Source organism: Paenibacillus sp. FSL P4-0127 (assembly GCF_038007325.1).
Taxonomy (GTDB): Bacteria; Bacillota; Bacilli; order Paenibacillales; family Paenibacillaceae; genus Fontibacillus; species Fontibacillus macerans.
The window spans coordinates 57,672-519,044 of sequence record NZ_JBBOWY010000001.1; the positions used below are offsets into that span (position 1 = coordinate 57,672).

The following is a 461,373-nucleotide window of genomic DNA, read 5'->3' on the forward strand; positions in this document are numbered from 1 at the left end:
GATCAAACAGTTCGATTTCAAGCTGAAGCGGACGATTCCCCCGCTCCCGGGGCAAAGTCACAAAAGTATGGTTCCGGTCGAGTCCTTGATACGACTTTCCCCCGATTCTCAGCAGCCCTTCGCCCCCGGAAGCAAATACGAGGCCGACATGGCCGCCCTGCCAGCGGTCCGGGATCGTTAACTCGTTCCTAAAAAAATACGTCGTTCCCTGCGTGCTCGGAAACCGCTCAAGCCCTTGACCTTCCGGGTAGCCGGCTTCCTCGGTGTACTTTCCGGGAACCAAATATGCCGACTTCGTGATCTTCCAATTGCGCAGCTCGATTTGCTCCAGCCACGCCGCGTCCGACAGCTCCCGAATAAAACGTCTGATCCGTTCCATTTTTCATTAACCCTCCCGCACAAAAAACTTGGCGCTCAGCGTATCGTTTACGTTTTTGCCTACATGGACATGGAATTCTCCAGGTTCGACGACCGGTTTGTAGCCGGGGCCGATATATTGCAGCTCCTCCGCGCCGAGCGTAAACTCGACCCTCCGGGTTTCCCCCGGAGCAAGCCACACCTTGCGGAATCCTTTCAACTCCTTCGCCGGTCTCGTTACAGTGCTGGCCACGTCGGTGATGTACAGCTGCACGACCTCTGCACCGGCGCGATCACCGGTATTCGTGACATCCACCGTTACTTTGACCGTTTCATCCGGCGAAATCGCCTCCGGCTGAACGGTCAACCCTGCGTAACTGAATTCCGTGTAGCTTAACCCGTATCCAAACGGATAGCGCGGCTGCGAATCGTCCTCAAGGTATCTTTTGCCCCGTGAACGTTTGCCGTTGTAATACACCGGAAGCTGCCCGACATGCTTCGGAATCGAGATCGTCAGGCGTCCGGACGGGTTCACATCGCCGAACAAAATGTCGGCCACGGCGTGTCCGCCCTCCTGCCCCGGATACCACGCCTCCAAAATGGCGTCGGCATGCTCGTCGACCCACGGCTCGGCGAGCGGACGCCCGTTAATGTAAACCACTACCAGCGGTTTACCCAATTTGTGGATTTCCTGAATCAGCTCGAGCTGAACCCCGGACAATGCCAGCGACATGCGGTCGATGCCTTCCCCGCAGTCCATATCGCTCCAGGAGTTCCCGGTGACCTTTGAAGCCCCTGTTTTCAAGTCGATGCTGCCTTCACCGAAATCGCGCGCGCTGGAGCCGCCGACGACCATGACGACCGTATCCGCCTGCTCCGCGCAGGACAAGGCGGTTTCGAAGCCTTCCCGGGAATCGCCTTTAATCCGGCACCCCGGGGCATACAACACCCGCTCCGGCGCAGCCGCCAGCTTGCCGCGGATGCCGCCGAGCACGGTGGTCACCTTGGACCGCGGCTGCGGCGAGGTGTAGTCGCCGAGCTGGTTGTAGCCCACATCGGCGTTGGGGCCGATCACGGCGATTTTCCCGGCGTCCGTGGAGAGCGGCAGCACGCCGCTGTTCTTCAACAGCACGATGCCTTCGCCCGCCAGCTTCCGCGCCAGCGCCGCATGCTCCGCGCTGCCGATTACCCGCTCCGCCCGGTCCGGGTCGCCGTAAGGGTTCTCGAACAAGCCCAGCCGGAATTTCAGCGTCAGCACGCGGCGGACCGCCCCATCGAGCACCGTTTCCTCCAACTCGCCGGAACGCACCGCTTCCAGCAGGTGCTTGCCGAACATTTCGCCGGACATTTCCATATCGATGCCCGCGCGAATCGCCTGAACGGCCGCGTCCCGGCCGTCCGCGGCCACATCGTGGCCGGAAGCCAGCATGTCGATCGCGCCGCAGTCGGTGATGACCATGCCGTCAACCCCCCACTCGCCGCGCAGCACGCCGTCCAGCAGTTCCTTATTGGTCGTGCAAGGCACGCCGTCGATTTCGTTGTAGGCCGGCATGATCGATGCCGCTCCCGCCTGCACCGCCTTGCGGAACGGCAGCATATCCACCTCCAGCAGCTCGCGCCGCCCCATGTGCACCGGGCCCGCGTTGCGGCCGCCCTCGGAGCTGCCGTAGCCGACGAAATGCTTGATCGTCGCGGCCACACTGTCGGCGCCGTCCAGGCTTTCGCCCTGCAGCCCTTCCACCGCAGCCACGGCCATCTCGCCGATCAAATAAGCGTCTTCGCCGAAGCATTCCTCGGTCCGGCCCCAGCGCGGATCGCGCACGACGTCAAGGACCGGCGAGTACGTCACCGCGCCACCTTGGCTGCGCGTCTCCCGGGCCACCGCCCGGCACATCTCCCGGTACAGGTCCACGTTCCAGGTGCTGCCGAGCGACAGCGGCACCGGGAACACGGTCGCGCCGATCGCCATATGACCATGCGAGCATTCTTCCCCGATCAGGATCGGGATGCCGAGCCGCGAGTGCTCGATCGCGTAACGCTGGAGCGCGTTCACGGCCTCCGCGCCTTCACGCGGCGACAGGCCGGTTTCGAGCGTGACGCCCGTCCACGGGTCGGCCCGCAGCACGCCGTACAACGAGCCAACCCCGCCGTTTTTCACCTGCTCCTTAAACGACTCCTTCAGCCGGATCTCGCCGTTCACATGCTCGTAGGTTTGCCAGCCGAACGGCTGAACCAACTGCCCGACCTTCTCTTCCACGGTCATCAGCCCAAGCAGATGTTCGACCCGTTCCGGAATCGGTTTCGTGCTGTCCTTGTAAAGCAACATCTCCACCTCGCTTAATTTTAAATGCGTGTTAAGAACAAAAAATGTCGTTATATCGGCAGTATCAGTCCATTCGAGAGAAATAGGGGACATTTATGCCGCTATTTTCCTCCATCGCAAGAAAATAACTGCGTTCTGGCCCATTCATAGGAAAATAAGTACATAAAATGTCGCTAATGGACCTGAGCACGCTAGGCTCCGGATAATAAGCACATAAAGTGTCGCTATTTTGATGTCCGATGGTCAGTCGTTCCGGCAGCCATTCTAGCTTCTAGCTCTAGCTCTAGCTCTAGCCGGCTATCAAGCACCGATTTCTAGGTCGAGCCGGTTCCTGGCCTCTCTTATTCTTTAACGGCCCCTACCGTAAGCCCCTGCACAAAGTAGCGTTGGAAAAACGGATAGGCGAAAATAATCGGCAGCGTCGCCAGCACGACCATCGCCATGCGCGCCGTGTCCTGCGGAATCGACGACAGCGCCTGCAAGCTCAGCGAGCTGTTTTGCGAGTTTTGCTGAATGAACTGGATGCTCGATTCGATCCGCATCAGCATCGATTGCAGCGGCACAAGGTTCGGATTGTCGATGTACAGCAGGGCGTTAAACCAGTCGTTCCAGTAGCCCAAGGTGCTGAATAGGCCAATCGTGGCCAGGCCCGGCAGCGACAGCGGCAATACGATGCGCAGGAAAATATAGAAATCGCCCGCCCCGTCGATCCGCGCCGATTCGATGACCGCTTCAGGCACGCTGGTGCTGTAAAACGTACGAAGAATCATGATGTAGAAAGCGTTCATCGCCAGCGGCAAAATCAACGCCCAAAGCGTATCCTTCAAGCCCATGAGTTGGGACACGACCATATAAGTCGGAATCATCCCGCCGTTAAACAGCATGGTCACGATTGCAAACACGGAGAAAAACCGCCGGTAGCGGAAGCTTTTCCGCGAAATCGCGTAAGCGTACAGCGCGATCAGCACCAAGCTGAGGATCGTGCCCGCCACGGTAATCAAAATCGTCACCCCGTAAGAGCGGAGCAGCGAGTCCCCGCTTTCGAACACGAAACGGTAAGCCTCCAGGCTCCATTTGGCCGGAAACAACCGGTACCCGTCCGTGGCCAGCGTTTTTTCATCGGTAAATGAAATAATGACGACGAACAAAAACGGAAATACGCACATGAAAGAAAATAGGCCCGCAATCAGGTGCAAAACCGCGTTCCATCCGCGCGAGACATGATGAAAATCCTTGTGTTTTCTAACAACCTCCGCCATAACCTGACACTCCTTTCAGCTTGATTTAGAATAGGGCGCTGTCTTTGTCGATTTTGCGCACAATGAAGTTGGAAACAAGGACGAGCATAAAACCGACGACCGATTGATACAGCCCCGCCGCCGTACTCATGCCGATTTCCCCGGTCGTTTTCAAACCGCGGTACACGTAAGTGTCGATGACGTTGGTCACGGCGTAGAGCGTCCCGGAATCCCTCGGCACCTGATAGAACAAACCGAAGTCCGCGTAAAAGATCTTGCCGACCGCGAGCAGCGTCATAATAATGATGATCGGAGAAAGCAGCGGGATCGTGATGTTGCGGACCTGCTGCCATTTGCTCGCCCCGTCGATCATGGCCGCTTCGTACAGCGATTTATCGATGCCCATAATGGAAGCCAGGTACACGACGCTGTTGTAGCCGACCATTTTCCACAAATTGACGAACACCAATATATACGGCCAATACTTCGCTTCCGAATACCAATTGATCGGTTCGGCGCCGAACCAGCCGAGGATTTGATTGAGCATCCCCCGGTCCATGCTCAGGAAGCTGAACGCAAAGTAGCCGACGATAACCCAGGACAGGAAATACGGCAGAAACATTCCGGTTTGATACACTTTGGCCATCACTTTGCCGGCCAGCTCGGAGAGGATGATCGCCATCGCCACGGACAGCACCAATCCGATAAAAATAAAAGCAAGATTGTACAGCAGCGTGTTGCGCGTTATGGTAAAAGCGTCGTCCGTCATGAACAGGAACTTGAAGTTGTCCCAGCCGACCCATTCGCTTTTGGCCAGGCTGGCCCAAAACCCTTCACGGCTGAAACGGTACTGCTTGAAGGCGGCCACGGTGCCAACCAGGGGGAGGTATGAGAAAAAGAAAAACCAAATGGCCCCCGGCAACACCATAAATAACATGACTTTGTTTTTGAGTACATTTTTGAAAAATGCGGCCATCTTTGTGTTCCCCTCCTGTCTTCATCATGAAAAAAGATCGGGCGCAACGTTCACCCGCCCGATCCTCAAATGTTCAGTTTTCCTAAATGTTACTTGTTGTTCTCAGCTTTCCAGGTGTCGAGCTGGGCTTGGGCTTCGGCCATAACCTTGTCAAGACCGGCTTCTTTGAATTTTTGAATCGCTTTCGGAAGATATTCTTCCGGATCGACGGTCCCGGTCATCAGCGAGGACCAGAATTGCTCTCTCACATTTTGAACAGCAGCCATTTCGGTAGCCACTTTTGTGCTGTCGAAGTTGAAGCTTAAGGTAGGCGAATTGACGCCGGAAGCGTTAAACTGCTTGAATTGCTCCCATTTGTCGTCGGGATCGTTCGGGTTCAAATAGAGCAGCATGTTGTTGCCCAAGGAATAAGACGGCATGTCGTAGTTTTTCGATTCGTCCAGGTTTTCCATATGTTTGTCGTCGACTTTCTTGTAGTGCACGCCCTCGATCCCGGAGTCGATCATGTTGCGCAGTACCGGATCGGTATTCAGCAGGTTCAAGAATTCCATCGCTTTCTCCGGATACTCGGAGTTGGCGGAAATGGCCATGATCGAACCTTGAACCGAAGTATTCGTAACAATGGCGTCGCTCGCCGGCGTAGATACGACCGGATATCCAAAACTTGCGGACAACATATTGTCTGCGAGCGGCTGGGTTTGTTGCCGGAATAACAGCCAGTTGCCGGACTTTTTCAAATCCTCGATGGATCCGGTCGTTGCCGCTTCGGGGGCCACATAACCCGCTTTATAATATTTGTGCATCGTTTTCAGGGCTTCCTGCATTTCCGGAGTTTCCAAAATGTTGACGATTTTATAGTCGGTGGTGTCCAGTTTTACCGCCATCGGCAGGTCTTGAATAATGTAATCATATGGAACGTAAGGAATATATTTTTTATCCATCGCAAACGGCGTTACGCCCGGCTCTTTTTCCTTGATCGTTTTCAAGAGCGGTTCCAGACTATCCAAAGACCGGACACCTTCGATATCCAAATTGTATTTGTCAAGAAGGCTCTTATTAAAGAACCATGCCTCCAGCTGTGGAAGCTCTTTGTTGGCCGGAATGCCGTAGTTGTGGCCGTCGACCTTGGAGCCTTCCAGGAACGCCGGATTGATCGTGTTTTTCAGGTCTTTTCCGTATTGCTCAAGCAGATCGTCGAGCTCCAGGAACGCGCCTTTTCTGGCGTTTTGCACATAATCAAAGCTACCGGAGCCGGAAGCGGTGAACAAAATGTCCATCGGCTCCCCGGAAGCGACGTTAACCTGCATCTTTTGCGAGTAGTCGCCCCAGTCGACCATTTTCATCGTAACCGTGGCATTGATTTTTTCCTTCGTGTACTTGCTGACTTCTTCCATAACTTTGTCCACGTCTTTTTGCGGAGTGCCGATCGTGTACCAAATGAGGTTTACGGTTTTGCCCGAGTCCCCGCCGGCTGCCGGCGCGCCGCCCTCGGCGCTGTTTTTGCCTCCTCCGCAAGCGCTTAACACAAACACCAGAGCCGTTAGCATCGCCAGTGCGAAGGAAAAGCTCTTTTTGCTGTTGCTCATGCTGGATCCTCCCTTTCGAATGAATTTCTGTAATCTATCTAATACAACCTTACCGAATGAAAGCCATTTCAAAAAGAAGCTAAATTTAATAAATCAGGGTACAAATTAAAGAAAAGATCGGCCGCAAAAAAATACCCCGGGATAAAGAATGGAATCCCTTACATAAGGAGTTAGTTCCTTTTCTTTACCCCGGGTATTTTTCCCGTTGCATCGCATGCTAATGAAGGGCTTTGAAATCAGTGGGCGATATGCCGACATATTTCCGAAATTGTTTGTAAAAATAGCCGATTTCCCAATATCCCACATTGCGGGCGATTTCATGCACCTTCAGATTGGTGTTTTTGAGCTGCTGCTTTGCTTTTTCGATCCGGTATTTATTGATATATTCCGCAAAAGAACCCCCCGTCTCCTTATGAAACAGCTGGCCTAAATAAACAGGGTGGATATGGTATTGCGCCCCCAGCGTTTTCAAGGAAAGCTCGTCGGCATAATGGCCATGGATGTACTCCAGCACCTGGCTCACCACCGGATTTTTGGCATCCTGCAGCAGCGAACCGACCGTTTCCTCCGCCACGCCCTGGAGATGTCCCACCAGCTCGGAGAACGCGGCGCTGCCCTGCACCCGGTCCAACCCTTTGCGGAAGATGTCCGTCTCGTCGGTATGCTTGATCTCTTTAAGCTCCATTTTAAATCTGACTACCAGTTCGAGCGCAGCGTTGTGCAGGTCCTCCGGGCGGATGCCCGGCGTTTGCTGCAGCTCCGCGAAGTCGGTTTGGATCCGCTGCTTTAATCCTTCCGCGTCCCGGGCCAAAATAAGCTTGGCATACTCGTCCCAAGGCAGGGATATTACGCCGCCTTCGCCGCCCTTATCAAGCTCCAGCGACTTGTACTCCATGAGCGGGCGATCCGGATAGATCATAAAATACTCCAGCGCCCGTTTGGCCTCTTTATAGCTTGCGGCGCCTTCTTCACACGGCGGCGGACCCTCCGGCCGCAATGGGCAGACTCCGCCGACGCCGATTTGCACCGGTATATTCCGGGCGGCAAGCGCTTCCTTGAGCTCTCGCAGCTTGGCGAGAAAATCCCGCTTCCCTTCGGCTTCGGTCCCCAGCATGCCGATCAGCACGATATCGCCGTCAACGTCGCGAAAAGGCATAATATCATTCTTAGCTTTCAAAAACTTGGCCGTTTCCTCGAAGGTTTCATTTTGGCTGCCGCCCGTTCGCAGCACAGCCACGGCCATAAAAGGGCCGTTTAACGAAAGGCTCAGCAGTTCGGCCCGCTCGGCAAATTCCCTGGCCGCGATCTGCCCGTTCAGCCAGCGGTATAACGTGTTGTCTTTGAGAATCTGCACGTCGTAAGCGTCGTACAATTCCTCGGACCGCTGGCTTTCCAGTTTTTCCACCGTATTGCGCAGCGTGGATTCCAGCTCCTCCACGTTGATCGGCTTCAGCAAATAGTTTTCGATGCCCAGCCGCATGCCTTCCTTCAGGTAATCGAACTCATTGAAGCCGCTCAGAATGATCGCCTTGAGATCCTTATGCCGCTTGCGCGCCTCGGAAATCAAGGTCAAGCCGTTCATCACCGGCATCGAAATGTCGGTGATCAGCACGTCGGCGGGGGTGGTTTGCAGCGCGTCCAGCGCCTGCCGCCCGTTTTCCGCGTGCCCGACAATCTCCAGGCCGAACGCCGGCCAATCCAAAATATCGTACAGCCCTTCTATAATAAAAGGCTCGTCATCGACAATAAACACTTTATACATTTTCTGCATCCGATCCTTCCCGATTTGGATAACGTACTACAATCGTCGTCCCTTCTCCAGGCCGGCTTTCGATTTCAATCCCGTATGCAGGCCCGTACAAGAACCTTAGCCGGCTGTGAACGCTGCGCAGCCCGAACATTTCCCCAGGCTCTTCCTTGCTCTCCAGCGCTTCGCGGATTTCGGCCAGCCTGCTTTGCTCAATGCCTTTCCCGTTATCTTGAATCACGGCTGTGATAATATCGACCTCATCCTGAACTCTGACCGTCAAGCGGTTATCGTCCCGGTCGGTTCTGATGCCGTGGACGATGTAATTTTCAATGATCGGCTGCAGCGAAAGCTTCATCGCCGATTTGCCGAATAGGGCGGGATCGGCTACGAGCTTGTAATTGAATCTATCTTTATAGCGGATTCTGAACAGCTCCAAGTAAAGCCGGCAGGCCTCCAGTTCGTCTTTCAGGGTGTAGATTTTTTTCTGCTGCACCAGGCTTTTGAACAGCACGGACAAGCTGTAGATCATCTCGCCGACGTCCCTCGCCCCCTGGGAGACGGCCCGCATGCGGATCACTTCCAGCGTGTTGTACAGGAAGTGCGGGTTGATCCTGGCCTGAAGCGCCACCAGTTCGGTCTGCTGCTGCTTGATTTCGGCCTTGTACACCCTTTCGATGTATTGATTCAGCTCATCCAGCATCTCGTTGAAGCTGCGGGAGATTTGCCCCAGCTCGTCCTCCCGCGGATCGGCGATCCGCGCCGCCAAATCCCCGCCGCGCACCTTGCGGGTAAACCGGATGATCCCGTACATCCGTTTGGCGAAATTGCTGATGAACAGCGAAGGAATCATAATCGCAAAAAAGATGCAGATGATGCTGATGGTGAGAATCGTATTTCTTAGCCCAACGTACGTATCGGCGAGTTCCTGTTTCGGCACGGCGCTCAGCACCGTAAATCCGCCCTGGCTTTGCGTCAGCTTGGTGACGATCGTCTTCCCGCCCAACACGCCGCTGTCGTAAATCGAGTTCAATTGCTCATTGTACGGATACTTCCGGCCGTAGTATATGCCGGAGGAATCGAACAGCACGTCCCCGTTGGCGGAGATGACCAGAATGGAGCCTTTCAAGTCTTGTTTGTAAAAAGCCATGCTGTTCCAAATCTTGTCCGTATCGAAATAAACGACCAGTTGCCCGATATTCCGCAGCGACTGGTTATTGTTGACCGGCACGCGAACGGAATACATCGGCGGATCAGCCGGCAAGCCCACCGCTTTGCGCACCCAAATGTTGGCCGCCGCTACGTTTGAGCTGTCCTGCTGATACATGACATCCGGAACGTACGAGCGGGCGGCGTTGGTGGAGATGATTTTGAACTGCTTGTCGTTGCCAAAGGCATACAAGTGCTGCTGATCCGCACTGTACAGCATCAGGCTGCGGATATCCGGATTATCCTCCACCTGATTGCGGAAATACAGCACCGTATCCGTCAAAGAACTGTTCTCCGTATAAAAACGATCCAACCGGTACCGTACGTAATCCTGATACGGGTGCTCCAGGAAATAAGACGTATTGGAGGCGAGCTCGCTATCCCGGTATATGTCCCGCACCATCGCCTGCACCGAATTGTATTTCCCGCCGATATAATTGCTTACGCTTTCAATCGCCCGTTTCTGAATATCCAGCTGTCTTTGCACTGCGGACTCCGACATGAATTTGAACATCAGGTAGGAGAACGTAATGATCGTAACGATCGTAATGACCGAAAAAACCAGAATGATTTTCATGAACAAATTGTTTTTGAAATAATTGCGGTAAATGCTGCGGATCATCATGACGCCCCTCCTCCCGCATAGGTCAATTATATCATGCCGAACGGAGCATGTGATTTGCATAACCTGGGAGCGGGCCTGGCCCGGGAGGAGCTTGGCCTGGGAGAGCTTGGCCTTGGCGGCTCTAGGCTGCCATCGGCGGACGCGGGGCTGCCGTGAGCAGGCCGAGGGGCGCGAGGCCGAGGCTGAAATTTAAAGTACATCTTGGCGTGATTTTCACGCACCACACACCTGATGAGCTCCCCGCTACCCAGTCGTCCTTTTACCTCTCATTGGAAATATCCAATAGATTACCGAACCTCGAACTCCATTGTGAACTCTCATTGGAAAAATCCAATAGATTTCGCCCAAATGGCCCATTCTGCGCCCTGCCAAGCTTGATCTATTGGAAATATCCAATTAAACCGCTGTGTCTGTCACTGGATGTCTGTTCTATTGGATATTTCCAATCTGAACAGTCCGTCAGGCTGCGGAAACCGGCGTCCGGCTTACCCACGATCAGAAAAACGCCTGACGGCGCACTAGCGTTGCACTAATTCCGACAAGATCCACAAGATACACCTCTAGCCACAACTAATCTAACGGTTGCCACCACCGCTATTCGCTCAAAAAACGTTGATTTCAAATTGTAACGGTTGCCATAGCGCTTATTTCACTGAAACCCGGCTCATTTTGCTTAGATTCAGGCAAATAACGCTTCCCCCAACCGTTAAAATTTTGAACAGGGCTTTTTCGTAAAATAGCCGCTGCTACAACCGTTGCTATGATTTCCTTCTGCAAGCTCAATTTTATTTAGACACCTAAGCCTTTGCGGAAAACCTGAAATGTATCAAGGCAACAAGTTGTCTTGTGAAGAGTTTGAGTTTATACAACGCCAGTGCTGACGGCGTCCTTTAATGGCGCTGACTTCTACTTTGGAGCGATTGGAGGCTCTTCCTAAACATTGGACGTTGCTCTAACGGACTACCAGCGGCCTTATCCACCCATTTCCCGAGTATTTCCCAGCCTAACGGACCCACATGACCCTATTTCGCTCTAAACCCGTTCATCCACGCCGATTTGAGGTAAATAAGGTCATCTGTTTCCGTTACAATTTGCAAACCTCCGTTTTTCCGAAAATAACGGCACTGGTGTCCCTTAGCTCCCCAGATCCTCTTCTCTCCCCCTCTACCTGCGCATCGCCCCCCCTACCACACCCGAAATTTTACAAGGTTGAAAAAAAAAGCCCGTTCCCGAAGGAACAGGCGCCGCTGCAAGCAGACGGGAGGTAAAAACACATATGCACTTTACCCCCGGAATTCCTGCAGCCCTTCATTCAGCGACCGGGTGGCCGCGTAAACTTGCTGGTACAGCTTAAAGAGCCGGGCGTACTTTTCCACGTTGGCCGGGATCGGCTCGTACGTGGCGGCGTAGCCGATAAACGCGTCGGCGCATTCCTTCAGGCTGGCGAACCAGCCGCTGCCGACGGCGGCCATCATCGCTGCGCCCATCGCCGGGCCCTGCTCGTTCTTCAGCGCGACGACCGGCTTGCCGAAGATATCGGCCTGCATCTGCAGCCAGACCGGATTTTTCGCGCCGCCGCCGATGGAAATGACGCGCTCAACCGCGATACCGGCTTGGCGGATCAGGTCAAACGACTCCTGCAGGGAGAACGTGATCCCCTCCATAACGGCGCGGGCCAGATGCTCGCGGCGGTGCGTGCCGGACAAGCCGATGAAGCTGGCGCGAATGACGCTGTCCGCATGCGGCGTACGTTCCCCCACCAGGTAAGGGGTGAACAGCAGCCCCTCCGAGCCCGGAGCGATGCCGCCCACCGGCTTCAGCAGTTCGTCGAAGCTCAGCTCCGGCGCCAGCGACTCCTTGAACCAGCTCAGGGAGTACCCCGCGCCCAGCGTCACGCCCATCGCGTAAAACGCCCCCGGATGGGCATGGTTAAAGAAATGCACCTTGCCGCCGAAGTCTTTGTTTTTGTCCTCTTCGTAAGTCAGGACAACGCCGGAGGTCCCCACGCTGCACAGCGCGTCGCCCTTGCGGACGATCCCCGCGCCAACCGCGCCGCAGGCGTTGTCCGCGCCGCCGCCGAACACCTTCGTCGCCGAAGACAGGCCGGTCTGCGCCGCAAACTCAGGCAGCAGCGTCCCCGTCTCCTCGGTGCTGCCGACGAGCGGCGGGCAAAAGCCTTCCGGAAGGCCAAACGCGGCGGCGATTTCATCGCTCCACTTTCCTTCCGGCACGTTCAGCATCAGCGTTCCGGCGGCGTCGGAGATTTCCATCTGCACTTTGCCGGTCATCCGGTACCGCAAATAATCCTTCGGCAGCACGAAACGCGCCGCTTTGGCGAACAATTCCGGTTCATGCTCCTGCACCCATAAAACCTTCGGCAGCGTAAATCCTTCCAGTGCCGCATTGCGCGTAATTTCTAGCAGCCGATCGCCCAGCTTCGCCTCGATTTCCCGGCATTGCTTGGTCGTGCGCGTATCGTTCCACAAAATCGCGTTGCACAGCACGTTGTTTTGCTCATCCAGCAGCACCAGTCCGTGCATTTGGCCCGAGAACGACACGCCCTCGATGTCCGCCGCGGAAACGCCGCTCTCCTCAAGCAGCCGTTTCAAGCAATCGATCGTGCCATTTACCCATTCCTCGGGATTTTGCTCGCTGTACCCGGGACGCTCCTGAATGAGCGGGTAAGCCGCGGAGGCTTCTCCCTTGATTTCGCCGTCTTGGCCGACGAGCAGCGTTTTGACCGAACTCGTGCCAAGATCGATGCCGATCACATATTTCATCCGTACGATTCTCCTTTCATATTTCCCCGGCAGGCAGGGGCGTACGACCACAAAAAGGGACGGCATGCGTCCCTTTTCATACATATAAGGCGGACAGGTGTCCGGACAACCTGATTACTTCGCGCTGAAAATATATTCGTTCAGGCGGGCTTTGATCAGTTCAAGATGGTTGGATTTGTTGACGATTTTGCTGTTTTGCAGCGCGTAAGCTTCCAGCGTTTTGAAGTTGGCTTTGCCGGATACGATATCGGCGCCGATGCCGGTTTTGAAGCTGGCGTAACGCTCTTCGATCAGCTTGTCGAAGAATTTGTCCTCGATCAGCTTGCCGGCCACCTTCAATCCTTTGGCGAAACTGTCCATACCGGCGATATGCGCATAGAACAAGTCTTCCGGCTCAAAAGATCCGCGTCTTACTTTGGCGTCAAAGTTCACGCCGCCGGAGCCCAGTCCCCCGTTTTGCAAAATTTCGTACATCGCCAGCGTAACGGCGTAGAGATCGGTCGGGAATTCGTCCGTATCCCAGCCCAGCAGCGGATCGCCCTGGTTGGCGTCGATCGACCCGAGCATGTTGTTGATGCGGGCTACGCGCAGCTCGTGCTCAAACGTATGGCCGGCCAGCGTCGCATGGTTCGCTTCCAGGTTCAGTTTGAAATGATCCTGCAGGCCGTATTTTTGCAGGAATGCAATCGTCGTGGCCGCGTCGAAATCGTATTGGTGTTTGGTTGGCTCTTTCGGCTTCGGCTCAATCAGGAATTGGCCTTTAAAGCCGATTTCTTTGGCGTAATCAACCGCCATGTTGAAAAATCTCGCCAGGTTATCGAGCTCCAAGCCCATATCCGTGTTCAGCAGAGACTCGTAACCTTCACGTCCGCCCCAGAACACGTAGTTTTCCGCGCCCAGCTCAAGCGCCGTTTCCAGGCCTTTCTTCACTTGCGCCGCAGCGTAAGCAAACACGTCGGCATTGGAGGTCGTTGCCGCGCCGTGAACGTAACGCGGGTTGGAGAACATGTTGGCCGTGTTCCACAACAGCTTCACGCCGGTCGCTTTCATGCCTTCCTTGATTTTTGCGACGATCACGTCGAGGTTTTCGTTCGATTCCTTCAGCGTTTCGCCTTCCGGCGCAATGTCCACGTCATGGAAGCAGAAGTACGGTGCACCGAGCTTTTCAAGAAACTCGAAGTTGACTTCCACGCGCACCTTGGCGAGGTCCAGTCCGCTTACGGTTTCCCACGGACGGATCATGTTGCCTTGACCAAACGGGTCGCTGCCGTTCATCGTCAGCGTGTGCCAATAAGCCACCGCGAAACGCAGATGGTCTTTCATCGATTTGCCAAGCACGACTTCGTTTTCGTTATAATGTTTGAACGCCAGCGGATTCGTTGATTCTGCGCCTTCATACTGGATTTTGTTCACGTTTTTAAAATAACTCACAATAAAGTCCTCCCAACCGGTTTGGTTTTTAAGTAAGCCTTTACATCCATTGGTTTATAAGGAGCATGCTCGCCGTTTCCAGGCAGCATGCCCTGCACAACTAGATCGTATCACGTTCAACTTAGTTTGTCTAGCCAATAAACTAAGTTGTTGTTTTTTGTTGATTTTTCGGGGGACTGTTGTGTATGATGCGTATAAAGTACGTAAATAAGGTATACGGAATATACGCAACGTGACTGTGGAGGAAAAAGATGAAAATAACAGGCGACCAGCAGCTGATCAAAAAAATGAACAAAACGATCGTCCTCGACACGATCCGGCAGCGCCAGCCCTTGTCCCGGGCGGATATTTCCGCCGCGATCGGACTCAACAAGGCGACGGTGTCGTCCCTCGTGTCCGAGCTGATCGACAGCCGGCTCGTCGCCGAAATCGGCCCCGGCGAATCGAGCGGCGGCCGCAAGCCGACCCTGCTGCTGTTCAACCGCAGCGCCGGATACGCGATCGGCATTGATATTCGCGTAAACGATCTGCTGGCCGTGCTCGTCGATTTGGAGGGCAACGTCCTGCAGGAGAAAACCGCCGCCCTGGCCGACTCTTCCCCGGACAGCGTGCTGGAGCAAATCCGCAAAGCGATCCGCCAGCTGGCCAAAAAACTGCCCGATTCCGCCTACGGCATCGTCGGGATCGGCATCGGAGTTCCCGGGCTCGTCGACGAGAATAGCCGCGTCGTGTCCTCCCCCAATCTGGGCTGGAACCAGGTCGACTTGCTCGGCCCCTTCGCCGCCGAATTCGGCGGCAACATCCATATCGATAACGAGGCGAACGCCGGCGCGATCGGGGAGAAACTGTACGGGGCCGGCCGGGACGCCCTCAACCTGATCTACTTGAGCATCGGGATCGGCATCGGCTCGGGGATCATCGTAGGCGGGGAGCTGTACCGCGGCACCTCGAATTTCTCCGGCGAGGTCGGCCATATGACCGTGGCCGAAGACGGGCCCCTCTGCCGCTGCGGCAACCGGGGCTGCTGGGAGACCTTGGCCTCCGAAAAAGCGCTGCTGGACCGGGCCGGCAAGCTGTGGGGCCGCGCGGTTCCCGACCTGGAGCAGATCGTCCGGCTGGCCCGCGAGGGCGCCCCTGAAGCGATCCGCCTCCTGGACGAAACCGGAGCCCAGCTTGGCGTCGGTTTGGCCAACCTTGTCAACATCCTGAACCCTGAGCTGATCGTCATCGGCAACCGGCTGTCGCTGGCCGGCGATCTGCTGCAGGACGCGATGCTCGAAACGCTGGAAAACCGCAGCCTTTCCTATCATCGCAAAAAATCGCATGTCGCCTTCGCCAATCTCGGCATCCGCTCGACCGCTTTGGGCGCCGCATCCATGCCGATCACCGCTTTTTTGGCGGACCCGCATATCGAACCGGCGGAATCCTAGCGCAGGTTTAATACAATCCGGAGGATCCATCATCCTCCGGAGCCTAATAACCTTGAATCTCGTTGCCCTTCGCCCGCCTCAAATGCTGCGGCTGCTCCGCGGTTTCACGCCTCCCCCGCACCTGCAACCTCATATTACGCTTCGAACGAAATATTTTCTAGGCAACGAAATCAATGTTTGTCTTGCGGAAGATCGCCTGCCTCCTGGGCATCCAAATAAGGCTTGTTCGCGAAGTAATACATAAAGCCCATCAACATCACCCCGCCGATCAAATTGCCTATCGTCACCGGGATTAAATTGTGAACCACGCCGGCAAAAGAAATCGTCCCCGGATGGTTCAGCACCAGCGCGATGGCGAACGTGCACATATTCGCGATGCTGTGCTCGTATCCGGAGATGAAAAAACAGAAAACAAACAGCATCATGGCGAACATCTTGGCGCCGTCGCCCTGCAGCGACATCGGGATGAAGAAGGCCAGGCAAACAAGCCAATTGCACAAGATCGCGCGAAAAAACAGCTCAAGGGTAGGCGTGGCCATTTTATGCTCCACAACGCTCAGCAGAAAGCTGTTGACCGAGGGATCGGTAAACAGGCCCGTCAAATAAATCAGCAAAGCAAAAGCGGCGGCTCCCATGATATTCCCGATATAGCTAAGCCCCCAAAGCCGGCCGACATCCGACCATTTCAGCTTCTTCCTTAACGCGGCAAAGGTATAATAAAACGTATTCCCGGTAAACAGATCCCCTCCGCCGTAAGCGATCAGAATGATGGCCGCGCCGAACGTAATGGCCGCCATCGGGTATGTAAGCGGAGAATGCTCAAGATAGAAATAGTTGCCGCTTTTGAAGGCAACGATAACGCCAAAGCCGATAAACATGCTGGCCAGCATCGCCCTGGCGATATAACGGATTTGACTTTGGCGAAAAATTTTGTACTTCTTGAGTGCCAGCTCTTCCACTTTTAATAACGATTCGGTCTCCATAGCGCCTCCAGTCGATTTCCTTCAATTTTTATATATCTTAATATTTTGTCCGGTGCCGGTCAAAACAAAATCTTAACTACCTAACGCTCCGGGGAATTGTTCCCAGCCGATAGCGTATTTACAACCGGCCGGCAAATATGCATAATGATATCAGGACATATGATAATGATTATCATTATTAGATAATAAATGGAGGAGCTGAAGGCCGCGATGAGATTATCCGCTCGGAGAAAAACAGCGCTGTGCACCGACGATTACCTCGATTTGCTGAATCTCGCCATTAAACTAGGCGACAAGCAATGGCAAAAGGAAATCATCCGGAAGCTGGAAATGATGCAGGCGGAGACCTGCGACGTTGCGATATAAGGAGTGGTCGACCGCCGTCATGCAGCGCGACACCGCGCTGAGGGGAAATCCCACGAAATGCAAAAGCCGAAAGTGCAGGCGGTTTTCGTCGAAATTCCTCGAAACAGGTGGTTCAGATGTAAAATGTGAAAGTGCATTTCATTTCGGGTCAAAAGCTACTTTTTTATCAGATAGCCCTGAAAGAGATGTATTTTTGCATTTCAACCGCTCTAAAACGCAAATTCACGGAAAACAAAATGCATTTTTGCAGTTGATCTCATCGGACCGCCCTTCTTCCTAGTGAAAAACGGCCCACTGCTGGAACTGATCAACGAAGGTAGGTATAAAGAGGAATTGGCCCATCAAAGCAAGAAGCCCCTTTGATCAAGGGGCTTCTTGCTTTGATGATCCTCCGCTACGCCTTGATGGTCTCACCCGCAGTCTCTTCCACCAAGCCGGAAATCACCAGATCGGTTTTGCGCATTAAATCCACTTCGTAGGGGGGGCTTACGAGGCTGCCGTCGGCTTCGCGGATAATTTTGACCACGGGCCGGTGCACCAGACTCGTTTCCAGGGAGGTTACGACCCCCAACTGGCCGCTGCTCAGCCTGACTACGCTGGAGAGAGGATAAATGCTGATATGCTTTAAGTAGGTTTGAATCAGATCGAGGCTGAAATACCGGTCTCCGGCGGCCAGCAAGTATTCGACCGCTTCTCCGGGCGTATAAGCCAGCCGGTAATTTCTGCGGGAGATCAGCGCGTGGTACGTATCGGCGATCGCCACGATTTCCGCGTATTCATCGATCTCCCCGTGTTTAAGCCGCGAGGGATACCCCGTGCCGTTAAACCGTTCGTGATGCTGCAGCGCGCATAATGCCGAGCGCGGGGAGACCCCTTCCATCCGGCTGATGATGCGGTGGCCTGCCTCCGGATGCAGCCTGACCGCGGCCCGCTCGGCTCCGGTCAGACTGCCGGTGCTGCTAAAAGTATGGGCCGGCAGCTCCGTCATCCCGATGTCGAACAGCAGCGATCCGACGCATAGCTCGAGCATTTCGGCGCCGGCATAGCCATTTGCCAAACCGAGAATAGCCGCATACGCCGTGACGTGAAAAGAATGCTCCAGCAAGTAAGGGTCGGCTCTCTCCAGGCGGAGCAAACCGTCAACCACCCCGTCATGGCGCGTAATCTCATATAAAGTGTTGCGGAACATCCGGCGAAACGGCTCCTCCATCTGCGGGCTCGACGGCCGGCCGATCCCCAGCTCCGCGTCGGCCAGCCGGATCAAGGCCTGCCTCATTTCCCGGCGCTTTTCCCACTTATCTCTGATTTCCTGAACAGGCACGGGAGTGTGCGAGCCTTCGGCGGCTGGCGCAGATTGGAGCTCGGCTTTGGCTGTAGGCCCTTTCTCCTGCGGCTCTTTATTGACGATACACGCGTCTTTGATCCCCAGTTTTTTTAAACGGTTGATATGGACTTCGGTCAGCGCCGTTCCCGGGCCCAACATGACGATTCCGCGTTGATTCAAAATCGGCTCGGCCAAAACGTCCCCCGGCTCAAGCATGGCGATATGAACCTGTTTCATGGCAACACCTCTTTATTAAACAAGCTAAGCCGGCCAGCAAGCGGCGAAATCCAGCCTCCCTTCAGGTTTCGCTAAATGCAGTCCAGACCACAGAAGCTTCCTATTCGACAGATTCAAATTTATCATGGTCATAACAGCCGAGAACATTACCCCAAAGTATACTTTCAGAGCCCGCTTTTTCGACAAGACTATACAAAAAGTCACTATTCCTTTACATAATTCAACGATATCCTTAAAGATAAATGGAAAATATCTACGAAATTTGAGGGTGAATAGCCATGAGTATGCAAATGCATGAGAGGGCGGACACAGCGCGGGGCTCCCGTTTGCTTGGCAGGGAATGGGAGTTGGAGACTTTTTCCGTTTATTTGAGCCACTACTTGAAAATGGAACGGATCATAAGCATCTATGGGGCCGCCGGGGTCGGCAAAAGCGCCCTGGCCGAGGAATTCCAAAAACAGGCCATCCGGCAAGGCGCCGCTACCGTTGCCCTGGATGCCGCCCGTTTTAAGGCAAAGCCCGCTGATTTCTGCCGGCAAATACTGAAGCAGCTCGGGCTTCTGGGTACGCTTCCTCCCTCTTCCGATCCCGCTTTTGTCGTCAGAGCCGCCATCGAAGCCATTCAGCGGAGAGCGGAAACGGGTCCGACCATTCTCTTTCTCGATTCGTACGAACTGCTAGAGGATCTGGACGACTGGTTGCGCGATTTCTTTTTTCCGCAGATTAAAGCCGGCTGTCTTACCGTCATCTCCGGGAGGAATCCGCTATCCGAGCATTGGCTGAACTCCATGGTCTGGAAACGCAGCATTTACCGGATGCCCTTGGGGAATTTGGACTACTGCAGCGTTGTTGCGTATTTGCGCGGATGCGGCATCACCGACCAGGAACTGATCTTCCGGCTCTGGAAACAGACCGACGGACACCCGCTGGCGCTGACGGCTTTATACGGCGGCCGGGAAAACGGCGGGGAACCGGAGGCCGGACTAGGGGAACCGTCTGCCGCAGACCTCCTCCTTTCTCCGGGATCTTCCCTGGAGCACCTCCCCAAAGCGAAGCCCGAGGAGGTCATTTACGCCCGCACCGATTTAACCCGCCGGGAGAAGGAGGTTGCGGCGCTGGCCGCCGAAGGATTGACCAATCGGGATATCGCTTCCAGGTTGTTTTTGAGCGAGGTTACGATCAAAAAACATATGCGCTCGATTTTCCAAAAAGTCGGGGCCAGCAACCGGACGCAGCTGCTAAAGCTGCTTATGGACTGAACTTCCGTAACTAAAGAAATCCATTGCTTTCCTCCTTATGACGCATGTATGATGAGTATATAAGTTTTGTTACGGATATTCTCCCGTATGCCGGACATCGTCAGAGTTCTTGTTAACACCATTTGCGGTTCATTTCGAGGAGGCTTTTAAAAGTGGACGACCAGCTAGCCTTTCAATCCAGTTTTGAGTCAATCATCGACGCCTCGGCGCTGCTGCGCGCCATCGATTTGATGGGTGTGGGGCTTGCGATTACCGATCCTCGTTTGCAGGACAACCCTCTCGTATACGTAAATCGGGGCTTCGAGGAAATCACCGGTTATTCCCGCGAGGAAGTTTTGCTGCGGAATCCCCGGTTTCTTCAGGGTGCGGAAACGAACAAAGAGCAGTTGGAGGTTATACGCCAAGCGATCTTAAGCGGCCGATCGTCAACCGTCACGATCAAAAACTACAAGAAAGACGGCAGCACCTTTTGGAACCAATTTACCATTAGCCCCATTTTCGATTCGGATGGGCAACCCCTCTATTTTATTGGGCTTCAGTTAGACGTCACCCAGGAGATAGAAGAACGAAGAGCCTCTACGGAGCAGATCCGCCAACTCTCGAATTTGGATCCTATCACCCATTTGTTGAATATGAGCCGCTTCCGGGAATTGATGCACGCTGAACTCCTCAAGGCGGAAGCCGAGAAGAAAACCGCGGCCGTGTTTCACGTCAACCTGAACCGGTTCCGGTATATCAATGAAAGCTACGGGGAAAGCACGGGAAACGAACTGCTCCGGCAGGTCGCCGACCGGCTGCGGAGCTCCTTCGCCGAAGAAACGTTGATGTGCCGCAGCTTTGCCGACGAATTTATCGTGCTTGTTTCCGACATATCCGATCCTTTGTTTATACATACTTTAGCGCTCGGTCTGAGCGATGCGCTGCATGAGCCTTACGTTTTGGCCGGGGAAGAGATTCAAATCGGTTTCGGCATGGGCATCAGCCTTTTCCCGGACGACGGTCCCGATGTTACCCAATTGTTAAAGCATGCCGAGCTTGCTCTTAAGGAAGCTAAGGAGGAAGCGCTTAACGGACCGCACTATTTTGACTACTACTTAATGGACAAGCTGCTGGAACGTGTTTCTTTAGAGCAAAAAATGGCCCGGGCGCTCGCGGAAGGGCAGTTTGAACTGCATTTCCAGCCCAAGGTGGACTCCGCCACCGTGAACCTTACCGGTTACGAAGCGTTGATCCGCTGGAATGACCCGGTTCAGGGCTATATCCCGCCGAATACGTTTATTCCGATCGCCGAAGATACCGGGTTTATCGTCGAGTTGGGAGAATGGGTGCTGCGCGAGGCCTGCCGGGCCAACAAGCAATGGCAGGACAACGGCTTTCCGAAGCTGCCGATCTCCGTAAATGTATCCGCTGTCCAATTCAGGCATCCCCAGTTTTTGCGCACCGTCGAGAACGTGCTGAAGGAAACGGGGCTGGCGCCGCAGTATCTGGAGCTGGAGGTCACGGAGTCGCTGCTGAACAATCCGGTGATCATCAGAGAAACGCTGGTCGCCTTGCAGGAGCGGGGAATTTCCCTCTCCGTCGACGATTTCGGCACAGGTTATTCCTCCATCAACTATTTGAAGTCCCTGCCGCTGCAGGTACTGAAAATCGATCGGGCGTTCATCCAGGAAACCCCTTTCTCCGAACGGGACAGCCTGCTGCTGCTCTCGATCATTCAATTGGGGAAGTCGCTGGGCATGACGGTTTTGGCCGAAGGGGTGGAAACGAAGGAACAATTCGATTTTCTGCAAAAGCATGGCTGCGACCAAATTCAGGGGTTTTATTACAGCCGCCCTTTAAACGTTTCCGATATGGAAAAATTGTTGAAGGAGCGAAAAATAAAGCCGCTGGATCACATGGATTCGGCTTAGATTTAAAAGATAACGGCAAGGCGGGCGGAATAAAGTTCCTCTCGGCCTTGCCGTTTTTTTATACTTCGGCGTATTTGGATGAGAACGGGGAACGGTCAGCGTCTTTCGGTTAGAGTCCGCGTAGAGTCTATGATCAGCGTCGCTTGGTCCGGCTTTTCCCGATTGGATAGAAGTAAAACAGGCAGAGGGCCAGCAGCATGGAGGCGGCGGGAATGCCGCTCATCATCCAGCGGATGCCGGAAATCACGGAACCGGGCTGCGTCGCTTGATGCGCGGCGTAACCGCTCATCTCCAATATCAAGCCCAAGCATCCGGCCTGCAGGGACACCCCCCAGCGAACGATAAACCCGTTCATTCCAAAATACATTCCTTCTCGGCGGGCCCCCGTCCTTCGCTCATCCTCATCGATCACCTCGGACAGCATCACGTCCAGCAGCACCAGCAGCCCGGCCAGGCCGAACCCGACGGCGGCGGCAACGATAACGCTAACGTTTCCCGTTACGAGACTAAACGGGAGCAGAGCGATCAAATAGCAGCCGGCCGCCGCCATAATTCCCCGCCGCGGCCCCGATTTTGCCGTGATCCGCCCCCACGCGAATACGGACGGGACGGCCGTTAGGAATATGGCGCCGAGCAGCACGGTATTGAAGCTTTCTTCCCGTTCCAGGACATACTTCGTAAAAAACGGAATCCCGGCGGGCAGCAGCGCAAACGTAAACTGGACGAGAAAGCTGCCGAGGACGTACAGCATAAAAGCGCGGTTGGTGAGCGTATGGCGAATGGCCGCCGGCAGGCGGAACGACGCCTGGAGGGAGCCGGGATTCGTCTCCCGGCTTCCCCAAAGCGACATAGCCAAAAAGGCGGCGGCGACCGCGGCAAACACCGCGCCCATGGCCCCGAAGCCGATTTGCGAGTACACCAGCGGCGGGAGCGCGACGCCGATGATCATGCCGACGATGCCAAGCATCTGCCGCCATGACGAAACATAGGCGCGCTCCTCCATCGTTGGGAACATTTCCGGGAACAAGGCGGAATAATTCAGCACAACCGTTACGAACAGCGCATCGTACAAAAAGACGGTCGCGACGAAATAAGGAAGAACGGCGTCGCCCGCCGCCGGGGGGATCCAAAGGGCGGCGAAAACCGCGGCCAGCGGAAGCAGCCCGAACGCGATATAAGGGATGCGCCTCCCGAAGCGCGTCCGCGTCCGGTCGGACATATGGCCGAGGAGCGGGTTCAGCACCGCGTTCAGGGCGCCATGCGCCACCATGGCCAGGCTGATCCACGCCGGGCGCGCGCCAAGCACATCCACATAATAATAGACCAGATAGGCCGCAAACGCTTGCGACAGCAGATTCACGGCCAGATTGCCCGAGCTGTAGGCCACTATCCGCAGCTCCGGTCCGGATGCCCTGGCGTTGGATCGCTTCATCCGTTCCCCTCCCCGTTGGGTTAATGCGCTTCAACCGTTCCGGGCCGTTCACCCGCCCTAACGTCGTTGCTGCAGCTTCCGCAAATCCCGCCACCGGATCATGACGATCCCTTCCGAACGGATAGTTTCCCGCACCTCAGGATCGCGAAACAAGTCAAAATCCCACTGCCGCTTCTCCCATTCCCCGTGAATAGCCTTCAATTCCTCCGACGCCAAAGCCGGATGAATAATCAACTCGGAAACGCCGGGCTGCAGGGACCGCAACACACGGATCATGTCCCGTTTATAGCTTTCGTACGTTTCCCCCGGCTGCTTGCCGAAGGGAAGGCCGATCAAATGGTCGAGGATCACGACGCCCATCCGGTCGGCGAGCTCGGCGGCTTGCCGGGCCATTGCGGCGGCTTCCGCCGGCAGCTTGCCGAGATCGAGCAGCGCGCGAGGCATGCGGAACGGCAGCTCATAGCGGGCGCAAACCTCAAACGCTGCATCAAGGAAATGATGTCCGGTCGCAAGGCCGTACAAACTGCCCATATGGTTGTCGAGGTGGGTTGGCGCAAGCCCCAGCGCCAGCGCCGTTTCAACCTGGTTGACCATCTCCAGGCGCACGTGATGGCGTGCGGCCTGCCGTTCAAACGCGGCGATATCGGCGGGAAAATACCCCTCCTCCGTCACAAGCGTGCTGACATCGCCGTTCCTCGTGACCGGTCCCCATTTATAGCCGCTCCATTCGCTGGTAAACGTCAAATGCACGCCGACATCGTGTTCGGGACGCGCGGCGCTCCAGGCCGCCGCCTCCTTGGCCCAGCCGCAAGGAATCATCACGGTGGCCGAGGATACGGCCCCTTCCTCAAGCAGCTGCATGATAGCCGCGTTTTCGGCATGGCACATGCCGAAGTCATCGGCGTTAACGATCAGCAGCTTCGCTCCCGGTTCATATCCCAACTGCTCGGCCAATGTCATCGCAAAGCCTCCGTTTCGTCAGTGGATTTTGTCGAAGCGCTTACATTGTGAGTGGAAATCACGGTTGCCGTTCCAAGGATACCCTTAGATCAAGTCTGCTCTTCCTGAAAATGTATTCGTCCGCCCACCCGAACATTCCTGCTTGCAGCCCCCAAGCGGATGCTCGCAATGAGCGGCCAAAAGATCGCACGATCGAACTCTCCCTTTTCCCGCTATTTGCCAATCCGGTAATGATATCCCGACACGGCGGCAAAACCAAGTTTCCCGTAGAGCTCCAGCGCCGGGGCGTTCTTCTCAAGCACCTGGAGATACATGCCTTCCGCCCCCGCTTCGGCCGACCAGGCCGCGAGGGCAAGCAGCATCCGGGCGGCCGCTCTCTTGCGGCGGTGGCGCGGATCGACGATAACATTGCTGATTCCGGCCCAGCCGGCCTCGACCACCGCCGTGGCCACCGCTATGGGCTCCCCTTGATCTACGATCGCAACAAACGCTTTAGGGGAAGGCATAGCGGCAAAGATCGACCTGTAGCCTTCACGCCGTGATTCGGGAAACCCTTCCATCCGTAAAAAATCGTCCAACCACGGCTCGCTCACCTCCGGCGCAAGGATGACCCCGGTTCCAGGGAAACGGAATTCCTCTGTCCCTTCCGCCGCGGCCATAGCGGAGCAAACAAGCCCCAAGTCTGCGGCGCGGTTTATGATTTCCCGGCAGGAAGCCGCCAGCATCAGGCAGTGCATCGCCTCTTCATAGTCCGCAGCCGCGAGCAGACTATCCAACTCCGGAGGCGAAAAATCGCTCACATGAAAGCAAGGCGGCAGCCCCCGGTCGCGATAGAAACGCTCCGCCTCCTCCAGCCAATCCCCTTCCGGGAACGGGCCTGCGGCAAGCACGCTGTTGGCCCGCCTCGTTACGCCGCCATTGGCTCGAAGCTGCCAGGAGCCTAGACGCCGCGATTCGCGCGGCGGCCAGCCGCTCGCAGCCAACTCCTCAAGCCGGTGACCCAGGGCGCTATGTGCCATCCGTCCGCTCATTTCAACCACCCCGCAAAAAAGTCCCGGTAGCCCCGCTTCATCACCGTGGCCGAAAACTTCGCAAAGGCGTACTCGCGGTTGTCGGCGGAGAATCTCTGCGGCGCGGCCGCCGCCATATTGACCAGCTCGAACCAGTTTTGCTCGTTGCCCGCAAAGGCGTGGCGGGAGCTGATATGGTCGTAGCAGGGATGTTCGGGTTTGACGACGATTTTCCCCATCGCCAGCGCTTCCGTCAGCGGCATGGCAAAGGTATCGAATTTCGAGCAGCTCCAATACACCTTGGCTGAATTCATCAAGGCGAAAATCTCATCCTGGGACAAAGCGAACCTCAGGGTTACGTTGCCGGGGATGTCGTATTTTTTCACACTCTCCCGGTAACGCGCCCCGCCGAAAACCATGACGACATCTTTGTCCGGGTTCTGCCGCGCATACTCCAGCACCAGATCCGGGCGCCGGTTCTCCTCGTCCCGGCCGATCCAAAGCACCCGGTTGTCCACGATGGCCGCCGGATCAAAATGCTTCCGCGCCAGCGTCTCGTCAAAGCCGATCGGGATCACGTCGACGTCCGTCACCCCGAACACGTCACGAAGCTGCCGCCACAAAAACTCCGTCTGCACGACCGCCTTGTCCACGATCCCGTAAAACGGCTTCATCATTTCGTAGCCGGTCAGCGCCGGATCGGGAAAGCTGTGCGGGAACAGCACGCTGTTTTTGATGAACATTTTGAGAAACGTAAACCCGGAGACCGTATAGATCACGTGCTCGATCCCCTCTGCGTAAATTTGGTCCAGCACGATGTCATAGTTGACCAAATCCCCTTTTTCATGCTCGTAACCCGGAATCCAGTCATGTCCGCTGACATGGCGCTCCGGAGAAATAAACACGATCTCGACGCCAAGCTCCGCCGCGATGTTGCGCAGCCGTTCCGCAAACACGCGAGGCCCCTGCGCTTCCGTAAACTGGATTTTCCGCATGACCAAACCGACTTTTTTCATATGATCCCGCCTTATTTTCTGTGTCAATTACCTTGTGTTGTGATGCTTGCAAACTTCCATCTATCCAAGCTTGCGCTAACTGCCCATAAGAACCATGCAGCCGGCCAAATTGGCCGCCGTTTCTTCCTGCTGCGCCAGCAGCCGTTCCCGGGGCCAAACGCATTCCGCCCGCTTAAGATCGCTTTGAATCAGCAGCAGCATCCAAAGGGCGAAAAGCGCGGCAAAGCTCCCGTATTCGCGGACGAACGCCCCCCGCTCCCACTCGGCCCCGTAAAGCCGGGCTTGTCCCAGGTACTCGCCAAGAATCCGCTCCCGGTCGGAAGCGGTCATACGCTTGGCAAACATCGGATGCGACATATCGATCAGGTGAAAGAGATCCCAAAACGGAGAGCTCAGGTGGGCGTGTTCCCAATCCAAAATATACAGCCGCCCCTCGTCCGTGACGGCGTAATTCCCTTGGTGGAGATCGCCGTGCGACAACACCCGCGGTCCGCCAAACCGCTCCCCCGCGCGAGCCGCGCGGGCCGCGGCGAATATTCCCGCCGGCTGGCCAAGCCCAAGCTCGCTTAAAACTGCGGCGGCCTCGTTTTGCCGGTCCAAAAGCTCGGCGGCGATGGTCTCGATGCCGGGCTTGGGCCCCTGCATGGACAAACCGCTCCATTCGGCCGCCGGAAGGCTATGCCACCACGCCATCCGCTGTGCAACCTTCAAAGCATTCTCCAATCGATACGCGTGTCCCAGGGCGCCGAGATCCTCAAAAATCGCCCAGCCGGCCGCTCCCTTGCCCTCCCCGGAGGTCGCCAGCATCTGCGGATAAATCGGCGGGAAAAAGGGCAGCACATGTCTATACACCCAAATTTCACGATCGATCGACTCGCCGTTCGTTAACGGCTTAAAAATGCAGCTTTGCCCCTTCGCCGGATAAAAGCGCTCCACAAACCTGCCGTTCATCCCCCGGTAAAGCGGCTCTCTTCTCCGTATTTTGCTGTCGTCGAGCGTTCCTTCCGCCCGAACATATTCGTACAAATTCCCCATCATGCGGCTCCCGTTTCTTTTCCCTGCGTGTCCTTAAAATACAATCGCAAACTATCGCTGAACGCGGTCTGTCTTCTTTGAAGGTATAGCGATAGGTGTTTTTCTTACTAGGGTACATAAAATTTGAAAAGAATGTCAAACGGTTGCCGCAAATTCCGTAAGTTTAATCCAACGCACGAAGAGCGGCCCAAAATATTGGGCCGCTCTTTGGTCTTGATTATTATCCTGCCTGGCACGGCATCACTTCGCTTGCTTGGTCGGCTTCGCCGTTCTTGCAGGCTGGGCTGCCTGGACCTTCGGATAGGCAAAAGATGCGGATAAATTATATTGCTTCGCATTTGTCATATCGGGTACCGACAAAAAATAGATGCTGTAGGCCGACTGACTGTTAATCGCTTGACCTGCGAAATCCTGAGTAAGCTTAATGTTGGTAAACGGTCCTGCTTTGAGTACCTTAGTGCCTTTATCCATAGACGCCTTAGCCGACGCAAGATCGATGGAACCGCCGGATGGAACGGCGAAAATAACGTAGGAAGCGATATATTCATCGCCTTGCGGCGCAGTGAAGCTCACCGATATCTCGGAACCATCGGCTTGTACCGACGCCTGGCTTACTTTCGGAACCGTTACCTCCTCCGAATTCGCTGGTAAAGTAAATTGATTTGACGCGGCGGACAAAGCATTTTCGTATCCGGAGCCCGCTTTCGTTACCGTGAGCACGAACAACCGATAATTCGTCCCTGCTTTGATTGGATCGCCGGATGCGTCTTTGTCTTTCTGCAGTGTGAGCTGGACATTGGACCCGTTCGGTTTTACCTGGGTGTAATTGTCCGTAAGCGTTACGTCGTTGGCATCCGCCACTTTAAAGCTTGCGGCTTTGGCTGCCGGCACGACCATAATTCGGTACTCCTCCACTTTGCTTTCGTCGTTCAACTTATTGAATCCAACGGAGATATCGTTAACTGTGCCCTTATTCCCGATGATGTCGAAATGCAATCCGGTCACGGCCTCTATGACTTTAACTTCAGTCTTCAAAGTAATCGCGCTGGATGGCGAAGACAAGGCGTTCGGGCCCGAGTAATTGCCGCTGCCTACCGTCAGGACGAACACATTATAGCTTACGCCTTCTTTAATCAGATCCCCGTCAACGTCATGGGCGCTTGCGCTCAGTTCTTCCGTCAGTGTATTTCCGCTTTTGATAACACGCGTATAGTTATTGCTGGAAACGTCATTCGCTTTGGACAAAGTAAAGCTGCCCGCCTTCGATGATTTGACGACCATAATCCGGTAATGATCGACGTATGACTCATCCGAGGCCCGGGTAAACGATACCTGCAGGTCACTGCCGTTCCCCTTATCTCCCACATCGCTGACCTTCAGGTCCGAAACAGCCTCAATATTGGCTTTCTTAGGTAACGTGATCTCTCCGGATGCTGCGGACAGCGCGTTTGTGCCTGAGTAATTGCCGCCGCCTGCCGTCAGGACGAATACCTTATAACTTACGTCTTCTTTAATCAGATCCCCGTCAACGTCACGAGCATTCGAATCCAACACTTTGGTTAACGTATTTCCGCCTTTGTTGACAAGCGTATAGTTATTGCTGGAAACGTTATTCGCATTGGACAAAGTAAAGCTGCCCGCCTTCGATGATTTGACGACCATAATCCGGTAGTGATCGACGTACGACTCATCCGAGGCCCGGGTAAACTCGACGCGCAGGTCACTGCCGTTGCCATTATTGCCCACGTCGCTTACCGTCAGGTTCGAAACGGCCCCAATGGTAACTTGCTTCGTCAGCGTAATGTCGCTCGATGCACTCGACAGCGCGTTCGTTCCCGAGCTGCCTTTGCCTACCGACAGGACAAACACCTTGTAGCTTACGCCTTCTTTAATCAGATCCCCGTCAACGTCACGGGCGCTTGCGCTTAGTACTTCCGTCAGTGTAGTTCCGCCTTTGTTGACACGCGTATAGTTATTGCTGGAAACGTTATTCGCATCGGACAAAGTAAAGCTGCCCGCCTTCGACGATTTGACAACCATAATCCGGTATTGGTCGATGTACGATTCATCCGAAGCCCGGGTGAACTCGACGCGCAGGTCACTGCCGTTGCCGTTATCCGCCACATCGCTGACCTTCAGATTCGAAACGGTCCCCGCTCTTTTGTCATTCTTCAGCGTAATCTCGCTGGATGCATAGGACAGCGCGTTGGAGTAACCGCTTTTGCCTACCGACAGGACAAACACCTTGTAACTTACATCCTGTTTAATCAGATCTCCGTTGACGTCACGGGCGCTTGAGCTCAGCACCTGCGACAACGTTTTTCCGCCCTTGTAGACGCGCGTATAGTTATTGCTGGAAACATCATTCGCCTTGGACAAAGTAAAGCTGCTCGCATTCGACGATTTGACGACCATAATCCGGTATTGGTCGATGTACGACTCATCCGAAGCCCGGGAGAACTCTACCCGCAGATCGCGGCCATCCCCATAATTGTCCACGTCACTGACCGTCAGATTCGAAACGATATCAACCTTACCGTTTTTGCCGCTGCCGTTATTGCCTCCGCTGTAGCCGTTAACCAGCGTTATCGAGCTTGATGCCGAGGACAGGACGTTGGCGTTTGACCCGTTTCCTACCGCCATGACGAACACCCGGTAATTTACATCATTGCGGATATAATCTCCGTCGACGTCCCTGGCGCTGGAGGACAAGCGGTAATCGTTAATGTTGTACCCCGTTTTGCTGACCTGGGTATAATTGGAGCTCGATACGTTATTCGCCTTCGACAGGGTAAAGTCGCTGTAGTTTTTGCTTTTCACGACAAAAATCCGGTAAGAGCCGATTTTGGCCTCATCGTTCACTTTTGAAAAGCTCACTTGCAAATCCCGGCCGTCCCCATAATCGTTCACGTCCTCCACATCGGTGACTACGGGGTAATTCAAGGAGCCGCTATCCAGCCTGATTGAAGAAGATGCCGCCGACAGCCTGTTGGCTTTAACGCCCGTATTGTTGCTGACCGACATCACAAATACGGTGTACGCTGTTCCGTTTTTGATATAATCCCCGGACGTGTCGCGGGAAGACGAAGTAAGATCCACGCTAAGCGTTTGGCTGCTCCCGGACTTGTATACGACCGTTGAATAAGAATTTGACACGTTGTTTGCCTTGCTTAGGTCAAATTTGTTCGCGTCCGCAGTCTTCACGACGAACACACGGTAGTTCGCAATGTCGCTCTCATTTTGCGCCCGGGTAAACTCGACGCGCAGATCGCGGCCGTCACCGTAATCGCCGATATCGGAGACTCTGACATTCGTAGGCGCCGCTACCGACGAGTCACGCTGCAGCGTAACGACCTGTGAAGTGCTCGACATGGCAATTTGGCCGCTCGTTTTTCCTACCGACAATACGATCGCGACATAAGATTGGTCTTCCCGGATATAATCACCGTCCACATCCCGCGAGTTGGACGTAAGCGTGAGCACCTGATCCGAACCGTTAGGATACAGGGTCGTATAGTTTCCTGAAGTTACGTTTCGCGCCGCAGCCAGACCGAATTGAGACGAATTGGCCGATTTAACGATCAGAACACGGTAATGGTCTATATTCGATTCGTTGTAGGCTTTGGAGAAACGGACTTCCAAGTCGCGGCCGTCCCCGTTGTCCCCGATGTCACGCGCTGAAACGTTGGCTACCGGGCTCGGCAAGGTCACGTTGCCGCCGCCTCCGACGTTACCACCGTTGCCACTATTGCCACCGTTGCCGCCACTTCCGCGGGAGCCCGACGTGGTGATTGTGACGATTTTCGTTTTGTTGGTATAACCCACTTTTTCACCCAGCGCCTCGGTGACGAAACGTACGGGAACCATCGTTGTGCCCCTTAAGTTTTGCGCCGGAACATCAAGTTTTACGGTTTTGTTGCCGATGGTCGCCGTTTTCGCTTTGATTTTGAGCTTGATCGTCTTTCCGTTCTTTTTCGCCGTTACCGTTTGCGATTTCTGGTTCCAATTGATCGATGCGCCCAGCGCTTCGAAAATAGCACGCATTGGCAGCATTACCCGGCCTTTAATGGCAATCGGCGCCTGCTTTGTCGCCAGCCGGCTGCCGTCAATATAGACGGAGATCGGTTTGGCCGCCTGAGCAGGCGGCGGTTGCAGCAGCGGAACCGCTATTATCGCAGCAAAAATTCCAGTCCAGATTTTTTTCACGAACTCATCCTCCAAACTCCTAATCATCATATGGAAAATCATTCCTCACTAATCAAAGACGAACCGGAACGGAAAAAAGTTTCCGTTTTTGGGTTTTTGCCAAAAAAAAATTTTGGCGGTATGGTTCGGTTTCACCGGCATTAGATGAAGCAAAAGATCCGCCCTCCCTTTTCAAAAAAGGGAAAGCGGATCTTCCTCGGCGGGTTAAATCGGCATATGTATTTTTCCGCTCCGTCCGTTCACTAGGCTTCTGCCCGCTGAAGCCGGACGGTCAACGTCTCGCGCCAGCTGGCCGATAGTGCGTCCACCTCCAAAATGCGCTTCAGACCATCGGCATTTTCTTTGTCCAAAAACATGATCCGATTGGCAAAAGACAGCGTCACGCCCGCAGGATGCCTTTCGGTCAATATTAGCGAATCGCCGGGAACGACCTGTCCCTCCTGTACCACCCGAAAGTAGTAGCCGGTATAACCGGTCTGCTGGACTTGCAAGGGGAGCTCGGGCATTCCATGTTTGACGCCCAATTTGAAGCATGGCTGTCTCGGCTGGCTGACCTGCACGACCGCCTCGCCCAGCCGGAACATATCTCCGATGCAAATATCGTCCTCCAGCATCCCCTCCGTCGTTAAATTTTCGCCAAAAGCGCCGAAAGCCAGCGTCTTCCCTAGCTCCCGCTCCCAATACGCGTATCTTTCGAATGGATAAACGCAAACGGCTTTATCCGTACCGCCATGATGAACGAGATCGGCCTGACCGTCCCCCGCAAAATTCATCGCCGACAGATACAGCGGACCGGAAACCGGGGTTTTGTATATCCCTGTCGCGATTTCCTTGCCGTGATGCTCCACCTGCACCGGTTTTCCCACATTGATCGACCGGACCATCATTTGTTCCGTCATTTGTTCCGTCATAACCGCACCATTCCCTCCTGCTTTGAAAATAAATCCGCTTCCCCCTGCCGTTTGGCCTCTGTCCGGACAGCTCATGAAACCCATTATACCGACTACTCTTGCACCAACACCACCCTGAATCCGGAAAAGCAGCTGAAACTTCTTGAAGGGCTTATTCGTAATAATAATAGTTATGACAAATTCAAACAGCAATCCAACTACCCGATCGGAGAGGATCTCTCATATGAAACTGAAAAAAGTCGTCATCGTCGGCACCATGGCCGTTGTCATTACCATCACCCCAAGCTTGTCCGGTTACCTGGCCAGCATCGCCTTTGCGGCTCAAGCCTCCAAGGCGTCCAGTCTTAGCACCGCAACGCTGAGCCCCCAGAGTGAGTTGAACGATGTGCTTGGCGTCTCTTCGGACAAGGAGATCTACGATTCCCTGCTTGAAGGCCGGTCGCTGGCCGATATCGCCGAAGCCCATGGCCAGGACGCAGACAGCGTCATCGCCCTGCAAGTCAAGGAAATGCAGGAGCAGCTGCGGCAGCGGCTGGAGCAGGGGAGCCTGACGCAGGAAGCGTACGAACAGCAGCTCCGGGAACTCCCCGAGCTCATCTCGGGCAGCGTGCACAGCAAGTACAGGATATTGACTTAACCGTCACTTTGGCGGGGCGGCGCACCGTTTAAATCCATCGTCTAAAGCTCCCCCCTGTCTAAACTCATTCGAGGAAAATAGAGGAACTTTTTGCTCCTATTTCGGCAATTGGGTGCGCGCTGACGGCAATAGTGGAATTTTTTATTCTTATTTTCTCTATCGGAGCGAATAACCGGCAAATGGCCTTACCCGCCACGCAAATAAAGGAATAATTTTCCATTATTGTGTGCAAAACCTCAAAACCGCAGGAAATAACGCCCTTTTTTGCGCTTATTTTGGGGGTCAAAAACCGGAATCGGGGCTAGACGGGTATTGCACGAGTATTGCACGAGTATTACACAGGTGTTGCACAGGGGCTGGACAGTTGTTGGACAAAACGATTCGAAGTACCCGGGGCGGGCTAACGGACCGAAGTAACCAACCTTATTTCGGCATTTCGTCAAAATTAAGCGGTTAGGCACTAGCGTTGCATCAAATCTGATCTGACAAAGATACATTCTCTATCCATACAAATTTTCTAACGGATGCCACAAGCGTTATTTGTTCCAAAAACGTTGATTTCAAAATCTAACGGTTGCCATAGCGCTTATTTCACTGAAATCCGGCTATTTATGCCTTGATTCAGGCAAATAACGGCGTTCACAACCGTTAGAATTTCGAAAGGGGCTTTTTTCGGAAAATAGCCGCTGCTACAACCGTTAGATTTCCGGTCAGCTTTTACAGGAAAGCCCTGAGGCATATGCCTCAGGGCTGTTTGCGTCTCACTGCCCCCGCTTGGGAAGCAGCTTCACGTATTCGTCCGAGAGCTTCATCAGCTCCGTGACATAATCGTAGTCGCCGCGGTAAGGTGAGATATCCGTCACCGGCTGCAGCGTCTTCAGCGACACGGCCGTGCCGTCGTCGAAGCCTTGACCCGGCACGAACATCACCTCATCGTTGAAAAACGATCCGGTCGGCAAATAATAGCGCATGCCGATCACGTTCCGGTCGATGTTGAGCAGATCCTGGCCCAATGCGGTAAAACCTTCGTCCGCCAGCGAAACGCCGAGCAGGTTTGCGATCGTCGGCAGAATGTCGACCTGGCCGCCGGTACGCTCCACGACCTGCCCGCTCTTCGCTCCGGGTACATGGACGATCAGCGGAATGTTGAAGCGGCTGATCCGCTCGTCATAAGCGATGCCGAGCTTTTCGCGGATCTCCCCGGCGCTGACGTCATTCGGCTGTAAACCGAAATGATCCCCGTAAAACACCAGCATCGTATTGTCCCATAAGCCGGCTTGCTTCAAACGGTCGATCAATGTCCCGATCGCGTAATCGGTATAGTTGACGGCCTGGATGTAATTGCCCAGCATCGTCCCCTCCATGTCGGCGGGCAGCTGGATATGCCGGCGGTCCTGCGGCACGACAAACGGAGAATGGCTCGACGTCGTCACAAACTGAGCGTAAAACGGCTTGGACTGCGCCTTGATTTCCGCCAGCTTCTCTACGCCCACCCGGTACATCTCCTCGTCGGAGGCCCCGAAGTCGTTAAAATGATCGTTCGTATAGTACGGCTTGTCATAATACTTGTCAAAATGGAGCGCCGGGTACAGCTTGTTGCGGTCCCAAAACGTCACATTATTGATATGGAACGTATTCGCCACGTACCCGTGCCCCTGCAAGAGCCGCGGCAGACTCGGCAGCTGGCGGTCGCCGAAGCTCGTCGACATCGCGGCCGCGGCCGTCGGATAAATCGACGTGTTGGACATGAACTCGGCGTCCGAGGTATTGCCCGGCCCGATCTGCTGGAATACGTGCGGGAAGTAGAACCCTTCCTTGGCCAGCTTGTTCAGCACCGGCGTGACCTCCTGCCCGTTCAGGGTCAGGTTGATCGGGAAGTTCTGGAACGACTCCATCTGCACGACGATCAGGTTCATCCCCTGAGCCGATCCGAAAAAGTCGGGAGCCGCTTTCGAAGAAGCTGCAACGGCCGAAGTGTTTGCAGTGCCTGTAGCGCCAGTATTGCCCGTAGCCTCCGGACTTTTTGCGTCCGTAGTTTCCGCAGTTGGGGTTCCCGCAACGCCCGTTCCGCCGGTAGCCGGGGTTCCCGCTTTATCCGAAGCACCCATAGCGCCAGCGCCAGCCGATCCCCCCGCTTCTCCCGTATCCGCCCGGTAAGGGTACGTGCTTTGCAGCTGCCGGATCTTGGCGATCGTCTCCTGCAAATTTCCTGCCGCGATCATCCGTTCCTCTTCCTGGTCGCGGATGGCCGCGTCCACCTGGAAATTGAGGAAGCCGACGCTTTCGGCCCGCACCAGCTCGTTATCGATCCCTTTGCCCGCGCGGATGTAGAGCCCGGACAGCAGCAGGCTGGCGATCAGGATAAAGGCGACTCCCACCTTCCAAACCAGCCCTGCTCGCGGACGGTCGGTGCGGAAGTTCAGCCCTCCCCGCGAAGTCCGGGTGCCGAAACTTAAAGTTCCCTGCGGCCGCCCTGAACGGAATGCCCCGCCGCGGCGGACAAGCCCGATGATTTTGATCAGGAGCAACACCGCCAGATCGGCAAAATACAGAAACTGCCCCGGCCGAAGCAAAGCGCCGATGCTCGCTTTCACCTCGGGCACCTGGCCCAGTCCGCTAAGCACCTTATAAGTCGGCACTGTCCCGAAGTAGGCGAAGTACACCGTGGCGGCAAACAGAATGAACGACAGGACAAAATTAAATCCGAAGAATGTCCACCATTTGCCTTTGGCCGGCGTCACCAGCTCCACCAGGCAGAGGAGGGCCAGCACCGACAGCAGCTCGCCGGGCAGTCCCGCCGGATGGAAGCCGCCGTAAAAAAAGTACCGCAGCAACAGCAATTTCACGCCGATCAGCACGAACGTTTCAACGATTTTGTAGCGACTGGATGAAAATATGTTTCGCATCTTTTTACCTCGATTTTATTCCCGTTTTACAAAAGCACGGTTTTCTATCTGTTTATTATAGCACGGTAAAATCGAGAGTCGAACTTCTATAAATTGTAAGATAGCCGTACCTATACAAAATCGGCCATGGACCGGATCCGGATTTCCCCCGGAGCTCCCGGAACAAACGCCTCATCATCCGCGGCCGCGCCGCGCCGGTGGAACTCCACGGTCACCGGCACGCCAGGCATCATATCAAAGTAATTGTCGGAGAAGATGCCTTCCCGTTCGGCTTGGATCCAAACCTGACGCGCCAGTACGCCGCTCACAAGCGTATACTTGCCGCCGCCGCTGCCCGGCGTTTCCCGCACCTCGATTTGCGCCGCTGGCAAAATAAGGTCTTTGCCGGAAACAAAGTAAAACGGCTTGCTGTCCGCAGGTGCCCCGTCCAGTTCCAGGCTGGCGAGCAGGACAACCTGCCGCGGGTCGCGGTTTTCCAGCCAAGCTTCCCTTGCGAAAGAGACCGCCTCCTTGGCGGAATCCGCCGCAATATTAACCTCCTGTACCGTTTCTTTAAGCACTCCGCCGCCCACATCGTAAAGCGTTAGGCGCAGCTTTCCCGAAACGTTTTCCCGTTTGTCGGAAACGATGCTAACGGCAATTTTGCCGTCTTCCGGTTCGTACACCGACAGCATCACGTCTCCGAAGCTGCGGCGCACCGCATACTGCAGCGCTTTCCAGCGGCCGTAATAATCCATGCCCGCCCAGGAGGCGACCGGCCAGCAGTCGTTCATCTGCCAATACAGCGTGCCCATGCAATAAGGCTTGTTCCGGCGGTGCGCCTCGATCGCCGTGCGGATCGCCTCCGCCTGCAGCACCTGGCTCATGTACAGGAACGCCTTGAAATCCCGCGGCACCGGCAAATAGATGTCCATGTATTCCTTGATGAGCTGATTGCCCCGGCCGTTTTTCTGATGCGCCAGCATAATGTCCGATTCCAGCTCCAGCGCGCTTTCCGGCGCGTATTTCAGTACCGAATCCAGCTCGGGGAACGATTGAAAACCGTATTCGCTCATAAACCGGCCGATCCGGGTGTTGTAATTGGCGAACGGCTCGACCGCGTGCCACACGCCCCAATAATGGATATCGCCTTCGCCGGACACCTTATAGGCGTGCTGGTCCGCGTCGCCCGTCAGATCGCGCAGCGGCGAGGACGGCCAGTAAGCGATCCCGCCCGCCAGCCGTTCCACCGCCCGCGGCAAAATATCGTGGAATACGGCCTCATAATCGGCCCAAATCCGCTCGCGAACATCGGCCGCATAGGTTTCCTTCCAGCCCCAGCCGGCATTTTCCGCATAATGCGACCAGGCCGAATCGATCTCGTTGTTGCCGCACCACAAAGCGATGCACGGATGATTGCGCAACCGTTTGATATTATGCTCCGCTTCCCGGGCGACATTTTCCAGGAACTCCGCGTCTCCCGGGTACATACTGCAAGCAAACATAAAGTCCTGCCACACCAAAAGCCCGTATTCGTCGCACAATTCGTAAAAAACATCCTGCTCGTAAATCCCGCCGCCCCAGACGCGCAGCATGTTCATGCCGCTTGCGGCGGCCGAAGCGATCTCATGCCGGTAGCGCTCCGCCGTCACCTCCGTCACGAAGCTATCGTTCGGAATATGGTTGGCGCCTTTGGCGAACACGGAGACGCCGTTCAGTTCAAAGCGGAAGGAAGCTCCCGCCTCGTCCTGCTCGCGGACCAGCTTGATTTCGCGCAAGCCCGTTCGCACCGCCGCGTCGGCTTCCAGCGTACCATTCGCGCCGATCAACTCCGCCTTAAACGTATACATCGCCGGCTCCCCCAAGCCCCGGCACCACCACAGCTTCGGCTGCGCCAAGGTCAGCGGCAGCTCCACCTCCTGCAGTCCCGGCTTCAGAGCAACCTGCCGCTCCCATACCGCTTCCCCGGCGGAGACGCGCAGTCGGCCTTCCCACGCGGCGGCCGCTTCCACCTCCACAACCGCCGCCAATTCGGCAGCCTCCGGCGCAACGCGGTCCTGGCGGATGAACACATCGCGGATGACCGGACCGCCCCACGCTTCGATCCGGGCTTCCCGCCAAATGCCGCACGTCACCAGCCGCGGTCCCCAATCCCAGCCGTAATGGTAAGGAGCTTTGCGGGCAAATACGCTGACTCTGCGGTCCCCAAGCCCGCCCAGCTCCGCTTGGTCGTTCGAAGCCGGCAAATCGTAACCTAGCCGCTCCAGCTTCGGCAAATCTTCGGCGATCGGGGAACGGAAGCGCACCGTGACCGTATTCGTTCCTTCGCTGAGCAGCGCTTTAATGTCCGCCCGCCAGGAGCGGAACATATTGTCGGCCGACAAAACATGCCGGCCGTTCACCGAAACGTCCGCATACGTGTCCAACCCTTCAAACACGATTTCGATTCGCGGCAGCTTCGCCCACCCTTCATGCAGTTCAAACGAAGTTTGATATTCCCAATCCTTCTTGTCGATCCACTGCAGCTCATGCTCATTCGTGCCATAAAACGGGTCGGGAATCAGCCCGTTCAGCCGCAGGTCCGTATGCACCGTTCCCGGAACCCGCGCCGGCAGCCACTCCGCTTCATCGAACGCCTTGAATTGCCAATCGCCGAGCACATATCGTTGGTTGTTCATAAGCCCTCCTCAAGTTGTAAGTTATGAACCCTATTATAGTCGATAATCGTTATTTTTTGTTATATTATTTGTTAGCAACATAACCGCCATGTTTATTCCGAAACTATCATATAAATAATCTATTGTCATCCACTCCTCCGCCGAAAACAAGCAAAACAAAGACAATAAATAATAACACAATACATTTTCATTATTATAACAAAGCGATACAATCAATCTGTAAGCGCTAACATATCTTTGTAAAAGGGGCGATCACATTGAAAAAACAACTCCTGATGACTTTCATGCTGATCTTTACATTCGCAACCGTACTGGCCGGGTGCGGCGGCGGAGGGAGCGCGAACGGCGGCGGGAACACAGCTCCGCCGCCGGATAACGGAACCACCGCCGCAGATAACAAATCGGGCGGCACAAGCGGACAGCTTAGCGGCAAGGTGACCTTTCTGACCAACCGCACCGACATGATCGGCAAGGAATACGACGAATACGTCAAACGGTTCCACAAGAAGTATCCGAACATCGAAATTGAATTCGAAGCCAGCCAGACGGACTACAACCAGCAGGCCAAAGTCCGCATGGCCAGCGGCGAGCTGCCGGACCTGATGTTCGTCCCGGACATTCCGAACTCCGATTTGCCGAAATATTTCGCGCCGCTGGACGATTTGGGACTGAGCGCGGAAATTACGTTCAAGGATTTCAAATCTTACGACGGCAAGCTGTACGGCATTTCGACGGGCAACTCCACGTCCGGGATCGTTTACAACAAAAAGGCGTTCGCCGACGCCGGCATTACGGAAATCCCGAAAACCTGGGACGAATTCCTGGCCGCCTGCGAAAAGCTGAAGCAAACCGGCGTCATTCCGCTGGCCTCCAACTTCAAGGACAAATGGCCGCTGAACAACTGGGTATTCGATTTGCCGAGGGTGATTGAAAACAACAGCAACTTCCCCAACGAAGTGATCAATACGGACGCTCCGTTCACGATGGATAACGGGTACGGCAAAGCGATGTCCCTCATCAAGGAGCTGGCCGACAAAGGCTACCTGGAAAAAGACATCAACTCCACCAACTGGGAGCAATCCAAAAAAGACCTGGCGAACGGCAAAATGGCGATGTACTTCCTGGGCAACTGGGTGATCAACCAGGTGATCGGCGTCGGCGCGGAGTCCGACAACATCGGGTTTTTCCCGCTGCCGTTCGATGACTCGGGCGCGAGCAGAGCCGCGCTTAGCCCCGATTTCTTCTACGCCGTCAACAAAGACAGCAAAAACCTGGAGGCGACGAAGGCTTTCCTGAAATGGATGCTCGAGGATTCCGGTTACGAGGATTTCGCCGGCTTTATCTCTCCGTTGGAAGGCCGCGAATCCAAGTTGTCCCAATTGGCCGAGTTCCAGGCGAGCGGCGTGGAGCTGCAGGAAGGCACGCCCGATGATCCGAAGGTAGTCGAAATCCGCAACAAGGCGCAAATCGATCTGCCGGCAATCGCCCAGGAATTCGTCTTGGCCAAAGACCCGCAGGCCGTGCTCGACAAATGGAACAAAGCCTGGGCCAAAGCGAAGCAGGAGCTGGGCTACTAAGAAAGAAGGGGAACGGCATGTTTGGAACGCTGTCTTATAAAGCGCAGAAAAATATCATTATCGTCTCGTTTTTACTCGTCCCGCTCGCTTTGCTCCTGCTGTTTACCTACTATCCCGCGCTGAAGCTGGTCATGTTCAGCTTCACCGATTGGGACGGGTACAGCCCGGAGAAGCCGTGGGTCGGGCTGGCCAATTACCGGGAAGTGTTTACCAACCCGGACATATTCGGCGTATTCGCCCATAACTTCGCCTATTTTGTTATGGGCATCATCCAAAATATCATCGCGATTTACTTCGCCGTGATTTTGAACAGCAGGCTGCGCGGCCGGAACTTTTTCCGGCTGCTGCTGTTCCTGCCTTACATTATGAACGCCGTGGCCGTCGCTTTTATGTTCGGCTATGTTTTCGATACGACCCAGGGTTCGCTGAACCTGTTCCTGCAAAGCATCGGGCTGGCCAAACTCGGCGAAACGAGCTGGCTCGGCACGGCCGGCCTGGTCAACTATTCGCTCGCTTCGACCGGGCTGTGGCGGTTCATGGGCTATAACATGGTGATTTACATCGCCGCTTTGCAGGCGATCCCCCGCGACATGTACGAAGCGGCCAAAATCGACGGCGCCGGGGCCATGCAAACGTTTTGGCGGATTACGCTGCCGAACATGAAGCCGGTCATCCAGTTGAACCTGTTCCTGACCGTCACCGGCGCGCTGGAGGTGTTCGATCTTCCGTTCGTCCTGACCAAAGGAGGGCCGGCCGGCGCGAGCCAAACATACGTGCAGCGGGTAATGGAGACTGCTTTTGCTTACAACCATTACGGGCTTGCTTCGGCGATGAGCATTATTTTGCTGATGTTCGTGATCATCGTCGTGGGGCTTCAACAGTTTGTGCTTAGCAGAGGAGGAAACGGCAAATGAGCGGACGCAAATTCACTTTCCCGGATGCGCTGAAATACCTGACCTTGCTGATCGGGGTTTTTGTCGTGCTGTTCCCTCCGTACGTCGTCATCGTCAACTCCTTCAAATCAAGCAATGAATTTAATACCGCCAGCACGATGGCGCTGCCGCAAAGCTTTTTCAATTTTGAAAATTTCAAGATCGTGTTTGAACGGGGCGGCCTATTGAGCGGGTTCGGTAATACGCTGGTCATTATTTGCGTGTCCCTGGTCTTCAATATCCTATTCGGAACGATGGTGGCTTACGTGCTGGGGCGGTTTTCTTTTAAGCTGAAAAAAGCGGTTTTCGGCCTGTATCTGTTCGCGACCGTCATTCCCGGCATTACGACCCAGGTCGCTACCTTCGGCATCATCAAATCGCTGGGCCTGTACAATACGCTGGGAGCTCCGATCATCCTGTACGTCGGCGCGGACGTGATCCAGATCATTTTATATTTGCAGTTTATCCGCAACATTCCCGTCGACCTCGACGAAAGCGCCATGGCCGAAGGCGCCTCCCTGTTCCGGATTTACCGTTCGATCATTTTTCCGCTGCTGACGCCGGCGACGGCCACGCTGATCATTTTGAAGACAATCAGCATTTACAACGATATGTACACGCCGTACCTTTACATGCCGAAGCAAAGCCTGGGCGTGGTGACGACGGTGCTGATGCGCTTCCAGGGCGTCAACGTGGCCGACTGGAACCTGATTTGCGCGGCGATCCTGCTGATTCTGCTGCCTACCGTGGTGCTGTATTTTTTCCTGCAAAAATATATCTTTGAAGGCGTTACCAGCGGTGCGGTAAAATGAGGTATGATCTTGCGAGCCTTGTTCCGAAAAGCCTGGTTGTTATTCGCCAACTTATCCATGCAAAAAAAGCTGGTGATCGTCTTCGTCTTTCTCATTTCGCTGCCGGTCACCTATTTCAGCTACACTTCGTACCGTTCCAGCTTCAGACTGGTGCAAAGCAGCACGACCGAGGCCGCCCGTCTGATGACGGACAACGCGATGGACAAAGCGGACCGTTATATCGCCGATTTGAAGCGGTACACAAGCCTGCCCTTGTACAACAAAGAGGTGCAAAAATATTTGGACCAGCGGGGAACGGATTGGGACAAGAGCACCTCCATCGATATTTTTCTGATGTATTTGAACAATACCAAGGATGAGATTTTGTCCGCCTACCTGGTGGACCGTTACGATATGGTTTATTACAACCGGAAGCCGGGCATCAACGTACTGTACCCGGAAACGCGGCTCAGCGAGTGGAAGGCATTGGCGCGTAAGTCCGGTTCGTCTCCCGCCCTCGCCGGCACACATGCGATCCGCGTGAACGAAACGGAGAGCCGCCAGGTGTTCACCGTCGTCCGCCCTATCCGTTCGGTCAGCTCCTTGCGCGATATCGGTCTGATCGCGATCGATGTCGACGCGAAGCTGTTCGACGGGATCATCGAGCCGCTGAATGCCGTGACCCACGGCGACGCCCTGATCGTGGACGAATACGGAAAGGTCGTGTACAGCGCCGATCCCGGCAAGCTGGGCGAGGATTTAAGCGGCAGCCCTCTGCTGGCGCCGGCCGCAGGCGCGCGGGGCAGTTTCCGGCTGGCTATCGGCGGCCGGCCTTACATTTGCGTCTACACTTCGTCCGCGCAAACCGGCTGGAAAACGCTGGTCTACATTCCTTTGACCGAACTGCTAGCGCCGATGAAGCAAAACCGCGATAAACTGATAATCACGACGTTGTCCGTTATTTTTTTCGCCCTGCTTGTGGCCATGGTTATCTCCTACGCGCTCACGAAGCCGCTGAAACGGACGGTGCAGCTAATGAAGCAGGTGCAGCGCGGCAAGCTCGACGTTCGGGTCAACGTCAAATACAATGACGAAATCGGCCTTCTGGGCAGCCAGTTCAACCGGATGATCGCCCGCGTGAAGGACCTGCTCCATGAGGTGGCCGAAACGGAAAAGAGCAAGCAAAAAGCCGATATGCTGGCGCTGCAAAATCAGATCAACCCGCATTTTATCTACAACACGCTGGAAGCGATCCGCATGCTCGCCGAGCTGAACGATGATGACCGGGTCGCCGAGCTGACCTATCTGCTGGGCCTGCTGCTTCGCTACAGCATTACCCGGAGCGCCGACGAGCAGGTGACGGTGGCCCAGGAAATCGACCATGTGCGGAACTACCTGCTGCTGCTGCAAATCCGCTTCCCGGACAAATTCAGCTTCCGTGTGGAGATTCCGGAGTTTTTTTATCCGCTGCCGATCGTTAAACTGGTTTTTCAGCCGATTGTGGAAAACGCGGTGTTTCACGGTCTGGAAAAAAGAGAGGGGTCCGGCACCATTACGATCCGGGCGTGGAATGAACTTGGCGACGCCATCTTCACGGTGCGTGACGACGGCGTCGGGATGACCGAAGAACGCCTCGCCTCCCTGAACCATAGCCTGACGGACGGCAGAACGGACAAATTCGGAATCGGGCTGCGCAATGTCCAAGAGCGGATCCGGCTTCATTACGGCGCAGGCTCCCGGTTGACCGTCAGCAGCCGGGCGGGCGAAGGCACGACGGTCACGGTGAGAATCGCCGGCTTGCTCCGTAACGGCGCGGGGGGAGTTGGATGAGCAAGTTAAAGGATGGCCACGGCTGGCTTGGAGGCCTGACCACGGCTTCGACCAAGTCGAAATGTCGGGACGTAAAGCCATATTGCCGAGGCGCTGACCGCAATGCCGTACTTTCCGGCCGTAATGCCGTACTTTCCGGCCCTAACGGACACCACAGACCTTATTTGGCATTTCAGCACGCCTGACCTGCAGAAATGGAAAGCTGGCGTTATCAAGGATGGAGCTACTAGGTTTGATCCGGAGTAAACGGAATGATTCAAAGGGGGAAATCCTATGCTGCGAATCGCGATCGTGGACGACGAGGCTTCGATTCGGGAAGGGCTGGGTAAGATGATCGGCAAGGAGAGCGGCCGTTTCGTCGTCGACGGTTTGTTCTCCAATGGGCAGGACGTCCTCGATTATCTCGGGGAAGCCGACCTTGACGTCATCGTCACCGATATCCGTATGCCCGTGGTGGACGGACTGGAGCTGAGCAAACAGGTAAAGGCCATCAAGCCGGAAATCCGCTGCATCATCATGAGCGGGTTTAAGGATTTCGAATATGCCCGGCAGGCCATCCGGTGTTCCGCGGTGGACTATCTGCTCAAGCCGATCGACAAGAAGCAGCTGTTTGCCCTGCTTTACGCGCTTGATGAGGAGAAGTCGGCGGCCCGCGGCAAGGAGCGGCAAATCCGTTCGGGATTGTTGCTCTCTCATTTCAAAAGCTTCGCAGGAGGGGCCGGCCTTGTTGGACCCGGCGCAAAGCTGCCGGAGCTTTCTCTGCCGGAGCCTTATTTTGCCGTATATGCGATCAAGGGCTGGCATCCGGAAGCCTTGCGCGCCAGGCTTGAGCAAACCCTACGCCTCCCCGTTCGCTTTTGGGATCTGGTTGACACCGGCGAACCGGTTCTCGCTTGGATCTGTTATTTTTATCAGCAGCCGGACCAGGAAGAACTCCGCCAATTGACCGCGGTTTTGGAAGCGATATGCAAGCCCCGCCGCACGCTTGCCGGCTCCAGCTTCGTATATGGCGATCCTGCCATGCTGGGCAGAGCTTACGCGGAAGCGAAAAGCGCCTGCGAGCTCGGCATTTACGGAAACCAGACGTGGAATTACCGTAAGGCCGGCGGCAGCGCCGGACCTAACAACGGCAGTCCGGATATCGGCGAACGGTTTGCCGCCTGCCGCGATGAATGGGTCGAGCAGCTGCAAATTTTAAACGTTCCTCGGGCGGCCGCCTGTTTGGAGCGAATGTTGGAGCAGGTAAGGAAAGATCGGACTCCGCTTGAATCGGTCATTTTACTGTGCCGTCTCGTGCTGGACACCATCTCCGCCGAGCTGCACGAATGGGGCAAAATATGGCCCCGCGCCAAAGCCAAACAGCTGGAAGCCGAGCTGTTGTCCTGCCTTAGCTTTGATGAAATCCGGCAAAAATTTGTGGACGAATTGACCGGCGCTTTACAACAGGTCCGGGCCGGTCGCCTGGCGCAGGCGGGGAAATCGGTCGAAACCGTCAAGCGCTGGATCGCCGAGCATTACAACCAGCCGGCCGAACTAAGCCAGCTCGCTCGTATGGTCTATTTGACGCCCAGCTACCTGAGCAAGCTGTTCAAACATGAAACCGGCATGACGATCACCGATTACCTGATCGAGGTAAGAATCAAAAAAGCGAAGCTGCTGCTGCGCAAATCAAGCAAGCTGAAAATCCACGAAATCGGCTGCGAGGTCGGCTATCCCGATCCGGCCTATTTCAACAAGCTGTTCAAGCGCATGGTCGGGGTGACGCCCAACGAGTACAAAAGGATATCGCAGTAAGATAAGGTCGTATCACAGCCTGCGGTTCCGCCCGTTTCAGTGCAATACCGGACCGAAGCGCAGGCTGTCCGCTATTTTACGGAATAACAAGCTTATTGCGCTTGCTCGTAGTTGACATCTTTTTGATAGGAGTAGACAAGCCCCCCTCCTGCGGCCAACAAAACCAATGGTATAATGACCCACCATAAATTCAGGTCAAAAAGGCTGTAACTGAAATTCCCGCTTCCGGGTCTGAGGTCCTCCAAAGCCGAGACGATAAACCCCGTGCAAATAACGATGACTCCCGCCAACAGCGATGTGCACCCCAAAAACAATTTGGTCATAGACGTTCCCCCTCCGAACTCAAAGGCGTTTTCCGGCAGGAAAAGCTCTCCCTAGCCAGTGAATATTGTTATGTACTTCCATTATTGCAGGTCCCGCCCATCTTATAAAGCTCGGCTAAAACCGGCGGGACGATCAGGAAACAACAAGGTTCCGCTTGCCTCCCGTCTTCTCATCTCCGGGCTTGAAACGAGCGAAATTGGTGGTAAATAAAGCCGGCCATCACGGCTAACCAGGCGATGATCGCGATAACCCCCATGATCCGCGGAATCATGACCAAAAAGGGCAGTTCTAAGGCCTGCGACAACTGGTAAGTACTGGTCGTATACATCGCCAGCGGGAACACCATCCCCCAAAATTGCGGATCGTAATTCAGCGGATAACGGTGGTAAACATGACGCCACACCATCAAAATAAACAACAGCGGAATCCACCATGTTCCCGTAATCCAGAAAAACAAAGTAAACCCGCGCAAGAAAGGAAGCAGTTCGGTCAGAAACGGCCAATCCGCCGCATGCAGCATCAGGGTGGAGCCGGCAAGCGTCGTGATCGCCACCGCTCCCATGTTGATCCAATAAGGCGGAGTAAGCGCCGAATATTTCAGGTCGACAAAAGTAAACCGGTAAAATATTAATGTGATGATGTTCAGGTACAGCATACAGCCGAGCAAATACATGCACAGCGCAAAAAACAGGACGATCTCCCGTCCTTCCGCCATGTGCGGGGAAATTAACGTGCCGAGAACGGAAACGGATTGGGTGGCGACGGCGGCGATCAGCCAGGCTCCGTTAATGCCTTCGCCCAGCGTGGGCTTCTCTTTTCTCACGGTCACGGCCGTAAAAAAAGTATACATAATAACAGCCCAAAGCAAGATGCCGAAGATCCAAAGCCCTGTGGAAATGTTGCCGTTATGCGCCACGATCGCCCATTGACTGCCGTACACGCAGGTGGCCGCCGTGCAGGTAAAAAAGCCCGGCCCTTGACTGTGGCTGGTCAGATCTTTGCTGACCCGGGGAAAATATTTAATGAGCCGGATCAGCGTCAGGACCCACAACATGACATAGATGCAGGTGTTCAAATGCAGCAGCAGCCCGGATACAAACGGAGCCCCCAGCAAATGCACCGCAATGGACAAAGCCCCGGTGGCCATCGCCATTGAAAAATAACCCGGAAACAGGTGTTTGATCTTTTCGTCCATCACCCTTAACATACTTAACCATCCCCGCCTTTTAAGACTTGACTTCCTTCTATTCTTCCCCCGGGCTCAGAAACTTAAATTTAGCTTACCACGATTTAAAATAACAATATTGTGACTGAACTAACCCGGCAGCTTAACAGCGTCGCAAAAACATAATGATATTTTCCGGCGAAACATAGTATGATGTTGTCGAAGTTCATCTCCTTTTTCGGACCTATCTTTTGAAAGGGGTTTCATATGAAAAAGATTTGGATCGTCTATTTGCTGCTGATCGCCTGCTTTGCGCTTTACGTGCTGGATTTCCGGGCGCAGCAGAGCCGCATGAACGAGCAGTGGAGAACGGGCGGCCTGCGCGGGGAAATCGGCGAAAAATACGTCATGGTAACGTTTCAAATGGGCATCGATTACTGGAAAAGCGGGCTGAAAGGCTTTGAGGACGCGGCCCAGGCCTTAAACGTATCGGTAGAATACCGCGGCTCCACCCAGCGCGACGTCCATGAGCAAATCACCGTATTGGAGCAGGTCATCGCCAAAAAACCGGCCGGCATCGCCATCTCCGCCATCCATCCCTCCTTGCTGACGGCCACGATCAACAAAGCGGTCGACGCCGGCATCCCGGTCGTATTGTTCGACTCCGACGCGCCGGGGAGCAAAGCGTATTCCTTCCTCGGCACCGACAATTACGCGGCAGGGGTCGAAGCCGCCCGCAAAATGGCCGAGCTGACGGGGGGCCAAGGGGAAGTCGCCGTCGTCACCACGCCGAATCAGCAAAATCATCAGGAGCGCACGAACGGGTTCGCCGATACGATTGCCGCGGAATTTCCCAGGATTCGGATCGTCGACGTCAAAAACGGAAAAGGCGATCAGCTCGCTTCCCGGCAGGCCGCGGAGGAAATTTTGCGGGCGCATCCCGGTGTCGGCGGCATTTTTGCCACGGAGGCGAATGGCGGCATCGGCGTGGCCGAAGCGGTGCGGGCGGCCGGAGGCGGGTCTAACGCGGGCAGCGGCCCCCGGATCATCAGCTTCGACACCGACAAAGGCACGCTCGACCTTGTCAAAAGCGGGGATATCGCCGCGACCATGGCCCAGGGCACCTGGAACATGGGGTATTGGTCCCTGCAGTTTTTGTTTTCGCTGAAGCATGGGTTGGGCGGCTCCTCCAATCCCGGGGCTCCGCGGATTCCCAAGCAGGCGGACACCGGCATCACCGTCGTGACGCAGCAGAATGTGGACGATTACTATGCCAAATAAACGTTACGGGAAAAGCTGGGAGTTGCGCCGTTTCACCCTGAACAACTTGCCGATCCGCTACAAATTGATCGTGCATTTTTTGCTGATCAGCATCCTTCCTTCCCTCGGCCTGGGCTTGCTGACCAACTGGACGGTCGATCGCATCATCGAGCGCCAAATTACCGACAATACGCTGCAACTGATCGGCAAAGTGAACAAATCGCTGGAAACCTACGTGGAAAATTTGCAAAACATGACTTACTTTATCTCGTTTAACCCGGAGGTGCTGCGGTTTCTTGAGGGGCAATCCGAAGCGAGGGCCGGGGACGGTACGCGGGTTGATGCCTTGGCGGGAGTGGAGGGCGATGGAGCCAAGTTACAGGGCATGGCCTTCGCGGAAGCGTGGGGTGACGATGGAGCCGTGGGGCGGGGTAAGACCCCGGCGGCCGGGGAAAGCGATAGAGCCGGGGCACTTGCGAAGACGGGGAGCGTTTCGGGTACAGGTTCGGGTTCGAGCAAACTTGCCGATCGGGGTGAGGCGGCGGGTACGGACCATTACGAAATCCGCAAATTTCTGCAGGGCTTTACGACATTGTACTCTGAAGTGGCCGGCATTCTGGTCGTCAACAGCCAGGGTGACTACATCAGCAACGAAATGTACGCCAGAACTCCGGAAAAGTTGACCGAGGAAGACTGGTACAAGGAGGCGGTGCGGAGCAAAGGCATCTTCAAGGTGATCGGCCACCCGCATCAGCGCAATGTAACGACGCACGTGAGCTACAAGGACAGCGAGGTCGTTTCGGCCGTCAGGGCAATTCTCGACCCCGACACCCAGCAGGTCAAAGGCGTTGTGCTGATCGATTTGAAGCTCCGCGTGATCGCCGAAACCGCGCAGGACATCAGGTTGGGCAAAACCGGATATTTGACGGTGCTCGATCAGGAAGGACAACCGATATACGCCCCGCCAGAGCCTTACACCGACAACATCCCGCTGGACCGGATGAACCTGGAGGGCTCGGGAACGTATTCGGCGCGGGCCGGCGGACGCGACCTGCAGTTCATTTACCGCGTCTCCCCCTTCACCGGCTGGACGACGGTCGGCGTTTTTACGATGAAGGAGTCGGCCGCGGAAATGCGGGAAATCCGCTTTTACGTCGTCAGCTTCGTGTTTGTCGTCTGCCTGCTGGGCATGACCGCTTCCTTTTATTTGGCCCACTCGATCTCCAGGCCGATCGCCCAGCTCACGTCCTTCATGCAGAAAGCGCAGTCCGGCGACCTGACGATCCGCCACTGGAGCGACCGCACCGACGAGATCGGCCATTTGGGCCGCAAGTTCAACGCCATGCTGCTGCAAATCAACCGGCTGATTTCGCTGACCGAGCTGCAGGAGCGGCAAAAACGCGAAGCCGAGCTGCGCAGCCTGCAGGCTCATATCAAGCCGCATTTCCTGTACAACACGCTTGATACGATCCATTGGATGGCTCGCCGCAAAAGCGCGGACGATATCGCCGAGATGGCGGAATCGCTGTCCAAGCTGTTTCGGATCGGGCTCAGCAAAGGCAACGACATCATTCCGCTGAGCGACGAACTCGAGCATGTCCGCAGCTATTTGCAAATCCAGCATGTCCGGTACCAAAACAAGCTGGACTATACCCTGCATATCGCCCCGGAACTTCAAGGCGTTTACGTCTTGAAGCTGATCCTGCAGCCGATCGTGGAAAACGCGATTTATCACGGAATCAAGGAGCGCCGGGGGCCCGGTCATATCGTGATCGAGGCAGCCGAAGACGGCGGCGCGCTTGCGATCACGATCCGTGACGACGGTAAAGGCATTCCCCCTGATCAGTTAGCTCAGCTGCAAAGGCAGCTGCAGTCTGCGGGGTCAGCCGCGGCCGAGTTGCCCGGGCAGAAGCCAGAACCCTCCCCCGATTCCGCGGACGGCAAAGGGTACGGCATGCTGAACGTGCAGGCGCGGATCGCTTTGACGTTTGGCGCCAAATACGGAATCGCCATCCAAAGCGAATTAGGACGGGGAACGGTCGTAACGGTGACGCACCCGCTGATCCGGGATAACAACGTACGTTGGGAGAGGGTAAACCATGAGTGATCGTATGGAAAAAAACATGAACGAAAACAGCCTGTCCCCCGCCTTCCGCTGGAAAGTGCTGATTGCCGACGATGAGATGATTATTCGGGAGGGCATCCGGGACAGCATCAATTGGGATCAGTTGCGGTTAGCGGTTGCCGCGGAAGCCGAAGACGGTGAAGAAGCGCTGGAGCTGGCCGTCCGGCACAGCGTTCACATTCTGCTCGTGGACCTCAACATGCCGATCATGGACGGCATTGAGCTGATGAAGCGCGTCCGTGAGCAGCTCCCGGGCTGCAAAATCGTCATTATTACCGGCCATGACGAATTCGCCTACGCGCAAAAAGCGATCCGCCTTCAGGTCAAAGATTATATTCTCAAGCCGGCCAACCCGGCACAGCTCGAAAAGGTGCTGCTGCAGGTCCGGACGGAGCTTGAGGAGGAGGCGGCCCGGCAGCTCCACTGGCAGGCCGCCTCCCGGCAAATTTCCCGCAGCTATCCGCTGCTGCGGGAACGATTTTGCCAGGAATGGATGGACGGCAGCATGACGGAAGCCGAGATTTTGGAGCAGCTGCAGTTTCTGAAGCTGCCGGCCGCCTGCCCGGACTGGCTCGGCGTGATCCGTCTGCGCGAGCCGGCTGGGGCGCCGGCGGCCATGAAGGAGTCCGAACGCCAGCTGTACCTGTTTGCGATCGAAAATATCGCTTCCGAATTGCTCTCCTCCTCCCCCAAGGCGATGTTCCGCGACCCGTTCGGACTCATCGTCGTACTGCTGTGGAGCCTGGAGGCGGAAGCGGATTTCCACCGCATTGAAACCGCGGTGCGCACCAACCTGAAAATCGCCGTCGACGTTCATCTGGCCGAAGGCGGCGGCTGCGGCGGGGTGACGGACCTGCCCGCCGTTTACCGCAGCGGCAAAGCCGCGGTGATGAAGGAGACCCCCGTCTCGCCTTTGGTGCGCCGGGCCAAACAGTACATGCTGGAGCACTTCTCCGACCGCCGGCTGACGCTGGAAAAGATGGCCGGGGCGCTCCAAACCTCCCCCGTGTATTTAAGCCGGGTGATCAAGCAGGAACTAGGCGCCTCGTTCAACAGCTATTTGACGCAAATCCGCATCCGCCGGGCGGCTCAGCTGCTGAACGCGACGGAGCTGACGATCGCGGAAATCGCCGAACAGGCCGGCTATGAAACGCAGCATTACTTCAGCACGGCGTTCAAGCGGGCCACCGGCATTTCCCCGCTCCAGTACCGCAAAGGCGCGTTCAACCTCAAAGAAGAAGGAACCGAGTGACCCCCGGTTTCTTCTTCTTTCGGTTTCTTCCCTTTTTTGTCCGGGTGTATACCGCGTGTATTCTACGCTAACGGACTCAAATGACTTTATTTGCTGATTTCCCGTTACATTTTGTGATCTCCTGTTTCTGCGGCAATAGAGTCCCTAGTGTCCTTTACGCTACATCACCTTCGGCGGCGTCCTTCCCCCGGCACACCGATTTCAAAGCTGTGCCAAAACTTTAGTTGGATTTTTATAAAAAGAGTAGATTCATTGTAAATACGCCCTCCCCTGTCCCTTGCTATACTCACCTTGCAAACGCATTCAAACCATATAAGCCGAACTTATGATTGTGCGGTTGGAGGCAACCGGATGAACTGTTCTTGCCTACTCCAGTACAATTCTTTGGTTCAGCTTATATCGAATTTTCAATCGGGAGGTTGGGTCATGAAGAAATTTACGACAATCCTGTTGGCGCTGGTCGTAGTTCTGACGCTGGCGGCATGCGGAAACGGCGGGGCCGGCGGCAACGGAGCAACTGGCGGCAACGGAGCCGGCGGCGGCAACGAGGCCGGAAGCAGTACCGGCAACGGCGGCAACGGCGGTGGCGGAAACCCCGGCGCCAACAAAGGCACGGTTGGCCTCTCCATGCCGACGAAATCGTCGGAGCGTTGGGTGGGTGACGGCCAGAATATGGCGAAGGAATTCGAAGCGCTTGGTTACGCTGCGGATCTGCAATACGGGGAAGACGTCATCGAAAATCAGGTGTCGCAAATTGAAAATATGATCACAAAAGGCGTGAAAATTTTGGTGATCGCGGCGATCGACGGCGGCTCGCTGACCGATGTGCTGCAAAAAGCCCATGATCAAGGCATTCAGGTCATCGCCTACGACCGCTTGATCATGAACAGCGAATACGTCGACTATTACGCCACCTTCGACAACTTCAAGGTCGGCGTGCAGCAGGCCGCCTACATTGAAGAGAAGCTGGGCCTCAAGGACGGCAAAGGCCCGTTCAACATCGAGCTGTTCGGCGGTTCGCCGGACGACAACAACGCTTATTTCTTCTATGACGGCGCCATGTCGGTGCTGCAGCCATATATCGACTCGGGCAAACTGGTCGTGCGCAGCGGACAGACGAAAATGGAGCAAATCGCCACGCTGCGCTGGGACGGCGCCACCGCTCAGGCGCGGATGGACAATTTGCTAAGCGCCCATTATTCGACGGAAAACGTCGATGCCGTACTGTCCCCGTACGACGGCATCAGCATCGGCATCCTCTCCTCGCTCAAAGGCGTGGGATACGGCACCGGCGACAAGCCGCTGCCGATCGTGACCGGCCAGGACGCCGAGCTCGCTTCGATCAAATCGATTTTGGCGGGCGAACAAACGCAAACCGTATTTAAAGACACGCGCGAGCTCGCCAAAAAAGCGGTCGCCATGGCGCAAAGCATCCTCGAAGGCACGGAGGCCGAAGTGAACGATACGGAAACATACGATAACGGCGTGAAGGTTGTCCCTTCCTATTTGCTGGAGCCGGTCTCCGTGGATAAGGACAACGTGGAGAAAACGCTGGTCGAGACCGGTTATTACACCAAAGAGGAGCTTGGCTTGTAGCCCCGCGGCCGGAGATACGCGGACTGACGGAAATGGCATTACAGCAAGCCGGTACAGCGGCAAACCGGCTCCCGCGGCGGACGGCTTTCCCGGCCGCCGCCGTTCTACATCAACGCGGCAGAAAGGCAGGTGGCGGCACTTGCGAAAACTTATATTGGAAATGAGGGGCATCACCAAAACGTTTCCCGGCGTCAGGGCGCTCAGCGACGTCAATTTGCAGGTAGCGGAAGGTGAAATCCACGCGCTTTGCGGGGAAAACGGTGCCGGAAAATCCACCCTGATGAAAGTGTTAAGCGGCGTTTATCCGCATGGCACCTATGAGGGGGACATTTTGTTTAACGGCCGGATTTGCGAGTTTAAAGATATCAAGCAAAGCGAACAGCTCGGCATCGTCATTATCCATCAGGAGCTGGCGCTGATCCCGTATCTGTCGATCGCGGAAAATATTTTTCTCGGCAACGAACAAAAAAAGCGCGGGCTTATCGACTGGAACGAAACGACGATCAAAACGCGGAAGCTGCTCGAAACCGTCGGGCTGGACGAATCGCCGGCCACCCGGGTGCTCGATCTCGGCGTCGGCAAGCAGCAGCTGGTGGAGATCGCCAAAGCGCTGGCCAAGCAGGTCAAGCTGCTCATCCTGGACGAACCGACGGCGGCGCTCAACGAAAGCGACAGCGAAAACCTGTTGGCGCTCATCCTGGAGCTGAAAAAACAAGGCATCACCTCGATCATCATCTCGCACAAATTAAACGAAATCAGCAAGGTGGCCGATTCGATCACGATTTTGCGGGACGGCAAAACGGTCCAAACGCTCGATATGAAGGCGGATCAGGTGACCGAGGACATGATTATCAAAGGCATGGTCGGACGCGATTTGACCCATCGATACCCTGAACGCGAACCCCGTATCGGCGAAGTAATCTTCGAGGTTCGCGGCTGGGAAGCCTACCATCCGCAGCAGGAGGAGCGAAAAGTGCTGGACGATATCAACCTGACGATCCGCCGCGGCGAAATCGTCGGGATCGCCGGTTTGATGGGCGCGGGCCGAACGGAGCTGGCGATGAGCATCTTCGGGCGTTCTTACGGCAGACATATTAAGGGCCGGCTGTTCCTGCACGGAAAAGAGGTCCGGTTCGACTCCATCAGCCAGGCCATTGCGCACGGGGTCGCTTATGTCACCGAGGACCGCAAGCAGTACGGACTGATTCTGATCGACGATATCAAGCGGAACATTTCACTCACCAGTCTCGGCAGGCTGTCCCGCCGCAGCGTCATTCACGAGCAGGAGGAAGTGCTTGTCGCGGAGGAGTACCGGAAGAAGCTCAATATCAAGACGCCAAGCATTTTGCAAAAAACGGTCAACCTCAGCGGCGGCAACCAGCAAAAGGTCGTGCTCAGCAAATGGATTTACGCGCAGCCGGAAATTCTCATTCTCGACGAGCCGACGCGCGGCATCGATGTTGGGGCCAAATACGAAATCTACTCGATCGTCAATCAGCTCGCGGACGAGGGCAAAGGGATATTGTTCATTTCTTCGGAGCTGCCGGAAATTCTCGGCATGTGCGACCGCATCTATTGCATGAGCGAAGGGCGAATCACCGGGGAGGTCGCTCGCAAGGATGCGACGCAGGAAGTGTTGATGAAATCGATGACTCGAGGCAGGGGGTAGGCAGATGCAAGCAGTTAGCGAACTTTTCCGCAAAAATATCCGCCAGTACGGGATGATCATCGCACTGGTGTTCATTACGGTGTTGTTTCAAATTTTGACCGACGGGATTCTGTTGAAGCCGCTGAATATCACGAACCTGATTTTGCAAAACAGCTACATTCTCGTGCTGGCGATCGGCATGGTGCTCGTCATCATCACCGGACACATCGATTTGTCCGTTGGTTCGGTCGCGGCCTTTATCGGCGCGCTGGCGGCGATCATGATGGTCAACTGGCAGGTGCCCACGTTTCTGGCGGTGATCCTTGCGCTGATCATGGGGGCGCTGATCGGAGCCTGGCAGGGCTTCTGGGTCGCTTACGTCAAAATCCCGGCGTTTATCGTGACGCTGGCCGGCATGCTGCTGTTCCGCGGCCTGACGATGATTGTGCTGGGCGGGCAGTCGATCGCACCGTTTCCGAAATCGTTCCAACGCATCAGCTCCGGGTTTATCCCCGACTGGTTCGGCGGCGGCGGGCTGCACGTATTAACGGTCGTGCTCGGCATCCTGCTGTCCATTTTGTACATCTGGCAGGAATGGAAGGAGCGCCGGACGCAGATAAAGTATCAGTTTGAAGTGCCGCCGATGTGGACGTTTGTACTGCAAATCGCCGTGCTGGTGGCGGTGATCAATCTGTTTACGCTGGTGCTGGCCACCTATAACGGCATTCCGAACATTCTGATCATCCTGTTCTTCCTGATCGTCATCTACTCCTTCGTAATGAACCGCATGGTCGCCGGACGGCACATCTACGCGCTTGGCGGCAATGAGAAGGCCGCCACGCTGTCGGGGGTCAAGACGAAAAAAGTGACGTTCTGGGTGTTCGTCAACATGGGCGCGCTGGCCGCGCTCTCCGGCCTCATCTTCGCCGCCCGGCTCAACTCGGCCACGCCGAAGGCCGGCACGAACTTTGAGCTGGACGCCATCGCGGCCTGCTTTATCGGCGGCGCCTCCGCTTCTGGCGGTATCGGCACCGTAGTCGGCGCGATCATCGGCGGGCTCGTCATGGGCGTGATGAACAACGGCATGTCGCTCATCGGGCTCGGCGTCGACTGGCAGCAAGGCATCAAAGGGCTCGTCCTGCTTCTCGCCGTCGCATTCGACATTTACAATAAGTCGAAGACGAATTGATACGATCGGTCAGGCTACTGCAAAACGAGCAGGCCCCCATCTCGGAAATCCGGACGGGGGCCTGCTCGCTTTTTGTAAAAATTACCTCTCCCCCACTCCTTGCTGGGAAATGGCTGTTACTGCGTGTCTACTTTGACTAGTTTACATCCAAATAGCGGTAATTTAAGTCGTTATTTTGATCATATTGTCCCACTCTCGTCAAATAGCGGAACTTTTTGTTCCTATTTGGGGGCCAAGATGGAAAAAGGGGGCACTGGGCCCCCTTCCACCAAAAATAGCGGCAAAAAAACCCTCTATTTTATCTGGGCTCCCTACATTGCCGATTATATCGCCCTTTTTTACCGCTATTGCCCTGGCCTGCGGCGAGGACTTTTCCTACTCCCCGTCTGGCATGGGGAGTACGATGGATCGAGGCCTGCGAAAGGCGGCGAAATGCAAAAGTGCAGGCGACTTCCGTCGAAATGACTCGAAACGAGCGACTCAACTGCAAAAGCCGAAAGTGCAGTTCACCCCCAGCCATAGTAGCATATCCTTCCAATTCCACACAAAACAACTGCATTTTGCATTTCACTTGCGCTTTAAGGGCCTTTGGCGGAAAATCAACTGCACTTTTGCAATTGATTTGGTCACGCCCCCCCCCATCACTATCGTCAACTTGGCTATCCGGCCACACTTCTTAAGCGCACCCGCCGCATACGATTATTGTTTCGGAGATTCTACTGGAGATTCTACCGGACTCATCATTGACTGGGCCTCTTCGCGAGAGATGACCGTAAACTGTTGATCGCCCAACTTGATCAGGCTACCTGCCGGGACATCCAGCTTCATGCCTAATGAAACCGCAACACGATACGGGTACGCCGACTCCTTCATTCCTTCGCCCCCGGCCCCGATTGACTTAGCGGACTTGGGATTGGAAGCATCGTTAAGCTGACCGGTGCCGGATGCACCGGCTGAATCTGTTCCGGCTTTATTGGTTTTGCCGGCCGGATCGGTCTCGGTGTTATTAGTTTTATTGGTTGCGCCGGTTGCAGCAGTTTTATCAGTTTTACTGGTTTTATCGCTTGTATTGGCTTTGTCATTCGTATTGGTTTTGTCATTCGTTTTGGTTGCATCGGCCGCGTCGGCTGCATCGGTTCCTTTGGTTCCCTCGGTTCCATTGCCTGCACCCGTTGTATTCGTTGCTTTGGTCGCGTCCGCTGCATTGGTTCCGCCGGTTGAATCGTCTTTCTTATCTGCGGATTGTCCAGAGTCCTGGTTCTCTGCCGTTTTCTTTACACTTTCCTTACTTTCCTTCGTATTTCCCTCGGCATTTCCCTGCACATTTTCTTTCCCATTTTCCTTCACATTTTCCTTCGTATCTTTAGCGGTATCTCCCTCATTTCCCCCTGCAGCCGCATCATCACTTTTCGCATCGTCGGTTCCTGCTCCGCCGGCCGCGCCGCTCGGTCCGGTCGTCCCCGCCGTCCCCAAATCACCGGCACCGGAACTTTCAGCGGTACAATTGCTTTCGTATTTCAAATTCGTAAATTGCTGAGCGGAGCCTCCCGAAGACTCGATCGTCAAGGCTGACGGAACAAAGGCAGTACACTGCTCCGCCCCGGGGAACAGAAATACAAGCGAAGTCGTTTCCGTAGCATCGGCACCTGCAACGTTGTCTGCGTAGACAAGCGCCTCCGGTTTCTCTGCCTGAGCAGGCGGCTGGTTTGCTTCAACAGGCGTTTTGGGCCCCAGCATCCCTTGCTGCTGCATCACGAACAAAATACCGGCGGTCACAACCAGACCGGAGGCCAGAACGATTATGGTCGCTCCGACTTTTTTTCCGTTTTGGGCCAAAAACCGCTTCAGCGGCGAGGAGAGCGCCAGACGCGCCTCAGCAAACACCTTCGCCAGCGGCGCTCCCGCTTTCTCGAAATAAAGGGTCCGGTACTCCTTACTTTTAAATGCGCTTCTGTCATACTTGTCAAAATACCTTAACAGCGCCGCGGCGTAGGCTGGAACCAGGCCCTTGGACCCGGCGAAATACGGATGGCCCTGCGACCACAGCATGAACTCGTAAATCGTTTCCTTATCCTTGGCATGCTGATGGAGATACTCCAGCACCTCATCATAATCGGCAAACCCGGAATCGGCGTCTTGATAAAACGCCAGCACGATTTTTCCAAACTGCACCAGCTCGATGCCTGACTGCAGCCACTCGCGTCCCAACTGCTGTACCTGCTTCATGTCACTTGCGGACAAAGCTTGAAAAATATCCTCCATAGACTCACGCCGGGTAAACCATTCGTACAGCGTCTGCAGCATATCGGCATGATTGCGCTGCCGGCCCTCAAGCTGCAAACCGGCAAAAGCATCCGCTCTGCCTAAAAAGGCGGCGGACACCACTTGGTCCTGGGTCAGCTTGTCCACTTCCAGGTCATTCAGCAGCAGGTTTTTGGCGGCCAGCGAAAGAAGCTCCGCCAACTGCGAATCGGCCATCGTCATTCCGCTGTCAGATAGAGGCGTTCGTTCCCATTTGCGGATATTTTCCAGCACCATGTGTACGGCGGACAGCAAGCGCTGCTGCTTGCGAAGCTTGTCCGTTAAACTCTCAACGGCATATTCCTGAAAAGAAGCGTTCCGCAGCAAATCCGGCTGGGCGACCGCCCAGCTATGCACGATGTTCAGAACTTCCTTGGGCCCCTGCGCTTCCGCCAGTTTGTTGCGGATGTAAGGCTCAAACAATCTGTCGGACAGCCCGTCAAGCTTCAGGACCGTGCCAAAAAAGGCTTTGCTCAGCTCGGGCTGGCTCTCGGCCAAGGCGTACAAGCCATAGGCAAGCTCCGTCTGTCCTTCCGTCAGCGCGTTGTTAATCGCATGAATCAAATAATTGACCAGCTTGGGACCGTAATTCCGGCCATCCAGCCGGTAATAATCCCTGAAGCATTCCACGACCGCCAGCTCGGGGATATTCCGCTGTTTTATCCGGTCAAACTCCCGGTCGAAGGCGGCGAGAAATATATCGTTCAGCCGCAAGCTTGAGTCCGGGGCGTCCGCGGGCTCCAAATAACCGAGCAGCCCCCGCAGCACCGTTAATTTATGATTTTCGTATAAATCCCAGCGGCCTTTTTCCACCTGGTAAAACACGCACAGCTCGTGGTAAGCGGACAACACCCCCCGGCTCTGCGGCTCCTTGGCTGCAAGCATATCATCCGCGAAGCGATGGAAATCCTCCAAGCTTTCAAGCTCACCCACCGCGCGCCATACAAATTCGAGATAAGGCTGCCTGCCGTCATCCACCTCATCCTGCGGCAGCCGTCCGGCAGCGAGATCGAACACATATTCCTTTTCGATTTCCCGGTCACCCGGCCGCAAGCTTCCGCGCTCCACGAATTGCAGGTGAATATGTTTGCGGCTCTGCGGCTCCTTGGCGTAAGTAAGGAATCCAAAGCGCCGGCGTTGCTCGAACGGCAGACAGGCGAACAACACTTTAAGCAGCGCCGCGGCGTATTGCGTAATCTGCTCCGCCGGAACATCCAGCGCAACATATACTTTTTTTCTGCCTTCGCCAACCGCGGTCATAACGGCAAACAGCAGCTGTTTAAAGCTTTTCTCGTCCAATTTCAGTTCATCCAGCAATTCGCCCGCCGGCAAACCGGATGGACCGCTTTGCCGGAGCAGCGGGTTCCGCTTCCGCTGCGGGAGATGCTCAAGCTCCGGCAGCACCCGGCCGATTTCCTGGAAATATTTTTCGGCATAATCCGCTTCAAAATAACGGCTGTAGTCGATGACGATCTCATCCCGCCGCGCCGCCGGAATCACGTAGTTATGAGTAAGGAACGCGCTGCGCAGGCCGGTAAAATCCACCGGCTGATAAATGCTCCGTCCCAGCACCGTATCTCCGCCATCGGTATGGAATAAATGGATCGCCGGCGGATAGCCGGCAGCCTCCTTCTCGCCCCGGGAAGCCAGTTCCGCGGGAGCGTCGTATACGCAGAATGGATGGAGCTGCTTCTTGATAAACACGGAGTCCAGCCCGTCCGAGGCCGCAACCGTATCAAAACCTTCCGTTCCGCGAAATAACCCGCTCCGCTCCCTTGTATAGATTTGCTGCTGAATCATTGCGGGAGATGCTTGCTTCACGATCATTCTCTCCCCTCGATGTAGTTCAATTTGTACAGCAGCCAAATGAACGGTTCGTCCACGCGAATCGGCTGCACGACGTTTTGCAGCTTCTGGTCGACCGGATTGCTGCCGAGCGCGGATACCGCAAAATATCCCGTGTTTTTGAAGTAAACGTCCATCGTACCTTTAAAGGGCCGATCCACTTTCTCAATAAAACGGCGGATTTCGCCGTCGATATTTTCAAATTCGGTCACATTAAAATATTTACGATGCACCACATGGTTAAAAATATTGCTGTTCGACTTGATGTACTCTCCTTCTTCATCCTTCAAGGCGTGCAGCATATCGCTTTTCGTCAGCACAACCGCGGTCGGGATGTCCGTTTTCCCCTTATCCTCATAAGCGATAAAATCCCCGAACATCGTCAGTACCACATCGCGCGGTTCATCATATTGCGACACCCACTCGCCCGGTTTGTCTCCGGCGTTGATGCGGATTTTCTCGCGGATGGAGCGGATTTGCAGCGGATCGACCATGAACAATAGTCCTGAAGAGTTTTTGATATGCTGTCCCTGCAAGCCAAGATAGTCCTGATCCACCATGCCTTCGCCCGCTACATCAAAGAAAACGAGCGTGAGCGGCGGCTTCGACTCATCCTTGAACACAAATTGAAAAATGAAAGGCTCCTGCATTTTCTCTTTCTGGGTCGATGGCAAGAGTTCACCGCGCTCAAACAGCGGCTCTTCATAGATGGTCCGGAATTTGCGGCTGATTTCGGCGTTAAGCGGCATACAAGCCGCGTCAAAATGATCGGCCGTCGTATTCTGCAGCGTATGAATCAATGAAGTCATATAAACGGATTTTCCCACCTGGGAAGCTCCGATGATGGAAATAATATTGCTGGGCACTTTGCCCGCCGTTACCGGCAGCTCGTTATGACAGTGCGGGCATAATCTGCGCCGGGTCACTTCCCCATAGCGGTCGTTTAGTCCGGTCAGGACATGATCCGAATAGATCAGATGCTCTTCCGGAACGTCCTGGGGGCGCAAAATCGCCTCAATTTCATAGACGGTATCGAGACCGAATCGCTCCCTGTATTTATTCAGCGCTTCGTCCTCGCCAAGCGCGTAGTCCTCATCGTCTTCACGGTAATGCGTCGCCCTGAATACAACTTCATCCGGTCCGAATTTACTGAAGCAATAGGGGCAGACAATATCGTAAAACAACGGCCGCTCTTCGGCCGGGGATTTCTTTTTAAACAAATCAAACAGACCCATCGTGTTCCTCCTCTCAATATAAGTTGAACTATGGATTGGATGCGGTAGGGCAGCCGTGTGAAATGTTCTTACGATCGCTGTTGTTCGCGGATTTTTTTGATTCAATAAATACAAACAAGGTAGAAATCCGCTCACAAAGGCGACCAAGCGTATGCTTCCGATGCAGCTTTCTTCCAGAAAGCTTTTAGTTTCTTCAGAATCATTTCCCACTCTTGCCTTACTCGTTCCCTACTTTAGTTCAACTTATTATAGTAGCGCAATTATTCCGGAATCAGTTCGTACAATCTCCCGTACTTAGGGCCGTCGGTAAAAAACAGCCTTACGTAATCGTTTTTCCCTACCTCGATCGGAGGCAAGGTGCTTCTGCCCGGCGGGAAATCCCTGAGAAAAGGATATACGGTCCCGTCATCGATACTTACCGGATAACTGCCCTGCTTTTTCACATAACAAAGCGCCTCTTTCGGAATCTCCACTTCCGCGAGCACCGAGATCTGCACCGTTTTATATTTTCGCAGCAGACCGCTCTTATGAGAGACGGAATAGCGGATTTTGGCCCGCCCCGTACTGAACTCCACGGTGTTCCGCCCGTCAGGCTGATAGACCAAACGTTTGTCCCCGTCATCCATGATGCAGGCATAAACCGTATAGGCGACGAGTCCAATCGTGTCGATCCGGTCCGCATAACCTCCCGCCGCCTTATACTCTTCACGGGTGTAGAGCTTCAATCCGGCGGCAGAAGGGGGATTGCGGCACTCCCCCTGCCGCTCCCGCTCTGCGGACCGCTTGTCGATATAAACCGCCTGTATTCCTTCAGGCCACTGCCACTGCAGCTTACAGCGATCCTCATCGATCTTGTAACTAAGCTGCGTGATGAGCGGCAAGCCTTCCTCCGCCTCGACGAATCGCATCGCAATGCCCCCTTTGCCCTTTAAAATCCGCTATTGCGCCGGTTTCGGGCAGGCTCCTGATATCCGGCCGCGCCGTTCTGAACAGCAGCTCCTCTACGGCGCATAGCAGACCGGACACCGTCCGCCGGGACCGGTACGGCAAGCGTGAACATCGTCATCACGGCGGCCAGCACGAGGCAGGCAAGCAGCCGGATCAGCGCGTCTCCCGGTTGCCATCCGCCGAGGCCTTGCTCCAGCAGGACGCCCGCAAGCAGCCCGGACACAGCTCCGCCTATCGTAAAGCTTTTGGCCAAATGCCGGTTATCGAACATCATGCCGAGCGCGAGGCCAAGCAGCGCGCCCAGTCCGAGAACAAACACGATTCGCAGAATCATGTAATACGGGCTATTTTCCATCGTTCCGGTACGCTCCGTCACTAAAGTGCGTTCATCCCGGTTGTTGTCGTATATTTTCTGGAACACAAAGGTCAGGTTAGACGCATCGGCCACATCATAATATTGCCCGCCGGTTTGAGCGGCGATTTCCTGAAGCAGCGCCGCCCCTTCAATGTTGCCTCCCGGCGCGCTGAGGCCAAGACCGATCGTATTTACGGCTACGCCGCGATCCTGGTAATCGGCAAGCACTTGCGGCAGATTAACGGAGCTGACCCCGTCCGACAGCAGAATCGCCATTGCGCCTCTGGAGCCGGATTGCCCCTTGATCTGTTCCATCGCCGCTTGCAGCGCCTCGCCGATATCCGTTCCCGCATTCGTCGGTTCAAGCGCATCGATCGCAGCGTTGACTTCGTTTTTTGCACTCTGATCACGGACCCGGATGAAAGGCTGAATGAGCACGGGCCGGTCATCGAAACTGATAACGGCAACCTGCTTGCCGCTATCCATTTGCCCAACCAGGGACTTCGCCGCTTCATAACGGCGGTCATCCGGATCGGTCTCCTGCATGCTCCCGGAATTATCAATTATCAGGACGATATCTTTCACCGTTCGCGCCCGTCCTACATTCAGCTCATACAAAAACTCAAAAAGCGCTCCCGCGAGCAGGAGCATGACCAAGGTTACCGGAACGAGCAGTTTCCACGAAGTACCGACATACCGCTGCCTCCAGGACGCCCCGCTCAATCGCGGGGAGATCATTTCGGCAATCAGGCAGAATAAGCCGACGGACAAGGCCAGGATGCCAAAATAGAGCCCCACCACGACAAATCCGGGCAGCCTGCCCAATAGCTCGCCAAGCAGCAGTTCGCCGGCCACGGCCCCAACCGCTCCGCCGATGAGACTGAACAGCACCAGGAGCCAGTTTATTTTACGCTGCATTCTTGCACTTCCTTCCTTTAAGAGGTAGTTCAAAAAGTCATCTTCCGATCACGAAGTCAAGTCAAGAAGCGGATCGGGCGTCGAATCTTGAATTCAGCCGGGCCTTCCGTTGCTCACGTAGTCCCACCTACGCTCCGCTACTCAGTCCCTAGCTTCATCCAACCTTCTCGGTGCTCAAAACCTGTCTTTTTGAACCTTTATTGAAACGGTAGTTCAAAAAGTCATCTTCCGATCACGAAGTCAAGTCAAGAAGCGGATCGGGCGTCGAATCTTGAATTCAGCCGGGCCTTCCGTTGCTCACGTAGCCCCACCTACGCTCCGCTACTCAGTCCCTAGCTTCATCCAACCTTCTCGGTGCTCAAAACCTGTCTCATCATAATTTTGGGGGCGGGCAGGTCAACAGAGCTCTGGCAGCCTGGATTGGTCGATTCCGTGAAACTCGTACCCGTTTTTGACATAAGTTTCATAGTACACTTTCCCGTTTACGTAATACATCAGATCTTCGAGGTGGAAGCCCCCCATCAGATTCAGCTTCTCTACGCCGCTGCTGCGCTTCTCGTGCACACAACCAAGCTTGTAAACCCTCGACGACTCATCCGCCTGAAAAATATGCTGCACAAACTCGCTCGTAAAATCGCCGAACACATATTTTTCCTCATAGCGGTGCTCCTGGGTGTAATCGTACAGGCGAAGTTGGATCGCGGCATTATCCTCCAAAATGCGGTACAGCTTCTTGAACAGCTCTTCCTTGGTAAGCACGGACCTGTTGCCGTATTCTACCGTCACATTGGCGCGCTGCAGCAGTTCCTCCTCGAACGCGCGCGAAAACATCGGCGACGTTAAAATCGCGGTGCGGCATACTCCGATGAGCCGGTCCGCCAACCCCTCGATCCCACGCTCAAGCAAGCGGCGGGAATCCCCCATCATACTGTCCGCAAAAAACGCCTGCTTTCCCCGTTTGCTTTCCCATTGCTCCATAATTTCGGCGGTGACTCGCTCGTAGTACTCCATAATATTCTGGCCGATATAATCGTCCGCGGTCTGGGTGCTGACGAGTGCCGTGTCGAAAAGCAATTGCTCCATCGCTTCAAGCTGATTGATCACGGCGCGGTACCGGTCATGCAATTGCCGAATTGCTTCTTCGAACTTGGCGATGAGCGTCAGTTTCGTTTCCAGCAGCAGGATTTCCCTCCTTCTGGAATAAACCTGGTCAAACAAATAACGGATCAAGCTGCGTAAATTATGCCGGTCCATCATCGGCAGGCGCGGAAAGCTCTGCTCCTCCACCCGGCCCTGACGGAATTGCTCCAGCTCGGCTTTAGCCGATGCCAGCAGCATCTCCGTTTCCCTGCGGCCGTTCCTAAGCTGATCCATAATGCCCGAAGAGCCATCGGACGCCTCATCCGCGGTCCAGGCCGCCAAGGAATAGATCTCCACATCGGGATGCTGCGAAAGCGACTGCTTGATCGCCGCGTCCAGCCATTCAGCGGCCCGGAATTCCTGCAGACGGCGCGCCGCCTCCTCTTGAAAGTTGCTGCGGAAAAAGGCTTCCCCGCCGCCGCCGAACAAGGCTTCCTCGGCTTCCTTCAAAGGCAGCTTGCGGATTGCCGCGTAGCTAATATCGTTCGTCATCAAACCATGCATTTCGTTTAAGCGTTCCTCCGAAGGCGTCAACTGCAGGGAGGCGCGATCCAAGGCTGCTGCGTCCACTCCGAAAAAGGCCAGCTTCTCCGCCGCCGATAACGCGGGCTCCTGCTTCATCCTCGTGAGCAACCCCCTGTAAAAATGATACAGAACGGCCAGCGCAATCGACTGGTTAGGACGCTTCACCTTGGACAATCCGGCCGAAACAAAACCCTGCCGTCCGGATTCGGTCATAATATTGTTTTTGAAGGAAGTATTGTTGTAAGCCGCATTGTTTGCGTGGAACATCTGCTCCTTGTACTGCCTGTTCTTAAGCAAACTAATATGGGATATCGCCTCATAGCAGCCTTGCATTCCCTGGTTTGAGGCAATTCCCCGTTCGTCGCGATCCGATAAAATATAGACGAGATCAAACAATGGCGAAGGCGGATGCGAAACCGGAATCGCCAGCCCGTCCTCGGTAACGTGAAGCGGGGCGGTCAATGCGAAATCAGGCTGCTGCATCAGGTTCAGCTCGCGCAAAAATGCGACGCCAAGCGAGCTGCTGTATCCAAAAGCTTCGGCCCCTTCGCGCTCGTTGATCAAGGCGTACAAATCCATTTGCACCGCCTTGAACGACTGGCGGAATATCGCTTCCGCGAGCAGCGATATTTCCGGAACCAGTACATTAAACGGATCGTCGACCCGCGTTACGATCGAGAGGCGCACCCGGTCAAAGGCCGGGTACAGCCTTCCGTACTCCGCCAGAGCTCCGCTGGCCTGCCGTAAAACACGGTTAAGCTCCGGCAAGCCCTGCGCATCCGCATAGAACCGCCGGTATAGGCCGGGACGGAGCGTTTGCGGGTTCGCCTCTTCTTGCGCCGCCACCGGAAAATGATACTCCAGCAGACGAGCGTCAGCAGGCTCGCCCGCGGAGCCTGCGTATAGATAAATCAATCCCTCGCTGTTTTCCCATTTCTTCTCGTTCATCCGCATGATCGGCTGGATGGCCTCACGGCTTTTGTCTCCGATAAACAGAAACACGGCGGGATAATGAATGCTGCTCTGGTCATCGCCCCCGGTCAGCCGCTCTTCGGACCGGTCATACTCGGCGGCGAACTGCGTAAGCTTCCGTCTGACCATTATTTCAGCCTTCTGCGGATGTCGTTCAGCTTCGCGGCAACCTGCTTGTAGAACTGATACATTTCGTCACCGTTCGCCAGCGCCGCTCTTTCATATTCCAGCGAGTCCCGCCCCTCCAGGAATCGTGCGGCCAGCTCATCGAGCGTTTGCAGCAGCGGCTCGATATTTTCGGACGCCGTCAGCTCCGCGGCACGGCGCGACGCCTTGCGCATCAGCGTGCTGTGGCTCTTCTCATCCAGGCCTCTGAAATGGACAAACACTTCATATTCCACATAATTCTGGCTTTTCATCAGGTTGGCAAAAGGCTCCCAGGCCTCTTCTTCCGGATCGCGATCGTACACATACAGCGCGCCTTTCTTCGTCACCGTGCCGGTATACAGCGCCTCAATGAACTGCTCGAGCCACTTCTCCTCATCCTGATGCTGCTCCAGCACCGCGTCCAGCTTCGCCGCCATCGCCGCGATTTCATCGTACTTGGCGATTTCCTGCCGTACGGCGGCCGTCAGCTGCGGCGAACGGATCAAATTCTCCTTGGCCATCTCTTCGTTGATGCTGCCGAAGATATCCTTGACGCTCTCCTGCGGAAGTCCCTCCGCAAGCAGCCGCTTAAGTTCGACGGCCGCCCGCTTCACTTCGCCCAAATTCGGCTTTGCGGCCTCAAGGCGCATATCGTACGCCGCCAGCTTATCCTGCAGGGAGAACGGCTTCGTGAACACGACCGAATAACGGCTGCTCGTGTTTTGATCGGCGTCCTTTTCCACAATAACCTTTAACGCCAACGCTTTGGCAAACTCTTCACGCACGCGGCCATTATAGGTTTTCACCCGCGGGTTGACGTAAGTTTCGCCCCAGGACTTCTCAGGAATCGGCGACGGCAGGTAGGTCCAGTTGTTCTTTTCCGTCTGCACCAGGTGGCGGCCGATGCCTTCTTTATCGAGAATCGTCCGTTCGTAGCTTTCCTCGTAAACCTTAAGCGGCGTGTAGACAAAAAGCGGCACGCCGTTGCGCGTGTTCAACCAGAAAATGCGGTTCTTCACTTCGCTTTCCTTCACCGTGAAATGGGACTTGCCGATCGCATTGTTCTGGTAATTGCGAATCCCCTTCAGAATGCTCGGCGCCTTGACCGGAACGGATACAAACCCCCAGGAAGGGAAATGCAGGTTGCCCGTGCTGTTCGACAAATGGAACACCGGCACGGCCTCTTCATCCAGCTTGCTGGCGATATGGCGCTCGACGAATTTTTCGATCGGTTCATCCTGTCCGTATTTGATGATCAGGAAATCCTCCATCGATTTCGTAATGAGATCGCCGAATTTTTCCGAAAGGAAGTCGGAAATGGAGCTGACGATATCGATTTCCTGCTCTTTGACCCACTGGTTCGAATTGTCCAGCAATTCCGCCGCGAAGTCGCGAATGAGATCGTCGACATCCTTTTGTTCCATAATGCCGCTGACCACTTTGGAAATATCGGGCACGCTGACGATGTTCCAATAGTAGGTTTTGTTGCCTTTATGGTCCACCTGCTCTTCTCCGCTCGTCAAAATGTCCCCGTTCTTGGAGAAAATCGAGCTGAGCGCGTTCAAGATTTCCGTGAATACGCTGTAAATGCGGTTGTTTTCCCGGTTCAGCAGGTCGTACAGGTCCTCGTAAAATTCGATCATTTGCTCGGTGCGCTCCACATCCGCGTGGAGCCAGTATTCATTGATTTTCGCTTCAATATAGGCGTTTTTCTTCTTCTCCTTGGATACAAACGCGCTTTTGGCGTCGCCCAGCTTCTCCTGGGCATGATCCTGCGCCGCTTCAATCTCGCGGGGAATCCTTAGCAGATTCTCGCGCAGCGTCTCGATATAGGAGAGCAGCATCTTCAGCAGGCAGAAGCCTTTTTCCGTATGAATCAGCCTGGAGACATAAAACGGCCCCTGCTCCGGATGCAGGAACAGCCGGCGAATCTGGTCGCTGAACTGCTCCAGAAGCTCGCCCGGAAGCTGCTTTTTCGCCTTGATGTACTCTTCTCTGGCCCGGGCCAGGAAGGATTGCTCCAGCTCCGTATCCAGGTTCACGACCTGGGACTTCACGACGTTGGCATAGCTCAGCCGCTCGCTGTTTTCGTAACCCGGAAGCGGCTCGGGCACGCGGGCTTCGAAGGTTTTGACGATGCTGTCCAGATCGACGCCCAGCTTGCGGGCAAACTTCTCCACTTCCTCCTGGGTCGGAGCCTGATGGAACATTTTCTCCATCTTGTCAAACAGACGGTAGGCCAAATAGGTCGTCATCTCTTCAATCGGCAGTACCGCCGAGGAGGCCCCGATAATGTTGTATTCATAGTTGGCCGGATAGACCTTGTTCATTTGCGCAATATTCGTGCGGATATTGCTGATATAGTCATGGATGGCGAATTCCTCGCCGGACTGCTTTTCTTCATTGGCCATAAAGTTCGTAATGTTCTCGGCGGTTACGTTCATACAGTAGTCATAGGCGTTTTCCAGCAGCTTGCCCTCCGTATTGGTCGCCGAGATCAAATGGCACAGGTTGAACGGAGGCAGCGGAGAGTTGACGTTCAAAATATTGCCGTACTGCTGCTTGAATCTTTCGCCGCGATGATCGACGTTCATCCAGTAATCGAGCTCTTTCAGCGCGGCATAGCCGTTTTTCTTGATATATTCGCGCGTGTGCTCGCTAAGGCTTTTGTTTGACAGATTGATATCCGGCGTAAACAAATACCCCAGGGTGTTCACACGGTCAACCCCGGCGGAGCCGTGATCGCGTTCGATGATCCCCCGCACGATATATGCGATATCCAGGAAGCAGCCGCTGCCCGTCCCGCCGGACAAGCCGGTAAGCAGAAACACCATCAGCTTCTTGTTGGTGCCAACGGACAAGGTTTTGATTTTCTTGTCGATCGCCTGCACGACCTGGTTAATCTTCGTGAACAGCAGCAGCCGTCCGGCCTGACGGACACCGGCCGCGCCGTTCATGCCGTCGGTGATGCTAAGCTCGGGCGACAACCAATCCGTAATATACGGCTCCAAAATGCTGCGGTTTTGCAGCAGGCCGCCGATTTCCGGGTTGGACAACAGCACGAATTCATTGATCGGATCGAGGCCGATGCCTTTGTACCGTTTGCTGCGGTCCTGCTCATTGGTCTCAAACGCGAGAAATTCCACATTGTCCGGTTTATCGCGTTTTTTCTTGGACAGCGGGTCTTCCGGCAGCTTGAACCGGCGGTTGATTTGATACTTCAGGCGCAGCAGGGCGTCGATCCCGGTTCCGCCAAGGCCGATAATGAGGATCGGATTGTCAATCGGATCCACTCGAATTTTGTCGCTGACGATCCCTCCGCCAAGCGAAACGTCCAGTTGCTGAATATGCTCTCTAACGATCGGCTTCATTTGTTTTCCTCCTAGAATAGGGTCGATAAGTTGAATTATTGATTGTACGGATAAGGGCAGCCGTGTGAAATGTTCTTACGATCGCTGTTGTTCCCGGATTTCTATAATTAAGTAGATTCATACAAGGTAGAAATCCGCTCACAAAGGCGACCACTGCCGTTTCTTCAGAATCATTTCACACTCTTGCCTTACACCCCCCTTTCTTTAGTTCAACTTATATTGATTAAGCAGTCACACCAGATACTCGATGAAAATCGTTTTGTCGATTTGTTGCAGCGACAAGGACACGCGATCCCCGCTTTTGAGCTCGAGCCCGGCGGCGGCATCCACGGCCCGTCCGGATTTCTCGAGGCGCGCGGCCGAAGCGTTGCGCAGGGTAATGCGGTCTCCCTTGGCCGGGGTGAACACGACTTTCTCCGTTTCCTTCAGTTCGGGCGCCAGCTGCAGCAGCTGATGGAGATTAAACTTGCCCTTGAACGCGGTAAGCTTCTTATATTGCGGGAAGGATTTCTCGCTCGTGTTCTCGTCGCGAATTTCGATGACGATCTGGCCCACGAAGCCGCGATTCGCCTGCTTGACCTTGCCGGCGATAAAGTAGGCGGCCGCGGCGAGCACGGCTAGAGCCGCCGCCGAACCGGCAACGATCAGCCAAGGGAACGGCTTCTCTGCGCTCCCTGCCGGGGGACCGGCCGGCGTAGCCGCCGCTCCGCCGGCGTTATCTTTGGCGCTCAGCGTCACCGGATCGGTTTCCCGGTAGAAGCTTTTTTCCTCGGCGCGGACCTTTAATTCATAATCGTGGGCTTCGGCAAAACGAAACGTTCCTTCAAATCGCTCGCCCGTGTTGTTCAGCTTCAATTCTTCCGTTTTGCCGCTATCCAGGTCCTTCACGATGAGCACCGCGTTCATGTTCGTGTACAGCTCGTCATTTTGCAGCTTCTGCCCGTTGCTCGTCAGATACGCTCCGATGTCCACCTTATCGCCCGGCTTGTAGCTCTTCGCGGCGATCTTGTCCATCTCCAGCTTGAGATCGTAGTTAAAGACGAGATTGATGTCGATTTTGTCCTTGGCCGCGCCCTTCACTCTGAGCTTCCAATCCCCCTCGGCGGGAGTCAACAGCTTAATGAGGGAATAGCTCTTCGACTTGGACAAAATCACGTCGTCCGAAGGCACCGCCACTTTGTCGCCGGAGGGGTTCACCAGCTCGGCTTCAACCGGTTTGGACGACATAATGGAAATATTCGCTTCGAGCACATTGGCGTTCGGCACGTTCACCGTCACTTCCTGGAAGCTGCCGGTGCCTGTCATGCTCTGGATCGGTACGATTTTGAGCTTCAAATGACTGGCGAAGATTTCACTAAGGATTTGCGGGAGATCGTCCGCCGAGCTGGTCGAGAACGATTTTGCCCCCGTCTGATCGGCCAAATCCTCAAGCGGCGCCTTGTTCAGCTTGCCGTCCGCATTCAGCCCGATCGTATAGATCGGAATGCCCGCGGCCTTCGCTTGATCAACGGCCTCGCCAAGCTCCCGGTCGGATTCGCTTTGCGTCCGTCCCGAGTTTTTGTTGAAATCGTTGTTGCCGTCGGCCAGCAGCACGATCATCGGCTCGTGCCCCGGTTCGGCCCCGTTTTGCAGCACCTTCACCGCCTCCCGAACGCCCACCGCGATATCGGTGTAGGGGCCTCTGTCCAGTCCGTCAATAAAGTTCTTTAAATCCTGCTTATCCTCCGGAGACTGAATCTTCAGCAGCGCCTTTTCCCGCTGGACCTTGTCCGTATAAGCCACAATCCCCACTTTGTCGCCTCTCGCGGACAGCATGTCGATGAACATCTTCATCGCTTCATTTCCGACTTTATTCGTGTCGCTCGTATTCATCGAGTTGCTTATATCGACAACGAGCACGGCATCGATCGACGAAGTCTGCTGAGCCGCGGCTCCTTGCGCGGCCGCCGCAGCGCCGGCCATAGCGACGCCGGCAAAGGACGCCAGTAACCAAATGACCATCAAAACCGTTAATATACGTGCGGATTGTTTATATCGATGCTGCATAATATTGCCCCTTTATTTTTAGATATAAATGCATGGTCAAAAGATGACTTTCTGAACGGCCTCGCAAAATGAAAATAGAAGCAGTTCCAGTTATATACTATACTAATGATAATAGATAAACCTTAAGAAAAGGTTACGAAAAAACCAGATCGCACCGCCATTATTCGCTAAAATCCGTCTTACGTCGTCATCCTCACATTAATTACGAAAGGAAATGGGATATGGTTACATACGGATGCCTCGTCCTGTTGTTTTTGTTTGCCATCATTAAGTCCTGTATATATTACTCTCGCAGAAACCGAATTGTTGCACCGCCGGAGCTCGATAGAAGACTTCTCCAATTAATTAACAGTGAAGAGAGAGAGCCATGAACAAGAAAAAAACGGTTATTCTGCACCCTCCATTAAAAACGAAATATGCCTACGAAAAGTTAAGATGCTGCAAATATTGCCAAAGCTATACCGCGCTAAATGAGGAGAAATGCACCGCCTGCGGCAAAACCGGTCTTATTCCGGTGACGGAAAAAGCGCGTCAAGCAGCGCGGCGCGCCCAGCACAATGATCTGCTGCTGGGTTTGTTTCTCACGCTGCTCGCTATTCTGTTCAGCCAGACCCTTCAGCTTATGGCCATATCAGCCGCAGCGGGGATTATGCTTCTTGGGCTGCTCTATTTTGTTCACCGTAAAACGCTCCACAGCCGCATTTCAATCAAGCTGAACGAGCTGTTCCACCGCGATCGCGATACAATCGCCGCAGGCCTTGTACGTAACCTTGAGACCGCTGTTGCCCAAGAGGATGAAGGGCGCTCCTATGAGATGATGCGGGAAGTCGCCAGGATCGTGCAAAACGACCACATCCGCAAGCTGCAGCTGATCCTGTTGCAGTCATTTGTGCTGAGGAAAGATATGGATCTGGAGCTTACGCCGCTCCTGCTGGAAGATTTCGATTCCGATCTGGCCGCGTATATTGGCGAGCTTGCCAAAATTAAGCGCGAGCTCATTAAAGACAAAGCTTTTCAATATGTTATCAAGTATGAGCGGCAAATCCTGGATATGGAGCGCGGGGAAGACATCCTGGCGGGCGTGGCCGGAGCAGCCGTTAGGTTGAAACGCTACGTTCTAGCCTATTCGGACTTCATTGCCCGATATGCCCGCAAGCTTCCCAAGGACCGTTTCCTCCGGTTATTTCGGATGATCGCCGATTCGCCCGATCTGGATTGGGGAGAGCTTATGGCCGAAACCGCCCGAATTCATAAGGAGAAATACCAGTGGGATGCCGACTTTCAACAAATAAAGCCGAGGTCTGCCGCCTATGACGGTTAGAAGATGGTTCACCCTGCATTATCTGCTCATGCTGTTATGTCTATTGACGATGCCTTTGCTGGTCCACAAAGGCATCGGGATATCCCAGAAGCTTGCCGCCATTCAAACGGCGGAACGTTTATACCACGGGAAGCAGCTTATAGAAGCCGAGGACTGGTACCGGAAGGCGCGGATTAACAGGAGCATACGCTACAAGGAGGAACTTATATCCTCACGGCTGGAGGAGCTCGCCCCCATTTCCTCCATGAAGGAAGACTTGGCGAATATTTCCGAACAAGCTTCCCGCGCGGATAGCAAGCGTGATTTTGAACTGCTTATGGACGCTTACACCAAGCTTCAGCAGGCGCAAAGCCGTTATTTGACGCCGGAAGAGCCTTATAGCGACTATTACCGTCAGTTGTCCGAGCATTACCGCTTCCCGCAAAACTTCACCGGTTATTTCAGAAGTTTTAAAACGATGTTTCTGGAGCAAATGGACCAAAATCTGACCGCTTCGAGTTATGAGGATGAATCTTTTAGGCGGAATCTGCTGCGCATTCCCGGGGGCTTGTTCGGTACGGAGCAGGAATGGCTTGATGAACTAATTACAGCCTTCCGGAGGTACGACGAAACCAAGCTGACGCGGATGGCCGCCGAAGGTCTCGTCGAACCCATGCTGAGCGATGCTACCGCCATGCTTGCGGAATACAAGTCCAATAACCTGGAAGCCCCCTGGATCATTTCCGAAGCGGACAGCTTGATTGAAGCGCTGCTGAAAAATGACTGGGACAATGACGACTACGCCGCTTTCGCCATGCACGCTCGGCAATTCACAACATTCGCTAGCTCTGCCTATCCGGAGTCTAAGGTACTCTCTTTAGCTAAAAGCCGAATGGAAGAGTTGATGCTGCGTGCTGGAAAAAACGCGGCAAACGGCGATTACCAGGAGGCGATCGATCTTTACACGGCCATCGGCCACTATCAGGATACGCAGGCGGAAATCAGGGCGGCCGAATTGGCCTGGACTTTGGCTGAACCGGCCCGGATGCTTCCTTCCCCGGCGGGTGGAAGCGGCTATGCGCATATCGTGAGCGGACGCGACCGGTTTGGAGCGAAGCTTTATGTAGCGGCGACAGACCAAAACAATAAACTATATTTTGGCCGCATGAACGCGGAGGAAAGCGTGCAGATTTTGTCCAATCAGGACCTCGCTCCGCAGGAGCAGATCCGCACTATTGCGGTCGATCCGGACTTAAGTACGGATACCATTCCCGTTATCGTCATCGAAGCGGCATCCGAGGCGAGGAACGCCCGTTATGCCGCATTTGAAGTGCGCGAGAGCAGCATTGCGCTCCTCTACTCCATAGAGGGAGACAGCCTGACCGTCCAGCCGGATGGAACGCTTCTGGTGGTTAATCCGGTTGGCGAAGGGGAAGGACAAACGGCGATATTCGCCCGTTCCGGCGGCATTTATCAGTTCGCAGGCGTCAAGCAGGATATCCTGGATATTTCCGCCGACAGCGTCAGCCAGTATCCCAACTCGCTGGTCCGCTTCACCTGCACCGTCATCCGTTCCGGAGCGGGAGAAGCGCTATGTATGGGCAGCAATAGCTTAATCCTGTTAAGTGGAGATATCCCTCCTTCCGCCGAAGCGGTTAATGTCACCGTCACGGGACGCTTTAAGCAGTACGCCGAACAAACTGTGGATGAGCAGTTAATAGGACAAATCGCAGCAGTGCTGAATGGGGCGACCGGCGGACCAACAGGCGGACAGGATAAAGGACAGATTGAGGAGCAAGTTGAGGATCAGGTTAATAGGGAGAGTGAAGGATCAGGCAACGGACAGATTGAGAGCCAAGCTGAAGAGCAGCATGACGGGCCTGTTGATGGGCAGGCTGATGGGCAGATTGCAAGACAGGCTGCAGAACAAGTTGACGGAAAGGGTGCCGGGCGGATTGAGGGGCAGGCTGCAGGAACGGGTGAAGGAGCGTCGAATGGACTGCTGCAAAGCCTTGCTGGAGCCAATCAAATATCGGTTCCCGTGGTCGAGGTAGAAACGATCCGGTAATGTACATTGTCGCGCTAACGGTTGTGCTCGGGCTTATTTGGGCGAAGCAGCCCTTTTCCCTAAGAAAACACGGGGAATAAGCTCGACCGCAACCTTACATCTTGCAGATCCCCGTTTTTGCCCAATTAGCGGCGCTCACAATCGCTCACAACCGTTAGAATTTTCGCATCCACCTGTTAATGAAAACATAAGGACAAAAAATGTCGTTATTCCGGCGACATCCGTCCATATGAGAGAAATAGAGGAAATTTATGTCGCTATTTTCCCCGGTCGCAAGGAAATGCATGCGTTCTAGTGCATTCTTAGGAAAATAAGGACAAAAAGTACCGCTAAGTTGGATCCACATGCCTGGCTCCGGATAATAAGAACATAAATTTCCGCTATTTTTAACGGCACAGCCGGCGACGGGCCGCTATCGTCGTTCCAGAGGCTGACGGCCGGCAGCTTTGTCATTCCTGCAGCCAACGGCGGGATCGTCTTCATCGTGCAGCAGCCGGCTGCAAACCGGCGATTTCCAGTGGGCCGAGCCCCCTTTCAACAGACAAAAAACACCACAGCAAAGAGGTCTTCTCTCTACTGTGGTATGCCCATATAACTGATATTAGTTCTCCCCAAGCTCCCCGCCGCTGGGGTAAATCATCACCTTGACGCTGGTTTCTTTGTTCGTCCTTGCCAGTTCAACCGCGTTTTTGATGTCGCTCAGCGGGAATTTGTGCGTAATGATTTTGCGGATATCCTGCTTGGCACGGCTTAAAATCTCGATAGCGGCCGGGTACGTATTGGCGTAGCGGAAAACGCCGGACACATCAAGCTCGGCGTCGATCAACGCCCCGATATCGACGGGCACGGCATCTTTGGCCGGCAAGCCGATCAGGACGATCCTCCCCCCGCGCTTCGCGAACCGGATGGTGTCGGCGATGGCGCCGGGATTCCCGGAGGTCTCGATGATCAGATCGAAGCCTTCTCCCCCGGTCAAGGGCGCCAGCCGCTCCTCCAAGCCCCCCGGGGCAGACGGATCAAACGCCTCCTGAGCTCCCATATCCAAAGCCAGCTTACGGCGAAACTCCACCACGTCGCTGCCGAAAACCTGAGAGGCGCCGAACATTTTAGCCGCCTCCAGCGCCAGCAGCCCGATGGGGCCTAGCCCGAGGACCAGCACCCGGTCGTATGGCTGAATCCGCCCCCGCTTTACGGCATGGAACCCGACCGACAAAGGCTCGAGCAGCGCCCCTTCCTCGAAGGACATCTCCGCCGGCAGCGGAAACAAAAAATCGCTGCGGACGGTCGCGTATTCGGCCCAGGCCCCGTCCACCGGCGGGGTGGCCATAAACGCCACCTCCGGGCAAAGATTGTAGCGCCCGCTTTTGCAATACGCGCATTTCCCGCAAGTGACGCCCGGCTCAACGGCGACCCGGTCGCCCACGCGAACATTGGTCACCCGCTCGCCCGTCTCCACCACCACGCCGGCCAACTCGTGACCCAAGACCAGCGGCTGCTTCACTTCATAGCGGCCGATCCGCCCATGCTCGTAATAATGCACGTCCGAGCCGCAAATCCCGATACAGTACACCTTGATCAAAGCTTCATCCGGTCCCGGCTTGGGAACGTGAATCTCCCGCACCTCCAGCTTAAACGGCGCATCCAGCACGGCAGCCTTCATCATCTTCTCCATCACTCGCAATCCCTCCTAAATGGAAGCTAGTTTAACTATCGCTCCAGCCGAAACACAACCGCTTCATAAGGATGCATCGTGAACCTGCTCTGCTTTCGGTCCGGACGGTCCGGGTAATTGGACAGTACAACCTCCCGTTTAAAACCTGCAAACTCCGGCGGAACGGTAAATTCCGGAGCATTGCCGTAGAAGTTCAACACGATCAGGAACGCCCGTCCTTCAAATGTGCGCGAATAGACGAAAATTTCCGGGTGCTCGTCCAGCCAGCCGTCGTATCTTCCGTAGATCAGCGCTTCGTTTTCCTTACGCAGGCAAATCAGTGCTTTGTAATAATTCAGGACTGAATCCGCTTCCTGAAGCTGCCGTTTTACGTTGATTTCGTGGTAATTGGGGTTAATGTTGATCCAAGGCACGCCGGTTGTAAACCCGCCAAACAGCGAATCATCCCATTGCATCGGCGTGCGGGCGTTGTCGCGGGCCCGGAAAGCGATCCTGCGCATCGTTTCCTCGACGTCTTTGCCGTCCATCAAGCGCTCACGGTAGAAGTTGTAGATTTCCACATCGCGGTAATCGGTCAGTTCCTTAAACACGACGTTGGTCATGCCGATTTCCTGTCCTTGATAAATAAACGGCGTGCCTTGCATCAGCATAAAAAAGGTCGCCAGCATCTTGGCGGATTCCTTCGGGTAGTTCTCGGGATCGCCAAAACGGGAGACGGAACGCGGCTGATCGTGATTTTCCAGGTAGAGCGCGTTCCATCCGATGCCCTCCAGCCCCGTCTGCCACTTCCCCATGATTCTCTTCAGCTTCGCCATCTCCCAAGGCCCGAAATCCCAGCGGCCTTCCGGACCGAAATCGAGATTGGCGTGTTCAAACTGGAAGATCATGTTGAAAGCCCCGTTCTCTTCGCCGATCCAGCGGTCGGCTTCGGAAATCGGCGCGCCGCTAGCTTCCCCCCACCGTCATAATATCGTAGTCGGCAAAAGCTTCGCGCTTGAATAGCTGCAGGAAATCATGGATTCCTTCCACATTGCGGTGCCCGTCCATAGCATCCACATACCGCAGCTTGTGCGGGTTGGGCATGTCCGGCAGCCCCGGCAGCTTCTTAATGTGCGTGATCGCGTCGACCCTGAACCCATCGATACCCTTGTCCAGCCACCAGCGGATCATGTTGACCAGTTCCTGCCGGACTTGGGGATTTTCCATGTTCAGATCCGGCTGTCTCCGGGAATACAGATGCAGGAAATATTGTCCGGTCGTCTCGTCGTATTCCCAGGCCGAACCGTTAAACATCGATTCCCAGTTGTTCGGCTCGCCCCCGTCCTTGCCGTCCCGCCAAATATAATAGTCGCGCTTCGGGTTGTTGCGGGAAGAACGGGATTCGATAAACCACGGATGCTCGTCCGAGGTATGGTTCAGCACCAGGTCCATAATAACTTTCATCCCACGCTCATGGATACCGGACAACAGCCGGTCAAAATCCTCCATCGTGCCGAATTCGTCCATAATGTCCTGATAATCGCTAATATCATAACCGTTATCGTCATTGGGCGATTTATAGATCGGACAAATCCAGATAACATCAATCCCCAGCTCTTGCAAATAATCCAGCTTGGAGATGATGCCGGGAATGTCGCCGACGCCATCGCCGTTCGAATCCATGAAGCTCCGCGGATAAATTTGATACGCGACCGCTTCTTTCCACCATACTTTTCGCATTTTTGGTTCCCCCCATAACATCTTTATCCAATATTCAGAACGCGTTTGCGAGGAACTGGTCAACCTCCGAAGCTTCGGGCATCCCGTTTTGGGCCCCGAATTTGGTGACCGCCAGCGCCGAGGCGGCGACGGCGTATTCGGCCGCCTCCTTTAGCCCCAAGCCTTTGGCGATGGACACCGCAAGCGCCGCGTTAAAGCAATCCCCGGCTCCCGTCGTGTCCGAGACTTCCATCTTTCTGCCGGGAATATGGAACGTATGGCCGGACGCATTCATGTGCACCACGCCGTCCGCCCCAAGCGTAACCATAATGGAGGGAAGCCCTTTATCAATCATCCTCCGCATGGCGGCATAAAGCGCAGAGAAATCGGTTGCTTTCAAAATCTCCGGCATGCCCGCCAAAATGGACAGTTCCTGGCGGTTTGGCGTTAACAAATGCAGCATCGGGTAAATTTCTTCCGGCAATGGCTGGGCCGGAGCCGGATTCAGGATGATTTTCTTCCCCCTACCATGCGCATATTTAATACTTGCCACCACCGTGTCCAGCGGAATCTCCAGTTGCAGCAGGACAACATCCGCCCGGTCGATATGCGACTTGCGCTGTTCGATATCGGACCAGGTGATTTTTCCGTTCGCCCCAGGGATGACCACAATCCGATTGTCCCGGTCGTGGACCCAGATCGAGGCGATCCCCGTCTTCTCCTCCGGCATCACGTTCAGCGCCTGAACAATGGAATACTGTTTTAATTCCTGCAGCATCTGCTCGCCAAAGCGATCTTTTCCCACCGCACCTATAAAAGAAGTTTCCATGCCGAGCCGGGAAGCCGCCACGGCCTGATTCGCCCCTTTTCCTCCGGGCAGAAGCTTGACCCCGGCGCCCATGATCGTCTCTCCTTTTTCGGGAAGAACCGGGGTCTCTATGACAATATCCATATTCATACTGCCGATCACGACAATATTTGGATTTTGCGTGCCTGTCATTGCTACTCACTATCCCTTCGCGTTGAATCCCTGATGTTTAATGACACGTTGATCTCGATGACCTCGGCGTCGAATTTCGTATCCCGGGCTTCAATCTGTTGTACCAGCGTGCGCGCCGCCTTTTCCCCCATTTCGTAAATGGGCTGAGCGACGGTCGTCAGCTCGGGTTCGATCATTTCGGCCAGCTTAATGCCGTCGAATCCACATACGGCGATGTCCTCCGGCACCTTCACACCCTTCCGGTGAAGCGCCTTAAGCGCGCCGATTGCCATAAAATCGTTGCCGGCAAAAATGCCGTCAATGTCGGGATGCCGCAGCAGCAGCGTTTCGACCGCCTGCATCCCGCCCTCCAGTTGAAAGTGGCCGGGCGCCATTAATGAAGGGGTGTACCAAGAAAAAGATTTAACATAGTCTTCGTAACCGTTTAACCGTTCCTGGGCGGTGACGATTTCCTGTGGACCATAGATGTGGGCGATCTTTTTGCAGCCTATGTCAAGCAGATGCTTTACGGCAAGCTGAGCTCCCTCGTAGTTGTTGCAGCGGATTAACGTGCATTTTTCCGTATCGGACGAACGGTCCAGCACTACCACGGGAATATTGTCCCGGCGAAGCTTGTTCAGTTCCTCCTGCGTCAGATAATTGGAGGCATAGATGATCCCGTCGATGCGCCGCTTGCGCAGCGCCTCCAGATAGCTTTTTTCCTTAAAGTCACGGTTGTCGGAATTGCAGAAGAACACGGTGTAACCCCGCTGCTGGCAAATATCCTCCACGGCCCGGGCCAGTTCGGAAAAAAACGGGTTTGTAATATCAGGCAAAATTAGAGCAATCGTAGGCATGCTGCGATCCGCCAACCGGCGGAATATCAGCGGCTCGTACTCGAGCCGCTCCATAGCATCCATTATCCGCTGTTCCGCCTGCTTGCTGACATATCCATTTTGATTAATCATGCGGGATACCGTTGCAATCGATACTCCCGCCAGTTCCGCCACATCTTTGATCGTCGCCAAGTTTCAACACCACCACATAGTTTCTATATATATTTACAGCAAATTTACAGTAAAGGCTTTACTTGATAGGATGAATAGGCCGTACGGCTTCCTCCGTCATTGCCGAAGCCGATGGCGCCGCGCAAATAAGGCGCGTCTTCATCGCGATACTGAATCGCCGGGCTTCCGTCGACCGAAACCTCGATCAGGGAGCCCCGCACGCTGACTTCCAGTTCATATTCCAATCCATGCTTCCAAGGGAACGCTTGGGATTGCAGCGTTCGGTAGCCTTCGAAGTTTTTGTACAAAGCAATCGTTTGCCCTGGTGCCAGTCCGACAACGTACCCCCGCATCGCTCCCTGCACGCGGAACAGGATGGAATGCTGCTCGCCTTTGAGCGGTTTCAGCTTGACCCGGAACCGGTAATCGTCCCACAAATGCGAACCCGTATAGCATTCGGCCGGTTCGAATCCGTGGCCGCCGGCCAGCCGGCCTTCCTCCAATCTCCATATCCCCCGCAGGTAAGTCATCTGCGACACCGTCTGGTGCAGAGCGTTCCATTTCTCCATGCGCTGGGAGGCAAAATCGACGGCATAATCCGCAGACCCATACACTTTGAACTCGTCCAGGAACCATTTCAAGGAAAAAGACTTCTCCCGCAGGCTGGAATCTCCGCTCACTGTGTACTCCATACCGACCTTGCCAATCACCGCGTTCTCGGCATACGGAATTTGGTAGCCGATCCGCTGCCATTCCCCATTCAAAATGAGCGGGGCACTGTACAGGCGACGTCCGGTGAAAACGTCCTCCGCAAACAAGCGCACATGGAGTCCGGTGCCTACCGTCTCATCGAGCTTGAGCCACGCTTCCACGGTCTGTCCGGGATATACGGTCGGTGAGATGTCCGGATCGTAGCGGCTGTCGTCGAAATCGCTCGGCGAGCCGTACGTCAGGAAAAACACGTCGAAAGTCGTTCCGGTAAACACCGAAGGCGCCGTAAGCTGCAAGGATCGCCGTCCTTTGTAAGCCTCGCGGTCCGTATTGGCGAGCAGAATCCGCTCATTCCCGCGGTATTTCCATTCCAGTGCATGCGTGGAGCCAGGCAGTTCAAAATGCAGATAATGGACGCTGTCGTCCCGCAAAATCTCCTCCCATTCCGGGATCGGCCCCCCGTTTAACTTGCTGGCCAACTTGGCCGTATCGGCGGTGATTTGCGGGATCGTCTGCAAATTCAAGCTGCCCAAAATGCCGGAGCAGCAGACGAAATCGTTGATCGGGTCTTTCCACTTCGCCTCGATTCCGCCGGGGCCGTTCAGAACGCCAAGAATCGTTCCCACATTCCCCACATTGCAGTCCGTATCCCACCCGCACATATTGCAGATATTGATCGTCCGGCTGAAGTCGCCCTGTCCGTACAATAAGGATAACACGATTACGGCCGCGTTAGGAATAATATGGCAGACCCCTTCATAATGCTGGTACCCGTATTTTTCCTGAACATAAGCAAACGCTTCACGCCAGTCCTCCGGATGCTCAAGGTGGAAGGCCATGACATCCTGCGCCATTCGCGCGTAATCGCTGGTTTCCTCAATGACGGATAATCCGTCGGCAAGGATCTCCTCCACCTTACCCTTCACAAACGCTGATGCGATGCAGGCGGCAATAAAACGCCCGCCGCGGATGCCGTCCCCGCCGTGCGTCACGCTCGACATCATCCCCGCAAGCTCCGCCGCTTTGAACGGATCACCCGGGCATACCAGCCCCCAGCAGTCCGAAAAAATCTGCCCGCCGATCTGCTCGGCCGCCGTTTTGCCGTTCTGCTCAATGGAACCGGACAGCGGAGCGGGAACGCCGTTTTTCAAATTCAGGTAAGCCGTATGCTCGGTCGAAACGCCGTAGCCTCCCCACCAGAAGAAGCCGTGCCCTTCCCCCGCGTAGTTACGCAGCGTATGGGCCATTTCCCGCTCCGTTAGCCGGTTCGGATCAAAGTCGGCCAACGCCCGCATAAAAAATACCGGACCATTGATATCATCATCCGCCGCAAAATGCTTGAATAAATAGGGATAGTCCGTAATTTCCCCGAAGGTTTGCCCGATCCGCTCGTAAGACCAGCCCTCGATATTGGCGCCATGCACCACGCCGATCACCTTGCCTAACCAGCCTCCATACAATTTTTCCATGTAGTCTTTAGGAAATGCCATCCGTATCACCCCGTTATTAGCTTTTAACAGCCCCGCCCGTTAAACCGGCGATAATTTGCTTTTGGAAAAAGACGTACACCAGCATGATTGGGATCACCGTCATGACGAACGATGCAAAGGCCAGATTGTAATTAAACGAATATTGCGATTTGAAGTTATATTGGAATAACGGAAGCGTCCAAAACGTTTCCGATTTGTTCAAAATCAGCAGCGGCAGCAGGAAGTCGTTCCAGATCCAAAAGGAATTGACGATAATCACCGTGGCGGTCAAAGGAGCCAGCAGCGGAAAAATGACCGAACGGTACGTTCTGAATTTGGAGCAGCCGTCCACCTCCGCCGCCTCTTCCAATTCTTTCGGAATCGTCGTACGAATGTAGCCAACATATAAGAATACGCCTTGCGTTAGCGCGTAAGTCACGTAAAGCAAAATCAGCCCGAAACGGTTCAGCAGGTCAAGCTCCGTCATCAGTCGGGTCACGGGCAGCATGATCACCTGGAAAGGAATGATAATTCCCATAATAAACAGAATGTACAATGTTTTGAAATACCATTTGTTCATATTGCGGCTGATGGCGTAGGCCGTAAGCGGCACAACCAGCAGGATCAACAAGATAGAAACCAGCGTAATCAAAACGGAGTTGGAGAAAAATTGAAAGAAATTATTGTTAAACAGCACTTCCTGGAAATTGCCCAAATACAGCTCCGATGGGAAAGCAAAAAAGTTTCTGGCGCTTTCCTTGCTTGTTTTGAATGCCGTGATCACCGTCAAATAGAGGGGCAGAAAAATGACAACCAAGCCGGCGGACAACAAAATATAGCTGACCGCGGACAATCGCTTTTCACTGCTGCCATTCATCATGCATTCACCTCCAGTCTGCTCATGGAGCGGATTTGTACGATCGATACGATGGCAATGATAACAAACAAGACAATTGCCAGCGAACTCGCGTAACTGAATTTAAATTCCTGAAAGGCAAAATTATAGACGAGCAATCCTACGCTCTCCGTTGTTCTGCCTGGTCCCCCTCCCGTCATCGCCATAATGTAATCAAAAGCGGTGAGCCCGCTTTTGGCCGAGAGGATCACGACGATATTTAAGGTTGGGATCAGAAATGGAATGACGACGGAGCGGAACCGCTGCCAAGGGGTGGCGCCATCAAGGCTGGCCGCTTCGAGCAAATCCTTGGGCACGCTCTGCAGAGCCGCCAGGAACAGCAGCGTCGGAATGGCCAAGCCTTGCCACAGGCTGACGAACAACAAGCCGAAGAAGGCCAAATCCGGATTGGACAGCAAATTCCGCGATAGCATGTCCGAGCCGACGGCTTTGCCAAAAGCCGGAAGGGCCTGGGAGAACAACTGGTTGAAAATCAAGCCGACGGTAATCATGCTGAGTACGGCCGGAAAAAAATACGTCGTCCGGTAAAACGATTGGAAGCGGCGAACGCGATTGAGCAGCAAAGCGATCACTACGGCAAGCACCACGGTCAGGACGATCAGGCCCAGTGCATATTTAAAGGTAAAGCCTAGGCTGCTCAGAATCCGGTCATCCTGAACCAGCCGCACATAGTTGTCCACCCCAATGAAATGACTCGTCTTGCTCAGCCCGTCCCAATCGCTCAGACTGTACAAAAATCCGTTCACCATCGGGTAAAGGAAGAAAACGGCGTACAACAGAAGCGCCGGCAGTGTAAACAAGTAATGGGCATATCTGTTGAATGTTTTCATCACAATCCCCCTCTTTTCAAAAATAAATGTGGAAACCGGAGAGAATGATGCATTCATCCTCTCCAGTCCGCCTTTATCTTACTTGCCAAACTCCTGGTTGATCCACTTGAGCAAGGCGTCCTTGTCTTTCATGATCAGATACGCGGAGGTTTCTGTGCCCCAGCTGGAATCGAGGCCCGCCTTCCAGTTAAAGTGAAGCCATGGATAATAACGCCCGTCCTCCGTAATCAGCTTTGTGACATCCTCCGTTTGCGGAGCGTCCGCTTTGACGCCCGTGATGGTGGAAGGGGACTTCTCATTGTCCGCCAAATATTGCGCCGTCTGCTGATCGGCCATAAACTTCACGAACTTTTTGGCTTCTTCCGGGTGTTCCGTGGAAGCGGAGATCGCCAGCGCGTAATCGATGCCGCCTACGACAGCCCCGTTACCGCCTTCATTCGGAATAGGGAACATCTTGTATGCATCTTCCATGCCGGCTTGTTCGATCACCGGGACAGCCCAAATGCCTTGCGGAAGCATGAGCGCTTGTCCCGTGGCAAACAGATTTACGGCATCCGGATAATCCGCCCCTGCAGCGTCAGGCTGGCTGTTGTCGCGAATAAAATCCATTTGCGCTATTAGCTTCTGAACGCCGGGATCATCTGCCGCCTTGACCGAAGCGTCCTGGAAAAATCCGTTGGCCGCTTCATAGCCCACGGCATTGGTCAGCAGCGCTTCGGTGAGATGGCCCGCGGACCAGGCCGCCTTAAAGCTGGTGGCAAACGGGATAGCGCCCTTCTCCTTAATCGCAGCCGCAGTTTGTTCCAGTTCCGCCCAGGTTGCCGGTACCTTCAAGCCGAGCTCGGCAAATTTACCGGCATTGTAAAAAATGCCGTAAGCGTTTACTGTAAGCGGCGCGCTGTAGTCTTTGCCGTTCACTTTGACGCCGTCCAAAAATTGCGGATTGATGTTCGCAAGCACATCGCTGCCGGTCAAATCCATAAAGTAATCGGACTCGGCTTGCGTTTTGAAATCGGATTCATTCGGAAATATGGACATGATATCGGGCGCATCGCTGCTGGCCAGCCGGTTGTACAACACTTTTCGCGAATCCGGAACCTGCACCTGATTGACTTTAATGTTCGGGTTCTCCGCCTCGAAATTGGCGATGATCTGGTTCAGATAGTCCTTGACTTCGGACTTCTGGTTGAAGATTTCCAGCGTCACCTGCTCCCCCGAACCTTGTTTTGCGTTTGCGCCTTCACTTGCGCCTCCGCCGGACGACTTGCCTCCGCAACCCGCCACGACAAGCATCAGAGCCAGCATCGAAATCCCCAATATTTTCTTTGTTTTCATATAGAGCCCCCCCTGTTCATTTAAGCAATCTTTGCAAAAACAGTTGAATGAAAGCTTCGCTTTTTACCTCTACGGCAGCCAGCACATTGGTCTCCATCGGCCTCTCGAAGAATACGTCTCTGTGTTCGATCGTCATCCCCCTTGTAAACTCCCCCTTGCACTCTATGGAAATCTTTTTTGGCGCAAGGTCCAACAAATCCGGATGACTAAGATAAGCAACCGTCAATGGATCATGCAGGATAGGGAGATGTTTCGACGAATCCATCCACATCGTTATCAGGCGCGACAAAAAATCGGTTTCCATTCTCCCCGCGCGCTTGATCCGATCCACATCGGCCTGGGTTAACCGACACTGCAGGGTGACGTCGAGGCCGATCATCGTCAGCTTCAGCCCCGCATCAAAGACGATTCTCGCCGCTTCCGGATCACACACGATGTTCCACTCCGGGTAAAAAGCCGAGTGCATCCCGCCCATCATCACAATGTTGGCGCCCCGCATCACCTCGGGAGCTTTCATCACCGCGCAGGCCACGTTGGTCAGCGGGCCGATGGCGACAATCGTCAAGTCCGGGTCGCGCCGCACCTGATCGATCAGAAAATCCGCCGCATGCTGCTCGCAGTTGTGATCGATGTCCTTGTATTCCTCCGCCCACTGGCACGGAATGCTGGCGGTATCCGTCTTGTTGATTAACGGGCTGCCGATACCGGTCGCCACAGGAATGTCCAATCTCCCGTAAGCTTTGAGCAATTGCAGGGCCAACTTCGTACGCAGGCCGGTGTTTCTGTACACCGTCGTTAATCCGGCCAAGTCCAGTTCCGGGGAATTCAGAGCCAACACAATCGCCAGCGCGTCGTCGATATCGTCGCCGATATCCGTGTCTATGACGATCCGTCTTATCCTTACCACCTCTTTCATAGGATTCAAAAAGCGAGCAAGACGGAAAATCTACCATACAAAATGATAATAATATGTAAATTTTACATCATTCCTGGCTTTTTATAGCGTTATCATAGCAAATGAAAGCGTTTCTATCAAGCTATTTTTATTTATATTTTTTCATTATATTCTTTGAAAATCTCGTAAACCCATATAATATAAGGGTTTATTGCACTATGACTTACCATTGCAAACTCCTCATTACACTATGTAAATTTTACACATTCCATAAAATTAAGAAAACCGCCTGACGGCGTCCTTTAATGGCTCTGACTTCTACTTTGGAGCGATTGGTGGCTCTTCCTAAACTTTGGACGCTGCTCTAACGGACACCAGCGACCTTATCCGCCCATTTCCCGGGTATTTCCAAGGCTAACGGACACAGGCGGCCCTATTTCGCTTTAAACCTGTTCATCCAGGCCGATGGGGTAAATAAGGGCTTCTGTGTCCGTTACATTTTGCAATCCTCCGTTTTTCATCAAATAACGGCTCTGGTGTCCCTTAGCCCCCTGATTCCTCTTCTCCCGCCTCTCTACCTGCGCATCGCCCTGTACCATGCCCAAACTTTTATAAATTCTACAAGGCCAAAAAGCCCGGATCCAAGATCCGGGCGGCAACGCTGTAAAGATTCAATTTTGTGGCGGAGATGTCTCCGGTTCAAAAATCCGCCTTAACTGCCCGCATTCGTCACGCAGCTCGTCAAGCTGCTCAAGGTAATACAGCAGCGCTTTGATGACGATGTTTTGGTTTAAGGAGTCCTTTGACTCTGTTTTGATTTGGGCAATGGCCTGAAGGTAATCTTGCTTTTCGGAATCGCTCAGGGATGCGTGATCTTGGATGATCGACTCCATTCTGCGATACACCTGCTGAAGCTGACGCGATCTCATCACCGGCGTAACGTCCTCCGGCCAGCAGTTCATGATCCAGGAAGGTGTCTCAAACAACAGCGGCATATCCGGTTTTTTGAACTTCAGCCCTTCGACCACTACACCGACCAAGTATTCAATATAAACCGCTAACTTACGGTTTTGGTCATGGGACAGATTCGGACCGCACACCCGGGTGTACACAAACATGATGCTGACCGCGATAAATGACACGTCCACGGCAAATCCGTCCATTTGCTCGCCGTACAGATCGACAATACTGTCCTGCAACCATGTAAATACTTTACGTTCAACCGTCATCACTGCGTTTTGGATGTGTTCATTTTCAAAAAAATGTTGCGATGGATCCAGAAAAAAGTCGAGATAAGTGTGATATTTAAAAATATCTTCCAGATAAATCAGGCATAACTCAATGATCCGGTCGCTTTTCGATAAATCCACTTTGCGATAGAGCCGCTGGACCTGTTCCTCCAGCTCCTCGGTAAAAATCTCAAGCACTTCCAGCAGCAGATCCTCTTTACTGGGAAAATACTTGTAAAACGACGGCTTGGTCATTCCGCTTGCCTTGGCAATTTCATCGATCGTCGTTAAAACAAACCCTTTCTCCTGAAAGAGTTGAAACGCCGCGTCAATGATCGCTGTTTTCTTACTCACACCGTATGATCCTTTCTTCAGGGATTGATCTGCGAAAAAACGCACTCCGTAAAAGACCTGCCCGCTAAACGAGCGGACTGCTTACATGGTCAGCGGGTTATTCGGACCTTCCGGAAGATGGCCCGAAGGTTCCCCCGGTCCGGCATCCCGTTTTGCTTTCCGCTTCTGGCGTTTTTCTTTATACAAGGCTACCACCATATACAAAGACGGAACGACGATCAAAGTGAGCAACGTCGAAAACATCAGCCCGAAAATAATCGTATAGGCCATCGGCCGGAACAGGATGCTTCCCGTAAGGGCCAGCGGCAACAAACCGATGATGGCGGTCAGCGAGGTCAGCAGGATCGGCCGGAAACGCGCCGAGGTCGCTCCGATGATCGCTTCCTTAAGCTCTACGCCTTCGCGGCGCGCATCCTCGATAAATTCGATGAGTACGATCCCGTTACGCACGACGATCCCCGCCAGGGAGATAATCCCCATGATGCTCATGAAGCCGATCGACGAGCCGGAAATAAAGATGCCGATGACTCCGCCCGCCGCAGCCAGATATACCGTCGTCATAATGATGACCGGCGCCGACAGCGAGTAGAACTGCACCGTAATCAGCAGCAGAATCAAGAAGATGACGATAATGAACAAGCTGCCCAAATCCGCGAAAATCTCGGCCTGATCGGACGTTTCGCCGCCAAGCGTCCAAGTGTAGCCCTCCGGAAAATGCATGTCGCCGAGCAGAGCGCTAATTTCCGCATTAAGCTCCGTTGCGGTTTTGCCGCCTGTCGCATCAGCCTCCACCGTAACGGTACGCACCAGGTTGTAGTGCTGAATTTTCTGGATGGAGAACGACGGCTTTAATTCCGCGAGCTGCGACAACGGCACCTGCACGCCTTGGTCATTGGTTACGTTAATTTGTTGGAATAGATCGCTAGGGTTGCCGTTCTTGTTTTTCATATACAAATTGACATCGATGATTTGTTTCCCCGTGTCAAAATCGCCGATATCGAGGCCGTCGCCCATCAGCCTCAGCGTTTGGGTCAAGGTCTGGTAATCCACCTGATGCTGTTTCATAGCCTCTTCGTTAACGGCAAACTCCAGCGTATAGCTTTGGTTTCCAAAATTGTCTTTGATTCCCGAGGTGCCGTCCACCCGGGCAATTTTCTCCTTCACCTGCTGGGACAGGGTCTGGAGTTCAGCCAAATCCTCGCCCGAAATCCGCACGGATACGGCCGCTCCAACCGGAGTCCCAAGCCGCGGAATGTTCGTCGTGATGGTGGCCCCAGGGTGCTGTTTCTTCAATTTCTCCTGCCAGGATTGCACCGTCTTTTCCCAGTTATATTCCCCCTCTTTGCCGGCAACCGCGATTTGGCCGACCGTCGGCGAAGAGCTTACCATGTTCGTGATGTCCGAAAATAATTGCGGTGCCTTTCCGCCAACGCCGTAGCTGACCGTCTCCGCTTCCGGCTGCTTCAGCACCCACTCGGCGATACTTGACAGCACGCGATCCGTTTCCTGGAACGACGTTCCGACCGGCATTTCCACATTGATGTTCACGTTCGGATCTTCCGCCTGCGGAAACAGGTCGATCGGCGTCAGCAGCGCAAAACCAAACGAAGCCGTGCCGATCAACAGTCCGGTCAGCGCGGTAAGCAGAGGCCGCTTCAGCACCTTTGGAATCATTTTACCAGAATACCACTGCGTTGCGGTATGAATTTGTTTACCAAGCAAACCGGGCGGCTTTCCCTCGCCTTTTTTCGCTTGACGCTGGACTCTGCGCTTCTCATGCCATTCGCGGAAAATCGGGATGATCGTCAGCGACATCGCCATGGACGCCAACATGGAGCAGGAAATCACGATCGGAATCGGCTTGATGAAGGAGCCGACGTCGCCCGTAAGGAACAGCAGCGGCATAAAGGCAAAGATGGTCGACAACGTGGCCGTCAGAATCGAAATGGCAACCTCCTTCGCTCCTTTTACGGAAGCGTCGGACGGGCTTTCTCCGAGTTCGCTGAGCCGCCGCTCGATGTTATCGTTGACGACCACGGCGTCATCCACCAGAATCCCCAGAACGATAATCAGACCGACGATCGTGATTTCATTCAAGGTTACCCCGGCCAGCGGCAAGGCGATTAGCCCCAGCGCGATCGAGACCGGAATGGCCAAGGCTACAAAAGCCGCCGTCAGCAGATTCAGGCCGAGCATACAAACGATAATTACGGCGACGATCGCAATCAGCATCTCCCGGGTCAAATCATTAAACATTTTGTCCACGATTTCCAGTTGGGCAAATGCCGTCTTAAACATCACGTTTTTCGGCAGGCCTGCGGCCAAATCGCCAAGCTTCGCCGTAATGAGCTTATCCATCGAAGGCACGTCCGAGCCCGTCTGCGCGTTGACGTTGACCAGAATGGCGGGCTTCCCGTTATAATAAGGCAAATATTCCGGATCGCTGTACCCCAGCTTGGCTTCGCCGACGTCTTTTAAATAAACCGGGAACCCGTCTCGCGTTCTCGTGATCAAAACGTCATTCAGTTTCTTAACGTCATCCAGGCTTTTGACCATCAGCTGATAATTGCGGCTATCGTAACTCAGGTCGCCCAGCGGTACGCGCTCGTTCATCTTTTGTACGGCTTGAACGACCATTCCCCACGGAATTCCGTATTGCTGCAATTTCTGCGTATCGATCTGCACGGCGACTTCCCGGTCGGGAATCCCTTGGATTTCCACGCCGGCCACGCCTTTTACCGTCTGGATCTGGTCGCGCCATTCGATCATCGTATCGTTCAGCGTGTACAGGTCCTCCCGGTTATCAGCGTAAATCACATAGGAGCCGACAAAAGCGGAGGCCAGGTTATCATTGACGACCGGCTGATTTACGTCGTCCGGCAAATCGGCAGCGGCGTCCTGGACATTCTTGCGCAGCTCGTCCCAGGCCGCTTCGACGTCTGCGTCCGCGTAGGCCTCCACCGTAATGCTGGAATACCCGCTTCCCGAAGTCGAGATGATGTTCTCTACGCTATCCACCTTTTTGATCGCCTGTTCCAGCACCTTGGTGACGGATTGCTCCACCTTCTCCGGGGTCGCCCCCGGGTAAACCGTCGTCACCAGCGCGGTCTTCACCACTGCATCCGGCATATCCTGACGGGCCAGCCCCGTAAAGCTGTACACGCCGACTAAAATAAGCATAATGAAAAACAACAGGGTGATTTTGCGTTTTCTGACCAGAAAATTAATCATTGGCCGTGTCCTCCGCCGTTACAATGGAATCCCCGTCAAACAACCCTTCGGCTCCGGCGGTCACGACGACATCTCCCTCCTGCAAACCGGACAAAATCCGGAAGCGGTTTTCAATGATTTCATCCCCCAGTTCGACGGTCGTTTTCACCGCTTTTCCGCCCACGTCACGGAACACGTACGGCTCCTGGCCCTTGCTGATCACGGCTTCAGCCGGGACGAGGATCCCCTTTTGATCGGAAATTTGAAGCCCCGCCTTCACAACCTGTCCCGGGAACCAATCTTTGTTCGGGTTAAGAACGCTCACTTCCACGGAAATCGTGCCCGTCCCCGCATTGGTTTGCGGATAAACGCGGGTTACGGTTCCGGTCCGGGTTTCGTTCCCCAACGCCACATCAACCTTCTGCCCTTTCTTCCAAGCGGAAATTTCGCTGTCCGGAACCGGGAGCAGCACTTGCAGTTCGGCGGTCGACCCGATGACAAAAGCCGGGTTTCCCGCAGCGGCGGCCTGGCCGGACACAGCCATTTTTTCCAGTATTGTACCGGATACGGTAGCCGTCAATTTCGTTTTGGACAGGGCCAGCTCGGCCTGTTCCTGGCTGGCCAGCGCGTTTTGATACCCCGCCTCGGCTTGCGTTTTGGCGGCCAAGGCCGATTGCTTGCCGGACTGGGCTTGTTCAAGCGTGGCTTTGGCGGTTTTTAGCTGCTCAGCCGTCGCGCCGTCGGTCAACTCCTTCAGTTGCTGCTTTGCGCTGTCCAGTGTGTTCGTCGCATTTTTGAGCTGAAGTTGCGCTTGCTCGTAATCATTAAGCGAAATTAACCCTTGCCCATATAAATTTTGGTAACGCTCGGCATCGGTTTTTGCTTTGTTATAAGCATCTTCCGCTTGCTTCACCTGATTTTGGACTTGGGCTAGCTGCTCCTCGGACGCTCCCTTCCTCACTGCGGACAAATTAGCCTCGGCGCTTTGGATTTGCGCTTCGGCCTGAGCAAGCCCCGCCGCGGCGGCGCTGACTTGGCCCTTGGCCTGGGCTGCGCCGCTTTTGGCCTGTTCCACCCCAATCCGCGCCTGCGCGTCATCCAGCACGGCCAGGACATCTCCTTGTTTGACTTTGTCGCCAACCTCCACCAACGTCTGTTTGATTTCTCCGGATGCTTGGAACGTAACGGTCGCCGAATCTGCGGATTGCAGCGTGCCTGACAAGTCATAGACCGTGTTTAAAGGTTCTTGTTTCACCTTTACAACCTCAACGACTGCCGAGTCGGCGTTCGCTGCAGCGGTTTCTCCATTGCTTCCTGAAGAACATGCGGTTAAAGACAGCGTGAACATCGCCGCTATCGTTAGCCATAAGCAACGTCCTTTCATCTGAATATCCCCCTCCAATTTACTTATTGGTAATTTTTTTAACTCTAAAGTAACCCGCCGATTATGCGGTTGTCAAGCAATGCTCTGGTGATTGATTTTGTAGGCGGCAGTGTGTTAGGATGATCCTCAAAATATTGGAGTCAACTCTTTTTTTGGAGGGAAGATCATGTCTACGATTAAGGAGGTTTCGGCGGAGAGCGGTATTTCGCCCTATACGCTTCGTTACTATGAACGGGAAGGTATACTGCCGGGCGTTAAGCGCGATCCGAGCGGCAATCGGCTGTACGACGAAGAAAGTCTTGAATGGTTGAATTTTATTTTGGCGCTGCGGTCGACGGGCATGCCGCTTGCCAAAATTAAAGAATATGTGGATTTGTACCGGGAAGGCGAGAGCACGCTCAAAAAACGCAAACAAATGATGCTCGAGCATAAGAAAAAAGTAGAAAAGGATCTTGCGGAAACGTATAGATATTTGGAGCAAATCAACTACAAGCTGGCGTTGTACGACTTGCAGGAAAAGGGAGCATTTCTTAAGCTGCCCTGAAGCAGCCGCAGGCTCTTTGTGACAGGAAACCAAGCGTGTCCCCTTGCGGGGGCACGATTTTTTTGGAATCCATAGTTAGAGTTTAGTATAAGGTTATTTGGATTATTTTTCCTTTAAATTCTAACGGTTGTGAGCGCAAGCAAACGGACTGTTTCACCCAAATAAGCGTGCATGCAACCGTTATAAAAGAAACCTTCGTTTTTTCGGCCGAATAAGCGCTATGCCAACCGTTAGCAAAGAAATGCGCTGCATATCGACACTTGACTTATAGTTAACTCCACTTATTAATATAAACTCTGGGCCAGCAAAGTCTGGTTAAATCTTATCCAGGGAGGAAACACCTCATGAATGTAAAAGTAGCGATCATCACAGGCGCCAGCAGCGGAATGGGGGCGGCTACAGCCAAGCTCCTCGCCCAGCACGGGATCAAGGTCATGCTGGCTGCTCGCCGGGAAGAACGGTTGAAGCAATTGCAGACAGAAATCCGGGACGCCGGAGGCGAAGCCGGTTACAAGGTGACGGACGTCACCTCGCGCGCGGACGTTGAAGCATTGGCCGACGAAACGATTAAAACCTTCGGACAAATCGACATCATGATAAACAACGCGGGGATCATGCCGCTTTCTTTTTTCCGGAATTTAAAGGTTGACGAATGGGAGCGGATGATCGATGTAAACATTAAGGGCGTCATGTATGGGATGGCGGCCGTATACAAGCATATGGAGGAACGCAACGAGGGACATATTATTAATTTCTCGTCTATTGCAGGACATCTGACCTTCCCTTCCAGTTCCGTCTACAGTGCCACCAAACATGCGGTACGGGTGTTAACGGAGGGCATGCGGACCGAGCTGGCAGCGCATCAAAATATTCGGACAACCCTCATCTCCCCCGGCGCCGTTGAAACCGAGCTGTACGGCACTATTACCGACAATTCGATTTATCCGGAACTAGAGAAATTAGGAAGCAAAGAATGGCAGCAGCTTGACCCGAACGATATTGCCAAGACGGTGTTATTTGCCATTCAGCAACCGGCGAACGTGATGATCAACGAACTGATTGTCCGCCCTACATCGCAGAGCCTGTAAAAACGGCATAATCAAGAGGGGACGATTGCCAAAACCCCTATTCGGGTTTACACTAATGATAGAGGATACAAGACGAGTGAAGCACACTCGCGATGCGCTTATTAGGCGTTCGCGGTGTGCTTTTTTGTGTTTTCGGTTATCTCACCTCGTATAGAAAGGAAGAGTGATTTCATGAACGCCCATGCGCAAGAAGTACGTGAAAAACCGTTCGCACCGGATTATCGCAAAGACCACATCCCGCACGATGAAGCCTTTAAAAAGCTGCTGCAAACTTTTTTCGCCGAGTTTATTGCGCTGTTCTTCCCCGAGCTCGACAAACTGCTGGATCACCGCCAGACCCGCTTTCTTATGCAGGAGCAACTCGTTGACTTGGTCGGTGAAGAAGCGCGAACGCTCGACTTGCTGCTGGAAACAAAGTACATAACAACAGATGCTTTCATCCTTATTCATCTTGAGCCGCAATCGTATAAACAGCCGGATTTCCACGAGAGAATGTTTATCTACTTCAGCCGATTGTTCGAACGCCACCGGAAAGAACATAAGCTGATCATTCCGATTGCCGTATTTACCGGCGATAGTATGCATGATGAGCGAAACTCTCTTAGCATGGATATCCCCGGTCAGGAAATCCTGCATTTTCAATTTCTGAAAGTGGAATTGCAGAATCATCACTGGCGAAAATTTGTCGATTCCAACAACCCCGTTGCTGCTGCCTTACTGGCTAAAATGGGGTACAATAGAGGGGAAGAAAGAGAAATGCGCTTGGCGTATTTACGGATGATTTTACAACTAAGAAAAAGGTTAGACAGCGCAAGAATAAAGCTCATTATGTCCTTTGCCGACTTATACTTCGTGCCTGATCCGAAACAGGACGAAGCGATGCTCTATGAATTAACCAATCAATATCCGGAAGAGAGGGAAGCTATTATGGAACTTATGCCGGCCTGGATGCGCCTGGGGTATGAAAAAGGGCGGGAGGAAGGAGTTCAAACCGAACGGCAGAACATTGCTCTCAGGCTCATTGCCAAAGGATTTTCTTTGGAGGAAGTAGCCGAAACTATCAAATTGCCGATTGAGGAAGTACGGAAGTTAAAGAATTCCTGAACAAGCATATTTAAGTCTCTTTCCGCCAAATTTTAACGATATCTCGGGAAGGCATTCCATCGCGCGCAAGCTGATTTCAAAAGGCTTCTCCGTGGAGGAAGTCGCTGAAACGATAGAGGTGCCCATCGAAGAAATTCAAAAGCTAAAAAATTGACCAAAGGACAAAGCAGCCGACTAAGCAATCGGCTGCTTTCTTCGTACATCTGTTAAATTGACGTTGTTGTACTTATTGAGCAGTCCGTCCAACAGGACCGACTGATGAATGACCCGTTTGTGCCGCAGCCCGTACCGCTGGGCCAAGCGATTTAATTCCTTTCTCTCCATCTCTATACGGAGTTTCATTCTCTCCGAATTGCTCATAGCTCTCACCCCATGAACATATTAGGAGATGTTGCCAAATATTACATACCGTCACCTACTGCAGAATATAAAAAAATACCAAAATTTTATAATTTCATCGTATCCGCTAAGATAGCTGGACTCTAAGATTGGGATGATTACTTTTTATAAATTCTACTTATTGGTTAGATTGCGGGCAAACATTAAATATGTCAAATCAAGGCCTTTTCTGACTCGAAACCATAAAGCGGTGCTTGACTCAAAACAATCAGAAAAACCTGCAAAAGCCAGGCTGCCGGAGAAACTGCAGCAAAAAACATAAGAGCAAAAAATGTCGCTATTCCAGAGATATCCGCCCGTTCGAGAGAAATAGAGGCAAATTATGTCGTTAATTCCGGGAATCATTGGAAATTTACGAGTTTTGGGCCATTCATAGAAAAATAGGAACAAAAAGTGCTCCTAATGGGGATGAACATGCTTGGCCCCGGATAATAAGTACATAAAATACCGCTATTAAACACGCCGACGCCTTATCGTTTGTCGTTCCATTTGGCTGGCCGTCAAGCGCCAAAATAGGGCTAGAATAAAGGGCCGCTATTTTGAACCCCAGCCGAGCCGATGGTTCGCCAGACCAGCAGCCCGCTGTCAAGCATAGATTTCCTGGTTACCCTTTCTCTGCCGGACTTTATACCGCTTACCGGCCGTTCCCGGCTTCATTTAGACCTTGACCTGAGGCGGCGTCCCATCGGATAAAGCCGCCCCCGCCTTCTTCTTCATATACTGCGACCAATAGGCGGTCAGAATAGGCACCAGAATGGAGGTCACGACAACGCAAGCGGCGACTAAAGCGGTGGCCGATTGGGCCGCCGGCATAAATTCCGGTTTCATATTGGCGACGATCATCGGATTGGCCACGGCGGCGCCCGCCGTGCTGGATGCGGCAAGTCCGGCCGTACCGTTCCCTCCGCCCACATATTTGTCGGCCAGGATCAACGGAATCCCCGTGATGATGATGACGGAAACGGCAAGCAGTACGCCCAGAAGCCCCGTTTGCACAATAACCCCTAAATCAATCGAACAGCCCAAAGCAAAACCAAAGAAAGGGATCATCGTATGGGTAGCTTTTCCGAAAAATTCGCGAAGATCATGATCCAGATTGCCCAGCAGGAAACCGATCAAAAACGGAAGCACCGCGCCGACGAACACCTGCGGTTCGAATGCGGCCAAACCTGTGGCGCCCAAAATCATCATGGTGACCAAAGGCCCCGATTCCAGGGACATCAGCACAAAAGCGCCCGCTTCTTCCCTGGTTCCGTACTGCTGCATAATCGAAGCGTACAAACCGCCGTTGGTCATATCCATCGCGGCGATCAGCGCAAGCGTGGACAAGCCCGCAAAAAATCCGCTTTGAATCCCCCCGGCCGGCAAAAATTGCGAAGCGGCGAGGGCCACGACCCAGGCTACAATGATTTTGGTCAGCACCAGCGTACCGGATTTTCTCAGCACCGTCCCCGTCGCTCTGATATCGATGGCCGCCCCCATACAGAAAAACCATACGGCCAAAATAGGGATGGTCCCCGTCATAAGCCCGTTTGTAAATGAACCGAAATAGTCTCCGGCCCCAGGGAAAAATGTGTGTACAACCGCTCCCAACAGCAGCGGGATCAACATCATGCCGCCGGGAATCCGTTCCAGAGTCTTTTTGATTTTCATGTCAATTCCACCTTTCGCGCACAATAGAATGCGCTTTCATTTCACTTGCGGCCCAGTCCCAGCTCCGGAATCAGCGCCGCGTACAAATCATGGCTTTTTTTCAAATGCCGGCTAAATTCTTTGCCGTCCCGGACCAGCAGACCAAGCCCCATGGAGCTCATCTCACCGACAAATTCAGGCTCCCTGGTTCCTTCAATGAAAGCTTTGGTCAGCGAATCTCTGACCGGTCCGGGAGTTCCTTTCGGTACGGCCAAACCGCGCCATGTTCCCGCGAACTCCACATGCAGTCCGGTTTCTTCCGCCAGCGTCGGAACTCCCGGGAGGGCTGCCGCCTCCTCATCTCCGATGATGGCCAAAGTACGCAGTTTTCCCTGCTCAACATAGCTTTTGACTTCGGCCGGGCTCACCGGCACCGCGTCGACGAAACCGCTAAGCAGCGCCGATATGGCGGGGCCCGCTCCTTCGTAAGGAATATGCGTGAACTTTACGCCCGCTTCTTTCTCCAGCATGGCGGCAGCCAAATGCCAGACGCTTCCCGTGCCGGCGTTCCCCATTTTCACTTCACCGGGATGGGCATGCGCATCATCGAGAAATTCGCGGACACTTCGCCAGGGAGCATCCGCTCTGACGGTAATCGCGGCGGGATCGCGGTTCGTTTGCGCGATGGGAATGAAGTCTTCGTACGTCACCGGAAGCAGCCCCAGATGCGGAAGGGTCGTTAGCTCGGCGACAAGAAAAGTTACCGTATAGCCGTCCGGTTTGGCTTGCGCTCCCTCCGTCAAACCGATAGCCCCGCCGCCGCCCGTGCGATTGACCACGACAATCGGTTGACCAAGATGCTTTTCGGCCGCTTGCGCGAGTGCCCTTGCGGTAAGATCCGTACCGCCTCCGGCGGCGTAAGGTACGATCAAAGTAACGGGTTTCTGCGGGAAATCCGCCGGCAGGTTTGCCGATTTCGGGCGGTCAGACAGGACGTACGCCAGCATGATGCTCAATACTACCGCTATTCCGATCATGTACGCTCCCATCGCCGGCCGTCGTGAACCGGTCGCTGTTCCGTTTTTTCCGTTCATGCCATTCCTCTTTTCCGCTAGTTCAGCTAGTGTTGTTCCCCTGCGGCGGTCACCTCCGATTGCAAAGCAGCCAAATCAGCACCTAAGTACGTGAGCGCACCTAGTACGTGATTTATTTCTCAATGGCAGTGTAGTCGAAAGAGCCGCGGCGGGACAATCGGTTAATCTCCTTACGAATCTTCAAATATTCCGAATTTGCGCGCATTTGCCGGATCTGCATATCCGCCGGAAAATTTGTTGGTTTCCCGGTATTTTCCCGGCGTCATGGATTTGTTTTTGCGAAAAGCCCGGATAAAACTGTTTTCGTTCTGATATCCGACGCGCAATGCGATATCGGCCACCTTTAGCGGCGTATCCCGCAATAGCTCGCAGGCCTTGTCCATCCTTAGGCTTGTCAAATAATCGTAAATCGTGCTGCCTGTCTCCGTTTTGAATATGGCGCTTACCGAGGAAATCCCCATGTTTACATGGTCGGCAATCTCTTGCAGCCCGATATTCGCCTGATAATTTTGCTCCATAAATTCAATCATCTTCCGTGCCAAAATAAATTCCTTCGTCTGCTTCCGGCATGCAAACTCCCGGGCCAGCGTACCGGCCAGAAGGCATAGCAACGTTTCCGCCTCGGCCAATTCCATGGTGGTCAGCTTCGACCACGTATAATCGTCCGCCTCGGCCGGGACGGGCAGGCCGCGCGCCTCCGCCATGCTCAGCATTTCCGCCATAAGCCGGTCAATGAATTTATAGGCGCTTTCCGGATGGATTCTCCTGCCGCCTATGTCCTGCATCCAACGATGCATCAGCTGTTTGCTTTGTCCTTCTCCGGACGTTTGCAGCGTTTCGGCCATTTCCGTCTTCCAGCCTTCACGGATGGCTGACGGGACGCCGTCTCTTCGGACGCTGCATTCCCGATAATCCCTGGCCTGGCCATACCCTGCGTACAGACGGTAGGACAGCGCCTCCTTCGCTTCCGCATAGGAACGGTTGATTTCCGGGAGATGGGACACCTCTCCCCCGATCCCGATCGATACCGACAAGTGCAAAAATTCGCGAATAGCTTGAATCAGCTGATCGGCCGCGTCCTTGTACGAACAGGCCTCCGGCGCCTTCCCTTTTGGCTGAAGCAACATCGCCATGTCCTCGTGATGCGACGGCATCGTCACATAGCGCCAAAACGGCTCCAGCTTCTCGCGGACAATGTTGTCCATCGCGTATTTCAGCAGCATGCGGTCCTCTTCCCGATATTCGGCGGCAAACCGCTGGTAACGGTCGATGGATATAATCAGCATGGCGAGCGGAGCGGCCTTCCAATCCTGAAAATAACGCCCCCATTTGGCCTGCATCTCCCTTGAGCCGATCGCCCGGTTCAACACTTCCCCGATCAGCTTCGTGCGAAGCTCCGGCAAGCTTTGCTCGGCAACCAGCGATTTGATGCGGAAATCGCCCACCCACCGGTCGAGAACATGTTCCAGTTCGTACAAGCTGCCGCGGCCCGGCGATTCCTGCCCGGCCTGAAGCAGGGCGTTGATCCGCTTCAACGGCCGGAATGCGGCATAATTGTAGTAGTACATGGCCGCGCAGCCGACCCCGGCGGAAATGAGGGAGAACAGCAGGAGCATGTTGCGCGTCAGCGTGACGCTTTTCAGCAGCTCCTCCAGAGGGACCAGGGACACCAGCCGCCAGCCGGTCGCGTCGGAGAAGGCCTGATTCGCCATATAATCCTGCCCGTGCACCTTGACGTAACCAAACGGCCGGACGTCCAGATCCGCGATAACCTCTCTCATTTCCTCCGGAGTAAAGGGAAGATTCAGTTTGGGATAAATCAGCTCGTCATCGAGATTGAACACGAATTGAAAATCCGACAAATGGGTGTAGGTTTTGGAAAAAAGGCTGTCATAGTCCAGATTGACGATCACCGCCCCGCCGGCTTCGCCGCCGCGCGCAATCGGCCGCACCAGGGACAGGACCTCCGTCTGCCCGGCGAGACGCTGGGGATTCGCGCCCTCCTCCTCCCCGCCGCCGCCGTAGACCCTTCTTTTGATCAGCAGCGGTTTATCCCGGATTTCCTGAATCCAACCGGACCACTCCGAATCGGGGGCATTCGACCACGCCGGGTTCCCTTCAAACTGGGTGGATATTACCGTCCGCCCCCGGAACTTGACGAGGTGAATCGAATGAATATCCGGCTCTTTAAGGCGGCCGTGCAAATAAGCGCGCAGTTCCTGCACCGATGGTTCACGCCCGCCGGCCTGCCCAAAGATATACGCCAAAACCCCCTGATCGAAGGAAATGTCCACCGCCTCGTTATCCGCTTCGCGGAACGCCCGGTTGGTCACGTCCAGGTTGATTTGCAGCAATTCCACATTCGGGGCGTTTAGTTTCGTGTCCAGTCCGCTCCTATACTGGGAATAGGAATAGAGCCCGATCGAGGTGATGCAGACCGGCACAAAAACCGTAAGCAGCAGAATCAGCCTCGTTTGCTTGTTCTGAAGTAAAAATTTCAATTTCATGCGGAACATCCTTATGCTTCACCCTTCCAAATCTGTAGCTGAATTTTTTCCGTTAAATACACTTTACACCAATTTAATTCCATCACAGTGAATTTTTTGATTAACTTTGCGGATCGGTCAAAACGGGAAACAGTCCCTCCCGGGCTCGGGAAGGACTGCCGACATGATCAGCTGTTCAATTAAATCCGATTAGGCAGCTCGCTCCATGAGTTTTCCGCCTGCTCCTTTTTCGGTTCAGGCTGGGATTTTCCCGCAATCAGGATAATCCCCAGGATGACCAAAAGTCCTCCGACCCACTGCAGCCAATACGACGATTCGCCCAGAACGAGAACGGACAACAGCAAAGCGGTAAACGGCATGAGTCCCGAGAAAGCGGCCGCCGTCGCGGCCGGGCATCTTTGGATGCCGGCAAACCATAACAGGAAAGCCAGCGCCGTCACAAACGGACCGTTCCAGACCAAAGCCAGCCATTCCTGCCATCCGATCGTGCGCAGCGAAGAAAGCGGGTGTTCAAAAGCGGCCGGGATAAGGCATAGGAACATGGCCATGGCGGTAACAAGCATGGTTTGGGGAATGGGCGGAATGGCCGCTCCCTGCGAGCCTTCGGATTTCAGCGCAAATCCGCGCGACAAAATGTTGAACGAGGATTCGCTGATCGCCGCCAAAAGCACCAAGACGTTGCCGGCGAGATGATCCAAACTCATGGCCCCGAGTTTCCCCGCCGAAAACAACTGAATCAAAACAACGCCGCCGATGGCGCTAACGATACCCAGCCGCGCGCGCCGGCCGACCGGTTCCCTCAACACGAACGCAGCGAGCAGAACGGTAACGGCAGGCGTTGCCCCCGTCAGGATCCCCGCCTCTCCGGAGCTCGTCTTTTCAAGACCGGTCAGCAAAAACAGGCGGAACAAAAAAATACCGAACAGCGCCTGCAGGAATAACAAGCCCCCGTCTCTAAGCCGCAAGCGGCGGCAAGTATCCTTCAGCTCTTTCCAGCCGAGCGGAAGCATCAGGCACAGCGCCAGCAATAAACTGACCCCGGTAATCGTGAAAATTCCAAGCTGGCCGCAAAAAAAACGGGCCGCAATCACGGAAGTGCCGGCCAGCGAAAACGCTCCGGCCAAACATGCCATTCCCTTTAACCGTTCCAACGGATCACATCCTTATGAAGTTTTGAGCGATGGTACAAACCGGAAATCATGATACAATCGGAAGTAGTCTTATCTTAAAAAAGCGGCCGGCATCCCGTAAAGAACCGGTTCGGCGCAAAAATAAGCGGTCCAGTTGGAGGTTCTATGTGGGGAATCGAGTTGCAAAAAGACGGTGAAATGCCTTTGAAAAGGCAGCTTTATATGGCGCTGAGCGAGCGGATTTTGAACGGCGCGATCAAAGCGGGAGAAGCGCTGCCCTCCACCCGGGGACTGGCCCAGCAGCTGAAAATATCCCGCAATACTGTAGTGGAGGCTTATGACATGTTGGCGGTCGAAGGTTTCATTCTAAACCGCCCCGGTTCGGTTGCGCGGGTTGCCGGCGGGCTGGTTCTCGAACCGCTGACTCCGCCGGCGGAATCGTCGAGAGAGGTACGGCCTGCTCCGGTGCCGCTTTTGGCCGACTTCCGGACAGGCCATCCGGATTTGCGGCTGTTTCCCCGGTATCTTTGGCAGCAGCTGTCGAAACGGACGCTGCAGGAAATGCCGTACGATCTCCTTGGATACACGGGACCGCAAGGGCTGCCGAGGCTGCGCGAAGAAATCGCCGCGCATCTGCTCCGCAGCAAAGGCCTATACGCGGCTCCGGAGGATATTTTTATTACGGCGGGCGCCACGCATGCGCTGAATTTGGTCACCGACCTGCTGTACGAGGAAGGAAAGCCGATCTGCATGGAAGACCCCTGCAACCGGGGGATGCTGCAGATCTTGTTGAACAAGGGATATGCCGTCAATCCAATCCCGGTCGACAAGCTGGGGGTTCAGACCGAATATCTGCAGGGTCAGCCCAACTGTGCGGTATATGTAACGCCCTCGCACCAGTTCCCGCTGGGGGGGGTTTTGCCGGCAAGCCGCCGCACCGCCTTGATCAGGTATGCCAGGGAAAAAAACTGCTACATCGTCGAGGATGATTACGACAGCGAATTCCGGTATTACGGCGACCCGGTAGCCCCGTTGTACGCCATGGATCCCGAGCGGGTGATCCATATCGGCACGTTCAGCAAAGTGCTCGTCCCGGCGCTGCGGATCGGCTATGTCATTCTGCCGGGCAAACTGCACCAGCGCTGGCGGCAGCTGCGCACCCATTCGGATGTGCAAAACCCTCCGTTTGAGCAGGCGGTTTTGGCCGAGTTTCTGCACCGCCGGAAGTTCGACCGGCATATTCGTACGGCGACAAAACAATACGGAGAGCGCCGCCAGACTCTTCTTGCATCGCTGAAGGCTCATTTCGGGGATATTTGGCATGCTTGGGGCGATGCTTCCGGACTGCATCTGGCCGTCCAGTTCCCGGGAATGGAGTTCGACGAGGCCTTCGCCAAGAACTGTATCAACCATGGAGTCCGCGTCACGCCGGTAGAGTACCACTGTATCCATAAAGGGAAACATGCGGACAAGCTGCTGTTTGGTTACGGCCATATGGAACCCGAGGATATCGAAAAAGGGGTCGCTTTGTTTCATGAGATTGTTATGAGATTTCAGAGGGAATGAAATCTGGGGCATAAATTCTGGCGGATGGACTCCGGGGCATGCACTCCGGGTATGGGCTCCGGGCATGGACTCCCGGTATGGACTCCGGGGCATGGACTCCCGGCATGGACTCCCGGCATGGACTCCCGGCATGGACTCCCGGCACGGACTCCGGGTACGGACTCTGGGCATGGACACCGGGTAATGGAACCCAGGGCTTAGACTCCAGGGGACGGACTCCGGGGCATGGAACCCGGGGCTTAGACTCCAGGGGACGGACTCCGGGGCATGGAACCCGGGGCTTAGACTCCAGGGGACGGACTTCAGGGGAATCAACTCCCGCGACGAAATGCAAAAGTGCAGGCGATTTTTGTCAAAACCTCCCGAAAACAGCTCGCCAAATGCAAATCTGCAGTTCATTTCCGGTCAATAGATACTTTTTTATCAAATGGTCGCAAAACAGATGCATTTTTGCATTTCATGAGCTCAAAGAAAGAAATTTGCGGGAGCTCCAAATGTACTTTTGCAGTTGGTTCAACGGCCCTCCCTCTTACTTCAGCCCCACATTGGAAATATCCAATAGATTTACCGAAACCATCCTAAAAGCGGGCCTCCAATCGGAAAAATCCAATAGATCTCAGACAAAACGTTCTTTTGCCAAGCAAAAAAATCAAATCTATTGGATATATCCAATCAGACCGCCGGTTTTCCGGACAACAAACAAGTTCTATTGGATATATCCAATGTCGGCGGAAGGCAGATTAACCGCGGTACCTATTACTTCAAATTACTTCAAATAAAAAACTTCCCGCATCGGAACGATCGGGTTCGGTTCGTTGAAATCAAACGAGCCTTCGACCATCCCCGACGTAATCGCGTTCCAGCGCTGGCACGCCTCGCTTTGGGCAATATAGTCGAACGCCGCGTCCACGTCGTCACACTCAAAGCAATAGAAAAACTGGTTCCCCTGCTGAAAAATCGAATAATTGCGGATGCCCGCCTTGCTATGCTCCTCCAGCACCTCCGGCCACGGGTTCAAATGCATTTCCACATAGGCGTTCAAATGTTCCTCCTTCACGCGCCAGGTCCAGGCGAATTTCCCGCTTTGTTCCATAAAAATCCCCTCCATTGTCTTAGCTTGAAACTCGAAAACCGTGAAAAAACACCCCCGGAAACATTCTGCCGGAGGTGTCGGATAGCTCTATTCTAATATAATCCCGTCCATTCGGCGATATGCAAAGGCGAGAAATCAAGCGGCTCGGCCGATAACCGGCATTTAAATTATTTCATCCCAAGCGTGCCGCACCTCCCGTTTGGATAACCCTTCCTTCGGCAATAATGAGGCTAAAAACACCCTTGAGAGGGAGAACAGCGATGCGTTACCGCAGAAAATTCCATAATAAGTCCGCCCGTTTATTCAAGAAAAACACGGACTCCGGCGACCGGGTTTCGGCTTCGGCTGAGTCCGAGCCTGAGCCTACCGCTTTATTCGAAGAGCTGGAGACAAATTTACAGGCCATCCGAGAGACGCTCGGCAATAGTACGGATATCATTATCCGCAACCTGCCGGTCGGTTATGAAGGGAATCAATCCATAGCCATTCTATATACCGACGGATTAGCCGATCAGAATATCATCACCGATTTCATCATGAAGTCCGTCATGCTGGATATCAAATTGTTTGACCGCGCCGACCGTAAAATCGCCCTTCCTTCCGATGCCATACAGGCCTTGAAAAATTATGCGCTGACAATCGGGGACATCAAGGACGTCAGCGATTTTGACGCCTTATACCAGGCGCTGCTGTCCGGAGACACAATCATCCTGATCGACGGCCATAAACAGGGCATTGTTTGCAGCACTCCCGGCTGGAAAGATCGGGCGGTCACCGAGCCGTCCGCCGAAAACGTCGTCCGCGGCCCCCGGGAGAGCTTCGTCGAATCGCTGCGCACCAACACGGCGCTGATCCGGCGAAAAATCAAAGACCCGAATCTATGGCTGGAGACCATGCAAATCGGCCGGCTCACCCGGACTGACGTGGCCATCATGTACATGAAAGGCATCGCCAACGACAAGTTGGTGCAAGAGGTACGCGACCGCCTGAATCGGATCGATGTGGGCAGTATTTTCGAAAGCGGATATATCGAGGAATCCATTCAGGACGAAACGTTCAGCCCGTTCCCGACCATTTTCAATTCCGAGCGGCCGGACGTGATCGCGGCCGCGTTAGCGGAGGGCAGGGTAGCTATTTTGGTGGACGGAACGCCGATTGCGCTGATTATCCCAACATTGTTTTCTTCCTTTCTCCAAGCCCCGGAGGATTATTACCAGCGCGCGGATATCAGCAGCTTTGTCAGGCTGCTTCGTTACCTTGGGATCCTCGTTTCCTTGTTCGGACCATCCATGTACGTCGCCTTCACGACCTTTCATCAAGAGTTGCTGCCGACGCAACTGCTGATCAGCCTGGCCGCGCAGCGGGAACAGGTCCCTTTTCCGGCCTTTATCGAAGCGCTGCTGATGGAGTTGACCTTCGAGATTTTGCGCGAAGCCAGCATTCGCATGCCCAGAAATATAGGCGCGGCGATCTCCATCGTCGGCACACTGGTCATCGGACAAGCCGCCGTTCAAGCGGGCATCGTGTCGGCAGCGATGGTCATTGTCGTGTCATTTACGGCGATCTCCAGCTTCATTCTGCCGTCCTATAATATGTCAATCGCCTTTCGCCTGCTGCGGTTTCCTTATATGGCGCTGGCCGCGTCCTTCGGCTTGTTCGGCATCATCGCGGGGGTTATCGTTCTGGTTTTACATCTGTGCAGCCTTCGTTCTTTCGGAATTCCGTACATGGCCCCGTTCGCTCCGCTCATCCCGGCGGATAACAAGGATTCGATCATCCGGCTTCCCCACTGGATGCTGGGCTCCCGGGTCCGTCTCATCAACCAGAGCAATATTACGCGCCGGAACAGCACCCCGCCGAAAAAATCGCGGGAATAACGCGCTACCGCAACAAGCAAATCCCGCAGCGCATGCAAAGGAGACTTATCCATGAGAAAAAACATGGCTTCTCTGATCCTGCTGCTTTCCATCGTCCTGCTGATTACCGGCTGCTGGAATCGCAGAGAGCTCAACGAACTCGGCATCGCCGCCGCGGCCGGCGTGGATATGGAAGGAGGCCGCTACCGTCTTACCGTACAGGTGGTGGATCCTGGACAGGTCACCGCGCAAAAGGGGGCGAGCGGCGGCGCCCCCGCCACGTTGTATACCGCCGAAGGGGATTCCGTTTTCGAAGCGGCGCGGAGACTGACGCAAATCAGCCCGAGAAAGATTTATTTCTCCCATCTTCGCATAGTTCTGGTCGGCGAGTCGCTGGCCCGGCAGGGTATTGGGCAAAGCCTCGATTTTATGTTTCGGGATCATGAATTCCGCCCCAATTTCTACTTGGTTGTCGCCAAGGGGGCAAGCGCTCAAGAAATGCTCAAGATCATGACCCCGCTCGAACCCGTTCCGGCCAACAAGCTGTTCTCGTCGCTGGAAACCTCGGAGGTCAACTGGTCCCCCAGCCTTGCGGTCACGCTTGACGAGTTGATCGACAACCTGTCCAGCACAGGGCAAAGTCCCGTATTAACCGCATTGGAAATCACCGGAGACCCGAAAATCGGAGAGAGCAAAAAGAATATCTCCAGTATCTACACGCCGACCCAACTGAAATTTTCCGGTCTGGCCGCATTCAATAAGGACAAGCTTATCGGCTGGTTGAGCGAACGGGAAAGCAGAGGATATCACAGTATCCACGGCGGCATGAAAAGCACGGTCATGTTCGTCCGCTCCCCGGATAACGGCATGGTGATCATTGAATTCCTCCGCAGCAAAACGACAGTGAAGGGCAAGGTGGTCGACGGGAGGCCGCAGATCGAAATTCAGTTCACAGCAGAGGGCAATGTCGGCGCCTCCGGTTCCAAAAATCTGAATCTGACCGATCCGCGCGCGGTACCCGATCTGGAGAAAAAAATCGAGGAAAAACTTATCGAATTTATGGAAACAACCATAGAAAAAGCGCAAACCGAGTTCAAAACCGACATTTTTGGATTTGGCGAAGCCGTTCGCCGCGCCGACCCTCGGGCTTGGAAAACGCTTAAAGAAAATTGGAATGAGGAGTACTTTACCAGTCTGCCGGTAAACATCAAAACGGATTTTATCATTCGCCGCATTGGAATGATAGCGAACCCGGTCACGGAGCAAATGGAGGAGTAGACAGGCCATGTTATGGAGTACAGGCATTCTGATCATTGCCGGCATCATCGTCTGGTTCGAGTTGCCGGCACTTTAGAAACAACAGCAAAAAAAAGACCTGTGGGCCTTCTGCATTCTGCTCGTAGTAGCCGTAGGGATATCTATTCCGGCGCTGATATTGCGCCATTTTCCCAGTCCGCTGCTCGTACTGACGGTCGTATTCGAACCGTTTAGCGAGCTTTTGTCCGCAATAGGCTTAATTTCATGAGCAAAAATGAATCGCTCGTTTAAGAAAGTATCCGAGGTGAATATCTGTTGAACGAAGTTCAGATCTCCGTACGCCAGTTGACGATTATCACAATCTTTTTTACGGTAGGCAGCGCTATTTTAATCACCCCTTCCGGCATGGTCCAGTCAGCCAGACAGGACGCCTGGATCGCCGGTCTGATCGGAATCGGAGTGGGTCTTCTGACCGTCTGGTTCATGTGCAAGCTTGTCAACCTGTATCCGCAAAAAAACCTGATTGAGATCCTGGAAACCTTGTTGGGAAAATGGGTCGGAAAAACCGTTTCCCTGCTCTTCATAAGCTCGTTGTTTCTGGGTGCCCCTGCCGCGGTACTAAACGATTTGGGCGATTTTATGACGACACAAATGATGCCGGAAACCCCGATCGAAGCCATCATCATCCTGTTCGGAACCGTGATTCTCATGGGTGTCCGCCTGGGAATCGAAGTAGTAGCCCGTTCTGCGGAGCTGCTGTTTCCCTGGTTCGTCCTTCTTTATCTTCTATTGGTCCTGCTGGTCTCCTTCAATATAGACCCGCGTCAGTTGCAACCCGTCCTGGAAAACGGCTTCCCCCCGATCTGGCAGGCTGTGCTTACTTTTATCAGCGTCGCTTTTTTGCCGCATATTTCGCTGCTCTTAATCCTTCCGGCCTCTGTGAACCGGCCTGCCCAATTCGGCAAAGGCATCGTTCTGGGCAGCTTGGTCGGCAGTTTGATGCTGGTGATCGTCATTATCCTGTCCATTCTCGTCCTTGGGGTGGAAATTACGTCAAAAAGCTTGTTCCCAAGCTATGTACTGGCCCAAAAGATCGACATCGGCCACTTTTTGCAGCGGGTTGAAACCATCGTGGCCGTCATGTGGTTTTTTTCGCTGTATTTCCGGATTACGCTTTACATGAGTTCCATTACGGTATCCCTTGCCCAAATTTTCAATTTGAAGGATTACCGGCCGCTCGTTTGGCCGCTGGGGATGCTCTTGATCGTCATGTCGTTCGTCGTTTACCCCAACGTCCCTTTCAGACAAGCCTGGGACGCCCGTACCTGGCCGCCGTACATTTTAACCGTCGGGCTGCTGCTCCCCCTTCTGTTGTTGACCATTCATGGGCTGCGCCGCCTGTTCAAGAAAAAACAGACGAAGCAGGCCTGAAGCACCACTTTCGTCGATAAGCCGGCCGTCAAGCCGGCTTCTTTTTTTGCCCCCCTTTTCACCAAACCTTCAACTGACGCTCAGTTGCGTTTCAGTTTGCCCGCTTATCATGTAGTTGCTGGGAGGGTGAACAAGATGAGCCTACAACAAGAAACCGGCCGCCGGAAATCGAAAAAAAAGCGGATCATCGCCGTGATCGTTCCGCTGCTGATCGTCGGAGGAACGCTGTACGGGCTGGCGGACCGTTATTTAATTAAACATGTGGAGAAGGTGGTGTCCGGGGAAGGCGCGCCGCCGAGCGGATCGAACCCGCAGGAGAACACCACATCTTCGGAGGCCGGCGCTCAATCCGATGAGTGGAATTATACGAGCAATGATCTCCAAATCCATATCGATCAAGTGCAAACCGGTTCCGGAACGGACAAAATTACGTACTATGTGGCCGACGTGCAGGTGAAGGACCCTGGCAGTCTGCTGTCCGCCTTCGCCGACAACAGCTTCGGGCGCAATATTACGGAGAACACCTCGGAGATCGCCTCCAACAACGGCGCGATTTTTGCCGTCAATGGCGATTATTACGGATTCCGGGGCGACGGGGTGATTATCCGTAACGGAACGTTGTACCGGGATGAGCCGGCAAGAACGGGGCTGGCGTTATTCCACGACGGGACGATGAAATCTTACGATGAAACAAAGGTTTCTTCGTCGGCATTGTTGGAGCAGGGGGCGGTCCAAACGTTATCGTTCGGGCCGGCGCTGATCGAGGACGGGAAAGTGAACACCGATTTGGACAACGTGAAAATCGATACCAATTTCGGCAACCGCTCGATTCAAGGCGCCAATCCCCGCACCGGCATCGGCCTGATCGCGCCAAACCATTACGTGTTTGTCGTCGTCGACGGGCGCAAGGAAGGCTACAGCCGCGGCATGACGTTGACGGAGTTCGCCCGGGTGTTTCAAGATTTAGGCTGCACCGAAGCTTACAATCTGGACGGAGGCGGCTCGTCTACCATGTATTTTATGGGCCGGGTGGTCAACAATCCCCAGGGCAAAGGGCGGGAGCGCGGCGTCAGCGATATCCTCTACGTGAAAGAGGTGAACTGAGATGACGACGATTCTGATCCCCGCCTATGAACCGGACGAGCGTCTGTTGAATTTGATCGGACAGTTGAAAAAAATGCCGGATACCCGGATCGTGATCGTCGATGACGGCAGCGGCGAGGCGTACCGCCCGATTTTTGACGCGGCCCGGGCGGCGGGATGCATTGTGCTGCGGCATGAGGTCAATCGCGGAAAAGGCCGGGCCCTGAAAACAGGCTTCCGCTATTTGCTCGATGCCGGGGAGCGCGGCCCCGTGGTCTGCGCCGACAGCGACGGCCAGCATCTGCCCGCCGATATCGGCCGGGTCGCCGCCGCGGTGCGGGAGCAGGGCTGCAGCCTTGTGCTCGGAAGCCGCCGCTTTACCGGCAAGGTGCCACTGCGCAGCCGGTTCGGCAACGCGGTGACGCGATTTGTCTTCGCTTTTACGACCGGGACGAAAATTTACGACACCCAAACCGGGCTTCGCGGCTATTCCTCCGGCATGCTGGAATGGTTGTGCTCGGTTCCGGGGGAACGTTTTGAATATGAAATGAACCTTTTGCTCGGAGCCAAACGAAAAGGCTGCACTCTGGCGGAAGTGTTTATCGACACGGTTTATCTGGACGACAACAAGTCCTCCCATTTCCGTCCCTTGGCCGATTCCGCGCGGATTTACCTGCCGATTCTGCTGTTCAGCGCCTCGTCCATCCTGTCGGCGGGCATCGACTTCGCGCTGCTGTTCCTGCTTCAAGCGTTCAGCAAAAACCTCGCGCTTTCAGTCGCGGGGGCGAGAATTTGCAGCTGCACCGCCAACTTTGCGATGAACCGCAGGTTCGTGTTTGCCCGCGGCCACGGCCGAGCGGCCAAGCTGAACGCCTCTTTACCGCGGTATTTTTCGCTGGTTCTGATCGTATTGCTGCTGAATATGGGCCTGATGCACGTATATCACGACCTGGCCCGCATCCCTTTGATCGGGGCGAAGCTGCTGACCGAAGGTTCGCTGTTTCTGTTCAGTTACTGGGCGCAGCGCAAGTATGTGTATTAACAATGGTAAAATGCATATTCTCTTTCGTTTTAGCGGCCGCCACGGGTTAATGGCGGCAATGGAGCTAGAATAACGAAGGTTATTTTCGCTCAAAACACCGCTTTCAAATTGAAACGGCGCTCCCAATATTTAAAGTTTAGAACGAGGCCTGTTCGTACTAGCGCTGCATTTAAATCTGGCAAGATACCTTTTCTGGGCACCCCAATATTCTAACGGTTGCCACAAGCGCCATTTGTTCCCATACAGTTGATTTCAAATTGTAACGGTTGCCATGGAGCTTATTGCACTGAAAACCGGCTAATTTTGCTTAGATTCAGGCAAATAACCGCTGCTGCAACCGTTAGACCTCCGGCGGGCGGACAGTATCGATTCGAAAGCCAACGCTTTTTAAAAATTCTTGAGCAAAAGTTAATGCAACGCCATGCTTATTCCGTTAAATAGCGGCCGCTGTATCCATGGAATTTCCGGCTTGCAATGCCTGCCTACAAACATGAGTTTTTGCCGGATATCTTAAACGATGCGAAAATTAAGCGCGATACTTGTGGGAAGCCGAGTAAGTCAACGCAGGTTTGTGTCATTATATATAACGTAAATATGATATATATTTTGTAAATACATTAAATACCTCCGAAAATTTTACTTATATTTATGTATAAAAGTATTTTTCTGTAAAAATTATGAATGTTTTTTGTGATTTATATTGACATAATATTTTTCTGCCTCATATAATTTAACTACGTTCACAACGTCGTGACGCTTATATTCCGGTCCTTGCACAACGCTGTGCCGGCCGGTGGCAACGGAGCCGCACGGGCAATCGCTAACGATTGCTCCTGCGGCTCTTTCTGTTTTTTTGCAGGATGCAATTTCAAAAAAAGAAATGCCCTTGAAGGGCACGAACACGGAGAGGAGTTTGGTGGGATGGAACGAAGCGGATTTTGGAAAAGCGGGCATAAGCCCTCGCTGCTGAGCGCATTTCTTTACTTTGACGTCAGCTTTATGATTTGGGTGCTGATCGGACCTCTGGCGGTCATTATGATGCAGGATTACCCGATGAGCGCCTCGCAAAAGGCCAACTTGGTCGCCCTGCCGGTGCTCGGCGGCTCCGCGCTGCGGTTGGTGCTCGGCGTGCTGGCCGATCGCATCGGTCCGAAACGGACCGGCCAGATCGGCATGATCGTCACCATGATCCCGCTCATTTATGGCTGGCAGTTCGTCAGCTCGCTCGGCGAGCTTTACGTCGTCGCCCTGCTGCTCGGCGTGGCCGGCGCCTCCTTCTCCGCCGCGCTGCCGCTCGCCAGCCGCTGGTACCCGCCGCAGTATCAGGGCCTGGCGATGGGGATCGCCGGAGCGGGCAACAGCGGCACGGTGTTCTCCACGCTGTTCGCCAACCGGATCGCCCAGCATTACGGCAGTTGGGAGGTCGTGTTCGGATTGGCGCTGATTCCGATCGCCGTCGTGTTTATCGTTTTCTCGCTGCTGGCCAAAGACAGCCCAAGCCAACCCGAGCCCAAGCGGCTGAAGGATTACGCGGCTGTGCTCGGCCAACGGGACACCTGGCTGTTCTGCATGCTGTATATGGTCACCTTCGGCGGCTTTGTGGGCATGTCCAACTATTTGACGATTTTTTTCAACACCGAATATGGGCTGAGCGCCGTCAGAGCCGCCGACTTTACGACGCTCTGCGTGATCGCCGGCAGCTTTTTCCGGCCCGTCGGCGGCTGGCTGGCCGACCGGGTGGGCGGCATTCGCATGCTGCTCACGCTGTATGGCGGCGTCGCCGCCATGATGGCGCTGATCTCCTCGCTGCCGCCGCTGCCGGTGGTCACGGTGCTGCTGTTTATTTGCATGATGTGCCTGGGCATGGGCAACGGCTCGGTATTCCAGCTCGTCCCCCAGCGCTTTCAACAGGAAATCGGCGTCATTACCGGGATCGTCGGCGCGGCCGGAGGGCTCGGCGGGTATTTTTTACCGAATATCCTCGGGATTTTAAAGGAATACACGGGCTCGTATACCCCCGGCTTCCTGATTTTAAGCAGCATCGCCATCGTCTGCATCGTCACAGTGCTGCTGATCCAAGGCCAGTGGAAACGAACCTTCCTCGAAAGGAGCGGGGCATATGACGCTTATACCTACGGCCGCCAATCCTGACGGGCGCCTCCGCACGCACTGCTGCTTCTGCAGCATGCAATGCGGCATCGACCTGCATCCGGCGGGCAAGGCGGCCGATGCGCTCGGGTACGAGGCGAAGCCAAGTCCCGATTTCCCCGTGGCTACCGGGAAGTTGTGCCAAAAGGGCCTGCACTCCATTACTCACGCAGCGCATCCCGGGCGGATTCTAGTTCCGCACCGTAGACAGGAGGAAAGCGGGGATGGCGGCAGGTTCTTGCCAGGGGGCGCATTTGGCGCGGCTGGAAGGTCTGCTGGTGCTGCGCGGCGGCGAACTACGCCTGGCGCGGCGGGACCGTCCCCGGCGTGGCGGCCCGCATCCTGGACGGAAGCGCTCGACGACATCGCCTCCCGGATTCTCCGCCTGCAGGAGCAGCACGGCCCGGACAGCGTTGCCGTCTTCGGCGGCGGATCGCTGACGAATGAGGTTTGCTATCTGCTCGGCAAATTCGCCCGTGTGGCGCTCCGCACGCGGTACGTGGACTACAACGGCCGCTACTGCATGTCCTCGGCCGCCGCCGCGCAGCAAAGAGCTTTCGGCATCGACCGGGGGCTGAATTTTCCGCTGGACGATATCCCCAAGGCCAAATATATCATCCTGGCCGGGACCAACATCGCGGAGTGCCAGCCGACCATGATGCCGTATTTGCTTGCGGCGAAGAAGCAGGGCGCCGTGCTCGTGACGATCGATCCGCGCCAAACGCTGACCTCCAAAATCGCCGACATCCACATCACGCTGCAGCCGGGCCATGACTCGCTGCTCGTCGGCGGCATGCTGCACGTTCTGCTTGAGGAGAACCTATACGACGCGGAATTTGTGTCGGCCCGCACGGAAGGGCTGGAGGAGGTGCGCGAAGCCGTGCGGCCTTTTCCGCCGGAGCGGGTGGCCGCGTTGACCGGGGTGGCCGAAGAGACGATCCGTGCCGTGGCCCGGGGATTTGCCGCCGCGGAAACCGGGATCGTCCTGACGGCGCGGGGGCTGGAGCAGCAGGTCAACGGGGTCGAGCATACGCTGCAGTACATTAACCTGTGCCTGCTCGCAGGGCACATCGGCAAGCCGGGCAGCGGGTTCGGTTCCGTGACCGGGCAGGCCAACGGGCAGGGCGGCCGCGAGCACGGCCTGAAGGCCGACCAGCTTCCGGGCTACCGGTCAATCGAAGATCCGGGGGCCCGGGAGCATGTGGCCCGCGTCTGGGGGATCGATCCGGCCGAACTGCCCGGCAAAGGGGTCTCCGCCTATGAGCTGTTCGGCAAAATTTTGGACGGCGGCATCAAGGCGATGATCATCCTCGGCTCCAATCCGGTCGTCTCCAGCCCCAATAACGCCCGGGTCGCCGAGGCGCTGGGCAAGCTCGAACTGCTCGTCGTCGTCGACCTGTTCGAAACGGAGACCGCGGCTTACGCGGATTGGCTGCTGCCGGGCACGTCCTTCCTGGAAGCGGAAGGCACGCTGACCAATCTGGAGGGCCGGGTGTTTCACCGGCCCCAGGCTTTTGCTCCGGCAGGGGACAGTCTGCCGGATTACCGGTTCCTCTGCGCCCTGGCCGAGCGGCTGGGCCGGGGGCGGTATTTCCGGTACACGTCGGTTTCGGACGTGTTCGATGAGCTCTGCCGCGCTTCCGCCGGGGGCATAGCCGATTACAGCGGCATGAGCTATTCGCGGCTGAAGGAAGCGCAGGGGCTGTTCTGGCCGTGCCCGGCAGCCGGGGAAGAGGAGGCGGCGAAGCCAGCGGGCCAGCCCGAGGAGCGCAGAGCCGGCGGCGCGTCAGAGACGGCGGGCGGTGGGGCTGCTGCCGAAGGCGGGGGCGGCCACTGCGCCGGGCCCGCTGCCGAGGGCGAGGGCAGCCACTGCGCCGGGCCCGCTGCCGAGGGCGGGGGCAGCCACTGCGCCGGGCCCGCTGCCGAGGGCGGGGGCAGCCACTGCGCCGGGCCCGCTGCCGAGGGCGAGGGCAGCCACTGCGCCGGATCCGCCTTCGGCGACAAAGCCCGGCTCAGAGCCGGAGCCGCTGCCGAGGCCGCGAACGGGAACGGGCTCGAAGCCGCCATCGGCGCCGAGCCCGGAGCGGTGCCCGCAGCCGCTGCGCTTCGCGGCGGGGGCCACCCCGGGACGCCGCGGCTGTTCGCGGGCGGCGTCTTCCCCCGCGCAGGGGGCCGCGCCCGCCTGCACGGGATCACGCCCCGGCCGCCGGCGGAGAGCGCAGATCCGGACTACCCGTATCTGCTGACGACCGGCCGGCTGGCGGGCCACTACCTGAGCGGCGCGCAAACCCGCCGCACGGAGGCGCTGGCGAAGAAGGCGCCGGAGCCGGTGGCGGAGCTGCACCCCGCCCTGGCCGAGCAGCTTCGCCTGCGCCAAGGCGAACGCGTCCGGCTGACGACCCGCCGAGGCTCATTGGAGTTGACCGCCAGGCTGGCCCCCGGCATCCACCCCAAAACCGTGTTTGTCCCGTTTCATTGGGGCGGGGAGCTGGCGGTCAACCGGCTGACCAACGATGCCCTGCACCCCATCAGCCGGATGCCGGAATTCAAAATTTGCGCCGTGCGCATGGAACGGGTTGAACCTGTGAATGACCCGGAGGTTCCCGAAACGGAACAATTGGAAAAAATCCAATAGATTGACGGAAACCAAACGCCATTTTTGAACTCTCATTGGAAAATATCCAACAGAATCCGCTCCAATCGCCACTAGCGTTGCATTTAAATCTGGCAAGATACATTTTCTGAGCACACCAATGCTCTAACGGTTGCCACAAGCGCTATTTGTTCCAATACCGTTGATTTCAAATTGTAACGGTTGCCATGGTGCTTATTTCACTGAAAACCGGTAATTTTTGCTTGGATTCAGGCAAATAGCCGCTGCTACAACCGTTAGATTTCGGATAGCTTTCACGGGAAAGCTTGAGCAAAAGTTAATGCAACGCCAGTGTCCAATCGCCCGTTTTACGCCTGCCAAGTCAAATCTATTGGAAATATCCAGTCAGCCTGCAGTAGTATTTCCCGCATAATTTCCAGATCAAGTCGGATATTTCCAATCAAAACCCCGTTAGAATTGCCAAACGCAAAAAGGGCTGCGCCAGGAACCTCCTGTCCAGCCCCTATATTTAACTCTGTCTTCTTAAACCAGTCTCTTAACCTAGTCCTCTTAACTTGGACCTCTTAACCTAGTCCTTTAACTCAGTCCTCAATTTGAATGCGTTTCGATTTCGTTTGCCCGCGTTTCGGCACTTCCAGTTTCAACACGCCGTCTTTCAGAGACGCGCGAATGCCTTCTTCGTCGATGTCCTGAACGTAGAATCTGCGCACGTATTCACCGTAGCGGCGTTCCTTCCGGACGATTTGCTGCTTGGAATCTTCCACGTTGTTGTCTTCCTTGCGCACCGCTTTGATCGTCAAGTAAGGGCTCACGTAGTCGATTTCGATTTCATTTTTTTGAAATCCCGGAAGCTCGGCTTCCACCAGATAAGCGTTCTCCGTCTCGCGAATATCCGTTCTGAAGGACATTGCCTGGCTTTTCAGCGGCATGAAGAAATCGTCGTTAAACGCATCGTTAAAAGACTTCATCCATTGACTCAACGCATCTTCTCTGTGTCTTCCAAAAGGAATCAAATCAAACATCATTTATTCCCCTTTCTTTGACCTTATTTGACCTTACACCCTCATTATATGCTTGCGGTCAGAGAATGACAAAAGCGATCTCCGGCCAAAAAACCCGATTGCGGAGCATTTTAGGCCAATTTTTAAGGGAGCTGCAGACCAGCCTGTCCATTTGACCTTCTTCGACCTTTATACATCCCCTTGTTCATTCCCCGAATTGTATGTATTTATATCATGACCCGGATTGACGGCAAAAATTCCGCACGCTATAATCTGATTAATCAATCAAATAAAAATTTGATCATTCAATCAGTTTGCTGAAGGAGGAGTCATCATGCATCAAGACAGAAAGGAGAAATTGGCCCCTGATTCGCCCGATTGGCTCGGCAAAACGCTGGCTTTTCTAAGCGCTCTTCTAGGCGCAGGGGCATTTTGGTATACTTGGTATAGTTACCAGGACTGGATGGCCGGCACCGGAGTTCCTTGGTATGGCTGGATTCGTATTGCCTTTATGCTGCTTATCGGCGTTTTCTGCTTATCGGCGGCCCTTTTGTTTATCATGGGAAAGCGTGCCGGATGGTCCGTATTTCAAACCGGTTTAATGCTGGTTCCCGTCATGCTGGCGTCAAATTTGATCATTGTGATCATTAGAGCGGTTATTGGCGCCTTCCAAGGAAAAACGCTGCCCTTTTTTGAAAAGATCATCAGCGACCCGAAGTCGATCGCCGTTCCCGGGATCATCTTGGCCTTGGCATTGCTCGGGGCATTAAGCAAAAAAGCCCCTAAAAACGAAGAATAGTTGGAGTAATCATATGAACGATAATCACAAACCGGAAACAAAACAATCTTTCATTGCGGAAGCAAGACGCGAGCAGATCATTGAGGCTGCAATCCGGACGTTGGACGAAATCGGCTATGTTCACGCGAGCCTGGCCCAAATCGCCAAACGCGCGGGGATCAGCACAGCGCTCATTTCCTACCATTTTGCGGATAAGAACGATTTGATGAATCATCTGTTGACGAAGCTGGTAGAATTATCGACCGCCTATGTCCTGGACAGGGTGCGCCCGGCAAACACGCCGGAAGAAAAGCTGGAAGCTTTTATCAACGCCAGCTTGGCCTATCAGGGAACCCATCCCGCCCATAATACCGCTCTGATCGAGATCGTCTTTAATGCTCGGACCCCTGACAATATTCCTTACTATAAGTTAAACGACGAGGATGAAGAGGAAGAGCCGCTTGCCCGCGAACTGAAGACGATCCTGGAGGAGGGCCAGTTCCAAGGCGTATTCGGAGATTTCCATACGGGCGTCATGTGCAAGATGATTCAAGGGGCGATCAGCGAATACATGCTTACTTCAGCCCATAACAAAGAAACGGACTTGGAGACCTACAGCAACGAGCTGGTGAAAATCGTAAAGCGAGCCGTGGAGAAATAAACGACAAAAGCGACCCCGAAGGGTCGCTTTGATCTTGTTATTCTTCGCTTGTCTCATTCACTTCATTGTAAATAATCACGGACTGTGTTTCCTGCTCCCATTTCACCGTGGCTTCAAACGCCTCGCCAATGAAACGAACCGGCACGACGGTGCTCCCGCCGATTACGGTAGCCGGCGCGTCAAGCGTTTGCTTCACGCCGTTCTTGTACGCGGTTTTGCTGTTGATGATCAGTTTCAAGGTAACTCCGTCCTTGGTTACGGTAATCGACTTATCCGACGGATCATAGGTTACTTCCGCCTGCAAAGCTTCGGAAATGGCGCGGAACGGTACCAACGTGCTGCCATCTTTTACAATCGGCGCTACCTCCGTCGCGGGCTCTTCCCCGTTCACATACAGCTTAACGCCCTTTTTGCCCAACTTGTCATACAACTTGCCGAGCTTTTTGTAAGATTCAAGGTTGGTTATGTCGGCCAATACCGCTTCTTTCTGGACGTAAACCGCATCGGTCACGCTGCCGTCCTGCTCCAGCATATCCGCCGCTTTGGTCAAAGCCTGCGCCGCCTCCTTGATCCCTTCCAGTTCTGTCTTCATTTCATCCGTCAGCTGAGCGTCGTATTTGGTGAGCAAAAGATCGGCCAGCACCGCACCCGCCGGCTTGTCCTTCACGTTTTCGACCGCTTTAAGCAACCCTTTGTAACCATTGTGGCCTGGACCATACGTTTCCGAAGTGACTGTTTCCGGTTTATTTTCCTTTTCCTTAACCCCTTGCTGTCCTTTAGTCTCCTTGTTTGCCTTGGAGGCGCTATTACTATTGCTATTGCTATTTCCCTTGTCTCCGTCTTTGCCGTCATTGCCATGCGGCTTGTCCGAATTCACCGTTTCCTTGGCTTGATCCTTGGCTTGATTGGATTCCTTGGCTTGATTTGCCCCCTTGTCATCGCTTGCATTGTCGGCTTTTTGGTTTCCTTGTCCCCCGCCTGATTTGACCTGAGAACCCGCCTCCGCTTTCTTGTCCGTCCCGCTCGCGCGGCCTGCTTGCCCCGGCTTGGCCAAAGCGTTTCCCGCCGACAAGCTTACCGCCAAAATACAGGAGAGTGTGATGATCCAGCTTTTTTTCATGTGTTTGTTGCCCTCCCTATCATGTTTGTTGTTCCTATATCTTATTTCGGAAGAGTATTACATTTTTGCGAGGGGTTGTGACGAAAAAAAGAGAATGTTGTCGAAAAATAGGACTCGGGATCTTGAAAATTACGGAATAAAATAAGAAAAAGGGGCCTTGCCGGCCCCAAAACTTTCATTCGATTCTTATTGACCATTTTCCGAAGCCAGTTTCGCTTCGATCGCCGCCGCCAAATCTTCATAAGAAGAACTGTCCAGCAGTTCACCGTCCACCATAAACTGCGGCGTTCCGTTGACGCCATAGAAGCCCGCGGTCTTAAAATCTTCCTTGACCGGCAGCATGTAGGTCCACTCTTTCAAGTCTTTGGCAAAACGTTCGTAATCGATGCCGTCAATATGGTTTTTGACGAAATCGAGCAAAAATTCGGGGGTAGCCCAAATTTCCGATTCTTTTCCTTGGTTCGCGTAAAGCTCGCGCTTAAACTCCCAAAACTTTTCGTTGCTTTGCGCAAAGATCGCTTCTCCCGCGCTGGCAGCCATGATCGAATCCCGATCTATGAAAGGAAAGTTTGTAAAGAACAGCTCGACTTTGCCCGTATCGATAAATTCTTTTTGGAAACGTTCCATATTCTCTTCTTCCCATGTTTTGCAGGCAGGACATTTGAAATCGGCAAATTCCATGACCTTCACCTTGGCGTCCGGACTGCCCAAATGCGGCTGCTTCTCGTATTTCAGCCCTTCTGCGACAAATTTACCCTTGATTTCTGTGTAATTGGGCAACCCGTTAAGATCCGCGGAAGCTGTCGAATCTCTGAGAAAAATCACGGCAAGGGCAATGATCGCCAGGCTCAAGAGAACGATTAAAAGCAAATAGGTGCGGTTTGAAACTTTCGGCTGCTTACCCGCCTTTTGTTGAGTCATTATTAATTCCCCCAATACTCAAGTTTTTCCTAAATTTTATCGAATAAGCCCGGCCATAAATGTAATTTAAGTCACATTATACCTCTTTTTTGGAAAATTGTGAGATAGTGTAATTTGATCAAATTGACCGAAATATAAAGGGAAAGTGTAGTAATAGCTGTATTCTTGTTATTTATACAACACGAAGGAGGAATTTTTATATGCAATATGGACCTGATCCTAATGCAATCTACCCAAATGAGGCAATTAAAAGCATGTGCTATATTAAAAACGTTGTAACACGCCCAACTATTATTGTCGGTGATTACACCTATTATGACGACATAACCGGTGCCGAAAAGTTTGAAGATCATGTCACACAGCACTATGAATTTATTGGAGATAAACTGATTATCGGAAGATTTTGAGCCATAGCAAAAGGAATTGAATCTGTAATGAATGGCGCAAATCACAGAATGCGCAGTGTCACTACCTATCCATTTAACATCATGGGCCATGGCTGGGAGAAATCGACTCCAACACTGGCAGACTTACCTCTTAAAGGTGACACCGTAATCGGAAACGATGTGTGGATCGGTCAAAATGTCACCGTAATGCCCGGTGTGCATATTGGCGATGGAGCAATCATTGCAGCCAATTCTGTCGTTGTGAAAGATATCCCTCCTTACCATTAAGTGGTGGGATTGGTCTGCGCGTAAAATTTTTGATCATCTTGAAGTTCTATGCAGTGGGGATTTGAAAAAAATTAAGGAAATACAATAGCTTATCAAGAAGGCCTATTCTTGTTTCAACCTAATAACAGTGCTTGACCGTAAAGCCGGCAACCGATCGTGGCAAGAAATATCGGCAGATCAATATCCGCTGTCCGGTCGCTTTGCACGATTATCCCGTTTGATCCGAAAGCAGAGAGGAAGATAAATTCAGGAGAAGAAAATAGGTTTGGGAAAAGCAGACATGCTCGGGATCGTTATTCAGGTTTACTGAGAAGGGGGTTTAGGAGAAGTGAAGCAGACCTGACGGTAGGAATGGGGCAAGACACCGGGAAAAATGAAAGGACCGTGATTTGCCCCCGCCCTCTACCCCCCTGAACAAAAGGAATAATCGTGCAAAGCAGCATGCAGGAATACCAAGACACGAACGCTATAGACAGCCACCTCAGAGCCAAAGAAAGAACGGCATTTAATTTAAATCAATCGTTAAAATAATTATCTAATTCCTCAATATTATGAATATAAAAGATGATTTTCACATGATATTCATCAATCATCATATAAACTTCTAGCCGGGTTCTACCTTCAAGATTCGCAATATTAATTTGGCCGGAACCGCTCCCCTTTTCTTTCAATAGACTAACGATTGTTTCCGGCAGTCCCTTATTTTCTTTTTGTGTATCGATGGACTGATAAACAACAATATCCCCTTCATGATACACAAACAAATTATCGTTTAATGTATATGCACGCTCATTAATCGTTTTCTTAACGGGGTTATCTAGAATACCATACTCAGCTAGCATACCTGAATCATCGAGACTTTTTCCTTCCTTGTCTTTAGAGAAAGAATAATAGTGGTCACGAGCCGTATGAAGACCCGATAATTCATAAACCATTTTCAGCGGACCTACCGTAGGATCGTAAGGAGGAAAAAGGTATGAATTACTTCCAAAAAGGTATTTAATCTGCTGTCGCCAGGTCTCGTATTCTTTACCAATTTTTAGGTGGATAATGGCGTATGACGAGAGAGATCATGATGAAGCGAATTCGCTCGTTACAAGTAATTTCAAAACCGATATTTACCAAGAGTTTCCGGCAGGAATATACAATATGGAAAGTATCGTAGACATGAGACCGGTTTCTCAAACAGAACAAGTTTAACGGTTCGGATTGTACAACGCGTAACAGCCGAAGATGATTATGCTGTAAAAGTTGAAAAGTGGAAATTTGCTTTTGATCAAAGCAAAATTAAATCAGTGACTATCGTGCCCAAATCAACGCAATATTTTGATCGTTATACCGTATTTCCCGGAGCTGCTTTTGGAAGATAACAAAGACAATAACATAATTCGAAAATGGGAGAGTTTGATTCATGGCAAAATTATTGAAAATATGGCTTTTTACGATTAGTTTAAGTTTATTATCAGGTTGTTATGTTAGTCATCAAGGTAATATTAATGGAACGGAGCAGGCGAAAAATTATTCAAACGAGAGTAAAGGTACGGAGGAAAACTCCGAATCTGAATATATAGTTATTACTAAAGATCAGGATCTAGAACCCCCGACGCTTTCCGACTTTAAGGAAGGTGTAAATGTTGATTTATCACAGTATGAGAAGGGCTTTTTCACCGATGCGATCATTGGCATGATCGGCAAAAATTTGGAAGCCATCGTAATTCATGATGAAACACAGTTTTTGGAGAACACAAATGAGGAGTATTAAAGAGCAAAACCTGGCATGGTTTAATAATATTGATAACTATCAACCTGGAGTGGAGTACAACTTTCACGAAGTTACATTAATTGAAAAAATCAAAGATATCGGACGGATTAATGTGGCTATTGCATTTTTAAGAAAGAAGCATGATGATACCATTGAAAGAGGCACTGCTCATTATTCATTCTTGCAAAATAAAAATAGGGATTGGGAAATAACGCTGATTGACGCCAATTAAAAACCGCGAGCCCGGGGGTTCTTGCCCTCGGCGCTCGCGTTCATATCCTGAACGGTTGCGGTTAAGCCGTGCGTTTCATATTGTGCGGTTGTTCCGGATTCGGAAGCTCCGTTCCGGCTGCTCCGGGTTTGCGGAACAGTCTGCGCAGGTAAGGGAGCACGTAGTAGTCGAGACCGATTTTGCCGGCGTTGGCGGCGGCTACGACCACCAGCACTTCAAGCAGCAGCATTTGCGCGTTCGTGCTTACCGTTCCGCTGAAGAGGAACGCCGCGTTCATCACCAGGCCCATCAGGGCGGCGAAGGTGGTGAAGGTGCCGAGGATCAGCCCCAGGCCGACCAGGAACTCGCCGTAAGGAACAAGTACGTTGAAGAGGCCTACGTTAGGCAGGGCGAAATGTTCCAGGAAAGTGGCCCACCAGCCTTGGACGGCGGGATGATCGCCCGTGCTGTTCGCGATCGCGCCGGTGAGGAAGCCCGCGGCGTCGAAGCCGCCGGTAATTTTATGATACCCGGCTTCAATCCATTGGTACCCGAGGTAAACCCGGATGACGGTCAGCAGCCACATGGCGATTTTATTGGTTCTCAGGAAGTTGTTAAACATATTTACCACTCCTTAAGTTGGTTTGTTCGGTTGGTTTTGTTTTTTTAAGGATGATCATCTTTGATGTCTTTATCATAAGTGATTTTTTTCACAATATATGTGATTTAAATCACATATATCACAATTTTAATAAATAATTTTTAAAATATTTAGTTCTAGCAGCTTTCGCGGCGACTCCATAGACCCGATCCGGCAGTTGCTGCAAAGCCATCGCGTCAGCGGGAAGCGCCCGCTTCCCGCTCCTGCGCTCCTCATAGTCTACGCATTGAATGGAATAGTTGCAAAATATACAATTGCTTCTCCGGCGATGCTCCTATAGCGCTCGATAAGTGCAAAATCTGCAATTAAACTGCTATCTTTCGAAGGAATGGCGAAATATACGGGAATTAACTGCATGAAATGCAGCTAACGAAGGATTGGGGCGATTGATATCCAGTTAGTTGTATGATTTACAATTAACAGTCAGTCCCCGGCCGATCAAGGCTATATCCCCAAAAAGGCTATACCCACCAAAAAAAGGAGGCTCCCGCCCCCTCTGTTTCCGCGCAAAGTGGAGACCCCTCCCTATGTAACTTGACTTCCCCACTTGACCACCATCGCCTCTCGGGCTTTAAGCACCGACTCTTCCTCATCCACATCCAGCTCCAAAAGCGTCAGACGTCCTGACGCCGTGACCTGCAGCTCTTTTAGCGGATCCAAGTCCGTATCCAGCGACCGGAGGCCCGCGGCCACCTCATGACCTCGTCCCACCGCTTCCTTGAGGATTTCTTGGCCTAGCCCCCGGCCCGCTCCCGTAACGATTATTTTCATGATATCAACAGCGCCTCCTATTCGAATCATATTAAATTTAAAATTTGAATCCGCTTTCAGTTCGCTTGGTTGTCGATTTTTCCGGCGATTAACTCACCCTCATCTTAGCACACGGTGCGCCGTTTCGTAACCAAAAAGTGGCAAGCCGGTCATGATTCTTTGGCCCTGTGCTTTTCCGCACTGCACAAATGCCCATATACGCGAATATACTGCATCATGAAAAAAAGGAGGAATTGAGCTTATGCAACCCAATCCTAATGTTTATTCGTCTTACGGGGCCAACCCGACCGCGCCCATCAGCCAGGTCAGCCCCGCGTATTATGAGCCGGCAGAGCACGGCCACAAAAGACATATGAAGGAAATGTGCAGGAAATATCATCATCATTTCATGCACCTCGAAGGCACCGACGGCAGAGTCTACGAAGGAATCATTGACGGCATCGACGACGATCACGTGTATTTGCTCGTTCCGATCGGCGAAACGGACGGCGACGATCGCGCTTTTGGAGGTTATCCGTTCGGCACTTTTGGGTACGGAGGTTTCCCTTATGGCGGCTTCGGAGGTTACCCCTTCTATGGCTATCCCTTTTACGGATACCCCCGGAGATTCCGCCGCTTTATACGCCGGCCTTTCCCGTTTTTCGGACTGAGAAGATTTTTCTTCCCGTTCTTTTATTGATTGCGAAATCGAAGTCACGGCCACTGGATGGTGCGATCCAGTGGTTTTCGCATTTTTGCGGGAATAAACCGGGGGGAGGCGCGTTGGCGCCTCCTTCTTAATTAAACGGCATTCTTGCGGTACACGCAGCTGCCGATTCTCGCGAATACGCCGCTCAGGCTGCGGATATGCTCGAAGTTCGGATAGACCACATCGTCAAGCATATACGCCGAGACTGTGCTGCCCGGCCTTCTTCTGCGGTTCAGCGCTTCGATGATTCCGGCCGAAGAACGAATGCCTACGCCATGGCCGTAGAATTGGTCCGGTCCCAGCATGATGCCGTTTTCGCCCTGCCACTCCGGGGTAGCCGGATTGTGATCGGGATTTTTGAAATAGAAAATGTCCCCCGGGTAAGCTCCAAGCATCCGGCTTCCCTTGATAAACCCGAGATCGCTGTCATATTGCCAATCATACAAGTACAGGTTGTTAAAGTAAGTGTTGAACGCAGAACGCGGGATTTGTTCCGACACCGCTCTGTACACAACGAGAACCATCGCCATGGAACATTCAAAAGCGTAGAGCGAACCGTTGACAAAAATATCACGGATGGCATCGGCGGAAGCCACCCCGCTTCGCAGCCGGAACCCCCCTTCCGCGGTGCGAAGCCAATACGCTTCGTTGCAGCGGGAATTGGTGTACGTGGCAAACTTCACCCCGCTGGCATACAGCGCCCGCGCCGACTCCACGATGCGGCTGCGAAGGTCAAGCTCGAACAAGAGCGCCTCCAGCGATACGTACGCGTAAGTGACCGGGCTGGCTTCCTTGGCTTGCACGATGGATCGCCCCAGCTCGGGGAGCGCCACCTGGCCTAACCGGATTCTGTCTCCGGGCGGTAAAACAATCATTTTTTCCCCTCCGTGTTCATTATTTTGGGGTTGGTTAGGTTATTGTACGTGCAAAGAAGCGTTTTGGTGATGATTCGATTGAATATCGGCCCCCAGGCAATGCTATAATATAGAGCGATTTGAGCAATTTTACAGTCTAAAGCCATTTTATTCGAAGGATGTTGAAGGACGGCATGAACGATCGGCAAAAAGGAATTCTTCACATGCTTTTAAAAGAAAACCGCTCCCATGTTCGGGTTCAGGATATAGCGGCAGAGCTGAACTGTTCGGAGAAAACGATCCGCAACGATTTCGATGAGATCGAACGGTATTTGGCGGAGCACACCACGGCCGAGCTGCTGCGTAAACCCGGGATTGGCGTATCGCTCGCGATCGGGGAACGGGAAAAAGAGGAGCTCTTGGCCACGCTCGTCTGGTCGGCTTCGGATCAGGAATATAAAACGGACGCCAAGCGGTTCGCGGCGATCGCCTACCGGCTGCTGATGGAAAGCCGGCCCACAACGATACGGGAGCTCGCGGCCCAGCATTTCGTAAACAAGGCCGCCATCAAAAAAGATCTGGAGCGGCTTCAGCCATGGTTCAAAAAATACAACCTCGCCATCGTCTCCAAACAAAGGGTCGGCGTCACCGCCGAAGGCGAGGAGCGGAATATACGGGCCGCTTTGTCCAAACTGTCCCAACTGACGGGCCAAGCCGGAAACCATTTCATCAAGAACAGGTTTGCGCCCCACGAAATCGAGCTCGTTACCCGCGAGTTGAAGCGGCTGGAAACGGAGGCCGGGCTTTCTTTCACGGACGAAGCTATGGACAATCTGCTCGTGCATACGCTGCTGATGGTGCGGAGAACGAAGCTGAAGCAGCCGATCTCTTTTTCGGAGCAGGAAAGGTCGCTCATTCGGGAAAAGCGGGAATTCCCCTGGACGGAAGCATTCGCCCGGAGGCTGGAGCGGGTTTTCGCCGTCCGCTTCCCTGAAGATGAGGTGGCCTATTTAACCGCCCATATCCTCGGCGGAAAAATCCGCTCCCAGACGCGGATCGAAGCGGGCATCCCCGAAAGCGGCCCAACCGGTGCTTCCGATCAGCGGGACCATGTCTCCGGCTTGGCGGAATCGCTCGTGCGGAGAATGTCCGCGCTGACCCTGGTCGATTTTGCCCGGGACCCGATTCTGATGGAAGGGCTGCGCATTCACCTGCATTCGGCGGTAAACCGCCTAAGCTATGGACTGATCGTAACCAACCCGATGCTTCCGGATATCAAGAAGATGTATCCGTATATGTTTGACATGGTCATCGACGCCACCCGCCGCATGGGTGACGATCTCCCGTTTGCGATTCCCGAAGAGGAAGCGGCGTATCTGACCTTGCATTTTCAGGCCGCGGTGGAACGATTAAGCCAACCCGCGGCGAAGCCGAAGCAGATTATCACGGTTTGCCATATGGGGATCGGCGTGTCGCATATTTTGCGTACCAAGCTGGAGCGGAAATTCCCGGAGCTGAAGGTGCTGGATTCCGTCCGCAAGGTCGATTTGCCCGCTTATCTCGCCCGGGAGACCGTCGATTTTATCGTGTCCACGACGCCGCTGGAGAACGTCAAACCACCGCATATCGTTGTATCGCCGCTGCTCGATTCGAGGGATATCCGGAAGCTCGAAGGGTTCATCGGCCGGATGAACGAGGAAAGCGATCCTTCCGATTCGGGCTCCATCCTGCGGCAGTTTACCCGGCCTTCCCTTGTTTTCCCGCTGGCCTGCTTTGGCCACCGCTTTGAAATCATCGAATATCTCGCGAACCGGCTGCATGAGCAAGGTTTTGTGGAGCAGGATTATGCCCACCAGGCTTTGCTCCGGGAACGCGTCTCGGCGACAACGATCGGCGGCGGCATTGCCATTCCCCATGGCGATCCCAAGCTGATCCGAAGTTCGCAAATCGCCGTAGCCACCTTAAAAGAACCGCTGGATTGGGACCAGGAGAAAGTGTCCGTCGTATTTATGCTCGCCCTGGACCATCGGGATCAGGACAGCATGAAGAAGCTGTTCCAGCGCCTGTCGCTGCTCAGCGAACAGCCGTCCGCGGTCGAGCGTATAATCCGGGCGGACACCCCCGAGGAACTGCTGGGATGCCTGTAGGTAGGGCAGCCCATATAAGTTGAACTAATGAAATGTAAGAGTTAGGCAAGAGGGTTCAACATTCTAAAAGAAATGTCCATTTTAGAAATTGAACCTAGGCGAAATGATTCTGAAGAAACTAACAGCTTTCTGTAAGAAAGCTGCTTCGGAAGCATAGGCTTGGTCGCCCTCGGGAGCGGATTTCTACAGCATCTGAATTAAGTTAATTAAGAAATCTGCGAACAACAGCGATCGTAAGAACGTTTCTCACGGCTGCCCCATTACGTACAATCAATAGTTCAGCTTATATAGAAAAAATCTGTTTTTCCGGAACCTGCGGTAAGAATTAAAATCTTTTCCGCCCTTTTTCTGCGCTAAGATGAGGTTGTAAGCGATTACTATTCGATACAGGGGGGACCAAAACCATGAAATTGTTGGCCATCACCTCATGCCCAAACGGGATTGCCCATACGTATATGGCGGCGGAAAACTTGCAGAAAGCCGCGGACAAATTAGGCATTGACATGAAAGTGGAAACCCAGGGCTCGATCGGGGTGGAAAACCAGTTTACGGAGGAGGAAATCCGCCAGGCGGACGGGATCATCATCGCGGCGGACAAGTACGTGGACAAAAGCCGGTTCATCGGCAAAAAACTGCTGGTGGCGGGCGTACAGGAAGGAATCCGCACCCCGGAAGAACTGATCCAAAAAATGCTCCGCGGCGAAGCTGCCGTGTACCGGGGGAGCAACGAGGCGGACGATCGTCCCGCCAAGGCCGCGCCGGGCAAACAGCAAAACCAGTTTTACCGGCATTTGATGAGCGGCGTTTCTTACATGATCCCGTTCATCGTCGTCGGCGGTTTGCTGATCGCCATCGCGCTGTCGATCGGCGGCGTACCGACGCCGGGCGGCCTGCAAATTCCCGAGGATTCGTTCTGGAAAACGATCGAGAAGCTGGGGGCCGCGTCCTTTACGTTTATGGTGCCGATTCTAGCCGGGTTCATCTCCTTTAGCATCGCCGACCGGCCCGGATTGGCGCCGGGTCTGATCGGCGGCTACATCGCCGCCAACGGCAGCTTCTACGGCAGCGAAGCCGGCGCCGGGTTTATCGGCGGAATTATCGCCGGCTTCCTCGCCGGTTACGTGGCCTTGTGGATCAAGAAATGGAAAGTGCCGAAACCGATCGTCCCGATCATGCCGATCATCATCATCCCGGTGCTTTCCTCGCTGATCGTCGGCCTGGCCTTTATCTATCTGCTGGGCGGCCCGATCGCCCAGGTATTCGCTTGGATGACCGCCTGGCTCGCCAGCATGCAGGGGACCAGCTCCATTCTGCTCGCACTTATTCTGGGCGCCATGATCTCCTTTGATATGGGCGGCCCCGTCAACAAGGTTGCCTTTATGTTCGGCTCCGCGATGATCGCCGAGGGGAACTATCACGTTATGGGCCCGATCGCCGTGGCGATTTGCATTCCGCCGATCGGTCTCGGCCTGGCCACGTTTATGTTCAAGCGGAAATTCCATGACGCCGAGCGCGAATCCGGAAAAGCGGCCTTTACGATGGGCTTGTTCGGCATCACCGAAGGCGCGATTCCGTTCGCTTCGCAGGACCCGCTGCGCGTCATTCCGAGCATTATGGTCGGCTCCATGGCCGGTTCCGTGATCGCCATGCTCGGGAACGTCGGCGACCGGGTAGCTCACGGCGGGCCAATCGTGGCGGTATTGGGTGCGGTCGATAACGTGCTGATGTTTTTCGTCGCCGTGATTATCGGCGCGATTGTGACCGCGCTGATGATCAAGCTGCTTAAAAAGGACCAGGTTGCCCCTCAGTTGGCCGGCGGTTCCGAAGCTTATGAAGAGGCCGCGCCGGCCGCGGAGCTGAGGGGACGGGCACAGGAGCGGCGGCTGGAACAGCGGCTGGAACGGCAGTTAGAGGAGCCGCAGGAGCAGCGGCTGGAACGGCGGTTGGAAGAGCCGAAGGAGCAGCCGCACGAGCAGCGGCTGAAACGGCGGTTGGAAGAGCCGCAGAAGCAGCCGCACGAGCAGCAGTTGGAACGGCATCTGGAATGGCAGCACGAGCAGCGGAGCGAGCAGAAGCAGGAGCCGCAGCAGCTGGACTTGCCCGTCATAACCAGCCGTGAAGCCAAGGCTGGAACCGGAGCCGATAGACCACCGGAACAACGTGCAGTCAGCAAGCTGACGGACATCCTTGATTTGAACCTGATCGAGACTTCATTGACCGCATCGACGCGGGACGGCGTCATCGATGAAATGATCGGCAAATTGGAAACGGCAGGCGCGCTAACCTCGCGGGAGGAGTTTAAACTAGCAATTCTAAACCGCGAGCGGGAAAGCTCCACCGCAATCGGAATGAATATCGCCGTTCCCCACGGGAAATCATCCGCCGTTCTCAAGCCGCGGGTCGTATTCGGGATGAAGCCGGAAGGCGTCGACTGGGACAGCGCGGACGGAACGCCGGCGAAGCTGATCTTTATGATCGCCGTCCCTGCCGAAAATAAAGGCAACGAGCATCTAAAAATTTTGCAGATGCTGTCCCGAAAGCTGATGGACGACAGCTTTAGAGAGCGCTTGTTGAACGTAAAAACCAAGCAATCGGCCTACGAGCTTCTGGATGAGATTCAATAATGAGCAAAAGGCACTCCCGATACAGCTAGCTGTCCGGAGAGTGCCTTTTTTTGCAGGATCGGAGAACGATTGGGAATAGGAGCAATATGTGTCCCTATTCTCCGGGTTGGACATTTGGCTCGCCAAATAGCGGCAATTTATGTCGCTATGCCTCGGCCATTACGCCGATCCCCCCCATTTGCGCCAGTCCAATGGAAAATAGCGACACAAAAATCCGTTATTTCGGCGAGCTTTCCGGAAATCTCAAATATAGGGACATTTTTGGCCGTTATGTCACTTGTGGTGCATCAAGTCTTATCCGACAAGTTACATTTTCTGGTCACACAACTATTCTAACGGTTGCCACAAGCGCTATTTGTTCCAAAAACGTTGATTTCAAATTGTAACGGTTGCCATGGAGCTTATTTCACTGGAAACCGGCTAATTTTGCTTAGATTCAGGCAAATAACGGCGATCACAACCGTTAGAATTTAGAGAAGGTCTTTTTTCGGAAAATAGCCGCTGCTACAACCGTTAGATTTTCGGCGGCGATAGTACGGTTCGAAACCAACGCTTTTAAAGAAACCTTGAGTAAAAATGCCACGCTAGTGCCGCAACGCGCTATGTGCTATGTCTGCTGTATCCACTACGTCCGCTATATCCGCTACGTCCACTGTGTTCACTATATCCGTTATGTCCGCTATGTTCACTATGTGCAATATCCGCTAAATCCGCTACGTCCACTATGTTCACCATGTCCGCTACGTCCGCTATATCCGCTATGTCCAATATTCCGCTACATCAGCTACGTACGATATGTCCGCTACGTCACGTTATGTCAGAGAAGCGAGCGGCTAGCCCCTTCTAAGTGGCAAACCGGTTCCGTTCCTCTTAAATCTGCCGGATTTGGATTAAGTTGGTGGTTCCCGCCTGCCCAAGAGGCAAACCCGCGGACAGCACGACTATGTCCCCTTCCTGTGCATACCCGGACTTCACCGCGCTTTGAATCGCCGAATCAAACATCTCGTCGGTGGTGGTCACCGGCCCTCCCAAATAAGGGAAGACCCCGGACAAAAGGCATAACTTGACCAGCACATGCGGATGATGCGCGATCGCCACGATCGGGGCCTTTGGCCGGTATTTGGACACCATCTGGGCGGTAAAGCCGCTTTCGGTGGAGGTGAGGATCACTTTGGCGTCCAGCTCCAGGGAAGCGCTGACCGCACCTTGGCTGATTACCTCCGTGATGTTGGTGGCATGCAGCCTTCTTCTGCGGTTGAATTGCTCGCCGTAGTCAATCATCGACTCCGCCCTGCGGGCCACCGCCGCCATCGTGCGTACGGACTCCACCGGGTATTTGCCGGCCGCCGACTCCCCGGACAGCATTACGACGTCGGCCCCCTGCATCACCGCGTTGTACACGTCGCTCACTTCGGCCCTCGTCGGCCGCGGGTTCACCTGCATCGACTCAAGCATATGCGTAGCCACGATCACCGGCTTCCCCGCCAGATTGCACTTATCGATGATCTCCTTTTGCCTCACCGGCACTTCCTCGACCGGCACCTCCACGCCCATATCCCCGCGGGCGACCATGATCCCGTCCGACGCCTCGATAATGTTGTCGAGGTCGGCAATCCCTTCTTCATTTTCGATCTTGGAAACGATCTGCACGTGGCCGGCATTCTGCTCCTGCAAAATCCGCCGCACTTCGCGGATATCATCCCCTTTCCGCACAAACGAAACGGCGATCATTTCCACGCCTTGCTCCAGTCCAAAATGAATGTGCCGGATGTCCCGTTCCGTCACCCCGGGCAGCGTCGTTTTGATGCCGGGCAGGTTCACGCCCTTGTTCGGCTTGAGCTTACCGCCGCTGACGATGCGGCAGCGGATCTCCGAGCCTGCTGCGGACAGGACGCGCAGCTCCACCAGCCCGTCGTCGATCAGAATCCGGCCGCCCTCCCGCACCACCTTGGGCATATCGGGATAATTGACCGAAATCCGCGCGGCATCCCCGGCGATCTGCTCCGTCGTCAAAACCAGTTCCTCGCCGGCCTTTAGCTCTGCGAACGCCTCGCGCAATTTGCCGATCCGGACCTCCGGCCCCTTAATATCCATCATGATGGGGACAAACGTGTTTAACTCTCGCGCCGCCGCGCGCACCTGGGCGATCCGCCGCGCGTGTTCCTCCAATTCTCCGTGCGCCATGTTCAGCCGGCCCACCGTCATTCCCGCCCGAATCATGTCCTGCAGCACCCCGGCGGCATCGCTAGCCGGGCCAAGCGTACAAATGATTTTAGTCCGCAGCATGCTAACCCTCCTTCGAATTTCACATTCTTCTTCCAGTAAGGTATAGTATGCTTTTTTTGTCCTTCCAATAAACGAGACCGCACGAATCCGGGTCGCGGATGATGGGCCTTAAGCGATCGTGATCACCTCGTATTGTTCCGCCAGTTCCAGGAAACGCCCCATGCTGGACACCTCGCCGGCTGCCAGCCGATCCCGAATCCCGTAATAGTCGACGCAGGTGCCGCAGGCCAGCACGGGCACGCCGCGCGCCTCCAGCTCCTTCAGATGCAGCGAAGCGAACGATTGCTCCGTCAAAGCCAGCACGCCCCGGTTTACGCAAAAAACCGCGGCCGGCAGCTGCTCCCGCTGCTTCAGCAGCGTCGCGAAGGTTTCCAGCAACTGCGCGCCAAGCTCCCGTTCACCGCTGCCTATACTGTCCGTCGTAAGAAAAATCACTTTGTTTTTCAAATCTCCGTCTCTCCTTTCAACTTCTCATCCAGCAATTCAAAGGCTTGCAAAAGCTTATCCCCGGGAACCGCATCGTAACGGTCGCCGATGCTGACTTCAAAATAGCTTCCTCCCGCCGTCCGTTCCTTTACATAATGAGAAAAACCGACTCCGGTCTCCCCGCAAATTTCGACCAGCACTTCCTCCATCCGTCGGCTGGACAGCCCGGCATGGACGTGGAACATGTTGGATACCGGGATTTCCGGCAGGGTCGTGATGCCGCGGCAGCGGTTATACATTCCGGCCAGTTCCCGCGCTTGCTCGTAATAGAGCTCCATTTTCCCGATTCTTTGCTCGTAATAATAATCCGCGCTGAGGATATATGGATAAAGGCTGATCAAATCGCCGCCGTGGCGTCTTTTCCATACCTTGGACTCCTGCGCTAACTCCGGCTGCCCCGCCAGGATCGCTCCGGCAACGCCGCCGATCCCTTTGTAGAAGGAAATATACACACTGTCGAACAGACCGCAAACCTCTGCGGCGGATTTCCGATAGTAGGGCAGGGTCTCGAACAGCCGGGCCCCGTCCAGATGCAGCTTGATCCCCTGCTCCCGGCAGTACGCCGAAATCGCTTCAAGCTCGGCGAACTCCGGCAGCTGCCCGCCGATCTCGCGCTGCGGCAGCTCCAGCAGCAGGCAGGCGATATCGTCCGGCAAATTCATGACGTCGGCCAGGCCGATTAGCCGGTTTGGGTCCGCCAACAAAATCGGCTCGATTTGGTGCAGCTCCTTGAGCCCGTCTTTTTCGTGGATCTCCAGATGGCAAAGCGGATGGTAGGCCACCCGGGCCACACCCCGCCGGTCGCACCAAATTCTTAAAGCGATTTGCTGGGCCATCGTCCCGCTGGGAAAAAACACCGCCGCTTCCTTCCCCAAAACGCCGGCCATCTTTGCTTCAAAATCCTCGATCACTTTACCCGCGCCGTACATATCGCTTTCCACTCCGCCGTCCACTCCGGCGAGCGCCGCCTTCAGCACGTCGACTTCTCTTCTGCCGTGGCCAGTAAGCGGGTATTCAGCCCGGTCAAAGACCTCCTTCAGTGTCTTCCGTTCCGGTTCCGGTCCCGGTTTGGGCTCCGAATGATGTTCAAGATCGTTCAAACGTTCCATCTCCCCTCGCGGTCTTTTTTCACGTTTCTCGCCCGCTTGCCAAGCTAAAGCTATTATAGCTCCAAACGCCAACGTAATCGAACCGCCCCTTGCCGGAGTTGGGCAGCTTCCCCAGACCCAAGCCCAGCCTCGAATCCGACCATTTGCCGGCGCAAAGCACCGGTTTCCGCAGGTACAATAAGTCCCGTACCAATAATTAGGAGGAGTAACCATATGAATTCCGTTTCATATAAAAAGAAGGCCGCCGCATCGTTTCTAAAAACCTTGCTGCTAACCATGGCCGCGGCTCTCATCGTATGCGCCATCCCGCTGAAGGCGGGGGCCGAAAGCGATGAAATCGACAAGGAGCAAATCGATGCTTTCATGCAGGATTCGATGAAGAAGCTGCAAATTCCCGGCGCTTCCCTGGCAATCGTCAAGGGGGACCAGGTGCTTTTTCAAAACGGCTACGGCATTTCCGGGCCCGACCGCACGCCGGTGACGGCGCAAACCCCGTTTGTCATCGGATCGGTCAGCAAATCGTTCACCGCCCTGGCCGTCATGCAATTGGCCGATGCCGGGAAAATCGATCTCGAGGCTCCGGTCCGCCAGTATTTGCCCTGGTTCCGGGTTGCCGACGAAGCCGCGTCCGCGCAAATCCGCGTTAAGCATTTGCTTCACCAGACAAGCGGGATATCCACCTATGACGGCCAGGTGTCGCTGACGCAAGGCGGCCTGCCGATCGAGCAGCATATCCGCAATCTCAAGCAGGTGGAGCTCACCGAACCCGTTGGCACGGCGTACCAATATTCGAATCTGAATTACGATATTTTGGGCGGCATTATCGAAGCCGTTTCGGGGATGTCTTACGGGGACTATATCAAGCAAAATATTTACGCGCCGCTGGGCATGACGCACAGCTATGCCTCGCCGAACTCCGCACAGGAGCTGGCTGCGGGCTATCAGCCGGTGTTCGGACTCATGCTGCCGAAGAAAATGATCAACCACGAAGGTACGGTTCCTTCGGGATATTTGGTCTCCAGCGCCGAGGACATGTCCAAATACCTGATCCCTCAAATCAACCAAGGGCGATTCGGAAATACGTCCGTCGTATCCGAGCGGAGCGCCGCGCTCATGCATGCCCCGGCGGTCCAAATGTGGGGCAGCCAATATTACGGCATGGGCTGGAGCGTCGACAAGAACCGCAATTGGGTTTATCACGACGGCTCGACGGAAAATACATATTCCAAAATGATCATCGACGGCGACTACGGCATCATTTTTCTGGCCAACTCGATGGATTTCTTCCATATCGACGCTTACGATCAAATCACGGCGGGAATCGACCGTATTCTTCACGGTGAGCAGCCCATCACTGCCGGAATGGATAGCTATCGGAAGGATTTCCTGATCGTCGATGCCGTTGCGCTGGCCGTCCTGCTGTATCTGGTTTTGTCCGTTCGCGGCCTTTTCCGGTGGAAAACCCGCTTTAAGCCGACTAAGCTGCGCATCGCCATCCAGGTGCTGTCGATTACATTCATCCATGCGTTCATCCCGCTGGCAATCCTGTTCGTGCTGCCCAAGGTCCTCGTGCCGTGGCCTGTCATTTTCGTATTTCTCGCGGGCTTGGGCCACTTCATGTATTACGCGTCGATTGCGCTGCTAGCGATTGGGATTATCAAACTGCCGCTTCTCGTCAACAGTATCCGCAAACAAAAAAACGGCCGTAACTCGGCCGTGTAGCGGGTTGCGGCTCCGTCCGCAAAAGGATGGGCAGCCGCCTTTATGGCTGCTGCCGCAGCTTCTGTTGACACCATCGCCGCTTTCAGGCTTCTTATATCTTATACGGCAATTTTCCCCAGGTTGGGCGGAAATAAAGCCTCTGGGGCAGAAGCAAATCACGCAATGCAAAAGTGCAGGCGAATTTCGTCGAAACTTCTCGAAACAGGCAGCTCAACTGCAAAAGTGCAGTTCACCACCTTTGTATATTACATAATTTTACAATTCAATTCAAAACATATGCACTTTTGCACTTGAACTCAACTGATCAACGGAAACGAAGGGGATATTTGTCTTTAACCGCCGATTACTTTACTACTTTGACATGCATCGGCCGACCGGCTACTTTATCGCAGGCGGGTACGCATAACACCGGTTGAACGCTTTATTGTGCCAAATGCCTGTTACTTTACTACCTCTAGTTACTTCACCGCCCCCGCCGCAATGCCCTTGATGATGTACTTTTGGGCAAACGCGTAGAAAATGACGACAGGGATGATGGTCAGCGTCAGGCCGGCCATGGCCTGGTTCCACACGATCGTGAACTCTCCGAAGAAGTAGAACGTCGACAGCGGGATCGTGCGCAGCGCTTTATCCGACAGCGTCAGCGACGGCAGCAGATAGTCGTTCCACGTCGCGATAACGTCCAGAATGGCTACGGTAATGGTGATCGTCTTCAGCATCGGGAACACGATCCGCCAAAACACGCCGAATTTCGTGCAGCCATCCAGAGTCGCGGCTTCCTCCAGCGCGATCGGAATCGATTTGATGAACCCGTGGTACAAAAACACCGCCATACTGGCGTGGAAGCCGATGTTCATGTATATCAAGCCGCCGTGCGTATTCAGCATCGGGAGATGCAGGTAGGTGCGAATCCAGTCCATAACCTGCATCAGCGGCATCATCAGCGTTTGGAAGGGGATCAGCATCGTCGCGACATAAGCCATAAACATCCATTTGCTGATTTTCGTGTCGCGCCGCACCAGCATCCAGGCGGTCATCGACGACAAAATCACCACAAAAATCACCGTCAAAATAGTGACCAGCAGCGAATTGCCGAGCACCCGGAAGAAGTTCATCTTGTCGATCGCGCTCGCGTAATACTCAAAGTTGAGGCTTTGCGGGAGCGCCAGCGCGTTGGTATACAGCTCCGCCCGGTTTTTGAAGGAGTTGACGAGCATGATATAGATCGGGGACAAGAAAACAAGTGCAAGAATGAGCAGTAAGACGGAAGGAATCCATTTGCCGGCACGCTTCATTACATTTGCACCTCTTTCTTTTTCGTAATGATGACCTGTGTCAGCGTCACAACAGCCACGACGAGGAAGAACACGATCGCCTTCGCTTGGCCGACGCCATACCGGCCGTACCCGAAGATTTCGTTAAAAATGTTCATGGCGAACATTTCCGTGGAGTTCACGGGACCGCCGTTCGTCAAAGACAGGTTTACGTCATAGATCTTAAACGCGCCGGAGAGCGTCATAAAGAAGCAGATCGTAAACGACGGCATAAGCAGCGGAAACACGATTTTGGTCAGACGCTGCCACATATTCGCGCCGTCGACCTTCGCCGCCTCAAGCGTTTCGTCCGAAATCCCCTGAATCCCCGCGATATAGATGATCATCGTATAACCGGCCATTTGCCACGTAAACACAATCACCATCGCATACAGCGCGAATTCCGGATTGATCAGCCAGTTGAAAAAGAGATGATCAAGCCCCGTGTTGTTCCCGAGAAACTTAAAAATATCAGTAAAAATAAACTTCCAAATGTAGCCCAAAATCAGCCCGCCGATCAGGTTCGGCATAAAAAACAGCGTCCGCGCCAGGTTGCTCGTGCGAAGCCCGCTGGTCACCAGCAAGGAGAACAAGAGCCCAAAGACGTTGACGGAGATCAGCGCCAAAATCGTGAATTTGATCGTATGCCAAGCCGAAGAATAAAACCGCTCATCATGAAAAATACGGATATAGTTGTCGAAGCCCACGAACACTTTCGGATCGGCCGGAATCCCGTTCCAGCTAATAAACGAGTAGTACACCCCAATGATAAACGGTATGATCACGACTGTCGTAAAGATGATGAATAACGGCATGGTAAACAACGCGTACCAGAGCTTATCTTTGTTACTGCGCATAGGTCCACCCCATTTCGGGAATTTGCTGTAAAAAACTAAAGCCTAACGCCATCGAAGCAGAGTTAGGCTTTAGTGTGATGATTTCCTAAACGTCAGCTAAATGTTACTTTGCCGCATTGGCCCAAGCTTTATCCAGGTTTTGCAGGAACTGCTGGCCGGTCATATCCGGATTCAGGAAGAACTCGGCCGTCGCCGGAGCCAGGTCGTTCACGATGATCCCTTGCGGGAAGTAGTTAAAAGCCCAAGGAATCGTTTCACCGCTCTTCGTAGCTTCAAATACCGCTTGCGACATCGGATCGAGGCCCGTCGCTTCGATGTTGGTCATCGCCGGGATAAATTTGAACTCGTTCACGATCGTATTTTTGCCCGTTTCGCTCGTAAACATCCAGTTCAGGAAAGCGTTGGCCGCTTTGATTTCCGCTTCGCCCGCTTCCTTGTTAATGACCCAGCCGCCCGGAATGTCCACGGACAGCTTCTTGTTGCCGGCAATCGGCAACGGCATCATGCCGATGTCCAGATCGCCGTAGTCCGCGAGCATCGAGTAACTCCAGTTGCCTTGGTGAACCATCGCCGTTTTTCCGGTGGCGAAATCCCCCATTTGCGTGTCATACGTTACTTCCATCGGGTTTGTGGAGTTGGCCCGAATCACTTCCATAAACTTGGCGAACTCTTGGAATTCCTTGGTGTCGGCCAGTTTCACTTCGCCTTTGTTCAGCTTCTCGACGAACGCTTTCGGATCTTCCTGGAGGGCGAACGGAGTATTGATGATATGTCCGATCAGGAAGTACGCTTCCTGGGAAAGGCTCAGCCCGTTAACACCTTTGGCCTTCAGGCCTTCCATCGTGGTCTTGAAAGAGTCGAAGTCGGTTACTTTGCCCAGATCGACCAGGCTCTTGTTGTATACGAGACCGAAGCCTTCTACGCCCGTCGGCACGCCGACCACTTTGCCGTCGACTTCCAGGGCCATGTTCGGCGCGATATTTTTGACATACTCTTCATTGCTCATATCGTAGTAATAGGACTTGAATTTTTCCGCTTCCGCGCCGGCGCCTACGCTAAAGATCGTCGGGCCTTCCTTCGCCGCCAGCTTGGCTTGGAGCTGAGTCATGTAAGCATCGCCGGCAGAGCCCCAAACGTCGACTTCGTTGCCGGTTTCCTGCTTATATTTTTCCGCCAACCCCTCCAGGGCTTCGGCGATTTCGACCTTGTTTTGGAACAGCGAAATCTTCGCTTGTTTTTCCGGTTGATTGCCGCCTCCGGCACCGCCGGCATTATTCGCGGCATTGCCCGCATTGTTTTTTGCGTTGCCTCCGCAAGCTGTCAAAGCAACAACTAACGCCATCGTCGCGATCAAACCAAGCGCTTTTTTCGTTTTTTTCATTCCTGTCCCCCCGATTATGATGTCGTTGTAGTGATGAAACCCCTTACACGTCCATTATATTGGTTATGAACCTGGGCAATACAGGGGATATCATCGCCTTTTGGAGTAAAATTTGAAACTAAACAAAAAAGGAAAGGAGAGGCTGCGGCAGCTTCTTCCTTCCTTTGTTATTCCATTCGCGGCGGCAGGTTATGCACTTTAGCCGTCCATCCGCGGCCGGGGGGCCTTATGATGCTTGCGGTACTGCGTCGGCGACTCGCCGGTAAACTTTCGGAACACTTTGCCGAAATAATTATCGTCCTCGTACCCCAGCATCCGGGACACCTCAAGCACGGTTTGGTCCGAATGGCTGAGCAGGGACTTGGCTTTTTCCATTCTTAGCCCGGTCAAATAGTTCATCACCGTGGTTCCATAAGTTTCCTTAAATTTCTTGGCGATATATTGGGGACTGAAATGAAAACGTTCCGCCAACGAAGACAGGCTGATGTCGGCCCCGATATTGGACGAGATGTAGTGCTGAATCGCATGGATGCTTTGGAGCGAAGCCAACCCTTCCCCTTCCGACTCGATCATCAGCCAGAAAATATGCGTCAGTTCCTGCCCCCATTCCTCCAAATCGCCGATCCAAAGCGACAGCGTTTCCGTCTGATGCTCCTGATGGAGCTGGCGGGAAATGCGGGCGATCAGCAAATTCATTTCCATCGTGTAATGCTGCAGGTCCTTTAACGACAAATACCCGAGCTGCCGGAGCTCCCGCACAAAAGAACCGATCAATTCGGCCATGTGCTCCTTGTCGCGTTTTCTTAAAGCCTCCAGCAGAAGAATTTCCCGGTCGATAAACGTAACGGCATGGCCTGGCTTGCCCGCACCCCCTCTGCCATCCAAAACATTGGCCTGAAGAATTTCCGTTCTGGCCTCTTTGATGGCGGACAAAATTTCAGCGCTGTCGTACTTTTTCCGCACAAACCCGGAGAAGACGTCCAGCTTGATCGCGGACAGCCACGACTTCTCCAGCTTGGCTCTGTAATGTTCCACATCCGCGGCGGGAGCTTCCCCCTCGGTCAGAATGCAGAAAAACGAATCGATCCGAAAAAAATAATACCGGCCCAATGGCCGCAGAACGTCCTTGATGATGTTGCGTACGGAGAACATAAACAACGCTTCGTCCCCCATAAAGCTGCGGTCGACGATCTCCGTCAGGTTCCTCGGCAAAAAGAGCAGCAGATAAAAGTCCTTAACGGGAAAGCCCGCCTCCTGCAGCACTTGGCGGACGCCCGCATGATTGACGGATTCCGCTTGCAAATACGTGGCCATCCTCTGCTCCTGGAGCAGGGTGTTGGCTTCATGAACCTGAAGGTTCCTGCGCAGCTCCTCGCTCCGGTTTTCCCGGCTTTCCAGAATCTCCCCGACCGCCTTGGAAACGGCCTTGTTCAAGTCGTCGATCTTGAATGGCTTCAGCAAATAATCGACTCCCTGCGCCAGCAGGGTCGCTTTGGCATAACGAAATTCCTGGTACCCGCTCAGAACGATCACCTTGGAGTCCCATCCTTCCGCCCGCAATTTTTCCAGAAAGGTCGGTCCATCCATACGCGGCATGCTCATATCGCACACGATCAGTTCCGGCGCCTCGCGGCGCACGATTTCAAGCGCCTCCACGCCGTCCTCGGCCTGCAAAATTGCGGTCATTTGATAGCTCGGCCAGTCGATGGCCAATTCAACGCCTTCCCTGACATGCTCCTCATCATCCACGATCAGTACTTTCATGCGGCTCACGCTCCTTCTCCGGTTGATAGGGAATGGACAAAGTAACGGTCGTCTGCGCATAAGGCTCGCTTTCGATGTCCCAGGCAAATCCTGGTCCATAGTACAACTGCAGCCGCTTTAATACATTAACCAAACCGATGCCGACCCGCGATTCGAGCTTGGCGGAAGAATCCGTATACGCACGGCGGATGTCGCCGATCATGTCCGGGGCGAAGCCGCGCCCGTTATCGATCACGCGGATGATCAACCGGTCGTTCAGCTCGATTTCCACACGGATGGTCCCTGTACCGTTCCCTTTTTCAATGCCGTGCACGATGCTGTTTTCGACCAGGGGCTGCAGCACCATTTTCGGCACCCGCAGGAACAACGCCTCGTCCGGGCAGCTTTGCGAGTAATCCAGTTTATGCTTAAACCTTCCTACCTGCAGCGAAATGTAATGGTTCAAGTGCTCCAGCTCGTCTTGCAAAAGAACCTCTTCATGATCGATATCCATATTGTAGCGGAACATCGCTCCCAGCTCGGCCAGCTTGTCGCTCACCTCGTGCGCGTTTTTCTTGATCGCCAGCGTGCCGATCGATTGCAGCGTATTGTACAGGAAATGCGGGTTGATCTGCGCCTGAAGCATTTTCAGCCGGGCGTCCGCGACCTCCAGCTTGTAGCGGTACTGCTGGTTCCAAAGCGCGTCCAGTTCCGCGGCCATGTCCTGAAGACGGTCCTCCAGAAGGCCAAGCTCGTCGGTCGCTTGCGAACCGCCTTGAATGTTGAAATTGCCCATCTGGATTTTTTTGATCTGGCCCAGGATGCGTTTGATCCGCAGCAAAATCACATACGAGATGACTCCCGCCATGATGGCGACAAAACCGGTCACGGCCACCTGCAGGGCCAGCGATCGGTTCAGCGCCTGCCTGCCCGCCTGCTCTATGACGGAGCTCGGGATGAATTTCACCAGCGTAATGGGCAACCCGTAGGAAACGTCCGTGTAGTAAATGTATATTCCCTTTCCCTTGGGGTCATGGATCAAGCCTCTGGCATCCCCGTCCACAGCGGCGATTTTTCCGCGCAATTCCTGAATCCATTCGCTATCGCCGGCCGCGGAAGCAGTCGAATACAACAGCTGCAAATCGTTTTGCAAAAGAATGTATACATCCCCTTGCTCGGACGTCGACAACGGTTCGACCAGTTCCTTTAATTCTATATTCCGCACCGTAACCGAAGTCAAACCCAGCGTTTCGCGGCTGGAGATGTCCGCAAACAGCTTGTTGATCTGCAGCCGCTTCTCCCCGTTTACTTCAATAACCGCGTACTCCTCGTTATAGCGTTGCCCTTCCGCGGGGAGCCGGCGGTGGACAAAATCGGGAATGAGCTGCCGCTCGTTCAGCCCCGATTTTACGTTAAACTGACGGTTGGTCAGCGCGCTCTTGTAGGTCACCGAGCGGATTTCCGTATAGCTGCCGTAGAGTCGCTGCATTTTTTGATTGATGTACACGGCCTCCGCCGGAGTCTGCATCTCCTTTTTGGTCAGCAGGCGCATCAGTTCGGGGTCGCCGTAGTAGGACAACGTGAGCAGCATGATGTCATGGATGTATTTATGAACGCTCGACATCGTGATCGCCATCGATTTTTGGTTCAGCTGAACGAGTTGATCCTGCACCGAACGCCCGATAATCTGGTAGGACATGTAGCTGGAAATCAAAAAAGGCACAATGGTGGCAGTCAGCAGGCCCAATAAAATTTTGGTAAATAAACTTCGCTTGATCAAGGACATGGCATCCTCGCCCCCGTAAACGGTTTCTTTCCTGTCAGTAAACCTTATTCCGCCGCCGGGTGTCAACTCTCGGATTCAGTATTCGCTTTGGAGCGCAAGAAGAACGCCTGACGGCGTCCTTTCTGACTCTGACTTACGTAAGAGCGATTGGAGGGATGGATATGGGGTGGACCCCCATACCCATTCCCTCTTCCTATTACGCTCCAGACCAGTTCATCCAGGCCGATTTGAGGTAAATACCGGCTCCGGAGTCCTTTAACCTTCAGATCTTGTTTACTCGTACGGCCGGTATGCCCTGGAAACTTCCCCTCCGCCATCCGCCAGCGCCCCTTCCAGAAACACCCGGTGCGAAGGATACGCCAGCTTAATGCCTTCCTCTTCCAGCACCTGCAGCAAGGCCAAATTTATTCCCTGCCGGGCCGACAAATATTCCGCCCAAACCGTGGACTTCGTAAAATAATATATAAAAATGCCCAAACTGCTCTCGTTAAAATCGGTGAACTTGACGTGAATCGTGCCGGGGTCGATTTGCTCGTTGTCCCTCAGCAGCCGCTCGATCCGGGAAATGGCCGCAGCCAGCCGCGCGCGGTCCGAATCCAGCGCCACGCCGAGCGTAAAGCTGACCCGGCGCTTGCCCATCCTGCTCCAGTTGGTGATCGGCTGATCGGCCAGCGCGGCGTTCGGCACCGTAATCAAAGCATCCGCGAAAGTGCGGATTTTGGTGCTGCGGAAAGTAATGTCTTCCACCACCCCTTCGGCGGCGGGCGTTAGAATCCAATCCCCTTTGGCGAAAGGCTTTTCCAAAATGATCACGATGCCGCCGAAAATATTGCCGAGCGTATCCTTGGCCGCCAGGGCGACGGCAAGGCTCCCCAGCCCCATGCCGGCCACCAGGCCGTTGATGCTGAAGCCCCATTCCGAACCGATTAACGCGATCGTCAAGACGATAACGACAAACCGCAGCACCTTGGACAGGAACGGAATCAGCATGCTGGAATCGTCCAGCCGGATTTTTTTGCCGATTCCTTCAAGCAGCACGGACGATTGGGCCGATAAAATATACAAAGCCCAGCCTGCTAGAGCAATGACGGCGCTGCGGAACAGCGGGTCAAGGCCGATGGCCAGCTCCCAGCTGCGCGGCAGCAAATATTTGACGCCCAAATAAACGCCCGCTAGCACGAAAAACGACCTGAACGGCCGCTCAAGCACCTGCTTCCACAGTTCCCCCTTGTCGGATGCTCCGAATCGTCGGTTCAGCAAGGCAAAGATATACTTCACCAGCACTTTGTTGAACAGCGCAAAAAACGCGATGATCAAGACGGCGATCCCGATATCCGCCCACCTGATCTTGCCGATATTATCCGCAAACCCCTCCCAAAAGTTCATAGATTAGACACCTCCCGGCTAAATAAAGTGCCATTATACCATTGCCCGTTTTATTTTGTCTAAATGGAGGGGGACCTACGCAGAAGCTCCATAAACACTTCCATCGCTTTGGTGTAAAATGGCGCCGTACGCGTGATCAAGGAAAATTTGCGGATAAACGGAAAACCTTCGACATCCGGCTCCCGCAGCGTTCCGAGGGCAATTTCCTTGCGCACCGCGGCCCGGGACAGGAAGCTGATGCCCAGCCCCGCCTCGACCGATTCCTTGATGATTTGCGTGCTGCCGAACTCCATCAGCCGCTCCGGATAAAACCCCTGTTCGACAAACATTTTGTCCGTCGCCTCGCGCGTGCCCGAACCAGGTTCCCGGATAATCCACGTCTCCTCCCGCAAATCGGAAAATTTCAAGCCGACGCGCCCCGCAGCCTTGTGCCCCGCCGGGATCACGATCACCATGGCGTCATCGGCGATCGGCTCAATGCGGAATTGCGCGTCGCGAAACTCGCCTTCGATAATGCCGATATCCAGCTCATGTCCGCCCACCTTCGCTTCGATCTCCCTGGAATTTCCGATGGTGATCGCCGGCCGGATTCCAGGGTACAGCTTCATCATCTCCGCCACCACATGCGGCAGCACGTATTCTCCATACGTATAGCTTGCACCGATCGACAGATTCCCGTACGCGGTATGCTTCAAATCATCGATCAAATACTGCATCCGGCCGTACAGCCCGGAAATTTCCCGCGCATGGTGGTAGACGATCTCCCCCGCCTTGTTCAGCCGGACGAATTTATTGCTTCGCTCCAGCAGCTTGGTCCCAAGCTGCCGCTCCAGCGCCCCGATATGCTGGCTGACAGCCGGCTGCGTCATATGCAGCGCTTCGGCGGCGCGCGTAAAGTTTTGTTTTTCGGCCACCGTTATGAACACTTTTAAGGACAAATCCATAAGCGCATTCCCTCCCTATGAACCTACAATAAATATTTACTTATTATAATAATTAAAATGAGTAATTTTACTTATTATTAAAACCGATTTATGCTGGTTACGCAAACCAGACGGAGGTGATTTTGTGACTATTCGAACAGACAGCGGCCGCCGCGCGGCGGCAAAATCCCGTGGATTGCGCCGCCCCCCCCGGGGATTCGCCCAAACCGGCAAAGCCGCTTTTGCATTTGCGGTTCGCACGCGGGCGGGCGCTTGGGGAAGCGGCATCGCCTTTACGTTGATCATCGCCTTGCTTGGCTACGGTTTGGCCTGCCTGCCCGGGTTGGACCGGGCCGGTCAGTTGGCCTGCTCCATCCTGCTCGCCGTCCTCTACCGGCAACTCTGGGGATACCCGGAGAAACTGCGCGCAGGAATTCGTTTCTCCTCGCAACAACTGCTGCGGCTCGCGATCATTTTGTTCGGCTTGAAGCTGAACATCGGCGTCGTGCTGCAGCAAGGGCCGGGCTTGCTGCTCCGCGACGCCGCGGTTATCGTTTTCTCGATCCTGGCGACGATGCTGCTGGCCAAATGGCTGAAAGGGGACCCCTCCCTCTCCCTGCTGCTTGGCATCGGGACCGGCGTTTGCGGGGCCGCGGCCATCGCCGCCGTTTCCCCGATTCTTCAATCCAAAGAGGAGGACACCGCCATCGGCGCCGGGATCATCGCATTGGTCGGCACGTTGTTCGCCGTCGCTTACACGGTTATTCGCCCGTTTCTCCCGCTGAGCGGGGTAGATTACGGGATATGGAGCGGCGCCAGCCTGCATGAACTCGCCCACGTCGCGCTGGCTGCGGAACCGGCCGGACCGGACGCGCTCGCGGTCGCCCTGCTGGCCAAGCTGGGGCGCGTTCTTCTGCTGATCCCGCTCAGCCTTCTGCTGATGGTCTGGATGAAACGGACCGGCAAAACGGGGACGGACGCCAAAATCGCATTCCCATGGTTTCTCCTCGGTTTTATCGCCATGAGTTGTCTCGGAAGCTTCCTCATCGGCAAATATATTCTCATTCCGCAAGCGGTAATAAACGGGGTATCCTCGCTGACGACGTTTTTGCTGGCGATGGCTATGGCCGGTCTCGGCTTGAACGTCGACCTGCGGCAGCTGCGCGCCAAGGCGCTTCGCCCGCTCTTCGCCATGCTGACCGCCTCGCTGCTGCTCAGTCTGTTGACGCTCGCCGCGCTTTAGGTTTTGATCGCGTTATTTTCGCATAACAAGGCTTCCTCCGGCAGGATGCCTTGTTTTTTCGTGTCTTCGGGCGGCCAGGCGGCATTTCTTGAAAACTTTCTTGAAAAAGATGAAAGTCCGGCGTATAATACAAAATGAACATTTTAGTCATTTAGTCATTTTTCGATAAAGGAAGTATGCCTGATGAAAAAATATCGAAGCCTCATAACGTGGTGGAAAAAAAGCATCGATAGTTTGCGCCGGTTCCAGGCTTCGATGGCGAGCTTGGCGGCAAACGCAGGCCGGGGAATCGGGCGCGCCCTCCGCTATTGCGGCGTTAAAACCCGCCTTGCCCTTCAGCGAAGCCGGCAATTTCTCGCCCGCCAGGGCGGCTACCTGAAGACGGAAACCTTGAATACCGTCAAAAACCGGGAGGTCATCGTGCCCGTTCTCGGTTTGCTGCTGATTCCGCTGCTGTATAGCGGCGTTTACCTGATCGCCAACTGGGACCCGTACGGCAGAGTATCCAATCTTCCGGTCGCCGTCGTCAATTTGGATAAGCCCGTTAAATTTCAGGGCAAAACGATTGATATCGGGAACCGTTTGGTCGACAATTTGCAGCATAACGACAGCGTGGATTTTCAGTTTGTTTCCAAGGAAAAAGCCGAGCAGGGCCTAAAAAACTACGACTATTACCTGCTGATTGAAATTCCGCCGGACACGTCGCAGGCCGCGACCACGATCCTTGACCCGAAACCGCAGAAAATGGAGCTGGTGTACAAGGAAAACAGCGCCTACAATTTTTTGTCCGCTTCGATTTCCGATAAAGTCGTGGAAAAAATCCAGAAGGAAGTTTCGGCGGAAGTGACCGAAACGTTCACGGAGGAAATGTTCGAAGCCTTGACCCAGGTGTCCGACGGACTGCGCGACGCCAGCGACGGCGCGGGCAAGTTGGAATCGGGCCTGAAGCAGCTCGGCGACGGCATTTCCGAGTTTAAAAAGCAAGTAAACGGCAAAATCGACGCGGCGATGGGCTCCGCCGATCAGCGGCTCGATTCGGTCATCGACGAATACGGCGACAAGCTGCACGAGCGGATCAACGAAGAGATCGACAAGGAAATCGCCGCAAACAAGGACCCGATCGATACGCGCCTGCACGAGGAAGTGAACAAGGCGATCGCGGACAATGCCGGTACCGTGAAGCAGCGCATGCATGACGAAATCGACGCCGCGGTCCAAAACAACGCCGAATCGGTGCGCAGCGTGCTGCACGAGCAAATCGACAAGGCCTTTGCCGAATACGGCGGCGATGTCCGCGCGCGGATGCACAAGGAGATCGATTCGGCGGTGGACGAATATTCGGAGCAAATCCGCGGCAAGCTGCACAGCGAAGCGAATGGGCTGATCGACGAGTACAGCGGTAAAACCCGCAGCCGGATTCATTCGGAAATCGACAAGGCGATCGACGAATACAGTAACGCCGTCAAGACGTATATTATCGCCAGCGTGGACGATGAAATCAATCAGCAGATCGATCAAATCGTGTCGGACGCCAAGGCAAAAGCGAAACAGCTCGACGATACGTTTGCCCGGGTGCTGAAAGAACTGGAGCCGGTGATCGATCAATTGCCGGCCGACAAGCAGGAGCAAATCCGGGCCCGGCTGGCCGAACTGGAGAAAGCGAAGCAGCAAATCGTCGATTGGATGGATTCGCAGCTGCCCGGTCTGAAGCAGAAGCTGAACGATCGCGTCAACCAGATCATCGGCAAGCGGTTTGACGAAAAACTGCCGCAAATCACGAATAAAATCCACAGCGTCGTCGACGATAAATTCGATGAACTGCTGCCGCAGCTGGAGCAAAAGATGAACAACCTCATCGACGACAAATACGCCGAGCTGCTGCCGCAGATCGTCAGCCGCATCCATTCGGCCGCGGACACCAAGTTGGATGAGTTGGAGCCGAAGGTACAAAGCGAGCTCCATGCCAAGGCGGATGAAAAATTCGACGAGCTGCAGCCGAAGCTGCGGGAGAAGCTCCATGAGACGGCCGAAGATAAGTTTAACGCGCTGCTGCCGGAAGTAACGAACCGCTTGCACCAGGTCGCGGAAGACAAGTATCAAGCGTTGCTGCCGGAGCTGCAGCAGCGCTTGCACGAAGCCGCGGACGAGAAGTTCGATGAGGCCAAGGGCAAGGTTTCCGAGCTGTCCCATGACAAGCTGGACGAAGTCAAAGGCATCGCCACGGATGCCCAGGGCACGCTGAACGACGCGTTTGACCAGCTGCTGGACGGGCAGCAGCAATTGCTCGACGGCGAACAGCTGCTGAAAGACGAGCTGCGCAAAGGCGCGGAAAAAGCGACCCTGGACCCGACCGACCAGACGTACAACATGTTCGCCCAGCCCGTGGAAAGCAGCCAGGTCAGCAACCATGACGTGGAATATTACGGAGAAGGGATGGCCCCTTACTTCCTGGCGCTTGGCCTGTTTGTCGGCGCGTTGATGTTCTCGTTGTTTTACCCGCTCAAAAAGACGACGATCGTTCCGCCGAACGGCCCGGTCTGGTTCCTTGGCAAATTCGCGTTCATGCTGGCGGAAAGCCTGCTGCAAACGATCATTCTCGTAGCTTTTGTGCTGTATGGTCTCAAACTGGAGGTTACAAGCGTGCCGGTATTTTTTACGGTGGCCTTGTTCTCAAGCATCACCTTTTACGCCATCATCCAGTTTCTGTCCAGCCTGTTCGGCAATGTCGGGCGGTTTATGATCGTCATCATGCTGGTGCTGCAGCTGTCCGCATCGGCCGGGACGTTCCCGATCGAGCTGACGCCGGAGTTCTTCCAGCAAATCCACCCGTATTTGCCGATGACGTATTCGGTCAGAGCTTTCCGGGCCGTTATCTCCAGCGGCGACTACGCCTTCATGTGGTCCAGCCTGGACCGCCTGGCTGTATTCCTGGCCGCAAGCTTGACCGGCAGCCTGCTGTACTTCACGTTGGCGCATTACCTGAAAACCCGCAAAGCCGCGAAAGCGCAACGCATGGTTGACACGCAGTTGCCTTCGGGATCGGCTTGATTGCACAAATAAATAAGCGGTTAATACCTGCGGGTGCAGGATATTAACCGCTTATTTTTATGTTAGTTTACGAGTCAGACTTCTTTTTATAAATAGATGGATTAAAGGAAAACATCGACGGGTCCGGTTTTTTCCATAGTCCTTTACTTATTTCACCAAGCATTTTTATTCGGTTTTGCGTTTCCTCGTAATCGACTTCGTATTTTCCATCAACTTCTCTAAGTACATGACCTTCAGCCGCATCTTTCGGCAAAAGCTCCCGTCTGATCTCGATCATTTCAATGACTTTGTCGGACTCGCTTTTTTCGACGATGGCATATTCATCGTCATCGCCTTCAAATCGGTCGATGATTAACACGTTTTTCGCCTCCTTCGGTACTTTCTCTGTACCTCTAGTACTGAGTACTAAACCTAATGCTTTGGCCATCTGATGTTACTACAATTGTTCCAGATTCATCAGTTCTATATATTTGTATATTATCACTATTTAATTTATCAATTACCTCCTGTGATGGAAGAGTAGTTGAATTGTCGGAACATGTGATGATTGCATATTGAGGCTGCACCGCCTCAAGGAACTCATCGGATGTAGAAGTTTTACTTCCATGATGCCCAACCTTCAATATATCTGAGGTTAGATCGAATCCTTCACTTAACATCTCAGCTTCACTTGTTGATCCAGCATCACCCGTTAATAAAAATGACGTATTGTTGTAAGCTATTTTTGTAACAATGCTATAATCGTTAAACTTTGAATACTCCTGACCATTAGGTGCAACAATAGTACAAGTCACTTGACCAATACTACAACTCATACCCGGTATTGGTGTTACTAGATTGATGTTTTTTAATGCAATCTCTGAAATTAAATTTTTATAAACGGCTGTCGTAACTGATGGTACGTATGGCATAATTATGTTATTAACTTCAAAATTATTAATTATATCAATGGCACCACCAATATGATCTTCATGAGGGTGCGTTAATATTAAATAATCAATTTTTGATACACCTTGTTGATTTAAATATCCAACAACTTCGCTCGATGTACTTTGGCCTCCTGAATCTACAACAATTGTACCGGTATTATTTTTCACTAAAATAGCATCAGCTTGCCCAACATCCAAAAAGTGGACTTTTAACTGGCTACTATCAGGAGAAATTTTTATACCGATACGTTTAATTTGTGCTGCTGAACTAAATGAGGCATTAAACTCTCCTGTATAACCTTTAGATATAGAACTTTTATCTTCCTTAACCTCAACAGTATTACCTTTAACATCATAACCGGTAAACGTCACTGTAACAGTTTTTGATGAGTTTGTTCCATTTTCTACAACTGCAGTTGCAACTACTGTATTATCAATAGTTCTATAAGCCGATGACAAAAGCTCCACATCTGTAGCTCTTCCAGTCTCCTTTACTTCTACTCTGGATATTTGGGGCCCTGCATCTAACTCAACGCTAAATGAATCACTGTAACCACTACTTACGAGTCTGCTGATGGTCTTGGTTTCAATTGGCTTATTGTTTGCATCATATCCGGTAGCTACGATACCTGCGGCCTGATGTTCTGCCGTTCCATTCTCTATTGAACCCGTTACAATAACTTTCCCGGCTTCCTCCCTGTCTCCACTGGATAACAGTTCAATATCCGAGGCACTTCCCGTTGCCTTTACCTCTACCCTGGTTATTTGGGATCCTGCATCTAACTTAACGCTAAATGAATCGCTGTAACCACTACTTACGAGTCTGCTGACGGTCTTGGTTTCAATTGGCTTATTATTTGCATCGTATCCGGTAGCTACAATACCTGCAGCCTGATGTTTTCCCGTTCCATTCTCTATTGAACCCGTTACAATAACTTTCCCGGCTTCCTCCCTGTCTCCACTGGATAACAGTTCAATATCCGAGGCACTTCCCGTTGCCTTTACCTCTACCCTGGTTATTTGGGATCCTGCATCTAACTTAACGCTAAATGAATCGCTGTAACCACTACTTACGAGTCTGCTGATGGTCTTGGTTTCAATTGGCTTATTGTTTGCATCGTATCCGGTAGCTACAATACCTGCAGCCTGATGTTCTCCCGTTCCATTCTCTATTGAACCCGTTACAATAACTTTCCCGGCTTCCTCCCTGTCTCCACTGGATAACAGTTCAATATCCGAGGCACTTCCCGTTGCCTTTACCTCTACCCTGGTTATTTGGGATCCTGCATCTAACTTAACGCTAAATGAATCGCTGTAACTACTACTTACTAGTCTGCTGACGGTCTTGGTTTCAATTGGCTTATTATTTGCATCGTATCCGGTAGCTACAATACCTGCAGCCTGATGTTTTCCCGTTCCATTCTCTATTGAACCCGTTACAATAACTTTCCCGGCTTCCTCCCTGTCTCCACTGGATAACAAGTTAATATCCAAAGCATTTCCAACTGCTTTTACCTCTACCCTTGTTATCTGGGATCCTGCATCTAACTTAACGCTAAATGAATCGCCGTAACCACTACTTACGAGTCTACTGATGGTCCTGGTTTCAATTGGCTTATTGTTTGCATCGTATCCGGTAGCTACGATCCCCGCAGCTTGACTATCTCCATAGTTCACAACTGTTCCGGCTACAGAAAGTGTGCCATCGCTGTTTTTCCAGCTACTCGAGGAAAAAAGGACTACACCTTGTAAATTTGCATAATCCGATACCCTTACAACTTCAAAATGATCAATGATTTCTGAAGCTTTGGTAGAATAACTTTTTTTATAACCTTTAGTTTCTTTAGGTTTTACTTTTGAAGGGATAGGGCTACTTTCAACTACATTGTTATTTTTATCAAATGCTTTAATTACAAAATAGGAATCATCACTATAGTGGTTCACTACATCTAAAGCTAAATCGATGTAACTGTTGGCTTTAGTTATAGCGATGTCTTTTACTGCATTTTCTAAGATATCATCAGGCTCTTTCCCATCCATTATGTCTGCCGCTATTCTAAAAGAATAACCATCAGGCAATTCTAAAATTTTTGAATAACTAAGCGAGGCGTTATCAAAAACCCCCCCTAAAGTCCTTATTGCTTCTATGTAATCACTATCGAATTCCAGTGCATAGACTTGCTTTTGTGGGGTCATAATGATGCTAAATAACATAAAAATAATTGTTAGTAGTGAAACTGGTCTCTTCAATCTCTTTATTTTCCTCATTTCTTACTCCTCCTGTTATAAACTAGCATTTTAAATCAAAACAACCAATGTAAAACCAAGGTATATACCGAAATTATACTATTAATACATATACCCCCATAGGTCTGTAAGTCTTGAATCAATGATACTTGTGCACCATTATTTTCCTAATCGCTTCGAATTTGTCGTCCGCCACAACATAAAATTCAATATTGCCGACCAGTTTCTTTTGGACCATCTTTTCTGCAATTTTCTGCATGCTTTCATCCAGACCAATTCCTTTGGCCGAGTCTTCCTTGATAAAAAGGACGGTATCCGAGCAAAAGTTCTCATCCTTATTGTAAATCTCCTTAATCTTCGTGTTTTTGTTCAACCGGTCCGGCAGTACGCCTCGCCAAAATCGGTGTACAACTTGAACTCGCCGTAAATCTTCCACGCAAACTCCGGCATAACCGCTTCGTATTGGGGTTTGATGTATTTTCTAAAATAACCGTCATGCATCTCGTAAGAGCCGTCATCCTGCCGGGTTATACCTCGAAAGCGGTTGTCGGTTACAGCACTTCGGACAAGCGCACAAGCGGTCATAGCTGTATACCCAATCTTTCCCGTTTAAGGATAACGGAACGAATTCTTCCCCGTACTTCTCTTTCAAATAAGCCATCATCTTGATTTTGATTTCCTCCGGCCGCACCTCTTGTCCATACCCCCACTCACTCCCACAGATAGATATGATGATCGCCAGCATGATGAACCCCGCCAGCTTCCATAACGCCTTCAATAACCTGCTCCACCTTTCCTCTTCCGTATATTTCGTCCAATATCACCCAAATATATCCTAAAATTCCACCGTGACTTCCGGGAAATTAAATTTCTTCTCTATATAACGCTGAAGCTCCTGTTCGATCGTTTCGGAAATGCGGACAAGCTCCAAGTCAAGCAATTCTCCAATCCGCCTGCTGAACTCTTTCATCCACGCGGTGACAGGATAAGCGGCAGCCTCATGCGATATAAATCTTACGCCCAGTAAAATCGTTTCCACGCTGCGATATACGCCAAAGGACAGATCCACGGCCTGTCCTGCCAGCCTTTCGCTGACCTCGCCGATGTATTCCTTCACCTCGGGCGTTGCTATATGCTCCAGCTCAATGGTCACGCAGCCGCAGCTACGCTCCAGCTCAATGCCGACATCAGCTAGCACGGTGTCCAAAGAGCGGGTTATTTTCTCCTTATTCAACTTATGCGCTTGAAAAAAACTACGGCAGCAAGATTAACTAACAGAATTTTCCTGTTTTTTGTCGAAGTATAAGGGGATGGCTTTTTAAAAGGAGTTGGCCCTCATGCTTCCCAAAAATCGGTTGGGCGCTGCCCCTCGGATTTAATTCCGAACCGAAATGACACACTGTCCACATTGTGAAAAGAAACTGCAGCGATCCCATACGGGTTGGCATAAAAAAATTTCTACGCTGAATGGTGTCATTGACGCCTTGAGCATGGCGTATGCTTGCAAGAATCTCGCATGCTCACATCCGGGCGTCTCTTATAAATCAGCTGAAGCAGAAATGCTTAGCATGAAGCACTCGTCCTATGGCTACGATGTGTTGGCCCTGGTCGGCGAACTGCGATTTAAGCATCATTTGACGGTGAAAGAACTGGCGGACGCTCTAAACGAACGCGGAATCCCAACGAGCGAACGTCATGCACAGAATCTGTATGAGCGGTCCCAAGTCCTTTTAGCCGATATGAAGAGTGGCGCAGCGGTGGAATTGCAATCCATCATCCAGCCAGTGATTGAACTTGGCCTTCCTATTGTAGGGATCGTCAGCGACGGTCAGCATTCGATCCGCCTGGCCTTCGAAGGTCTGCTCCCCGATGTTCCGTACCAGTATTGTCAGTATCATTACTTGAAGGATATTGCCAAACCGGTAGTGGATGCAGACCGAAAGCTTAAGACAGAACTGAAAAAGAGCATGCGTGGAATTCGAGATGTTGAGCGTAAAATTGAACGTATAGAGAATCCCGCCAGGGAAACCGAAAACTCCGCCATGAGCAAATCCGAAAAGGAACAAGCGGCAACGGAAATGGCCGAAGCTCAAATCGCCAGGAAATACATTTCAGCCGTTCGCGCCTTGCTGCTAGAAGACGTTGATCCCCTCCGCTGAAGTTGCACGGTATGTTGATCTATGAACGCGCGCAAGCCATTCAAGCCGCGTTGGCTTGATGCTTGCGTAAAAAAGGGGGCCTGGCTCCTTGAAGGTGTAATTGGAATTTTTAGTAAAAAGAAACAGGTAATTCCTGTTTATGAGGGCGTGGCTCGATGGCGCAAGCCGCTAGAACACATTACGAACCTACTGAAACCGGGCACGGACAAAACCAGTGAGACAGTTCGATGGGAAATGATTGCACTGCTAGAATGGATGAAATAAACCTACACGAAGCCCGATGACATTCCTATGGTGGGAAACATTCTCCGCTATACTAATGGTTTTTGGAACGGTCTGTTTACTTGTTACAATGAGTACCACCTCCCCCGGACGAACAATGATCTAGAGCAGTTTTTTCGACAGACGAAGGCGAATCATCGTCGTATCACAGGACTTCGGAACTGGAACACCTATATCCAACGAAATGGCGAATTTATCGTATTGATTCAGGATGCATTACGCGAAGAGTATATTGAATACCGTCTTCGTTCCGTCGGCTATGCCGCCTACTCAAAATACCAATTAGCATGGCGCTCTCGATTGAACGAACAGGTACAGCGTAGACGTTTTAATCGCGATCCAAAAGCATACCTTACTGCACTTGAGTTAGAATGGGATGAATTATTTTGTTAGTTAATTGTGCTGTCGTAGAAAAAAAACACTATAAAGCCCATAATCCACCGGCGGCTCTATTTCAGCGCTTTCCGCTGCCGCTCCAGCAGTTCTTTTCTCCGTCTCTGCTCATCGGCGCTCCGTACCTCGGACGCCAAACGGTCAAGGCCGGATTTCATGTTTTCCATCTCGCTGTACAGGCGCTCCATCGCCCGTTTGGCCTGCTGGTTGTAATCCTCGGCAAAAGCTTTGCCGGCCTGCCCCTTCCACCAAGTATCGATGCCGCCAAGCGTGCTCGAAAACCTGCGCTCCGCATTTTTCAGATCCATCGCCTCGGTGTGCACTTTTCTGGCCGCGCTGCTGATTTCCCCCGGTGAAATCATATAACTCCCCCCCCTTAATTGATCCATCATAGGTAAAAAGGCGTGAAGAACAGCTTGGTTATCATGCTGCTCTTTTGATCCATCATAGGTAAAAAGGCGTGAAGAACAGCTTGGTTATCATGCTGCTCTTTTGATCCATCATAGGTAAAAAGGCGTGAAGAACAGCTTGGTTATCATGCTGCTCTTCACGCCTGCTTCGATTATTTACGTAGTGCGCTCGCAATGTCTCTTTCGCTTTGTTCCTTAATATCAGCGATTTTGTTCAGGTTGTTGCTGATGTTCGTTACGCATTCCACCAGCTTATCCAGACTTGGTTTGAGTTGGTTGAATTCATCCACAAAAGCTTTTGCGGAGTCCCCTTGCCACCAGCCTTCCACCGATTTGATCTCCCGGTCGAGCTGGTTGATCAGATCGCGGGCATTATTCCCTTTGTTCAGGATGGACTTGGATACGCTGCGCGCCTGTTCGGGGCTAAACGTCAAATTTGCCATTTATTATCTCACCTCCTTTCAAGCACAAGCTCCGGCTTGCTCTCGTAAACACCGGTACGCAGGCCGGTAAATTTGTTCTTCACGATAAAATAACCGTCTCCCGGCTCGAACTCCTTCTCCTGGGCGCCGTATGGGAGTCTGGCGTTAAACAGGCTTTGCTCCTTCAAGCTGCCGAGCAGCAGTCCGCACTGCTCTTCGCGGATCGCTTTGCCCAGACCGTCCCAGTTGTTCGCCAGCTCGCCGGTCAAGTCGGCGGCCAGGACGGCGGCTTTCAGGCCGCGTTCCTGCTTCACGATCCGCTCCAGCAGCTCCTTCAGCGAATATTGGTCGCCCTCCGTCAGCTCGCTGAGCTTGTCGAAGACGAACACGAGCTGCTTCCAGGAGCGGACCAGCGTCTCAGGATCCCCCCCGGCTCTTCGCGTCTCCAGCAGCTTGGAGCGGCGCGCGTCAAGCTCTTCCTTGACGCCGTCCACGAACGAATACATGTCTTCGATCTGCGCCAGATCGGTCACATACGGTTCGTTCATGACCGAGTACAGCCCCATCGCGCCGGAATCCAGCGCGTATACGGCGAGCCCTTCCTCGCCCAGGTTCGCGGCGAGCGCGCGGATCCAGGAGACTAGCTGCGTGCTTTTGCCGCTCAGCGGATCCCCGGCGATCATCAGCACCGGCGTCGCCGTCAGATCGACGAGCACCGGCTGGAGATCCTGGTCGCCAAGGCCGATGGCGATCCGGCTGCCGCCGGCGCCACGGTTGATTTCGGCCATGTCGATGCGGGCCGGCATGACCGGGATCGGCGTTGCCGGGCGGACCGTCCCGCTGCGGACAAGGGCGGCGTAGCGCTCCAGCGTCTGCTCCAGATCGGCCGCTTTGTACTCCGGCACGGCGGTCTGGAACTCCAGCGGCGGCTTCCCCCGCACCAGCGCGCGGCCGGCCAGCTTGGCCGGTTCGAGCCCTTCGGTGCGGCCGACGATGCCGTCGTATTCCCCCTTGTCCGTCAGCTGCAGCGTCACCGCCATTTTGAAATTGACGGCGAATTTGTAGCGGACAAGCGAAGCATTGGTGGCGGAAACGGCCATGTAAATGCCGTATTTTGCCCCTTCCCGGGCCAGCATCACCATCTTCTCGTCGACCGACTCATACGTTTCCGACAAGGCGAAATAGTTGTCGATGACGAGCACGATCGCCGGCAGCGAAGCGGGGGAGCCGGTGGAACTTGAACTGGCGGAACTTGAGCCGGTGGCACTTGTCCCGGCAGCAACCGCTCCGGCGATATTCGATCCGCCGGAGCCTGTCCTGCTTGTAGCAACCGCCCCAGCGATATTCGTTCCGCCGATACCTGCCCCGCCGCCTCCCTGGCCGCCTCTTTCGCGGATGCCCGCGGCGTTTAGGCGGTAATCGTTGAACCCGTCGCTCCGGGTGTCCTCGAACAGCTTCTTCCGCTCCTCGATGGTCCGGAACACAAACAGCATGAATTGCTGGATAAGCGATTCCTGCTCCAGCGTCATCACGCCGCCGCAATGCGGAAGCTGCTCCAGCGCCCGGAACGAAGAGCCGCCGAAATCCATCACGTAGAGATGGACGTCCTCCGGCGAATATTTATGCGCCAGGGACAGGCACAGCGTTTTCAGCAGATACGTTTTTCCCGTACCGGGAGCGCCGTACACAAACAGATTGCCGTCCTGGGCAAAATCGATGTGCAGCGCCTCCTGGCGTTGGCCCCGCGGATCGTCCAGCAGGCCGATCGGCACGCTGAGCAGGTCGCCGCTCGGGGCCCAGCGGCCGAGGTCCGTCCGGAAGCCTTCCTCAGGACCGTAAATATCGTCCAGGTAGACGGTATCCGGCAGCGGCGGCAGCCACGGCCCTTTGAGCGGCTCGATCCCGTTCGCGCCGGACACCGCGATGATATGATCGACCATCGCCTTCAGTTGGGTCGGCATTTCCTTTTTGGCGATTTTCTCTTCTTCGCGCGGATAAATCTGCTCCGCCCGGCCATGCAGCGATACTTCGTAAATGCGCTTGGCCCGGTTTTCCCGTTTGAGCAATTCGCCCTCCGGGTCATAATCCGCGCCGGAGTAGGCCGACTGGAACAGCTCGAAAATTTCGTCGTGCCCGACCTGGATATACGCCCGGCCCGGCTCCTTGATCATCGCCGCGTCCGGGCGCTTGATCACGTCTTTGCTGTCCGTCTCGTCCTGCACCTTGAGACAAATCTTGAACTTGGAGTTGCTCCAGATCTGATCGTCGACAACGCCGGCCGGTTTTTGCGTGGCCAAAATCAGATGCACGCCAAGGCTTCGGCCGACCCGGGCCGCACTGACCAGCTCCTTCATGAAATCGGGCTGATCCTGCTTCAGCTCGGCGAACTCGTCGGCGATCATGATCAGGTGCGGTATCGCCGGCATGCTCGCCTGCTCGGAGCGGCTCCGGCTGTAGTACAGCTTCTGATACCGGTCGATGTTGTTGACCCCATATTCCGAGAACACGCGCTGCCTGCGCATCAATTCGCTTTTGATCGACAGCAGCGCCCGCGTCGTCTCGTTCCCGCCGAGGTTGGTGATCGTCCCGACGAGATGGGGCATCCCTTTGAAAACGTCGGCCATCCCGCCGCCTTTATAGTCGATCAGCACGAACACGACGTCATGCGGATGATAGTTCAGCGCCAGCGAAATGATGATGCTTTGCAAAAGTTCGCTTTTCCCCGAGCCGGTCGTGCCGGCGACAAGCCCGTGCGGGCCGTGTCCGGTTTCGTGCATGTCCAGGTAAAACGGGTTTCCCCCGGCTTTGACGCCGATCGGCACGCTCATCCCCTTAAACGGCTTGTTGCGAATCCAGCGCGAGGCCACGTCGACTTCCCCCGCCGCTCTCGCGCCAAGCAGCTCGAGCAGCGTCAGCGAGACGGGCAGCGAAAACTGGGCGGCCGTGTTTTTGATGCGCAGCGGCGCCAGCTTCCGGGCCGCCTGGTCCAGCTGGGCAAAGTCGGCCTTGTCGGGAAGGAACGTGGATTTCTCCCCGGTTTCCCGGTCCGCCAGCTCCCCGGTTTTGCCCTGCAGCAGCACGACCTGGCGGCAGTTCATCGGCAGGTACGCCGAACCCTGGGCGATAAACACCGACGACACGCCCAATGAAGCGCATTTGTTGTATAAATACTTATGGATCGGTTCGTTTTCAAGCAAGCCGGGATCCTGAACGATAAATACGTAATGTGGAAGCATCGCCCCGCCTACCGTTTTCAGCTCGCGATCCTTGAGGACTTGGTACAGCTCGCCAAGCACCTGGTGCGCGATCGCCGGCCCGCACAGCAGGTACCGCGAATCGAAGCCGCCGGACCAGACGTGCGGCAAAGGCTTAAGCCAGCTCCAGCGGTCCAGCGTCTCTTCGGAGGCGAGCACGACAACCCGCACGTCGTCATATCCGTGATGAGTCACCAGCTGCAGCACCAGCTTGGTCACCAAGTCCAAAGCCAACTCTTCTTCGCCGGCGATACCGCATATTTCCGCCTTCATCAGATTGACGGAAACCGGCACGTCGGGCACGCGTTCAAACTCCAGCGCCAACCGCTGCGGCTCCATCAGGAGCGGATCGCTCTCCAGAATAATCGCCTGCTTCGTGTACTGGATCCGCCGCGCCGCCGGCACGCTGCCTACGCCGAGGCGCAGGGACAGAAAATCCGGATACGACGGCGTCCGTTCCCACAGCCGGCGGTCGAGCTGTTGAATGCGCTCCAGGCAGGCGGCCGGCTCCGGGTTCAGCTCGTTCATCGCCTTGATCTGCTGCTCGCGGGCCAGCGTCAGCTCGCTCCGGCAGTCGGCAATGAACTGCAGGTATTTTTTCTCCCGTTCCTTCTTCTTGTTTTTGTATTTGCGGATCTGCGCCGTGGCGCTCGTGAGCGACACGATCAGCGTCATGACCGTCATGGCGATCGACAGCATCATAAACATCGATTGCGATGTGAGCGCCAGCAGCCCCGTGATCACCAGCATGACGGCCGGCGGCGCCAGCAGCGTAAACCAGGAAATTTCCGGCTTCTCATAGGCGTGCGGCGGCCCCGGAATCTCCAGCTCCCCGCCCGGCATTTCCGGCAGGAACCGGGGCTGGCGGTTAAACAAATGGTTTTCATTCATCATATTGGCCTCGCGAATTCGTTATGACTTTGGCAGCTTGTCCGCCCGACAAAGACATCTTGTGCCATTCGAAGCGGCTGCTGAAATACATTTCCCCGCCGATCACGTGCAGATGATCCGCGCTGTCCCCGCAAATGCGGATTTTGCTCCCCAATTCCAAATCGATACGGTAGATCGTATCGGCATGCATCCGGTTGCTGCAGTACAGGTAACGCCCATCCGTGCACAAGCTGCCGGGAACAAGATCGTCATACGCCCGCGCACTCCCCGTACGCAGGTCGAACACGGTCAGCAGGCGCCGGTTTTTCTTGTCGGCGTAAACCAGCTTCTCCCCAAGCAGAAACAGCCCGGCGGCGGCCGCGTCGGACACGATCTCCCGCTCGCTGCCGTCGGCGCGGCAGGTCCGAATCCCCAAACCCGTCGCGTAATAAATTTCGTCCCCCTGCACCGCAAAAGCCTCAACCGCCTCATCGGCAATCCTGCTCTCTTCCCGGCCGTCCATCCGGAGGCGGTACAGCTTCCGGTCCTCTTCGTTGATATAGTAAAGCCAGTCTCCCTGACGGATCAGCCCGCCGCAGGGAGCCTGCGACACCGGCTCCACGGCCCCCGTCCGGGGATCGATCCGGCAGAGCCGATGGCCGCGCTGCTGGTCGCTTGCGTATATACCGTCATCGGCCGGGTTCATAAACCAGAAAACACCGTCCAGCAGCCTTGTTTCCCCGCTTGCGGGATCGAGCCAAAACGTGCCGGAGTAATGGCAAATGTCCGTCAGCAGCAGCTTGCCGCCCGCCGCGAGCACAAGCCCGCTGCCGCCAAAATGATCGCCCATCGATACTCCCCCTTTCTACACCAGCGTCAGCAGCGCCCCGGCCGCCACGCCTTCCTCCTCCAGCGTCCGGACCGGGTCCAGAATACGCCCGAGCGGCTCGGCCTGCAAACGATGCCCCGGCGAAACCGCCAAGCCGTACGCTTCCGCCAGCATCTCCAGCAGCTCCGCCGTAGTGACAAACGGCGGAACCCACAGCTCCTTGCGGAGATGAGGCGCCTGAAAGGTCACCAGCATTATTTCATCCATCCGAAGCCCTTCCTCCTCGTCAGTTTGTGATCGTCAGCACCAGGACCCGTTCCTCCTTGAGCTGGTAATCGACATCCTCCCCGGCCGCCGCCGCCAGCTTCAAGTATTTGGTCTTGAATTTATAATCGGAAACGGCCTCCAGCGTGACCTTGGTCACGACTTGCTCGCGCTCCGGGTCGGTCTTCTCGTCGAAATCGAGCTTAACGGTAAAATCGTTGTACTTGCCGTCGTTGGATCTAAACTCCAGTTCCGTGTTGCTTTCCCCCGGGTTCGTATGGGTGACGTTCATCGCCGCTTCAAACGCATCGGAGAAATACTCCGCAAATTTATCCTCGTTCACCTTCGCATCCAAATTCCGCTGGAATTCGTATTCCAGGCTGCGGTCCCTGGCGGACCGGGCCGAGTTGGACAGCGCCGTGCCAAGGATGATGTTTTCCCGGCCCAAATTGAGCAGCTCCACCAGCGGTTCGAGCAAAACCGAAGCGAGGATCACGACGAGCACGCCGATCGCTATGTTTTTCATGGCTCATCGCCCCACTGATCGAGGTATTCGTAATATTCCAGGTCCTTGTAATGCTTCAGCCCCGTCGCCGTCAGCGAAAACGAAACCGGAATTTCCCGCTCGTATTTTTTGCCCCAAAGCTCGATGCTGAGCGGATACACCGCCTCGATCGTCACTTTGACCGGCTTTCCCCGCTGGCGGTAAGGTTTTTCGTATTCCGTCAGGTCCTCGTAATAGGACGCATCGTCGTAGCCGATGGCGTCGTCGCCGTCCGCGTTCACTGCGAGAATCTCAACATCCTCGGCTTTCAGCCTGTAAATCGGACGCTCTCGCAGCCGCTCCAGCGCATCGTCATAGTACGTTTGCTTCAAATAATTGTCGCTCGCCGCCACCTGGGACACGTTAAACGTCTCGATCACCAGCGTCATGTACCAGGGAAAAAAGTAGATCAGGTTCGTGAACAGCAGGATGCAGACGGTAACCAGTATGGATACGAGGATCGACTTGGCAAAAGCTCGCATGTCAGTTCTCCTGTCTGTCCGGGTTTTGGATTACGCAGCGGAATCTGTAAGATCTTGAATTATTTTCATAAAATATTTCCATACTTCGTCGATCCAGGTTGCAAGGTTGTCATTTACAGCCCCAATAATTAAGCCAATAATAACAATAACCCCCACCGTTACGGCAATCTGCTTGACCCCAATGTCCCCGGTCTCATCCTCCCAAAACGCACGGATTCCTTTCTTTGGACTCGCTTGTTTTTCCACCTGTTTCATCGTGACAACCTCCCCTTAACTCCTTATTTTTAGATGTTTATTGAAACATTTGAATGGAATCCATGATCGTAAATAGATAGTAGATGCCGATATACAGCGCGAGAATCCCGATCAGCACGAACTGAATCCGGCCGTTGGTCCGCTCCCGCCGCTCCAGCTCCTCCTCCAAAAAACGAATCCGGAAGCTGTCGATTTCGTTTTTGAGATACACCATCTGCGAAATGTTGTCATACCCCTTTAGCCGGGTTTCCATCAAATCGCAAAACTTGATGATATAGTGAATCGGCACCCGCCGCTTTAGCTGCTTCAGCGCGAATTCCTCGCCGTATTCGATATTGTCCAGCATCACCCCAAGCTCCTCGGCCATGTCGGCGTTGGCGTTCGGCAGGTAATCGCGGATCACGTCGGCCAAATAGATGTTGATCGACTTCGAATACTGGTAGTACACCATGCTGTAAAACCCCGGGAAATCGCGGGCGATGTTGCGGTTTTTGCGCTCGATTTTTTTCTCCATCTCCGACACCGGGTACAGCCAGCCCAAAATGATAAAGATCGCCGCCACGCAGCCGAGCAGCCGGTTGGCGCTCAGGACGACCGCGGTCACCAGCACCGCGCCGCCGGTATACAAAATCTGCTCGAGCCGCAGTTCCTCCGGGGTCATCGTCAGATCGAGCCTGTCCAGCATTTTTTTAAACCGCAGCCGCTCCGCGCCGCCAAGCAGGGGCCTGACGTATTTTACCGCGGCGTTTTTCTTCCATGTCCGCAGCTTCTCCCGGAACCGGGCGTGTTTGCGCTCCTTCAAATACTTGCGGTTGCGCTTCTTCTGCTTGGCCTGCACCGGCTTGAAAATCGGGTAAGCGAACACCTTGACCAGGTAAATGATCGACACCAGCGCGGCCAGCTTCGCCAAAAGCGTCATTTCAGCTCACCGCCAATCCCCAGATCCCCCTGCAAAGTCTGCGTCCGGGCAAAGCTGAGGCAGATGATGCTGATCATCACCGTATTGATGACCTTTCCGTAGCTGGCGTAGAGCATAAATTCGCGAAAGTCTTTGACGGACAAGGCATATATGAAAAACAACACGATAATCGCGGTTTTCAGCAGAAAATCGCGGTTCATCTTGCGGAAAATCCGGTCTTTACGCGCGTTGATTTCCCGCAGCACCGCGTTTTCGTCCACGATGTCGAGGAAGATGTCGGCCATCCCTTTGCGCTCGTTGTATTCGAACACGATGGCTTTTTTCGTGAAGTTGTCGAATTTCGGACCAAGCTGCCGGTTCAGCACGGTGATCGCCTGCTTAAAGGAATAGCCGTTGTTTTCACAGTTGTCGATAAACTGCTGAAAATAAGGACGGATGCTCGGGCGGATGTATTCGTCGCTTTCCATCACTTTTTTGATCGCCACCAGCACCCCTTCCCGGGCGAGCGGGCAGATGATGTCCTCGGCATCCATGATGCTCTCCAGCTTCTCCGCCTTGATCGCCTTCGACTGCATGGTGAAATACGTGAGCAGGCCAACGAATATGGCGATCGTAATCACGACCGACAAGGTGACGTTCTCCATAAAAAGAATGATCACCAGCACCATGACGGCAAACGCGATGCACAAAAGGGAGGTGAAGCTTTCGAGCGTCAGCGGCAAGTTGAAGTCGAGAATAAGCCCTTCCACCAGCCGGTTGTATTTGGCGTAGATGTTCTCCTTCCGCTTCACGATCCGCTCTTTTTTGATCCGCTCCACATAACGTTTGGTGTTGTACCTGCCGAGGTATTCCGCCAGCGTATCCAGCATCCCGAGGAAAAAACGCCCCGTGCCTTCAAAAAAACGCACCTCAAACACGGCGTTGAATACGATGAAAGCGGCGATGCCCAGCAGCAGGCTAATGGCTGAAATCGTATCCATTGGGCGCATACTCCTCTATTTCGTCGTCTTCCGGCGGCCGGGTCAAAAACGCGAAACGGCTGCGCTTGATCCCGGCTTTGATCATCGTCTGCTGCACCTTTTCCGACAGCTGTCCCACGCGCTTGTGCTTGCCGACGATTTTCAGCACCCGGTGCGTGCCCTCTTCTTCCAGCACGTCCTCGGAAATAAATTTGTAGATCGGGTTCACGATCGGCTCCAGCCCTTCGGAACCCAGCACCTCCGAGATCGAGGTCACCTTCCGGGTGCCGTCGGCCAGCTTTTCCTGAAAAATAATAAACTTGACCGCGCTGCAGATGTTCCGCAAAGCCAGCTCCGCCGGCTCGTTGGAGGCCATCAGGTAGGCGGTCAGGAAGCGGTAAATCGCTTCCCGGTCCCCTTCCGCGTGCAGCGTCGTGAAGAAGAAGTGCCCCGTCTGCGCCGCCCGCAGCGCGGTGGCGAATTCCCCCGGCGTCCGCAGCTCGCCCGGGCCGATCCAGTGCGGCGACTGGCGCATCGCATTGATCAGCAGGTTCTCCATCGTCGCCGGGCTGGCATCGTCCTCGTCGGGAACGGATTCGTACTGCAGCACGTCGTTGATGACCCGGCCGTGCTCGCCGCCGCCTTCCCGGCGCAGCAGGCGCATTTCGGAAGGATTTTCGATCGTAATGATCCGCGACAGCGGGTTGATCTCCTTGACCAGAATCTCGTTCAGGGTCGTCTTCCCGCTCCCCGTTGGGCCGACGGTAATCCAGGACAAATCGGCCTTCGGCAGCAGGGACAGCAGCTTGAACATATTGACCGAAAACGACTCGTTTTTGATCATCGTTTCCGGGGTGATGCTCTTCTTGCTGAATTTCCGGATCACCACAGCCGGCATGTCGTACGGCGAAATGTCCGCATGGGTGGCATTCACCCGGTACCCTTCGATCGTCCGGGCGTTGACCATCGGCACCTTCGGAGTCAGCCGGACCTTGGAGACGCCAAGCAGCTTGGAAATGATCCGCTCCAGATGCTCGCGGTCGATAAAGTGCGGCTCCCAGGGCAGCGTTTTTCCGCCGGTTTCGACAAAAATCTGCTCCGGTCCGTTGATGCGGATCTCGTCGATCGCCGGATCTTCCATCGCCTTCGTGATCGGGCCGTAATGGGTGATCTCGTCGGTCAGCGCGTGCTTCAGCGCGGCAAGCTCGTAATACCCTTCCACGACCGGCTTTTGCGAATCGACGAACTCGTTGATGAAGGCTTTGGTCATTTCCCGCTTGCGGGCCGGGTCGGTTTCCCGCCGGAAGGCGTGGGTGGCGACCTTCGTGATGTATTTCTGGCAAAGCTCCAGCGCCTCTTCGAATTGAATGGTCGTATATTTGTTTTTCAATTCTTCCAAATCTTCTTTTTTGCCGCCGCTCTGCTGCGACACTTTTTGCTGCATTTCGCTGACTTTGGCGCGCGTAAGCATCCTTCCACCCCCTTACTGCTTGCCCAGAATATCCGCGAGCCGCTTCAATTCCTTCATGAAATACTTGTTCACCAGGGCGCTGTCCCTGACGTACAGCTTGCCTTCGAGGGACGCGGCATAAGCGGCTTTCACCAGCGGCATCGCCGCGGCGATGTTAAAGCCGTATTCGCGCAGGCCCTTGTAATCGTATTTGAGATCCTGCATGTTCATCAGGATGACACTTGTGAATTTGGCGGTGCTGATCCCGACCGAAGCCGCGAAATCGAGCAGCCTGACCATGTTGCTCAAGGCCTCAACCCGTTCGGACGCGGTGAAAAAGCCGATATGCGAGCTTTTCATCGCTCCAAGGCACAGCTCGAGCGGCGGATTGTTCGGGATGTCGAGCAGAATAATGTCGAACATCCCTTTCAAGGTGCCGATCACCCGCTCCAAATGCTCGAATTCGAAATCGAGATACTCCTCGATCAGATCATGGGGACTGGGCGCCAGCAGATACAGCCGCTCATATTTCGTGCTTGTCATTTCCTCGCGAAAATCGATCTTGTCGCTTTTTAAGACCCGCAGCAATCCTCTCCCCTGCTTGGGCGGCTCCACGTCCAGGTAATGAAACAGGTTCGGCTGAAAAGCCTTTAAGTCGACGATGCACGTATTCAGCCCCTTCTGCGCCAGCAAATACCCCAAATTGCTGATCAGGATCGCGTTGTCGGCGAGATCGCAGGCCGGAATGAAGCCGATGACGCTGTAGATGAGCTTGCTCTCCTGGAGCTCCGCCCCGCCAAGGTAGTCCTTCGGCGAAATTTTTTGCAAAATCCGGTCAAGCTTTAGTTCTTCTCTTTGATCCATGACTCCACCTCATTTTGCAGCGTCGGCAGCTGATCCAGGATCACGTCGCTGTTTTTGCGGCTTAGGATCGTGATGAGGTATTTCTTCCCGTCATAGCCGTTATATTTGGCAAAGTTGTCGATCTGCTCCTTGGAGCCCTCTAGCAAAAGCGCCCGCGGCTGGATGCTTTTCATGAAGTCCTCGCTTTTCATCACTTCCTGCCGTTTGTCCTCGCTTAGCTTGAGCACCTCTTTATACACTTCATAAATCGAGTGGCTGTTCGCATTGAGCATATCCTTCACCGTGATTTGATCGAATAATACCTCCGTCTTGATCGCCGTGCTCGTTCCCCCAAAATTGGGATTGCCGGAGGATGTGCTTTCCTCCTTCTCATAGGAGACGCGGATTCTGACGGTGTCCCCCGGCATCAGGATGTCGCCGCCGGCTTCCAGGAAGTTGTAGGGCAGGGTCAACACTTCGTGCTTCTCATCGAGCTGGTACAGCCATTCGTTTTTGAGCGGTTTTTCTTCCCGCAGCTGGTCTTTATACAAAATGCCGCCGTCCCGCAAGTAATACTCCGCGTATTTGCCCGCCACCGCCTCCAGATCCGCCGCCAGTACCATATCCTCGGTATATTCCTTGCGGATGAGGGCGTATTTGCGGACCATCTTCTCGGTGATCACCTGATCGGCCGGAATGCCGCCGTCGTGATCGACGCGAAGGATTTCCACCGTGTCCTTGGCCGCCTCGTTGGCGTTGTTGAGCACGATGAACGAGACGATGATCACGGTAACGCTGACGGCCAGGGCCATGATTTTTTTGAAAATTTTGCGGTTCGGCGAAACGCTTTTGATCGTCGTTAAATCCATCGAGTGTTACGCACCTTCCATCAGTCTTAGAAGCATATGGCCGAAAGCTTGCTCATACTCCGGCGCGAGATTCGTCAAGGCGATCTCCGTCTCGATCTGGGAGTCGAAGCCGTTATTGTACGGGACATGTCCCGCGAGGTTCATTTCGTAACGAAAACACTCGCTAAGTCCGCCGGCCAGCACTTCGCCCACCCGCTCCGGCGCAAACAAAGCGTCCTGGAACCGCGAGCGGTCGTTGTATTTGGTCACGATCACCTTCGACTTGGCGTTGAGGTAGGCCGCCTTCTCCGCGTCCAGCACGACCTCGACGTTGCGGATCGTGCTGAGCACCGCGTGCAGGTTGTTCGGGACGCACAATCCAAAAATATCGATGTGAATCATCGTTTCCCGGAACTCCCGGAACAAGTCAAGCGGCATATCAAGCAAGACCAGGTTAAACTTCGTCCTTAGCAAAGAAAGCAGGCCCACCAGCTTGTCGCTGGTGTAGAACTGGCCCATCAGCCTATGGTCCTGGAACGAGTAGCCGAGCGCAGTCAGCCACAAATTGTCCTTGATGCTGCAGGCCGTCGTCATGTAATCCTGGGGCCGGGCGAGCGTGCGGATCAGGGAGGCGCTCATTTCGTCGTATTTATTGCTTTGTTCATGGAACCTGCCGAAGTACATGTTCATGCTCCGGTACTCCGCGTCCATGTCGATGATCATCGTGCTCAGCCCGCGTTTGCTGGCTTCATGCGCCAGATTCACCACGGTGCTGGTCAGCCCGCTGCCGCGGTGTCCGGTAACGGCCACAACCCGGCTCATGCCCCGGCTGATCCCCGCCATCCGTTTCGTCAGAGGATCGGTGGCCTCGGGCTGCGCTTCGTCTTTTTCGGCTTTGGCGCGGAAGCGGCTGAAGAAGGATCTTTTCTTCTCCGGCTTCGCCTCCTCCACAGGCGTGTCCACGGGAGCGCGCTGTGGTTTGGGGGACCGTCCGTGTCGCCCCGCGGCCAGCTCACCCAGCACGGAACGGATCAGGCCGAGCGGGATTCGCGGTTCGTCGCAAACGACGATCCGCAGGCCGGCGTACTTCTGCAGGAGCGGCTCCAGTTGCTGGGACCTGAGCGGGTTTCTGGTGAGTAAAAAGACCGGGACCTCCGCCCCCCGGCGGTCGCTGAACCAGTTCAAGGCCGCGTTAAAATGGCCCAGATCCGGTTCCTGACTCCCTGAAAACGCCTCGTCGGTCAACAGCACGCCATCCACTGCCGGGTTGTTCTCCTGAAGATAGCCGGGCAAATCCTGCAGTGTCAGCGCATCGGCCTGGACAGCTTCAAGCCTGTCCGGCAAATAGCCCGACACGATTCGATAAAATCCGCCGGAAACGATGAGAATTACCATAGATTAGTAATATTTTCCTCCCTTGTTTGTCGCTATTTTAGCAACAGCATGGTTTACATACAATACCTAATATGGTCCCCTCAGCCTTTTTATGGACTTTCTTCCTATAAAAAAGAGTCTGAAGGCATTAAAGGAAAGCCGCGGGCGGACATGCCGGCCTCCCTTCCTTTGTCCCATTTCCGTCAGTCGTTCAAATCGTCAAACATGGACCCTACGACCGTGACCTCGATGTTATCGAGCACATCGACGCCCTGCAAAGTGCCGAGCTTTTTGTAGGTATGGCCGCCTCCGGAGAGCGGCGCGTCGTCGATCCAAGCTTTGACGTAATACTTGCCGTTTTGCATGTTGGCGTGAGTATAGACCGGGATATTGTCCGGGTTGATTTCGATCGTGACGGTCGTTGTTTCGGTAATTTCGTACATCTTTGGTTGTTTGTCAGCAACGTACTCCCGATACTGGTAGTTGTCCTTGCTGCCTTGCGTATTCGACTCTTTGTAACCTTCGAGCACCCGTTTCCAGTATTGATGCGTTTTGCTTTCGTCCTGATCCTGGGAGTAATAGATTGGCTCAACCACTTTTCTATAACGCGACTCGTCGTCTTCCCGGTCCAGCACGTTCAGCAGCACTTTGCCATCCACGCCTTTGGGCTGCTCGGCCGTCAGAATTCCGGCTTCCGCTCTGAACCCTCCGCCCTTGGAGGCCAATGGCTCGTTTGCGATATTGACCGCGTCCTTCTTGCTGTTGATATAAATCAAGTTCGTTTCGTAACGGAACGAATCGATCAACGCTTTGACCAGGTCCTTGTGATCCTGCGTATCGTTATCCGACTGTTTGTACATGACGGTTTTAACCGTAAACGTGTACTTTCCAGCCGGGTTGAAATAGTACCCGGATTTGATCGGATACGCATATTTTTGCAGCTGCCGGTCGGTGGCGAATACCGCCTTGTCGTACAGCGATTTTCTGTTCGTTTTATTGCCGGCCGCTTCCCGGGCCTTCTGGTATTCCTGCGCCATCGTGCTTTCGCTTTTCCAGGCGATGTCCCCGCTGGCCTGCTGGGTGAACGTGCGCCGGAACCGGCCGGGGACGGCCGTCCAGTCGTACGGTTGACCGTTCTCGTCGAGGTGCTTCATCCAGCGGATGACGTCATACTCATAGGGTTCGTTTTCCCAGAACATCTTTTTGGTTTTGGAGTCCGAAGTATTGTTCTCGATCTCGTTCTTGTACGTATGTTTTCCAAGTTCTTTAGTCCCGTTGTAGACGTAGACGTCGTAGACTTCCCTGTCCTCCCCGGAATCGAAGTCGGCGTGGGCCGTTTCCCTTCTGACCTCGGTACGGCATACGCCATTACTGCAGACTTCAACCTTATATTCATAGTCCCTTTTGACGGAACCTTCATAGGACACCGTCCCGCTTCTGCGGATCGGCACTTTAGGATTGCTGTGAGGCGACCACTTGCGGTTTACCGGATCGTCCCCGAAATCCTCGCGTTTAATGGTGGCGTGAACAATCGGATTTCGCGAAATCCATGCACTCGGTTCGTCGACCAATGGATTACCTTCGACTTCAAAATCGCGAAATAAATCCTTCGTATCGTTGTTCACCTTAAGTTCACCCGTCGCATTACTAACCCAGTAAGCGTCCGGCCGCGGCAGCGTCAAGGCGGCGGCAATCGGATTCCCATTGTTTAATGGAAACTTCACCTTGGTGGACAGCACGTCGTAATTCAGCGGTGTCGGCTTCAATAGTTTTATTGCCAGCGGGTTGGAATCGAGCACATTGTTGCCCAGGATCGTTTCTTTGGGCATTTTCCCGTCTTCATTGACCTTAAACTGAATGCGGACGTCGCTGTCCGGCATCGTAAAGGTGGCGTAAAGAACAACACCCGTTCGATTCTTGATTTCGAAAGCGCCGGATTCCTGATTGGCATGACCGGAAAACGACAGGTTGTCGTCCTGTGCGGTCAGCTTTGTTCCGTTTTTCTGCGTCAAAGTCCACGAATAGTTGGTCGTTACCGGATCGGCGAAGGTAGAATTCACCCTTACCGCCACCTGGACTTGTTCGCCCTTAGCCGCTTCATGCGGCAATTTTTCAAACGATGCCGACAAATCGGACTCCAACAAAGCGTAAGGGGCGATCGGGATGTCCAAATACGTCACGCCGATATTGCTGTTGTCCATATAGACGGTACCAAACCCCCAAGAAAACATGGTCGGGGGCTGCAAGACATGGACATAATCGATCCAGTTGCCGCCCTTACTCGGTTTGGCGCCCTCTTTATATACATCAACTTTTGCATAATCAGAGTCTTGATTGTCGTACATAAATTCGGAGTAGGGTATCCCCGCGTACTCCGTATTTAGTCCTTGAATGATCAGTTGTTCAAAAGTTCCGTCGCTAAGATATTTGTTGGCAGGGTCTTTGTATTTGTCAAAGCGATTTGGCCGAATCCCATACTTTTCCGTAACCCTCGTTTTATTCCAAGGTTCAGGAATTAAATTATAATCCTGAATTTGGGTCCCGCTCCAACCAGCATCCCAAGGAAAATCGTCGGAAGAAACGGATTGCCCGTTTACGCTAAACCCGCTGTACCGGACGACCAGTCTGCCTTTATGGACCAATTCGTCTCCATGGTTCGAGCCGTAAACCATTTGAAACGTGTTGTTTTTTCGCGCTTCTCTTTTAGTCTGTACCGGCGGCGGATTCAATCTTTTTTCGATCAAATCCTTCCGTAGCTTGAGCGTCTGCCCGTCCTTAGGTATACTCTCGGGAAAGTAATTGTCGAGGCCATAGTACTCCTTCATATCCCGATTAATTCTTTGAATCGCTTCCTCGACCGTCGTCGGCCGCGTATTCTCCGCCGCTTCCGGGTTATCCGCAGCTTGGGCAGGCGGAAAGGGAAACGTTGCCGTCAGAAGTATTAAAACTAATATCAAACCAAACCATTTCACGCTGTTTTTCATATTCGATACCCGCTTTTTATTCAACTATATAATTCTTGGTTTCGTAGACTTGTACCGCAATCGGATCGGAGGTATTCGACCCGACCGAAATGACGTAATTGCTGTCTTTGAACACCTTACCCTCAAGTTCTTCTCTCCAATTGGTTTTCTTTTGAATGTGCTGCATAATGGCTTCAACGGTTTTTTTATCCACCTTCTGCAAGAGAATTTCTTCTACTTCCTTGACCTGCATTTTATAATCGGCCCCCCTCATCTCCGGGAACGATATTAATAATGACAATACAGGAGTTTCCGGCTCATTTGTTCCCTTATCTATAAAAAGTTGAGATCCCGTATTATGCTTCACGATAAAGCCGTGCATGTTTTCTTCCACGACCTTGTTGCCGCCCGGCTCCTTCTCTTGCTTCGGATCAAACGCGGTATCGCTGATGTACGCCGTACGCACCGCGCCGTCCCACTTGGTATAGGCGCCCAGCCCTTCGCTGACAAAGCGGATCGGCACGAACGTTCGGCCATTGATCCGGCGCGCAGACGTGTCCATCTGTTTTGCTTCCCCGTTAACGTTATACAGCGTCTGGCCGATCACCAAAGTAATTTCGTTGTTTTTCAGCCGGATCGTCACCGTTTTGCTCTCCGGAGCCCACTTTACATCGGCCCCTAACGCTTCGCTGACAAAACGGACCGGGACCTGCACCCGCTGCGCCTTATCCATAAACGGCTTCGCATCCGGAAAGTCGAGAGGCTTCCCCTGATATTCCACGCGAAGCGGCAATTCTACCGCTGCCGAAGCCGCGCCCGGCACCCATGCCAGCGCAGAAATAAAACATGCCAATACCCCTATCGTTTTTTTCATATTGCTGAATTTCATTTTGCTAAACCCTCCTAAAGCTTAAAATACGTGTTTAACCGCGTTAAATTTATTTCTTGCATCCTAAGGGGCATGACTATAATACCAACATATTCCAGCTACCTGGGCTACCAAAATTATACACGGCAAAAAATACCTCCGGTGAGGGCTGGAAGTCTTGATTTATTGGTGCCTTTGCGCTAGTTCTGGAGAAATTAGCTAAGTCCTAAGACTTAAAAATGCGAATATTTATGCAAAATGAAATATATTGGAATGTCCCTAAAAAATAAAAGCCGCCCCAAAGGCAGCTTCGCATAAAACAAACTGCTTTCGGGACGGCCCGGAATAGTTTATTAAATTTTGGCGCAGGGATCGCGCTTACTCCGCAATAACCTCCTGATTTTTCAATACATTGATTTTATAATTCATGCCCCATTCATACATGGACTCCAAGATCGGCATCAGGCTTTGGCCGTGTTCGGTGAGCGTATACTCCACTTTGGGCGGAACCACGGGATACACCTCGCGATGGACGATGAGATCCTCCTCCAGCTCCCGCAACTGATTGACGAGCATGCGCTGGGTAATTCCGGGAATGAGGGAACGGAGCTCGTTGAACCGTTTGGTCCCCTCCTTGCCAAGATGCCACATGATGAGCATTTTCCACTTCCCGCCAATGATATGCAGGGTCAGCTCTTTTTCGCAGTTAAACGTTCTTTCATCAAATCTTCCCACGTTATCTCACCTCCAATCCCATCCTACCACAAAAAGGGGAGCACAGTATACTTTAGGGCAATAGGTGCTAATCAAGTACATATAGTCATTTTCAAGTAACTATATGTTTTTAAAGTGCGTACTTACATCGTTTGCAGTTCGCGGTTATGATGGGCTTACGTTCACCACATTCTAAATCATCGGGAGTGATAATAATGGAATTGCAGTTGGCGCTTGATCTTGTCAACATCCCTGAAGCCAAACAAATCGTGGCCGAGGTGCAGGAGCATATCGATATCGTGGAAATCGGAACCCCTGTGGTTATCAACGAAGGTCTCCGCGCGGTCAAAGAAATTAAGCAACAGTTCCCGTCATTAAAAGTGCTGGCCGATTTGAAAGTGATGGATGCCGGCGCATACGAAGTCATGAAAGCCGCGGAAGCCGGCGCGGATATCGTAACCGTTCTGGGGGCGACGGACGACGCTACGATTCGGGGCGCTGTGGAAGAGGCCAAAAAACATAATACGAAAATATTGGTGGATATGATCAATGTAAAAGATATCGAAACCCGGGCCCGGGAAATCGACGCATTGGGCGTAGACTACATCTGCGTTCATACCGGTTACGATTTGCAGGCGGAAGGCCAAAGTCCGTTTGAGCAATTGCGGATCATCAAGAACGTCGTGAAAAATTCCAAAACGGCGGTGGCCGGCGGAATCAAGCTGGACACCCTGCCCGACGTAGTCAAGGCCAATCCCGATCTTGTCATCGTTGGCGGAGGAATTACCGGACAGGCCGACAAAAAGGCCGTAGCCGCAGAAATGCAAAGATTGGTCGCTCAAGGGTAACGCGCGGATGGATACGGTGCAATACGCCGCAAAAATTATCGAAGAGCTGCAGCATTCCGTCTCTTTTATTCAGGAAGCCGAAGCCGATCGGTTGGTAGACCGGCTGCTCCAGGCCGATAAAGTGTTTGTGGCCGGGGCGGGCCGTTCCGGGTTTATGGCGAAATCGTTTGCCATGCGGCTGATGCAAATGGGCCTTGACGCTTACGTCGTCGGTGAAACGGTGACCCCCAGCATCGGCAAGGACGACGTGCTCGTCATCGGTTCCGGCTCCGGAGAGACGAAAGCGCTGGTCAGCATGGCGCAAAAAGCGAAAACGCTGGATGCCGGGGTAGCGCTCGTCACCATCTCCCCCGAATCCGCCATCGGGAAACTAGCAGACGTGATCGTACGCCTGCCGGGTTCTCCGAAGGATAAGGAGCAAAGCCGTTACAATACGATTCAGCCCATGGCCTCCTTGTTCGAACAAACGCTGTTGATTTTTTATGACGCGGTCATTCTAAAATGCATGGAACGCAAAGGAATCACGGGCAGCGAGATGTACGGCAGGCACGCAAACTTGGAATAGCGCGTAGACCTCGAATAACACTAAACCTGGAATAACGCCGCAAAGCAGGCCGGACCTATGGACGGCCTGCTTTTTTTGAACCGGAGTTTTCTTACTCATGACTAAAGTCGCATTTTTGTGATAACTCGTTATCAAACTTTCTCCCCTCATCTATCAAAGCGGTTATATGTATCCCATCCATTAGTCCCTGTCTATACATGATCGAATAAACCTTTGAAATTCTTTCATTTTGCAGTTCCTCGTATTGATACAACTTGGATTGCTTGTCCTTAGGCAAACATTGAAGCATTTCATTGAATAACAATTGCAATCTCTTCGATTTACCACGATACTCATCTTGGATCGACACGCCATTCCCAATTTCATCAGTCCGCAGCTCTATCAGCTCATTCAAATAGCTTCTTATCGTTTCCATGGACCATCACACTCCATCCCCAAGTGATGCCCATATTATATCAACGTGAATAAATTTTTTATACGATCACATTGACATCAAAGTGATGTCACCATACCCACATTGCGCTTAGAACAAGGGATTGTTGAAAAAATTATATTTATAGCCGATAAAAATAAACGCTCAATCGTAATAAAAAACCTGTTCGACTTACTGGCAAAAATGCGCTTGATCAGCTTTACCTACTACGACGATTAATTGTATTTTGCACAACTAACTTCATACCCAACTGCCCAATCACTCGTTTTAATTGCATTTCATACAATTACATTCCCGTTTCTTTCCCCTTCCTCAAAAAAGAGCGGAGTAATTGTAGGATTTGCACTTAATCAAGTGCTATGGAGTATTTCCGGATAAATAATTGTACATTTTGCAACTACTGCAACGATTAAATCGAGATAACTCGCCGGCTTAACCCGTTTATGTATACAGACACACATAGCGACGGACCCAGGAGTACAAGAGTATCGGCCTTCTGAATTAGCTTCTATCATTTTCGAGAATTTGGAATAAATGTGGACGAGGTGCATCGGTGGGTGGACGCGGTGGAGCTAACCCGAAGGGGGGTGGGGCCGTGTCCATTCTTGAATTGTGCTTGAAACTGTTGGACGGGGTGTCGAGGCTGGTCGGGGTTCTGACCGGAATTAGCACGTTGCTTACCGCCCGCAAACAGGCGCGAGAAAAAAAACCACCGGGAATAGGTTGCCCTCAAGGTCTTTAAATCATTCGTCAAATTTATTGAGCCAATACATCGGCTTTTGTGTACTAGACATGGATTTAAGTAAATCTAATGTTTCTTTCTTTTTCACCTTAAGTGCATCTTTTAGCTTTTCGGGAGCTATGTCTCGTATATCTTCCAACATTCAGCATTCTTCAAACATTTCAATTATTTCCTTGTTCGCATCATTTTGTTTTAGAAGTTGTGCCACATAAGGACGGTATAGATATGCATATGCATATGCATATGCATATGCATCTTCAAATGTTAATGCCCCTTCAAGTAAGGAATCAAGCATACCAAGATTTAATATACATAAAAATTTTTGAATCTCATCTGAATGCTTCAATTGAATTTGTAAATTCAATGTACCACTCCTTTATTTGGGCATTTGACTTGACGAGTTACTCCACCCGTTTTTCACCTTGACATTATAAACTTGACCTAATTGGCTTTGGAAGTAGTGGATTGAGATTTTTTTACCATTTGCATTCATTCCATCCTTGTAAATTTTGTGCCAAGTACCGAATTCTATAGCTCGTAGTTCCTTAAGTAATTCTGTATTGTTGACCTTATTCTTCACAGTTCCGTTTCTAGCAGCTGAAAAACCTTGTGGGTAGAGAGGAGCATCCTTAATTGATTTATATACATATTTGTAACGCACAATTATGAACCCAAATACCAAGGTTAGAGACAAAGTAAGTCTAACGGTTGTATCCGTCGCTATTTTGCGAAAAAAGACCCTTTCGAAATTTTAACGGTTGTGAGCGTTGTTATCTGCTCTAATCTGAGCCCAAATAGCCGATTTTTAGCTAAATAGGCGCCATGGCAACCGTTAGAATTTGAAAAAGGCGTTATTGGAGCAAATAGCGGCTGTGGCAACCGTTAAAATGGGCCTTAATGCAATTCGACGAAATAAGGTTATTTCGGTCCGTTAGCCCGTCCCACGTACTCTGATCTCTTGTCCAATCCGATTCCCTTTTCCTGTATCCCGTGCCTTATTTATATATCGGAAGTAGGAATCTGGAATGAGAGAGGAATCTGCAAAACATATAGTTCTTTATGCCCAACCGGAGACACCGTGCCGCAAATAAAAACCCCTCCTTGGAAAAACACTTCTCCAATTGAGGGGTTATGCACGTTTTCGGAATTTGTTCTATTATTAAGGGCTAAGCTTCCTTAGGTTTCACCATGCGCGTGAATACTTTGATCACCTCGCTCAGCAGCAGCGGGATAAGCGCCAGCCCAATGACGATGGCCCAATCCGCAAAACTCAGATTCTGCACTTTGAAGGCCGCGGCCAAAAACGGAACCGTGATGGAAACGAACTGTAAAAACAAACCCGCGAGGACCGCCCCGACCAACAGCTTGTTGGAGAACAGGCCAACGGTAAAAATCGACTTCGTGGCGCTGCGTTTCGAAAAAGAGTAAAACAGCTGCGAAGCCGCCAAAACGACAAACGCCATCGTCCGCGCATAGGTCATCGCGTCTGCGGGAATATTTTCAGACCTTAGTCCATAGCCGTATTCGCGTAGGCCCACGTAAAAAGCAACCAGCGTCAGCGCCCCGATCAGCAGGCCGCCGATCACGGCCCGTACCGCGGCGCCGCCGGCGAAGAAGCCCTCCTTCGGATCCCGCGGCTTGCGTTTCATCACATCTTCTTCGCCCGGATCAACCCCGAGCGCGATCGCCGGCAGCGTGTCCGTCACCAGATTGATCCAGAGAAGCTGAGTGGCCAACAGTGGCAAAGGCCAGAAAAAGACGATCGACGCCAAAATCGCTACGACTTCCCCAAAGTTGCAGGCCAATAAAAACGTCACCGTTTTGCGGATGTTGGCATAAATATTCCGGCCTTGCCGGATCGCATGGACGATCGTCGTAAAGTTATCGTCGGTCAGGATCATATCGGCGGCGCCCTTCGATACGTCGGTACCGGTAATGCCCATGGCCACCCCGATATCGGCGGTTTTCAAGGACGGCGCGTCATTCACCCCGTCCCCCGTCATCGAGACGATATTTCCCTGGGCCTTATACGCTTTGACGATCTTGACCTTGTGCTCGGGGGACACGCGGGCGAACACGCGGATATTGGGGATTTGCCGGGCAAATGCTTCGTCCGTCATCTCGTCAATATCCGCGCCCGTCATGCTCTGCTCCAGGGAACTGGCGATCTCCAACTCCTTGGCGCTGGCGACCGCGGTATTTCGGTGATCGCCCGTGATCATCACCGGCGTAATCCCGGCCATTTTCGCCTCCCTTATCGAGTCCTTTACCTCGGTGCGCGGCGGATCGATCATTCCCACAAAGCCGAGGATCGTCAAATCCTGTTCCATTTCCTCCGGCGGCAGTGGGCGGTCGGTGTCCTTATAGGCTGCGCCAAGCACCCTTAGCGCGTCGTCCGACATTTTTTCGGCCGCCTGCAAGTATTGGCCTTTCAGTTCCTCGGTCAGCGGCACCACTTCCCCCTTGACGACGGCCGAAACCGAAATCCGCAGGAGCTGGTCGATCGCCCCTTTCGTATGGACGCGGTAGCCCTCCCGGGTCTGATTTAAGGTGGACATCAGCTTGCGGTCGGAATCGAAGGGCTTTTCGTTTACCCTTTTATATTCCGCTTCCAGCGAACGCTTCTGAATATTATACTGTTCGCCGTAGGCAACCAGGGCGATTTCCGTGGGATCGCCGGTTCCCTGGCCGTTCTCGTAGGTAGCGTCAGAGCAGAGGACGAAGGTTTTGATCATCTCCAAAGGCGGTTCTTCATTTAAGGGGGCGGCGGTAAAATACTCGACCACCGTCATTTTATTTTGCGTCAGCGTTCCCGTTTTGTCCGAGCAGATGATGTTCACGGAACCTAACGTTTCGACCGCAGGCAGTTTCTTTACGATCGCGTTAATCCGCGACATGCGGGTAACGCCAAGCGCAAGCACGATCGCCACGATGGCCGGAAGCCCTTCCGGAATCGCCGCCACCGCCAGGCTGATCGCGGTAAGAAACAATTCGAACAGGTCGCGTCCTTGGATCAGCCCGATCACGAAAATCAGCACGCAGATGCCGATGGCGATGTAACCGAGTATTTTGCCGAGCTCTTCCAGCTTTTTTTGCAAGGGCGTGAACTCCCGGGTGTCTTCGTCGAGAATTTTGGCGATTTTACCCATCTCCGTGTCCATGGCCGTCGACACGACAACTCCTTCGCCGCGCCCGTAGGTGACCAGCGTCGACATGAACGCCATATTGGTCAGATCGCCGACCGGCATCTTCGGGTCCTCGTGGATGTCGTCGGCGTTTTTATCCGCCGGCACGGATTCCCCGGTCAAAGCCGATTCCTCGATCTGCAGGTTGGCGCTCGCCAGCAGGCGCAGATCAGCCGGAATGTAGCGCCCGGCATCGAGGATGACGATGTCCCCGGGCACAACCTCCCCGGAGTCGATTTCCTTCACCTCGCCGTCGCGGCGGACGAGCGATTTGGGCGTCGTCATCCGCTGCAGCGCTTCGATTGCTTTCTCCGCCTTTTGCTCCTGGATCACGCCGATGACCGCGTTCAGGAGCACGACGGCCAGGATGATCACTGCATCCATGTATTCCCCGACAAACAAGGTCACTACGGCAGCACCCAGTAAAACGTAAATGAGCATATCTTTGAGCTGGGCCAAAAAGAGAGACAACATGCTTTTTTTCGGTTTGCCCTTCAGCTTGTTCGGTCCGTACTTGCTTAACCGGGCTTTGGCTTCCGCGCTTGTCAAGCCCGGCGCCGGGTCGGCCTGCAGCTCCCGCAGCACGGCTTCCCGGGATTTTGTATGCCACATCGGCAGCACCTCTTATTCAGGATATATTCAAAATGGACCCTACCCCATTATTGTAAACCTGTTCCATCCATAATTATGAGTACGCACATGAAATTGAATGAATCACGCCACAATTTTGCCATGATTTAAAAGCGCGCCATTTGCCAGCATCAAGATGAAAAAAAACCGGCGCTATGCTACAATACTTGAATGTGTTAACGGGAATTTATTTAGGAGGGTATTTCAATCACCATGCTGATTATAGGTATCGCCGGCGGAACCGGCTCCGGTAAAACCACGGTGGCCCGCTCGGTTATAGAGCAGCTTGATACGGATAAAGTGACATTCATCTCGCAGGATAATTACTATAAAGATCAAACCCATCTGACGATGTCCGAACGGGAAAAGACCAACTACGACCACCCTTTCGCCTTCGACAATGAACTGCTTGTGGAGCATCTCACCCTTCTGAAAAACGGACAAGCCGCTTACGCGCCGGTGTACGATTTCACGATCCATACCCGGTCCGACAGAACGATCATGCTGCAGCCCAACAATATCGTTATCGTCGAGGGACTGTTCGTGCTGTATGACGAGAAGCTGCGGGGCCTGCTCGACATTAAAGTGTTCGTGGACACCGATTCCGACGTCCGCATCCTCCGCCGCGTGTTGCGGGATATCGAGGAACGCGGCCGCTCGATCCATTCCATCCACCAGCAGTACCTCGCCACTGTAAAGCCGATGCATGAAGCCTTCATCGAGCCGTCCAAAAAATACGCCGACCTCATCATCCCCGAAGGCGGGCATAACGAAGTCGGCATCCAAATGCTGGCGATCCTGACCGAAAAATATTTATCCGGAGGCGCCCGGTAAACCCGGGCCGCCTCTTCTTTTTGCGGGAGGCGCCGGCTTTATGGCCGGGACATTTTGCCATATGATAAAATGGCATTAATAATGGGGAGAGGACGGGATGTTTCGTGCGGGGAAAAACTTTGCTGCTTGATCACATCAAATCGCATTTGCTGTTTTACCTGACGGCCGTCGGGTTCCTGGCGGTTGCCAACATCACGTATTCGTATTTCCCGAAAGTGCTGGGAGAGTTTACCGATAACCTGCAAACCGGCAATCTGACGAGAAACGGCGTCGTTTACCACGCCTCGATTCTCGCCTTGATCGCGCTCGTTTACGGAGGCTGCTTCGGAATCGGCCAATACATTAACCATCGCCTCGGCCGCATCTTCGAATTCCGCGCCCGCCAGCAGTTGTTCGGGCACTTTACCCGCTTAAGCGAATCCTTCTTTTCCAAAAACGGCATCGGCAAGCTGCTGAGCTACGTGATGAATGACGTCACCGGCGTGCGAGAGTCGATCGCTAACGGATTAAATCAAATGACCAATGCGTCGGTTTTGCTGATTTCCGTCATCGTGATGATGGCGGTGAGCGATATTCCGGCGCTTTTGATCGTGGTCAGCATTTTGCCGCTCATCGCCATCCCGTTCCTGGTCGTCCGCATCGGCCCGTTGATTCGCGACCGCTCGCGGAAGGTGCAGGAGTCGCTGGCGGCCATGACCGAGTCGGCGGAAGAGCAGTTTGAGGGCGTCAAAGTGACCAAAAGCTTCGCCGCCGAAGACACCGCCTACCGCCGGTTCGGCGAAACCGTCGACCGGATCTTAGGCAATCAGCTGTCTCTGGTCCGCATCACCTCGTTGTTTCAGGTGCTGCTGCCGTTCACCGGCGCGATGGCGATGGCCATCGCCATCGCCTACGGCGGCATGCTGGTGACGCGCGGGGAACTGTCGCTTGGCAATTTCGTGGCGCTGACGCTGTATTTGCGCATGATCATGAATCCGCTGCGCTTGATCGGCAACGTCATCAATGCGATGCAGCGCTCCAGGGCTTCGCTGGACCGGTTGAACCGACTGCTTGCCGTGAAGCCGGACATCCGCGAAGCCGAAAGTGCGCTGCAGCTCGAAGACCGGCCGCTGAGCATCGAAATCCGGAATTTAACCTTTTCGTATCCCGAAGCGGCCAGACCGTCGCTTACGGACATCCGTCTCCGCTTGAAGCCGGGCCAGACCTTAGGCATCGTCGGCCGGACGGGCAGCGGCAAAACGACGCTCGTCAAGCTGCTGCTGCGGATTTACGATCCGCCGCGGGGCACGGTGTTGATCGGCGGCGACGACGTCCTCGACTTGTCGCTGGAGAGCCTGCGCTCGGAGATCGCCTACGTACCGCAGGACGGCTTCCTGTTCAGCACGACGATCCGCGACAACATCGCCTTTTTCGACCGGGATTCAGAGCTGAAAAAAGTCGTGGAAGCGTCAAAGCTCGCCGACCTGTACGACAACATCGCCGCCTTCCCCGACAAGTTCGAAACTAAGCTGGGGGAACGCGGGCTGACCTTGTCGGGCGGACAACGCCAGCGCACCAGCCTGGCGCGGGGGCTGATCAAGGACGCCCCGATCCTGCTGCTGGACGACAGCGTCAGCGCGGTGGACGCCGTAACCGAGACGAAAATCCTGACCAATCTGCGCTTGGCGCGCGAAGGCAAAACGACGGTGATCATCGCCCATCGCATCAGCGCCGTTAAACACGCCGACCATATCCTCGTGCTTGAGGATGGCCGGATCGCCGAGCAGGGCACGCACGACCAATTGCTGAATGCCGGCGGGTTATACGCCGCGCTGCACGCCATTCAGGAAGGAGGGGAAAGCGATGCCGGCTAAAACCATGGAACAAAGTCCGAAAAAATACGAGCTATCCCCGGAAAACCGGCGCAAGGCGTTCGCCGCCCTTTTCGCTTACGCCAAACCTCACCGCAAGGCGTTCCTTGGCGTGTTCGCCTTTGCGTTCCTGGCGATCGCCGCCGACCTCCTGCAGCCGGTGCTGATCAAATACGCCATCGACGAAAAGGTGTTGTTCGGAGCACACGGAGCTGGTATCCTGTTAACGCTTGCAATCACGTATTTGCTGTTGGAGGCTATCAGCGGCATATTTTCTTATTTCCAGGCCAATATGCTGCAGCGCGCCGGCCAGAGCATCGTTGCCCGCTTGCGCAAGGATTTGTTCCGCCACATCACCGGACAGTCTATGTCCTTCTTCGACCGCAGCTCCGCGGGAGGGCTTGTCACCAATGAGTCCAGCGATACGGAGACGATTAACCAGTTTTTCACCCAAGTGCTGTTAAGCCTCGTACGCGACGGGTTGTCGCTCATTTTGATCGTCGTCTTCATGTTCGCCCTGGACGCCCGCCTCGCCTTGTACTGCATGATCCTGTTTCCGATTATTACGGCCATTTCCCTGGCCTTCCGCAAATATTTGCGCACCTGCTACCAGCGGGCCCGCGCCCTGTTGTCCCGGCTGATCGCCTTCACTGCGGAAAATTTGACCGGCATGAGCCTGATTCAGTCCTTTCATCAGGAGAAGGAGCAGGCGTCGCGGTTTACGCAGCGGAACACCGTCTACCTGCAGGCCAACCTGCAGGAGGTGCGGGCTTCGGTGCTGTTCAACCGTTCCTTCGATATTTTGGGCAACCTGTCCGTCGCCTTTGTCGTGTGGATCGGCGGGATCGCGGTGCTGGGACAGCGCATCGAATTCGGCGTGCTTTACGCGTTCATCAGCTATATCCGCCAGTTTTTCCAGCCGATCAACGCCATCACGCAGCAGTGGAACACGCTGCAATCGACGATGGTATCGATGGACCGGCTGTGGCGCATCTTCTCGGTCGAGCCGGAGGTGCGTGATCCGGAGCCGGAGGATGCCGTGCCCGCCGACCTCGCCTCCGTTCGCGGCCGGATCGATTTCAACCGCATCCGGTTTTCGTACACCGCAGGCCAGGAAGTGCTGCACGGCCTGGAATTACATATCCGCGAGGGGGAGTTCATCGGCATCGTCGGCACGACCGGCGCGGGCAAAAGCTCGCTGGTCAACCTGTTGACCCGCTTCTATGATGTAAGCGAGGGAAGCGTCGAGATCGACGGCATCGACATCCGGCGCCTGCCGTTAGAGTCCCTGCACCGCATGGTCGGACTGGTCCAGCAGGACCCGTTCCTGTTCTCCGGTACCATCGTCGACAACGTCCGCCTGTTCCGGCAAGAGATCAGCCGCGAAGAGGTGATCGAGGCGTGCCAGCGGGTCGGCGCCCATCCGATGATCAAGCGGCTCAAAGACGGATACGATACGCTGCTGTCCAACCGGGGCAGCGGGCTGTCCGCCGGGGAGCGGCAGTTGATTTCTTTTGCCCGCATCCTTACGTTTAAGCCGAAGATCCTGATCCTGGACGAAGCGACCGCCAACCTCGATTCTCAAACGGAGCTGCTGATCCAAAACGCGCTGCACGTCGTTTCCGAGGGACGGACCACCCTGGTGATCGCCCACCGCCTGTCCACCGTCCAGCATGCCGACCGCATCATCGTCATCCAAAGCGGACGCATCGCGGAGCAGGGGACGCATGAACAGCTCCTGGCGCAAAGCGGCTATTACGCCGAGCTCATCCGCCACTCCCGGGGCGAACCGGGCGTGACGGCTTAAGCCGGCTCACGGCAGCCGATCTGGCGCACGGCCGGTGAACGCCAGGCACATGCCGAAGCTCAAAGCCGGTACTTTTGGCTGCCAAGGCCGGCTCACGGCCGATAATAATGGCGCTGCGCACCGAAATGCCCGCACACCCGCTAGGCGATTGCCATATGATACGGTAATACTAACGTCGGGTGGGTGACACAAAAATGATTTATACCGCGCTCGGGGATTCGATTACGTTCGGAGAAAATGCCACCTCTCCGGCCAAAGCCTATCCCCAGCTTGTCGTATCGTCGCTGAATGCCGCGAACTCCCGCAAGGTCAGCGGATTTGTGCTGGCCCGGCCGGGTTGGAGCAGCCATGAGCTGCTGGACGCCGTCTTATGGCGGGATTCGTCCATGATCAGTATGTCCGATGTCGTATCCGTATGGATCGGCGGGGTAGACCTGGCCAGCACGGCGATTTCTTCGCTATTGACCGGAAAGCTGCAGCCGGACGAACGGCTTTTGAGCTCTTATCGGGCAAATCTGAACGGAATTTTGCTTCAGATTCGCAATCTAAGCCAGGCAAACCTGGTATGCTGCACGCAGTACAACCCGTTTCCGAACAGCCCCGCCGCGGAGGAGTGGATCGGGCGGCTGAACCGGGTCATTAAAGAAACCGCAGTTCGGCACGGGGCCAGGGTCGCGCCTGCGCATCAGTGGTTCGAAGGCAGGCAAGCGGAGTTCATTGCCGGTTATAAAACGGGGAGACTTCAGGATGTGTTAAGCGGATCGCTGCCCATACATCCAAACGACCGCGGGCATCGGGCGATCGCCGCGGGTCTGGCCCCGTACATCCAGCCTGTCCCCAAGCCTGTAAAGCGCCACAGCGTGAAGCGTCATAGCATAAAGCGCCGCAAACGGTAATTGTAAGATTTGCATTTTACAACTATACAACGGGACACCTCTTCAAAAAAATATCCCCTTCCGGGTCTGCCTTTGCCGCACGGACTTATTGGCCACCCGACCGAAGGGGATTTTTTTCACATACTGCTCCATGGCGAACGATTATCTGGAAACTCGATCCTCGCTCACATCATTAAAAAATTTCAGCGAATACAACGCGCAAATTCCAACGATAACGTAAATGATCCGGGACAAAGCGGAATTTTGCCCGCCGAAAATGCCCGCCACCAGATCGTATTGGAACAGTCCCACCAACAGCCAGTTGATCCCGCCGATAATCAGCAGAGCCAGCGCAATAATATTCAATGTTTTCATGAACGGCAACTCCTTGTCAAAATCGTTTTTATTAACAAAATTCCCAAAATTCCCTGAAATTATGCAGCACTGGCAAACAAGAGAAATCAAGGAGCTTGTATGCATACTTAAAAACATCCCGGAGCACAATTAAGGGGGGAATGACAAATTTTGCTTGGAGGGAATTGAAACGATGAATAAGCTTGGCGCACATGAAGTTATGGAAGTCCACGAGATTTTAAGCAACGAAATCTCCGGATTGAATGCGATGATGCTTTACCGCCCTTACGTAAAAGACCAGCAGCTGCAAATGATGATGAATCATCAAATGCAAGCCTGTACCATGGATTACAATCAACTTGTACAGCTGGCGCAGCAAACGGGGGCATCTCAAGCCGTACCGGCCCGCGGCCAAAAAACGGTGGCGCACGCCAGCGGAGCGATGGCTACTTCCGGCGGGACCATGCCGACTGCGGGGGGAACAATGGGGACCCATGAAACCATGCCGAACTATGCAAGCTCTTCGTATCAACCGATGTATGGACTGCGTCAACCGGAAACGCAAACGCCGGCTCAAAGCACGGATCAACTCGACGATGCGGACGTAGCCCTGGCTCTCTTAAACTGCCATAAGCAGTCGGCCGCCTTAAAAATGAAAGCCGCGCTTGAAATGGCCAACCCTTCGCTGCGTCATTTTGTGCAAACCAGCGCCAATAGATGCGCGGACATGGCTTACGAATGTTTCCAATACGCCAACCAAAAAGGGTACTACCAGGTGCCTACGCTTCAGGAAAATACGACCGATACGTTCGTGCACGCCTACGGTACGGTTCCCCAGGGAACTCAGCAGCCGTCCGGCGGCATGTTTATGTAGAACGGGCGGCGGCCATCAAGGCACCCTTTGCGGTGTCTTGTTTTATGTTAAGGAAACAACACGGCCGTTCCCCGCTGCATAACAGGAAACGGCCGTGTCGCTCCGTAAATTACACTTGCTTAAACTCGATCCATCCGATCTGCAGCCCCGGCTTGGTGAATTCCAGCTTCAGCTCGTAAATTCCCGCTTCCAGCCCGATCTTCACCAGCTTTTGCCGAATCCAATTGCCGTCCGTTCCGTTCGTTTGCACCGTCGTTACGAGTTGACCGCCCAGCATAAGGTTGCAGGCGCTTTGGGCCAAATTGGTGTCCGCGTACATTAAGTTGACGATGATCCGGTATTGGCCGGCGCGGTCCACCTTGATGAAGGTCGATCCGTGAGCAGCCGGTTCAACCTGCGGGTTCACGGACAGATCCTGAACCTGCTCCGGAATCCGCTCCGAAACCAGCGCCGGATTCGCCTTGAAGTTATGAACGGTTTCCACGATCTCCTGTTTCCGCGAAAATACCGGCGCGTTCATCAGGAACCGGCAAATATTCATGGCGCAGCGCTGCAGTTCCCCTCGCGTCAATGACCCGTTCCCCAGCGATTCGATGGTGTTGTCGTCCATGGCGTTGACCTCCGCGCCGTAGTTGCTGACGACCATGTACAGATCGTTTTGCGCCCGCACCATAAAATTCGTATATTTCTTATCCGCCGGACCGCCGTTCGCCACATCGTTCATCATCGCCCACCAGTCCGTCATCACGATTCCCGTAAAGCCCCATTCTCCGCGAAGAATCGTCGTGTTCAGGTCGTAATTCGACGCCGCCCAATGCCCGTTCAGCGGATTGTACGCGGTCATGACCGAGCTGGCCCCGCCCCGCTTCACCGCCATTTCGAAGCCTTTGAGATACACCTCCCGGAGCGCGCGTTCGGAAACGACCGCATCGACCTTGCTGCGGTACTGCTCCTGGTTGTTGCAGGCGAAATGCTTGAGCGTCGCATGGGAGCCGCCTTTCTTAATGCCGGCGGTACAAGCCGTTGCAAAGATTCCGGTGAGCAGCGGGTCTTCGGAAAAATACTCGAAATTCCGCCCGTTCAGCGGGCTGCGCCGGATATTGAGGCCCGGTCCGAGCAGCGTGTCGATGTTGTTTCTCAGCAGCTCCTTGCCTTCCAGCACATACAGCTCTTCGACCAGCTCAGGATCCCAGGTCGCCGCAAGCAGGGTGCCGATCGCCACCTGGGTCGCCTTTTCCCCGGTATCCATGCGGATCCCGGACGGGCCGTCCGCCGTACATCCGATCGGGATGCCGAAGCGGAACAGGCTGTCGCTCACTCCCCCAAACGCCGAAGCCGTACCCGGGGTCACCAGCGGGCTGCTCATCCCTTCGCCGCGGACGATCGCGGCCAGGTCCTCGTCGCCAAGCTGGGCCACGAAGGTTTCCAGGCTGATTTTGCCGTCATGCACGTCCTTCAGTTTATAGCCGCGGTCCCCCGTTTGCTCGATCGTTTCGGGAAGCCTTTGTTCAATCCGGTTCGCTAAGGATACGGTTCGTTTCGGCACCTCCACGTAGGTGATTTCGTAAGATCCGTCTTCCTTGCGGGCCCCCGGCTTCATGCGGGTGAAATCTTCCGTCGGCGCCAGCGCTTCTTCCAGCTGCTCCACAACCCGCAGCTCCGGCACCTCGTACCCGTTTTGTCCGTCCACGCCGATCCTAACCGTATTTTTGACGCTGTTCCCTACATGAAAATAGTACATCCCGGCTTCAAGCACGTAAGCGGAACGGTGACCGGTATAGCCGCCGTCGTCGTAGGAAGCCAGGGCATTCACCGGGAAGCTTATGGTCAGCCGCTGCGATTCCCCCGGCTTCAGCTCCTGCGTTTTGGCGAAAGCCACGAGCGCTCTGGCCGGTTTGCCCAGCTGGCCTTGGGGCGCTTCAACATAAACCTGAACCACCTCTTTGCCGGGATAGGTTACGCCGATATTTTGCACGGTCACGCCGATTTCAAGCTGCTCCCCGCCATTTTTGACGACCCGCTTCGCCTCTTCCGGCTTGATGCCGAACTCCGTATAAGTCAATCCATAGCCGAATTCAAACCGCACCTTATCCGGGCAAAACGTCTCAAAATACCGGTACCCCACATAAATATCCTCCTGGTACAGGTTTTTGAATTCGTTGCCGTAGTTGCGGGTAGACGGGTAGTCCTCGATCGAATAGGCGATCGTATCGGTCAATTTGCCGCCCGGATGGACGTCCCCGGCCAGCACGTCGGCGATGGCGTTGCCGCCTTCCATCCCGCCGTGCCAGGCGTAAATGACGCAAGGGATCGGGTGCGCGTACGCTTCATCGTCGAGCCAGCTCATGTCGATGATATTGGAGACGTTCAGGACGACGATCGTCTGTTCAAAATGAGCCGTAACCCGCCGCAGCATCGCAATTTCATCGTCCGTCAACCGGTAGCTGCCGGGCGCGTCAGCGTTGTCCTGGTCTTCGCCGGCGGTGCGCCCGATCACCACGATCGCCTTGTCCGACTTGGCTCTCGCCGCGGCCACCAGCTCATCGGTGAGCGGCATTTCCTTCTGGTGCCAAGGTTCCGCGGCCCAGCCGCCTCCGCCGTTGTCGAACGGGTTTTGCGCGATCCACTTTTCATAAACGGACGCCAGCTCTTCATTCACCCGAATTTGCTTTTTGCTCCGCAGGCCGTCCAATAGATGGGTCGTGTAGGCCACGTTGACGCTGCCGCCCGAACCCGTGCCGCTGCGGTAATAGTTCACTTGAATTCTCCCGAAAATCGAAACGCTTTCGCCGCTTCGCAGCGGCAGCGCTTGTCCTTCATTTTTCAGCAGCACCGCGCCTTCAGCGGCCACCTTCCTGCTGAATTCCGCAAACCCTTCCAAAGGTACTCCCACTTTTGAACTCAATGCCTTCTCTCCCCACTTGTTTTTTAATCCAATTATTTATACCGTAACCGATTCGTTTTGAAATTTCCATGGCATTATTGCAGATAAAATAAACGGAACATTGAATATGCGGGCGAAAAAAAGAGCAGCGGCATCCATTGCTGACGCGCTGCCCTTACGGCACAAATCACTGACTAAAAACGATTAATCCCAATCCTTAAAATCCTCGTCCACGGAATACACTTTGCCCGTAACGGCATCGATGTCCACATCGGCTTCGCCTAGTTCGGTCTTCAGCTCGACTTCGTAAACGTACCGCCCGTCGTCGTAATCAAGCTCAACTTTGGTGACCGTAGCCCCGTTTACTTGCTTGACCGCGATTTCGGAAGCTTGATCGGAGGTGATTTTCGCCCCGGCAGGCAGCCCTTTATTCGATCCCGCAATATAGTCACGGTTGTCACGGTTGTCACGGTCGTCACGGTCATCATCATCGTCGTCATGTTCTCTATCCTTGACCGCCAATACTTTCCCCGTTACGGCGTCAACATGTACGTCCACATCACCGTAGGCCTGCTCGATTTCGATATCGTAGAATACTTTGCCCGATTTGCGCTTCAATTCCACATCCTCGACACGCCCGGCCTCGGCTTTTAATGCCGCGGCTTTCGCCTGCTCAATCGTGATGTAGGAACTTTTTCCCGACTGAGCCGCCGTTTTTGCGGTTGCCCCGGTTCCGGTATTTCCTGTGCTTTGGCCCGCCGCCCCCGCGCTGGCAAGCGCCGTGGTCGCCCCCAGCAGCAGCGCCGCGGACATGGCACCAACCCACATTTTTCGCTTCATCATCATAAAAATGCCTCCTTCTAATATTTCGCTTTCGCTTTGTGCCTGCCCAATTAGATTACCCTTCTCAAATGAGAAGCCGGAAAGAGAAACATTAGAATTTGCTGAGAAAATGAAGTGAAGCTTTGCGTCCATCAATCATCTGAATCGGTTTCATCATCATCCCAGGTTACCGTCCGGATCGCCCCGGAGATCGCCTGGACCTCCACCGTCGCCTCCCGGCCGTCCGCCAGGTCGATCTCCACCAAATAATAAGGCGTGCTGCCGTCCGCACCGCGCAGCTCTACATCGTCGACTTCTCCAGGAATCTCGGCAAGGGCAAGCTTTGCGGCTTCGTCTTCCGTCAGCAGCCGGCTTTTTGTGCCCTCTTTCCGCCCTGGAGAAGAAATCGTGCGGGAAACCAGCGTTTCCCCCGTATAAGGGTCAAGCGTCATTTCCCGGCTGGTGCCGTTCTGCTGGACAATTACCGCCTGATAAGCCTGCTTGCCCTCCAGTTCAACAAGCTCCAGCTTGGCGATTTCCCCGTCGATGCGCGATTGCAAATCCGCTTTAACCTGCTCCCGGCTCAGCAGCGTTTTCCGCTCCGTATCCGCTGCCGCTTCGATCCGCTCGATCGAATTCACCTTGCCTGAACCGGCGTCGACGGCAACCTGATACAATCCTGATTCAGAGCGGAGCCGCAGTTTATATTGACCGTCCTCAAGAACGGATTGTTCGATTTTGCCGGGATATTGCTCCAGCACGGCTTGTTCGGCATCCTGCGCGGTCAACGCCGGTTCACCGCTCTTCCAGGGCTGCCAGACCATGAGCAGTACGGCAGCAGCCGCAAGCACAACGATCCCCGCCATCCAAAATCTCAGCCCAAACCGCAGCTTCATCTCCCATCACCTTTCATCATTGCCGCTCCCCCCAGTATATCCGGTGAAAATGAGAATTCCATGAGAACTATTCACCGGCCTGCTCCTTGCGAAAAATCACGGAGGCGGTTGTCCCTTGCCCTACTTGGCTGTCCAGCTTAATCCGCACTCCGAGGGCCCCGGCGATCTCCTTGGCCAGCGCCAGCCCCAGTCCAAAACCGCCCTCTCCGGACCGCCTCGTTCTTGCCGGGTCCAGCCGATAGAAGCGGTCGAATACTTTGTTCAGCTCCTCCCGGGGGATTCCGACCCCCCGGTCCTCCACCGTGATCCACCCCTCACGCTCATCCGCCCCAACGCGCACGGCAATGCCGGTTTCACTGTATTTACGCGCATTGTCGAGCAAAATGAACAACAGCTGCCTTAGCATGCCCGCATCCGTATTTTGCCAAATAGGTCCTTCGGCGAATAATGATACATCCCGCTTATAGGCATTGCGAAAAGCACGGACCGATTCTTCCGCCGCCCCGGCCAGATCAACGCGCTCCACTTTCAATTGCCAGTGCTCGGGTCCCCTGGCCAGCATCAGCAGCTGTTCCGTCATTTCGCGCATGCGGAGCGATTCGGACAAGATGGCTTCGACCGCCTCGTCAAAGATTTCCGGGCGCTCCCGGCCGCGCCGCCGCAGCAGGCTCGCATAGCTCTCGATGATCGTCAGCGGCGTCTTCAGCTCATGGGAAGCGTCGGAAACGAAGCGCTCCTGGCGCTCAAAGTTGGCTTCAAGCATGTCGATCATCCCGTTAAATGTCTCTTCCATCTCCTTCAGCTCGTCTCTGGACGAACCGCTCTGGCTCAGCCGCTTGAACCGGCCGCTGCGCATAATCTCCTTCATCGTTCCGATCATCGAGGAGACCGGCGTCATCATCCGGTTCGCCAAAATCCGGCTGGACACCAAAGCAGGGATCAACGCGATGAGGGTTACCGCGACGAGCACCGTGCGCAGCACCGCAAGACGGCCCTCCGTGTCGGCAATCGATTCCATGACCTGAACGTTGACGACTTCACCGTCGGGCCAGATTACCGGGACCGAAACCCAAACATAACCGGTCCGTCCGACGTCTATGCGCCGTGTCTTCCGCTCCTCCTCGAAGGCATACTTGAGCTTGCTCAGTTGCTGCTCGGAGGAGGTGGTTACCGGAGGCGTGCTTGTGCCGTCGCTCTTTACGATCCTCAGCATTCCGTTCAGCGGAGCGTACGCCCGCAGGAGATCGTCCGGCGGAATCAAGCCCGCCGACTGCCGCACGCCTTTGACGATCGCCTCCGCTTCCGCTTCGACCCGCTTGATTTCATGGCCGACCGACATACGCTCGAACAAAATATACACCGACAAATTTACCACGATCAGCAGCACGGCGAACAGAGCGGAGGTATATAAATAAATTTTGCTTCTCAGCTTCATGGCTGCTCCTTCAGGACATATCCGACCCCGCGGACCGTGTGGATCAGTTCCTGCGCCCGGCCGCGGTCGATCTTTTTGCGGACATACCGGATATATACATCAACGATATTGGTATCGCCGTAATGATCGTATCCCCAGACCGCTTGTAAAATCTGCTCCCGGCTCAGCACCTGCCGCTTATGCTTGAGCAGAAACACCAGCAGGTCGTATTCGCGCGGCGTCAATTCCACCGGATCGCCGTCGCGGAGGACTTCCCGGGTTTGCTCGTTCAGCCTTAAACCGGCGGCGCCGAGCCACGCTTCTTCGGACGAAACTTCGACCTGAGGAGCCAAGCCCACCGTATTGCGCAAACGCAAAGCGGCGCGGATTCGGGCCAGCAGCTCCTCGATCCGGAACGGCTTGGTCACGTAATCGTTGGCCCCAAGATCGAGGCCGGAAACTTTGTCTTCGACCGAGCTCTTGGCCGTAAGCAAAATGACCGGGATCCGCTCGTCCGACTGACGTATGCGGCGGAGAACTTCAATGCCGCTTATCTCCGGGAGCATAATGTCGAGCAGGATCAGATCCCAATGGCCGCGACGGTAAGCTTCCAAGCCTTCGGTTCCGTTATTTGCCTTGCCTACGCGGTAGCCTTCGGACTCCAGTTCGATTTCAAGCAGGCGCGCAATTTTCACTTCATCTTCTATAACCAATATCGCTTCATTCATCCGCTTCCCTCCGCTGTTAATTACAAGCTTATTTTTCTATTATACAAAAGAGGCCATCCCTTAGGTCGGGTTGCTCCCTTGTCTTTGCAACTGTTATGATTACCTGCAATTGACAAACCAAAAACCGGCATGTAGGATAATACTTACAACGAAGAGTTAGTTATTTGACCAACTTACTGTGAAGGAGGGAAATAAACCTATGGCAAAACCCAATGTTGTGACCCGTGAGGAGCTTTTGCGGGCCGCCCAGGAATGCGTCGTACAAAAAGGGATTGAAAAAACGACGCTGAAGGCGGTCGCCGACCAGGCGAAGGTGAGCCAGGGAACCGTCTTTTATCATTTCCGGACGAAGGAACAGTTAATGATCGAGCTGGTGCAGAGCCTATGCGATTCCTCCTGGGAGTCTCTGCGGCAGAGCCATGCCAGCGTGGAAGAGGCGCTGCAATCGGCCAAGGAAAGGTGCGGGTACGACTCCACCTATCACCGGTTGTTTTTCGCTTCGCTGGCGGCCAGTCTGCATCTGGAGCCCAACCGCCGGCGGTTGGGCGAAATGATCCGCGAAGAAAACAAACACCTCGCCGGAATTCTTGAGGACCGCTGGGGAAGCTCTCCCGTGGAACAAATCTCGATGGACCAATGGGGCATGCTGATGAACGCGATCATTGACGGGCTGGCCGTGCAAGCTTTGCTGGACGAGGATTTTCCTAAAGAAAAAGCATTTGATGCGCTTCAGGCCATGTTCCATTTTATTTCTAAAGGAGTGAGCAAATGAAAACCGGAACAACAACCAGGACGGGGAACAAGGTTTTCCTGCTGTGGGGATTCCTCCTCTGGCTCGCGGCCACCCTTGTTTTTCACTTCTTCGGAGGCTTGTTGATCGATGTGGAGAAGCCGCTTATTACGGGGATTTGTTTCATTGCCGCGATCCCTTTGATTTGGGGATGTATGGCGCCATTGTATTCCATGGTTCGCCTTTCACCGCTGGAGCGCTTGGTCCCCGCCGCGTGCACGGCCTTGCCCGGGATGCTGCTTGACGTAGTATCGCTCCCCTTCCATCGCTTCGTTTTCCCGGGGATAAGCGACAGCAGCATGCCGTTGTTGGCAGCTTGGCTGCTTTGGGCCTACGCACTGATTATTCTAACGGGATTACGTACAAAAGGACACTCGGCGTGAGCCGGTGTCCTTTGACGAAAATATTCATTGTTCCTTAATGCTGACGGCATCCCTGCCGGCATTTGGCAAACTCCCAAGCTTGTTCGGAGCGCCCCCGTTCTTCTTAACGGCATACACCCCGTCTGCGAACGTGTAATATACGTAATCCCCCAACGCTTTGACGTTTCTGATCCGCAGCCAGCCGGAATCAAAATCGAGTTCCTCGGTGGCCAGCCGTTTTTTCGCGCCTGTCAAAACGTCGACCTTCCATAAGGATTGCGTCCACTTCAACTGATTTTCTTCGGTGTAATAAAGCGTTCCCCCGACCATGTCGAAAATCTGCATCCCGGGATCGTTCAGTTTGGCGACAGCCCTTTTGCCGGATCCGTCGAGGTTCATTTCGCGCAGCATTTTAGCGCGGTTGTCCAGATAATAGATTTTGTTGTTGAAGATCATTGAATCGTTTACATCGGCATCTCCGGACAGTTTCTTTTGATGGCTTCCGTCCATCCCCATGCGGTACAACGTCCAGCGTTTGTTTTCGTAATAGCCATAATAAATCCAATTATTGTAAACATAGCGGATGAAGCAATTCGCCTTGGACAGTTTCGTTTTTTTTCCGTTCTGCAGCTTGTAAATGGCATAATTGGCTTCGCCGTCGGTGAACCAAATAACATCGTTTTTGATATAGGCGTTGTCTTTCATTAAATAGCCCTTGCCGATCACATGGCGTGCGCCCGTATCATCGTCATAGCCGATCTTCACGATGTCGCCGTTCGGCCGATTGAAATAGAGATCCCCGTCCTGGCCCATCACGAGACCCAACTGCTCACTCTGGGGAAAATGGAAAGTTATCAGATTCCCGTTGAGATCGGTTCGGTAAAAATAATCATTATCCACCGTCCCCAAAAAATCCTTTATGTAAAAAAAGCGGCCATCCGTATATTCCACCCGATTCATTTCCTGCGACCGGATCTCCGAGGAAGGGCGGGTGTCAATATCGACTTTCTCGACCGTCCCGTCGCTGTACATATAGTACATCATTAATTTACCGGCATAGATGGCTTTGGGCTGCAAACTTTTCTTTAGAGATGCCAGCACATCGCCGGAAATGCTTTGTTCACTGTCGCTGATCACAATGATCCCGTCTTTAAAAAACAGCTTCTTCTGAAAAAGATCTTCGACCGCGTTCCGCAGCGGCAAATAAGTCGTGCCGTTCACCGCTTGGCCCGGAGCGCTCATGACGATCTTCCGGTCATTGATGTAGAGCGCCCGTTCACCGATACGCGTTTTGGCCGTCTGGCCGCCAGCCGTAATCGTGATGTCCCCTGTCTTTGCGTTAAACGACATTTTCGCCCCCACCTGATCCGCCAAAAAGCGTAATGGGACTAAAGCACTTCCTTTCTCCACAAAAGGGGCGACCCCGGAATTCATTCCATCGATTCGGGTCATTTGGCCCTTGACGTAAGCCTTGGAGCTATCGACCGATAAAACGATGGCATCGCTCAGCTCCGATTCGGGGCGGCCATCCGCTGCTTGGCCCGTTGTTCCGCCGGTCTCTTCCGCCGTATTATCGCTGCCCGTTTCCGTTACGATTAAGCCCCCCTCTTCCGCAGCCGGGATTTGCGCAGCCAGGGTTTGCGCTGCCGAGGTTTGCGCTGCCGCCGACAGGCCGCCGCTTATACAACCCAATAGCAAACTCATGATCACGATCGTTTTTTTGAACAACTTGCGTTTCCTCCCTTTTCAATCCATGCGTTCTGCAATCGGTTACACCTTCTTGGGGAAATGTCCATGTATAATTTCGAACATTGATCCACTTTTAAAGCGGTTGATTGCCAAAGTTAGGATACTATACGCTCCCATGAAATTCCATAGTTCTAATGGAGGTCTGAGGGAGCATTGAACTGCCTCTCTAACGTTGGTAGAATATACCTTTAAAGAGTATTTTCACTCACGAAGGAGAGGAATTAATGACATCCCAACAGCAGGCGGCCATGGCATCAATGGTGGGTTGGCTGGCACATGAAAACGAACTTGGCCGGGAACCCGGAAAAATCGAAATCGCCGGGGAATTTGATTTGCACGGCATGCACTACTACATGTTCAAGTACAAAAAGAACTTGCTCGGCAAGTGGCTCCTGGGCGTATGCGGAGGTTATGAAGATCCGTCCGACACCGAGCATTGCGGCCATATTTTCAGTGAAATGCAGCCCTATGATCCGGCCACGGCCGAGCAGGAAGCGATCGCCATGGTCGAAATGATCCGCGAGTACTGGATGAAGCGGGCGGCGGAACTGGAGGCCGCGGAAGCGCAGGCTCAGACTCAGACTCAGGCGGATGGCTCTGCCGGCAATGAAGAAGACGGGAAATCCTCCGGGATTTTTAACGGGTTCGTGCTGCTCAATACCCATGAATGCGACCTGGAGTTGATTAAGGCCAACCTGCTGCAGGATTGGAATATCGCCTACTCACGGGACGAGGATGAACAAGAACACCCCGGAGAAGAAAAGGAAAGCATCCTGGTTTTTGAAGCGGAGGGCTGCACCTTGGCCGTCAGCTTTGTCGACGCTCCCGTGCCGGACGGAGAAGCCGAGTTTCATGCCCAAGGCAACTATCTGTGGCGCGAGGCGGTGGAGGTGACCAAAACGCATGTGGCCCAAATCATCGTGGCTACATTTCCCCGCTCCGGCTCCTCGCTCGATAGCGGCAAAATGTACGCCAAACTGGCGGCAAGCTGCTTGAAGCTGCCGAACGCGGTTGGCATCTACATGTCCGGGACCGTTTTTCAGCCGGAGTTCTATGTGGAGTTGGCGGAAGTGATGAAGTCGGAGGACATCGTTCCTTTGCTTAATTTGATCCACTTCGGATTGGTCGGAAGCGAAGCGGGAGTCAGCGGTTACACGAACGGGCTGGCATCGTTCGGCAAGGATGAGATCGAAGTGCTGGACAGCCAGGCCTCGCCCGCCGAGCTGCGCGATTTCCTGATCGACATCGCCGGGTATGTGATCGACCGGGACGTCACGCTTAGGGACGGAGAAACGATCGGCTTTACGGCGGAGCAGAAGCTGCCGATAACCCGCTCCGAAGGCGTGTATGTCGAAGGCGACAGCCTGAAGATCCAATATTAACAGCGGTTGCTCAAGGCAGGGGGAAGGCCCCCTGCTTTTTTCATGGAAATGTGGGATCCTGCTTCGGGCCTAGGAGTGTGGTGCTGAATAGTTGCAAAAGATACATTTATTGATCGGAAAATGGAGCGGGGCGCTTGTTTAATTGCGAATCCTGCAACTAAATCCGCGCGATTCAAAAAACTGGTGCAGATATTGGGATGTTAGTTGCAGGAAATACAATTAAAGCATATGAACCCGCTTCTTCGTTGAAATCTAGTTGTATGTTTTGCAACTAATGGTCCGAGCCCCTGAGAAAACCTTCATATCCGCAGGCGTCGTTTTCTTATTTCTCCTTGCCGCGTTCGGAAGCGGACGTCCGCAGGGACCATAACCCGGAGATGGCCCGGTCCAGTCTATCGTTAATCAGGATCGACTCGGCGTATCGGGCCGGAATCGCTTCGTAGCCGTAGTGGATCCCGGCCAGTCCCCCGGCGATGGCGCCAATCGTATCGGAATCCCCGCCCAAATTGGCCGCCCGCTGCACTACTTCGCTAAAGTCCGCGCTATGCAGCAAAATATGGAGAACCCACCGGAACGTATGCACGACAAAACCGCTCGGCTCGCAGTCGGGGGCCGTTTCAAAAAGTCCTTCATATTCCGTCCCGGCCGTTTCGGCGAAGATGGCGGACCTTAAATCTTCACCGCGGAGCAGGCGGGCGGCAATCCGGTTATAGATCAGGCAGGCCTCGCCGCAGCGCGGATCGTAGTGCGTCATCTTCGACTGCATGAGCGTCACCCGCTCCATGTCGGCGCTGTCCCCGTAAGCCAAAGCTGCGGGCAGACAGCGCATCAGGGAACCGTTCCCGGCGCTTTGCCCCAGATCAGCGTGTGCGTAAAAAGCGGCCTCAAACCAGTTGCCCTCGTAACTTTCGAAGACGTGGCGGATAATATTGCCGATGTCCTTCGGCCTCGAATTGTACCATTCCAGGAACAGCCGCCCGATGGGCTCCATCGGCTCGGCCGGATTTTCCAGAATGCCTTCGGCCACACAAAGCGTCATCATCGTATCGTCGGTCACTTCCCCCGGCGCAAGCCGCCACACCCCGCCGCCGATGATCTCCCGCAAATAACCGTGCTGCGCCTTGATCTCCCGTTGACTCATAAACTCCGTCGTTCCGCCGAGCGCATCGCCCACGGCCACGCCGTACAACCCGCCTTTGATTTTGCTGTATAAAACTTCTTCGTTCACGGCAACTCCCCCGTTTTGTCCGAGTTTAGTCTGAAACTTTTCGCGATCGCAAACGTCAATCCAATGAAAGCATAAATTCTCAAATGAGGTGACACATGAAGACATTGGACGGTCTCTAGCTTCCCGTTAGGAGGTTAGAGAGCCCAAATGAGCAGAAGTGTGAAAAAATCACCGGTATGGACAGATCATACCACGCCCGGGACACGCTGGTCCAAACGCCAAGCCGGTAAAGCGGTGCGACGGTTTACAGGCGATATGCAAAACGGCGGATGGTACCGCAAACTGTACTGTTCCTGGGATATTTGCGATTACAAATTCTATAAGCCCCAACAAGAAGCGATACATGAATGGGAAAATTGCCGGTGGCTGCAGAGCCGTTCGCTTCCCCGAGCGGACGCCGTCAACGACTGGGAGAAGCACTACAAAAGAAAATAATGCAAGAAAGCGCCGGATTGGGAAGCCCGGCGCTTCTGCTTTTTTTCATATACCGAAAAATTCCCGCGCGGTTTGCGTGGTCATCTCGGCGATTTCCGCCGCGGTTCTGCCCGTGCAGCGGGCGATCGTCTCCACAATATGCGGCAGAAAGGCGGGCTCGTTCCGCCGGTCCGCCGGCTTGTCCTTCATATCCCGCGGGGTCAGGAACGGCGCATCCGTCTCGATCATCAGCCGGTCCGGCGGAATGATGGGGACGAGATCCAGCAAATGGCGTCCTCTCCGCTCATCGCAAATCCAGCCGGTGATCCCGATATGGAAACCCATCGCCAGGTACGTTTTAAGCTCCGCTTCAGTTCCCGTAAAGCAGTGGACCACCGCTCTTTTTACCCCATGCTCCTTCAAGATCGAGGTGAAATCGCCGGAGGCTTCCCGCTCATGCAGGAACAGCGGCAGGTTCAGGTCGAGCGCCAAGCGGATCTGCTCGGCAAACCATTTGCGCTGCACGTCGCGCGGGGAGAAATCCCGGTTGTAATCGAGCCCGCACTCCCCAATAGCGACCACCTGGGGAAGCTGCGCCAATTCCCTAAGCTTGTCTATCGTCTCTTCGTTGCAGCCCTTGGCATCATGCGGATGAACGCCCGCCGTAGCGTACAGCTTCCCCGGAAAGTCTCCGGCATAACGCGCCGCCTCTGCACTGCTTCGCAGGCTCGTCCCGGTAATGATCAAAGGCGAGACGCCCCTGGCGGCCGCCCGCTCCACCACCTGCTCCCGGTCGCGCTGAAACGAGCGGTGCATTAAATTCACGCCAATATCGATCGTGCTCATAGGTTGATTCATTGTTGGATTTATTGTTGGATTCACTGTTTGATTCCTCCTCGTCCGCCTTAAGCCGGATATTATTAACTCCCCCGTTTTTCCCGCCCCGCTTCCGCGATTCTTTCCCGTTTGGGGCGGTTCAGCAAGCAAAGGGTATATTTCAAGCATTCGATCCAGTCTTTGGCGGATAAAAAAATATTTATGCAAAAAAATGACGCCCATAAACGACCCCAGCAGCGCGAATCCCGAAAATACCAACACGCCCGCGGCGTTCCGGCCCGCGTCACCCAAGAGGGCTGCGGACAAGTTGTACGCCATATACCCTAAGCCGCGAAAATATCGCGCCCCATGATGGCTTTCGGACTCTTAGCTGCTGGAATCCTTAGGTTCTTTAGACCCTTTGGGACTTTTAGAGCCCTGTTCCAGCCGATAGTAGGTCCCGTCATGAAACGCCTTATCGTAATAAAACGCCATAAAGCCGATAAGCAGCACATTTCCGCTCCCCGCCAGCCAGATGAACCACGATCCGTGCAGGTGCACGATCGAGTACATGATTTTATACATGCTCATATGGCTTGCAACCGCCATCCCCAGCCCAAGCACACCGGCGTACAGGACGAACTGCAGCTCGCAGCGGTAAGGATTGGCGCCGATCCATAAGCCCCAAACCGTCAGTACTGCGGTTATGGCCGCCGCGATGTAAAATTCCCATGTCAACATGGGCGGGGCAAGAGTCGGGAAGGCGCAAAGATAGACCAAAAACAAAAAGACGATCAGCGTCCCCCGAATGCCGGAAGCATGCATGATTCTAAGTTGAAAAGAATCCAGCCTGGTTCGTTCCCCGCTTCTCATTTTTCCCCCTGTTCCCGTAGATTTCAAATGCTGCAGCATTCCGGCGGCACCCGGTCGGCCAGCCATACTTCATTGCCGGCAAAATAAAATGTAACTCCAAGCCGCTCCGCGCCTCGTGTGTCTATTTTAAGAATAACCAGCTCACCTCTGCGGCTGCCCGCAAGCGTGGCGAAATGGGTCCCTTCCGACAAATGCACGTACTGCCGGCTCATCGGATGAAGCCCTTCTTTCAGTATAGACGGGAGGGCATTCTTGTTGGTTCCATGGTACAGCACAGCAGGAGGCTCACCCGGGGTGTAAGTTACCCGGTCATGACTATGGCCGTATCTTGCTCTAATCCGGTCGTCCTCGATCACAAAACGCTGCTTATCCGAGTTGCGGACCACCTGTTCGATATCTTCGCGGCTTACCCATGACCACTTCGCCTGTGCCCTGATGGCTTTCAGAAGGGAATCCACCGGACATGAACCGTCCGCGGGATCGAGGACAAGCCTGAAATCCTCGGGGGTATGGCGCAGCATTTTGCTCATCAGCTTGCTTAAGCTTTTTTCCGTTGCCGGATTTAACATCGTTATCACTTCACTTTCTAGCCGTTTCCATTTATTGCATTATAACCTTTCCAGGACGGTTTGGTCAGGAAAGTTTGGTTTAACACAACATTCCCACGAGGAAGTCAGGCAGGTGACACCAAGATAATCGCGTAAAACGTACGCTAAGTGAAAATCAAAGCATAATGGCATGAACCTGCGTAAGCTAAGAAATATTTTGAAACGAATCTACATAGCGGGTATAATAAAACTCATCAACTGGGCGTATGCGATAGCTCAATATAGTCCAAAAGAAGCAATCTCCCTGCTTTGCAAGGGCCGAAGAGATTGCTTCTTTCACTTTTTGTGACGAAACATCTCGTCAAGCCGCTAATCGCGGGACAAATACGCAAACGAAACGTGGGACCTTCGGAGATAGAAGTTAGTGCTGTGATGTAGAAATATTTTGTGAGATTGCGATACACTGTAAACAGGAGGGATTTTTATGATATCTAACCGGAGCGTCCAGATCGGTCCGCCGCGTTTCGGCATTGCCGTACATGCCCTGATCTTGCTTGCCAAATGCGAGGGACCGCTTTCCAGCGCGGCCATTGCCAGCAACGTCCAATCGCATGCCACATTCCTCCGCAGGGTATTGGCGCAGCTCACGCACACCGGTATTGTCGAAGCGAGAGAAGGGCGGAATGGGGGCTACTATCTGAAGCGCCGTCCGGATCAAATTACACTGGCGGATATATTTTTAGCTGTAAAATCGGATTGCTGCGAACAAGAGGTTCAAGAGGAATGCACCTCGGGCCAACAAAAGCTCGAAGCGATTATGGGAGAAGTGCAAAAGCAGGCTGTCGAACTGCTCAAGCAGCATACGTTAGCCGATTTGATGCAAGAATAATTACCGGATTGCAATGTGAGCCGGAACGTTATATACTGTACTCAGTTAAGTTGCAGTTGATAATTCGACTGCATTTTATTTCAAAAAATACTGTGCCTAAATTGAGCACAGTATTTATAAGGAGGAGAGAAGCATGTCCGTTTCACAATCGTCCCAAACGGTGGAGCAGCAGCAGTTTTTCAACGTTATTCAGGATCGGCGGTCCGTCCGCAGCTATGATCCCGAGGTAAAGATTCCGCGGGAGGAAATGAACGAAATCTTGCAGCAAGCTACGCTGGCTCCTTCAGGCGCCAATCTGCAGCCGTGGCGTTTTCTCGTAATCGATTCGCAAGAGCTGAAGCAAAAACTGCTTCCGATCGCCTTCAATCAGCAGCAAGTGATTGAGGCTTCGGCTGTCATTGCGGTACTCGGAGATTTGGAATGTTATAAATTGGCCGAGAAAATTTACGGAATGGCGGTCGATGCGGGTTACATGCCTGCAGAGACGGCTAAATCGTTCGTGGAACGTTATCAAGGGATGTTCGCGAGCATGCCTAAGGAGACTATTCGCCGATCCGTATCTATTGACGGTGGTTTGGTATCCATGCAGCTTATGCTTGTCGCCCGCGCTAAAGGCTATGATACGGTCCCGATGGGCGGCTATGACCAGGCTAAATTTGTAGAAGCGTTCGATATTCCGGAGAGATACGCTCCTGTTATGCTTATCGCCATCGGTAAGGCGGCGAAGCCCGGACACCCGACGGTAAGATTGCCGATTCAGGATGTCGCTTTCTTCAACGAAATGCCTAAGGCATGAAAAGGGCTTTTTTCGTAAAATAGCGGCTGGTGCAACCGTTAGATTTCCGGCGGGCTGGCGCAATACCCGCTCGAAACCTGAGCTTTTTGGCGGGAAATCGCGAATGTATCCGGGCTGCAAAGTGTCTTGTGCTGGACAACCGCTCGCCCCCTCATGGTATACTGCCTGTAATATGCGGAAAAGGGGGGTTTGGTAACCATGTGGAAAGAATTCAAAGCCTTCGCCCTAAAGGGCAACGTACTGGATCTGGCCATCGGGGTCATTGTCGGCGCCGCTTTCGGGAAAATCGTCACCTCTCTGGTAGAAGACATGCTGATGCCCGTGATCGGCCTTTTGATGGGCGGCATTGACCTTAAAGGACTGCAATTCCAATATGGCGACACAATCCTGAAATACGGTGCATTCCTTCAGACCATCATCGACTTCTTTATCGTCTCCTTCTCGATTTTCCTGTTTGTTAAAGGCATCAATAAACTGAAACGCAAAGAAGAGCCGAAGCCCGAAGCGCCGCCGGCGCCGTCCAAAGAAGAGCTGCTGCTGACGGAAATCCGGGATTTGCTGAAACAGCGACAGGTCGAATAGATGCAGCCGAAAAAGAGTGCCTTGAGCCGCAACCAACCTGTCGGGCTCGGGCACTCTTTTGTCATGTTACAACCGCGGATCGATCTCCCGCTCCTGCGCCACCTCAAACAGCAGATTGGCGGCAATTTCCTTATACGCGGCATGGTCCGGGGTTATGTCGGCGAAAGATACACCGAGCAGTTGCATCCCGAGCCGGTACTCGCTTAGCGAAGTGCGCAGCTTCTGGTTGACGTTCTTTTGCTTCAGCAGCTTGCGGTATTTGTGGGAACTTGTAGTCATACCCGTAGATGATGGACAGGTACTCGGGATTGCGCACCTTCATATAAGGCACGGTCCTGCCGTTCCATACCTCGGGCTTGATGACGACTCCCTCCATATGCTGCTCCAGCGTCAGCTTGGCGAAGTACCGCTCCGCCTGCGCCAGGCAATCCGGTTCGGACAGATCGAGCGAAAGCGCCTCGTCCTCGGAAAGAAAGCCGTACATCTCGGACGTCTTCCATTCCGGTGCTTGCTCCCGGCCGTCTTCATAGACGATTTTCAGCACGGCGAACGGCTTATACTCCATCGCCCCGTCCTCCGCATAAAGCTCCAGCTGCCGCTTGTAAGTCGCGTAAGCCTCCAAATGATCCGCCAGCGGAACATGGGATTCGCGGATATCATGCATGGGCTTGTAGTTCTGGTATACACTCGCCCCGTACTTCTCGCTAAGATCGGATTTCGCCATATGGAACTGATCCCGTTCAAAACCGCTCGCCTCATACTCCGCGTTCAGCTTGGCAAAAGCCTGTTCAAACCCGGTTTGCGCCAGGAACGCAAGCTCCGTTTCCAAGGCCTTCTCGATTGGCTTAAACTGCCGCTCGATCAGCCCTTCGCCTAGCGCCTTCCACGGTAAAAGCTCACCGTCCAAGATCAGCATGGCGATCCCCTGCTCTTCCATATACCCGCCGAATTTATCCAGCAGCTTAGCATAAATGGCCGAAAGGTCCGCCCGATTCACCTTGTAGCCGTTCCGGCTGACGGCAAAACATTGCTCCGGGTCTTTATACAAATAAACATTGCACCGCGAACCCATATATTTCGGCTGCAGGACGACCTGCCCCACGCCGCGTTCCTTGAAATAATCCAGCCCGCGCGCCAGGGACTCGAGCTCGTCTGCCGCTTCGTCCTTGTCCGCCGGGGACATCGTACCGGAGATGAAGTTGATTTTGTGCCGCGAGCAGTAATGCAGCCGGCGCAGTTCTTCTTCCCCCAGCTCCCCGACGGACACCTTCCGCTCCTCTTTAAACAGCGTCGGAAGCTCCTCGAATATAGCCGCCCGCCCCGACTTCCGCGACTTCAAAAACGGCTTGTACGAGATGCTGACGGAAGTCAGCAGGTTGCCATGCACACTGCCGGTGTCGATATGGATTTTGTTGCGGATGCGAAAAGACTGTTTGGCCGCCACATGCCCGAATATATGGTAAGGGTGGTTCTTCACCGCTTCCTCCTGCAAAAAAGCCAACTGCCCTTCCAGCGGCGCCTCCCGGTCAATCCGGAAGTTCCGCTGATGCCGGGCGGAGTTCGTGTCCAGCTTGCCGATATACTTGTTCCGGCACGGCGCATGAGTAACATAGAAGGATGATCCCCTGGTCCCCACATACCGGTAAAACGGCTGCGCCATCGACACCAGCTCCCGGAATCGCTCCAACAGCTCCGCATCCTGCCGCAGCGCCTGAACCGAATCGAAATACGTCTGCAGCAGCTCCTGATCGACGCCGCTGATTTCGCCTTTAAAATACTTGTCGACGAAGTTCTCGTGGTTCCCCAGCACAAAGTAAAAATGCTCCCGGTTCTCGTACAGAAACCGGATGATTTCCTCCGTTTGCTTGCCCTTGTCGATCCAGTCGCCCGCTAGAATAAGCTTCGTATGCCGCAGCTTCTCCGCCGCCACCAGCTTGCCGTCCTCCAGACGGTACCCGTGATCGCGCAGCAGCCCCTGCAGATCGTCCACGCATTCGTGCACATCGCCGATGATGATATATTGCTGATCCTGCGGGAGTACGGTGCTCAAGTAATCGTCAAGGTTCTCGATCACGACGCGGTACTCCGGATTCGCTGTTCCTTCAACCGGAAGGTAGAAATCTTTAGCACGGACCTTGTGAACTTTGCCGTAGCCTTCGCGGGCCAGCGAGCCGAGAACGTCTTTTTTCAGCCGGTTGATGTGGTTGGTGATCAGCTTCTTGGAGCGCTCCGAGGCATAATAGTCCTCCCGCCGGCGATAATCGAAGACGATCACCTCCAGGTTGTAATTGTTCTGAACGGCGATGTCTTTCACCTTTGCCCGGAAATCCTCGGACAAACCGGTCGTATCGACCACTACAAACTCCGCGTTGATCGGAAAAGAGGTGGCCAGCTTCAGTCTTTCAAACAGCAGGCGAAAAGCCTGCTCGCTCGCCTCCAGCATCACTTGATCGTATTTATCGTATTCGTATCCAAGGAGCTCCTGGCGAATCCCGTCGGAGGACAGATACTGCACGTTAGCCTTGATATTCCCGCGTCCGTCCTCGAAACGCAATCCCGGAACCAGCACCTCCTTGGCAAAGGTGGTTTTACCGCATTCGGTCGAACCGACCAGCATAAAAATCGTATGGACCTTCGTTTGGATTTCCATCGCTTTAGGCCCCCTTTTTCTTAAGAATGACGCCCTGCGTCGTCTTGATATTGTCGACCCCGTCCCCGACAGCCACGAATTCGAAATGCAGCTCCGTGTCCCGCAGCACCTCGCCGATCCACTGCCGGAACGAGTCCTCCCCCATCTCCCATTTATGATCGTCATGCCGGAATTCGCTCAGCTCGTAAAACCGGTTGAAATCCGCGTTCGGCGTCGTGATGATGAAACGCTCAAAGTCGACTTTGGCGCAGATTTGCCGGATCAGCCGCCCCGCCTCGTCCCGGCTCATATGCTCAATCACTTCGGTGAGGATGACATCGACCTGCTCCCCATTGTAGCTTTCCAGGAAGTGATCGATCGAGGCGAACGTGACGAGGTTATCCAGCTCTTTTCGCGCGGCCTTGCGTTTGACCTGCTCCAGCAGTTCCTCGTTGATATCGACCGCATAGTAAGTTCCCTCGATTTTTCCGGCAAAAGGAATCGCATAGAACCCTTCTCCGCAACCCACGTCCAAAATCGACTTGTCGAAGGACAGCGCGTTTCCGATATAGTTCCGCCGCTGCAGCGCCGTGCCGCCGTAGGCGAACTGGATGTCGTAACGGTCCGTCTTCTCCAGCTCCGCCTTGTACCTGTTGAAGCGGTCCCTGGAAGAAAGAAAGTTCCGTACGAACAAACTGCGGATGTAAAACGGCGCATCGATCACATTCAAGCTTTTGATGTACTTATCGAGAATACTGTCCGAGATATCGATATACTCATTGCCGAACATGGACAGGAACAAGCACAATACGCTGACGGTGTGCAGCAGCAGGTACAGGCTTTTCTCCGTCTTCACGATGAGCGAGTAACTCTTATCGGCCTGATGGGTGATGTCAAAGGTAAATTCCTTCAGATGCTTGGCAAAAAATTCGATGTACCGGACCCGCTCGATATGAATCATATTGATGAAAAAAGTATGCTCATAGCCTTCCGTATCCCGTGTATCCTGCGCTTTTAACGGGGCGGAAAAAAACTCGCCGATTGCGTTCAGCGGAAACAGCGGGGTGTTGTACCGCGATACGTTCAAATACTCGAAGTTCTCCTGTTCGTGCTGCTTATATGAAATGTCGTTGTCGGCATCTTTAAAGTACACGTTAAAGGTGTGCTCGCCGGTATACCAGCCGTACGCCATGCCTTTGCGGATGGAGCGGAGCAGCATCCCGGAGTGCGGATTTTTTTGATCAAAAAAGAAAATTGCGGATTCGTGGATCTCACCTGGATGATCGCCATGGGAATCCCTCCTGACTTCAGTAAATTGCGGCTACCCCCAGACCTCATGCAGGGTGGAGCGGAATATGCCGTTCAGTTGTTCAACGTCGGGCTGGGCTTGCCGGGCCTGCAACTTGGCGGCCGCTTGCTCGAAATAAGCCAGGCGCTCTTCCAAATACGTGTGGATCGGCTGCAGCTTCGGCTCCATATCAAGCTCATCCCCGGACTTCTTGCGGGCCAGCAGGTGTTGGATCGTGTCCATTAACTCGCTATTCGCGGGGACCAGGTCCTGAACCAAGTCCTCAAACTCCACCGGCGGCATCGTATCGTATTTCTCGATCCAGCCGCAGGCCAACACCGGCCGCAGGACGTAGAAGTATTTTTTGAGCTTCACCCGTTCCCCTTGCAGGTAACCCCGGAAGTTCCCCTTTGCCATTTGGAGATAGTGATACATACAGGATTTTGGCGAAAAGGTTAACGGGGAAATCCGGCGAATTTGTTCGGCGGCGGAATATTGCTCCATATATTGTATCGGTGAATGCAGCCATTCCAGCAACGGCGGGTTCGATTTATGAAACAGAACCAGCGCCTTTTTTAAATCCCATCCGTTGATATCCAGCCGATCGCTGATCGGCCGCTCGATTACGTCCCGGCCTTCGTAGATCGACAAATACCAATCGGCCGGCCGGATATAGAGGAAGCGAACATCATAATCGCTGTCCCGCGAAGGAAAACCCCAGGCCCGGCTGCCCGATTCGCAGGCGTAGAGGATACGCACCCCTTCTTCCCGCTCAATGTTATGCAGCTCGTTTAGAATCGTTGGATGGAAGTCGTATGGGTTGGTCATGGGAGGTCACTCTACTTGCTATTACTGATATGTATGGCCATGGACTCCATGATCCATGGCCGTTCTATAGGTACGGTCACCTATTTATTATGTTTGCTCAAAGCGTCCAAATCCAGTGTTGCGACCTGCTCCGTCATGGAGGCATATCCCTGCACGGATTGGGCGATATAGGACAACACCGTGTCGCTCCAGCCGTAAATGTAGAACGTGTTGCGGTCCGTCTGCGGGACCATGGCATGGCGGTACGGGGCGATGTCGACGATAAACGCCTTCACTTCCGGGTTCACCTTGGCCCGGTACTGAGCCAGTACCTGATAAAAAGGACTGCCGCTGTTCTGCTGTTCGTCCGTGATGATGATGATCTGATCCACGCGCTTACGCTCCTGCAGCAGCTTGCGGACCGGCGCACCGGTATCCGTCCCGCCGCTAGCGCGGATGTGCTCGGCTTGCCCGAGAATACTGTCGCGCTTCGAAGGTTTCGCGTCGTGAACCTCGTGGTTGAACAGCCAGAACAGCGAGTTCCCCTGCGTCTTCTTATACAGCGCCAAGGCAAAAACCGCGCCGATCTCCAAATACTGTCCTTGCATCGAACCGGAGATATCCAAAAAGATCGCGGTGTTGTCGCCCAGCTCCGGCAGATTGCCGAAGGTCAGATCGGCCGCGTCCCGCAACGCCTCGCGCAGCTCCGGATGCTCGATTTGGCGGAACGCCGTAGCGAAGCGAAACGGCAGGATGCGCGCTTTGCGCAGCGCCTCCTCGTTGGTCAGCCGCGCGATCACGTAATCTAGGTGCCGCTGCTCATCCAGCACGCCCGCCCGGTCTAGCGTGTTCAAATGGCGGAGCAGCGCGAAGGTCGGCAGCTGGTACAGCAGCGCCTCCCAGACGGCCTTCGACGGCTTGATCGCGCCGGTCACCGTTTCGTACGGCAGCTTGCCGCGTTCGATCCAGGCGATCTGCTCGCTTTCGCCTTCGGCCCGCTTCAAATGCTCCAGTGCTTCCACCTGCGGCAGCAGCCCAAGGTTGGCTTCCAGCCCGCGGAGGTAACGGAACAGCGCCTGCTGCTTCAGGTCCGCCGGCTTCGGATGGGCGGTGGCGATCACGTCGCCCAGGCTGTAGCCCCGGCCGCGGCCGTTGTACTTCACCGCCCAATATTCGCTCACTCCGGTAAGGAAGCGGTTCACCTGGCGCTTGACGGCGCGGCCGCCTTCGCCCCGGCCCTGTCCCTTCAGGATTGTCAAGAAGTCGGACAGGTCGGACGGGATGCGCACCACCCGAAGGAATATCTCCGCGAACAGGTCCGGACGATAGGCGGACAACACGGCCAGGCCAAACAGCGGCTGCAATCGCATTAGGCCTGCGGTGCGCGCATACACGATCGCTTTTGCCATAAAGGTCGGGTTAGCCGCCGCCATCTCGTGATGCATCTGCTCCGCATCATTCAGCAGTTCGTTTTGGTCGGCATAAAACGTGTTGCTCATTGTATTGGTCAGCAGGATCTGCAGGTATTGCTCTTCGGCAGACCGCGTATAAGCCGGGTAATGGTCTTTGTTGCGTGTCGTCGGTCGCATGGAACCGAACAATTTTTGCGCGAAACTCATGGTTATAACCTCCTGCCCGTTTTCATAGGAAAACGGCAAATCAAAATAGATAACACTGTACCTCTGTCAATAGAGTAGACACAAAGAATCGAGAAAATTATGCGGCAGATCGGTACATACGTTCGCACTCATTGGGCGTAGAATACCCAATCGCGGAATGGATTCGTTTTCCATTGTAGAAGCAGGTAATATATTCAAAAATGCGTTTCTTGGCTTGCTTGCGTGTTTTGAACTTCTCCAAGTAGACAAGTTCTTTCTTAAGCACACTGTGGAACGATTCAATACACGCATTATCGTAGCAGTTCCCTTTGCGGCTCATACTGCCTTTCATCTTGTAGGTGCGCAGCCGCGCCTGGTAGTCATGAGAAGCGTACTGGCTGCCGCGATCCGAATGATGCAGAACCTCTTCGCACGGTCGCTGCTGGCTGTGGGCGCGGTCCAGCGCCGTTAACACGAGTTCTTTCGTCATTCGCTCATCCATGTGAAATCCAACGATTTTACGACTGTACAGGTCCATGATGCTTGCCAGGTATAGCCAACCCTCATCGGTCGGGATATACGTAATATCAGCCACCCAGGCCTTGTTTGGAGCGGACGGATTAAACTCGCGGTTCAACACGTTCTCTTGGACAGGCAGGTTGTGCTTCGAGTTGGTTGTGGCCTTGTATTTCTTCACCGTGCGAGAACGTAAACCCAGCTCCTTCATGATCCGAGCGACTGTTTTCTCGGACACTCGTATGCCCTGCTTGTGCAGTTCTTTTGCTACTTTGGGGCTTCCATATAATCGACGGGATTCTAGAAAGATACGACGGATCCGCCGCTCCAGCTTGCGACGTCGCTTTTCACGTTTGCTGGCTTTTCGCTGGGTCCATTTGTAATAGCCGCTTCGGGATACTTCAAAGGCTTCGCACATCTTCGAGACTCGGCACTTGAAGCGATGATCGTGGATGAAGGCATAGATCAGCGCCGGTCTTTGGCGAAGTAGTGCATCGCCTTTTTTAAGATGTCGTTCTCCTCTTCCAGATCACGAAGGCGTTTCTGAAGATCTCTCATTGCTTTATCGTCGGCTTTCAGTTGCCCACTGCCTGGAAAGGCCTGTGCGCCGTCTTTCTTGTATTCCGCCATCCAACGATACAGGGTGTTGTCGCTGATCCCCAGTTCGCGGGCGACCTGCGCCACCGCTTTCCCTTCTTCCTGGATCATCTGAATCGTTTGCAGTTTAAATTCTTTATCGTATTTTTTCGTCATGGTAGCACCTCGAATTTGGATAGATTCATTTTACCCGATTCTCGGTTCTCCATGTCTACTTTTTAGTCTAGCAGCACACCGGCGAGGAATGGGTGGAATAGGTCGGCGCAGGAGTCGAACCTGCCGTAATGCCCGAGTTTTCCAATGGTCGCTTTGGAGGCGAAGTAACCCATTCCGGCGCCTCACCGGTGTTATGCGGTTTTGGCAAAACGCACGCGAGGGAAACTGCTTTTCGAAAAGGTTGCCTTGTGCCGCTTGACACAATCGGATACTAATTCCCTAAAGTAGTCGAAGTAACCCTTTCTGGCGCCTCGCGTTTATTTTTGCCCGTTTGGTTAAAGCTCGCTCGAAGAATAAGGCGGACAGGCACATAAACTGCTCTACCCCTGAGCTATTCCGCCAACCGGCGGAAGTTGGATTCGAACCAACGACCAGTCGCTTAACAGGCGAAGTATCCCGTCCAGGCGCCTCGGCGATCTTTAACCTACCGGCCTTCGCCCTGCAGCGATGACCTTGTGAACCTATCTTCGCTCATTTTACGGCCCGCGAACATGGCGAAAGTATTACGACAAAGAAAAAATTGCCCAATGGATGTCAACGACGATGCCGTCGGTACCGTAGATAAGGGAAAAAAATGTCGCTATTGGGGCGGTATCACCCCTTTTGAGTGAAATAGAGGTAATTTATGTCGCTATTTTCTCGAACCGTAGGGGAAATGGTGCTTTTCATAACGTTCATTGGAAAATAAGTACAAAAAATGTCGCTAATGGTCACGTACAGGTTTAACTCGGGAAAATAAGACCATAAAATGCCGCTATTTTGAGGGCGAGCGTTAGGTGGGGCATGAGAGGGGAGTATGAGATGGGGGAGTGAGTTGGGAGAGTGAGATGGGAGAGTGAGATGGGATCATGAAATGGGGCATAAGTCGGGGACATGAGGGAGTTTATTAAGCGGGGTCAGCCAGCAACACTAATACAGATATTTCGCCAGCGGCTCCGCTGAAAAAGGCCCCCCTGCCTTATCCCGGCCGATCAGCTCCTTTCCCCCTTTCCCATCCCCTGCTACAATTAGGAAAAAGCATCTTTTAGGAAACGGGGGGATGGAACAGCAATGGCCAAGGAAAGCTTTGATAAGGAAATCCAGTTTCTGCGCATGCTTGTGCTGACCAGCGGAGCTTACAGCAGGCAGCAGTTCGCGAAGCGTCTCGGCATCTCCGTGCATACGTTCGACAAGACGATCCGCCGGCTGAAGGAGATCGTCAGCACCATGCATCAGCATTTGCCGGAGGAGCAGGGGAAGGAACTGGCGGAGGCGATCCGCTTCAACTATTATGAGTCAACCGATCCGATGCTGCTTTTCCTGTTCCGCGCCAAATCGCTGAAGGAATCGGAATCGCAAAGGATCTCGCTGCTCCTTGCCGCGCTGAACGAGCAGGCGCTGACGGCGATGGAGCTGATGGACATCTGCTGCGGCAGCCTCCCTCCAAACGTTCCGCTCCCCGACGAAAAAACGATCCGGTCGGACCTGAAGTATTTGGAGGAGGTCGGCGTCATCAAGAAGGAATCGGCCTCCCGCCCCTACCGTTACCGGATGGACAACGATCTTGTTAGGGAACTGTCGGAGGAGGAACTCTACGATCTGTACGATTTCGTCGACGTGATGGCAAGTACGCAGGTTCCCTCCGTCCAAGGCTACCTGCTCCGGGACGGACTGAAGAAGCACTTGCTGCGGGGGCAGGCCGAGCCGCAAGCGATCGAGCCTTTTTTATACAAGTACCACTATTATTCGCGGATTCTGGACGAAGCGCATTTGTTCACGCTGCTGGAGGCCATCCGGCACCGCCGGAAGGTGCGCTTTCTGTACTTTTCGCCCAAAGCCGACAAGAGCTACGCCTCGCAAAATACAAATCCCTTGTTCGAGCGGGAAACGGCGGGCAAGGCCGAGCAAACGCTGCCTTTAAAGGTCGTTTACGACCATCAGTACGGGCGCTGGTACCTGCTGGGGAACGGCAGGGAGGGCATCCGCAAATACCGCATGGAAGGCATGACGCAAATCGAGGAAGCGGACGCAGTGCCCGAGGCTTTATTCGAAGAGAAGACAGCCGAGCTGGAGGAGAAAATGAGGTGCAGCTGGCTGATCGATACGGGCGCACCGGTGACCGTGCGGGCAAGGTTTTTTAACCCGGGGCCGTCCGAACCGAATTTTGTCAAAGAACGCGTGCTGCTGCAGGGGCAGTGGGGGCGGATCGTGTCCGAAGACGAGGAAGCCTTCATTTACGAAATCACGGTGAACGGAACGACCGAAATCAAACCTTGGCTGCGGAGCTTCGGTTCGAGCTGCGAGGTGCTGGAGCCGCGTTATTTTCGCCGGGAAATGATTGCCGAATGGAAGGAGATCCGGGCGTACTATGAATCCGTTTGAGAAAATTTTCAACTATCAGATCATCTCCCGGCTGGACGATGCCGGCACGTTTATGATCACCGCGCACGAACGGGCCTGGCTGAAAAAGATGCTGGATCATCCCGCGGCGGGCGAAGCCTTTACGGCGGAAACCAGGGACAAATTGCTTTCGCTCCTGGAAAAGGATCCGGCGATAGAGACCTCCGGCCACCTGATCGAAAAGGCTAAAAGCGTGGAGAAGCAGGTGTATCACCCGCTGCTGCGCCCTTTACGCCGCAGTATCGCGGACGGAAACGGCATTCGCGTCACTTATAAGGTAAAAGGCGGGCGGGTTCACGAAGACCATTCCGGCGTGCCTTACAAATTGGAGTATTCCATGGTCAAGCGGGAATGGTATTTGCTCTGGTACAATCTGCGGCATCATGCGCTGATGAGCACCCGGCTGGCCAAAATCATCGCCGTCGCGGCCGAACCGGCCGCGCCTTCCGCTTTGGAACGGGCGCACGCCGGAATCAAGCGGACGCTGGAGGCGCGGAAGACGGAGGCGTTGATCGAAGTCGGCCGGGAGTATCATATGGAGCTGTCCCGCATCCTCTACGCCTTCTCGTGTTTCGAGAAGACCGTCGACTATGACGAAAACCGCGGCACGTACCGCATCCGGGTATGCTTTTTGGGCGATGAAGCCGAATACCTGCTCTCCAAAATCCGCTTCCTCGGAAAGCGCGTCCGGGTCATCGAAGGCGGCTATTTAAAGCGCAGAATGCTGGAGGCCTCCTCTAAGGCGCTAGAGAGATACGAGGCCCTCGATCTCGATCCGGCGAAGGATGAGGATATTCCGGGAGAGTTGTCTTCGTAAAAAAACTTAAGCGCGAGCCAAGGTTTTTCCCGGTCTCGCGCCTACCTTTTCCGGATTACTTCCGCCGATTTTTCGTAAATCGCGTAAATGTAATGATGGCCGCAATCATCATGGCGATGAAGCCGAGGTTGCTCGCCCAATCCTTGGTCATCCCCAGCAACATGCAAAGGTTGGTCACAAGGCTGTTCGTCAGCAGCGCGATCAGAATCAAAAAGATCGGCCTCCATAAGTTGTACCCTCTCATCCAACACTCTCCTTTTTTCGGTTTAGACAGCGCTTTCATATCGGAACAATTCTATTACCCCTACTTTATCATAAAGCCCCGGCGAAATATATTTTCAAGTGACAGGTTCTATTTGCAGTAGAGAGGCGACTTCACGGTAGATAAGCGCGTGCTTCTCCTCAAGCTCCAGCGCCCCGTCGACCACACGCATGTTTTCCTTTTGGGCCAGCTCCCGGAACGTTTCCGCAACGGCGCGGACATTTTGCAGATTTCCCATCAAGGGGCTCCGTCCGTCGATGCGCTGCCGGTTTCTTTCATAACTCACATCCGGGGGCGTATTTAAAAAAACGGCCAGGTCCGGCGCCGGAATCGAGCGGTACAGCATACGAACGACAGCCTCATCGACCCAGAAACTTCTGTACACGATATCGTCGTACCAGTATCTGTCCACGACCAAATGAACGCCTGCCTCTATCAGCGGCTTCAGACATTCGTGGTAGACCTGCAGGCACCCGCCGGCAAACACGGACGTGACGGCCAGGGCGTTTCCGGCATTTTGCAGCGTTTCCGTATATACAAAATCATGCATTAACGGAAAGCGGTTGCTCCAATCGATGCACAGTCTGGTAAAAACCGCGTCGAACGGCTTGAGTTCTTCCACTTTTTGCCGGGCCCGTTCTCCATAATCCTCCGCTTCAAACTGCAGACTGGCGCATTTCATCCCGTTCCGTTCCAGCTTTTCCTGCAAGAGCGTAAGCTGCGTGCTTTTTCCGGCCCCGTCGAGCCCGCTGATGCTTATGATTTTTCCTCTCATCGCATAGCCCTCCTTCAGATGATTGTTCAGCAACGGATTAATATCCACTATAACCGTTACTACGGGCCGGACTCTGTAAAGATTCATACAGTTGGCATAAAACCACAAGGTTCCCTCAGAATTGCAGTTCTTATTATGAACAAACCCCCTCAACGGCGTGTTGAGGGGGCTTCTACTTAGCTTTCTTTACGTTTCCTCCGCAAAATAGACGGAAATGCCTTTGTCGGCGCAGTACTTTTCGTATTCCTCCGGAATCCCCTGCGAGGTGATGATCGCGTCCAGCTTGTCCAGCGGCGAATAGGTCAGCAGCGTGGAACGGCCGAATTTGGAAGCGTCGGCCAGCAGGTAAACCTGCTTCGCCTTCTCGGCCACCCGCTTCTTGATCTCGTATTCCATCACGTCGGAGTTTGTCAAGCCGCTGGCAACGGAAACCCCGGTCGCGGCCATAAACGCCTTGTTGATATTGTATTTGTCCAGCAGGAACAGTTCATCGCTGCCGACAAAAGACTTCGTATCCCGCTTATAGATATTCCCCAGAACGAGCAGGGATACATTCTCCAAGTGGGAAGCGGCGTTAATGACATCCAGGCTGGTGGTCATAATCGTCAGTTTGCCCGTACGCGGCAAATATTCGACGATACTCCGGGTCGTGGTTCCGGAATCGATGAAAATCAGCTCATTGCTTTCCACGAATTGCGCCGCTCTCTTCGCGATGGCCCGTTTCACCGCTTGATTGGTAATATCTCTGCTTTCAAAAGGGATCAGTTCCTGGGACAGCGAAGTTACGCCTCCGTATACTTTTTGGATGGTTCCCTTCTCCAGCAAAACCTGAATGTCCCGGCGGATCGTATTCTTCGACACATTGAAATGTTCGCACAATTCATCCAGCGATGTCGTTCCCAGAGCATGAATATGCTCCTCCAGTTCCTGCAAACGTCTCTCCCTCATCCGATTCTACTCCGTTCCTTCAATAAGTCATCTCTCAAAAAATATAACGCATAACCAAAAATTTATCAATAAATCGGCAAAATTTACAATAAATAAACAAATATATGATTAAAAATCAATCATTTTAAGTCTTCCACGCCGGGTTCAACCGGGACAACTTCCGTTATCAGCCGCTGAGACCGTAGTTAGCTTTGTCCTTGACATATCCGGTAACGGAGCCTTTATAATCATAAGGCTAAATGAAAGGAGATTTTCAGCATGTGGTTTATGTTTGCTTTACTCACTGCGTTCGCTTGGGGCGGCGCGGATCTGTTCTATAAAAAAGGCAGCGACAGCCATGACCGGTTCAGCCATATTAAAATCGTCATCATGGTCGGCCTGGTAATGGGAATTCACGGCACAGCTTACCTGCTGATCAAAGGGCTGCGGTTCGATCCCGCCGACATGATCCGGTATTTGCCGGTGTCCGCGCTGTATATCCTGTCGATGGCGATCGGCTATTTTGGCCTCAGATACATTGAGCTGTCGATTTCCTCGCCGGTGCAAAACTCTTCCGGCGCGGTCACGGCCATTTTGCTGTACCTGTTTTTCCCCCATGACCTCGGCGTCTTTGAAGTGATGGGCGTAGCGATCATTACCTGCGGCGTGGTTAGCCTGGCCGTATTGGAAAAAAGGGCGGAACGCCAAGCCCTCCAGGCCAGCTTCGCGAAGGTCGATGTCAAATACCAAATCGGCGTGATGGCGATTACGTTCCCGATTCTTTATTGTATCCTCGACGGTCTCGGCACCTTTGCCGACGGGATTTATCTGGACGAGCTCAAGCTGATCGGCGAAGACGCCGCCCTGCTCGCCTATGAGTTTACCTTTTTCATTTGCGCCGCGATCGCCTGCGTTTATCTTGTTTTTGTGAAGAAGCAGCGGTTTAATCTTTTCCGCGAGCGCGTCAAAGGGTACGCCGCCATCTTCGAAACGACCGGCCAGTTCTTCTACGTGTTCGCCATGTCCGGCAACGCCATCATCTCGGCGCCGCTGATCGCTTCTTACAGCATTTTTTCCGTGATTCTGTCGCGGATCTTCCTCAAAGAGCGGCTCGGCAAGCTGCAGTACGGCGTGATCGTCCTCGTGATGATCGGAATCGCTCTGTTGGGGTTGGCGGACGAATTGTAAAAAGGGGGTCCGACCTTAGCGGCAAGGGCCTTAGCGGCAATTTTTGCCGCTATTTTGCCGTTTCGGCCCTTTGCCCGAGAAATAGCGGACATTGATGTCCCTATTCCCCGGCATCGCCCGGGAAACCGGACTTTTTGCCGCCTTCGCGGGACAATAACGCCATAAAATGTCTCTATTTCGGCCGGATTGCCTGAAGCGGCAAGGATAGCGGCCTTTTTTGCCGCTATCCGGCGAACGACCCACAAAAAGAGGCCTGGCGCACATGGCACCAAGCCGTTGACGCGCGGAGGCAGGCAGGTTATAGCAGCAACGCCCGTCCCCAGCGCGCCAAACCCTGTATCAAGCAAGCTTCTGCCCGCAGTTCGGACAAAAGTTCGCGCCTTCGTTTTTCGTGCCGCAGTTTGGGCAGAAGTTGGGGCGTTTGCCGCCTTCCGGCACGGACGGGGCGGATGGCCCGGATGGTGCGGGCTGCGCATCGGATGATGCCGGCGGCGCGGGCGGGGCGGATGGAGCTGCCGGTTCCGAACCCTTTCCGGCCGCAGACGGCGCCGCGGTTTCCCCATGATTCCCGGCTGCCGGCTTTGAACTCGGATTCCCCGTTTGGTTCTGATGCTGATTCTGGTTCTGACTTTGGCTCTGGTTTTGGTTCATATTTTTCAGCATTTCGTTCGCCAGGTTCATCCCCATCATCATGCTCGCCATGTCCGCGGCGGCCCCGCCGCCCTGCACCTTGCCGGAAGCGATGCCGTCCGTCAGGCTGATCTGCTGGTATTTGGAGAGATTTCCGATCATTTCATGCGACGCCGTTTTGGTGATCATATCCTGGATTTCTTTTGGATAATTGAAGCTCATCACTTGAAAGCCCGTTATCGTAAACCCGTCGTCCAGCACCTGCATATCCAGGTCCTCGCGGATGCCTCTGGCGATGTCGGCGGCGTTGGCCTGCAGATTAAACATATCCTTGCCTTCCTGGCTAATCCACTTCATCAGCAGTTGGTCCAGCACGGACGTAATCCGCAGCTTCACATCCTCCACAAGATAGCTTGGCTTGATCCCGGCAATCTTGTCGATCAGCGTCACGTAGTCATTTACCTTGAAGTTGAACGTGCCGTTGGCGCGAATCGGCATGCCGCCCGGCAGCTGAGGCGTCGGAATGAGAACCGGATTTTGCGTTCCCCATTTCACGGTGAATTCCTTCGTATTGACGAAAAGCACCTCGACCCGCATGCCGCTGTTGAAGCCGAACTTAAACCCTTTTAACGTCGACAAAAAAGGAACGATATCCGATTCGATATTAAATTCCCCTTCATCCTTAAAGATCCCTTCGATCTTGCCGTTGTTGATGAAAATAGCGTCCTGGCCGGAGCGGATGATCAGTTTGCTTCCTTTTTTGATCTCGCGGTTGCTCCACTTCCAGAAAATCATGTCGTCTCTGAACTCTTCCCATTCCACTACGTTCGCAAATTGGTTTCTAAAGAATCCCATCGTTGTCCCTCGTCCCTTTCGTTAAAATGATCCCCGGCTGCCGCTGTGCGAATGCCCGCCGCCGGTCCGTCCGCCTCCGCCTCCGCCGCTGGAACTGCTGCTCTTCTGGATTTTCCGTTTCGTGACCGTCGTGCGGATGAACCGGTCCTGCCGCTGCAGAACGCCTGAAGTTCCGGCGTCCTCATAGGTTCTGCCGCTCACCGTCACCCGTCCGCCGGAGCGGTAAGCCATGATGCCGACAGCAATGCCGCCGATCGCCAAAGCTCCGCCCAATTGGAACCAGAGGTTGAACAAAATATTGTCCGGGTTGACGCCAGGCTCGTATCCCATGTACCGGTTTGCCGTTTTTATATATTGCTCGAAGGCCTGGCGATAATCGCCTTCCGTCAAATCGGGCGTGATTTTGTTCCTAATCTTATCCAACCTCGCATCATCGAGGTATTGCTCGGCTTTATAAAATCCGGCCAAATAAATGTCGCGATTTCGCATGTCCAGCGTTAGGATAACGGCATTGCCGAAAGGCTTATCGTAACCCGGTGCCTGTTCGTCGTAAAAATCCTCGGTCATTTTGACGACGTCCTCATTTTCCGGATTATCGGTCGTGATGATCATAATATCGGTCTCGCGTTCGGCCCCGTATTCGTTGGCCATGGTGTTCAGCTCATCGTAATCGGCTTGGCTCAGCAGATGGGCGTCGTCATAAATTAAAGTTTTAGGCTCCGCTGCCGCTGCGGCCCTTATGGCCGGTGCAGGCACCATGAGGCAGAAGGCGGTCAGCAAGCAGACCGTTATAAGCCAAAAGCGCTTTTTCATAGGAATCCGCCTCCCATCATCCATGCCACGATTTTTAACGACAGGAAGGAGATTCCGAAAATCCCGGCAAACCACGCCGCCACCTTTGCTTTGCTGATCGGCGGCTTGCCGACCACCTTGCCTGTCTGGCCGTTCATAGCGAAAGTGTACTGCTTCCGGTTATAGTCGTAATACACCATCCAGACCGGCAGCAGCACGTAATCCGCCCGTTTTACCGTCGTATCGATTTGTTTGTCCGTATAGCTTACCGTGGCATACCCGGAAACCGTTGAAGATATATAAGAGTCGATATAAGGCCGCGTTTTCTCTTGGGCACGGGGGGTGAGCTCCGCATCGGTGTAGCTGTATTTTTCGGCAATGTATCCGGCAAGATAAGGCGTCTTGAAGGCTTTGAGCTGTTCGTAAGGAAAAGGCTCCAGCTTATCCATCAGCTCATCGTTCATTTTCGCCGAAGCGTCGATCGGCAGCCGGACATAATCAAGGCGGATTTTCCGGTAAATCTCGAAATGGTCCGTTTCCGTATATTGATATTCGCCGCGCGTGTAGCTTCTCACCTTCGTCCCGTGGCCTTGGACCTCGATCCGGTTATGTAAATCATACAACCAGAACGGCACGTAGATCCCCGTAATGCCCTGGATGCGGTCCGCGGTCATGAAGCCTCTCGGCGTGAGCAGTCCTTTTCCGCACCATTTCTTAAATGCGGCCATCGCTTCTTCCTTGCTGATCGTAAAAGGAATCACCTGCGCCGGAGCCAGTTTGCCCGTCAGGCGATCGCTCAGCACCACGGCGGAGCCGCAGAAGCTGCAGGTCGTCGCGCTGGTCTCCGGCTCGGTGACGATCACGGCACCACAGCTTTCGCAGTGGTACTCCCTCACCTCATCTTCCGTGAACACCTGCTGCTTCAGCGGATCGGGGATTTGCTCGATCTCGTCCTTTCTGCCGCAGCTCGGACAGGCCAGCGTCCCGGTCTCGCTGTCAAACGTCATGCCGCTGCCGCAGTTCGGACATTTGTATTCAATCACCGGCATTGGCGTCTTTTCCTTTCTCCAACTGCGCGATAAGTTCATCCAGATCGTCTTTCCGCGCGCCGTCCCGCAGCTCGGCAAGAGCCTCCGCTTCATTCAAGGCGCGGTCGGCCTGCTCTTCCGCCGCGCGAAATGCGGCTTCCACCCCGCCGGCGGATGCGCCCGCATGGGTCTGTTGCAGCCGCCCCGCTTCCGCGAGTTTGGCTTTTAGCGCGGTGCGCCGCGCTTCCAGCTCGCTTAGATCGGCGGCCAGCTTATCCTGCATCTGCTTCATTTGGGCGGCGTTGGCGGCGGATTGCTCATAAGCGGCTTGCAATTCGCCGAGCCGCTCCGCCTGCTGCGCTTTTTGCTCCAGAAACTTAAGCGCCCGCTCCTCGTCGCCCGACTCTGCGGCCTTTTCCGCATACCGCTGCAGCTTCCGGACCTCCGCGCCGCATTCGTCAAGCGCCCGCTTCGCCCGGCTCTCTTCCGCCTGCACCGAAGCCGTCTCCGCCTTCACCTGTCCCAAATCGCGATTCATTTGGCGCATGTATTCATCCATCGTTTTCTCCGGGTCCTCCGCCCGTTCCAGCAAACTGCCGATATTTGCCCGCATCACATCCCGAAACCTCGCCAAGATTCCCATGCCCTGTTCCTCCTTCGCTCGATCTATATGTACTATAATACATGAAAAGCGGGCCATTGGTTTCAAAGTGGTCAACGGGAAAAAATGTCCAAAACAAAAAAAGACGCCTCCCTCGCGGGATTTATCCTGATTTGCGCCGGGAAGCAGCGTTTTGTTAAAGTATTAAATCGCCGACTAACGAACAGGGGATATGCCAATTCCAACGAACTGCAAAAGTACAGGCGAATTTCGTCGAAATCCCCCGAAACAGGCGGTTCAAATGCAAAAGTGCAGGCTATTTTCGCCATTTTGATCAAATTCGCTGCTAACCTCCATTTTCAAATGCACATTTGCATCTCATCGCTCTCATAGCCCGAATTCAGCCTACTTCAACTGCACTTTTGCACTTGATTCAGTCACGCTGGCGTTTTTCCATCCAAAACTGAGAGGAATATGCGAAGGATCGATCTAATCAGCCCATGAGAGCTCGTTTTATGCAATTCGTCTAGCACCTATTCTTCCTTGGCCCCACGCTTAATACTATTCTATGAAACTAATAAGCAGCGCCTCTGCCCGCGCCTCATTCCCGCCAGAGAGCCATACTTTGATCGCAGGATCGGTATCCCCGGATTTCCCCAAAGTCGCTTTCAGCTCCGCCCATTTCCCTTCTTCATACCGGTTAATGACCTGATTTCCATCGGAGCGAATATGTCTGATGAAAATTTTCGTCGAGGCATCCACTTGAATATGGGCATCCCCCACTTCCACTTCTTCTTCCTTTTCCGCTTCCGCCGGCGCAGCCGTGAGCATAACCTTAGAGTTCGGGCTTACCGTGATCCCTTCCGTTCCCACGCCCGCCAGTTTCCCGAACAGATCTGCCTTAGCCTCATCCCGTCCCGCCAGGATTTCCGCATTCTCATCAACGTACTCAACCTCCGAATCGGTAAACGGCAATAACCCCGGATCGCCCCAAGCGACGGCCGCGAATCCGCAAATTCCCATAAGCAAATAAGCGCCTGCCATAGCCCTCAGCAGCGCGTTTCCGGAGCGTGTCATCTTACGCAGTTGCACAACAAGACCTATACCGATGATCCCTCCTGTCACATTAAGCAAAATATCATCGATATCGCTGCTGCCCAAGGCCAGGATATACTGAATGACTTCCAACGAAAAAGAGATAGCCAGCAGCCAGAGGACCTGAAGCCGCAAAGGTTTCCGCCCTGCCATAAAAGCCGCGAACATCCCCAACGGAATAAAAATGGCGATGTTTCCGCCGATATTCGCGAGCACCCTGTCGAATTCAATGGCGTCACTCGTGAAATATTCCATAATCGTTCGAAAAGGAATCACATTCAAGCTTCTAAATGGTAAAAAATTGCCCCGAAGCATCGCCGACAAAGGGATGGTTTTGAACAATATGATTTTGAGCATGAATACGGTGTAAACCGTAAACATCAAGTAAAATACGCCAAGCAGGATCCTGCCTGCGCTTCCCGTTTCACCCAGTCCAGCATGCAGTTTTCTCTCCCCTTGGGACTCCATGCGCCATCACACCTTTCGGAAATTCATTTACTAGCAAAAAAACGTTTACTTGGGCCAATCAGTTACACTTGTTCATTTTCCCCTTCTTTCATGAGCCGAAGCACCGAGTACTTCGGCTCTTTCCAATATCTATGGACGCCGCTCTAACGGACACCAGCGACCTTATCCGCCTATTTCCCGGGTATTTCCCAGCCTAACGGACACACATGACCCTATTTCGCTCTAAACCCGTTCATCCAGGCCGATTTGAGGTAAATAAGGTCGTCTGTGTCCGTTACATTTTGCAAACCTCCGTTTTTCCGCAGATAACGCCTCTGGTGTCCCTTAGCCTCCAGGTTCCTCTTCTCCTCCCCCTTTCTACCTGCACATCATCCTCTACCCCGCCGGAAAATTTATAAATTTTAGTATCTCAAAAAAAAGCCCGGAAGGCCGAAAGCCTCCCGGACATCATAAAACCGTTTAAAACGTAATACTGCTCCCTCTCAATTACTCCATCCTTGCGTCTTTCTCGAAAATCGGCACCATCCGCCGCTTCCCTTTTCTAAACACCGCCAGCTCGGTATACCCCAGCTCTACCGCGTCGGCCAAAGCGCTATCCAGTAACGTTCCAATGTCGTCCGGAAAGTGGGCGTCCGAGGATAACGTCAGCGGAACCTGATATTCGGCCAACACGGACAGAAACAAGGGGCTGGGGCAGCTTTCCGCAATGGGATACCGGTAAGCCAGGCCGGTATTAATCTCGGTAATGACCCCGCTCTGCACCATGATCTCGGCAATTTGCCGGTAATACGGCAGCAGTTCCTTCTCGTTGGCCGGGCGGAAGCCGAAGACCTTCAGGTTGTCCGGGTGGGCGATAATATGAAATAAACCCGACTCACAGGCTTGTCTTAACAATTCGTAATAGGCCGCATAAGTTTGCACGGGATCTCTCCCGTCAAATCCAGCCTTTGCCTCGGGATTGTCAAAGCCCCAGCCATCCAGGAAATGTACCGATCCAATGACGTAATCCCAATCGTACTGCGCCAGCAATGCGCCAAGCTCCGCTTCGCCGCCGGGGAAGAAATCCGCCTCAATGCCAAGCGCCAGATCCGGCCTTGTTTTCTTCGCTTCCGTGACAAATTCCACGAAATCCGCAAGCGACGCGACGCAAACCTGATCAAGCCACGTATGCTGCAGCTTTCCGACAGGGCTGTCATCCAGCAGCATGTGTTTTTCATAGTAAGGCCGGCATTCCCGAAAACGGTATAAATGATCCACGACTCCAAACTCTTGAATGCCCCGCTCACGCCCCGTGGTTAAATAGCGGTCCAGCCATTCCTCACTGTAGCATCCCTGCCGCATTCTGCGAGACAACAGCTGCGCCATTTCCTCCGCATACGGAAGCGCATGATGGCCCAGCGCCCGATCCGGCTTCGGTTCCGTCGAAGACAACCCTTGCAAAGTGCGCGATAACCAGCGTAACGAATACGGGCCTTCCTCCAAATGAAAATGCAAATCAACCTTCACCCGCCATATCCCCCTTGTCTAATCCCATTTCACCATGGCCTCGGAAGGCTTAATCCCCAAATAATGGCACATTAACGGGGCCAGTAGCAACTGCGATAACCCCCGCGCGTCATCAAGCATGGAAGCAGGGATCGGCAGCTCGCCAAAAACATAAAGCGGGACATTCCGTTCCTCCGGCTCCGTTCCCCCATGCTGTCCCATCGCATTCATCCCATGGTCCGACGTGACGATGACCTGATATCCCTGCGATTTCCATAGCGGAACCAACGTGGCCAGCATCCCGTCAACCGCACGCACGGCGCCTTCATATTGCTTGCTTTCCCCGCCGTGCTTGTGGCCCATATCGTCGATGTTCATCGAGTGGATATATAAAAAATGCGGATCATGCGCCAAACGCAAATGCTCGGCATCGCTAAACAGATGGCTGTCCGGATAGTGATCCTCGTAATAAAAAATACCGTGTTGGACCGGTTTGCTCTCATCATGCTGATGACGGTCCGTAACAGGATTGAACGGAGCGCTGTTATACAACTCGCTAACCCAATGATACGCAGCAGCCGCCGTCCTTAAGCCCGCCCCCACCGCGAGCTGAAACACGCTCCGCTCATGGCTTAGCCGGGCGATATGATTCGCCGTGATGCCGTTTTTCGCGGCCGGGGTACCGGTCAGCAACACTTCATAGAGCGGACGCGACAGGCTGGGCAGCTGCGATTGAACCTGATAACAGGCGGCCTCCCCTTGCTCCACCAAATGCTCTATGTAACCCAAATACTTGCGGGCGGCATCATATCTTAATCCGTCCAAAACAACGACAACGAGCTTAGCTTCCGTGCCGTTCATCCTGTTCTCCCCCTTCATTTTGCTTCGATCCACTGGATATGATTGCTCCGGAGCGTCTGCACCCATTCCTTCGGCACAGCCGCGTCGCTAACGATCGCGTGAACTTTGTCCAGCGGGGCAATCTCCACAAAAGCTTCTTTATCCAGCTTGGATTCATCGGCCAATACAATCGTCCGGTAAGCCGCCTCGATCATTCGCCGTGACATCCCCGTTTCGTTGATATCGTAATCACTGATGCCCCGTTCCAAGGAAATCCCCCCGATAGAGATAAAAGCCTTGTCGACCCGGAATTGCGACATGACGCTTTCGCCGATCGTTCCCGACATCGACTGCTGCTCCGGGTTTAGTTCCCCGCCGATTACGAAAATTTTTCCGGAAAACCTCCCGCTAGTGAGCGACTCCATTAAATGATAGGCCACGGCCAGCGAGTTCGTCAGAATCGTCAACCGTTCCCGCCCGGCAATGGCTTTGGCCAGCTCCAGCGTCGTCGTGCCGATGTCGATCGCGATCGTGTCGCCGGATTCGATCAACTCGGCGGCCGCGCGGCCGATCCGTTCTTTTTCCTCCGCCTTCACCTTCTGGCGCTGCAGATAAGGGGGCTCGAAGCTCGTCAGTTTGGGGAGCAACGCGCCGCCGTAGACTCTTTTGGCCAGACCTTCTTTTTCCAATAAAATCAGATCACGGCGAACGGTTTCCTCCGAAACGGTAAACAACTGCGATAATTCCGGCACCTTCACCTGACCCTCTTGCTTCAATTGCTCCATGATCACGCGTTTGCGTTCCTCGGATGAAATCGACAAATCCTTAAGCCCCTTCCTTCTCAAGTTGCAGCAGCTGCGAATGGTCCAAAGCCAGGTTTACCGGGCTATTGTCGCCGAGCCGCGGAGAACGGCCGTCATTCAGCGCGTCGACCGTCAGCCTGATGCCTGCGGCATCGATGGCATAACGGATCACGTTGCCCAAAATAGACGCCGAATGAACGGTCCCCTCCACGATCTGTTTGCCCGCATCTGCTTGTTCGTCCGCCCGGTCTTTGCTTGCCAGGACCAGCGATTCCGGCCGAATGGCAAAGCTCTCCGCCTCACTATCGACGGTCCCGAACAGCCGCAACACCTCGGCGCGGGACAGCACATTGTAGCTGCCCATGAACCGGGCGACAAACTCCGTTTTCGGCGTGGAATACAGTTCCTCCGGCGTACCCTGCTGCACGATGCTTCCTTTATTCATCAAACATACCCGATCGGATAGGGTTAAGGCCTCTTCCTGATCATGGGTCACAAAGATCGTGGTTATGTTGAATTTTTTCTGGATCTCGCGGATTTCGGTGCGCAGGTTTTTGCGGATTTTTGCGTCGAGTGCGCTCAGCGGTTCATCCAAGAGCAGAACCTTGGGCTGTACGGCCAGGGAACGGGCGAGCGCCACGCGCTGCTGCTGCCCTCCCGACAGATGCTGGGGATACGCATCCCGTTTGTCCGCCATATCGATGAGTTCCAGCAATTCCTCGGCTCTTTGGCGTCTGGCCTCCTTGGAGGCTCCTCGCATTTTCATCCCGTACCCGATATTTTCACTAACCGTCATGTTGGGAAACAGGGCATAAGATTGAAACACCATGCCGATCTCCCGGCTGCGCGGGGGCAAGTTGACGATATCCTTATCGTCCAGCCAAATCTGCCCGTCATTTAGCTCTGTCAGACCGGCGATGCAGCGCAGCAGCGTGCTTTTTCCACAGCCGGAAGGCCCCAGCAGGGTGACAAGCTCCCCCTCGCGGATATCCAAATTCACCTGGTTCAGCACCGTCATATCTCCGAATTGCTTGCGGATGCCTGCCAGCTTCAAATAAGGTTTCATTCCGAGATCCCCCTGTTCACTTTGTTGCCGAGCTTCATCAGAACCATGGACAGCGCCAGAATAAACAGAAAGTAGGAAATCGCGATCGCGCTGGCCAAATGCCCGCTTTCATTCATCCTGCGGGACAAATACACCTGAATGGTCTGAATATGTCCCCCCACCAGCATGTTCGTTACGACGAATTCGCCAAACAGGACAGAGAAGGACAATAAAGTCGAGGTCATCACCCCGGGCCAGATATTCGGCAAAATTACGCCGACAAAAGCCTTGATCCGGCTGGCGCCCAGCATCTCCGCCGCATTCAGCAGTTCCACCGCCGAAACGGTCAGCAGGCTGTTGCGGATGCCCTGATACATATACGGCAAAATGACGATGAAATACGCGCCGATCAAAATATAGGCGGTGCCGGAAATGTTAAGCGGACCGGAGGAATAAGCGCGAATCAGTCCTACGGCGGCGACGACGCCGGGCACAGCGTAAGGGAGTACGACGATCCCTTTCATGAAGCTTTCCAGCCGCGGCAAATAAACCGTAATGATAAACACGGCCGGCAGCATAACCGCAAGGCTGAGCGCCACGCTGATCAGGCATAAATAGAAAGATTTCCACAGCGCATCCAGAAATCGCGTATCCTGAAACATCTCGCCGAACCATTCCAGCGTCCAGCTCTCCGGCAGGATAGTGGCCTGCCATTCCTTGGCGAACGCATAAATCAGCGTGGCCAGCAAAGGAAGGAGCAAGTAGACCATCAGCAACAGCATGAGCGAACGATGCCCCCAACCGGCTTTCCTGCTTGGAGCCTCCATCACAATTCCTCCTTCAAGGCCGAGGATTTCAGCTTGGGCCATTTCCGCGAGCTGCGGGCTTTTGGCGTAACGAAGCCGGATTGAAACCGGTTTGAGCGCTGGGTCATCTTATGATTCAAAAAGACCGCCAGCAGAGTCGATAACGCCATAATCACCGCGAGCGCATTACCCAGCTGCGGTTCGTTCACTACGTCGCCCGAGACCAGGTTGCCGATCCGCACGGCGAGCAAATTGAAATTGCTTCCGACCAGGGCATAAGCCGTCGCGTACGCCCCCATGCTGTTGGCGAACAAAATCCCCAGCGTCCCGAATACGGCCGGTATAAGCACCGGGATGCCGATCGTCCGCCAAAACTGCCACGTACTGGCGCCGAGGAGCGCCGCCGCCTCCTTCCACTGCTCGCGAATCCCGTAAAAGGAAGGGTACAGCAGCAATAAAGCAAGGGGGACCTGAAAATAAACATAAACCAGCACAAGTCCCGACCAGCTGTATAAATTAAAACCGTCGAACACGCTCCAGCCCCACTGCTTAAAGAGCAAGGTAAATACCCCGTTGCTGCCCAGCAGAATAATATAAGCGAAGGCCAGCGGAACGCCGGCAAAATTCGAGGTCATATTGGACAACATGATCAAACGATCCCGCATCTTGGGCGCGAATCGCGTCACGGAATAAGCGCAAATCAGCCCCACGGCAACCCCGATCACGCTGGAAAACACCGAAATCAGCAGACTGTTCTTGATCGCTTTGAGATAATAATCGCTTTGCAGAATTCTGGCATAATAATCGAACGTAATACCTGAGCCGTCCCCTTGGCTAATGCTTCCCGTCAGCATCGACAGGATGGGGACCAGTTGGAACAGGGCGATCATCACGGCAAAAGGAACCAGTCCGAGCAAAAACCAGCGATTTTTACGCTTCACGCCTCTCCCTCCCCTACTTGAATAACCCCACAAACTTACAAATTCTATAAGGGGCGCCATTCGTACAGGACGATGGCGCTCCACCTAGGACTTCAATCGTTTGAACTCGGATTAGTTCATGTGCACAAGCACGCGCTCCTGCCACAGCTGAGGAAGCTGCTTCGCCGTTTCTTCCCAAGCCTTGTAATCGCTGACCGGCTTAACGTTGGCATAGGCTTCGGCAGGCAGCAGCTTGGCCGCCACATCCTCGGGCAGCTGAACGCTTTCGCGGATCGGTCTGGCGTACCCTTTTGCCAGGTTGATTTGACCTTCATCGCTCAAAATATACTCGCGTGCCAGTTTGGCGGCATTCGGATGCGGCGCGTATTTGTTGATGATCGTGGCGTAACCGCTGACGACGCTGCCTTCCTTGGGAATGGCGACGTTGAACTTATCCACGCCGCCCAGTTGATCTCTATAGTTCAGCGCGTTGAAGTCCCAGAACAGGGTCACTTGCACTTCGCCCTTCTCGATGTTGGCCAGCGAAGCCTCGGCATTGGACAGGCGTCCCTTTTTGGCCAGATCTTCAAAATAAGCGATCCCCGGCTCGATGTTCGTTTCATCGCCGCCGTAAGCCATTGCGGCCGCCAACACGGCCATTTGCGCTTGCGCCGCTTTCGTGACGTCGCCAACGATGATTTTATAGTCGCCGTTCTTCAGATCTTCCCAGCTTTGCGGCGCCTGCTTCACCAAATCCGTGTTGGTGAAGATCGCGATCGATCCCGTATAGCCTACGACCCAGTGCCCGTCCTTATCCTTGGCCCAATCCGGAATCTCATCCCAATACGAGGTTTTGTAGGGTTGAGTTACCCCTTTATCCACTGCTACCGGCCCAAAGGCGATGCCCACGTCACCGATATCCGCGGTCGGCTTGTCCTTCTCGGCCTCGAATTTGTTGATTTCATCGGCGCTCGACATATCCGTGTCCGTATGCTGCAGTGAATACTTGGTTAGCAAGTCTGCCCACGTATCTTTCCAGTTCGCCCATGAATCCGGCATACCGACGCTGACGACGGAGCCTTCTTCCTTCGCCTTCTTCTCCAGATCAGCCAATGAGATTTCCTCGGCCGGAGCTCCGGCGCCAGCATTGGCACCTGCATTGGCGGCGGCATTTCCGCTTGTGTTTGAGCTTCCCTCTTTACCGCCGCCGGCTTCACAAGCTGCAAGCATCAAAACAAACAAGGACAGAACAAGGCCAAACGCCAGTCGCTTCTTTAACCATGATTTCATGTTTTCTTCGCACTCCCTGTGGATTATTGTGGGTTTAATATGTATTTCTGTTGGTTTCAACCCAATTAGAGTATAGGTAGGGACTGTTTGCGCTGGATTAAAAGAGTTGTTTAAGTTTATTAAAATCGTAGACATGGCGGAAATGGGCACTGACGAATGAATAGTTGCAAAACGTACAACTAGATTTCAACAAAACAGCGGGTTAACACGTTTTAATTGCATTTCCTGCAACTACACCCCAGCATTTGCACCAGCCCTATGAATAGGGCAGATTTAATTGCATGATTTACATTTAAAAAGCGCCTCACCCCGTTTTCCGATGAGTAACTGTATCTTTTACAACTATTCAACGGCGCACCCCCAGACAGAGCAGAATCGGAGAAGTTCAAGAAAAACGCCTGACGGTGTTCTTTAATGGCTCTGACTTCTACTATGGAGCGATTGGAGGCTCTTCCTAAACTTTGGACCCTACTCTAACGGACACCAGCGACCTTATCCGCCCATTTCCCGGGTATTTCCCAGCCTAACGGACACACATGACCCTAATTTCGCTCTAAACCCGTTCATCCAGGCCGATTTGAGGTAAATAAGGTCGTCTGTGTCCGTTACATTTTGCAATCCTCCGTTTTTCCTCAAATAACGGCTCTGGTGTCCCTTAGCCCCCTCCAGGTCCTCTTCTCCTCCCCTCTTTACCTGCGCATCGCCCTCTACTATAAATTAGAAAAACCGCCAGGGAAGATCACCCTGACGGTCCTTTTAGACTTTCTGATCCTAGCTTACAACCCGCTCGATATGAATGGTCAAATACAGCATCTCTTCATTCGTCAGCTCACGATGATAGGTTTTGCGGATGTAGACCTTGATTCGCTCCACGCAGGCGAAGGCCTCCCTGTACTGTTCCTTGACCATCCCAAACAGGGCGTTGTCCGTACTGGTGATGTCGGTCCCGTTGATCAGCCGCTGGGCAAAAAATTTCAGATGCGTAATGAAGCGGAAATAAGCCAATGACTCCTCGTCGTATTCGATGCCGAAATGCTTGCGGACGATGCTCAGAACATCATGCATCACTTTGGTGATATCGACCATATTGCCCATGTTCTCATTAAGCTCGGCATTCACCAGATGGAGAGCGATTTGCGCCGCTTCATCCTCGGGGAGCACGACGCCGAGATCCTGGCGCAACATTTTCAGCGCCTCAAGTCCGACCTCGAACTCTTCCTTATAAAAACGCTTGACCTCCCACAAGAGCGGATTTTTAATGTCCATGCCCTTGAAGGCGCGCTTGATGGCAAAACTGATGTGGTCCGTAAGCGTAACGTAAATGCTGTCATGCAGGATTTTGCCCAGGTGCAGCTTGGCATATTGGATGATCTTCTCGGATGCTTCCATATGCTCCATCGGAATCTCGGCCAGTAGGGTCTGGAGCTTCTCGGACAATCCCTTGTTGTCCAAAGTGAACATCTTTTCGATCTTGTCCTTGTCGACCTGGTCGCCGGCCTTCTTCTGGAAGGCGATTCCCTTCCCCATAATGACCGATTCCTTGCGATTTTCGTTCATGACGATGATCACATTATTGTTCAGTACTCGCTCTATTCGCATCCGAATCATCCTTTGCCTTTAGGAGGATTTCTCCGTTCGTAGCAATGATTTGCCGATACCAGTCAAAACTCTTCTTCTTCATTCTCCGTAATGTGCCCCGGCCTTCATTGTCTTTATCCACATGGATGAAGCCGTACCGCTTGTTCATCTCGCCGGTGCCCGCGCTGACGATATCGATCGGCCCCCACCAGGTGTAGCCCATGATCTCGCATCCGTCCTGGATCGCCTGATGGAGTTCGAGCAGATGCTGATTCAAATATTGCATGCGGCTGTCATCGGCGATCGTGCCGTCCGCACCGATTTCATCCTTGTCCCCGAACCCGTTCTCCACGATGAAAATCGGCTTCCGGTAGCGGTCGTAGATTTCATTGCACACATACCGCAGCCCCTTGGGATCAATGGGCCAGCCCCACGAGGTTTTGGTGAGATAGGGGTTGTCCAGGCCCATAATCCCGCCGGTGTTGCCCAGGATAGGCATCCCCGCCTTATGGGTCGTGCTGCGGTAGTAGCTGAATCCGATATAGTCGGCCGGATAGGCCCTAATCAGCTCCAAATCGCCCGGTTCGATGGCGAGCTCAATGCCATGCTCTCTGAAAATCCTCTCCGCATATCGTGGATATTCCCCGTGCAGCAGCACGTCCGAGTAGAAAAGCGAGCGGCGTCTCAGCTCATAAGTCTCGAACACATCATCCGGATGACAGGAGTTCGGATAGATGATGCTCAAGGAGAGCATGCAGCCCATGCGGGCGCCGGGGATGATCTCGCGCAGCAGCTTGGTGGCGGCGGCGCTGGCTACGAACAGATGGTGGCTCGCCTGATAAATATCCTGCAGCTTCCGCTCCGGGTTGCGCAGCTCGATCGCCCCCGCCGCCAGCGGAATCGTATGCATATGATTGATTTCGTTGAAGCCCATCCAATACTTGACCTTGTTTTTGTAGCGCTTGAAGATGACTTCGCAATACCGCGTAAAAAAAGCCACGAGCTTCCGGTCCGTCCAGCCGCCGTATTCCCGCACCAGATGGAGCGGAGTCTCAAAGTGGGAAATCGTAATGACCGGCTCGATGCCATGCTGGAGCAGTTCGTCGAACAGGTTGTCGTAGAATTGCAGACCCGCTTCGTTAGGCTGCTGTTCATCCCCATTGGGGAAAATCCGCGACCAGGCAATCGAGGTGCGCAGGCACTTGAAGCCCATTTCCGCGAACAGAGCCACGTCCTCCTTATAGCGATGATAGAAGTCGATCGCCTCATGGCTTGGATAATAGGCATTCGGATCAATCGCATCATCCAATACGCCGTTGACGATCCCATGTCTTAACGCATCGTTGATCGAGGGCCCTCTCCCGTCCTCATTCCAGGCGCCTTCGGCCTGATTGGCGGCGATGGCGCCGCCCCACAGAAAATGTTCCGGAAACGATGTTGTCGAGATCATATATTTTCCTCCGTTTCAGTTTGAGTGGTAAGGTTCACCTACAGCTGTTCACCATGGCTTGCGATGACCTGTTTGTACCAATCGAAGCTTTTCTTCTTAATGCGGCGCAGCTCCTTGGCATCCGTCTCGTCCCGGTCCACGTATACAAAGCCGTAACGCTTCTGATACCCGTTCAGCCAGCTCAGCAGGTCCGTGAATGACCAGGAGCAGTAGCCGATAACCTCCACTCCGTCCGTAATCGCATCCTGAATCGCGGAAATATGGCGGCGGAGATAATCGATGCGGTAATCGTCATGAATGATATCTCCCGGTTCCAGTTTGTCGAATTCACCAAGGCCGTTTTCGGTAATAAAAACCGGCAGCCGATAGCGGCTCGTGATTCTACGCAAACCTACCCGCAGCCCCTGGGGATCGATATCCCAGTCCCAATTGGTGGTCTCCACGTAGGGATTGGCGGTGGTTTTGTACATGCCCGGGATGCCGGTAGGCTTGGTGGAACCTTTTGCCCCGGTCGTATTTTTGTGCCCAAGCTCCAACCGCTGCTGAAGTCCGTACTGCTCGACCGTCGTGGTCCGATAATAATTGACGCCCATGAAATCGGGCTTGGCCGAGGCCAGCAGCTCGAAGTCGCCATCGTGAATCGTCGGAGCGAGTCCATTATCCTCCAGGTACGCCCAGGCGGCGGCCGGGTAGCGTCCCCACGCGTAGATGTCCATCCAGAAGTAATTGTTCAGTTCCTCGCTGTTTTCGTAAGCCAAAATGTTCGCCGGATCGGAATTAACCGGATAGTAAGGCTTGTAAGCAAAGCTGGGGCCGATCAGCCCGCCCGGCACGATCTCACGGAACGAACGAATCACGGTGGCATTCGCCAGATTGGCAATATGATTCACTTCGTACATGCGTTTACGGTCCCGCACACCCGGAGGATGCAGCCCGGTCTCATATCCGTAGCTGACAAAATAATTTTGTTCATTGAGCGACACCCAGTACTTCACCCGGTCCCCGTAGCGCTTGAAAAGAGTGACGGCATAGTTGTTAAAATCCTCGATCATCCGCCGCGATTCCCAGCCGCCGTATTCATCCATCAGCGCCTGGGGCAGGTCCCAATGATACAAGGTCAGAACCGGCTCAATCCCGTGCGCAATCAGTTCATTAATCAGGCCGTCGTAAAAAGCCAGCCCCCGTTCGTTGGCTTCCCCCCGTCCCGCCGGATAAATACGGCTCCAGGCGACGGAGAAGCGGTACGCTTTTAAGCCCTGCTCGGCCATCAGCGCAATATCTTCCTTGTAGCGATGATAGTGATCGACGGCGACATCACCGTTCGAGCCCTTGAACGTGGTCCCTTCCTGTTTCGTAAAAACATCCCATACGGAAGGCCCTTTGCCGTCGGCATCCCAGGCTCCTTCAACCTGGTAAGCCGCCGATGCCGAGCCCCATAAAAAGCCGGAAGGAAACGGCGCTTTGCTGCGATGTTCCATATGTTGAACCTCCTTAGAGTAAATTTGTCCGTAGAGCGACAGAACGTAACGGACCATAATGACCTTATTTGCCCATTTTCCGGCTATTTCCCGCTGTAACGGACTCCAGAGACCTTATCGGGCTCTCATGGCGGCCATTTCGTCGCTTTTGACCGAAATAAGGTCTCCTCGGTCCGTTAGAATTGGAAACTGTCCAAAAGCGGGTCAATAGCGTTTCTGATGTCCGTTAGCTTGCCGGAGTACATGAGCAATTAAAATATTTCCGCAGGAAACATGCACCAGAAGCATCTTAACGAAGCTCCAGCAGCGGCTCGCGGTACAGCACTTGCCGCTTGGCGGTAACCTCGACGGTATTAAATGTGTTCATATTCGTGATAATGATCGGCGTGGTCAATTCCAAGCCCGCTTCCCGGATCGCTTCAGGATCGAATTCCAGCAGCAAATCGCCTTCGCGGACCTGCTGATTTTCGGCGACTTTTACCTCGAATGGCGCTCCTTTTAATTTCACGGTGTTTAACCCTACATGGATCAGCAGCTCAAAGCCATCTTCCGCCGTGATGCCGATCGCATGCTTACTCTTGGCGATCAAGGTGATGGTGCCGGATACCGGGGCGTAAATTTTGCCTTCCTGGGGGAGGATGGCTACCCCGTCTCCCATCGCTCCGGACGAGAAGACCTGATCGGACACCTCCTGAAGCGGGATGATTTGGCCGCTGACCGGTGCGGATACGCCGGACACATCGCCTGCTGCCGCCTGCACCGCCGGGCTTGGGCTATTTTTGCTTTCTCCAGCCGCCGCCGGGCTCTTGGACTTGTCTTCATCAATCTGCTCTTCAAAGCCCAAAATGTAAGTCAGCACCGCCGTAATGACAAAAGAAACCGTAATGCCGATCAGGAAATACACGAAGGTATCCGTCGCAAAGGCGGGCAGCGTGGTCACCGCCGGGAAAACATAGGCCAATACGGTCGTATGGAACGCGCCGATGATCGCTCCGCCGATGACGCCGCCGATGATTTGCGCGATCAAAGGCCGCTTGAGCTTGACGGAGATTCCGTAAACGATCGGTTCCGTTACCCCGGCCAGGATCGACGGCATCAGCGCCGACAGGGCGTACGCCTTCAGCTTCTTGTCCTTGGCCTTGAGGAATACTCCCAACGCTGCACCGGAAGAAGCGAAGGTGGCTGCAGCGGACGGCGGCTTGATCGTATCGAAGCCGTGGAGGCTGAGATTGTTCAGCATGGCCGGGACAATTCCCCAATGCAGGCCGAACATCACAAGGAGCGTCCAGCCGCCTCCGATCAGGGCGCCCATGACCAGTCCGCTGGAGCTGCTCAGATAGTTAATACCGGAAGCAATGCCATTCCCCAGATAGACGCCTACAGGCCCGATCGCAGCGGCGGCCAATGGCACCATGATGAGCAGCGACACTAACGGTACGGCAAACATTTGGATGTTGGCCGGGATGATTTTTTTCAGATACCGTTCCATATGGGAGTAGACCCAGATCGTCAGCATGGCCGGAATCAACGTGCCGGTGTAGGACATCAATACCACCGGAATGTTGAGGAAGCGGGTGACATCCCCGATGTTCTCCATAAGTCCGGTAAAATTCGGCTCCAGCAATGCGCCCATTATGGTCAGGGACACAAACATGTTTGCCCCGAAGTAGCGGGCCGTGGAAATCGCCAGCAGCAAAGGCAGGAAATAAAACACACTGTTGCCGGCGGCGGCCAAAATTTTGTAAGTGCTGCTGTCCTGCGCCAAGATCCCCAAGGTCGTGCTGAGAATGACAAGCACCGCTTTCAGCATTCCCGCGCCGGCCAAGGCGGGTACGATCGGTGTCATGATGCCGGACATCGTGTTGAAGAAGCGGGTGATGAGGTTGCCTGTTTTTTCGCTTTTGACATCCTCTTTGGCTTCTCCCGCCGGCTTGATGTCATGGTTCGCGATAATCTCTTTGTAAACGGTATTCACATCATTTCCAATCACGACCTGAAGCTGTCCGTTCCCTTGAACCACCGTAATGACTCCATCCAGCCGCTCCAACTGCTGCTTGTCCGCCTTGCCGAAATCCTTCAGCTTGAAACGCAGCCGCGTCATGCAATGATACAGCTCAGTAACGTTCTTCTCCCCGCCCACATGCTCCACGATGCGGTCGGAGAGCTCTGTAAACTTGCCCATCGTTCATCCCCCTTAACATTCATTGTTGTCTTTAGGAGTTCCCCGGAAAACACAAAAAGACCTAAATCGTAAGAGTTCCAGGAATACACGTACGTATCCCAAGCTCTACAATTTAGGTCTTGCCTGCATCACCAGTAACAATCCCGTATTCGGTTAAGTTGTTGCATCATCAAGGTAGCATAGAACTTTTTTTATGTCAACGCTTTCTTTTTTGTTCTCTTTTTCGCCTCTTGTAAGATCGTCATAGATTGGGATAAGATAGCCTTACATTTTAGGGGTTGTTCAAAAAGTCATCTTTTGATCACGAAGCAGGTCATGAAGTGGATTCGACATCGAATCTTGAATTCAGCCGGGCCTTCCGGTGCTCACGTACCCAAAACGTACGCTCCGCTCCTCAGTCCCTAGCTTCATTCAACCTTCTCGGTGCTGAAAACCTGACTTTTTGAACACGCATTTTTAGACTTCAAGGAGGCGCAACGATAGAGAGTTTACCTCTTCACAACACTATGAAAATCATTCACTTCTTCTTGCAAATTGCCGTACTCACTGCATTTTACGGTGCGGGAGTGCTGCTTCAGACGCTCAGCAAGGCCCCGATTCCCGGAAGTATATTCGGACTTGTACTGCTGTTTCTGGCACTGAAGCTGCGGATCGTTCCCGCCGGATGGCTGGAACATGGAGCCACTTTTATGCAAAAATACATTCCCTTATTCCTGGTGCCGGCGACGGTCGGTGTCATGGATTATTTTCACGTGTTCACCAGAGGCGGACAATGGCTGATTGCGATTGTCGTGCTCAGCACGCTGCTGACCATGATCCTGGCCGGAGCGGTTGCACAGATGGCGGGCAGGCTCACAGCGAAGAACAAGGAGGCGGCTTCATGCGCGAAATCTTTCTCGAAGCAAGCGTAGCCTTGGGAATTGTCCTGCTGTTCCTGCTGATGAGCGCTCTGTATCGCCGGCTGAAATGGGCTATCCTCGTCCCGACTTTGACCTGTTCGGCGCTTGTGATCGCCTTATTGATGTGGACGGGAACTTCCTATGAAACGTTCATGAGGGGCGGACAGTGGCTGCAGTACTGCCTCGGCCCCGCCGTAGTGGCGCTCGCCTATCCGATGTACAAGCAGCTTGACGCACTGCTTAAAGAATGGAAGGCGGTGCTCGCCGGCGCGGTCGTCGGCATTGCCGCCGGGATGATCAGCGGAATCTGGTTTGCTTTATGGCTGGGGTATCCCCGGGAACTGCTTATCTCGCTTCTGCCCAAATCGATTACAACACCGGTAGCGATGGAAATCTCCGCAAGCTTGGGGGGCAATGCGCCGATTACCTCCGCTTTTGTGATGATTGCCGGAATTACCGGTGTTGTGCTAGGGCCCATCATCTTCAAATGCTTCGGAATCACCAGCGACATCGGGCGGGGGATCGGCTTCGGCGCCGCTTCCCATGCGCTCGGAACGAGCAAAGCCGCGGAATTCGGCCCGGTCGTCGTGTCAACTAGCACGGTGGCCCTGACCCTAAGCGCCGTATGCGGCTCCGTGCTGGCACCGGTGGTTGTGTGGCTGATGTTGTGAAGGGGGGGCGGGCGGAACCGCCAATCATCGCAAAAGTAACTTAATCAGCAAATTGGCGTTGTCGCCGCCGCCCAGACGCAAAGCAAATTGCCGGAAACCTTGACGGACCGGCTAGTACGGCCGGAAGTTTGTATAGCGCAAAACCGATCCGCTACTTGGAAGAGGCGACGATAGGAGGAACGGGAAAATCTAACGGTTGTCAGCGCCGCTAATTGGGCAAAAACGGGGTTCTGCAAAATGTAACGGTTGCCGGTGAGCTTATTTGCCTTTTTTTGTCGGGAAAGGGGCTGTTCCGCCCAAATAAGCGCGATCACAACCGTTAGATATGAAGCCTCTGCTTTTTCGGCAAAATAAGCGCAGTGGCAACCGTTAGCTGAGAAATGTTCCGGACAGATCGATCACTGGTAGCAAACTCGTTAAAATAAAGGAAAAAAATGCCGTTATTCCAGCGATATCCGTTCATTTGAGAGAAATAGAAGCAATTTATGTCGTTATTTCCCCCCGCCGCAAGGAAATCTCCGCGTTCCAGACCATTCATAGAGAAATAAGTACATAAAATGTCGCTAATGGAGATGAACATCTCTGGATCCGGAAAATAAGTACATAAAGTGCCGCTACTTTGTAGGCTGGCGGCCTGCCATGGGCCTGCTGGCAGCTTGCTGGAGGCGCTGCCGACGGGTCTACTGGCGGCTTACTGGAGGCGCTGCCGCTGGGCCTACTGGCGGCTTGCTGACGTCGATGCCGCTGGGCCTGCCGACTGCCTGCTGACTGCCTGCCGACCGGCAGTTCTAGCTGTAGTTGTTCCAACAGCCGATTATCACGCGCCGATTTCAAGGTTGTTCTATAGAATAGCGGTAGTTTTTCTACACCTTCACCCCTTGATCGATCCGATCATCACGCCTTTCTCGAAATATTTCTGGATAAACGGATAGATGATCAGGATCGGCAGGGTGGACACGATGATGACGCCGTATTTGATCTGGTCGGCATAACGCTGGGCGTAACCGCCGGCGTCGCCGCCGGTGCCGGCCCCGCTGGCAAACACCTGGTTGGACAGCAGGATGTCGCGCAGCACGATCTGCAGCGGCTGCAGGTCGTTGTCACGAATGTAGATCAGCGCGGTGAAAAAGTCGTTCCAGTGCCCGACCAGATAGTAGAGGCCGATCACGGAGACCAGTGCCTTCGACAGCGGCAATGCCACCTTCACGAAGAAGGTGAAATGCGAGCAGCCGTCCATCACCGCCGCCTCGTGCAGCTCCTGCGGCAGCGACGTTTCAAAAAATGTGCGGGCGATGATCAGATAGAACACGTTGACGCAAAACGGAAGGATAAACACCCAGATCGTATTGGTCAAGTGCAGGTCCTTCATCAGCAGGTAAGTCGGAATCAGTCCCCCGTTAAAAAACATCGTCACCACAAACAGGAACATGATCCCCCGTCTCGGACGAAATTCCCGCCGGGACAGCACGTAAGCGGCCGGCAGCGTAAACACTAGGTTGACCAGGGTGCCAAACAAGGTGTAAAACACCGTGTTGCGGTAACCGGTCCAGATCCGCGCGTCCTTGAAAATCTCTTGATACCCGAACAAGCTGACGTTTTTCGGATAAAACAGCACCTTCCCCGTGGAAACGAGCGTGGAGTCGCTGAACGAAGCGATCACGATAAAATACAGCGGATAAACGATCAGCAGAAAAATGACTGCACACACCAGCGCCAAAGCTGCTTTAAACGCCAGCTCCTTGCCGTCCAGCCGCGTGGCGGCAGCTCCAGGCACAAGCTCCTTTTTCCCCATTCGCGTTCCGGTTTGCCCCATGTCCGTTCCCTCCTTCCGTAAGCTATTTAGAATAGGCTCGTTTGCGACGCTTTTTTCGAGATGGCGTTCATGGCATACAGGAACACGAAGTTGATGACCGTATTAAACAAACCGATTGCCGAGGCCAAGCTGAACTGATTGGAGACGATCCCGATTTTGTACACATAGGTGGCAATGACTTCGGAAACCGGAAGATTGAGCGAATTTTGCATCAGGAAAATTTTCTCGAACCCCGTGCTGAGGATGTTCCCCATGCTGAGAATGAACAAAATGATGATCGTCGGCACGAGCGCCGGGAAATCGACGTACCGGATCGTCTGCCAGCGGCTGGCGCCGTCGATTTTGGCGGCGTCGTAAAGCTGGGGGTCCACCGTCGACAAAGCGGCCAGATAAATGATGCTGTTCCAGCCGCAGTGCTGCCAAATATCCGAAAGCACATACACCGGAATAAAGGTGGAGGTGGAAGCCAGCAGATTGATGTGCCCAAGCCCCAGCGATTTCAGCAAATGGCCGACGACCCCGGTTTCCGGGGACAGCAGCACGTTGAGCATGCCGACCAGCACGATGACCGAGATAAAATGCGGCAGATACACCGTCGTTTGCATCAGCTGCTTCATTTTTTTGCGCCGGATCTGATTAAGAATTAACGCCAGCACAATCGGCGCCGGAAAGCCGAGCACAATGCTCGCCAGGCTGATCAAAAACGTGTTCCGCATGAGGTCGGTGAACAGATAGCTGTCGATGAACTGCTGAAAATACGCCAGCCCCCGCCACGTGCCCCCGGTCAGCCCTTTGCTGAAGTCGTAATCGCGGAAAGCGAGCTGAATCCCGTACATCGGAATATAGTTGAAAATCAGAATCACGATGATCGCCGGCAGGATCATAATCCACAATTGATAGTCGCGTACGATGGCCTGAAGTCCCTTGCGAGCCTGCATGTGTCTCCCGCCTCCTTACTGCTTGCTTTTGTATTCGTCATAGTATTTTTGCATGATTTCCAGGTTTCTCGTGATCCCGGCCTTTTCGGCCTCTTTGACGTAAGCGTCCCATTCCGCCTCGACGCCGCCCTTGGTGACCCACTTGGCAAAGCTGGAATTGGCCAGGTTCATAATGTTCGTGTTGTTCAGGCTAAGCGTGTTGTTGTCCATGGTGGAGTACTTAATAAACATCGCCGGAAAAATATCGTTCGCCAGGTCCGCCTGCAGCGCTTCCTCCAAAGGTTTGGATTGTCCGATTACTTCCTGCATGTCTTTGCCCAGCGTGAGCTGAAGGTCGTCGGAGATATAAAAAGCACCGTGGTCCGCCATCGTCGACGTCCATTTCCACGTGCCCGGGTCCATTTTCGGGTCCGCCGGCGGAAGTACGCTGTAGGAGCCGTCCCCGTTGTCCTTAATGTTGGGGCCAAGCGAGCCGAACAGCACCTGCATGCCCACCTTCGGGTCGTACAGCTCGTCGATGAAGCGCATGGCCGCCTCTTTGTTTTTGCTCTTCGCCGACATGACGATATGGTTCACGCCATAGTTCAAGTTATAATAATCATAGGTCCAGGCCAGCTTGCCCGTATAATCGGCGGACACCTTCAGCGGCGGCATGGACGCATATTGCGGAGCGAGTTGCTCCCCGAACCGGTCCGACGCCACCCAGCCCCAGGTGAAGCCGACCTTTGCCGTATCGCCTTCCCCGCGGGCGGTCGATTGAAATTTCGTATAGTCGTGGGTAAACACTTCCTTATTGATCACCCCGGCCTTGTACAGCTTGCCGAGAAAAGCGACCATCGTTTTGTAGCGCTCGTCGATCAGGAAGTTCTTCACTTGGCCGTCTTCGACGAAATAGCCTTCCGCGTTCCCGTCCGATAAGGTGACGCCCATACTGCCCATCAGTACCGCCGGGTTAAAATAGCCGCCGATGCCGCCCGGCCAGTCCATCGGGATTTCATCGTTCGGGTCGCCGTTGCCGTTAGCGTCCTTCTCCTTAAACGCCATAAGCACGTCGTACAGCTCATCCCAGGTCGTCGGCATGTCAAGGCCAAGCTCATCCAGCCATTGCTTGTTAATGTACTGCCGGGCCGAGGCCGCCGGCCAGAACCGCTGATATTTCGGGAGGCCGTAAATTTTGCCGTCCGGCTGAGTGGCGATCAGCTTCGTCTCCGGTTTGTCGGTGAACATAGCCTGTACGTTCGGGGCTTGATCGAGCATCGCCGACAGGTCCTGGAACAATCCCTGGAACTGGGCGAAGTCCGCATCCGTGATGACGTTAGGCCCGATAAACAAATCCGGGATATCCCCGCTCGCCAGCATCGTGCCTTTTTTCTGCCCCCAATCGGAGGTGATCTCCTGCCACTCGATGTCCACGCCGGCGGCCTCCTCCGCCTGCTGCAGCCACTCCATTTCCGCCAGCGGCTTGGTCAGCGGATGCTTCGTCATAATCGCCGTCAGCTTTACCTTTTCTCCCGACGGTTCTCCGGCCCCCGGCGCATTCGCGGTTTCCCCGCTGTTCCCCCCTGAACCGCACCCTGTCAGCAGTATGGCTGTGATCAAGACGAGCGACGTGAAAACGGTTACCTTTTTGCGCATTTCCATACCTCCATACGTTTGATTTGGACACCGTCAATGCTGGCGCCATCCTGCGGACCGCTGCCGCAGCTTTGCCTGGCCGAACCAGGTACTATTGACTTTAAAGGGAGGCTTAGGCCGGCGTAAACGGGCAGTTTTGGCGCGGTATTCAATTTTTGAAAACGCTTAATTTTATAGCGGATTGGGGATCATCTTTCCGTCTTTATATGCGGAATTCAAATTTTGTGGATTTTCAAAAACTGTGTCTTCGAACAAAGCAAAAACCGCAGGTGCCCGTCATCTTACGGTTATCTGCGGTTCGAGAATCAGCTTTTTTGGTACTCGATGGCCTGATCCGTTCGAGCAGCCATTAGGAACTCAGTCACTTTCGTCATTGTTAACAATTTAGACAATAACAATTATGGAAAATAATTGTAAATTATGATATAATTTATTCATCTGGATAATCAATCTCTTTAAGGTTAAATTTTGTAGAATTAGAATAAATAGATTCATAAGTGGCGAAGTAAATTTTATTAAGCAAAAGTAAATTCCAAGTGTTTTTATCTTTAATTAGAATAGAGATTTCCTTGGATCGTGAATCGTATGGATTAACAGCAATAATCCAGTAATTATTCTTGGATGACTCTTTTTCTAAGATTTTGATGTATGAAGTAACACTACTTTTAGAAGTAGAGCAGCCTGTTAAAAATATTATTAATGCGATAATAAACAGAAAAGGTACCCTCTTTTTATACATAACATCAAGCTCCTTTCTGTCTTATTATAAATAAAATAGAAGATGGAGGTGAAGAATGAAAAAAACGTTTAAAACACTAGTTGTTATGTTGGTTTGTTCTTTAGCTTTCTCTGGGTTGACTTTTGCTGAAGATAGTAAGTATTCAGAAGCCGAGTTAAATCAGATTCTATTAGATTCAGGTATGCCTCAGGATGTGTTGAATTCTTTAGATTTTAATCAAAAATCACTAATTGTTACAGAATCCGGTGAGGATCTAAAGTACAAAGGTTCATCTCAAAGTGCGTATAGGGTGAATGCTACAACAGGAGAACTTGAACTTTTAAGTACTGATTCACGTGTATCACCGTATAGTATTTCATCTGCGGATTTAACCCTTGGAATCCAACATTTTTCTGTAAGTATTAATGGAGTAGCCATGGATGAAATTTATGCTTCTTTTGAGTGGAAAAATCCCCCTGCGGACAGTCCAACGGGTATTCAAAAGGATAGTATAGCTATTGCTGTCCCAGAAGGTTGGGAAATCCAATCCGGGAGATACGCAGGAGCTATACAAAGATGGGAAACATATGCTAATGGCTCTAGATGGAGTAGTGTAACCAGCTCTGGAGTGGGCAATAGTGGTAATCCTTCAGGTTACTCATTATATGGAGCTTCGTGGGATTTTTCAGGCGATTTTGCTTCAACTTGGTTCTCAAAATATAAGGGCACAGTTAAATTAACTATGAAAAAGAAAAGTTCCAGTGCAGTTAATAGAGTAGTTGCTAAATATATACAAGCCAAAAATAACACCTGGGGAAATTATTCTGTATCAGTAGCTTGGGGGCCACTTAGTGTAACATTTACTCCTAAGGCAGGATCAAACGATGACGCAAGCGTAGATTTATCTTGGAAATAGTTCCAAAAAATATAATATTTATAAGGCCGAGTAAAAGCTTCGGGCCCCCATAACTTTATACTTCCTTAAGTAAGTGAAATATGATAACTATTTTATTACTAAGCCGACATTGGAGTGTCGGCTCTTTCTCTTTACGATTTTATACACTCGAGTCCATGAAACAGGTAAAAAAAGCCCTTCTAATCTTCAAGTGGCCTGATTTGCAGATTTTCAAAAACTGCAGAGCAGTGAATAGAAATATCTTCGGCCCCGCTTGTTCCGCCCTCAATGAAAGCGTTGACATGATATTCCAACTGTTTTATACTCGATTTAATCTTACTTAGGGTTGTTACTGATCGACAGGCAAAACCTAAGAAAATGATATGTTGGCATCGACATATTATTTTTCTTAGGTTTTTTTGTGTCCGGCCCATCGACGAACTAGGGGGGAACTTATGGAATATAAATACGAACTGGTGCAGACGGATACATCATTTCCGTTAAAAATCATCGTCCATTCTTCGAATGAACCGGCAAACATTTCGGCTCATTGGCACGATAGCGTAGAGATCTCCTATGTGTTGTCGGGTATGATTGACCATATTTATGTTGATGGCGCTAATTATCGCTCCCAAGCGGGGGACATTGTGCTGATCAATTCCAATGCCATTCATTCCTTTTCCTTGAGCAAAGCGGAGGGAGAGGAGAGAAAAGCGGTTACGGTGCTGATTCCTTATGAATTTATCAAAGAAAATGATCCCGGCAATGGCTTGATTTCATTTGATTGTATATCTATTTGGGAAGCGAATGAACAGCGTTTGCGGCATTTTGCCGAGCTGCGCGAATTGCTGAACGACTTAGTGGCGGCGTACCTGAACCGGGATCAAGACCTTTTTGCCCCTATTCATTTAACTGCCTTATCCTACAAGCTTCTATATGTTTTATTCAAGTATTTTAAAAAAACCAATGCGTTTGTTCCGGTTATAGATTCTCGCAAATATTCGGAGCGGCTGTCGTTAATCATGGGTTATATTAAAGCCAACTATGACCAGAACTTGTCTCTAAATGCAATTGCCGAGGTTCTCGGATTATCCTCCGAGTATTTGGCCCGTTTTTTTGTCAAGCATACGGGGGTGACCTTGTTTCAATACATTAATGCCATCCGTTTGGAGCGAGCATTTCGTGATTTGATGAGCACGGATCAGCCTGTCATCCAAATTGCGCTTCATCACGGGTTTCCGAATGAGAAATCTTTTACCCGAGTGTTTAGGCAGGTTTTTCAAACCACACCGCATCAATATCGAAAAGAGAACAAAACACACGCGAAGTAAGACGTCAGTAAATGACCCCAAATTGGTTAATAAATGACAGGCAGGAGATGAAATGAATCATTAGAATAATATGTAAGCGTTTTAATTATCAGTGTGGGAGGTATCATGATGATAACAAGCTTCAGAAAAGCGGCCAAAACAACGGCATTGCTGGCGCTGGCCGTCACGACAACCCTTGCCTTCAGCTCGGGGGCGTGGGCCAAGGAAACAAGCGCTGCCGCCCCCTCTTATCGGACGGTTGTAGAGGTCGAGGATTTTGGCGCGCAAATTACAAAACTCATTGTTGATCTGGGGCAACCAATACCTAAAAACGCAGTAACCAAGGAGACATTTACGGTACATGTAAAAAGAAGCGACAGCCGGTTGGACGATCCTTTGATTGCGGAAGGCGACCGGAAGGTAACCAAGGCCTATGTGGCGGATCAAAACGGCAATCCCGCCAAAGAAACCGGAAGATATGCGGTCCTGGAAATGGAGATCGGTCCGGAAATAAAATTAAGCCCTGCCATGAATTATGTGGATGTAGGCGTATGGAATGACAACAAATACACCGTTACCCAGCAAAAGGATATTACCACCGAATCCGGGGTGATTTCCGGCCTGGTTATCGACAACTCCGCAGGAGAAATCAGAGAGCTGGTGGATGAGTTTAACACGGGGAAAGCCGCTTATGAAGGAGTTACGTTAACGTATGCGGACTATACGCCGGCAAAAGACAAAAAGAAAAATCCGCTGGTGATTTGGCTGCACGGCATGGGCGAAGGGGGCACCGACCCGACGATTGCCATCACCGGAAACAAAGCGGTGAATTTTGCTTCCAAGGACATTCAATCCTATTTTGGCGGGGCATATGTGTTAGCTCCGCAGACACCAACCTACTGGATGGATGGTTTTAACGGCTTTGGGGACGGAACCTCCAAATATGAAAAAGCCTTGATGTCCTTGATTCGCGACTATGTTGCCAAAAACAAGGATATTGATCCCAAGCGGATTTACATTGGCGGAGATTCCAACGGCGGTTATATGACCATGTTGATGATCCGCGATTATAAAGACTATTTTGCGGCGGCGTTTGTGGCGTGCGAAGCCTTAAAAGACAGTCTGATTACCGACAAACAAATCAAAGAGATGAAGGATTTGCCGATCTGGTTTATCGCCGCCAAGACGGATACCGTCGTTCCCCCCATCGACTACACGGTTTCAACGTATAGCCGCTTGGTGAACGCCGGGGCAAAAGATGTCCATATGTCTTTATTCAACAATGTATCGGACACCTCCGGTTTGTACAAAAAAAGCGATGGGACACCTTATGAATACAATGGTCACTGGTCCTGGATTTATGTGTATAACAACGATGTCTCCAAGGTAATCAACGGAAAGAATACGACATTAATGGAGTGGCTGGCTTCTAAGAAGAAAAAGTAAGAAACACAAAACCTCTCCGCCGGCGAAGTCCTTTGTCGTGCAAACCTATACGTTGGATACGCGGAATGGATGGGTATGGGGGTTCCGCCCCATACCCATTCCCTCTTTGGTTCTACCCCGAGAACCCTCCGTTTTTCCGCAAATAGAGCCTTTGGAGTCCCTTAGCTTTCGGCCACTTAGCTTGCAATCCCTTAGCTTGCAGCCCCCCTCCTCTCCTCCCCTATACCTGCGCGTCGTCCCCCTCCTCCGTATCTTTAAAGCCCCCAAGGCTCGGCAGCTGGATAGTTTTGGAATCGATTTCCAGCACTCATCTGACTACTTCCAGCCGCAGCGGTTCGGGGCTCAGCCCTTGTAGGTCTGGCGGTACTGGCCCGGAGTCGTCCCGACGATTTTTTTGAAGGAGCGGATAAAACTCGAAGTATTGGTGTACCCCGTTTGAGCGGCGATCGCTTCCAGCGTGTCGCCACTTTCGCGCAGCAACTGGGTTGACTTCTGAATCCGCAGCCGGTCGAGGTATTCCTTGAAATTCTGCCCCATCTCCTTCTTGAAGTGGTGGCTGAAATTCGAGACCGACATGCCGAAATGATCGGCCATGAGCTGCAGCGAGCAGTTGGGGTCCATGCCCTTCGCTTCGATCACCGCGAGAATCTCCTCCCGCGCCGCCGGTCGGGCTTTGGGCAGCGTCTCCCGGATCATCTCGCACAGCTTGGCGCCGCTGTCCCGGAGAATTCCGGACATCTGCTCCAGCGTATAGCGGGGCCTGAACGCGGCGTCCGTCAGCCGCAGCAGGCTTTGATCGTCCTGGCGGAACCGCTGCAGCCCGTTAAAAACAACGCTGGCCGTGTTCAGATACACGCTGCGCACCATATGCGGGGCCAACCCGTCGCTGCCCAGGTATCCGATGATCCGCTCGATCAGGGACTCCACTTGGGCGGCTTCGTTTTTCAGGATGGCCCATTCCAGCGACTGCAGCAGCTCGGCAAAATATGAAACCGCGCCGGACGAGGGCACCTCGATTTCACCGAAGCTTAAGATGGAGCAGGTGCCCCGGAGCCGCAGCTGCTCCACTGTGCGCAGCGCCTGCAAGTAGGACATGTGCGCGGATTTGGGGTCTCCGGGGTCTCCGGGGTCTCCGGGGCTTCCGACTTCCCCGGGCTCGCCGATGCCGACGATCGTCTTCCAGCCTGCTTCCGCCTGCAGTTCCTCCTGAAGCCTGGCCAGCGCCTCCTTGACCGCAAAACCTTCCGCATGGGAACAGACAAACACCAGTTCATGATGATACGTGCTTTTGAAAAAATAGCCGCGCGCCCCTTCTTTAGGAAGCTCCTCCTCCTTGCGTTTGCAAAATCCGAGAACCCAATCCGTCTCTGCGTCTTCGGTTTCGCAGGAAAGCACGGCCACCGTCAGGCGCGGGCCGGTCAGATCGATCCCCGTTTTCGCCGCCTCCCGCTCAATCGACTCCCACGTAAAGAAATGCCCGTTCACCAACTCCAGCAAGACGCGGTCCCGTTTGATCGGCAGGGTTTCCTTCACTTCCTCATCCAGCCGGCTGTTGGTCGCAAAAAGTCCGCTTAACGTATAGCGGATCGTATCGATCTCGTTCATCGGGCGCTGCTCCTGCGGTTCGAAAAGCGCGGCGGCAAAGTCGACCAGCCGTTTGATCGGATGGTAGTTTTTGCGGATCGACGCGTAAATCACGATCACTTCCAGCAGCAGGATAACTCCAACCAGAAGGATCGTATTCCGTTGAACCGTGCGGATGCCCTGCAGAGAGTCGGATACCGGGAGCAGGCTGACGTATTTCCAGCCGTTTTTATCGGATACCGTTTGCGAAACAATATAGGAGACTCCGCCCACCCGGTGAATGCCGGAAATCGGCCCGTTTGCCCCGTTCGCACCCTTCGCACCGTCCGCACCAGTCGTCCCCTTCGCTCCGTCCGTCTCCTTTGCACTGTTCGTCTTCTTCGCTCCGTTCGTCTCCTTCGCTTCGTCCGCCTGGCCCATCCGTTCCACCAGCGCCGCCAAATCGCCGGAAGCTTGGTACAACGAGGCATTCGAGGCTACCAGCGGCCGCCCCCGCTCATCAAAAATAAAAATATCCCCGTTATACGCTTCCGAAACCGACCGCATCATGCGCAGGATCGTATCCTCCCGGACCATGATCATAACGACGCCGGGGGAATTCGCCCCGCCCGCAGGCAGCGGCTGCAGAAAGGTCAGCACCCGGACCCGGTTGTTGCCGGGGATGACGACCTCCTCCACGGGCCGAACCATGGGGGAGTTCAGCGTATTCAAGGTCTCCTTCAAGTAAGCGTGCTGCCAGTTCTCATAATAAAAGCCGACTCCGGGCGTAGCCATATCGCCCATACTGTATGCGCTTCCACTTTTGGAGAAAAAAACACCGATGTTCCTCACATACAGCAGCGTATTGTAAATGAAAGCATCGGTCGCGTTGTATTTTTTCATTTCATTCGCAATCAGCACCCGCTGGTAATCGCTCTCCCCTGCCTGATACAGCCGGAATTCCCGGTTCTGCATGAGCTCGAACGGCAGGTTGTATACGTACCGCGTGAACGTGTCCATCGAGGTCATGAACTGCTCGGTGATATGGGCGTTCCAATCCATTTCCTTGTCCTTGACCGCTTTCGCCGAATAGGGGTAATAATAGAGCAAAATAATCAGGATCGGAAACAGCAGCACCAGCAAATAGGAAATCAACAGCTTTGTCAGCAGATTGGCTTTGTTTTTGCCCAAGGCCGGTTCACCTTCCCTTTCAATGTCCCCATGGATGGCGGCCGCCATCTGTTCTAAGATAGGATTTCGCGAAAAAACCGCCGCCAGCCGCGGTCCGGCTTCTTGAAGTACGTCGATCTTATCGTAACGTTGACCTTCGTCATTTGGCAACCCCTTTCGTTGCCGGAAATGGGCCGGACGGCGGCTCACTTTGGAGACACTGGGCGGGGCCGCGGCTCGCTACGGGGCACTGGGCGGAGCGGCGGCTCACTTCGAGGGCACCGGGCGGAGCGGCGGCTATTCTCCGGCGGCTGGCTCCGTCACGGACAGGAGGTTATGCTATGCTAGTCTATGTTAGGCTATGAGCAAAGCCCATGAAATGCAAAAGTGCAGGCGATTTTCGCACGAATGCCCCGAAAACGGCTCGTCAAATGCAAAAGTGCAGTCTATGAGCCTCTTTTTAATCGGATAGCCCCTAAAGAGATGCACTTTTGCATTTGAATCGCCCAAAACCGTCATTTTAAGAAAAATCAAATGCAGTTTTGCATTCTATATCACTAGTGTCGCATTCACTTTTATTCAAGAAGCCCCGCAACATGCTATCCCAGAACTACTGCTTGGAACTGCTACCATGTAACTGTTACCATGTAACTGTTACCACGCAACTGCTGCTCGGAACTGCCACCACGGAACTGGTACCCGGAACTACTACCATGTAGCTGTTACCACGCAACTGCTGCTCAAAGCTGGTACCCGGAACTCTAACGGTTGTATCAGCGGCTATTTTGCGAAAAAAGCCCTTTTCGAAATTCTAACGGTTGTGATCGCCGTTATTGGCCTGATTTTAAGCAAAATTGCCGGTTTTCAGGGAAATAAGCGCCAGGGCAACCGTTACAATTTGAAATCAACGTTCTTGGGACAAATAGCGCTTGTGGCAACCGTTAGAAAATTTGTGTGGCTAGAAAGTGTATCTTGTCAGATCAGATAGAGGTGCCCCATCAGCGGCAAAGCTCGGAAATGTATTCCGCGTCCCGGCCGACCCCGCCGATCAGCGCCGAACCTCGGCGATACTGCCACGGCAGCCCCAGGAAGTACAGACCTTGGACAGGCGAAACGCCGCGATGATGGAGCGGTTTTCCCTGATCGTCCAGCACGCGCGGAATTCGAATCCAGCCGTAATCCGGCCTGAAGCCGGTGGCCCATATGACGTTTTGGACGGTGAGCTTGCTGCGGTCCTGAAACGTAAATTCATGACCATGCGCGCTTTCGGTCTTCGGTTTAAGCTTGATTTTGCCCTGTCTGATCAGCGCTTTTAATTCATACCCGAAGATCGGGTCGCCTTGACGGCTCAAGAATCGGCCCGCCTTGCCGTCGACACTGGCTTTCATCACGCCAAGCTTGTCTCCCCACCAGAAGATGCTTTTCCCGAAAAGCCGGAGCGGGAGGAACTTCATCTTATGTCCCGCGGAAAGATAAACTTCCCGTTCCCCGGCCAGCTCCGCCGCTATTTGCGCGCCCGAATTTCCCGCGCCGACAACCAAAACCGCCCCCTCTTTCAAGGATAAAGGATTCAAATATTGCGACGTATGGACTTGGTGGACATCGCTCGCCAGCGCCTCCCGGAATCCAGGAACAAACGGCTTATGAAAAGGTCCGGCAGCTACAATGACGTTGCTCGCCAAATATCCCCCTGTGCGGGTTTGAATCTTAAATTTCCCCTGCTCTTTAGCAAGAGAGAGGACCTCCGTGTCCAATTGAACAGGCAAGTCAAAGTGGGCTGCATACCGCCCCAGATAGTCCGCGATTTCATCTTTGGCCGCATACCCGTTTGGATCGCCCGTGAGCGGAAGCCCCGGCAAAGAACTGTGCGATCTCGGAGTAAAAAGAACCAGGGAGTCGTAGCGGTTCCTCCATACGTCCCCGATTCTTTTTTCCTGGCCGATGATCCGAAAATCCGCATTCTTTTTCTTCAAATAGTACCCTGCGGCCAATCCCGCCTGGCTTGCCCCGATGATGAGCACGTCCGTTTTCGTTGTTGTCATCGCTGTCCCTTCCCTACACTTTCATGACTTCATGATGAATCTCCGGCGTTTCGATCTGAATGGTGGTGTGCTGGATTTTGAATTTCTCCTGGATCAAGCGGATCGCTTGCTGGAGAATGCGTTGATTGTCCTGATTGTCCTTGATCAAAATATGGCAGCTCAGCGAATCCAAGCCGGAAGTGATCGTCCAAATGTGCAGGTCATGCACGTCCACTACGCCTTCAATGCGCTCCAGCGTCTCTTTGACCTCCGCCTGGTTCACGGTGACCGGAGTTCCCTCCATGAGAATATGAACGGTATGTTTGATCACGCCCCAAGCGCCTTTCAGAATCAGGAGGGCAACGAGCACGCTGATGATCGGGTCCGCGATATACCAGCCGAAGATCATCATGATCAAACCGGCCACGATCGCGCCCACTGAACCCAAGGCATCGCCGAGAATATGGAGGTACGCGCTGCGCAGGTTGATGTTGTTTTTCACGTCGCCTTTTCTCATGAGCGACCATGCGCTGAGTATATTCGCGAGCAGACCGATGCAGGCGATCAGCATCATCGAGCCGCTGGCCACCGTGCGGGGCTCCAAAAGCCGCTCATAAGCTTCCCAGAGGATAAACCCGGCCACGACAAACAAGGTGATTCCGTTAAAAAGCGCCGCCAGGATTTCGAAGCGGTAGAAGCCGTACGTTTTGTTGGGCGAAGCCGGTTTGGCCGCAAACCAGACGGCAACCAGGCTTAGAACGAGCGAGCTGGCATCGTTCAGCATATGTCCGCTGTCCGACAAAAGCGCGAGACTGCCCGTGACCAGCCCGCCGAAAAATTCCAAAAACATAATGCCGACGGTGATGATTAAGGCGATGGTCAGGCCCTTTTTATTGCCGCTCGGATCAAAATGATGATGGTGACCGTGGTGGCCATGGCCGTGGTGATCGTGGCCGTGGCTGTGGTCGTGATCGTGCTCATGCTCATGTTCGCCGTGTTCGTGATTGTGAACGTGTTTATTACTCATTTCAAAAACCTCCTGTCCAGGTCTAGCTTGGTTAAAAACTGGAACGATCTCTGGCAGTTATGGCGAAACCCGCTCCAGCTATGTAAATTTAATATATGAGCATATGCTCATATATAGATTATCAGCCGACCTTCGTTTTTGTCAAGGTTTGAATGAAAAAATCCGCTACGCCGGCAAATAGAAATTCCAAAATGACAAGAGGCGGGTCTATAGGATGCCGGAAAATTATTGCTTCGAACGCAACAATCTTGCTATAAAGAATATGGTACAACGTGGAATATTGAGGCAAAAAGGGGGAATCCCTGATGAATCCAACGGAAGAAAGAACATTGCCGCAGTTGGTGATGCGCAGGAGCGATTTGTCCGATCTGCCGGACATGGCGGAAAGCCAGCTGCCGTCCGGATTTCACTTAAGAAGCTACGAGGCGGGAGACGACGCGGCATGGGAGTCGATCATTCGCCGGGCATTCGGCTGGGAAAGAAACTTTGGGCGGGAGATTGCCGGACATGCTTGCTTTAAGCCCGAGCGGGTGCTGTTTATTTGCGCCGGGGCCGCACCGGTTGCAACAGCCTGCGCCTGGCATGAACCGGGCTGGGGAACGGACAGCGGTTATCTGCATATGGTTGCCGTGGACCCCGATTATGCCGGGATGGGGCTGGGCTATGCGGTGAGCCTGGCGGCGCTGCGGCAGATGAGAGCAGAGGGCCGGCGGCAGGCGGTTCTTGAAACGGACGACTTCCTCCTGCCGGCGATCGTCACTTATTTTAAGCTGGGCTTTCAGCCGGAAGCCCGGGATGAAGTGCAGCGGGAAAGATGGAAAAAAGTCTGTCAAACCTTGAATTATCCGTTTATGCAGGCTGAAACGCGCCCGGGAAATCCGGCGATTCCCAATGAAGACGCGCTGGTGATCCATCCTAGCGGGCGTGTTTACGGTGTCATTGACGGTGTATCCGCCATCGACGCCTATCGCGGTGAATCGGAGCAAAGCGGCGGTTACATTGCTTCCAGGCTGCTGGCGGCGGAGCTGCTTGCCGCCGATCCGCGTGCGGACCTCAGGGAAACGGTGCTGCGGGCCAATTCCCTGCTGCTTGAGCGGATGCGGGAGGCCGGGGTTGAGACTGCAAACGCCGCGGCGAGATGGGGGGCCGTCTTTGCCGTGGTGAAGGTCCATAGCGGCTATTTTGAATTTGTGCAAAGCGGCGACTGCATGATTCTCGTCCGCTACCGGGATGGAAGCGTCCGCACCGTCACCCGGAATCAAGTCGCCGGACTGGATCTCGAGACTTTACACGCCAAGCGGGAGCTTGAAGAAGCGGGGACTTGGACCAAGGCGGAAATCAGCCAAATGCTGCGTCCGTACTCCGAGCGCAACCGCCAAAAAGCCAACACCCTGGAAGGATATTCGGTCATGAACGGAGATCCCGCGCTGGAGTCTTTTATGGAATCCGGTCGTATTTCGCTGGCGGGGGTCCTGAAAATTTACCTGGTGTCGGACGGCATGTATCATTTCATCGAGAACTCCCCGGACCCGGAGAAATGGCGGAAATTGGCTGATCGTTTGGACGCGTTGGGCATCGGACCGTACATAAACGATCTATGCGCCCAGGAAGCGCTGGACCCCTCCTGCGAGCGGCATCCCCGCCATAAAGTGTCGGACGACAAATCGGCGGTTATTTTGGATGTCGTCTAAGCAGTCCGCCACAATAAAAAAAGAGGGCCCCAACGCTTCCGTAAGCTTGGAGTCCTCTTTTTTAAATATAAGAAACTCAACTTTCGCAAATCCTTTACGGATTTGACGCTGAACCAGAGCGGAAAGTTTTTTCTATCGTCTAATTGAATAGTTGCAAAAAATACAGTTACTTATCCGGGAATCTGCCACGGCGCTTGTTTAAGTGCAAATCATGCAATTAATCTACCTTCTTTCGAAAGAAAGGCAAAGAGACGGGGATATAATTGCATGAAATGCACTAGCGTTGCAAGAACACTAACATCAATTTTCAGCAAAACCCACATTTGGATTATTGAAACTATAAATGGATTTTTTTACAGTCATTTTTTAAGCTTAAGACCAAAAAGTCAAGGTTACCTAATGCGTAGGTCGCGATGTCCCATTAAATGTATATAATGGATATTATTACTTGAATTTGCTTGGCTTAATTATCCCAACCATTGTGCGCACCGATAACGCTTTGGGACCTGACCCCGGACGTCTCCCCGGACTACTTCGACTGGGTTTCCGATCCAGTTCGGTTCGAAAGGATCGCCATGAACGGTACAAATACTCGCGGAGAATCCGGAGCACTTGCCAGTTTGTTTTTGCCGTTTGGGTGCTGTGCCGGATGTGCTCCACGAGCAAGGCAGTAATTAAAGCCAAGAATAACTGGTTCCAAATAGCCTGTGGTTTATGACTGTGCAGCTTCTTCAATCGCAAATGTTGCTTCAGCCATTTAAAATACAACTCGATGAGCCAGCGATTTTTGTAGATCTGCGCGATTTCTTCAGCGGTCTTATCCCATACCGATGTAAAAATACGATAAGTCCGTTCCTGCTCGTCATAAAACTCCACCAAACGAACGGAATGTTCCATGGATCGGAAGGAACTGCCCACGCAAACCTTGGCGTCCCGCGTGATGTTCGAGCCTTCCGGAACAGGATACTCCTCAATGACGGTGGCAAGCGCGCGATCTCGCATACGGATCACAAACTGGATGTTGTCCTGGACCCATTGATCCATCCGGGCATAATCATCATAACCGCGATCCATCACATAAATCGCATCCGAGGGGACGACCAGTTCAACGGCCCCCGCACGATCCCCTACATTGAGCGAACTGGGGATCATGGCATCAGGAAATAGCTTGTCGGGAGCTGTAACAACGAGGCGCAGATGCATCTTGACGCCGCTACTCTTATTTGACATCTTGGCCCAACTTCCAAGTTGAAGCGGCAGTCGAATGCTGGAAGAATCAATGATGTGCAATTTCCCGCTCTGGCCCTGGTGGCAAGCACGTTGCTGTGTTTGTGATGCCAGATGCTGAAACATCCACTCCAACAGCTCCGTTGGGATCTGATCGAGTTTTCGGGATAATTGCGAGCCGCTGATACTCTCCAACTGTAGAAGCTGCTGAAGTTTCGGCTCAGCACGAAGTGCAATTTCCATTTCACCGTAAGATGACCATTGTTTCAACTGAGCATTGATGAAGAGCATGATCGCTTTCATCGTGGTAAGTTTCTTGGTGTAATGGTCGAAGAGTAAACGTTGATGCACATCGATGGGCAGTAAGGAAATCAGTTGACGAATGACCGTTTTAGCTTTAACGTTATCCATGGTTGGTCTCCTTTTGTAGAGAGTTATGGACAACGTACCTACCTCTTTACAATAGGAGATTTTTTATGCTTTTTCCATGAAAAATGATCATAATTACCCATATTTAACTAATATTTGATTATTCGCGTTAGGTTTTATGCAACGCTAGTGCATGAAATGCAATTATATCGAATGCTTTGGCAGATTGATAGAAAGTTAGTTGTACGATTTGCAATTATTCATCAGAGCCAAGCCGATCAAACACATTTTTGTCAGCCGGCCGAAACCTAAGCATGCTTTTAAGCGGAGCACGGTTTGTCTTCTTACCTACTCACTGTAATGGTTGTCGACGAATGTGTTATACTGCACTGATATAAAATAGGTGATTTCAGGCGCGTATAAGTACAGATTTAGCGCATCCGGCGTATAGGGTCCGGCCTCGACATGAAACTTGCCTTCATTGTCGAAGGTGACATTTACATCTTCAATATGCTTGGAGATGCTGCCTTGTTTCTCCTGAACCTTGAGCACCATGCTTTGCCCGGCAAATTCCTTGAATTTGCCTTCTACAATCAGCTTGCGGTCCTCGCGAAACTCGGCGTACAAGCTCCGGTCTTCCAGTTGGGCAGGCTTCGCGTACAATTTTCTCTGCGGCAGCTTGGGCAGCGAAGACGGCGGTGTTTCATTCACCGGACGCCCGCGAAGTTCGCCCAGTGTCTGCCGTAAATGCTGCAAAATTTGCAGGGCTTCGCCCCGCGTCAGCTGCTTAGAGCTTTCAAAGCCCGATATGGACAATTCCGTAACGCCTTGAACGTAGTCTTTAGCCAAAACATACGTGATCGCGTTGGAACCTTTCGCGTTTACGCCATCCGCCGCCGCGACGATCTCGGCAACCTGCCTCCGGGTGACCGGATTGCTGCGGGCGGCCGCGTTCGCGATGCCGGCGAGCGGGTAATTGCGGCTTTTTGCGATCGCGTAGGCGCCATCGGCCCAATGGGTGGCTTTGGCCGACTGGTACGCATCAATATTCACGCTGTACGATTTAAGCAGCATCGTCCAAAATTCCGCTTCGCTGACCGTCTCATCGGGATGAAGCAGCCCGTCTTTCGCCGGGGATATCATGCCGCCCTTTAGCCCCCATTCCAGGCTGGCCTGCAAAGGGTGGCCGGAGATGTCGGAAGGTAAATTCGCCGCGGCTGCGCTGTACGTTTTGGTTTTCCATTTCGGATAAACTTTTACTTTAAGCTGTGTGGTATTTCCGTCCAGGGTTGCCTTTATCTTATAATCGCCGGCTTTAAGCCCGGTCAAGACGCCATCCGCAGAAATTTGCAGGCCCTTGGGATCGCTGCTCACGAATGTGATGCCGCTCTCTACCGCCTCCGATCTCCCGTCATCGAGTACAGCTTGGAAGCTTGATCGGTACGGACCGCCTTCATTCAGCGTGATTTCGCGGAACTCCGGCTTGAGAGCGATCAAGGCGGACCCTTTTCCGGTCGTAAAAGACCAGGTTTTGGTTTGATTCCCCGAGGATGCCTCGGTCCGGTAGTTCAAAGTTACCGTATATGTATGATTCCCTTTTAAAACCTTCTTGGGGAACAAAAACAAAGTTTTTTCCGAATACAGTTCATCAAAATAAGCGACTTCTTCTCCGTTCTCATCCTTGATCGCGGCTTCATAAGAAGTGATCTTCGTTGCCGCGGTCGCGGATACGATGTAACCCGAGTACTCCGCGCCAAACTGATCGAGCGGGTTCGGAATTTCATTGCCATAGAACCCCACCGGCACTTCGGTCTGCCCGTCATAGGGGTAAAAGGATATGCCGCCGGAAATCGCGGAAGCGAATCCCTTTCCCGCCATGTCAACCACGGCCGTTCCGTCCACCAAACCGATGCCGATTTCACTATAGCGCGGGCTTAAAACAATATCCCGGTGGTAGGCCGAATCGAGCCAGCCCTGGATCGCGGAGGAGCTGCTGTTTTGCTTAAAATGCATAACCTCGCCATAAGCGGCTCCATTACTCCCGGAACTCCACCCTGCGGCCCGAATTCTTTCCTTCACGGAGGCTCCGGTAAAACCTTCGTTCCCTTCCTTCTCCGAGTGAGGGTCTAAGCCGGGATGACCCTCCTTATTCGCATTATAGTATTTGGCGTGGGCTTCCGCCGCTTGCGTAATCTCCCGATTGAGCGTTACCGGCTGAACCCCTATCTTGGCACGCACTTCATTGAGAAAATCCACAGCTTCCAATTGGTCGCTCGTATACCCCGATTTCCCGCTATCCGCCGCGTACGCGTGCGGTGCCGCGCCAAAAGCCCCTCCTCCAAACCATCCCGTCAGCAATAACAAAAGAGCCCCCGCGCCCGCGATCACGCTCCTCCCGCGAATACGAGCGGCAAACAGGCCCTTCCTGTTATCCAATTTCATGCCATGACCTCCTTTTTGTCAGGAATTGAATTCGACAAAGTTCGGCGCATTCCTGCAAAATCACTAGTAAACGCTACTCTATTAAAAGGGGCGGTCCCCATAAAAATAGCCAGTAGTGTCCCCCGCAAGCAGTAGGTTCCACGCCCACACGGCAATGTGAATGGAATAGTTGCAAATTGTACAGTTACTTATCCGGAAATGCTGCCACAACGCTTGATTAAGTGCAAAACCCGCAATTGATCCGCTATTTTTGGAAGAAAAGGCAAAGGGCCGGAGAACAAGTTGTACGAAATGCAGTTAAACGCATGATGAGGTAAATGGATGGAAAGTTGGTTGTATGATTTGCAACTAATGGTCAAAGCCAAACTCTTCTTGTACCCGGATAAATAGGATTAAAAGATATAATTGTAATAGAGGAGTGAATTATATGAACCTTTATGATAAAAAATTTCAATTTGCAGTGACATGTATCTATCCTATTGCCGTATTCTGCCTGCTAAGTTTTGGGGAATTGCTGCATTCCTGGACGTTGCCTATCGTTGTTACTATCCTCTTTTGCTTATTATGGAGTAAATTGAGTTATTTATTTGCGGGAACTATTGTAGCCTGGGCGGTCGCAGTACCCATTTGGTGGATCATCATGAAGAACACAAGCGAAAGCCAGAGTGCTGCCATATTTATCTCTTCATTGCCTTTTATCATTATTTCATTTATCTTTGCTGTGCTGATTCCTGAAATGTTGTTCATTATCATGAAGAATCGAATTGTAAAATATTATGCGAATAGAAGAAGACCTTAGTTTCTTCCCGAGATTTATCCCCCAAACGCAAAAAAACAACCGCCGGCTCTTGGGCCTGGCGGCTGTTTGTTCCCCTGCTCCTTATTTCACTTCGTTCAAGCGCTCTTCCAGACGGTCCCAGGTTTCGGTGATACCCTGCAGCATGCCCATGTCCATAACGGTTTTGAGGGCTTCCGCCGATACGTATTCGCTGCGGCTGACCAGTTTCGTGCGGCCGCCAAGATCGATGAATTCCATCGCGACCACGGTTGCCGGCAGCTCCTCGTTCACATTGCCTTCGGCATCCGAGAAGTAATCGGTGTAGACGAAGCGATCTGGCTCGTCGATTTCCTTATATACGCCTTTGCCCCAGGATTCCATGCCGTAAAATTCACCTTGATTCCGATCCATACACTTCATGCAGTAGTGCCAAACGCCGCCCGGCCGGAAATCGATGTTGCACACCGTAACCTCCCACCCTCTAGGTCCCCACCAGTGCTTCAGATGCTCGGCCTCTTTAAACATCGAAAACACCAGCTCACGCGGCGCGTTGAAGACGCGCTCCAGCACCAACACCTTATCATGCTCTACTCTCGAAACCATTGCCTGATTTGCCATTGTAACATCCTCCTCAGCGATCTTTATGATTTTTCCCTATTTTGCCATTCCCTCAAATAGTTATCCAGATTGTCGAACTTATCCTCCATCACGCGCCGGAAAGAGTTCACCCAAACATCCAGCTCTTGGAAGGGCTCGGGCCGGAGCTTGCAGATCCGGCGATTGCCTTCGGCTTTCATTTCCAATATTCCGCCTTCGCTAAGTATCTTCAAATGCTTCGAGGTTTGGGGCTGACGAAGTCCCAGCCGGCCGGCGATTTCGCCCACGGTCAGGGGACCTTCGCGCAACAGTTCGGCGATCGCCAAACGATTCGGTTCGGCCAACACGCTTATCATCATCGTCCTGTCCATGCCCGGATTGTTTTTCCTTGACATCCCGTTCACCTCATTAAGGGATACTTACTTGATATCGCCTCACTCCTTTATCGCCCAGGTTTTCTTCCGGTGATTCAAATATACACTATAGGGAATATTCCTGTAAAGGAATATTTAAAAAATTTTTGACCAGCATCAATTGGAACTTTTTACGGATACAACCGTCAGTTAGGATGTAATCGCGGCTAGAGTGGTCATATCGATGGAAGCTTCACGTATAAGCACTTGAAGGGAGCGTTTCCGGTCGTGGCGGCAGGAAAATCATTGTTTAAAACACTTGCCGGTGTTATGTTGGGAGCGGCTCTCGCATGGGAGCATAACGGCATGTGGTTCCAGCGAACCGGAACGTATCGTCAGTCAACCCGACTACAAAGTGTATAGCGATTTACGATTCTAGAATCGCTCTGCGAGAGGGAAATCCGGAAATCCCACGAAATGCAAAAAGTGCAGGCGAATTCCGTCGAAAGTCCCCGAAACGGGCTGCTCAAATGCAAAAAGTGCAGTTCATCTCGGGTCAAAAGTTACTTTTTGATCGCATAGCCCTAAATGAGATGCACTTTTGCATTTCAATCGCTCTAAAGTGGTGATTTGCGGAAAAATAGAATGCACTTTTGCAGTTGATCCCAACGGGCCGTCCTTCTTCCCAGGAAAAACGATAAACTCGGCAGCAAACCTTAACCGAATCTAGCTTGCCGCAACCCCTAGCAACGGAACTGAATGACCTTAATCGTCCATTTCCCGGATATTTCCCGCGCTAATGGACTCAACAGTCGCTATCTGGCTCCAAATGAGGTTATTGAGGCTACTTGGGCAGAAATAAGGTCATCTCGGTCCGTGACCATTTTTGCTCTCCTGTTTTGGAACAAATAGCGTTCCTCAGGTCCGTTAGCGCCGCCGCTGAAAAAGTCGATCGACTGTACGCTCCATGGCAAAACGTCTTGATCGGCAATCTTGCATTCAACAATAGTCGATTGTTCCCTCTTCTCCAAGGAAACGCCGGTTTACTCCGTAACCTGAAGCTTCGTGTCCTTCTCGATAAGGTTGGCTTTGTTTGCCGCGTCATGCTTCTCATTCTCCATATAATAGTCCTGCAATTCATCTTCGGTTGTCCCCTCCGCCAAAGGCACCTGGTTGCGGTAGGCGGACCGGCAGAGCACATGGGCAGCCACCGGGGCGGTCAAGAATACAAAGAAGATTCCCAAGATGAGGCGGATGCTGAAGTAGCCGTCGGTAATAATGAAATACAGCAAGGTGCCGACGAGCGCGCACAGCACGCCAAGGGTAGAACTTTTAGATGCAGCATGAGACCTGGTATACACATCGGGCAAGCGAACAATGCCAATCGCGCTGATCAAGCTGACCACCGCCCCGAATAGAATAAGAACCGCTCCGACGACTTCACCGCTTCCGCTCAATAACAACACCTCTTTCTATAAACCGGGCAAAAGCAACGGTGCCGATAAACGACAGAATCCCGATTAGCAAAATAAGATCAAAAAAGGCATGGGTGTGCATTAATACGGAGAACACGCCGATACTGGCAATGAGATTAATCCCAATAGTATCCAACGCTTGAACGCGATCCGCACCGGACGGTCCCTTCACCACCCGATATAAATTGGCCAGGATCGCCAGCATTAAGATACATAGGGCGATGACCATCATCGTCTCGAAGATCATTTTCTCGTCACATCCTTTATCGCTTTTTCAAACACGGATTTTGACTTTAAGACGGCCTCTTTGGACTCCGGCATATTCAGCCCGTGAATGTACAGCACCTTGGAATCGGAGCTCAGCTCCATCACGACCGAGCCTGGCGTGAGGCAAATCAGCAAGGAAAGGAGCGTAATCTCCAAATCCCCCTCCAAATCCGTCTCCACCTTAAAAATTCCCGGCTTCACATCGAGTTTGGGACGAAGAACATGCTTCACGACCATCATCGAAGAAATAATCAGCTCATTGATAAACAGAACAAGCAGTTTGCCGATCGCAGCCAGCGTAAACACATAAAACGAGCTTTTAAAGAACCGGCGCATGCACAGTAAAATAAACAGTCCGACAAAGTAACCGCTGATAAAGTTCAATACGCTCACTTCATCCTGCAGAAACATCCATAAGCAAGCGATAAATATGTTGAGAAGCACCTGAACGGGCATGGCTGTCTCCCCCCTTTATTCAAACACGGCATCAATATACAGATTTGGATTCAGCAATTCCTCGGCAGCTTGAGCCACATAACCTGCAAGCCCTTCGGCGCCGATTCCCAGGGCAAGACTGGCGATAGTCAACAGAGCAATCGGCAACAGCAAGCCCTTCGCCGTCCCCTTCTCCTCCTCTTCACTTAAGAGCCGGTCGCCCCAAAAAGCGTTCATGAACATTTTGATCATGGAATATAGAATGCACAAGCTGGCCAGCAGCCCGACCGCCCCCAGCCAGAAATAACCGGACGCAAAGGCGCCTTGCGTAATGAACACTTTGCCAAGAAAGCCGCTTAACGGCGGAATGCCGACCATGGACAGCGCGGCGATAAAGAACATCCAGCCGAGCTGGGGATGAAGGCGGATCACCCCACCGGAATCTTTTAGATTACTTGTTCCGGTCAGATGAATAATCGTGCCGCCGATCAAAAAGACGAGCGCCTTGATCACCATATCGTGAATCAAATAATAGATGGAACCCATCATGCCGGTGTGTGTGAATGAGACGAGCCCGAGCATAATAAACCCGACACTTAGGACCACATTGTAGGTTAATATTTTGCGCAAATCCCAATAACCAATCGCTCCGAGTCCGCCCAGAACCATCGTGGCGGCAGCGAGTATCCCTATAAACAGATGGGTGATCTGCGGCTCATGATAAAAGATCAGCGTAAACATCCGAAAAATCGCATAGATCCCCACCTTGGTGAGCAGGGCCGCAAAGATAGCCGCGATGGCCGTCGGCGGCACACTGTAGGAGCCCGGCAGCCAGAAATAAAGCAGCAGCCCCGCCTTTAAAGCGAAGACAATCAGGAACAGAAACGCAACCGTTGTAATAAGTCCATCCTGGCCGACCTCAGCGATCCGGATCGAGATGTGGGCGAGGTTCAATGTGCCCGTGATCGAGTATAAATAGGCAACGCCCATTAGGAAAAAGGCGGATGAAATGATGTTCGTAAAAATATATTTGAGCGACTCGCGCAGCTGCCTTTTGGTGCCGCCCAAGCTGATCATGACATAAGAAGCAAACAGAAACACTTCAAAAAAGACATATAAATTAAACAAGTCGCCCGTTAAAAACGAGCCATTGACCCCCGTGACCAAAAACAAAACCAGCGGATAAAAATAAAGCTTCTCCTGTCTTCGGCCAATCGACGGAAAGGCGTAGAGCAGACAGCCTGCCGAGACCACCGAGGTAGCGAGCAGCAGCAAAGCGCTGAACATGTCGCCAACGAAGCTGATGCCATACGGCGCTTCCCAACCGCCCAGCTGCAGGGTTTGAATCCCGTCATTTCTGATCTGATTTATCAATAGGACGGAGACGACCCCCGTAGCCAGCAATGCAGCCAGACTAAGAACCTTTTGAAGCTGAATATTTTTCTGAAAAATAATGAGCACCATTCCCGTGAGCAGAGGTATGACCACCGGCGTAATTAATAAGTTATTCATCCTCATTTCCCCTTAATCGTTCCATGTCATCCGTCCCGTAGTTTTGATAGGCGCGGTAACATAAAACTAATACTAGCGCGGTGACCGCAAAATTAATGACGATCGCCGTTAAAATCAAGGCTTGGGGAATCGCATCCGTGAAACCTGCTGTTGTTTTCTCATGCAGAAGGGGAGGCGCCCCGGTTTTTAGACCGCCGGAAGTAATCAGCAATAAATTCACGGCATGGCCAATAATCGATGACCCCAGCACAATCCGCAGCAGCCGCCGCGATAAAATCAAATAGGTTCCGATGGATACCAAAATGCCGACCAGGATAACGATTAGTGTCTCCATATTAGCGGTCCTCGCTTATGCCCAAAATAATAACGACCGCGGTACCTATCACAGCCAAGGCAACTCCCGTATCGAAAATCATCGCGGAAGCAAGCTCGGTATCCCCGAAAATCGGCAGGTCGACATGGCCGAAGATCTGGAATAGAAACGGTTTGCCAAATATGGCTCCCGCCATCCCCGTTCCGACAGCAATCAACACGCCGATGGCCGCGAGCTTCTTGAAATCGATGCGGATATTTTCCCGCACCTTCTCGATGCCAAAAGAAAGATACAGCAGAACAATCGCCGCCGCCGTGCTCAGCCCCCCGATGAATCCGCCGCCCGGCTGATGATGACCATTCAGAAACAGATAGATCGAAAAGGTAAAAATGATGACCACCGCTACCCGGGTTACACTTTTCAGGATCACATTATTCGGTTTCATCTTGCCCCCTCCTAAATGTTTGGTGAGCGCTGCTTCTTGAATCGGCTTCAAGCAAACTCGCTTCGGAAGCATCGGCTCTTTTGGAACGCTGATGGATCAGGATATATACCCCTAATCCGGCAATGGTTAATACGGATATTTCCAGCATCGTATCGAAGCCGCGGAAATCCACTAAGATCGCGTTGACGATATTTTTGGCCCCTGCCAGTTCATAGGCATTTTCGAAAAATGAGGTAATAGACTCGAACAATTTATGACCGTTTGCGGATAACGCCAAAACCGTCACCGTTAGCCCGACAGCCGCCGAGATGAGCAGATTCGTTAATTTGAAAGGAATGCGTTCGATGTCCTTCGCAAGCTTCGGCAGATGATAGAAGCACAGCAAGAACAGCACCGTGGTCACGGTCTCCACCACCATTTGCGTCAAGGCCAGATCGGGCGCCCGGAAGATGACAAAAAACATGGAAACCATATAACCTAACGCGCCCAAGGCCACGATCGCCACGATCCGATGGCTGGTTAACAGCACGGTTAACGCAGCGATGATCATCCCGATCACCAGCCCGGCATCAAAAACACTAACACTAGCGTTATTGGCGAAATCGAACCGGATGCCGTAGAACAGCAGCAGCGAGCCCATTAGCAAAATGGCAAAAAAGGCAAAAATGTAGATCAGATAATGCCGCAGCGAACCTGTCATATAGCGGTTAGTCAGCGCGGCCGAAAGCCTTTCCGTGCCTCGTAAGGTTTGATTGTATAAATGATTCAGCGTCAGCCGCTGCGGATAATTTCGCACCGCCTTGATCCACCGCTTCGCGGTTTTGAACAGCAAGATGCCGACGACCACGACCCCAATCGTCATGAGCAATTCCATGTTCAGTCCATGCCACGCGCTGATTTTCAGATCGTAGGCGGAAACGGACATCATCGGCAGAACCGCGGTTAGGGCGGGGGCAAGAATATATTTCCCCAAAACATTCGGGAAGAAGAAAATGAGGATCACCAGCAAACCTAAAACAATGGGTGAAATCAGCATACCCAGCGGGGCCTCATGCACTTCTCGCGTCAGCTTTTCCGAGCGGAATCTTCCGCCAAACGTCTTGAATACGAAAATCATGCAGTAGACGAAAGTAAAAATGCTGGCCACCCAAGCGATGATCGGGAACGCCATGCCGATGTGGCCCAGACCGAAAATACCGGCATGGGATACTTCCGTCACGGCCCCAAAGAACATTTCCTTGCTCAAAAAACCGTTAAACGGCGGCAGCCCCGCCATCGAAAAGGCGCCGATCAAAGCGATCGTAAACGTAATCGGCATCACCTGCATCAACCCGCCCAAATAGCGGATATCCCGTCTGCCTGTCTCGTGGTCAATAATGCCGACGACCATAAACAAGCTTCCTTTAAAGGTGGAGTGATTAAACAGATGGAATAAGGCGGCAAATGTGGCCACCGTAAAGACGGTACCGCTCTCGCCGGGTCCAAAATAGACCGCTAAAGAACCGACCCCAAGCAGGCTCATGATCATTCCCAATTGGCTGATGGTCGAGTAAGCCAACAGCGCCTTGAGATCAGTCTGTTTTAGCGCCGTCAAAGAACCGTAAAGCAGCGTAATGATGCCGATTCCGGCTACTAACCAAAACCACACGGCACTGCCGCCAAAAATCGGAGTCATCCGGGCCACCAAATAAATGCCGGCTTTGACCATCGTGGCGGAGTGGAGGTAACTGCTCACCGGAGTTGGCGCCTCCATCGCATCCGGGAGCCAAATGCCAAACGGGAATTGCGCCGATTTCGTAAAGGCTCCCAGCAAAATACATAACATGGCGGGAATAAACAAGGCATGGCCTTGGATCATGTTCACATTCGCCATGAGTTCCCGAATGCTGTAGGTATCTCCGATGATGATCAGCATAATAAATCCGGCCAGCATGCCGAAGCCGCCAAGGACGGTAATCAATAACGACTTTAAAGCGCCTTGACGGGAGCTCTGGCGCTCGTACCAATAGGAAATCAATAAGAAGGAAGAGACACTTGTCAATTCCCAAAATCCATACAGGACTAATAGGTGATCAGAGAATACCAATCCCAGCATGGCCCCCATAAACATAAGCAAATAAACGTAGAAGTTATGGAGCGCCTCACGGATTTTGGACATATAAAAAATAGAATAAATAATGACTAAGGTACCGACACCGGAAATGAGCAGGCCAAACAATAAACCAAGCCCATCCACATACGAGGTAATATTGATGTTGAAGGACGGGATCCAGGACAATGTGTATTTGTAGGTTTCCCCGGCGGCAACATGGGGTATATATTGTAATAAATAGATAAAGATAGTTAGAGGCACGAGCAGAACGAACCAGCCCGTATGCACTTGACGATTCAAATACTTATACAGAAAGGGAACCGCAAGTGCACTGATCAACGGAAGAAACATGAAGATAAAGAATGTAGCCAAACGCACCCCTCCTCATATACGAATCTTGCGGTCTTCAACGATTTGACTCTTTCCGCGACATCCATTATAGTCTTACATAGTTTAGCCCGGCTCTACTATTTAACCTTGAGGTGAAATGCTTAACATGGACAACGTAAATAATGAATGCATTTTAGTCTGCGTTTATTATGGACCGAACGGCGAAAGACTAATCAAACGCGGTTGTAAAATCGCCAATATGATGAAGGCCCCGCTTTATATATTGACCATTGACTCCAAGCCGTTTGATGAATTGGACGCCGAGAAGACTTTTTACATTGAACAATGGAAAGAATGGACCAACTCCAATCCGTCGGCTCAGTTTATTATGAAGGACAATGAAAGCCGTCCTGTCTCCAAGGTCATAGCGGAAGTGGCCAGAGCAAAAAATGTCACACAGATTATTCTGGGTCAGACGGCGCAAAGCCGATGGGAACAAATTACGAAGGGATCGATTATTAATTCGTTGGTGCGTGAGATCCCTTTTGTTGACCTGCATATCATTTCGGTCTCCCGTTATATCCGCGACGGGGAAGGAATGTACCAGCATGGAATCCGCGCTTATTTGATTAAAGATGGGGAACAGTATAAACTAAGCTTCTGTCACGAGAAAAATACCGAATATGAAGGCATCTTCTTCAAAGAAATCGATACGGATTTCGATAATGGCATTTTCCGTTTTATGAAGGACGCTGAAACGCTGCAGGTCCCGGTCCATGACGGGATCGTCACCGAATTTAAAAACGTGGATATGAATCCAGCGCTCGATTTGGACGACGCTGACGAATAAGGATAAAATGGCCCGATGCCGGCTATGATCAAATATATTAAGTTGAACAAATGATTGTAACGGATAAGGGCATCCGGGTGAAATGTTCTTACGATCGCTGTTGTTCGCGGATTTCTAGGATTGAACTAAATTCAAACAAGGTAAAAATCCGCTCACAAAGGCGACCAAGCATATGCTTCCGAAGCAGCTTTCTTACAGAAAGCTTTTAGTTTCTTCAGAATCATTTCCCCTCTTACCTATTCCCGCTCTATTCTTTAGTTCAACTTATATAGCTCCTCTCCGCATGTTCCATGTGGAGAGGTTTTTCATTTCGGAACAGGCCTTTTATAAATTCACGTCCACCTTAATCGGCTGTTTCTCGTTCTTATCAATGCCTAAATACTTCAGCGTTTCCGCCGTCGATTGATGATGCAAGATCGACTTTACGATGGAAATGGCAATGCCCTTATGATACGCGTGATAACCAAAGGTTTTGCGCAGCGTATGCGTCCCAATTTTCTCCGCTATTCCTACCTCCCTTGCCGAGTGGTTGATAATACGGTAGGCCTGCTGGCGGGTGATCGGACGGCCGTCCTTTTTGGACCGGAATAAATAATCCTCCGCTTTCCAATCGCCGCCGGACAAATATTCGGTTAATATCTCCCCGATCTTGCTGTTCAAGTAGTAGGCCTGTTCTTCTCCGGTTCTTTCATCCTTAATATAGAGAAATTCCTTTGCACCCTGACCGTCCCAAACATCCTGCACAGTAAGGTTAAGCAATTCGAAAAGACTAATCCCCGTGTTAATTCCCAGGACAAAAAGCAATAAGTCCCTGACCGAGTGCTTTCTCAGCTCCTCTTTCATCGCTTGAATGGTTTCCATGTCTCGAATCGGATGCACATACTGCACAAAGGACCCCTCCGGATATGTTACTTAATTATAGATTAGCATATATTGAGTAACATATCAATTAAAAAAGAGAATTAAATACGAAAAAGGACACCAACGTGTTTCAAATGTTAGTGTCCTCAAAAAATAGATATAATAACCCCAACAGCTCATGGCTCTATGGGATTACGCCGAGAAAACCTGCAAAAACCAGACTGTCTGAGAAACTCCAGAGAAAAATAAGAACATAAAACGTCGCTATTCCGGCGATTCTGTCCATTTGAGAAAAATAGGGGCATTTTATGTCGCTATTTTCTCGAATCGCAAGGAAATATCTGTATTTAAGACCATGTATAGGAAAATAAGAGCAAAAAGTGTCGCTAATGGGGATGAACAGGCTTGTCCTCGGATAATAAGTACATAAAATGCACTAGCGTTGCAAGAACACTAACATCAATTTTCAGCAAAACCCACATTTGGATTATTGAAACTATAAATGGATTTTTTTACAGTCATTTTTTAAGCTTAAGACCAAAAAGCCAAGGTTACCTAATGCGTAGGTCGCGATGTCCCATTAAATGTATATAATGGATATTATTACTTGAATTTGCTTGGCTTAATTATCCCAACCATTGTGCGCACCGATAACGCTTTGGGACCTGACCCCGGACGTCTCCCCGGACTACTTCGACTGGGTTTCCGATCCAGTTCGGTTCGAAAGGATCGCCATGAACGGTACAAATACTCGCGGAGAATCCGGAGCACTTGCCAGTTTGTTTTTGCCGTTTGGGTGCTGTGCCGGATGTGCTCCACGAGCAAGGCAGTAATTAAAGCCAAGAATAACTGGTTCCAAATAGCCTGTGGTTTATGACTGTGCAGCTTCTTCAATCGCAAATGTTGCTTCAGCCATTTAAAATACAACTCGATGAGCCAGCGATTTTTGTAGATCTGCGCGATTTCTTCAGCGGTCTTATCCCATACCGATGTAAAAATACGATAAGTCCGTTCCTGCTCGTCATAAAACTCCACCAAACGAACGGAATGTTCCATGGATCGGAAGGAACTGCCCACGCAAACCTTGGCGTCCCGCGTGATGTTCGAGCCTTCCGGAACAGGATACTCCTCAATGACGGTGGCAAGCGCGCGATCTCGCATACGGATCACAAACTGGATGTTGTCCTGGACCCATTGATCCATCCGGGCATAATCATCATAACCGCGATCCATCACATAAATCGCATCCGAGGGGACGACCAGTTCAACGGCCCCCGCACGATCCCCTACATTGAGCGAACTGGGGATCATGGCATCAGGAAATAGCTTGTCGGGAGCTGTAACAACGAGGCGCAGATGCATCTTGACGCCGCTACTCTTATTTGACATCTTGGCCCAACTTCCAAGTTGAAGCGGCAGTCGAATGCTGGAAGAATCAATGATGTGCAATTTCCCGCTCTGGCCCTGGTGGCAAGCACGTTGCTGTGTTTGTGATGCCAGATGCTGAAACATCCACTCCAACAGCTCCGTTGGGATCTGATCGAGTTTTCGGGATAATTGCGAGCCGCTGATACTCTCCAACTGTAGAAGCTGCTGAAGTTTCGGCTCAGCACGAAGTGCAATTTCCATTTCACCGTAAGATGACCATTGTTTCAACTGAGCATTGATGAAGAGCATGATCGCTTTCATCGTGGTAAGTTTCTTGGTGTAATGGTCGAAGAGTAAACGTTGATGCACATCGATGGGCAGTAAGGAAATCAGTTGACGAATGACCGTTTTAGCTTTAACGTTATCCATGGTTGGTCTCCTTTTGTAGAGAGTTATGGACAACGTACCTACCTCTTTACAATAGGAGATTTTTTATGCTTTTTCCATGAAAAATGATCATAATTACCCATATTTAACTAATATTTGATTATTCGCGTTAGGTTTTATGCAACGCTAGTGCATAAAATGCCGCTATTTTTGAAGTCCGACGGTTGGTTATTGTTCCAATTGCCGGCTAAGTTCTACTTCACCAAAAAACGGCACATCCTGAAGCGTTCCTGAAAGCGCCGCCAACTGTGCCGCAGTCATGGTGTTAATAAGTTTAGTCTACTATAGCCGGGATAATATGCTCCTTAATCAGCTCCCACCGATCGCGAGGGTTCATGACGAATTCCGAGGCTATGGCGACGACCAGATCTTTTTCCGGAATACAGCAAATGACATGGCCGCCATCCCCCAGCGCCATGTAGGCGGAAACCCCATCTTCTTCGCGCAACCACCAAAGATAACCGTAATGGTTGGGGTTCGTCGCTGTGGATGCGGCAACCCACGCCGCCGGAACGACCTGACGATGGTCCCACATGCCCCGGTTCAAATATAGGAGGCCAAAACGCGCCATATCCCGGGGAGTCAAGGTAAGCCCCCATCCTCCGGTGGAGTTCCCGTGGGGATCATGAACCCAGCCTTTCACATTTTTCCCGAACAAGTCGTCAAACCCAAATGCCTTCATTTTATAGTCCGGGATTTCCTGCATGCCGAGCGGTTTAAACAAGCGTTCGTTCGCAAACTCACGGGCGCTTTGGCCCGTGCTGCGGGTAAGGATAGCCGAAAGCAGGTGCGCCCCTGCCGTGGAATATTTGAAGGCTCCGATACTTCCTCCCTGGCCGAGCATATCCAGCGTATATTTCACCCAATCGGGCTGCATACACAGCTGGTCCAGCGGTTCTTGCCAGTCCGCAAACGGATAAGGAGCCGTCATCGTGAGCAAATGCCGCAGCGTGATTTCCCGTTTCTGTCCATCCGCCGCACCCGGAGCATATTCAGGGAAAAAGCCCAGCACCTTCTGATCCACACTCCGAATATAACCCGCATCAATGGTAATCCCGATGAGGGCAGATAGGATGCTTTTCGTTACCGAAGCCACATGGTGGGCATCCTCCGGGCCATAGCCGTTAAAGTATTTTTCATAAGCGATATACCCGTTTCTCACAACCACGACGCCGTTGATATTGCTGTATTCGGATTTTATTGCAGGTTCAAGCTCCGCAAGCTTGGCCGCGTCCATTCCCATGGTGGCCGGGTCTGCGGCTTGCCACTGCGTGGTTGGCCAGTAGTTTCTTGGCATGATCGATTCCTCCTGCCGCTATTTTTTCTTAACAGGAAAATACACCTCGGTAACCAGTTCCTCGTCAGCACTGATTTGATTGGGGTCGGTTACATAGATTTCATAAGGCGAGTTCACCAAGGCATAACCTTCATGTTCGATCCATTCCCGCAGCTTGGCATAAACCGAGGTCAATTCCGAATATGAACCCTTCAACACAGACTTCGCGCAAAGGCCTCCGGGCAAATCCCGCGTTCCTTTTACCGCCTCCGCAATCGGAATGGCAAACTCCGTATCATTGCCCGCCGGATCGTATTCCGGACTGTGATAAATCGTCAGCGGCGTGCCCAGCATGGTGAGTTTTTCCGTGGCAATTTTTTCATATAACCGGCCAAAATACGCCCCATATCCCAGAGCATAGTCGTCACGGCTCAACATCCGGCGCAGCGAAAGGATATTCAGCGGCCGGGTTTCCACAAGCTGCACCTCGATCTGATCCAGGTACGACATGATCGGCACACCCTGCTCCAAATTCGAAATATCCCGGCTCATTTGGCCCATCGTATACTCCAATGCTTTCAGCTTCTCCTGGACCTCCCTTCGTTTGCGGTGAAGCGCCGAACGAAGCACCTCTTCGGATTGATCCGCGTCCGATTCCAGAAGCGCTTTAATTTCTTCCAGCGAAAAATGATACGACTTCAACCGGTTGATCAACAGCATGGTTGTGAGCTGCCCGATGGAATAATACCTGTACCCGTTTTCGGGATTAATCTCCTCCGGTGTAAGCAATCCAATTTCCGCATAATAGCGCAGCGTTTTGGTGGACACTTCGCAGATTTTTGAGAATTCGCCGATGGATAGCAAGGGGGCACCTCCTTCCTATTCAACTATGCACCTTCCCCTAAGGGGAAAGTCAATAATGATCGGGTTATTCAAGAGAGCAATCCATGTATTATTTATTTGCTATGATTGGACGTTTAAGAAACGTAAGATATCAAACGCAAAGATTGATATAGGGAGTCCGTCCAAAATGGTGATGACAAGTATAACGAAACGTTTACTCAAACACTTTATGATCTTCTTTAAGCAAGAGTCTCCATTTTTAGGCTAAAACTTTTTCTGTCTAGTACTTAGGCTGTGGTTGGTGTATTAACGGTACAATCGGAAAATACAAACAATACATTGTTATAGTTTTCACAAAAAGTCCATACTAATATACTGGGAAATATTGATATTAAATTCCAATAAGCGTAGAATTATAGTGTAAAATCATTTTTTTAGAAGGAGAGGATTAAAATGGCAAGGTGAAAAAAAAGTATTGTAACACTGCTTTGTTCAGTAGTCGTTCTATCTATCACCCCTGTCAATGCTGCCGAGAGTATAAGTATCCCTCTAGATGAACAGGTTTTACAGCAGGATTCAGCTAGTACTAAGGAAAAACTAGATTCTATTTTAGAAACTAGTGTAACACAGGCAGTTTATGCCGCTGAAAATAATCCATACATTGAGCAGTATCTAATTGAACAAGAAGCAGACCCAAATGAGAATTATTTGGGAAATCCGGAAGAAGAAGAGAAAATTGCATTAGAGGCTCTAAACATAATTTACAAAGAGGATATCAAAGTTGGGGAATTGCTTGCTAAATTGACAGAAAATGATGAAATGATAAAGAAGGCAACTTCATTAAACAGGGACCGAATAATTGAAGTTTTGCATATCATCGTTGATAACTTTTTCAAAGTGGATGAAAGTGAAAAAGATCTTCTCTTAGGATACATGGAAAGATATGCTGTAAATGTTGGAGATAAAGCATCAATAGAACTATATCATGAAAACAAGAAAAATTACGATTCTGCTAAAATATCTCCTTTTGCGAGCTATGACAGAGCTGCCGCCGGAGAATGGGCCTATAAAAATTACAATAAATACAGTACAGATTACCCCGCTTTTACTGGTGGATGGGGAAGTGATTGTACCAACTTTGTATCTCAAGCAATGCATGTTGGTGGAGGCTTACCCTTTAAAGGTGACTGGTATGTATACAAAAAAAATTCAAAATATTTGGTTCCAACGAGTGCTGAAGAGTTGGATTACAGCTGGGATTTAGCAGATCCAAGCCCATTTATTAGCGTACAAGCATTCTATGACTATTGGAGATCTAGATCAACAGTCTATGCCTTCTCCCATGATTACTATGTATCGAATCATGAAACTATTTATTATAAACATATTTACAAAGGTGATGTAGTAGTCTTCTCGAAAGGTGTTTCTGGCGTGTTAACAATGCCTACGCATATTATGATAGTTTCTGCGTATGATACGAACAATGAAGATTTTAAACTCGCAGGCCATTCTAATGAAAGACAGGCATATCCCCTCCTTGATGCAATAGAAGCATATGCACAAGTAGAGTTTTTCTGCATTGACTAATATTGTTTGAAAAATACTAACCGCGAGCATAATGTTTCGTGGTTAGTATTTTATTTGAATAATTTGGACTATAAGGGTAAAATATACAATAGTTGAAGGGGTGAGATATATAATTGCGTGAGGTGAAAAATGAAAATAAAAAAAGTATGGCTTATAGTGCTATTTATCATAATTTTGATTTTACTACTGTCTCAAAATAACTTTGTCAAAGAAAGTGTCGCAAAAGCTTCTTCATCAGTATATGTTAAGGTGAAATATCACAACCAAGATTTAAAATTCGAAAGAGTAGAGTATGATGCACATTTTGGAGAGTATTTTGTTACGTACAAAGAGAAAAACGGTCAATTAATTAGTTTTACCATGACGCCTCGATATTTTCCAATCTATGTACTACATGATCCTTTAGATCAACCGATGTAACCCTCTTACTTTACACACTATAGCTGAGTGGATTTAGGATAATCCTGATCTGCCCAGCTTTTTTCATGTCAGTGTCGGTAGCATGAAGCATTCCGGCAATAATCAAAGAAAAAGCAAAAACCCCTGCGTCCCTACCGCCTTGACGGCGGAGAGAGGCAGGAGCCTTTGCTGTTTAATATTGATTATTTACCGGCCGCGCTGGCTCCGGCAATCCGTCCAAACGTGAAAATGTCCGTGATGGCGTTGCCGCCAAGCCGGTTACCCGCATGAACTCCGCCCGCAACCTCACCGGCCGCGAACAAGCCGTCAATCGGCTTGCCTTCGGTATTCAACACCTGGGCCTTTTCGTTAATTTCCAGACCGCCCATCGTATGATGCACGGATGGGGTTCTTGGCGCAGCAAAGAAAGGCGGTGTTTCGAGTTTTGCGCCAAAATTTTTCTTGCCGAACTCAGGATCAAGCTGATTTTCGACGTAAGTGTTGTATTTCTTCATTTCCGCCACAAAGACATCGGCCGGTACGCCCATTTGCTCGGCCAGTTCCTCCAGGGTATCCGCCATGAATATATTTTTGTTCGCAATCAGATCCTGATAATTGTCGCCCCATACATTTTTCCCGTTCAGATCCGGATTGCCCAGTGAGGTCATATCGCTGATGATGTAGAAGGTCTGATCCGTCTGCTCCAGGGCAGCGGCGGCCAAAACGTCTCTTTCGGCGTACTCGTTCACATACCGCTTGCCTTCCTTGTTGACGAAAATTTGCGTTTCCGCGCTGCCCCATACGCCGCCGGACAAAGCGCCCGTTCCCGGTTGACCGCTCGGCATCAGTTGGATAAAGCCCATGCCCCACAGATTCGCCCCGACTTCCTTACCCATCACAATCCCGTCGCCGGTAGCATTCGTCGTGTTGGTTGTTTTGATGTTTGCATCCAGAGCAGGCCAATAGTTATTGTATTCAACGACCATTTCAGGGTTGGCTCCGAAACCGCCGGTGGCCATGACCACACCCTTGGAAGCCTTCAAGGTGACCGGAGTGCCGTCAGACTGCTCGGCGGTCACGCCCACAATTCTGCCATTCTCAACGATCAGCTTGGTGGCTTTCGTGTTCAGCATAATTTCTGCGCCAAGCTCTTTTGCGCTTTTTTCCATCGCGTTAATATACCCGGTTCCCAGCGGTTCGGTATTATGGTGGGTTCTGGGCCACAAGGCGCCAAGAACGGTACCGATCCCATCCTGGAACTTAGCTCCGTGGCTCTCCAGCCATTGGATCGTGCCGTAGCTGTTGGTCGCCAGCGTCTTGACCAGTTCAAACTTGCCGGAGATTTCTTTCCCGTCAAGATCGGTTCGCTTCCCGCCGATATAGGTGTGAATCATATGCAGTTCAGGCGAATCAAACAGCTTGGTGGTGTCCCCTTTGGCGAAGTATTCCTTGATCTGTCCCTTGAGCGTCTTGAGCGTATCGGCATAATCGCCGAATTCTTTTTCATCGTAGGTCAGAATCTCTTTCAACTCATTGCTCAGCGCTTTCGTCATGGCCACTTTCGGCTGTCTAGCCGGGTCATAGGAATTGAACTCGCCTCCCGAACGAATCGTGTTCCCGCCAAGCGCAGGCGATTTTTCGATCAAAATCACCTTTGCCCCGTTCTCAGCGGCCGATACCGCAGCGGCCAGACCCGCTCCGCCCCCGCCGACAACCACGACTTCGGTTTCCTTGGTAATCGCTTCTTTGGCGGCCGCCTTCAGCGGTTCTTTGCTCTTCAATGCGTCGATGTCGGCCCCGGCCTTGGCCAAAGCGGCCGCGATCGCGTCAATCAAGCCGTTGCTGGATACGGATGCCCCCGATACGATATCGACCTTCAGGCTCTGTCCCTCGACCACCTTCTGGGGAATGGTCTCAAATACGGCATCACTTACCCCCTCCGTGTCCTTCTGCTCCAGCACCTTCACCGACTGAATGGTGTTGGCATCAACCGTCACCTCCACTTTAATAACGCTATGTAGGCCTTGCGCTTCCCCCGTATATGTCCCCGGCGTGTAAAGTCCTTGGGTATCCGCCGCATCAGACGTCGCTTCCTTATTACTGCTGCTGCATCCGATCACTCCCATGATCAAAATAAATACCAGTGCCGCCAAAAATCCCGTTCTTACATACCTGCAACTTGGATGTCTCATGTTATCTGCTCCTCTTCTGCATTTGTGCAAATTTTCACAATATAAGTGAAAAAAATTCGCGAAAATTGCCGAAACAAATTCGCTTACATTTAATATTATGCGCTTTCATTTCCGTGTAGCTCCATGTTATTTCTCACATAGGGAGGGTTAAGGGACCGCCCCGATTGCCCCTTGCCCCCATTCCACCGCTAACGGGCAAACCGGGTAAAGCCAAAGCTCCCCAACGAAACAGCCGCCGGCTCTCCAGTCCGTGCGGCTGTTTCTTGTATCTTCTTATTTCACTTCACTCAAGTGCTCTTCCAAACGATCCCACGTTTCGGTGATGCCCTGCAGCATCCCCAGGAAGGACTCTCGTTTACTGAAATCGACGATCCACTCGGTCGTGTTCGTCAAACCATCAGCGGTTATTGGCAGAACGATCAAAAGCTCGGTCTTTCTTTTTGAAGATGAATAGATGATTCGTTCCTATCAGGCACTACAATACAACTGGTTTCCGCGTGGCAAACAAGCAAAGTGCCGACGTACGGTAAACATGCTCGTCTGCAGGTGGTCTTTTTACCGCCTTACAGCCCAAACCTCGATCCGGTCGAAGGGCTATGGTTATGTCTCAAAGCCGATGTAGTTAACAACTTCTTTTTTGAAAAGTTCTATAAAATTAAACTTCATGTGTCTCAATTTATGAAGCGAATCAATAAGAATCCAATGGAAACGATCGATCGTCTACTTGTCAGGTTTTTGATCTTAGTTGCGGTTTATATAGTCTAAAAATATCTAAGTGTCCCATACAACAAAACAACCATTTTACCTCTGTCTCCAAAAATAAAAGTCGAGCAACGGTATTAGCGCTGCTCGCTGAGGGTTACAAAAAAATATGAGATCTAAGATGAAGACATGATTCAAAGAAAGGCTAGATATTCTACTAAATGCAACCTGGAATTCCTGCTTGTATAGTATTCCATTCCTTTGTTGTTCTAACTGTTGTTGTCGTTACCTTAATAAGTCCCATGTTTCCAATTGATATCCACGAATCTACTTCAACCTTAGCTTTCAATTCAACTTTTTCGCCGTCACTAGTAACTTTAGCTCCAACATCTTTACTAGCTATTGTGAAAGTTGTTAATGGATTTTGATCGTTATCTATTACTTCAACGGTCGCATTATTTACAGAAGTAAATTTATTCCATGAGTAATTTGCAGCTACTTCATAAGATAATTCAAACGATCCACCAAGATTAGTTGTATAATATAACATTTTTAATCCAGAACAAAAATCAGACGGAGCTATTTCATTAAGGTTTTCTGTTGGTGTAACTTCAAGGTTTTCTGTTGATGTAACTTCTTTGGGAGCTTGTTTTAATTGATTAAGGGCTTGTTGCAATTCCCCGACAGTAACAGTAACGGAATCATCTGAAAAAGCATCAGCTTTTTCTAGATTTCTAGGATCTAATCCTAGATATTCAATAACTTGGTTTACATTCTCTTCAGTTACAATTGTGTCCGGTGATAGTGCTCCGCTTGCGCTCGCCGGTGCACCAACCGGTAAAATTAGAGCGATAGATAGACATAGAGCGGCACATAAACTAGTAACTTTTTTTCTTACCATTCTATTACCTCCTTTTTTTACCACATTACCACACTATATACATATTTTCCAGTATATTTTTAGTTTTTTATTGTGAAAAAATTGTGATAGACGTTTGGATTGCAGCGGATTAACAATGTAATGACTATACTCCTCTCGCTTCAAATACGTCACCAAGCCACGATGATAATACTCCGTCGCCTCCAACACGACAGCCTGGTACTGGCTTAAAAGTGGATGTTATGTATATAATTATAAATAAAAAGGAGGCGCTGTATCTAAATGGAATCTATAGAAACAGGACTAAAACTATTTGTGTTAATAATAGTTATTTCACTACTCTTTGCTTTGGTAGGTTTTCTAGTCAAAAAATATCTAAGTGACTTCTTTGATAAAATAATAGTAAAAATATTTTCTTCAATTAAAAAAATTTTCAGAAAAACGGACTGACCTTATTGTAGGAGTTTCCGACGGTATTCGTTTCGGTAACATAACCACGCGCTACTACAGAAAAGATGGAAACGAATGTTATCCATCTGAAGATAGTATTAAAGGGACTTAAAGATTACGATTCCCTTTCCCGTTCGTCTTCTGAAAATGCAGCAAGTAAGTATTGTCATTGACGCTTTAAAAGCTTAGATAATAAAACAGCATATTTTTCATTAAGGTTAGAGAAGGTAAAAAAGTTCGAAGATAGAGGGAATGATATCAAGTTTTTTTCAACACCCTGCTGGCAAAAGTTTGTTCCAGCACTTGCGAACGGAGCTTGAAATCGAGGTTCCAAAGGCATCCAAAAAGCTGACCTACGTGCCGACTGAGGAAGAACTCAAGCGGTATTACGAGGTGGTCTGGAGGTCGAAAAATTTTCAGGAAATGATGATCGTCAAGACGCTCATGTATACCGGTATCCGGGTAAGCGAACTGGCCAATGTACGACTTTCGGAAATTGATTTTCACTACTGCCAAAAATACGCATCAATAATGGAAAGGGCAAAAAAGAACGAATTGTTCCGTTCCCGCAATCATTCAAAGAGCTATTGGCCATGCATGCTGATGCGATGAAGAAAAAACATGCGGTTTATTTGTTTGAATCGTCATGGAAGAAAAAATATACGGATCGGGGAATGCGAAAAATCTTGTCCAAATATTCGGAAGAAGCCGGCCTTGCACAAGACCTTTCGCCACACAAGCTACGCCACTTCCTGCTGACCTGGCTGAAAAAGAAGGGCATCGACGACGCTCTCATACAACGTACTCCGGCCACGAAAGCCGCAAGTCTTTGGAGGTATATTCAAAGCTCGCAATCATCGAAGCACAAAACGAATTTATTCGTTCCCATGATCTTTTACTCCCTTCAGATATCCTTCAATTTTTGCCTTCCGTTCAGTAAACGCCTTATACTCCTCTCTTAAAGCTTTGCGCAGGTTCTTACTGATTTTTTTAATTGTTTGATCGGCTTCCTTCTCATGCCTCGCGTAAAAAATAAATTCCTTTATCATTGAACGAATTTTAGGATTGTTCTTCGTTTTGCAATTCCCGCAAGTAGTCTTCCAGTCGATCGAATCGGTCCTCCATGACCTGCCGAAAAGACTTCACCCAGGCATCCATCGCTTGAAAAGGTTCGGGCCGAAGCCTGTAGATCCGGCGGTTCCCATCGGCCTTCGTCTCCAAAATTCCGCTATCGCTAAGTATCTTCAAATGCTTCGAGGCCTGGGGCTGACGCAGCCCCAGCCGGTTAGCGATTTCACCCACGGTGAGAGGACCATCGCGCAGGAGCTCGACGATGTCTAAACGATTCGGTTCGGCCAAAGCGCACTTGCATGACATGGAATTGCCTGTTTCGGCGATTACCCGCCTGTTTATCGAAAACGGAATTGACGTCTCGGAAGCGCACACCTGTGAAGATACACTCGAGGATTATTTCAAAAAGATTCGGAATGATCGTGAGTTATGGACAGGCGCTGCTATTGCCCAGCATTTTAGGGATCGTGGCTTCCATGCTGTTTTTTATGGAGCGCGATAACGATACACTTAAAAATCTGCGGACGATTCCGGTTTCGGCCACACGGATGGTTACGGCGAAGATCCTTGTGTTGTTTATCCTTGGGCTGATTTTCTCGCTGGCCTCCGTGGCCGCTTCCATGCTTGGCGGAGCTCTTGCCGGAAATATTCATGGCGTGTTTGCGAAACTCTGGAACAATTTCAGCCTGCTGTTCCCCGCTTCAATCACCTTAATCCCGGATATATGATCAGTCGTGAATACACGGAAGACACGCTCAAAAATATCCTCACCATTCCGCTATCCTTCCGGGAGCTGTTGGTCGGAAAACTCATCACCGCCGGACTGCTCGCCCTATTTTTGGCTGTGGTTACCTTTGTACTTTCGCTCATCATCGTGCTGATCAGCGGCTTCCAAGCAGGCAGCGCGGCAGTAATGGTCAAATCCTTGATCCAAATGATGGTGATGAAATCATGTATTTATCTGGCCGTCCTGCCCATCATCGTGAAAAGGCGCGCTAATGGCTTGACCCGGTATATTGATCTTCGTTTATCAGATTGATAACCGTCGCCCGGTATTTCTCACACAAGGGGGTTAAGCAACTAAAGAGCAATCTGAAAGAAATCCATGCATGATTTATTTGTTATGACGCTTCGGGTGAAACAAAAAACGCCTGAGCCTTATGGTGGGAACGGCGTTGGCAGGAGCAGTACTTTACCCGGATTTATGGAAAAATTTCGGTCCCCCGCTTCCCGGTCGGGGAATGGGCGACCGTTGAATCCCGTATTTGCAGTTCAACTTCCACGAAAGGCAATCCATAGTACACATTGATCTTCATCTGGGACCTCGTATTCCCGCCCACTTTTCACGAAGCTTCAGCTGATCCCGGGAGGTATGAAAAAAGCCATACTCCCGATGCGGCTGTTCCCGGTGCAACTCATAATAGCGCTTCATGGCCACCGTAGAATCATCAAAGCGATCAATGACAACCACTTCTTCAATGTACCAGTAACCTTCCTTTGAAAATGACTTCAACGCCTCACAGACCACCCACTCATCAGGAAATTGTTCACGAACCTCTTTCCAACGCAACTTCGTTCACCCCCGACAAATTACTGTTATTCTATGAATAGTATACAATACAAACGAGTGTAGATTGGGTAATTTTCGGGGCATGACAATACAATACCGGCTCAAAAAATTTATTATTGTAGTTAGGATTCGAAATCGATCACAAAGACGAAAAATTGCTTTATTGGAAATATCGAATGAGTTGATTTTGCTCGTTCTGAGCTTTAAACTGTAGAGCGACCTCCCGGATGGGCTTTTTGAGGCGATGACCTCGTGCGTAACCCCATCGTGCCGAGGCGCTCTTTTTTAATCAATTGGAGGGAGAAACGCATGAATCATAAGATCTTGATCATCGATGATGATCTGGAATTAGGCCAACTGCTTAAAAAATGCGTAAGCAAGGAAAAGATCGACGCGGTGCTTTGTTCATCCGGCCCAAGCGGGTTAACCGCCCTTTCCCAAAGTGAATTTCAATTAATCGTACTGGATGTCATGATGCCGGGGATGGATGGTTTTGCCACTTTGGAAGCCATTCGGGAAATCAGCCGTGTGCCTGTTTTAATGCTGACCTCCCGGACGGAAAGCGGCGATAAAGTCCGCGGACTGCGTTCCGGAGCGGACGATTATTTGACCAAACCTTTTGATATCGAAGAATTCACCGCTCGCGTGGTTTCTTTAATTCGCCGATATACGATGTTGAACCACGCCGCCGACCATCAGGTATTATCTTTTAAAGGCTTAAGCATGGATTATGAAACCAGATCGGTATCCGTTAACGGAGAACCGGTTGAATTGGTCGGCAAAGAGTTTGACATTCTCTATTATTGCGCCAGGAATCAGGGGAAGATTTTAACGAAACAGCAAATTTATGAGGAAGTTTGGAAGGAACCTTATGCTTACGACGACAGCAACATTATGGCGATCATCAGCCGGCTTCGTAAAAAAATAGAACAGGATTCAAGCCATCCAACTTACCTGCAAACGGTAAAAGGAGTCGGCTATCGTTTCAATCGGGAGGTGTGAGCTTGGAAAGGATGGATATAGCACCTGCATGGATCGTGCTGTTATTTATCGCTTTAGGGGCTGCCGTGCTGGCCTTTGCGCTGTTTAGAAGACTGCTGCACGTCCGCCAAAGGCTTCGTGAGATATCCGAAATACTGGACGATATAGTACAAGGCAATGCGAATCACCGGATTCTTGCCGATCCCCATGATATGACCGCTGCGATCAGTTACAAAATGAACGATATCGTCCTGCATTTTCAAGAACAGATCATCGCCTTAAACAAGACCGCGGAAACCAATAAGCAGTTGATGACGAGCTTTTCGCATGATGTCCGCACCCCGCTAACCACCTTGATCGGGTATCTGGATGCCGTACATAAGCACATTGTTGAAGGCCGCGAACGGGAGGAGTACCTGGAAACCGCCCGCCGAAAAGCGCATGACTTGAAGGATTATGTAGATAAACTGTTTGAATGGTCCAAATTAAACTCCGACGAGGAAACCTTCGCCATCCGGACCGTCGACATCTGCGAATTAACCCGAATGATTTTGAAGGACTGGATACCTATTTTCGAAACGCGATCCCTTTCCTTTGACATTGACATCCCTGAAAAAAAGCTCGCAGCGCACCTCGATACCAATGCCTATTCGCGGATCCTGAACAATCTGATTCAGAACGTCCTTGCACATAGCCAGGCTACAGCGATTGCAGTCGGCGTTTCAATAGAGGATCACCGTATCGTTATCTCGGTTATGGATAATGGCATCGGGATTTCCAACGAGGATTTGCCGCATATTTTTCAACGATTATATAAATGCGATAAAGGCCGATCGAAAAAAGACAGCGGCTTAGGGTTATCGATCGTGCAGCAGCTTACCGAAAAGATGCGCGGTACCATTAACGTGGAAAGCTCGCCGCTTAAGCGAACCGTGTTTCAAGTTCAGTTTCCACTCGTCAGTGAGAATCCCGGCTAACAGGCGGGATTTTTTGCTTTCATGGGGGTCTTTTCAAGGTTGATGCAAGGTTCGCGCAAGGTTGATGCAAGGTTGGCGTGCTAACATGGCCTTGTCAAACAAAGGAGGATGCAGGGGATGAGCGATTATATCATTGAAACCAACAATCTTACGAAACAATTTGGGGAGCAGAAAAGCGTCGCCCATTTGAATATCCATGTCCGCCAAGGACGCATTTACGGCCTGCTGGGGCGGAACGGCGCGGGCAAAACGACCACCATGAAAATGCTGCTCAACCTGACGCTGCCTACTTCCGGCGAAGTGCGAATTTTCGGCAAAGATATGCGGACCGAGGCCCAAAAAATTCTGCCCCGCATCGGTAGTTTGATTGAATCCCCGGGTTTTTATCCGAATTTGACCGGAACGGAAAACCTCAAGCTCTTTGCCGATCTGCGCGGCGTCCCGCAGCGAAATGCCGTCAAAGATACCCTGGAATTAGTTGGTCTTCCGTATAAGGACAAGAAGTTGTTCGCGCAATATTCGCTCGGAATGAAACAGCGCCTGGCCATTGCCTTGGCGGTCATGCATGATCCCGAACTGCTGATTCTCGACGAACCGATTAACGGGCTGGATCCGATCGGCATTGCCGAGGTCAGAAGTTTTATTCGCGCGCTTTGCACGGAAAGAGGGAAAACCATTTTGATTTCCAGCCATATTTTATCCGAAATCGCTCTGCTGGCCGATGACATCGGCATTATTGACCACGGCGTTCTTTTGGAGGAGCTAAGTCTCAAGGAACTGGAAAAGAAAAACAGCAAGTATGTTCACTTTATCGTTTCGGATACGGCCAGGGCGGCGCGCCTGTTGGAGAAGCACTTGAACATGTTCAACTTCTATGTTGAAGACCAGAAAAGCCTGCGCTTGCATGACATGGAATTGCCCGTTTCGGCGATTACCCGCCTGTTTATCGAAAACGGAATCGACGTCTCGGAAGCGCACACCTGTGAAGATACGCTCGAGGATTATTTCAAAAAGATCACAGGAGGCGTGGGGATTGCTTAAACTCGTTAGATGCGAATTCACCAAGCTGAAGCGTAAAAAATTCATTCTATTGGTGATTGTTGCCGCGTTTCTTTTTCCCATCCCTTTTACGATGCTGGCGATGAACGGAAGTGTTGGGCGCCTGAATGTCTACGATAAACTGTTCGGAATGATCATGAGTTATGGACAGGCGCTGCTGCTGCCCAGCATTTTAGGGATCGTGGCTTCCATGCTGTTTTTTATGGAGCGCGACAATGACACGCTGAAAAACCTCCGGACGATTCCGGTTTCGGCCACACGGATGGTTACGGCAAAGATCATTGTGTTGTTTATCCTTGGGCTGATTTTCTCGCTGGCCTCGGTGGCCGCTTCCATGCTTGGCGGAGCCTTTGTCGGGAATATTCAGGGTGTGTTTGCGAAGCTCTGCATTAGTGCGGCCGACGGCATTCTGCTCACGGCCGGAACCTTGCCGGTGGTCATCGCGATTGTCTATTTTAACCGCAGCTATATTTTTTCGATTATCTTGGCCTTTTTCTACACCATTCTTAACTTTTCCATGGCCTTTGTGGGCCTTCAATATGATACACCCATGATGAAATTGCTGACGAGTATTTTGCCGACGCCGATTATATACCGCTGGTTATTGGGCCTTTTCACCTCGCCGGCCGATTCGTTCTACGCGATCATTGCACCGAAAATTTTGCCATTATCGCAGGTCGTTGTCATTATTGCGATCATCGCTTCCATTTCTTATATGGCCATTGTGCGAATCTACAATAAGCGGGAGGATTAAGGTGGGGACCATGGTGAACATTTTAAAAACCGAAATCATCAAATTAAAACGGTATTCGATCGTTTGGGTTGGCTTTGCCGCGTCGCTGCTGGTTGTCCTCTTAACCCGATTCATGGCCACGGCGGAAGACGGCGCAGCACGCAACTTGGAGAACTTCTCCAATACCGTGATCTGGAACAATTTCAGCTTGCTGTTCCCCGCTACGATTACCTTAATCGCCGGATATATGATCAGCCGTGAATACACGGAAGACACGCTAAAAAACATCCTCACCATTCCGCTCTCCTTCCGGCGTCTGTTGGTCGGAAAGCTCATCACCGCCGGACTGCTCGCCCTATTTTTGGCCGTGGTGACCTTTGTACTTTCGCTCGTCGTCGTGCTAATCAGCGGCTTCCAAGCAGGCAGCGCGGCAGTGATGGTCAAATCCTTGATGCAAATGATGGTGATGAATTTATGCATTTACCTGGCCGTCCTGCCCATCATCGTGTTAACCAGCCGCAACTCAAACGGCTTTATGGCCGACGTCGGCTTCGCCTTTTTCTACGGATTTATAGGAATCTTCGCCGGCGGACACGGCCTGGGCGATCTTTACCCCATTACCGCAGGTCTAGGCTTGATTCATTATCAAGCCGAGGGCGGCTCCGATTATAATGTGGCTGCTTGCGTAATCACATTGCTCATTATGGTGATTGTATCGGTGCTGTTAATCGTAGGGATGGGGGATCGGGTCAAGGAGACGAAAAGAACGGAAAGGAAAAAGGGGCAGACATCGGATGGAAAGAAAAAGAAGCAAACATCGCGCAGATAAGCCAGAGTAAGCAGGAAAATACCCTATAAAATACCCGGCGGGCTATTATGCCTTCCGGGTATATTAGAGTTCAGCAGGGTGGCCGCGTGCTCTATTCCATGTTGGATAGGGAGCGGCCCATGTAGGATAGGGACTGGCTATGCTTATACAGGCTATTCTTATACATTCGCTTCATCCTTCATCCGCCCGTTGACTTAGCAGTTGCCCCTCTGCCCCGTACCCGGAGTGAACCTCAATCATCAGCGCCACCCCCAGCTTAAACCCATACGTAAACGTCGCCGTCAACTCCAATCCCTGAATCTCCTGCTGCAAATCAATCAGCGCCTCCAGTTCAGTAAACTCTTCACCAGACAGTTTCTCTTTCCAAGCTTCCATCGCCTCGGACATTTCCCCGCACATCTGGCGATATTCGGGATCTCTGGGCACCACCTGCCCCTCGGGAGCCAGGTGGCCGTAGTATAGGGATTCTAGTAGGGTCATGTGTCAGACCTCCTTTTTTATTTGTAGACTAACAGATTTGAGGTGGGGATGTGGTACGTGTAGGCGTAAAGATCAAGTATTTTTCAAGCTATTCGAGAAATTGAGTCTCTTGGTAGTGCCATTCAATCACGCATCCATGTGAGGTACGACATATTGAGCGCCTCCGCAATTCTTTCAATATGGAAATTCAAACCACGCACTCACGTAGAGTGCGACTTTAAACCAACCAAAATTCGTTGTTCTACTAGATCAAATTTCAATCCACGCACTCGCCTAGAGTGCGACTTGCCATGATGGCAGCCATGCAGGACCTTACTTATGAGATTTCAATCCACGCACTTGCGTAGAGTGCGACGCCCCAGTACGAGCGATCGCTGAGGCTGCGGGATTGATTTCAATTCACGAACTCGCGTAGAGTGCGACCGGAGAATTTAACCCCTATCCAATTTTCACGTGCATTTCAATCCACGCACTCGCGTAGAGTGCGACAAGATGACATTAAATCAACTGAGCAAATGATCAAATTTCAATCCACGCACTCGTGTAGAGTGCGACATCGATTTGCCGCGTCCCGTCCACTTCTTAGACCGATTTCAATCCACGCACTCGTGTAGAGTGCGACTTTCTTCTAGTTCAAAAGGTAGTTTGTGTCTGATGTATTTCAATCCACGCACTCGTGTAGAGTGCGACGAGGGCCTTTTTGGTTCTACATATGCAATAGCCAGATTTCAATCCACGCACTCGTGTAGAGTGCGACGGCGGAAAAAGCAAAATTAATCTAGTTAAAGCATATATCTTATCTTTTTACGTAGTGATTTACATAAAAAAAGTATAGGTTCATACTTGACATTGTCTATATCTTATGAATCCCGCTTGTTTTCGACAAAATCTGAGGTGCGAAAGCCCTGGGGATTTTATGGGAGCTTGGGGTTCGCACCACATTTACACCTCATATTTTCGCCTCTATTTATGGCTAAAGGATTAATAGAATTCCACATCATAAGATCATTCTACACCATTATGTCCCACTTCGGTTTTATGCTTGTCCCCTAGATTATAAAACGCTAACTCTCCGTCTTCTCGTTAATCCGTTCTTCCAGCTCAAATTTCAAACGACGAACTAAATGGAATCAAGAAAACATTTGAACATGGAATTTTCACTCTTTAGCCTTAACAGATCTATTCCTTTGATCGCCATCGCATTGATCAAAAAACCAGTCGATCAGTATGCTCCTCTAATGTAGAAGTATTTTTTACTGCACAATCAAATCAAAAAAATAAAAGAGGCCATTAAGCCAATACTCCCTCTGGCCATCCATACTATTAACGCTCCCTTCGGAAGCGATAAAGCTAAGCCTTACAGAAGGCTACAACATTTCAATTAATTCAACCCCGGAAGGTACATTCCCCTTATCTACAGTTACATCATAATGTTTGAATTCTCTTGGGGGTACACTTTCATCCAGCAATCGGGCTTTAATCAGATCAAAAAGCACAGCTGCAGGAGCATTACCCAGTTCGGTTTCATGCTTGAAGACAAACAGTTTGCGCGCAGACATCTTACCTCTCGATGCCGAATGGTCATGATCAAACATCAATTTCAATGCTTCAAAAAAAATATTGAGATCGTCTTCCGTGAATCCTGTTTTCTGTGCAAATTTAGCCGAAATAAACCCTTCTACTCTGTATAATGCATAAGGGACAACATATTTTCTCCCCATGGTCCGATTTTCCGAAGCCTTCTCTTTCTCCGTCGTAGAAGCCATACGCGTAATTGTAACCTCTTGCGGAAGAATAGGGTCTTCACTTTTTGAAAAGCACAACTGCACGGGCCCGCGAACTTGTCCACATTTAAAATCCCCAGTGTCCATCACCGCTCCAAACGTTCGAATGTCAAAAAATCTTTGGCACATATACGCCTGAGCTGTCATTTTATCGTCCTTGTTATCTTTCGTAGTAAGCCCCGTTGCTTCATAAGCCTCTTTCTGCTTATTATTTAGAACAGCGCCCTCGCTGATGTAAATATCAAATCCTTCCTCTCCTTCACGGGCATACTGTATATAGTTACGTACTTTGCGCTTCAAGCTAACATCAGTGACGATACCATGTCCAGTCTGCGGATCAATGCGAGGCATGTTACCTGCATCGGGATCACCGTTTGGATTACCATTCTCCACATCGTAATATAGTACAAATTCGTACCTATTTTTCAACAGTTCACTCATATTGTTGCCTCCTCTTTAAGATCATTTAGATTTTAGTTACCACTTTACACTTTAATTTGTTGCTCTGGTTTCTCCTGCTCGACATCATCTAATGGAGGTTCTTCTGTCCCCTTGTCTCTCCGTTTGAAAAAGGCTTGCTGCTGGTGATAAAACCCAACCATGAACTGTCCTTGCCCTTCGGCATTGAGCGTGTGTGGAAAGGCTGTCGGTGGAATTCCAAGCATCACTTCACGCAGCAATTGATGTGTATAATACCTTTTTGCTTTGGCGAGTTTGTTAAAATGATTTTGCGCATTGGCAAGTAATGAAGGAAAAACCTGCCGAGGACTTGCCAGAGCCGCGTTTAAATATTTGTCTACAATTGAAGCATTGACCTTGGATAATGCCTCATACTGTGCTTGATTCAGAATGGCAAAAACACGCCCTAACGTATAAGCCAGAGTATGCGATTGCGATTCTTGTGTATCCTTTAGGTTCACTCCGATCCACTCCTTTTCGCCTGATTTCCTGGCCGACCTGTTCAAACAACCTTTTATAACACCAATTCTGGTCCGATTGATCGCCGCCTGAGCATCTGCCCCCGCTTCTGCCCGAATGCGCCCAAGCATCGCCATAAACAGGCTGTTCGGATATGGGGTGTTGCTAACAATACTGCGCGTTAGGGAAGCCGAATATGGAGCGGGTACATTCTTGCTTTCCCGGCGAACCGCTGTCTCAATCAAAATTTTAGATAAGGAAGGATGTTCTGGCTCCCATTCCGGCCCTTCCACATAGATATCCGCATGGTGCTGCTGAAGACGTTCAATTATTCTGCCGACGGTATCCACGTAAAAGTGACGGATGACAACGCGCGTTTTATTCGCCGAGATGCTCAAAACAAACATTCGGGTGTTCACAGCCAGGTCCAATTTTTCGGGTCGGGTTCCTTTATACAAATGCTCTATCACTGACGCTAATCTGCGGCTGGTAACTTCATCTCTCAGGATTTCCTGCTCCGATATTCCGCCTCCCATAAGGATCGCAACTGCATTCTCCTCCACCGGTAGCGATTTTTCTGCCCAGAATAACATTTTCTCTCCATGAACATTACGGCTATGACTTCGATCTCCAATCAACATATTAAGCGCCGTTACATATTTAAAAGCTGCAATTTCCGATACAGGGGCATTCTCCCCCTTTTCCTTGCGGTAAGACACGAAGCTGTCTTGGTTAAAACCTACTAATGTCGGCTTGTCCTGCCCGAAACCATCCAAATTACCATGAATACGGGCAATCGGCCCTGTTTCTCCGGTTACCAGACACTGTCCGAATGAAGCATCTTCTTGTTTGCTTAATCTATAGGCGTCCCATGCCTCCTTAATCTTGGGCCGATGATGGATATAATTACTTTCTCCCAAAAGCATAAATACTAGATTTCCGCCATTATTTAGACCTGATGTATCCACTGTACCGTAATCGATTGAGCCAGGCTTGCGTTTACGAAAAAATGCAACAACTGCTCTTGCTCCGTCGTCATCCACATGACCTAGAATCTCCTCGTGCAAAGCTCCGCTAGCTTCAAAACGATACTTCGCTCCTGTCGGATCGCTATATATCCCAAAAATAAAATTGGCATTCTCGCATAGAAAAGCAGGTTGCGGCCGGCTGCCGCTTCGTTTCGGCTGTTGTGGCGTGATAACTCGCTGTGGAAAAAGTTTAATTTCTTTTTTTCCCTTCTTTACGGTGATTTCACGCTCCTCCATTCGGTCTATAACCTGCATCAAATTGCCTTCTTGGTCAATCACAATACACTTCGATACCGGAGTCACCGCATAACCCGGCTCGGCGATCTCCGTTGGATTCTCTCGCACCATTCGATCATAATACTCGCATAATGCTTGCAATATCATTGGCGCACCTCATCTGGAATTTCAATAACACCATATCGCATACAGGCCCGAAAAAATTTCGGTTCATAGGTATATACGGATTTCTTCTTCAGTAACGCTTCTCCATATTTAATGTCCCATAACATCCAGCCTAGGTCCATCTCCGCTTCTTCGACATAATAGCTGTCCGGGCGCACTTCCTCGTGTTCAATCAGTTTGAAGTTTGCCGCAAACTCGCGACAGCCCAAATAAGGATTGTGAAAACACTGTCCTCCGCGCGCTCGCCGCAGAAACATATTATAGAATTTTTCCGGTGTATCCGACTCTCCCGCTTTCTCAGGAACCATAACAAAATGAGCGTCGATCAAATAATCGACATTCCTCAAAAGAAGCGACGCGCGTTGCTGCCGATCGGGAGTTGTATATTGATGCAAATCGACAGCTGCACCGGCCATAGCCATAGCTACATTTCGCGGGGGAATTTTGGAACTCAACTCGTTCCTGCGTATGGACTCAAATTCAATCCTGTTCAATACTGTGATCCTGTCGACCACCCATTTAATCGCAGGTTTCCATAAAATAGCTTCCAAAATCCCACGAGCAGCTGAAGGTGTTATCACGTCATAGCTAACTCGCTCCGCCTTCATTTCAGGACGTGTGAACAGCGCATAATCACCGCTTACCTGTAGGGTTATTCCATACCCCATTCGCTATTTCTCCTCTCCCTGCTAAATGATCAATCCTGTCTTCTTGCTGTAGAAATCCTGGATTTCTTCATCTATCCCTCCTTTCACTGAAGTCAGGTAATGAATCGTTTCATGAAGCGTGCCAATTCTGCTCGCTTGACGCAGACGTTCAAATTGATTTGGGTACACCGAAACCGTGTACCTCTGAAGCTCGCGGCTGAATCTAACGGGATGAAGAGAATTCTTGATTTCATTCAAATGCTCGATGGCTATTAGGTCATAGGGAATCACGACCGGAACCATCTCTGTCTCGATGAATTTATACTTCTCAGAAATTTCACGGAATTGGAAAGAGCATTGTGAGGCTCCGGCATTCAGATCACCAAGTATATGGTGGACATCCAAATTTCTGTCCATTCCGTGGGCCAATTGAAAATAGTAGCGGATCGCTTCAGGCTCTAAGGGATCAGGATATAAATTAAGTACCGCTTGCGTAATTTGAGCCCGTGTCTTAAACCAGCCATCACGAAGTGGATAATCGGCAGACTCAAATATAAATACATGTCCTAGCTCCAATTCTCCTTCCCGATTTCCCCGTCCGGCTGCCTGTGCGATGGAATCCACTCCCGCAATCTCCCGATAGACAACGGGGAAATCGAGATCGACTCCTGCTTCAATTAAACTGGTTGAGACCACAATACAGCGTGTTTTCTTCATCTTCAATCTGTCCGAGATCGCTTGCAGAATCTGTGACCGGTGTTGTGCACACATGAGCCCACTGAGATGGAAAACGCCCTCTTTATCTGGAAACTGTTTGTATAAATCACTTGCTTGTTTCCTTGAGTTCACGATACACAGTGCGCGCTGATGAGAATTCAAACGTTCAACCAGCTCCACATTTGTTTTCTTACCAATCGTCGAAACCGTTACCCGTTTAAGCTTACGGTATAGACTTGTAGGATCTCCGATAATTTCAGTTGGTGCGACCCCGCCAAGCCATTTAGGTTGGAAGGCAAGCTGTGTCGCGGTACAAAATAGTACCGTTACTCCATAGTTATCACAGAGACATTTCAATGCGGCGAGTGAAGGCTCCAGAAAATCGGCAGGAAGCGCTTGAGCCTCGTCCAATATAATAATGCTGCCGGCCAGACGATGCAGCTTGCGAGCCTTGGAAGGTTTCGCTGAAAATAAACTTTCAAACAGTTGTACATGTGTAGTCACAATCAAACTTGCTTCCCAGTTCTCACTGGCAAGCTGTTTCGGACTGAATTCACTTTCGGAGTCCGGTCGATAACTCACATTGCTATGATGTTCCAGCACAGCTTCTTCTCCGAATACTTCCCGGAAAAGTCCAGCTGTTTGTTCAATTAAAGACGTGAACGGCAAAGCTACGATAATACGACGCATCTCCGAATGTTGTTCAGCGTGCTTCAGAGCAAAAGCCAGCGAAGCCCAGGTTTTACCGCTCCCTGTAGGAGCCGTCAAAGTATACAGGCCTGTTGATCCAGTTCCGGCCAGTAAGCAGCTTTCAAGTACATAATGTCTTGCTTGCAGAACGTTACTGTTTTGAGGCTTGTGCAGCAACTCTTGCAGTTTATGATGAAATTGAGCATGCAGTTCCGAGAGGGAAGGAAGATTGTTGCGGAGTTCGGTTTTCAACGGTTGGAAGTAACGTTCGGCATCAAGATAATCCGCATCAATTAACGCGGAATACAACATTCGAATCCATAGAGAGATCCCCATACCCGAGTTATTGCCTTTCATCGGAACTGAAGATACCTCAAGCTCTGGAAGAATTGGAGGGGCACCGCCGATAATCTGGAAATCCTGTTTCAATACCTGCTCAAGCCCCGTCCGGGTTCCAGTAGAAATATGATTGGGTAGACCGCCATGATGCCCATAAACAGCATAGGCCATCATTAACCCGTAGGGAAAAGGATAATGCCGATGAACCAGCAGTGTCCCCGCTGTCTTGTGATCGACAGGTTCAGTTGCGCCATTCAATCTCATCTGGAAATCCAAGCTTGCTTTACCGTAGTCGTGGTTCTGGCCAAGTATTCGTCCAAAGCTGGAACAACCGAAATAGCCGGCAAATTTGGCCGCCATATCTGCGGTATCTTGGTGATGCCAATCAAGCGGATGCCACTCTGACTTGGGCAACAGTTCTTTGGTGAGGGGGTCACGTTTGGAATGGGCGTAATTCATTATTAGTATACAAGCCTCCTAGGGCATGTTATGATAACTGCGTTGGTGGAGTCTGAGATGTGGAGGATGCTAAAAGCACTGAGGAATTTCAAAATTCATATTCATAGTTCAACATTTAACTTGTAATGCTTTCCTTCGTCTTATCATAGTCTTACCACTCTTTTCCTGTCAATAGTACTTAACTTACTTTGAGCCAAACTAAGCTGCTTAGGTCGCTTTTCTTTATGAAGAGCGTGGATTGAAACATAGTGCAACAATAGATACTTGTGGAAAGGAAGGGGCTAGGTGCCCCTTTATTTTCATTACGCCCCCCGTGGGGGGGCGACCTCGTACAACGCCTTTTCAAGCGACCATCGGGCATTTCAATCCACACACCCATGTAGGGTGCGACCGCCTTTTCCGTAGCCCGTACCGGTTCCGTAAACATATTTCAATCCACACACCCGCAAGGAGTGCGACGTCAGAGTTCAAAAAGCGCATGCGGGTGACGATGGGATTTCAACCCACGCACCCGCGTAGGGTGCGACAAAATTACCGCCTGCCCCGATCCCTTTCTGGATTTCAATCCACGCACCCGCAAGGGGTGCGACAATACTCAACATAATAAGAACCTTCCGGCGAAATAATTTCAATCCACACACCCGCGAGGGATGCGACTCGGGTAGCGGGCAAATGTACTCTCGCAAAATTATTTCAATCCACGCACCCGCGAGGGGTGCGACCCATTGATATATCCGGTTATGCTGTCCCAGTTCTATTTCAATCCACGCACCCACATAGGGTGCTACTATACTGCCCTTTTCAAATGCACAGGCTGCCGAAATTTCAATCCACGCACCCACATAGGGTGCGACGGATAACAAATGACTGAAATTAGATTGATTGATATTTCAATCCACGCACCCACATAGGGTGCGACCGCAAAAAAGCACCTGATCAATCACATCTCGGTATGAATTCACAACTTTGCTGGTTAAATCCATATCAAAAATGAAATGATCCGGTCTTGACTTTTCGCCTCACTTCTAAAATCAACCATTTTTCGACAAATTCTGAGGTGCGAAGGACCCGGGGAAATCATGTGAGCTTCACATTCGCACCATTAAAGAATCAGCGGGCTTTCCATGTCGTACGTCGATTTGGCTCCGATGTGCTCGATTTTCTTTTTATAATTGTCACCCAAATTATAGAACCGTAAGCTGTCCTGGTTCTTATCGATGATTTCTTCAAGCTCATATTTCAAACGGCGGAACTGGGTCGACAAATAGGTGTCCGGCAGTGTTATAAACAAGGTATTCAGCAGCTTTTTCACTCATTCAACCTGCTTTCGATAAATCGTGATACGGACTTCTTACTGAGCATTTCTGGCAGACAGATCTGATTTAAGGAGCAGCTTTGACAGTGCGGCCCTGTTTTGGCCTTGGGCGTATGGTTTCTTTCGAAATACATTCGCATCTCCCGAAACGCTTCTCTCACCCGTTCTCGGTCTTCATCCGTCACGATGATCTCTTCCCGACGTTTGATCTCCTCGTAAAACAAGTATCCTTTTGGGATTTCACAGCACAGCATTTCCTCCAGGCACAGTATTTGTGCGACAAGCTGAGAATGGTCGGAATCGTTACGCTTCGGTCGCCCCCGCTTGTATTCTACCGGAACAGGCAAGTATAGCCCTTCTTCCCCGGCAATCGGAACGCCAGACGGATCGAGCATGAACTCAACCACATCGCAAATTCCGGTTACACCAAGCTCCCGGGATTGAACGGGGAGGGCCCGAACGACAAGCCTCTCCCCTCTCTTCTCCCGAATCATCGGCTGATCGGCTTTCCTATGCAGGTAAGTACCTTCCACCGTCTTCACATTTTCTTCCCACTGCTGCTCAATATGGATCAAGGCCCACTGTCGTTTGCAAAAACGGAAATGCTGAATGCCCGAAAGCATCAAGTAGTCGTCTTCGTTATAGTCCGGCATATTCTTGAACACTCAAGCCTTCAAGCGGCTCAACCGTGCACTCGTAATCATCAAAAGACTTGGCATCGCCTAAGCCTTCCTTCCGCTGCACCTTCAGGGAACGATGCACCTTGGCCGAGGAATATTGCCCGAGCTTGGAAGAATGCTCCCACCAATACAATTGGTGAACTTCCATGCTGCCGTCCGGACGGGCGGAGGAGGTGTCATTTTCAAACAGCGTCCGCAGCGCTTCACGAATCTTCTCTGCATCCTCCCTCGTAAAGCCCGTCTTCTCGGCTAGCTGCGTATTGATGCTTCCGTAGAACACATAGACGCCAAAATCCACTCTATGCTTCATGCCCATCGTATCCGAGCTTTTCTTGTTCGGGTCTTTCTGCGTGACCGCATTCACGCTCTTTGTGATCTGCATGCTGGTAATATCGATGGGATCTACGCTGACTGCCGTATGGATAGATACCGGACCGCGAATGCCGACCGACACATCCGTTCCGCTAAAGGCGAACACTTGTCCAAAGCTTCGAACATCCATCCCGGCTTTACATGCCGCCTCAGCGTACATCTCGTTATTCTGCTTCTTGCCCTTGGCGAACTCGGACACTTCGGCGTTGGCGTCTACGCGATCTTTGATGCTGCGGTAAGCATCATCTCATCGCACCGCTGTGACATCTCTCGTCTTAGTCGATTGATCGGATGATGCGAATCCGTACCCTGCTCAAGCTCGTGAAGCTTTCCTAACAAGGAATTATAGCTCCGGTCAAAAAAAGCTTGTCTGTTCAGGGACTTCTCCGGCTCCTCATTCTCATCAAACCTACGAGTATTCGTCCGGTCCGCGTCAATCAAGCAGCTGAATATGTACTTCAACAAGAGCGAGGCGGCAATCGATGGAAGCTTATGCTCTTCAATTTTGGATAAATATCCGGCCAGTTCTTTCTTGGCACCTTCAAAAAAAGCATCTATCTCTTTTTCCGGCACAGCCTCAAAAAATTTCTGCTTCGCCTGTTCGTACTCATTCAATGCTTTCTTCTCAACCCGCTCCAGAAACGGAGAAGAGGCGTTGGGTTCCACAAAATCCCTAAGTCCCTGGTGATGCGATATTACGCAGTTGGCAATCCATTCTCCGGCAAATTTATCGATCGCGCTTGACGCCATTCGATGATAACGTTCATAGACCAGGCGGCCGCCGGCCGTGGAGTGGTCGACCGAGCCTTTTCGGGGCGGAGCCTCCGGGTTGGCTACTGCTTCTTGAATATAATTTTTAAATTCTGCAGTATACTTTCCCATATCATGCAGGAGTCCCGCCAATCCGGCCAGATGGGCAACACCTATCTTAGCGCCATACTGCTCACTAAGCTCTTTCACCTCACGTGCATGCTCTTCGACGGTTTGAATTTTTCCGTCTGACTGACGAATATGGGCGATATAAACCATTAGCGCCTCCTAGACTAGACTTAATATCTAAAACGATCCCTAAAACAGGGACTAAAGGCATATTATCTCTTTCGCCAACAACTGACAATGTCCTACCAATAATTCAAAAAAATAAAAATCAATTTATTATGAAACTACTAAGAGGGGGAGACGATCGTAATAGCTACAAGGAAAATAAAGGCTTGGCAACTGGAAAGTAATCAAGTATTTTTAAATCAGGGTGGCTTGGCACAGAAATTCAGGTGCGAATGTGAAGCTCACATGAAATCCCCGGGTCCTTCGCACCTCAGAATTTGTCGAATAATCACGGATTATTTTATTATGACAAAAAGTCAAGAGTAAACCTTTGACTTTTTACGATGAATGAAACCGAAAGTGCTGCACATTTATACCTAAAATGGATTGATTGCGGTATTTTCGCGGTCGCACCCTGCATGGGTGCGTGGATTGAAATTTTCTAAAACGGGTGATGAAAAACCATAAGGCAATGTCGCACCCTGCATGGGTGCGTGGATTAAAATTGCCGGCAGAGGAATTGAACACGCCATTGATGCAGGCCGCACCCTTCATGGGTGCGATGTGACGGTAGCAATGGCGGCAATGGTGTAGATGACCTTCCACTCCACGCACCTACGTGGGTGTGACTCAAACCGGGCTGCTTGAGTGAGGCCCGGAGATCCCTTTCACTCCACATACTCGTGTGGGCGCGACAGTGTTTTTAACATAAGAGAACTATTTCATGAAAAAACAAACAACCGGCCGCCATAAAACGCTACAAAAGTCGAGTTATTACGAGAATTAATCTGATCTAGTGGCCCTCTCACCCTCCCGTAATTCTATATCCACAACGGCGCTAGCTAAATCTACCTGGTCATGATTAAGCTTTACCGTGACCGCTCCTCTTCTTCGTTGTTCACGCCATTTAATTATGTCCTCTTCCGTCTCTAGCCGTAGTTCTGCTATTTCCCTTGCACGGTCAAAAATGTACTTAGTAGTAAACAACAGAGTCCTTATTCCGTTACCGCCCGGAACAATTGGAGGTTCCTTTCGCAGCCACTTTTCCACTGAAAACTTAACATATAACTCCTCACCAGACCCAGGTCTCGCGGGACGCTCAGTTATTTCTTTGCGGCGTAATACTTTCCACTCTTTAACTTTCCCATACCAATGGATTCCGTTCTCTCCGGATCTTCCAAAATTGTTAATGGATTGGTACATGGCCACATATTCTATCTGCGTTAATAACTGATGGTCGGAAATATTTTTTAACGGAGTATGATAAAAGCCATGTTTTAAGGCGACTTCCAATTGTGAAGCTTGTCTTAAGGCACCTACCATTACGTTTTTGCCGGTCAATTTGTTCTGATAATAAGTTTTCGTTCCACGGGGACGTGTAGATCTCTCATACGCTTTCTCCGGACTATCCATAATGATTTCATCCAGAAACTTCTCCATAAGGCTTGTGGAATTAGGGAGAAATGGAAATGCCCCAACGTTAACTAACTCAATACTTTTATAGAATTTATGTTCACGGAATTGCTTTTCATTAGGATAAGGGAAAAGAACATATGCACCAAACATACTACGTTCTAATTCCTGTTTTCCCTCCCCATAGACAATTGCGTCCCGATACCTGTGCATCGTATTAATATCTGATTCCTCGGGTCCAGGAATGGTATACGTCTTTTGATAAGGAGTTCCATCGTAAGCGGGATTCAAGCGATATTTGGCATCAAAAATATATCTATATTCAACAGCTGAATCGTTTTTCTTCAACGTTAGTACATTATCCGGCTTCTGCCCCACCGTAGGTGTCCGTTCTCCGCTGGGTAGTGAGTTGTAGTATAGTGTAAATACTTCACCATCCCGTGGATTCCGGTATACTATTTTCGATTTTTGAGTTTTATCCAGTTTGACAAAAATCCCAGAACGATTCACTTTGATAATGTCTTGTTTGATTAGTTCATATTTACGACTTAATAAATCGTGGATTTTTAGGAAACACCAGTACTCATAAAGTTGGGCTAAATCCTTTAGAGACATGCGCAGTAGATCGCCTTGAATCGACAGCCCTTTCATAAGCATTAGATAGCAACGATATACCTCTCGGTATCCAGGAGCCATCTGTAAGACAAGAGTGACTGACATATTCGTCATATCCCCAACTGCAAGAAAGTCGTACCTTAGTAATCGTTGCAATTGTGCATCCATTAGATCTAAGCTTTTTAACAGTTGCGGATCCGAAGTACGCTCTGCAGCCTTTAAACGAGTACGAAGAATCTGTAATTTTCCCACAACCCTCATTAAAACCCACCGGACAAAGCGGTTCTCCCCAGTATCAAAGTCCAGATATCGCTTTGATTCCAACACGTGTGTTGGGTACATTTTTTGGCCTTGAATATTAATGAACCCATGCTTAGCGTCTTTAACAAACAGTTCAGGATGTTTTGAAAGATATGTTAAATTACCTTTCCCAACATGCTTTGCCCTACTGGTGGTTGTTTTTTGATTTACTATATTCATTTTCATATTGGGGGCTTTTTTGATCCGCTCCACTGCCTGAACAAGTTGTTGAAACAAATATTTTAATATCGCAAAAAATTCCGTCATGCTTTGCTGCGTAGTATCCTGTAGCCCCGTCAAATGATAAGTCTTGCGCAAAAAATCAAATGACAGATTATAAATTTGTTTATTAATATCGCGCAGTATTGCTTCATAATCCCGTTTGTAATCCATTTTTGACGGAAAAATTTCTAACTGCAATTGTAATATCGATCGTCCATTTAAACGAAGCTCTAATTCCGTAAACCCCACCTCATTTTGGAAGTTTAGAACTCCGGATAAAATCCTAGCCCCAAGGGGCTTTACAGCTTCCCTTAGATATCTGTTCTCATGGTAGAACTGAATAGGGTCTGCTTGTTTTTTCTCAACCACGATTTCATAAGCCTGTGTTTCAAAGAAAAGAGGGGCACATGTTTGGCCCTGTTTCCATTCCTGTAAACCGTTTTCCTCCGGCGAAAAGACTAGTATAGAGCTGATCTCTAAATTTGAGGAGGATTTATCTACACGGAAATGGGCATCTACCATAGAACCATCCTCATCCCGGTGTAACTGTAATACCTCTACCGTCGGATGAAACGGCTTGCCTTGAATATATAAATTAAATAGATTCGTTTCTATCCGCAGAAGTTCTACAGTTTCATTACGATAACCAGTATGAGGTAAATCCATCCTCTTCTAACCTCCGTAACATAAACATAATCTTTCGTGCACTTTGAGGATATTTTGCTTGGGATTGGACCGCCCCATTAAATAGTTCCGAATCAGTAAATAATGAGGATAAGTCATCCATAAGTTCGTTTATGGCAAGAGGCCTATCTAAACACACCTTCAACAGCTCTAACAGAACCCGTCTAATTGCTGCACTGCTGCCTTGAATGCGAGGTAGTATTTTCTGAAGGAATTGAAGGTCAAACGCTTCATCGTTAGTCATTAGATGATCACGGCTATTGTAAATCATATAGAAGCAAACGGTGTCACGAATTCGAAACCCCACATTAGCATGTGCGCCGTCTAAAATAGCATTAATTTGTACCAATCTTTCCGTAATGTCCGTAATTAACTCCCTGTTTTCTTTAATCGCATCAATCAGCTGTAGAAATTCGCTTCTTAAAAAGGAATTCGGAGCCGCCACAGGCGACATCTGTTCGTAATCCACTTCATTTGGAAGCTCCAATAAATTAATGTAATTAAATTCAATCGTATTAGCCCGATCAAGTACCTTTTTACTAAAAGGGTAAGTTGTTTCGTCCATATTCACTGTACCGATCAAGTACACATTATCGGGTAAAGATAAATCCCCATACTTTAGTTGATCCTCTGTGGAGAATAGAGAAGCTTTGGGAATTAATGGACTGGTTATAATCTTCCCGTTCTGCCATTTTTTAGTCTCCAATACACTAAGCAAATCGCTAAAATAGTGCTCTACCCGAGCTAAATTCATCTCGTCAAAACAGACGAAATAAGGTTTGGATCGGTTTTTCGTCTTCGATGCTTCACAAAGCACCTCAGCTAATGGGCCAGGCCTAAAAGTGCCTGACAAATCCCTGAACCCTAATAAATCTGAAGGATCGCTCCAATCCGGTCTCACCGAAATAAGAGTATACTGTCCATTGTCCTTGTTGGCCCCTACCGCTTCAGCAAATAGTTCGACCAACTTCGTTTTTCCAGTACCCGATATTCCTGCGAGGATAACAAAAGGCTTCGTCTTCATCGAAAGATAAAAGTTCTCTATTAGTCGGTCTGGGTATGAGAACCCTCTATTCTGAATAAACGCTCTTATCTGTGATAGCCGCTCTGTTACGGACAATGTGTCCACTAACTCCAACTCCTCAAATTCAATTTCATGCTCCTCTTCATTAGTTGTCATCTGGAGTTGACTATGAACATATTCTTGGTAATTTTCCATCAGCCGTTTTAAATCAGCTACAAGCTGTTCGTCTTCTGGGATGTTGTCACTATCGTAACGGATGTAGGCAACGGTGGATACTTGATAGTCATGTCCCAATCTACTTATGGTCAGTTCAATATGCTCGTCCTTTTTAAACCCCGCTAAAGGCAACTGTTCTCTTATTCGATTGGCTTTATCTTTTAAATAGGCGTAACCTTGCCTTCTTCCATAATCACGAATAGGGTCAGTAACACCTTGATTAAAAGTTAAATATACTGCACTCATATCTTCCGCAAAAAGATAAACCAGATATTCGCCATGTTGTGTTGATTCGGTAACACGTTTATCCATTAAGGCAATCCACGGAACCGTAGCCCATTTTCCTTGCCCAACAGATCCTTGAACGCGAATATGATTCGGGATAAACGACAGCGCCCGAATTTCTTCGGGTATCGTCTTTCTGAACAATTTCCCTAAGGGATGATTCGCGAATGCCTCTTGTTTGGCCGCTGTATATGTATGTAATATATGACTAAGCGATTCCTTCAGGGAAAAGTGGCTCGACTGAAGTTGTGCGTAATACGCCTCTAGCTCCTGATTTGCATATCTTTGAAGTTCAACAAGTACTTCCTCCCCACCTTGCCATATGGCATCGGTGAAAGTTAGCACATTCTTATTGTCCTTAATAAGGATAGTTCGAAGGGCATCAATTGGGGTCTCTAGAATTGCTTTTGCCTGACCTGTGCTAACTTCTTCCCAACTGGACGCTATGCTTTTTGGTGGATTATCTACCAGTAAACTATTTGCTTCCCTATCCCTGTAGTATTTCAAAAATCGTTCTGCAACATAGTCTATTGAAAGAATTCTTTGGTTGGTTTCATCCCAAATTTCAATCATCGATAGAACGAGTACCATTTTGTATGACTTTTGTTTTATGCGAAAAATAGTTGCTACTTCAGCGGGTAATGACATTTCCGATCCCCCAGGTAATATTATGTTTATTTACATTATATGATAAATGAATTTTCCATTCAGATTTTTCTTAACCTTAGGTCTTATCAATCTATTATCATTGCAATGATCTTTCCCTTTTTTAAATATTAAAACGTATGATACTAAACTTCACAAGGAGCCAATTATCATACAAAAAAATTACTTTGGATGGTAAAATTATCTGGAATTACTTATACATACTTGTAATTAAGGGGTTATATTAGTGGGAAACTCAACATTTAACAAGAATCTCTTTCTTGAAATTTATGCAGGCGAAATTACCGAGGAATTCGAAACAAATTTCGTCAGTAAGTTTGGTATTGCTTATAAAGATTTTTTAGAACTAGAACTAAAAAATCACAATAATAATACGAATGAACTTGCCAAGTTCATCGGTTTAAAAGAGAACCAACTTCTTCTTCATTTAAAGTCATATTCAATAATTAAAAATCTAAAATTTAAAGAGTGGCTGCAATTTTTGATGGGAAATATGTTTGTATATTTATTAAAAGCTGCATTAGGACTAATAGGTTCTATTCCCATTTTCTACTTTATTGGGTATCTATTACTCTATGGCTATTTTTTCGGTGGAACGGATCATTCATTTCTAGATGTTGTAATGAGAAGTGTACCTATTAATCGGTCCTCGTGCTATATCGCAGGATTTATTTTCTCAGGAATAGTTACCTTTTTTATTTCTATTTATAAATTAAAAGGTTTAGGTAAAGCATTCCTAATTTTTGGGTTACTCTATTTTTTCTTTGCTCCCACCGTCAGTTTATTAATAATTCTATTCAGTGCGAATTTTGCCTTTGAATTTTCGGTCATTATTAAGTTTCTTCTAGTCTGGCTTCTCCCTGTTCTGACCGCTGTATTGATAATATCAGCTTCTTTTCTTATCACTATCTTATCTAAACACTATAAAGCAATAGGGTTAGTGATAGTTATCTCATCTTTGTTTCCAATATTTATGACAAGGCAACTTGGACTCAAGTTGTCATTAACAATATATTTATTGATAGTTGTATCACTAAACGCCCTAGTAATAAAATTAATTGAAAAAAACAACAAAAAAAGAAACGAAATAGGAAACAGAATCGTTCTAAGCACACTTTTTCCTTTAGTGAATTCTGGTTCTTTGTATTATTCTTAGCCTCTCTGTCTGTTGTAGTAGCTGTCCCATTGCTTTGCTATATTATATTTTCAACTGGAAATTATCTCGGTTCAACCTTATCTGTAATTGGTTTGACAACAAGTGAGGACATACGAATTAAAAACACCTTAGTAGATGGAAAATTAGTCGCTGAGGATAACAAATACCTATACATCTCAACAACCTCGAGAACCCTTCTTGAGGTAAGTAAGGATGCCTCTATACAAATAACAAAACCCAACGAACTTATGACTTTTTCGGGTAAGTCAGAGAATTGGAGTGTTAATGTCAGCGTATTTTATAGAGATAATACATTATGGTATAGCGGCGTTATTAGAAAAACAAATTCTAGTAATACCGTAAAGATAGCATACGAGCTGCCGAACCTAGATAAGATTACTTTAGAGCATTCAAAGCCAACTTCGGATTTTTATATTTTTAATAAAATAAATTCTGAGAATTTCAAGAAACTCACCTTTATTAACCTTTCTTGGCCTTCCAGTGATGGTTCAACTAAAAAAGAAAAGATTGAACTTAGTGTTTCTGTTCTTGACTACGGCTAACAAACAGACCGTAATCTCAAGTAGCTTTACAAACATCATGGACCTAGTCTGTAATTCTGCTTCCGTTACCATCATTGGCCTAAACGTAGATCACGGCTTGGTAAATGAGAAGCCCGCTTCATTCAACGGTATAATTGTAGTCGATGGGTTCCTAATATAGTGATAGTGACTATTTTAACGATGAAAAAACGTAACAAGTGTTCTCATCTTCCCAATCAAGGAACTCAGGCATTGTTAACTCCCATTATTACGATATAATTTTATTAAATTTATTCTTTTGTAGAGAGGCTCGAAACCATGGAAGAACACACAATATCTACTGTTTCACAATACTTAGAACTCATTAGAGAAAATGACTATTATCATTTTATATTCCGTGGGCAAAATGAAGCTTATGGAGGCATACAAGCAAGCGGTTTTAGACCGTATAAAGGAGGGTGGTTTACAGACACTTTTTATGATATTGAGGGTATGAAGAAAGAGTATTACAACAAAGTGATAAGAAAACTTTCTTTAGACGAACGACAGCATTTTTTAGCTTTTTGCCAACATCATGGATTGCCTACTAATGTAGTTGATTTCACAAGATCACCGTTAGTCGCTTTATTTTTTGCATGTAACGGAAAAAAACAACCTGATAAAAATGAAACAGATGCTTATGCTGAAATATATTTAATTGATAAAAATAGGTTGATTGATATTACAGATTTACTTGTAAAATATAACAATCAGAATTTTATTGAAGTTCTTGTGGAGAATGTAGATGTCCAAAAAGAAATACTTATGAAAATTGAACAATTATTTCTTGAGAACAAAGGAAAATCTATACATTGGATCAACAATCTTATCGATTGCTATGAAAATAATCGTTTAGATATTTATGGTGACTCTAGCTTAGATACAGATGAAGATGATGAACTTGATTCGGAGGAAATCTCGGGAGAATGCTATAGTCTTCTTGATTTTAAAGATAAAATTAAAAATGATGCAACAAAAGCCCTAAATGAACTATATATTTATGTATTAAATGAGATTGAAGATGAAACTATCACTCACAATGATTATTATTACTTAGAAGATTGGGAATATGGTTACCATTGCAATGAATCTATAGGTGCAAAAATATACACGGCATTATTGATAAATCTCTTACAAATCTTTATTAATATAAAAGAGAGGATCGATATAAGACTGGATATATATTTTACCTATCAACCCCCAGAGTTGTTCGATAGGATAGCAAGCCAAAAGGGACTGTTTATTTACCAACCCTATTTGTATGATGTAGAAGATGTATATAAATATGGTATTTTGAATTACCAGTCCATTATTCCAGATATCACCATTAAGGTTGAAAATTATGACAATATACTGAAGGAGCTAAATTTCTTAGGTGTAAACCTAGAAAGTATTTATGGTGATTTTGATAATATAGCAAAATCAATTAAGTTTAACAATGACTTGCTTCTACTGAAAAGACAAGAAAGTAGAAGCCATCACTCATGAGAATAATTAAAATAAATGATACAACATCTCCAAGTAACGATATGTGGAGCGGTTTCCATCTTGACGACCTCTATAATATCAATGACTTTGATGGTAAAAGCAAGTGACGATGGTTTAAATAAAGCGATAAACAAATTGGCGAAATTCGTTATGGCGCTAACCAAGACAACCTTATTCGGTTGTGGTTTGTTAACTGTAGCGGTTGGAAAACAGCAAGCCGATCCTTTCACTTCGAAATATCCAAAAACCCTCGCCAAACACATCCCGCACGTCGTGGATGGTGAGAAACGTATTTGTCGATGGATTTGACAATCTTTTTAAGTGTGGATACCTCTTGCTTGCTGATGACGATGTACAGGACTTCCTTCAGATTTTTTGTATAGTAGACATGGCCCGACAGCACCGTGATGCCACGGTCCATTTGGGTAATGACCATTTCGGCGATGTCGTTTTGCTTCTCCGAGATAATCGTAACGGCCTTTTTGGGATTCAGCCCCTCAATCATGAAGTCCATCACCTTCGTCCCCACATACAAAATGACGATGGTCAGCATCAGCTTTTCCGCAACGATAATAAAATAGGAGGAAAAGGCCACGATCAGATCGAAAAACAACATCGCATAGCTAATATTCCAATCGAGATATTTATTGGCGATCCGGGCTAAAATCACGGTTCCTACCGTCGTTCCCCCGGCCCGTACGATCAGGCCGATTCCCAACTATAAAGTCAGTATGACCTTTACACTTTAATTCGCTATCCAATTCACTTGAAAAAGGGCTTTGTGCAAGGATCATCGACCAAATCAAAAACGAGCGATGCTAGAGGGAATTCCTACACGCCGCTCGTTCTATTGCCGCTAACCTTGCAGATCACCTAAAGAAGCTCAACCCCCGTATACCCCATCGCCTTGTACCCCTTAACTCTTTTTTTGAACATACTCATTAAAATCGGAACCTGCAGATCTACATAATCGTATATCCGGACTTCCGTTTTATTTGAGTGTGAGCGATGAAGGCGGCCTGCGTATTGCTGTAGCGTTCCCTTCCATGAAATGGGGTGCACTAAAAATAAGGTGTCCAGCCGTGCATCATCAAATCCTTCGCCAATGAGTTTTCCTGTCGCGATCAGCACCCGTTCTTCATGATCTTGCACACTGGCGATTTTCTGCCGCAGAGCCTCACGCTGCTTCTTCCCCATTCCTCCGCGCAGTACAATGACATTCTTGGCGAACTTCTCAAGCCGATCTTGAAAATATTCTACATGGCTCGTACGTTCAGTTAGCAGAATTGGTGATCTGCCTTCGTCTAGACATTTCAGCAGATCGTCAAAGATCATTTCGTTCCTCGCTTCGTCAGTGACCAGCATCTGATAGATATCCTGTATGCCGGGATTTGATAGCTGTTCTGTTAACCGGAAAGTTGTGTATCTAGGGATGACTTTATGTTCCATTCCGCGGGAGGCTGCCTGTGACTTTGCATCTACCCGAAAACGAACCGGACCACATTGCATAGTAACAATGGGATGATGTCCATCTTGTCGAATGGGTGTTGCAGTCAACCCGAATACATACTTTGCTTTCGCCCTTTTTAGCACCTGCTCGAAGCTAAAAGCCGATACATGGTGGCACTCGTCAACGATAATTTGCCCGTATTCGCTGATATATTCTTTAACTATTCCCTTTTTATTCAAGCTTTGAATAACCGCAATATCAATCAGGCCGGCCCGCTTTTCTTTACCGCCGCCAACCATGCCAATCTGTTTGGGATCGATATTCAAAAAAGTGCTTAGCCGTTCTTTCCATTGGTCCATTAATTCACGACGATGAACAAGCACCAAAGTGTTTATTTTTCTCCTGGCTATGATCGACGCAGCCACGACGGTTTTGCCAAAAGCCGTTGTCGCTGAAAGAATTCCTGTTTCATGAGCCAAAATCGATCTTGCTGCCGCATCTTGCAGCATCGTCAGGGTTCCATTGAATTCGAAATCAGTAGAGCTTCCCGCAACTCGCTCATCCGTGATCATCGGTTCAATGGAGTGTTGACGCAGAAGCTCCAGAACTTCCTGCATACACCCTCTCGGAAGCGCAACGTGTTTTGGAAAATCCTCCGCACAGCTAATCACACGCGGCTTACCAAAAGTAGACAGCCTCATCGCCTGGGTCTTGTAAAAGTCGGGATTTTGAAAAGTGGCCAAGCGAAAGATTCTGTTGACCATGGCTGGCGGCAGGCCATTTTTCTCGATATAGATCATATCGGATAAAACAACCTTAACAGTTGCAGGCAAAGGCCCATTAATCCGTTCATCGGCCTGGAAGCTTTGCCGCTGTTCCCAAGGATTCTCTTCTTTCGCATCCGTGTCCACGTATCCAACGTTTAGAATAGTTCCATTGCGTGCAGCCGTTTGGACGAAATCCATAACTTGTTGCCGATCCATTTTCTTTAGTTGAGCCAAGAACTTCCATTGATCCTCATAAGGCCGAAAATGATCATCGACAAAAACGCTATTACCCTTCTTTCTAGGAGCCCCCTGTAAGGGAAGCGCAATTAAATTCCCAAATCCTCCTCTTGGAAGGGTGTCCTGGTTTGGAAAAAGACGGTCATAGGAATCTAAGCCTACCTCATATCTCCGGCCCATAGTTAACGTTAGAATAGCACATCCAAGCTTTCTGGCCAGACTGGCGTCTATATTTTCTTCAAAAAAGATCCAAATATGCCCTCCCTCTCCCGAACGAGAACGTTCTAAAGCCGCGGGGATGCCATGTTCCCTGCACACCACCATAACAGCCAGAGCATCTTCCTGCCATTTTTGCTTATCGAAATCCATGGCCAGAAACCAACATGTCTCGTCTAGGAGCATGGGGTAGACCCCAATGGTTCGATTAACTCTCGAATCTAAATGTTGACTAACCACTTCGTCGGTCACAGGCAAAAAATCTTGATGCTGACATTCCGAGCATTTCACCTGCGGCTTCTTGCAAACCGCTGTCCACTCGTTTCCGCAAGCAGGAGAATACCCCGATCTCCCCGCTTTGTTTTCCCAGCGTATAGGGTAAACATCTTCCCGTCCTTTAAATAAACTGCGAAACAGTCCGATCTTCTCAGACGGTGATGAATAATTGTGAACCGAGTTAATCGTGTTGTCATCGAGCACGGCATCCTTAGTTCCATCATCCACAGTTTCAGCAATTGACGAGGTCGTCTGGTACTTGGATAATTCTTTTCTCAGGTTTTCGTTTTCTTGTTTTAATCGTTCAATTTCCAACAAGGCCAGCTGAAGCTTATGTTCAATACTGTTCATATCTCCTCCGGAAAATAAAAGCGAAAAGCCCAGACTGTTCCGGGCTGCTTGTTAAGATATTGAGTTGAACGTATGAAAAACATTACCTATTAGCCTATACTTACAGTTGCGGCCTCCTCCGCTCCATGCAAGCTTAGCTTCATCCCCAGAGCCATGGCTAATTTAAATACGGTATCTAAGCGGGGAATAGATCCGCCATTTTCAATACGAGCAATAGACTCCTGATGGAGCCCTACTTTATCGGCCAGTTCCTTTTGTGTCCATCCGAGTTCAATTCGTCTTTGATGAATAGCATTCACGAGTTGTGCAACCGCTTCAAGCTCATTCATCCGTATTGGATCTATAGACTGTAACTCCTTCTTTTTTTCACTCCAGTTTTTCATCATCAATCGCTCCTCCCTTTTCTCAATAGCCAACTGTCCATTCGTCTTTTAGCAACCGCAATTTCCTTTGGAGGTGTCTTTTGCGTTGTTTTAGTGAAGTAGTGTAGAAGAACCAAATGATTTCCCTTCCATCCAAAAAAGAGAATACGATTATGACCTGGGCGTAGCTCCCATATATCCCCTGAAATCCTCTTAGTAAACCTCTCACCAGCTCGTGTTCCGCTCTCTTCTAATCGATTCAAACAGTAGATTATCTGTTCCAATTGAACTCTTGCATTCTTATTATTGAGCGCGGCAGCATCAAGCTCATCAATGAAGTCCTCAACTGGCTTATTACCATTCTCGTCCTCGTAAAATAATATATTATACAAAGCTGCCTCCATGTTTATAAGTATACTCTCTTACCCCCCTTATTATAACATATAGATCATAAATTATATATCTCCAGTGTTGTGAAAAATCCAACAATGAAAAAGCCCGCTTCATCAGCAGGCTTTAGTCGATCATCAAGAAGAATAACCAAGTTTCGAATCTTTATGTACAACCGATTTTTTGAGTTTCCCTCAATAATGCTGAACCTCCATTCACATCGCCCAAGAAGCTACACCAACCGCCCCGAATCCAATACCCCCAGCTCAATCAGTCTCTCCTCCAACAATTCGGCAAGCCTGTCATCAGGTAGCGGGTTGCGGTGCGTATTTTCCAGATAAATATGTTTCTCCGTTTCTGGCATTAGGTACTCTTTGTACCAAAGAAACAGATCCGGGCTATCCCCATGCATCCGAAGGAACGAGCGCAGCGTGGAGGTATGATAAATGGTGTTGCTGATATTGGTCAGCCAGTCGGCGCGGTAGAAGTGTTCCCATTGTCCGGACTCGGCTGCGCGCAAGGCTTCCAGCCCCCGGCTATAATGCCGTACCGCACGCGCGGCATGGACGAACGCCTGCGGATAAGCCCAGGAGCAATAGTCCGCGTATGCATTGCAGATGGAAGCCAGCCCGCGGCAGCCTGTCAGGTGAAGCTCGATTTGCACCAGCATTTGGATATATAGTCTGCGGCTATTCTCATCCGACAGTCTTTGCGCCACCGCGCGTCCCCGCTGCTGCAGCGCTTCCCAGCCCGGGATGGCCTGTTCTGCGCGGCTTCGAAACCAGCGAACCTGATCTGCGAAGCTTACATCTCCCGTAGCCCAAATCAGCCGTTCATGGGTGCAGGTTTGTCCCTGCAGCCAATGCCCGATCATCTGTCTTGTGGGATGATGATAGAATTCCTCCCCAGCTCTTTCGTCCTCATGGGCGCCGTAGGGAATGGTGCAGGCGGCATAATCTTCGTACAACCTTATGATGTCCGGTCGTTCTTCGCCGTACATCCGCTTGATAAACCCAGTCAAATGCCGCTGCGCATCCGCATCCTCGTTCCGCCACATCTCCGCCGTGAAATCAAGCGCGTTGAGATGGGGCAGGATATTGCCGCTGTTAACCAGCAGATAATCCTTTGCTCCCGCCTTGAATGCCTTGGTCAGCTTCTGCTTGATGAGCTCTACAGGCGAAGGAAACATCGTGAGATGGTTGGAGGCCTGCAAATCATGAAACGTAACATGATAATAAAGCCCGTGCTTTCCGCCCTCACGGGGACCCGGAAGTGCCGGAATCCGCAAATTCAAGTTGCCTTGCCGGCGCGAAACCATTTTCCCGTAACCATTATCGGCCCAGATCTAAATGATCTCTTCCGGCAGACGGATATACCCTTCTTTGTACAGCTCGGCCAATTCCCCATACAGGGCCATGCAGCAAACGGGCTGCTCCACCCTGGCCTTAACCATGTTGTACTGTTTCTCAATCACCGCAGAAATGAGCTCGCCGCGTTTGGCGGGCGTATCGAATTCGGGATCGTTCTCCCAGAAAGGCCGGTCGCCCTGCCCGCGAAAGCTCAGCACCCAGACGACCCGCTCGCCCTTCTGTCGCTCAATGGCCTCCATCCACAACCGTTCGAACAGCGCCGGATGTTCTTTATAGCTGGCCGTCTTGCCCGGAAAAGCCCGCAGAAACATTTCCGCCCCCAGCGGTTCGGCATGATGATGCGTAACATACAGCCCCATATCCAGGGCCAAACGATGATGGATACCGTTTCGCGGCAGGTCCGTACCGGGGACCACCATATTTCCCCCCAGCCTCAGCAGCGCTTCGAATACCGGCTGCCACACTTCCGCCGTAGGCGGATATTCCGTTTTCCATCCAATCAGGCAGACCTCATCGTTTACAAACCAGCCGCGATAAGCCACTGCCGAGGGGACAGAAACATACGGGACATCGGCGATTTCGATCCGATCCCTTTTGGCTGGCGAAAGTTCCGCCCAGAACCAGAGCGGATCCACCCCCAGGAAAACCCGGCTGTAATGAAGCAGGCCGTACACTAATCCCAGGTCGTCCCGGCCCACGATATGCAGGAACCGGTCTTGTCCCAGCATGACCGCATAAGCCTCCGGCCGGTCCGGGCACTCCACCTCGTTTGCCGCGTATCGAACGCAGATGCAAGCGATTCGACCGTCCGTTTCGCCGTGGTGCAAGCTCGACTGCCGCGAGTTATCCGCCCGTTCGGACGAAGGCTTAAGCCCGAATACTTTTTCATGATCGCGGTAGATCATCTCCAAAGCGTAACGAACCGGACTGGATACCGTTTCCGGCTCAAGATAAACCGTATTTCCGTCAATATAATGCATGTTACCTCCTCCTCTGCCTATTTAAGTTGAACTATTGATTAAGCGGGATAGGGGCAGCCGGGTTTCAACTTATATAGAATGTCAGCCGAATCTTTGTACGCTTTTGCATATGCAAATCAGATCCGCCTATCCTTTCAAACCGGTCGTCGCCACGCCCTCAACCAGGTATCGTTGAAAGACGAGGAAGACGGCCACGACCGGAATCAGGGAAATAACGGACATGGCGAACAATCCGCCGTAATTGCTGAATGAATTGGGGTCCAAGTATAAATTTAATGCCAGCGAACCGTAAACATGCGAGTCGAACTGATAAAAATTGAAGGCTAAAAGAAATCCTGCCAGATCCAGTAAAACGAGAAAATCGTCGAAGTAATAATGGCCGGCGTGACGAGCGGCAACACAATGCGGAAAAAAATCCCCATTTTGCCGTAACCGTCGATATCGGCGGCTTCATCCAGATCCAGGGGTCCGCCTTGTTTATGATGAAGTTTTCCGTAAAGGCCCGAAAGCCGTTTATGACTTGCAGGATCAGATTAAACAGGACAACGGGCGTAAGCATTGGCAGCGTGATTTTGGAAAGACGCACCCAGCGGATCCACTTGGGTTCATTACGAATCAAAGGGGGGAAGACCATGAGTAGGGCCGCAAAACGCTGGTATGCTATCATTTCACTTTATAATGACCATCCTGGGTATCCTGATGATTTACCCTTTGATTTGGTCCGTGGCCAGCTCTTTCAAGGACAATAGCGAAATCTTCGGGAACTCGTATTCGCTTTTTCCCCATGATTGGGGACGTTATTGGGAGCTGCGGGCCAAAATCTCACTCGCTTTCGTTCGGAACGAAGCGGCTGCTTCTTCAGCCGTTGTTCTGTCGTACAGCACCAGTTTCGTAATATCCGTAAACACATTTACGATTTCGGCATGACCCGACGGTTCCGGCGCGTCGAGCGGCGTCGTAAGCGGCGCAGCCTTAATAATAGAATATCTATAATTTAATTTCTCCTCAGAGGGTAATGCCTCTTCCTTTGACTCATTATTATTTTCTTTCGCTGCTTTGAAGATGTATTTGAATAAACTCTTTTTCTTAAATTTCTCTACCCTGGACATTTCCGGATGACTCCCTTGATTTAGAACTTACTTGATTATATTAGCATTATGAAGTATATAGAGCCGATATATTGGCCCATATATCTTCATAAAACAACCGATTGCTCCTCAATCCCGTCTCTCTCTTTCGCATAAAAGAAATCCGAATGATTCAAATATTCTTTTAAACCGTTCCCCACATCGGGGCGTGAAACTTGAATTAATTCATTAAGCCCCGTATCACTCCGAAAATGTAGTTTTGAATAAAGGACTACAGGCAGTTGCTTATTGTTCTTAAATCTTCGATCCGGCCCACCACTTTTATTCACATATCTCCAGGTTTTATCAACGATGGTTGTGTCTCTGGGGACTATGCCATCTTCAATAAATCGGGTATTGGAACATTCCAATATCAGGCTTCCGTAACTAACTGCTCCAACCTTTCTCCGCTGTACGACTAGGATTTTATCGGGAAAAAAGTACAGTTTTTGTTTTCCAACCGGTATACAGGGAACCTTAACGTTGGTCTTTATGTATTTGGGAAGCGAATAGTTGATTGAAATATGACTTCGATGAATCAGCGTCGATGCACCGGCATGATATTTCCGATCCCGAACGTGCCCCGAGGCCGAAACATGCCATTTTCGCTTGGCACTGATTATCTCATTGAAAGTATTATAAAATGCTTGAATTTTTGATTCTGCAGCTTCATCAATGTCATACACAATAATTGTCGTCTTTCTATATTTATCTAACAGATACAATGCAGCAATAGACAGCAAGCCTATAATCATAAATGAAGTTGAACTTAATAAAACTGTTATTGCAACTCCTATTGTCCATAAAGGGAATAATTTATATTTTTTGTTTATTTCATATAGCAGTTCTTGCGAATTTGAATCGAAAATATCTAACGCATCGTTACTTTCAATTTCATGCATAACAACATCGGGAGGTTGACTAGTCTGCATATTCTGTTCATGAAGTACCGTATTATTCGCATTTCTTCTTTTTCCGATCATGGTTTTATAATAAAGCCCGTTTGCACCAATGCGAACATAATTGCCGCGGGGACTTATACCAAAACGAAAGCCTTTAGTTCCAACGGAAGCTCCAATCCCTGACTTGGAAAAATTGATCCTCAACCCTCCAAATGATATGGACTTTCTAAAATAAAAACCCATATTTATCCCCCCTCCATGTAGTAAATTTGAATTCAAAAAAAATAGTCACTATGTCCTACTTATTTCTACACTATCCAACATGTTCCTCCTATGGTTTTCTCTTTTTAGTAGTCTCTCGTTCTTAGTTCATTAATCCCTCCTTTAACAACACTCTACACAAGCGTATAATTGGAATATATTGGGGGGGCGTTAATAATAAATACGAGGATGATTTACTGAAATGGTTAAATATAATTGGTATCTTAGAGGATTCGTATTGCTCCTTCTCCTATCACTTTCTACTCTCATTTACCTATCGCAAAGGGAATCTTATAGTCAGATCTCTGACCTCCATATTGAACAACTACAGGAAAAGGAGCATATTGAAATACTTGATGTAAAAATAAATAACGGCCTTGATCAGCCCTTTGCTTATGTTTTTTACAAGAGGGGTTACAAAATAGGGGCTTGTATCGTAAGAGTAATTAATAAAAAGCTAGAGTACAGTATGGACTTAATGCTTAACGAGGATAATAGCAAACCTGTCCAAGTTTTTGGAATTCGAACGGGATATCCTTATCTCATGATTCAAATCAATGACGATCACCTTCTCAAAGAAGGCCGCTACATTTATGCAACATTTAATCAAACAAAATGGCATCGATTCAACATGGATGGCTCAAGAAGGAACTATATCGTTTCTGGTGACTATGATGAGGCATCGGACGGAAGATCATCTATTCAAATATACAATGAGAAAAAAGAATTGATATTTGAGTAAGTTCTCAACTGGTTTATCCCTTTTCCCCCAATCTGCCGCGAATAGGCGGTTTTGTTTTTCCTATAGTCCCCGATTGCGGCGGCTTCATCCAGATCAGGGGCAGACCGCGGAAAACTGCACCATCAAAAAGATAAAAAAGGCGCTGCCGAAAAACCAAGGGATGGTCAAGGAAGTCAACATGTCGATGAAATGCAGTCTTTTTTATAAAAAAATTTGCCCCCCCTACGTCTGAATTGTTATACGCAAATTGAGCGAAAATAGCCAAACGGCGGTTCGGATGAGCCGCCGCTTTCCGTTTTGCGGAAGGCTTAATAATATGCGCCCTTTTTGCTGGGCACGACTTGCTGAATCGAGTTAACATTATTTTAACTTCTTTGTCGAATTTTGTTATCACTATGTGAATATTCTTCTTAGTTTCTCAGATATAATTTCTGTTAGGCAAGGTGAAAGGAGTCCAAAGAATTGAAAAAAGAAATTGGTGTAATGATGTTATTAAGTGTTGTTTTGCTTTCAGGATGTAGTTTGGATCACAGTGGAAATGCTAAGCAAGGGCTGAGTGAGTCTCCAAGTAATCAGGTAACAACGCAGCCCAAACAAGAGACCACTCAGGATACTACCGAGTCAGGGCAGGAAAATAAAAACTGGTCTTCCGAGAATAATGAGGTTAAAATATCGCCTATTAAGGTCAATAAATACGGTACGACAGAAATTGTGTCTGTGGAAGTCAATGGTGTGAAGAAAGAGTTTAACTGGGATATTGCTGAAGAACCACGAGTTTTTTATACTGATGTAACGGGTGATAGTAAACCGGAAGCAGTCATAATTACGAATTTAGGAAGAGGCACTGAGACAAGTATTGATGAAATACATGTGCTGAACAGTGAGAATTTATCAGAAATAAAAGTTCCAAATGACGAAGAAATCGTTGCTGATTACATTGAATCGCATATTACTAAAAATGATGAAGGAAATGTAACGATTAAAGTTAAAGCAAACGAAGAAGATTATGAATTCACTCATGCTTTACCAGATCCAGATATGGAAGTTCAAAATCACCTTTTTTTCGGTGGTGTAGTAACGTATTCATTAGAGAATCAAAAAATATTTTTGAGAATTCCTGGGGGTATTGTGGCGACCGGAGTCCCTATGTACGTATGCAACTTTCAAATCACATATAAATTCGATAATGTGAAGAACGAGTTTATTGTAGATAAAATGAAATTTGAAACTTATGAAGAATAGTATCGGATCGCTTTTGAAAGGAGAAATGCTATAATGCGTCGGATATCGCTTATTGGTTTGTCTTTTGCTTTTTGCCTGGTCCTGTTGGCGGCGTGTTCCAATCCAAACCCTGCCGGTCAGGAAACGACTGGAAGCGCGGCGAACAATCCCCAAAGCGAAGCACCGGGAAACGAATTGACCGAGCAAGATATGAAGCTTGGCCAATTGGCCATTGGACAGACAATGGACGAGGTCCGGGAATTGTTGGGGGAGCCTTCCAAAGAGACGATAGCGCATGGCATCGGAGATCCCGAATGGATCTATAAAGATAAAGGCGTCGAGATCGATGGAGGAGGAGATGTCTGGGGGATTCACGCGTCAAGTCCCTTCACGGGGGTCACACCCAGAAACATTGGAATAGGCAGCACGGTGGACGAAGTGAAAAAAGCCTACCCCGCTATTGAAGCCTCGCCATTAGATGAAGGAATTTTAATCCAAAAATCAACGGACAACAAATATATGCTCCAGTTTTCCATAAAGGACGACAAAGTGGCCGGTATCGTGTTGGTCCAAGACCTTGTCATCAAATGATATACGGTCTTGGACCGGCAAATGCCGAGCAGACCTCTAAGCAGCAAGCCATTTACTCATTCGGGATGACAACCATAAACTCGGTCTCACGCTTATCCTGGAAAAGCCAGTGCATTTTTATCATTCGGATCAAATTCACTTATATCCATGATTAAACCATTATAATAGGTGTACACATCCCCGGTATATTTATCCACCCAAAAATCATACACGACCGGCAGCACATAGTAGCGATCATTTTCCATTTTAACCGTCAAATTGGCGATGGTCTTCTGAAGCCTAGATTCATCATCATCTTGTTCAACTTTCACATTTTCTTCAAGGGGAGTATAGGTCCCGTATCTTTTCTCAAATGCAGCGATCAGTTGCTCTCTTGCTTTATTCACTGCTTCTTCTTGCGACAACTTTGCCGCATTCTCGGGATACCGGCTGATCATTACATGCGGCATTCTTTCCACGATGCGTAATGCATCAGCGTCGGTTCCGTCATAATAATGAACATTCCCCTTCAATACTTGGGTTACAAAACTGATGGGAACAAAGAGATCCTTGTGCAGTCGTTCGGGAGCCGCATCTAGCTGTACCTCTTGCCCGTTTAATTTCACGCTCTTATTGCCAACAACGACCTCCACCTTATTCTCTTCATCTTCGAGAGTAGCTGTTCCCTCTTTGTCGTTCCACTCCAGTTGGGCTCCTAAATGTTCGGCGATAACCGCCAATGGAACAAACATACGATCATTGACCGTTGTAACATTTGCATTCTTAATAATCGAACCATTTATAAACAGTCCAATATATCCTTGATTCAACATTTCTTTGCTTCCGTCATCGTAAATAATGTAAGGCTCCTCAGACTCTTCTCCATAAGGCAGTATTTGCACCTGATTCATATTCGTTCTTGCAACCGATTCTTCATTTACTTTTTTCTCAGGCAAAGCGCAGCCGGACACAACGAATAATAAAAAGATACCGATACCTGCAATTAACAGTTTCCTCACTCTTTACACCCTCACCTTTACCTTTATGACGATGATTCAATTAAAGTTTGAGCTTTATGCCGACAAATAAGGTCTGCTTTTACAACCACTCTTAAATTTTATTTCAGTTCACTAATATCAAAGCTTTGTATGACCTCTATCATTTTTACATAGAGCTCTTGTTTTAGGTCTTCTCTTTGATCGGTTGGTACTTGTTGAAGTGATGCTTTTAACTTTGGGGTAAAACACTCCAAGATTTGTATCGTTGCCTCCTGATCATGGCCTTGTTGTGCTTTTAATAACAATTCGGCCATCATTTAAATCACCCCTTCGCGTTTTTTTTGCATTTATTCTTCAAGCCATTAGTCGCCTCGCTTAAATTAGATATCTAGCCATATTTCTTCACTTCCGTTAATTGACGGCGCAACTTAGCTAAAGCCTTTAAGCGATGCTTTGAAATGTTCTGTTGGGATCCCCCCAGAATCTGTGCTATTTCTTTATCGCTTAACTTTTGTACGTATGCTAAAGATAAAATCCGTTGTTGTAGTTCCGATAAAGATTCATAAGCTTGAAAAAGCAAATCATCCGTGATGTGATCTTTTAAATTTGGTGATACACGCTCAGCATCATAAATTGTAAGTAATGATGACTCTAGACTTTCATTATTATCTAGTATCAAAGGAAATCTATTAGTCATCATCCGCCTTTTTTTGTCATAATTAATAGAGTTGTAGTAAATAAGGTTGGCTATATACTTAATAAAACGACGATTAACACTTACATGAACATTCTTTTCCATATAAGCCCCCCCTTTGACAAAATCACTTCCTACTCTATAAAGAGTTACCACACAAAATTTTTACAACCAAATTAACGAAAATGAACCATCTTTCCTATATTTTACCACCAATCACTCCGAAAACAATTATATAAATTAGAAGCGGAATCAAGAAACAACAAGAGACGGGCTCCGTATCAAGGGGTGACCTTTTCTTTTTTGCGTGGGTTGAGTGCAACTCAACGGAATGATAGGAGCACGAACATGAATGAAGAACTGATCAAGATGCCGGCTTGCTTTTCGGGAGGAACGGGGCTGCGGGCAATTTCACAATCCGAAGAATCTGGCGATTTCGCTAAGTCTGGAGGCCTCCGAATTGCTGGAGAACTCTGGGTAGTGGAAATCGCCCGAAGACGTGGTGTCACTGAAGGTTTCAGTCCCTAATTACGGTCAGCGAATGAGAAAACCCAGAATCGGATTTTCAACCATAAGTTTGAAAAGAAAGGAATAATAACTATTTTTCCTTGCAATTAGGGTATTTTTTCTGTATAGTACGAGGTGCGGATCTATAAAACGCAGGCTCTCAACTCCGTGGTTAGGGGCCCATTGAAAGTTATTTCTGGAATCATACATAAACAGACTCCCTCAAGGGGTTCGAGAAGCCACTGGATGCATCTGATGGCTTCTCACCATTAAAGGATTACTAAAGGGTGGGCAGGTTCCCTTTGCCAAAGGGCAGTTCCAGGGGTCTGAATATGTTGCCCTGTCATGTCCAAGGTTATAGACAGTCAATGGTGTGAGGAAATATTAATAATTAGGGGGGCTACTAATAATTTATGTTGAAGAAAAAATATACAAAGTATACCCTATTACTTATTGTAGTGCTTTTTGCTGTAGGCATTATGTGGTTTTTTAATTCCATTCCTCAAAACACTTCATTTAACGACCTTGTTTTAAATCATATTAAAGTTTCCGAGATAGCTTCAATTGATATTCTTAAATTTTCTAGAGAATCATCAAATGTAGAGGAAGAAATTAAAGTGGAAGATGATAACATCGGTAAAATAATTAGTGATTTCTCTACAATAAAATTAAGAAAAGTTAGCTCAGTTGATGTAAATCCTTACAGAACATATCAATTATCAATAAGAACAAATCAAGATAATAGATTTAAAATAAACCTTTATGAAGAAGATTATATGGAAATATACGATGCTAAGAAAAAGGAGCTAGGTTCGTATAAAATAATTAGTGATTATAATGTTGAAACGATTCAAACTTTATTTCAAAAATAGACGGCCGCTATCATTGATAGCGGCCCAATTTTTTTCTTATTTACCTTGGAGTAATTTATCTTTACATAGGGATCCAATTTCCGCCTTTGATATGAAGTGCGGTTACCACACCTTTACCAGTAACAAATCTTATCCGCTCTCCATCCACAGTATATTCAAGGAAAGGGAGCTTGACTCTGATCAGGTCATATTTCGGGTTATCTACCAAAAAATATTCAAGATTAGCTAATTCGCTATACCCCGCTTCAAGCAGACCTTTGAACGCTTCTTCTTCTGAAGGGGCCATAAGTGATAACACGCCGACAACACCCGCGACAACACCTACTGGAGTGCTCTGAACAAAGATCAGTCCTAGAATAGTAGCCACTGCACCTAATCCGCTCATCAGGTCATTATTGCTAGGCTTAATAATGCCCTTATCGATAACTAATCGTTGCGCTCTTACAATATCTCTAATCTGTGACAAACTAACAGTAACTTCAGAAGCATATTCTCTGGCCATTTAAAACAACCTCCTATAAAATATATTTTTGAAATCCCCGGGGCGTTTCACACTATATAAAGAAGAGTGAGCATCTGATTTTACAACCAATCTTAAATTTTATTTCAGTTCACTAAGATCAAAATTTTGTATGACCTCTAACATTTTTACATAGAGTTCTTGTTTCAGGTCTTCTCGTTGATCGGCCGGCACTTGTTGCAATGAAGCCTTTATCTTTGGGGTAAAACAATTTAAAATCTGTAATGTTGCCTCCTGATCTTGATCTTGTTGTGCTTTTAATAACAATTCGGCCATCATAAAATCACCCCTTTGCGTTTTTTTGTATTTCATTCTTCAAGCCATTAATAGCCTCGCTTAAATCAGAAATTTTCTTTTCAAAACGAATTAATAAATACGAGGTAATTGCAATAGGGAACCCTAAATTAGCAATAAAGGCGGTAAAATCAAACTCAGCCATATTTCTTCACCTCCCGTTAATGGATGGCTCACCTTAGCTATAGCCTTTTACAACAAATTTCCTAAACCATATACCTTACAAAACGACGATTGTCATTTACATAATCAGCCTTCTTCATATAAGCCCCCTTTTGAAGAGATCACTCCCTACTTTATAAAGAGATACTAAGCTAGTTTTTTACAACCGCTTTCAAAAAGGAACGGATACAGTGCATACTGCTCCATAGGACTTGTTTTAGCTATCGTTCAACAGGTGAATCGTATAATAAACGGGGCAGTCCCTAAGGTCAAATTTATGACCGTTTGGGACTGCCCCCTAATGTGTGTAGTTATTTGGCAGGTCGGGGTATCCTACATCTTTTTTTGGAGATGAGCTACATTCGAATTTTACAGATACCCTTTAATCCTATTCATAAGTGTCTCGCCATTTGTGGTAAACAAAATATAAGTATTTGAAGTTGTTTTAATAAATATCCGATCCGTAGTACCATAACGGGTTCCGATTCTAATTGCATTTTTTATCGTCCTTAACTCGATTTTTCATTATCTAATTTAAGTGGCGCAAGTAAATTTATTACAAATATATAAATCGGGTGGATGATCATAGCACCAAGGCTCAACAGCCCGACAACGGGAGTTGGGAGCTCCCCGCGATCCACTATAGGAACCAAAGAACTAAATGCGAAATTTATCAATACAAAATACGGAAACCACAGAACCATCGAAATGAACCTTAGTTTTGTACTATTTTCAGCAAAGTATTTTCTGGTCAAAATAACGAATACAATCGTAAATAAAATAAACATGATGAAAATGAGAGAATAAACAACTTGGTTAACTAAGGACAGGTCCCAACTGAGTACTCTGCCGATCCGGTAGATATTTGCTAGCAGTTGTATAGGGAAAGATAACATTACCGCGTATCCAAAACTCATTATATTGATTTTCACAAAACTCTTAATAGTAACCATCTCCTTGTTGCTCCATAAACAAATTATACCAGGTCGAACTTGAGCACACAGTGCTATCAGCGTCTTGCCAACTTACTTATTGAGAAAAACAAAAAACCACAACCAAATAAGGTTACGGTTTTTTGTCACTCACTTCGAAATATCCAAAAACCCCTCGCCAAACACATCCCGCACGTCGTGAATGGTGATAAAGGCGGATTTGTCGATGGATTTGACAATCTTATTAAGCGTGGACACCTCTTGTTTGCTGATAACGATGTATAGGACCTCCGTTTCCTCCGTCATTCCCCCGCCCGTACTTTTCCTCTCTATCCCCGGCTATTTAAGGACTGAATATTTCTCAATCGTTTGACCGCTTATTCGAGAAAAAGCTCATTTTGCTGGTGCGACTATGTCCGGGTATTCCGCCGTAAGCGTCGCATAACTTTCAATCCACGCACTTACATAGAGTGCGACCACTGGATACTGACGCGAGCACATGAAGCTTTTTCTGATTTCAATCCACGCACTTACGTAGAGTGCGACGGCAGATCCAGGTACATACAATATGGCCCCCAAATTTCAATCCACGCACTCACGTAGAGTGCGACCCTTTCGTTCCGCATGTGTAAGTTCTAGGCTGTCAAATTTCAATCCACGCACTCACGTAGAGTGCGACCTAGTGCGCGAAGATCGCAAATGCGCCGAGCAAATTTCAATCCACGCACTCACGTAGAGTGCGACAGCGGGCCTTGTGAAGCCTTGAGCCACAAGGCCTCACATACTCAGAAGTGCGAACCTACTTTGTGAGTGCGAAATTTTACCGTTTATTTCAACCCAAGTCCTAACAAACCCTTTAATGACGCGGGGTGCGAACCTCCCAGGGATTTTATGTGCGCTTGGGGTTCGCACCGCTAGAAGATAAGCGGCTCCTCTAAATCTATCGATGGTTTGGCCCCAATATGCTCTACTTTGGTTTTGTAGTTATTGCCCAACCGATAAAATCGCAAGCTATCTTTTTCTTCATCAATTAACTGGGTTAACTCCAATTTCAGAGCAGTGAACTGGGCTGCATCCACAATGCACTCAAACACGGAATTCTGCACCCGCTGCCCGTAGTTCTGACATGCCTTGGACACTTTACGCAGCCTTGCAGCACCTCCCGCCCCTGACGTTTGAACATCATATGTAATGAGCACAAGCATCCGAACTCACCTACTTCCATAAAAATGGCGGATACTCATCTAGATCACCGCGCAAGAAACGGGCCAATAATAGCGATTGAACATACGGAACCAGCCCCCAAGGGATTTTCTCACCGAGATACGGGTGTGTGATGCTTTCCTGCTTTTTGGTTTGCCATGCCTTCAGAAACATTTTGCGGACCTCGTCCGTCATTAGCACAGCCCCGTTTTCTTTGGTAACAAAATCGCTCGATGTCACTTCTTTTCGATTGATCAGCGAAAGCACAAATCGGTCTGCATAAATTCCTCGCAGCTCTTCCATTAGATCCAAAGCCAGGGACGCACGACCAGGACGGTCTTGGTGCATAAAGCCGACGTAAGCATCGAGGCCCACGGTCTCCAGAGCCGCAGCCGTATCATTAGCCAAGAGAGTGTAAGCAAACGACAGCATGGCATTCACGTTGTCCTTAGGGGGTCTCCTGGATCTTCCTTGGAAAGAGAAGTTTTCCTTCTGCTGAAGTATCATTTGATCAAACACACGGTTATAGTGGGCCGCCGCTTGGCCTTCCCAACCCCTTAAACTTTCCAGGTTATTACTGTTGCGGACTTCGCGCAAAATATCCGACAGCTGGCTCGAGACGGATTTAAATTGTTCAACATCAACTCGCAGCGGATAGTCTCGCGTCATACGCTCCAGGATCCACTTATGGTTATAGACTTTGCCTGTAATGAAGTTTCGTGCGATCTTCGTTGCTTCCTCTTCATTATCAGAAATCCGGTACTGCGTCTTTCGCAAAATGACATTTCCCCGGCTCTCACCGATTACTCTTGCCAAAAATCTCCCGCTTTGTGTCAAGAAGGTGATGGAAATATTACGATCAGCACAATAACCCATTAACGCTGGACTAGCCCCCGTGTATCCAAAGCTCACGATCGACTCCAGATTATGAAGCGGCAAGCGACCAAGCTTCTCATCATCTTTGAGCAGTAACACATTGTCGCCATCAAGCGCCAAGTAAGTATCAGGCTGAGTAACATATAACGTATTTAACAGCTTTCTCATTCACTCAGCCTCCCCTCGATGTAGCTTTGGACAGAGCGTTTCTGCAGCAGATTGGGCACACAGATGTGCTGCAAGGAGCAGTTTTTGCAAAACGGCCCCGTCTTTACCTTCGGCGTATGACGTTTATCGTAATAATGATGCATTTCTGCGGCCATTTGTCTCACTTGATCTCGCAGCATGTCACTAATCGGAACTTCGATGCGATGCTTGATTTCGTTGTAGAATATGTACCCTGTGTCGACGCGGCACAGCATCATCTCTTCCAGGCACATCGCTTGAGCTGCTAGCTGAATGACGTCTTCATCGCCTTTTTTCGGCTTCCCCCGCTTATACTCAACCGGGTAGACCTTATAGGTGCCTTCTACTCCCGCCAATTCTACTCCATCCGAGTCCTGGATAAATTCAACCACATCACAGATTCCGCTTAGCTGCAGTTCCTTGGACTGAATCGGCATCGCACGAACAATCAACTTGTCTCTGCGCTTCTCCTTGATAAACGGTTGATCCGCTTTTTGGTGCAAATGCTGGCCTTCGATGGTTCTGACATTTTCTTCCCACTGCTGTTCGATATGAATCAGGGCCCACTGACGTTTGCAAAATTGGAAATGCTGGAGCCCTGACAGCATCAAATAGCGGTCCTCGTCATTAACGGCCATCAATAACCTCGACATTCAAGCCATCGAGTTCCTCTAGTTCAATCGTATAATCTTCAAATCTTTTTGGTTCAGGAGTTGTAGAGTATACTTTTAAAGACCGGTGCACTTTGGCCGACGAATATTGCCCCAACTTGGAAGAATGATTCCACCAATACACTTTGTGGACTTCCATACTGCCGTCGGGACGAGCAGAGGAACTGTCATTTTCAAACAGTGTGATCAACGCCTGCTTAATTTTCTCCGCATCTTCTTCCGTGAAGCCTGTCTTCTCCGCAAGTTGTGTATTAATGCTGCCCTTAAACACATACACGCCGAAATCCACACGATGCTTCATGCCCATCGTATCGGAGCTGCGCTTGTCCCCCGTTACGGAGTTTACACTTTTGGTAATCTGCGTGCTGACAATATCGATTGGATCAATGCTTGTTGCAGTATGGATAGACACAGGACCACGGACGCCTACAGACAGCTCGGAACCTTTAAAAGCAAATACTTGCCCAAAGCTGCGCACATCAATCCATTCCTGACAAGCAAGTTTGGCAAATTCATCAGCCGATGCATTTTTTGCTTTCAGCATCTTCGCGAGGTCCGGATGGGCATCCGCACGTTCACGCAAACTTTTGAATTCATCCGCTTTTCTGTCGTCCGACTGGACAAAAACCTTTTCTCCCATATCCAGCAAGCGGTTGCGAATTTTGCGTTTGATGGCAACATCGGAGATTTCTCCGTGGCCGTCATAATTTTGACGAGGTCGATTGCCGTTTAGCGGGTCCCCGTTCGGATTGGCTTTTGTTACAGATAAAATAACAGCAAAATCGATTTTATGACCAAGCGTGCTCATTCGTTTGTATCCTCCTCTTTTTTCTTATAAAGTTCACGGCGCTGACTATAGAATCCAAGCAGATATTGCTCTGTTAAAGGAGCATTATTAAACTCGACATCCTTAAATTGATCGGCGATTTCATCAATCATCTTGGATAAATAGGTAGCTTTCGTTCCCAGCTTGGCCTGATAAGGCTGCAGGCTGGCTTGAATTGTTTTCCAAGTTCGGCTAGGATTCTGGGCAAAAGAGTTCATATAACGAATCGCGTTGGTAGACCTCGTCTCGTCTTTGCCAAGTGCTCCTCGTTCCAGCACATCCGCCACAGCCAGCAAGCGGCCAAACAGATAACTCCGATCCCTGGATTCGGTGTTTAGCGGCACATTCCATTCCTCCTTTTGTTCCAGCAGCATTTTTCGGATCAATGCGCATGCAATGCTTAGCGTCTTCTCCCATTCCCACCGTTCCATCGAAACCGGATTCGAAGCCCGGTGAAAGGCACTCCTAACAATGTCTCGGGGAACTGTACGTTTATCGACAATGCAAGGGATAATCCGCTCCATTAAACCTTTGACGATCTTTTCGCTCGCTCTTGGGCCGTAAGCAGCAAAAGCAATATCTTTGGTCGCCGGCGCCCCATAAAATGAAACAAACTTCTCTTCGTCCCTGCGGTACCGATGCTCCCAGGCACAAGACTTATGCCACTCTTCCAGACGGTTCAAATACAGCTCTTTATTCAGATGCCGATAGTAAAGCACCGCCATCCGGCCCGTCGTTGCCGAGTCCAGAACGAGAATATTCACCTCTGCTTGATATGTAAGATCATTCCGGAACCCGTCAATCGCTCGTTTTACCTGGTCGGCATAAGGCTTGTCCGTATCCGGTTCCCTTTCCATCTCCCGGCCTAAATGTCGCTCCATATCAACGATGTCTTCGTCGGTATTTGGAACAGGATTATTATCGTTGCCCCACACTAGAAAAACGCGTTCATCAATCGTTTTCCCTTGACGGTGAATCAACCATTTCAAAGCATTGTGCGCTTTCTGTGACACCTCATAACTGATCGATACCGCTTCCCTGCTCGTTTTGAAGCGTCCGCGAAAGGTGAAGCCGGAATTGTCATTCGCAGAAATTAACTTTGCTTTGTCTGCCGCATGACGAATTTTGTTCGCATGCCGTTCCGTACTTGGACGTGTTTCTCCGGTAACGAAACAAACATCCTGTTCCCCCAGCTTCTGATTGTAAAAGGCAATAAACGAATCAAACATCGCTTTGTCTTTCCAAACATCCTCCGGTGAATCAGGGGTGAACACATTAAATCTGATAAAAGCGCTGGATGTCTCTGCAGCCCCGCTTGAGAAAATAGGCGGCTTTTCCCCGAGCTTTGCCTTGTATTTATCATCCCATTTCTCTATCAACCGACCATTCTCGTCAAGCTTGATTATTTTTGCGGCAACCAAGTCCTCTATTAACCGCCCCTTGCGCAAATACGTATAAATACATTTCAATTTCTCAGTGGCATATGGCGAATTGGCCCATTCCTCCAAATTGCGGATGTACTTATCAAAAGGAACCTCATCCGGATTTTTAATCTGTCCGCCATACTTGACGAAGTCGCCAGCGACATAACTTAACTTGTCATGTAACGGGTATGGAGCAACCTTGGAGCCTGACCGACTCGCTGATTCTTCTGTACAGGGGATTAAGGTGCTTTCCTTCTCCAACACTCTGGCCTCAAGAAAGTCACCATCTTCATCGATCGTCACTTCAATATGTGCATTCTGGGTCGTGTGAGAAACCGGCAGCAGCGTGTACTCCCGGTCACTACGTTTTTTCACCGTTTTCCCGACTTGATCCAGATTAGCCTCATACGTTTCATATAGGTGGAGCAGCCAACTCATCTCATTCACCTCCTAAATTACGGAGCAGTTGTTCCGCAGACTCGATGTTATCCGAATTGAACGATTTGGGCTCCATCTCTCTAACCGAACGAACAATCGTGCACTCTTCCGGCTTCGGAAACTGGATATACCCTTTATTCATCTCAACGGGCCACAGCCTTACAGAAAGCTCATTCTTTCCGGTTTCATCCGGATAGTTGAACCCGTGAACCATCGTTCCTAAATACTGCGTTCTTTCTTCTGTATCGTAAAAACCCGGTCCAGTGCCAAATTCACAAGGCTGGACATACCCCTGACACTCTCTAGTACCGAGGAAAATATCTCTGCGTCCTCCCGCTTTCAACGAACGTTGAAGGATGCTGTAATGCTTCCCTTCATTGCGGTCAAAGGCGAGATCAGGCCGGTGTTCGTTAAAGACAAAATGGGCCCTCACTTGGTAATGGACATCCTTCAGATACGTATAATTAGCCAGCGTGTTCCCGCCCCCATATTCAATCGGGCGCACACCTTTTGATTCCATCTGGATCGGCTTCATTACACGCAGTTCGTCAATGATATACATGATGGTCGGCTTCCAGTAGATGGATTCCAGGATTCCCTTGATCGCTTGGTAGGTTGGAACACTGTAGGACAGCTTCTCACCGCCTATTTTGGTTAAAGGGTCGGTGAATAAAGCGTAGTCGCCGAAAACTTCGAACTGGACTTCGTTTCTCATGGTTTGGATCACCTCCTTTGGGAGTATTTTCATAGGAAGATTATCCCACTCACAGATTACATCTATTTTTCGAAGGCGTCAATGATTTTTTATTTCAACTTTTTCTTTAAATGAATTATATATTTCGAATAATGAAATTAAAACCGATTTCTGGTATAATTTCATCATTCGCTTTCAAAAAGCGTGGATTGAAATATTTAGAGGAACAGTTGGAAACCTGTCTTGAGTGAAGACAGGTTTTTAAATTATTAAATCATCCATTCCGCCCTCCCCCTTCAAATCCACCCCATACTCATCGCTGTACCAATTCTCTTTCAACTCATAAATCATGCCGTCCAAGTGCACTACAATGGCGTTATCCCGTCTTAAATGCTCCAGCTCTTGCGAGTACAGGTTCACCGTATATTGCTGGGCTTGTTTCAAAAACTTGCTTATATCTTCAAGCCATGCTCCACTATTCAATTGAGCAATGAGTTCTTTACCTCTTCCATAAGGCACGAGGACGGAAGTCGTTTTTTGATCAATGACCTGAAAATGCTCCGCTGCCGTTTTGTAGCTCCCATTTAACAACAAAGGAAAGCTTGTCCCATGTTTCTTTTGATAGTGAGTCACATAATCATTCTCCTGTGAGAGAGACATCAGGAGCTTGGTCATTTCTTTATCTAATTTCTTAACGTAATAGTTTAAATTAACCTCCATTCTATTGTAGTAATAGCGGAAATATTCACTCATCGCCTTTGGTAAAAGCAGGTTTCCTTCATATTTATCAGCTTTCTTCTTAAACCTGGCTAGTACGTGGCTGGACATATCTTTCCCGACCTTTATCTCCTTCAGCTTCGAAACGGCTTCCTCCGCATGATTAATAATATACACATTCCGCGATTCATCTTCTCCGTGCCGGTTGCATCGTCCGGCTGCCTGGGCAATCGAGTCCAATCCAGCGAGAGAGCGAATGACACATTTAAAGCTGACATCGACCCCAGCTTCTATTAATTGTGTGGTTACGCAGATAAAGGGGTCTTGCTGATCCAGCATACCTCGGATTTCCTCAAGCTGCTCTTTTCGGTGTGCCGCACACATGGATGTACTTAGATGGTAGACAGGCACAGGGAAATCCTTCAGCTTTTCATATAAATCCTTAACCACCCTTTTTGTATTGAGAATGATAAGTGTGCTGCCCCACCCGTTGATTTCCGACTTCACCCAACCGGCCAACGTCTCATTCGTCATAGGATCTTCCGTTTGGTCAATAAGCTCGACCCGTTTAAAAGCTTTCGCAACTTCAGAAAGATTCGGCACAATCTCCCCATCCCGGTCCTTCCAAAGACTATGCTTCACCTCCTCCAGTGTAGGTTGGGTGGCCGTGCAGAGAAGAATGCTGCAATGAGCATCTTGTTTCAAGAAATTCAACGCCTCGTTAAACAGGGCAATACAATGAATGGGAACCTTCTGTACTTCATCAAAAACGATCACTGAATGACTCAAATTATGCATACGACGGGTATTGCGGTTGCCTTTGGCATAAAAAACATTGAGGAATTGGACAAGGGTAGTAAAAATGATCGGGCTATCCCAATTGTCGCGAGCGAGCTTAAGCTTCTCTTTGTCCGTAATAATCCCGTCATCTGCTTCGTCATCATCTCCCCTGCCATTCGGATCGTCCTCAATAATATTGGAGTGATGTTCCAAAATATGTTCGCTATCCTTCAATATCTTCCTGACCTCATCCGCATTTTGCTCGATGATTGTTGTATACGGAACGACATAAATGATCCGCTGTTTATTGTACTTGCCGGCATGCCTGAGCGCATAGCGAAGACTGGCAAGTGTCTTGCCTCCACCTGTGGGGATGGATAACGTATAAATGCCGGACGGGCGCTCGGCAGCGAACACATCGCACTGTTCCGACATTCGGGCTCTCAGCACGTTGATCGGTTCGCTTGCATCACTTCTTTCCTTTAAAGCGGCCAGATGATCCATTAAACGACGATAGTAGGCGTCAAACAAAAGAAGATGCTGTGTGGGCTCTCCAGCCTCAACCTTTTCTTCAAAACTACGCGTGTCGGTCCGATCCGCATCAATTAAACAGCTGAAAATATATTTTGTAACAAAAAAACTTTGTGTAGGCGTGCGATTAATAAATTGTTCCAATTCATCCACGGCAACATGAATATAATTGATAAGCTCTTCCTTGGACATCATGTCCTGAAAAAAACGTTCAACAGCCAATTCGTATTCAGGAAGATTCGTATCTTGTACTCGTCTTAAGTAATCGGATTTGATCTCAGGTGAGAGATAGTCTTGGAGGTTGGAGTGATGAGAGATGATGGCGTTACCGACGATTTCAGCCAGAAGCTTTTCGCAGAAGGTACTTTCTTTATGGTGAAGTAATGAAAATAGCAGCCTGCCTCCAGCTGTAGAATGATCAACCTCACCGCGCTTCGGCTGTGGCAATTCAGGGTGGAAGGCAACGATGTCTATATATTGTTGGAACTTTTCGCTATACTTCCCCAGATCGTGAAGCAGCCCGGCTAACCCAGCGACATGTTTCAGGCCCAGCTTTTCCCCGAACTGTTCCGCCAGCCGTTGTACTCCAAGCAAGTGCGTTTTTATCGTTTGAATTTCTTTATCGAGTTCTCGTACATGGGCAATATACACAAGCACATCTCCTCGCGTATGATCATATACAACCTAGTTCTATTTTACCGCAAGATTTGTCATAATTCACCAATATACGGGTAAAAAGCCTTATTACAATTAAGTAGCAATCCCAACAAGCAACTCGCTTAGCTATACACTTCTCCGGTTGTAATAATGGAGAGGAACTATGAGTTTTGACATCGTTGCGACATAGGTTATTTTTATCATGACGTTGACTTCGTGATTTGGCAGCCCAAAGGGCTGAACATTGGCCGGTCTGCCTACAGCGGCGCGGTGCCGGCTCTGCTGACCGGGGTCGTCGTCTTCGGCGACGTGTGGGAAGTCGTACAAATTACGTGGAAAGCCATCTTGACGTTTAACGCCATGATTATCATCTCTACCTAAAGCGCTTTGCTATGAACCCTAAAAAGTTGCGAGACTTTCAGAATCAGAGCATTTATTATGAACGGTTAGTCAATAGTATGAAAGTGTAGTCCATTATTTCCCTGCAATCTACGCACTTACAAAGAGATGTGACCGGGCATGGCGTTAATCGCATCGAACATTGGGATTTCAATCCACGTACTCACATGGAGTGCGACCAGGAGCGCCATTAGCGCGGCCAAGAGCTGGTGAGCATTTCAATCCACGCACTCACATGGAGTGCGACTCCTGGCGTTCCTTTTCCCCAACCCGCATTGCTTCGCATTTCAATCCACGCACTCACATGGAGTGCGACGGGCCGCGAGGATAGTACCAATCCCAATACGCCGATTTCAATCCACGCACTCACATGGAGTGCGACAGCGGGCCATGCGAATCCTTGTGGCACAAGGCCTCGTAAGCCCAAAAGTGCGAACCCATTTTGCGAGCACGAAATTTTTCCATTAATTTTAACCAAAATCTCTACAAATCCTTTAATGACGCGGGGTGCGAACCTCCCAGGGATTTTATGTGCGCTTGGGTTCGCACCGCTAGAAGATAAGCGGCTCCTCTAAATCTATCGATGGCTTGGCCCCAATATGCTCTACTTTGGTTTTGTAGTTATTGCCCAACCGATAAAATCGCAAGCTATCTTTTTCTTCATCAATTAACTGGGTTAACTCCAATTTCAGAGCAGTGAACTGGGCTGCATTCACAATGCACTCAAACACGGAATTCTGCACCCGCTGCACGTAGTTCTGACATGCCTTAGCCACTTTCCGGAGCCGCGCGGCCCCTCCCACGCCTGTTGTTTGAACATCATAAGTAATGAGTACAAGCATCCCGACTCACCTACTGCCATAAAAATGGCGGGTACTCATCTAAATCGCCGCGCAAGAAACGGGCCAGTAATAAGATTTGTGGTTATAGATCTTCGTTGCTTCCTCTTCATTATCAGAAATTCGGCTGCATCTTTCGCAAAACGACATTTCCCCCGGCTTTCACCGATCACTCTTGCCAAGAATCTCCCGCTTTGTGTCAAGAAGGGGATGGAAATATTACGATCAGCATACAACCTAGTTCTATTTTACCGCAAGATTTGTCATAATTCACCAATATACGGCTTCATTATAATAAAAAGCAATCCCAACAAGCCAGTCGCTTAGCTATACACTTCTCCAGTTGTAATAGTATAATTTAACCGTACTTAGAACTGTAATGAATGGGGAGATTTGTTTGACGCCGATGCTGAAAAACAAATGGTTCCTTCAAGGATTGGCCCTCCCTCTGCTTTTCTCCTTTCGGCCCTGATTCACCTCTCTCAAAAAGACTCTTATAGTAAAATTTCCGATCTTCATATTAAACAGCTAAGTGAAAAAGAACACATTGAAATCCTCGATGTCGCAATAAAAAACGACCTGAACAAGCCCTTTTCCTATGTTTATTACAAGCGGGGGTGAAAGTAGGGGCATACTATATAAGCGTTATTAATGATAAGCTGGTTTACGGCAAAGACCATTTAATGATCACGCTCCTCTTTGAACGATTTGGTCCGTCTGAATTGAAAAAAGGCGAAAGCGATCACAATGACTCCGATTATCAAGGAAATGGTCGCCGCCATATTGTAGTTGTTTGTCTTAAAGGTAAGCTGATACACCCAGGAAATCAAAATATCCGTCCCGCCGGCCGTCTGCCCGCGAACCGCGGGGCCGCCGCCATTGAACAAATAAATGATATTAAAATTGTTAAAGTTGGCCGTATATTGAATTATGAGCAACGGCGCGGTGGCAAACAGCACATGCGGCAGCGTAATATAGCGGAATTTCTGCCAGCGCGTCCCGCCGTCCACATCGGCCGCTTCATAGGCATCATGGGAGATGCCGCTTCGGCCGCTGCCAGCCGCCGGCGATGAGCTCGGCCTCTTTTTTGGCATCCCTGATGTTGACAATGTAGATCATGGCGGCTATCGCCAGCAAAATAAGCGACAAAAGCCCGTACACCAGTAAAAAAATCGAATGATCCACTTTGGGAATCGTCCCCAGCGTGACCATCCCCCACAGACCTAGTCCAATAAAATCCGCGAAGGTGATGATAAACGCAAGCTCTAAAATAATTAGAATGATCCCTTTGATATAACTGCGGTTGTACAACTGCCCTAATCCGGCGAACAGAATGGACAGCCCCATCGCCAGCCAGGGGCGATGCGCCGGCTTCTCCCGGGCTGCATAACCCTCTTTGTGCGCCGGATGGCGCAGCTCGCCAGCATTGCGTTCCTTCACGATGAATTCCTCCCGGTACGAAATAACAAGCTCAAACAGCCGACGGCTGGCGCCGCTTACCGGCCGGAAGCCTTGATCTGGGCGGCAATCTTTATAAAACGAATCATAATGACGGGGCTTTAGGCTATGCTATGGATTCCATGAATAGAGCTGCCGAATCCAGCCCAGAGGCGGGTGAAGCTTTAAAAGCAAGCACAAGCAGAGGCCAAAAAGCAAGCCAAAGCGGAACAGGAAGCATCTCTGGAGAAAGTGCGCCGTCAAAAGGCTGCGGAGGCGAAGGAGGAAAATAGAGCACCGGCCGCCTCACCACCCGCAGACACTATAGAAATTAGTGCGGAAGGCCGCAAATTCAGCACGAAACTTTTTAAGAAAGTGGCGCTCAGCATGCAGGTACTGCTAAAGCCGTTATGTCCGAGCCTAAGTTATATTCGCCACAAGGCGATATAAAAGTAATGGAAAGTGTCCTCACATAACGATAAAGGCTTGAATCACCCATGGAATATAACGACAAATGGCTTGGGGGATGCCTCCTGCTATCTATGCGGCTTTCACGATCAGCTCGCGGTGTACATCATCATATGTCCAGAGCGCCTGGAGCTTTTACAAGCCGCGCATTAGCCCAGGATGCTATATTGGCTCACTTCGAAATATCCAAAAACCCCTCGCCAAACACATCCCGCACATCGTGGATGGTGAGAAACGCGGCTTTGTCGATGGATTTGACAATCTTTTTAAGCGTGGATACCTCTTGCTTGCTGATGACGATGTACAGGACTTCCGTTTCCTCCGTCATTCCCCCGCCCGTACTTTTCCTCCCTATCCCCCGCTATTTAAGGACTGAATATTTTTCAATCGTTTGACCGCTTGTTCGAGAAAAAGCTCATTTTGCTGAAGCTCAAATATCCGGGCGCTCCTATCGAAGTAATCCAGGGTCGCGCTCCATTCTTTCAAGTGCTCATGGTTATAACCTAACTGGTAGTAAAGCTCTCCTAATAAATAAGATATTTCATAATCCCGGCATAACTGTACGGCCTGATCGCACAAGCAGTTGGATTCTTCATAACGTTCCAGTTTGGCCAATACCTTGGCGGTATTGTACAGGACTTTTATTTTTAACGTCTTCTCCTTCAACACTATCCGTTTATTTACATATTCTGTTGCTTTCATCAACATAGCCAAGGCATCATCGTAATTGCCGTGCTCGCAATAAATGATACCCATACTGTTAATGATCTCGATTTCCCGTTCGGAATGAGTGTAAGGATTGGCGGTCAGGTCCAGCGCCTGTTCGAAAAGTGCAATGCTTGCCTCATAGTCCTTTAATATGTAATAGTGGCAAATCCCGTCGAGCCAAAGGAGCAATTGTTTGAACGGGATATTCCGGGCCATTTGACGGTTCTTCTTCTCGGCCTTGACAAGTTCATAAATCTCCTCATAATTACGCTCGCGAAGCAGCCGGTTAATCTGATAGTTTAGCTCCTGATAATGATCAAAACTCGGATACTGAAGCTTCTCCAATATATAATCGAGCGGAATATTGAGTTTCTGGCCAATTTTAAATGCAATCTCCAGCGAAGGGATTACCATTCCCGTCTCGACTTTGCTGATGAAAGCCTGTGTGCATATACCTTCAGCCAATGCATGCTGGGACATCCGCAAAGATATTCGAAGCTCACGAATTAATGCCCCAAGGTTCTCCTCCATTGCATTCAACTCCTTCCAGTCGCTCACTGGTCATATGAATTAAAATCTTGCAGCAATCAAGCTAGCATTTTTTTTAATGTACTCAACTCTGAGAATCTATAAAATATAACTATTTTTATATTGATGGTTATTTGTTTAAGAATAATTGATATAACCCGGACTTTTTAGAAAAAAATTACTAAATTTCTTAAATTCACAATTTTTAAATATAGGATATTATCAACTAAGAGAAAGCGCAAGCTTTTTGCAAATACCAGATAACCATCCATTTCTTTTACAGCCCTATGCACAAGCTTATTACTTCCTAGCTCAATTCCCACGAGGAGGTTATATGAGTGCAGAAAAATAATTTATTGTCGGTGCTGCCCCTTATTTATCATCTTGCATATATACTTGGTACCCAAGACCTTCCATTTCAACACTAAGTTTTCCCAAAAGCCTATTTCCTGATCGTAAGGAGGAGCTCTAAATGTTTAATGAAATCGGTGTAGGCGTGTTGATTCATAACTCGCATCGGTATGAAGAATACGTTAAGCAGATTGACGATGATGTGGATGCCTACGAAGTAGTCATGGGACAATTTATCGAAGAACCCGAAGAACTTCGAATTTTGAAAGCGCAGCTTAATAAGCCGATTATTCTGCATACTATCGCTCTTTCGCTTGGTACGGATGCCCCCGTGGATACGGCCAGTATAAGTAGAGTCAACCGCTTTTTGAACATACTTGATTCTCCCTGGTACGGGGATCACATCTGCTTCACTGAGGTGCCCGGAAATCCATCCAGTGCGCTGCTTCCACCTATCTTGACAGAGGAGTCGCTGCAAATCTTCCTAACGCGGCTGCATGAAACTTCCCGGCTCGTCGGCAAGCCGCTCGTTCTTGAAAACACTGTTATGCATTACAATCCCATCGGTACAATGACCTATCCGCAATATATTAACCGAATTCTCAGCGAATCTGACGCCGGTCTGCTGCTAAGCATTCAGAATATCACCAACTCGTGTCAGCGTTACTATCCGCTTGACCACTATGCCTTTATTGACAGTCTGGATTTGGACAAAGTTGTGGAAATTCATTGTACGGTCGGCAGCGATAAGAAATATCAAGAAGAAGAACATCAGGATCTGAGAGCAGATCAGCAGCTCCACATGGAACTCATTGAATACTTGGCCAAGACAAAAAAAGTACGGCCCAAAGCTTTCATTTGGGAATTGGAAGACGGGCTTGAGCATTTTCCGGAAGCAGATGAACTTAAGGAAAAAATTCAATGGGTCAAACAACTATTTTTTCAATGAGGAGGAAATATGGCGATTATTAATTTACAGCGGTTTATGGTTGCTTATGTACGCGATATTACGCTCCGAAACCAGTTCACTCAGAACAAAGAAGCCTATTATGCCCAGTTCGAACTCACTTCTTCCGAACGTGAACTAGCCGAGCAAATCGATTACTCCATCTTACAGGTGACTGCCGAGAAAATGCTAAAGGACCGGATTGACCGCCGGGAGAGCGAGTTTCAGGAGTTCTTCCGCATTCTCCGCCTGTTGGATGAATACGAGGAATTTGTCTATGAGTTCGCAGTTCAGTATCCGCAAGGGTCGCTCTCCAGGAAATCGGAAGCTGAGCGGCTATCGGCTTTTGCAGCCGCGTATATACGTAAGCGCAGCCTGCCGGATATCCTGCTTGAGCTGATGGAATATTCCAGGCTCGCGGCGGATATGACATATTCGTCCAAGCAATCCCCACGTGCTGCCGGTCCTTTGATTCTGCCACGGAACCAGAGGCTTTACTTGCGGGAGCCGTATGCGGTCCGTAAATTCCGCTATGACCTTGTCCGTTTTCTTGAGACCGTGGAATCACGAGACGATGTGGAAGCCTTCCCGGCTCAAGATTGTCTCTTGTTCTTCCAGAAAAGCTACAGGAATGCTCTTTCGTGCGTCATTTTGGAAGTTGACGACGAGACCCTACTGAATCTGCTAAAGGAAGGCCTCAGTTTCAATACGATTCTTCTCCACGCGCCGAATAAAGAAACCCGGGCAAACTGGGCAGACAGCATCGAATATCTGTTCCAGGAAGGCATTCTGGGATTGGACGATGCCGATGATACCTTGAAAGGAGGTGAAAACAATGAAAAAAGTGATCGTTCGTACGACATCCGCCCCAGTGGATAAAGACAAATCCACCAAGAACACGAAGTAATTCATTTTCTTTCCAAAGGGGAATTGTGGTCTTTAGTCCATAATTCCTCTTTTTACAATTATATAAGAAAGGGCGTTTTTCCATGTGCGGTATAGCGGGATTCACCATCCTTGAACAAGATGACCCATATACAAGCGTCTCCCAATTGCACCGAATGACGGGGAGCTTGTTTCATCGAGGCCCCAACGCCGAAGGCCTGTACCTGGATGAGCGTATAGCATTAGGCAGCAGAAGATTAAGCCTTGTGGACATCTCCAACGGATCACAGCCTTTTTATAATGAAAACCGGACCGTTGTAGTCATCTATAACGGTGAAATATACAATGCCCCTGCCCTTCGAAAGATGCTGGCAAACAAAGGGCATAAACTGTACTCCGCTTGCGATGGCGAAATCATCCCCCATCTGTATGAAGAGTACAGTACCGATTTCATGTCCCGGCTGGACGGCATGTTTGCGATTGCCCTCTGGGATACGACATGCAAACGATTCATTCTTACCGTCGATCAAGCAGGAATCAAGCCTCTTTATTATACACAAAAAGAAAAACGTCTTATCTTTGCTTCTGAATTGAAAGCCCTGTTCAGCATTGGCGGCGCTCGCCCCCCCATCGACCCCGTCTCCATGCTGAGTTATTTAAAATATAAATTCATTCCTGCCCCGTGTACACCCTATACAGGCATCCAAAAAATGATGCCCGGCCAGACCCTTGTATGGGAGGACAACAGGCTTGTTGCTGATCGCGGCAGCATACCAATCGGTCATTCAGACGGAGGCGATCTTACGGAATTGTTGGAGACTGCGATCAAGACCACCACCATGTCGGACAAACGCGTCGGCTGCTTGCTAAGCGGCGGCCTGGACTCCAGCATTGTAGCCGCTGTAATCGCAAATGAACTACCGAATGCTCCTATCTTCGGCGTCGGGTATCCCGGTCGGCTGGAGGCAGATGAAACGTATTTTGCCGCGAAATTATGCAAGGAGCTTGGTATGGATTACTGTCAGGTTTGCGTCGGGCCGGCAGATGTTCCCGCGAACCTTGATGAAATTGTATGGCATCTGGACGAGCCTAATCAGGATCCTATTACCGTCCCTTATTTCCTGCTGCTGCGGCAAGTCAAAGAATCGGTTTCTGTTGTGCTGACCGGCGATGGCTCGGATGAATTTTTTGGAGGGTACCAGCGTTTTGCCGTCTGGGATGCGGAAAGCTCCTCCAATCTTGACGCCTACGGAAACGAGTTGTTCTTATTCCGTCTTGAGGAACTGCGGCAAGACTTCACGGAAGCTTATCGCGACGCTTTTGAGCGTCTGGCATCCGAGCAATCCTTCCCGCAAATCCATAGTCTTCAGTCCTGCATGGCATGGGAGAGACAATACCGCCTCCCAGCGTACCATCTGAATCGAGTTGACAAGCTGTCTATGGCTTGGGGCGTCGAAGCCCGCGTCCCCTTTCTTAGGCCAACCGTTACTAATTACGCGCTGCGATTAAGCGCCCATGAGCTTCGGAATCAGCAAACCGAGAAGGTAAAGCTAAAGGAGGCCTTTCGTGGCAGACTGCCTGCCTGGCTCTTAGAACGCAAAAAGCAGCCCTTCACTTTCCCTATCTCCCATTGGCTTCGTACCGAACTGCAGGAATGGAGTAAAGAGACGCTGCTATACAGCGCCTCCCCCGTTCACGCATTTGTCGACCGGACCTATGTAGCCTGCTTAATCGATCAACATCACGCCGCGCAGGCCGATCATAGTCATAAAATCTGGTCATTACTGGTGATGGATGCTTACTTAAAGCAAAACTGAGGAGTGAAGTCAATGAACGTACAAGTCGCGCTTCTACGAAGCGGTAAATCCAACATTGCGGTTATCGACCAGGATCTGCCCCGGGATTCGGGGAAAGTTACCGAGTTGTTGCAGAATATATACTTAATCACGCTTAAATTAGGCTTTCCTACAACCAAGGTCGTCACGATCGGCAGCTTGTTCCGTAATCGTCAAAGCTTGCAGTTCTATCAGTATATCCCCGGCTCGGGCACTTTCGATGCCGGCGGAAACTGCGGCAATGCGCTTATGGCTGCTTATGTGTATCTATACCAGCTTCATCCTGACAACACGGTGAGCGAAATGCGCTCTTCCCACTCTGACTTCGCTATCCGCATCAAGGAGCTGCAGGCACGGACGAAGCGGGAGTACTCGCTTTGGGCCGAGCTATACGCATGCGGTCCTAAGCCCCGCCAGGTGTTACCGCTTGGGGAAGCACGATGCCTTGTATCATCGGAAAGCCATGCTATTGAAGCCTCCATCGTCGATGCAGGGAATCCGTACATCTGGGTAAAAGCCGAGTCCATTTCACCTAAAGCCCTGAAAGAGTGGGATGAGGTCGAGCTCTTGTCCCTAGCGCGGTTAAGGGCAAGTATTCAGCCCAGGCTGGGCATTGCCAAAGGCTCGGTTTTCCCGAAAATCGCGGCGTTTGCCCGTTTATCGGACGAAAGCGCCGCCCTGCGAATGATATCGGTGGATGACTGGCACCCCTCTTTTGCTCTAACCGGACTGTTGAATTTCGCCGCCGCTCTTTTCACGCCCGACACACTGATCCGGCTGGCTTTCCCGGATACCCGAAGGCTCGCACTATACCTGCCGGACGGCATTCTTGTCCCCGAGTTTGGCGAGACAGCCGTAGTAATGGAACAAAACGTTGAATATATTGGAGGTATAACCGTTGAACTCGATAAAAAGGTCGTGGTTTAAAGAACAGTTGGCACAGATCATAGAGGAAGACATCCGGCCGGAAGCCGCCGCAGTCGATGAACATGCGAGGTTCCCAGTACAAGCGCTCGCAGCGCTAAAACGCGGCGGTTTATTGGGACTGCTCGTCCCCGAACCGTACGGAGGTCTGGGCGGCAGCATTACCGAGTTCACATATGCGGTCGAGCAGATCGCGCGGGCGTGCAGTTCAACTGCCGCCGTCTTCTTCTTCCACGGCCAGTTCGTGCGGAGGCTAGAAGACTTTGGGAACGCTGAACACCAGGCAAAGTACTTCCCGCGGCTCGCCGATGGTTACCTCGGGGCTTCGTCTTGGAGCGAACTGCAGGCAGGTGCCGGCAAGAACAACCTGAGCACAACCGCCCGTTTACAAGGGTCCCGCCTGCTCATTAACGGAAGCAAGGCATTTTGCACCAGTGCCGGAGAAGCTGATGTCTATTCAGTTCTGGTTAAATTCGAAGGCGAGGACGGGCCGCAAACTTCATTTGTCCTGGTCGAGAAAGAAGACCTCAACGTATCGTTCGGGCAATCGTGGAACGGAATGGGGATTCGCGGTTCATCGACCCGGGAAATCATATGCGCGGAATTGTCGCTTCCCCATGATCGCATCTTGAGCGCTGTTGGCGATGGGCACCGGATTATGGAACAAAACAAAAAAAATGCGATTCATCCAGGCATTATCGGTTTGGGCGTCGCACGTGCAGCTTTAGGCGCCTTCTTGACGGAAATTCAAGAAAGGCCTCAACTGTGGGGCTATCAAAATACACGCATGACCGTAAGCGATATCGCCACCTCTGTCGATGCGCTGGAAGCACTTACCTACCTTGCCGCTAGATCGGCTGATGACAGGAAAGCTCAGTCCGCTTTTCAAGCCATGCAGGCCAAGACGCTTGCCGCACAAGTCTGCGTGGAAGCAGCCGATAAACTGCTTCACTTGGCCGGTGCCCGGGCGTACACCAAGGGACATGCGCTTGAGCGATTATGCAGAGACGCCAAAGCCATCGGTCTTATGGGTCCGACCACCGAGATTGCTAAGGAATATATTGCCCAAATTTTACTGGAGGAGATGCAGAATGACAATCGCCTGCGACCTTGTTTTATTTAATTGCACAGCCTTTGTGCCCGAGCCGCTGCCCGAAGCCTACATCGGCATAAGGAACGGAACCATTGCTTACGTAGGAACTCAGAAACCCGACGGAACCGCAGAAACTGCGTTTATAGATATGCAACGGCGCTTCGTGCTGCCGGGTTTGATTGATTCGCATGTCCACTTCCGCACGCCCGGGCTCGATCATAAGGAAGACTATCGGCATGGCTCCATGGCAGCGCTGGCCGGCGGGGTAACAACTGTTCTGGATATGCCCAATACAAAACCCGAGATCAGTACCCGTGCCGCATTGCAGGAGAAAGAACAAACCGTTCAAAAACTTTCTTACGTGCATTATGGTCACCATTTCCTACTAACCAGGCGCAACCTAGAAGAGATTAAGTGCTTGCAGGCCGGTGACGTCGCTTCGGTTAAAGTTTTTATGGCAGGGCATGAAACGGCGGAACACACGGTTTACGATTACAACTATTTATTAGAAGCGGCCGGTATTCTGGCGGCTAAAGGCATGTTGATGACCGTGCATGCAGAGTATGAGCCCTTGCTCAAGCGGACAGCATCCATGGCTCCCAGCGGATATGAGGAAGACCGCAGGCGGGATGCCGCGATTCGTGCTGTGGAGATGATGATCGGTATCAGTCGGCAGACAGGATGCCAGATTCATATCGTCCATACTTCCACTGAGGAAGAAGCTTCGCTAATTATAGCGGCCAAATCGAAAGGGATTCCGGTCACCTGCGAAGTCATTCCGCCCCACCTTGTCTTTACGAATGAAGATCTGCTCCGCAAAGGATGGGATTTTAAGCTGTCTCCACCACTAAGGACTAGACGGGATGCAGCCTGCCTGTGGGAACATCTCATAACCGGATATATCGATACCATCGGTTCAGACCATGCGCCTCACACAAGAACTGAGAAGAACAGTTCTTCTCCCCCTGCAGGCATGCCTGGCGTTCAAGAGATGGTATCTGTTATTTTTTCCGGTTTCATAGATAGAGGTCTTAATCCTGAGCAAGCTGCCGCCCTGATTGCGAAGTATCTGTCTCAGCGTCCGGCCGAGCTATTTCACATTCCAGGCAAAGGCAGACTAGCCCAGGGATTCGATGCCGATCTGACCGTGTTGGAACCCTTCGCAACCTTCGTGATGACCGATGAGAAAGCTTTTTCCAAGTGCAAATGGAGTATATATACGGGACAATCTTTACGAGGAGAGGTTCAGATGGTCTTCCTTAACGGCACCGTGGTCTATGCCAACAACGTTATACAAACGGAACAGCCTACAGGCCGCAAAATCACTTTGGAATCGAGGAGATGCACCGTATGAAACAAGCCACCCTTTCTCCCATCGTCTATCATTGGGACCTCTCACCGCTTTATAAAAACCGGGGCGCGTGGTCGGAAGACTTGGCGGAAGTAAAGCAGCTTGCCCAGAAATTACTTCACTTCCGGGGTATCTCTACATTGACCGTTGCAGCGCTCGAATCAGCACTGCAGCTGCAGAGCCGTATTTTTATGCTGCTGGATAAACTGTATATTTATCCGAAGCTCAGGCTCGATCTCGATTATCAGGATGAGGAGGCCCGGCAAATGTGTGATATGGCGAGTCACGCCAGCCGTCGCATTCTAAGCGATATCGCTTTTTTAGCCGATGAACTGCGAAGCTTGGACGAATCCTTATTAACAAAAACATCCGCTGATTCCTTAGCAAACTACCGCCGGCTGCTGCAAGAATTTAAACGCTTCGGGCCTCATATGCTGGATGCAGATCAGGAGGATATCCTAGCCCAGTTGCATCAGATTACGGGACATGTGTATCAAACGTATAGGATATTAAGGGAACAGGAGACCGTCTATCCTGATATCACCGATGCCTCGGGAGAAAATATAGTACTTCTAGACAATAATTACCCCTTGCTAATGGAGCATCCGGACCGCAATGTCAGGAAACAAGCTTATTATGGGGTTATGTCCGCCTTGCATCAAAAGCGCGAAACATTTGCCAGTCTGCTGAAAACCTATGCTCTGCAGCTAAGTCTAAATGCCGGATTTCGCCGGCACGAATCTTCCTTTGCAGCCGCTCTCTTCGAGGAGGAAATACATCCAGAGATTTACGGATATTTAATAAACGCCGTTCACCTGCATCTCAATACCCTTCACCATTACATAAATTTGCGGAAGAAGCTTCTGGGCGTAACACAGCTGGGTTCCTACGACTTGCTTGCACCTTTACCCGCGCAGAGCGAACCGGTTGTCGGGGTACAGGAGGGACTGGCGCTTATCGAAAGTTCCCTTGCACCTTTAGGCGAGGAATATTACGATTATCTTGCCTACCTTATCGGCGTCAATTGCATCGACTTCTATCCGGATTCCCGTAAAACGGACGGAGCCTACACCTGGAATGTTTATGATGTTTATCCCTATATATTGTTGAATTACAATAACAACACAGACAGCCTTTTTGGCCTTGTTCACGAGTTGGGCCATGCCGTCCACTATATGTTCACGAACCGGCACCAGCCATACATTTACGCCGACTGCCCGGTTTTCCTGTCCGAGATTGTGTCAAATGTGAACGAATGTCTGCTCATCCGTCACCTCCTTGAGCATGCTGAGGACAGCTCAAGCCGCTTGTATTATTTGAGCTACTATATAGAAATGTTTAGGAGTACGGTATTCAGACAATCGCTGCTCGCCGAATTCGAGCACTTCATCTACAGCACATTGGACGCGGAGCAGCCGCTGAACGCTTCCTTGTTGTGCGAAACCTACAAATCGCTCACTCGTTCTTATTATGGCGACGGATTGCTGGTTGAAGATCTGCAAGGCTCGGAGTGGATCAGAGCCTCGCATCTCTATAAAAATTTTTATATGTTCAAATATCCCGTCGGTTATCTGATTGCCCTTCAAATCGTCCAGAACATTCATGAGCAAGGCGCTCGTTACGCAGAAAAGTATACACGTATGTTGAAAGCGGGAAACGCTGCGCCTGCAGTTGACTTACTGCGGACCATCGATATCGATGTTGATGACCCGAACCTGTACGGCAGCGGCTTAAGAATATTCGAAAGCTTAATCACAAATCTAGAGGAGGCTTGCTATGCCTAGAAAAAAAAGTCTGCTTAGAGACAACCGCAGCTTTAGAAACTTATGGCTTGCGCAGACCGGAAGCACGATAGGCGACTGGTTCAACCAAGTCGCGCTTGCGCAGACCACCCTGGCGCTCACCAACTCGGCGGCCGGCATGGGGCTTGTACTGCTCTGCCGGTCATTTCCCGGGTTTATTCTGGGCCCCTTGATCAGCCCGCTTGTCGATCATCTTCCCAAAAAGAAGATTATGATCGCAACCGATCTGTTACGGGCGCTGTTTGCTTTAAGCTTCATTGCCGCCATTGCTGCGGATCAGAGTTTCTTCCTCTATGCAGGCGCCTTTCTTCTAGGGTTGAGCGGGGTTATGTTCAATCCTGCCTCGCAAGCTTACTTGCCGCACATTGTCAAACAGGAAGAACTCGCGGAAGCTAACGCCATCAGTTCTACGACTTCCGGCTTTGTAAGTGTAATCAGTACCATACTAGGCGGTATCGTATCAGCTTTAGTCAGCCCTGTGCTCTGTTTTGCCATTAACTCTGCTTCCTATCTATGGTCTGCACTCTGTGTCTCCAAACTGACTTCCACATCCAGCACCCAGTCAGCGCGTAAATCCTTCAGTTATTTCCGCTCGCTATCCGAAGGGTTCAAGGAGGTCAAGCAAAATACCGTCGCCCGCATGATTATCATTATCGGTATCAGTTGGGGACTTGCCGGCGGCGGATATTATATTCTTATTCCACTAATCGGCGATTCATTAATCGGGTTAGAGGGATTCGGGATTGGCTTACTCTATGCCGTCGACGGCCTAGGAGTGATTACAGGCTCACTACTGGTCAAATCCTACATTAAACACCGTATTACAAGAATGAACCTCGCTTATGGCATCGCTTATGTCACGCAAGCGGTCTTTTTTGCCGGAATCGCGTTATCGGCCAATATTTATTGGGCAGCCTTAATGCTGCTTTGCATGCGGGTCAGTTCCGGAATCATCATCCCGCTCGATACATCTCTGATGCAGATGAATACGCCGCCGGATGTCCGAGGCCGCGTATTCGCCCTGCACGGATCCACATACAGCGGTTTCATGCAGCTGTCTTACGTGACCTCCAGCCTGTTGTTCGTCAATATGGGCATCCCGTTCACGGGAGTATTGATCGGTTCCATCTCGTTTCTCTGCGGTCTTTACTGGCTGGTCGGTATGCGCAAACAGCAGACTTCGGGATTATCCACGACGTTAACCAAAGGAGAAAAAGTATGATCGAATGCATAGATCACATTGCCATAAAGGTCTCAAATCTGCTAGCGTCTATTCATTTTTATAGAAAGTTTGGATTCGAGGATATCGAACGCGTCTACTTCAATCACAGGCAAATCTCCATGTTGGAGCATAAAGAGGGGGGAACACCCAAGATCGAATTGATTCAAACGGATCAAGAGGAGCCCCCGGAAGGTCGCGATTCGCATCATCTTGCCTTCCTGACCCGCGATTTACCGGAAACGATCAGCCACTTGAAGCAGCAAGACATCGTCATTGAGAAGTCAATGATCCGTACGGGCTTTAATGGCACTCGGTTTATCTTTATTTATGGCCCCGATCGCGAGGTCATACAAATCGTCGAATCAACCGCAAATGAGTAAATCCCCTCGCTTCTAGAACTCACTTAACCCGTAATCCTTTAATCGGAAATGCAGTTTCGAATAAAAGGATTACGGGTAATTCGTTAACTCGACGGACAAATTATAAAGTGCTGCCCTCACTTCGAAATATCCAAAAACCCCTCGCCAAACACATCCCGCACATCGTGGATGGTGAGAAACGCGGCTTTGTCGATGGATTTGACAATCTTTTTAAGTGTGGATACCTCTTGCTTGCTGATGACGATGTACAGGACTTCCTTCGGATTTTTTGTATAGTAGCCATGGCCGGACAGCACCGTAACGCCGCGGTCCATTTGGGTAATGACCATTTCGGCGATGTCGTTTTGCTTCTCCGAGATGATCGTAACGGCCTTTTTGGGATTCAGCCCCTCAATCAGGAAGTCCATCACCTTCGTCCCCACATACAAACTGACGATGGTCAGCATCAGCTTCTCCGCCCCGATGATAAAATAGGAGGAAAAGGCCACGATCAAATCGAAAAACAACAGCGCATAGCTGATATTCCAGTCGAGATATTTATTGGCGATCCGGGCTAAAATCACCGTTCCCGCCGTCGTTCCCCCGGCCCGCACGATCAGGCCGATTCCGACCCCCACCAGCACGCCGGCGAAGACCGCATTAATGGTCAGCTCATGCGAATTGATCCTCCAGCTTTCCGTCAAATGCAGAAACAGCGAGTTAAAAGCGATCGCAATCACCGTATACACCGTTGTTTGCCGATCCAGAAATTTGTAGCCGACAATCAGCAGCAGGCCATTGATCACGATATTGACGATGGAAGGCGACCACTGAAACAAGTAGTACAAAATAATGGTGACCCCTGTAACGCCCCCCTCGCCAAACTCATTCGGGATGACAAACAAATTGACGGCCAACGCAAATAAAAAGGCACCCACAATTATAGTAGCGATATCCGCCATTCTCTTTTTCATAACTACTCTGATCCTCTCTCCAGCAATTCTATCCTCACAACCAGATCATCGTATTCCACTTATAGCTATAAAGTCAATATGACTTTTACGCTTTAATTCGCTATCCAATTCACTTAGAAAAGGAATTTTGGCAAAATTTATACCAAAATAAAGAACGGGCGTTGCAGAGGAGAATCCCTGCAAGCCGCCCGTTTTTTTCTTATTCCATTCAATTATTTCGGTTCTTTACCCCCCACTCACATAACTGTTCCAAAACGGGTAACAGAGTCTTCGCTTTCTCTGTGAGACTGTATTCGACTTTAGGGGGAACTTGGGGATACTCTTTGCGGTTCACCATACCGTCCGCTTCCAATTCTTTGAGTTGGGCACTCAATGTTTTATAAGTAATGGCTCCTATCCGTCTTTTCAGATCATTAAAGCGAACCGTTTGGTTTTCTGCAAGGAGGTAAATAATCAGCATTTTCCATTTGCCGCCGATCACGGACAAGGTATAGCCAAAAGGGGTCTCTTGAATATTACCTTTCTCTTTGTAGTCGGCCACACTCATATTTGCACTATCCTTTCTGGTAGTACCTATCAATAAAGTGCGTACTATTTTTTTGTTTGCGTTCATTTTATACTGGCCTTACTTTGAAGTAAAGGAGAGAAAAAAATGGCTAATGTCAAAACCTACAACCACGATCTTTGGGATCACGGCATCTCCCAGGGTTACAGTGTCAACGGCACCATCTACATTTCAGGGCAATTTTCCCACGATACGGAGGGCGCGTTCGTTGGCGTGGGCGATATCGAGGCGCAGACCCGGCAGACGTTGGACAATCTCGATCGCGTGTTGGCGGGATTTGGGGTCACGAAGTCGAACCTCGCTTATGTAGAGCTCTATCTGACCAAGGCGGAAGAGCATTTCGAGCCCGTCATCCGGCTGTTCAAGGAATACATGGGGCAACACCGGCCAGCCGGCAGCCTCATCGGCGTGACCTACCTGGCATCCCCTGAGCAACTGGTCGAAATCCGCGCCGTCGCACACACGGACTAACTCGGCCGCCACATCACTATATTATTCCCTTGAGGGAACAATGATCTGCTTAATCATAAATACACTCACGCACTTAATGTTTGCGAGGGTGTATTTTTATTTTGCAGCAAGTACAAAAAAACACTTAAATTCTTCTGTTTCATGGCTAAGATAAGCTGGACTAAGACTTAATGACGCGGCTGTTTGTCATATCCAGATATGCTTGTATAATTGTTGTAACAGTTGAAGACCTTGCCTGCGGGAATAAGCAGCGAATTTCTCGAAGCACTCTCGGGTGTGATGGAGGAATACGATGAAACCTTGAAAGGCCTGAAGGATCGTTATGACCGTGCGATACCTGTCTGTCCAAGTGGCTATTGCCATTAATGTCGCCATGATACAGAGATATAGTCCCGGGGAAGATGTCGGAGTTAAGGATGGGGGCATGTTGGAGTCTGCGGTATTTCGGCCGCAATTCTCTGCTTTTGACGATGAGGCATCCCCTTCTTTATTTGAGAAAGCCGCAGCGCTGTTTCAATCCCTGGGACAAAATCATCCCTTTCAAAATGCAAACAAACGGACCGCTTTTGCCGCTTTAGCGATCTTTTTGCGGCTGAACGGCTATGCCTTTATCATGGACCAGAACGCGGCTGAGGAATTTACCGTTGACATGGTGAACCATCATTATGAATTTCAGGAACTTGTGCAAGTGATTAAACAATATTGTAAAGAAACCCCACAACGATGAGAAAAATCCCACGAAATGCAAAAGTGCATGCGACTTTTGTCGAACCCCCTCTAAACCGGTGGTTCAAATGTAAAAGTGCAGTTCATTTCCGGTCAAAAACTGCTTTTTTATCGGATAGCCTCAAATGAGATGCACTTTTGCACTTCAGTCGCTCTAAAATGGTAATTTACGAAAAATGAAATGCACTTTTGCAGTTGCCCCCATCTGGCCGTCCTTCTTCCCATGAGAAACGATAAACTCGGCTTTCAGCGCCAAAGCCTATCCTTGAGCGAATGGTTCCCATACTCCAACACCAACAGATCCAAATAAATTTGAAAAGGCGCTCGCGAGCACATGTCGACACCGTTGAAGTAGCAGTGTTCGATGGGGGTGTAGAAGACAAGGTCGGAGAGTTCGGTCAGGCGGTTGGATTTGGTTCCGACCAGGGAAAGAATCGGCGTGCCTTGATGTTTGACGATATGCGCATATTCTAAAATGTTAAGGGTCTCTCCGCTGTAGGAAACAAAAATGGCCAGGTCGTCCTTGCTTAAGTTTTGCGCGGCACATCGTAAATCGTCCCAATCCATTCGGGCCATGTTGCTTTTCCCTAACATCAGCAGCTTTTTGGAGGCGTCCCAGCAAACGGAATAGGAATGGCCGACTCCGAACCACTCGACTTGTCTTGCTTCGGCGAGCATGGAGGCGGCCTGCTTCAATTTATTTTCATCGAGATGATGTAAAACCTCTTGAATGTCCTTTTCATAGCGTTTGACATAAGCGGATAAAGAGGCGGAGAGTCCTTCGTTTTTCGCGGGATCCTCATCGCGCAGGTAGAGGTGAAGCTGTAGCTTAAAATCCTGAAATCCTTGGAAACCCAGCCTTTTACAGGTCCGGCTGATCGTTGCGGTGGAAACAAACATTTCTTTGGCCGCCTCTTCCAATTTCAAGGACACTAACCGTTCCGGGTAACGAATAAAATGGTCTAACACTTGCCTTTCAAGCTGGCTTAAATTTTCCCGTTGCTGGACTAACCTCTTCATAAGGGTCTGCATGTTCATCACCTTTTCATGTATAGAACAGAACTTTTCAGACGTTCCAAACCTTCCAGAAGCTTGGATTGCGGACATCCAACATTCATTCGCAGAAAGACACCTCTGTCCTCTCCATACACATCACCGGGCATAATCCCCACTTTACCTGTATGCACAAGCGCATGTTGCAGCTCTTTTTGCGTCTTAAGCACCCCTGTGCAGTCGATCCATGCCAAATAAGTAGATTCCGGGATCGTAAACTGCAGGATTGGCAGCTCCGTAGCGATATATTCCTTGATTATTTTCATATTATTATACAGATAGGAACAAAGCTCATCAACCCAATAGCCGGAGCGCCGATACCCCTCGATAACGGCAATCTCCCCAAAAATATTCGCGCTGGATACCCCATCCCGCCCCTTTAATAACCGCAAAAATCGTTCTCTTATATCTTCATTAGCAATAATCGCATAAGAGCCGCCCAAACCAGGAGTGTTGAAGGTTTTACTTGCCGATGAGCAGATGAAGATATGTTCCGCATCGTTGGCCACACTGGTCATTGGAAGATAAGTCCGCTGATGGTAGGTGATGTCCATATGAATATCGTCCGAAATCACTTTAACCCCATACCGCTTGCATAAATCCACGATTCTTGTTAACTCCGGTTTGGTCCAAAGCCGTCCCGTAGGATTATGCGGATTGCACAGTAAGAATACTTTCGCCTTCGGGTCGGACAGCTTGTGCTCCAAGTCGGTAAAATCGATTTCGTAGCTTCCTTCTTTAAGAAGCAGCGGATTGCTCACAAGCTTTCGCTTCATTTCACGAATTAACGGAAAAAACGCATCGTACGCCGGGGTCTGCATGACAATATGATCCGCTTCCGAGGTTAAAATTTCAATGAGCCTTGCGATCGAATAAATCACGCTTGGACTATACACAATCCAATCCATTTCGATGTTGGCGCCAAAACGCGTCTCGTACCAGTAGGTAATGGAAGATTTATAGTCCGTATGGTTCCACCTCGTATATCCAAATACCCCATGATTGGTACGTTCCTTAAGGGCTTCCAAAATTTCAGGCGGGCTTTGAAAATCCATGTCGGAAATGGAGAAGGGCAATAAATCGTTCACCCCGAATCGATCTTGAATAAAATCCCATTGAGTACAATAGGTCCCCATCCGGTTAACCCTTTGATCAAAATGACTCCGCATGTTATCCCTCTTTACTCATCCGCTGATTTTATATCCTTGCGATTCCATCAGTTTGCCGATCTCTACCCGCACATGGTTGACTTGCGCTCCGATGATCACCTGAAGATTATGGGCATCCAATTTGACAACCCCCAATGCTCCATGCTTTTTTAGCGCCGGTTCATCTAATTTTTCCATGTCATCCACGACTAATCTTAGTCGGGTAATGCAATTATCCAACGATTGAATATTCGCCGGGCCGCCTAAGGCGCTTAATAATTGCGCCGCTTGACTATTGGAGGCAGCTTTCCCGCGATCTTCAGAGGACCCCGCGATTACCGTTTCAGTATCGTCGTTATCTTCTCTACCCGGTGTTTTCAAATTAAATTTAGTAATTGCAAAGCGGAATACAAAATAATAGACCGCAAACCAAATCAACCCTACGATCAGCACCAAATACCATTTCGTATCGGTTCCTTGCAGGACTCCAAATACGAGAAAATCCAGGATGCCGCCGTCGGTATTGCCGATTTCCGCGCCAAGCAGGGCCATCACCATAAATCCAAGTCCGGTAAGGACGACATGAATCCCGTAAAGAACAGGGGCCAGGAATAAAAACAAGAACTCGATAGGTTCTGTTATCCCGGTCACAAAAGTGGCAATGACCCCGGAAATAAGCAAGCCTTTGATCTTTTGGCGATTTTCCGGTTTCGCCGTATGATAAATGGCTAAAGCAACAGCCGGCAGACCAAACATAAAGGTCGGCATTTTCCCCTGCGAAAGAAAAGCGGTCGCGGAAGCCGTAATCGGTGAGCCGCTTTTAAGCTCCGCATAGAAAATATTCAGCGCCCCCGAAACGGTTTCCCCATTGACAACGGCCGTCCCGCCCGCTTCCGTAAACCGAATCATCGCCACCAGAATATGATGAAGTCCAAACGGCAGCAGCAATCTTTCCCCTGCTCCAAACAGAAATGGGCCAAACACGCCCGCTCCTTGAATCATGGAACCAATGCCGTTGATGATCATGGTAAAGAAAGGCCAAATCATCGGAATGATCAGACCAACCATCGATAAAGTTATCGCCGTAATGATCGGGACAAATCTGGGTCCTCCAAAAAAGGCGAAGGCCTGCGGGAGTTTAATATTATGGAAGCGTTGATGGAGAAAATAAACGATCAATCCCGCAACAATTCCTCCGAGCACCCCCATCTCGAGACTTTGAATCCCCAGAACCATGCCCTGGCCTGCCTGCCTCATGACCTCCGGATTCGCCAATTGATCCGTTTCCACCAAATAGAAATTGATCGATAATTGCATCACAATATAGCCGATCAGACCGGAAAACGCCGCTACCCCTTTCTCATATCGGGCCAAACCAAGCGGGATCGCCATCGCAAACAGTAAGGGTAAATACGTAAAGGCAAATCCGCCGAGGGTAGAAATAAACCGGAGACTCACTTGTATGAGCTGATGATCCAAAAAAGGAAGATTTTCGATCGTTGTCGGACTGGTAAACGAACTGCCGATGCCAAGCAATAATCCCATAAAGGCGAGAAGCGCAACAGGCAGCATAAATGTTTTCCCCAGCCCCTGAAAAAACTCCCATCCCTTAGAAGCTGATCGGACCTTTGTTTTCATCGCTAAACCTCCACCAAAAAATGAACTTATCTACACTCTACGTCTCGAATGCCTATATTAGCAATCGCTTTCACCGTGTTTGTAAATGCGTACATTTTTTGTGTGGAGGGTACAATCCCCTAAAAAATCCGCTTGATATGTACCGATAAATCCTTGCTCAAATCGACGTAGCCGTCTTCCGTCCGGATTAAAGGATGCGTCAGGTCGTGAGGATTAAGCATGACGACAATGCCCTTGCGGTCGTCCGTCAGCACCACGGGGCTGCCGATGAGGGAGTGCATCATCTTCTCCACAAACATCTTTGTAATGGAGGGGTCCAGGGGGCCGAAGGCGTCCTTTTCCATCTGATCCAACACTTCATTAAAAGGTGCCGGGTCGCGGTATACCCGCTTGGACGTCATGGCGTGAAAAATGTCCACCACCGCCACAATCCGGCTGAAGAGGTCGATTTTTTCCGCGGTGATGCCCAGCGGATAACCGCTGCCGTCCATGCGTTCATGGTGCTGAAGCGCTACCAAAGCCTGCCTGTGATTGACGCCAACCGTGTCCTTCAGGATTTCATAACCGAACACCGTGTGATTTTTCATGATGGCGAATTCTTCCGCCGTCAAAGCCCCCGGTTTATTTAAAATCTCGTCGGGGATCAGCGTTTTGCCGATATCATGCAGAAATGCCGCGGCGGTTAATTGCAGCAGATCCCGATGATCGAGCCCCATCCAGCCGCCGAGCAGATTGGACATGGTCCCGACCGCGATATTATGGCGGTACGTATAATCATCTTTCGCTTGCAAAGCGGCGAATAAACGGATCAGTTGGGTAGCTTGCGTCATCTCGTGAATCGCGGGAATCACGCTTTTTCGAATTTCCGCCAGAGGTACTTTCTTCGTTTCCCGCACTTCATTAAATATCTCATTTACGTACTGCACCGCGTCATCAACGATCTTCGCCTGGGGGGAAGACAAGTCTTCCAGAGCGAAAATCTCCGCGGCCAGATCATCTTCGGTCAAAATAATGCCCCGGTTTTCCAGCGTCGCGAGATGCTCCTGCGTAATGACCATCGATTCGGACAGCAATAGCGCACCGGCTTCGCTAAATATATCTTTATTGACTTTTCGCCCGATAAAATGCAGCGACGTCTCATGGGAATCTCTCAAGCGGTCTCCCTCCTTTTTCCGCATCCTTAATCTTTATATTTTGCCATACGAATCTTTACGATTTCTCGACAAAATCAAAAAGCCAGCTAATAAGCTGGCTCCCATTACCACCGTCTTCTGTCCTCGTTATTGAACCGCGGGCCCAGCAAATCCGAAATCCGCGACTCCGCGTTTTGATATGTACTCACAATATTCTTTATGGTATCAAATTCCTGATCCCCCGGCCCAAGCCCGCTCATAAACATTCTTTCCAGGATCGCGCCGTAGAAATCGATGCGTTCGCGAAGATGATTGCATTCGATGTCGATCACGTCTTCGACCGTATTTTCCTCCACGAAGGCCGTAATCTCATCTCTATGATAGTCCGGCGCGGGATCCCGGTCATTGATGATCGATATGGGGTCATTAATATTCTGAAGATCGATAGAGCTTCGAATATCCGAAAACGGAATTTGCTGCTTGGCGAGCATCACCTGGAACGGTTTATGCTTGAACAATTCGCACATCACCAGGTAGCACATCTCCCGGTTGGCGATCAGGATTCCTTCAAAAGGATGCAGAATCCAAGCCCCTTCTTTCATGAACAGGTCGAAGTTAAATGGTTCCCCTCCATATACGTACCTAATAGTATAAGCCGTTGGAGATTGTTGGGAAAAGCTGAAATCCTCCACGCAATAACACACCCCTACACCCAGAATGCACTGATATGGATATCATACCAAAACCCGGCGGGTGCAGTCATCTTTTCCTCAACCGCGGCGGTTCCAGCTTATGAATATCATCGGCTTTATTAAAGCTGGCCGCAACGATCAAGGTTGCCACAAGAATACCGCAAATCCATGCTCCTATCATATTTAAGCCCCTCTATTTTTTCTTCCATACATATGAACTTCAGCGTTCGGATATGACATGAAATGCTATGAAAAGAGGGAAAAAAGGGACGCATCCGCGGAAAGGACACATCCCTTGTACTATCAATGATATTAATCCAATAAGCTGGTGTTCAGCGGGTCGTTCGTTTTCAACTCGCCGCCGGCGTTGTTTCCGGGCATTAACCCGAGACGGTTATGCAGCTTGCTGTTGATGTCGCTTAAGTGTTTCGTTTGCTCTGTAGCCGTCTGAATGATCGTACGGTTCGATTGCTCGTACAAGTCGATGGCGGTAAAGAGATCCGTCATGGCCCGGTCGATCGATTCCATCTGCAGACCAGGTTTTCCGAGCAGATCGTTGGTTTTCTGCGTGGTTTCCTTCAGCATGCGGGAGTTCTCCTCGAACATCGTCTGCAGCGTCGAGTTCGCCGAATTCACGGCCTCGATCGTATCCAGCTGGTCCTGCAGCGCCATCGTAATCATGGCGGATACGGAAAGGAGATGCTGCGTCTTGTCGATCGTGGCTTCCACGGAATCAATCAGCTTGTCATTATTATCGTTAATAATATCCGTACCGGCGATCGCCTGCTGATAGAGCATCACCATTTCTTCAAACGATTGAATCCGCGTGACCACTTTCCGCAGCCCCCGCTCCAGGTGGGTTTTGCGGTTTTCGTTTTCCGGTTTGGCGATTTCCCGCTCGAACAGCTCTTTCAGTTTATGGCCCATCGCGATCCGCATTTGCAGGTTATATACCGACTCCAGCGACGAGCGTTTCAGATTTTTCATGTATACGATATTCTCTTCCAGCGTCTCTTTCCCGTTTCTCAAGGACTGGACGATGGCATCCACATTGGTCTTAACCGATTGATATTTATATATGTAGTTTTTCAGCGGCGTTTTCTTAAGCAGTTTATCAAAAAAGCCAACCTGCTTGCTCTTGCTGAGCGAGTCGATTTCCGACCGGAGCTTGAGAATGTTGTTGGAAACTTCGGACCGTTGCCCCGACATCAGCTCATTGATGGGCCGCTGCAGCATCCCCAGGGATTGGCTGGCCTGCTCCATCGTTTTTTGCCCCATCCGGCCGATGTTGTCCATGAGCGTTTCGAGCTCCATCGAATCGGTGGTGGCCACCTTCTGGATCAGTTGGTTCGCTTCCTGTTCCACTTTCGCAAGATCGGCCTCTTTTAATTGAACCCTTTCTACTGTAGACATGAGAAATGCCCCTCCTCTTATTAGTTGGACCGGTACCGCTGCTGAATCAGATCCACCCGGGTTTGCAGTTCGATAAGGTCTCTATGTTCAATCGTTTCTACATAAGATGACAGCTTGGTGTTGATATCCTTGATCCCGTTAAGCAGGAGCCTTCTGTTCTGGCGTTTGGCCTCCCCGCTTAAGTTCAAGAACGGATTGATCACTCCATTTAAATCTTTGAAAATAAGCCTTTGAATATTGTGATTGATATTCCCGTCATGCAGCGTCTTGAGCTGCGGAATCAGCCGATTGACTCTGGCCAGCAAACTGAGCGTCTTTTCGACAATTTCATCGTCGAGGTTGTTCTTCTGTCCTTCCGAAATAACCATCTCTTCCGTGACTTGAATGTACTCGATAATCGGTCCCCAGAAAGCGTCTTTCTCGATCTCCGGAGCATTCTCCGCAGCCGAACGAGCCTGCTCCTGAGCTGAACCCGGCGCGCCGGGCGTTCCGGATGTGCTTGATGTGCCGGATGCTCCGGATGCTCCGTTATGATTCACCTGCTCGTTGAGCTGGGTTTCCGGCCCTTGCGTCTTTGGTCTTGATAACCGGCTTAGTAAAGCGATAGCGGCGAGAGAGAACAGTGTGGGGATCAGCAAATTCACAAGCTCCGGTAAAAACTGGGCCGTAAACAGAGATGCAATGAATCCAAGCAGCGAAATTCCGCCCGCAAGTTTATAACGAGTCATGAACCGGTTCCTCCTTCCCTACCTGATAATAACTGTATCTTAAGTCTTGGGCTCATATCGTGTCAATTCTTGGTGAACTTTAGAACAAGCGCTTGATGACGTATTCTTTCTCAAGATGGGTGGCGTAAATGCCGAATTCAGGAGACGGTGTCTCAAAATCTTCTCCCAGCAGCAATTTAACGGCCAGATAAGGGAAGTTAATCCCCGATAAGCAAGTCGTATATAACCCTCCCGAGGTGCGCGGGTTAATTTCCAGCAGCTTGGGCACATCCCCTTGATAGATAAATTGAATGTTGAAATTGTACTGAAGCGGCAACACGCGGTGAATCTCGTGGGCCATACGTATTAACGTTTCGTTTTGTTCCAGCAGGCGCAGCCGGCCCTCCACCTTCTTCCTGGGTACGGCGGCAACGATCCCTTCCGCAGATCCCAGGCAATCCACGCTGTATTCGCTGCCCTCCAAATACTCCATGACCATCAGAGGCGGAAAGCCGGGTTCGCTCCCCAGCAGCCTGACCGCTTCTTCTATATGAATGGCAGCCCCGGCCCACTCATATAAACTTTGAAGCGTGGCAAGCTCGTCCGTGACGATTCTGAACCCGGCTCCCCCCTCTCCGGAGACCGGCTTAAGGCAAACCTTGCAGCCTTTGTCCTTAAGCCGCTTGTATGCCTTTTCAAATTGTTCCAATGTGGTTACGACCTCATAATCGGGAAGTTGAAGACCAGGCACGCCGCTTAAAAACTCGAACAGCCGCCCCTTGTCATCCACGATGGACAACATTTCGGCGGAGCCGGCCAGCATGACCTTTGTCCCTATTCTATCAAAGTCATCCCTATGTTTGGCAACTTCGGCCAGGCGATAATGGGGAATGAAAATGTCAATTTTATGTCTTTCGCAGAAATCCAAACAGTAAGCCGCATACTCGTGAACGGGCACGTCCGGTTCCAGTTCGGCATCGTCGGCCGCCTGAAGCATGATGGAGTGGCGGGAGGGGTGCGTAGCGAATATTCGGAACGGTTTGCTGTCCGGATTGTGGCGGATCATTTCAACATAATGGCTTGCGGCGGAGAATGTCCGATTAAACCATATATTCACGGGTAGATTCCTTCTTTCGAAATACTTCAAGAACCGATTGCAAAATTTCCTCCGAAGCCGCTATTCCCGATTCTTGAGTAAAATGGTAGTTCCCCGACCCTGCGTACGCGGCATAAAGCTCCCCATGAGCCGGGGCCAGAGCGTAATCCGCGGCCTTCAGCAGACTTTCATCCAGCAGGGAGTCGCCCGAAGCCGCCGCAAACGCCGAGGATAACCTTTCTTTCACATATAACATGGCGCTGCCTTTATTGATTTCCGCGGGGATTAAATACAGCTTTCTCCCTTGGATGGAAAGGCTCCAGCCCAAAGATACGATCTCTTTGCCGAACGAGCGGACCCATTCCGCAGGGATTTTCTCCCGGTCAATAATGACGGTATAAAACAAGCCATCCGCCAAATATTCCCGCAGAACCCAATCGGGGGAAGCGATCTCGCGAAAACGCCGCAGCAGCTCGTCATGGTTCAAATAGTCGTCCTGGAGCCGCCGAATCCTAAGCGCCCAAGCGGGATCGGGCTCGCCGTCGATCAGGATGTTTCCCCCATTGCTCGTGATTGCGTATTTAGGTTTCATATGGGAGGCGATATGAAATATCCGCTTGTATTGTTCAACGGTACGCGTAGTGACCGGGACAAAGGCGGCGAATTGCTGCAACTCCCGCAACAGGGACGATGTCTTTTTCGACATATACGAGATGTATTCGCCGTTGTACAGTTCAACCGGGAGATGCTGCGCCGGGTCTTGCGGCAGTCCCAGTGCCCTTTGGGAGTAGATCAGGGTCCGATCCAGATCGCTGGCAAAAATCACGCTTATTCACCCGCCTTCAGAGGTTTAATAATGCCGCAGCAGGAATAAGTGAGATCATCGTAAGTTTCCACCGGAACGCCCCGTTCCCCCGCGAGCAGCAAAATATGCTGCAGGCTCGGATTATCCAACCGGTCCACGAGAATTTTCCAGGGAATTCTGCGCAGCAGCACACGCGTGGTTTCCCCCACCCCCGGTTTGACCAGATTAACGTCGTCAATACCGAAGTCAAGCTGGATTCTCCGGATATCGCTCATCCCTTTCCAGGTCTCCAACCGGCCGGCATTTTCGGACAGAATCGCCGCCGCTTGGCCGCGCGCTTCTTCCGACACTTCATCGAAGCGGGAAGAGATCTGATCGACAAAATAATTCGATAAATCATTAGGCAGCCATTCTCTATAAAATTTGGCTCCGTGGAAATCGTCTGGCCCGATAAGATCCTGCCTCAGCACCGTTCTGCTCATCAGCCCGGACACCGTGGAATTCAAGCAGGCGCTGGGGATCAGGAAATCCTCGCGGGTGCCGAAGGTACTGGAGCAGCAGCCCGGGTCTGCCAAGACGGCGAGATCATCGCTTAAAGCGACTCCGTATTTCAAACGAAAGCTCTCGCAAGCCGCAATAAGCTCTTTGCGAATGGCCCCTTTTCCCGTCCACCCGTCCACGAACTGGATGTCCAGCCCCGGGTGATTTTGCAGCATGTAAAGCACGGCATTTTCGTCTATCCCGCGGCCCCGGATGATCGAAATACTGTAATGAGGCAGCTCTTGATTGTACAGCATTTTAATATAACGCTTGATGAGAATGCCGATGGGGGTGCCCGCCCTGGCCAGCGAAGCCAGGACCGTGTTAAACCCTCTCTTCTTGACGATCAGCTCGGACGTTACGGCAACGGCCAATGCTACTTTGCGCGCGGTCGTGGTTAATGTATCGTGAAACAGCTGAATGTACTCGGGGGAAGGCTGATATTCCACAGGCAGCATTTCCGAATAATGCGTTCCCGACTGGATCGCCCCCTCACGATCTTCGGTTCCTTTCTCCAACGCGATCGCGCTAAGATCCTTCAGCAAGAAAACGACGTCTTCCCGGCTATAGCTTCCGAGCGGAACGGGCGAGGCAACGGTTTTATTAAAAAGAGTCATGTCTAACGCCTCCCATTCTAGTTAAAGTGTACAAAATGGAGTGCAGGCACCCCTGTTGATTTCAAAGCATTTGCGTATGATTCCAGGCCGGCTTGATGCGAACGCTCGACAAATACGAAGATTTCATCGTACTGTCCTTCGCTAATGTTATAGAAGAAATAACCGATCTCCGCGTCATCGGGGCAATCAAAAGAATACGCGTTTTTAATACCGTAAGAGGCCCCGTTGAACGGATGGATTGGGCTTCGCGTGCTTGATTGGTAATAAACGCCGGCCCCCATCTCCGCGGCGATCCTCATGGGTATGTACATAAACTCTCCCGTTCCCATGCACAGCGTTTTGCCGCCCGCTCTTTTGCTTTTTAATAACGCCGCCGTTTGGGAGATCATTTGATCCAGCTTTTCATTGTCCGTACCCTTGAGGCCAAAGCGGCCCGTAAACGCAAGGTAAGGTTTAGTGTTTACTTCCCCCGCGGAATTCACCGACGAGAACGGAACATGACTGAAAAATCGCCCGGCCTCGTAATGGTAGATTTGCGGCTCCTTGGAAGGCTTGGACATCGCGCTTTCGCCGCGGCGCTCCAGGCCTGGCGCAGTGCCTCCGACTTTGATCTGCCCCCGGACCAGCGATAGACAGTCGATCGTGACCTTAAGCTCGGCTTCCGTTTCCTTAAAGCGGGCGATATCCTCGTCCGACCTCCAATCCAACAGACTGGCTAAGACATAACGGCTTCGCGGATGCTTTTGGTGAAGGTCTCTGATGATGTTGATAGCGGTTTTGCCTGTCGTTATTTCGTCATCCACAAGAACTACTGGCTCGTCCCCGCGGAAAAAATCAACCTCGGACGGGTAGCAACGATGCGCGGTGGCGTGAGAATGCTCTTCTTCAAAGGTCAGCGCCGGCCCCGATTCGACCAGGGCGTCCCGGGTCGTGTGAATATATTTGGCCGGGCCGGTAAAGGCATCGTACATGCTGTGCCCCAGCGCGGTTGCGGTTTCCGCAAACCCGATAAACAAAGCGGGCTCCGGGATCGGCAGTAAATTCGCTTTGACCCGTCTATAGATGGCCGCCGCTTCCTGCGGATTCACGATCCCCCGCACAATTTCCGCTATGTCGCCGATGATTTCTCCACCGCAGTGTTTCTGGTACAGGTAAGCCAATGCCGCCCCGCTAAGCAGCGAAACTTCGGGCACCACCGGAATGTGTTTGCCCAGCACTTTGCTGACAAACAGAAAGCTTCGTTTCTTATTGATCCGCGCCGCCATCTGAAACAGAGCTTCCAGCGGCAGCTGAAACGGATTGTCCAGAATTTCGATCTCGACTTCCAAATCTTCCAAAATCTTATATAAGCGCCTGTTCAATGTCTTTGGTTCCGACGAGCAGTGAAGTATAGCTTTGGTTTTCACGTAACACCCCATAGATTTGAGATCGTAAAATAATGCGTTTCGCCCAAGTTAAATGCGGCTTGATTTCATTCATTTTGTTTTCGTATTGGCTCTTAAGCACGCCCGCGATGCCGTTGCTGTTCGCAACAATAGACGTTGCATCCATGTACTCTTCATGGGTCACTACATACATGGACTGGACCGGATGAATATGGGAAGGATGAATGATGGTTTTTCCCAGGATTCCGTTCTCTTTGTCCAGTTCCGTTTCCCGGATCAGCCCGTCGACATAACCGTTGATATAGTCCATGCGCAGGAGCCGTCCGTGCCTGCCGGCCGCCTCCTCAAAAGGAGTCTGCCTGAGCAGCGGCTTAAGCACGCGATTGCTCTTAAAATACTCCCACACCGGCCCCGAAATCACATACGGGTTTGCAGCCCGTCCAAAGACGTTGATGATATCGGCGATACAGTCGCGGATCACGCCGATATCGTAAATCGTCATATCCGGATTTCTCCGCAGGCCAAACAGGCTTGAGAAATCGGTCGCGCCAATCCGAACGTTCAAAACGTGGTCTTTATGGCCGTCAAGCAGACGCCGAATCCCCAGCAGCGTATCCAAGCGCGACTCCCGGTAAATGACATCGGCGGTTTCCAGAATCGGCATCCCATAAAGCATGGGGGCCTGCGAACGTTTGGTACGGTTGTATTCCTCGATCAATTCAAGAAACTGCTGTCCGTTCTCCAAAGAAAACTTGGGCAGGGCAAATCCCGAGATCACTTCGATGGAATTCTCCAGCAGGGCGATAATTCGCTTCATTTGTGCCGGAGTACGAACCCGGACGAAAATTAAAGGAATCTCTTCGTCCGTGATTTGCTCTTGCTGCTTTAATTGGAAGATGCGGTTCAATTGCTGGCAAAGATTTTTCTCGGCCGCTTCGACCTGAGCATCGCCTACCGCGTCTTCCAGGTCGATAATCGCCGTGACCAGTCCGCGGATTTTCCCGGAAACCAGTTCATCCGCTATCCTCGGTCGTATGGCGGGCATATAAAGAGCGGCCCCAACGGCGTGGGCTAGGACCTCCCGGCTTGATTTATTCGTAAACGGCTGGGGTTTCAGATAAAAAATCTCGGCGTCCTGCTCGCTTTTTAAATAGCTGAAGTAGTGCATTCCGTTCCCCTCCTTCAGTAACCAAATCATCTACTATCGGGAAATAGATTCAAATCTATGAATTTTCGCATGAGTAAAAAATATCCCCCCCTATAATTTAAGGAGGGATATATGTTATACGGCCCTAATTCGATAAGGGATTCATCTTGTGTGTTTACATGGACTGAGGTTTCGATTCTTCCGATTTCGATTTCTTGCGAATGGAACTGATGATGATCGTACCCGCCAATACGGCGATCAAAAGACCAAAGAACATAAAGTGGCTCATATGGAATCCGAACACGGCGGCCAGCATTTTGGCGCCGATAATAATGATCAGAATGAATGCCGCCCGTTCAAGCTCAGGGAACCGGTCGATAAGTTTCAGGAATACCTGCGCCACTCCCCGCATCATAAGCACGCCGAGAATACCGCCGAGGAAGAGAACCCATACCTGATCGCTTACGCCAAACGCGGCAATTACGGAATCCACGCTGAAGGCAATGTCCATTAACTCTACGGTAAGAACCGTACGCCAGAATCCGTAAGCTTTGCCTTCGATTTCATCCTCTTCGTCGTTTTTCTTGCCGATGTAAGGAATAACCGGCACTTTGCCCGCGCGAATCCACTTCACTTCCAAATCGAACAGATTGCTGAAGGCGATCCATAAGAGGTACAAACCGCCCAAGATTTTAACCCATGTAATTTTGACGAGGAACGTACCTACGCCAATCGCCAGAAAGCGGAAAATGTAGGCCCCGATAATACCATAGAACAAGGCCTTTCTTTGCTGCTCTTTGGGCAAGTGCTTAACAAGGACTGCCAGAACAAGCGCATTGTCGGCGGACAGCAGGCCCTCAAGGAGAACCAGGGAAGCGATAATGCCCCAGGTTACCGGATCGGACAATAGAGAAGCCAAGTTGTTCCAGTCAAAAAATGACATAAAATTGTCTATAAAACTATTGATGAATTCGGACATTACCTAAAATTCCCCCAAAATATTATTTAGAGCCTTCCGTCCATCGCAGTCCCCAATTAAAGGCGCGGTCGAGTTCCAAATGACCCGAGAAATATTCGACGATTCTTTCAATGCTGAAGGTCTGGTTGTTCACATTGCGGATCATGGCGATGGCGCACATGCCTTTGCGGTTGTTATGCTCGTCCAAGCGCACGACAATGTCGGGCCCGTCCTGCTGCTTGATCGTTACGACACCGTCGGCTTCCGACCAATTGGTTACGCCTTCGTAAATGTAAGCGAAAACCAGCACTTTTTCGATCTCAGAGACGTAGCGGCCGTTGATTCTCAGGTTTTCGCCGGTTGCGACGTTGCCGGTTCGATCATCCCCGTCGAGAGCGATGTACGGGAGACGATTGAGGGAGCCGAAGCTTTCGCCAAGCGCTTGAATTACGCTTTTTCTCCCATCTTTCAACTCAAATAAACAACCCAGGTCGAGATCGACGCCTTTGCTCCCGAAGAACCCTTTTTGCTTCCTTTGGTTCCAGTTCAAGTTAACCAGGATTTCGCCGAGATCTCCCGATTTCTTCTCCAGGTTGATGACGTCGCCGCGTTTCTTCAGCTCAATTTTAGACAAAGAAAGCGGCTTGGCCGGAGACGGAGACGGTCCGGGCGCCGGAGCGGGAGGCGGTGTTGCCGGTGCCGGCGCTGGCGTTGGCGCAGGCGACGGCGTTGGCGCAGGCGACGGCGTTGGCGCAGGCGACGGCTGGGCTGAGGGCGATTCTTTCACCTCAATGCCGAAGCTGCCGCACAGAGCGGCCAATCCTCCCGAATAGCCGGAGCCTATGGCGTTAAATTTCCACTCGCCGTTGTATCTGTACAATTCTCCCACGATGATTGCCGTTTCCACGGTGAAGGATTTTCCGATGTTATAACGGATAATTTCGAGTCCGTTCGCCGGATCGACGATACGAATGTAGGTATCATCAAGCTGGGAGAAGTTTTGTCCTCTTTTTTCCCCGTCGTAGATGGTTAGTGCAAAAGAAATTCGATCGTAGTGCAGCGGCACGTTCCTAAGCGACACGGCTAACTGCGCTTGATCGGCCACTCCGGAATAGGCTTGCTTGTTATTCGACAGCACGGAGATCGACTGATTGGGGCCGGTGGGATTCCCGTAGAAGATCAAATCTTCATCTTTCGTTACTTTCGCGTTCTGCGCCAATAAAAAAGCTGAAAAGTCCACCTCTAAGGAACTGTTGGCATTACGCCAGCCCATCCCCACGATGATATTATTCAGATTCGGGTTATTTTTCGTCAGGTCTGCCTTTTGGCCTTTAATCAAGGAGATCGTCACGAATTTACCAACCTTTCATATATGAAGATAAAGGAAGCTGTTATTGTGCATCCAAACCGTAGTTTCTGCATAAAGCCGCAAGGCCCCCGTTGAAGCCGGAGCCTATGGCCTGGAACTTCCACTCTTCTCCGTGACGATACAGCTCGCAAACCACAACCGCGGTTTCCAGAGAGAAGTCTTCGCCAAGATCGTAACGGGCGATCTCTCGATCGGTCTCCGCGTCTACAACCCGAACGAAAGCGTTGGAAATATGTCCAAAATTTTGATTGCGCGCCACTGCGTCATGGATGGTTACGGAAATACCGACACGATGAATATGCGGAGGGATCAGTGAGAAATCGATGATAATCTGTTCATCATCCCCCTCGCCCTCTCCTGTCCGGTTATCTCCGGTATGTATGACAGAGCCGTTTGGAGTTTTGGGATTGTTGTAGAACACAAAATCCTCGATCCCCTTTGCCTTGCCGTCCGCATGAAGCAGAAACGCGGAGGCGTCCAGGTCATAATCTTGTCCGGAGCTGTATTTATTGATATCCCATCCTAAACCGATGAGCGCTTTTTTTAGTCCTGGGTTCGTTTTCGTCAAATCAATACGCTGGCCTTTTGACAGGCTGATGGTCATTCCGTTCCCTCCCTTGATCGGTTAAACGTTGATTCCAAAATCTCTGCAAAGTCCGGCCAGACCGTCTTTGAAGCCGCTGCCGACCGCACTGAACTTCCATTCGCCGCCATGACGGTACAGTTCGCCTACCACCACGGCGGTTTCTACGGAATAATCTTCACCGAGGTCGTAACGGATCAGTTCCTCGCCGGTAGCTTCATTCACAACACGCACATAAGAGTTTGCGACTTGGCCGAAGTTCTGATTTCTTTCTTGAGCTTCGTGAATCGTAATGCAGAAGGCAATTTTGCTGATATCGGCAGGTACGTTAGCCAGGTCGATCTTAATCGTTTCGTCGTCGCCCGCACCTTCGCCCGTCCGGTTGTCGCCCGAGAGTACGATAGAGTTGTTGCCGTTGGCAGGGTTGTTATAGAACATAAAGTCGGCATCCGAATTGACTTTGCCCGTTTCATTGAGGCAGAAAGCGGAGGCGTCCAGATCGAATTCTTTGCCGCCGTCGTACTTGTTCGTATCCCAGCCAAGACCGACAATGATTTTCGCCAAACCCGGATTCGATTTCGTCAGGTCAACCTTTTGACCCTTGGATAGATTAACCGCCATCTTGATCGCTCCTTCGTTTATGGTAAGAAAAAGGGCCGCCTGTCTTAAGACGGCCGGTAGAGTATTCCAGGGGTGTATTAGGAAAGGCCAAAGTCGCGCACAAGTCCGGCCAAGCCGTCCTTATAGCCGCTGCCTACCGCGTTAAACTTCCATTCGCCGTTATTGCGGTATAATTCGCCGACAACGATCGCCGTTTCAACGGAGAAATCCTCGCCGAGATCGTAACGGATCAGTTCTTCGTTCGTAGCTTCGTTAACAATCCGCACAAAGGCGTTGGAAACCTGTCCGAAGTTCTGACTGCGCGCCGCCGCGTCATAAATGGTGATACAGAAAGAGATTTTTTCGACTTCCGCAGGCACGGCCGCCAGATCCACCTTCAGCTGCTCGTCGTCCCCTTCCCCTTCACCAGTACGGTTGTCACCGGTATGTACAACAGAGCCATTGCTGTTTTGCGTGTTATTGTAGAAAATGAAATCCTTCTCGCTCGCCGCTTTGCCGGAAGCGTTCAGGCAGAATGCCGAAGCGTCCAAGTCAAAATCCTGTCCGCCGTCATATTTGTTTGTATCCCAACCGAGCCCCACGATGACCTTAGTGAGCCCGGGATTTGTTTTCGTAAGATCGATTTTTTGGCCTTTTTCCAAACTGATAGACATAGATTAGCAACTCCCTTGTTAAATAATAGTCATTAAATATAACGGCTTGCCAAATCATTAATATGTGCGGCATGCGCCCCCTCGCCGAGAGCGTTGAATTTCCACTCGCCATCATGACGATAGATTTCGCCTACGAGCAGCGCCGTCATCCCTGCGTAGCTGTCCGTCAAATTAAACCGGATCAATTCCTGGTTGTTTACCGGATTAACGACCCGGATGAACGCGGATTTGATCATCCCGAAATCCTGGCCGCGGGCTTCGCATTGATAGATGTTAACTACCATCAGGATTCTTTCGACATTAGCGGGGACTTTGCCAAGGTCAACGATGATCTGCTCATCGTCGCCATCCCCTTCGCCCGTTAAATTATCGCCCGTATGTTGCACGGAACCGCACGGGCTCTTCAAATTATAAAAACATACTATATTTTCTTTCTTATCCAGCTTTCCGCCGGAGTTTAACAAAAGCGCCGAAGCATCGCAGTCGATATTGGCTGTCCCTTTCTTTTTTCTCCCGAAAAATCCGCGGGTTTCGGTTTCCGCCGGATCCCAGCCCAAGCCTACGATGATTTTGGACAATCCTGCATTGTTTTTGGTCAAGTCAACTTTCTGGCCTTTAACAAGAGAAATTGACACGCTTTTCACCCCCTTCCAGATAGTGCCTTATTACTAGATTATAAACTATTTTCAACAGAGAAACCTATGTTTTGACACAAATTTTATTGTTAAATTGGCGTAAATCCGTCGTTCTCTGTCGCATTATGCCATCAGCATTCCATTCATAGCATACCGATTCCATTTACATCCAAAAGAAGTGTTTCTCTGAGAAAGAAAAACCTCGCCGTTGGTGCGTTCCTTTGCCGTACAAACCCGCTTCGGCCCTTTCTAATCCGTAGTTTACGTCCATCCGTTTGACGCTGCTTCATAGCAACGGACTCATTTTACGTTATTTTGCTCTAAATTAGCTCAACCGGGCCGATTCGGGGAAAATAGAGCCACATGTGTCCGTTGCATTTTGCAAACCTCCATTTTTCCCCAAATAACGGATCTGGTGCCCCATAGCGCCAAGCCGGTCAAATGCGCTTTTGCCCACTATCCGACCAAGGAAATAAAATAGGAAGCGGTGGTTCGCTGTTTTGTCCAGGCCAAGATTTTATTCCTACTCCTTCTGTACACCATCAGCGTTTTAGCCAATTTGGGTTCTGGCCGCACCGAAAGTTGAGTTATAACTCAACTTTCGCAGCAAAAAATCGGCGCAGACAAGCTTTGATGTAGCTGGGTAAAGCAGCAATCCATTGCCGGAGTTGACGCTAAATCTGAGGCGGACAAGTGTCTTCCCGGGTTTTTGGGCTACTTCGGTGAGGAAGCGTCAACGACTTAGACGCGTCACGATTCGGCGAGGTTAGTGTATCTACCTTTTGCACCGCGGCCGTCTCGAGGAGTGTCACAAATCGACGCCAGGTGAGGGGGCTGTCCAAAAGGGCTGTCTAAAGCGTTCGTGTCTTGGTGTCCCTGCCTGCTGATTGCCTTTGCACGATTATCCCTTTCGTTCATGGAGCAGGGGATGGGGGCTAGAGCAAGGGTTCCAAAAAAGAGAGAAGAAAAAGAGCGGGGAAAAAATGAGGCTGTTCAGGTGAGATTTTCGGCTTGATTAGAGAACGTGTGTTTGGTATAATGAAATAAATGGAACTAATGTTCGTATATTGTTAATTTGGGGGCGAGTAAACATGGAGATCAATGCGGGAACGGAACTTCAATCATTCAGCAGCCGTTTTAACAGCGAGCAGGACTGCATGGAAGCGCTGATCGCGATGAAGTGGCCAAACGGCTTCGTCTGCCCGCGCTGCGCTCACACCCGGTGCAGCCGCCTGACCTCCCGGCATATCCCTTTGTTCGAGTGCGGAAAGTGCAAGCATCAAACATCGCCTTTGGTCGGCACGATTTTTGAAGGAACGCATCTGCCCTTGCTCAAGTGGTTCGAGGCCCTGGATTTATTCCTGCTGGAGGGCGGCATCTCGGCGCTGCGGCTGCGCCAGGTGATCCGGGTCACCTACAAGACCGCCTGGTCGATGCTGCACAAAATACGTCATGCCGTGGGGGAGTTCGATGCCCGGGAACTGCTCTCCGGAGACGTGAAGGTGAACAGCGATCAGTATGGACGTAATCCGTCCCGGTGTCAGCTTTCGCATCCGTATGCCTCGGCGGTCGTAGCCGGCTGCACGGTCACGGAGTCGGGCGAGCCGGAGCAGGTCAAAATCCGCCTGGTGCCGCATAAGCGGGGAGGTGAAAAAAGGGCAAACCGTCACGAACTCGCTGCGTTCATCAACGGGCATGTGGATGTCCGTACATCGGCGGTACAGTCGTTCCCTCAGGCCTTTCGGCTGTATGCGCCCTTGCGGAAAGTGGTGAGAGAGGCGTGGGAATCGCTGAAGAGTACGTATGGAGCCTTGGGACTGAAGCATCTGCAGGCGTACCTGAACGAGTACACCGTACGCCGCCGGCTGCGCCTGCAAGAAGGACGGCCCGGAGCGGAAGAAACGATGCGGCAGAAGTTACTGCGCATGTGTGTGGCGATTCCGGCGATCCCTTACCGCCGGCTGATCGCGCGCCAACCGAACCAGTCCCTTGCGGCTGCAGCCTGATCGTGATGCTTGAACGGTAGGGGGAGTTTGATGCAGATCAACTTAAATGGGTCCTTGATCTCCTGTCTTGATCTCTTGACCGGTCTGTTTCACCTCCCCTAAACCTGATTCCTTCTCCTAAGCCCGTCTAAATTATCTCTAGCCTATCTGCTTTCCCACCAAATATTTTTTCTCTCGAGCTTGTCTTTCTCTCTGCTACCTGATCAAACGGGATAATCGTGTAAAGTCTCCGTACAGCAAGTGTTGATCTGTCGTCCCGCCCCACTTCCCTATCCTCAAGCTTTCAACACCCTTCCGCGTTTCTTGGCCACGATCGGCTTTCGACTTGACTGGTAAGCAAGGACTATAAGGTTGAGCTATGCTCCCCATGCTGTCTCGGCTCTTAAAAGCCGAAAACTACCGTCACCGTAAGTTCATTCGCACCCCCACGGCCACTGCCTCGAAATCACCGGCGTTTTATCGGATGTATTTTTGCCAAGCGCTCGTAATCTGCAACGCTACGGCAAACGGATCTTCAACATCTAAATTAAAATCAGAAACTGCCGTGCCATCCTGCGGCTCCCCCAGGTTTACTGTATACTTAAACTGAAAACTATCGGGACCGGAATTTTCTCTCCGTTTGCCATTTAAAAAAGGAGTATATGGAGTATAATGAAGCAAAATAACAAGGAACTGATCATCGCCCAGGCCGAAACCGATGTAAGAAACGAACTGGAAAATGAAAGCACCGGTCATGACTGGGGGCATATTCAGAGGGTTACCCGGCTAGCCAGGACTATCGCTTTGCAGGAGGGCGCCGACCTGTACATTTGCCAGCTGGCCGCGCTTCTCCACGATCTGGCCGATGCCAAACTGAATCCGAGTGAAGAGCACGGTCTTCGAAGAGTAAGAACTTGGTTAGACGAGCATGGTGTCGATCCCCAAGATACCGGGCACGTGATGGAGATCATTTCGACGATGTCTTTTAAGGGAGGGAATTCATCGCCCATGAAAACCCTGGAAGGCCAAGTGGTGCAGGACGCGGACCGGTTGGATGCGATCGGGGCGATCGGCATCGCGCGCGTTTTCACCTATTCCGGGGCCAAGGGGAGAGTGATGTACGATCCCGAGGTGAAGCCCAGAGAAACCATGACCGAAAGCGAATATAGAAATGGGCAGGATACCGCGATCAATCACTTTTACGAAAAGCTGTTGAAACTGAAGGATTTGATGAACACCGCGTATGGGAGGGCCTTGGCCGAACAAAGGCATCAGTTTATGCTGGAATATCTGGAGCAGTTTTACGCTGAGTGGGACGGGGAAAAATAGGAGATCAAAGGATTGCGGAAGTCCAAAAAAAGTAAAGAGGAACGTACCGCTCCTTAAGGAGTAGGCGTTCCTCTTTTTCTTTGCAAAGCGCGCGTTACTGCTTATTTAATGATTCCAGCAGGCCTTTTAATCGCCGACAACTTCGTTCCCCGTATTCCCGCGATAATAATGGGTATGCGGCGTAGCTCCGTTGACCGTCGTCACCCCTTCAAAATGATGGATATGGCCGCCGCCGGGAACGGGAATGGCCGGGCCGGTGACACCTGCAATCACGTGGGAATGCCCGTCGTCGAATGACGTAACCGTATGGTAACGGTGGGTATGCTGTACCCCGCTCGGGGCCGGGGCCGTCAGTCCCGCGTAGGCATGACGATGCCCTACATCAAACGAAGTGATCCCCTTAAATTCGTGCGAGTGAACCGGTCTTCCTCCCCACGATGTAATATACAGCTTATGCGAATGGCTTCCATCCGAATCTGTGGATGAAATCACAACCCCTTTGACCGGTATCTTCATGGAAAACCTCCTTCCCCTTCTGTTCACATTCTCATGGTTACTCTATGCCATACACCCAGAAATTCCTGTGCCATCGTCCAGAAGAAACGATATGGGCGAAGAACAATATATCCAAGGCCGCCAAGAACCCGCTCAGCCGATGGCGCTTGTGGTTCTTCCGTAAACAAAACAAAGAGTTACCGACCCTTTACTGTCGGTAACTCTTCATCAAAATGCCCGCCTTCTTTATTGCCGCTACAACTGCTCTACGTGCCGCGTATTTTCCTCCATCCTTGTAAAAGAGATGCTTTCGCGGATTCTTGTAAAATCCTCGCAGCCGAAAATCAGAATTAGCGATATCAGATATTTCCGATTACGTTCCAGCGTTTTTTTGCTGACATTGATCTCTTTGGTCATGGCCTTCAAGGGAAGCTTCTTTTTGTGCAAAAGATCGTTCAGCCATTCCCGGTTGCTGCAAAAATGGCGGGCGATCCGCACCAACATTTGCCGGGTATCCCGGTGGCTTGGCACGATCTCTTCCAGTTCCCGGAGACAGATACCGAATTCCTGGAGCTTTTCGTCGTAGCTGAGCAATTCCTCAGCCAGCGCCGCAGCTCGCTCCTGCCTTTCAAAGGCATCCAGCGAACCCACACTATCGGCAATGTACAGCATTTCCTTCCAATCGGCTTCGTTCTGGGAAATTTTAATTTTTTTCCGGAAATCATCGATCAATCGTCTGCGAATCATAAGAAAAGCGAAATTATTAAATGTTTTGCCATACTCCGTACGGTATCGGTCGACAGCTTCATTAAAAGCGATCAAACCTATGCTTGCCTCATCATCATTCCATCCAACTTGACGTTTGCAGACGTGTTTAACAACCTTCAAAATAAAGGGCCGATATTGACCAATCAGAGCCGACCTTGCCTGCTCATCGCCACCGCGAATCTGCGGCAAACATTCTTCGGATAATTTGTTCATCTGGCAATCACTTTCCACTTTATAATTTCTCTTGGCAAATCAGCGGTTGATTCACATGTGCCTTATATCGGACGCTTGTCTTAATTGGCTGCCGGTTCGGTTCCCCAAACAAGCACGCCATTATGATACAACGTCACTTTCGTATGATCGGCATATGAAGTTTGCGTGCCCTTATACGAGTAATCGTCACTTTCGTTGTAGTTCGACCAGTCCGTTTTATTAATGCGGGTTTGAATTTCGCCCGTGCTGCCTCCAGGCGCCAACACGCCTGCATCCGAGTTGAAGCTGACTTCCAAATAATAATCGGCGCCGGGTACGGCTTCATCCATTTTGACCAGCTTGCCGTTCAGGTTCAAGCAGCCCAGCGCCGCGTAGTCGCAGTTGAATACCTGCGTACGGTCGCCGTCGATTGTGTAGTAGTAGCGAATGGTCAACTCGCTGAGCGGTACAGCGGACGTGCCTTTGTTTAAAATTTGGAAATGCGGCTTAAAGTGATTGTCGTTCACATTTGTATCCGGTGTACGATACTGGAGCACCAGTCCCGCCCCCGGCTGCTGGTCATCCGCTTTCGGCGTGGCATTGGCCGTATTCGAAACCGTTTGGCCCGCATCGTTCTTCGCTACGACTTGATAGTAGTACGTCGTGCCTGCCGTTACGTCCGTATCCGTGTAGCTGGTATCGTATACTGCATCGGTTACTGTCGCGAACGTGCCGTCCGCAGCCGCCGAACGCTTCACTTCATAGCTTGCCGCATTCGCCGATGCTGTCCAGTTCAGCGTAACTTTCCCCTTTTCGCCCGCCGCGCTCAGCGTAAAGCTGCCCGGTACGGACGGTTGATCGGAAATGCCGTACGTTTTTAAGTTGGGCGGGAGCTTGTCCATTGTAATGACATTCGGATGATTGTACACTTTTTGCAGATGCTCAAGACTATTGTGTTTACCGTCTCGCAGGAAATCCCCATACCATGTAGCGAACCAGCTCCAATGGGCTTGATACGCCTTCATCAGATCAGGATCCGGAATAGCGCCGTTTTCGCTCATGGCAACCAGCTTTTTGTCTTTGCCCAAGGTTACAAGGTCTTCGTATTTGGCAATTTGCGGACTGTAGTCGCCAGCTTGCGGGTAAGAGTCATAACTCAAAATATCCACATACTCGTCCCCCGGATACCAAGCGGGAGAAACGGAATTCCAGACCCAGATCAGATTGTTCAATTTGTGCACATTCGTCAAACGGTCGTACATCAAAATATACAATTGTTTGGCGGGTTCAGGACCTTTAGCGCCCCACCAGAACCACTTGCCTTCCGCTTCGTGCAAAGGACGGAACAGGACAGGCACTTTCGCATCCTGCAGCTTCTTCAACTGTTCCGCAATCACATCGATGTCGCGAACAAGCAATTTATAATCTTCGGACTCCGGATGGTTCATCGCATATTCCACATCGAATGTGGTCGAATCGGTATAGAACCCTCTCCACCATTCTTTTCCCGGCTCATCGATCAAATCTTTCGGCGCGTTCCAGTGCCATGCAAAGGAAACAATGCCCCCTTGCTTATCCCACTCAATCGCTTTTTCAATCTCGGTGGAGCTGGCGCCACGTTCCGCTCTGCTTGGTGAATAGTCGATCAGGTCGAGCGCCGCGATCGCCGGTTTTTTGCCTACATTGGCTTGCAGCCAATCAATTTCGGCTATATCCTCTTGACCGGAAAGGATATTCTCGCCGTATTGATCTACCAGGTAGTTCATCAATGCTCTCGCTTCTACCGTCGCCTTCGGATTGGTGAGCGTTTTGGTCACTGCATGCGGCGGACGGTCGGCAGCAGGCTTCAGCTTGACGTAATCGATATCGTACCAGCCCCAGCCCGTTTCGAAACCGATCGTATTCGCCCCTTTATTGAGCAGAACCTTCCCTCCGGAAGTTTCGGTAAAATCACCCGATGTCCAAAGCACCAGCTCGCCGGACGCTTTGCCGTTTAAGGAGAAATTCGTGCGTTTGTCATCATAAGGAGAACGGTAGCCGATGGTAAGATCGTACAAACCTGCCTCTGGAGCCTGGATCGTCATCGTCAGCGAATCTCCTGGATTGTGGAAATTCGTTACGTAACCGGTGCCGGAGAAACCGGACCCGCTGGATGACACCGTGGTTCCCCCGCTCAGCGTGCCGTCTTCGGCTTCATAGCGGACCGGGCCGTCTTTAGGCACCTGCGGAACCGCACTCACGACATTGGAATCGGTCGTTCCCGCGCTGTTGCTTGCGGTGACTTTGTAATAGTAAGAAGTACCGTTCGTTACACTGGTATCCGTATAAGATGTTGCGGCCAAATTGAATGCTACAGTAGTGAACGGACCATCAGCAGCTGTTGCCCGCTGTACGCTGTAACCCACAGCTCTGCTGGAAGTATCCCAGGACAAAGCGACTTTCCCGTCGCCCGCTTCAGCTTTCAGCGTAAAGCTTCCGGGAGCCTCCTTAGGCGGCTCGGGATTATCACTGCCGGCAGTCAACACGATGTGATAAGCCGTCAAAGGCGGTACCGTATAGGTAAAGCGGTTGCCGGAAATTTGCGTGATCGGTGCCGCTTCTTTAATTTGCGAGCTGGTTTGGTCGAAGCCCCAAACTTTACCGGAACCATAAGTCGTCCCGCCGGAAAGATTGAATTCGGCGTTGAGAGCGCTGTCCATGCTTTTATTCATGACTACGAGGTGCAGTTCATTATCGGTTTCATCCGTTACGGAAGCATGCACCGAACTATTTTCAATATCCGACGTCTGCGCTTTAACGCTGATATCGCCGAAAGTAGAGCGATTTCCGTCATAATTGCGGTAAAGCTTATAAGCGGCGCTAACGTAGTTGTTGGCACCATCCTTTAACTTCCAGTAGTCTGCCATGTAAACGCCGTTTTTGCCAAAGATGCCCAGCACGTCGGCCATAGCGATCCCGCCGGAAATATCGTTTTCGCCGCCGTAGCTATACTCGGTCAATGACAGCTTGGTTCCCGGGTAATACTTGTCTATCGACTGCTTCAATCGAGGCAGCAAAGGCAAGTAGTCGCTGTTCCATTGAGCGATCCAGCTATCTTCCTTGTAGGTCGGATCCCATAAAGTACGAGGCGCCTGCATTCTGGCTTTCTTCGTTTCGTCGTTGCCAACCTCACTCGTAATTCGGATGCCTCCGCCCATTGCTTCGGGATACCAGTGCACATCAAAAACATCCAGCAATCTTTTGCCCTCGGCTTCCGAACTAAGGCGCATTTGATCCAGGTAATAGTCCACGAACCAGCTGTAGCTGCCTTTTACGGAGTTCCAGTCAGGTGCGGATTGAAGATTCATATAGGCCGCAAAACCGTAAAGAACCGGGCCAAAAATTTCCGCCCCGGGGTCAACCGCTTTGACGGCTTTGGATAGACTTACCGCCCGATCCACCAACTCTTTCGCTCCGACCGGTTCACCATGAATGCGCGGATGCGTATGCGACCAGAGAGCCGGCTCATTGTCCAGCGAATATCCTTTTACACCCGTCTTTGTTGAGGAATCGCCATACTTATCCACCAAAAAGTTAACGAACTCATCCACATAAACCCGATTGTCGCTCAGGTCGGGCTGCAGCTCAAACGGCGCATTCTTGGCGTTTACGACCTGATCCCACCGAGCGGAAGGGGCCTTTTCGCTTTCCTGCACGCTTCCTTTTCCATCCTTGGCCACATATCCGGCCAGCGGCAGCGTGACTAAAGAATAGGCGCCAAGCTGCAGCGATTGATCATGAAACGAAGTTACCACCGCTCCGGGCTCGCCGCATTCGGCATCCGTCAGACCGCCATTGGTGCATAAATAGTTATCGCTGGATTGCTGCCAATCGCTTCCCGCGTTGGACATATTGTTTTCCCAGTTGTAGCCGGTCAGCCGATTGCCGCCAAGCCGTCTGGCCGCCAGATTTTCATCCCCCGCCAAATCCTGATTCGTACCGTATATATAAGGACTGATAGGATTCCGATCCTTCGACGTATCGACTTGGATGGAAACGGTTTTTGCCGTTTGAGCGTGTACTGTAGTTTGAGCCGGCAGTGCAACACTTAATGTAACCGCGCATGCCATAACGGCAGGCAGCCATTTGGAACGTTTGAACAAAATATTACTGTTACTATTTCTTACCTTCATCCCGTTTTCCTCCCTTCAATTTGAAAAGAGCGACACCCCTACAGGCCCCGCTTCGTCAGGCTTTAAGGCTCCTGACCCCAAACGAGCTTATCGTTTTGGTACAGCGTCACCTTACTCCAATCCACTAATTTTCCCTCCCTTGATGTTCTGCATCATCGAATACAACTTCTAGCCATGTCACCACCTTTCTCTGAAGCCGGACATAATTCTACAGGTTACTTACTTATACGAAGAAAGGCAGCGCTTTCGGTCCGTCCTGTCCTCGATTTTTACATTTTATTACTCTTTCATCTATATATAGATTCTATCGGCGATTTATGTTAAATTGTGATACGTAATAGTTCTTTTTCATATAATTTCCACAATTTTCGCATAAAAGTTGGTCCGTATAATACAAGTAAGCAAAAAAAGCGACCGATTAAGGTCGCTTATAAACATCCGAGTTGTTTTAGTCTACTGGCAGGCTTTCAACGGCTGTAAAAAATACATCCAGAAGCTCTGTATTAAAATTAGCTTTTACGTATTCAGAGATTTTGCCCAACTCTTCCTTGCTGTCATACTCCAGACATGGGCGCCCTTCACTCCATAAAACCCTGCACTGAAACAGTTCTCGAACACGTTCAATCACATAATCCTGCTCCACGGGTCCACGATGGATTGTCACGATCTCATGCCCCCTACAATTGTCATTCATGGCTTAGCCGATAGGATTATTATTTAAAATTTAAATGTCTATTTGCCGTGACATTCATCACACAGTTATGATCCTATCCATTACCTGCCGTTTGATCGCGGCGATTGAAACAGCCCCTTTTTCGTTTTAAGTTCTTGATTTGCCAAAATGAGTTCATTCACTTTATTAAAATAAAACACAAGCTGCTTTTCCTTCGACCTCAGGAGTTACTCCGTCTTTTGGTTTTTTATCGGCTTCGTGCCGCGATTGTTCTAACAACTTTTGATAGTGTATTCGTATAAAAATTAAATAAGTGATAAGTAATAGAATTACGGTAACTATAGTAATTCCGCCATATGCAAGCCATTTATTTTTCATGAACTTCCTCAAGTAACCCCCAATTATTATGTAAATCGGTAAATTTCACCTTACCCATTAGCAATATTCCAGAAAAATTTCCAATGATATTCATGGATATTTTCCGGATTTCCAGTTGATCCAATATGAAAAAGCCCAGTCCCCATGCGGACCAGGCTTGTTTCTAACTTTTCACCCACTATTTTCGGGCTCAATCTAAAAATCGGCGCTTGACGGCAGGCCATGATGGAAACGGGGGACTTCAATCCGGGGCTCGCCAAGGGACCGGGAACATTTTCTAGCCACACAAATATTCTAATGGTTGCCACAAGCGCTATTTGTTCCAAGAACGTTGATTTCAAATTGTAACGGTTGCTATGACGCTTATTTCACTGAAATCCTGCTATTTTGGCCAAGATTCAGGCAAATAACGGCGCTCACAACCGTTAAAATTTAGAAAAGGCCTTTTTACGGCAAATAGCCGCTGCTACAACCGTTAGATTTCCAATAAGTTTTTTCAGTCCGTTAGCCCGGCCCCACGACGGGCTCCGAATAGTTTTGATTTTGTAAAGTCCATCGTACGTCCCATAATGAGGGATGCCAGAAATGTGAAAAATGCCGTCTTGATATCCATGATGATAGCGCCAAGTATAAGTACAACAAAATCAAAGGCAATATGAATCGTGCCCATCTTAAGATTAGGAAAATGAAGCTGAATTAATCGCCCTAACAGGCCAACCCCACCGCTGGTCAACCCTTGGCTAAAAACGATTCCCGACCCTAATCCCAAGCATGCCCCGCCAATCAGAATGCCTAACCATAGAGGAGGGTGGACCCAATTTCGGATCGGATCGAGCAGGTCAAGGAAGGCGGACAAAGCCCCTGCAACAAGCACGGTCTGGATCACGAAAGAGCGGCCAATCCGTCTCCAAGCCAGCAATAGCAAAGGAATATTAAGAGCAAACACGACGATCCCCGGACTCCAATTTAAAGTATAGAGCGTGAGAATCCCGATTCCCGGGAATCCTGTACTGAATAAGTGAGCGGGAACATATCCTGCGTTTACGCCTAACCCCATAATAAAACACCCAATGAACGAAATAATGATATTGCCCGCTTTCAATGTTAAAGTTCCTCCGTCTAATTTAAGCCAACTGGTTATAGGAGATCAGCCTGTGAATATGCACGGCCAGATAGGTGAGCTCCTCGTTTGGAATGGTTTTTCCGTACACCTGGTGAATATATTCTTTGATCTTGAACGCCCCGTCCATCGCCTGCGGATACAGGCTGGCGATTTGCTCAAACAGGATGTTGTCCGTATTCTCCAGCATCTTATCCGTGTAAAACCGCTCCACAAAAAACTTCACATGGGTTACAAAACGGGTATAATGAACGTTTTCCGTATCCATATCAATATTCATCGAATATCTCACCAGGTTGACGATGCTGCCGATCATTTTGGCCATCTTCATGCCGTCCTTGGATTCCTTCTCCCCGCTTTGGGCATTGATCAAATGAAAAGCGATGTTGGCCGCTTCCTCCTTGGGCATATCGACGTGCAGCTTTTCTTTGATCAGCTCTAAGGAGAACAGGCCGATCGCAAATTCCTCGGCATAGTAATTTTTAATCTCCCAAAACACTTTGTTGGCAATCGCGATATTTTTAGACAACCGTTCCACCGCAAAATGCAAATGGTCCATAAGGGTAAAATAGATCCCCGTGTTGAGCTTGGTTTGCAGCTTCTTTTCCGCGTAAGCCACAATCTGCCCGGTCAGTTCCACGTATACCGGAGGAATGGCGTCCAATACGCCAAGATACTCTTTGACTTTGACATTTTCGATGGGCATGAAGATTTGGTCGGCTTGGTGCTCCTCGACGGTATTGCCCGCTTTTTGACCGTAGCCGATGCCTTTGCCAAACATAATGTACTCCTTGTTCTGCTCATCCTCCACCAAAACTACGCTGGAATTCAACACTTTTTTGATTTTGATCACACGGGTCACCTCCCTAATCGAAAGATGGGGAACTAATCCAAATCTTCGCCATTGCTTTCAATCACTTTTTTATACCAGTAAAAAGAATCCTTGCGTCTGCGCTGCAACGTGCCGTTTCCTTCGTCATCCTGATCGACGTAAATAAAGCCGTATCTTTTGGACATCTGGGACGTGGAAGCGCTGATGATATCAATCGGTCCCCAGCTTGTGTAACCAAACAGGTCAACGCCGGCTTCCACCGCTTCCTTCATTTGTTTAAAGTGTTCCCTAAAATAATTGATCCGGTAGTCATCGTGGATAGAACCGTCGCTTTCCACCCGGTCCACGGCGCCCATGCCGTTTTCCACAATGAGCAGCGGTTTTCTGTAGCGGTCGTACAACTCGATCAAGGAAATTTTCAGGCCCACCGGGTCGATCTGCCATCCCCAATCCGTTACGGGCAAATAAGGATTTTTCACCCCTGTGATCGTATTGCCGGACGTCCGCTCAAGTCCTTCTTTGGCGGACTCGGTTAATGACATATAGTAGCTGAACGAAACAAAATCGACCGTGTGCTTCCGCAAAATCTCCTTATCCCCCGGTTCCATTTGCAGATGAATATTTTTCTGCTCGAGCATGGTTTCGATCAGGGGCGGGTATTCTCCAAATACCTGCACATCCGCGTAAAAATAAGTGTGCAGATTCCTCATCAGCGTAATTTCCACATCTTTGGGGTGGCAAGTATTCGGATAGGTCGTCAGCATCGTCAGCATGCAGCCTACCTGGCTGCCCGGAATGATGCGGTGGCAATCCGCCGTCACCAGCGCCGAGGCAACAAACTGGTGATGCAGCGCCTGATAAATGGTTTCCTCCACCTTGCCCTCCGGACAACGCTCCGGGACAATGCCCGCGGTCGTGAAAGGATGGCGGATGATGCTGTCGATTTCGTTGAAGGTCAGCCAATATTTCACCAGGTCCTTATAACGCGAGAAGCAGACATTGCTGAATTTCACGAAATAATCAATGACCTTTCTTTCCACCCAGCCGTTGTATTTGACGCTTAAAGCAAGGGGCATTTCATAGTGGGAAAGCGTGACGATCGGTTCGATGCCGAGCCGTTTCATTTCGGTGAACAAACCGTCATAAAACTTCAGCCCCAATTCATTGGGCTCGCTCTCTTCACCGGTCGGAAAAATCCGGCTCCAGGCGATCGAAACGCGCAGCGCCTTGAAGCCCATTTCGGCAAACAGGGCCAAATCCTCCTTATACCGATGATAAAAATCGATCCCTCTGCGTTTCGGATATTTTTTGACGTCCGGATCCTGCATCGCCCGTTCGATCATTTCGGTGGTAACGACCTGGTGCGCTTCGTAATCCTCGACATTTAAATGGGGTCTGTACATGGCTATGTCAGCTACGGACGGACCTTTCCCATCCACGTTCCAAGCGCCTTCCGCCTGATTGGCGGCAATGGCGCCTCCCCATAAAAAGTTCTTCGGAAATCCTTTGCTCATGTCTATTCTCTCCCTTGGTTTAATTTTCTAAAGCGGTTACAACCATCAATGTATCCTGACGGTTCACCTGTTTTAAATCCGCAACCTCGACCGCGTATTTGTCCTTATTGGTCACAATGGCGATGGTTACCGGATCGTAGCCTTCTTCAATAATCTTCTCAAGGTCGAACTTCAGCAATAAATCGCCGGCTTTCACTTCATCTCCAGCCTGCACCTGAGGCTCAAAATATTTGCCCCGCAAGCGGACGGTATCGATCCCTACATGGAACAACAGCTCGATGCCGTTCGCCGTACGCATGGCCATCGCATGGTTCCTGCTGTAAATGACTTCAATTTTGCCATCCACGGGCGCGTACAATTCACCTTTCGCAGGAATGACCGCAACCCCCTCACCCATCGCTTTGCTGGAAAAGACCTCATCCTTCACCTCGGACAAAGGAATCATGTCCCCGATCACCGGGCTTTTGAACTCTTTTGCCATGGTAAGCTGGTTAACCGCTTGGCGCTCTTCCGCTTTGGCCTTATGGTCCTTGCCGAGAATAAAGGCCGAAACGAAGGCAACCACAAAGGAAATAACAAGCGCGATGACGGCATTGATGATATTCCGCGGCAAATCTTCCGAGATAAACATCGATAAACTGGCTAATCCGGGTCCGACCAGCACATAAGCCTGCAAGCCGACAATGCCGGTAAACGCCCCGCCGATCAGCGAACTGAACATGACGCTGCCGAGCACTTTTTTATTTTGCAGGGTGACCCCGTACAAGGCCGGTTCCGTGATGCCGAACAATGCGGAAATTCCTGCGGAGATGGCCGTGGCTCTTAACGCCTTATCCTTGGTCCGCACCGCAACGGCGAAGCAGGCCCCGCTTTCGGCGATATTGTGGGCCAGCGAAGCAGGCATATAGAGCAATTCCTTACCGGTGCTTCCCATCGCGGAAAGAGCGTAAGGAATGAGCGCTTTGTGCATGCCGACGGACACCATCAGCGGCAAAACGGCGGCCAAGAGCGCGACGGCAATCCACCCCACCTTATCGAACAAGGTTAAGATGATAGCTGAGAAACCTTCGCCGAGCGTATAACCGAGCGGGCCCAAAACGAGCAACGACACCGGAACGGTAATGAGCAGCGACATCATCGGGACAAAAAAGATCCGGATCACTTTCGGCGTAATTCGCGTGAACCATTTCTCCATTTGGGCGTAGAGCAATACGGTCAGAATCGCCGGAAAGACCTGATAGGCGTAGGCGATGCTTTTGATCTGAAGGCCGAACAACTGGGCGCCTTCCCCGAGCATGGCCGTCATGTTCGGCAGCAGCAAAGCGCCGACGGCAGCCAGGGCCACCAAAGTATTTACTTTCAGTTTGTTGGCGGTGGTAACGGCCACTAGTAATGGAAGAAAGTACAGCGCCGCGTCGCCAATTTGCACCAAGATTTTATAAGTGTGGCCGTCCGGATCCAAAACATTCATTAATCCGAGCAGCAGCAACAACGACTTTAACATCCCGGCCCCGGCAATCGCCGGAATCAGCGGCTGAAACACACCGACGATAAAATCCAAAATAACGCTGCCGAGTTTTCTCTTTTCTTTCGGTTTAGCGGCGGATGCCTCAGCGGATTCCGAGTCAGGATTCGGCGACCCCCCCAACAACTGATTGACCGCATCATAAACTTCAACCACTTCATTCCCAATCACGACCTGGCACTGGCCGGTCATTTTTACGGCGATCACGCCGGGAATGCTTTCGAGCCGTTTGACATCGGCTTTAGCGTTGTCGATCAAGGAAAAACGCAGTCTTGTCGAGCAGTGTTCAAAATGGGCGATGTTTTCCTTGCCGCCCACATATTTCAGAACTTCCGCGGCGGTCTGTTTGTAATCCATGTCCAATGCTCCTTCCTTTTGCAAATTTGTGAAAGGGGACAGGCTTTTCTGCAAATAAAAAAGGACCTAAAACGACAAATAAAAGATTTGTCATTTTAGATCCTGCCTGCTTTACCAGTCACATGTCTAATGGGTGTATTCGATTAATTGCATTATATATCAGGATTTTGAAAGCGTCAACATGGATTTCTTATAATATCTTATAATAACCTAACGGTTTTTCTATTTTGAGCCCCAAATCGATTCGTTATTGCTGCCGACCAATGAGAAGGTCATTACTTCATTGTGGCTGGAAAGCTCATTTCTTTGCTTGAAGAACACGCCTTTATAAGTTACTCCATTAATGACCATGGTGCAATAATAAGTCCCGGCAGTAGAAGACCAAGTGCCGGTCACATTCCCCGTAATGGTGCCGTTTGCATTCAAAGTCACGCTTTGGGTAGGCAGCATCCCCACACCGGATGTCGAAGCGTCAAGCCCCATTTTGACGAATTGATAGGTCCCCGTCATATCATTCATGCTGTATCCCGTAGAAGAAATGCTGCTTCCCAGGAATTCGTATACCGCGGTGACAGGCCACTTATCCGCATTCATGAATTGCTGATGCACCCGAACCTCATGCCCTTCGGTTCCGTTATTGAAGCGGGTATGGTAAATCAGGTAGCGCAAGCCGTCCGTATCAATCAGTGCCGAATTATGCCCTCCCGATTTGTAACCTAACGGGATTCCCGAGAGTTGGTAATTTCCGAACAGTTTAATGCCGTAATTGGCTTGATTAATTGAAGCGGAAGCATACACGGCTTGATTGCCGGCGGCATCCGTATACGGTCCGTCAATCGCGGTGGACCGGTATAACCGGATGTGATAACCGCCCGCATTCGCCAAACCGCCGTACGTTACATACAGGTAGTAATAACCTGCGGCTTTGTCATAGACAATATAAGGGGCCTCCCCCGATTTTCCGTATCCCCCTGCGATGCGTTTGCCGAAGTAACGGTCCGTATTGCCGCTGTCCGCTCCGGGATAATAAGGCTTACCCGTTTCGGGATTAAGCTGAAGCATATAAATACCGCCGGACCAGGACCCGTAACTCATCCATAGTCGGCCTGAAGCATCGTAAATCAGGGAAGGATCGATGGCGTTCGGGAACAGTGAATTGTTATAGCCGCCGCTGCTAGTGAACCAGCCGCTTCGGACTCCCGATAGGGTACCGTTGTCGATCAGATCGGGGATGTTGGTATTTTGATACCACGTATTCACGGTTTTTGTCCCGAGCGGCGACGTGGTGGTAATGGGGTTGCTGGCACGGGTAAATCCGGAATAAATAATGGTATCTACATATTCGTACGGACCTGTTATGGACTTGGACACACCAAATCCAATGGCGGAACGAATGTAGGTCGATGATGTACTGTAATACAACATATAAGCGCCCTTGGAACCATCCGCCCATACATAGGATGGGTTATAAATCACATCCGGCGCCCATACCGCGTGGCCGCCCGAGCTATCCTGATCATTATAACCCGCCCATGCGAAAGAGGGTGCCAGCGCAGAGAGCAGTGCCGCGCCCGAGCTTCTGGATACATTCCCCGTGCCGCCCGCTTTGATCAGTTTCCATTTTTGCATGTCTCCGCCCCAGTAATTCCACTGCTGGACGTTGGCGCCTGCAGACGTGCTCCCATCAGCGACATCCAACGCAGACGTGTACCCCGATGCTTTGGTCAGGAAAGCGACCGTTCCATCCTCATTCTGCTGAATCCGGAACAATTGCATGGGACCGCCCCAGTATGCCCATTGCTCAATGTTGGTGCCATCGGCGGGGGATCCGCCGTTGACATCAATGCTGCTCTTATAGGAAGAGTTGGCCGTCAGAATGTAATAATCTCCGTTGCTGTGATGCACGATTCTGAACTTCTGCGCATCAGAGCCATTATAAGACCATTGCCGAATATTCGTTCCGTCGGCCGCCGACCCATCAGCTACATCAAGATATAATCCGCTGTTTTTATTTTTAATATAATAATAGCCCTCAAAGGTAGACGGTGCATACAAACTCCGATTGGCATAGCCCTGGGTTCCAACATAAGACCAATTTCTTAGATCCGTACTGCTGGCCTGAGCCAAATGGGAACCGAAAACGTAATATTTGTTCGTTGATGAATCGTAGTAAATGGATGGATCGTGCACGGAGACCCGCGTTGTGTTTGAGGTGGTCGATGAACTGGCTGCAGCAAATGCACTTCCACTGCTTATACTGGCTGCAAGAAGCATAAATATGATAGTCAGGGTGCCCAGCTTGCCCCACACATTTCGAATCAGATGCAACATAAAATATTCTCCCTTCATAATTTGTTAAGCGCTTTCAAATATGAATAGAATGACATCGGTTTAGGATGCTTATCACCCCTTCCATCCATAATTTTTATATTGTTGGCAAAAACTAGATTTGTATACATAATAATCTTAACTTCATGTCGAAGTAAGTCATTTATTGCCGATAACCTAAAAGAATATGTAATAGGACGGGAAAATCCAGGATTGTTACTGATCTACGAGTGCCTTTCTACTTTTTCATCAGATCAAGATATAGACGTGATTCTGCAGTTTATTTTCGCCAATCCAACCCGAACTGCCCCCTTGTAGGGTGCGTACCTTGGTGTCCCTCATGTTACCTTTGCACGATTATCCCTCTCTTTCAGGGGCCCCAGGGGACCTCAGTGAGGAGAGCTCTTGTCCATTTCTCTCCGTTCTGATCAAAAGGGATAATCATGCAAAGCGTCCGGGCAACATGTGTTGATCTTCGATAGATTACAAACCTCATTTAGAGCTAGTTTTTCTTGCGATCTACCATGTCCGAAATTTTATAAAATTCTATAATATAAAAATAAACCAGTCGCCGCTTTAATTCCGGCAACTGGTCACATAAAACATCAGATCATCTATTTCAGTTCCATATAATAAAGATTTACAGGATTATCTTTTGTAATAGTATGTGCGCCAGGAGTAAGCGGTACACTGACAATACCATCAGTTATTGGATAGCTGGTTCCATCGATCTTGATCTTCTTTCCGTCTTCTGAATTAAACACTAGTGTTAATGTTGAATCTTCCGTTGTGGTGAAACCGATACGGGTCGCGGTCTCGATTTTTAAACATTGCGTTAGAGTCAGACCGTTATACTCCACAGTTCCCTTGCTTGCCGAAAGATTCCCTTCAATATCAAAGAAGTCGCTGGCGGTTCCGGCTACGGTAAAGTTATGAACTTGTTCTCCGGTTGTCGGGTCCGGAATGGGTGTCGGTGTCGGCTCTGGTGTAGGTTCTGGTGTTGGTGTGGGTTCCGGTGTTGGCTCTGGTGTTGGTGTAGGCTCCGGTGCAGGTTCTGGTGTTGGCGTGGGTTCCGGTGTAGGTTCCGGTGTTGGCTCTGGTGCGGGTCCTGGTGCAGGTTCTTGCGGGATTGAATTTCCGCCCACAGATACAAGTTGAGTTGTGTAGCTTCTTATTTTAGCCATTAGAGCTGAATTGATTGCATACGACTTGTCATCCACGGAATTATCAAATTTCCATGCAAAGTCTCCGTTATTCAGGCGTCCCGCTTTGGCAGTAACCATTTGTTCAACATCGCTTGCGTTATCAATGTCTGCAGCATTTACGCCCGTATCGACGCTTGTATCAAAGTTATTATAAGCCGTTCCTCCTTTTAATGCTTTGTATGTGCTTGGTACGGTTTCATTTCTTGACGAAGCTAAATACGCATCAAATGATTTTTCATTTGCCGCAGCTGTCCCGTTGTTGGAGTTTGCATAAATCAGACTGGCCGCATCAACAATCATATTGTTGTAGGCCTTGATCACACCTCCGGTTTCGCCTGAAAACGTACCTTCCCCTAAAGCATCCGTACCTTGCAAGGAACTCATCATTGGATATTTAGTATGTCTAAAATAATTGGATTCCACAAAGGCTGAAGCTCCCGTAGTAACACCGACGCCATATTTCGAGACTCCATCATAGAAGTTATTATAGATATGAACGGATGCCACTCTAATCCGCGGATGACGGGAGTCCGAATGATCAAACCAGTTATGATGGAAGGTGGCAAAAAATTCAGCCGATTCACTCAAGCCGACCAGAGCCGCTTTTCCTGAATCCCAGTAGTGATTATAAGAGATCGTAATATTTGTCGATCCCTTTTTAAGGTCCGTGGAACCATCGCCCTTGGCTTGGTCAGCATCTCCTCCTGCAGTTCCATAGAATAGATCATTGTTATGCACCCAAACATTGGCATTCCCCGTATCCAACGAAATACCATCGTCAGGGAACAACATCAGCCCCAGGTTTCTCACTTCCACATTTCCGGTATATCTAAGCAGGATTCCCCATCCGTAAGCATAGGCATCGTCTCCAATCCCTTCAACCGTCATATTCATTTCCGAATAATTTTTTTTGCCTTTGACTTGCAGATAGCCGCTGCTATTAAGTTGGCCTTTCATGTCATCAGCCGTAATTTTTCCAATAAACCGGATGGCAAGAGGTGTAGTATCATAACCTTTTTGTCTTAATTGCAAAATCTCGCCTATGCCAACACCTGTTTGAACGCGCCCCGAGCTATTGATTTGCACATCAAGGGTCACGGTTTGTGCAGTCTCGGATGTGACATACAAAACCTGGGCACCATCCTTAAGTGTTCCATCATCATTATAAGCACCTGAGCCTGTGCCATATAGCGAGTCTGATGAGAAAGCAAACCCGGATCTGTCATGCGACGCTACGGACAGCTTATCTGAAACTGCACTCACCGTTGAACCGTCTGTTAGTCTTGCTTCAACTTTCATGACATAATCTCCGGCTGCAAGACCTAAGGCATCCGCTCTCCAAAAAGAAGGGTATTTTCGGATCAGTTCATTATCAATTTGCTGATAGGAAGAATCCGATGCACTTTCAGGTTTAACGTATACATTATATCCTTCCGCATTGCTAACAGGAGACCATTCTACATGCGCCGTTTCATTCCAGCCTCCACCGCCGATGATCGAAAGACCGGCAGCATAAGTTTTAGTATTTTGCAGTCCTCCTGTTATTAAAGAAATTGCCAGAGAAAAAAATAAAACCATACTCCATGCTTTTGTAACCCTGTTCTTCATTTACAATCCTCCCAAGTTTGATTTGATGCGTACACCATTGAACCGTTATTAAATAGCCGGCAAATTCTTTAATTCACCTCCCCTGTCTAATCGATTAATTCAAACTAATTCGTCAGTATTCGTCAATATCCGCCTCCTTTTAACATCCTAGATTGTAGCATGTGCTCCGAAATATTTCCTGGTTATAATTGGTTAAAAATCCCTATGCGTAAAAATTTGCCACCAACCGCTTAAGTCTGCTGGATCATTTGAGGTAAGCATAATAAAAGCCTAGGGAATGTCACAAAAACACCCTGTATTGACTATCCTGAAATTGCCGAACTGGTGGAAAAGAGCGAAGTGAACTGTCGTAAACTGTTCAGTCGGGCCAACGCAAAAATGGGAATTACAGCTGAACAACTCGTTCATTCGGAAGGAGTTACTCCCGAGCTCGTCCATGATTTCCTGAACGCTCTCAAACAAGGCAACCTCAATCAAATCTTATCCATCCTGGATCAAGAAGTTGTCCTTGTCGCCGATGGAGGAGGCAAAGTCCCGGCCGTTGTCGAACCTATCTCTACAAGAGAACTTGTTGCCCAGTTCCTGCTCGGTCCATTCCGGCAAGCACCAACGATCGATGGCGTTCATATCGAGGTTATTCGGATGAACGGACAGCCTGCATTTATTGTTCGATCTGACGAAGGGATTCAAACCGTCGGGATTTTTCATGTGGAGAAGAATCAAATCCGCAGCATTTATATTGTTAGAAACCCGGACAAGCTGAAGCACGCTGGAGAATAAAACGAAGCACAAAGAACCTTCGGAGGGTTCTTTGTGCTTCTGCTTTTAACATCGATGTTGGCAGAAATCACCTTTGCTCTTACTGCTTAGCTCAGGCCGGCTTTAGTCAAACCAAATGCGGCGTCAGCAGAACCCGGTACGTTCTTAAAGGCGACGTTAATACGGTTCCAGGCATTGATCGCCATGATCGAGAAGGTAAGATCTGAAATTTCTTTCTCGGACAACTGCTCGCGAACGTGGTTATAGATGTCATCAGGTACGCCATGCTCCGGCAGTTTGGTCAGAACCTCGGTCCATGCCAGCGCAGCCCGTTCGCGTGGGCTAAACAGCGTTGATTCGCGCCAAATCGAGATGTGGTAAAGGCGCAGCTCGCTTTCGCCATGGATCTTAGCCTCCTTTGTTAATCACACTCGAAAATATAACGACGATGCGATTCATTCTGTGACATTCTAGTGCAGCGCAAAGCGGAAGCTGCTGGCGGCTCAGTCGGAAATAGAAAAAGCAGCCATCACAGAGGAGACTCTGCGATAGCTGCATTCTCAATTGGTACACTAGCCGCTATTGATCGTTGTGGGTTAACTATTATTGCTTCGTTTCAATAAGTTGTATTAATCTTGACAACGCACTAGAGTATATTGAGCCTTGTCTATACACAAACCATACCTCCAAATTTCGGTACTCTTCAGGTAAACTGTGGAAAGCGACTTTGCCTGCCTCTTCCGCTTTAGCAATCGACGATCGCGGCAACATAGACACGCCGAGCCCAGCGGAAACCCCATCCAGAATAACTGCTAATGTTCCAAACTCCATAATCTGATATGCGGTCAGGCCAGTCCCTCTCAGAAAGCTCTCTGCTTTTGCCCGATGCGTACAACCAACATCGAAAAACAACATCGGCTTCGCAAGCAACTCGTGCATGTCGCTTTTTCCCGGCTCCGAGATCAGCACCAACTCCTCTTCGAAAGCCGCGGCATGTTCTATATCCGGATCGTCAACCGGACCATAAACAAACGCCCCATCAAGCTCGTAATTCAACACTTTTTGCACGAGAGCATGTGTAACACCCGTAGTGAGCGATAAATTCACATCCGGGTATTGTAATCGATATTCGGCCAATAGGGGGGTCAGATGAATGGCCGCAGTCGTCTCAATAGAACCTATCCGAAGAGGCCCTGCAGGATGGTCGGAGTATTGTGTAGTTTTCACAGCTTCGTCCAGCAGAGTCAGTATTTTATCCGCATATCCCAATAAATTTTCGCCAGCCGGAGTTAGCGTCATCCCTCGATTGGATCGCCGAAAAAGAGGGATTCTCAGTTGAGCCTCGAGGTACTGAATACGATTCGTCACATTAGACTGTACGTAGTTCAACATTTGCGCCGCCTTGGTTATGCTCCCCTCTCGAGCTACAGCTTGAAATATTCTCAAGTCTCCGCTTTCCATTTCCATATCACCTGCTTGGTATGATCAGTTTTGATACTCACATTCGATTTTGTTCATTTTACTGTATGATTCCCGCTCTGTACAATTCAAAATATAGAGATTCATCAAAATACGAATGACTGGAGGATTTAGGATGAAAGCAATCGTACATGCTGGGATGAACGGCTTAAAGGGCTTGAGATATGAAAATGTGATTGATAAACAGCCAGGCTTCGGTGAAGTAAAAGTAAAGTTGAAAACAGCAGGGTTGAATCATCGGGACTTATTTCTCATGGAGGATCGAACAAATGAGGATGCACCCCTGATTATGGGTTCGGACGGCGCGGGAAGAATTGAAGCGGTAGGTGAAGGCGTAACGAACCTTACAGTAGGTTCCAATGTAATCATTAATCCGTGTATCGGATGGGAATTCACCCACAATGTCCCGGCCGTTCCGGCTATAGTAGGCGGTCCTTCGAGTGGCACACTCGCCGAGTCTATCATCATCCCCGAACAAAATGCCGTCAGCAAACCAGCTTACTTGTCTTGGGAAGAAGCTGGAGTGTTGCCCTTGTCTGCCTTGACGGCCTATCGGGCTTTGTTCACGAGAGGCCGCTTACAGCGAGGCGAACATATCCTTATTCCAGGGATTGGTGGCGGTGTGGCAACCTATGCTATGCTTATGGCTTCAGCGGCGGGTGCACGCGTCAGTGTCACATCACGCAGTCAAACAAAAAGGCAAGCCGCTCTTGCATATGGGGCAGATCTTGCCTTTGACAGCCATAGTGATTGGAAGGACAGTATGAAAGGAGAACAAGTGGATCTCATCCTGGACAGTATCGGGCCGGCTACGTTCCAACATTACTTTGATATCATTAAGCCGAATGGCCGTATCGTCACGTTTGGCGCAAGCTCAGGCGACCGAGTGGAATTAGCGGTACGATCCATATTTTACCCCCAAATCAGTATCATCGGCACCTCAATGGGCAGCAGCGAAGAGTTTATGGCTATGCTTCAATTTATGGAACTTCACTCGATACGCCCTATCATTGATAGTGTGTATCCTTTACAGGACACCTTTCGCGCCTTTCAGCGAATGCAGCAGGGGGAGCAATTGGGCAATATTGGAATAAGAATACAAGACTGATCCTCGCTCTATCTAGTTTTTCGTCTGATTAGGGCTTGTATTCGCTAAGATTGGCAGCATCTTCTCGCCTTTCTCCATGAAGGAATTGCACTGGGCACACACTGGCTGAGCCAAAAAAACGAAGTTATCCCTCATCCATCCGTTACACTTTTCATTGGTGCATGACCATATTATTGTCATTTCTTCTGGAAGATCACCCGTTAGTTTTTTCCGTGAATAGTACAAGCGGCATCCTTCTTTCTCTCCAGGAATAATGTGCGAAAAAAAAGCCCCACGAGGTTTGGGGCTTTGCAATAGCAGTCTTACTTACAGTTTAACAACATTTTCGGCCTGCGGGCCGCGATTGCCTTGTACCACGTTAAATTCAACGCGTTGTCCTTCGTCCAACGATTTAAAGCCGTCGCCAACAATCGCGCTGAAGTGCACGAATACGTCGCTGCCGCCTTCAACCTCGATGAAACCAAAGCCTTTTTCCGCATTAAACCATTTTACTGTTCCTGTTTCCATGATTCATTACCTCCACATGTTCATTTTTGATATCCTTTAAAATTTCCAAAAAAAATCACATATTATACAAGGTTAAGCCCATTAAAATCCTAACCCTCTATAATATGTGACTTCAGGTTGAAATTTCAATGAATTAACTATAACACATCTGAAGTTCGTTTACAACTTTTCTTTCATATCTTGCCCGCTTCGTTTTCCATTATACTTTAAACTGCGATATCCCAGCCGCCGCCTGACGGAAAGAGCCGCGAGAATAGTATCGATATACAAAATTAACCATTGTGGTTTTGTATGGACAAGGGTTCAACTTTCCGCGGGGAGTCGAACCCCTGTCCGATGACAACGCCACACAGACTTCTACAGGTGCAGTGACAGTTTTGATGTCACCCGAAAATCTTCACTTCGAGCGACAAACATTATTTGCTCCAATATTGCCGGGCTATTCTTTGTCCTTGATTAATTTTCGCCCATTGCTCAGCCTCGGTTAATTCATTACCCCCGTCACAAGAGGCAAATCCGCATTGATGGGATAGCAACAATCTATCCTTGTCAATAATGCTCGATGCCTCATCAAGCAATCTGAATACACGCTCCTCATCGTCAAGCGTATTCGTTTTAGATGACAACAAGCCAAGTACAATTTCTGTTTCCGGCTTATCCTTGAAGACTTCAAGCGCCTCAAGTGATCCTGCACGTTCATCATCCCATTCAAGGAAGAAACGGTCATATTTAAGCTGCTTCAAGAACAGATTAGCAATTTTCACATAGGAGCCGCCCCCCATATTACGGGAATCATAGTTGCCACGGCAATTGTGCGTCCACATTTTCAAACCTAAACGATGACCAAAATCAATCAATGTATTGTTAATGTCAATAAATTCAGCAGCAAGAGCTTGTACTTCCTCTTGATTAATATTTTCACCGGTATACGGAGAATTCGGGTTGTCATCCGCAAACAGTTCCCATAAGCAATCGTCAAATTGCAAAATTTTCCCGCCAGCAGCAGCAAATTCCTCAACAAATTCCTTATATGCCTTGACGAGGCCGTTTTTAAGCTCATGTCTATTTTTATAAACCGCATCTTTGCCGCCAATGTTGTCCGACCATGACAACTCACCAAAAATATGTGATGGAGAAGGTACGCACAGCTTCGTTTCACGGTCGCCAGCAAGAGCTTGGAGTTTTTTGAATATTCCAATGAAATGATGGTTCTTTCCGCTCAATTCGCCTGTAATGCGCAAACCAATATCTTTTCGCGTCTCATATTTCGAACTTCCATCAACGTCACGGAAAAAATATCCATGATCCGCAATATAGCGCTTAATTCCTTGAAATCCCCAAACGAAATCCAGGTGCCACATGGATTTGGAATATTCACCATCGGTAATAATTGACAAATCATGCTCGATTTCTTTTTCGACTACAGCCTGAATTGCCTCCGTTTCACACTGCTCATAGCCCTCAAAATCTTGATAAAATGGATAGCTGATATCATCACGATGTTCTATTTGCGTTTTATATTTTAATAGTTCAGACGGTCGCAACAAGCTGCCTACGATTTGGAATTTACTGCTCATTCAAAAAACCTCCCCGATCTGTCTCATGTTAAATCGTAATGCTTTGATTGTAGCATGGAAGGGGGGTTCCTACGTAACACTCAAAAGTCATAACTAGTTATAGCTTATAGCTATAACGGGTAATCACTTCCCTATAGGCATCTGCATACGATGGAGAAAATGAATGAATCTGAAATGGAGGTCGCGACCATGAACTTGCAACAGCAGAGGAAACAAGAACACACACTGTATCGAATGGATCCAACTACTAGGCATAACTTAAAATCCATTCAAGATCATATAGCAAATATATGTAACAACCATGTTAATACACTTGTTCGAGTGGAGACCGTAGATGGCGATGTTTTTGAAGGAATACTTATCCACTGCGAAAAGGGAATTTTATACTTAAGACTACCAAGCCATGTGACTAGTCGAGGTTTTGTTCCGGGTTACTACAATGATTTCGTTTTACCCCTGGTGCTGTTCAACTTACTCGCCATTTCATTATTATAGGCCTGGTCAAGCCTAACCTTCTAATTTAAGGAGTGAAATCTTATGGCATTTACACCGCCTTTTGGACCCCAAGGAACACAGCGGCCACCCTCCTCCCCTCCTCCACAATTCATACCACCGCAACCCGCGGCTGCAGCGTTCGCCATCGACCCCGGAGCTATTGCCGGTTGTTTATTCCGCAACACATTTGTATGGCTGAGAAATGGGAACGCGTTCTGGTTCTTCCCAACCTTTGTAGGGCGTACATCCGTTGCAGGTTTTAGATGGACCGGTCGAACATGGGTGTTTACTGGAGTCGATCTAAGAAGAATTGTGTCATTTACATGTTTTCTAGAGTAAAGGGCAGATAAATTCTGCCCCTCCTCATCAAACCGTACGTGAGGTTTTCCCTCATACGGCTTTCCGATGTTCGTCATCCATGTGCATGCAGATTACAAGAGCGTTTTGAGTTCAAATTGACTGGTCAAGATTTTAATCTCGCGGAACGAACTCATCCATCGTCTGCGTTGGCGTTTCTTGGCGTACCATCTTGCAAACATTTGCAAAATGTACCAATCCATTTTTGCCATCTTTCGCTGACTGTAAGCCGTACAGTAGTAATTCCTCCATCCCTGAATCTTGGGATTCAGCCAGTTCACATGTTCTAATAATGACTTATGTCTCATGTTCGGTGGAGCCAATCGTTTCTTAACGACTTCCCGGATCCGTTCTTCCGCTTTCCGGGTCAACCATTGCTGCGTGGTGTAGTACACACGCCCTTTGGAGGTTTCAGCCTTCGTTTTACGATGGTGCATACCTAGAAAGTCGAAGCCTTCTTCTCCTGTCCATAGACCGACAATGCGTGTTTTGGTCGGATGCAATGTGAGTTCGAGCCGTTCCATGATCGCGCGGATCAGCTGGTGGGCTCGCTCTGCCTCCTTCCTCGTTTTGCACACAACTACGAAGTCATCTGCATAACGCGTAAGTTCTCCAATCCCACCACCGCCATGTCGTTCCCACAGAATGTCAAAGTAGTTTAGGTAGATGTTCGCTAACAGCGGAGAAATGACCCCGCCTTGCGGCGTTCCTAAATCTGAGCGTCTTACCTTTCCTTCTTCCATTACTCCCGCGTTTAACCACTTCCGTATTAGCTTCAAGATGCGTCTGTCGCTGACTCGCATTTCCACCAGCTTCATGAGCTTCTCTTGATTAATATTGTCGAAGTAGCCTTGGATGTCGACGTCGACCACCCAATTGCCTTTGCGGTTGCATGCCTTCCGGATTCGGTCGAGCGCTTGCTTCGCGCTTTTCTTCGGTCGGAACCCAAATGAGGATTCCTGAAAGTCCGTTTCAAAGATCGGTTCTATGACCAACTTCGTTGCCATCTGTATGACGCGGTCTCGGACAGTGGGTATGCCGAGCGGCCTTTGCTTCCCATCTTTCTTCGGGATGTAGTGCCGTCGAACAGGCTGTGGATGGTAGTTGCCTTCCTTGAGGATGCGGTGGCATTCTTGCAGGAAATGATGTTCTCCCTGCTTCACGATGTCCGACAGCGTTTCGCCGTCCACTCCCGCTGACCCTTTGTTAGCCCTAACTCTTCTCCATGCTTCCCACAGAAAGTCCATTCTGTAGACCTTGTCGTACAGCGCATGGAATCTGCGCTTCTTGCTTTCCTTGGCCGCATGACCTAGTTTCTCTTGGAGTTGTTGAACGTTTTCCTTTGGTGTTGTTAGCCGCTTGGCATTCACTGACTCGTACCTCCTTAAGAAACTTGAACAAAGCAGGGCTCCTTCCCTCCCGCAGGTTATGTTGTCCTGCGGTTCTTCAGTACTACGAGCCCCTCGGACTCCCTTCCTGCGAATAGCTCACTTCACCTTTTGGTTTATAGAGCATCCTCTTACGAAAAAAAAAAACTTCTTCGTGCAGGGGAGGGTCTCCCCAGTTCACTGCGTCTTCTTTCATACCATGCCGATCCCCATACGCCGGAGGGCTCTTCGCTGTCGCTCCAAGTTTAAAACAGCTTCCTTGGCCTTCGTCCATGTTCACGAGACTCGGCTCCCTCTCTTCCCTCTTGCGAGGCCTTTTTGACGACGCGGCAGGATTCACTTTATGTTACGGCCTGGTATGTTGCTCGCCCTGTCACAGACAGGTACTTTCGTCGATACGCTTTTACGCACAGATTTCGCCATACGCAAGTATCCAAGCTACGCGGGGACTTGGCTCTTCCCGCGACCGGACTTTCACCGGCTAGAAGATGCGTGCGTCTGGGCACGCTAGACAGAAAATAGCGACCTGTTAAGGTCGCTTTTCTGTTACTGCATATGAAAGTGAACGAACCGTGGCTTAGCAAAGCCATAATTCGCCACAGGGAACTATTTTACTTGGATGTTCCCTCCAATTCGCATCTCCATAGGTTCTATTTGTATCCGCCTACGCGCCGCAGCATTTCTTGTATTTCTTCCCGCTTCCGCAAGGACAAGGATCGTTGCGTCCTACTTTATTCGGGTTAGAATAAGGTGTGTTTAGACCACCTTGGAGTCCGGGGATGGCGAACATTTGCTCCAGTTCCTGCTCATGCCTGGCCTGCCGCGCTTCTTCCATATCAAGCTCCTTCTTCCATTGCGGTAATAAAGGATGCGGCGTGTTTGAGATTACGCAGTAACCATAAATCGACTCCGTAAGGCTCATTAGTCCCCGGTCGTAACCTTCTTCCACCATCGCCTGGACCAACGGAAGGCCCTTGCTTGATCCTAGCTCGCATAGACCATCCGCCAACCTGGTCGCAAAGGTAAGATTCTGTTCTTCCGGCAGCAGCGTTAGCAATGCCTCTTCCGAGGCGGGCAGCTTGATTCTACCGAACACATCGGAAGCATACAACCGGAAATATTCTCCGTTAGCAGCAAAATACCGGTCGGCCAGCGTCGTCACAACCGAGGTTGTCCCGATATGAACAAGCGCCTCTATGGCCTTTTCTGGAAGCCATTCATCCTTCGCTCCCAATAAGCCGCACAGCAAAGGAATGGCCGCTTCCAGCTTCATTGCACCCGCCAGCTGAGCAAAATAGGAGGTTTCATAACCATAACTTAAGTCATCCGGATTATAAGCATCCAGCTTCTGCAGTACGGTATCGGGGTCGATACACTTTCGACGAGACAGCTCATTCACGATTTCGTCACCATACGTTGTATCGAGCTCATTTATATATTTATCGGCGGATTGCTCAATAAACAATTGGAAGGCACTTACTAGTTCCTGATCGTCCATAATCGAAAGATTGCGCTTTTGCTGCACCCGTTTTTTCCAAACCGGATCTTTCTCGATGAACTCCACAAAGGGGTCCAACAACTGGGGATCGCTATGATACAACATATTCTTCAAGTGGAATTTCGTATTATTATCGTATGCCGGTGACTGACACAAGGCCAGCAGCTCGCGGATCGTCTCTTCGGTTTGCGGGAACTTATATCCTCGGAACAAATGAATTTTGGCCTGCTTAGATTGCTTCAGTTTTTCTAACAATAGCGGCATTAAAGCAGTATCATTTTCATATAGAAAGCTGTCTTCAAAATATCGAAGAGCGGTATTGCTTACAATATGCTCCGGATGCAGGATATAACTCTTTACTTGTTCAGGATGGAACATAAACATTTCCCTTTCTCATCTTAAATCGTTATTTTGCTGCAGGTTCCCTAGAGCCGCCGGCAACTGCGGCGGTATTTTGTGCTTGTTCGCCACATAATGGGTGGCGTAGTGCCGCTCAACTTTCGGATCACCGGACTTCGAGAAACGAAGCGGCTGCTTCGGACCTTTGCCCCGCCTATGGCTTCAAATCTAGCTCCCGCGCTTTCTCGCGAAGTATTGACATGATGTAGCTTAAATGCGATAGATTAGTCAATAATGCCATCACACACTTTCGGAACTACATACGATTATACCACATCAAAAATAACCGTCACTTACCGCAAGCAAGTAGGATATCCAAGTTCACATCCATCCATATTGAGATTGTTAACCATGATTTATACCAATTCAGTGAATACGGCGGCACGGCTGCATCGTGTGTAATCGAGTAGGAGAGGGTGACTAACCCCCGTCCTCTCACACCACCGTACATGCGGGTCCGCATACGGCGGTTCCAAAAGGTTAACAAAGCTCCAGGTAACGAGAAAGCAAACTCTTCAGCCCTTTCACTTCCCAGTAGGAAGTCGGAAGGGCGTTATTTGTGTTTCGAGACATTTCCCATGCACCCCGGCGGGAGTTTGCCATAACATAGCAGGCCCATTCTGGGACTCCGAGTGCCCGAAGTTCACGAATTCGGGTGCGTACCCGCTTCCATTGTTTCCATAGGCACATTCGAAGTCTTCTTCGAATCCACTGGTCGAATCTTTCACAGTGGCTCTTCGCCGATGCGATTCGGAAATATCCAATCCATCCCATGAGGTAACGGTTCAGTCTAGATATACGTTCCTCCATGGAGACTGATTGGGTACGGTTTGTCAACTCCCGGATCTTCTCTTTAAATCGAGAGATTGTCTTGGGAGCCAATCGAATCGTCGCCTGTTTATTCGACAGGAAACTAAAGCCAAGAAACTTCCGGTTCCATGGCCTGTCCACTGCACTTTTGTCCCGATTCACTTTCAGTTTCAACTTTCCTTCCACAAATCGTGTGACCGATTCCATGACTCGTTCACCTGCTCGCCTGCTCGCTACAAAGATGTTGCAGTCGTCCGCGTAACGAACAAACCGCAGCCCCCTCTTTGTCAGTTCTTTATCCAAATCATCGAGTAAGATGTTTGCCAGAAGCGGACTTAGCGGACCGCCTTGCGGAGTTCCCTCGTCCGTCTTCTGGCAGATGCCACCTTCCATCATTCCGGCTTCCAAGTAGGCCCGAATCAGCTTCAAGACTCGCTTGTCTGTCACTCTCCTTGCCACTCTTGCCATGAGAATGTCGTGGTTCACCCGGTCAAAGAACTTTTCCAAATCCATATCTACGACCCATCGCAGACCGCTTTGGATATATCGCTGGGCTTGCTTCACGGCATCGTGTGCTCTCTTCCCCGGTCTAAAGCCGTAGCTGTACCAAGAGAAGGGGGCATCGAAAATCGGGTTCATCACTTGCAGAAGTGCTTGTTGGAGGAAGCGGTCCATCACGGTCGGGATACCGAGCAGCCTTACACCGCCTCCGGGTTTGGGGATTTTCACCCGTCTGACAGGTATCGGTCTGTACGTTCCCGTTAGGAGTTCATCTTTCACCGTTTCCCAGCGTGTGTTCAGGTAAGCCTGTAGCCCCGCTACCGTTACTCGGTCTACACCGGGGGCACCTCCGTTTTGTACCACTCGCTTATAGGCGAGCCTGAGGTTCTCCCCTTCGAGCATTCGCTCCAACAAGTCGTTACTTGCCTCGTGAGAGGAAGGATCGATTTGTGCCGATGAAGAACTCGGCGCTCCAACATACCCTGACGGCTTCACCGCTTCTCTTTGTTGGCAGCTCCCTTTTGGGATATTCGGCTGTCTTTGCTCTTCACGCGAACGCATCGGTTTCCTCTCTCCTTTCGGTTCGGCCCTTCCGCTTTCCGGCGTCCCGTACTTGCGTACTATGGCCTCTGCTGACTCCTGCGGGTTCAGCGCAGCCTCTCGGTTGCGGTTACGAAGTGACTTCGCATTTTTTTTTTCTCCCGCAGGCCTCCCCAGATAAGAACGTCATCTTTCCGCCCACGACCACTGGAGTTTACAGGAGTGATCCTTGGCGGCTTTGGATTTCGCTGTGTTATGGCAGCTCATCCGGTTCATCCTGCCTCAAATCCAGTTTGTGTACCTTGGCCCGTGCTTTTGCCTCCGGCTTCCTTCAGATTCCACCTCGCGATGGACACCCTTGCCCTTGGCTAGCGGTAGGCGCTCGCCAGCCCCCGCTCGGGACTTTCACCCTATAGATGACGCCCATGCTGGGCGTACATAGAAAAAAGAGTTCTGTCATCGTGACAGAATTCTTTTGTTTTGCCGTTTTTCCAAAATGGAGAAACCTATAACTGCCGAGTCTTATTACTAGCTCCTAAAGCTCTCTTTTATGCGAGCCACATCTTCTCTTGCGCCGGCTGATTTCCTTGGTACCCATCATAATCGGACTGAACGGGTGCATGGAATTGTGCTTCAACTGGCATTGACGGCGGCTGATAGGACTCGTCCACATACATGATTCTACGCTGAATTTGCATGAGCCCATTCACAACGCGAAGCGCGATCCAAAATAGTACAAGACCAACGCCTACGTATAGCAGATATTGCTGACTATAAGTCCAATCGACATGAAAATAACGGAACAAGTTATTCTCTAGAATATCCAGCTGCATCTCATTCATCAAAATGATATGCACAACGGGAAGCGCAATAAATCCGAGTCCTAGTGCAATTGCCGTCACCATCACAACGAAGAAAACAATGCCTGTTATAAATCTAAGTAATACGAGCATCAGATTTCTAATGAATTGTCCACCGTCAAACCCCTTCACCATTCGCTTCAACCAATTCTGCCCAACTTCAGGCTGTAGTTGGTTTGGAACCGAAACAGGAGGGACCGGTAAACCTAAAATATGTCGAATTAGGCCTTGTTCAAAATTTACAATCCCATTTAACAGCTTAGCCACTCCAAAAAACAGCGGTATCCCGATAAATATCGGAGTCAAACCAATGGATAAGGCAAGCCCCGTGATCGCTAGTGTCAAATAGATTATCCCTAACGGGAGCGAGAGCAATAAATAGAGGATCGTTGCATAGGTTTTAGGATTAAAAAGCACCCAATTCACCTTACCCGCCCGCGCCATTGTCGTCGCTTCTACTGCCTTCAATTCAAACACTCCTTTGGCTTCATAAGTCACGCTCTGAGTTATAAATCCATTATAACTGCCTTATTTACCCGGCATAACCGTCTTAGGGGGGTGTTTGAACCTGGACTTTAGGCTAGGGCTGGGGGATATTCTCTGTATAGGCTTCTTCACTAGCGAACGAAAGAGGGAGGCAAGTTCCTTTGAAGCGATGGTTAACTCCAAAAAAACCGCAAGCCCCGGGGAGAAATCCCTTACGCTTGCGGTTTCTTTCATAGTAGCAACTTCGGCTATCTTAAATTAATAGTGGCCTTGTCCTTATCTTTTGCCAGCTTTAAAATCAAACCATCTTTTGATTTAGCTACTTCGTCAGGAACTTCCATTACAACAAATCCGGTTTTTGAAGATAATGGCTTAATACTTTCATTGCTAAGGTCTTTATCTATCATCGTGATCGTATATTTATATTCATATTTGTCCTTAAATATCGCCTTCATCTCAACTCCGCCAATCATTGACGTAAAGTTGTCTGCTTCCGTTCCTTCATTGGAAACCGTATAATTTAAAATTAAAAACTTATTGCCCTCATCCGCACTAGAAGAAAAGTATTCATCACTGACTTTTTGATTGAACTCAAAGGAGTCCAGCACAACTTCCCAATTGCTCAATTTGAACTTGTCCCCTACTTTGTAAGCAACCTCTTCCGGCTTTTCAGGCTCCTTAGCCGGTTCTGCTGTATCAGCCTCACCTTTTTGCTCATTATTTACGTTCTCTGCAGTGCCTTGATCCTTTACGGAAGTATTGGCATTCTGCGTTCCTGATGATGTAGACGCAGCACCTCCACATGCAGTAACCAGTAATAACAGTGCCAAAAGTAATACTCCCAAACTAGTCTTTCTCAAAATCTACTCCCCCTTTTCTACATATTACCACATATTACGAGTTTTTTGGTTCCTGAGTTTCATTTTTTTCAATATTTTGCCTTTCTCTCGTCCCAAATTTATAAGTCACTACCTGAACCATGAGTAATCTTCATTGCGTAATTTATATGAGGATGCAAAAAAGCGACCAATCACGGTCGCTTTTTCTCATGCTAATTATGGAGGCGAGGGGAGTCGAACCCCTGTCCGAAGGCAACGCCACATAGGCTTCTACGGGTGTAGTGACAGTTTTGATGTCACCCTAGAGACTCCCCGTCACCGGATTCTCTTCGGGTCAGCCTGTTTGTCTTCTTCAGCTAGCCGCAGGCGGAGACTAGACAGCGTATCCCACTATAGGTTGAGCTTCTATCCCGGCACATGGGCGATGCAGGGTAGAAGCCTGGAGGCCGTTATTAGGCGGCCAGAGCCAGAGTTGGTTGTTTAGCTTTGCCGTTTAAATTTGGCGTTAGCGTTGATAAAGCGGACGCTCCCCACTACCCGCTACCCATGCTCGATCTACCCCCGTCGAATCCAAAAAACGCCCCCGAATTTTGAATTAAACGGCTGAGCATGGAGTACTGTAATCACACTGTTGTGATACGAACTACATTTTATGTTACGAACTTAGTATAGCACATTTTGAGCACTAAATGACTTGTGGGTTGCTGGAAACTCAACTAAGTTAGGGAATTTTATTGTACCAATTCACCGTAAGGAAAGCAAGCTCCATCCCCCCATCATAAACAGAGGTGCATTATGCTGATAATTTTGGAAATACACCCGATATAAAGGAGTAAAAAACAAACGGAGGGACTTGTAGGCGTTGCTGCTCCAGGATCACCAGGGACAGGATATATTGAACCTCTCATGGCTAAAGCCACGAGATTCTTGGGTAGCCCGTTCTGCTAAACAGCATTCTCGTGTCCGATCCGGCAAATTTGAACGCCGACCGTAAAGTCATGGAAGCGGAAACCCTGCCGGTATTGACTGTCAATGCAGGACAAACGTACAACGATTATGACCCGGCTACCGGCAAAAAGCCTTCCGCAGGGTTAACCGGCCTCATTCTTGGCGGCGCGGGCCTGGCCGTGGCCAAAAAAGCAGGATTGCTCCATCATAGCGGTCCTTCTCAAGAAATTCTGATTTTTGATCATTGTTCCGTTTGCATGGGTATTAAAACTGTTCCGGGGCAAAGGCAAGTGGCCGAAGCACCGAGGACTTCGGCTCTTTCCGATCAGTGGACGCTTCTCTAACGAACACCAGCGACCATATCCGCCCATTTCCCGGTTATTTCCCAGCCAAACGGCACTAGCGTTACATTTAATCCGACAAGATACATTTTCTCCCCATCAGGTTCTAACGGTCGCCGCAGCCGCTATTCGCTCCAATATCGCCGTTTTCAATTTCCAACGGTTGCCATAGCGCTTATTTAGCTAAAACCCGGCTATTTGGGCTCGAATTAGAGCAGATAACAGCGCTCACAACCGTTAAAATTTAGAAAGGGGCTTTTTGGGCAAAATAACGACTAATACAACCGTTAGATTTCTGGATATAACCAAAAAACCTCAGACTAACCATAAATCCATGGTTAAATCTGAGGTTATCATCATTTATAAGGTTACTAACGAGCCACTTTCTGCTTCTCCCGCAACGCGCGTTGGATATCGCGCTGGGCGTCGCGTTTGGCGGCGGAATCGCGCTTGTCGTATTGCTTCTTCCCTTTGCCCAGGCCCAGGAGCAGCTTGGCGTAGCCGTTGCGGATGTATATCTTCAGCGGCACGATCGTATAGCCTTCCTGCTTGGACAAGCCGAGCAGCTTGCTGATTTGCGCTTTGTGCATCAGCAGCTTGCGCGTCCGTGTCGGATCGGTCGGATTAAACCGGTTGCCCTGCTCGAACGGGCTGATGTGCATGTTGTGAATATGGATCTCGCCGTTTCGGATCGTTGCAAACGCGTCCCCGATATTCACCCGGCCGTTACGAACCGACTTGATTTCCGTCCCGGTGAGGACCATGCCCGCTTCATAGGTATCTTCGATGAAATAATCATGGGAAGCTTTTTTGTTTTGCGCCAGTACCTTGCCATCATTTTTCTTGCCCATGTTCATCCTCCTTCTGAAGCCCCGCGGGGCAGTGTTTACCAGACATTTATTGTATCAACTCCAGCGGTTAAAAGCAAGAATGCGCCAACCCGTTTTCATCTTGCGGCGTTCCAGGTTATGATGAAGAAAACATATGAACAATATGGAGGTTAAGCCCGAGATGCCCCATAACGCAGACGACAAGGAACTTCGTCCCGCTTCCGGTCCATACCCGGACCAAGTATCGCTTTGGATCGGCCGATTCGCTTCGGAGGAAGCCCTGGACGAGTATCTTCGGTTTGATTATTCCGATGAAGCCAAGCAGCGCGATCCGCAAATTTGCCGGGATTTCAGAATGGAGTCTTTTGACGAAGACTTCCGCGAGGCTTTCCTGGTAGAGACGGATCAAAGCAATTATGCGAACTGGCTGGAAGGCTGCTCGTATGACGACCAATTAATCTCCCAATTTGAAGCATCAGGCTGGCCGGAACCGCCGGAGCTCGAGGGCATGAACGCCGTCATATTATTGTACGATTATAGCTACGACGGAACGGTTCCGGTTGTCCAAAACAGCCAGTATTCCGTGCGCTTTATCGGCAGCGTAGTTTATGAGGACTAGGAGTGATCCTTTCTCTCCTGTATCCCCTGTCCCTTGCGAATCAATGCCGAACACAACAAGGCGAGCGAAAGAAGGCCGGCAAACACTTGAAAAGGTAAAGAAGCGTGATTCATCCCCAACAAATTGGCCGTAAGAATCGGACCCGCACTCGCTCCAGCGAATAAAACAAAAGTATACAAGGATGTCGCAACCCCTCTGTTCCCGCTCCCGATTTCCCCGATCAGCGAAATCAGCGCAGGCACGATCACGGCAATGCCGGCCACAAACAGGATGCTCATTACGGCATAAACTACCGCCGACTGAACAAAAGACATCATCACCAATGCCGCGATCGAGCAAACGAGTCCGGTGCGGAGCACAGGCAGCATGCCCCATTTTCGGCATATTCGCCCGGCAAAGAAGGAAAGAAACATCCCGATCATGCCCAGCGAGCGCACGCCCAGAACCTCCATCTCGCTCAGCGAATACGGCGGTTGGCCGAGCAAGGCGCCCATCGCGCTGTACATGCCCACAAAGCAGAGCAGAATCGTCACGGTAATGCCATAACATAACAAAAGATTTCGATTTGACAGCACCGCGTACCAGCGGCGATCCTGCCCAACCCGGCCCTGCCGCGCCTGTTCCGCCGGAACCGGCGGCAGCCACACGATCACAAGGCATAATAGCGCAGCATAACCTGCCGCCAGCAGCCTAAACACCCAAGGCCATTCCAGCAGCGCGGCAAGCGAGCTCGCCCAGACCTGCCCAAAGATCCCCGCCATTAAAAAGCCCGAGCTAATAAATCCTATAGCCGTCACTCTTTGCTCCACGGGAAAAACTTCTCCCGCATAAGTTAAGGCCACGGGCGAAAATGTCGCGGCCGCCGCCCCCTGCAAACATCGCAACGCGATCAATCCTCCAAAGCTCCCCGCAAACCCCAGACACGCGGTGGCCAGAACCAGAACGCCAAGCCCCGCAACGATTACCCTTTTTCGGCCAAGCCGGTTCGATAAAGGGCCATAGACCAGACACCCGGCGGCAAAAAACAAGGAAAAAGCGCTCCCCGCCAAAGCCGATTCACTTGTCCCGACGTGAAATGCACCGGCAAACACGGGAAGAAGGGGGACCGTAACATATAAGGAAGACAGGATGAGCAAGGCGGCCCCAAATAACAGCCACCGGATCAGCGGGTAATTGTTGTGAACCCATGGCGGGTTATCCATTTTAGTTTTCATAGGTGCTCCTATTTTTCAAAAATAATGAAAATGAGTAGATCATCAGATGTTTGATCGTGGGATCGTAATTAAGAATACGCCCGTTTTAGAGTTCATGTCAAGGATATTATGTTAGGTTATATGACATAAATACAAAAAAGTTCTTGTGTTTCGACATTTTTCCGCATATAATGTGAACCAACAAATGAAAATGAGCAGTAAAAATTTCATTTCGTGTGATATTATATAACATAATAGGAGGTGGCACATCATTACTTACACCGAATTCAAAGCCATACCCCGGCGAAAATTGGTCGATGAAGTGTTGGATCAAATGCAAACGCTCATCCGGTCAGGCCGTTACAAAAGCGGGGACAAACTGCCGCCGGAACCCGAATTGATGAAGCTGCTCGCGGTAGGAAGATCCACCGTCAGGGAGGCGGTCAAGGTGCTGACGCATGCCGGTCTGCTGGAAGTGCGCCAAGGAGACGGAACCTATATTCGCGCCTCTTCCGCAGGACTTGCCGCGGTAAGCCAAACCCAAACTCCGAAGAACTACGCTCATATACTTGAGGCGCGCAGGATTCTCGAAATCGAAGTAACCGGGCTGGCCGCCTTAAGAAGGACGAATGCGGATCTTGAAGCGATGCGCTCTTTTCTGGATCAACGGAACGAAGCTTTGGAGAAGGGCCGGTACGCGGAATACGTTGAAGCGGATATTTCCTTTCACATCGCGGTAGCCCAGGCCGGCAAAAATGAAGTGCTGCTGGAAATGTATAAGGTCGTGGCCGAAAGCTTGAAGGAAATGCTCAGCCAATTGCTTCTGGACACACGGCAGTACGAAGATAACACGGTTTACCATGATGCGGTTTATGCCGCCATTGAAGCGGGAAATAGCGATGAAGCCAGAAAATCCGCCATCCAAAATCTCGACGCGGTCCATCGCTCACGTGTTCCCTTGCTCTCAAGTTTACCATTTCTAAACATCTGATGATCTCTTCTTTAACTGTAAACATCCGATGATATGTTGAATGCTCTGCTCGAAAATATAATTTAGGGGTGAACAGCTATGAATCATGAGCACGAGAATAACGAAACTTTGCACGTCGGCATCGAGGACAAGCTCTCCACCGGCGCCAACCTGACCTACGGTTTTCAGCATCTGCTGGCGCTTACGGGCATTTTTCTTTTCCCGGTATTAATCGGCCAGGCTTTGCATCTGGAGTTCCAAACGATCGGTTATTTGATTCAAGCTTGTTTCTTGACGACCGGGCTCGTGACGATTCTGCAATCGGGAAAAATGCTGCGGCTCCCCGTCGTGCAAGGGCCGACCGCCGCGTTTTTCGTGGCCGTGCTTTCCGCAAGCGCCAGCGTCGGATTGGGAACGGCCTTCGGATCGATGGCGGTGGCGGGCGTCATTTTTATGCTTCTGGCCCTTCCGATCCGCAAATTCGGCCTAATCGGCCATATCAACAAATTCATCGCCCCGCCGATCGTTTATGGCACGCTGCTGATCATCATCGGTGCGCAGCTCGCCGATATCGGCCTTAAAAATTGGTTCGGCAGCGCGAATATAGGCGTCAATTTCGCCGCTTCCATCGTCACGGTCGTCTGCGTGCTCGCCCTTATGATTTTTGGCGGCAACACGATCCTGCGCCGGGGCGCGCTCCTGTGGGGGATTATTGCCGGAACCTTGTTTTTCGCAGTGTTCGGCAGCGTCGATTTCTCGGCGGTAGCCACGGCCGGCTGGTTCCGTTTGCCGGAAGTTTTCCCGTTTGGCTTCGGCGTTTCCGTCCCTGTCGTTATTCTCATGCTGCTGGCTTTCCTGCAGGCTTCCGCGGAGGCGGTAGGCATGTATACCCTGCTGACCAAATGGGGGAACCAAGAGCTCGACAGCACCCGGGTTAACCGCGGTTTGTTCGGTGAATTTCTCGGCTGTACCCTGGGCGCTGTCTTTGGCGGGCTGGGCACGACCTCTTACCCGGAAAACATCGGCATCGTCCGCGTCTCGGGCATCGGCAGCCGCTATGTCACCATGACCGCCGGTATCATGGCCGTGATTTTAGGCCTCATTCCCAAAGTCGGCTTGTTTATCGCCTCCCTGCCCAGCGCCGTTTTATCCGCGGCCTCCACGATTTTGTTCGGCATTATCGCCATCAGCGGGATTCAAATGGTCAGCAAGGTCAAGTGGGATGAACTGAATCTCGCCGTCGCCGGCTCCTCCTTTATTATCTCGCTGGGGACGATGTACTTGCCCGCCGAGCTCACGGCCGGCTTGCCGCTGGCTATCCAGAGCGTCGTCACCCAGCCGATGCTGGTAGGTGTAGTTATGCTGATCGTTTTAAACACGGTGGTTAATGTATGGATTCGTCCTGCGCTCGAACGGCGGGCGTCGGGGGGCGGTTCACAGGACTCCATTCCTACAGAGGCCGCCTGACGCGGCATATTCATTCCGACTTATAAGGAGAGTGTTTCTATATGAGCTTGAAAAACAAAGTAAAATGGGAGATTGATCCCGCGAGAACGGCCGTTATCGTAGTGGATATGCAAAACGTGTTCTGCAAACCGGACGGAGCGCTGTATGTGCCGCGGACCGCAGGGATCGTCGACAACATCCGCCATCTCACCGGCGCGGCCAGAACAGCGGGCATGCCCGTGATCTACCTGCGCCATATCGTCCGGGGCGACGGCAGCGACACCGGAAGAATGAAAGATATGTATCCGAATGTGAACGAGATCCTGAAACGCGGCACCCCCGGCGTGGAAATTATTGAAGAATTAACCCCGCTCGCCCAGGATATTATCGTCGACAAGCTGTTTTACAGCGGTTTTCACGATACCGATTTGGATACGGTCCTGCGGGCAAAAGATATTAACACGATCATCATCTGCGGCACCGTGACCAACGTGTGCTGCGAAACGACCGTCAGAGACGGCGCGCACCGGGAATATAAAGTGATCTTTCTGAGCGACGCGAACGCGCCTATGGATTACCCGGACATGGGCTGGGGGGATATTTCCGCCGAGGAAATCCAGCGCGTAACGCTGACCGTTATCGCTTACGAATTCGGTCAAGTCAGTTCAACCGCCGAAGTCCTTAACGAAATTCACACGAAAACAAAAGCGGCCCGCTGATGGGAATCAGGGGCTTTCAATCTTAACACAACAAATGCATTCATCCGGCAGGGTGAGTGCTTTTTTATTTTTCGCCGCCTTCTACGCTCATAACTTCCCCTTCACGCCTTCCCCCGCGGCAGCTTGCCGGCATATCTCGCCCGCAGCTCGCCCAGATATTCAAGCTTGGACAGCACTTTTTCCTTATTAAACAGCCGATGCTCAAAATCATCTGTTCGATCAACAACAGCGGCGTGACCATGGAGTGGAATTCTCCCATTTCGCCCCGGCTGACGTAAAAAGCCGCCTCCACCTGGGCCCCGTACCGGAACTTCTCGCGATCCGTGATCATCACGGCTGAGCAGCCCACCCGCTGTACGCAATCCAGGATCACCTCGGTTTCGGGGAGCAGCCGGGTGAAATTAAACAGCAGCACCACGTCCTCCCGCTGCACATGTGCCAGCGACTCCAACAGCTCATGCCCGCTGGCCGCCATCATCCGCACCGACATGCCGAACCGGGACAAGCGGTAAAACAGCAGGTCCCCCAAAGCCACCGCGGGCCCCGGGGCGTACACGTAAATCCGCCGGGCCCCGGCCATGAGCGAGCCGGCGAGCTTCAGCTCCTCCGGGTCCGCGTCTGCTCCGCCGTTTCCCGCAAATGGACCAGCGATTGCTCCAGCTTCTGCAGCGGCAATCTGGCCGGATCCATCTGTGAAATCGTCTTTTCCAGCTTCACCGCCGGGGTCGTTGACTCCGCGCTCCAAAAAGCTGAAATTATCCCATCTGCGCATGAAAAAAACAAGGCACATCAAAATAAGTCGATAGCACAAAAACCAAAGGAAACCGCTCCGGTTTATTTCTTTTCCAAGGAGAGAGAGCATCCCAAATGCGGATTACAAGTTCAGTCATATCAAAGTTTCGGATAAATAAACAATACAAAAAATTGCTGATTTTGTAAAAGTTATGTGCTATGATAACGTAGCGAAAAATATACAGGACAACCCTGTAAACGGTCAGCATCTTCCTAAAAGGCCCTAGATCTGCGCAAAAAGTGTGAAAAGGAATTTCTTTACATTGAGAAAAAAACGGATTGACTACTATATGAATTTTTGACAAATTTCGACTAACTTTTGTCGATTGTGTACCGATATATACAAACTTCAGAAAGGACTGCGAGGTGTCAGCATGAAACGGTTCGGGTTAGCCATTCAGATTGTAATCGGTCTATTCCTTGGTATTTTGGTAGGTGCTATCTTTTACGGCAATCCTGAGGTGGCGAGCTACTTGCAGCCGATTGGCAACATTTTTATCCGGCTGATTAAAATGATTGTCGTTCCTACCGTCATCTCCACGTTGATCGTTGGGGTCGCGGGTGTGGGAGACTTCAAAAAGCTGGGGAAGATCGGTGGAAAAACGATATTGTATTTTGAAATCATTACCACGATTGCGATTATCGTCGGCCTTGTTGCGGCCAACCTGTTCCAGCCAGGTGTCGGGGTTGACATGACGAATTTGACCAAAACCGATATCCATCAGTACGTGAAGGCGGCAGAAGCGACGCAAAGCCACAGTTTTGTCGATACCTTTGTCAACATCGTGCCGAATAACGTCTTCGAAGCGATTGTCAAAGGAGACATGTTGGCAATCATCTTCTTCTCTGTCCTGTTTGGACTCGGGGTTGCTGCAGCTGGAGAAAAGGGCCAGCCTGTACTTCGTTTCTTCCAGGGTGTGGCGGACGCCATGTTCTGGGTCGTGAATACGATCATGAAGTTTGCGCCGTTTGGTGTTTTTGCATTGATTGGCGTAACCGTCTCCCAATTCGGTCTTTCTTCGCTCGTTCCGCTGGGGAAGCTGGTCATTCTCGTACACATAACGATGCTGTTCTTCATTTTGGTTGTACTCGGCGGCGTTGCCCGGATGAGCGGGGTTTCAATCTTCTCCATCATCAAGATCTTGAAGGACGAGCTGCTCCTGGCCTATTCCACTGCCAGCTCAGAGTCGGTGCTTCCGAAGATCATGGAGAAAATGGAGCGTCTTGGCTGTCCAAAAGCCATTACATCCTTCGTCATACCGACGGGCTACTCATTCAATCTGGACGGCTCCACGCTCTATCAGGCGCTGGCTGCCCTGTTTATCGCCCAGATGTATGGCATACACATGCCGATCAGTTCGCAAATTACGCTGATGCTGGTATTGATCGTCACATCGAAAGGGATCGCGGGCGTGCCTGGCGTATCCTTTGTCGTACTGCTGGCGACCCTTGGCTCCGTCAACATTCCGCTGGAAGGCCTCGCCTTCATCGCCGGAATCGACCGTTTGCTGGATATGGCCCGCACAGTGGTAAACGTCATTGGCAACTCTCTTGCCTCCGTCGTTATCTCCCGCTGGGAAGGCCAGTTCGACCAGGCAAAAGCAAAAGAATATATCCGTGAAGCCACATCCAAAGTGGCGTAAACGAGCAGCGGATCCTTCCCTGGAATCGACAGGCGAGGGATCCCTTTTTGTATCGGCCTTGGTAGGGGTTTACATAGCAGTCTCTGCAAAATTTTATTAACCCACGGCATAGGACATACGGCGAAAGTTCGGCAGGCGCCACACGACGGGCGCGATCGACAACAGATCCATTCTGCACATGCTGACGTACGGAGCGAAGCAGAATAAAAGGGCAGGCATTTTTACCAAAATGCCCGCCCTTTTTGCGTTTACTTTTTCTTCTTGCGCACGAACGCCGCGGTGCCGTTGCCTTTGCCGCCGCCCCGCTTGCGGCGCGGCGCGGGCTCCCCGGCGCCATCCCCCCGGGCGCCGACAAAAATCCCGCTCGCGGACGTCTTCTTCCGCCGCGAGCCGCCATCGCCACCGCCGGCGCGGTATCCGCCCCCGGCGTCGCGGGCGACGGCCACCGTCCCGGAGGCATAGCCTCCCTTGCCGGAGCCGAAGCCAAAGCTCGCCGCGGGCGTCCCCGCCGCTTCCGCGGCTTCGCCCGCGCCCGCCCCGGCGGCCGCGTCAAGCGCCACGCCGCCGGCACTGCCGGCACCGCTGCCGCCGACGCCCCGGCCGGGCTTGCCTTTCTTGCCCTTGGCTCCCTTGCCGCCGCCTTGAGCTTCACTGCCTCTGGCTCCGCCGCCCTTGGCCCCGCCGATCTTGCCGACCTTGCCGCCCTTACCGGCCTTGCCGCCTTTCCCTGCGCGACCGCCGCCCCGGCCGCCGTCAAACCCGCCGCCGCCGAACAGCTCGCCGCCCCGCTGCCGCGGCTTCATATCGACCATCTCGAAATCGATCGTATGGTCGTCCATATTCACGCGCGCCACGCGGATCTTCACCTCGTCGCCGATCCGGTAAATCTTCGACGTCCGCTCCCCGATCAGCGCCATATGCTGCTCGTGGAAATGATAATAATCGTCCGTCATCGCGCTGAGCCGGATCAGCCCTTCGACCGTGTTGTCCAGCTCGATGAACATCCCGAAGCTGGTCACGCTGCTGATAATGCCCGGGAATTCCTCCCCGACCTTATCCAGCATAAACTCCGCTTTCTTCAGCTGCTCCGTATCGCGTTCCGCCTCGACCGCAATCCGCTCCCGCTCCGACGACTGCTGGGCGATTGTCTGCATCCGGCTGGCCAGGTACTCCAGCCGGGCTTCGCTCAACGCCCCGCCGCCTTCGATCACCTCCCGGATCACCCGGTGGATGACCAGGTCCGGATAGCGCCGGATCGGCGACGTGAAATGCGTGTAGAACTCCGCCGCCAGTCCGAAATGCCCTGTACTTTCGGCGTCGTATTTGGCCTGCTTCATCGAACGCAGCATCATCGTGCTGATGACCGTCTGCTCCTTCGTCCCCCGGATGTCCTCCAGCAGCGTCTGCAGGGCCCGCGGATGCACCTTGTTGCCTTTGCCGCCCTTCACGGTGTAGCCGAAGTTGGCGACAAACGCCAGGAAATTCATCAGCTTCTCCTGGTCCGGGTCCTCGTGAATCCGGTAGATAAACGGCACCTTCAGCCAGTGAAAATGCTCCGCCACCGTCTCGTTCGCCGCCAGCATAAATTCCTCGATGATCTGCTCGGCGATCGAGCGCTCGCGCTTCACGATATCGACCGGCTTGCCGTTTTCGTCGACGATCACCTTCGATTCCTCGAAGTCGAAGTCGACCGCGCCGCGGCGCATCCGGTTCGCCCGCAGCTTCAAAGCCAGCTCCTCCATCAACCGGAACGTCTCGACCAGGTCGGCGTAGCGCTCCGTCACCTCCGGATCTTCCTCCTGCAGGATTTTGCGGACGTTCGTATACGTCATCCGTTCCTTCGTGCGGATCACGCTGGTGAAAATATCGTGGTTCACCACTTTCATCTGATCGTTAAATTCCATTTCACAGGACAGCGTGAACCGGTCCACCTTCGGGTTCAGCGAACAAATCCCGTTGGACAGCCGGTGCGGCAGCATCGGAATGACGCGGTCGACCAAATACACACTGCAGCCGCGGTTGTACGCTTCCTGGTCCAGCCTGGAGTTTTCGCGCACATAGTAACCGACATCGGCGATATGCACACCCAGCCGGATATTGCCGCTTGGCAGCCGCTCCACATGAACGGCATCGTCCAGGTCCTTGGCGTCCTCGCCGTCGATCGTCACGATCACTTTGTCCCGCAGGTCGCGCCGTCCTTGACGCGCGATCTCCTCTTCTTCGATCACATCGGGCGCTTCAAGCGCTTCCGCCAGCACATCCTCCGGAAAAGCCTCCGGAAGCTGGTGCTTGCGGATAATCGACAGGATGTCGACGCCCGGATCGTCCTTGTGGCCGAGAATTTCGCTCACCTGGCCGACGGCCGCGGCCCGGCCTTCCGGATATTCCACGATCTGAACGACGACTTTTTCGCCATCCACCGCGCCCCCAAAACCTTCCTGCGTAATGAAAATATCACGGTTAATCCGCTTGTCGTCCGGAATCACGAACCCGTACGATTCATGGTTCTGGAACACCCCGACCACTTCGGTGACCGCCCGGTGTACGATGCGTACGACTTCGCCTTCCAGTTTGCCGCCTCCGGCGCTTTTGGAACTGACGCGAACGAGAACCGTGTCGCCGTTCATCGCGCTTTTCAAGTCGTTCGCATGAATGTACACATCCGGATGATCCCTATCCTCGGGGATGAGGAACGCAAACCCCTTAGCATGCGCCTGCAAACGCCCGCGCACCAAATCCATCCGTTCCGGCACACCATACCGGTGGGTACGGGTCAAAATAATCTGCCCTTCCTGTTCCAAACGGTTCAGCAGCTTGAGAAACTCTTTGAAGTCGGCGGCATCGGCAATCCCGAAATGCTCCTCAAGCTCTTGATACGTCATCGGTTTATAAGCCTTTTCCCGCATAAAGGCAAGCAGCTCTTGTTCTGTAATCAAATTCAAATGATTTCACCTCAGGCCCGGCCTGTCCTTTTACCGGGATGTTATTTGCAAATGAATTCCATGAAATGCCTCATACATGGTATATACCCTAGTATACACGAATTTAGCGGTTTGCATCCGTTGGCGGCCGAATCCCCCAACTTCTTTACTCTAGTTGCAGAAATAGCCGACGTTCACACAAGTTATACGGTCGAAATTTATCAAAACTCTTCATTTCATAGCATAATTTTCCGAAATTAATATAGTAATACCATTTATTAGGAGATGAAAAATTCATGGATAGCAACCTCATTTTGCAGAGACGAAACAAACTATTCGTCAAAATCATTTGGATTATGGTCGCTTTTGGGGCGCTGACCGACCTGATGATCGGGGTAGACAGCACCGTTCTGATCTCCCTGATTGCGGTCGGCGGCATCTGCTGCTCGATCGCCACCTATATGAGTTACGCCAACAAAGGCACCCGCTTCGTCATGTTCATCGTCCCCGCCGTCATTTCGCTGCTCACGTTTTTGATCATTTACCATGACCCGAATCCGCTGATGAGCTCCTATTTGCTTGTATATGTCAATATCGGGCTGATGACGCTTTATGCCAACTACAAGCCGATTGTATTTTCCGGCATACTCGGGATTGCCCTCACGCTTTATTTTTACAGTATCCCGTTTTACCACGATCATATGTTCCCTCGCGAACCGCTGACCTACCTGCTCTTATACCTTATCTTCATCATCGTCGCCCTCTCCTTTGCGGCACGGTTCAGCGAACGGCTGCAGCAGGAAGTCTTGCACAAACAGAAGGATACGGAGGAAGCCAAACAGCGCGGAGATGAGCTGCTCGCTCATTTGAGAAGTTCGCTCGAAGTGCTCGGCCGCCTCAGCACCGGACTGCGCGATAATGTCAATACCACCGGGAAAATCTCCAAGGAGATCACCGCTACCTTCGGCGAGGTTACCGCGACGCTGGATCAGCAGACACAGGGGCTCCAAGCGACGTCGCAATCGGTGCACGAGGTGAATGATGCCGTAGAACAGGCAGCCGTAATAGCCTCCAGGCTGCAGCAGCTTTCTTCGGAAATGCAGGATTCCACGGAGGACGCAGGCGTCCGAATGAATGCTTTGTCCGAAAATATGGGGCATCTGCAGCAGGTGATAGCCGGCACGGTTGCCCAGATGCAGCGGCTTCGCGATCAAAGCGAGCGGATCGGACAAATCGTAGATACGATTCACGGGATATCGGCGCAAACGAATCTGCTCGCCATGAATGCAGCGATTGAGGCGGCCCACGCCGGGGAGCACGGCAAGGGATTTGCCGTCGTGTCCGCGGAAATTCGCAAGCTGGCGGAAAATTCCCGGCAATCAACCAACCGAATTAACGACATTCTTGAGGACGTCATGGAGCAAGTCAACAACGTTGCCGAGCAAATTTCCATCGGTTTCACCGCCATCGATGCCGGAAAAGAAGAAGCGAAAGAACTGCAAAGCTATGTGGCGAAAGTTGCCGGCAATGCGGAAATCGTAAATCAGCAATCGGATCAGGTCGATCGGTCGGTACGATATATGAAAGAACGCTACGCCAGCATCATGGAAGAAATTTTGCTCGTCGCAGGCGGCACCGAGCAAAATATGGCCGCCGCGGAGGAAATTTTGGCCGGCCTTGAAGCCCAGGACAACAAAATCCATGAGATTGTACAGCATTATCAGGATCTCGACCGGTTGATTGTTACGCTTTCCAATAATTAGGCCCAGGCCCTCATATAAACAACCAAAGGCTTGCCCCCAGGGGCAAGCCTTTGACTTTTCCTGATTATGCAGTTAACAATGGAAGCGTATCTAAATACCAATCAAAGCGAGGTTTGTTTTCGTAGATTTCAGCCACATGAATGATTGCGGGGATCACGTTCGCTCCTTTGTAAAAAAAGCTTGTCCCCACCTTGGACATCGGAACATGGAAGGAAATTTTCAAAGCCCGGGACAAAATCGGATCCAGGAGCGTCACATAGTGGCGGATATGATGGTCTCTGGCAAACAGCACGATCGACGACAGCAGACGGTTCAGATTTTTACCGCGGTGCTCCTTCAGCAGAGCTACCTTGTCCACTTCGGCGGTGTACTCCGGTTCGGCGAGGATCGCCGGGTGTTCCGCAAACGCAACGAGCCGGTTTAGGCCCTGATCTTTGGCGGGATCATACGGTTTGATCTCCGCCGTGCCGATCGGGACTCCATCCTCATCATACACCAGACAGCGGCCCAATATTTGGCTTGCAAATTCGAGCCCAAACCCTTTTTCCATCCAAACTTCCGTCCAAATCGTGTGAAATAGCGCTTCTTCCTGAAGAGTTGTCACCAGCTTGTACATTTTTCTACCTCCAATCCCTGTATTTAGTACTATTATACTATTTATTCCAAACATAGACAAATAATATATAATTCGCAAGTCGTACGTTACTCCTCGCTAAAACGCAAAAAAGCCCTTGTTTCCTAAGCGGAAACAAGGGCCTCCTAGCATATTCGTTAATTATCTAAGAACTACTGCGACGATGATCGACAGGATAAAAAATCCGGCCCCCAAGGCTACTGTAATGCGTTCCAGAACCAGATCCATGCCGCGAGCTTTTGTTTTCCCAAACAGATGTTCAGCACCCCCGGAGATGGCGCCGGAAAGACCCGCGCTTTTCCCTTTCTGCAACAATACGACTGCAGTCAAGGCAATCGAGAAAATCACGAGCAAAACCTTCAACAAAATTTCCATTCAATCCACCTCCTAAGCGAGAACATCCTTATCTATTCCAAGACTTACATAGTTGATATATAAACAAATCATTATCATTTTACCATAGAGTAACAGGAATAACAACCGTTTGGCGGTTTATGTTTCTACAATGCTTATGTGATCAAAATTTCGCGGCACGTCAATGTATTTTCTCATGATAGGCGACAGTGAATTGGGCCAAAATTCCCCAATATTCTTGAAATTGTGCCAAATTCCGACTTTTAACCGTGGTACGATTGATTTAAGTAAGTCTAGTTCAAACGTATGGGAGGGACATTATGTCGAAGACCAAAGCACTACAAACCAAAACACGGGGGAAATCCGGGGCGTTTCAGCGGAAATTGCTGATCATTATTCTGGCCACTTCCCTGATCCCCCTGATCGCCGCCAGTTCGTTCTTCATCCGTTATTTCAGCGGCGTGACCACAGAAGACAGCGAAGAATTGGCGCAAACGACGCTGGACATGAACATCTCCAAGATCGATGAATGGATTTTGTCCAAAACATCGGCGGTGGAGCAGCTCATCCAGCAGAACCCGCAATTCCAGTCCTATGATCCGGAGAAAATGTTTCCGATTCTAAGCGTACTGGAGCAAAGCGACAGTCAAACCGAAGGCTACAGCCTCATCGACAAAAACGGCCAGCTCACCAACAACCTCGGGATGACCGCGGATATGTCGAAAAGCGATTATTTTCTGAAAGCAAAAGAAACAAACAAATTGGCTTTTTCCGAAATGAACTACCTGGAGGCACTGGGCAAATATTTCATCACGGCAGTCGTGCCGCTTCATGATAAGGAAGGGCAGTTTATCGGCGCCGTCGCTTTTTCGATAACGCCAGATGTGCTGACCCAGCTTAGCAACAACATTAAAATGGCCGATACGGGTTACGGCTACGTCGTCTCGAACAACGGGATTTATTTCAGTTACCCGGATGCCGAACGTTTCAGCAAGAACATCAACGATTACGCCGAAACCCCCGCTTTAAAAAATGCAACCGCAGCGATTCTCGGCCAACCGGGCGGTTCCCTTACGTATCAAGACGAGACGGGAACAGAAGTGATCACCTACTTCGGCACGATTCCGAGCACCGGGTGGAAAATGGTTATCACCGTGCCGACCAGCGAGATTTTCGCCAAAGTGAATCGGGCCAGCACGTTATCCATCGCGATCGTCGTCGTTACGGCCCTGATCGTATCAGTCATCGCTTTCCTGCTTGCGCGCCTGATCGTCAAGCCGATCCTGGCGATTTCTGGAGTTATGAAAAAGGTCGCAAGCGGGCAGTTGAACGAGCGGGTAACCGTCCACTCGAAGGACGAGATCGGCGAGATGAGCGAAAACATCAACCTGATGATCGAATCGCTTGCCGGCATGGTTAAACAGATCGATCTCACGATCGGCCAAGTGGCCGCCGCTTCGGACGAGCTGCTGGCCGCAACCCGGCAATCGTCGCAGGCGACGGCGGAGATCACTTCCGCGATCCGGGAGGTCGCCGGAGGAACGGAGACCCAGTTCCGCGGGGCCGAACAGTCGGCGAGAGCGACGGAGGAAATGGCCGAAGGCGTGCAAAAAATAGCCGAAGCGTCAGGCAGCGTTTCCGAGCAGGCCGAAAACGTCTCAAGCGAAGTTGAGCGCGGCTACGAGGAAATCCAGGCGGCGATCAAGCAGATGGCGCAAATTCAAACCACCGCCAACCAAACAGCGCAGGATATCGATCGGCTGGCCGGGCATTCCAAGGAAATCGGCGAGATTGTCGATGTCATCTCGGACATCTCCAACCAGACCGCGCTGCTGTCGCTGAACGCTTCGATCGAAGCCGCCCGTGCGGGCGAGGAAGGGCGGGGATTTGCCGTCGTCGCCGGAGAAGTGAAAAAACTGGCCGAACAGACCAGTGAGTCGATTTCCCATATCGCCGAGCTGATCCAATTTATCCAAGGCTCTACATCCCAGGCTGCCAATTCCGTGCAGACAAGCGTCCGCGAGATTAACGACGGCATCGCGAGCATGGAGAAAGTCGGCGTTTCGTTTGGCCAAATCCGCCAATCCATTTACCAGGTATCGGCGCAAATCCAGGATGTCTCCGCCACGACGGAGCAAATTTCTGCGGGTACCGAAGAAATCGCCGCCTCGATCGGGGATATGCTGACCATCGCTAAAGATTCGGCGGACAACGCCCAATCCGTAGCCGGTTCCGCTTCGGACCAAGCGGCCATTATGCAAAGCATTGAAACATCGGCGGGATCGCTGCATCAGCTGATGAACGAGCTCAAAGAACAAATCAAAGTATTTCAGGCCTGAATCGCGAAGGCCAACATGATATACATAGCAATACATGTGAATATGAGTACAAAGGGCCCTTTCGCAGATCTACCTGCAAGGGTCCTTTTTCGTCTCTGGCGATAACACTCATCTCGAAACTTTTCTCTCTGACGCATTGATTGTGACTCAGCTCACACGTCAAAGGTGCCCTCTTCGCTATATTAATGATAATGATTATCAATATCAATTGTATTTTCGCAAAAGGGGTGTTTCTACATTGAAACCACATATGTCTCCAGGCCATCTTTTTTTGGCTTCCCTCGGTAAAACCAGGCTTCGTCCGGGCGGCAAAACCGCAACCGAGCGAATTTTAACGTCCTGTCGGATTACGGAGCATTCGCATGTGCTCGAAGTAGCGCCAAATATGGGCACAACCGCCATCGAAGTCGCCTCTCGTTACGGCTGCCGGGTGACGGGGGTTGATCTTCACGCTCCAAGCTTAGATAAAGCAAAGGAAAACGTTAGGCAGCACGGCCTCGAGGAACAAGTCCGGCTCGTCATCGGCAACGCCATGGCACTGCCGTTCCCCGACAACTCGTTCGACGTTGTTATTAATGAAGCGATGCTCACCATGCTGACCTATGAACAGAAACAGCAAGCGGTCTCGGAGTACTTGCGGGTGCTGAAACCCGGAGGCCGGCTGGCGACCCACGATTTGCTGCTGCAGCAAGAACCGGATACGGAAACCGTGAAGCAACGCCTGAACGAATTGCGCAAAGCGATATACGTTAACGCGCAGCCCATGACGGCGGCCAAGTGGGAAGAGCTGTTTCGACAAGCGGGTTTTGGCGAAGTGGTTTGCGTCACGGGCAACATGTCCCTGTTGTCTTTGAAGGGGCTGATTGTCGACGAAGGCTGGGAAGGCATGATCCGCATCCTGTCCAATGCGATGCAAAGCGAAGACGACCGGCAGCGCCTGTTCCGCCTAATAAACTTGTTTGACGAGAGCAGCGACTTATACGGCCACATCACCTGCGTTTCGACCAAAGCCTAGCGGAAAGGCCACCGGATGACCACATTGATTGAGTTTACAAATGTCGCAAAAACGTATGGCGGCCGGCCTGTCTTCACCGGCTTCTCCTGCCGGCTGCAGCGGGGAGAGGTCATCGCCCTGCTCGGTCCCTCCGGCTGCGGAAAAACAACGCTCCTTAACCTGGCAGCGGGGCTGGCGCAGCCGGATAGCGGCTCCATTAGGCTGCATACGGATCATATCGGCTACATCTTTCAAGAGCCAAGGCTCATTCCGTGGCGCACCGCCGGGGAGAACATCGGGCTTGTGCTGCAAACCGCTGACACAGCGGACGTCGAGCGAATCATTGGCCACACGCTGCGGAAAGTAGGCCTGCAGCAAGCGGAAAACCGCTATCCCCGGCAGCTCTCCGGCGGCATGAAGCAGCGTGTGTCCATCGCGCGGGCGTTGGCGCTGCAGCCGGACATGATTTTGATGGATGAACCGTTTTCCGCCCTGGACGCCGCCTTGAAACGTGAGCTGATGGATGACATGGCAAGGCTGATCGGCGAACGGGAGATCGGCGTAATGTACGTGACGCACGACCCCGAGGAGGCGGCGCGGCTGGCGGATAGAGTGCTGATCTTTTCGCCGCCGGACCGTGCTTTTGCAAACGAAGAAATTTTCCCTGTGCCGAGACTGGAGCGCACGGAGGCTCAAATCCGGCAGTATAAAAACAAGATGATATCAATATCCTAGGAGGTCCTGATGAAAAAAACGTTTACCGCCATTTATCCATTGCTGGCGCTTTTCCTTGCCGGAACCATGATTTTCACGGGTTGTTCAGGCCCGTCCGCTGCTCCTTCGCAACCAGACGCAAATGGACAACAGCAATCGGCAGCCGGAACTGCCGCAGTGGAACCGCCCGGACCGGCAGCCCAGAAAATGCAACAACTGACCGTTCAGGGACCGCTGGGGATTACCATATCCGCACCGATTTACAACATTTTGGAGAATCAAGCTCTGGCATCCTTCGCGGATGAGGTCGTTTATACCCCCTGGAAAACCCCGGATGAGCTGCGCGCCAGAATTTCCAGCGGGCAAGCCGATATTTCCGCCGTGCCTACCTATGTCGGCAGCAATTTGTACAACCGCGGCATAGACGTCAAGCTGCTGAACACGCTGGTCTGGGGCATTCTCTATGTCGTCGGCCCTGAAAATGAAACGGGAGGAGGCTGGGAAACTTTACGCGGACAGACGATCCACGTGCCGCTGAAAGGAGACATGCCGGACCTCGTCTTCCGTTATTTGCTTCGCAAAAACAACCTTGACCCGGAGAAGGACATCCGGATCGAGTATGTGGCCGGAACGCAGGAACTGGTCGGCCTGATGGCCGCCGGGAAGGCAAAATATGCGGTCATTCCGGAGCACCTGGCCACGATGGCCGTTCAGAAAATCGAGGGAACGGCCAAAATCATGAGTTTGCAGGAGGAATGGGCGAAAGCAACCGGAAAACGGGCCAGAATTCCGCAAGCCGGCATTCTGGTGTCGGGCGAACTGGTGAAAAATCAGCCGGAACTGGTGGAAAGCCTGCAGCGGCAGTTTCAAGAATCGGTGACTTTTCTCAACCAACACCCGGACAAAGCCGCGAAAATGATCGCCGAGTACCAGGAAGGATTGGAGCCGGCGTTCATCGAATCATTGATCCCTGCCCTGAATCTTGAATTCGTCTCCGCCAAGGACGCGAGGGAGGAATTGGAGTTTTTCTTCACCGAGCTGTCTTCGCTTTCCCCCGACATCATAGGAGGCAAGCTGCCGGATGATGCGTTCTATTACGATAAATAAACCGGGCAAACGCTCGTTTGGGGTAAAATGCTTAGCCGTGCTCGTCATCATCGGCGTCTGGCAGTGGATTTCTTTATCCCTGCCGGACATTTTGTTCGCTTCACCCCTGGAAACGCTGCGGGCGCTTGCGCGAATGGCCCGCAGCGGCGAATTGGCCCGGCAACTGCTAACTTCGGGAGGCCGGATGTTGGCCGGTTTCTTCTGCGGAACGGCCGCGGGGATTGCCGCTGGGCTGCTGGCGGGAATTTTCAGTATCGTTTACGAGGCGATGCGTCCCTTCCTATCCCTGCTCATGGGCATCCCGCCGATCATTCTCGTGGTGCTTGCCATGGTCTGGTTCGGCACGGGAGCGACGGTGCCCGTATTTGTGGTCTCCTTGCTGGTTTTCCCCAGCATTTACCTTAACACGGCCGACGGATGGCGCGGGATTGACCGGCAGCTCTTGCAAATGGCGGAGGTTTATCAAATCGGTCCTATGAAAAAACTGCGTCACATCGTCATTCCTGGACTGGCCGTGCCGATTTTTACGGCCGTTTCGCTGGCCGCAGGGTCCGCCGTCCGGACAACGATCATGGCAGAGCTGCTCGGCTCCGACAACGGGATCGGCTACTCGCTCGCTTTTGCGCGAGTGAACCTGGACACCGCCAAAGTGTTCGCCTGGACGTTCGTGAGCATCGTGGCGATTCTGGGGATGGACCTTATCGTCATCAAGCCGCTCCGCAAATTTGCTTTGCGTTGGAATCACGAAGAAATCCAGACTTGAGAACAAAAAGACCCGCCGATCGGTTCGGCGGGTCTTTTCGCAACTTCTGCGATTAACGTTTCAGGTTGTAGAAGGATTTCAAGCCGTTGTATTGAGCCAAATCGGCCAATTGGTCTTCGATGCGGAGCAATTGGTTGTACTTGGCGATGCGGTCCGTACGGGAAGGCGCACCGGTTTTGATTTGGCCGGCGTTCGTAGCCACGGCGATATCGGCGATCGTGCTGTCTTCGGATTCGCCGGAACGGTGGGAGACAACCGCGGTGTAGCCTGCGCGTTTCGCCATTTCGATCGCGTCGAACGTTTCGGTCAGCGTACCGATTTGGTTTACTTTGATCAGGATCGAGTTGCCGATGCCTTCGTTGATGCCTTTTTCCAGACGCTCGGTGTTGGTTACGAACAGGTCGTCGCCGACGAGTTGGATTTTGCTGCCCAGTTTTTGCGTGAGCAATTTCCAGCCTTCCCAATCGTCTTCGGCGCAGCCGTCTTCGATCGTGATGATCGGGTATTTGTCTACCCAGGAAGCGAGCAGGTCAACGAATTCCGCGGAAGTGAAGGATTTGCCTTCGCCTTCCAGATGGTATTTGCCGTCTTTGTAGAACTCGGTGGAAGCGACGTCCATGCCCAGGAATACGTCTTTACCCGGAGTGTAGCCGGCTTTCGTGATAGCTTCCATGATCGAGGACAGCGCGTCTTCGTTGGAAGCGAAGTTCGGAGCGAAGCCGCCTTCGTCGCCAACCGCGGTGTTCAAGCCTTTATCCTTCAACACGGATTTCAGGTTGTGGAAAATTTCCGCACCGGTACGGAGAGCTTCCTTGAAAGAAGGAGCGCCAACCGGCAGGATCATGAACTCTTGCACGTCGACGTTGTTGTCGGCATGCGCGCCGCCGTTTACGATGTTCATCATCGGAACCGGAAGCTGCTTCGCGTTGAATCCGCCGAGGTATGCGTACAGCGGCAGGTCGAGAGCGTCAGCGGCCGCGCGGGCAACGGCCATGGAAACCGCCAAGATGGCGTTGGCGCCGAGTTTGCCTTTGTTTGGCGTACCGTCCAAAGTGATCATCAATTTGTCGATGCCGATTTGGTCAAGCGCGTCCATGCCGATTACTTCAGGGGCGATGATTTCGTTGACGTTCTCAACGGCTTTCAATACGCCTTTGCCCAGGTAACGGGATTTGTCGCCGTCGCGAAGCTCAACGGCTTCGTGCGCGCCGGTGGAAGCGCCGGAAGGAACGATAGCGCGTCCGATGGCGCCGGACTCAAGGTAAACTTCAACTTCAACCGTAGGGTTGCCGCGGGAGTCAAGGACTTCGCGTGCGTATACTTCGGAAATAATTGTCATAGGTATACAGTCTCCTTTTTTAGTGGTAGTTCAAAAAGTCCGCTTTTGATCACGAAGTGAATCAAGAAGTAATTCGGCATCGAATCTCGGTGCTGAAAACCGCACTTTTTGAACACGCATTTTAATTTAATATTTTAAGTATACAGTTTGTTGTACCAGTTTGGCTTATGCCTTGCGGCTGGCGATCATCGACTTGCCGGTCATTTCCGGCGGCTGCGGCAGCCCCATCAGGTCAAGCAGCGTCGGCGCCACGTCGGCGAGGATGCCCTTGTCGCGCAGCACAACGTTTTCGTCGGTCACGATAAACGGAACCGGGAAGGTCGTATGCGCGGTGTAAGGACGGCCTTGCTCGTCGAACACCATGTCGGCGTTGCCGTGGTCGGCGATGATCACGACGACTCCGCCTTTCGCCTTAACGGCGTCAACGACTTTGCCGACGCATTCGTCGGTCACTTCGACCGCTTTCTTCGTCGGCTCCAGCATGCCGGAGTGGCCGACCATGTCCGGGTTGGCAAAGTTCAAGATGATCGCGTCGTGTTTATCCGCTTCGATCTCTTTCACGCAAGCCTCGGCGACTTCATAGGCGCTCATTTCCGGCTTGAGATCATAGGTCGCGACCTTCGGCGAATTGATCAGGATGCGCGTTTCCCCCGGAAGTTCGACGTCGCGTCCGCCGCTGAAGAAAAACGTCACGTGCGGATATTTTTCCGTTTCGGCGATGCGCAGCTGTTTCTTGCCGTGCTGCACGAGCACTTCGCCAAACGTGTTGTCGAGATCCTTCGGTTTGTAGGCTACGTAGCCCTGAACCGATTCCGCAAACAGAGTCAGGCACACAAAGTGCAGGTCCGTCGGGAATTTCGGTCCGCGGTCGAAGCCTTGGAAATCCTTGTTCGTGAACACGTTGGAGAGCTGAATCGCCCGGTCCGGACGGAAGTTCAGGAAGACGACGGAGTCTCCGGATTCCACCTGCGCAACCGGCTCGCCTTTGTCGTCGACGATCACGGTCGGCATAACGAATTCGTCAAATACCGATTTCTCGTAGGACTCGGTGACGGCCTTAATCGGGTCCGTATATTTCGGTCCTTCGGCATAAACCATGGCCCGGTACGATTTCTCCACGCGGTCCCAGCGTTTGTCGCGGTCCATCGCGTAGTAACGGCCTTGCACCGTAGCGATTTTGCCGATGCCGATTTCGTTCATCTTGGCGATCAGCTTCTCCAGGAAGCCTTTCGCGCTGTCCGGCGCCACGTCGCGGCCATCGAGGAAGGCATGCACGTATACTTCGTGCATATCTTCTTTTTGGGCCAGCTCGAGCATCGCGAACAAGTGGTCAATGTGGCTGTGCACGCCGCCGTCGGACAGAAGCCCGTACAAATGGAGCTTCTTGCCTTTGGATTTGGCGCTGCGAACCGCATTCACCAACGTTTCGTTTTGGAAAAATTCGCCTTCGCGAATCGATTTGGAAATCCGGGTCAAATCCTGGTACACGATCCGGCCGGCGCCGATGTTCAGGTGTCCGACTTCGGAGTTCCCCATTTGGCCTTCCGGCAAGCCCACCGCTTCGCCGCTAGCCGTCAGGGTCGTGTTCGGATACTGCTTCAGATAACGGTCGTAGTTCGGCTTATGGGCTTGCGCCACGGCATTGCCTTCCACCGTGTCGCGAAGTCCGAAACCGTCCATGATGATCAATGCTACAGGTTTTGGAGCAGCCATTTACTTCGCCCCCTCAACGAGTTGAACATAAGAAGCCGGCTGCAGGCTGGCACCGCCGACGAGCGCGCCGTCGATGTCGCTTTGGCTCATATATTCCTTCACGTTCTCCGGCTTCACGCTGCCGCCGTATTGGATGCGGATCTTGCTTGCTACATCATCGCCATACAATCCTTTAACCAAACTGCGGATGTAGGAAATAACTTCGTTCGCGTCTGCGGAAGTGGACGATTTGCCTGTGCCGATGGCCCAAATAGGCTCATACGCAATGACGACCTGCACTGCTTGCTCCGCAGTCAGTCCTTGAAGCGCCGCTTCGGTTTGCACCTTTACGACGTCTTTCGTTTTGCCGGCTTCGCGCTCTTCGAGTTTTTCACCGACGCAAGGGATCGGAGTCAAACCGTGTTTGAACGCGGCATGGATTTTTTTGTTTACGATCTCGTCGGTTTCGCTAAAATAAGCCCGGCGCTCGGAATGCCCGATGATGACGTAGTCCACGCCGAGTTCTTTCAGCATACGTCCGCTGATTTCGCCGGTGAAGGCCCCTTCGTCTTCAAAATGCATGTTTTGCGCGCCGATTTTGATCGACGTTCCTTTTGCGGCTTCCACCAAAGCCGGAAGGTTGGTGAACGGAGCGCAAATCACGCTCTCTACGCCCGCAACTTCCGCTTTTCCTTTTACCTCTTCAAAAAAAGCTTTTGCTTCGGAAACCGTTTTGAACATCTTCCAGTTCCCGGCAATAATAGGTGTTCTCATGGAGCCAACTCCTTCACTTCTTAAAGGTAGTTCAAAAATCAGCTTTTGATCACGAAGTGAACCACGAAGTTTATTCGGCATCGAATCTTGAATTCAGCCGGGCCTTCCGGTGCTCACGTACCCAAAACGTACGCTCCGCTCCTGACGTCCCTAGCTTCATCCAACCTTCTCGGTGCTGGGTGCTGAAAACCCGATTTTTGAACAATTTCATTGTCTTTTACTGTCGTTCAATGCTACAACGCCCGGAAGCGCCTTGCCTTCCATGAATTCGAGGGACGCGCCGCCGCCAGTAGAGATGTGGTCCATTTTCGACGCCAGGTTGAACTTCTCGGCTGCTGCCGCGGAATCGCCGCCGCCGATGATCGTGTAGCCTTTCGTCTCGGCGCAAGCTTCGGCTACTTCCTTCGTTCCGTTCGCAAAGATGTCGATTTCGAATACGCCCATCGGTCCGTTCCAAACGACCAGCTTGGAGTTTTTAATGATGTCGGCATACATTGCCCGCGTTTTCGGTCCGATGTCCACGCCTTCCCAATCGGCCGGAATGCTGTCGATGTCGGCCGGTTTATGGTTGGCCGTAGCGCTGAAATCGTCGGCTACGATAACGTCCACAGGAAGCAGGAACTTTTTGCCGAGCTTCTTCGCTTTCTCGATGAAGCCGAGGGCAACATCCAGTTTGCTATCATCCAGCAGGGATTGACCGATTTCATAGCCTTGCGCCTTGAAGAATGTATAGGCCAGACCGCCGCCGATCAGCACGTTGTCCGCGATGTTCAGCAGGTTGTCGATGACGTCAATTTTGTCTTTCACCTTCGATCCGCCGATGATGGCCGTAAAAGGACGGTCCGGGTTCGACAATGCTTTGCCGAGAACGGACAATTCCTTTTCCATCAGCAGGCCGGATACGGCTGGCAGGTAATGCGCGATGCCTTCGGTCGACGCATGCGCCCGGTGAGCCGCGCCAAACGCGTCGTTGACGAACAGATCGGCAAGCTCCGCGAATTGTTTGGCCAGTTCCGGATCGTTTTTCTCTTCGCCCGGATAGAAACGGACGTTTTCCAGCACCAGTACGTCACCGTTGTTCAATTGAGCTACTTTTGCTTTAACCACGTCGCCAACCGCTTCATCGGCTTTGGCTACCGGCTTGCCGAGCAGCTCGGACAAGCGTTCTGCAGCCTGGGTAAGGCGCATCGATTCATTCACTTGACCCTTCGGACGTCCCAAGTGGCTGGCGAGAATGATTTTCGCGCCTTTTTCGATCAAATAGTTGATCGTCGGCAGCGTTTCGCGGATCCGGGTATCGTCGGTGATTTTCCCGTCTTGCATCGGCACGTTGAAATCGACGCGGACAAATACGCGTTTTCCGGTTACTTCCACATCACGTACACTTTTCTTGTTCATCTCCACGTTCCTCCTAAAGGTGTGCGCAGGTTCTCCCAAGCTTTGAAAACCGCGCATCACGGCTATAATTCTGATTTCTCTCCTAAGCGTAAGTCTGTATCTCTATTTTTTTATTTATAACATGCGTGTGTGTGAATATCGTTCTTGCTTCAAGACCAAAGAGGAGTCCTATTGACAGGTTGCTCCTCTTTGGGATTTATATCAGGTTGGCCGGGATATTACTTAACTTTTTTTGCGAAGAATTCCAAAGTACGGACCAATTGAGCGGTGTAGGACATTTCGTTGTCGTACCAAGCCACGGTTTTGACGAGCTGTTGGTTGCCCACAGTCATCACTTTTGTTTGAGTCGCATCAAATAAGGAACCGTATGTCATGCCCACGATATCGGAAGATACAAGTTCTTCCTCGGTATAACCAAACGTTTCCGGATCGGAAGCGGCTTTCATCGCTGCGTTAACTTCATCAACGGTAACGGTTTTTTCAAGAACAGTTACGAGCTCTGTCAGGGAGCCGGTCGGTACCGGAACACGTTGAGCCGCGCCGTCCAGTTTACCTTTCAATTCTGGAATAACCAGACCGATCGCTTTAGCTGCACCGGTCGTGTTAGGAACAATGTTGGATGCAGCAGCGCGAGCACGGCGGAAGTCGCCTTTCGCATGCGGAGCGTCCAGCGTATTTTGGTCGCCGGTGTAAGCGTGGATCGTCGTCATCAAACCTTCAACGATGCCGAATTTGTCGTTCAGCGCTTTAGCCATTGGAGCCAAGCAGTTGGTCGTACAGGAAGCACCGGAAACAACTGTTTCGGAACCGTCCAGGATTTCATGGTTAACGTTGTAAACGACCGTTTTCATGTCGCCGGTAGCCGGAGCGGAGATAACGACTTTCTTCGCGCCGCCTTTCAGGTGAAGCTCGGCTTTTTCTTTCGTCGTGAAGAAGCCGGTGCACTCCAGAACAATGTCAACGCCAAGCTCGCCCCAAGGAAGTTCCTCAGGATTGCGGTTAGCCATAACTTTTACTTCTTTGCCGTTCACTTTGAAGTAGCCGTCATGAACCTCTACTTCGCCGTCAAAGCGGCCTTGAGTTGTATCATATTTCAACAGGTGGGCCAGCATTTTGGCGTCCGTCAAGTCGTTGATCGCTACTACTTCGATGCCTTCCACGTTTTGAATGCGGCGGAAAGCCAGGCGTCCGATACGTCCGAAACCATTAATACCTACTTTTACACTCATGAATAGTTCCTCCTAGTGTTGGTTTTTTTATTAATCAAGACAGGCTAAAAGCCCGCCATGAGTAAACATCGTTAGCTTCACTTGATTTCTTGCTTGGCATCCTGCCCGAGTTGGGCTACGATCTCCGAAGCGGCGGCCTCGTCAATGACGAGGATGTCCTCTTGGCCAAAGCGCAGCACGGCGTGAATCGCCTTGGCTTTGCTTTTGCCCCCGGCAATCCCGATTACGGTTTCCGTCTCCATGATGTCTTCCAAGCGAAGGCCCAGAGTCCGCATTTTGTGGACGACGACGCCGTCTTCATTAAAATAATAACCAAATGATTCCGCGACCGCGCCTTCCTTCCGGATCTGTTCGGTCACCTGCGGCTCCAGCTTGCGCCGCCGCGCCATCTCCATCGCGTCGCCGATGCCGTGCACCACGATTCGCGCTTGCCGGATCATATTGACGATGTCTTCGATGTTCGGATCGTGGACAAGCGATTCATAAGCTTCCTTGCCGAGCAAATCAGGTACGTGCAGCAGGCGGTAACCTGCCCCCACTCGTTTCGCCATCCCGGATGCGATCGTGTTCGCCTGAATTTCCAGGCTCTCGCCCAATCCTCCGCGCGCAGGCACAAACCAGCTGTCCTTCATCGTCACGTTATGCGGCGGATTCAATTGCTCCGCAACCTCCGCCAGCGTTGTTCCGCCGGTAACGGCAACCCCGTCGCCCTCGCTCATGGAGCTTAAGAGCGCCTTGGCTCCCGCGCGCCCCAGTTCCCGCTTTACCAGCGGCGAAGCGTCGCAATCTCCAGGGACGACCACGACTTTGCGCAGGCCGTAGCTCTGACGGATCGCTTCTTCCAAATTGGCGAGGCCAAACAACTCCTTGACCACCGGCTCCAATTCCTCAAGCAGAAGCCTGCCCGCATCGCTGATTCTCATGCCGATATTCTCGATTTCAATCAGGCCCTGAGCCTTCAGAAGATCCGTTTCGGCCCGCAACACACGCTCCGTCATATCCAGTGAAGTTGCCAAGGTTCTGCGGCCAATTACGTCAGATAACATGATCTGATGAAGTATGGTGTACCTTTTCTTGAGAATGTCCATGAGATCAGGCAGAAGCTGCTTCTGAATTTCCAAAAGGTTACGCATGATCTCCATTCCTGCAAGCTCCTTCTTCTCTCCATCTCCTTGGCCTTAAAATGTCCCGGGTTAACTTTTTAAGTCCCACCGTTATTTTAACCAATTTTTAGCGTGGTTGCAAGCCTAACGTCCGTAGAATTCTCAAACTTTGGTATGGTTATACGGCGGTAAGTAAAGAAACCGTTTTATCGCTATGCTTCTTGTCCATCCCGTTTTAGTTTTGTCGGTAGGGTTGTCCAATAAACACCACTCTAAGAATGAAATTAGACAACGCATGAGCCGGATTTTTTTAATTTACAGGTATTGCATTCGGATTTACTATAAAATAGTTATAGTATATAGAATTTATTGGAAACGAGGTTCGGGAATTGCGCGGATTGCTGTTATTTTTCATGGCTTTAAATTTGGCGATTGTATCGGGTTGTGCCGGGAACACGTCTTCTCTTAAAGATAAAGAGGTTAGCTTTAGTTTAAATATCGGTTACTTCTCGCAAAAACATTTCGATGACAGATATGCCTCTCTATTGGCGCTGGAATATCCAAATTTGCGCTATACCGTCGTTCCGACGAACGATCTCGTCAAAGGAAAAGCGACATTACAAGAATGGATGAAAAACAACGAAGTAGATTTGCTTTATTTGTCTGACGATGATTTTCGGGAAGCCGCTGAAAGCGGATTGCTCCTAAAGCTTGACGATGATGTTGCCCGAGATTCCTTTCCTTTGGATACGCTGATCCCCGGTGTCGTCGAGTTAACGAAACATTACGGCAACGGCGAACTGTACGGACTGCCTCCTTCCTTTTTCAGCAGCGCTATAGTTTACAACCAACAACTGTTTGATCAATACGGTGTGGAATATCCCGGCAACCAAATGTCCTGGGAGGATACGATTATGTTGGCCAACCGATTTCCGAAAGGCCTAACCTTACCCTATCCGTCTGCGGCCGATTGGTTGATTGATATAGGGAGAACCGAAAGCCTTCAGGCATACGACGAACATACGGACAGGCTCACTTTAGATAGTCCGTCATGGGGCAAAATTTTAAAATTGGTGAAGGAACCGTTAAAACGCGGAAATATCGCCATCAACGATATAAACCAAAACGCCTTTATTACAGAAAACTACGCGATGGCCGTGGTTAATTACGAAGATTTTAAAGTTGTAGAGCAGCAAGGCTCCGATATCAAGTGGAAACTGGCCACCATGCCGGTCAGTCCAGGCTCTCCGGAAATCAGTCATCATATTTCGTTAGGGGGACTTTGGGCGATTCCCGCCAACTCGACGCAAACTGAGGCGGCCTGGGAGTTGATCCGATTTTTCTTGTCCGGCAAAGTGGCGGAGTGGGAATACCGTTCCGTATACGGGTTTTCTTCGCTGGCCGATTATATTTCATTAGGGAATGCCGACAAAAATATCGAAGCCTTCTACATGCTGCAGCCCTCAAAAGAAGAAAATGCCGTTTCCGAGCAGGCGTATAACCTGATCAATGCCTACGTTGATCGCATGCTGTCCAGCGAGTGAATTTCTAGTACGGGAAGGTCGGGAGTCGGCGGAACAAGCTTTCCTAAACTGCACCCGTTTATAATAAAGGGGATCAGAACATGTATAAAATAACGCGTACATTTATAGGCTTGGCGCTTATGACAGTCTTATTATCAAGCTGCCAAACGCGTCAGCCGGAGGAGCCTGTCGTCCTCAAAGTTGCTTATCCGTCCGCCAAGCAATTTTATGTTAATTTTGGTTATGCTTTTGAAAACAGATATCCCAATATCGATGTTCAAGTGATTCCAAGTGATCCGGTATCCGAAGAAACGGGTTGGAATCGTGAAGCGGATGTTATTTACATCAATGGTATGGAGCAGTATAAGACGGCTATTGAAAAGGGGATTTTAAAACCGATTTCTCCCCCGTTCACCAATGGATCGGAATCCGGCGACCTTTCTCCGATTGTTACGTCGCTTTTGGAAGCTGCGTCGGATAACGGCCAGTATTATGCTCTTCCGCCTACTTTTCATAGCGAGGCGCTTTATTATAACAAGAAGCTATTTGATGCTTATCATATCCCATACCCGCAAAACGGAATGACCTGGGAAGAGGTGTTTGCATTAGCCGAACGGTTCCCGACAGAAGATGATCAAGGAAAATCCCTTTATGGAATACAAATGAACTATTATCGCAATGTTACCATGAACTTTATTTTAAAAGCCGGTCAAACGGAAAACCTGACTTATCTCGATCCAAAAACCATGAAGGTCACGATGAATACGGATAAATGGAAGTCCATCTGGACCGCCGCGGTGAAAGCTTTTCGCGCCGGGGCAGTTTATGATCAGGGAGAAGAAGCCGATTCGATGGAACACCCCAAGTTTTTAACTGAAAATGCCGCTATGACCGTTAGTTCCAATGCTTTTGCATATGATTTCGAGCCGTTCTCCCATTTTGAAGGAGCTACCTTGATCGACTGGGGAATGGTTACAGCTCCGGTGGACCCTTTGAATCCGGATTATATGAATTTCTACGAAATATTTGACTTTTTTGGCGTTTCTTCAAGCACAGAACATGCAGCCGAAGCGATGAAACTTGTTAAATTTATAGCCGGAGATCCGGTAAACAGCCAACTATTGGCCAAGAACCAGCCAAATTACGGGCTGCCTGCTGTAACCGAGTACGTGGAACCGGTTGGAGATCATGATTTGTCTCCTCTTTACTCCCTTAAAGCAAATCCTAATTATGCAGACCTGTATACCCAAGTTGATGCCGAGATCCTCGATGCCTTTCAGGACGCTGCCCAAGGCGCATTGGACAAGCTTCTGCAAAATGAAATAACCTTGGATGAGGCACTTGCCGAGGTGGAAGTGAAGGGACAAGAAGCCGTAGATACCGCGGTCCTTACTCTTGAGCAAAAAAGGAAAAGCAGCCAAGGTGACATTCAATAATGCCGACATTGAGAAGAGGATTTCCCTGCGCTTTAACACATTTCGAAATTCTTCTGCTCGAGAGATTCAGCAAATTCAAGCACTTTCTATTAATGAGGCTGAAGTTCTATTTGAAAAAGCGTTTTCTGTTCCTGCTTATAACTATACATAAAATGAAATAAGGACTATATGATATGGGTATAAAATTTTTATACTCCATATCATTTTAAGGGGGTCGAATATGGGAAAAAAGATAAGTTTCTTTATTCCAAAATATTTGCACCCATTATAGCGCTATTTGTTGTTCTTGCCAGTTTAGGCATATTGAAAGCTACACTTCCCTTACTTTTACTTTAATTACTGAATTAAGAAGCTAAATAAACCTGAATTTCGAGAGCGCATCAGGCACGGCGGTGATTATCCAAAAGCGGTTCAGCGACCGTAAATAAGTAGGGGTAGGGCCATCTGGAGTTCAGTCGAGCCGTCCGTATTTTTAAACGGCCGTGTGCACGGCGTTCCTTGCTTGAAGCAGAAGTAATACGCAGCGTACTCGGGGCAAATAATTTTGCTGAGATGGTTCAGCGCATAATAAGCCAGCGCTAGTCTGCTGCGAATTTTGCCCATGCTAATAAATACCACTTGCATTTCCTTTGACGATACCATATAATCAATTTTGCACGCTAAATTTGTGATTTGCGCCCGTGGTCCAATGGATATGACGTAGGCCTCCGGAGCCTGAGATCGAGGTTCGATTCCTCGCGGGCGCGCCATACTTAACTAACTGCCTAATAACCGAACGCTGAGTTTCATCGCCTGAATGACTGCATAAATGACATCGGGCTTTTTTTATCCCTTGAGTTTGACTATCTTTGACTTTTGCGAATAAATTGTTTATGATGAGGTTATTATCGATCGTTTCCGTCAATTCTGATGATTGATCGAACCGAATCCAAATTTAAGGAGGTTTTATCGGTGAGTTATATTCCTATGGTCGTTGAACAAAGCAACCGCGGCGAACGCGCCTACGACATTTATTCCAGACTGCTTAAGGACCGGATCATTTTCCTGGGCTCGCAAGTCAATGACGTCGTGGCCAACTCCATCATCGCTCAAATGTTGTTTCTGGATGCGGAAGATCCGACGAAGGACATCTCCCTCTACATCAACAGCCCCGGCGGATCGATTACCGCAGGCATGGCCATTTACGATACGATGCAATTCATCAAAGCGGATGTCTCCACGATCTGCGTCGGCCTTGCCGCTTCCATGGGCGCGTTCCTGCTGAACGCCGGCGCTCCCGGCAAACGCTACGCCCTGCCGAACAGCGAGATCATGATCCACCAGCCGCTCGGCGGCGCGGAAGGCCAGGCAACGGACATTGAAATCCGGGCCCGCCGGATCCTGAAGATGCGCGACAAGTTGAACCACATTCTCGCGGAGCGCACCGGCCAACCGCTGGAACGGATCGAAAAAGACACCGACCGCGACTACTTCATGAGCGCTCTCGAAGCCAAAGAGTATGGCCTGGTCGACCAAGTCATCGAAAAAGTAAATCCGGCGAAAGCTTAAAGCCGAGCCTTAAAATGTGTGTTCAAAAAGTTCGGTTTTAAGCACCGAGAAGATTGGATGAAGCTAGGGACTGAGGAGCGGAGCGTACGTTTTGGGTACGTGAGCACCGGAAGGCCCGGCTGAATTCAAGATTCGATGCCGAACTACTTCTTGATTCACTTCGTGATCAAAAGCGGACTTTTTGAACAACCTCTTAAAGGCAAGGGCTGCCCTGAACAGTCTCCACTGTTCTAAGGGCGGCCTTTTTTGTTATGATTAGGCGTAAGAACTGAAGAGTTTTAAGGCGCTATTTTAGCGAACAGTAAAGGAGTGAACCGGGGAATGAAACCTGCTGCAAGAAAAAAGCTGTACGAGGTAAGCCGGGTTTTGGCGGAAGTGGCCGTCGGGAAAAAGAAAGCCGATTTGGTCGTCAAAAACGGCACCTTAGTTAATGTATACACCGGGGAACTGCTGCCGCATACGGATGTCGCCGTGGCCCAAGGACGTATCGCTTACGTTGGGGACGCCGGGCATACGATCGGCGAGGAGACGGCCGTGATCGACGCCGCGGGACGTTACATCGCCCCGGGGTTGCTGGACGGCCATATGCATGTGGAAAGCACGATGCTGTCGGTGACCGAGTTTGCCAAGGCCGCTTTGGCTAAAGGGACGACCGGCGTTTTTATGGATCCGCACGAAATCGCCAACGTGTTTGGCGCCGAAGGCGTGCGCTGGATGCATGAGGAAGGCCGGGGACTGCCGCTCAAGGTGTTCACCACGTTCCCGTCCTGCGTGCCGGCCACCGACCACCTGGAGGACGCCGGGGCGGCGCTGGAAGCCAAGGACATCGCCGAAGGCATGACCTGGGACGGTGTAGAGGGGCTGGGCGAAGTGATGAACTTCCCTGGTGTCGTTTACGGAGATGCGAAAATGAGCGGAGAGATCCGAGCGACGATGGAAGCGGGAAAAACGGTCACAGGCCATTTCCCCAGCGATGACAAGCTCATGCTGCAGGCGTACATCGCCTCCGGCGTCACCTCCGACCACGAGACGGTCACGCGGGAGCAGGGGCTGCTTAAGCTGCGCCTCGGCATGCATTTGATGATCCGCGAGGGCTCCGCCTGGCATGACGTCAAGGAAGTGATCAAGGTCGTGACCGAAGACCATGCGGATACGGCCAATATCATGCTGGTCACCGACGATGTGTACCCGCAGACGCTGATCGAAAAAGGCCACATGAACCATGTCGTGCGCCGGGCCATTGAGGAAGGCGTGGAGCCAGTCACCGCGATTCAGATGAGCACGATCAACACGGCCCGTTATTTCAAGGTGGACGCTGATGTGGGCGGCATCGCCCCGGGAAAATGCGCCGACCTGCTGCTGATCTCCGATCTAAAGCGGATGGAGCCGTCCACCGTGATTGCGGACGGGACCGTCGTTTACGATAGCGGAGAGCTGCGCGTGCCTTTCCCGGCGTATCCGTATCCGGAACGCGCGCGAAATTCAGTGCATTTGGCCCGCCCTTTGAAGCCGGGCGATTTCTTGCTCGCCAGCCAAAGCGGGAAGGCCGAGACGAAAGTTCATGTCATCGACGTCATCGAAAACAGCGCGCGCACGCAAAAAGGAACCGCCAGCCTGAAAGTGGCGGACGGATTCATTCAGCCGGACCCGGCGCAGGACGTCCTGACGCTGGCCTGCATCGACCGCCATCACGGCTCCGGCGATATTTCGCTAGCGTTTACCCGCGGCTTTGGGCTGAAGCGGGGCGCCGTCGCCTCCACGGTGGCGCATGACAGCCACAACCTGCTCGTGATGGGCGCAAACGCTGAGGACATGGCCTTCGCCGCGAACGAGCTGGCCAAGCTGGGCGGCGGCATGATCGCCGTGCAGGACGGGCAGGTGCTGGCCGCCGTGCCGATGGCGATCGCCGGCCTGATGTCCGAGCAGCCGCTGGAAACGGTGGCCGCGCAGGTCAAGCAGCTGGGGGCCGCCTGGCAGCAGCTCGGATGCCCGCTGAACGCGCCGTTCATGACGTTTTCGCTGATCGCCCTGCCGGTCATTCCGGAGCTTCGCATTACTAACCGCGGGCTCGCGGACGTAAACGAATTCCGGCTGATCCCGGTGGAAATCGTAATTAAGGAATCAGTTTTTTGAAATCTGTCCTAGATGTCTAAACATAAAAAAACCGTTAAAGACTGGGGCCCGCCTGATAGCATGAGAATGCTCGAATTGAATATTTTCCCAATAATTCCTACGCAGGTTTTATGAATTGCATAATTAATGTAGGAGAGTTAAAATTAGGTATAAGGAAAGGAGTGAGATACAATAAAAAAAACTTTTCTTATTTTTTCAGTTTTAATGTTGCTGGTAAGTTGCAGTACAACTCTTAACTTTAGTGGTGAGAGTACCAATTGGAAAGGGAGCTATCAATCGACAATTAATACTAAAACCAGTAGTGAACAGGGCACTTATGAATTCCGCTTTAAAGGTAAAAAGATGAAAAATAATACTGTTGATGAGTTGTTAATAGATAATAATGGTAAAAATACCAAAATAACAGAAATCTCTCTACAAAAAGGAACAATAAAAGTACCAGTGACCTGCTCAGGTTGCGCAATATCAAGCAAAAATAATTCAATAAAAATTACAATAAAATGGGATAATACTGAGGAAACCTTTAATTTAAAATAGCATAAATGAAGAAAAGAAACTCCAATCTTAGGAAGATATTTAATCATCCCAAGATTGGAGTTTTTTCAAAAATTATCTACGAAACATTTTATGCTTAATTATTATATTCAAGATTATTCTGATGAGCTAGTTCCCATGTTGAGTCAGTTCCACGTTTAATTGTAATGTAGGAATTTAGGCCCATTACAACCTTACTTTCAACGGGATAGGACATAGCAGAAGTAGCATCGTATGAGAAACTATTGCCAGTCGGATATTTATCTGCGTGCTTCACCACAACCCCTCCCCCTGCTCTATTTCCTGTTACACCATATCTAACATGACGGTCAGACAATCTGTATTGGCTGTCAATATTATCCCATCCACCAGAAACAGAATCTAGCGTGTAAGTGTATAAATTTCCATTTCTAGATCTAGTAAAGTATACAGTTGAATAAGCTCTTATACCGTATGTTCCATCCCATTGCTCCTCATCTTTACTACCGAAAGGTCGAATAATTCCACTATCATCATTCTCAGAGACAACAACAAATGAGACAATTTTAAAGTTTTCGATTGTCTCATTATTCTTTTTCACCTCTAATAATTTTTGAGTTGTAGAAAAGTGTCTTATCACATCATTATCCGATACCGCCCCAAGTATTGACATGTGCTCCTTGAAGTTATTATCTGTTTCATCAGTGACTCCATTTTTGGCTCTTTCAAAAAGCAAATCGATATCGGTTATTTCATCGGCCCTATAGATAATTTTCCCATCCAAGGAAGCAGACTGAGCAAAACTGGTATCCCCAAATAGAGTCAGCAAAAAAACAATTGACAAAACTAAACTTGTAACCTTTTTCATAGAATCACTCCTTATAAATTGTTTTCTAACATATATAAATATATCATAAATGTTGGTAATTTTATACTATATTTTCCCTTTTATTATTTTACAAAAATAAAACTGCCTGAATAGCCACTTCCTTTTATCGATACTGGTTGAATCATCCATCCGGCAGTATCACGAAATCCGCCTCATTCCTGCCTAGGTGCCGCAGCAAAACAAAGGGGAAGGCTGCACTGCCGTCAGCCTTCCCCTAAATATTCACCGTAGACAGCCCATCCGGCCGTCCTTTCATTTTCTACTCCGGAAACGCAAAATACCGTTTGGCGTTATCGTGACAAATATCGGTCACCATGGTGCTGAGCAGCTCGAAATCCTTCGGCGCTTCGCCCCGCTCCACCCAATCGCCGAGTACATCGCAGAGCAAACGGCGGAAGTACTCATGCCGCGTATAGGACAGGAAGCTGCGCGAATCGGTCAGCATGCCGATGAACTGCCCCAGCACGCCGAGATTGGCGAGCGTCTTCATTTGCTCGATCATCCCGTCCTTGTTGTCGTTGAACCACCAGGCGGTGCCGAACTGGATTTTACCCGGGACGCCGCCGCCTTGGAAGCAGCCCGTAATGCTGGCGAGCGCCGGATAATCGTTTGGGTTCAGCGAGTACAAAATCGTCTTCGGCAGCGCCCCGTCACGTTCCAGTGCGTTCAGCAAGCCGGCCAGCGCGGCGGCGACGGGACCGTCATTGATCGCGTCGTAGCCGGTGTCCGGTCCGAGGCGTTTGAGCATCGCGCTGTTCGTGTTGCGCAGCGCATGGATGTGCAGTTGCATCGCCCAGCCACGCTCGGCGTACTCCCTACCTAGGAAACGCATCGTGTAGGACTTGTACTTCCGCTCCTCCGCCGGGGTGACGCTGCCTTTCTTGAGCGCCTTGTCGAAAATCGCCTCCACTTCCCGCAGCGTCGTCTCCTGGTATTCCATCGTATCCAGCGCATGGTCGGACACCCGGCCCCCAGCTTGATGGAAAAATTCAATCCGCTCCCGCAGAGCCTCCAGCAGCGCGCCATAACTGTCCACCGCTTTGCCCGCCGCCTCCAGCTTGCTTAGCCAAGGTTTGAACGTATCGCGGTTGATCTCCAAAAATTTATCCGGCCGGAAGCTTGGCAGCACCTTCGTGTCGAAATCCTCCAGCTCTTTGATTTTGAAATGATATTCCAGCGAATCCGCCGGGTCGTCGGTGGTGCATACGACGGTGACCTTCGATTTCTTGATCAGATCCCGCGCGCCAAACCCTTCGCCCTGCAGCAGGGCATTGACCCGCTCCCAAATCGCCGGCGCCGTCCGTTCGTTCAGCAGCTCGTCGATGCCGAAAAACCGCTGCAGCTCCAGATGCGTCCAATGGTACAGCGGATTTCCGAGCAACTGCGGCACCACTTTCGCCCATGCCAGGAACTTGTCGTAGTCGCCCGCCCCGCCGGTGATCAGTTCCTCGTCAACGCCGCAGGCGCGCATCACCCGCCACTTGTAATGGTCGCCGCCCAGCCAGGCCTCGGTAATGTTGCGGAATTTCTTGTTCTCGTAAATCTCCTGCGGGCTCAGATGGCAGTGATAGTCGATGATCGGCAGCTCCTTGGCATATTGATGATACAACTCCTTCGCCGTATCGCTGTTCAGCAAAAAATTTTTCCCCAGAAACGTTTTGGCCATTTCTCCGTGCTCCCTTCGTTTTTCAGCCTGATAGATTCCATAATATCAAATGCATGTTAACGTTAACATTACTAGTTGATTTAATTGTAACCGTTTTATCCCGAAACGCAAGAACAAAACTCGATTATGATTATTCAAGTGGATTCGCGCCCGGCGGCAGCAACTGGGTGTGTGATTCGTGATGTGCGCTTTGCCGGACGCCTTAGACGCGGGACGCATGGTCTGCCCCTTAACCGCAGTTGTAGGCGGTGCCGGAACTCCGGCAGCCATGCCGTTCATGCACAAACTTGCAATCGTCAAGAGCGTGCCCATAACTCTCATGTTGTTCGGTTTCATTTGATTTAGCCGCCCCTTTGCTAGGATACCCCCATTATCACCTGGCCGGGTGAAAGTCCTGCTTAAGCTTGCCGCCGCAAAAAAAGAACAGTGCCCTGTCCCCCGCCTCGGGAAATCCATGACACTGTCCTACGTGTTCCTATGTTAACCGTTACTCGCGGCCGCTCTTCAATTCCGTCCAGTAGCGGTCGTAAACCTGCAGCTTGTCACCCACATCGCCGAGCCACTCGGTGCGGGACAGCTCATCGCTGGTCAAATTGATCATTTTGTCGTTCATATATTCCTGGCTATGGAATTCCGCCGCTTTCGTGTTCGGGTCGCTGTAGCCGATCGCTTCGTAGTTTTTCGCGCTGACTTGCGGATCGAGCATGAAATTGATGAATTTCTCGGCCAGCTCCTTGTGCTTGGAATCCTTCGGAATCGCGTAGTTGTCCGACCAGATCGTACCGCCTTCCTTCGGCACCACGTAAGCGACATCCGGATTATCCTTGGCGATATAGGAAGCGTCCCCGGACCACACCGTCGCAATCCAGCCTTCTTCCTGAATCATCTTTTGCTTGATATTGTCGGTGTCGAAGGCCAGCACGCTCGGCAGCAGCTTTTTCAACTCGTCGACAGCCGCGGTGATTTCCGTTTCATTGGTCGAGCTGTTGGAGTAACCGAGCTTTTTCAGCGCCATGCCGATGACTTCGCGGTTGTCGTCCAGCAGGATCACCTTGCCCGCGTATTCGGGTTTCCACAGGTCTTCCCAACTGTTGATTTCCTCTTTCACATACTTCTTATTGTAAGCGATCCCCGTTACGCCGGAAGTATACACGATCGAGTATTTATTCCCGGGGTCGTATGATGGATTTTTATAAGCGTCAGCTACGTTTGCGAAATTCGGAATATTGGCCATGTCCAGCGGAGCCAGCAGGTCCTGCTTGATCATCGTGGCCACCATGTAGTCGGAAGGCTGTATCAAGTCGTAACCGCCCCCGCCGGCTTTGATCTTGGCCAGCAGGTCCTCGTTGTTGGCGAACACGTCGTAATTGATTTTCACGTTGTATTCCTTCTCGAATTGCGCCAGCACTTCCTCATCGAAGTTGTCCGCCCAGCTGTAAATGTTCAGCGTCTCCTTAGACGAGCCGCCGCCGCAACCGGCCAGCAGCCCCACCATCATCGTTACCGCCAGCAGCAAGCCGGCCCATTTCATTTTTTTCAATTCTCAGTCTCCTTTCCTCTTCTTTCATCATGATATTGTTGCGTTGCATTCACTTTTGCCCAAGATTCCCGAAAGAGCTTCCCGGAACGGATCTAACGGTTGTAGCAGCGGCTATTTTCCGAAAAAAGACCTTTTCTAAACTCTAACGGTTGTGAGCGCAGCTATTTGCCTGAATCCAAGCAAAAATAGCCGGAATTAAGTGAAATAAACGCTATGGCAACCGTTACAATTTGAAATCAACGTTTTTGGAACAAATAGCGCTTGTGGCAACCGTTAGAATATTGGTGTTAGCTAGAAAATGTATCTTGTCAGATTAGATCTGGCCTAATAGTATTGGCCCTAACGGTCTCCGCAGACGCAGACGTTATTACGCTCCAATTGAGGTGTTTTGCCCTCGCCTCCAAAGTTCGCCGGGGCAGGATGTGTCCGCACCAGCCAGCCCCTTTGTCCAGTGCATCAGCCAGCACGTCCAGCGCTTCCTAAAACGGCAACACCGACTGTTTCTTTTGCCCCTTGCCGCGGTTCAGCACAAATTGAGCCAAGAAGATCAGCGTTACCGTGACCAGGATCAAAATCGTACAAAGCGCGTTAATTTCCGGGGAAATACCCCGTTTCACCTGGCCGTAGATATAAATCGGCAACGTTGTCGAATTTGGTCCGCTGACAAAAAAGCTAACCATAAAGTCGTCCAGCGACAGCGTAAAAGCGATCAACGCCCCGGAGACAATGCCGGGCAAAATTTGCGGCAGGGTCACGTGACGAAACGTCTGCCAGGTCCCGGCGCCCAAATCCTGGGCGGCTTCTTCCAGTTGGCTGCTCATACCGGACAGCCGGGTCGAGACGACCACATAAACATATGACAAGCTGAACGTGATGTGTGCGATCATAATCGTTATTTTGCCCAGCGGCATATGAAGCTGAGTAAACAGCACCAGCAAGGACAAACCCATAATAATATCCGGGACGATAATCGGCATATACAGCAGCCCGCCCATACCGGCCTTGGTCCTTCTGCCGACCTTGCGCATGGCCAGCGCGGCCAAAGTGCCCAGCAGCGTAGAAACGATCGTGGAAACGACCGCTACGGTCAAACTGTTGCTAAGCGCCTCCATCACATGCCGGTTGTCGAACAAGGACACGTACCAATCGAACGTAAACCCGCTCCAATCCGCGGCCAGCCTCGAGCTGTTGAACGAATAGGCGACGATAAACGCGATCGGCACATAAATGAAAATCATCATGATCAGGGAATGGATGCCCAGCAGCGGATGGCTTTTCGTCTTCATGAGCGCACCTCCCGCACGGTCTGGTACCTTGAGGTCATCGCCCGGTTAAACAGTCCGATCAGAATCAGCGAGGTGATGACGAAGATCACCGACAGCGCCGAGCCGAACGGCCAGTTGCGCGCCCCGAGGAACTGACTTTGAATGATGTTGCTGATCATCGCCGACTTCGCGCCGCCCAGGATGTCCGTGACGACGAACATGCCGGTCGTCGACACATAAACCAGCACCGATCCGGTCATAATCCCCGATTTCGTCTGCGGCAGCGTAATATGCCAAAACGCCCGCCAACGCGAAGCGCCCAAATCACTGGCGGCCTCAAGCAGCTTCTTATCCATCTGCTCCAGGGCAACGTAGATCGGCAACACCATAAACGGAATAAACGTGTATACCATGCCGAGCAGCACCGCGCCCCGCGTATATAGCATCTGCAGCGGTTCGGCGATCAAACCGAAGTCCAGCAGCAGTTCATTGACAACCCCTTGGGTACGAAGCAGCAGCACCCAGGCGTAAGTGCGGATCAGGAAATTGATCCAAAAAGGCACCGTAATCAGCACCAGTCCCCAGGTTTGCATGCGCGGACCGGCGTTCGCAATATAATAAGCCAACGGGTAACTGAGCAGCAGGCAGAAGACGGTCGTCAGGACGGACAAAACGATCGTATCCCAATAAATCCCCAAATAAAGCGGATCGAAAAACATGGCGTAGGCGTCGAATTTGAAGTCCAGCACCACATTGCCCAAACTGTCGCGGCCCATGAAGGAAATGCCTACGACGATCAGCATCGGAACCACCAGAAACAAACTCAGCCACAGTAGAACCGGGAGCAGGCTCAGGCTCGATTTTTTCATGACCCGATGATCACCTCGTCCTCCGGCTTCCAATCCACCCCGATTTGCTCGCCGACTTGATACGGATGGTCATCCGCCGCGTCCAGCACGATTGAAACGGTCATCGGCTCGTTATCCAGCTGGACGATCAATTTATGAACGCTCCCCAAATAAAGTACATCCTGCACTTCGCCGGTTCTTTTGGCGCTGGCCATGCCGCTGCCGCAGACGGTCCGGAGTTTCTCCGGCCGCACCGCAAACAGCCGTCCGTCCAGCGAAAAAATATTGTTCTCGCCAACAAAAGTGGCCGAAAACAGCGTCGCCGGGGAAGCGTAAATTTCGCGCGGCGTACCGATTTGCTCCACCCGGCCGCTGTTCATGATGACGATCCGGTCGGACATCATCATCGCTTCCTCCTGGTCGTGCGTTACATATACGAACGTGATGCCCAAGCTGCGCTGCAGCTGCTTCAGCTCGGCCTGCAGGCTTTTGCGCAACTGCAGATCCAGCGCTCCGAGCGGCTCGTCCAGCAGCAACACGCGCGGCTTGTTGGCGATCGCCCGGGCGATTGCCACGCGCTGCTGCTGCCCGCCGGACAGCTGGTGCGGGTAACGCTTGACGAGTGCGGTCAACTGGGTCATCTCCACCGCCTCTTGAATGCGTTCCTTCTGCTGTTTTGCCGGCATTTTTTTCATTTTCAGACCAAACGCGATATTCTCCTCAACCGTCATATGCGGGAACAAAGCATAATGCTGGAACACAAGGTTCAAATCCCGGCGGTTGGGAGGCAGATTCGTCAGATCGGTCCCATCCAGCAGGATTTTCCCCGACGTCGGCTGTTCAAAACCCGCTATCATGCGCAAAATCGTCGTCTTGCCGCAGCCGCTCGGGCCCAGCAAGGTCAGGAATTCCCCTTCCTTTATGGTGAGCGATAGCGGATGCACGACAACCTGACCCGCAAAGTGTTTTTCCACCGCAGCCAGTTCAATCATCGATGCATCAACTCCTTTAGTAGTTCTGTCATGGGAAAACGCCCCACGGCGCGCTCCCACAGGAAGTAAAACCGCGTTTAGCGGCGTTTTTCTTATGATAAAAAGACGCGGCAACTTCGAAGCATACACTTGCATTTATCTTAAGAAAAAAAAGCCATATCCTGGTATGGCTTTAGCAGGTTCAGCGATTCATTTTTTGCATATTCACTATACCTTGTTTTGGCGCGGGTTACAACACTTTTCTAGGGATTTTACACAGAGGGGAAAATAGGAAGCTCATTCGCGTATTGATTTAGCTTGTCGAAATACTCAGCGAAAAATATAAGAGCAAAAAATGGCGCTATCTCGGCGAAATTCCCACTTCGAGCGAAATAGAGGACATTAATGCTGTTATTTTTGCGAATCGTCGGGAAATAGCCGCTTTTCGCACTATCCATTGAAAAATAAGGACAAAAAATGCCGCTAATGGCGATGATCAGGCTCCAACCCGAAAAATAGGACCATAAAGCGCCGCTATTTTCTGGTGAAGGGGTCCCAGCGGGGCCTCGGGCAGCCTGATTTTTGCATCCAGCCTCCCGCGAAGCCGCCTATGGTATAAGAAGGGGGGCGCCAGCCCCCGTCCCCTTTACACAATTGCCCCTTGGGCCTGCAGCATCTCCCGGAGCTGCGATGTATCCACTTCCGCCGCGGCGATCCCCGCTTTGCAGGCCAGAGCCGCCGCCGTGCCCGCCGCTTCTCCCGTAGCCATGCAGCTGGGCGTCAAGCGGGTGGTCGCCAGCGCTTCGTGTGTGGTGGAAATGCAGCGTCCCGCTGCGAGCAGATTCACCGGCCCTCGGGCCACCAGGCAGCGGTAAGGAATGCTGTAGGAGCCGTCATTTTCGATGGTGGCCGCCATAACCCCTTTGCCTGACGGATCGTGCAGGTCGACCGGATAGCCGCTCTTGGCAATGCCGTCTTCAAAATGCCGTCCCGCCACCACGTCCTCCATCGTTAACCGATATAGACCGTCGATCCGGCGCGACTCTCGGATTCCGATCTGAGGCGCGACCGAGGAAATGGAGGCCTCGGCGAACCCCAGCACGCGTGCTTGCAAAAATTCCGCCATCATCAGCACCTGCTTGCGCCCTTCCTCCTCCGCCAAAGTAAGTTCCTCGACATCGGTTGCGCTTAAGCCTTGAACCCGCGTGCAGTTGATCAGCACCTCGTCCTTCTCCGGTCCGATAAAAAACAGGACTTGATCGCGATTTATCGGCACCCCGGCGGCCTTCCATTCCTTATAAAAACCGGAAACCCCCGTGAGCGGAATACTTCCCATCTCCAGTTCGGCAAACGGTGTCTTGTGGTAAAAATTTTCGGGATCGGCCAGCATCGCCTTCCGAATCGCCTCCACGTCAACCCCCCGCATTCGGAACTTCATCGTCATCGGCTGCGACAGCCCGTCGCCCTCGCGCCCCTGAAGCGTCGGCGCCCCCGCCAGATAAGCGACGTCCGCGTCTCCGGACGCGTCGACGAACATCGCACCGCTCACCTTGATCCGCCCCGATTTTCCGGTAAGGGTCACGGACCGGATATGTTCGCCCTCACGCTCCACCTCGTCGACAAAACTATGCGAGACGAGCTTCACCCCCGCTTCGCGCAGCATATCAACGGCCAGCACCTTATATATCTCTGGATGGTACGGCGTCAACGTGTGCACGAAGCCAACGGTATCGCGCAGATGGCCGGGCGAGCCGCCGCGCTCCATCAGGCGTTCCACGATCTCCTGGGCGATGCCGCCGATGACCCGTTCCCCGCGCTGCGTGTGGAAGGTCATCCAAGGATAAACCCCGGCGGCCGTAGACATCCCGCCGACGAACCCGTACCGTTCGATCAGGATGACGCTGGCCCCCTGCCTGCCGGCAGCGATGGCGGCGGCAATCCCCGCCGGTCCCGCTCCGGTAACCACTACGTCCGCTTCCATCATCCGAGTCCTGCTATCCATTTCTTTCTGCCTCCCTGTAGTCGTTTTTAGTATACTGAACCGGCCTCCCCGAGCTATTCCTTCAGCCCCGTCATCGACACTCCTTCGATAAACTGCTTCTGCGCGAAAAAGAACACGATCAGCAGCGGCAAGGTCGCCATGACCGAAGCGCTCATCAGCAGATGCCACGACGTCCCCGACTCGTCGGTAAACAGCGATAACGCCAGCGGCAAGGTCATCAGCTTGCGGTCGTTGATAAAGATCAGCGGATCAAAAAAATCGTTCCAGCTCGTCAAAAACGTGAAAATGACCAGTGTGGCGATCGCGGGTTTCGCCAAGGGCAGCATGATCGTAGAATAAATCCGCAGCCGCGAGCAGCCGTCAATCATCGCCGCCTCCTCCAGCTCCTTCGGAATCCCTAGAAAAAACTGGCGCATCACAAACACCCCAAACACGCCGCCCGCGCCAAACACAGGCAAAATAATCAACGGCAAATGCGTATTGATCCATCCCAGCTCCCGCATAAACAGAAACATCGGAATGGCGATGACCTCGTTCGGAATCATCATCGTGCTGAGCAGCAGCAGAAACACCAGGCTTCTCCCCCAGAAAGGAATCCGGGCGAAAGAATATCCGGCCATGGAGGAGAAAAGCACGGTTCCCGCCGTGACCAGAAGGGCGATATACACGCTGTTGCCGTAAAACAGATGGAACGGGATCGTCTCCAGCACATCGGCATAATTTGCCCAGCGTACCGGCGAAGGAATCAGCCGCGGCGGAAATACAAACACGTCGGCCGGCTGCTTGAGCGAAGTGGAGATCATCCAGACGAACGGGGTCATCATCACCACCGACACGGCGAGCAGCAGCACATAATGGAGCAGATTCCCGCCTGCCGCGCTATTTTTTTTGGCGAATAGACTAGCTTTCATTCAGAACCCACCTTTTTCTCATCTGCCATTGTACCAGCGTAAGCAGCAGGGTGATGACAAACAGCACATAAGCCAGCGCCGAAGCATATCCGAATTCGAACAGCTTAAAGGCTCTTTCCCAAATCGTATAGACCAGCACCTTGGTGCTGCCGGACGGTCCTCCTTGCGTCATCACATAGATTTGTCCGAACACCTTCAGCGAACCGATAATCGTCATCATCATGGTCAAAAAAATCGTCGGCGTAATCATCGGCACGGTAATCCGGAAAAAAATCCGCATTCTCCCGGCCCCATCGATCCTGGCGGCCTCGTAGAGCTGGGCCGGAACCTGCTGCAGCGCGGCAATGAACAGCACCATGTTCAGACCGACATTTTTCAGCAGACTGGTCACAATGACCACGGGCATGGCAAGCCGGGTATCGTACAGCCAGGCCGGTCCGGTAATGCCGATCATACTCAGCAGTTGGTTAATGAACCCGGAATCCGTGGCAAACATATATTTCCAGACAATCGACCAGACCACCAGCGAAGTCATAACCGGAATAAAGATCAAGGTCCGGAAAAAGCCCGCCCCGCGAATATTTTTCGATAGCGGAAGCGCAAGCAGCAAGGCCAAAATAATGTTCAGCGGAACAAGCCCGGCGGCAAAGTAAAGCGTATTGCCCAGCACCCGCCAAAATTCCGCGTCCCCCGCGACAGCGCGGTAGTTCTCGAACCCGATGAAGTTAGCCTCGCCCAACAACGGCCAATCGGTAAAGCTCATATAAAGCGCCATAATTAACGGGACAAACAGCAGCAGGACGAACCCCAGCACCATCGGCAGCACAAACAGCCAGCCCGCCAAATTGTCCCCCCGGTTTAAGGAACCGGCCTTCCTCTCCTTCCTTCCGAACGGACGGCCGGGCCTTGCCGGTTTTATCGTTTCAAGTGTCGTCATGTCGCTTTTCCTCCTGTCTTTCGGAGCCTCGTGCATAGCAGCCGCAGGATGAGCGCCCTCTACAGACGATCGATCGCATTTCGCAAAGCGGCAACTTCCCGGCGAATTCCTTCCGCTTCATTGCCCGTAACCACCGCCCCAACCAGCAGCACCTTGACGCCGCTATCGGCCAAAGCCGGAATATCCTCCGGGGCGATTTTACGCTGGGTCGGCACAATGACCGGCAATCCGCCGTGTGCCGCGAGCCAGCGGTAATGGAGCAGATCGGCAAGGGTCAGCCTGGTTCCGTATTCATTGCCGGGAACGATGGAAGCCTCAAGCGCGCTCACCCCGAAAGCCCTTCCCCCTTCCACAATACCCCGGTCGAACCCGCTGTCGATCGCAAACGTTTTTGCCAACCCCGGAACCCGCAGCAGAAAAGAAGGGTGGTGAAAGGCGTAGATTGAGTAAAAATCAATACCAAGCTCCGGCAGTCGGGCGATTTCCTCCGGGTTTACCTCTTCCACCGCCCCTCCGGGGACGATCCCGAAAGGCCCGTCAAAGCGGGAGCGGATTTCCTTGAAGATGCCGGCGTAGCTCTCCAACGCGCCGAAGCGATTGCCGCTGGCCCGGTGCCCCACGTTGATATGCACCTTCAGACCGTCGGCCCCTGCGGCCAACGCTGCCTCCGCAAGCTTGATGTCGTTGGCCGGGAGGCTGACGAACAGCTGCAGCCCCGGCTTTCCGTTTAATGCTTGATCCAAACGATTCATGCCCGTTCCCCCTATGCTCAAAAACTGCCTCTATTTGCTCAGCAGGGCATCCACCTTGCTTTTTACCTCATCCTGAATTTGCTGCGGTTCGCTCCGCCCGGCAAACAGCGCGTCAAAGCCCGTCAGAATCTCCGTGTCGATGTTTTGCCAGCGGATATGCCCCGGCTGCACGACCGCTTTAGGCATCTCGTCGATAACCGCCTGCTTGATGTGCCCGGCGTCCGGATTGCCCTCCACGTTCAGGAACTCCTCCGAGTTCAGCACCGATTGGCGCGGCGGCACGAAGAAAGCCGAAGTTTTCTGCACGCCCTCTTTGCCGGCCAGGAATTTCAGCAGCTCCTTGGCTTCTTCCGGATGTTTTCCGTCTTTAAACAGCACGTAGCCGGCCTGACCCATCATCGGAACGCTGCCTTTGGAGCCCGCCGGCATCGGCGCGATGCTCCATTTGAAATTTTGAATCTCTCTGGCCTTGGACACAAAGCTGTAGTTGTCGAAAATCATGCCGATTTGCCCGGACTCGAAATTAACCTGCTCTCCCGCCTTCGGATGCGAACCGTCCGTGAACATCATGCGCTTCAGCATCTCCAGGGTTTCAACCCCGTATTGGTCGTTCCAGGTGTATTCCGTCATCTCCGGATTAAACGGCCCGCTTCCGTTTGACCAGGAATACGAAGCGAGGATAATCCATGTCTTCCAGTCGCGGAAAAAGTTAGCCCCGTAAACGTTCGGCGAAGCAGCGCTCGTCTTGATCGCTTTTGCGGCTTCTTCGAACTTTTCCCACGTCCATTCTCCTTTTTCCGCAAGCTCGTTTGGCGTACTTAAGCCCGCTTGCTTAAACAAATCTTCGTTATAGAACACCACGCTGGGCGGAGTGGAAAACGGCAACCCGTACAGCTTGCCGTCCTGACGGAACAGTTCAAGCGTCGAAGGGATAATGTCAGCGCTGTCAAAAGCCTCATCCTGAACGATATCCGAGACATCGGCCAGAATGTCGTTAGCCATAAATTGCGGCACCATCCGCTCCGATACCCAGGCAATGTCGGGCAGCTCCCGGCCTGCCGCCAGCACGGACATTTTTTGCTGGTAGTCCGCAAACGGGATCGTGTCGATTTGCACCTCAATATTCGGATGCTGCTGCGTAAAAGTGTCGGTCAGCCCTTTGTACAGCTCAAGCTGCGCCGGATTTCCCCAAGTCGCAAATTTGAGCAGCACCTTCTCGCCGCCGGCATTTCCGGGCTCTTCAGCCGTGTTATTCGGCTGTTCTTGTCCGGCGCAGCCGATCAGCGCCACCCCAAGTGTCAATGTCAACAATCCGGTCAACCATTTTTTCATATACCGCTTCCCCCTCTGCATGGTTCATATTCATATTCAAGTTCTAAGGTTAATTATATTGACATGTGAACCTATAAAAAATCACCAAACCTTCAGAAAAGGTACGATTTTTTTAGGTTTTTCTGGTTTTTGCCCATAAAAAAAAGGACTACATAACGTATAATGTTATGTAGTCTTACATTCCTTTCTGTTCCCGATAGGTTCCGGGCGTCATTCCGGTATGCTGTTTAAACACTAGCATAAAATGCTTCGGGCTCTGATATCCCGATAAACGGGCAATGTCGTAAACCTTAAGTTTCGTTGTCTCCAGCAGTTTGCAGGCGCGCCGGATGCGCGTTTCGGCGATATAATCGGACAAATTCCCGCCTTCCTCTTGCTTAAAAAGCTGGCTAAGATAAGAGGGATTAAGGTGCACCATACCCGCTAACGTCTGCAGGCGCAAATCGCCGTCGGGATGTTCGGCGATATAAGTCTTCAGCTTGCGGATAATCCTGCGCCCCTCGCTGCTTGACGGCCCTCCGCCCGGCTCGCTTTCGGGCCCGGCTCCACCCGCATCTCCATTTGAAGGATTCAAGGTTAGCCGAATCTTGTCCAAAACAGCCGCAAAATCCTTACGGTCTATGGGCTTCAACAGATAATCGGCGATCCCGAATTGCAGCGCCTTTTTCGCATAAACAAAATCTCCGTAGCCGCTGACAATGACGATCGGCATCCTATGACCCGCGGCCCGCAGCTTTTCCACCATCTGCAGCCCGTCCATTTCCCGCATCCGGATATCCGTAATGATTGCATCCACTACATTGCGTTCCAGGTAAGCAAGTGCCTCCTTCCCGTGAGCGGCTTCGCATACGACCTCAAAATCGGGGGCCGCGCGGCCGATCAAATCGCGAATTCCTTTACGGATAATATCCTCGTCCTCCACCAGCATAAGCTTGATCATCCGATGCCGACCTCCTGCTCCTTTTGTGTCACGAACGGCAGTGTTATGGTAAAAGCCGTGCCTTGCCCCAAGCTTCCATCGATTTCGAAATCGCAGTCGCTGCCGTAAATCAGCAGCAAGCGCTGCTTGATATTTTTAAGCGCCACTCCATGACCGTGTAACGGCGTCGCCGGCATTTTTGCAGCAGCAGCTCCAGCCTCCTCCAATAAACCCCGCAGAGCTGCCAACTCCTCCTCCGACATGCCCCGCCCGTCATCTCCGATGGTCAGCAGCACCTCATCCTCAAAGCGTGCGGCGGTTACATATACCGTTCCCCCTTGCTCACGGTCTCCGATCCCGTGCATGATCGCATTTTCAATCAGCGGTTGGAGCAGCAGTTTTGGGACCAGGAAATCGTCCAGCCCTTCTTCGATATCAAACATGGCCCGCAGCCTGGAACCGTGACGCATTTTTTGGATGTGAATATAGGATTCGGCCGTCTCAAGCTCCTCGCCAAGCCGGATGAGGCTTTGATCCTGCTCAACCGCGCTGCGGATCAGCCTGCCCAAAGCCGTGGTCATTTCCGAGACGTCCTCATTACCATGCTGCCGGGCAAGCATGCTGATCGACTCCAGCGTATTATAAATAAAATGGGGATGGATCTGGCTTTGCAAGGCAGCCAACTCCGCCTCCCTTTCCCTCATGCCGAGTACGTATACTTCATGGACAAGCCGGTCGATTTCTTCCACCATGCGATTAAAGCCGGAGCCGAGCCGGCCGATTTCATCCTCGGTCACCGCCGGCACGCTCTGTTTGAAATCGCCGCGCTCCACAAGCCGCATTTTCCTGACCAGCATACCGAGCGGTTGGGTTAGACGATAAGAGAAATAAGTGGCGAAGGCCCCGGCCAAAACGAGGCAAATGATACCAGCCAAAAGCGTAAAATTGCGAAGTTCCTTGGTCTCCACAAGCAGGGACGCCACCGGAATATAGCTGACAATATTGATATCGGAATATTTTGAATAGTTGGAGACGACCAAATACTCGTTCCCCTCCATATGCAGGAGCTGACTGGCCGTATCCGAACGTCCGGAAAGCTCGCGGATGCGATCCGGCAGCAGCTTGGCCGTATCCGTGTCTTTCTCCGCAGGCGCCGTGTAGAACAGTTCTTCCCGGCTGTTTTGCACCACGATCCCGCCGTTTTCCTCCATCCTGGCATTATCGACAAGCTGCTTGAACAGCGTTTGCTTCAAATCGATTTTGACTAACCCAAGCGTCCGGTTTGTATTGGGCTCACGGATCAGGCGGGCCACGGAAAAATAACTCTGATTGCCGTCCAGATAGTAAGAGGGCCGATGCGGCGGAAGCAACACCCAAGCCCCCCTCGCTTCCTCCACCCTGGAGTACCAGGGCTGCCCCTCCACGTCCGTGTACGCAGCGATCGCACTTGGCGCCAGGCTCGAGAAAGTGTAACCGCTTCCCGCAAAAATCTGGATGCTGTCGATTTCCGGCCTGTCGAAGGTCATGCTGGCGATATAGAGCTGCATTTTAGAGCGCTCCTCCACCGTGGGCTGCTGATGCAGGCTGTCCTCTCCCCCATACTTGCGCAAGATGGACAATACCCCCGAATCGTATACAGGCATCAACGTTAATCTCTGCATCTCCATCAGCGTCCGGTCCAAATTCCGGTTGATCTGGTCAACCAATTGCGCGGTATAATCAGAGGTTCTCCGTTCAATAGAGCTGGAAAAATCCACATAGGTCGCCACGCCCTGCAGACTAAGCGGAATCGAAATGAGCAGCAGAAAGATCAGCAAAATTTTAGCGCGAAGACTCCAAGATTTAAGCGGTTTCAAGCGGATGAACACGCCCCATTACACCCCTTCCGCCGGTCCTGTTTATTTTCATTCCATTGTACAGGAACATGGTGGGGATGACTATGGGATTGTCCCCGCTCTTTCGTCGATTGTGTTCCTATGCACGAAAAAAAAGCCCCCTCTCCGCATCGGGAAGAAGGGGGGCTTAGTCGTTGTTATGATTCACAAAATATAGACTTCTGAGTCACTCTTAGGTTATTCCCAGTGTTCTTAACATACGGTCGCCTCCTCATTATTTATTTACAGGTACCAATTCTAAATTAAGTATCGATATTAGTCTTGACTATGAAAAGTAAATACCACCGACCCTAACGGTATATCTGAGTATCGTTCTCTTTTAATTAAATAGGTAAAGGATACCTTTCAAGAAATTTACTTAATAGAGTGTTTTTATTAGAGATAACATTTTCAATTTTTTCATATGGTGAGTCACCATACTCTTCTACAATCTGTTCATTCAAGTCAATCAAAACCTGCTTTACTCTTTGATGTATACTTTCTTGACATCTTATCACAATTGCGCAATACCAGTCCTTTTTATTAAATTTAATTAAAATAAAACTGTGTGGGTCCTTAGGATCCTTTATTAAGCGAATAATCTCTGTATCAGATTCATAATCTTGTATATGTTTCATCATATTGTCTTTAGTTAAATCAACGGGAATCTGCATTATGTCGCCTATATTCATTACTAGCTCATGAGTATAGTCATTCGGAAACTCAAATTCGTATTGCTTTAAAGATCCATGTTCCATATATATATCCCCTCTCTCTTCAATTATTTCATTCCGTAATAATAGAACCATTTTTCAGTTTATAACATTTCCTAGATACTGCCTGTACTTCTTTTGCCATTCGTTTCGTCCTCCTTTGATTTTGGGCATGCAAAAAAAGCTCTTTCCTACTCATGGTTCAAGTGGGAAAGAACTTTTGAAAATTTATCAAACATGTTTGTCAAGCTTTAAATGGAGCTTCTACTTAACGCTTATGGATCAATATATCCCTCAAGCAATTCAATAATACGATCTTGCTTGCAGCGTTTTGCCAAAGAAATTGCATCCATATTTTTCATGAATTCATTTGTATATTTTACATTAGCATCTATTCCATATTCCAACAACATCTTAGATGCTTCATAATTACCTTTGCGAATAGCAGTAAAAAGCGGATTTAATTTGGGAGTGCTCACATCAATCATAATATTATGTGATAACAACAGTCTAACAATTTCATTTTCAGATTCAGCAACTGCATTATTCAATTCAATTCCACTGAATTTATTCAAATCGGCCCCTAATAAAATTAATTCTGTTACCAACTCTACATTTCTTGATTTAATTGCAACATTTAATAAAGATCCGTCCTTTGTAATTATGTTATAAAAAGCAGAATGATCATAAATTAATTTTCTATCATTATTTAAGACGCCGTTCCTTAGTTTTTCAGAGATAACTACTATATCGTCTGGTTCCCCCCATAAACAATCAATATTGTAACGTTTCTCATATGCTTCATACTCGTTCGATCCTGGCTTCGGTCCATTAATTACGGCACTCATAAATTCTTCTGGAGGGCAATAGTTATGATCAATTACATAATGAAGTATCATGCTGGGGGCTGCGAATTTCTGTTTACCTTCTTCAGTGATTACTCGAATTTCAGATGATCCTAATGCAGTGAAGGCAGTTGAGTTTGATTTTATGGGAACTTTTCTTATTTCGTTAAAAGAATTTTTTACATACAACCACAAGTTTTCAATAAACTCACTTGATACATTCCCTTTGCTATAATCATCTGCTTCATTTATCCATCCAATGTTTTGTGCATTTTCAAAATGATGAAGAGAATAAAAGGTGAAATCTCTGAAATACTCAGTCATTTTTAACACTCCGGTTATAATTTTGATCAATCAACTACACTATTTCTTTGTCGTCGAGGTTTATAATGCCACACTTCCTCAAACATTAATTTGTAGCCTCCTATTGTTTGTATAATCCTGTAAGTACATCCATAGCTGGACTGGTTCTTACCGACCCAAAAATGAACTCTTCCCAAGAACCATTTTTCACAAATAATTGTTGAGGAGTTGGTCCTTCTGCTGCTGGTCCACTTTCATAAGTGCCATGTCTTCCATCGTCTTTCCTTCATTAGTTATTTAACACTGAATCTATCCGTTGACTTATGTCCGACATAAATGTACAATACTTATGTCCGGCAAAAGTAGGAGGTGAGTGTTTGGCCGACAAGAAAATGGGTCGTCCAACAGACAATCCAAAGCCTAACAAAATTACCATTAGAATGGACAACGATACGCTTGAAAAACTGGATAAGTACTGCAAAAACAATAATATTGAGCGTTCAGAGGGTGTTAGGCAAGCTATTCATAAGTTGGACGATAAAAAATAAAAGGAAGCGGCGCACTCTCGACAAAGAACCACGCCACTTCCCACCTGCAATCACCTAAAAGGCAGACTGCATAAATATCCTATCATGTGCAGTCGGTCCTTTCAAGGAATTGCAAATATAAGAGACTGAAAGGATGTCGTATATGAAAAGCATTTTGGAAGAACTTTTTGACGGGAATATTAACCCGGCTGAACTAATTATTCCAAGAAATCCAGAGTATCGTCCTTTAAATCGTAAAATATCCGATACAATACTTATGTGGAAAGACAAGCTGTCTGAACACGATTTTCAAGAGCTCGAAGAATTGTTGGACTTACGCTCCCAAGCGGATTCCATGTACGCCGAAGCGTCCTTTGTATACGGTTTTAAACTTGCCTTATGGATCATGATTGAAGTAATGACCGGAGATACGGAGCTTGTGCGTTAGTAAGATTAAAGCCTGCACGTACCAAGAGATTTGATAAAATAAAGCCGCCTCCGACATACACACGGAGGCGGCTCGACTATCGCAAAACGCATGCAAATATTATCTGTATCTTCTGTTTCACAATTTATACTCTTTTATAATAAATCCCCGGTTTTCTTATCTGTTATAAAGAACCTCGAACCTTCCTTGAGTGTGCATTTTTGTTAGCCATGCAAAGAAGTCAACATCATCTTCATTACTCCATGGGTCGAAATCAACTACTTTTCCCGCTGATATTCTACCTCGTATACTACCTTACCGTTATTTCTTAGTCTGAATACACGAGCTTCATCATTAAGATTTTCAAAATCCATCGTAAATTTAGAGTTACTGAGATTGTAGATATTATTATGTAAAACTATTTGAATCTCATCAGTATAAGAAAACACAGCAAAAATACTACCATCCTTAAAAACATGTGAACCAATTATTTCCTTCTTATCAGCTTCTTACTTGCTAAATATCATTTCCTCGCAAAGTTCAACATTAAAAAGCTTTAAATACTCACTGAAATTTCTTAGATAACCTTCTTTTATAGACCATTTTTCGCACGTAATCATTTTTTAAATCTCCTAGTAATTTGTCAACATCAGGATTTGGCCGAGTAGCAGGATCAAAAATATCAGCCCTAGCCTCCTAATGAGTATCGTCCGAAAGATGATTTAATACTCTCCTAATTCGCAATTGAAGCTTTTGTTTTTCATCATTAGAAAGTTGTTCGCCTACCTCATCAACATTAAATTCCTTTAGAGTATTTTTAATATTCTGATATTCAATGGACTCCGTCAAACTATCATTTAGTAAACGTTCAGCAAGCGTAGTGTAAACCACAATTTTTTCACTCTTTGTATTTCTACAATCCCTTTTAAAACGGTCAAGGACGACTTTAGCTATTGCATCCTTTGTTTCACTATCTGAAGAAATAGAACTATAGTAACGATTAACTTCATTGGTCATTTCATCATAGTACCACATGGCTCTCGCATTATTAGTTACAGGCTTATTGTTGAGATTGTATAAAACCTGAACTTTTCGTGTAATCAGTCTTGATATTGGATACTCGATAGTTCTTGTTCTAAAGAGTCATAGTCTATTTCGTTTAAATATTGTAACAAGTAGTCTTTTGATTTATAAAATACATAAGGTTGCTTTAATACCAGTTCACAATATCTTATTAATACCGTAGCTTTTTCAAGGTCCCCCTTACTCATGATTAACTCAAGATCCTCGTATGTTTTGGCCAATGCCTCAAGATTACTCAAATTTTTATCTTTATACTCTTGAAAAGTCTCATCAAATAAATCGGTTATTTCTTCATAAGTTAACTTTTGACTCATGGACACCGCCCCTTTTGCTATTATTTGAAGAAAAAATCCGTACTATCATTTGTTTTCTAAAATGTAAAAAGGCTTATTCTTCAAAAAAGCTCATTCCTAACTTGTAGTCAAGTCGGAATGAGCCTTTGATCCATGGAAATATCCTCAAGTAATTTCGCTTCGTCGTTGCCTTGCTTAGAAAGTGACCAAACACACTAAATGTTTTTTGGTTCAACTTATATAGACACTTTATGCATCCTGTTTATGATAATTTATTGCTATCCCAGTATCCCCACCTTTTGGATCAAAATATGATAATATCTCACCCCAAGTATAATCATATTTTATACATGCCAGCTTTCTTTCAGTTGGTTCACCTAATTGATTCATTAACCATTCATCATGACTTTTTCTTTTTAATTCTATTTTATCTTCTGACCAATTGTCATAAGAATTTTTTAGTTTGGGGTCGGCATTTTTCAACTCAATAGATGATATACATTTCTTTTTAAATACAATTCTCAACCACAATTGTAATCCATCAATAATTTGTGGATTTTTAAAATTATATCTTTCAATATCTCCATTGACATAGCTATTTACTTCAGATGAAAATATATTTATAAAACTTCCGCTACTCATTCCATGAAATATCTCTTTATTGTTAATGATTATTTTCCCTTCATCTAGTCCCATCGTTCTCCTCCTATTATTATTTTAATTCTTCTAGCAACTCCTCCTTGTTGTTCAAGTTTACAATATTATTCTCTTCATCAATTTTGTACTATTATGTCGATCAAATTACTCATCTACTTCACCTTCCAATAAAAAAGGAGGTTTATAACCCTCTAGCAGTTAAACTGATACATTCTCCATCTTCACAAGATATCCTATATGAAGTTAAATTTCCTTGAAACTCAAGTTTTTTACCACAACGAGGACAGACAATATCATTATTTCCTTTTTCACAAAAATCTTTGACTGCTTTATACAATACATGGCGTTCAGCCTTTGTTGTTTTTTTCTTACTAGTATCCATAATAGTTTGATTGCCCAAAATCTTATTAATACGCTCGGTTAGTTGCTTTTTTTCTACTTGAAGAAGTTGATCTTTTGTATCGTTAATATTGAAACTTTTTATTTCTGCAAGAATTTCCTCTGGAATTATAAAAAAATGCGATATGAGTAGCTCTCCCAAAGTTGTATATACAATCATTTTTTCGCTGAGAGTATTATTGCAATCACGATTAAACCGACTAAATATATCTCTTATAATTTGTTCTACATTCATATCATTACGTTTAATATCTAAAAAATATCGATTCACCTCTTCTACTAATTCTTCATAATACCATCTTGCTAAACGACAAGTATCTAGCGGCATTCTGTTGATTTTTTCTATAACATCATTGAATTTAGACTGTAATTCATCGTATTGCTCTACAGTGAGCTTCTGCTCTTGCTTAATTGTCATAAAATCTATACTATTTAACTTTTCTAATAGATTGTCCCTTGTATTAACCAACACCCTTGATTGTTCGGAAACAATTAGTTGACCATAAAAAATAAGAATAATGGCTTTCTCAGTTTCACTACGATACATTAAGCCCTCAAAGTCATACAAAGTTCTTGCAATTGCTTCAACCGTACTTAGTTTATCTTCATTTTTGTAATCATCATAACATTCATTGATTTCGGTAATGTAGTCTTCATACAAAATCTTCATCATTTATCCTCCATTGACTTAATCAATTTTCTGCTATACCCGGTCCTCCAATTTATAAAGCAAAGAAAGCTACAGTGAGCACTTGTACTCTACTGCAGCTTATTTTTGGGTAATCTAAATCAACTTACTTTTTGCACTGGAATTCTTCCTCGTTTACAAACTATTTATGCATTGTCCCCGCCATAAAGTTTGATGCTTTAAACTACAGGAAGCCAATTTCATATGGAAATAAATATTGATCCCAGTAACTGCCCTCCGCTAATGCTTCAGGCTCAATTAAAACAAACTTTTCTTTCATTCTAGAAACTGCTGCCATCATTTCTTCTTCTTCGTACGCTTTTACTTTATAAAACTCTGAACGGCAAATTTGCTCAAAAATAATATAATTACGAATAGATGAATTAATGTATACTACATTACTACCATCAAGAATAACAAACTCATCCGTCTCACATTTAATACAATAATAGTCACTTATATCTTTTTGCTTCCCAACAATGATATACTTTTCATTGTTTATAATTTTTTCATCAAAATTTGTACTATCATAGAAATAATGATTTATTCCATTTTTTTTCAATATTTCTTCATTAGGTAAACCTACATCTGTTAGAAATGATATAGTTTCGTTAGAAAGACCAAATTTTTGAAGGCTATTTTCCTCATATTTTATAAATTCATCTTCCCAGAATTCTCTGATAACTTGATTAGATACCAACATTCAATACCACCCTACTTTTTCGTATTTTGTTGTAAAAAATGCTCTTTAAATTTCTCCTTTATGTCATTTATCATTTGCTTTCTGCTTTGAACAGCCTCTTCTTTAGTAGCAAAAGGATAGGTATAGCTCTTCTCAGCGTTTGGATAATTTTCAAAAATAAGTTTTGAACAGTTATGACCTTTTAGATTACAAAAATCTCTTTCTGAATATATTCTTTTAACTTG

The 461,373-nt window shown here is 51.1% G+C and carries 374 protein-coding genes, 2 tRNA genes, 1 other RNA gene, 16 pseudogenes and 2 CRISPR repeat arrays (2 of these 395 running past the window's edge); of the genes and pseudogenes, 125 read left to right on the plus strand and 268 right to left on the minus strand.

Annotated elements, in window-relative coordinates; all coding sequences use genetic code 11:
- The 10 genes from NYE74_RS00210 to xylA form a co-directional block, all read right to left on the minus strand.
- Positions 1 to 379: the 5' portion of an alpha-mannosidase gene (locus tag NYE74_RS00210; RefSeq protein WP_341004537.1), read on the minus strand. It extends 2,831 nt beyond the left edge of the window; only the first 379 of its 3,210 coding nucleotides appear in the window; its start codon is at positions 377 to 379; the stop codon falls past the left edge of the window.
- Positions 380 to 385: 6 nt separating this feature from the next.
- On the minus strand, positions 386 to 2,683 hold the full coding sequence (locus NYE74_RS00215) for a glycoside hydrolase family 3 N-terminal domain-containing protein (RefSeq protein ID WP_341004538.1): 2,298 nt from the start codon (positions 2,681 to 2,683) through the stop codon (positions 386 to 388).
- 338 nt (positions 2,684 to 3,021) lie between these two features.
- Positions 3,022 to 3,939, minus strand: a complete 918-nt coding sequence (locus NYE74_RS00220; protein WP_036626610.1) for a carbohydrate ABC transporter permease — start codon at positions 3,937 to 3,939, stop codon at positions 3,022 to 3,024.
- A 25-nt stretch (positions 3,940 to 3,964) separates the two neighbouring features.
- Positions 3,965 to 4,894, minus strand: a complete 930-nt coding sequence (locus tag NYE74_RS00225; protein ID WP_278739096.1) for an ABC transporter permease — start codon at positions 4,892 to 4,894, stop codon at positions 3,965 to 3,967.
- Positions 4,895 to 4,983: 89 nt separating this feature from the next.
- Complete coding sequence (locus NYE74_RS00230; protein WP_213509959.1) at positions 4,984 to 6,480, minus strand: ABC transporter substrate-binding protein; 1,497 nt, start codon at positions 6,478 to 6,480, stop codon at positions 4,984 to 4,986.
- A 217-nt stretch (positions 6,481 to 6,697) separates the two neighbouring features.
- Positions 6,698 to 8,242 (minus strand): response regulator transcription factor, encoded by a 1,545-nt coding sequence (locus NYE74_RS00235; RefSeq protein ID WP_270618915.1) that lies wholly within the window; start codon positions 8,240 to 8,242, stop codon positions 6,698 to 6,700.
- Entirely contained in the window at positions 8,235 to 10,061 is a 1,827-nt protein-coding gene (locus tag NYE74_RS00240) for a sensor histidine kinase (protein ID WP_270618900.1), read from the minus strand. Before NYE74_RS00240 ends, NYE74_RS00235 begins: the two co-directional genes overlap by 8 nt.
- Positions 10,062 to 10,679: 618 nt before the next feature.
- Positions 10,680 to 10,844 (minus strand): hypothetical protein, encoded by a 165-nt coding sequence (locus NYE74_RS00245; RefSeq protein WP_170180017.1) that lies wholly within the window; start codon positions 10,842 to 10,844, stop codon positions 10,680 to 10,682.
- 500 nt (positions 10,845 to 11,344) lie between these two features.
- Positions 11,345 to 12,841 carry a xylulokinase gene (gene xylB, locus NYE74_RS00250; RefSeq protein WP_341004539.1) on the minus strand — a complete coding sequence of 499 codons (1,497 nt, stop codon included), beginning with the start codon at positions 12,839 to 12,841 and terminating at the stop codon, positions 11,345 to 11,347.
- A 114-nt stretch (positions 12,842 to 12,955) separates the two neighbouring features.
- Positions 12,956 to 14,272 (minus strand): xylose isomerase, encoded by a 1,317-nt coding sequence (xylA, locus tag NYE74_RS00255; protein WP_036626617.1) that lies wholly within the window; start codon positions 14,270 to 14,272, stop codon positions 12,956 to 12,958.
- Between the two features lie 251 nt (positions 14,273 to 14,523).
- Here xylA and NYE74_RS00260 point away from each other — a divergent pair, with 251 nt between their 5' ends.
- Positions 14,524 to 15,702, plus strand: a complete 1,179-nt coding sequence (locus NYE74_RS00260; RefSeq protein ID WP_341004540.1) for an ROK family transcriptional regulator — start codon at positions 14,524 to 14,526, stop codon at positions 15,700 to 15,702.
- Positions 15,703 to 15,872: 170 nt separating this feature from the next.
- Here NYE74_RS00260 and NYE74_RS00265 read toward each other — a convergent pair whose 3' ends face one another.
- Positions 15,873 to 16,685, minus strand: a complete 813-nt coding sequence (locus NYE74_RS00265) for a formate/nitrite transporter family protein (RefSeq protein ID WP_036626621.1) — start codon at positions 16,683 to 16,685, stop codon at positions 15,873 to 15,875.
- Positions 16,686 to 16,895: 210 nt separating this feature from the next.
- Between NYE74_RS00265 and NYE74_RS00270 the strand changes: the two genes are divergently transcribed.
- Entirely contained in the window at positions 16,896 to 17,051 is a 156-nt protein-coding gene (locus tag NYE74_RS00270) for a hypothetical protein (protein ID WP_164815297.1), read from the plus strand.
- Between the two features lie 394 nt (positions 17,052 to 17,445).
- On the opposite strand, the gene NYE74_RS00275 is transcribed toward NYE74_RS00270, so the two are convergent.
- On the minus strand, positions 17,446 to 18,612 hold the full coding sequence (locus tag NYE74_RS00275; RefSeq protein WP_036626622.1) for an HD-GYP domain-containing protein: 1,167 nt from the start codon (positions 18,610 to 18,612) through the stop codon (positions 17,446 to 17,448).
- A gap of 278 nt (positions 18,613 to 18,890) precedes the next feature.
- On the opposite strand from NYE74_RS00275, the gene NYE74_RS00280 reads away from it, so the two are divergent.
- Positions 18,891 to 19,871, plus strand: a complete 981-nt coding sequence (locus NYE74_RS00280) for a LuxR C-terminal-related transcriptional regulator (RefSeq protein ID WP_036626624.1) — start codon at positions 18,891 to 18,893, stop codon at positions 19,869 to 19,871.
- A 152-nt stretch (positions 19,872 to 20,023) separates the two neighbouring features.
- The gene (locus NYE74_RS00285) at positions 20,024 to 21,781 is read left to right on the plus strand and encodes a putative bifunctional diguanylate cyclase/phosphodiesterase (RefSeq protein ID WP_316560731.1); all 1,758 of its coding nucleotides are present in this window, start codon (positions 20,024 to 20,026) and stop codon (positions 21,779 to 21,781) included.
- Between the two features lie 133 nt (positions 21,782 to 21,914).
- Here the strand turns inward: NYE74_RS00285 and NYE74_RS00290 are convergent, their stop codons facing one another.
- The 7 genes from NYE74_RS00290 to NYE74_RS00320 form a co-directional block, all read right to left on the minus strand.
- On the minus strand, positions 21,915 to 23,213 hold the full coding sequence (locus tag NYE74_RS00290; RefSeq protein ID WP_036626625.1) for an MFS transporter: 1,299 nt from the start codon (positions 23,211 to 23,213) through the stop codon (positions 21,915 to 21,917).
- 57 nt (positions 23,214 to 23,270) lie between these two features.
- Complete coding sequence (locus NYE74_RS00295) at positions 23,271 to 24,173, minus strand: polysaccharide deacetylase family protein (protein ID WP_341004541.1); 903 nt, start codon at positions 24,171 to 24,173, stop codon at positions 23,271 to 23,273.
- 212 nt (positions 24,174 to 24,385) lie between these two features.
- Positions 24,386 to 25,204 (minus strand): GNAT family N-acetyltransferase, encoded by an 819-nt coding sequence (locus NYE74_RS00300; protein WP_124332831.1) that lies wholly within the window; start codon positions 25,202 to 25,204, stop codon positions 24,386 to 24,388.
- Entirely contained in the window at positions 25,201 to 26,199 is a 999-nt protein-coding gene (locus NYE74_RS00305) for a glycosyltransferase (RefSeq protein WP_036626627.1), read from the minus strand. The genes NYE74_RS00300 and NYE74_RS00305 overlap by 4 nt, the downstream gene beginning before the upstream one ends.
- 75 nt (positions 26,200 to 26,274) lie before the next feature.
- Positions 26,275 to 27,234, minus strand: a complete 960-nt coding sequence (locus NYE74_RS00310; protein WP_036626628.1) for a phosphotransferase — start codon at positions 27,232 to 27,234, stop codon at positions 26,275 to 26,277.
- A 240-nt stretch (positions 27,235 to 27,474) separates the two neighbouring features.
- The gene (locus NYE74_RS00315; protein ID WP_063836340.1) at positions 27,475 to 31,440 is read right to left on the minus strand and encodes a copper amine oxidase N-terminal domain-containing protein; all 3,966 of its coding nucleotides are present in this window, start codon (positions 31,438 to 31,440) and stop codon (positions 27,475 to 27,477) included.
- A gap of 242 nt (positions 31,441 to 31,682) precedes the next feature.
- Positions 31,683 to 32,351, minus strand: coding sequence for an MOSC domain-containing protein (locus NYE74_RS00320; RefSeq protein ID WP_227872878.1), 669 nt, complete (start codon positions 32,349 to 32,351; stop codon positions 31,683 to 31,685).
- 223 nt (positions 32,352 to 32,574) lie between these two features.
- Between NYE74_RS00320 and NYE74_RS00325 the strand changes: the two genes are divergently transcribed.
- Positions 32,575 to 32,988: a hypothetical protein gene (locus tag NYE74_RS00325; protein WP_036626629.1), complete on the plus strand. Its 414-nt coding sequence runs from the start codon at positions 32,575 to 32,577 to the stop codon at positions 32,986 to 32,988.
- A 761-nt stretch (positions 32,989 to 33,749) separates the two neighbouring features.
- On the opposite strand, the gene NYE74_RS00330 is transcribed toward NYE74_RS00325, so the two are convergent.
- Entirely contained in the window at positions 33,750 to 35,894 is a 2,145-nt protein-coding gene (locus tag NYE74_RS00330; protein ID WP_227872879.1) for an LTA synthase family protein, read from the minus strand.
- A gap of 110 nt (positions 35,895 to 36,004) precedes the next feature.
- Positions 36,005 to 38,551, minus strand: a complete 2,547-nt coding sequence (locus NYE74_RS00335) for a beta-mannosidase (protein ID WP_036626631.1) — start codon at positions 38,549 to 38,551, stop codon at positions 36,005 to 36,007.
- 257 nt (positions 38,552 to 38,808) lie between these two features.
- On the opposite strand from NYE74_RS00335, the gene NYE74_RS00340 reads away from it, so the two are divergent.
- The 5 genes from NYE74_RS00340 (at position 38,809) to NYE74_RS00360 (ending at position 45,475) form a co-directional block, all read left to right on the plus strand.
- Positions 38,809 to 40,128 carry an ABC transporter substrate-binding protein gene (locus NYE74_RS00340; protein WP_036626632.1) on the plus strand — a complete coding sequence of 440 codons (1,320 nt, stop codon included), beginning with the start codon at positions 38,809 to 38,811 and terminating at the stop codon, positions 40,126 to 40,128.
- A 17-nt stretch (positions 40,129 to 40,145) separates the two neighbouring features.
- Entirely contained in the window at positions 40,146 to 41,042 is an 897-nt protein-coding gene (locus NYE74_RS00345) for a carbohydrate ABC transporter permease (protein ID WP_036626633.1), read from the plus strand.
- Entirely contained in the window at positions 41,039 to 41,872 is an 834-nt protein-coding gene (locus NYE74_RS00350; RefSeq protein WP_278739844.1) for a carbohydrate ABC transporter permease, read from the plus strand. Before NYE74_RS00345 ends, NYE74_RS00350 begins: the two co-directional genes overlap by 4 nt.
- Before the next feature lie 9 nt (positions 41,873 to 41,881).
- A complete protein-coding gene (locus NYE74_RS00355; RefSeq protein ID WP_371861038.1) occupies positions 41,882 to 43,681 on the plus strand; it encodes a cache domain-containing sensor histidine kinase in 1,800 nt (599 codons plus the stop codon).
- 273 nt (positions 43,682 to 43,954) lie between these two features.
- On the plus strand, positions 43,955 to 45,475 hold the full coding sequence (locus NYE74_RS00360) for a response regulator transcription factor (protein WP_213509963.1): 1,521 nt from the start codon (positions 43,955 to 43,957) through the stop codon (positions 45,473 to 45,475).
- A 92-nt stretch (positions 45,476 to 45,567) separates the two neighbouring features.
- On the opposite strand, the gene NYE74_RS00365 is transcribed toward NYE74_RS00360, so the two are convergent.
- On the minus strand, positions 45,568 to 45,798 hold the full coding sequence (locus tag NYE74_RS00365; RefSeq protein ID WP_036626639.1) for a hypothetical protein: 231 nt from the start codon (positions 45,796 to 45,798) through the stop codon (positions 45,568 to 45,570).
- 170 nt (positions 45,799 to 45,968) lie between these two features.
- Positions 45,969 to 47,006, minus strand: coding sequence for a tellurite resistance/C4-dicarboxylate transporter family protein (locus tag NYE74_RS00370; RefSeq protein WP_036626640.1), 1,038 nt, complete (start codon positions 47,004 to 47,006; stop codon positions 45,969 to 45,971).
- Positions 47,007 to 47,231: 225 nt separating this feature from the next.
- Here NYE74_RS00370 and NYE74_RS00375 point away from each other — a divergent pair, with 225 nt between their 5' ends.
- The 6 genes from NYE74_RS00375 to mmsB all read left to right on the plus strand — a co-directional run bounded on the left by NYE74_RS00375 (position 47,232) and on the right by mmsB (position 56,034).
- Positions 47,232 to 48,245 (plus strand): substrate-binding domain-containing protein, encoded by a 1,014-nt coding sequence (locus tag NYE74_RS00375; RefSeq protein ID WP_036626642.1) that lies wholly within the window; start codon positions 47,232 to 47,234, stop codon positions 48,243 to 48,245.
- On the plus strand, positions 48,235 to 50,331 hold the full coding sequence (locus tag NYE74_RS00380; RefSeq protein ID WP_036626645.1) for a cache domain-containing sensor histidine kinase: 2,097 nt from the start codon (positions 48,235 to 48,237) through the stop codon (positions 50,329 to 50,331). Before NYE74_RS00375 ends, NYE74_RS00380 begins: the two co-directional genes overlap by 11 nt.
- Entirely contained in the window at positions 50,324 to 51,601 is a 1,278-nt protein-coding gene (locus tag NYE74_RS00385) for a response regulator transcription factor (RefSeq protein ID WP_227872880.1), read from the plus strand. Before NYE74_RS00380 ends, NYE74_RS00385 begins: the two co-directional genes overlap by 8 nt.
- A 426-nt stretch (positions 51,602 to 52,027) precedes the next feature.
- Entirely contained in the window at positions 52,028 to 53,197 is a 1,170-nt protein-coding gene (gene chvE / locus NYE74_RS00390; protein ID WP_278739843.1) for a multiple monosaccharide ABC transporter substrate-binding protein, read from the plus strand.
- Between the two features lie 139 nt (positions 53,198 to 53,336).
- Positions 53,337 to 54,866 (plus strand): multiple monosaccharide ABC transporter ATP-binding protein, encoded by a 1,530-nt coding sequence (gene mmsA, locus NYE74_RS00395; protein WP_115311253.1) that lies wholly within the window; start codon positions 53,337 to 53,339, stop codon positions 54,864 to 54,866.
- A gap of 4 nt (positions 54,867 to 54,870) precedes the next feature.
- The gene (gene mmsB, locus NYE74_RS00400; RefSeq protein ID WP_036626647.1) at positions 54,871 to 56,034 is read left to right on the plus strand and encodes a multiple monosaccharide ABC transporter permease; all 1,164 of its coding nucleotides are present in this window, start codon (positions 54,871 to 54,873) and stop codon (positions 56,032 to 56,034) included.
- Between the two features lie 699 nt (positions 56,035 to 56,733).
- On the opposite strand, the gene NYE74_RS00405 is transcribed toward mmsB, so the two are convergent.
- From NYE74_RS00405 to NYE74_RS00435, 7 genes are all read right to left on the minus strand, one after another.
- The gene (locus NYE74_RS00405) at positions 56,734 to 60,156 is read right to left on the minus strand and encodes a GAP1-N2 domain-containing protein (RefSeq protein ID WP_124332832.1); all 3,423 of its coding nucleotides are present in this window, start codon (positions 60,154 to 60,156) and stop codon (positions 56,734 to 56,736) included.
- A gap of 2 nt (positions 60,157 to 60,158) precedes the next feature.
- Entirely contained in the window at positions 60,159 to 61,415 is a 1,257-nt protein-coding gene (locus tag NYE74_RS00410; protein ID WP_036626650.1) for a TRAFAC clade GTPase domain-containing protein, read from the minus strand.
- Between the two features lie 260 nt (positions 61,416 to 61,675).
- Positions 61,676 to 62,323, minus strand: a complete 648-nt coding sequence (locus NYE74_RS00415) for a hypothetical protein (RefSeq protein WP_036626651.1) — start codon at positions 62,321 to 62,323, stop codon at positions 61,676 to 61,678.
- A 20-nt stretch (positions 62,324 to 62,343) separates the two neighbouring features.
- Positions 62,344 to 63,636: a vWA domain-containing protein gene (locus NYE74_RS00420; RefSeq protein ID WP_036626653.1), complete on the minus strand. Its 1,293-nt coding sequence runs from the start codon at positions 63,634 to 63,636 to the stop codon at positions 62,344 to 62,346.
- 396 nt (positions 63,637 to 64,032) lie between these two features.
- Complete coding sequence (locus NYE74_RS00425; protein WP_036626655.1) at positions 64,033 to 66,402, minus strand: hypothetical protein; 2,370 nt, start codon at positions 66,400 to 66,402, stop codon at positions 64,033 to 64,035.
- Positions 66,402 to 69,791 carry a tubulin-like doman-containing protein gene (locus tag NYE74_RS00430; RefSeq protein WP_240752313.1) on the minus strand — a complete coding sequence of 1,130 codons (3,390 nt, stop codon included), beginning with the start codon at positions 69,789 to 69,791 and terminating at the stop codon, positions 66,402 to 66,404. The genes NYE74_RS00425 and NYE74_RS00430 overlap by 1 nt, the downstream gene beginning before the upstream one ends.
- 231 nt (positions 69,792 to 70,022) lie before the next feature.
- Positions 70,023 to 71,837 (minus strand): vWA domain-containing protein, encoded by a 1,815-nt coding sequence (locus NYE74_RS00435; RefSeq protein WP_036626657.1) that lies wholly within the window; start codon positions 71,835 to 71,837, stop codon positions 70,023 to 70,025.
- Positions 71,838 to 72,204: 367 nt separating this feature from the next.
- On the opposite strand from NYE74_RS00435, the gene NYE74_RS00440 reads away from it, so the two are divergent.
- Both NYE74_RS00440 and NYE74_RS00445 read left to right on the plus strand, forming a co-directional pair.
- Positions 72,205 to 73,158: a hypothetical protein gene (locus NYE74_RS00440; RefSeq protein WP_036626659.1), complete on the plus strand. Its 954-nt coding sequence runs from the start codon at positions 72,205 to 72,207 to the stop codon at positions 73,156 to 73,158.
- Entirely contained in the window at positions 73,148 to 75,205 is a 2,058-nt protein-coding gene (locus tag NYE74_RS00445) for a hypothetical protein (RefSeq protein ID WP_124332833.1), read from the plus strand. Before NYE74_RS00440 ends, NYE74_RS00445 begins: the two co-directional genes overlap by 11 nt.
- 601 nt (positions 75,206 to 75,806) lie before the next feature.
- Here NYE74_RS00445 and NYE74_RS00450 read toward each other — a convergent pair.
- The 12 genes and pseudogenes from NYE74_RS00450 to NYE74_RS00505 all read right to left on the minus strand — a co-directional run bounded on the left by NYE74_RS00450 (position 75,807) and on the right by NYE74_RS00505 (position 92,894).
- Positions 75,807 to 76,877 (minus strand): NAD(P)-dependent alcohol dehydrogenase, encoded by a 1,071-nt coding sequence (locus NYE74_RS00450; RefSeq protein ID WP_124332850.1) that lies wholly within the window; start codon positions 76,875 to 76,877, stop codon positions 75,807 to 75,809.
- Between the two features lie 35 nt (positions 76,878 to 76,912).
- A pseudogene (locus tag NYE74_RS00455) lies at positions 76,913 to 78,596 on the minus strand (glycoside hydrolase family 13 protein).
- A gap of 34 nt (positions 78,597 to 78,630) precedes the next feature.
- The gene (gene rbsK, locus NYE74_RS00460; protein ID WP_036626662.1) at positions 78,631 to 79,575 is read right to left on the minus strand and encodes a ribokinase; all 945 of its coding nucleotides are present in this window, start codon (positions 79,573 to 79,575) and stop codon (positions 78,631 to 78,633) included.
- Positions 79,576 to 79,577: 2 nt separating this feature from the next.
- Positions 79,578 to 80,582 carry a LacI family DNA-binding transcriptional regulator gene (locus NYE74_RS00465; protein ID WP_036626664.1) on the minus strand — a complete coding sequence of 335 codons (1,005 nt, stop codon included), beginning with the start codon at positions 80,580 to 80,582 and terminating at the stop codon, positions 79,578 to 79,580.
- 44 nt (positions 80,583 to 80,626) lie between these two features.
- Entirely contained in the window at positions 80,627 to 82,762 is a 2,136-nt protein-coding gene (locus NYE74_RS00470; RefSeq protein ID WP_036626665.1) for an ADP-ribosylglycohydrolase family protein, read from the minus strand.
- 16 nt (positions 82,763 to 82,778) lie between these two features.
- Entirely contained in the window at positions 82,779 to 83,621 is an 843-nt protein-coding gene (locus NYE74_RS00475) for a carbohydrate ABC transporter permease (RefSeq protein WP_227872881.1), read from the minus strand.
- On the minus strand, positions 83,618 to 84,487 hold the full coding sequence (locus tag NYE74_RS00480) for a carbohydrate ABC transporter permease (protein ID WP_036626667.1): 870 nt from the start codon (positions 84,485 to 84,487) through the stop codon (positions 83,618 to 83,620). Before NYE74_RS00480 ends, NYE74_RS00475 begins: the two co-directional genes overlap by 4 nt.
- A gap of 78 nt (positions 84,488 to 84,565) precedes the next feature.
- A complete protein-coding gene (locus tag NYE74_RS00485) occupies positions 84,566 to 85,822 on the minus strand; it encodes an extracellular solute-binding protein (protein WP_036626669.1) in 1,257 nt (418 codons plus the stop codon).
- Between the two features lie 16 nt (positions 85,823 to 85,838).
- The gene (locus NYE74_RS00490; RefSeq protein WP_164815248.1) at positions 85,839 to 86,729 is read right to left on the minus strand and encodes a nucleoside hydrolase; all 891 of its coding nucleotides are present in this window, start codon (positions 86,727 to 86,729) and stop codon (positions 85,839 to 85,841) included.
- A 659-nt stretch (positions 86,730 to 87,388) separates the two neighbouring features.
- Positions 87,389 to 88,300 carry a TetR/AcrR family transcriptional regulator gene (locus NYE74_RS00495; protein ID WP_036626671.1) on the minus strand — a complete coding sequence of 304 codons (912 nt, stop codon included), beginning with the start codon at positions 88,298 to 88,300 and terminating at the stop codon, positions 87,389 to 87,391.
- An 81-nt stretch (positions 88,301 to 88,381) separates the two neighbouring features.
- Positions 88,382 to 91,531, minus strand: coding sequence for an efflux RND transporter permease subunit (locus NYE74_RS00500; RefSeq protein ID WP_341004542.1), 3,150 nt, complete (start codon positions 91,529 to 91,531; stop codon positions 88,382 to 88,384).
- Complete coding sequence (locus NYE74_RS00505; protein ID WP_036626673.1) at positions 91,524 to 92,894, minus strand: efflux RND transporter periplasmic adaptor subunit; 1,371 nt, start codon at positions 92,892 to 92,894, stop codon at positions 91,524 to 91,526. Before NYE74_RS00505 ends, NYE74_RS00500 begins: the two co-directional genes overlap by 8 nt.
- Positions 92,895 to 93,060: 166 nt before the next feature.
- On the opposite strand from NYE74_RS00505, the gene NYE74_RS00510 reads away from it, so the two are divergent.
- The 3 genes from NYE74_RS00510 to NYE74_RS00520 all read left to right on the plus strand — a co-directional run bounded on the left by NYE74_RS00510 (position 93,061) and on the right by NYE74_RS00520 (position 95,630).
- Positions 93,061 to 93,438, plus strand: coding sequence for a MerR family transcriptional regulator (locus tag NYE74_RS00510; protein ID WP_036626674.1), 378 nt, complete (start codon positions 93,061 to 93,063; stop codon positions 93,436 to 93,438).
- 344 nt (positions 93,439 to 93,782) lie between these two features.
- A complete protein-coding gene (locus NYE74_RS00515) occupies positions 93,783 to 94,526 on the plus strand; it encodes an SDR family oxidoreductase (RefSeq protein ID WP_036626677.1) in 744 nt (247 codons plus the stop codon).
- A gap of 171 nt (positions 94,527 to 94,697) precedes the next feature.
- Positions 94,698 to 95,630, plus strand: a complete 933-nt coding sequence (locus NYE74_RS00520) for an Rpn family recombination-promoting nuclease/putative transposase (RefSeq protein WP_124332835.1) — start codon at positions 94,698 to 94,700, stop codon at positions 95,628 to 95,630.
- 174 nt (positions 95,631 to 95,804) lie between these two features.
- Here NYE74_RS00520 and NYE74_RS00525 read toward each other — a convergent pair whose 3' ends face one another.
- The 5 genes from NYE74_RS00525 to NYE74_RS00545 form a co-directional block, all read right to left on the minus strand.
- A complete protein-coding gene (locus NYE74_RS00525; protein ID WP_036626679.1) occupies positions 95,805 to 95,990 on the minus strand; it encodes an aspartyl-phosphate phosphatase Spo0E family protein in 186 nt (61 codons plus the stop codon).
- Between the two features lie 696 nt (positions 95,991 to 96,686).
- Entirely contained in the window at positions 96,687 to 97,682 is a 996-nt protein-coding gene (gene kdgT, locus NYE74_RS00530) for a 2-keto-3-deoxygluconate transporter (protein ID WP_036626681.1), read from the minus strand.
- Positions 97,683 to 97,723: 41 nt separating this feature from the next.
- The gene (locus NYE74_RS00535) at positions 97,724 to 98,668 is read right to left on the minus strand and encodes a tripartite tricarboxylate transporter substrate binding protein (protein ID WP_371861004.1); all 945 of its coding nucleotides are present in this window, start codon (positions 98,666 to 98,668) and stop codon (positions 97,724 to 97,726) included.
- A 257-nt stretch (positions 98,669 to 98,925) separates the two neighbouring features.
- Positions 98,926 to 101,262 carry a helix-turn-helix domain-containing protein gene (locus NYE74_RS00540; protein WP_341004543.1) on the minus strand — a complete coding sequence of 779 codons (2,337 nt, stop codon included), beginning with the start codon at positions 101,260 to 101,262 and terminating at the stop codon, positions 98,926 to 98,928.
- Between the two features lie 179 nt (positions 101,263 to 101,441).
- Positions 101,442 to 102,413 carry a DMT family transporter gene (locus NYE74_RS00545; RefSeq protein WP_341004544.1) on the minus strand — a complete coding sequence of 324 codons (972 nt, stop codon included), beginning with the start codon at positions 102,411 to 102,413 and terminating at the stop codon, positions 101,442 to 101,444.
- Between the two features lie 144 nt (positions 102,414 to 102,557).
- Here NYE74_RS00545 and pdxR point away from each other — a divergent pair, with 144 nt between their 5' ends.
- Positions 102,558 to 103,958 carry a MocR-like pyridoxine biosynthesis transcription factor PdxR gene (gene pdxR, locus NYE74_RS00550; RefSeq protein ID WP_341004545.1) on the plus strand — a complete coding sequence of 467 codons (1,401 nt, stop codon included), beginning with the start codon at positions 102,558 to 102,560 and terminating at the stop codon, positions 103,956 to 103,958.
- A 766-nt stretch (positions 103,959 to 104,724) separates the two neighbouring features.
- Here the strand turns inward: pdxR and NYE74_RS00555 are convergent.
- Entirely contained in the window at positions 104,725 to 105,051 is a 327-nt protein-coding gene (locus NYE74_RS00555; RefSeq protein WP_036626687.1) for an L-rhamnose mutarotase, read from the minus strand.
- A gap of 260 nt (positions 105,052 to 105,311) precedes the next feature.
- Between NYE74_RS00555 and NYE74_RS00560 the strand changes: the two genes are divergently transcribed.
- The 7 genes from NYE74_RS00560 to NYE74_RS00590 all read left to right on the plus strand — a co-directional run bounded on the left by NYE74_RS00560 (position 105,312) and on the right by NYE74_RS00590 (position 116,503).
- Positions 105,312 to 106,928, plus strand: coding sequence for a spore germination protein (locus NYE74_RS00560; RefSeq protein WP_036626689.1), 1,617 nt, complete (start codon positions 105,312 to 105,314; stop codon positions 106,926 to 106,928).
- A 51-nt stretch (positions 106,929 to 106,979) separates the two neighbouring features.
- On the plus strand, positions 106,980 to 108,185 hold the full coding sequence (locus NYE74_RS00565; RefSeq protein ID WP_036626691.1) for a Ger(x)C family spore germination protein: 1,206 nt from the start codon (positions 106,980 to 106,982) through the stop codon (positions 108,183 to 108,185).
- A gap of 294 nt (positions 108,186 to 108,479) precedes the next feature.
- Positions 108,480 to 109,595, plus strand: a complete 1,116-nt coding sequence (locus tag NYE74_RS00570; RefSeq protein WP_082207964.1) for a GerAB/ArcD/ProY family transporter — start codon at positions 108,480 to 108,482, stop codon at positions 109,593 to 109,595.
- Between the two features lie 135 nt (positions 109,596 to 109,730).
- Entirely contained in the window at positions 109,731 to 110,699 is a 969-nt protein-coding gene (locus NYE74_RS00575; RefSeq protein WP_036626697.1) for a phosphodiester glycosidase family protein, read from the plus strand.
- A 1-nt stretch (position 110,700) separates the two neighbouring features.
- Positions 110,701 to 111,720 (plus strand): bifunctional glycosyltransferase family 2/GtrA family protein, encoded by a 1,020-nt coding sequence (locus tag NYE74_RS00580; RefSeq protein WP_036626700.1) that lies wholly within the window; start codon positions 110,701 to 110,703, stop codon positions 111,718 to 111,720.
- A gap of 921 nt (positions 111,721 to 112,641) precedes the next feature.
- A complete protein-coding gene (locus tag NYE74_RS00585; RefSeq protein ID WP_124332838.1) occupies positions 112,642 to 113,871 on the plus strand; it encodes a nitrate/nitrite transporter in 1,230 nt (409 codons plus the stop codon).
- Positions 113,840 to 116,503 (plus strand): molybdopterin oxidoreductase family protein, encoded by a 2,664-nt coding sequence (locus NYE74_RS00590; RefSeq protein WP_227872884.1) that lies wholly within the window; start codon positions 113,840 to 113,842, stop codon positions 116,501 to 116,503. Before NYE74_RS00585 ends, NYE74_RS00590 begins: the two co-directional genes overlap by 32 nt.
- A 560-nt stretch (positions 116,504 to 117,063) precedes the next feature.
- On the opposite strand, the gene NYE74_RS00595 is transcribed toward NYE74_RS00590, so the two are convergent.
- The gene (locus NYE74_RS00595; RefSeq protein ID WP_036626704.1) at positions 117,064 to 117,504 is read right to left on the minus strand and encodes an Hsp20/alpha crystallin family protein; all 441 of its coding nucleotides are present in this window, start codon (positions 117,502 to 117,504) and stop codon (positions 117,064 to 117,066) included.
- Positions 117,505 to 117,817: 313 nt separating this feature from the next.
- Between NYE74_RS00595 and NYE74_RS00600 the strand changes: the two genes are divergently transcribed.
- Both NYE74_RS00600 and NYE74_RS00605 read left to right on the plus strand, forming a co-directional pair.
- Entirely contained in the window at positions 117,818 to 118,282 is a 465-nt protein-coding gene (locus NYE74_RS00600) for a hypothetical protein (protein WP_036626706.1), read from the plus strand.
- Positions 118,283 to 118,295: 13 nt separating this feature from the next.
- Entirely contained in the window at positions 118,296 to 118,922 is a 627-nt protein-coding gene (locus NYE74_RS00605; protein WP_036626708.1) for a TetR/AcrR family transcriptional regulator, read from the plus strand.
- A gap of 37 nt (positions 118,923 to 118,959) precedes the next feature.
- On the opposite strand, the gene NYE74_RS00610 is transcribed toward NYE74_RS00605, so the two are convergent.
- Both NYE74_RS00610 and NYE74_RS00615 read right to left on the minus strand, forming a co-directional pair.
- The gene (locus tag NYE74_RS00610; protein ID WP_316561199.1) at positions 118,960 to 120,042 is read right to left on the minus strand and encodes a copper amine oxidase N-terminal domain-containing protein; all 1,083 of its coding nucleotides are present in this window, start codon (positions 120,040 to 120,042) and stop codon (positions 118,960 to 118,962) included.
- A 186-nt stretch (positions 120,043 to 120,228) separates the two neighbouring features.
- Positions 120,229 to 120,963, minus strand: a complete 735-nt coding sequence (locus tag NYE74_RS00615; protein WP_155620756.1) for a DsbA family protein — start codon at positions 120,961 to 120,963, stop codon at positions 120,229 to 120,231.
- A 200-nt stretch (positions 120,964 to 121,163) separates the two neighbouring features.
- On the opposite strand from NYE74_RS00615, the pseudogene NYE74_RS00620 reads away from it, so the two are divergent.
- Positions 121,164 to 121,725: pseudogene (locus tag NYE74_RS00620) on the plus strand (CatB-related O-acetyltransferase).
- 427 nt (positions 121,726 to 122,152) lie between these two features.
- Here NYE74_RS00620 and NYE74_RS00625 read toward each other — a convergent pair.
- The gene (locus tag NYE74_RS00625; protein ID WP_124332841.1) at positions 122,153 to 122,572 is read right to left on the minus strand and encodes a hypothetical protein; all 420 of its coding nucleotides are present in this window, start codon (positions 122,570 to 122,572) and stop codon (positions 122,153 to 122,155) included.
- Between the two features lie 476 nt (positions 122,573 to 123,048).
- Here NYE74_RS00625 and NYE74_RS00630 point away from each other — a divergent pair, with 476 nt between their 5' ends.
- Positions 123,049 to 123,399 carry a hypothetical protein gene (locus NYE74_RS00630; protein ID WP_124332842.1) on the plus strand — a complete coding sequence of 117 codons (351 nt, stop codon included), beginning with the start codon at positions 123,049 to 123,051 and terminating at the stop codon, positions 123,397 to 123,399.
- Positions 123,386 to 123,631, plus strand: a complete 246-nt coding sequence (locus NYE74_RS00635; protein ID WP_124332843.1) for a hypothetical protein — start codon at positions 123,386 to 123,388, stop codon at positions 123,629 to 123,631. Before NYE74_RS00630 ends, NYE74_RS00635 begins: the two co-directional genes overlap by 14 nt.
- Before the next feature lie 61 nt (positions 123,632 to 123,692).
- Here the strand turns inward: NYE74_RS00635 and NYE74_RS00640 are convergent, their stop codons facing one another.
- Together NYE74_RS00640 and NYE74_RS00645 are read right to left on the minus strand one after the other, a co-directional pair.
- Complete coding sequence (locus tag NYE74_RS00640; protein WP_240752307.1) at positions 123,693 to 124,232, minus strand: DoxX family protein; 540 nt, start codon at positions 124,230 to 124,232, stop codon at positions 123,693 to 123,695.
- Between the two features lie 564 nt (positions 124,233 to 124,796).
- Complete coding sequence (locus tag NYE74_RS00645; RefSeq protein ID WP_316561187.1) at positions 124,797 to 125,042, minus strand: SDR family NAD(P)-dependent oxidoreductase; 246 nt, start codon at positions 125,040 to 125,042, stop codon at positions 124,797 to 124,799.
- 241 nt (positions 125,043 to 125,283) lie between these two features.
- Between NYE74_RS00645 and NYE74_RS00650 the strand changes: the two genes are divergently transcribed.
- Entirely contained in the window at positions 125,284 to 125,721 is a 438-nt protein-coding gene (locus NYE74_RS00650; RefSeq protein ID WP_051985763.1) for a hypothetical protein, read from the plus strand.
- Between the two features lie 101 nt (positions 125,722 to 125,822).
- Here NYE74_RS00650 and NYE74_RS00655 read toward each other — a convergent pair whose 3' ends face one another.
- On the minus strand, positions 125,823 to 126,605 hold the full coding sequence (locus NYE74_RS00655; RefSeq protein WP_036626731.1) for a hypothetical protein: 783 nt from the start codon (positions 126,603 to 126,605) through the stop codon (positions 125,823 to 125,825).
- 173 nt (positions 126,606 to 126,778) lie between these two features.
- Between NYE74_RS00655 and NYE74_RS00660 the strand changes: the two genes are divergently transcribed.
- The 3 genes and pseudogenes from NYE74_RS00660 to NYE74_RS33205 form a co-directional block, all read left to right on the plus strand.
- A complete protein-coding gene (locus NYE74_RS00660; RefSeq protein ID WP_036626734.1) occupies positions 126,779 to 128,731 on the plus strand; it encodes a BglG family transcription antiterminator in 1,953 nt (650 codons plus the stop codon).
- A gap of 404 nt (positions 128,732 to 129,135) precedes the next feature.
- Positions 129,136 to 130,495 (plus strand): annotated as a pseudogene (locus NYE74_RS33200) (PTS fructose transporter subunit IIC); the annotation flags it as partial.
- Between the two features lie 404 nt (positions 130,496 to 130,899).
- Positions 130,900 to 131,355: pseudogene (locus tag NYE74_RS33205) on the plus strand (PTS sugar transporter subunit IIA); the annotation flags it as partial.
- Positions 131,356 to 132,225: 870 nt separating this feature from the next.
- Here NYE74_RS33205 and pyk read toward each other — a convergent pair.
- The 3 genes from pyk to NYE74_RS00680 all read right to left on the minus strand — a co-directional run bounded on the left by pyk (position 132,226) and on the right by NYE74_RS00680 (position 135,227).
- Positions 132,226 to 133,641, minus strand: coding sequence for a pyruvate kinase (gene pyk, locus NYE74_RS00670; RefSeq protein WP_036626737.1), 1,416 nt, complete (start codon positions 133,639 to 133,641; stop codon positions 132,226 to 132,228).
- A gap of 108 nt (positions 133,642 to 133,749) precedes the next feature.
- Entirely contained in the window at positions 133,750 to 134,088 is a 339-nt protein-coding gene (locus NYE74_RS00675) for a DsrE family protein (RefSeq protein WP_036626738.1), read from the minus strand.
- On the minus strand, positions 134,085 to 135,227 hold the full coding sequence (locus tag NYE74_RS00680; protein ID WP_227872885.1) for a threonine aldolase family protein: 1,143 nt from the start codon (positions 135,225 to 135,227) through the stop codon (positions 134,085 to 134,087). Before NYE74_RS00680 ends, NYE74_RS00675 begins: the two co-directional genes overlap by 4 nt.
- A 222-nt stretch (positions 135,228 to 135,449) precedes the next feature.
- On the opposite strand from NYE74_RS00680, the gene NYE74_RS00685 reads away from it, so the two are divergent.
- Positions 135,450 to 136,958 carry a serine hydrolase domain-containing protein gene (locus NYE74_RS00685; protein WP_316561189.1) on the plus strand — a complete coding sequence of 503 codons (1,509 nt, stop codon included), beginning with the start codon at positions 135,450 to 135,452 and terminating at the stop codon, positions 136,956 to 136,958.
- Positions 136,959 to 137,416: 458 nt separating this feature from the next.
- Here the strand turns inward: NYE74_RS00685 and NYE74_RS00690 are convergent, their stop codons facing one another.
- From NYE74_RS00690 to NYE74_RS00720, 7 genes are all read right to left on the minus strand, one after another.
- Entirely contained in the window at positions 137,417 to 138,253 is an 837-nt protein-coding gene (locus NYE74_RS00690) for a carbohydrate ABC transporter permease (RefSeq protein ID WP_036626744.1), read from the minus strand.
- A complete protein-coding gene (locus NYE74_RS00695) occupies positions 138,253 to 139,128 on the minus strand; it encodes a carbohydrate ABC transporter permease (protein ID WP_036626754.1) in 876 nt (291 codons plus the stop codon). Before NYE74_RS00695 ends, NYE74_RS00690 begins: the two co-directional genes overlap by 1 nt.
- 103 nt (positions 139,129 to 139,231) lie before the next feature.
- A complete protein-coding gene (locus tag NYE74_RS00700; RefSeq protein ID WP_036626757.1) occupies positions 139,232 to 140,509 on the minus strand; it encodes a sugar ABC transporter substrate-binding protein in 1,278 nt (425 codons plus the stop codon).
- 198 nt (positions 140,510 to 140,707) lie between these two features.
- Positions 140,708 to 142,273 carry a response regulator gene (locus tag NYE74_RS00705; protein ID WP_036626760.1) on the minus strand — a complete coding sequence of 522 codons (1,566 nt, stop codon included), beginning with the start codon at positions 142,271 to 142,273 and terminating at the stop codon, positions 140,708 to 140,710.
- Positions 142,251 to 144,038 carry a sensor histidine kinase gene (locus tag NYE74_RS00710; protein WP_036626763.1) on the minus strand — a complete coding sequence of 596 codons (1,788 nt, stop codon included), beginning with the start codon at positions 144,036 to 144,038 and terminating at the stop codon, positions 142,251 to 142,253. The genes NYE74_RS00705 and NYE74_RS00710 overlap by 23 nt, the downstream gene beginning before the upstream one ends.
- A 273-nt stretch (positions 144,039 to 144,311) precedes the next feature.
- Positions 144,312 to 145,424: a mechanosensitive ion channel family protein gene (locus NYE74_RS00715; protein WP_036626766.1), complete on the minus strand. Its 1,113-nt coding sequence runs from the start codon at positions 145,422 to 145,424 to the stop codon at positions 144,312 to 144,314.
- Positions 145,425 to 145,483: 59 nt separating this feature from the next.
- The gene (locus NYE74_RS00720) at positions 145,484 to 146,368 is read right to left on the minus strand and encodes a LysR family transcriptional regulator (RefSeq protein WP_316561190.1); all 885 of its coding nucleotides are present in this window, start codon (positions 146,366 to 146,368) and stop codon (positions 145,484 to 145,486) included.
- A gap of 265 nt (positions 146,369 to 146,633) precedes the next feature.
- Between NYE74_RS00720 and NYE74_RS00725 the strand changes: the two genes are divergently transcribed.
- Together NYE74_RS00725 and NYE74_RS00730 are read left to right on the plus strand one after the other, a co-directional pair.
- Positions 146,634 to 147,590 carry a YeiH family protein gene (locus NYE74_RS00725; protein ID WP_227872888.1) on the plus strand — a complete coding sequence of 319 codons (957 nt, stop codon included), beginning with the start codon at positions 146,634 to 146,636 and terminating at the stop codon, positions 147,588 to 147,590.
- Positions 147,591 to 147,773: 183 nt separating this feature from the next.
- Positions 147,774 to 150,638, plus strand: coding sequence for a YhgE/Pip domain-containing protein (locus NYE74_RS00730; RefSeq protein WP_316561191.1), 2,865 nt, complete (start codon positions 147,774 to 147,776; stop codon positions 150,636 to 150,638).
- Between the two features lie 67 nt (positions 150,639 to 150,705).
- Here the strand turns inward: NYE74_RS00730 and NYE74_RS00735 are convergent, their stop codons facing one another.
- From NYE74_RS00735 to NYE74_RS00755, 5 genes are all read right to left on the minus strand, one after another.
- Positions 150,706 to 150,996 carry a DUF3006 domain-containing protein gene (locus tag NYE74_RS00735; RefSeq protein WP_278740084.1) on the minus strand — a complete coding sequence of 97 codons (291 nt, stop codon included), beginning with the start codon at positions 150,994 to 150,996 and terminating at the stop codon, positions 150,706 to 150,708.
- 34 nt (positions 150,997 to 151,030) lie between these two features.
- Positions 151,031 to 153,835, minus strand: coding sequence for a ComEC/Rec2 family competence protein (locus NYE74_RS00740; RefSeq protein WP_341004546.1), 2,805 nt, complete (start codon positions 153,833 to 153,835; stop codon positions 151,031 to 151,033).
- Positions 153,836 to 153,953: 118 nt separating this feature from the next.
- Positions 153,954 to 154,250, minus strand: coding sequence for a hypothetical protein (locus NYE74_RS00745; RefSeq protein ID WP_341004547.1), 297 nt, complete (start codon positions 154,248 to 154,250; stop codon positions 153,954 to 153,956).
- Between the two features lie 78 nt (positions 154,251 to 154,328).
- Positions 154,329 to 154,592 carry a hypothetical protein gene (locus tag NYE74_RS00750; RefSeq protein ID WP_278740192.1) on the minus strand — a complete coding sequence of 88 codons (264 nt, stop codon included), beginning with the start codon at positions 154,590 to 154,592 and terminating at the stop codon, positions 154,329 to 154,331.
- A 57-nt stretch (positions 154,593 to 154,649) separates the two neighbouring features.
- Positions 154,650 to 155,021: a hypothetical protein gene (locus tag NYE74_RS00755; protein WP_278740194.1), complete on the minus strand. Its 372-nt coding sequence runs from the start codon at positions 155,019 to 155,021 to the stop codon at positions 154,650 to 154,652.
- A 277-nt stretch (positions 155,022 to 155,298) separates the two neighbouring features.
- Between NYE74_RS00755 and NYE74_RS00760 the strand changes: the two genes are divergently transcribed.
- Positions 155,299 to 155,973, plus strand: a complete 675-nt coding sequence (locus NYE74_RS00760) for a hypothetical protein (RefSeq protein WP_278740196.1) — start codon at positions 155,299 to 155,301, stop codon at positions 155,971 to 155,973.
- A 731-nt stretch (positions 155,974 to 156,704) separates the two neighbouring features.
- Here NYE74_RS00760 and NYE74_RS00765 read toward each other — a convergent pair.
- The 17 genes from NYE74_RS00765 to NYE74_RS00845 all read right to left on the minus strand — a co-directional run bounded on the left by NYE74_RS00765 (position 156,705) and on the right by NYE74_RS00845 (position 174,937).
- The gene (locus tag NYE74_RS00765) at positions 156,705 to 157,010 is read right to left on the minus strand and encodes a WXG100 family type VII secretion target (protein ID WP_316561799.1); all 306 of its coding nucleotides are present in this window, start codon (positions 157,008 to 157,010) and stop codon (positions 156,705 to 156,707) included.
- A gap of 200 nt (positions 157,011 to 157,210) precedes the next feature.
- Complete coding sequence (locus NYE74_RS00770) at positions 157,211 to 157,501, minus strand: WXG100 family type VII secretion target (protein ID WP_036626770.1); 291 nt, start codon at positions 157,499 to 157,501, stop codon at positions 157,211 to 157,213.
- A gap of 8 nt (positions 157,502 to 157,509) precedes the next feature.
- Positions 157,510 to 161,625 carry a type VII secretion protein EssC gene (essC, locus tag NYE74_RS00775; protein WP_278740199.1) on the minus strand — a complete coding sequence of 1,372 codons (4,116 nt, stop codon included), beginning with the start codon at positions 161,623 to 161,625 and terminating at the stop codon, positions 157,510 to 157,512.
- The gene (locus tag NYE74_RS00780; protein ID WP_213509968.1) at positions 161,618 to 162,454 is read right to left on the minus strand and encodes a DUF5050 domain-containing protein; all 837 of its coding nucleotides are present in this window, start codon (positions 162,452 to 162,454) and stop codon (positions 161,618 to 161,620) included. The genes essC and NYE74_RS00780 overlap by 8 nt, the downstream gene beginning before the upstream one ends.
- Positions 162,455 to 162,469: 15 nt before the next feature.
- The gene (locus NYE74_RS00785) at positions 162,470 to 162,700 is read right to left on the minus strand and encodes an EsaB/YukD family protein (RefSeq protein ID WP_213509969.1); all 231 of its coding nucleotides are present in this window, start codon (positions 162,698 to 162,700) and stop codon (positions 162,470 to 162,472) included.
- A 19-nt stretch (positions 162,701 to 162,719) separates the two neighbouring features.
- Complete coding sequence (locus tag NYE74_RS00790; RefSeq protein ID WP_213509970.1) at positions 162,720 to 163,223, minus strand: hypothetical protein; 504 nt, start codon at positions 163,221 to 163,223, stop codon at positions 162,720 to 162,722.
- On the minus strand, positions 163,220 to 163,723 hold the full coding sequence (locus NYE74_RS00795) for a hypothetical protein (RefSeq protein ID WP_213509971.1): 504 nt from the start codon (positions 163,721 to 163,723) through the stop codon (positions 163,220 to 163,222). The genes NYE74_RS00790 and NYE74_RS00795 overlap by 4 nt, the downstream gene beginning before the upstream one ends.
- A 30-nt stretch (positions 163,724 to 163,753) precedes the next feature.
- Complete coding sequence (locus tag NYE74_RS00800) at positions 163,754 to 163,978, minus strand: hypothetical protein (protein ID WP_213509995.1); 225 nt, start codon at positions 163,976 to 163,978, stop codon at positions 163,754 to 163,756.
- A gap of 37 nt (positions 163,979 to 164,015) precedes the next feature.
- Entirely contained in the window at positions 164,016 to 164,897 is an 882-nt protein-coding gene (locus NYE74_RS00805; protein ID WP_036626779.1) for a hypothetical protein, read from the minus strand.
- Positions 164,894 to 165,877, minus strand: coding sequence for a hypothetical protein (locus tag NYE74_RS00810; protein ID WP_036626782.1), 984 nt, complete (start codon positions 165,875 to 165,877; stop codon positions 164,894 to 164,896). The genes NYE74_RS00805 and NYE74_RS00810 overlap by 4 nt, the downstream gene beginning before the upstream one ends.
- Positions 165,855 to 167,327, minus strand: a complete 1,473-nt coding sequence (locus NYE74_RS00815) for a CpaF family protein (protein ID WP_036626784.1) — start codon at positions 167,325 to 167,327, stop codon at positions 165,855 to 165,857. Before NYE74_RS00815 ends, NYE74_RS00810 begins: the two co-directional genes overlap by 23 nt.
- 12 nt (positions 167,328 to 167,339) lie before the next feature.
- Positions 167,340 to 168,170 (minus strand): hypothetical protein, encoded by an 831-nt coding sequence (locus NYE74_RS00820; RefSeq protein ID WP_316560397.1) that lies wholly within the window; start codon positions 168,168 to 168,170, stop codon positions 167,340 to 167,342.
- Positions 168,149 to 169,018 (minus strand): hypothetical protein, encoded by an 870-nt coding sequence (locus NYE74_RS00825; protein ID WP_036626788.1) that lies wholly within the window; start codon positions 169,016 to 169,018, stop codon positions 168,149 to 168,151. The genes NYE74_RS00820 and NYE74_RS00825 overlap by 22 nt, the downstream gene beginning before the upstream one ends.
- Before the next feature lie 6 nt (positions 169,019 to 169,024).
- Positions 169,025 to 170,392 carry a hypothetical protein gene (locus tag NYE74_RS00830; protein WP_316560396.1) on the minus strand — a complete coding sequence of 456 codons (1,368 nt, stop codon included), beginning with the start codon at positions 170,390 to 170,392 and terminating at the stop codon, positions 169,025 to 169,027.
- Positions 170,393 to 170,574: 182 nt separating this feature from the next.
- Positions 170,575 to 173,355: an Athe_2463 domain-containing protein gene (locus NYE74_RS00835; RefSeq protein ID WP_316560395.1), complete on the minus strand. Its 2,781-nt coding sequence runs from the start codon at positions 173,353 to 173,355 to the stop codon at positions 170,575 to 170,577.
- Between the two features lie 16 nt (positions 173,356 to 173,371).
- The gene (locus tag NYE74_RS00840) at positions 173,372 to 174,223 is read right to left on the minus strand and encodes a copper amine oxidase N-terminal domain-containing protein (RefSeq protein ID WP_051985768.1); all 852 of its coding nucleotides are present in this window, start codon (positions 174,221 to 174,223) and stop codon (positions 173,372 to 173,374) included.
- Positions 174,224 to 174,580: 357 nt separating this feature from the next.
- The gene (locus NYE74_RS00845; RefSeq protein ID WP_068786320.1) at positions 174,581 to 174,937 is read right to left on the minus strand and encodes a winged helix-turn-helix transcriptional regulator; all 357 of its coding nucleotides are present in this window, start codon (positions 174,935 to 174,937) and stop codon (positions 174,581 to 174,583) included.
- 194 nt (positions 174,938 to 175,131) lie between these two features.
- Between NYE74_RS00845 and hxlA the strand changes: the two genes are divergently transcribed.
- Both hxlA and hxlB read left to right on the plus strand, forming a co-directional pair.
- The gene (gene hxlA, locus NYE74_RS00850; RefSeq protein WP_316560394.1) at positions 175,132 to 175,764 is read left to right on the plus strand and encodes a 3-hexulose-6-phosphate synthase; all 633 of its coding nucleotides are present in this window, start codon (positions 175,132 to 175,134) and stop codon (positions 175,762 to 175,764) included.
- A gap of 7 nt (positions 175,765 to 175,771) precedes the next feature.
- Positions 175,772 to 176,329, plus strand: a complete 558-nt coding sequence (gene hxlB, locus NYE74_RS00855) for a 6-phospho-3-hexuloisomerase (RefSeq protein ID WP_316560393.1) — start codon at positions 175,772 to 175,774, stop codon at positions 176,327 to 176,329.
- Between the two features lie 91 nt (positions 176,330 to 176,420).
- Here hxlB and NYE74_RS00860 read toward each other — a convergent pair whose 3' ends face one another.
- The 3 genes from NYE74_RS00860 to NYE74_RS00870 form a co-directional block, all read right to left on the minus strand.
- Positions 176,421 to 176,744, minus strand: coding sequence for a hypothetical protein (locus tag NYE74_RS00860; protein WP_036626800.1), 324 nt, complete (start codon positions 176,742 to 176,744; stop codon positions 176,421 to 176,423).
- A 902-nt stretch (positions 176,745 to 177,646) separates the two neighbouring features.
- Positions 177,647 to 177,868, minus strand: coding sequence for a hypothetical protein (locus tag NYE74_RS00865; RefSeq protein WP_036626805.1), 222 nt, complete (start codon positions 177,866 to 177,868; stop codon positions 177,647 to 177,649).
- A gap of 802 nt (positions 177,869 to 178,670) precedes the next feature.
- Positions 178,671 to 181,301 (minus strand): cation-translocating P-type ATPase, encoded by a 2,631-nt coding sequence (locus NYE74_RS00870; RefSeq protein WP_394373438.1) that lies wholly within the window; start codon positions 181,299 to 181,301, stop codon positions 178,671 to 178,673.
- 231 nt (positions 181,302 to 181,532) lie between these two features.
- Here NYE74_RS00870 and udk point away from each other — a divergent pair, with 231 nt between their 5' ends.
- From udk to NYE74_RS00890, 4 genes are all read left to right on the plus strand, one after another.
- Entirely contained in the window at positions 181,533 to 182,153 is a 621-nt protein-coding gene (gene udk, locus NYE74_RS00875) for a uridine kinase (RefSeq protein ID WP_036626810.1), read from the plus strand.
- Between the two features lie 104 nt (positions 182,154 to 182,257).
- A complete protein-coding gene (locus tag NYE74_RS00880; RefSeq protein WP_036626812.1) occupies positions 182,258 to 184,006 on the plus strand; it encodes an ABC transporter ATP-binding protein in 1,749 nt (582 codons plus the stop codon).
- Positions 183,996 to 185,810, plus strand: a complete 1,815-nt coding sequence (locus NYE74_RS00885) for an ABC transporter ATP-binding protein (RefSeq protein WP_051985769.1) — start codon at positions 183,996 to 183,998, stop codon at positions 185,808 to 185,810. The genes NYE74_RS00880 and NYE74_RS00885 overlap by 11 nt, the downstream gene beginning before the upstream one ends.
- Positions 185,811 to 186,004: 194 nt before the next feature.
- On the plus strand, positions 186,005 to 186,706 hold the full coding sequence (locus NYE74_RS00890) for an SGNH/GDSL hydrolase family protein (RefSeq protein ID WP_063836342.1): 702 nt from the start codon (positions 186,005 to 186,007) through the stop codon (positions 186,704 to 186,706).
- A 141-nt stretch (positions 186,707 to 186,847) separates the two neighbouring features.
- Here NYE74_RS00890 and NYE74_RS00895 read toward each other — a convergent pair whose 3' ends face one another.
- Positions 186,848 to 187,060, minus strand: a complete 213-nt coding sequence (locus tag NYE74_RS00895) for a DUF378 domain-containing protein (protein ID WP_036626814.1) — start codon at positions 187,058 to 187,060, stop codon at positions 186,848 to 186,850.
- Between the two features lie 172 nt (positions 187,061 to 187,232).
- On the opposite strand from NYE74_RS00895, the gene NYE74_RS00900 reads away from it, so the two are divergent.
- Positions 187,233 to 187,913: a spore coat protein gene (locus tag NYE74_RS00900; RefSeq protein WP_051985770.1), complete on the plus strand. Its 681-nt coding sequence runs from the start codon at positions 187,233 to 187,235 to the stop codon at positions 187,911 to 187,913.
- 109 nt (positions 187,914 to 188,022) lie between these two features.
- Here NYE74_RS00900 and NYE74_RS00905 read toward each other — a convergent pair whose 3' ends face one another.
- The 5 genes from NYE74_RS00905 to NYE74_RS00925 form a co-directional block, all read right to left on the minus strand.
- Positions 188,023 to 190,818 (minus strand): glycoside hydrolase family 3 C-terminal domain-containing protein, encoded by a 2,796-nt coding sequence (locus NYE74_RS00905; RefSeq protein WP_036626816.1) that lies wholly within the window; start codon positions 190,816 to 190,818, stop codon positions 188,023 to 188,025.
- Positions 190,819 to 191,001: 183 nt separating this feature from the next.
- The gene (locus tag NYE74_RS00910) at positions 191,002 to 191,640 is read right to left on the minus strand and encodes a PepSY domain-containing protein (RefSeq protein ID WP_164815222.1); all 639 of its coding nucleotides are present in this window, start codon (positions 191,638 to 191,640) and stop codon (positions 191,002 to 191,004) included.
- Positions 191,641 to 191,771: 131 nt separating this feature from the next.
- Positions 191,772 to 192,515: a PepSY domain-containing protein gene (locus NYE74_RS00915; protein WP_036626818.1), complete on the minus strand. Its 744-nt coding sequence runs from the start codon at positions 192,513 to 192,515 to the stop codon at positions 191,772 to 191,774.
- A gap of 67 nt (positions 192,516 to 192,582) precedes the next feature.
- A complete protein-coding gene (locus tag NYE74_RS00920) occupies positions 192,583 to 193,950 on the minus strand; it encodes a sensor histidine kinase (protein WP_316560391.1) in 1,368 nt (455 codons plus the stop codon).
- Positions 193,947 to 194,657 (minus strand): response regulator transcription factor, encoded by a 711-nt coding sequence (locus tag NYE74_RS00925; RefSeq protein WP_316560390.1) that lies wholly within the window; start codon positions 194,655 to 194,657, stop codon positions 193,947 to 193,949. Before NYE74_RS00925 ends, NYE74_RS00920 begins: the two co-directional genes overlap by 4 nt.
- Before the next feature lie 199 nt (positions 194,658 to 194,856).
- On the opposite strand from NYE74_RS00925, the gene NYE74_RS00930 reads away from it, so the two are divergent.
- Positions 194,857 to 195,429: a TetR/AcrR family transcriptional regulator gene (locus tag NYE74_RS00930; RefSeq protein ID WP_036626825.1), complete on the plus strand. Its 573-nt coding sequence runs from the start codon at positions 194,857 to 194,859 to the stop codon at positions 195,427 to 195,429.
- The gene (locus NYE74_RS00935; RefSeq protein WP_316560389.1) at positions 195,426 to 195,830 is read left to right on the plus strand and encodes a DUF5367 family protein; all 405 of its coding nucleotides are present in this window, start codon (positions 195,426 to 195,428) and stop codon (positions 195,828 to 195,830) included. The genes NYE74_RS00930 and NYE74_RS00935 overlap by 4 nt, the downstream gene beginning before the upstream one ends.
- Positions 195,831 to 195,854: 24 nt before the next feature.
- Here NYE74_RS00935 and NYE74_RS00940 read toward each other — a convergent pair whose 3' ends face one another.
- Complete coding sequence (locus NYE74_RS00940) at positions 195,855 to 197,537, minus strand: DUF5050 domain-containing protein (RefSeq protein WP_316560388.1); 1,683 nt, start codon at positions 197,535 to 197,537, stop codon at positions 195,855 to 195,857.
- 245 nt (positions 197,538 to 197,782) lie between these two features.
- On the opposite strand from NYE74_RS00940, the gene NYE74_RS00945 reads away from it, so the two are divergent.
- Entirely contained in the window at positions 197,783 to 198,940 is a 1,158-nt protein-coding gene (locus NYE74_RS00945; RefSeq protein WP_051985773.1) for a DUF4261 domain-containing protein, read from the plus strand.
- Between the two features lie 322 nt (positions 198,941 to 199,262).
- Here NYE74_RS00945 and NYE74_RS00950 read toward each other — a convergent pair whose 3' ends face one another.
- Entirely contained in the window at positions 199,263 to 200,168 is a 906-nt protein-coding gene (locus NYE74_RS00950; protein WP_036626828.1) for an ADP-ribosylglycohydrolase family protein, read from the minus strand.
- Positions 200,169 to 200,315: 147 nt separating this feature from the next.
- On the opposite strand from NYE74_RS00950, the gene NYE74_RS00955 reads away from it, so the two are divergent.
- Positions 200,316 to 200,603, plus strand: coding sequence for a hypothetical protein (locus NYE74_RS00955; RefSeq protein ID WP_278738485.1), 288 nt, complete (start codon positions 200,316 to 200,318; stop codon positions 200,601 to 200,603).
- A 45-nt stretch (positions 200,604 to 200,648) separates the two neighbouring features.
- On the opposite strand, the gene NYE74_RS00960 is transcribed toward NYE74_RS00955, so the two are convergent.
- The 3 genes from NYE74_RS00960 to NYE74_RS00970 all read right to left on the minus strand — a co-directional run bounded on the left by NYE74_RS00960 (position 200,649) and on the right by NYE74_RS00970 (position 202,840).
- Positions 200,649 to 201,440 (minus strand): TatD family hydrolase, encoded by a 792-nt coding sequence (locus NYE74_RS00960; RefSeq protein WP_036628961.1) that lies wholly within the window; start codon positions 201,438 to 201,440, stop codon positions 200,649 to 200,651.
- 345 nt (positions 201,441 to 201,785) lie between these two features.
- Complete coding sequence (locus tag NYE74_RS00965; protein ID WP_036626830.1) at positions 201,786 to 202,271, minus strand: hypothetical protein; 486 nt, start codon at positions 202,269 to 202,271, stop codon at positions 201,786 to 201,788.
- Positions 202,272 to 202,294: 23 nt separating this feature from the next.
- Positions 202,295 to 202,840: an RNA 2'-phosphotransferase gene (locus tag NYE74_RS00970; RefSeq protein WP_036626832.1), complete on the minus strand. Its 546-nt coding sequence runs from the start codon at positions 202,838 to 202,840 to the stop codon at positions 202,295 to 202,297.
- A 463-nt stretch (positions 202,841 to 203,303) separates the two neighbouring features.
- Between NYE74_RS00970 and NYE74_RS00975 the strand changes: the two genes are divergently transcribed.
- The 3 genes from NYE74_RS00975 to mscL all read left to right on the plus strand — a co-directional run bounded on the left by NYE74_RS00975 (position 203,304) and on the right by mscL (position 205,086).
- A complete protein-coding gene (locus NYE74_RS00975) occupies positions 203,304 to 203,708 on the plus strand; it encodes an RrF2 family transcriptional regulator (RefSeq protein WP_036626833.1) in 405 nt (134 codons plus the stop codon).
- A gap of 133 nt (positions 203,709 to 203,841) precedes the next feature.
- On the plus strand, positions 203,842 to 204,504 hold the full coding sequence (locus NYE74_RS00980) for a nitroreductase family protein (protein ID WP_036626834.1): 663 nt from the start codon (positions 203,842 to 203,844) through the stop codon (positions 204,502 to 204,504).
- Between the two features lie 198 nt (positions 204,505 to 204,702).
- Complete coding sequence (mscL, locus tag NYE74_RS00985) at positions 204,703 to 205,086, plus strand: large conductance mechanosensitive channel protein MscL (protein ID WP_124333399.1); 384 nt, start codon at positions 204,703 to 204,705, stop codon at positions 205,084 to 205,086.
- Positions 205,087 to 205,152: 66 nt separating this feature from the next.
- On the opposite strand, the pseudogene NYE74_RS00990 reads toward mscL, so the two are convergent.
- The 6 genes and pseudogenes from NYE74_RS00990 to NYE74_RS01015 form a co-directional block, all read right to left on the minus strand.
- Positions 205,153 to 207,736, minus strand: a pseudogene (locus NYE74_RS00990) (metallophosphoesterase).
- 4 nt (positions 207,737 to 207,740) lie between these two features.
- A pseudogene (locus NYE74_RS00995) lies at positions 207,741 to 209,005 on the minus strand (class I SAM-dependent methyltransferase).
- A gap of 31 nt (positions 209,006 to 209,036) precedes the next feature.
- A complete protein-coding gene (locus NYE74_RS01000; RefSeq protein ID WP_036626841.1) occupies positions 209,037 to 209,831 on the minus strand; it encodes a nucleotidyltransferase domain-containing protein in 795 nt (264 codons plus the stop codon).
- A gap of 80 nt (positions 209,832 to 209,911) precedes the next feature.
- Positions 209,912 to 211,429 (minus strand): TROVE domain-containing protein, encoded by a 1,518-nt coding sequence (locus NYE74_RS01005; RefSeq protein WP_278738489.1) that lies wholly within the window; start codon positions 211,427 to 211,429, stop codon positions 209,912 to 209,914.
- Positions 211,430 to 211,526: 97 nt separating this feature from the next.
- Positions 211,527 to 212,677, minus strand: a protein-coding gene (locus NYE74_RS01010) for an IS3 family transposase (RefSeq protein ID WP_248931314.1) whose coding sequence is annotated in 2 segments (ribosomal slippage) — positions 211,527 to 212,422 and positions 212,422 to 212,677 — 1,152 coding nt in all. Because the reading frame shifts where the segments join, the coding sequence is not laid out codon by codon here.
- A 404-nt stretch (positions 212,678 to 213,081) separates the two neighbouring features.
- Positions 213,082 to 213,176: transfer RNA gene (locus NYE74_RS01015), tRNA-Ser, on the minus strand.
- 611 nt (positions 213,177 to 213,787) lie between these two features.
- Here NYE74_RS01015 and NYE74_RS01020 point away from each other — a divergent pair.
- On the plus strand, positions 213,788 to 215,098 hold the full coding sequence (locus NYE74_RS01020) for a helix-turn-helix transcriptional regulator (RefSeq protein ID WP_036626844.1): 1,311 nt from the start codon (positions 213,788 to 213,790) through the stop codon (positions 215,096 to 215,098).
- Positions 215,085 to 215,933: a WYL domain-containing protein gene (locus tag NYE74_RS01025; protein ID WP_036626845.1), complete on the plus strand. Its 849-nt coding sequence runs from the start codon at positions 215,085 to 215,087 to the stop codon at positions 215,931 to 215,933. The genes NYE74_RS01020 and NYE74_RS01025 overlap by 14 nt, the downstream gene beginning before the upstream one ends.
- Before the next feature lie 55 nt (positions 215,934 to 215,988).
- On the opposite strand, the gene NYE74_RS01030 is transcribed toward NYE74_RS01025, so the two are convergent.
- From NYE74_RS01030 to NYE74_RS01040, 3 genes are all read right to left on the minus strand, one after another.
- Positions 215,989 to 216,177, minus strand: coding sequence for a hypothetical protein (locus tag NYE74_RS01030; protein WP_036626846.1), 189 nt, complete (start codon positions 216,175 to 216,177; stop codon positions 215,989 to 215,991).
- Between the two features lie 94 nt (positions 216,178 to 216,271).
- A complete protein-coding gene (locus NYE74_RS01035; RefSeq protein ID WP_036626847.1) occupies positions 216,272 to 216,970 on the minus strand; it encodes a dTMP kinase in 699 nt (232 codons plus the stop codon).
- Between the two features lie 186 nt (positions 216,971 to 217,156).
- Positions 217,157 to 217,918 (minus strand): DeoR/GlpR family DNA-binding transcription regulator, encoded by a 762-nt coding sequence (locus NYE74_RS01040; protein ID WP_036626849.1) that lies wholly within the window; start codon positions 217,916 to 217,918, stop codon positions 217,157 to 217,159.
- A gap of 258 nt (positions 217,919 to 218,176) precedes the next feature.
- On the opposite strand from NYE74_RS01040, the gene NYE74_RS01045 reads away from it, so the two are divergent.
- On the plus strand, positions 218,177 to 219,085 hold the full coding sequence (locus NYE74_RS01045; RefSeq protein ID WP_036626850.1) for an EamA family transporter: 909 nt from the start codon (positions 218,177 to 218,179) through the stop codon (positions 219,083 to 219,085).
- Between the two features lie 339 nt (positions 219,086 to 219,424).
- On the opposite strand, the gene NYE74_RS01050 is transcribed toward NYE74_RS01045, so the two are convergent.
- The 16 genes from NYE74_RS01050 to NYE74_RS01125 form a co-directional block, all read right to left on the minus strand.
- A complete protein-coding gene (locus tag NYE74_RS01050; protein WP_124333402.1) occupies positions 219,425 to 220,570 on the minus strand; it encodes an SPFH domain-containing protein in 1,146 nt (381 codons plus the stop codon).
- Positions 220,571 to 220,591: 21 nt separating this feature from the next.
- Positions 220,592 to 221,383 (minus strand): TPM domain-containing protein, encoded by a 792-nt coding sequence (locus NYE74_RS01055; RefSeq protein WP_036626851.1) that lies wholly within the window; start codon positions 221,381 to 221,383, stop codon positions 220,592 to 220,594.
- The gene (locus NYE74_RS01060) at positions 221,380 to 222,411 is read right to left on the minus strand and encodes a TFIIB-type zinc ribbon-containing protein (protein WP_036626854.1); all 1,032 of its coding nucleotides are present in this window, start codon (positions 222,409 to 222,411) and stop codon (positions 221,380 to 221,382) included. The genes NYE74_RS01055 and NYE74_RS01060 overlap by 4 nt, the downstream gene beginning before the upstream one ends.
- On the minus strand, positions 222,398 to 223,033 hold the full coding sequence (locus NYE74_RS01065; protein ID WP_240752303.1) for a PspA/IM30 family protein: 636 nt from the start codon (positions 223,031 to 223,033) through the stop codon (positions 222,398 to 222,400). The genes NYE74_RS01060 and NYE74_RS01065 overlap by 14 nt, the downstream gene beginning before the upstream one ends.
- Before the next feature lie 519 nt (positions 223,034 to 223,552).
- A complete protein-coding gene (locus NYE74_RS01070) occupies positions 223,553 to 224,554 on the minus strand; it encodes a VanZ family protein (protein WP_213509982.1) in 1,002 nt (333 codons plus the stop codon).
- Positions 224,555 to 225,040: 486 nt separating this feature from the next.
- Complete coding sequence (locus NYE74_RS01075) at positions 225,041 to 226,060, minus strand: PHP domain-containing protein (protein WP_124333406.1); 1,020 nt, start codon at positions 226,058 to 226,060, stop codon at positions 225,041 to 225,043.
- Between the two features lie 18 nt (positions 226,061 to 226,078).
- Complete coding sequence (locus NYE74_RS01080; protein WP_155619751.1) at positions 226,079 to 226,900, minus strand: alkaline phosphatase family protein; 822 nt, start codon at positions 226,898 to 226,900, stop codon at positions 226,079 to 226,081.
- 14 nt (positions 226,901 to 226,914) lie between these two features.
- Entirely contained in the window at positions 226,915 to 227,700 is a 786-nt protein-coding gene (locus tag NYE74_RS01085; RefSeq protein WP_124333408.1) for a DeoR/GlpR family DNA-binding transcription regulator, read from the minus strand.
- Positions 227,701 to 227,704: 4 nt separating this feature from the next.
- A complete protein-coding gene (locus NYE74_RS01090) occupies positions 227,705 to 228,748 on the minus strand; it encodes an ABC transporter ATP-binding protein (RefSeq protein WP_124333409.1) in 1,044 nt (347 codons plus the stop codon).
- Positions 228,745 to 229,554 (minus strand): ABC transporter permease, encoded by an 810-nt coding sequence (locus NYE74_RS01095; RefSeq protein ID WP_124333410.1) that lies wholly within the window; start codon positions 229,552 to 229,554, stop codon positions 228,745 to 228,747. Before NYE74_RS01095 ends, NYE74_RS01090 begins: the two co-directional genes overlap by 4 nt.
- The gene (locus NYE74_RS01100; RefSeq protein WP_341004550.1) at positions 229,554 to 230,474 is read right to left on the minus strand and encodes an ABC transporter permease; all 921 of its coding nucleotides are present in this window, start codon (positions 230,472 to 230,474) and stop codon (positions 229,554 to 229,556) included. Before NYE74_RS01100 ends, NYE74_RS01095 begins: the two co-directional genes overlap by 1 nt.
- Positions 230,475 to 230,585: 111 nt before the next feature.
- Positions 230,586 to 231,743: an ABC transporter substrate-binding protein gene (locus tag NYE74_RS01105; protein WP_124333412.1), complete on the minus strand. Its 1,158-nt coding sequence runs from the start codon at positions 231,741 to 231,743 to the stop codon at positions 230,586 to 230,588.
- Between the two features lie 771 nt (positions 231,744 to 232,514).
- Positions 232,515 to 233,342 (minus strand): BglG family transcription antiterminator LicT, encoded by an 828-nt coding sequence (gene licT, locus NYE74_RS01110; RefSeq protein ID WP_124333413.1) that lies wholly within the window; start codon positions 233,340 to 233,342, stop codon positions 232,515 to 232,517.
- Positions 233,314 to 234,771: a glycoside hydrolase family 1 protein gene (locus NYE74_RS01115; RefSeq protein WP_124333414.1), complete on the minus strand. Its 1,458-nt coding sequence runs from the start codon at positions 234,769 to 234,771 to the stop codon at positions 233,314 to 233,316. The genes licT and NYE74_RS01115 overlap by 29 nt, the downstream gene beginning before the upstream one ends.
- 38 nt (positions 234,772 to 234,809) lie before the next feature.
- Positions 234,810 to 236,249: a glycoside hydrolase family 1 protein gene (locus NYE74_RS01120; RefSeq protein WP_124333415.1), complete on the minus strand. Its 1,440-nt coding sequence runs from the start codon at positions 236,247 to 236,249 to the stop codon at positions 234,810 to 234,812.
- A 289-nt stretch (positions 236,250 to 236,538) separates the two neighbouring features.
- Positions 236,539 to 238,431 (minus strand): beta-glucoside-specific PTS transporter subunit IIABC, encoded by a 1,893-nt coding sequence (locus tag NYE74_RS01125; protein WP_278738497.1) that lies wholly within the window; start codon positions 238,429 to 238,431, stop codon positions 236,539 to 236,541.
- 566 nt (positions 238,432 to 238,997) lie between these two features.
- Here NYE74_RS01125 and NYE74_RS01130 point away from each other — a divergent pair.
- Together NYE74_RS01130 and NYE74_RS01135 are read left to right on the plus strand one after the other, a co-directional pair.
- Positions 238,998 to 239,342 carry a CidA/LrgA family protein gene (locus NYE74_RS01130; protein WP_249732527.1) on the plus strand — a complete coding sequence of 115 codons (345 nt, stop codon included), beginning with the start codon at positions 238,998 to 239,000 and terminating at the stop codon, positions 239,340 to 239,342.
- Complete coding sequence (locus NYE74_RS01135; RefSeq protein ID WP_124333418.1) at positions 239,312 to 240,001, plus strand: LrgB family protein; 690 nt, start codon at positions 239,312 to 239,314, stop codon at positions 239,999 to 240,001. The genes NYE74_RS01130 and NYE74_RS01135 overlap by 31 nt, the downstream gene beginning before the upstream one ends.
- Before the next feature lie 871 nt (positions 240,002 to 240,872).
- On the opposite strand, the gene NYE74_RS01140 is transcribed toward NYE74_RS01135, so the two are convergent.
- From NYE74_RS01140 to NYE74_RS01155, 4 genes are all read right to left on the minus strand, one after another.
- Positions 240,873 to 241,814, minus strand: coding sequence for a carbohydrate ABC transporter permease (locus NYE74_RS01140; protein ID WP_341004551.1), 942 nt, complete (start codon positions 241,812 to 241,814; stop codon positions 240,873 to 240,875).
- 26 nt (positions 241,815 to 241,840) lie between these two features.
- Positions 241,841 to 242,752 carry an ABC transporter permease gene (locus tag NYE74_RS01145; protein ID WP_124333426.1) on the minus strand — a complete coding sequence of 304 codons (912 nt, stop codon included), beginning with the start codon at positions 242,750 to 242,752 and terminating at the stop codon, positions 241,841 to 241,843.
- Between the two features lie 15 nt (positions 242,753 to 242,767).
- Positions 242,768 to 244,387: an ABC transporter substrate-binding protein gene (locus tag NYE74_RS01150; RefSeq protein ID WP_341004552.1), complete on the minus strand. Its 1,620-nt coding sequence runs from the start codon at positions 244,385 to 244,387 to the stop codon at positions 242,768 to 242,770.
- A 430-nt stretch (positions 244,388 to 244,817) separates the two neighbouring features.
- Positions 244,818 to 245,126 (minus strand): hypothetical protein, encoded by a 309-nt coding sequence (locus tag NYE74_RS01155; protein ID WP_278738508.1) that lies wholly within the window; start codon positions 245,124 to 245,126, stop codon positions 244,818 to 244,820.
- Between the two features lie 55 nt (positions 245,127 to 245,181).
- Here NYE74_RS01155 and NYE74_RS01160 point away from each other — a divergent pair, with 55 nt between their 5' ends.
- The 3 genes from NYE74_RS01160 to NYE74_RS01170 all read left to right on the plus strand — a co-directional run bounded on the left by NYE74_RS01160 (position 245,182) and on the right by NYE74_RS01170 (position 248,756).
- Complete coding sequence (locus NYE74_RS01160) at positions 245,182 to 246,021, plus strand: hypothetical protein (protein ID WP_278738510.1); 840 nt, start codon at positions 245,182 to 245,184, stop codon at positions 246,019 to 246,021.
- A gap of 434 nt (positions 246,022 to 246,455) precedes the next feature.
- Positions 246,456 to 247,331, plus strand: a complete 876-nt coding sequence (locus NYE74_RS01165; protein WP_278738512.1) for an AraC family transcriptional regulator — start codon at positions 246,456 to 246,458, stop codon at positions 247,329 to 247,331.
- Between the two features lie 108 nt (positions 247,332 to 247,439).
- Entirely contained in the window at positions 247,440 to 248,756 is a 1,317-nt protein-coding gene (locus tag NYE74_RS01170; RefSeq protein WP_278738530.1) for a prolyl oligopeptidase family serine peptidase, read from the plus strand.
- A gap of 342 nt (positions 248,757 to 249,098) precedes the next feature.
- Here the strand turns inward: NYE74_RS01170 and NYE74_RS01175 are convergent, their stop codons facing one another.
- The 3 genes from NYE74_RS01175 to NYE74_RS01185 form a co-directional block, all read right to left on the minus strand.
- Complete coding sequence (locus tag NYE74_RS01175; RefSeq protein ID WP_445323415.1) at positions 249,099 to 251,558, minus strand: helix-turn-helix domain-containing protein; 2,460 nt, start codon at positions 251,556 to 251,558, stop codon at positions 249,099 to 249,101.
- Positions 251,559 to 252,487: 929 nt separating this feature from the next.
- Positions 252,488 to 253,531 (minus strand): flavin-containing monooxygenase, encoded by a 1,044-nt coding sequence (locus tag NYE74_RS01180; protein WP_240752300.1) that lies wholly within the window; start codon positions 253,529 to 253,531, stop codon positions 252,488 to 252,490.
- A 13-nt stretch (positions 253,532 to 253,544) separates the two neighbouring features.
- Entirely contained in the window at positions 253,545 to 254,537 is a 993-nt protein-coding gene (locus tag NYE74_RS01185; RefSeq protein WP_155619744.1) for a cation diffusion facilitator family transporter, read from the minus strand.
- Positions 254,538 to 254,842: 305 nt separating this feature from the next.
- On the opposite strand from NYE74_RS01185, the gene NYE74_RS01190 reads away from it, so the two are divergent.
- Positions 254,843 to 256,228 carry a GNAT family N-acetyltransferase gene (locus NYE74_RS01190; protein WP_124333429.1) on the plus strand — a complete coding sequence of 462 codons (1,386 nt, stop codon included), beginning with the start codon at positions 254,843 to 254,845 and terminating at the stop codon, positions 256,226 to 256,228.
- A 444-nt stretch (positions 256,229 to 256,672) separates the two neighbouring features.
- Here NYE74_RS01190 and NYE74_RS01195 read toward each other — a convergent pair whose 3' ends face one another.
- Positions 256,673 to 257,866 (minus strand): IS4 family transposase, encoded by a 1,194-nt coding sequence (locus NYE74_RS01195; RefSeq protein WP_036618208.1) that lies wholly within the window; start codon positions 257,864 to 257,866, stop codon positions 256,673 to 256,675.
- A 306-nt stretch (positions 257,867 to 258,172) separates the two neighbouring features.
- The gene (locus NYE74_RS01200; protein WP_341004553.1) at positions 258,173 to 260,266 is read right to left on the minus strand and encodes a CAP domain-containing protein; all 2,094 of its coding nucleotides are present in this window, start codon (positions 260,264 to 260,266) and stop codon (positions 258,173 to 258,175) included.
- Between the two features lie 427 nt (positions 260,267 to 260,693).
- Here NYE74_RS01200 and NYE74_RS01205 point away from each other — a divergent pair, with 427 nt between their 5' ends.
- Positions 260,694 to 261,065: a hypothetical protein gene (locus NYE74_RS01205; protein ID WP_124333431.1), complete on the plus strand. Its 372-nt coding sequence runs from the start codon at positions 260,694 to 260,696 to the stop codon at positions 261,063 to 261,065.
- A gap of 81 nt (positions 261,066 to 261,146) precedes the next feature.
- On the opposite strand, the gene NYE74_RS01210 is transcribed toward NYE74_RS01205, so the two are convergent.
- The 9 genes from NYE74_RS01210 to NYE74_RS01250 all read right to left on the minus strand — a co-directional run bounded on the left by NYE74_RS01210 (position 261,147) and on the right by NYE74_RS01250 (position 268,905).
- Positions 261,147 to 261,662 carry an SRPBCC domain-containing protein gene (locus NYE74_RS01210; RefSeq protein ID WP_124333432.1) on the minus strand — a complete coding sequence of 172 codons (516 nt, stop codon included), beginning with the start codon at positions 261,660 to 261,662 and terminating at the stop codon, positions 261,147 to 261,149.
- A gap of 23 nt (positions 261,663 to 261,685) precedes the next feature.
- Entirely contained in the window at positions 261,686 to 262,036 is a 351-nt protein-coding gene (locus NYE74_RS01215) for an ArsR/SmtB family transcription factor (RefSeq protein WP_036626886.1), read from the minus strand.
- Positions 262,037 to 263,037: 1,001 nt separating this feature from the next.
- Positions 263,038 to 263,451 (minus strand): Na+/H+ antiporter subunit G, encoded by a 414-nt coding sequence (locus tag NYE74_RS01220; protein WP_036626888.1) that lies wholly within the window; start codon positions 263,449 to 263,451, stop codon positions 263,038 to 263,040.
- On the minus strand, positions 263,435 to 263,716 hold the full coding sequence (locus NYE74_RS01225) for a Na(+)/H(+) antiporter subunit F1 (RefSeq protein ID WP_036626889.1): 282 nt from the start codon (positions 263,714 to 263,716) through the stop codon (positions 263,435 to 263,437). The genes NYE74_RS01220 and NYE74_RS01225 overlap by 17 nt, the downstream gene beginning before the upstream one ends.
- On the minus strand, positions 263,713 to 264,192 hold the full coding sequence (locus tag NYE74_RS01230; RefSeq protein ID WP_124333433.1) for a Na+/H+ antiporter subunit E: 480 nt from the start codon (positions 264,190 to 264,192) through the stop codon (positions 263,713 to 263,715). The genes NYE74_RS01225 and NYE74_RS01230 overlap by 4 nt, the downstream gene beginning before the upstream one ends.
- Positions 264,193 to 264,207: 15 nt before the next feature.
- On the minus strand, positions 264,208 to 265,683 hold the full coding sequence (locus NYE74_RS01235) for a Na+/H+ antiporter subunit D (protein WP_124333434.1): 1,476 nt from the start codon (positions 265,681 to 265,683) through the stop codon (positions 264,208 to 264,210).
- On the minus strand, positions 265,676 to 266,017 hold the full coding sequence (locus tag NYE74_RS01240; RefSeq protein WP_036626894.1) for a Na(+)/H(+) antiporter subunit C: 342 nt from the start codon (positions 266,015 to 266,017) through the stop codon (positions 265,676 to 265,678). Before NYE74_RS01240 ends, NYE74_RS01235 begins: the two co-directional genes overlap by 8 nt.
- Position 266,018: 1 nt before the next feature.
- Positions 266,019 to 266,441 (minus strand): Na(+)/H(+) antiporter subunit B, encoded by a 423-nt coding sequence (locus NYE74_RS01245; protein WP_036626895.1) that lies wholly within the window; start codon positions 266,439 to 266,441, stop codon positions 266,019 to 266,021.
- Complete coding sequence (locus tag NYE74_RS01250) at positions 266,428 to 268,905, minus strand: Na+/H+ antiporter subunit A (protein ID WP_213509988.1); 2,478 nt, start codon at positions 268,903 to 268,905, stop codon at positions 266,428 to 266,430. Before NYE74_RS01250 ends, NYE74_RS01245 begins: the two co-directional genes overlap by 14 nt.
- Positions 268,906 to 269,029: 124 nt before the next feature.
- Here NYE74_RS01250 and NYE74_RS01255 point away from each other — a divergent pair, with 124 nt between their 5' ends.
- Positions 269,030 to 269,713 carry a universal stress protein gene (locus NYE74_RS01255; protein ID WP_316560375.1) on the plus strand — a complete coding sequence of 228 codons (684 nt, stop codon included), beginning with the start codon at positions 269,030 to 269,032 and terminating at the stop codon, positions 269,711 to 269,713.
- A 324-nt stretch (positions 269,714 to 270,037) separates the two neighbouring features.
- On the opposite strand, the gene NYE74_RS01260 is transcribed toward NYE74_RS01255, so the two are convergent.
- The 4 genes from NYE74_RS01260 to NYE74_RS01275 form a co-directional block, all read right to left on the minus strand.
- Positions 270,038 to 270,601, minus strand: coding sequence for a tyrosine-type recombinase/integrase (locus NYE74_RS01260; RefSeq protein WP_036626900.1), 564 nt, complete (start codon positions 270,599 to 270,601; stop codon positions 270,038 to 270,040).
- A 576-nt stretch (positions 270,602 to 271,177) separates the two neighbouring features.
- Positions 271,178 to 272,371: an IS4 family transposase gene (locus NYE74_RS01265; protein ID WP_036618208.1), complete on the minus strand. Its 1,194-nt coding sequence runs from the start codon at positions 272,369 to 272,371 to the stop codon at positions 271,178 to 271,180.
- Between the two features lie 292 nt (positions 272,372 to 272,663).
- Positions 272,664 to 273,686 carry a serine hydrolase domain-containing protein gene (locus NYE74_RS01270; protein WP_036626905.1) on the minus strand — a complete coding sequence of 341 codons (1,023 nt, stop codon included), beginning with the start codon at positions 273,684 to 273,686 and terminating at the stop codon, positions 272,664 to 272,666.
- Between the two features lie 18 nt (positions 273,687 to 273,704).
- On the minus strand, positions 273,705 to 274,529 hold the full coding sequence (locus NYE74_RS01275; protein WP_036626908.1) for a MerR family transcriptional regulator: 825 nt from the start codon (positions 274,527 to 274,529) through the stop codon (positions 273,705 to 273,707).
- Positions 274,530 to 275,216: 687 nt separating this feature from the next.
- Here NYE74_RS01275 and NYE74_RS01280 point away from each other — a divergent pair.
- Entirely contained in the window at positions 275,217 to 276,095 is an 879-nt protein-coding gene (locus tag NYE74_RS01280) for an amidase domain-containing protein (RefSeq protein ID WP_124333729.1), read from the plus strand.
- Positions 276,096 to 276,224: 129 nt separating this feature from the next.
- The gene (locus NYE74_RS01285; protein ID WP_316561001.1) at positions 276,225 to 276,515 is read left to right on the plus strand and encodes a YfjL-like protein; all 291 of its coding nucleotides are present in this window, start codon (positions 276,225 to 276,227) and stop codon (positions 276,513 to 276,515) included.
- Between the two features lie 182 nt (positions 276,516 to 276,697).
- On the opposite strand, the gene NYE74_RS01290 is transcribed toward NYE74_RS01285, so the two are convergent.
- Complete coding sequence (locus NYE74_RS01290; RefSeq protein WP_316561000.1) at positions 276,698 to 278,686, minus strand: flavocytochrome c; 1,989 nt, start codon at positions 278,684 to 278,686, stop codon at positions 276,698 to 276,700.
- Positions 278,687 to 278,959: 273 nt separating this feature from the next.
- A complete protein-coding gene (locus NYE74_RS01295) occupies positions 278,960 to 279,109 on the minus strand; it encodes a hypothetical protein (protein WP_155619731.1) in 150 nt (49 codons plus the stop codon).
- Between the two features lie 123 nt (positions 279,110 to 279,232).
- Between NYE74_RS01295 and NYE74_RS01300 the strand changes: the two genes are divergently transcribed.
- Complete coding sequence (locus tag NYE74_RS01300) at positions 279,233 to 279,451, plus strand: transposase (RefSeq protein WP_227873008.1); 219 nt, start codon at positions 279,233 to 279,235, stop codon at positions 279,449 to 279,451.
- A 154-nt stretch (positions 279,452 to 279,605) separates the two neighbouring features.
- Here the strand turns inward: NYE74_RS01300 and NYE74_RS01305 are convergent, their stop codons facing one another.
- On the minus strand, positions 279,606 to 280,289 hold the full coding sequence (locus NYE74_RS01305) for a hypothetical protein (RefSeq protein WP_036626915.1): 684 nt from the start codon (positions 280,287 to 280,289) through the stop codon (positions 279,606 to 279,608).
- Between the two features lie 261 nt (positions 280,290 to 280,550).
- On the opposite strand from NYE74_RS01305, the gene NYE74_RS01310 reads away from it, so the two are divergent.
- Both NYE74_RS01310 and NYE74_RS01315 read left to right on the plus strand, forming a co-directional pair.
- On the plus strand, positions 280,551 to 280,718 hold the full coding sequence (locus NYE74_RS01310) for a hypothetical protein (protein ID WP_172531707.1): 168 nt from the start codon (positions 280,551 to 280,553) through the stop codon (positions 280,716 to 280,718).
- 554 nt (positions 280,719 to 281,272) lie between these two features.
- Positions 281,273 to 281,680: a tyrosine-type recombinase/integrase gene (locus NYE74_RS01315; RefSeq protein ID WP_240752578.1), complete on the plus strand. Its 408-nt coding sequence runs from the start codon at positions 281,273 to 281,275 to the stop codon at positions 281,678 to 281,680.
- Between the two features lie 97 nt (positions 281,681 to 281,777).
- On the opposite strand, the gene NYE74_RS01320 is transcribed toward NYE74_RS01315, so the two are convergent.
- Positions 281,778 to 282,095, minus strand: a complete 318-nt coding sequence (locus NYE74_RS01320; protein WP_082207974.1) for an ArsR/SmtB family transcription factor — start codon at positions 282,093 to 282,095, stop codon at positions 281,778 to 281,780.
- A gap of 110 nt (positions 282,096 to 282,205) precedes the next feature.
- On the opposite strand from NYE74_RS01320, the gene NYE74_RS01325 reads away from it, so the two are divergent.
- Both NYE74_RS01325 and NYE74_RS01330 read left to right on the plus strand, forming a co-directional pair.
- Entirely contained in the window at positions 282,206 to 282,517 is a 312-nt protein-coding gene (locus tag NYE74_RS01325; RefSeq protein WP_170180068.1) for an ABC transporter permease, read from the plus strand.
- Complete coding sequence (locus NYE74_RS01330) at positions 282,514 to 282,828, plus strand: ABC transporter permease (protein WP_051985780.1); 315 nt, start codon at positions 282,514 to 282,516, stop codon at positions 282,826 to 282,828. The genes NYE74_RS01325 and NYE74_RS01330 overlap by 4 nt, the downstream gene beginning before the upstream one ends.
- A gap of 273 nt (positions 282,829 to 283,101) precedes the next feature.
- On the opposite strand, the gene NYE74_RS01335 is transcribed toward NYE74_RS01330, so the two are convergent.
- Complete coding sequence (locus NYE74_RS01335) at positions 283,102 to 283,359, minus strand: hypothetical protein (protein ID WP_036626917.1); 258 nt, start codon at positions 283,357 to 283,359, stop codon at positions 283,102 to 283,104.
- A 309-nt stretch (positions 283,360 to 283,668) separates the two neighbouring features.
- Here NYE74_RS01335 and NYE74_RS01340 point away from each other — a divergent pair, with 309 nt between their 5' ends.
- From NYE74_RS01340 to NYE74_RS01360, 5 genes are all read left to right on the plus strand, one after another.
- A complete protein-coding gene (locus tag NYE74_RS01340; protein ID WP_124333715.1) occupies positions 283,669 to 284,361 on the plus strand; it encodes a response regulator transcription factor in 693 nt (230 codons plus the stop codon).
- Between the two features lie 11 nt (positions 284,362 to 284,372).
- Positions 284,373 to 285,317, plus strand: coding sequence for a sensor histidine kinase (locus NYE74_RS01345; RefSeq protein WP_240752576.1), 945 nt, complete (start codon positions 284,373 to 284,375; stop codon positions 285,315 to 285,317).
- 117 nt (positions 285,318 to 285,434) lie between these two features.
- Positions 285,435 to 286,358: an ABC transporter ATP-binding protein gene (locus tag NYE74_RS01350; RefSeq protein WP_124333716.1), complete on the plus strand. Its 924-nt coding sequence runs from the start codon at positions 285,435 to 285,437 to the stop codon at positions 286,356 to 286,358.
- Positions 286,351 to 287,130, plus strand: a complete 780-nt coding sequence (locus NYE74_RS01355) for an ABC transporter permease (protein ID WP_341004555.1) — start codon at positions 286,351 to 286,353, stop codon at positions 287,128 to 287,130. Before NYE74_RS01350 ends, NYE74_RS01355 begins: the two co-directional genes overlap by 8 nt.
- A gap of 13 nt (positions 287,131 to 287,143) precedes the next feature.
- The gene (locus tag NYE74_RS01360) at positions 287,144 to 287,938 is read left to right on the plus strand and encodes an ABC transporter permease (protein ID WP_240752296.1); all 795 of its coding nucleotides are present in this window, start codon (positions 287,144 to 287,146) and stop codon (positions 287,936 to 287,938) included.
- A 171-nt stretch (positions 287,939 to 288,109) separates the two neighbouring features.
- Here the strand turns inward: NYE74_RS01360 and NYE74_RS01365 are convergent, their stop codons facing one another.
- The 11 genes and pseudogenes from NYE74_RS01365 to NYE74_RS01415 all read right to left on the minus strand — a co-directional run bounded on the left by NYE74_RS01365 (position 288,110) and on the right by NYE74_RS01415 (position 304,220).
- A complete protein-coding gene (locus tag NYE74_RS01365; RefSeq protein WP_240752295.1) occupies positions 288,110 to 288,418 on the minus strand; it encodes a DUF6809 family protein in 309 nt (102 codons plus the stop codon).
- Between the two features lie 184 nt (positions 288,419 to 288,602).
- Positions 288,603 to 289,175: direct repeats of the CRISPR family, unit length 32 nt; unit sequence ATTTCAATCCACGCACTCGTGTAGAGTGCGAC.
- A gap of 610 nt (positions 289,176 to 289,785) precedes the next feature.
- Positions 289,786 to 290,643: a type I-C CRISPR-associated protein Cas7/Csd2 gene (cas7c, locus tag NYE74_RS01370; protein WP_240752294.1), complete on the minus strand. Its 858-nt coding sequence runs from the start codon at positions 290,641 to 290,643 to the stop codon at positions 289,786 to 289,788.
- A 44-nt stretch (positions 290,644 to 290,687) separates the two neighbouring features.
- Positions 290,688 to 292,532 carry a type I-C CRISPR-associated protein Cas8c/Csd1 gene (gene cas8c, locus NYE74_RS01375; protein WP_240752293.1) on the minus strand — a complete coding sequence of 615 codons (1,845 nt, stop codon included), beginning with the start codon at positions 292,530 to 292,532 and terminating at the stop codon, positions 290,688 to 290,690.
- Positions 292,529 to 293,218, minus strand: a complete 690-nt coding sequence (gene cas5c, locus NYE74_RS01380; protein ID WP_240752292.1) for a type I-C CRISPR-associated protein Cas5c — start codon at positions 293,216 to 293,218, stop codon at positions 292,529 to 292,531. The genes cas8c (NYE74_RS01375) and cas5c (NYE74_RS01380) overlap by 4 nt, the downstream gene beginning before the upstream one ends.
- A gap of 21 nt (positions 293,219 to 293,239) precedes the next feature.
- Positions 293,240 to 295,402, minus strand: coding sequence for a CRISPR-associated helicase Cas3' (cas3, locus tag NYE74_RS01385; protein WP_240752291.1), 2,163 nt, complete (start codon positions 295,400 to 295,402; stop codon positions 293,240 to 293,242).
- A gap of 1,102 nt (positions 295,403 to 296,504) precedes the next feature.
- Positions 296,505 to 296,663 (minus strand): annotated as a pseudogene (locus NYE74_RS01390) (CRISPR-associated endonuclease Cas2); the annotation flags it as partial.
- Positions 296,664 to 296,710: 47 nt separating this feature from the next.
- Positions 296,711 to 297,370 (minus strand): CRISPR-associated protein Cas4, encoded by a 660-nt coding sequence (gene cas4, locus NYE74_RS01395; RefSeq protein WP_240752289.1) that lies wholly within the window; start codon positions 297,368 to 297,370, stop codon positions 296,711 to 296,713.
- Positions 297,357 to 298,013, minus strand: a pseudogene (cas7c, locus tag NYE74_RS01400) (type I-C CRISPR-associated protein Cas7/Csd2); the annotation flags it as partial. The gene cas4 (NYE74_RS01395) and the pseudogene cas7c (NYE74_RS01400), both read right to left, overlap by 14 nt.
- On the minus strand, positions 297,983 to 298,798 hold the full coding sequence (locus NYE74_RS01405; RefSeq protein WP_240752288.1) for a CRISPR-associated endonuclease Cas3'': 816 nt from the start codon (positions 298,796 to 298,798) through the stop codon (positions 297,983 to 297,985). The pseudogene cas7c (NYE74_RS01400) and the gene NYE74_RS01405, both read right to left, overlap by 31 nt.
- Positions 298,799 to 299,596: 798 nt before the next feature.
- Positions 299,597 to 302,029: a DUF2357 domain-containing protein gene (locus tag NYE74_RS01410; protein WP_240752287.1), complete on the minus strand. Its 2,433-nt coding sequence runs from the start codon at positions 302,027 to 302,029 to the stop codon at positions 299,597 to 299,599.
- Positions 302,001 to 304,220: an MrcB family domain-containing protein gene (locus NYE74_RS01415; RefSeq protein WP_036626936.1), complete on the minus strand. Its 2,220-nt coding sequence runs from the start codon at positions 304,218 to 304,220 to the stop codon at positions 302,001 to 302,003. The genes NYE74_RS01410 and NYE74_RS01415 overlap by 29 nt, the downstream gene beginning before the upstream one ends.
- A gap of 244 nt (positions 304,221 to 304,464) precedes the next feature.
- Between NYE74_RS01415 and NYE74_RS01420 the strand changes: the two genes are divergently transcribed.
- The 3 genes from NYE74_RS01420 (at position 304,465) to NYE74_RS01430 (ending at position 307,463) form a co-directional block, all read left to right on the plus strand.
- Positions 304,465 to 305,394, plus strand: a complete 930-nt coding sequence (locus NYE74_RS01420; RefSeq protein ID WP_036626938.1) for a hypothetical protein — start codon at positions 304,465 to 304,467, stop codon at positions 305,392 to 305,394.
- Positions 305,395 to 305,423: 29 nt separating this feature from the next.
- Entirely contained in the window at positions 305,424 to 305,957 is a 534-nt protein-coding gene (locus NYE74_RS01425; RefSeq protein ID WP_124333720.1) for a tudor domain-containing protein, read from the plus strand.
- 297 nt (positions 305,958 to 306,254) lie between these two features.
- A complete protein-coding gene (locus NYE74_RS01430) occupies positions 306,255 to 307,463 on the plus strand; it encodes an FRG domain-containing protein (RefSeq protein ID WP_036626940.1) in 1,209 nt (402 codons plus the stop codon).
- A gap of 226 nt (positions 307,464 to 307,689) precedes the next feature.
- On the opposite strand, the pseudogene NYE74_RS01435 reads toward NYE74_RS01430, so the two are convergent.
- The 9 genes and pseudogenes from NYE74_RS01435 to NYE74_RS01470 all read right to left on the minus strand — a co-directional run.
- Positions 307,690 to 308,181, minus strand: a pseudogene (locus tag NYE74_RS01435) (YitT family protein); the annotation flags it as partial.
- Positions 308,182 to 308,336: 155 nt separating this feature from the next.
- The gene (locus tag NYE74_RS01440) at positions 308,337 to 310,760 is read right to left on the minus strand and encodes a TOTE conflict system archaeo-eukaryotic primase domain-containing protein (RefSeq protein ID WP_155619727.1); all 2,424 of its coding nucleotides are present in this window, start codon (positions 310,758 to 310,760) and stop codon (positions 308,337 to 308,339) included.
- 89 nt (positions 310,761 to 310,849) lie between these two features.
- A complete protein-coding gene (locus tag NYE74_RS01445; RefSeq protein ID WP_227877173.1) occupies positions 310,850 to 311,146 on the minus strand; it encodes a helix-turn-helix transcriptional regulator in 297 nt (98 codons plus the stop codon).
- A complete protein-coding gene (locus NYE74_RS01450; RefSeq protein ID WP_341004556.1) occupies positions 311,146 to 311,526 on the minus strand; it encodes a type II toxin-antitoxin system RelE/ParE family toxin in 381 nt (126 codons plus the stop codon). The genes NYE74_RS01445 and NYE74_RS01450 overlap by 1 nt, the downstream gene beginning before the upstream one ends.
- A 218-nt stretch (positions 311,527 to 311,744) precedes the next feature.
- Positions 311,745 to 313,862 (minus strand): annotated as a pseudogene (locus NYE74_RS01455) (glycosyl hydrolase 115 family protein).
- A gap of 126 nt (positions 313,863 to 313,988) precedes the next feature.
- Positions 313,989 to 314,126, minus strand: coding sequence for a hypothetical protein (locus tag NYE74_RS01460; protein ID WP_341004557.1), 138 nt, complete (start codon positions 314,124 to 314,126; stop codon positions 313,989 to 313,991).
- Between the two features lie 59 nt (positions 314,127 to 314,185).
- A complete protein-coding gene (locus NYE74_RS33210) occupies positions 314,186 to 314,284 on the minus strand; it encodes a hypothetical protein (protein WP_445323388.1) in 99 nt (32 codons plus the stop codon).
- 375 nt (positions 314,285 to 314,659) lie between these two features.
- Complete coding sequence (locus NYE74_RS01465) at positions 314,660 to 314,971, minus strand: hypothetical protein (RefSeq protein ID WP_155619725.1); 312 nt, start codon at positions 314,969 to 314,971, stop codon at positions 314,660 to 314,662.
- Positions 314,972 to 315,057: 86 nt separating this feature from the next.
- Positions 315,058 to 316,134 carry a DUF4236 domain-containing protein gene (locus NYE74_RS01470; RefSeq protein WP_155619724.1) on the minus strand — a complete coding sequence of 359 codons (1,077 nt, stop codon included), beginning with the start codon at positions 316,132 to 316,134 and terminating at the stop codon, positions 315,058 to 315,060.
- 220 nt (positions 316,135 to 316,354) lie between these two features.
- On the opposite strand from NYE74_RS01470, the gene NYE74_RS01475 reads away from it, so the two are divergent.
- Positions 316,355 to 316,894 carry a hypothetical protein gene (locus NYE74_RS01475; protein ID WP_155619723.1) on the plus strand — a complete coding sequence of 180 codons (540 nt, stop codon included), beginning with the start codon at positions 316,355 to 316,357 and terminating at the stop codon, positions 316,892 to 316,894.
- 71 nt (positions 316,895 to 316,965) lie between these two features.
- Here the strand turns inward: NYE74_RS01475 and NYE74_RS33215 are convergent.
- Positions 316,966 to 317,053, minus strand: a pseudogene (locus NYE74_RS33215) (carbohydrate ABC transporter permease); the annotation flags it as partial.
- A gap of 303 nt (positions 317,054 to 317,356) precedes the next feature.
- Here NYE74_RS33215 and NYE74_RS01485 point away from each other — a divergent pair.
- Positions 317,357 to 318,136, plus strand: a complete 780-nt coding sequence (locus NYE74_RS01485) for a hypothetical protein (protein WP_155619721.1) — start codon at positions 317,357 to 317,359, stop codon at positions 318,134 to 318,136.
- A 33-nt stretch (positions 318,137 to 318,169) separates the two neighbouring features.
- Positions 318,170 to 318,706: a hypothetical protein gene (locus NYE74_RS01490; RefSeq protein WP_155619720.1), complete on the plus strand. Its 537-nt coding sequence runs from the start codon at positions 318,170 to 318,172 to the stop codon at positions 318,704 to 318,706.
- A 92-nt stretch (positions 318,707 to 318,798) separates the two neighbouring features.
- On the opposite strand, the gene NYE74_RS01495 is transcribed toward NYE74_RS01490, so the two are convergent.
- The 3 genes from NYE74_RS01495 to NYE74_RS01505 all read right to left on the minus strand — a co-directional run bounded on the left by NYE74_RS01495 (position 318,799) and on the right by NYE74_RS01505 (position 320,482).
- Positions 318,799 to 319,704 (minus strand): copper amine oxidase N-terminal domain-containing protein, encoded by a 906-nt coding sequence (locus NYE74_RS01495; RefSeq protein ID WP_155619719.1) that lies wholly within the window; start codon positions 319,702 to 319,704, stop codon positions 318,799 to 318,801.
- A gap of 98 nt (positions 319,705 to 319,802) precedes the next feature.
- Positions 319,803 to 319,997 carry a helix-turn-helix domain-containing protein gene (locus NYE74_RS01500; protein WP_240752283.1) on the minus strand — a complete coding sequence of 65 codons (195 nt, stop codon included), beginning with the start codon at positions 319,995 to 319,997 and terminating at the stop codon, positions 319,803 to 319,805.
- A 74-nt stretch (positions 319,998 to 320,071) separates the two neighbouring features.
- Positions 320,072 to 320,482 carry a sigma-70 family RNA polymerase sigma factor gene (locus tag NYE74_RS01505; RefSeq protein ID WP_155619717.1) on the minus strand — a complete coding sequence of 137 codons (411 nt, stop codon included), beginning with the start codon at positions 320,480 to 320,482 and terminating at the stop codon, positions 320,072 to 320,074.
- 243 nt (positions 320,483 to 320,725) lie between these two features.
- On the opposite strand from NYE74_RS01505, the gene NYE74_RS01510 reads away from it, so the two are divergent.
- Both NYE74_RS01510 and NYE74_RS01515 read left to right on the plus strand, forming a co-directional pair.
- Positions 320,726 to 320,905: a hypothetical protein gene (locus NYE74_RS01510; protein ID WP_155619716.1), complete on the plus strand. Its 180-nt coding sequence runs from the start codon at positions 320,726 to 320,728 to the stop codon at positions 320,903 to 320,905.
- 392 nt (positions 320,906 to 321,297) lie between these two features.
- The gene (locus NYE74_RS01515; protein ID WP_155619715.1) at positions 321,298 to 321,756 is read left to right on the plus strand and encodes a hypothetical protein; all 459 of its coding nucleotides are present in this window, start codon (positions 321,298 to 321,300) and stop codon (positions 321,754 to 321,756) included.
- 61 nt (positions 321,757 to 321,817) lie between these two features.
- Here NYE74_RS01515 and NYE74_RS01520 read toward each other — a convergent pair whose 3' ends face one another.
- From NYE74_RS01520 to cas3 (NYE74_RS01570), 12 genes and pseudogenes are all read right to left on the minus strand, one after another.
- Positions 321,818 to 322,258 (minus strand): hypothetical protein, encoded by a 441-nt coding sequence (locus NYE74_RS01520; RefSeq protein ID WP_155619714.1) that lies wholly within the window; start codon positions 322,256 to 322,258, stop codon positions 321,818 to 321,820.
- Between the two features lie 99 nt (positions 322,259 to 322,357).
- Complete coding sequence (locus NYE74_RS01525) at positions 322,358 to 322,552, minus strand: helix-turn-helix domain-containing protein (protein WP_196427483.1); 195 nt, start codon at positions 322,550 to 322,552, stop codon at positions 322,358 to 322,360.
- Positions 322,553 to 322,559: 7 nt separating this feature from the next.
- Positions 322,560 to 322,715: a YvrJ family protein gene (locus NYE74_RS01530; RefSeq protein WP_155619712.1), complete on the minus strand. Its 156-nt coding sequence runs from the start codon at positions 322,713 to 322,715 to the stop codon at positions 322,560 to 322,562.
- 386 nt (positions 322,716 to 323,101) lie between these two features.
- A pseudogene (locus tag NYE74_RS33220) lies at positions 323,102 to 323,233 on the minus strand (SunI/YnzG family protein); the annotation flags it as partial.
- A 581-nt stretch (positions 323,234 to 323,814) separates the two neighbouring features.
- Positions 323,815 to 323,964, minus strand: a pseudogene (locus NYE74_RS01535) (DUF2179 domain-containing protein); the annotation flags it as partial.
- Between the two features lie 142 nt (positions 323,965 to 324,106).
- A CRISPR array of direct repeats spans positions 324,107 to 324,408; the repeat unit is 35 nt; unit sequence CAAATTTCAATCCACGCACTCACGTAGAGTGCGAC.
- A 170-nt stretch (positions 324,409 to 324,578) separates the two neighbouring features.
- On the minus strand, positions 324,579 to 324,869 hold the full coding sequence (gene cas2 / locus NYE74_RS01540; protein ID WP_128631161.1) for a CRISPR-associated endonuclease Cas2: 291 nt from the start codon (positions 324,867 to 324,869) through the stop codon (positions 324,579 to 324,581).
- Between the two features lie 10 nt (positions 324,870 to 324,879).
- Positions 324,880 to 325,911 (minus strand): type I-C CRISPR-associated endonuclease Cas1c, encoded by a 1,032-nt coding sequence (gene cas1c / locus NYE74_RS01545; protein ID WP_155619711.1) that lies wholly within the window; start codon positions 325,909 to 325,911, stop codon positions 324,880 to 324,882.
- The gene (gene cas4 / locus NYE74_RS01550) at positions 325,908 to 326,567 is read right to left on the minus strand and encodes a CRISPR-associated protein Cas4 (RefSeq protein WP_240752575.1); all 660 of its coding nucleotides are present in this window, start codon (positions 326,565 to 326,567) and stop codon (positions 325,908 to 325,910) included. Before cas4 (NYE74_RS01550) ends, cas1c begins: the two co-directional genes overlap by 4 nt.
- The gene (cas7c, locus tag NYE74_RS01555; RefSeq protein WP_240752282.1) at positions 326,557 to 327,408 is read right to left on the minus strand and encodes a type I-C CRISPR-associated protein Cas7/Csd2; all 852 of its coding nucleotides are present in this window, start codon (positions 327,406 to 327,408) and stop codon (positions 326,557 to 326,559) included. Before cas7c (NYE74_RS01555) ends, cas4 (NYE74_RS01550) begins: the two co-directional genes overlap by 11 nt.
- Complete coding sequence (gene cas8c, locus NYE74_RS01560) at positions 327,405 to 329,288, minus strand: type I-C CRISPR-associated protein Cas8c/Csd1 (protein WP_240752281.1); 1,884 nt, start codon at positions 329,286 to 329,288, stop codon at positions 327,405 to 327,407. Before cas8c (NYE74_RS01560) ends, cas7c (NYE74_RS01555) begins: the two co-directional genes overlap by 4 nt.
- Position 329,289: 1 nt before the next feature.
- Positions 329,290 to 330,003, minus strand: a complete 714-nt coding sequence (gene cas5c, locus NYE74_RS01565; protein WP_155619708.1) for a type I-C CRISPR-associated protein Cas5c — start codon at positions 330,001 to 330,003, stop codon at positions 329,290 to 329,292.
- A gap of 240 nt (positions 330,004 to 330,243) precedes the next feature.
- The gene (cas3, locus tag NYE74_RS01570; RefSeq protein ID WP_240752280.1) at positions 330,244 to 332,661 is read right to left on the minus strand and encodes a CRISPR-associated helicase Cas3'; all 2,418 of its coding nucleotides are present in this window, start codon (positions 332,659 to 332,661) and stop codon (positions 330,244 to 330,246) included.
- A gap of 222 nt (positions 332,662 to 332,883) precedes the next feature.
- Between cas3 (NYE74_RS01570) and NYE74_RS01575 the strand changes: the two genes are divergently transcribed.
- Complete coding sequence (locus tag NYE74_RS01575; protein WP_316561616.1) at positions 332,884 to 333,048, plus strand: ArsB/NhaD family transporter; 165 nt, start codon at positions 332,884 to 332,886, stop codon at positions 333,046 to 333,048.
- A 569-nt stretch (positions 333,049 to 333,617) separates the two neighbouring features.
- Here the strand turns inward: NYE74_RS01575 and cas2 (NYE74_RS01580) are convergent.
- Positions 333,618 to 333,908: a CRISPR-associated endonuclease Cas2 gene (gene cas2 / locus NYE74_RS01580; RefSeq protein WP_036626985.1), complete on the minus strand. Its 291-nt coding sequence runs from the start codon at positions 333,906 to 333,908 to the stop codon at positions 333,618 to 333,620.
- Positions 333,909 to 333,983: 75 nt separating this feature from the next.
- Positions 333,984 to 334,135 (minus strand): annotated as a pseudogene (locus NYE74_RS33225) (CRISPR-associated endonuclease Cas1); the annotation flags it as partial.
- Positions 334,136 to 334,298: 163 nt separating this feature from the next.
- On the opposite strand from NYE74_RS33225, the gene NYE74_RS01585 reads away from it, so the two are divergent.
- A complete protein-coding gene (locus tag NYE74_RS01585) occupies positions 334,299 to 334,526 on the plus strand; it encodes a hypothetical protein (RefSeq protein WP_036626986.1) in 228 nt (75 codons plus the stop codon).
- Positions 334,527 to 334,585: 59 nt separating this feature from the next.
- Here the strand turns inward: NYE74_RS01585 and NYE74_RS01590 are convergent.
- From NYE74_RS01590 to NYE74_RS01600, 3 genes and pseudogenes are all read right to left on the minus strand, one after another.
- Positions 334,586 to 335,252, minus strand: a pseudogene (locus NYE74_RS01590) (carbohydrate ABC transporter permease).
- A gap of 730 nt (positions 335,253 to 335,982) precedes the next feature.
- Positions 335,983 to 336,132 (minus strand): annotated as a pseudogene (locus tag NYE74_RS01595) (YitT family protein); the annotation flags it as partial.
- Positions 336,133 to 336,161: 29 nt separating this feature from the next.
- Positions 336,162 to 337,049: a helix-turn-helix domain-containing protein gene (locus NYE74_RS01600; protein WP_124333599.1), complete on the minus strand. Its 888-nt coding sequence runs from the start codon at positions 337,047 to 337,049 to the stop codon at positions 336,162 to 336,164.
- 469 nt (positions 337,050 to 337,518) lie between these two features.
- Between NYE74_RS01600 and NYE74_RS01605 the strand changes: the two genes are divergently transcribed.
- The 9 genes from NYE74_RS01605 to NYE74_RS01645 all read left to right on the plus strand — a co-directional run bounded on the left by NYE74_RS01605 (position 337,519) and on the right by NYE74_RS01645 (position 347,835).
- Entirely contained in the window at positions 337,519 to 338,346 is an 828-nt protein-coding gene (locus NYE74_RS01605; RefSeq protein ID WP_124333600.1) for a multinuclear nonheme iron-dependent oxidase, read from the plus strand.
- Between the two features lie 9 nt (positions 338,347 to 338,355).
- Complete coding sequence (locus NYE74_RS01610) at positions 338,356 to 339,222, plus strand: hypothetical protein (RefSeq protein ID WP_124333601.1); 867 nt, start codon at positions 338,356 to 338,358, stop codon at positions 339,220 to 339,222.
- A 110-nt stretch (positions 339,223 to 339,332) separates the two neighbouring features.
- Positions 339,333 to 341,045, plus strand: a complete 1,713-nt coding sequence (gene asnB, locus NYE74_RS01615; RefSeq protein WP_036626998.1) for an asparagine synthase (glutamine-hydrolyzing) — start codon at positions 339,333 to 339,335, stop codon at positions 341,043 to 341,045.
- A gap of 12 nt (positions 341,046 to 341,057) precedes the next feature.
- A complete protein-coding gene (locus NYE74_RS01620; protein WP_036627000.1) occupies positions 341,058 to 341,990 on the plus strand; it encodes a hypothetical protein in 933 nt (310 codons plus the stop codon).
- Entirely contained in the window at positions 341,962 to 343,110 is a 1,149-nt protein-coding gene (locus NYE74_RS01625; RefSeq protein ID WP_316561636.1) for an acyl-CoA dehydrogenase family protein, read from the plus strand. The genes NYE74_RS01620 and NYE74_RS01625 overlap by 29 nt, the downstream gene beginning before the upstream one ends.
- Entirely contained in the window at positions 343,079 to 344,434 is a 1,356-nt protein-coding gene (locus NYE74_RS01630) for a dihydroorotase (RefSeq protein ID WP_051985785.1), read from the plus strand. Before NYE74_RS01625 ends, NYE74_RS01630 begins: the two co-directional genes overlap by 32 nt.
- Positions 344,431 to 346,215, plus strand: coding sequence for a M3 family oligoendopeptidase (locus NYE74_RS01635; protein WP_036627003.1), 1,785 nt, complete (start codon positions 344,431 to 344,433; stop codon positions 346,213 to 346,215). Before NYE74_RS01630 ends, NYE74_RS01635 begins: the two co-directional genes overlap by 4 nt.
- Entirely contained in the window at positions 346,208 to 347,455 is a 1,248-nt protein-coding gene (locus NYE74_RS01640; protein WP_036627005.1) for an MFS transporter, read from the plus strand. Before NYE74_RS01635 ends, NYE74_RS01640 begins: the two co-directional genes overlap by 8 nt.
- The gene (locus NYE74_RS01645) at positions 347,452 to 347,835 is read left to right on the plus strand and encodes a VOC family protein (RefSeq protein WP_036627008.1); all 384 of its coding nucleotides are present in this window, start codon (positions 347,452 to 347,454) and stop codon (positions 347,833 to 347,835) included. The genes NYE74_RS01640 and NYE74_RS01645 overlap by 4 nt, the downstream gene beginning before the upstream one ends.
- A gap of 116 nt (positions 347,836 to 347,951) precedes the next feature.
- On the opposite strand, the gene NYE74_RS01650 is transcribed toward NYE74_RS01645, so the two are convergent.
- Positions 347,952 to 348,788, minus strand: a complete 837-nt coding sequence (locus NYE74_RS01650; RefSeq protein WP_124333603.1) for a YitT family protein — start codon at positions 348,786 to 348,788, stop codon at positions 347,952 to 347,954.
- A gap of 208 nt (positions 348,789 to 348,996) precedes the next feature.
- Positions 348,997 to 349,335, minus strand: a complete 339-nt coding sequence (locus NYE74_RS01655; RefSeq protein ID WP_124333604.1) for a winged helix-turn-helix transcriptional regulator — start codon at positions 349,333 to 349,335, stop codon at positions 348,997 to 348,999.
- 105 nt (positions 349,336 to 349,440) lie between these two features.
- On the opposite strand from NYE74_RS01655, the gene NYE74_RS01660 reads away from it, so the two are divergent.
- Positions 349,441 to 349,824, plus strand: coding sequence for a RidA family protein (locus NYE74_RS01660; protein ID WP_124333605.1), 384 nt, complete (start codon positions 349,441 to 349,443; stop codon positions 349,822 to 349,824).
- A 322-nt stretch (positions 349,825 to 350,146) separates the two neighbouring features.
- A complete protein-coding gene (locus NYE74_RS01665; RefSeq protein WP_124333606.1) occupies positions 350,147 to 350,551 on the plus strand; it encodes a type II toxin-antitoxin system death-on-curing family toxin in 405 nt (134 codons plus the stop codon).
- A gap of 245 nt (positions 350,552 to 350,796) precedes the next feature.
- Here the strand turns inward: NYE74_RS01665 and NYE74_RS01670 are convergent, their stop codons facing one another.
- The 18 genes from NYE74_RS01670 to NYE74_RS01755 form a co-directional block, all read right to left on the minus strand.
- A complete protein-coding gene (locus tag NYE74_RS01670) occupies positions 350,797 to 351,588 on the minus strand; it encodes a MurR/RpiR family transcriptional regulator (protein WP_227877178.1) in 792 nt (263 codons plus the stop codon).
- The gene (locus tag NYE74_RS01675) at positions 351,588 to 352,772 is read right to left on the minus strand and encodes a MalY/PatB family protein (RefSeq protein ID WP_155619698.1); all 1,185 of its coding nucleotides are present in this window, start codon (positions 352,770 to 352,772) and stop codon (positions 351,588 to 351,590) included. Before NYE74_RS01675 ends, NYE74_RS01670 begins: the two co-directional genes overlap by 1 nt.
- A gap of 15 nt (positions 352,773 to 352,787) precedes the next feature.
- Positions 352,788 to 354,389 carry a maltose/glucose-specific PTS transporter subunit IIBC gene (gene malX / locus NYE74_RS01680; protein ID WP_341004558.1) on the minus strand — a complete coding sequence of 534 codons (1,602 nt, stop codon included), beginning with the start codon at positions 354,387 to 354,389 and terminating at the stop codon, positions 352,788 to 352,790.
- 119 nt (positions 354,390 to 354,508) lie between these two features.
- Entirely contained in the window at positions 354,509 to 355,543 is a 1,035-nt protein-coding gene (locus NYE74_RS01685) for an HD-GYP domain-containing protein (protein WP_227872975.1), read from the minus strand.
- 104 nt (positions 355,544 to 355,647) lie between these two features.
- Complete coding sequence (locus NYE74_RS01690; RefSeq protein ID WP_196427479.1) at positions 355,648 to 356,214, minus strand: hypothetical protein; 567 nt, start codon at positions 356,212 to 356,214, stop codon at positions 355,648 to 355,650.
- Positions 356,215 to 356,526: 312 nt separating this feature from the next.
- On the minus strand, positions 356,527 to 357,627 hold the full coding sequence (locus NYE74_RS01695) for a toxic anion resistance protein (RefSeq protein WP_124333612.1): 1,101 nt from the start codon (positions 357,625 to 357,627) through the stop codon (positions 356,527 to 356,529).
- A 20-nt stretch (positions 357,628 to 357,647) separates the two neighbouring features.
- Complete coding sequence (locus NYE74_RS01700) at positions 357,648 to 358,355, minus strand: hypothetical protein (RefSeq protein WP_124333613.1); 708 nt, start codon at positions 358,353 to 358,355, stop codon at positions 357,648 to 357,650.
- 79 nt (positions 358,356 to 358,434) lie between these two features.
- The gene (locus NYE74_RS01705) at positions 358,435 to 359,451 is read right to left on the minus strand and encodes an ATP-grasp domain-containing protein (protein ID WP_227872976.1); all 1,017 of its coding nucleotides are present in this window, start codon (positions 359,449 to 359,451) and stop codon (positions 358,435 to 358,437) included.
- Positions 359,435 to 360,256: a hypothetical protein gene (locus NYE74_RS01710; RefSeq protein WP_124333615.1), complete on the minus strand. Its 822-nt coding sequence runs from the start codon at positions 360,254 to 360,256 to the stop codon at positions 359,435 to 359,437. The genes NYE74_RS01705 and NYE74_RS01710 overlap by 17 nt, the downstream gene beginning before the upstream one ends.
- A 2-nt stretch (positions 360,257 to 360,258) precedes the next feature.
- Entirely contained in the window at positions 360,259 to 361,392 is a 1,134-nt protein-coding gene (locus NYE74_RS01715; RefSeq protein WP_124333616.1) for a cysteine protease StiP family protein, read from the minus strand.
- 17 nt (positions 361,393 to 361,409) lie between these two features.
- Positions 361,410 to 362,729 carry a phosphoribosyltransferase family protein gene (locus tag NYE74_RS01720; protein ID WP_341004559.1) on the minus strand — a complete coding sequence of 440 codons (1,320 nt, stop codon included), beginning with the start codon at positions 362,727 to 362,729 and terminating at the stop codon, positions 361,410 to 361,412.
- 4 nt (positions 362,730 to 362,733) lie between these two features.
- The gene (locus tag NYE74_RS01725) at positions 362,734 to 363,945 is read right to left on the minus strand and encodes an HpcH/HpaI aldolase/citrate lyase family protein (RefSeq protein WP_124333618.1); all 1,212 of its coding nucleotides are present in this window, start codon (positions 363,943 to 363,945) and stop codon (positions 362,734 to 362,736) included.
- 154 nt (positions 363,946 to 364,099) lie between these two features.
- Positions 364,100 to 364,903: a TerC family protein gene (locus tag NYE74_RS01730; RefSeq protein ID WP_124333619.1), complete on the minus strand. Its 804-nt coding sequence runs from the start codon at positions 364,901 to 364,903 to the stop codon at positions 364,100 to 364,102.
- A 22-nt stretch (positions 364,904 to 364,925) separates the two neighbouring features.
- Positions 364,926 to 366,233, minus strand: a complete 1,308-nt coding sequence (locus tag NYE74_RS01735; protein ID WP_341004560.1) for a TerD family protein — start codon at positions 366,231 to 366,233, stop codon at positions 364,926 to 364,928.
- Between the two features lie 40 nt (positions 366,234 to 366,273).
- Positions 366,274 to 366,855 (minus strand): TerD family protein, encoded by a 582-nt coding sequence (locus NYE74_RS01740; RefSeq protein ID WP_124333621.1) that lies wholly within the window; start codon positions 366,853 to 366,855, stop codon positions 366,274 to 366,276.
- 21 nt (positions 366,856 to 366,876) lie between these two features.
- Positions 366,877 to 367,455 (minus strand): TerD family protein, encoded by a 579-nt coding sequence (locus NYE74_RS01745; protein WP_124333622.1) that lies wholly within the window; start codon positions 367,453 to 367,455, stop codon positions 366,877 to 366,879.
- Positions 367,456 to 367,532: 77 nt separating this feature from the next.
- Complete coding sequence (locus NYE74_RS01750) at positions 367,533 to 368,108, minus strand: TerD family protein (protein WP_124333623.1); 576 nt, start codon at positions 368,106 to 368,108, stop codon at positions 367,533 to 367,535.
- Between the two features lie 32 nt (positions 368,109 to 368,140).
- Positions 368,141 to 368,743: a TerD family protein gene (locus NYE74_RS01755; protein ID WP_124333624.1), complete on the minus strand. Its 603-nt coding sequence runs from the start codon at positions 368,741 to 368,743 to the stop codon at positions 368,141 to 368,143.
- A 1,091-nt stretch (positions 368,744 to 369,834) separates the two neighbouring features.
- Here NYE74_RS01755 and NYE74_RS01760 point away from each other — a divergent pair.
- The gene (locus tag NYE74_RS01760; RefSeq protein WP_341004561.1) at positions 369,835 to 370,749 is read left to right on the plus strand and encodes an IS1595 family transposase; all 915 of its coding nucleotides are present in this window, start codon (positions 369,835 to 369,837) and stop codon (positions 370,747 to 370,749) included.
- A 651-nt stretch (positions 370,750 to 371,400) separates the two neighbouring features.
- Entirely contained in the window at positions 371,401 to 372,057 is a 657-nt protein-coding gene (locus tag NYE74_RS01765) for an HD domain-containing protein (protein WP_316561754.1), read from the plus strand.
- A gap of 126 nt (positions 372,058 to 372,183) precedes the next feature.
- On the opposite strand, the gene NYE74_RS01770 is transcribed toward NYE74_RS01765, so the two are convergent.
- The 11 genes from NYE74_RS01770 to NYE74_RS01820 form a co-directional block, all read right to left on the minus strand.
- Entirely contained in the window at positions 372,184 to 372,573 is a 390-nt protein-coding gene (locus NYE74_RS01770) for a YmaF family protein (protein ID WP_124333627.1), read from the minus strand.
- 234 nt (positions 372,574 to 372,807) lie between these two features.
- The gene (gene sigI, locus NYE74_RS01775) at positions 372,808 to 373,533 is read right to left on the minus strand and encodes an RNA polymerase sigma-I factor (RefSeq protein ID WP_124333628.1); all 726 of its coding nucleotides are present in this window, start codon (positions 373,531 to 373,533) and stop codon (positions 372,808 to 372,810) included.
- A gap of 80 nt (positions 373,534 to 373,613) precedes the next feature.
- Positions 373,614 to 377,684, minus strand: coding sequence for a glycosyl hydrolase (locus tag NYE74_RS01780; protein WP_341004562.1), 4,071 nt, complete (start codon positions 377,682 to 377,684; stop codon positions 373,614 to 373,616).
- Between the two features lie 448 nt (positions 377,685 to 378,132).
- The gene (locus NYE74_RS01785; protein ID WP_316561361.1) at positions 378,133 to 378,348 is read right to left on the minus strand and encodes a hypothetical protein; all 216 of its coding nucleotides are present in this window, start codon (positions 378,346 to 378,348) and stop codon (positions 378,133 to 378,135) included.
- A gap of 195 nt (positions 378,349 to 378,543) precedes the next feature.
- Complete coding sequence (locus NYE74_RS01790; RefSeq protein WP_341004563.1) at positions 378,544 to 378,735, minus strand: hypothetical protein; 192 nt, start codon at positions 378,733 to 378,735, stop codon at positions 378,544 to 378,546.
- 496 nt (positions 378,736 to 379,231) lie between these two features.
- Positions 379,232 to 379,837, minus strand: coding sequence for a YitT family protein (locus tag NYE74_RS01795; RefSeq protein WP_341004564.1), 606 nt, complete (start codon positions 379,835 to 379,837; stop codon positions 379,232 to 379,234).
- Positions 379,838 to 379,859: 22 nt separating this feature from the next.
- On the minus strand, positions 379,860 to 380,708 hold the full coding sequence (locus NYE74_RS01800; RefSeq protein WP_036627020.1) for a PRD domain-containing protein: 849 nt from the start codon (positions 380,706 to 380,708) through the stop codon (positions 379,860 to 379,862).
- A 32-nt stretch (positions 380,709 to 380,740) separates the two neighbouring features.
- A complete protein-coding gene (locus NYE74_RS01805) occupies positions 380,741 to 382,201 on the minus strand; it encodes a glycoside hydrolase family 1 protein (RefSeq protein WP_036627023.1) in 1,461 nt (486 codons plus the stop codon).
- Positions 382,202 to 382,220: 19 nt separating this feature from the next.
- A complete protein-coding gene (locus NYE74_RS01810; protein ID WP_036627027.1) occupies positions 382,221 to 384,083 on the minus strand; it encodes a beta-glucoside-specific PTS transporter subunit IIABC in 1,863 nt (620 codons plus the stop codon).
- 222 nt (positions 384,084 to 384,305) lie between these two features.
- On the minus strand, positions 384,306 to 386,432 hold the full coding sequence (locus NYE74_RS01815) for an RICIN domain-containing protein (protein WP_124333697.1): 2,127 nt from the start codon (positions 386,430 to 386,432) through the stop codon (positions 384,306 to 384,308).
- Between the two features lie 593 nt (positions 386,433 to 387,025).
- A complete protein-coding gene (locus NYE74_RS01820) occupies positions 387,026 to 389,224 on the minus strand; it encodes a pectate lyase family protein (protein WP_124333698.1) in 2,199 nt (732 codons plus the stop codon).
- 324 nt (positions 389,225 to 389,548) lie between these two features.
- On the opposite strand from NYE74_RS01820, the gene NYE74_RS01825 reads away from it, so the two are divergent.
- Complete coding sequence (locus NYE74_RS01825) at positions 389,549 to 390,004, plus strand: hypothetical protein (RefSeq protein WP_316561357.1); 456 nt, start codon at positions 389,549 to 389,551, stop codon at positions 390,002 to 390,004.
- Between the two features lie 582 nt (positions 390,005 to 390,586).
- Here the strand turns inward: NYE74_RS01825 and NYE74_RS01830 are convergent.
- On the minus strand, positions 390,587 to 391,444 hold the full coding sequence (locus tag NYE74_RS01830) for a LysR family transcriptional regulator (protein ID WP_124333700.1): 858 nt from the start codon (positions 391,442 to 391,444) through the stop codon (positions 390,587 to 390,589).
- 133 nt (positions 391,445 to 391,577) lie between these two features.
- Between NYE74_RS01830 and NYE74_RS01835 the strand changes: the two genes are divergently transcribed.
- Positions 391,578 to 392,570, plus strand: coding sequence for a zinc-binding dehydrogenase (locus NYE74_RS01835; protein WP_155619691.1), 993 nt, complete (start codon positions 391,578 to 391,580; stop codon positions 392,568 to 392,570).
- Between the two features lie 12 nt (positions 392,571 to 392,582).
- Here NYE74_RS01835 and NYE74_RS01840 read toward each other — a convergent pair whose 3' ends face one another.
- The 3 genes from NYE74_RS01840 to NYE74_RS01850 all read right to left on the minus strand — a co-directional run bounded on the left by NYE74_RS01840 (position 392,583) and on the right by NYE74_RS01850 (position 394,654).
- Positions 392,583 to 392,795, minus strand: a complete 213-nt coding sequence (locus NYE74_RS01840; protein ID WP_036627034.1) for a cold-shock protein — start codon at positions 392,793 to 392,795, stop codon at positions 392,583 to 392,585.
- An 81-nt stretch (positions 392,796 to 392,876) separates the two neighbouring features.
- On the minus strand, positions 392,877 to 393,077 hold the full coding sequence (locus NYE74_RS01845) for a cold-shock protein (protein WP_036627035.1): 201 nt from the start codon (positions 393,075 to 393,077) through the stop codon (positions 392,877 to 392,879).
- Positions 393,078 to 393,493: 416 nt separating this feature from the next.
- Positions 393,494 to 394,654: a cobalamin-independent methionine synthase II family protein gene (locus NYE74_RS01850; protein WP_341004565.1), complete on the minus strand. Its 1,161-nt coding sequence runs from the start codon at positions 394,652 to 394,654 to the stop codon at positions 393,494 to 393,496.
- 189 nt (positions 394,655 to 394,843) lie between these two features.
- On the opposite strand from NYE74_RS01850, the gene NYE74_RS01855 reads away from it, so the two are divergent.
- Positions 394,844 to 395,149: a hypothetical protein gene (locus tag NYE74_RS01855; RefSeq protein WP_213511338.1), complete on the plus strand. Its 306-nt coding sequence runs from the start codon at positions 394,844 to 394,846 to the stop codon at positions 395,147 to 395,149.
- A 431-nt stretch (positions 395,150 to 395,580) separates the two neighbouring features.
- On the opposite strand, the gene ltrA (NYE74_RS01860) is transcribed toward NYE74_RS01855, so the two are convergent.
- The 6 genes from ltrA (NYE74_RS01860) to ssrA all read right to left on the minus strand — a co-directional run bounded on the left by ltrA (NYE74_RS01860) (position 395,581) and on the right by ssrA (position 403,412).
- The gene (ltrA, locus tag NYE74_RS01860; protein WP_213511364.1) at positions 395,581 to 396,876 is read right to left on the minus strand and encodes a group II intron reverse transcriptase/maturase; all 1,296 of its coding nucleotides are present in this window, start codon (positions 396,874 to 396,876) and stop codon (positions 395,581 to 395,583) included.
- 682 nt (positions 396,877 to 397,558) lie between these two features.
- Complete coding sequence (locus NYE74_RS01865; RefSeq protein WP_240752271.1) at positions 397,559 to 398,770, minus strand: HEAT repeat domain-containing protein; 1,212 nt, start codon at positions 398,768 to 398,770, stop codon at positions 397,559 to 397,561.
- Positions 398,771 to 399,271: 501 nt separating this feature from the next.
- Entirely contained in the window at positions 399,272 to 400,663 is a 1,392-nt protein-coding gene (ltrA, locus tag NYE74_RS01870; RefSeq protein ID WP_036621729.1) for a group II intron reverse transcriptase/maturase, read from the minus strand.
- Between the two features lie 527 nt (positions 400,664 to 401,190).
- Positions 401,191 to 401,970 (minus strand): sensor domain-containing protein, encoded by a 780-nt coding sequence (locus tag NYE74_RS01875; RefSeq protein WP_036627054.1) that lies wholly within the window; start codon positions 401,968 to 401,970, stop codon positions 401,191 to 401,193.
- 266 nt (positions 401,971 to 402,236) lie between these two features.
- The gene (locus NYE74_RS01880) at positions 402,237 to 402,848 is read right to left on the minus strand and encodes a DUF4352 domain-containing protein (protein ID WP_036627056.1); all 612 of its coding nucleotides are present in this window, start codon (positions 402,846 to 402,848) and stop codon (positions 402,237 to 402,239) included.
- 195 nt (positions 402,849 to 403,043) lie between these two features.
- Positions 403,044 to 403,412: a transfer-messenger RNA gene (ssrA, locus tag NYE74_RS01885) on the minus strand.
- 374 nt (positions 403,413 to 403,786) lie between these two features.
- Here ssrA and NYE74_RS01890 point away from each other — a divergent pair.
- Positions 403,787 to 404,119, plus strand: coding sequence for a DUF2167 domain-containing protein (locus tag NYE74_RS01890; protein WP_036627058.1), 333 nt, complete (start codon positions 403,787 to 403,789; stop codon positions 404,117 to 404,119).
- Positions 404,120 to 404,487: 368 nt separating this feature from the next.
- Here NYE74_RS01890 and smpB read toward each other — a convergent pair whose 3' ends face one another.
- Complete coding sequence (smpB, locus tag NYE74_RS01895; RefSeq protein ID WP_036627059.1) at positions 404,488 to 404,967, minus strand: SsrA-binding protein SmpB; 480 nt, start codon at positions 404,965 to 404,967, stop codon at positions 404,488 to 404,490.
- 160 nt (positions 404,968 to 405,127) lie between these two features.
- Between smpB and NYE74_RS01900 the strand changes: the two genes are divergently transcribed.
- Entirely contained in the window at positions 405,128 to 405,565 is a 438-nt protein-coding gene (locus tag NYE74_RS01900) for an immunity 22 family protein (protein ID WP_213510869.1), read from the plus strand.
- Here NYE74_RS01900 and NYE74_RS01905 read toward each other — a convergent pair.
- Complete coding sequence (locus NYE74_RS01905; RefSeq protein WP_227872969.1) at positions 405,562 to 406,779, minus strand: MFS transporter; 1,218 nt, start codon at positions 406,777 to 406,779, stop codon at positions 405,562 to 405,564. The two genes, NYE74_RS01900 and NYE74_RS01905, sit on opposite strands and share 4 nt — an antisense overlap.
- A gap of 301 nt (positions 406,780 to 407,080) precedes the next feature.
- On the opposite strand from NYE74_RS01905, the gene NYE74_RS01910 reads away from it, so the two are divergent.
- From NYE74_RS01910 to NYE74_RS01920, 3 genes are all read left to right on the plus strand, one after another.
- Complete coding sequence (locus NYE74_RS01910; protein WP_341004567.1) at positions 407,081 to 407,749, plus strand: FadR/GntR family transcriptional regulator; 669 nt, start codon at positions 407,081 to 407,083, stop codon at positions 407,747 to 407,749.
- A gap of 78 nt (positions 407,750 to 407,827) precedes the next feature.
- Positions 407,828 to 409,195 carry a uracil-xanthine permease family protein gene (locus tag NYE74_RS01915; protein WP_341004568.1) on the plus strand — a complete coding sequence of 456 codons (1,368 nt, stop codon included), beginning with the start codon at positions 407,828 to 407,830 and terminating at the stop codon, positions 409,193 to 409,195.
- Between the two features lie 41 nt (positions 409,196 to 409,236).
- On the plus strand, positions 409,237 to 409,893 hold the full coding sequence (locus tag NYE74_RS01920; protein WP_036627061.1) for an isochorismatase family protein: 657 nt from the start codon (positions 409,237 to 409,239) through the stop codon (positions 409,891 to 409,893).
- A 64-nt stretch (positions 409,894 to 409,957) separates the two neighbouring features.
- On the opposite strand, the gene NYE74_RS01925 is transcribed toward NYE74_RS01920, so the two are convergent.
- Entirely contained in the window at positions 409,958 to 410,665 is a 708-nt protein-coding gene (locus NYE74_RS01925; protein WP_341004569.1) for a MurR/RpiR family transcriptional regulator, read from the minus strand.
- A 394-nt stretch (positions 410,666 to 411,059) separates the two neighbouring features.
- On the opposite strand from NYE74_RS01925, the gene NYE74_RS01930 reads away from it, so the two are divergent.
- Positions 411,060 to 412,328, plus strand: coding sequence for a cation:dicarboxylate symporter family transporter (locus NYE74_RS01930; protein WP_124333560.1), 1,269 nt, complete (start codon positions 411,060 to 411,062; stop codon positions 412,326 to 412,328).
- Between the two features lie 248 nt (positions 412,329 to 412,576).
- Here NYE74_RS01930 and rnr read toward each other — a convergent pair whose 3' ends face one another.
- On the minus strand, positions 412,577 to 415,264 hold the full coding sequence (rnr, locus tag NYE74_RS01935; RefSeq protein WP_036629005.1) for a ribonuclease R: 2,688 nt from the start codon (positions 415,262 to 415,264) through the stop codon (positions 412,577 to 412,579).
- 281 nt (positions 415,265 to 415,545) lie between these two features.
- Between rnr and NYE74_RS01940 the strand changes: the two genes are divergently transcribed.
- Complete coding sequence (locus tag NYE74_RS01940) at positions 415,546 to 417,012, plus strand: methyl-accepting chemotaxis protein (protein WP_036627063.1); 1,467 nt, start codon at positions 415,546 to 415,548, stop codon at positions 417,010 to 417,012.
- Between the two features lie 64 nt (positions 417,013 to 417,076).
- Here NYE74_RS01940 and NYE74_RS01945 read toward each other — a convergent pair whose 3' ends face one another.
- A complete protein-coding gene (locus tag NYE74_RS01945; protein WP_036627065.1) occupies positions 417,077 to 417,628 on the minus strand; it encodes a GNAT family N-acetyltransferase in 552 nt (183 codons plus the stop codon).
- A gap of 159 nt (positions 417,629 to 417,787) precedes the next feature.
- On the minus strand, positions 417,788 to 418,021 hold the full coding sequence (gene secG / locus NYE74_RS01950) for a preprotein translocase subunit SecG (protein WP_036627066.1): 234 nt from the start codon (positions 418,019 to 418,021) through the stop codon (positions 417,788 to 417,790).
- A gap of 299 nt (positions 418,022 to 418,320) precedes the next feature.
- Here secG and NYE74_RS01955 point away from each other — a divergent pair, with 299 nt between their 5' ends.
- The 5 genes from NYE74_RS01955 to NYE74_RS01975 all read left to right on the plus strand — a co-directional run bounded on the left by NYE74_RS01955 (position 418,321) and on the right by NYE74_RS01975 (position 423,917).
- Entirely contained in the window at positions 418,321 to 420,339 is a 2,019-nt protein-coding gene (locus NYE74_RS01955) for a methyl-accepting chemotaxis protein (protein ID WP_036627068.1), read from the plus strand.
- 238 nt (positions 420,340 to 420,577) lie between these two features.
- Complete coding sequence (locus NYE74_RS01960) at positions 420,578 to 421,354, plus strand: class I SAM-dependent methyltransferase (RefSeq protein WP_227872966.1); 777 nt, start codon at positions 420,578 to 420,580, stop codon at positions 421,352 to 421,354.
- Positions 421,355 to 421,369: 15 nt separating this feature from the next.
- Positions 421,370 to 422,068 carry an ABC transporter ATP-binding protein gene (locus NYE74_RS01965; RefSeq protein ID WP_036627072.1) on the plus strand — a complete coding sequence of 233 codons (699 nt, stop codon included), beginning with the start codon at positions 421,370 to 421,372 and terminating at the stop codon, positions 422,066 to 422,068.
- Positions 422,069 to 422,077: 9 nt separating this feature from the next.
- Complete coding sequence (locus NYE74_RS01970) at positions 422,078 to 423,154, plus strand: ABC transporter substrate-binding protein (RefSeq protein ID WP_213510863.1); 1,077 nt, start codon at positions 422,078 to 422,080, stop codon at positions 423,152 to 423,154.
- Positions 423,129 to 423,917, plus strand: a complete 789-nt coding sequence (locus NYE74_RS01975; protein ID WP_051985792.1) for an ABC transporter permease — start codon at positions 423,129 to 423,131, stop codon at positions 423,915 to 423,917. The genes NYE74_RS01970 and NYE74_RS01975 overlap by 26 nt, the downstream gene beginning before the upstream one ends.
- Positions 423,918 to 423,969: 52 nt before the next feature.
- Here NYE74_RS01975 and eno read toward each other — a convergent pair whose 3' ends face one another.
- The 6 genes from eno to NYE74_RS02005 form a co-directional block, all read right to left on the minus strand.
- Positions 423,970 to 425,256 (minus strand): phosphopyruvate hydratase, encoded by a 1,287-nt coding sequence (gene eno, locus NYE74_RS01980; protein ID WP_036627073.1) that lies wholly within the window; start codon positions 425,254 to 425,256, stop codon positions 423,970 to 423,972.
- 165 nt (positions 425,257 to 425,421) lie between these two features.
- Entirely contained in the window at positions 425,422 to 426,969 is a 1,548-nt protein-coding gene (gene gpmI, locus NYE74_RS01985) for a 2,3-bisphosphoglycerate-independent phosphoglycerate mutase (protein ID WP_036627075.1), read from the minus strand.
- Positions 426,970 to 427,722, minus strand: coding sequence for a triose-phosphate isomerase (gene tpiA / locus NYE74_RS01990; RefSeq protein ID WP_036627077.1), 753 nt, complete (start codon positions 427,720 to 427,722; stop codon positions 426,970 to 426,972).
- A 207-nt stretch (positions 427,723 to 427,929) separates the two neighbouring features.
- A complete protein-coding gene (locus NYE74_RS01995) occupies positions 427,930 to 429,120 on the minus strand; it encodes a phosphoglycerate kinase (RefSeq protein ID WP_341004570.1) in 1,191 nt (396 codons plus the stop codon).
- Positions 429,121 to 429,338: 218 nt separating this feature from the next.
- Positions 429,339 to 430,349, minus strand: coding sequence for a type I glyceraldehyde-3-phosphate dehydrogenase (gene gap / locus NYE74_RS02000; RefSeq protein ID WP_036627081.1), 1,011 nt, complete (start codon positions 430,347 to 430,349; stop codon positions 429,339 to 429,341).
- A 77-nt stretch (positions 430,350 to 430,426) separates the two neighbouring features.
- Positions 430,427 to 431,482, minus strand: a complete 1,056-nt coding sequence (locus NYE74_RS02005; protein WP_036629008.1) for a sugar-binding transcriptional regulator — start codon at positions 431,480 to 431,482, stop codon at positions 430,427 to 430,429.
- A 359-nt stretch (positions 431,483 to 431,841) separates the two neighbouring features.
- Between NYE74_RS02005 and NYE74_RS02010 the strand changes: the two genes are divergently transcribed.
- From NYE74_RS02010 to NYE74_RS02035, 6 genes are all read left to right on the plus strand, one after another.
- Positions 431,842 to 432,996 carry an ABC transporter substrate-binding protein gene (locus tag NYE74_RS02010; protein ID WP_036627083.1) on the plus strand — a complete coding sequence of 385 codons (1,155 nt, stop codon included), beginning with the start codon at positions 431,842 to 431,844 and terminating at the stop codon, positions 432,994 to 432,996.
- An 80-nt stretch (positions 432,997 to 433,076) separates the two neighbouring features.
- Positions 433,077 to 434,411 (plus strand): extracellular solute-binding protein, encoded by a 1,335-nt coding sequence (locus NYE74_RS02015; RefSeq protein ID WP_278738894.1) that lies wholly within the window; start codon positions 433,077 to 433,079, stop codon positions 434,409 to 434,411.
- Between the two features lie 674 nt (positions 434,412 to 435,085).
- Positions 435,086 to 435,160: transfer RNA gene (locus tag NYE74_RS02020), tRNA-Arg, on the plus strand.
- A gap of 202 nt (positions 435,161 to 435,362) precedes the next feature.
- A complete protein-coding gene (gene clpP, locus NYE74_RS02025) occupies positions 435,363 to 435,959 on the plus strand; it encodes an ATP-dependent Clp endopeptidase proteolytic subunit ClpP (protein ID WP_036627089.1) in 597 nt (198 codons plus the stop codon).
- Positions 435,960 to 436,280: 321 nt separating this feature from the next.
- The gene (gene ade, locus NYE74_RS02030; RefSeq protein WP_036627090.1) at positions 436,281 to 438,092 is read left to right on the plus strand and encodes an adenine deaminase; all 1,812 of its coding nucleotides are present in this window, start codon (positions 436,281 to 436,283) and stop codon (positions 438,090 to 438,092) included.
- A gap of 342 nt (positions 438,093 to 438,434) precedes the next feature.
- Positions 438,435 to 438,629, plus strand: coding sequence for a hypothetical protein (locus NYE74_RS02035; RefSeq protein WP_124333556.1), 195 nt, complete (start codon positions 438,435 to 438,437; stop codon positions 438,627 to 438,629).
- Between the two features lie 94 nt (positions 438,630 to 438,723).
- Here the strand turns inward: NYE74_RS02035 and NYE74_RS02040 are convergent, their stop codons facing one another.
- From NYE74_RS02040 to NYE74_RS02110, 15 genes are all read right to left on the minus strand, one after another.
- The gene (locus NYE74_RS02040) at positions 438,724 to 439,473 is read right to left on the minus strand and encodes a hypothetical protein (RefSeq protein ID WP_036627092.1); all 750 of its coding nucleotides are present in this window, start codon (positions 439,471 to 439,473) and stop codon (positions 438,724 to 438,726) included.
- A gap of 280 nt (positions 439,474 to 439,753) precedes the next feature.
- The gene (uxaC, locus tag NYE74_RS02045; RefSeq protein ID WP_124333555.1) at positions 439,754 to 441,160 is read right to left on the minus strand and encodes a glucuronate isomerase; all 1,407 of its coding nucleotides are present in this window, start codon (positions 441,158 to 441,160) and stop codon (positions 439,754 to 439,756) included.
- A gap of 487 nt (positions 441,161 to 441,647) precedes the next feature.
- Complete coding sequence (locus tag NYE74_RS02050) at positions 441,648 to 442,700, minus strand: ABC transporter substrate-binding protein (RefSeq protein WP_373281421.1); 1,053 nt, start codon at positions 442,698 to 442,700, stop codon at positions 441,648 to 441,650.
- Between the two features lie 479 nt (positions 442,701 to 443,179).
- Positions 443,180 to 443,986 (minus strand): ABC transporter permease, encoded by an 807-nt coding sequence (locus NYE74_RS02055; RefSeq protein WP_036627096.1) that lies wholly within the window; start codon positions 443,984 to 443,986, stop codon positions 443,180 to 443,182.
- Positions 443,983 to 444,834 (minus strand): ABC transporter permease, encoded by an 852-nt coding sequence (locus tag NYE74_RS02060; RefSeq protein WP_036627098.1) that lies wholly within the window; start codon positions 444,832 to 444,834, stop codon positions 443,983 to 443,985. The genes NYE74_RS02055 and NYE74_RS02060 overlap by 4 nt, the downstream gene beginning before the upstream one ends.
- The gene (locus NYE74_RS02065; RefSeq protein ID WP_278739816.1) at positions 444,831 to 445,805 is read right to left on the minus strand and encodes an ABC transporter ATP-binding protein; all 975 of its coding nucleotides are present in this window, start codon (positions 445,803 to 445,805) and stop codon (positions 444,831 to 444,833) included. Before NYE74_RS02065 ends, NYE74_RS02060 begins: the two co-directional genes overlap by 4 nt.
- Positions 445,806 to 446,430: 625 nt before the next feature.
- Entirely contained in the window at positions 446,431 to 447,786 is a 1,356-nt protein-coding gene (locus NYE74_RS02070; RefSeq protein WP_124333554.1) for an FAD-dependent oxidoreductase, read from the minus strand.
- 53 nt (positions 447,787 to 447,839) lie between these two features.
- The gene (locus NYE74_RS02075) at positions 447,840 to 448,697 is read right to left on the minus strand and encodes a carbohydrate ABC transporter permease (RefSeq protein ID WP_278739815.1); all 858 of its coding nucleotides are present in this window, start codon (positions 448,695 to 448,697) and stop codon (positions 447,840 to 447,842) included.
- On the minus strand, positions 448,687 to 449,634 hold the full coding sequence (locus NYE74_RS02080; RefSeq protein WP_124333552.1) for a carbohydrate ABC transporter permease: 948 nt from the start codon (positions 449,632 to 449,634) through the stop codon (positions 448,687 to 448,689). The genes NYE74_RS02075 and NYE74_RS02080 overlap by 11 nt, the downstream gene beginning before the upstream one ends.
- A 59-nt stretch (positions 449,635 to 449,693) precedes the next feature.
- Positions 449,694 to 450,386, minus strand: coding sequence for a hypothetical protein (locus NYE74_RS02085; RefSeq protein WP_036627106.1), 693 nt, complete (start codon positions 450,384 to 450,386; stop codon positions 449,694 to 449,696).
- A gap of 30 nt (positions 450,387 to 450,416) precedes the next feature.
- Positions 450,417 to 451,718, minus strand: a complete 1,302-nt coding sequence (locus NYE74_RS02090) for an ABC transporter substrate-binding protein (protein ID WP_124333551.1) — start codon at positions 451,716 to 451,718, stop codon at positions 450,417 to 450,419.
- Positions 451,719 to 451,893: 175 nt separating this feature from the next.
- On the minus strand, positions 451,894 to 452,658 hold the full coding sequence (locus NYE74_RS02095) for a response regulator transcription factor (RefSeq protein WP_036627111.1): 765 nt from the start codon (positions 452,656 to 452,658) through the stop codon (positions 451,894 to 451,896).
- The gene (locus NYE74_RS02100) at positions 452,655 to 454,505 is read right to left on the minus strand and encodes a cache domain-containing sensor histidine kinase (protein WP_278739814.1); all 1,851 of its coding nucleotides are present in this window, start codon (positions 454,503 to 454,505) and stop codon (positions 452,655 to 452,657) included. Before NYE74_RS02100 ends, NYE74_RS02095 begins: the two co-directional genes overlap by 4 nt.
- A 350-nt stretch (positions 454,506 to 454,855) precedes the next feature.
- Positions 454,856 to 455,269, minus strand: a complete 414-nt coding sequence (locus NYE74_RS02105; protein ID WP_124333549.1) for a hypothetical protein — start codon at positions 455,267 to 455,269, stop codon at positions 454,856 to 454,858.
- Between the two features lie 230 nt (positions 455,270 to 455,499).
- Positions 455,500 to 456,393, minus strand: coding sequence for an ankyrin repeat domain-containing protein (locus tag NYE74_RS02110; RefSeq protein ID WP_278739813.1), 894 nt, complete (start codon positions 456,391 to 456,393; stop codon positions 455,500 to 455,502).
- Positions 456,394 to 456,749: 356 nt separating this feature from the next.
- Here NYE74_RS02110 and NYE74_RS02115 point away from each other — a divergent pair, with 356 nt between their 5' ends.
- Together NYE74_RS02115 and NYE74_RS02120 are read left to right on the plus strand one after the other, a co-directional pair.
- Positions 456,750 to 456,920, plus strand: a complete 171-nt coding sequence (locus NYE74_RS02115; RefSeq protein WP_115311264.1) for a ribbon-helix-helix domain-containing protein — start codon at positions 456,750 to 456,752, stop codon at positions 456,918 to 456,920.
- Between the two features lie 142 nt (positions 456,921 to 457,062).
- Positions 457,063 to 457,347 carry a DUF6809 family protein gene (locus NYE74_RS02120; protein ID WP_155619677.1) on the plus strand — a complete coding sequence of 95 codons (285 nt, stop codon included), beginning with the start codon at positions 457,063 to 457,065 and terminating at the stop codon, positions 457,345 to 457,347.
- Between the two features lie 675 nt (positions 457,348 to 458,022).
- Here the strand turns inward: NYE74_RS02120 and NYE74_RS02125 are convergent.
- The 6 genes from NYE74_RS02125 to NYE74_RS02150 all read right to left on the minus strand — a co-directional run.
- On the minus strand, positions 458,023 to 458,361 hold the full coding sequence (locus NYE74_RS02125; protein WP_155619676.1) for an Imm3 family immunity protein: 339 nt from the start codon (positions 458,359 to 458,361) through the stop codon (positions 458,023 to 458,025).
- A 65-nt stretch (positions 458,362 to 458,426) separates the two neighbouring features.
- On the minus strand, positions 458,427 to 458,723 hold the full coding sequence (locus NYE74_RS02130; RefSeq protein ID WP_036627113.1) for an Imm3 family immunity protein: 297 nt from the start codon (positions 458,721 to 458,723) through the stop codon (positions 458,427 to 458,429).
- Between the two features lie 228 nt (positions 458,724 to 458,951).
- Complete coding sequence (locus NYE74_RS02135) at positions 458,952 to 459,398, minus strand: hypothetical protein (RefSeq protein ID WP_124333543.1); 447 nt, start codon at positions 459,396 to 459,398, stop codon at positions 458,952 to 458,954.
- Between the two features lie 142 nt (positions 459,399 to 459,540).
- Complete coding sequence (locus NYE74_RS02140) at positions 459,541 to 460,428, minus strand: Imm3 family immunity protein (protein ID WP_170180055.1); 888 nt, start codon at positions 460,426 to 460,428, stop codon at positions 459,541 to 459,543.
- Positions 460,429 to 460,630: 202 nt separating this feature from the next.
- A complete protein-coding gene (locus NYE74_RS02145; protein WP_124333541.1) occupies positions 460,631 to 461,149 on the minus strand; it encodes an SUKH-4 family immunity protein in 519 nt (172 codons plus the stop codon).
- Positions 461,150 to 461,160: 11 nt separating this feature from the next.
- Positions 461,161 to 461,373: the 3' end of a nucleic acid/nucleotide deaminase domain-containing protein gene (locus NYE74_RS02150; RefSeq protein WP_155619675.1), read on the minus strand. The gene runs 2,343 nt beyond the window's last position; 213 of the gene's 2,556 nt are visible here — the last part of the coding sequence; its start codon lies off the right edge, out of view; its stop codon occupies positions 461,161 to 461,163.

What these genes read in the sequence shown, in the direction of transcription:
- NYE74_RS00215 (WP_341004538.1), bottom strand. Translation starts at nt 2,683, where the DNA reads ATGTTGCTTTACAAGGACAGCACGAAACCGATTCCGGAACGGGTCGAA.
- NYE74_RS00220 (WP_036626610.1), bottom strand. Translation starts at nt 3,939, where the DNA reads ATGGCGGAGGTTGTTAGAAAACACAAGGATTTTCATCATGTCTCGCGC.
- NYE74_RS00225 (WP_278739096.1), bottom strand. Translation starts at nt 4,894, where the DNA reads ATGGCCGCATTTTTCAAAAATGTACTCAAAAACAAAGTCATGTTATTT.
- NYE74_RS00230 (WP_213509959.1), bottom strand. Translation starts at nt 6,480, where the DNA reads ATGAGCAACAGCAAAAAGAGCTTTTCCTTCGCACTGGCGATGCTAACG.
- NYE74_RS00235 (WP_270618915.1), bottom strand. Translation starts at nt 8,242, where the DNA reads ATGTATAAAGTGTTTATTGTCGATGACGAGCCTTTTATTATAGAAGGG.
- NYE74_RS00240 (WP_270618900.1), bottom strand. Translation starts at nt 10,061, where the DNA reads ATGATGATCCGCAGCATTTACCGCAATTATTTCAAAAACAATTTGTTC.
- xylB (WP_341004539.1), bottom strand. Translation starts at nt 12,841, where the DNA reads ATGAAATATGTGATCGGCATCGATCTTGGCACGAGTTCGGTCAAAACG.
- NYE74_RS00260 (WP_341004540.1), top strand. Translation starts at nt 14,524, where the DNA reads ATGAAAATAACAGGCGACCAGCAGCTGATCAAAAAAATGAACAAAACG.
- NYE74_RS00265 (WP_036626621.1), bottom strand. Translation starts at nt 16,685, where the DNA reads ATGGAGACCGAATCGTTATTAAAAGTGGAAGAGCTGGCACTCAAGAAG.
- NYE74_RS00270 (WP_164815297.1), top strand. Translation starts at nt 16,896, where the DNA reads ATGAGATTATCCGCTCGGAGAAAAACAGCGCTGTGCACCGACGATTAC.
- NYE74_RS00275 (WP_036626622.1), bottom strand. Translation starts at nt 18,612, where the DNA reads ATGAAACAGGTTCATATCGCCATGCTTGAGCCGGGGGACGTTTTGGCC.
- NYE74_RS00280 (WP_036626624.1), top strand. Translation starts at nt 18,891, where the DNA reads ATGAGTATGCAAATGCATGAGAGGGCGGACACAGCGCGGGGCTCCCGT.
- NYE74_RS00290 (WP_036626625.1), bottom strand. Translation starts at nt 23,213, where the DNA reads ATGAAGCGATCCAACGCCAGGGCATCCGGACCGGAGCTGCGGATAGTG.
- NYE74_RS00295 (WP_341004541.1), bottom strand. Translation starts at nt 24,173, where the DNA reads ATGACATTGGCCGAGCAGTTGGGATATGAACCGGGAGCGAAGCTGCTG.
- NYE74_RS00300 (WP_124332831.1), bottom strand. Translation starts at nt 25,204, where the DNA reads ATGAGCGGACGGATGGCACATAGCGCCCTGGGTCACCGGCTTGAGGAG.
- NYE74_RS00305 (WP_036626627.1), bottom strand. Translation starts at nt 26,199, where the DNA reads ATGAAAAAAGTCGGTTTGGTCATGCGGAAAATCCAGTTTACGGAAGCG.
- NYE74_RS00310 (WP_036626628.1), bottom strand. Translation starts at nt 27,234, where the DNA reads ATGGGGAATTTGTACGAATATGTTCGGGCGGAAGGAACGCTCGACGAC.
- NYE74_RS00320 (WP_227872878.1), bottom strand. Translation starts at nt 32,351, where the DNA reads ATGACGGAACAAATGACGGAACAAATGATGGTCCGGTCGATCAATGTG.
- NYE74_RS00325 (WP_036626629.1), top strand. Translation starts at nt 32,575, where the DNA reads ATGAAACTGAAAAAAGTCGTCATCGTCGGCACCATGGCCGTTGTCATT.
- NYE74_RS00330 (WP_227872879.1), bottom strand. Translation starts at nt 35,894, where the DNA reads ATGCGAAACATATTTTCATCCAGTCGCTACAAAATCGTTGAAACGTTC.
- NYE74_RS00335 (WP_036626631.1), bottom strand. Translation starts at nt 38,551, where the DNA reads ATGAACAACCAACGATATGTGCTCGGCGATTGGCAATTCAAGGCGTTC.
- NYE74_RS00345 (WP_036626633.1), top strand. Translation starts at nt 40,146, where the DNA reads ATGTTTGGAACGCTGTCTTATAAAGCGCAGAAAAATATCATTATCGTC.
- NYE74_RS00350 (WP_278739844.1), top strand. Translation starts at nt 41,039, where the DNA reads ATGAGCGGACGCAAATTCACTTTCCCGGATGCGCTGAAATACCTGACC.
- NYE74_RS00360 (WP_213509963.1), top strand. Translation starts at nt 43,955, where the DNA reads ATGCTGCGAATCGCGATCGTGGACGACGAGGCTTCGATTCGGGAAGGG.
- NYE74_RS00365 (WP_036626639.1), bottom strand. Translation starts at nt 45,798, where the DNA reads ATGACCAAATTGTTTTTGGGGTGCACATCGCTGTTGGCGGGAGTCATC.
- NYE74_RS00370 (WP_036626640.1), bottom strand. Translation starts at nt 47,006, where the DNA reads ATGTTAAGGGTGATGGACGAAAAGATCAAACACCTGTTTCCGGGTTAT.
- NYE74_RS00375 (WP_036626642.1), top strand. Translation starts at nt 47,232, where the DNA reads ATGAAAAAGATTTGGATCGTCTATTTGCTGCTGATCGCCTGCTTTGCG.
- NYE74_RS00380 (WP_036626645.1), top strand. Translation starts at nt 48,235, where the DNA reads ATGCCAAATAAACGTTACGGGAAAAGCTGGGAGTTGCGCCGTTTCACC.
- NYE74_RS00385 (WP_227872880.1), top strand. Translation starts at nt 50,324, where the DNA reads ATGAGTGATCGTATGGAAAAAAACATGAACGAAAACAGCCTGTCCCCC.
- chvE (WP_278739843.1), top strand. Translation starts at nt 52,028, where the DNA reads ATGAAGAAATTTACGACAATCCTGTTGGCGCTGGTCGTAGTTCTGACG.
- mmsB (WP_036626647.1), top strand. Translation starts at nt 54,871, where the DNA reads ATGCAAGCAGTTAGCGAACTTTTCCGCAAAAATATCCGCCAGTACGGG.
- NYE74_RS00410 (WP_036626650.1), bottom strand. Translation starts at nt 61,415, where the DNA reads ATGGGTCTGTTTGATTTGTTTAAAAAGAAATCCCCGGCCGAAGAGCGG.
- NYE74_RS00415 (WP_036626651.1), bottom strand. Translation starts at nt 62,323, where the DNA reads ATGCGATTCGTCGAGGCGGAGGAAGGCTTGCCGCTCATCACGCAGCTT.
- NYE74_RS00420 (WP_036626653.1), bottom strand. Translation starts at nt 63,636, where the DNA reads ATGCAGCGTAAAATAAACTGGCTCCTGGTGCTGTTCAGTCTCATCGGC.
- NYE74_RS00425 (WP_036626655.1), bottom strand. Translation starts at nt 66,402, where the DNA reads ATGGTCAGACGGAAGCTTACGCAGTTCGCCGCCGAGTATGACCGGTCC.
- NYE74_RS00430 (WP_240752313.1), bottom strand. Translation starts at nt 69,791, where the DNA reads ATGAAGCCGATCGTTAGAGAGCATATTCAGCAACTGGACGTTTCGCTT.
- NYE74_RS00435 (WP_036626657.1), bottom strand. Translation starts at nt 71,837, where the DNA reads ATGCAGCATCGATATAAACAATCCGCACGTATATTAACGGTTTTGATG.
- NYE74_RS00440 (WP_036626659.1), top strand. Translation starts at nt 72,205, where the DNA reads ATGAACAAGAAAAAAACGGTTATTCTGCACCCTCCATTAAAAACGAAA.
- NYE74_RS00445 (WP_124332833.1), top strand. Translation starts at nt 73,148, where the DNA reads ATGACGGTTAGAAGATGGTTCACCCTGCATTATCTGCTCATGCTGTTA.
- NYE74_RS00450 (WP_124332850.1), bottom strand. Translation starts at nt 76,877, where the DNA reads ATGGAGAAGATGATGAAGGCTGCCGTGCTGGATGCGCCGTTTAAGCTG.
- rbsK (WP_036626662.1), bottom strand. Translation starts at nt 79,575, where the DNA reads ATGACAGGCACGCAAAATCCAAATATTGTCGTGATCGGCAGTATGAAT.
- NYE74_RS00470 (WP_036626665.1), bottom strand. Translation starts at nt 82,762, where the DNA reads ATGGCATTTCCTAAAGACTACATGGAAAAATTGTATGGAGGCTGGTTA.
- NYE74_RS00475 (WP_227872881.1), bottom strand. Translation starts at nt 83,621, where the DNA reads ATGATGAATGGCAGCAGTGAAAAGCGATTGTCCGCGGTCAGCTATATT.
- NYE74_RS00480 (WP_036626667.1), bottom strand. Translation starts at nt 84,487, where the DNA reads ATGAAAACATTCAACAGATATGCCCATTACTTGTTTACACTGCCGGCG.
- NYE74_RS00485 (WP_036626669.1), bottom strand. Translation starts at nt 85,822, where the DNA reads ATGAAAACAAAGAAAATATTGGGGATTTCGATGCTGGCTCTGATGCTT.
- NYE74_RS00500 (WP_341004542.1), bottom strand. Translation starts at nt 91,531, where the DNA reads ATGATTAATTTTCTGGTCAGAAAACGCAAAATCACCCTGTTGTTTTTC.
- NYE74_RS00505 (WP_036626673.1), bottom strand. Translation starts at nt 92,894, where the DNA reads ATGAAAGGACGTTGCTTATGGCTAACGATAGCGGCGATGTTCACGCTG.
- NYE74_RS00510 (WP_036626674.1), top strand. Translation starts at nt 93,061, where the DNA reads ATGTCTACGATTAAGGAGGTTTCGGCGGAGAGCGGTATTTCGCCCTAT.
- NYE74_RS00515 (WP_036626677.1), top strand. Translation starts at nt 93,783, where the DNA reads ATGAATGTAAAAGTAGCGATCATCACAGGCGCCAGCAGCGGAATGGGG.
- NYE74_RS00520 (WP_124332835.1), top strand. Translation starts at nt 94,698, where the DNA reads ATGAACGCCCATGCGCAAGAAGTACGTGAAAAACCGTTCGCACCGGAT.
- NYE74_RS00525 (WP_036626679.1), bottom strand. Translation starts at nt 95,990, where the DNA reads ATGAGCAATTCGGAGAGAATGAAACTCCGTATAGAGATGGAGAGAAAG.
- kdgT (WP_036626681.1), bottom strand. Translation starts at nt 97,682, where the DNA reads ATGAAAATCAAAAAGACTCTGGAACGGATTCCCGGCGGCATGATGTTG.
- NYE74_RS00535 (WP_371861004.1), bottom strand. Translation starts at nt 98,668, where the DNA reads ATGCTGGCGTACGTCCTGTCTGACCGCCCGAAATCGGCAAACCTGCCG.
- NYE74_RS00540 (WP_341004543.1), bottom strand. Translation starts at nt 101,262, where the DNA reads ATGAAATTGAAATTTTTACTTCAGAACAAGCAAACGAGGCTGATTCTG.
- pdxR (WP_341004545.1), top strand. Translation starts at nt 102,558, where the DNA reads ATGTGGGGAATCGAGTTGCAAAAAGACGGTGAAATGCCTTTGAAAAGG.
- NYE74_RS00555 (WP_036626687.1), bottom strand. Translation starts at nt 105,051, where the DNA reads ATGGAACAAAGCGGGAAATTCGCCTGGACCTGGCGCGTGAAGGAGGAA.
- NYE74_RS00560 (WP_036626689.1), top strand. Translation starts at nt 105,312, where the DNA reads ATGCGTTACCGCAGAAAATTCCATAATAAGTCCGCCCGTTTATTCAAG.
- NYE74_RS00565 (WP_036626691.1), top strand. Translation starts at nt 106,980, where the DNA reads ATGAGAAAAAACATGGCTTCTCTGATCCTGCTGCTTTCCATCGTCCTG.
- NYE74_RS00575 (WP_036626697.1), top strand. Translation starts at nt 109,731, where the DNA reads ATGAGCCTACAACAAGAAACCGGCCGCCGGAAATCGAAAAAAAAGCGG.
- NYE74_RS00580 (WP_036626700.1), top strand. Translation starts at nt 110,701, where the DNA reads ATGACGACGATTCTGATCCCCGCCTATGAACCGGACGAGCGTCTGTTG.
- NYE74_RS00585 (WP_124332838.1), top strand. Translation starts at nt 112,642, where the DNA reads ATGGAACGAAGCGGATTTTGGAAAAGCGGGCATAAGCCCTCGCTGCTG.
- NYE74_RS00590 (WP_227872884.1), top strand. Translation starts at nt 113,840, where the DNA reads ATGACGCTTATACCTACGGCCGCCAATCCTGACGGGCGCCTCCGCACG.
- NYE74_RS00595 (WP_036626704.1), bottom strand. Translation starts at nt 117,504, where the DNA reads ATGTTTGATTTGATTCCTTTTGGAAGACACAGAGAAGATGCGTTGAGT.
- NYE74_RS00600 (WP_036626706.1), top strand. Translation starts at nt 117,818, where the DNA reads ATGCATCAAGACAGAAAGGAGAAATTGGCCCCTGATTCGCCCGATTGG.
- NYE74_RS00605 (WP_036626708.1), top strand. Translation starts at nt 118,296, where the DNA reads ATGAACGATAATCACAAACCGGAAACAAAACAATCTTTCATTGCGGAA.
- NYE74_RS00610 (WP_316561199.1), bottom strand. Translation starts at nt 120,042, where the DNA reads ATGAAAAAAAGCTGGATCATCACACTCTCCTGTATTTTGGCGGTAAGC.
- NYE74_RS00615 (WP_155620756.1), bottom strand. Translation starts at nt 120,963, where the DNA reads ATGACTCAACAAAAGGCGGGTAAGCAGCCGAAAGTTTCAAACCGCACC.
- NYE74_RS00625 (WP_124332841.1), bottom strand. Translation starts at nt 122,572, where the DNA reads ATGGTTTATGAATTATCGGGTCTTCATACGGCTCGTGACCACTATTAT.
- NYE74_RS00630 (WP_124332842.1), top strand. Translation starts at nt 123,049, where the DNA reads ATGGCAAAATTATTGAAAATATGGCTTTTTACGATTAGTTTAAGTTTA.
- NYE74_RS00635 (WP_124332843.1), top strand. Translation starts at nt 123,386, where the DNA reads ATGAGGAGTATTAAAGAGCAAAACCTGGCATGGTTTAATAATATTGAT.
- NYE74_RS00640 (WP_240752307.1), bottom strand. Translation starts at nt 124,232, where the DNA reads ATGTTTAACAACTTCCTGAGAACCAATAAAATCGCCATGTGGCTGCTG.
- NYE74_RS00645 (WP_316561187.1), bottom strand. Translation starts at nt 125,042, where the DNA reads ATGAAAATAATCGTTACGGGAGCGGGCCGGGGGCTAGGCCAAGAAATC.
- NYE74_RS00650 (WP_051985763.1), top strand. Translation starts at nt 125,284, where the DNA reads ATGCAACCCAATCCTAATGTTTATTCGTCTTACGGGGCCAACCCGACC.
- NYE74_RS00655 (WP_036626731.1), bottom strand. Translation starts at nt 126,605, where the DNA reads ATGATTGTTTTACCGCCCGGAGACAGAATCCGGTTAGGCCAGGTGGCG.
- NYE74_RS00660 (WP_036626734.1), top strand. Translation starts at nt 126,779, where the DNA reads ATGAACGATCGGCAAAAAGGAATTCTTCACATGCTTTTAAAAGAAAAC.
- pyk (WP_036626737.1), bottom strand. Translation starts at nt 133,641, where the DNA reads ATGCTGCGGACTAAAATCATTTGTACGCTTGGCCCGGCTAGCGATGCC.
- NYE74_RS00685 (WP_316561189.1), top strand. Translation starts at nt 135,450, where the DNA reads ATGAATTCCGTTTCATATAAAAAGAAGGCCGCCGCATCGTTTCTAAAA.
- NYE74_RS00690 (WP_036626744.1), bottom strand. Translation starts at nt 138,253, where the DNA reads ATGAAGCGTGCCGGCAAATGGATTCCTTCCGTCTTACTGCTCATTCTT.
- NYE74_RS00695 (WP_036626754.1), bottom strand. Translation starts at nt 139,128, where the DNA reads ATGCGCAGTAACAAAGATAAGCTCTGGTACGCGTTGTTTACCATGCCG.
- NYE74_RS00700 (WP_036626757.1), bottom strand. Translation starts at nt 140,509, where the DNA reads ATGAAAAAAACGAAAAAAGCGCTTGGTTTGATCGCGACGATGGCGTTA.
- NYE74_RS00705 (WP_036626760.1), bottom strand. Translation starts at nt 142,273, where the DNA reads ATGAAAGTACTGATCGTGGATGATGAGGAGCATGTCAGGGAAGGCGTT.
- NYE74_RS00710 (WP_036626763.1), bottom strand. Translation starts at nt 144,038, where the DNA reads ATGTCCTTGATCAAGCGAAGTTTATTTACCAAAATTTTATTGGGCCTG.
- NYE74_RS00715 (WP_036626766.1), bottom strand. Translation starts at nt 145,424, where the DNA reads ATGAACTTTTGGGAGGGGTTTGCGGATAATATCGGCAAGATCAGGTGG.
- NYE74_RS00720 (WP_316561190.1), bottom strand. Translation starts at nt 146,368, where the DNA reads ATGGATTTGTCCTTAAAAGTGTTCATAACGGTGGCCGAAAAACAAAAC.
- NYE74_RS00730 (WP_316561191.1), top strand. Translation starts at nt 147,774, where the DNA reads ATGAAAAAATATCGAAGCCTCATAACGTGGTGGAAAAAAAGCATCGAT.
- NYE74_RS00740 (WP_341004546.1), bottom strand. Translation starts at nt 153,835, where the DNA reads ATGAGGAAAATAAAGAGATTGAAGAGACCAGTTTCACTACTAACAATT.
- NYE74_RS00765 (WP_316561799.1), bottom strand. Translation starts at nt 157,010, where the DNA reads ATGATTTCACCGGGGGAAATCAGCAGCGCGGCCAGAAAAGTGCACACC.
- NYE74_RS00770 (WP_036626770.1), bottom strand. Translation starts at nt 157,501, where the DNA reads ATGGCAAATTTGACGTTTAGCCCCGAACAGGCGCGCAGCGTATCCAAG.
- essC (WP_278740199.1), bottom strand. Translation starts at nt 161,625, where the DNA reads ATGAATGAAAACCATTTGTTTAACCGCCAGCCCCGGTTCCTGCCGGAA.
- NYE74_RS00780 (WP_213509968.1), bottom strand. Translation starts at nt 162,454, where the DNA reads ATGGGCGATCATTTTGGCGGCAGCGGGCTTGTGCTCGCGGCGGGCGGC.
- NYE74_RS00785 (WP_213509969.1), bottom strand. Translation starts at nt 162,700, where the DNA reads ATGGATGAAATAATGCTGGTGACCTTTCAGGCGCCTCATCTCCGCAAG.
- NYE74_RS00790 (WP_213509970.1), bottom strand. Translation starts at nt 163,223, where the DNA reads ATGAAAAACATAGCGATCGGCGTGCTCGTCGTGATCCTCGCTTCGGTT.
- NYE74_RS00795 (WP_213509971.1), bottom strand. Translation starts at nt 163,723, where the DNA reads ATGCGAGCTTTTGCCAAGTCGATCCTCGTATCCATACTGGTTACCGTC.
- NYE74_RS00800 (WP_213509995.1), bottom strand. Translation starts at nt 163,978, where the DNA reads ATGAAACAGGTGGAAAAACAAGCGAGTCCAAAGAAAGGAATCCGTGCG.
- NYE74_RS00805 (WP_036626779.1), bottom strand. Translation starts at nt 164,897, where the DNA reads ATGACGCTTTTGGCGAAGCTGGCCGCGCTGGTGTCGATCATTTACCTG.
- NYE74_RS00810 (WP_036626782.1), bottom strand. Translation starts at nt 165,877, where the DNA reads ATGGATACGATTTCAGCCATTAGCCTGCTGCTGGGCATCGCCGCTTTC.
- NYE74_RS00815 (WP_036626784.1), bottom strand. Translation starts at nt 167,327, where the DNA reads ATGCTTACGCGCGCCAAAGTCAGCGAAATGCAGCAAAAAGTGTCGCAG.
- NYE74_RS00820 (WP_316560397.1), bottom strand. Translation starts at nt 168,170, where the DNA reads ATGGATCAAAGAGAAGAACTAAAGCTTGACCGGATTTTGCAAAAAATT.
- NYE74_RS00825 (WP_036626788.1), bottom strand. Translation starts at nt 169,018, where the DNA reads ATGGATTTAACGACGATCAAAAGCGTTTCGCCGAACCGCAAAATTTTC.
- NYE74_RS00830 (WP_316560396.1), bottom strand. Translation starts at nt 170,392, where the DNA reads ATGGTAATTCTCATCGTTTCCGGCGGATTTTATCGAATCGTGTCGGGC.
- NYE74_RS00835 (WP_316560395.1), bottom strand. Translation starts at nt 173,355, where the DNA reads ATGAAAAACAGCGTGAAATGGTTTGGTTTGATATTAGTTTTAATACTT.
- NYE74_RS00840 (WP_051985768.1), bottom strand. Translation starts at nt 174,223, where the DNA reads ATGAAATTCAGCAATATGAAAAAAACGATAGGGGTATTGGCATGTTTT.
- hxlA (WP_316560394.1), top strand. Translation starts at nt 175,132, where the DNA reads ATGGAATTGCAGTTGGCGCTTGATCTTGTCAACATCCCTGAAGCCAAA.
- hxlB (WP_316560393.1), top strand. Translation starts at nt 175,772, where the DNA reads ATGGATACGGTGCAATACGCCGCAAAAATTATCGAAGAGCTGCAGCAT.
- NYE74_RS00860 (WP_036626800.1), bottom strand. Translation starts at nt 176,744, where the DNA reads ATGGAAACGATAAGAAGCTATTTGAATGAGCTGATAGAGCTGCGGACT.
- NYE74_RS00870 (WP_394373438.1), bottom strand. Translation starts at nt 181,301, where the DNA reads ATGTGGCATACAAAATCCCGGGAAGCCGTGCTGCGGGAGCTGCAGGCC.
- udk (WP_036626810.1), top strand. Translation starts at nt 181,533, where the DNA reads ATGCTGATTATAGGTATCGCCGGCGGAACCGGCTCCGGTAAAACCACG.
- NYE74_RS00885 (WP_051985769.1), top strand. Translation starts at nt 183,996, where the DNA reads ATGCCGGCTAAAACCATGGAACAAAGTCCGAAAAAATACGAGCTATCC.
- NYE74_RS00890 (WP_063836342.1), top strand. Translation starts at nt 186,005, where the DNA reads ATGATTTATACCGCGCTCGGGGATTCGATTACGTTCGGAGAAAATGCC.
- NYE74_RS00895 (WP_036626814.1), bottom strand. Translation starts at nt 187,060, where the DNA reads ATGAAAACATTGAATATTATTGCGCTGGCTCTGCTGATTATCGGCGGG.
- NYE74_RS00900 (WP_051985770.1), top strand. Translation starts at nt 187,233, where the DNA reads ATGAATAAGCTTGGCGCACATGAAGTTATGGAAGTCCACGAGATTTTA.
- NYE74_RS00910 (WP_164815222.1), bottom strand. Translation starts at nt 191,640, where the DNA reads ATGATGAAGCGAAAAATGTGGGTTGGTGCCATGTCCGCGGCGCTGCTG.
- NYE74_RS00915 (WP_036626818.1), bottom strand. Translation starts at nt 192,515, where the DNA reads ATGAAGCTGCGGTTTGGGCTGAGATTTTGGATGGCGGGGATCGTTGTG.
- NYE74_RS00920 (WP_316560391.1), bottom strand. Translation starts at nt 193,950, where the DNA reads ATGAAGCTGAGAAGCAAAATTTATTTATATACCTCCGCTCTGTTCGCC.
- NYE74_RS00925 (WP_316560390.1), bottom strand. Translation starts at nt 194,657, where the DNA reads ATGAATGAAGCGATATTGGTTATAGAAGATGAAGTGAAAATTGCGCGC.
- NYE74_RS00930 (WP_036626825.1), top strand. Translation starts at nt 194,857, where the DNA reads ATGGCAAAACCCAATGTTGTGACCCGTGAGGAGCTTTTGCGGGCCGCC.
- NYE74_RS00935 (WP_316560389.1), top strand. Translation starts at nt 195,426, where the DNA reads ATGAAAACCGGAACAACAACCAGGACGGGGAACAAGGTTTTCCTGCTG.
- NYE74_RS00945 (WP_051985773.1), top strand. Translation starts at nt 197,783, where the DNA reads ATGACATCCCAACAGCAGGCGGCCATGGCATCAATGGTGGGTTGGCTG.
- NYE74_RS00955 (WP_278738485.1), top strand. Translation starts at nt 200,316, where the DNA reads ATGAGCAGAAGTGTGAAAAAATCACCGGTATGGACAGATCATACCACG.
- NYE74_RS00960 (WP_036628961.1), bottom strand. Translation starts at nt 201,440, where the DNA reads ATGAATCAACCTATGAGCACGATCGATATTGGCGTGAATTTAATGCAC.
- NYE74_RS00965 (WP_036626830.1), bottom strand. Translation starts at nt 202,271, where the DNA reads ATGAGAAGCGGGGAACGAACCAGGCTGGATTCTTTTCAACTTAGAATC.
- NYE74_RS00970 (WP_036626832.1), bottom strand. Translation starts at nt 202,840, where the DNA reads ATGTTAAATCCGGCAACGGAAAAAAGCTTAAGCAAGCTGATGAGCAAA.
- NYE74_RS00975 (WP_036626833.1), top strand. Translation starts at nt 203,304, where the DNA reads ATGATATCTAACCGGAGCGTCCAGATCGGTCCGCCGCGTTTCGGCATT.
- NYE74_RS00980 (WP_036626834.1), top strand. Translation starts at nt 203,842, where the DNA reads ATGTCCGTTTCACAATCGTCCCAAACGGTGGAGCAGCAGCAGTTTTTC.
- mscL (WP_124333399.1), top strand. Translation starts at nt 204,703, where the DNA reads ATGTGGAAAGAATTCAAAGCCTTCGCCCTAAAGGGCAACGTACTGGAT.
- NYE74_RS01000 (WP_036626841.1), bottom strand. Translation starts at nt 209,831, where the DNA reads ATGACCAACCCATACGACTTCCATCCAACGATTCTAAACGAGCTGCAT.
- NYE74_RS01005 (WP_278738489.1), bottom strand. Translation starts at nt 211,429, where the DNA reads ATGAGTTTCGCGCAAAAATTGTTCGGTTCCATGCGACCGACGACACGC.
- NYE74_RS01020 (WP_036626844.1), top strand. Translation starts at nt 213,788, where the DNA reads ATGGCCAAGGAAAGCTTTGATAAGGAAATCCAGTTTCTGCGCATGCTT.
- NYE74_RS01025 (WP_036626845.1), top strand. Translation starts at nt 215,085, where the DNA reads ATGAATCCGTTTGAGAAAATTTTCAACTATCAGATCATCTCCCGGCTG.
- NYE74_RS01030 (WP_036626846.1), bottom strand. Translation starts at nt 216,177, where the DNA reads ATGAGAGGGTACAACTTATGGAGGCCGATCTTTTTGATTCTGATCGCG.
- NYE74_RS01035 (WP_036626847.1), bottom strand. Translation starts at nt 216,970, where the DNA reads ATGAGAGGAAAAATCATAAGCATCAGCGGGCTCGACGGGGCCGGAAAA.
- NYE74_RS01040 (WP_036626849.1), bottom strand. Translation starts at nt 217,918, where the DNA reads ATGAGGGAGAGACGTTTGCAGGAACTGGAGGAGCATATTCATGCTCTG.
- NYE74_RS01045 (WP_036626850.1), top strand. Translation starts at nt 218,177, where the DNA reads ATGTGGTTTATGTTTGCTTTACTCACTGCGTTCGCTTGGGGCGGCGCG.
- NYE74_RS01050 (WP_124333402.1), bottom strand. Translation starts at nt 220,570, where the DNA reads ATGGGATTCTTTAGAAACCAATTTGCGAACGTAGTGGAATGGGAAGAG.
- NYE74_RS01055 (WP_036626851.1), bottom strand. Translation starts at nt 221,383, where the DNA reads ATGAAAAAGCGCTTTTGGCTTATAACGGTCTGCTTGCTGACCGCCTTC.
- NYE74_RS01060 (WP_036626854.1), bottom strand. Translation starts at nt 222,411, where the DNA reads ATGCCGGTGATTGAATACAAATGTCCGAACTGCGGCAGCGGCATGACG.
- NYE74_RS01065 (WP_240752303.1), bottom strand. Translation starts at nt 223,033, where the DNA reads ATGGGAATCTTGGCGAGGTTTCGGGATGTGATGCGGGCAAATATCGGC.
- NYE74_RS01070 (WP_213509982.1), bottom strand. Translation starts at nt 224,554, where the DNA reads ATGGAGTCCCAAGGGGAGAGAAAACTGCATGCTGGACTGGGTGAAACG.
- NYE74_RS01080 (WP_155619751.1), bottom strand. Translation starts at nt 226,900, where the DNA reads ATGAACGGCACGGAAGCTAAGCTCGTTGTCGTTGTTTTGGACGGATTA.
- NYE74_RS01090 (WP_124333409.1), bottom strand. Translation starts at nt 228,748, where the DNA reads ATGAAACCTTATTTGAAGCTGGCAGGCATCCGCAAGCAATTCGGAGAT.
- NYE74_RS01095 (WP_124333410.1), bottom strand. Translation starts at nt 229,554, where the DNA reads ATGGAGGCTCCAAGCAGGAAAGCCGGTTGGGGGCATCGTTCGCTCATG.
- NYE74_RS01105 (WP_124333412.1), bottom strand. Translation starts at nt 231,743, where the DNA reads ATGAAATCATGGTTAAAGAAGCGACTGGCGTTTGGCCTTGTTCTGTCC.
- licT (WP_124333413.1), bottom strand. Translation starts at nt 233,342, where the DNA reads ATGCGAATAGAGCGAGTACTGAACAATAATGTGATCATCGTCATGAAC.
- NYE74_RS01115 (WP_124333414.1), bottom strand. Translation starts at nt 234,771, where the DNA reads ATGATCTCGACAACATCGTTTCCGGAACATTTTCTGTGGGGCGGCGCC.
- NYE74_RS01120 (WP_124333415.1), bottom strand. Translation starts at nt 236,249, where the DNA reads ATGGAACATCGCAGCAAAGCGCCGTTTCCTTCCGGCTTTTTATGGGGC.
- NYE74_RS01125 (WP_278738497.1), bottom strand. Translation starts at nt 238,431, where the DNA reads ATGGGCAAGTTTACAGAGCTCTCCGACCGCATCGTGGAGCATGTGGGC.
- NYE74_RS01135 (WP_124333418.1), top strand. Translation starts at nt 239,312, where the DNA reads ATGCGCGAAATCTTTCTCGAAGCAAGCGTAGCCTTGGGAATTGTCCTG.
- NYE74_RS01140 (WP_341004551.1), bottom strand. Translation starts at nt 241,814, where the DNA reads ATGGGGCAAACCGGAACGCGAATGGGGAAAAAGGAGCTTGTGCCTGGA.
- NYE74_RS01145 (WP_124333426.1), bottom strand. Translation starts at nt 242,752, where the DNA reads ATGCAGGCTCGCAAGGGACTTCAGGCCATCGTACGCGACTATCAATTG.
- NYE74_RS01150 (WP_341004552.1), bottom strand. Translation starts at nt 244,387, where the DNA reads ATGCGCAAAAAGGTAACCGTTTTCACGTCGCTCGTCTTGATCACAGCC.
- NYE74_RS01155 (WP_278738508.1), bottom strand. Translation starts at nt 245,126, where the DNA reads ATGTATAAAAAGAGGGTACCTTTTCTGTTTATTATCGCATTAATAATA.
- NYE74_RS01160 (WP_278738510.1), top strand. Translation starts at nt 245,182, where the DNA reads ATGAAAAAAACGTTTAAAACACTAGTTGTTATGTTGGTTTGTTCTTTA.
- NYE74_RS01165 (WP_278738512.1), top strand. Translation starts at nt 246,456, where the DNA reads ATGGAATATAAATACGAACTGGTGCAGACGGATACATCATTTCCGTTA.
- NYE74_RS01170 (WP_278738530.1), top strand. Translation starts at nt 247,440, where the DNA reads ATGATAACAAGCTTCAGAAAAGCGGCCAAAACAACGGCATTGCTGGCG.
- NYE74_RS01175 (WP_445323415.1), bottom strand. Translation starts at nt 251,558, where the DNA reads ATGGCGGCCGCCATCCATGGGGACATTGAAAGGGAAGGTGAACCGGCC.
- NYE74_RS01180 (WP_240752300.1), bottom strand. Translation starts at nt 253,531, where the DNA reads ATGACAACAACGAAAACGGACGTGCTCATCATCGGGGCAAGCCAGGCG.
- NYE74_RS01185 (WP_155619744.1), bottom strand. Translation starts at nt 254,537, where the DNA reads ATGAGTAATAAACACGTTCACAATCACGAACACGGCGAACATGAGCAT.
- NYE74_RS01190 (WP_124333429.1), top strand. Translation starts at nt 254,843, where the DNA reads ATGAATCCAACGGAAGAAAGAACATTGCCGCAGTTGGTGATGCGCAGG.
- NYE74_RS01195 (WP_036618208.1), bottom strand. Translation starts at nt 257,866, where the DNA reads ATGGATAACGTTAAAGCTAAAACGGTCATTCGTCAACTGATTTCCTTA.
- NYE74_RS01200 (WP_341004553.1), bottom strand. Translation starts at nt 260,266, where the DNA reads ATGAAATTGGATAACAGGAAGGGCCTGTTTGCCGCTCGTATTCGCGGG.
- NYE74_RS01205 (WP_124333431.1), top strand. Translation starts at nt 260,694, where the DNA reads ATGAACCTTTATGATAAAAAATTTCAATTTGCAGTGACATGTATCTAT.
- NYE74_RS01210 (WP_124333432.1), bottom strand. Translation starts at nt 261,662, where the DNA reads ATGGCAAATCAGGCAATGGTTTCGAGAGTAGAGCATGATAAGGTGTTG.
- NYE74_RS01215 (WP_036626886.1), bottom strand. Translation starts at nt 262,036, where the DNA reads ATGTCAAGGAAAAACAATCCGGGCATGGACAGGACGATGATGATAAGC.
- NYE74_RS01225 (WP_036626889.1), bottom strand. Translation starts at nt 263,716, where the DNA reads ATGATCTTCGAGACGATGATGGTCATCGCCCTATGTATCTTAATGCTG.
- NYE74_RS01230 (WP_124333433.1), bottom strand. Translation starts at nt 264,192, where the DNA reads ATGCCCGTTCAGGTGCTTCTCAACATATTTATCGCTTGCTTATGGATG.
- NYE74_RS01235 (WP_124333434.1), bottom strand. Translation starts at nt 265,683, where the DNA reads ATGAATAACTTATTAATTACGCCGGTGGTCATACCTCTGCTCACGGGA.
- NYE74_RS01240 (WP_036626894.1), bottom strand. Translation starts at nt 266,017, where the DNA reads ATGGAGACACTAATCGTTATCCTGGTCGGCATTTTGGTATCCATCGGA.
- NYE74_RS01245 (WP_036626895.1), bottom strand. Translation starts at nt 266,441, where the DNA reads ATGAAACCGAATAATGTGATCCTGAAAAGTGTAACCCGGGTAGCGGTG.
- NYE74_RS01255 (WP_316560375.1), top strand. Translation starts at nt 269,030, where the DNA reads ATGGACAACGTAAATAATGAATGCATTTTAGTCTGCGTTTATTATGGA.
- NYE74_RS01265 (WP_036618208.1), bottom strand. Translation starts at nt 272,371, where the DNA reads ATGGATAACGTTAAAGCTAAAACGGTCATTCGTCAACTGATTTCCTTA.
- NYE74_RS01270 (WP_036626905.1), bottom strand. Translation starts at nt 273,686, where the DNA reads ATGCCAAGAAACTACTGGCCAACCACGCAGTGGCAAGCCGCAGACCCG.
- NYE74_RS01285 (WP_316561001.1), top strand. Translation starts at nt 276,225, where the DNA reads ATGAAAATAAAAAAAGTATGGCTTATAGTGCTATTTATCATAATTTTG.
- NYE74_RS01290 (WP_316561000.1), bottom strand. Translation starts at nt 278,686, where the DNA reads ATGAGACATCCAAGTTGCAGGTATGTAAGAACGGGATTTTTGGCGGCA.
- NYE74_RS01305 (WP_036626915.1), bottom strand. Translation starts at nt 280,289, where the DNA reads ATGGTAAGAAAAAAAGTTACTAGTTTATGTGCCGCTCTATGTCTATCT.
- NYE74_RS01310 (WP_172531707.1), top strand. Translation starts at nt 280,551, where the DNA reads ATGGAATCTATAGAAACAGGACTAAAACTATTTGTGTTAATAATAGTT.
- NYE74_RS01320 (WP_082207974.1), bottom strand. Translation starts at nt 282,095, where the DNA reads ATGTCATGCAAGTGCGCTTTGGCCGAACCGAATCGTTTAGACATCGTC.
- NYE74_RS01325 (WP_170180068.1), top strand. Translation starts at nt 282,206, where the DNA reads ATGATCGTGAGTTATGGACAGGCGCTGCTATTGCCCAGCATTTTAGGG.
- NYE74_RS01330 (WP_051985780.1), top strand. Translation starts at nt 282,514, where the DNA reads ATGATCAGTCGTGAATACACGGAAGACACGCTCAAAAATATCCTCACC.
- NYE74_RS01340 (WP_124333715.1), top strand. Translation starts at nt 283,669, where the DNA reads ATGAATCATAAGATCTTGATCATCGATGATGATCTGGAATTAGGCCAA.
- NYE74_RS01345 (WP_240752576.1), top strand. Translation starts at nt 284,373, where the DNA reads ATGGATATAGCACCTGCATGGATCGTGCTGTTATTTATCGCTTTAGGG.
- NYE74_RS01350 (WP_124333716.1), top strand. Translation starts at nt 285,435, where the DNA reads ATGAGCGATTATATCATTGAAACCAACAATCTTACGAAACAATTTGGG.
- NYE74_RS01365 (WP_240752295.1), bottom strand. Translation starts at nt 288,418, where the DNA reads ATGACCCTACTAGAATCCCTATACTACGGCCACCTGGCTCCCGAGGGG.
- cas7c (WP_240752294.1), bottom strand. Translation starts at nt 290,643, where the DNA reads ATGAGTGAACTGTTGAAAAATAGGTACGAATTTGTACTATATTACGAT.
- cas8c (WP_240752293.1), bottom strand. Translation starts at nt 292,532, where the DNA reads ATGATATTGCAAGCATTATGCGAGTATTATGATCGAATGGTGCGAGAG.
- cas5c (WP_240752292.1), bottom strand. Translation starts at nt 293,218, where the DNA reads ATGGGGTATGGAATAACCCTACAGGTAAGCGGTGATTATGCGCTGTTC.
- cas3 (WP_240752291.1), bottom strand. Translation starts at nt 295,402, where the DNA reads ATGAATTACGCCCATTCCAAACGTGACCCCCTCACCAAAGAACTGTTG.
- cas4 (WP_240752289.1), bottom strand. Translation starts at nt 297,370, where the DNA reads ATGCCGGACTATAACGAAGACGACTACTTGATGCTTTCGGGCATTCAG.
- NYE74_RS01405 (WP_240752288.1), bottom strand. Translation starts at nt 298,798, where the DNA reads ATGGTTTATATCGCCCATATTCGTCAGTCAGACGGAAAAATTCAAACC.
- NYE74_RS01410 (WP_240752287.1), bottom strand. Translation starts at nt 302,029, where the DNA reads ATGGATTTACCTCATACTGGTTATCGTAATGAAACTGTAGAACTTCTG.
- NYE74_RS01415 (WP_036626936.1), bottom strand. Translation starts at nt 304,220, where the DNA reads ATGTCATTACCCGCTGAAGTAGCAACTATTTTTCGCATAAAACAAAAG.
- NYE74_RS01430 (WP_036626940.1), top strand. Translation starts at nt 306,255, where the DNA reads ATGGAAGAACACACAATATCTACTGTTTCACAATACTTAGAACTCATT.
- NYE74_RS01440 (WP_155619727.1), bottom strand. Translation starts at nt 310,760, where the DNA reads ATGAACAGTATTGAACATAAGCTTCAGCTGGCCTTGTTGGAAATTGAA.
- NYE74_RS01445 (WP_227877173.1), bottom strand. Translation starts at nt 311,146, where the DNA reads ATGATGAAAAACTGGAGTGAAAAAAAGAAGGAGTTACAGTCTATAGAT.
- NYE74_RS01450 (WP_341004556.1), bottom strand. Translation starts at nt 311,526, where the DNA reads ATGGAGGCAGCTTTGTATAATATATTATTTTACGAGGACGAGAATGGT.
- NYE74_RS33210 (WP_445323388.1), bottom strand. Translation starts at nt 314,284, where the DNA reads ATGGGGATTTTTTTCCGCATTGTGTTGCCGCTCGTCACGCCGGCCATT.
- NYE74_RS01465 (WP_155619725.1), bottom strand. Translation starts at nt 314,971, where the DNA reads ATGTCCAGGGTAGAGAAATTTAAGAAAAAGAGTTTATTCAAATACATC.
- NYE74_RS01470 (WP_155619724.1), bottom strand. Translation starts at nt 316,134, where the DNA reads ATGGGTTTTTATTTTAGAAAGTCCATATCATTTGGAGGGTTGAGGATC.
- NYE74_RS01475 (WP_155619723.1), top strand. Translation starts at nt 316,355, where the DNA reads ATGGTTAAATATAATTGGTATCTTAGAGGATTCGTATTGCTCCTTCTC.
- NYE74_RS01490 (WP_155619720.1), top strand. Translation starts at nt 318,170, where the DNA reads ATGCGTCGGATATCGCTTATTGGTTTGTCTTTTGCTTTTTGCCTGGTC.
- NYE74_RS01500 (WP_240752283.1), bottom strand. Translation starts at nt 319,997, where the DNA reads ATGGCCGAATTGTTATTAAAAGCACAACAAGGCCATGATCAGGAGGCA.
- NYE74_RS01505 (WP_155619717.1), bottom strand. Translation starts at nt 320,482, where the DNA reads ATGGAAAAGAATGTTCATGTAAGTGTTAATCGTCGTTTTATTAAGTAT.
- NYE74_RS01510 (WP_155619716.1), top strand. Translation starts at nt 320,726, where the DNA reads ATGAATGAAGAACTGATCAAGATGCCGGCTTGCTTTTCGGGAGGAACG.
- NYE74_RS01515 (WP_155619715.1), top strand. Translation starts at nt 321,298, where the DNA reads ATGTTGAAGAAAAAATATACAAAGTATACCCTATTACTTATTGTAGTG.
- NYE74_RS01520 (WP_155619714.1), bottom strand. Translation starts at nt 322,258, where the DNA reads ATGGCCAGAGAATATGCTTCTGAAGTTACTGTTAGTTTGTCACAGATT.
- NYE74_RS01525 (WP_196427483.1), bottom strand. Translation starts at nt 322,552, where the DNA reads ATGGCCGAATTGTTATTAAAAGCACAACAAGATCAAGATCAGGAGGCA.
- NYE74_RS01530 (WP_155619712.1), bottom strand. Translation starts at nt 322,715, where the DNA reads ATGGCTGAGTTTGATTTTACCGCCTTTATTGCTAATTTAGGGTTCCCT.
- cas2 (WP_128631161.1), bottom strand. Translation starts at nt 324,869, where the DNA reads ATGCTTGTGCTCATTACATATGATGTTCAAACGTCAGGGGCGGGAGGT.
- cas1c (WP_155619711.1), bottom strand. Translation starts at nt 325,911, where the DNA reads ATGAGAAAGCTGTTAAATACGTTATATGTTACTCAGCCTGATACTTAC.
- cas4 (WP_240752575.1), bottom strand. Translation starts at nt 326,567, where the DNA reads ATGGCCGTTAATGACGAGGACCGCTATTTGATGCTGTCAGGGCTCCAG.
- cas7c (WP_240752282.1), bottom strand. Translation starts at nt 327,408, where the DNA reads ATGAGCACGCTTGGTCATAAAATCGATTTTGCTGTTATTTTATCTGTA.
- cas8c (WP_240752281.1), bottom strand. Translation starts at nt 329,288, where the DNA reads ATGAGTTGGCTGCTCCACCTATATGAAACGTATGAGGCTAATCTGGAT.
- cas5c (WP_155619708.1), bottom strand. Translation starts at nt 330,003, where the DNA reads ATGAGAAACGAAGTCCAGTTCGAAGTTTTCGGCGACTACGCTTTATTC.
- cas2 (WP_036626985.1), bottom strand. Translation starts at nt 333,908, where the DNA reads ATGCTTGTACTCATTACTTATGATGTTCAAACAACAGGCGTGGGAGGG.
- NYE74_RS01600 (WP_124333599.1), bottom strand. Translation starts at nt 337,049, where the DNA reads ATGGAGGAGAACCTTGGGGCATTAATTCGTGAGCTTCGAATATCTTTG.
- NYE74_RS01605 (WP_124333600.1), top strand. Translation starts at nt 337,519, where the DNA reads ATGTTTAATGAAATCGGTGTAGGCGTGTTGATTCATAACTCGCATCGG.
- NYE74_RS01610 (WP_124333601.1), top strand. Translation starts at nt 338,356, where the DNA reads ATGGCGATTATTAATTTACAGCGGTTTATGGTTGCTTATGTACGCGAT.
- asnB (WP_036626998.1), top strand. Translation starts at nt 339,333, where the DNA reads ATGTGCGGTATAGCGGGATTCACCATCCTTGAACAAGATGACCCATAT.
- NYE74_RS01620 (WP_036627000.1), top strand. Translation starts at nt 341,058, where the DNA reads ATGAACGTACAAGTCGCGCTTCTACGAAGCGGTAAATCCAACATTGCG.
- NYE74_RS01630 (WP_051985785.1), top strand. Translation starts at nt 343,079, where the DNA reads ATGACAATCGCCTGCGACCTTGTTTTATTTAATTGCACAGCCTTTGTG.
- NYE74_RS01635 (WP_036627003.1), top strand. Translation starts at nt 344,431, where the DNA reads ATGAAACAAGCCACCCTTTCTCCCATCGTCTATCATTGGGACCTCTCA.
- NYE74_RS01640 (WP_036627005.1), top strand. Translation starts at nt 346,208, where the DNA reads ATGCCTAGAAAAAAAAGTCTGCTTAGAGACAACCGCAGCTTTAGAAAC.
- NYE74_RS01645 (WP_036627008.1), top strand. Translation starts at nt 347,452, where the DNA reads ATGATCGAATGCATAGATCACATTGCCATAAAGGTCTCAAATCTGCTA.
- NYE74_RS01650 (WP_124333603.1), bottom strand. Translation starts at nt 348,788, where the DNA reads ATGAAAAAGAGAATGGCGGATATCGCTACTATAATTGTGGGTGCCTTT.
- NYE74_RS01655 (WP_124333604.1), bottom strand. Translation starts at nt 349,335, where the DNA reads ATGAGTGTGGCCGACTACAAAGAGAAAGGTAATATTCAAGAGACCCCT.
- NYE74_RS01660 (WP_124333605.1), top strand. Translation starts at nt 349,441, where the DNA reads ATGGCTAATGTCAAAACCTACAACCACGATCTTTGGGATCACGGCATC.
- NYE74_RS01665 (WP_124333606.1), top strand. Translation starts at nt 350,147, where the DNA reads ATGACCGTGCGATACCTGTCTGTCCAAGTGGCTATTGCCATTAATGTC.
- NYE74_RS01670 (WP_227877178.1), bottom strand. Translation starts at nt 351,588, where the DNA reads ATGAACATGCAGACCCTTATGAAGAGGTTAGTCCAGCAACGGGAAAAT.
- NYE74_RS01675 (WP_155619698.1), bottom strand. Translation starts at nt 352,772, where the DNA reads ATGCGGAGTCATTTTGATCAAAGGGTTAACCGGATGGGGACCTATTGT.
- malX (WP_341004558.1), bottom strand. Translation starts at nt 354,389, where the DNA reads ATGAAAACAAAGGTCCGATCAGCTTCTAAGGGATGGGAGTTTTTTCAG.
- NYE74_RS01695 (WP_124333612.1), bottom strand. Translation starts at nt 357,627, where the DNA reads ATGTCTACAGTAGAAAGGGTTCAATTAAAAGAGGCCGATCTTGCGAAA.
- NYE74_RS01700 (WP_124333613.1), bottom strand. Translation starts at nt 358,355, where the DNA reads ATGACTCGTTATAAACTTGCGGGCGGAATTTCGCTGCTTGGATTCATT.
- NYE74_RS01715 (WP_124333616.1), bottom strand. Translation starts at nt 361,392, where the DNA reads ATGACTCTTTTTAATAAAACCGTTGCCTCGCCCGTTCCGCTCGGAAGC.
- NYE74_RS01725 (WP_124333618.1), bottom strand. Translation starts at nt 363,945, where the DNA reads ATGCACTACTTCAGCTATTTAAAAAGCGAGCAGGACGCCGAGATTTTT.
- NYE74_RS01730 (WP_124333619.1), bottom strand. Translation starts at nt 364,903, where the DNA reads ATGTCCGAATTCATCAATAGTTTTATAGACAATTTTATGTCATTTTTT.
- NYE74_RS01740 (WP_124333621.1), bottom strand. Translation starts at nt 366,855, where the DNA reads ATGACCATCAGCCTGTCAAAAGGCCAGCGTATTGATTTGACGAAAACG.
- NYE74_RS01745 (WP_124333622.1), bottom strand. Translation starts at nt 367,455, where the DNA reads ATGGCGGTTAATCTATCCAAGGGTCAAAAGGTTGACCTGACGAAATCG.
- NYE74_RS01750 (WP_124333623.1), bottom strand. Translation starts at nt 368,108, where the DNA reads ATGTCTATCAGTTTGGAAAAAGGCCAAAAAATCGATCTTACGAAAACA.
- NYE74_RS01760 (WP_341004561.1), top strand. Translation starts at nt 369,835, where the DNA reads ATGGAGATCAATGCGGGAACGGAACTTCAATCATTCAGCAGCCGTTTT.
- NYE74_RS01765 (WP_316561754.1), top strand. Translation starts at nt 371,401, where the DNA reads ATGAAGCAAAATAACAAGGAACTGATCATCGCCCAGGCCGAAACCGAT.
- NYE74_RS01770 (WP_124333627.1), bottom strand. Translation starts at nt 372,573, where the DNA reads ATGAAGATACCGGTCAAAGGGGTTGTGATTTCATCCACAGATTCGGAT.
- sigI (WP_124333628.1), bottom strand. Translation starts at nt 373,533, where the DNA reads ATGAACAAATTATCCGAAGAATGTTTGCCGCAGATTCGCGGTGGCGAT.
- NYE74_RS01780 (WP_341004562.1), bottom strand. Translation starts at nt 377,684, where the DNA reads ATGAAGGTAAGAAATAGTAACAGTAATATTTTGTTCAAACGTTCCAAA.
- NYE74_RS01790 (WP_341004563.1), bottom strand. Translation starts at nt 378,735, where the DNA reads ATGAAAAATAAATGGCTTGCATATGGCGGAATTACTATAGTTACCGTA.
- NYE74_RS01805 (WP_036627023.1), bottom strand. Translation starts at nt 382,201, where the DNA reads ATGAGCAAAGGATTTCCGAAGAACTTTTTATGGGGAGGCGCCATTGCC.
- NYE74_RS01810 (WP_036627027.1), bottom strand. Translation starts at nt 384,083, where the DNA reads ATGGATTACAAACAGACCGCCGCGGAAGTTCTGAAATATGTGGGCGGC.
- NYE74_RS01815 (WP_124333697.1), bottom strand. Translation starts at nt 386,432, where the DNA reads ATGAAGGGAGAATATTTTATGTTGCATCTGATTCGAAATGTGTGGGGC.
- NYE74_RS01820 (WP_124333698.1), bottom strand. Translation starts at nt 389,224, where the DNA reads ATGAAGAACAGGGTTACAAAAGCATGGAGTATGGTTTTATTTTTTTCT.
- NYE74_RS01830 (WP_124333700.1), bottom strand. Translation starts at nt 391,444, where the DNA reads ATGGAAAGCGGAGACTTGAGAATATTTCAAGCTGTAGCTCGAGAGGGG.
- NYE74_RS01835 (WP_155619691.1), top strand. Translation starts at nt 391,578, where the DNA reads ATGAAAGCAATCGTACATGCTGGGATGAACGGCTTAAAGGGCTTGAGA.
- NYE74_RS01845 (WP_036627035.1), bottom strand. Translation starts at nt 393,077, where the DNA reads ATGGAAACAGGAACAGTAAAATGGTTTAATGCGGAAAAAGGCTTTGGT.
- NYE74_RS01850 (WP_341004565.1), bottom strand. Translation starts at nt 394,654, where the DNA reads ATGAGCAGTAAATTCCAAATCGTAGGCAGCTTGTTGCGACCGTCTGAA.
- NYE74_RS01855 (WP_213511338.1), top strand. Translation starts at nt 394,844, where the DNA reads ATGAACTTGCAACAGCAGAGGAAACAAGAACACACACTGTATCGAATG.
- NYE74_RS01865 (WP_240752271.1), bottom strand. Translation starts at nt 398,770, where the DNA reads ATGTTCCATCCTGAACAAGTAAAGAGTTATATCCTGCATCCGGAGCAT.
- ltrA (WP_036621729.1), bottom strand. Translation starts at nt 400,663, where the DNA reads ATGCGTTCGCGTGAAGAGCAAAGACAGCCGAATATCCCAAAAGGGAGC.
- smpB (WP_036627059.1), bottom strand. Translation starts at nt 404,967, where the DNA reads ATGGGCAAGAAAAATGATGGCAAGGTACTGGCGCAAAACAAAAAAGCT.
- NYE74_RS01900 (WP_213510869.1), top strand. Translation starts at nt 405,128, where the DNA reads ATGCCCCATAACGCAGACGACAAGGAACTTCGTCCCGCTTCCGGTCCA.
- NYE74_RS01905 (WP_227872969.1), bottom strand. Translation starts at nt 406,779, where the DNA reads ATGAAAACTAAAATGGATAACCCGCCATGGGTTCACAACAATTACCCG.
- NYE74_RS01915 (WP_341004568.1), top strand. Translation starts at nt 407,828, where the DNA reads ATGAATCATGAGCACGAGAATAACGAAACTTTGCACGTCGGCATCGAG.
- NYE74_RS01920 (WP_036627061.1), top strand. Translation starts at nt 409,237, where the DNA reads ATGAGCTTGAAAAACAAAGTAAAATGGGAGATTGATCCCGCGAGAACG.
- NYE74_RS01925 (WP_341004569.1), bottom strand. Translation starts at nt 410,665, where the DNA reads ATGCGCAGATGGGATAATTTCAGCTTTTTGGAGCGCGGAGTCAACGAC.
- NYE74_RS01930 (WP_124333560.1), top strand. Translation starts at nt 411,060, where the DNA reads ATGAAACGGTTCGGGTTAGCCATTCAGATTGTAATCGGTCTATTCCTT.
- NYE74_RS01940 (WP_036627063.1), top strand. Translation starts at nt 415,546, where the DNA reads ATGGATAGCAACCTCATTTTGCAGAGACGAAACAAACTATTCGTCAAA.
- NYE74_RS01945 (WP_036627065.1), bottom strand. Translation starts at nt 417,628, where the DNA reads ATGTACAAGCTGGTGACAACTCTTCAGGAAGAAGCGCTATTTCACACG.
- secG (WP_036627066.1), bottom strand. Translation starts at nt 418,021, where the DNA reads ATGGAAATTTTGTTGAAGGTTTTGCTCGTGATTTTCTCGATTGCCTTG.
- NYE74_RS01955 (WP_036627068.1), top strand. Translation starts at nt 418,321, where the DNA reads ATGTCGAAGACCAAAGCACTACAAACCAAAACACGGGGGAAATCCGGG.
- NYE74_RS01965 (WP_036627072.1), top strand. Translation starts at nt 421,370, where the DNA reads ATGACCACATTGATTGAGTTTACAAATGTCGCAAAAACGTATGGCGGC.
- NYE74_RS01970 (WP_213510863.1), top strand. Translation starts at nt 422,078, where the DNA reads ATGAAAAAAACGTTTACCGCCATTTATCCATTGCTGGCGCTTTTCCTT.
- NYE74_RS01975 (WP_051985792.1), top strand. Translation starts at nt 423,129, where the DNA reads ATGATGCGTTCTATTACGATAAATAAACCGGGCAAACGCTCGTTTGGG.
- eno (WP_036627073.1), bottom strand. Translation starts at nt 425,256, where the DNA reads ATGACAATTATTTCCGAAGTATACGCACGCGAAGTCCTTGACTCCCGC.
- gpmI (WP_036627075.1), bottom strand. Translation starts at nt 426,969, where the DNA reads ATGGCTGCTCCAAAACCTGTAGCATTGATCATCATGGACGGTTTCGGA.
- tpiA (WP_036627077.1), bottom strand. Translation starts at nt 427,722, where the DNA reads ATGAGAACACCTATTATTGCCGGGAACTGGAAGATGTTCAAAACGGTT.
- NYE74_RS01995 (WP_341004570.1), bottom strand. Translation starts at nt 429,120, where the DNA reads ATGAACAAGAAAAGTGTACGTGATGTGGAAGTAACCGGAAAACGCGTA.
- gap (WP_036627081.1), bottom strand. Translation starts at nt 430,349, where the DNA reads ATGAGTGTAAAAGTAGGTATTAATGGTTTCGGACGTATCGGACGCCTG.
- NYE74_RS02005 (WP_036629008.1), bottom strand. Translation starts at nt 431,482, where the DNA reads ATGCGTAACCTTTTGGAAATTCAGAAGCAGCTTCTGCCTGATCTCATG.
- NYE74_RS02015 (WP_278738894.1), top strand. Translation starts at nt 433,077, where the DNA reads ATGTATAAAATAACGCGTACATTTATAGGCTTGGCGCTTATGACAGTC.
- ade (WP_036627090.1), top strand. Translation starts at nt 436,281, where the DNA reads ATGAAACCTGCTGCAAGAAAAAAGCTGTACGAGGTAAGCCGGGTTTTG.
- NYE74_RS02035 (WP_124333556.1), top strand. Translation starts at nt 438,435, where the DNA reads ATGAAAAATAATACTGTTGATGAGTTGTTAATAGATAATAATGGTAAA.
- NYE74_RS02040 (WP_036627092.1), bottom strand. Translation starts at nt 439,473, where the DNA reads ATGAAAAAGGTTACAAGTTTAGTTTTGTCAATTGTTTTTTTGCTGACT.
- uxaC (WP_124333555.1), bottom strand. Translation starts at nt 441,160, where the DNA reads ATGGCCAAAACGTTTCTGGGGAAAAATTTTTTGCTGAACAGCGATACG.
- NYE74_RS02055 (WP_036627096.1), bottom strand. Translation starts at nt 443,986, where the DNA reads ATGAAGACGAAAAGCCATCCGCTGCTGGGCATCCATTCCCTGATCATG.
- NYE74_RS02060 (WP_036627098.1), bottom strand. Translation starts at nt 444,834, where the DNA reads ATGAAAAAATCGAGCCTGAGCCTGCTCCCGGTTCTACTGTGGCTGAGT.
- NYE74_RS02065 (WP_278739816.1), bottom strand. Translation starts at nt 445,805, where the DNA reads ATGATTGAACTGGCTGCGGTGGAAAAACACTTTGCGGGTCAGGTTGTC.
- NYE74_RS02070 (WP_124333554.1), bottom strand. Translation starts at nt 447,786, where the DNA reads ATGGATAGCAGGACTCGGATGATGGAAGCGGACGTAGTGGTTACCGGA.
- NYE74_RS02075 (WP_278739815.1), bottom strand. Translation starts at nt 448,697, where the DNA reads ATGAAAGCTAGTCTATTCGCCAAAAAAAATAGCGCGGCAGGCGGGAAT.
- NYE74_RS02080 (WP_124333552.1), bottom strand. Translation starts at nt 449,634, where the DNA reads ATGACGACACTTGAAACGATAAAACCGGCAAGGCCCGGCCGTCCGTTC.
- NYE74_RS02085 (WP_036627106.1), bottom strand. Translation starts at nt 450,386, where the DNA reads ATGAATCGTTTGGATCAAGCATTAAACGGAAAGCCGGGGCTGCAGCTG.
- NYE74_RS02090 (WP_124333551.1), bottom strand. Translation starts at nt 451,718, where the DNA reads ATGAAAAAATGGTTGACCGGATTGTTGACATTGACACTTGGGGTGGCG.
- NYE74_RS02095 (WP_036627111.1), bottom strand. Translation starts at nt 452,658, where the DNA reads ATGATCAAGCTTATGCTGGTGGAGGACGAGGATATTATCCGTAAAGGA.
- NYE74_RS02105 (WP_124333549.1), bottom strand. Translation starts at nt 455,269, where the DNA reads ATGGAACATGGATCTTTAAAGCAATACGAATTTGAGTTTCCGAATGAC.
- NYE74_RS02110 (WP_278739813.1), bottom strand. Translation starts at nt 456,393, where the DNA reads ATGACTGAGTATTTCAGAGATTTCACCTTTTATTCTCTTCATCATTTT.
- NYE74_RS02120 (WP_155619677.1), top strand. Translation starts at nt 457,063, where the DNA reads ATGAAAAGCATTTTGGAAGAACTTTTTGACGGGAATATTAACCCGGCT.
- NYE74_RS02125 (WP_155619676.1), bottom strand. Translation starts at nt 458,361, where the DNA reads ATGTGGTACTATGATGAAATGACCAATGAAGTTAATCGTTACTATAGT.
- NYE74_RS02130 (WP_036627113.1), bottom strand. Translation starts at nt 458,723, where the DNA reads ATGAGTCAAAAGTTAACTTATGAAGAAATAACCGATTTATTTGATGAG.
- NYE74_RS02135 (WP_124333543.1), bottom strand. Translation starts at nt 459,398, where the DNA reads ATGGGACTAGATGAAGGGAAAATAATCATTAACAATAAAGAGATATTT.
- NYE74_RS02140 (WP_170180055.1), bottom strand. Translation starts at nt 460,428, where the DNA reads ATGAAGATTTTGTATGAAGACTACATTACCGAAATCAATGAATGTTAT.
- NYE74_RS02145 (WP_124333541.1), bottom strand. Translation starts at nt 461,149, where the DNA reads ATGTTGGTATCTAATCAAGTTATCAGAGAATTCTGGGAAGATGAATTT.